The 461,373-nt window shown below is 72.0% G+C and carries 281 protein-coding genes, 4 tRNA genes and 4 pseudogenes; 150 read left to right on the top strand and 139 right to left on the bottom strand.

Annotated elements, in window-relative coordinates; all coding sequences use genetic code 11:
* Window positions 1-5 precede the first annotated feature (5 nt).
* Complete coding sequence (locus tag JK364_RS55175) at window positions 6-1,196, bottom strand: DUF5937 family protein (RefSeq protein ID WP_230991641.1); 1,191 nt, start codon at window positions 1,194-1,196, stop codon at window positions 6-8.
* 113 nt (window positions 1,197-1,309) lie between these two features.
* Between JK364_RS55175 and JK364_RS55170 the strand changes: the two genes are divergently transcribed.
* Genes JK364_RS55170 through JK364_RS09380 form a run of 3 tightly spaced genes read left to right on the top strand, consistent with a single transcriptional unit; the run spans window position 1,310 to window position 4,403 of the window.
* Window positions 1,310-2,323 (top strand): Bug family tripartite tricarboxylate transporter substrate binding protein, encoded by a 1,014-nt coding sequence (locus JK364_RS55170; protein ID WP_230991640.1) that lies wholly within the window; start codon window positions 1,310-1,312, stop codon window positions 2,321-2,323.
* Window positions 2,320-2,886, top strand: coding sequence for a tripartite tricarboxylate transporter TctB family protein (locus JK364_RS09385; protein WP_230991639.1), 567 nt, complete (start codon window positions 2,320-2,322; stop codon window positions 2,884-2,886). The genes JK364_RS55170 and JK364_RS09385 overlap by 4 nt, the downstream gene beginning before the upstream one ends.
* Before the next feature lie 2 nt (window positions 2,887-2,888).
* A complete protein-coding gene (locus tag JK364_RS09380; RefSeq protein ID WP_201849541.1) occupies window positions 2,889-4,403 on the top strand; it encodes a tripartite tricarboxylate transporter permease in 1,515 nt (504 codons plus the stop codon).
* 80 nt (window positions 4,404-4,483) lie between these two features.
* On the opposite strand, the gene tgmC (JK364_RS09375) is transcribed toward JK364_RS09380, so the two are convergent.
* Genes tgmC (JK364_RS09375) through JK364_RS09360 form a run of 4 tightly spaced genes read right to left on the bottom strand, consistent with a single transcriptional unit; the run spans window position 4,484 to window position 7,350 of the window.
* Window positions 4,484-5,635, bottom strand: coding sequence for an ATP-grasp peptide maturase system methyltransferase (gene tgmC, locus JK364_RS09375; protein ID WP_201849540.1), 1,152 nt, complete (start codon window positions 5,633-5,635; stop codon window positions 4,484-4,486).
* Window positions 5,632-6,582, bottom strand: a complete 951-nt coding sequence (tgmB, locus tag JK364_RS09370; RefSeq protein WP_201849538.1) for an ATP-grasp ribosomal peptide maturase — start codon at window positions 6,580-6,582, stop codon at window positions 5,632-5,634. The genes tgmC (JK364_RS09375) and tgmB (JK364_RS09370) overlap by 4 nt, the downstream gene beginning before the upstream one ends.
* On the bottom strand, window positions 6,579-6,890 hold the full coding sequence (gene tgmA, locus JK364_RS09365) for a putative ATP-grasp-modified RiPP (protein WP_137965773.1): 312 nt from the start codon (window positions 6,888-6,890) through the stop codon (window positions 6,579-6,581). Before tgmA (JK364_RS09365) ends, tgmB (JK364_RS09370) begins: the two co-directional genes overlap by 4 nt.
* A 25-nt stretch (window positions 6,891-6,915) precedes the next feature.
* A complete protein-coding gene (locus JK364_RS09360) occupies window positions 6,916-7,350 on the bottom strand; it encodes an ATP-binding protein (RefSeq protein ID WP_201849536.1) in 435 nt (144 codons plus the stop codon).
* A 174-nt stretch (window positions 7,351-7,524) separates the two neighbouring features.
* Here JK364_RS09360 and JK364_RS09355 point away from each other — a divergent pair, with 174 nt between their 5' ends.
* Window positions 7,525-8,790: an NsdA family TPR-like regulatory protein gene (locus tag JK364_RS09355; protein ID WP_230991638.1), complete on the top strand. Its 1,266-nt coding sequence runs from the start codon at window positions 7,525-7,527 to the stop codon at window positions 8,788-8,790.
* Window positions 8,787-9,347 carry a GNAT family N-acetyltransferase gene (locus JK364_RS09350; protein ID WP_201849534.1) on the top strand — a complete coding sequence of 187 codons (561 nt, stop codon included), beginning with the start codon at window positions 8,787-8,789 and terminating at the stop codon, window positions 9,345-9,347. The genes JK364_RS09355 and JK364_RS09350 overlap by 4 nt, the downstream gene beginning before the upstream one ends.
* Window positions 9,348-9,452: 105 nt before the next feature.
* Here JK364_RS09350 and JK364_RS09345 read toward each other — a convergent pair whose 3' ends face one another.
* Together JK364_RS09345 and JK364_RS09340 are read right to left on the bottom strand one after the other, a co-directional pair.
* On the bottom strand, window positions 9,453-10,331 hold the full coding sequence (locus tag JK364_RS09345; protein ID WP_201849532.1) for a TIGR03619 family F420-dependent LLM class oxidoreductase: 879 nt from the start codon (window positions 10,329-10,331) through the stop codon (window positions 9,453-9,455).
* Window positions 10,332-10,688: 357 nt separating this feature from the next.
* Window positions 10,689-11,471, bottom strand: coding sequence for a class II aldolase/adducin family protein (locus JK364_RS09340; RefSeq protein WP_307841203.1), 783 nt, complete (start codon window positions 11,469-11,471; stop codon window positions 10,689-10,691).
* Window positions 11,472-11,598: 127 nt separating this feature from the next.
* On the opposite strand from JK364_RS09340, the gene JK364_RS09335 reads away from it, so the two are divergent.
* Window positions 11,599-13,338, top strand: coding sequence for an alpha-galactosidase (locus JK364_RS09335; protein ID WP_307841202.1), 1,740 nt, complete (start codon window positions 11,599-11,601; stop codon window positions 13,336-13,338).
* A 112-nt stretch (window positions 13,339-13,450) separates the two neighbouring features.
* On the opposite strand, the gene JK364_RS09330 is transcribed toward JK364_RS09335, so the two are convergent.
* Window positions 13,451-14,092, bottom strand: coding sequence for a superoxide dismutase (locus JK364_RS09330; protein WP_201849528.1), 642 nt, complete (start codon window positions 14,090-14,092; stop codon window positions 13,451-13,453).
* Window positions 14,093-14,255: 163 nt separating this feature from the next.
* Between JK364_RS09330 and JK364_RS09325 the strand changes: the two genes are divergently transcribed.
* On the top strand, window positions 14,256-14,678 hold the full coding sequence (locus tag JK364_RS09325; RefSeq protein ID WP_201849526.1) for a hypothetical protein: 423 nt from the start codon (window positions 14,256-14,258) through the stop codon (window positions 14,676-14,678).
* Window positions 14,675-16,879, top strand: coding sequence for a tetratricopeptide repeat protein (locus JK364_RS09320; protein ID WP_201849524.1), 2,205 nt, complete (start codon window positions 14,675-14,677; stop codon window positions 16,877-16,879). Before JK364_RS09325 ends, JK364_RS09320 begins: the two co-directional genes overlap by 4 nt.
* On the opposite strand, the gene JK364_RS09315 is transcribed toward JK364_RS09320, so the two are convergent.
* Window positions 16,880-18,307, bottom strand: coding sequence for an amino acid permease (locus JK364_RS09315; RefSeq protein WP_201849522.1), 1,428 nt, complete (start codon window positions 18,305-18,307; stop codon window positions 16,880-16,882). It lies immediately after the preceding gene.
* Between the two features lie 253 nt (window positions 18,308-18,560).
* Here JK364_RS09315 and JK364_RS09310 point away from each other — a divergent pair, with 253 nt between their 5' ends.
* The gene (locus JK364_RS09310) at window positions 18,561-19,154 is read left to right on the top strand and encodes a biotin transporter BioY (protein ID WP_201849520.1); all 594 of its coding nucleotides are present in this window, start codon (window positions 18,561-18,563) and stop codon (window positions 19,152-19,154) included.
* Between the two features lie 88 nt (window positions 19,155-19,242).
* Here the strand turns inward: JK364_RS09310 and JK364_RS09305 are convergent, their stop codons facing one another.
* The gene (locus JK364_RS09305; RefSeq protein ID WP_201849518.1) at window positions 19,243-19,881 is read right to left on the bottom strand and encodes a mycothiol-dependent nitroreductase Rv2466c family protein; all 639 of its coding nucleotides are present in this window, start codon (window positions 19,879-19,881) and stop codon (window positions 19,243-19,245) included.
* Window positions 19,882-20,051: 170 nt separating this feature from the next.
* Here JK364_RS09305 and pepN (JK364_RS09300) point away from each other — a divergent pair, with 170 nt between their 5' ends.
* On the top strand, window positions 20,052-22,697 hold the full coding sequence (pepN, locus tag JK364_RS09300; RefSeq protein WP_201849516.1) for an aminopeptidase N: 2,646 nt from the start codon (window positions 20,052-20,054) through the stop codon (window positions 22,695-22,697).
* A gap of 193 nt (window positions 22,698-22,890) precedes the next feature.
* Entirely contained in the window at window positions 22,891-23,916 is a 1,026-nt protein-coding gene (locus JK364_RS09295; protein ID WP_201849514.1) for a putative endonuclease domain-containing protein, read from the top strand.
* A gap of 30 nt (window positions 23,917-23,946) precedes the next feature.
* On the opposite strand, the gene JK364_RS09290 is transcribed toward JK364_RS09295, so the two are convergent.
* Complete coding sequence (locus tag JK364_RS09290) at window positions 23,947-25,689, bottom strand: TIGR03767 family metallophosphoesterase (RefSeq protein ID WP_201849512.1); 1,743 nt, start codon at window positions 25,687-25,689, stop codon at window positions 23,947-23,949.
* 337 nt (window positions 25,690-26,026) lie between these two features.
* Between JK364_RS09290 and JK364_RS09285 the strand changes: the two genes are divergently transcribed.
* Together JK364_RS09285 and pepN (JK364_RS09280) are read left to right on the top strand one after the other, a co-directional pair.
* Entirely contained in the window at window positions 26,027-27,052 is a 1,026-nt protein-coding gene (locus JK364_RS09285; RefSeq protein ID WP_201849510.1) for an aspartate-semialdehyde dehydrogenase, read from the top strand.
* A 128-nt stretch (window positions 27,053-27,180) separates the two neighbouring features.
* Window positions 27,181-29,751 carry an aminopeptidase N gene (gene pepN, locus JK364_RS09280; protein ID WP_201849502.1) on the top strand — a complete coding sequence of 857 codons (2,571 nt, stop codon included), beginning with the start codon at window positions 27,181-27,183 and terminating at the stop codon, window positions 29,749-29,751.
* Between the two features lie 253 nt (window positions 29,752-30,004).
* Here the strand turns inward: pepN (JK364_RS09280) and JK364_RS09275 are convergent, their stop codons facing one another.
* The 6 genes from JK364_RS09275 to JK364_RS09250 form a co-directional block, all read right to left on the bottom strand.
* Window positions 30,005-31,822, bottom strand: a complete 1,818-nt coding sequence (locus tag JK364_RS09275) for a tetratricopeptide repeat protein (RefSeq protein ID WP_307841201.1) — start codon at window positions 31,820-31,822, stop codon at window positions 30,005-30,007.
* A 51-nt stretch (window positions 31,823-31,873) separates the two neighbouring features.
* Entirely contained in the window at window positions 31,874-32,848 is a 975-nt protein-coding gene (locus JK364_RS09270; RefSeq protein ID WP_201849500.1) for an acyl-ACP desaturase, read from the bottom strand.
* Window positions 32,849-33,180: 332 nt separating this feature from the next.
* Complete coding sequence (locus JK364_RS09265; protein WP_014060726.1) at window positions 33,181-33,423, bottom strand: hypothetical protein; 243 nt, start codon at window positions 33,421-33,423, stop codon at window positions 33,181-33,183.
* Window positions 33,424-33,517: 94 nt separating this feature from the next.
* Complete coding sequence (locus JK364_RS09260; protein ID WP_201849498.1) at window positions 33,518-35,272, bottom strand: alpha-L-fucosidase; 1,755 nt, start codon at window positions 35,270-35,272, stop codon at window positions 33,518-33,520.
* 364 nt (window positions 35,273-35,636) lie between these two features.
* Window positions 35,637-37,751: a 4-alpha-glucanotransferase gene (gene malQ, locus JK364_RS09255; RefSeq protein WP_201849496.1), complete on the bottom strand. Its 2,115-nt coding sequence runs from the start codon at window positions 37,749-37,751 to the stop codon at window positions 35,637-35,639.
* The gene (locus JK364_RS09250) at window positions 37,751-38,041 is read right to left on the bottom strand and encodes a hypothetical protein (RefSeq protein ID WP_201849494.1); all 291 of its coding nucleotides are present in this window, start codon (window positions 38,039-38,041) and stop codon (window positions 37,751-37,753) included. Before JK364_RS09250 ends, malQ begins: the two co-directional genes overlap by 1 nt.
* A 413-nt stretch (window positions 38,042-38,454) precedes the next feature.
* Between JK364_RS09250 and JK364_RS09245 the strand changes: the two genes are divergently transcribed.
* Window positions 38,455-41,442 carry a glycoside hydrolase family 84 protein gene (locus JK364_RS09245; protein ID WP_201849829.1) on the top strand — a complete coding sequence of 996 codons (2,988 nt, stop codon included), beginning with the start codon at window positions 38,455-38,457 and terminating at the stop codon, window positions 41,440-41,442.
* Window positions 41,443-41,550: 108 nt separating this feature from the next.
* On the opposite strand, the gene JK364_RS09240 is transcribed toward JK364_RS09245, so the two are convergent.
* Window positions 41,551-42,087: an HNH endonuclease gene (locus JK364_RS09240; RefSeq protein ID WP_201849492.1), complete on the bottom strand. Its 537-nt coding sequence runs from the start codon at window positions 42,085-42,087 to the stop codon at window positions 41,551-41,553.
* Between the two features lie 454 nt (window positions 42,088-42,541).
* Here JK364_RS09240 and JK364_RS09235 point away from each other — a divergent pair, with 454 nt between their 5' ends.
* Window positions 42,542-43,642, top strand: a complete 1,101-nt coding sequence (locus tag JK364_RS09235) for a mechanosensitive ion channel family protein (protein ID WP_201849491.1) — start codon at window positions 42,542-42,544, stop codon at window positions 43,640-43,642.
* Window positions 43,643-43,706: 64 nt separating this feature from the next.
* Here the strand turns inward: JK364_RS09235 and JK364_RS09230 are convergent, their stop codons facing one another.
* Complete coding sequence (locus tag JK364_RS09230) at window positions 43,707-45,692, bottom strand: S53 family peptidase (RefSeq protein ID WP_372461932.1); 1,986 nt, start codon at window positions 45,690-45,692, stop codon at window positions 43,707-43,709.
* Between the two features lie 239 nt (window positions 45,693-45,931).
* Between JK364_RS09230 and JK364_RS09225 the strand changes: the two genes are divergently transcribed.
* From JK364_RS09225 to JK364_RS09165, 13 genes are all read left to right on the top strand, one after another.
* Window positions 45,932-47,167 (top strand): ROK family transcriptional regulator, encoded by a 1,236-nt coding sequence (locus JK364_RS09225; RefSeq protein WP_201849489.1) that lies wholly within the window; start codon window positions 45,932-45,934, stop codon window positions 47,165-47,167.
* Between the two features lie 171 nt (window positions 47,168-47,338).
* Complete coding sequence (locus tag JK364_RS09220; RefSeq protein ID WP_201849487.1) at window positions 47,339-48,667, top strand: extracellular solute-binding protein; 1,329 nt, start codon at window positions 47,339-47,341, stop codon at window positions 48,665-48,667.
* An 11-nt stretch (window positions 48,668-48,678) separates the two neighbouring features.
* Window positions 48,679-49,632 carry a carbohydrate ABC transporter permease gene (locus JK364_RS09215; RefSeq protein WP_201849477.1) on the top strand — a complete coding sequence of 318 codons (954 nt, stop codon included), beginning with the start codon at window positions 48,679-48,681 and terminating at the stop codon, window positions 49,630-49,632.
* A gap of 27 nt (window positions 49,633-49,659) precedes the next feature.
* Window positions 49,660-50,565: a carbohydrate ABC transporter permease gene (locus tag JK364_RS09210; protein ID WP_201849475.1), complete on the top strand. Its 906-nt coding sequence runs from the start codon at window positions 49,660-49,662 to the stop codon at window positions 50,563-50,565.
* Window positions 50,562-51,824 (top strand): 6-phospho-beta-glucosidase, encoded by a 1,263-nt coding sequence (locus JK364_RS09205; RefSeq protein WP_230991637.1) that lies wholly within the window; start codon window positions 50,562-50,564, stop codon window positions 51,822-51,824. Before JK364_RS09210 ends, JK364_RS09205 begins: the two co-directional genes overlap by 4 nt.
* Before the next feature lie 74 nt (window positions 51,825-51,898).
* Window positions 51,899-52,966 (top strand): N-acetylglucosamine kinase, encoded by a 1,068-nt coding sequence (locus tag JK364_RS09200; protein WP_307841200.1) that lies wholly within the window; start codon window positions 51,899-51,901, stop codon window positions 52,964-52,966.
* Window positions 52,967-53,099: 133 nt separating this feature from the next.
* Window positions 53,100-54,509, top strand: coding sequence for a GlnX family signal transduction membrane protein (locus JK364_RS09195; protein ID WP_201849473.1), 1,410 nt, complete (start codon window positions 53,100-53,102; stop codon window positions 54,507-54,509).
* Entirely contained in the window at window positions 54,506-55,546 is a 1,041-nt protein-coding gene (locus JK364_RS09190; RefSeq protein ID WP_201849471.1) for a glutamate ABC transporter substrate-binding protein, read from the top strand. Before JK364_RS09195 ends, JK364_RS09190 begins: the two co-directional genes overlap by 4 nt.
* A 188-nt stretch (window positions 55,547-55,734) precedes the next feature.
* A complete protein-coding gene (locus JK364_RS09185) occupies window positions 55,735-57,060 on the top strand; it encodes a coiled-coil domain-containing protein (protein ID WP_201849469.1) in 1,326 nt (441 codons plus the stop codon).
* Window positions 57,057-59,633: a serine/threonine-protein kinase gene (locus JK364_RS09180; RefSeq protein WP_201849467.1), complete on the top strand. Its 2,577-nt coding sequence runs from the start codon at window positions 57,057-57,059 to the stop codon at window positions 59,631-59,633. The genes JK364_RS09185 and JK364_RS09180 overlap by 4 nt, the downstream gene beginning before the upstream one ends.
* Window positions 59,634-59,636: 3 nt before the next feature.
* Window positions 59,637-61,049, top strand: coding sequence for a PP2C family protein-serine/threonine phosphatase (locus tag JK364_RS09175; RefSeq protein ID WP_201849465.1), 1,413 nt, complete (start codon window positions 59,637-59,639; stop codon window positions 61,047-61,049).
* A 22-nt stretch (window positions 61,050-61,071) separates the two neighbouring features.
* Entirely contained in the window at window positions 61,072-62,469 is a 1,398-nt protein-coding gene (locus tag JK364_RS09170) for a vWA domain-containing protein (protein ID WP_201849464.1), read from the top strand.
* Window positions 62,470-62,537: 68 nt separating this feature from the next.
* Window positions 62,538-63,767 (top strand): FHA domain-containing protein, encoded by a 1,230-nt coding sequence (locus JK364_RS09165; RefSeq protein WP_201849462.1) that lies wholly within the window; start codon window positions 62,538-62,540, stop codon window positions 63,765-63,767.
* On the opposite strand, the gene JK364_RS09160 is transcribed toward JK364_RS09165, so the two are convergent.
* Complete coding sequence (locus JK364_RS09160) at window positions 63,748-64,938, bottom strand: methyltransferase domain-containing protein (protein WP_230991635.1); 1,191 nt, start codon at window positions 64,936-64,938, stop codon at window positions 63,748-63,750. The genes JK364_RS09165 and JK364_RS09160 overlap by 20 nt on opposite strands.
* Before the next feature lie 80 nt (window positions 64,939-65,018).
* Between JK364_RS09160 and JK364_RS09155 the strand changes: the two genes are divergently transcribed.
* Window positions 65,019-65,423: a globin gene (locus tag JK364_RS09155; protein WP_201849460.1), complete on the top strand. Its 405-nt coding sequence runs from the start codon at window positions 65,019-65,021 to the stop codon at window positions 65,421-65,423.
* Window positions 65,424-65,497: 74 nt separating this feature from the next.
* Here the strand turns inward: JK364_RS09155 and JK364_RS09150 are convergent, their stop codons facing one another.
* The 7 genes from JK364_RS09150 to JK364_RS09120 all read right to left on the bottom strand — a co-directional run bounded on the left by JK364_RS09150 (window position 65,498) and on the right by JK364_RS09120 (window position 74,775).
* Window positions 65,498-66,340 carry a DUF8185 domain-containing protein gene (locus JK364_RS09150; RefSeq protein ID WP_201849458.1) on the bottom strand — a complete coding sequence of 281 codons (843 nt, stop codon included), beginning with the start codon at window positions 66,338-66,340 and terminating at the stop codon, window positions 65,498-65,500.
* Entirely contained in the window at window positions 66,337-66,861 is a 525-nt protein-coding gene (locus tag JK364_RS09145) for an acyl-CoA thioesterase (protein WP_201849456.1), read from the bottom strand. Before JK364_RS09145 ends, JK364_RS09150 begins: the two co-directional genes overlap by 4 nt.
* Window positions 66,862-66,865: 4 nt before the next feature.
* Window positions 66,866-68,530 carry an energy-dependent translational throttle protein EttA gene (ettA, locus tag JK364_RS09140; RefSeq protein WP_201849454.1) on the bottom strand — a complete coding sequence of 555 codons (1,665 nt, stop codon included), beginning with the start codon at window positions 68,528-68,530 and terminating at the stop codon, window positions 66,866-66,868.
* Window positions 68,531-68,833: 303 nt separating this feature from the next.
* The gene (locus tag JK364_RS09135) at window positions 68,834-70,228 is read right to left on the bottom strand and encodes a Cys-Gln thioester bond-forming surface protein (protein ID WP_201849453.1); all 1,395 of its coding nucleotides are present in this window, start codon (window positions 70,226-70,228) and stop codon (window positions 68,834-68,836) included.
* A 217-nt stretch (window positions 70,229-70,445) separates the two neighbouring features.
* Complete coding sequence (locus tag JK364_RS09130; RefSeq protein ID WP_201849450.1) at window positions 70,446-70,961, bottom strand: single-stranded DNA-binding protein; 516 nt, start codon at window positions 70,959-70,961, stop codon at window positions 70,446-70,448.
* Window positions 70,962-71,208: 247 nt separating this feature from the next.
* A complete protein-coding gene (locus JK364_RS56910) occupies window positions 71,209-73,158 on the bottom strand; it encodes a GTPase (RefSeq protein WP_201849448.1) in 1,950 nt (649 codons plus the stop codon).
* A 6-nt stretch (window positions 73,159-73,164) separates the two neighbouring features.
* Window positions 73,165-74,775, bottom strand: coding sequence for a dynamin family protein (locus JK364_RS09120; protein WP_201849811.1), 1,611 nt, complete (start codon window positions 74,773-74,775; stop codon window positions 73,165-73,167).
* Window positions 74,776-75,157: 382 nt separating this feature from the next.
* Between JK364_RS09120 and JK364_RS09115 the strand changes: the two genes are divergently transcribed.
* Window positions 75,158-75,230 (top strand) — tRNA-Arg (locus JK364_RS09115).
* A 350-nt stretch (window positions 75,231-75,580) separates the two neighbouring features.
* On the opposite strand, the gene JK364_RS09110 is transcribed toward JK364_RS09115, so the two are convergent.
* Window positions 75,581-76,165 (bottom strand): TetR/AcrR family transcriptional regulator, encoded by a 585-nt coding sequence (locus tag JK364_RS09110; protein WP_201849439.1) that lies wholly within the window; start codon window positions 76,163-76,165, stop codon window positions 75,581-75,583.
* A 100-nt stretch (window positions 76,166-76,265) separates the two neighbouring features.
* On the opposite strand from JK364_RS09110, the gene JK364_RS09105 reads away from it, so the two are divergent.
* The 3 genes from JK364_RS09105 (at window position 76,266) to JK364_RS09095 (ending at window position 77,838) form a co-directional block, all read left to right on the top strand.
* A complete protein-coding gene (locus JK364_RS09105) occupies window positions 76,266-76,745 on the top strand; it encodes a nuclear transport factor 2 family protein (RefSeq protein ID WP_201849437.1) in 480 nt (159 codons plus the stop codon).
* 185 nt (window positions 76,746-76,930) lie between these two features.
* Complete coding sequence (locus JK364_RS09100) at window positions 76,931-77,554, top strand: class I SAM-dependent methyltransferase (protein ID WP_201849435.1); 624 nt, start codon at window positions 76,931-76,933, stop codon at window positions 77,552-77,554.
* On the top strand, window positions 77,551-77,838 hold the full coding sequence (locus tag JK364_RS09095; RefSeq protein ID WP_201849433.1) for a hypothetical protein: 288 nt from the start codon (window positions 77,551-77,553) through the stop codon (window positions 77,836-77,838). The genes JK364_RS09100 and JK364_RS09095 overlap by 4 nt, the downstream gene beginning before the upstream one ends.
* 101 nt (window positions 77,839-77,939) lie before the next feature.
* Here JK364_RS09095 and ctaD read toward each other — a convergent pair whose 3' ends face one another.
* Entirely contained in the window at window positions 77,940-79,715 is a 1,776-nt protein-coding gene (gene ctaD, locus JK364_RS09090) for an aa3-type cytochrome oxidase subunit I (protein ID WP_201849431.1), read from the bottom strand.
* Window positions 79,716-80,332: 617 nt separating this feature from the next.
* On the opposite strand from ctaD, the gene JK364_RS09085 reads away from it, so the two are divergent.
* Window positions 80,333-81,349: a sporulation protein gene (locus JK364_RS09085; protein WP_201849429.1), complete on the top strand. Its 1,017-nt coding sequence runs from the start codon at window positions 80,333-80,335 to the stop codon at window positions 81,347-81,349.
* 138 nt (window positions 81,350-81,487) lie between these two features.
* Here the strand turns inward: JK364_RS09085 and JK364_RS09080 are convergent, their stop codons facing one another.
* Both JK364_RS09080 and JK364_RS09075 read right to left on the bottom strand, forming a co-directional pair.
* Window positions 81,488-82,759, bottom strand: a complete 1,272-nt coding sequence (locus tag JK364_RS09080) for a cation:proton antiporter (RefSeq protein ID WP_201849427.1) — start codon at window positions 82,757-82,759, stop codon at window positions 81,488-81,490.
* A 4-nt stretch (window positions 82,760-82,763) separates the two neighbouring features.
* Entirely contained in the window at window positions 82,764-83,234 is a 471-nt protein-coding gene (locus tag JK364_RS09075) for a cation:proton antiporter regulatory subunit (protein ID WP_201849425.1), read from the bottom strand.
* A 179-nt stretch (window positions 83,235-83,413) separates the two neighbouring features.
* Here JK364_RS09075 and JK364_RS09070 point away from each other — a divergent pair, with 179 nt between their 5' ends.
* Together JK364_RS09070 and JK364_RS09065 are read left to right on the top strand one after the other, a co-directional pair.
* The gene (locus tag JK364_RS09070; RefSeq protein WP_201849423.1) at window positions 83,414-83,836 is read left to right on the top strand and encodes a hypothetical protein; all 423 of its coding nucleotides are present in this window, start codon (window positions 83,414-83,416) and stop codon (window positions 83,834-83,836) included.
* 253 nt (window positions 83,837-84,089) lie between these two features.
* Window positions 84,090-84,500, top strand: coding sequence for a VOC family protein (locus JK364_RS09065; RefSeq protein WP_201849421.1), 411 nt, complete (start codon window positions 84,090-84,092; stop codon window positions 84,498-84,500).
* 218 nt (window positions 84,501-84,718) lie between these two features.
* On the opposite strand, the gene JK364_RS09060 is transcribed toward JK364_RS09065, so the two are convergent.
* Together JK364_RS09060 and JK364_RS09055 are read right to left on the bottom strand one after the other, a co-directional pair.
* Window positions 84,719-85,708 (bottom strand): zinc-binding alcohol dehydrogenase family protein, encoded by a 990-nt coding sequence (locus tag JK364_RS09060; protein WP_201849809.1) that lies wholly within the window; start codon window positions 85,706-85,708, stop codon window positions 84,719-84,721.
* A 176-nt stretch (window positions 85,709-85,884) separates the two neighbouring features.
* Window positions 85,885-86,103, bottom strand: coding sequence for an MbtH family protein (locus tag JK364_RS09055; protein ID WP_201849419.1), 219 nt, complete (start codon window positions 86,101-86,103; stop codon window positions 85,885-85,887).
* Between the two features lie 170 nt (window positions 86,104-86,273).
* Here JK364_RS09055 and JK364_RS09050 point away from each other — a divergent pair, with 170 nt between their 5' ends.
* The 4 genes from JK364_RS09050 (at window position 86,274) to crcB (JK364_RS09035) (ending at window position 88,837) form a co-directional block, all read left to right on the top strand.
* A complete protein-coding gene (locus tag JK364_RS09050; protein ID WP_230991634.1) occupies window positions 86,274-87,440 on the top strand; it encodes a polyprenyl synthetase family protein in 1,167 nt (388 codons plus the stop codon).
* A gap of 175 nt (window positions 87,441-87,615) precedes the next feature.
* Entirely contained in the window at window positions 87,616-88,134 is a 519-nt protein-coding gene (crcB, locus tag JK364_RS09045; protein WP_201849412.1) for a fluoride efflux transporter CrcB, read from the top strand.
* On the top strand, window positions 88,131-88,466 hold the full coding sequence (locus JK364_RS09040; RefSeq protein ID WP_201849410.1) for a DUF190 domain-containing protein: 336 nt from the start codon (window positions 88,131-88,133) through the stop codon (window positions 88,464-88,466). Before crcB (JK364_RS09045) ends, JK364_RS09040 begins: the two co-directional genes overlap by 4 nt.
* Entirely contained in the window at window positions 88,463-88,837 is a 375-nt protein-coding gene (gene crcB, locus JK364_RS09035; protein ID WP_201849407.1) for a fluoride efflux transporter CrcB, read from the top strand. The genes JK364_RS09040 and crcB (JK364_RS09035) overlap by 4 nt, the downstream gene beginning before the upstream one ends.
* Before the next feature lie 381 nt (window positions 88,838-89,218).
* Here the strand turns inward: crcB (JK364_RS09035) and JK364_RS09030 are convergent, their stop codons facing one another.
* Window positions 89,219-90,154: a LysR family transcriptional regulator gene (locus tag JK364_RS09030; RefSeq protein ID WP_201849405.1), complete on the bottom strand. Its 936-nt coding sequence runs from the start codon at window positions 90,152-90,154 to the stop codon at window positions 89,219-89,221.
* Window positions 90,155-90,283: 129 nt separating this feature from the next.
* A complete protein-coding gene (locus tag JK364_RS09025) occupies window positions 90,284-91,387 on the bottom strand; it encodes a sulfotransferase family protein (RefSeq protein WP_230991633.1) in 1,104 nt (367 codons plus the stop codon).
* A 601-nt stretch (window positions 91,388-91,988) separates the two neighbouring features.
* Here JK364_RS09025 and JK364_RS09020 point away from each other — a divergent pair.
* Both JK364_RS09020 and JK364_RS09015 read left to right on the top strand, forming a co-directional pair.
* Complete coding sequence (locus JK364_RS09020; protein ID WP_307841216.1) at window positions 91,989-94,793, top strand: helix-turn-helix transcriptional regulator; 2,805 nt, start codon at window positions 91,989-91,991, stop codon at window positions 94,791-94,793.
* A 40-nt stretch (window positions 94,794-94,833) separates the two neighbouring features.
* Window positions 94,834-96,492, top strand: coding sequence for a flavin monoamine oxidase family protein (locus tag JK364_RS09015; protein ID WP_201849400.1), 1,659 nt, complete (start codon window positions 94,834-94,836; stop codon window positions 96,490-96,492).
* A gap of 78 nt (window positions 96,493-96,570) precedes the next feature.
* On the opposite strand, the gene JK364_RS09010 is transcribed toward JK364_RS09015, so the two are convergent.
* The gene (locus JK364_RS09010; RefSeq protein ID WP_201849398.1) at window positions 96,571-97,980 is read right to left on the bottom strand and encodes a class I adenylate-forming enzyme family protein; all 1,410 of its coding nucleotides are present in this window, start codon (window positions 97,978-97,980) and stop codon (window positions 96,571-96,573) included.
* A gap of 57 nt (window positions 97,981-98,037) precedes the next feature.
* Window positions 98,038-98,694: a thioesterase II family protein gene (locus tag JK364_RS09005; protein ID WP_201849396.1), complete on the bottom strand. Its 657-nt coding sequence runs from the start codon at window positions 98,692-98,694 to the stop codon at window positions 98,038-98,040.
* A gap of 325 nt (window positions 98,695-99,019) precedes the next feature.
* On the opposite strand from JK364_RS09005, the gene JK364_RS09000 reads away from it, so the two are divergent.
* Genes JK364_RS09000 through JK364_RS08990 form a run of 3 tightly spaced genes read left to right on the top strand, consistent with a single transcriptional unit; the run spans window position 99,020 to window position 102,436 of the window.
* Window positions 99,020-100,045 (top strand): ABC transporter ATP-binding protein, encoded by a 1,026-nt coding sequence (locus JK364_RS09000; protein ID WP_201849394.1) that lies wholly within the window; start codon window positions 99,020-99,022, stop codon window positions 100,043-100,045.
* A complete protein-coding gene (locus tag JK364_RS55155; RefSeq protein ID WP_230991631.1) occupies window positions 100,042-101,463 on the top strand; it encodes an ABC transporter permease in 1,422 nt (473 codons plus the stop codon). Before JK364_RS09000 ends, JK364_RS55155 begins: the two co-directional genes overlap by 4 nt.
* Before the next feature lie 34 nt (window positions 101,464-101,497).
* On the top strand, window positions 101,498-102,436 hold the full coding sequence (locus JK364_RS08990; protein ID WP_201849392.1) for an ACP S-malonyltransferase: 939 nt from the start codon (window positions 101,498-101,500) through the stop codon (window positions 102,434-102,436).
* A gap of 89 nt (window positions 102,437-102,525) precedes the next feature.
* Here the strand turns inward: JK364_RS08990 and JK364_RS08985 are convergent, their stop codons facing one another.
* The 3 genes from JK364_RS08985 to JK364_RS58585 all read right to left on the bottom strand — a co-directional run bounded on the left by JK364_RS08985 (window position 102,526) and on the right by JK364_RS58585 (window position 104,113).
* On the bottom strand, window positions 102,526-103,299 hold the full coding sequence (locus JK364_RS08985; protein ID WP_201849390.1) for a glycosyltransferase family 2 protein: 774 nt from the start codon (window positions 103,297-103,299) through the stop codon (window positions 102,526-102,528).
* Between the two features lie 26 nt (window positions 103,300-103,325).
* Complete coding sequence (locus tag JK364_RS55150) at window positions 103,326-103,697, bottom strand: DUF6087 family protein (RefSeq protein WP_269146208.1); 372 nt, start codon at window positions 103,695-103,697, stop codon at window positions 103,326-103,328.
* 83 nt (window positions 103,698-103,780) lie between these two features.
* Window positions 103,781-104,113, bottom strand: coding sequence for a hypothetical protein (locus tag JK364_RS58585; RefSeq protein WP_504941358.1), 333 nt, complete (start codon window positions 104,111-104,113; stop codon window positions 103,781-103,783).
* Between the two features lie 218 nt (window positions 104,114-104,331).
* Between JK364_RS58585 and JK364_RS08980 the strand changes: the two genes are divergently transcribed.
* The 3 genes from JK364_RS08980 to tgmC (JK364_RS08970) are packed head-to-tail and all read left to right on the top strand — an operon-like array spanning window position 104,332 to window position 106,777.
* Window positions 104,332-104,598 (top strand): putative ATP-grasp-modified RiPP, encoded by a 267-nt coding sequence (locus JK364_RS08980; protein WP_230991630.1) that lies wholly within the window; start codon window positions 104,332-104,334, stop codon window positions 104,596-104,598.
* Between the two features lie 3 nt (window positions 104,599-104,601).
* Window positions 104,602-105,600, top strand: a complete 999-nt coding sequence (gene tgmB, locus JK364_RS08975) for an ATP-grasp ribosomal peptide maturase (protein WP_201849388.1) — start codon at window positions 104,602-104,604, stop codon at window positions 105,598-105,600.
* Window positions 105,578-106,777 (top strand): ATP-grasp peptide maturase system methyltransferase, encoded by a 1,200-nt coding sequence (tgmC, locus tag JK364_RS08970; RefSeq protein WP_201849386.1) that lies wholly within the window; start codon window positions 105,578-105,580, stop codon window positions 106,775-106,777. Before tgmB (JK364_RS08975) ends, tgmC (JK364_RS08970) begins: the two co-directional genes overlap by 23 nt.
* Window positions 106,778-106,897: 120 nt before the next feature.
* Here tgmC (JK364_RS08970) and JK364_RS08965 read toward each other — a convergent pair whose 3' ends face one another.
* Both JK364_RS08965 and JK364_RS08960 read right to left on the bottom strand, forming a co-directional pair.
* Window positions 106,898-107,107 carry a DUF397 domain-containing protein gene (locus tag JK364_RS08965; protein ID WP_201849384.1) on the bottom strand — a complete coding sequence of 70 codons (210 nt, stop codon included), beginning with the start codon at window positions 107,105-107,107 and terminating at the stop codon, window positions 106,898-106,900.
* Window positions 107,104-107,937, bottom strand: a complete 834-nt coding sequence (locus tag JK364_RS08960; protein ID WP_201849383.1) for a helix-turn-helix domain-containing protein — start codon at window positions 107,935-107,937, stop codon at window positions 107,104-107,106. The genes JK364_RS08965 and JK364_RS08960 overlap by 4 nt, the downstream gene beginning before the upstream one ends.
* Window positions 107,938-108,092: 155 nt before the next feature.
* Here JK364_RS08960 and JK364_RS08955 point away from each other — a divergent pair, with 155 nt between their 5' ends.
* Genes JK364_RS08955 through JK364_RS08945 form a run of 3 tightly spaced genes read left to right on the top strand, consistent with a single transcriptional unit; the run spans window position 108,093 to window position 108,888 of the window.
* Window positions 108,093-108,356 carry a hypothetical protein gene (locus tag JK364_RS08955; RefSeq protein ID WP_201849381.1) on the top strand — a complete coding sequence of 88 codons (264 nt, stop codon included), beginning with the start codon at window positions 108,093-108,095 and terminating at the stop codon, window positions 108,354-108,356.
* Complete coding sequence (locus JK364_RS08950; RefSeq protein WP_201849865.1) at window positions 108,353-108,673, top strand: hypothetical protein; 321 nt, start codon at window positions 108,353-108,355, stop codon at window positions 108,671-108,673. The genes JK364_RS08955 and JK364_RS08950 overlap by 4 nt, the downstream gene beginning before the upstream one ends.
* Window positions 108,673-108,888 (top strand): hypothetical protein, encoded by a 216-nt coding sequence (locus JK364_RS08945; protein ID WP_201849379.1) that lies wholly within the window; start codon window positions 108,673-108,675, stop codon window positions 108,886-108,888. Before JK364_RS08950 ends, JK364_RS08945 begins: the two co-directional genes overlap by 1 nt.
* Before the next feature lie 54 nt (window positions 108,889-108,942).
* Here the strand turns inward: JK364_RS08945 and JK364_RS08940 are convergent, their stop codons facing one another.
* From JK364_RS08940 to JK364_RS08885, 12 genes and pseudogenes are all read right to left on the bottom strand, one after another.
* Complete coding sequence (locus JK364_RS08940) at window positions 108,943-120,846, bottom strand: type I polyketide synthase (protein WP_201849377.1); 11,904 nt, start codon at window positions 120,844-120,846, stop codon at window positions 108,943-108,945.
* A 62-nt stretch (window positions 120,847-120,908) separates the two neighbouring features.
* A complete protein-coding gene (locus tag JK364_RS08935; RefSeq protein WP_201849375.1) occupies window positions 120,909-138,392 on the bottom strand; it encodes a type I polyketide synthase in 17,484 nt (5,827 codons plus the stop codon).
* A gap of 56 nt (window positions 138,393-138,448) precedes the next feature.
* Window positions 138,449-148,105, bottom strand: a complete 9,657-nt coding sequence (locus JK364_RS08930) for a type I polyketide synthase (RefSeq protein ID WP_201849373.1) — start codon at window positions 148,103-148,105, stop codon at window positions 138,449-138,451.
* Between the two features lie 65 nt (window positions 148,106-148,170).
* Window positions 148,171-170,136: a type I polyketide synthase gene (locus JK364_RS08925; RefSeq protein ID WP_201849371.1), complete on the bottom strand. Its 21,966-nt coding sequence runs from the start codon at window positions 170,134-170,136 to the stop codon at window positions 148,171-148,173.
* Window positions 170,137-170,187: 51 nt separating this feature from the next.
* Complete coding sequence (locus JK364_RS08920; RefSeq protein WP_201849364.1) at window positions 170,188-186,003, bottom strand: type I polyketide synthase; 15,816 nt, start codon at window positions 186,001-186,003, stop codon at window positions 170,188-170,190.
* A 260-nt stretch (window positions 186,004-186,263) separates the two neighbouring features.
* Complete coding sequence (locus JK364_RS08915; protein WP_201849362.1) at window positions 186,264-191,318, bottom strand: type I polyketide synthase; 5,055 nt, start codon at window positions 191,316-191,318, stop codon at window positions 186,264-186,266.
* Between the two features lie 64 nt (window positions 191,319-191,382).
* On the bottom strand, window positions 191,383-217,401 hold the full coding sequence (locus tag JK364_RS08910; protein WP_201849353.1) for a type I polyketide synthase: 26,019 nt from the start codon (window positions 217,399-217,401) through the stop codon (window positions 191,383-191,385).
* A gap of 25 nt (window positions 217,402-217,426) precedes the next feature.
* Entirely contained in the window at window positions 217,427-227,896 is a 10,470-nt protein-coding gene (locus JK364_RS08905) for a type I polyketide synthase (protein WP_201849344.1), read from the bottom strand.
* Window positions 227,897-227,943: 47 nt separating this feature from the next.
* Window positions 227,944-252,723: pseudogene (locus JK364_RS58580) on the bottom strand (type I polyketide synthase); the annotation flags it as partial.
* Between the two features lie 358 nt (window positions 252,724-253,081).
* Window positions 253,082-254,629 carry a PH domain-containing protein gene (locus JK364_RS08895; protein ID WP_201849334.1) on the bottom strand — a complete coding sequence of 516 codons (1,548 nt, stop codon included), beginning with the start codon at window positions 254,627-254,629 and terminating at the stop codon, window positions 253,082-253,084.
* Entirely contained in the window at window positions 254,626-255,126 is a 501-nt protein-coding gene (locus tag JK364_RS08890; RefSeq protein WP_201849327.1) for a PH domain-containing protein, read from the bottom strand. Before JK364_RS08890 ends, JK364_RS08895 begins: the two co-directional genes overlap by 4 nt.
* Window positions 255,127-255,204: 78 nt before the next feature.
* Window positions 255,205-255,771 (bottom strand): hypothetical protein, encoded by a 567-nt coding sequence (locus tag JK364_RS08885; RefSeq protein ID WP_201849319.1) that lies wholly within the window; start codon window positions 255,769-255,771, stop codon window positions 255,205-255,207.
* A gap of 168 nt (window positions 255,772-255,939) precedes the next feature.
* On the opposite strand from JK364_RS08885, the gene JK364_RS08880 reads away from it, so the two are divergent.
* Together JK364_RS08880 and JK364_RS08875 are read left to right on the top strand one after the other, a co-directional pair.
* Window positions 255,940-257,184 (top strand): sensor histidine kinase, encoded by a 1,245-nt coding sequence (locus tag JK364_RS08880; RefSeq protein WP_201849317.1) that lies wholly within the window; start codon window positions 255,940-255,942, stop codon window positions 257,182-257,184.
* On the top strand, window positions 257,177-257,827 hold the full coding sequence (locus JK364_RS08875) for a response regulator transcription factor (RefSeq protein ID WP_201849315.1): 651 nt from the start codon (window positions 257,177-257,179) through the stop codon (window positions 257,825-257,827). The genes JK364_RS08880 and JK364_RS08875 overlap by 8 nt, the downstream gene beginning before the upstream one ends.
* A 7-nt stretch (window positions 257,828-257,834) precedes the next feature.
* Here the strand turns inward: JK364_RS08875 and JK364_RS56905 are convergent, their stop codons facing one another.
* The 10 genes from JK364_RS56905 to iolC all read right to left on the bottom strand — a co-directional run bounded on the left by JK364_RS56905 (window position 257,835) and on the right by iolC (window position 271,391).
* Window positions 257,835-260,594 carry a helix-turn-helix transcriptional regulator gene (locus tag JK364_RS56905; protein WP_269146212.1) on the bottom strand — a complete coding sequence of 920 codons (2,760 nt, stop codon included), beginning with the start codon at window positions 260,592-260,594 and terminating at the stop codon, window positions 257,835-257,837.
* Between the two features lie 160 nt (window positions 260,595-260,754).
* Window positions 260,755-261,516 carry a thioesterase II family protein gene (locus JK364_RS08865; protein WP_201849311.1) on the bottom strand — a complete coding sequence of 254 codons (762 nt, stop codon included), beginning with the start codon at window positions 261,514-261,516 and terminating at the stop codon, window positions 260,755-260,757.
* A gap of 140 nt (window positions 261,517-261,656) precedes the next feature.
* Complete coding sequence (locus JK364_RS08860) at window positions 261,657-263,771, bottom strand: FUSC family protein (RefSeq protein ID WP_201849309.1); 2,115 nt, start codon at window positions 263,769-263,771, stop codon at window positions 261,657-261,659.
* Between the two features lie 82 nt (window positions 263,772-263,853).
* On the bottom strand, window positions 263,854-264,318 hold the full coding sequence (locus JK364_RS08855; RefSeq protein WP_201849307.1) for a hypothetical protein: 465 nt from the start codon (window positions 264,316-264,318) through the stop codon (window positions 263,854-263,856).
* A 217-nt stretch (window positions 264,319-264,535) separates the two neighbouring features.
* Window positions 264,536-264,952, bottom strand: a complete 417-nt coding sequence (locus JK364_RS08850) for a hypothetical protein (protein ID WP_201849305.1) — start codon at window positions 264,950-264,952, stop codon at window positions 264,536-264,538.
* A 145-nt stretch (window positions 264,953-265,097) separates the two neighbouring features.
* Window positions 265,098-266,594, bottom strand: coding sequence for a CoA-acylating methylmalonate-semialdehyde dehydrogenase (locus tag JK364_RS08845; protein ID WP_201849303.1), 1,497 nt, complete (start codon window positions 266,592-266,594; stop codon window positions 265,098-265,100).
* Between the two features lie 28 nt (window positions 266,595-266,622).
* Entirely contained in the window at window positions 266,623-268,509 is a 1,887-nt protein-coding gene (iolD, locus tag JK364_RS08840) for a 3D-(3,5/4)-trihydroxycyclohexane-1,2-dione acylhydrolase (decyclizing) (protein WP_201849301.1), read from the bottom strand.
* Complete coding sequence (iolB, locus tag JK364_RS08835) at window positions 268,506-269,438, bottom strand: 5-deoxy-glucuronate isomerase (protein WP_201849299.1); 933 nt, start codon at window positions 269,436-269,438, stop codon at window positions 268,506-268,508. The genes iolD and iolB overlap by 4 nt, the downstream gene beginning before the upstream one ends.
* A 29-nt stretch (window positions 269,439-269,467) precedes the next feature.
* Complete coding sequence (locus JK364_RS08830; RefSeq protein ID WP_201849297.1) at window positions 269,468-270,355, bottom strand: Cgl0159 family (beta/alpha)8-fold protein; 888 nt, start codon at window positions 270,353-270,355, stop codon at window positions 269,468-269,470.
* Between the two features lie 88 nt (window positions 270,356-270,443).
* Window positions 270,444-271,391 (bottom strand): 5-dehydro-2-deoxygluconokinase, encoded by a 948-nt coding sequence (gene iolC, locus JK364_RS08825; RefSeq protein ID WP_201849295.1) that lies wholly within the window; start codon window positions 271,389-271,391, stop codon window positions 270,444-270,446.
* A 282-nt stretch (window positions 271,392-271,673) separates the two neighbouring features.
* Between iolC and JK364_RS08820 the strand changes: the two genes are divergently transcribed.
* The 6 genes from JK364_RS08820 (at window position 271,674) to JK364_RS08795 (ending at window position 277,392) form a co-directional block, all read left to right on the top strand.
* Entirely contained in the window at window positions 271,674-272,684 is a 1,011-nt protein-coding gene (locus JK364_RS08820; protein WP_201849293.1) for a substrate-binding domain-containing protein, read from the top strand.
* A gap of 7 nt (window positions 272,685-272,691) precedes the next feature.
* Window positions 272,692-273,762, top strand: coding sequence for an ABC transporter permease (locus tag JK364_RS08815; RefSeq protein ID WP_201849291.1), 1,071 nt, complete (start codon window positions 272,692-272,694; stop codon window positions 273,760-273,762).
* A gap of 5 nt (window positions 273,763-273,767) precedes the next feature.
* Window positions 273,768-274,643 (top strand): ATP-binding cassette domain-containing protein, encoded by an 876-nt coding sequence (locus JK364_RS08810; RefSeq protein WP_201849289.1) that lies wholly within the window; start codon window positions 273,768-273,770, stop codon window positions 274,641-274,643.
* 200 nt (window positions 274,644-274,843) lie between these two features.
* Window positions 274,844-275,764, top strand: coding sequence for a sugar phosphate isomerase/epimerase family protein (locus tag JK364_RS08805; RefSeq protein ID WP_201849287.1), 921 nt, complete (start codon window positions 274,844-274,846; stop codon window positions 275,762-275,764).
* Window positions 275,765-275,887: 123 nt separating this feature from the next.
* Window positions 275,888-276,907: a Gfo/Idh/MocA family protein gene (locus JK364_RS08800; protein ID WP_201849285.1), complete on the top strand. Its 1,020-nt coding sequence runs from the start codon at window positions 275,888-275,890 to the stop codon at window positions 276,905-276,907.
* A gap of 275 nt (window positions 276,908-277,182) precedes the next feature.
* Window positions 277,183-277,392, top strand: a complete 210-nt coding sequence (locus tag JK364_RS08795; RefSeq protein ID WP_201849283.1) for a helix-turn-helix transcriptional regulator — start codon at window positions 277,183-277,185, stop codon at window positions 277,390-277,392.
* A gap of 184 nt (window positions 277,393-277,576) precedes the next feature.
* Here the strand turns inward: JK364_RS08795 and JK364_RS08790 are convergent, their stop codons facing one another.
* Window positions 277,577-279,970, bottom strand: a complete 2,394-nt coding sequence (locus tag JK364_RS08790) for an MMPL family transporter (RefSeq protein WP_201849281.1) — start codon at window positions 279,968-279,970, stop codon at window positions 277,577-277,579.
* Window positions 279,971-280,137: 167 nt separating this feature from the next.
* On the opposite strand from JK364_RS08790, the gene JK364_RS08785 reads away from it, so the two are divergent.
* The 3 genes from JK364_RS08785 to JK364_RS08775 all read left to right on the top strand — a co-directional run bounded on the left by JK364_RS08785 (window position 280,138) and on the right by JK364_RS08775 (window position 283,741).
* On the top strand, window positions 280,138-280,797 hold the full coding sequence (locus JK364_RS08785) for a TetR family transcriptional regulator (RefSeq protein WP_307841197.1): 660 nt from the start codon (window positions 280,138-280,140) through the stop codon (window positions 280,795-280,797).
* Between the two features lie 210 nt (window positions 280,798-281,007).
* Window positions 281,008-281,232 (top strand): heavy-metal-associated domain-containing protein, encoded by a 225-nt coding sequence (locus JK364_RS08780; RefSeq protein WP_201849277.1) that lies wholly within the window; start codon window positions 281,008-281,010, stop codon window positions 281,230-281,232.
* 85 nt (window positions 281,233-281,317) lie between these two features.
* A complete protein-coding gene (locus JK364_RS08775; RefSeq protein ID WP_201849275.1) occupies window positions 281,318-283,741 on the top strand; it encodes a heavy metal translocating P-type ATPase in 2,424 nt (807 codons plus the stop codon).
* A 673-nt stretch (window positions 283,742-284,414) separates the two neighbouring features.
* On the opposite strand, the gene JK364_RS08770 is transcribed toward JK364_RS08775, so the two are convergent.
* Both JK364_RS08770 and recD2 read right to left on the bottom strand, forming a co-directional pair.
* Entirely contained in the window at window positions 284,415-285,704 is a 1,290-nt protein-coding gene (locus JK364_RS08770; protein ID WP_043237162.1) for a citrate synthase, read from the bottom strand.
* Between the two features lie 151 nt (window positions 285,705-285,855).
* Window positions 285,856-288,099 (bottom strand): SF1B family DNA helicase RecD2, encoded by a 2,244-nt coding sequence (gene recD2, locus JK364_RS08765; RefSeq protein WP_201849274.1) that lies wholly within the window; start codon window positions 288,097-288,099, stop codon window positions 285,856-285,858.
* A 186-nt stretch (window positions 288,100-288,285) separates the two neighbouring features.
* Here recD2 and JK364_RS08760 point away from each other — a divergent pair, with 186 nt between their 5' ends.
* From JK364_RS08760 to JK364_RS08725, 8 genes are all read left to right on the top strand, one after another.
* On the top strand, window positions 288,286-289,302 hold the full coding sequence (locus tag JK364_RS08760; RefSeq protein WP_201849272.1) for a LacI family DNA-binding transcriptional regulator: 1,017 nt from the start codon (window positions 288,286-288,288) through the stop codon (window positions 289,300-289,302).
* A gap of 257 nt (window positions 289,303-289,559) precedes the next feature.
* On the top strand, window positions 289,560-291,077 hold the full coding sequence (locus JK364_RS08755; protein ID WP_201849801.1) for a sugar ABC transporter ATP-binding protein: 1,518 nt from the start codon (window positions 289,560-289,562) through the stop codon (window positions 291,075-291,077).
* The gene (locus JK364_RS08750) at window positions 291,067-293,016 is read left to right on the top strand and encodes an ABC transporter permease/substrate-binding protein (RefSeq protein WP_201849270.1); all 1,950 of its coding nucleotides are present in this window, start codon (window positions 291,067-291,069) and stop codon (window positions 293,014-293,016) included. The genes JK364_RS08755 and JK364_RS08750 overlap by 11 nt, the downstream gene beginning before the upstream one ends.
* Window positions 293,017-293,089: 73 nt before the next feature.
* Window positions 293,090-294,016, top strand: coding sequence for a ribokinase (rbsK, locus tag JK364_RS08745; RefSeq protein WP_201849268.1), 927 nt, complete (start codon window positions 293,090-293,092; stop codon window positions 294,014-294,016).
* Window positions 294,013-294,408 carry a D-ribose pyranase gene (gene rbsD, locus JK364_RS08740; protein ID WP_201849266.1) on the top strand — a complete coding sequence of 132 codons (396 nt, stop codon included), beginning with the start codon at window positions 294,013-294,015 and terminating at the stop codon, window positions 294,406-294,408. Before rbsK ends, rbsD begins: the two co-directional genes overlap by 4 nt.
* Window positions 294,409-294,794: 386 nt before the next feature.
* Window positions 294,795-295,223 (top strand): hypothetical protein, encoded by a 429-nt coding sequence (locus JK364_RS08735; RefSeq protein ID WP_201849257.1) that lies wholly within the window; start codon window positions 294,795-294,797, stop codon window positions 295,221-295,223.
* A 69-nt stretch (window positions 295,224-295,292) separates the two neighbouring features.
* Window positions 295,293-295,925, top strand: coding sequence for a sigma-70 family RNA polymerase sigma factor (locus JK364_RS08730; RefSeq protein ID WP_201849255.1), 633 nt, complete (start codon window positions 295,293-295,295; stop codon window positions 295,923-295,925).
* A complete protein-coding gene (locus JK364_RS08725) occupies window positions 295,922-296,284 on the top strand; it encodes a hypothetical protein (RefSeq protein WP_201849253.1) in 363 nt (120 codons plus the stop codon). The genes JK364_RS08730 and JK364_RS08725 overlap by 4 nt, the downstream gene beginning before the upstream one ends.
* A 42-nt stretch (window positions 296,285-296,326) precedes the next feature.
* Here the strand turns inward: JK364_RS08725 and JK364_RS08720 are convergent, their stop codons facing one another.
* Both JK364_RS08720 and JK364_RS08715 read right to left on the bottom strand, forming a co-directional pair.
* A complete protein-coding gene (locus tag JK364_RS08720) occupies window positions 296,327-296,800 on the bottom strand; it encodes a hypothetical protein (protein ID WP_201849251.1) in 474 nt (157 codons plus the stop codon).
* Window positions 296,801-296,817: 17 nt separating this feature from the next.
* On the bottom strand, window positions 296,818-298,074 hold the full coding sequence (locus JK364_RS08715) for a helix-turn-helix domain-containing protein (RefSeq protein WP_201849249.1): 1,257 nt from the start codon (window positions 298,072-298,074) through the stop codon (window positions 296,818-296,820).
* A gap of 150 nt (window positions 298,075-298,224) precedes the next feature.
* Here JK364_RS08715 and JK364_RS08710 point away from each other — a divergent pair, with 150 nt between their 5' ends.
* The 6 genes from JK364_RS08710 (at window position 298,225) to JK364_RS08690 (ending at window position 301,465) form a co-directional block, all read left to right on the top strand.
* Window positions 298,225-298,821: a hypothetical protein gene (locus tag JK364_RS08710; protein ID WP_201849247.1), complete on the top strand. Its 597-nt coding sequence runs from the start codon at window positions 298,225-298,227 to the stop codon at window positions 298,819-298,821.
* Window positions 298,818-299,000, top strand: coding sequence for a hypothetical protein (locus JK364_RS08705; RefSeq protein WP_201849245.1), 183 nt, complete (start codon window positions 298,818-298,820; stop codon window positions 298,998-299,000). The genes JK364_RS08710 and JK364_RS08705 overlap by 4 nt, the downstream gene beginning before the upstream one ends.
* A 200-nt stretch (window positions 299,001-299,200) precedes the next feature.
* Window positions 299,201-299,440, top strand: a complete 240-nt coding sequence (gene tgmA / locus JK364_RS08700) for a putative ATP-grasp-modified RiPP (protein WP_201849243.1) — start codon at window positions 299,201-299,203, stop codon at window positions 299,438-299,440.
* A gap of 92 nt (window positions 299,441-299,532) precedes the next feature.
* Complete coding sequence (locus JK364_RS58000) at window positions 299,533-299,967, top strand: MvdC/MvdD family ATP grasp protein (protein ID WP_372461935.1); 435 nt, start codon at window positions 299,533-299,535, stop codon at window positions 299,965-299,967.
* Between the two features lie 31 nt (window positions 299,968-299,998).
* Window positions 299,999-301,153, top strand: a complete 1,155-nt coding sequence (locus tag JK364_RS08695; protein ID WP_201849241.1) for a methyltransferase domain-containing protein — start codon at window positions 299,999-300,001, stop codon at window positions 301,151-301,153.
* 78 nt (window positions 301,154-301,231) lie between these two features.
* Window positions 301,232-301,465, top strand: a complete 234-nt coding sequence (locus JK364_RS08690; RefSeq protein WP_201849239.1) for a hypothetical protein — start codon at window positions 301,232-301,234, stop codon at window positions 301,463-301,465.
* Between the two features lie 5 nt (window positions 301,466-301,470).
* On the opposite strand, the gene JK364_RS08685 is transcribed toward JK364_RS08690, so the two are convergent.
* The gene (locus tag JK364_RS08685; protein ID WP_201849237.1) at window positions 301,471-302,154 is read right to left on the bottom strand and encodes a pentapeptide repeat-containing protein; all 684 of its coding nucleotides are present in this window, start codon (window positions 302,152-302,154) and stop codon (window positions 301,471-301,473) included.
* A 213-nt stretch (window positions 302,155-302,367) separates the two neighbouring features.
* On the opposite strand from JK364_RS08685, the gene JK364_RS08680 reads away from it, so the two are divergent.
* The gene (locus JK364_RS08680; protein WP_201849235.1) at window positions 302,368-303,723 is read left to right on the top strand and encodes a helix-turn-helix domain-containing protein; all 1,356 of its coding nucleotides are present in this window, start codon (window positions 302,368-302,370) and stop codon (window positions 303,721-303,723) included.
* A gap of 115 nt (window positions 303,724-303,838) precedes the next feature.
* Here JK364_RS08680 and JK364_RS08675 read toward each other — a convergent pair whose 3' ends face one another.
* The 3 genes and pseudogenes from JK364_RS08675 to JK364_RS56900 form a co-directional block, all read right to left on the bottom strand.
* Window positions 303,839-304,573 (bottom strand): sugar phosphate isomerase/epimerase family protein, encoded by a 735-nt coding sequence (locus JK364_RS08675; RefSeq protein WP_230991628.1) that lies wholly within the window; start codon window positions 304,571-304,573, stop codon window positions 303,839-303,841.
* 32 nt (window positions 304,574-304,605) lie between these two features.
* Complete coding sequence (locus JK364_RS08670) at window positions 304,606-306,180, bottom strand: long-chain-fatty-acid--CoA ligase (RefSeq protein ID WP_230991627.1); 1,575 nt, start codon at window positions 306,178-306,180, stop codon at window positions 304,606-304,608.
* 188 nt (window positions 306,181-306,368) lie between these two features.
* Window positions 306,369-307,312, bottom strand: a pseudogene (locus JK364_RS56900) (TauD/TfdA family dioxygenase).
* 148 nt (window positions 307,313-307,460) lie between these two features.
* Here JK364_RS56900 and JK364_RS08660 point away from each other — a divergent pair.
* From JK364_RS08660 to JK364_RS08630, 7 genes are all read left to right on the top strand, one after another.
* The gene (locus JK364_RS08660; protein ID WP_201849224.1) at window positions 307,461-308,483 is read left to right on the top strand and encodes an AraC family transcriptional regulator; all 1,023 of its coding nucleotides are present in this window, start codon (window positions 307,461-307,463) and stop codon (window positions 308,481-308,483) included.
* 359 nt (window positions 308,484-308,842) lie between these two features.
* Entirely contained in the window at window positions 308,843-309,916 is a 1,074-nt protein-coding gene (locus JK364_RS08655; protein WP_201849222.1) for a beta-keto acid cleavage family enzyme, read from the top strand.
* Between the two features lie 173 nt (window positions 309,917-310,089).
* Window positions 310,090-311,064, top strand: coding sequence for a quinone oxidoreductase family protein (locus JK364_RS08650; protein WP_201849220.1), 975 nt, complete (start codon window positions 310,090-310,092; stop codon window positions 311,062-311,064).
* Between the two features lie 38 nt (window positions 311,065-311,102).
* Window positions 311,103-312,017, top strand: a complete 915-nt coding sequence (locus JK364_RS08645; protein WP_201849218.1) for a TauD/TfdA dioxygenase family protein — start codon at window positions 311,103-311,105, stop codon at window positions 312,015-312,017.
* Window positions 312,018-312,048: 31 nt separating this feature from the next.
* The gene (locus tag JK364_RS08640; RefSeq protein WP_201849216.1) at window positions 312,049-313,401 is read left to right on the top strand and encodes an MFS transporter; all 1,353 of its coding nucleotides are present in this window, start codon (window positions 312,049-312,051) and stop codon (window positions 313,399-313,401) included.
* On the top strand, window positions 313,398-313,976 hold the full coding sequence (locus JK364_RS08635) for an RBBP9/YdeN family alpha/beta hydrolase (protein ID WP_201849214.1): 579 nt from the start codon (window positions 313,398-313,400) through the stop codon (window positions 313,974-313,976). The genes JK364_RS08640 and JK364_RS08635 overlap by 4 nt, the downstream gene beginning before the upstream one ends.
* A gap of 106 nt (window positions 313,977-314,082) precedes the next feature.
* Window positions 314,083-316,071: an acetoacetate--CoA ligase gene (locus JK364_RS08630; RefSeq protein WP_372461929.1), complete on the top strand. Its 1,989-nt coding sequence runs from the start codon at window positions 314,083-314,085 to the stop codon at window positions 316,069-316,071.
* A gap of 5 nt (window positions 316,072-316,076) precedes the next feature.
* On the opposite strand, the gene JK364_RS08625 is transcribed toward JK364_RS08630, so the two are convergent.
* The 11 genes from JK364_RS08625 to JK364_RS08575 all read right to left on the bottom strand — a co-directional run bounded on the left by JK364_RS08625 (window position 316,077) and on the right by JK364_RS08575 (window position 327,938).
* Window positions 316,077-316,910, bottom strand: coding sequence for a sugar phosphate isomerase/epimerase family protein (locus JK364_RS08625; RefSeq protein ID WP_201849211.1), 834 nt, complete (start codon window positions 316,908-316,910; stop codon window positions 316,077-316,079).
* The gene (locus tag JK364_RS08620) at window positions 316,907-318,076 is read right to left on the bottom strand and encodes a dihydrodipicolinate synthase family protein (RefSeq protein WP_201849209.1); all 1,170 of its coding nucleotides are present in this window, start codon (window positions 318,074-318,076) and stop codon (window positions 316,907-316,909) included. The genes JK364_RS08625 and JK364_RS08620 overlap by 4 nt, the downstream gene beginning before the upstream one ends.
* 72 nt (window positions 318,077-318,148) lie before the next feature.
* Entirely contained in the window at window positions 318,149-319,357 is a 1,209-nt protein-coding gene (locus JK364_RS08615; protein WP_201849207.1) for a Gfo/Idh/MocA family protein, read from the bottom strand.
* Between the two features lie 67 nt (window positions 319,358-319,424).
* Window positions 319,425-321,248, bottom strand: coding sequence for a hypothetical protein (locus tag JK364_RS08610; RefSeq protein WP_201849205.1), 1,824 nt, complete (start codon window positions 321,246-321,248; stop codon window positions 319,425-319,427).
* Window positions 321,245-321,829, bottom strand: a complete 585-nt coding sequence (locus JK364_RS08605; RefSeq protein ID WP_201849203.1) for a hypothetical protein — start codon at window positions 321,827-321,829, stop codon at window positions 321,245-321,247. The genes JK364_RS08610 and JK364_RS08605 overlap by 4 nt, the downstream gene beginning before the upstream one ends.
* Before the next feature lie 10 nt (window positions 321,830-321,839).
* Window positions 321,840-322,715: a carbohydrate ABC transporter permease gene (locus JK364_RS08600; RefSeq protein ID WP_201849201.1), complete on the bottom strand. Its 876-nt coding sequence runs from the start codon at window positions 322,713-322,715 to the stop codon at window positions 321,840-321,842.
* Entirely contained in the window at window positions 322,712-323,674 is a 963-nt protein-coding gene (locus tag JK364_RS08595) for a carbohydrate ABC transporter permease (protein ID WP_201849200.1), read from the bottom strand. Before JK364_RS08595 ends, JK364_RS08600 begins: the two co-directional genes overlap by 4 nt.
* Window positions 323,671-324,960: an ABC transporter substrate-binding protein gene (locus JK364_RS08590; protein ID WP_201849199.1), complete on the bottom strand. Its 1,290-nt coding sequence runs from the start codon at window positions 324,958-324,960 to the stop codon at window positions 323,671-323,673. Before JK364_RS08590 ends, JK364_RS08595 begins: the two co-directional genes overlap by 4 nt.
* Before the next feature lie 92 nt (window positions 324,961-325,052).
* Window positions 325,053-325,802, bottom strand: coding sequence for a cupin domain-containing protein (locus JK364_RS08585; RefSeq protein WP_201849198.1), 750 nt, complete (start codon window positions 325,800-325,802; stop codon window positions 325,053-325,055).
* A gap of 5 nt (window positions 325,803-325,807) precedes the next feature.
* Window positions 325,808-326,773 carry a DUF6807 domain-containing protein gene (locus JK364_RS08580; protein ID WP_201849197.1) on the bottom strand — a complete coding sequence of 322 codons (966 nt, stop codon included), beginning with the start codon at window positions 326,771-326,773 and terminating at the stop codon, window positions 325,808-325,810.
* A 7-nt stretch (window positions 326,774-326,780) separates the two neighbouring features.
* The gene (locus tag JK364_RS08575; protein ID WP_201849196.1) at window positions 326,781-327,938 is read right to left on the bottom strand and encodes a Gfo/Idh/MocA family protein; all 1,158 of its coding nucleotides are present in this window, start codon (window positions 327,936-327,938) and stop codon (window positions 326,781-326,783) included.
* A gap of 180 nt (window positions 327,939-328,118) precedes the next feature.
* Here JK364_RS08575 and JK364_RS08570 point away from each other — a divergent pair, with 180 nt between their 5' ends.
* Window positions 328,119-329,168: a LacI family DNA-binding transcriptional regulator gene (locus JK364_RS08570; protein ID WP_201849194.1), complete on the top strand. Its 1,050-nt coding sequence runs from the start codon at window positions 328,119-328,121 to the stop codon at window positions 329,166-329,168.
* A gap of 101 nt (window positions 329,169-329,269) precedes the next feature.
* Here the strand turns inward: JK364_RS08570 and JK364_RS08565 are convergent, their stop codons facing one another.
* The 3 genes from JK364_RS08565 to JK364_RS08555 form a co-directional block, all read right to left on the bottom strand.
* Window positions 329,270-329,812: a VOC family protein gene (locus JK364_RS08565; RefSeq protein ID WP_201849192.1), complete on the bottom strand. Its 543-nt coding sequence runs from the start codon at window positions 329,810-329,812 to the stop codon at window positions 329,270-329,272.
* Between the two features lie 131 nt (window positions 329,813-329,943).
* On the bottom strand, window positions 329,944-330,138 hold the full coding sequence (locus JK364_RS08560; RefSeq protein ID WP_201849190.1) for a ferredoxin: 195 nt from the start codon (window positions 330,136-330,138) through the stop codon (window positions 329,944-329,946).
* Entirely contained in the window at window positions 330,135-331,130 is a 996-nt protein-coding gene (locus tag JK364_RS08555) for a fumarylacetoacetate hydrolase family protein (protein WP_201849188.1), read from the bottom strand. The genes JK364_RS08560 and JK364_RS08555 overlap by 4 nt, the downstream gene beginning before the upstream one ends.
* An 80-nt stretch (window positions 331,131-331,210) precedes the next feature.
* On the opposite strand from JK364_RS08555, the gene JK364_RS08550 reads away from it, so the two are divergent.
* The 4 genes from JK364_RS08550 to JK364_RS08535 all read left to right on the top strand — a co-directional run bounded on the left by JK364_RS08550 (window position 331,211) and on the right by JK364_RS08535 (window position 335,889).
* On the top strand, window positions 331,211-332,146 hold the full coding sequence (locus JK364_RS08550) for a LysR family transcriptional regulator (protein WP_201849185.1): 936 nt from the start codon (window positions 331,211-331,213) through the stop codon (window positions 332,144-332,146).
* Window positions 332,147-332,269: 123 nt separating this feature from the next.
* On the top strand, window positions 332,270-333,223 hold the full coding sequence (locus JK364_RS08545) for a bifunctional helix-turn-helix transcriptional regulator/GNAT family N-acetyltransferase (protein WP_230991626.1): 954 nt from the start codon (window positions 332,270-332,272) through the stop codon (window positions 333,221-333,223).
* Between the two features lie 285 nt (window positions 333,224-333,508).
* Window positions 333,509-334,537: a methyltransferase gene (locus tag JK364_RS08540; RefSeq protein ID WP_372461928.1), complete on the top strand. Its 1,029-nt coding sequence runs from the start codon at window positions 333,509-333,511 to the stop codon at window positions 334,535-334,537.
* A 554-nt stretch (window positions 334,538-335,091) separates the two neighbouring features.
* Entirely contained in the window at window positions 335,092-335,889 is a 798-nt protein-coding gene (locus tag JK364_RS08535) for a sugar phosphate isomerase/epimerase family protein (protein ID WP_230991625.1), read from the top strand.
* An 85-nt stretch (window positions 335,890-335,974) separates the two neighbouring features.
* Here the strand turns inward: JK364_RS08535 and JK364_RS08530 are convergent.
* Window positions 335,975-336,871: pseudogene (locus JK364_RS08530) on the bottom strand (EamA family transporter); the annotation flags it as partial.
* 115 nt (window positions 336,872-336,986) lie between these two features.
* Here JK364_RS08530 and JK364_RS08525 point away from each other — a divergent pair.
* Window positions 336,987-337,901: a LysR family transcriptional regulator gene (locus tag JK364_RS08525; protein ID WP_201849181.1), complete on the top strand. Its 915-nt coding sequence runs from the start codon at window positions 336,987-336,989 to the stop codon at window positions 337,899-337,901.
* A 202-nt stretch (window positions 337,902-338,103) separates the two neighbouring features.
* Here the strand turns inward: JK364_RS08525 and JK364_RS08520 are convergent, their stop codons facing one another.
* Complete coding sequence (locus tag JK364_RS08520) at window positions 338,104-339,324, bottom strand: macrolide family glycosyltransferase (RefSeq protein WP_201849180.1); 1,221 nt, start codon at window positions 339,322-339,324, stop codon at window positions 338,104-338,106.
* A gap of 220 nt (window positions 339,325-339,544) precedes the next feature.
* Here JK364_RS08520 and JK364_RS08515 point away from each other — a divergent pair, with 220 nt between their 5' ends.
* Window positions 339,545-341,479, top strand: coding sequence for a glycoside hydrolase family 3 protein (locus tag JK364_RS08515; protein WP_201849178.1), 1,935 nt, complete (start codon window positions 339,545-339,547; stop codon window positions 341,477-341,479).
* A gap of 48 nt (window positions 341,480-341,527) precedes the next feature.
* Here JK364_RS08515 and JK364_RS08510 read toward each other — a convergent pair whose 3' ends face one another.
* Window positions 341,528-342,931 carry a S28 family serine protease gene (locus tag JK364_RS08510; protein WP_201849176.1) on the bottom strand — a complete coding sequence of 468 codons (1,404 nt, stop codon included), beginning with the start codon at window positions 342,929-342,931 and terminating at the stop codon, window positions 341,528-341,530.
* A gap of 182 nt (window positions 342,932-343,113) precedes the next feature.
* Between JK364_RS08510 and JK364_RS08505 the strand changes: the two genes are divergently transcribed.
* Window positions 343,114-343,557: a hypothetical protein gene (locus JK364_RS08505; protein WP_044574931.1), complete on the top strand. Its 444-nt coding sequence runs from the start codon at window positions 343,114-343,116 to the stop codon at window positions 343,555-343,557.
* A 240-nt stretch (window positions 343,558-343,797) separates the two neighbouring features.
* Here the strand turns inward: JK364_RS08505 and JK364_RS08500 are convergent, their stop codons facing one another.
* Together JK364_RS08500 and JK364_RS08495 are read right to left on the bottom strand one after the other, a co-directional pair.
* Window positions 343,798-348,072: an ABC transporter transmembrane domain-containing protein gene (locus JK364_RS08500; RefSeq protein WP_201849174.1), complete on the bottom strand. Its 4,275-nt coding sequence runs from the start codon at window positions 348,070-348,072 to the stop codon at window positions 343,798-343,800.
* A 703-nt stretch (window positions 348,073-348,775) separates the two neighbouring features.
* Window positions 348,776-349,063: a helix-turn-helix domain-containing protein gene (locus JK364_RS08495; RefSeq protein ID WP_201849172.1), complete on the bottom strand. Its 288-nt coding sequence runs from the start codon at window positions 349,061-349,063 to the stop codon at window positions 348,776-348,778.
* Window positions 349,064-349,138: 75 nt separating this feature from the next.
* Between JK364_RS08495 and map the strand changes: the two genes are divergently transcribed.
* Together map and JK364_RS08485 are read left to right on the top strand one after the other, a co-directional pair.
* Window positions 349,139-349,906 (top strand): type I methionyl aminopeptidase, encoded by a 768-nt coding sequence (gene map / locus JK364_RS08490; protein WP_201849170.1) that lies wholly within the window; start codon window positions 349,139-349,141, stop codon window positions 349,904-349,906.
* Between the two features lie 171 nt (window positions 349,907-350,077).
* The gene (locus JK364_RS08485; protein ID WP_201849795.1) at window positions 350,078-351,070 is read left to right on the top strand and encodes a helix-turn-helix domain-containing protein; all 993 of its coding nucleotides are present in this window, start codon (window positions 350,078-350,080) and stop codon (window positions 351,068-351,070) included.
* Between the two features lie 41 nt (window positions 351,071-351,111).
* Here the strand turns inward: JK364_RS08485 and JK364_RS08480 are convergent, their stop codons facing one another.
* The 8 genes from JK364_RS08480 to JK364_RS08445 form a co-directional block, all read right to left on the bottom strand.
* Window positions 351,112-351,528, bottom strand: a complete 417-nt coding sequence (locus JK364_RS08480) for a discoidin domain-containing protein (protein WP_230991624.1) — start codon at window positions 351,526-351,528, stop codon at window positions 351,112-351,114.
* Window positions 351,529-351,690: 162 nt separating this feature from the next.
* The gene (locus tag JK364_RS08475; RefSeq protein ID WP_201849168.1) at window positions 351,691-352,368 is read right to left on the bottom strand and encodes a response regulator; all 678 of its coding nucleotides are present in this window, start codon (window positions 352,366-352,368) and stop codon (window positions 351,691-351,693) included.
* The gene (locus JK364_RS08470) at window positions 352,365-353,711 is read right to left on the bottom strand and encodes a sensor histidine kinase (protein ID WP_201849166.1); all 1,347 of its coding nucleotides are present in this window, start codon (window positions 353,709-353,711) and stop codon (window positions 352,365-352,367) included. The genes JK364_RS08475 and JK364_RS08470 overlap by 4 nt, the downstream gene beginning before the upstream one ends.
* A 10-nt stretch (window positions 353,712-353,721) precedes the next feature.
* Complete coding sequence (locus JK364_RS08465) at window positions 353,722-354,999, bottom strand: acyltransferase family protein (protein ID WP_372461927.1); 1,278 nt, start codon at window positions 354,997-354,999, stop codon at window positions 353,722-353,724.
* Window positions 354,992-355,915, bottom strand: coding sequence for an alpha/beta hydrolase (locus tag JK364_RS08460; protein ID WP_201849164.1), 924 nt, complete (start codon window positions 355,913-355,915; stop codon window positions 354,992-354,994). The genes JK364_RS08465 and JK364_RS08460 overlap by 8 nt, the downstream gene beginning before the upstream one ends.
* 261 nt (window positions 355,916-356,176) lie before the next feature.
* A complete protein-coding gene (locus tag JK364_RS08455) occupies window positions 356,177-356,809 on the bottom strand; it encodes an SRPBCC family protein (RefSeq protein WP_201849162.1) in 633 nt (210 codons plus the stop codon).
* Between the two features lie 3 nt (window positions 356,810-356,812).
* Complete coding sequence (locus tag JK364_RS08450) at window positions 356,813-357,184, bottom strand: ArsR/SmtB family transcription factor (protein ID WP_201849160.1); 372 nt, start codon at window positions 357,182-357,184, stop codon at window positions 356,813-356,815.
* A gap of 146 nt (window positions 357,185-357,330) precedes the next feature.
* Entirely contained in the window at window positions 357,331-357,627 is a 297-nt protein-coding gene (locus tag JK364_RS08445) for an SCO5918 family protein (protein WP_201849158.1), read from the bottom strand.
* A gap of 296 nt (window positions 357,628-357,923) precedes the next feature.
* On the opposite strand from JK364_RS08445, the gene JK364_RS08440 reads away from it, so the two are divergent.
* The 3 genes from JK364_RS08440 to JK364_RS08430 all read left to right on the top strand — a co-directional run bounded on the left by JK364_RS08440 (window position 357,924) and on the right by JK364_RS08430 (window position 360,633).
* Window positions 357,924-358,127, top strand: a complete 204-nt coding sequence (locus tag JK364_RS08440) for a cold-shock protein (protein WP_020871138.1) — start codon at window positions 357,924-357,926, stop codon at window positions 358,125-358,127.
* A gap of 58 nt (window positions 358,128-358,185) precedes the next feature.
* A complete protein-coding gene (locus JK364_RS08435) occupies window positions 358,186-359,646 on the top strand; it encodes a DEAD/DEAH box helicase (RefSeq protein ID WP_201849156.1) in 1,461 nt (486 codons plus the stop codon).
* Between the two features lie 177 nt (window positions 359,647-359,823).
* Window positions 359,824-360,633 carry a phosphatase gene (locus JK364_RS08430; RefSeq protein ID WP_372461926.1) on the top strand — a complete coding sequence of 270 codons (810 nt, stop codon included), beginning with the start codon at window positions 359,824-359,826 and terminating at the stop codon, window positions 360,631-360,633.
* A 128-nt stretch (window positions 360,634-360,761) separates the two neighbouring features.
* Here JK364_RS08430 and JK364_RS08425 read toward each other — a convergent pair whose 3' ends face one another.
* From JK364_RS08425 to JK364_RS08415, 3 genes are all read right to left on the bottom strand, one after another.
* Window positions 360,762-361,655, bottom strand: coding sequence for an acyl-CoA thioesterase (locus JK364_RS08425; protein WP_201849153.1), 894 nt, complete (start codon window positions 361,653-361,655; stop codon window positions 360,762-360,764).
* A 59-nt stretch (window positions 361,656-361,714) separates the two neighbouring features.
* Window positions 361,715-362,872 carry an acyl-CoA dehydrogenase family protein gene (locus tag JK364_RS08420; protein WP_201849151.1) on the bottom strand — a complete coding sequence of 386 codons (1,158 nt, stop codon included), beginning with the start codon at window positions 362,870-362,872 and terminating at the stop codon, window positions 361,715-361,717.
* A gap of 150 nt (window positions 362,873-363,022) precedes the next feature.
* Window positions 363,023-363,670, bottom strand: a complete 648-nt coding sequence (locus tag JK364_RS08415; RefSeq protein ID WP_201849149.1) for an SACE_7040 family transcriptional regulator — start codon at window positions 363,668-363,670, stop codon at window positions 363,023-363,025.
* 103 nt (window positions 363,671-363,773) lie between these two features.
* Here JK364_RS08415 and JK364_RS08410 point away from each other — a divergent pair, with 103 nt between their 5' ends.
* Genes JK364_RS08410 through JK364_RS08390 form a run of 4 tightly spaced genes read left to right on the top strand, consistent with a single transcriptional unit; the run spans window position 363,774 to window position 370,047 of the window.
* Window positions 363,774-365,426, top strand: coding sequence for a carboxyl transferase domain-containing protein (locus tag JK364_RS08410; protein ID WP_201849147.1), 1,653 nt, complete (start codon window positions 363,774-363,776; stop codon window positions 365,424-365,426).
* Between the two features lie 50 nt (window positions 365,427-365,476).
* Complete coding sequence (locus JK364_RS08405) at window positions 365,477-367,945, top strand: ATP-binding protein (protein WP_230991675.1); 2,469 nt, start codon at window positions 365,477-365,479, stop codon at window positions 367,943-367,945.
* Window positions 367,945-368,877, top strand: coding sequence for a hydroxymethylglutaryl-CoA lyase (locus JK364_RS08395; RefSeq protein ID WP_201849145.1), 933 nt, complete (start codon window positions 367,945-367,947; stop codon window positions 368,875-368,877). Before JK364_RS08405 ends, JK364_RS08395 begins: the two co-directional genes overlap by 1 nt.
* 3 nt (window positions 368,878-368,880) lie before the next feature.
* Entirely contained in the window at window positions 368,881-370,047 is a 1,167-nt protein-coding gene (locus JK364_RS08390; RefSeq protein WP_201849142.1) for an acyl-CoA dehydrogenase family protein, read from the top strand.
* A gap of 153 nt (window positions 370,048-370,200) precedes the next feature.
* Here the strand turns inward: JK364_RS08390 and JK364_RS08385 are convergent, their stop codons facing one another.
* Complete coding sequence (locus JK364_RS08385; RefSeq protein ID WP_201849140.1) at window positions 370,201-371,856, bottom strand: beta-N-acetylhexosaminidase; 1,656 nt, start codon at window positions 371,854-371,856, stop codon at window positions 370,201-370,203.
* Between the two features lie 103 nt (window positions 371,857-371,959).
* On the opposite strand from JK364_RS08385, the gene JK364_RS08380 reads away from it, so the two are divergent.
* The 3 genes from JK364_RS08380 to glmS all read left to right on the top strand — a co-directional run bounded on the left by JK364_RS08380 (window position 371,960) and on the right by glmS (window position 375,197).
* Complete coding sequence (locus tag JK364_RS08380) at window positions 371,960-372,871, top strand: DUF4429 domain-containing protein (RefSeq protein WP_201849138.1); 912 nt, start codon at window positions 371,960-371,962, stop codon at window positions 372,869-372,871.
* Between the two features lie 111 nt (window positions 372,872-372,982).
* Window positions 372,983-373,258: a hypothetical protein gene (locus JK364_RS08375; RefSeq protein WP_037953108.1), complete on the top strand. Its 276-nt coding sequence runs from the start codon at window positions 372,983-372,985 to the stop codon at window positions 373,256-373,258.
* A 106-nt stretch (window positions 373,259-373,364) separates the two neighbouring features.
* Window positions 373,365-375,197 (top strand): glutamine--fructose-6-phosphate transaminase (isomerizing), encoded by a 1,833-nt coding sequence (glmS, locus tag JK364_RS08370; RefSeq protein WP_201849136.1) that lies wholly within the window; start codon window positions 373,365-373,367, stop codon window positions 375,195-375,197.
* Window positions 375,198-375,759: 562 nt separating this feature from the next.
* On the opposite strand, the gene JK364_RS08365 is transcribed toward glmS, so the two are convergent.
* Window positions 375,760-376,281 carry a universal stress protein gene (locus JK364_RS08365; RefSeq protein WP_020871124.1) on the bottom strand — a complete coding sequence of 174 codons (522 nt, stop codon included), beginning with the start codon at window positions 376,279-376,281 and terminating at the stop codon, window positions 375,760-375,762.
* Window positions 376,282-376,778: 497 nt separating this feature from the next.
* On the opposite strand from JK364_RS08365, the gene JK364_RS08360 reads away from it, so the two are divergent.
* The 4 genes from JK364_RS08360 to JK364_RS08345 all read left to right on the top strand — a co-directional run bounded on the left by JK364_RS08360 (window position 376,779) and on the right by JK364_RS08345 (window position 379,800).
* Window positions 376,779-377,153, top strand: coding sequence for a hypothetical protein (locus JK364_RS08360; RefSeq protein ID WP_307841194.1), 375 nt, complete (start codon window positions 376,779-376,781; stop codon window positions 377,151-377,153).
* Window positions 377,154-377,673: 520 nt separating this feature from the next.
* Window positions 377,674-379,005, top strand: a complete 1,332-nt coding sequence (locus JK364_RS08355) for a helix-turn-helix domain-containing protein (RefSeq protein WP_201849134.1) — start codon at window positions 377,674-377,676, stop codon at window positions 379,003-379,005.
* A 5-nt stretch (window positions 379,006-379,010) separates the two neighbouring features.
* On the top strand, window positions 379,011-379,619 hold the full coding sequence (gene orn, locus JK364_RS08350; RefSeq protein ID WP_201849132.1) for an oligoribonuclease: 609 nt from the start codon (window positions 379,011-379,013) through the stop codon (window positions 379,617-379,619).
* A 108-nt stretch (window positions 379,620-379,727) separates the two neighbouring features.
* Window positions 379,728-379,800 (top strand) — tRNA-His (locus tag JK364_RS08345).
* A gap of 280 nt (window positions 379,801-380,080) precedes the next feature.
* Here JK364_RS08345 and JK364_RS08340 read toward each other — a convergent pair.
* Both JK364_RS08340 and JK364_RS08335 read right to left on the bottom strand, forming a co-directional pair.
* Window positions 380,081-380,659 carry an HD domain-containing protein gene (locus tag JK364_RS08340; RefSeq protein WP_201849130.1) on the bottom strand — a complete coding sequence of 193 codons (579 nt, stop codon included), beginning with the start codon at window positions 380,657-380,659 and terminating at the stop codon, window positions 380,081-380,083.
* Between the two features lie 12 nt (window positions 380,660-380,671).
* Window positions 380,672-381,783: pseudogene (locus JK364_RS08335) on the bottom strand (helix-turn-helix domain-containing protein).
* Window positions 381,784-381,946: 163 nt separating this feature from the next.
* Between JK364_RS08335 and JK364_RS08330 the strand changes: the two are divergent.
* The 6 genes from JK364_RS08330 (at window position 381,947) to JK364_RS08305 (ending at window position 385,609) form a co-directional block, all read left to right on the top strand.
* Window positions 381,947-382,549, top strand: a complete 603-nt coding sequence (locus tag JK364_RS08330; protein ID WP_201849128.1) for a hypothetical protein — start codon at window positions 381,947-381,949, stop codon at window positions 382,547-382,549.
* Window positions 382,546-382,728, top strand: coding sequence for a hypothetical protein (locus JK364_RS08325; RefSeq protein WP_201849125.1), 183 nt, complete (start codon window positions 382,546-382,548; stop codon window positions 382,726-382,728). Before JK364_RS08330 ends, JK364_RS08325 begins: the two co-directional genes overlap by 4 nt.
* A 247-nt stretch (window positions 382,729-382,975) precedes the next feature.
* A complete protein-coding gene (locus tag JK364_RS08320; RefSeq protein ID WP_201849123.1) occupies window positions 382,976-383,119 on the top strand; it encodes a hypothetical protein in 144 nt (47 codons plus the stop codon).
* Window positions 383,120-383,311: 192 nt separating this feature from the next.
* A complete protein-coding gene (tgmA, locus tag JK364_RS08315) occupies window positions 383,312-383,476 on the top strand; it encodes a putative ATP-grasp-modified RiPP (protein ID WP_230991622.1) in 165 nt (54 codons plus the stop codon).
* 253 nt (window positions 383,477-383,729) lie between these two features.
* Complete coding sequence (locus JK364_RS08310; RefSeq protein WP_230991621.1) at window positions 383,730-384,437, top strand: MvdC/MvdD family ATP grasp protein; 708 nt, start codon at window positions 383,730-383,732, stop codon at window positions 384,435-384,437.
* Window positions 384,434-385,609 carry a methyltransferase domain-containing protein gene (locus tag JK364_RS08305; protein WP_201849119.1) on the top strand — a complete coding sequence of 392 codons (1,176 nt, stop codon included), beginning with the start codon at window positions 384,434-384,436 and terminating at the stop codon, window positions 385,607-385,609. Before JK364_RS08310 ends, JK364_RS08305 begins: the two co-directional genes overlap by 4 nt.
* A gap of 118 nt (window positions 385,610-385,727) precedes the next feature.
* Here the strand turns inward: JK364_RS08305 and JK364_RS08300 are convergent, their stop codons facing one another.
* Entirely contained in the window at window positions 385,728-386,267 is a 540-nt protein-coding gene (locus tag JK364_RS08300; RefSeq protein WP_201849116.1) for a hypothetical protein, read from the bottom strand.
* 107 nt (window positions 386,268-386,374) lie between these two features.
* On the opposite strand from JK364_RS08300, the gene JK364_RS08295 reads away from it, so the two are divergent.
* On the top strand, window positions 386,375-386,638 hold the full coding sequence (locus tag JK364_RS08295) for an alpha/beta hydrolase (RefSeq protein WP_230991620.1): 264 nt from the start codon (window positions 386,375-386,377) through the stop codon (window positions 386,636-386,638).
* Between the two features lie 50 nt (window positions 386,639-386,688).
* Here the strand turns inward: JK364_RS08295 and JK364_RS08290 are convergent, their stop codons facing one another.
* Entirely contained in the window at window positions 386,689-387,066 is a 378-nt protein-coding gene (locus tag JK364_RS08290) for a MerR family transcriptional regulator (protein WP_201849114.1), read from the bottom strand.
* Window positions 387,067-387,101: 35 nt separating this feature from the next.
* Window positions 387,102-387,503, bottom strand: coding sequence for a helix-turn-helix transcriptional regulator (locus JK364_RS08285; RefSeq protein WP_201849112.1), 402 nt, complete (start codon window positions 387,501-387,503; stop codon window positions 387,102-387,104).
* Between the two features lie 108 nt (window positions 387,504-387,611).
* Here JK364_RS08285 and JK364_RS55130 point away from each other — a divergent pair, with 108 nt between their 5' ends.
* Window positions 387,612-388,052 carry an STAS domain-containing protein gene (locus JK364_RS55130; RefSeq protein WP_307841193.1) on the top strand — a complete coding sequence of 147 codons (441 nt, stop codon included), beginning with the start codon at window positions 387,612-387,614 and terminating at the stop codon, window positions 388,050-388,052.
* On the opposite strand, the gene JK364_RS08275 is transcribed toward JK364_RS55130, so the two are convergent.
* Window positions 388,030-388,809: a Clp protease N-terminal domain-containing protein gene (locus tag JK364_RS08275; RefSeq protein WP_201849110.1), complete on the bottom strand. Its 780-nt coding sequence runs from the start codon at window positions 388,807-388,809 to the stop codon at window positions 388,030-388,032. The two genes, JK364_RS55130 and JK364_RS08275, sit on opposite strands and share 23 nt — an antisense overlap.
* 145 nt (window positions 388,810-388,954) lie before the next feature.
* Between JK364_RS08275 and JK364_RS08270 the strand changes: the two genes are divergently transcribed.
* Window positions 388,955-389,605, top strand: coding sequence for a hypothetical protein (locus tag JK364_RS08270; RefSeq protein ID WP_307841192.1), 651 nt, complete (start codon window positions 388,955-388,957; stop codon window positions 389,603-389,605).
* Here JK364_RS08270 and JK364_RS08265 read toward each other — a convergent pair.
* Complete coding sequence (locus JK364_RS08265) at window positions 389,602-389,874, bottom strand: hypothetical protein (RefSeq protein WP_201849106.1); 273 nt, start codon at window positions 389,872-389,874, stop codon at window positions 389,602-389,604. The two genes, JK364_RS08270 and JK364_RS08265, sit on opposite strands and share 4 nt — an antisense overlap.
* Before the next feature lie 208 nt (window positions 389,875-390,082).
* On the opposite strand from JK364_RS08265, the gene JK364_RS08260 reads away from it, so the two are divergent.
* The 4 genes from JK364_RS08260 (at window position 390,083) to JK364_RS08245 (ending at window position 395,685) form a co-directional block, all read left to right on the top strand.
* The gene (locus tag JK364_RS08260) at window positions 390,083-391,669 is read left to right on the top strand and encodes a N,N-dimethylformamidase beta subunit family domain-containing protein (protein WP_307841191.1); all 1,587 of its coding nucleotides are present in this window, start codon (window positions 390,083-390,085) and stop codon (window positions 391,667-391,669) included.
* A gap of 83 nt (window positions 391,670-391,752) precedes the next feature.
* A complete protein-coding gene (locus JK364_RS08255; RefSeq protein ID WP_201849104.1) occupies window positions 391,753-394,239 on the top strand; it encodes a glycosyltransferase in 2,487 nt (828 codons plus the stop codon).
* A gap of 91 nt (window positions 394,240-394,330) precedes the next feature.
* Window positions 394,331-394,705, top strand: a complete 375-nt coding sequence (locus JK364_RS08250; protein ID WP_201849102.1) for a hypothetical protein — start codon at window positions 394,331-394,333, stop codon at window positions 394,703-394,705.
* On the top strand, window positions 394,702-395,685 hold the full coding sequence (locus JK364_RS08245) for a glycosyltransferase family 2 protein (RefSeq protein WP_201849101.1): 984 nt from the start codon (window positions 394,702-394,704) through the stop codon (window positions 395,683-395,685). Before JK364_RS08250 ends, JK364_RS08245 begins: the two co-directional genes overlap by 4 nt.
* 3 nt (window positions 395,686-395,688) lie before the next feature.
* Here JK364_RS08245 and JK364_RS08240 read toward each other — a convergent pair whose 3' ends face one another.
* Complete coding sequence (locus JK364_RS08240; RefSeq protein ID WP_201849786.1) at window positions 395,689-398,580, bottom strand: glycoside hydrolase family 48 protein; 2,892 nt, start codon at window positions 398,578-398,580, stop codon at window positions 395,689-395,691.
* 299 nt (window positions 398,581-398,879) lie between these two features.
* Here JK364_RS08240 and JK364_RS08235 point away from each other — a divergent pair, with 299 nt between their 5' ends.
* Both JK364_RS08235 and JK364_RS08230 read left to right on the top strand, forming a co-directional pair.
* The gene (locus tag JK364_RS08235; RefSeq protein ID WP_201849099.1) at window positions 398,880-400,046 is read left to right on the top strand and encodes a glycoside hydrolase family 5 protein; all 1,167 of its coding nucleotides are present in this window, start codon (window positions 398,880-398,882) and stop codon (window positions 400,044-400,046) included.
* Window positions 400,043-401,410: a glycoside hydrolase family 6 protein gene (locus tag JK364_RS08230; protein ID WP_201849098.1), complete on the top strand. Its 1,368-nt coding sequence runs from the start codon at window positions 400,043-400,045 to the stop codon at window positions 401,408-401,410. Before JK364_RS08235 ends, JK364_RS08230 begins: the two co-directional genes overlap by 4 nt.
* A gap of 94 nt (window positions 401,411-401,504) precedes the next feature.
* Here JK364_RS08230 and JK364_RS08225 read toward each other — a convergent pair whose 3' ends face one another.
* Window positions 401,505-402,551 carry a LacI family DNA-binding transcriptional regulator gene (locus JK364_RS08225; protein ID WP_201849097.1) on the bottom strand — a complete coding sequence of 349 codons (1,047 nt, stop codon included), beginning with the start codon at window positions 402,549-402,551 and terminating at the stop codon, window positions 401,505-401,507.
* Window positions 402,552-402,831: 280 nt separating this feature from the next.
* On the opposite strand from JK364_RS08225, the gene JK364_RS08220 reads away from it, so the two are divergent.
* From JK364_RS08220 to qcrB, 5 genes are all read left to right on the top strand, one after another.
* Window positions 402,832-404,166, top strand: a complete 1,335-nt coding sequence (locus tag JK364_RS08220; protein ID WP_201849096.1) for an ABC transporter substrate-binding protein — start codon at window positions 402,832-402,834, stop codon at window positions 404,164-404,166.
* Window positions 404,167-404,172: 6 nt separating this feature from the next.
* On the top strand, window positions 404,173-405,198 hold the full coding sequence (locus tag JK364_RS08215) for a carbohydrate ABC transporter permease (RefSeq protein ID WP_201849095.1): 1,026 nt from the start codon (window positions 404,173-404,175) through the stop codon (window positions 405,196-405,198).
* A gap of 17 nt (window positions 405,199-405,215) precedes the next feature.
* Window positions 405,216-406,130 carry a carbohydrate ABC transporter permease gene (locus tag JK364_RS08210; protein WP_201849094.1) on the top strand — a complete coding sequence of 305 codons (915 nt, stop codon included), beginning with the start codon at window positions 405,216-405,218 and terminating at the stop codon, window positions 406,128-406,130.
* Between the two features lie 74 nt (window positions 406,131-406,204).
* On the top strand, window positions 406,205-407,611 hold the full coding sequence (locus JK364_RS08205; RefSeq protein ID WP_201849092.1) for a GH1 family beta-glucosidase: 1,407 nt from the start codon (window positions 406,205-406,207) through the stop codon (window positions 407,609-407,611).
* Between the two features lie 180 nt (window positions 407,612-407,791).
* Window positions 407,792-409,483, top strand: coding sequence for a cytochrome bc1 complex cytochrome b subunit (qcrB, locus tag JK364_RS08200; RefSeq protein ID WP_201849090.1), 1,692 nt, complete (start codon window positions 407,792-407,794; stop codon window positions 409,481-409,483).
* A gap of 313 nt (window positions 409,484-409,796) precedes the next feature.
* On the opposite strand, the gene JK364_RS08195 is transcribed toward qcrB, so the two are convergent.
* The 3 genes from JK364_RS08195 to JK364_RS08185 form a co-directional block, all read right to left on the bottom strand.
* Window positions 409,797-410,849, bottom strand: a complete 1,053-nt coding sequence (locus JK364_RS08195; RefSeq protein ID WP_201849088.1) for a chitinase — start codon at window positions 410,847-410,849, stop codon at window positions 409,797-409,799.
* 138 nt (window positions 410,850-410,987) lie between these two features.
* On the bottom strand, window positions 410,988-412,382 hold the full coding sequence (locus tag JK364_RS08190; protein ID WP_201849086.1) for a sensor histidine kinase: 1,395 nt from the start codon (window positions 412,380-412,382) through the stop codon (window positions 410,988-410,990).
* Window positions 412,379-413,092 carry a response regulator transcription factor gene (locus tag JK364_RS08185; protein WP_201849084.1) on the bottom strand — a complete coding sequence of 238 codons (714 nt, stop codon included), beginning with the start codon at window positions 413,090-413,092 and terminating at the stop codon, window positions 412,379-412,381. Before JK364_RS08185 ends, JK364_RS08190 begins: the two co-directional genes overlap by 4 nt.
* Before the next feature lie 42 nt (window positions 413,093-413,134).
* Between JK364_RS08185 and JK364_RS08180 the strand changes: the two genes are divergently transcribed.
* On the top strand, window positions 413,135-413,710 hold the full coding sequence (locus JK364_RS08180) for a hypothetical protein (RefSeq protein ID WP_201849082.1): 576 nt from the start codon (window positions 413,135-413,137) through the stop codon (window positions 413,708-413,710).
* A gap of 340 nt (window positions 413,711-414,050) precedes the next feature.
* Here JK364_RS08180 and JK364_RS08175 read toward each other — a convergent pair whose 3' ends face one another.
* On the bottom strand, window positions 414,051-414,941 hold the full coding sequence (locus JK364_RS08175) for a spermidine synthase (protein ID WP_201849080.1): 891 nt from the start codon (window positions 414,939-414,941) through the stop codon (window positions 414,051-414,053).
* A gap of 39 nt (window positions 414,942-414,980) precedes the next feature.
* Entirely contained in the window at window positions 414,981-415,562 is a 582-nt protein-coding gene (locus tag JK364_RS08170; protein WP_307841190.1) for a hypothetical protein, read from the bottom strand.
* Window positions 415,563-415,766: 204 nt separating this feature from the next.
* On the opposite strand from JK364_RS08170, the gene JK364_RS08165 reads away from it, so the two are divergent.
* The gene (locus tag JK364_RS08165; protein WP_230991619.1) at window positions 415,767-417,257 is read left to right on the top strand and encodes an NsdA family TPR-like regulatory protein; all 1,491 of its coding nucleotides are present in this window, start codon (window positions 415,767-415,769) and stop codon (window positions 417,255-417,257) included.
* A gap of 45 nt (window positions 417,258-417,302) precedes the next feature.
* Here JK364_RS08165 and JK364_RS08160 read toward each other — a convergent pair whose 3' ends face one another.
* On the bottom strand, window positions 417,303-417,896 hold the full coding sequence (locus JK364_RS08160; RefSeq protein ID WP_201849076.1) for a histidine phosphatase family protein: 594 nt from the start codon (window positions 417,894-417,896) through the stop codon (window positions 417,303-417,305).
* A 309-nt stretch (window positions 417,897-418,205) separates the two neighbouring features.
* Between JK364_RS08160 and JK364_RS08155 the strand changes: the two genes are divergently transcribed.
* The 7 genes from JK364_RS08155 (at window position 418,206) to JK364_RS08125 (ending at window position 424,939) form a co-directional block, all read left to right on the top strand.
* Window positions 418,206-419,231: a phosphatase PAP2 family protein gene (locus JK364_RS08155; RefSeq protein WP_201849074.1), complete on the top strand. Its 1,026-nt coding sequence runs from the start codon at window positions 418,206-418,208 to the stop codon at window positions 419,229-419,231.
* 31 nt (window positions 419,232-419,262) lie between these two features.
* Complete coding sequence (locus JK364_RS08150) at window positions 419,263-420,441, top strand: hypothetical protein (protein ID WP_201849073.1); 1,179 nt, start codon at window positions 419,263-419,265, stop codon at window positions 420,439-420,441.
* Window positions 420,432-422,138: a hypothetical protein gene (locus tag JK364_RS08145; RefSeq protein ID WP_201849071.1), complete on the top strand. Its 1,707-nt coding sequence runs from the start codon at window positions 420,432-420,434 to the stop codon at window positions 422,136-422,138. Before JK364_RS08150 ends, JK364_RS08145 begins: the two co-directional genes overlap by 10 nt.
* Entirely contained in the window at window positions 422,138-423,520 is a 1,383-nt protein-coding gene (locus JK364_RS08140) for an AAA family ATPase (RefSeq protein ID WP_307841215.1), read from the top strand. Before JK364_RS08145 ends, JK364_RS08140 begins: the two co-directional genes overlap by 1 nt.
* A gap of 212 nt (window positions 423,521-423,732) precedes the next feature.
* Complete coding sequence (locus tag JK364_RS08135) at window positions 423,733-424,098, top strand: DUF8844 domain-containing protein (protein WP_201849069.1); 366 nt, start codon at window positions 423,733-423,735, stop codon at window positions 424,096-424,098.
* Window positions 424,099-424,212: 114 nt separating this feature from the next.
* Window positions 424,213-424,809, top strand: coding sequence for a bifunctional DNA primase/polymerase (locus JK364_RS08130; protein WP_201849067.1), 597 nt, complete (start codon window positions 424,213-424,215; stop codon window positions 424,807-424,809).
* A gap of 56 nt (window positions 424,810-424,865) precedes the next feature.
* Window positions 424,866-424,939 (top strand) — tRNA-Lys (locus tag JK364_RS08125).
* A gap of 78 nt (window positions 424,940-425,017) precedes the next feature.
* Here the strand turns inward: JK364_RS08125 and JK364_RS08120 are convergent.
* The 5 genes from JK364_RS08120 to JK364_RS08100 all read right to left on the bottom strand — a co-directional run bounded on the left by JK364_RS08120 (window position 425,018) and on the right by JK364_RS08100 (window position 430,813).
* Window positions 425,018-426,331, bottom strand: a complete 1,314-nt coding sequence (locus tag JK364_RS08120; protein WP_201849065.1) for a nucleotide disphospho-sugar-binding domain-containing protein — start codon at window positions 426,329-426,331, stop codon at window positions 425,018-425,020.
* Window positions 426,332-426,421: 90 nt separating this feature from the next.
* The gene (locus JK364_RS56895; protein ID WP_201849063.1) at window positions 426,422-427,261 is read right to left on the bottom strand and encodes an SDR family NAD(P)-dependent oxidoreductase; all 840 of its coding nucleotides are present in this window, start codon (window positions 427,259-427,261) and stop codon (window positions 426,422-426,424) included.
* Between the two features lie 103 nt (window positions 427,262-427,364).
* Entirely contained in the window at window positions 427,365-428,315 is a 951-nt protein-coding gene (locus tag JK364_RS08110; RefSeq protein WP_201849061.1) for a GlxA family transcriptional regulator, read from the bottom strand.
* A gap of 92 nt (window positions 428,316-428,407) precedes the next feature.
* Window positions 428,408-429,643, bottom strand: a complete 1,236-nt coding sequence (locus JK364_RS08105) for an FAD-dependent monooxygenase (protein WP_201849059.1) — start codon at window positions 429,641-429,643, stop codon at window positions 428,408-428,410.
* 345 nt (window positions 429,644-429,988) lie between these two features.
* Window positions 429,989-430,813, bottom strand: a complete 825-nt coding sequence (locus JK364_RS08100; protein WP_037953152.1) for an AfsR/SARP family transcriptional regulator — start codon at window positions 430,811-430,813, stop codon at window positions 429,989-429,991.
* A 183-nt stretch (window positions 430,814-430,996) separates the two neighbouring features.
* On the opposite strand from JK364_RS08100, the gene JK364_RS08095 reads away from it, so the two are divergent.
* From JK364_RS08095 to JK364_RS08085, 3 genes are all read left to right on the top strand, one after another.
* A complete protein-coding gene (locus tag JK364_RS08095; RefSeq protein WP_201849057.1) occupies window positions 430,997-431,203 on the top strand; it encodes a hypothetical protein in 207 nt (68 codons plus the stop codon).
* A 13-nt stretch (window positions 431,204-431,216) separates the two neighbouring features.
* Complete coding sequence (locus JK364_RS08090) at window positions 431,217-433,598, top strand: TOMM precursor leader peptide-binding protein (protein ID WP_201849054.1); 2,382 nt, start codon at window positions 431,217-431,219, stop codon at window positions 433,596-433,598.
* 138 nt (window positions 433,599-433,736) lie between these two features.
* Entirely contained in the window at window positions 433,737-434,957 is a 1,221-nt protein-coding gene (locus JK364_RS08085) for a sensor histidine kinase (RefSeq protein WP_230991618.1), read from the top strand.
* Window positions 434,958-435,086: 129 nt separating this feature from the next.
* Here JK364_RS08085 and JK364_RS08080 read toward each other — a convergent pair whose 3' ends face one another.
* From JK364_RS08080 to JK364_RS08070, 3 genes are all read right to left on the bottom strand, one after another.
* Entirely contained in the window at window positions 435,087-435,692 is a 606-nt protein-coding gene (locus tag JK364_RS08080; RefSeq protein WP_201849050.1) for a response regulator transcription factor, read from the bottom strand.
* 140 nt (window positions 435,693-435,832) lie between these two features.
* Complete coding sequence (locus tag JK364_RS08075) at window positions 435,833-437,476, bottom strand: AMP-binding protein (protein WP_201849048.1); 1,644 nt, start codon at window positions 437,474-437,476, stop codon at window positions 435,833-435,835.
* Window positions 437,477-437,666: 190 nt separating this feature from the next.
* Window positions 437,667-438,935 (bottom strand): M6 family metalloprotease domain-containing protein, encoded by a 1,269-nt coding sequence (locus JK364_RS08070; protein ID WP_201849046.1) that lies wholly within the window; start codon window positions 438,933-438,935, stop codon window positions 437,667-437,669.
* Window positions 438,936-439,256: 321 nt separating this feature from the next.
* Here JK364_RS08070 and JK364_RS08065 point away from each other — a divergent pair, with 321 nt between their 5' ends.
* Window positions 439,257-441,266, top strand: coding sequence for a putative bifunctional diguanylate cyclase/phosphodiesterase (locus JK364_RS08065; protein ID WP_201849782.1), 2,010 nt, complete (start codon window positions 439,257-439,259; stop codon window positions 441,264-441,266).
* A 150-nt stretch (window positions 441,267-441,416) separates the two neighbouring features.
* Here JK364_RS08065 and JK364_RS08060 read toward each other — a convergent pair whose 3' ends face one another.
* The 6 genes from JK364_RS08060 to JK364_RS08035 all read right to left on the bottom strand — a co-directional run bounded on the left by JK364_RS08060 (window position 441,417) and on the right by JK364_RS08035 (window position 449,431).
* Window positions 441,417-442,544 carry an LLM class flavin-dependent oxidoreductase gene (locus JK364_RS08060; protein ID WP_201849044.1) on the bottom strand — a complete coding sequence of 376 codons (1,128 nt, stop codon included), beginning with the start codon at window positions 442,542-442,544 and terminating at the stop codon, window positions 441,417-441,419.
* A 254-nt stretch (window positions 442,545-442,798) separates the two neighbouring features.
* Window positions 442,799-444,673 (bottom strand): phospholipase C, encoded by a 1,875-nt coding sequence (locus JK364_RS08055; RefSeq protein WP_201849043.1) that lies wholly within the window; start codon window positions 444,671-444,673, stop codon window positions 442,799-442,801.
* Window positions 444,674-444,830: 157 nt separating this feature from the next.
* Window positions 444,831-446,054: an iron uptake transporter deferrochelatase/peroxidase subunit gene (gene efeB, locus JK364_RS08050; RefSeq protein ID WP_201849041.1), complete on the bottom strand. Its 1,224-nt coding sequence runs from the start codon at window positions 446,052-446,054 to the stop codon at window positions 444,831-444,833.
* The gene (locus tag JK364_RS08045) at window positions 446,051-447,298 is read right to left on the bottom strand and encodes an EfeM/EfeO family lipoprotein (protein WP_201849039.1); all 1,248 of its coding nucleotides are present in this window, start codon (window positions 447,296-447,298) and stop codon (window positions 446,051-446,053) included. The genes efeB and JK364_RS08045 overlap by 4 nt, the downstream gene beginning before the upstream one ends.
* A gap of 141 nt (window positions 447,299-447,439) precedes the next feature.
* Window positions 447,440-448,195, bottom strand: a complete 756-nt coding sequence (locus JK364_RS08040; protein WP_201849037.1) for a maleate cis-trans isomerase family protein — start codon at window positions 448,193-448,195, stop codon at window positions 447,440-447,442.
* Between the two features lie 252 nt (window positions 448,196-448,447).
* Window positions 448,448-449,431, bottom strand: a complete 984-nt coding sequence (locus JK364_RS08035; RefSeq protein ID WP_201849035.1) for a maleate cis-trans isomerase family protein — start codon at window positions 449,429-449,431, stop codon at window positions 448,448-448,450.
* Window positions 449,432-449,639: 208 nt separating this feature from the next.
* On the opposite strand from JK364_RS08035, the gene JK364_RS08030 reads away from it, so the two are divergent.
* Window positions 449,640-450,587, top strand: a complete 948-nt coding sequence (locus JK364_RS08030) for a D-2-hydroxyacid dehydrogenase (protein ID WP_201849033.1) — start codon at window positions 449,640-449,642, stop codon at window positions 450,585-450,587.
* A gap of 25 nt (window positions 450,588-450,612) precedes the next feature.
* Window positions 450,613-452,028, top strand: coding sequence for an amidase (locus JK364_RS08025; RefSeq protein ID WP_201849032.1), 1,416 nt, complete (start codon window positions 450,613-450,615; stop codon window positions 452,026-452,028).
* Between the two features lie 210 nt (window positions 452,029-452,238).
* Here JK364_RS08025 and JK364_RS08020 read toward each other — a convergent pair whose 3' ends face one another.
* A complete protein-coding gene (locus JK364_RS08020) occupies window positions 452,239-452,748 on the bottom strand; it encodes a DUF3830 family protein (protein WP_201849030.1) in 510 nt (169 codons plus the stop codon).
* Between the two features lie 121 nt (window positions 452,749-452,869).
* On the opposite strand from JK364_RS08020, the gene ehuB reads away from it, so the two are divergent.
* From ehuB to JK364_RS07990, 6 genes are all read left to right on the top strand, one after another.
* A complete protein-coding gene (gene ehuB, locus JK364_RS08015) occupies window positions 452,870-453,793 on the top strand; it encodes an ectoine/hydroxyectoine ABC transporter substrate-binding protein EhuB (RefSeq protein ID WP_372461925.1) in 924 nt (307 codons plus the stop codon).
* Entirely contained in the window at window positions 453,790-454,542 is a 753-nt protein-coding gene (gene ehuC / locus JK364_RS08010; RefSeq protein ID WP_201849026.1) for an ectoine/hydroxyectoine ABC transporter permease subunit EhuC, read from the top strand. The genes ehuB and ehuC overlap by 4 nt, the downstream gene beginning before the upstream one ends.
* On the top strand, window positions 454,539-455,189 hold the full coding sequence (ehuD, locus tag JK364_RS08005) for an ectoine/hydroxyectoine ABC transporter permease subunit EhuD (protein ID WP_020871050.1): 651 nt from the start codon (window positions 454,539-454,541) through the stop codon (window positions 455,187-455,189). The genes ehuC and ehuD overlap by 4 nt, the downstream gene beginning before the upstream one ends.
* Before the next feature lie 22 nt (window positions 455,190-455,211).
* Window positions 455,212-455,982, top strand: coding sequence for an ectoine/hydroxyectoine ABC transporter ATP-binding protein EhuA (ehuA, locus tag JK364_RS08000; protein WP_201849780.1), 771 nt, complete (start codon window positions 455,212-455,214; stop codon window positions 455,980-455,982).
* Window positions 455,983-456,264: 282 nt separating this feature from the next.
* Window positions 456,265-457,026, top strand: coding sequence for an IclR family transcriptional regulator domain-containing protein (locus JK364_RS07995; RefSeq protein ID WP_201849024.1), 762 nt, complete (start codon window positions 456,265-456,267; stop codon window positions 457,024-457,026).
* Between the two features lie 61 nt (window positions 457,027-457,087).
* Window positions 457,088-457,161, top strand: a tRNA-Lys gene (locus JK364_RS07990).
* Window positions 457,162-457,209: 48 nt separating this feature from the next.
* Here JK364_RS07990 and JK364_RS07985 read toward each other — a convergent pair.
* The 3 genes from JK364_RS07985 to JK364_RS07975 form a co-directional block, all read right to left on the bottom strand.
* On the bottom strand, window positions 457,210-457,428 hold the full coding sequence (locus tag JK364_RS07985) for a DUF2277 domain-containing protein (RefSeq protein ID WP_201849022.1): 219 nt from the start codon (window positions 457,426-457,428) through the stop codon (window positions 457,210-457,212).
* A gap of 232 nt (window positions 457,429-457,660) precedes the next feature.
* On the bottom strand, window positions 457,661-458,515 hold the full coding sequence (locus JK364_RS07980) for an alpha/beta fold hydrolase (RefSeq protein ID WP_201849020.1): 855 nt from the start codon (window positions 458,513-458,515) through the stop codon (window positions 457,661-457,663).
* A 23-nt stretch (window positions 458,516-458,538) separates the two neighbouring features.
* A complete protein-coding gene (locus JK364_RS07975; protein ID WP_201849019.1) occupies window positions 458,539-459,417 on the bottom strand; it encodes a 4'-phosphopantetheinyl transferase family protein in 879 nt (292 codons plus the stop codon).
* 291 nt (window positions 459,418-459,708) lie between these two features.
* On the opposite strand from JK364_RS07975, the gene JK364_RS07970 reads away from it, so the two are divergent.
* On the top strand, window positions 459,709-460,620 hold the full coding sequence (locus JK364_RS07970) for an alpha/beta hydrolase (RefSeq protein WP_201849018.1): 912 nt from the start codon (window positions 459,709-459,711) through the stop codon (window positions 460,618-460,620).
* 56 nt (window positions 460,621-460,676) lie between these two features.
* Here the strand turns inward: JK364_RS07970 and JK364_RS07965 are convergent.
* Window positions 460,677-461,373, bottom strand: a 697-nt coding sequence (locus JK364_RS07965; RefSeq protein ID WP_201849017.1) for a biotin/lipoyl-containing protein, incomplete at its 5' end; no start/stop codon positions are given.

Genomic DNA, 461,373 nt, shown 5'->3' with positions numbered 1-461,373 from the left:
ATGTCTCAGCGGTGCAGCGCGGAGAGCAGGTCGACGCCGAGATTGCGCACCGCCGCCTCGTCCAGCTGGTAGTGCACCCGCGCCCCCTCCCGGTGGGTGTGCACCATTCCGGCCTCCCGCAGCTTGCGCAGATGCCGCGACATCTGCGGCGGTGTCATCTCGAACTGGGTGGCCAGCTCCGTCGTCGTCATCGACTGCCGCAGCAGCGCCCGGCACATCCGGATGCGCAGTGGCTCGTCCAGCGCCCGCAGCCCGCGCATCACCACGTCCAGGGCGGTCGGCTCCGCACCCGCCCTGTCGCGTACCGGGTACTGCACCACGACCGGGTAGCCGGGGTAATGCTTGATCGCGAGATGCGGGTTGATGTGCAGCGACGGCACCAGCAGACAGGGGCTGTCGGTGAGGCTGGCCCGCGCGTTGTAGAGCTTGTCGAAGACCACCCGGGGCGGGTCCTGCTCCATGCGGGCGGTGGGGAATCCGGCCAGCACCGCCGCCCCGTAGCGGGAGTGCTCATGGGAGCGGACCCGGGCGTCGGCCTCCAGGGTGGGGCGCAGCCGCGTCCACTCCGCCTCGAAGACCTCCTCGGCCACGGCGGACAGGAAGGCGAGGAGGCCGTCCCGGAAACCGGCCGGATCGGCCAGCAGCCGCAGCCCCAGGGCGAACCGGCGCTCGGAGAGCTGCCGCAGCCGGGCCAGGAAGCGCTCCGGCGCGCGGCCACCGCGCCGGGCCCCGGACCCCGGCCCGTGGCTGGCGCCCGAGCCATGACCGGAACTCAGGCCATGGCCAGAACCCGGACCATGGCCGGAACCCGGACCATGCAAAGACCCCGGGCCGTGCCCGGACCCCGGGCCGTGGCCGTTCTTGCCGACGAGCGCCTGCTCGGTCATGGTCGTGAACGTCTCCTCGTCCAGCCGCGCGATCTCCGCCAGCTCCTCCTCCAGCTCGCGTTCCGGGCCCGGGGTGAGGGGCAGCAGATAGCGGGCGCGGAAGGCGCCCCACAGCGGCGCCCACTCGCCGGCCCGCTCCAGCAGCCGCTCGTCCGCGCCCTGAAGGACCGCGCCCACCCAGCGCCTGCTGGCCGGATGGTGGCGTGGCCCGTCCAGCGCGTGCAGACAGGCGCACAGCTCGGCGAGCGGGGACAGACGGGTGCTGATGCGGTGCTCCGGGGCGGACCCCAGCTCGATCACGACGGGCATCCGGGCAGCGTCGGCCATTGACGCCTTCGAGTCAATCGTCTTGTACGGGCCGCCGACGGAGGCGCAAGCTCCAGCCCACTTCGGCTTCCCCTCCCTCGCCTGGAGCGTCCCCAATGCCCCCTCTCCTCAGGAACGGCCCTCGTCTGGCAGTGGTGGTCGCCCTCGTGGCCACGGTGAGCAGTGCGTGCACCATCGGTTCGCTGGACGACTCGGGCGCCGTCGCCGACTACCCGTCCCGGGGGCTTTCGATCCTCGCTCCCGGGAGCGTCGGCGGCGGCTGGGACTCGCGGGCGCGCGGCATCGGCTCCGCGCTCACCAGCTGCGAGATCATCGACGAGGACGTCACGGTCACCAACGCCCCGGGCGCGGGCGGCACCATCGGGCTCGCCCGGATGGCGGGACGGGAAGGCGATCCGTACCAGCTGATGACCATGGACACGGTGACCATGATCGGCGGCGCCATCCAGAACCACTCCCCCGTGAAGCTGTCCGAGCTCACCCCCGTGGCGGGGCTCACGGTCAGCACCTCCGCGATCGTGGTGCCCGCCCGCTCTCCCTTCCACGACCTGCGCTCGGTGCTGGCCGCCATGCGGAAGGACCCCAAGCGGACGTCCTGGGTGGGCGGTTCGCTGGGCGGCCCGGATCACATCATGGTGGCCGGCCTGGCCAAGGCCGAGGGCGTCTCGGCGCGCAAGGTCACGTATGTGCCCACCGGTGGCGGCGGGGAGGTGCTCAATCTGCTGCTGAGCGGGGCCTCGAAGGTCGGCATCTCCACGCTGACGGAGCTCCGGCCGCAGATCGAGGCCGGGAAGCTGCGGGTCCTCGCGGTCAGCGGCGACAAGGCTCCCGAGGGCATCGACGCTCCCACCCTCGGCGCACTCGGCTACGGGGACGAGTCCGTGGTGAGCGTCGGCGGGGTCATGGCCCCGCCCGGGCTGAACGACGACGAACAGCGGGCGATCGTGAGGGTGGTGGACCGGATGCGCCGGACTTCGTGCTGGAAGCGGGCGTTGCGGCAGAACGACTGGAAGGACGTGTGGGTGCCGGGGAAGAAGTACGGCGCCCTCATCGACAAACAGCAGCGCCAGGTCGGCCAGGCGCTCACGGCCGTGGGACTCGGCTCATGAGCGCGCGGGACGAGGCGGTGAGCACGAGGGACGCCACGGCGAACCCGGCGGACGATGCCGCGGACAGCGCGGCGGCCCCGCCCGACGAGCGGCCCTGGAGCCCCCGGATAGCCGCGCTGCTCTTCCTCGCGGCGGGCGTGGCCGTGCTGGGCTGGGCCTTCGCCATCCCCGAGGGGGCCATCGACCAGGACGTGGGCCCCCGGGCGTTCCCCCTGCTGGTCGGCGTGGGGCTGTGCGTGTCGGCTTCGGTCGCCGTCGTCCAGGCGTTCCGCGGCAGCGACCCGGCGCTGGCCGAGCAGGCGCGCGAGGAGGCCCGGCTGACCGAGTGGCGCCCGGTGGCGGCCCTGCTGGCGCTGCTGGTCGGCTATCTGTTCGCGCTCGCCCCCTGCGGCTACTGGCAGTCGACCGCCGTGCTCTTCACGCTGGTCGCGCGGGTGCTCGGCAGCCGCCGGATCCTCCGTGACGCCCTGATCGGCCTGGTGCTCGCGCTGGCCGTGTACTTCCTCTTCGACCGTCTGCTGGGCATCCACCTGCCGCCCGGCATCGTCCGATTGGCGTTCTGACCATGGATGTCCTCAACGACCTCATGGGCGGTTTCGGCAGCGCGTTCAGCCCCCTGCACCTGCTGCTGGCGTTCGCGGGCTGCACGCTCGGCTCGCTGGTCGGCGTGCTGCCCGGCCTGGGCCCCGCCACCACGGTGGCGCTGCTCCTCCCGCTCACCTTCGTCTTCGACCCCACCGGCGCGCTGGTGCTCTTCGCGGGCATCTACTACGGCGGGATGTACGGCGGCTCCACCACGGCCATCCTGCTGAACGTGCCCGGAGAGACGGCGTCGGTCCCCACCACCCTGGAGGGCCATCCGATGGCCCGCTCCGGGCGCGCCGGGGCCGCGCTCGCCACGGCCGCCATCGGCTCGTTCGTGGCGGGCACGATCTCCACCGTGGGAATCACCTTCGCGGGCCCGGCCATGGCGCAGATCGCGGAGAAGATCCAGCCCGCGGAGTACTTCGCGGTGATGGTCCTCGCCTTCGCCACGGTCACCGCAGTCGTGGCCGACGCCCCCGCGCGCGGGCTGTGCAGCCTGTTCCTGGGCCTGGCCATCGGGCTCGTCGGCATCGACAGCCTGACCGGCCAGGCGCGCTACACCTTCGGAGTGCCGGAGCTGTACGACGGCGTGCAGATCGTGGCCGTCGCCGTCGGCCTCTTCGCGATCGGGGAGGCGTTCTACACCGCGGCCCGGATGCGACGGGCGCCCGAGGAGCAGATGCTCCCGGTGGGCAGCAGGATCGGGATGAGCCCGGAGGACTGGCGGCGGTCCTGGAAGCCGTGGCTGCGGGGTACGGCGATCGGGCTGCCGATCGGCGCCCTGCCCGCGGGCGGCGCGGAGATCCCCACGTTCCTCAGCTACAACGTGGAGAAGCGGCTGTCCCGGCACAAGAAGGAGTTCGGCAAGGGCGCCATCGAGGGCGTGGCCGGCCCCGAGGCCGCCAACAACGCCGCGTTCTCCGGGGTGCTGATGCCCCTGCTGACGCTGGGCATCCCCACCTCGGCGACGGCCGGTGTGCTGCTGATCGCGTTCCAGATGTACAACGTGCAGCCCGGCCCCCAGCTGTTCGAGACCCAGTCGGCGCTGGTCTGGACGCTGATCGCCAGCCTCTACATCGGCAATGTGATGCTGCTCGTGCTCAACCTGCCGCTGATCCCGCTGTGGGTGAAGCTCCTCCGCTTGCCCCGCCCCCTGCTCACCGCGGGCATCCTGGTCTTCGCCGCCCTTGGGGTGTACGCCCTGTCCCAGAACGCGGTCGACCTCGGCATCGCGGTGCTCTTCGGCCTCCTGGGCTTCGGCATGCGCCGCACCGGCTATCCCGTCGCCCCACTGATCCTGGGCGCCGTACTGGGCCCGATGGCGGAAACCCAGTTCCGCCGCGCGATGGCCTTCAGCGAGGGCGACTGGACGATCTTCTTCACCCGTCCGCTCTCCGCCGCGATCCTGTGTCTGTCCCTGATCGCCCTGGCCGGCCCGATGGCCGCCCGCGCACTGCGCCGGAACCGGGGACGCGAGCCGGAACCGGCGGGCTGACCACCGCGAGCCCCGCCGGGCCCCCGCGCGAGCCATCCGCGCGGGGGCCCTTTGCGAAGCGGAGACGACCGCCTTCGGGCTCAGCCGCGCGACCGCCGCCCGCCGGGCCAGCGGATGACCTGCCCCTCGTCCGGCGTCACGGTGATCTCGAACCGGTCCAGCGCCGGTGCGCCATCCGCGCGCCAGCGTGCGACCTGGGCCTCTACAGCGTCCCAGAGCCGGACCGGCCCGCCCTGCCGGACTGTCCAGCCTCCGTCGGCCTCCGTCAGCACCGCCCAGGCTCCGGCCTCCACATCGATGAGGATCTGCTGCGTCCGCCCCTCGATGGTCATGCTGATGTGCTGGGCGCGGGGGACCGCCAGCTGGGCGACGAACCGGGCCGTCCAGTCCCCTGTCAGCAGGTTGGGGCCGAGTGTCGTCCGCCGCTCCTCCCCGCTGCCGAGGTCAGGGAGCAGTCCAAGCGGCGGGGGCAGGTGCGGGCGGGCCAGCATGAACGAGATCTGTCCACCGAGGAAGCGGCCAGAGGCCGTGCCGTCGCCATGAACGGAGAGCCGGGCCAGTTCGGAGGCGTACAGCCAGCCGCCCACTGTGGCGAGCACGATTCCGCCGGGCTTGGTCTGGTCGATCCAGCTCCCGGGCATGGTCAGGACCCCGCAAGTGGCGATCACCCGGTCGTAGGGAGCGCCGTCCCGGTGCCCGGCCAGACCGTCGCCGACCACCAGCTCCGGCTGGTAGCCGCAGGCTCCCAGGGGAGCGGCAGCTCGCCCGGACACCTCGCGGTCCACCTCGACCGACACCACCGATCCATCGCCAAGCCGATGGCACAGTAAGGCGGTCGAGTAGCCGGTACCGGTGCCAATCTCCAGGACGCGGTGTCCGTCCTCGACCCGTAGCTCTTCCAACATCCTCACGACGAGGCTCGGCATCGTGCTGGACGAGGTGGGGGCCCGCATGATCTCTCCCCGGATATCTCCGGGAACCACTGTGCCCGCGACCTGAGTGACCAGGGATTCATCGGCGTAGCAGCGTTCCAGCCACCGTCCGCCCCCATCCGGGAGTACGGGGCGCCAGGCGGTCGGTAAGGTCCCTGGGAGCTGCTCGAAAAATCCGCCCCGCAGAAATTCATGACGTGGGACGGCCTCCACGGCCGCCCGCCATGGCGCGGTGCACAGACAGCCTGCTTCCCTCAAACGCTCGCCGAGCCGCGCCCGAAGCCTTTCGTCGTCCCTCATCGCGGCTCCCTCTCCAGCAGGTCGGCCATCGCCGCCATCATCGGCAGCCCGGTCTCCGGTTCCAGCCATGCCCACTGGCCGGAGGGATTGCATTCCAGAAACCACCATCGCCCGTCCCGGTCCACCGCGAAGTCAAAAGCTCCGAAGACCAGCCCGAAGTGGGTGAGGTAGCCGAACAGCGCCTCGGTGATCCCGTCCGGTGGCTGGACGACGTCGTACGTCAATCGGCTGTAGTCGGTGCGCCAGTCCAACAGGTCGGAGCAGATACGGACGCAGAACACCCGCCTGCCGATCACCGTCACCCGGACGTCCGCCACCTTGTCCACGCGTTGCTGGAACAGATGGGCGGTACCGGCCACGCCCTCTTCGATCTCGTCAGGCGTGACCTCGGCTACCTCCACCGTGCACGACGCACCCCCCACGCGGTACAGCGGCGTGGACAACGGTTTGTAGATCACCGGCGCATGGCGCCTGATGAACGCCCGAGCCGCGTCCGGGGCACTGGTGATCAGCGTTGGCGGGATACGGAAACCGGCTTCGGCGGCGGCAGCGAGGCCGGAAGGCTTGAACTCGGCGTCTCCGATGCGGTGCGGATGGTTGACGTAGCAGCAGCCGGGCAGGGCGGCCAGCACGCCGCCCAAACCGTATCGGGCCTGGGTAATGGCGAAGCGTGCCGCCTGGTCGTCCAGATGCGGAAAGGCGAATCCGGAGGGCCTCCGGTAGTACAGCGACCGTGTGCGGCTGAGATCGGCTGTCCTGGAAGGTGTGGTCAGCGTTCCGGCGATGCCGGTTCGTGTGACGGTGGCCGCGACCGACAGCGTGCAGGGGAAATCCCCGGAGTCGAAGCGCACGACCGGGACGCCCCTGCCGTGCAGTTCCTCGATCACCAGGTCGGTCGTGGGGTCGTCCAGATTGGTGACGACCAGTACCGGGCGTGTGTCGATCACTGGTCGCTGTCGTTCCCGGTGTCCTGGTCGCCGCCGCCGGAACCGCCCGGCCCGGCGCCGTCCGACGGGTTGCCGGTGTTCGTGGCGGGATTGGTGCCGGTGCTGGTTCCATGGCCCGGCATCTCCATCGCCTGACCGCGAGCGTTGAAATAGCGGGTCGTCTGGGTAACCGGATCCAGTTCCGCGCGAGCGTATCCCGGGGCGAAGGCCGGATAGGGGGCCATGCGTCGTAAGCCCCAGGGGACGGGACTGATGGCTCCCGAGGGCAGGGGTGTCCCGGCGGGGAGTCGGTCGGAGTGAGCGAACATGCGGATGCCTCCTGACGGTGGTGGATCACTTCTCTTCGTGGGGCGTACGTAACTCGGCCCAGACGCGTTTCCCCCAGGGCAGCCCGTCCGTGCCCCAACGGGCGCTGATGGCCTCGACAATCGCCAGCCCCCGCCCGTTCTCGTCCTCTGCGCTCGGCGTCCGACGCACCGGGTACGTGCGGGACTTGTCGATGACGGCGACCCGCACCCGGCGCGGGCCCGGACGGGAGACGGTGACGCGAAGACAGCGGCTGCCGCTGTGGGCGACGGCGTTGGCGACCAGTTCGGAGACGATCAGAGCTCCCGCCTCGGCGAGATCGGCCAGCCCCCATGCGGTACACGCGGCACGCACCAGGCGCCGGGCCCGTATCGCCGACTCCGCCTCGCACGGCAGGGACTGGCTGTAGGCAGGGCGGCCGGTCGCGGCGGGGCGCGTGTCATTCGAGGGCTGCACGGGCATGGTCGGTCCTTCCTGGAGAGCGGAGCATGGAGCGAAGCGCGTCCGCGGACAACCAGGTAACCGAGAGGAGTCCCGTGTGTGCATGCCGTATCCACGAGTGACCCACAGGCGGAGCCCTGTCGTTTTGACGCTTTTGGGGATCACATCGGACGATAGATCATCTAACGTTCCGCTATGCCGCGAACACGCAATGATGCCCTTGCCGCCTGGATGGCCGAGCACAAGGTCACCACCAACGAGCTCGCCGAGCGGCTCAATTCCGCGATCGCCGAATTCACGGGTTCGTACGGCACATGCACCGAACGCGGCGTCTTCCGCTGGCTCTCGGGTGAAATCGCCTGGCCCCATGCGCGCCAGCGAATCGCCCTGGAACGGGTCACCGGCCACACACCCGTCCAGTTAGGGTTCCAACCGAGGGGCCACCCAACTGGCCCGATTCCTGCCTCTCCTGAGGAGGATCCCTTGTACCGACGTGCCTTCCTTACGGCTGCGACTGCCGCCGGCGCGTCTTTGGCCGCACCCAACGCCGCCGGTCCGCGTCGTTTGGGGTCCGCCGACGTAGACCGTCTGAACGGCAAGCTCGCCGCCTTGGTGGCCATGGACGACCGCTACGGCGGCACGCTGGACCTTGAGCGACACGCAGCCGCCCTCGCCCGGGAAACCTTGAGCCTGCAACAGAGTGGTGCCGCCTCAAGCCGTATCCGATCTGAGCTGTACGCTGTCGCCGCCGCCTTCGCGACCAGCGCTATGTGGGCCGCCATCGATGGCCGCCGCCTGGACGTCGCACAGGACCATCTGAATCAGGCCGTGACGCTGTCAGGGCTGGCGGGCGATTCAGCCGTGCAGTTCAGAGTCTGGGGGCACGCCAGTGCGCTCTACTACCAGCTTGGTCGCCACACCGACGCCATGGCCGCCTCCGAGGTCTCACGCGCCACGGCGATCACCCGTCGGGATCCCTTGTTCGCCTCGCTCGCGCTGGCGCGTCTCGCGGTTGACCATGCCGACTCCGGCGATGCGAAGGCTGCCTTACGCACGCTCGACCAAGCGCAGGAAGCGTTCGACCGCGCCGATCAATCCCTCCGCAGGCCAGCATGGATGCGCTTCTTCGACCAAGCTGAACTCGACAACCTGGCCACGTTCGCGTACCTCAGTCTTGGCCAGTGGGTGGAAGCGGAACATCGTGCTCACCGTTGCCTCACCCGGCTGCGCCCCGATCTGGAGCGCAACCGCGCCCTGACCCACGCCAATCTCGCCCTCGCGCAGCTTGGTCAGGGCGACATCGAACCGGCGGTAGCTACCGCCCAAGCTGTCCCTGCGGAGATGGCCCGGCAAGGACGCGTCCGCAAAATTCTGGGCGATTTCACACACCGGCTGAATGCCATGGCATCAGACACCCGCGAAGCCCACGATTGGCTCGACCATAGGACGGCGATCGCATGACCGATACCAGCTCCGTCAGTTTCCGCCATGTGACCGACGTGGAGAAGGTGCGTCAGCTCCTGCTTGATATTCACGTCGAGGTACGTGGGGACTTCGGCTTGTTGGATCGGCCCTTCTACGCCGTCGACCGCTTCGACGAACGCTTGAGCAGCTATGCCTCCCGTCCCGGCTGGGAAGCAGTTGTCGCCGAGGAAGCAGGCGAGCCGGTGGGCTACGTCTTCGCAACACCACTCGGTCCCAGCACCGCGTGGTGGGAGGATATGAAGCCGCCCCTCTCGAAGGACTACACGCGGGAGACGGGTGACCGGACTCTGGCCCTGAACGAAATCCTCGTCCGAGCCCCCTGGCGGGGTACCGGCATTGCCCGTCGGCTTCACGAAGAACTGCTTGCCGGACGCGCAGAACAACGCGTCACACTCCTGGTCAACCCGCAGACTGCGAACGGTCGACTGAAAGCCGTCTACGAGTCCTGGAAATACCGCCAGATCGGAACGCAGCAACCGTTCCCCGACTCTCCGGTGTTCGCCGCCATGATGCGCGACCCGCTCCGCCCCTGACCCAAGGTCTCGCTTGGTCCACAGGATCACGCGGGCTGGTGGTGCATCGAGGGACAGATGCCGGCGCACGTCTCACTCCGCACTCAGCGAAGCGTCAACTTCTGATTACGCCTCTGTCTCAATATCGGTGTCTTTGACGATGAAGCGTTCTGCGAATCGTGACAGCTCGTCATGCTGTTCGTTCGGGTCTTCGGCTGTGGCGCTGACGACGACACGGGTGACACCTTGGGCGGCGAGTTCTGACAGCTCTTCGCCGGTCATGTTGATTCCGGCCCACCGCGTGTATTCGAGGCGATCCGGGTCCCGCCCGGACTCCTTTGCCGTTGCGCGGACCACTTTCCACTGAGCCGTGCGTTCTTGAAGGGCCAACGCACCTCCCGCGAAATATCCGTCTCCACGCAGGCCGGCCCTACGTGCGGCGCGACGGCTCGACCCACCGACGTGGATGGGCAGCGTCCTCGCCTGGTACGGCTTCGGGGACTGCACGAGATTGTTGAAGGAGAAGAACTCGCCCCGGAAACTGACGCCCTCTTCGCCGCCCGACCACAGCAGGCGCAGCGCGTCGATCGCTTCGTCGGCGCGTCGCCCACGGGTGTGGAAGTCGATCCCTGTCGCCGACGCATCCTGTGGGAGGAGGCCCAATCCGACAGTCAGCAACCGCATCCGGCCCTTGGACAAGACGTCGATGGTCGCCAGCTGTTTGGCGAGCACCACCGGATGCCGATACGGCAGCAGCAGCACTCCGGTGCCCAGCAGGAGCCGCTCGGTCGCGGCAGCGACATAGGCGAGGGTGTCGAGCGGGTCGAGGAACGGGCGTGAGAGCGGCACTTCGAAATTGTGCAGTTTCGCCCCGGGAAACAGGACGAGGCGCTCGGGCAGATAGAGGCCCTCGAACCCGCACGCCTCCGCGTGCCGCGCATAGGCGACGAGCTGATCCGGATCATCGCCCGACTGACCGCCGTTGTAGGTAACCGCGAACTTCATACCCGCTCCTTCCGGCGGTCGGTCCCTGCCGCCGCAGATTCTGGTCTCGGCTGGCGATTCTGCGGCAAGATCGGGGGCTTGCCGCAAGCCCCCCAGTGCGCTATACGTTGAGCATGGCAAGGAGTAGTGGTTTCCTTGCCTTTCCTCTTCCGCTGTGGACGGAACAGCCTTGTGGCGAACCGGCAGCGCTTCGCGTACAGGGCTTCGCATGGCCCCAGAAAAGACTTCCATGGGCCGCACGCCGCCTTAACATTTCCCTCGGAATGAGTTCAGCCGTCGCCAGCAGGTCATGCCCGAGCCGAAGCCGAATTCCTGCGGCAGGTGTTCCTACCCAGCACCCCCGAATCATCAGCCCCGTCAGTCCCGGTGGTCGGGTGCGATGCGCTCCACCAGGCGGAGGAGGGCGGACCAGGCGAGGGTGTACGCCTGGTCGTCCTGGAAGTCGGAGCCGTGGTCCTCGCCCGCCAGCTGGCGGGCGGTGAGCTCGCAGATGTCCGGGTCGGGCATGGTGAGCTTCGCGCCTCCGGCCATGGCCGTGGTCTGGATCTCGCACGCCTTGTCCAGGTAGTACATCCGCAGGAACGCCTCGCCCGGGGTCTCGCCTACGGTCAGCAGACCGTGGTTGCGCAGGATCAGGGCGGGGTGGTCGGCGAGGTCGGCGACGAGGCGGCGCTGTTCGGCGAGGTTGAGGGCGACGCCCTCGTAGTCGTGGTAGCCGACCCTGTCGTAGAACTCCATGGAGATCTGGTTGAGCGGGAGCAGACCGTCCTCCTGCGCGGCGACGGCGCAGCCCGCCTTGGTGTGGGTGTGCAGGACGCAGTGGGCGTCGGGGCGGGCGGCGTGGATGGCGCTGTGGATGACGAAACCGGCGGGGTTGACGGGGTGCGGGGTGTCCTCGACGGGGCGGCCGGAGAGGTCGACCTTGACCAGGTTCGACGCGGTGATCTCCTCGAAGAGCAGGCCGTACGGGTTGATCAGGAAGTGGTGCTCGGGTCCGGGGACGCGGACGGAGATATGCGTGAAGATCAGGTCGGCCATCCGGAAGTGGGCCACCAGGCGGTAGACGGCGGCGAGTTCGCGGCGCAGCCGCCATTCCTCGTCGAGGGGCGCCTGTTCGGCGCGGTGGGGCGAAGCGGACACGGTAAGGACTCCCTCGGTGCGGGGTGACGGTGACGTCAGGGGACAGTTTCCCCACGCACACCTCTTGTCACCGAACGACCGGGTCCACAGAATCCTTCGGAGACCAGCTACGGCCCATATCGCGAACATGGTTCGACATACCGAATGGGAGTGGTTCCTGATGCGTCCCGCCCTTCGCCGCCTCCGCCGCCCGCCGCGCTTATCCCGCCACGAACGGCCACGGCCCAGGCCCAGGCGCCTGGTCGGGGCGCTGCTGGCCGGTCTGCTGACCGCCACCGGGATGGGCTTCACCGGGTTCGACCTCACCGGGCTGGGCACCGTGGCGTACGCGGCGCCTTCGGCCGATGCGCCCTACGCCGCCAATACGGCCCCCGCCACCGGAAAGCCCCTGGCCGCCGCCCCGCAGACCGACGTACCCGCCGCTCCCATGGGCTGGGCCTCCTGGAACAGCCTCGCCAGCCAGATCGACTACGACACGATCAAGGCTCAGGTGGACGCGCTGGTGTCCTCGGGCATGGGCGAGGCCGGGTACGAGTACGTCAACATCGACGAGGGCTGGTGGTGGGGCACCCGCGACAGCAAGGGCGACATCACCGTCGACACCAAGCAGTGGCCCAGCGGGATGAAGGCCATCGCCGACTACATCCACAGCAAGGGGCTCAAGGCCGGGATCTACACCGACGCCGGAAAGAACGGCTGCGGCTACTTCTATCCCACCCCGCCGGGCACCCCGCCCGCCCCGGGCAGCGGCAGCGAGGGCCACTACGAGCAGGATCTGCGGGCCTTCCAGGAGTGGGGCTTCGACTACGTCAAGGTCGACTGGTGCGGGGGCCAGGACGAGGGGCTCGACCAGGAGACCACCTACCGGGCGCTCAGCGAGGCGAACAAGGCGGCGACCGCCGTCACCGGCCGCCGCCTGGTGCTGTCGCTGTGCGAATGGGGCTCGGGGCGGCCGTGGAACTGGGCCGCGGGCGTGGGCGATCTGTGGCGTACCAGCACCGACATCATCTACTGGGGCCAGACGCCCTCGCCCACCGCGATGCTGTCCAACTTCGACCAGGGCCTGCACCCCACCGCCCAGCACACCGGCTACTACAACGACCCGGACATGCTCATGGTCGGTATGAAGGGCTCCAACGCCACGCTCGACCGCACCCATATGAGCCTCTGGGCGATCTCCGGCGCCCCACTGCTCGCCGGGAACGACCTCACCACCATGACGCGCGAGACCGCGGCCACCCTCACCAACCCCGAGGTCATCGCCGTCGACCAGGACCCGCGCGGGCTCCAGGGCGTGAAGGCCGCCGAGGACACCGCGGGGCTGCAGGTGTACGCCAAGGTGCTGTCCGGCACCGGGAAGCGCGCCGTGCTGCTGCTCAACCGCACCTCCGCCGCCAAGCCCATCACCGCCCGTTGGACCGACCTCGGGCTGACCGGCGCCGCCGCCTCCGTCCGTGACGTCTGGAAGCGCGCCTCGGTGGGCAGCCACAGCGGCGGCTACACGGCCACCGTCCCGGCCGGGGAGGCCATCCTGCTGACCGTCTCGGGCACGGAGGCCCCCGGCACCGCGTACCAGAGCACCACCGGCTCCTTCACCGTCACCGCCAAGACGGCGGGGCTGAAACTGGCCGACCTCACCTACGCCAACGGCGACGCCGCCCCGCGCACCGCCACCCTGCGCGTCGGCGGCCAGTACGCCACCACGCTCGCCCTGCCGCCCACCGGCTCCGCCACCGCCCGCCGCACCGTCTCCGTCCTGCTCTCCCTGGCCAAGGGCGCCAACACGGTGACCGTGAGCGGGGGCCCGGACACCATCAGCGTCCAGGACCTCCCGGGCGCCGACGGCGTCCAGATCGTCGGCGGCTGAACGGCGGGGCCCCCGCGCGAGTCGACCGCGCGGGGGCCCCTTTTCCGCCTGCCCGGTGTTCGGTGAGAAGACGATCACGCGGGCAGGGGGTCTTGAGCGCTCCGGACCACGGTTACGGGGCCAGCAGCAGACTGTGGGCGCGCTGCTTGGCGGCCGCGTAACGGCGCGCCACATCCTGCCAGTTGACGACCTTCCACATGGCCTCGATGAAGTCCACCTTCTGGTTCTTGTACTGCAGATAGAAGGCGTGCTCCCAGGCGTCGAAGACCAGGATCGGCACCGAGCCCTGCCCCACGTTCCCCTGGTGGTCGTAGACCTGCTCGACCACCAGCCGCCCGCTGACCGGCTCGTACGCCAGCACGCCCCAGCCCGAGCCCTGGGTGGTGGCGGCGGCCTTGGACAGCTGGGCCTTGAAGCCCGCGAAGGACCCGAAGTGCTCGGCGATGGCGTCGGCCAGTTCCCCGACACCGTCCCTCTCCAGCGGCTCGCCGCCACCGTCACCGGTCATGTTGTGCCAGTAGATGCTGTGCAGGATGTGGCCGGACAGATGGAAGGCCAAGTTCTTCTCGAGCCCGTTGATCGAGCCCCACTGATCCTTGTCCCGCGCCTCCGCGAGCTGCTCCATCGTGTCGTTCGCACCCTTGACGTACGCGGCGTGGTGCTTGTCGTGGTGCAGCTCGATGATCTCGGGGCTGATGACCGGGGCCAGCTCCGAGTAGTCATACGGAAGTTCAGGAAGTGTGTAGATGGCCATGCGAAGCCCTTCGGACCGCTTATTGCAATTAACTTGCAAGTACAGGCTAACAGCAAGAGCGTTTCCGGGTCCTGCGGCGACATGCATCCGTAGTGGCTTGATCCGATCCCTATGCGGGAAGAACGGCGGCCCTATGATCAAAGGTCGCTCGAAGGGGGAGGGCATGGATCCGCAGATCGCCGATCTCGCGAGGACGGCGGGCACCACCATGGTCACGCTGATGGCCACCACTGCCTGGGAGTCGGCCAGGGACGGCCTGGTCTCGCTCTGGCAGAGGTTCCAGCCCAACAGGGCCGACGGCATCGGCGAGGAGTTCGAGGCCAGCCGCGACGATCTGCTGCTCGCACGTGAGACGGGCGACGCGGAGTCCGAGGCGGAGCTGGCCGCCGAATGGCAGGGCCGGGTACGTCGACTGCTGATGGCCCAGCCGGAGGTGGCGGACGAACTGCGCCGCATCCTCGACGAGTTGAGCCCCAGCCTCCCCGATCAGCGCCCCGCCGTCGGCGAAATCCGTATGACGGCCGAGGCGTCCGGCAGCGGCCGGGTCTACCAGGCCGGGCGCGACCAGCACATCACCGAGCGGTGAGCGACCCCATGCCGATCGACGGCCGCGCGTCCGGGCAGGGCCGGGTCTTCCAGACCGGCGGCGACCAGTACATCGAGGAGCATCACCACCACTACGGGGCCGGACCGGGGTCCCTCCTCGCACCACAGCCCGTCGGCGCCCGGCCGCCCCGGGGCGCGTCGGTCCCCGACTCCGTAAGGGTGCCGCTCGTCGGCCGGGCGCCGGGCATCCTGCGGGACCGCGCCGACCTCATGGAGCGGCTGCGAGCGGCCGTCACCGGCCCCGGTGGCGACATCCACGTCCTGCACGGCCTGGGCGGCTGCGGCAAGACGGCGGTGGCGCACGCGCTCTTCACCGAAGCCGTAAGGGACCACGGACGCGTCGGGCTCTGGGTGAACGCCTCGGAGCGGATCTCCCTGCGCGGCGGCATGCTCGCCGTGGCGGGCGACCGGGGCGCGACGGCAGGAGAGCTGGCCGCCGCGGCCGGCGGTCAGCGCGCCGCGGCCGACCTGGTCTGGCACTACCTGGACCACTCCGCCCAGCGCTGGCTGCTGGTCCTGGACAACGCCGACGACCCGACGGCCCTGGAGGAGGGCGGCTGGCTGCGCACCAGCCCCCTCGGTACCGTCTTGGTGACCACGCGGCACGCGACGTCGCCGCTGTGGCGGGGCGCTGGGTCGGCCCGGCACCCCGTCGGCGTCCTTCCCGAGGCCGACGCCGCGCAGGTCCTGTGCGACCTGGCCCCCGACGCGGGCACCGCCGAGTCGGCGCGGAAGGTGGCGCGACGGCTGGGGTGTCTGCCGCTGGCCCTGACCCTTGCGGGCTCGCATCTGTCGCATCAACTCCTGGAATCGTGGTCCATGGACGAGTACGACCGGAAACTGAGCGAGGACTCGACGGCACTCGTCGACCGGGGCGCGGCGGGCTCCGGCAGCGGCCAGTCCCGCCATCTCGTCGGCCGCACCTGGCAGTTGTCCCTGGACGCCCTTGCCGGGCAGAGCCTGCCGGAGGCGACGACCCTGCTACGGCTGCTGTCCTGCTGGGCGGCGGACCCGGTGCCGCTGTCCGTGCTGATGCCGGTGGCACGGGGTGAGGTGGATTTCGGCCATCTCGACCCGCCGCTCGCGGCGGACCGGGTCGAGCCCGCGCTGCGCGGACTGCTCGACCATTCGCTGATCGGGATGGTCGAGGCGGACGGGCGCCGGTGCGTGGAGGCTCATGGGGTGCTGCTGGACAGCGTCGCCGCCGGGGTTCCGGACGCGCAACGCGCGGCGCTGGCCGAGGGTGCGGGCCGGTTGCTGGAGGCGGCGCTGCCGCCGGACGAAGCCGTGCCCACCGGTACTCCCACGGGGTGGGAACTGTTCGCCCCGCATATCTCCCGGCTGCTGCGGACGGCCCCGGGGGAACGGCCTGTCGGGCTGGCGGTGCGCATCACTCGGCTGATGCGTCACGCGGGGAACCACCCCGGTGCCCTGAAACAGGCCCGGTACGCCGCGGATGCCGCCGAGCGGTGCCTGGGGAGGGAACACCCTGTCTTTCTCGCCGCGCGTGACGCCGAGGCCTGGGCGCTCCACTACCTGGCACACTTCTCGGACGCCGAGGCGGTGCATCGGCAGACGCTGGCCGCGCGCGAGAGGATCCTCGGCCCGGACCACCCGGAGACCCTGCGGAGCCATCTGGGCCTGGCGCTGTCCCTGAACCTGGTGGGCCGTAACGAGGAGGCCGTGCGGTCGTTCCGCAGCGCGGTCGACGGCCAACGGCGGGTACTGGGCGCGGATGCCGCGGAGACGCTTTTCAGCCGAGTGTCGACCCTCGAACCCCTGTCGCAGCTGGGCAGGTCAGGAGAGTTCGACGAAGCGGCACAGGTCATCGAGGACTGTGCCCAGCTCCTCCCGCCCGATCACCTCACCACCGTCCTGGCCCATCACTGCTACGGCGAAGGACTGCGCGTTCTCGGCCGCTACGCGGAAGCGGAGTCCGTGGCCCGCCGAACGCTGGCGGACCGGACCCGGCTGCAAGGGCCGGAACACCCGCTGACCCTGGCGGTACTGTCCCTCACCGCCCGGGTCGCCCGTGGGCTGGGCAAGTACGGCGAGGCCATCGCGACGCTCCAGGAACTCATCGAACGCCGCGAACAGGTGCTCGGATCCGAGCACCTGTTCGTCATCGAGAACCGCGAGTGGCTCGCCGAATGGCAGGCCGAGGCCGAAGCCCGGCCCTGATCAGCCCGGCTGCCGCTGCGCCGCCACCCGCTGCCGTACGTATCCGATGATGGCGAGGGCGATCGCCATCACGGCCGTGGCGTACAGCTGGCTGCGGGTGTCGGCCTCGCGCAGCATCAGCACCAGCACCCCGACCGTGGCCGCCAGGGCGACCCAGGTCAGATACGGGAAGAGCCACATCTTCACCACGAGCTTCTCCGGGGCCTCCCGCTGCAGGCGGCTCCGCATCCGCAGCTGGGCGGCGGCGATGAAGCCCCAGACCACCAGCACCGCGGCGCCGACCATATTGAGCAGCCACTTGAAGATGGTGTCCGGCCACCAGTAGCTGAGCAGCACCGCGACGAAGCCGAAGAAGGAGGAGGCGAGCACGGTGAGGCGGGGCACGCCGCCGGTGACCCGGCCCAGGAAGGCGGGGCCCTCGCCGCGGGTGACCAGGGAGTAGGACATCCGGGAGGCGCCGTAGATGTTGGCGTTCATCGCGGAGAGCAGCGCGATCAGCACGATCACGTTCATGATGTCGCCGGCCGCGGGGATGTCGAGGTGGTTGAGCACGGCCACGTACGGGCCCTCCTCGACCACGGACTTGTCGTTCCACGGGATGAGCGTGACCACGACCAGCATCGAGCCGACGTAGAAGAGGGCGATGCGCCACATCGCGGTGCGCACCGCGCCCGCGACGCTCTTGACCGGGTTCTCGGACTCGGCCGCCGCGATGGTCACCGTCTCCAGGCCGCCGTAGGCGAAGACGGAGGCCAGCAGGCCGACGACCAGGCCGTTCACGCCATTGGGCAGGAAGCCGCCGTCACCGCTGAGGTGGGAGCCGCCCGGGGCGTCGGTGCCCGGCAGGACGCCGAGGATCGCGAGCACACCCAGGGCGAGGAAGACCGTGATCGCGGCGATCTTCAGCGCGGCGAACCAGAACTCGAACTCGCCGAAGTTGCTGACCGCCGCGAGGTTCGTGCCGCAGAACATCGCCATGAAGAGGGCGACCCACATCCAGGATTCGCTGCCCGGGAACCACTGGACCATGATCCCGGCGGCGCCGATCGCCTCGGCGGCGATGCCCACGCACAGCAGGATCCAGAACATCCAGCCCACCGTGAACCCCGCCCAGGGCCCGATCGCCCGCTCGGCGTGCACGGAGAACGAGCCGGAGGCCGGGTTGGCCGCCGACATCTCGCCGAGCATCCGCATCACGAGCATCACCAGCAGCCCGGACACCGCGTAGGCGACCACGATCGACGGACCGGCGGCGGCGATTCCGGCGCCGGAGCCGACGAACAGCCCCGCGCCGATCACGCCGCCGAGGGCGATCATCGACAGATGGCGCTGCTTGAGGCCGTGGGAGAGCGGCGGCGTGGCGCTCGCGCCCGTGCCGGTCGCCTCGGCGGCGCCCGATGGCGCCGAGGACGCGGGTGTCCGGTTCATTCTTCTTCTCTGTCCCTTACGAGCGCCGGTGGCGGATGCAAAACGTCCCTAGTGTGAAGGGCGTGTCCTATGGGGACAACATCGCGGACAATCTTTTCTGGATATCGAACACTCGCGTCACGCTCCGTATCAGGGCCGTCTGCCGGAAGCTGCCAAGCCGATGCGTCCGGCTTTGTGGCCATCCGACGGTGTCCGCGGCCCCCACGCTGGGTTAGCGTCCCGGTATCCACCCTCTGACCTGGGAGCATCGCTGATGAGCACGGTTTCTGCCGCCGCCACACCCGGTACGGTCCTCGCGGACGCGGTCTTTCCCGCCCGGCGCGTCCTGGCCCGGGACACCGCGCTGGTCATCGGGGGCGCCGTGCTCACCGGTCTCGCGGCCCAGATCTCGGTGCCCGTCCCCGGCTCGCCGGTGCCGGTGACCGGCCAGACCTTCGCCGCCCTGCTGGTCGGCACCTCACTGGGCGCCCGGCGCGGCTTCCTGTCGCTGGCGCTGTACACCCTGGTCGGCATGGCGGGCGTGCCGTGGTTCGCCGAGGGCAGCTCCGGCGCCGCCATGCCGTCGTTCGGCTATGTGCTCGGCATGCTGCTGGCGGCCACCGTGGTGGGCGCGCTCGCCCGGCGCGGCGGCGACCGCGGGGTGCTGCGCACCGTGGGCACCATGGCGGTCGGCTCGGCGGTCACCTACGCCGTGGGCGTCCCGTACCTGGCGCTGGCCACCCATATCTCCCTCGGTGAGGCGATCGCGGCCGGGCTCACCCCCTTCCTGATCGGTGACGCCCTGAAGGCCGCCCTGGCGATGGGCGTGCTCCCGGCCGCCTGGAAGCTGGTGGGCCGCCGCGGCTGAGCCGACAGCCGGAAGCCGATGGAGAACGGAAAAGGGCCCCCGCGCGGTCGACTCGCGCGGGGGCCCTGCCGTGACAGCGGAAGAGGGGTCAGTCGAAGATCGGGCCGACCGTGCGGGTCCGCTTGATCTCGTAGAAGCCGGGGATCGAGGCGACCATCAGGGTGCCGTCCCAGAGCTTGGCGGCGTCCTCGCCCTTGGGGGCCGGGGTGACCACGGGACCGAAGAAGGCGATCTGCTCACCGTCCGAGCCCGGGACGGCGATGACGGGGGTGCCCACGTCCTCGCCGACCAGGTCGATGCCCTCCTTGTGGGAGGCGCGCAGCTCGGTGTCGTACGCGTCGGAGTCGGCGAAGTCGGCGAGCTCGGCGGGGAGACCGACCTCCTCGAGGGCGGCCACGATCGTCTCGCGGCTCCCCCGCTCCAGGCCCTGGTTGTGGTAGCGGGTGCCGAGGGCGGTGTAAAGGGGGCCGAGGACCTCGCTGCCGTGCTGCTGCTCGGCGGCGATGCAGACCCGGACCGGGCCCCAGGCGGTCTTCAGCAGCTCGCGGTACTCCTCGGGCAGCTCATCGAGCTTGGACTCGTTGAGCACGGCGAGGCTCATGACGTGCCAACGCACCTCGACCGGGCGCACCTTCTCCACCTCGAGCATCCAGCGCGAGGTCATCCAGGCCCAGGGACACCCCGGATCGAACCAGAAATCGACGGGCGTCTTGGCAGTCTCGGTCATGGTTTCTCCTCGAACGGGCACGTTGATATCGCAAACGAATAGAGAGCTGGCTGCTTCAGCCAACGCGCGCGGGAGGGGGCTCATTCCCCGATGCCGCGTGTCGGTGCCCCGTGACATGATTCCCGCTGTCCGATATCCGAGATGCGAGACATTGGCGAGGGAGCCGCGTCGTGCCCGGTGAGAACCTGACCCGTGACGAGGCCCGTGAGCGGGCGAAGCTGCTGGCCGTCGAGGGTTACGAGGTGGCGCTCGATCTGCGGTCCGCGGTGGGTGAGCACACCGGGTCCGGGCCGCGCGCCTTCCGCTCCACCACGACGATCCGCTTCCGCTGCGCCGAGCCGGGCGCGGCGACCTTCGCCGATCTGCTGGCGCCCTCGGTGACCTCGGTGCGGCTCAACGGGCGGGAGCTGGACCCGGCGGCGGTCTTCGACGGCTCCCGGATCGCGCTGGAGGGCCTCGCCGCGGAGAACGAGCTGGTGGTGGACGCGCAGTGCGCGTACAGCCGGACCGGCGAGGGGCTGCACCGCTTCGTGGACCCGGAGGACGGCGAGGTCTACCTCTACACCCAGTACGAGCCGGCCGATTCCCGCCGGGTCTTCGCCAACTTCGAACAGCCCGACCTCAAGGCCCCGTTCACCTTCTCGGTGACCGCCCCGGAGGGCTGGACGGTGCTGAGCAACGGGGCGGTGGACCGGGTGGAGCCGTCCGGCGCCGACGACACCGCGGCGACCAGCCACTTCGTGACGACCCAGCCCATCTCGACATACATCACGGCCGTGGTCGCCGGTCCGTACCACTACGTGAGCGACCACTACCGCCGCACACTGCCGGACGGCTCGGCGCTGGAGATCCCGCTGGGCGCGCTCTGCCGCAAGGGGCTGGCCAAGCACTTCGACGCGGACGACATCTTCACCATCACCAAGCAGGGCCTGGACTTCTTCCACGACCACTTCGACTATCCGTACCCGTTCGGCAAGTACGACCAGGCGTTCGTGCCGGAGTACAACCTCGGCGCGATGGAGAACCCGGGCTGTGTGACCTTCCGGGAGGAGTTCATCTTCCGCGGCAAGGTCACCCAGGCCTCCTACGAGGGCCGGGCGAACGTCATCCTGCACGAGATGGCGCACATGTGGTTCGGCGACCTGGTCACCATGGAGTGGTGGGACGACCTGTGGCTCAAGGAGTCGTTCGCCGACTTCATGGGGGCCTTCTCGCTGGTCGGGGCGACCCGCTTCACCGACGGCTGGATCACCTTCGCCAACCGCCGCAAGGCATGGGCGTACCGCGCCGACCAGCTGCCGTCCACCCATCCGATCACAGCCGACATCCGTGACCTGGAGGACGCCAAGCTCAACTTCGACGGGATCACCTACGCCAAGGGCGCGTCCGTGCTCAAGCAGCTGGTGGCCTATGTCGGGCAGGACGCCTTCCTGGAGGGCGCGCGGCGCTACTTCAAGCGGCACGCGTACGGCAACACCAGGCTGTCGGACCTGCTGTCGGTGCTCGGCGAGACCTCGGGGCGGGACATGGCCACCTGGTCGCGCGCCTGGCTGGAGACCGCGGGGGTCAACGCGCTCACACCGCACGCCACCTATGACGCCGAGGGGCACATCACCGAGCTGGCCGTGGTCCAGGAGGCCGCCGAGTCCGCTGGTTCCGAATATGCGGCTCCGCCGCGTGGGGAGCTGCGGCCGCACCGGGTGGCCGTGGGGCTGTACCGCAAGGAGGCCCCGGCCGGGGAGCGCCCCGGGGCGCTGGTGCGCTACGCCCGCGCCGAGGTGGACGTCGACGGCCCCCGTACGGTGATCCCCGAGCTGACCGGCGCCTCCCGGCCCGATCTGATCCTGGTCAACGACGACGACCTCACCTACTGCAAGATCCGCTTCGACGAGGGCTCGCTGGACACCCTGCGCGAGCACCTCGGCGAGCTGACCGACCCCCTCGCCCGCGCCCTGAGCTGGTCCGCGCTGTGGAACCTCACCCGCGACGCGCTGCTGCCCGCCCGCGACTACCTGGAGCTGGTGCGGCGGTTCGCCGGGGCCGAGAGCGACATCGGGGTGCTCCAGATGGTCCAGGCGTGGGCGCTGTCCGCCCTGCACCACTACTCGGCGCCGGACGCGCGCGAGGAGGCCGCCGCCCGGCTGGCCGAGGGCGCGCTGAGCGAGCTGCGGCTGGCCGAGCCGGGCAGCGGGCACCAGCTGGCCTGGGCGCGGTTCTTCGCGCAGGTCGCCTTCGCCGACTCCGAGCTGCGGCTGCTGCGCGGGCTACTGGACGGCACGGCCCGGATCGACGGACTGGCTGTGGACCAGGAGCTGCGCTGGACGTTCCTGGCCGCGCTGGCCTCGAGCGGCCAGGCCGACGAGGAGCTGATCGCCGCCGAGCTGGCCCGCGACGACACCGCCTCCGGCAAGCGCCACCAGGTGCGGTGCCTGGCCGCCCGGCCCTCCGCCGCGGTCAAGGCCGAGGCGTGGGACGCGGTGGTGGAGTCCGACCGGCTCTCCAACGCCCTGGTGGAGGCCACCATCTCCGGTTTCGACCAGCCGGGCCAGCGGGAGCTGCTGGCGCCGTACGCACCGCGCTACTTCGAGGTGATCGAGCGCGTCTGGCAGGAGCGGTCGATCGAGATCGGGATGGCGATCGTGCGCGGGCTGTTCCCGGCCGCCCAGGGCGACAACCGCGCCCTGGACGCGGCCGACGCCTGGCTGGACGGGCACCCGGACGCGGCCCCCGCGCTGCGCCGACTGGTCCTGGAGGCCCGCGACGACCTCGCCCGCGCCCTGCGTGGCCAGGAGTGCGACGCGAGGGCGGCCGCCTGACGCGAGCGTTCGGCCGAACCGGGAGCTCCTCCGACCGAAGCGGGACCTTCGACCGAAGCGGGAGCTTCTCCGGGAGAAGAGGGAGGCTCTTTCGGCATTCGAACTGCCGTACTTTAGTACGGTGTTGTCCGCTTTTGTCGACGACTGTGTAACAGCGGTTAGCCGGTGGAGCGGGCGCGGGAATGGCGGGGGCATGAGCCACAACACGCCGCTGTCCCCCCGCCCCCTCCACCACCTCTCGGACGTCCAGCGCCGCGTCCTGACCACACGTCAGCTGCGCCAGCACGGTGTGACCGCGTCCGTCGCCGCGGAGCGCTGCCGGGCCGGCGGGCCCTGGCAGCAGATCCTGCCGGGCGTCCATCTGCTCCACCCGGGCCCGGCGACCAGCGAGGAGCGGCTGCTGGCCGCGCTGCTGTACACCGCGAGCCGTGGCCAGGGGGCCGACGGGTCGGCGCCGGGCGGTGCGGAACCGTGCGGCGAAGCGATGATCACCGGGCTGGCCGCGCTCGCCCTGCGCCACTTCTCCTCCGCTCCCCCGCTGGCCTCCCTCGACCACGTCGACGTCCTGGTGCCGCGCACCCGGCGGCTGCGCGCCACCGGCTTCGTCCGCTTCGTCCGGGCCGGCACGCTGCCCGCTCCCCAGTACCTCGCGGGGGTGCCCACCGCCCCGGTGGCCCGCGCCCTCGCCGACGCCGTCGCCCGGCTCACCGACGCCGTACTGGTCCGCAGGCTGCTCACCGAGTCCGTGCGCCATGGCCACTGCGAGGCCGCGGCCGTGGTCGCGGAGCTGAGCTCGGCCCGGCTGCTGTCCCGGCCGCATGTCGTGGACGCCGTGGACGCGCTGCTCGCCGAGGGCCGGGCGATCGCCGAGGGGCGGCTGTACGACATGGTGCGCGGCCACCATCTGCCCGAGCCGCTGTGGAACGTGGAGCTGCGGCTGCCCGGCGGGCCCGCCCTCGGCGGGGTGGACGCCTACTGGCGTGAGCAGGCGGTGGCGGTGGAGATCGACGCACGGGCGCCGCGCCAGGACGAGGAGATCTGGCGCGGCGGCTTCGGCCGCAAGCGCGAGCATCTGGAGCGGCTCGGGATCACGGTCGTGCGCGTGACCCCGAAGAAGCTCCGGGAGTCACCGGAGGAGCAGGCCGCGGTGGTCCGTACCGCACTGATCGCGGCGGCCGACCGCGAACCGGCCTCCTATGTGGTGGTCCTGCCGCGCTGAGGCCCCCCGGGGGCTGCGCGGCGGGAGGAGTCAGGGCTTGCGCAGCAGCAGCTCGGTGTTGCGGTCCGTCGCGTCGCCGGCCAGCTTCTGGCTGGCGCCGGGCGCGTTGAAGGACAGCTCGCGGTAGAGGGCCGCGAGCCCGGTCTGGGACAGGTCCGAGAAGTCCGTGCGGTGCGGCGCGGCCGACTCGATGAGCGTGGTGAACAGGGAGATCGTGCCGTCGTGGTTGTCCACGACCTCGAACACCCGGGCCAGCTGGGGGAAGTCCACATGCGAGGCGGTGGTGATCTCCCAGAAGGTGCCGCGCGGGGTGATCTCGTTCTGGTGGCTGTGGCCGTTGATCCAGGCCAGCACCTTGGGGTGGCGCTGGAAGAGGGCGACGACCTCGTCCCCGCCGTGGCGGGCCTCGCCCGAGCGGCCCGGGTCGTGGTTCATGTTGGTGAGGCTGCGGCTGTAGTGGTGGCTGAAGACGATCACGTAGTCGTCCTTGTGGGCCTTCAGCGTCCGCTCCAGCCAGCGCAGTTGGGCGGTGCCGAGCGAACCGGTGTAGTGGCCGCCCGGGTCGGTGGTGTCCAGGCTGATGCCGATCATGTTCTCGGAGATCCGGAACGAGTAGTAGAGCGTGCCCTGCTCGAGGTTGGCCTTGGAGTAGCCGTGGCCGACCGGACCGGAGCCGGTGGCGGCCGGGTCGAGGTGCGCGGCCAGGTACTCGGACTGGGTGAAGGGCGCGCGGCGCTCGTCGGGGGTGACCGTGCGCATGTCCTTGGCGTGCGCGTCCAGCAGCGCCTTCAGGTCCGCACCCTTGGGGTCGGCCCCCTTGCGCGTCCCCTTGTAGATCGTCTCGGCCTCCGCGGCCGGGATGATCTCCAGCTTGCGCTTCCCGGTGGCGAAGTCCGTGTAGTAGTCGTGGCCGAGGGAGTAGACACCGCCCGCCAGATCGTCGTGGTTGCCGATGGTGGAGTACCACGGCAGCCGCAGCCCGGGGCTGTTGACGGTGCGCAGCGCGGCCTCGAGGAAGCCGTCGACGCGCGGGAAGCCGGCCTTCTTGTCGGCGTCGCGCAGCGCCTCCTCGGGGTGCCAGAACTCCTTGAGGCCGCTGTTCTGGACGCCCTCGTAGCGGCGCGGATCGCCGGTGTTGGGGGTGATCCGGCCGCCGTTCATGGCGGTCAGGAACCAGTCCAGCTCGATCTTGGCGTTGTTGTCGGTGTTGTCGCCGGTGGTCATGACGAACGACAGCGGCGCCCCGGTGGCCGGTCCGCCGCGCAGCCCGTTGATCCGCTCGATGAGCGAGGCGACCCCGGCGATGGTCAGCGCCTCGTGCGGCCGCCATGCCCCGGCGCGCCCGGAGCGCAGGAACTCGTAGCGCATCGGGTGCTGGACGTCGGTCAGATGCAGATCCGTGACCTGGACGAACGAGGCGAGCGCGGTGCGCCGGTCCGCGCGGCCGCCCTTGGCGCCGGTGATCTCGGTGCGGACCTCGCGGGCCCAGGCGGGGCCGTCGGCGAGCCGCCGGTAGCCGGTGGCGCCGTGTGCGGCCGAGAACGTCTCCAGCGTCGTACCGGCCGTCGAGGGCGCCGCCGGGGCCTGCACCACCCGGCGGCCCGCGGCGTGCGCGGTGGCGGGCTGCGAGGCACCGGCCGAGCCGCTGCCGGGACCGAAGGCGATTCCCAGGCCGGCCGTGGCACCGGTCGCGGTGGCGGCGGCGAGGAAGGTGCGCCGGTCGAGGGTGGCGACGGCAGCTGCGGCGGACCGTACGGACCGTATGCGGGACATGCGCGATCTCCCCGAGTGGACACGCGGTGGCGGGCGGACAGCGAGGCTGTCCTCACCTGGGATCGTTGGCATCGGGGATGGCCTGGGAGTGAACGAGGCGGCAACGCGGGCCGCCGATCTCCACACGTGGATCTTGGCGGTAGCAAACGGTCATCGCGCCCTTGTGAACAGGAATTCTTCCGCTCACTCGGCGTTCATCAGATCTGGGAACCGCCCCCGCCATATCGCGGAACCGCTCCCACCGTGGGATAAATCACGGGAGGGTAACGGACCCGCCTGAGACACTTGCCAGGAGGGTAGGCGCCTCGAACAGGCACAACCAAGGAAAAGGGCTGATATGAGGATCGGAATCGTCGGAGCGACCGGCCAGGTCGGCGGAGTGATGCGCAGGGTGCTCGCCGAGCGCGACTTCCCGGCCGAGCAGCTGCGGCTGTTCGCCTCCGCCCGCTCGGCCGGTCGTACGCTCCCGTGGCGCGGCACCGAGATCACCGTCGAGGACGCCGCCACGGCCGACTACTCCGGTCTGGACATCGTCCTGTTCTCCGCCGGCGGCGCCACCTCCAAGGCGCTGGCCGAGAAGGTCGCCGCCCAGGGCCCGGTCGTGATCGACAACTCCTCGGCCTGGCGGATGGACCCCGAGGTGCCGCTGGTCGTCGCCGAGGTCAACCCGCACGCCGCGGTGGACCGCCCCAAGGGCATCATCGCCAACCCGAACTGCACCACCATGGCCGCCATGCCGGTGCTGCGCCCGCTGCACACCGAGGCCGGGCTGACCGCCCTGGTGGCCACCACCTACCAGGCCGTCTCCGGCTCCGGTCTTTCCGGCGTGGCCGAGCTCGACGGCCAGATCCGCAAGACCGCCGACCGCGCGGCCGAGCTCACCCACGACGGCGCGGCGGTGGAGTTCCCCGAGCCCGGGGTGTACGCCCGCCCGATCGCGTTCAATGTGCTCCCGATGGCCGGGAAGATCGTCGACGACGGCCGGTTCGAGACCGACGAGGAGCACAAGCTCCGCAACGAGAGCCGCAAGATCCTGGAGATCCCGGAGCTGAAGGTGTCCGGCACCTGTGTCCGGGTCCCGGTCTTCACCGGCCATTCGCTCCAGGTGAACGCCCGCTTCGAGCGTCCGATCAGCGTGGAGCGCGCCTATGAGCTGCTGGGCGCGGCCCCGGGCGTGGCGCTCTCGGAGATCCCGACCCCGCTCCAGGCGGCGGGGCAGGACCCCAGCTATGTGGGCCGGATCCGGGTGGACGAGACGGTCGAGCACGGTCTCGCGCTGTTCCTGTCCAACGACAACCTGCGCAAGGGCGCGGCGCTGAACGCGGTGCAGATCGCCGAGCTGGTGGCGGCCGACCTGACCTGACGCCCGTATCTCGGCCCGGAGGGGGGCGGCCCGGCGGCCGCTCCCCTCTTTTCGTGCGTCCGACGTGCGAGGATGGCCATCCGCCTGACGCATGGCGTACCGCACATGACGAACGGGAGTTAGCCGACGTGCCTGGCACCAACCTCACAAGGGAGGAAGCGCAGCAGCGGGCGCGCCTCCTCACGGTGGACGCGTACGAGATCGAACTGGACCTGAGCGGCGCCCAGGAGGGCGGTACCTACCGCTCCGTGACCACGGTGCGCTTCGACGCCGCCGAGTCGGGCGCGGAGTCGTTCATCGACCTGGTGGCGCCCACAGTGCACGAGGTGGTGCTGAACGGCGACGCGCTCGACCCGAACGAGGTCTTCAAGGACTCGCGGATCGCCCTGCCGGGGCTGCTGGCCGGGCGCAACGAGCTGCGGGTGGTCGCGGACTGCGCGTACACCAACACCGGTGAGGGGCTGCATCGCTTTGTCGACCCGGTCGACCAGCAGGCGTACCTCTACACCCAGTTCGAGGTGCCCGACGCCCGCCGGGTGTTCGCCAACTTCGAGCAGCCCGACCTGAAGGGCACGTTCCAGTTCACCGTGGCGGCGCCCGAGGGCTGGACGGTGATCTCGAACTCGCCGACGCCGGAGCCGAAGGACAACGTCTGGCGGTTCGAGCCGACCCCGCCCATCTCCACGTACATCACCGCGCTGATCGTCGGCCCGTACCACAGCGTGCACAGCTCCTACGAGAAGGACGGCCGCTCGGTGCCGCTGGGCATCTACTGCCGTCCCTCGCTCGCGGAGTACCTCGACTCGGACGCGATCTTCGAGGTGACGCGGCAGGGCTTCGCGTGGTTCGAGGAGAAGTTCGACTACGCGTACCCGTTCGCCAAGTACGACCAGCTGTTCGTGCCCGAGTTCAACGCGGGCGCGATGGAGAACGCGGGCGCGGTGACCATCCGTGACCAGTACGTCTTCCGCTCCAAGGTGACGGACGCGGCGTATGAGACGCGCGCCGAGACCATCCTCCACGAGCTGGCCCATATGTGGTTCGGCGACCTGGTCACCATGGAGTGGTGGAACGACCTGTGGCTGAACGAGTCGTTCGCCACCTACACCTCGATCGCCTGCCAGGCCCACGCGCCGGGCGGCAGGTGGCCGCACTCGTGGACCACCTTCGCCAACTCCATGAAGACATGGGCCTACCGGCAGGACCAGCTGCCGTCCACCCACCCGATCATGGCCGAGATCAACGACCTGGACGACGTCCTGGTCAACTTCGACGGGATCACGTACGCCAAGGGCGCCTCGGTGCTCAAGCAGCTGGTCGCGTACGTCGGGATGGACGAGTTCTTCCGTGGCGTCCAGGCGTACTTCAAGCGCCACGCCTACCAGAACACCCGGCTGTCGGACCTGCTCGGCGCGCTGGAGGAGACCAGCGGGCGCGATCTGAAGACCTGGTCCAAGCAGTGGCTGGAGACGGCGGGCATCAATGTGCTGCGGCCGGAGATCGAGACGGACGCGAGCGGCACGGTGACCTCCTTCGCGGTGCGGCAGGAGGCCCCGGCGCTCCCGCCCGGCGCCAAGGGCGAGCCGACCCTGCGGCCCCATCGCATCGCCATCGGGCTCTACGACCTGAACCCGACCGGCAAGCTGATCCGCTCCGAGCGCATCGAGCTCGACGTGGACGGCGAGCTGACAGCGGTGCCGCAGCTGACCGGTACGAAGCGGTCCGCGGTGATCCTGCTCAACGACGACGACCTCACCTACGCGAAGGTGCGGCTGGACCCGGACTCGCTGGCCGTGGTCACCGAGCACCTGGGCGACTTCGAGGAGTCCCTGCCGCGCGCGCTGTCCTGGGCCTCGGCCTGGGACATGGTCCGCGACGGCGAACTGGCCACCCGCGACTACCTCGCGCTGGTGCTCTCGGGCATCGCCAAGGAGTCGGACATCGGCGTCGTCCAGTCGCTGCACCGCCAGGTGAAGCTGGCCCTGGACCTGTACGCCGCGCCCGACTGGCGCGAGACGGGCCTGGCCCAGTGGACCGAGGCCACGCTCGACCACCTGCGGGCGGCGGCGCCGGGCAGCGACCACCAGCTGGCCTGGGCGCGGGCCTTCACCGCGACCGCCCGCACCGACGCCCAGCTGGACCTGGTCTCCGGACTGCTCGAGAGCACCGAGACGATCGAGGGCCTGGTCATCGACACCGAGCTGCGCTGGGCACTGCTGGAGCGGCTCGCCGCCACGGGCCGGGCCGACGAGGCCGAGATCGCGGCGGAGCTGGAGCGCGACAAGACCTCCGCGGGCGAGCGGCACGCCGCGACGGCGCGGGCGGCGCGGCCGACGCCGCGGGCCAAGGCGGAGGCGTGGGCCTCGGTCGTGGAGAGCGACAAGCTCCCGAACGCGGTGCAGGAGGCGGTGATCGGGGGCTTCATCCAGACCGATCAGCGGGAGCTGCTGGCGCCGTACACGGAGAAGTACTTCGCGGCGGCGAAGGACGTCTGGAACAGCCGCAGCCATGAGATGGCGCAGCAGATCGTGGTGGGCCTGTACCCGGCGCTCCAGGTCTCGCCGGAGACCCTGGACGCCACGGACGCGTGGCTCACGTCCGCCGAGCCGACGGCGGCGCTGAGGCGTCTGGTGACGGAGTCGCGAGCGGGCATCGACCGCGCGCTGCGAGCACAGGCGGCGGACGCGAACGCGGGCTGACGGGGCGCGGCGCGAATGTGGTGGGTTGTGGGCAATCGTTCCTCCCCCAGCTACCGCTGGGAGGTGCCCCCCGGCGGAACGGGTGGGCACAACCCACCCACCGGGGTGCACCCGGGAGCGATGCCTCAGCCAGGGCCTAGCTGGGCCGCACCGGGTCGGCCCGTCCCTGGGCACGGTTTCGTTGCCGGGTACCGGCCGGTGGCCGGTTTGTGCCCACCCGTCCCGCCCTGCGCGACGATTGCCCACAAACGGGCTAGCTGGGGTCTCGTAAGGCTAGGCGGGCCATTTCGCCGTATTGGCGGAGGAGGTCCGGGTATGCCGAGGCGGCGACCCGGAGCCAGCGTTCCGCTTCCTCCGTGCGGCCCAGCCCCCGCAACGCCTCCGCCAGCCAGTACGGCGCCTCCTCATGCTCCCCCGCACACGCCACCCTCAACAACGGCTCCGCCTCCGCACACGCCCCCCGCCGCACCATGCTCCGCCCCGCCAGGAACGCGGGCGGTACAAGACCGGTGCGCGCGGCGCGCATATACCACCGCTCGGCGTGCTGCGGATCCCCGCCGCGCTCCTCCGACGTCCAGCCCAGCCACCACGCGGCGCGCCCATGCCCCAGGTCGGCCGCCCGGCGGAACCAGATCTGGGCGGTACGCCGGTCCCCGGCCTCGTCGTGGATCCGGCCGATGTCATACGCCGCACCGGCGTCGCCCTCCGCCGCCGCGGGCTCGTAGTACGGCACCATCCGCAGCCCCTTGGCGCCGCCCCCTTCGTACAGCATCCGCCCGAGGGCGAGCAGGGCGCGCGGGGTGCCCGCCTTGCGGTACCACTCGGCGGCCTCCGGGAGCCGGTACAGCCGGTCCAGCGCGTCGGCGTAGGCGAACCAGGCGTCCGGGCCGCCGCCCTCGGCGCGGGCCCGCAGTCCGGGCAGCCGCTCCTCCCACTCGGCGGGCGGCATCCGCTCGGGGTCGGCCCGGATCGCGGCGATGTCGCGAAGCGCCGCGACGATCCGCTCCTCGCCCTCACCAAAGCCCTCGCCGAAGTCCTCACCGAAGCCCTCGTCGAACGGGTCCGGGCCATCCTCCCCGTCGACACCGTCGACCCCGTCGACACCGTCGACACCGTCGACCCCGTCGGCCCCCGTGGCCCGCAGCCACCGCTCCGCCTCCTCCAACCGCCGCTGCCGCACGCACAGCACCCCGAGGTTGAAGCAGGCCCACATGTGGCCGCCGTCCGCCGCGTCGGCCGTGCGGTACCACTCCTCGGCGGTGCGCAGCTCGCCGTTCTCCTCGGCCCAGACGCCGAGGACGTACGCGGCACCGTCATAGCCCCGCTCATGGGCGTGTTCGACGAGGTCGCGGGCCTCGGCCCAGCGGCTGTCGTCGCGGGCGATGAAGAGGGCCTGGTCCACCAGCGCCTTGGCGCCGCCGACCGCGGCCGCGCGGGCGTACAGCGCCTCGGCCTCCGCGACCATCCGCGGGTAGCGCTCGAACATCGCCCTGCGCTCCGGGTCGAGCAGCTCGCGCAGCGCCTCGTACGCCCCCTCGGGGTCGCCCTCGGCCTCCGCCCGGGCGAGGGCCGCGCGCCAGCCGTCCAGGTCCCTCAGCATGCTCTGGATGGCCCGGCGGCTGTGGGCAGCGACTTCGTCGCCCTCGGCGGACGCCTCGGCCAGCCGCTCCAGCGCGGTGTCCCATGCGCCGCGGGCGGCCAGCAGCACGGCGCCGTTGGTCTTGCACTCGACGCTGCCGAGCGCGGCCCCGTGCTCGTACCACCGCTCGGCGCCGGCCGTGTCACCGGCCTCGTGCAGCAGCCGGGCCAGACCAAACGCACAGCCGCCGTCGCGATCGGCGGCCGTGCGGTACCACCGCTCGGCCTCGGCGAACTCGCCGCGGTCCTTATGGCAGATCGCGAGGGTGCGCGAGGCTTCCGCGTCCCCGGCGTCGGCGGCCCTGGCCCACCACGGCAGGGCCTCGTCCAAGCGGCCCCGGCCGGTGAGGAGTTCGGCGTAGGCCCGGTACGCGCCCGGCTTCCCGGCCGCCGCCGCGGCCCGCAGCCGGGCCGCTTCGGCTTCCGGATCCACCGCCGCATCTTGCGATGAATGTTCGACCATCACCCGATGGTGCCAGAGTGATCACGCCCGTTCGGCACGGGCCCTGCGACGGGCCAGCAGCGCCTCGCGCTTCTCGTCGAACTTGGCGGCCTGATCGTCCAATCCGCCCATGTAGAGCCCCAGTTCCTCCTGCGCCTTGAGCCCGTCCGGGCCGAGCCCGCCGATCTCCAGGACCTTCAGGAAGCGCAGCACGGGCTGGAGCACGTCGTCGTGGTGGATGCGCAGGTTGTAGATGCCGCCGATGGCGATCTGGGCGGCGGCGCGCTCGAAGCCGGGCATCCCGTGGCCCGGCATGCGGAAGTTGACCACCACGTCGCGGACGGAGCACATGGTCTGGTCGGGGGCCAGCTCGAACGCCTTCCCGAGCAGGTTCCGGTAGAAGATCATGTGCAGGTTCTCATCGGTGGCGATGCGCGCCAGCATCCGGTCGCAGACCGGGTCGCCGGAGTGATGGCCGGTGTTGCGGTGCGAGATGCGGGTGGCCAGCTCCTGGAAGGCCACGTACGCCACGGTGTGCAGCATGCTGTGCTGGTTGTCCGATTCGAAGCCCTCGGACATGTGCGCCATGCGGAACCGCTCCAGCTGCACCGGGTCGACGGCGCGGCTGGTCAGCAGGTAGTCGCGCATCACGATGCCGTGGCGCCCCTCCTCCGCCGTCCAGCGGTGCACCCAGGTGCCCCAGGCGCCGTCCCGGCCGAAGAGGGTCGCGATCTCGTGGTGGTAGCTGGGGAGGTTGTCCTCGGTGAGGAGGTTGACCACAAGCGCTATCCGGCCGACGTCGCTGACCTTGGACTGGTCGGGCGCCCATGCCTCACCGCCCATGATCCCGTCGAAGTTCCGGCCGTCGCTCCACGGGACGTACTCGTGCGGCATCCACTCCTTGGCGACCTGCAGATGCCGGTTGAGCTCGGTCTCGACGACCTCTTCGAGTGCGTACAGGAGCTGGGTGTCGCTCCAGACGGCCTGACCGTGGCTGTGGGTAGGGGCGAGTGTCACGGTGGGGGCTCCAGGGGACGGGGGCGACGGGCTATACCTACGGCCCCGTAGGTTACGACACCGTAGGTTAAAGCGAAAATAAACAGGCCAGGGCCCATGGAGGGCACCCGGTGAACTCGGCGTGACACGCTCCCACTTGGGAATCCGGGGCGGCGGGGCGTGGAGTGGCCGGGCGCGTCCGGGACGCGGCCCGGACGACGACGGGGCACGGCCGGGACATGGCCGGAAAGCGACTCCCCCCGTACACAACAAAAGCGCACACAACAAAAGCGCCCCGGCCGGATTGGCCGGGGCGCTCCGCAGCGGCGTGCGCGCTTCGTCGATCGATCGCGTCAGTCGGTCTGCTTACGGGACTTCCTGTCTCCCGCCATCACCAGACCCGCGATCACCAGGAACAGGATGATCGGAGCAGCGACATAGAGGCCCAGTGTCTCGGCGACACTCAGGCCCGGACCCGGGTCGTCACCGTCGTCGCGGGTGAGCGCGAACGCGGGGGACGACATCAGCAGCATCGCCGTCGTCGCGGCGATGACTGCACCGGCGCGCACGGCGTTCTTTTTGACCTTGTTGCTCACGGACTCAAGTTATCGGACGCCCCCCGGCGCCGCGTGCCCGGGGTGGCCTTAACACGACGCTGAGATGGCCATGACACGGCCCCGGATCACCGGCTCAGCGGCGGCCCGCCTCGCTGAGGTGGACCGTGGGCGGCAGCAGCCGTGGCGCGGCGCGGGAGGCGAGGACGCGTATCCGCAGCCCGTCGGCGGTGACGGGCGCGGCCAACGGGAGGATGCGCCGGGCCCCGACGGTCGTCCCGGAGGCGATGTCCCGCCAGGTCCCCGCCACCCGGGCCTGCACGGTGAACTCCTCCACCCGCTGCCCCTGGCGGATGTCCTCGCCGAGCCGCACCCGGTCGAAGGTCACCGGATGGCCGGGGGCCGGCCGGGAGCCGGTGCCGTATGTCGTCCTTACCGCCTTGCCGAAGGCCGTAAGGGAGGCCATATCGGCGTCGTCGATCCGGCCGTTCTTCGCGGGCCCCACGTTGAGCAGCAGCGAGGCGTTGCGGCCCACGCTGCGCTCGTACAGCGACATCAGCTGGTCGGGGGTCTTGGGCCGCTCCGCGGGGTCATGGAACCAGCCGGGGCGGATCGAGACATCGGCCTCGGCCGGGTACCACTGCAGATAGCGCACGCCCGGCGCGGTCAGCTTCGCACGCGAGCCGATGTCGGCGTCGGTGGAGTCATTGGGCAGCCCGCCGCCGATGACGGTCCACGGGTCGACCGCGGACGGGGTCACCGACCATTCGGTCTCCCGGGCGATGCCGTCCTCGTTGCCCACCCAGCGCACGCCCTGCGCGCCCTGGAAGACCACCGCATTCGGCGAGAGCGCGTGGATCAGCTCGAACCAGTTCCTGACGTTGTAGTGCTGGGTGACACCCGCACCGCCCCAGGGGTTGGCGCCGTCCAGCCAGAACTCGTCGATGGGGCCGTACTGCGTCAGGATCTCGTAGATCTGGTTGAGGTAGTACGCGTCGTAGTCGTCGGCGGCGAAGCGGAAGGTGGGCAGCGCGCCGGAGGCGACCTTGTCCGCCCGGTCGTCGCCGGGGACGAGGGTGGGGATGGTGCGCTCGGTGGGCTTGCTGCCGTTGCCGTAGCGGCCCTGGCCGGCGGGTGCGCGGTCGCCGTCCTCCAGAGCCATCCGCTCGGGCAGCGACAGCTCCTCGCCGTTCTGCTGCTTCTCGCGGATCTTCTCGACCCACTGGGCGTGCCAGGCATGCGGCAGCTCAGCCCCGTCGGCGGGCGAGAGATAGACGCCGACCTTCAGTCCCGCCTTACGGGCGGCCTTGACGTACGCGCCCAGGACATCGCCGTCGGGATTCCGGCCGCCGGGGCCCTTCGTCCACCAGGGGCTGGCCTCGACGTCGTGGCCGGTGTAGCGGCTCGGGTAGAGCACGAAGCCGTCGTGGTGCTTGGCGGTGAGCATGACCTGCCGGGCGCCGGCGGCCTTGTACGCCCGCATCCACTGGTCCATCGCGAGCTCGGGCGGGTCGAAGAGCTTCTCGTCCTCGGCTCCGGAGCCCCACTGGCGGCCGGTCATGGTGTTCATGCCGAAGTGGGTGAAGGCGGTGATCTCGCGCTGCTGCCAGGCCCGCTGCCCGGGGGTGGGGACGGTGTGGGCGGCCTTGTCGACGATGCGGGCGGGGGTGTCGCAGTCCTCGACGACCTGCTGCGGGGCCGGGGTGATGGGCCCCTCGCAGCCGGCCCGCGCGGCAGCCCGCGCGGGGGCCTCCGCCGCGGCCTGCGCGGGGGCGGGAGGGACGGCGGCGGCCGCGAGGGCGGCCAGGGCGAGAGCGCGGAGCGCGAGCAGCGCACGCCGCCGTCCGCGGGTTCTGTGGGTGCCGGGCGTTCCGTCCAGAGGTCGGGCCATGGTCCCCTCCAGGTCTCCGATCGGCATTGATCGGATCTCTATGGCGGTGTCCATGACAGCCTGACAGAGGAGAGCCGCTCTGGGGAGACCGCACACGACAGAGGTCCCACCTATGGCGCGGCGCAGCCACTATGGGGGTCCGGCGGGCTGTTCCCCTCCCGCCCCTCCCCGCGGCATCGATATGCGACCCCGCCGCGTGGCAGGGGCTTCACCCCTGGACCCCAGGCTCTGGGGCGAAGCCCCGCTCTCCAGCCCCTCCGGCGCTTGAGGAGCGGGGTCTGGGGCGGAGCCCCAGTTGAGGGAAGGGGCGGGGAGGGGAACAGCCCGCCGCAGGCGCCACGCCCCGCCCGACACCCCGGAGGGGCTATGCCGCGGGGTCACAAGCCCCCAGCAGGGCCACCTCGCCCATCAGCGCACGCAGCCGGGGCGACGCGACCAGTTCCTCCAGGGACATCGGGCGCCCCTCCGCGTCGGCGATCGGCAGCCGCCAGTTGGGGTACTGATCCCAGGTGCCCGGCAGGTTCTGCGGCCTGCGGTCCCCCACCGCGTCCGGCAGCCAGACGCCCACCATCTTCGCCGGAGTGCGCAGCAGAAAGCGGTGGACCGCCTTGACCGCCGCTTCCTCGTCGCCCGGCCCCTCCGGCAGCAGCCCGAGCCGCCCCAGCAGCCCCAGCCATTCGGCGACCTCGACCGCGTCCGCCGCGCGCTCCTCGGCCAGGGGGCGGCTCAGCAGGCCCAGCCGGTGGCGGAGCTCGACATGGTCGCCGGTGAGCCGGGCGGCCGTGCTCGGCAGATCGTGGGTCGTCACGGTGGCCAGGCAGTCCGCCCGCCACTCCTCCGGCGCCAGCGGCCGCGCGGCGCCCGCCCCGTTGTAGTTCCGCTCGAACCACATCACCGAGGTGCCCAGCACCCCCCGCCGCTCCAGCTCCTCCCGCACACCGGGCTCGACCGTCCCCAGATCCTCCCCTATGACGACCGCCCCGGCCCGGTGCGCCTCCAGGGCGAGCACTCCGAGCATCGCCTCCGCGTCGTAGCGGACGTAACAGCCTTCGGCCGGCTCCCGCCCCTCAGGCACCCACCACAGCCGGAAGAGGCCCATCACATGGTCGATACGGAGCGCTCCCGCGTGCCGTAAGAGGCCGCTCAGCAGATCGCGGTAGGGGGCGTAGCCGGTGGCCGCGAGGGCGTCCGGGCGCCACGGCGGCAGGCCCCAGTCCTGGCCCCGGGAGTTGAAGGCGTCCGGGGGCGCGCCGATCGACATGCCGGAGGCGAAGACGTCCTGGAGCGCCCAGGCGTCGGCGCCCGAGGGATGGACCCCGACCGCCAGATCGTGGACGAGGCCGATGCCCATGCCCGCCTCGCGCGCGGCGCGCTGGGCGGCGGCCAGCTGGGTGTCGGTGAGCCAGGCCAGCCAGCAGTGGAAGTCGGTGCGGTCCAGGTGCTCGGCCCGCGCCCGGGCGGTGCCCGCGGAGCGCGGATCGGCCAGGCCGTCGGGCCAGGCGCGCCATTCGGGGCCGTGGGTCTCGGCGAGCGCGCACCACAGGGCGTGGTCTTCGAGGGCCTGACCGCGCTCGGCGAGGAAGTCGCAGTAGGCGGCGCGGCGGCCGGGGCCGAGCGGGACCGTCCGCACCAGTTCCAACGCCTCCTGTTTGAGGGCCCAGACCGCGTCCCGGTCGATGAGGGCGCCTTCGCGCAGGACGGCCGTACGGAGGGCGGCGGCGGCCTCCAGCAGCTGATCGGCCCGCTCGCGGGCGCGGCCGCGCAGATGGGCGTATTCGGGCACGTCCTCGATCCGCAGATGGACCGGGTCGGGGAAGCGCCGCGAGGAGGGGCGGTAGGGCGAGGGGTCGGTGGGCGCGGCCGGGGTGCCGGGCACGGCGGCGTGCAGCGGGTTGATCTGGACGAAGCCGGCGCCGAGCGCCCGCCCCGACCAGGCGGCCAGGTCGGCCAGGTCGCCGAGGTCGCCCATGCCCCAGGAGCGTGCGGAGAGCAGCGAGTAGAGCTGCACCAGGAAGCCGTGGCTGCGGACCGGGGACAGCGGCATCCGGTCGGGAGCCACGATGAGGGGGGCGGTGGCACGGCGGCCGTCGGGGGCCTCGGCGAGCAGGGTGTGGGCGCCGGGCGGCAGCGCGGCGAGCTCGGTAAGGAGGCCATCGGCCCGTAACGCCCCCGCGGCCGCCCGCCCCCGTGGGTGCGGTGCGCCGTCCTCGGGGCACACCCGCAGCGCCGTGCCCTCGGGCAGGCTCAGTCGGGGCGCCTTGCCGGGGCGCACCACCACACAGGGGGGCAGCAGCCGGTCGCGCCGCCGGCCGTCGTGCCGGTCCAGCGCTTCGCGTACGGATCGGGGGGTCGAGGCGTCCACGCCGAGCGCGGCGAGCACGGCGACGACCGTGTCCTCGGGCACCTGGACGGTGCGGCCCGGGGCGGGGTCGTAGGAGGTGGCGACACCGTGCAGCTCGGCGAGCCGCGCTCTGCCCATCAGTACTCCATCGGCCCGCAGCCCGCGCCCGCGCCGGTAAGGACGGCGGTCGGCTCACTCGTCAGGGGAAGTTCGGCGGCGAGCGGAGGCTCGCTGGTCAGGGGAATGTTGTCGGCGAGCGGAGGCTCGCTGGTGAGGGGCGCCTCGGTGGCGCTTCCGGACCCGAAGCCGTCCAGACCGCACAGTCCGCAGTCGGGGTCGGAGACCCCGTCGAAGGGATCCGGTTCGCTGGACGCCTCGGGGCCGGGTTTGGACAGGGCGGAAAACAGAAGTTGAGCTGACGCGGCCACACGGACCTCCGTGGGGTTGTCGGCAGTGGGTCATCCCCAGGCCTACCCACTCCGGACGGACGCAGACGCAAACGCCCCCCGGACGTGCTGTAGGTCACATCCCCTCTGGACGGCGATTTAACGGCGCGAAGGGATCGAGAGCACAGAGTTTACGAACAGGACCGCCCTTCATCCGTCAGACTTGCGCCGGGCGTGCCGCGCCCGGCGCGGGCCGCCCGAGGCCCGGCGCCAGGCGCCCGAGGCGCGGCGCACGCGGCAATGCCGACACTTCGGTCGTTCGCGTTGACACCCTCACCGGCCTGGTGGTGGGCTCACGCCTATCGGCGCCGTATCTACGGGGACCGGCTATCTGGATCGAGGAGAGGCCCGTGCAGTTCGGGGGGAAGAGGCCGAGGGCAGCGGGCGCGACGGCCATGGCCGCCGCGGTCATCGGGGGGCTGCTCGGCGGTGCCCCGGCGGCCACCGCGGCACCGGTGGACCACGGCGCCCCGGGCGCCGCCACACCGGAGCGCGACAGCAGCGAGGGCATACCGCCCGTATGGCCGCGCCCCCAGTCGCTGCGGGCGCGGGGGTCGGAGGTGGCCCTGGGGGACGAGGCCACGCTCATAGCCGACGGCGATGCCGATCCGTACGCCCTGGACGCGCTGCGCGGCCTGCTGCACGACGCGGGGGTGCGTACCGTCAACGAGGCCACGCCCGGTGGCGAGGCACCGGCGCGCGGGCCGGTGGTGCACGTCGGCGGTAAGGGCGCGACGAACGCGCTGCGCGCCCTGCGCGCACCCGAGCGCGGCGACCTCCCCTCCGGCGGCTATCTCCTGGCCACGGGCCCGGTGGACGGGCACCCCACGGTCGCGCTGTCCGGCGTCGGCCCGGACGGGCTCTTCCACGCCGTCCAGACCCTGCGCCAGCTGCTGGTGAAGCGGGACGGCGGGGGCTCCGCCTTCGCCGGGGTGACCGTCCGCGACTGGCCCGCGACGGCCGTAAGGGGGACGACGGAGGGGTTCTACGGCTCCCCGTGGTCGCACCGCGACCGGCTGGCCCAGCTCGACTTCATGGGCCGCACCAAGCAGAACCGCTATCTCTACGCGCCCGGCGACGACACCTACCGGCAGGCCCGCTGGCGCGACCCCTACCCCGCCGAGCGGCGCGAGGAGTTCCGCGAGCTGGCCACGCGCGCCCGCGCCAACCATGTGACCCTCGGCTGGGCGGTCTCCCCCGGCCAGGAGATGTGCTTCTCGTCCTCGAAGGACCTCAAGGCGCTGCTGCGGAAGGTCGACGCCATGTGGGCGCTCGGGGTGCGCTCCTTCCAGCTGCAGTTCCAGGACGTCAGCTACAGCGAGTGGCACTGCGACGCCGACGCCGATGAATTCGGCTCCGGGCCGGAGGCCGCCGCCACCGCGCAGGCCAAGGTGGCTGATGCCCTCGCCCGCCACCTGGCCGACCGCTACCCCGGCTCGGCCCCGCTGTCCCTGATGCCGACCGAGTACTACCAGGACGGCGACACCGAGTTCCGCCGCGCGCTGGCCGGGGCGCTCGACCAGCGCGTGGAGGTCGCCTGGACCGGCGTCGGGGTGGTGCCCAGGACCATCACCGGCGGTGAGCTGGCCGGCGCCCGGTCGGCGTTCGGCCACCGCCTGGTCACCATGGACAACTACCCGGTCAACGACTGGGCGCAGGACCGGATCTTCCTCGGCCCGTACACCGGCCGCGACCCCGCGGTGGCCACCCAGTCCGCGGCGCTGCTGGCCAACGCCATGGAGCAGCCGACCGCCTCCCGGATCCCGCTGTTCACCGCCGCCGACTTCGCCTGGAACCCGCGCGGCTACCGCCCCCAGGAGTCCTGGCAGGCGGCCATCGACGACCTCGCCGGGCCCGACACCAAGACCCGCGCCGCCCTGCGCGCCCTCGCCGGGAACGACGCCTCCTCGGTGCTCGGCGGCGACGAGTCCGCGTATCTGCGCCCGCTCATCGACGCGTTCTGGACGGCCCTGGGCGGTACGGACGTGGAGCGGCTGGAGCGCTCGGCCGACCGGCTGCGCGAGGCCTTCACAACGATGCGTGACGCCCCCGAGCGACTCTCGCGCACGCTGGGCGACGATGTGCGGCCGTGGCTCGACCAGCTGAGCCGGTACGGCGACGCGGGGGTGCGGGCCGTGGACATGCTCACCGCCCAGGCGCGCGGCGACGGGGCGGCGGCCTGGAAGGCCCAGCTCGCGGTGGAGGCGCTGCGCGAGAGGATCGGGGACAGCCGGGTCACGGTCGGCAAGGGCGTCCTCGACCCCTTCCTCGCCAAGTCCCTGGTCCGGGCGGACGCCTGGTCGGGCGTGGACCGGACCCCGAAGCTGGGGCTGCGGACCGGCAAGGAGGACCGCGCGGCGGCCGACGGTAAGACGGCCACCGAGGTGTCCTCGCCCGGCCGCCCGGTCACCGTGCGCTTCGGCCGCAGCCGTCCGCTCGCCTCCGTCTCCGCGCTCACCGCACGGGTCCAGGACGCCGCGCCGGGCACCGTCGAGGCGCATGTCCCCGGTGCGGGCTGGCGCCGCATCGGCACCCTCTCCGGCAGCGGCTTCACCCAGGTCAGGGCGGCGGAGGGGGACAAGGACCTGTCGGCGGACGCGATCCGGCTCAGCTGGCCGGAGGGCACCACCCCGCCGGCCGTGCACGAGATCACGCCCTGGTTCGGCGACACCCCGGACGCCGGGCTCACGCTGTCCCACAAGTCGGCGGACGCGCAGATAGGCGGCGACGCGGCCGTGGTCGAGGCCCAGCTGGTCTCCCACCGCCCCGGCGATGTGAACGGCGACCTTACGGTGAAGGCGCCGCGCGGCATCACGGTCCGGGCCCCCGACGGGGTGACGGCCCCGCGCGGCGGTACGGCGACCGCCCGGCTGGAGATATCGGTGGCCAAGGGCACCAAGCCGGGCAGCTATTCCCTCCCGGTCCGCTTCGGGTCCGAGGAGCGCATGCTGACCTTAAGGGCGCATCCGCACACCGGCGGCCCGGACCAGGCCCGTGCGGAGGGTACGAAGGCGACCTCGTCCGGCGATGAGACCGCCGATTTCCCGGCGTCCGCCGCGATCGACGGCAAGGCGGACACCCGCTGGTCCTCCCGGGCCGAGGACGGCGCCTGGCTCCAGCTGGAGCTGGCCCACCCGGCCCGGATCGGCCGCCTGGAGCTGAACTGGCAGGACGCGTACGCCTCCCGCTACCGCGTCCAGGTCTCCAAGGACGGCCGCACCTGGCGCGACGCGGCGACCGTGGCCCATGGGAAGGGCGGCCGGGAGTCGATCGGCATGGACGCCCCGGACACCCGGTTCATCCGCGTCCAGGGCGTCGAGCGCGCCACCCGCTTCGGCTACTCCCTGTGGTCGGTCGCCGCCTACGCGGTGCGGAAGGACTAGGGGCGCAGAAGAATTGGGTCCTGTCCGGCGGATCTTCACGGGTCCGTGAAGATCCGCCGGACAGGACCCAGGGGCTCCCGCGAGCAGACACAGAAATGGCCCGGTCTCTCAGGCAGATTTGCCGTCGATCCGGGCCATGGCATCTTCCGCGCCGTATGCCTGGAGGTATGGCAGCCAGCGCGGGTCCCTATGGCCCGTGCCGATGATCCGCCACGCGAGGCCCGACGGCGGCGCCGGTTGATGGCGCAGCCGCCAGCCGATCTCGGCGACATGGCGGTCTGCCTTGACGTGATTGCAGCGACGGCACGCGGCGACCACGTTCTCCCAGGTGTGCTGCCCGCCACGGCTGCGCGGGATGACGTGATCGACGCTGGTTGCGACGCCACCGCAGTAAGCGCATCGGCCGCCGTCGCGGGCGAACAGGGCGCGGCGGGTGAGCGGGACGGGGCCGCGAAAGGGCACCCGCACAAAGCGCTTCAGCCGGACGACGCTGGGTGCGGGGATCACGCTGGTAGCGCTGTGCATCAGGGCGCCTGAGTCCTCGAGGCTGACGGCTTTGTCATTGAGGACGAGTACGAGCGCGCGGCGGAGCGGTACGACGCCGAGGGGCTCGTACGACGCGTTGAGGACCAGGACATGCGGCACGGGGGCCTCCTTGTACGCCGGCGGCGCGTGGCTCGCGCCGGGACGATCTCCCCCAGTTTCCCCTGAACCCTGGCCGGAACGCCACTATCACCGGGTTAACGGTTGAGAGGCATTTCCGCGTACCGCACGTATACCCTCCGTACGCGGCGGCGACACCGGCCGCTTGACCACCGCCCTGTCGGGCTTCCGGCGCCCCTGCGCACGAGGTGCGCGGGGAGCGGGATACCCCCGCGAAGTGGCAAGAATCACGGCCCGCTCCGGCCGGTGGCGCCGCACGGCCCCCGGCCGGGGCAGACGGTGGAATTGCCGCCTCCGGACCCGCCCGAACGCGCCCCCTGACCGCGCTCGCGCGCTCTCGAACACAGGAACGGCGCGTCTCGCACCCGGCTACTGTGTGAGAGGTTGCGTGCGCGGGCGATCCGTGTGGGCATGTCGCATACGAAGGGTTTCTGCTGTGTTCTGGTCCGCTGCTCTGGCCGCTGACTCGACGCCTCGTCCCACGACTCTCGACGATGCGCAGAAGAGCGCCACGAACGCCGCGGGCTGGGTGGAGGAGAACTGGTCCACCTGGCTCGGCATCGGGCTGCGCATAGCCCTGATCCTGATCATCGCCTTCGTGCTCCGGTCCGTGGTCCGGCGGGCGATCACCAAGCTGATAGACCGCATGAACCGCACGGCCCAGGCCGTCGACGGCACCGCGCTCGGCGGGCTGCTGGTCAATGTGGAGCGAAGGCGCCAGCGGTCAGCGGCGATCGGATCGGTGCTGCGCTCCGTGGCCTCGTTCCTGATCATGGGCACCGCGGGGCTGATGATCCTCTCCGCGCTGGAGATCAATCTGGCGCCGCTGCTCGCCAGCGCCGGGGTCGCGGGGGTGGCGATCGGCTTCGGCGCCCGCAATCTGGTCACCGACTTCCTCTCCGGCGTCTTCATGATCCTCGAGGACCAGTACGGGGTCGGCGACACGGTCGACGCCGGGGTGGCCTCCGGCGAGGTGATCGAGGTCGGTCTGCGCGTCACCAAGCTGCGCGGGGACAACGGCGAGATCTGGTACGTGCGCAACGGCGAGGTCAAGCGGATCGGCAACCTCAGCCAGGGCTGGGCGACGGCCGCGCTCGATGTCCAGGTCCGGGCCGAGGAGGATCTGGAGCAGGTCCGGGCCGTGATCACGCAGGTCGGTGTGGACATGGCCAAGGAGGAGCCGTGGAACGAGCGGCTCTGGGAGCCGATCGAGGTCCTGGGTCTCGACGCGGTCTATCTGGACTCGATGATCGTCCGGGTGTCGGCGCGGACCATGCCCGGCAAGGCGCTCGGCGTCGAGCGGGAGCTGCGCTGGCGGATCAAGAAGGCGCTGAACGAGGCGGGCATCCAGCTCGTCGGCCGGCCTCTGGACCCGGAGCTCCAGACCGACGCCACCGATCCGAGCGCCACCACGGCGGCGCCGTCGGCGCTGGCCAACCCGGACTCGCCGCAGTCGGCGGCGGCCAGCCCGATCGCTCCCGGCGCCGGTCCGGCCGCCGCCCCCTCCGCGACGGTGCCGCCACCCGCGGCGAAGTGAGCTCGGCGGACATGATGCGGCTCCCGCCCCGGAACGGAACGGGAGCCGCGTCCGACCTGGCCGCTCAGCGGCGGTGGTGTCCGCCGAACGAGGTGAGGTAGCCGGCCGCGGGCGTGCCCACACCGGTCACGTCGTCATAGCCCACGACCGCGTGGAGCGAGCTGTCCCGGCCGAGGCTGCGCAGCGAGGTCACCAGCCCGTCGGTGTCATCGTGGCTGTTGACGTAGTCGACCCGGACCACGCCCAGCGAGACACCGGCGCCCAGCGGGTGGTCGGTCACATCGTGGTACGAGGCGGTGCCGTACCGGTCGTACAGCGACGGGTTGGCGAAGCCGATCGGCTGGCCGCCGCGCGCCTGCTGGGCGAGCGCCTGGACACCGGCGATCACGGGCGCGGCCAGCGAGGTGCCGCCGATGCGGTACTCGCCGTACTGGAGCGATCCGTCCGGGAAGGTCTGCGTCTGGCCCACCAGGAAGCCGGTGTTGGGGTCGGCCACGGCCGCGACGTCCGGGGTCACCCGCTGCTTGGCGGTGCCGCCGTTGGCCTGGGCGAGCGCGTCCGGGACCACGCCGCGCTGGTAGAAGGGCTGGGCGACGGTCTTGCTGGTGCCGCCTCCGGCGCCGGAGGTGTACGCGCCGGGCAGCGCGTCCCAGTTGGTGCCGTCGGCCGAGAGGGGAGCCTTGGTGGTGCCCCAGCCGGTCTCCCACTGGTACTTTCCGCCCTTGCCGACGGCCAGGGAGGTGCCGCCGACCGCCGTCACCCACGCCGAGTTGGCCGGGGTGTCGACCTGCTTGGTGCCGGTGGACGCCACGTTGTCGCCGTTGTCACCGGAGGAGAAGTAGAAGCCGATGCCCTCGACGGCGCCCTGCTGGAAGATCTGGTCGTAGGCGGCGGCCACGTCCGGCGTCTCGTTGGCCTCCACATCGCCCCAGGAGTTGGAGACGATGTCGGCCAGCCGGTTGTCGACGACCTTGGCGAGCGAGTCGAGCAGATCGTCGTCGGTGCAGGAGGCTCCGCCGACGTAAGTGATGTCGGCCGCGGGCGCCACCGCGTGCACCGCCTCGACGTCGAGGGTCTCCTCGCCGTACCAGCCGCTCGCGTCGCACTCCTCGGTGTACCGGTAGTCGGCCGGCAGCACCTGCGTCAACTGGCCCTTGCGGTAGCCCGGGTCGCCGTTGCGCTTGGCGTACTGGGCGGCGTCCGCGGCGATGGTGGGCGAGGCGAAGGCGTCGGTGATGGCCACGGTGACGCCCTTACCGGTGTGGCGGCTCTTGGCGCCGTAGGCGGCGCGCAGCTGCTTGCCGGTGTACCCCTTGATCGCGTACGGCTGCTTGGCGCCGTAGGCCGAGGGCAGGCTCCGGTCGGTGCGGGAGCCGTAGTAAGAGGAGAACGGCCCGGCGTTCTTGAAGACCGGTCCGGGGGGCGGGAGGGTCTCGTCGTGCTTGGCCCGCTTGGGCGCGTTGTCCAGGCCGACGACGGTCAGCACGGCGCCGTGGAGCGAGGCGGGCACGGTGGCCGCGTTCGACGGCGCCCGGTAGACCTTGCCGTCCTTGGTGTAGTTGTGCAGCTGGGTGCCGAACGCCCGCTCGGCGGCGGAGACTTCGCCGGTGACCGACAGATAGTGCTGGTTGCCACCGGTGACCTCGAGCCCGGCGCCCTTCAGCCAGGCGGTCACGGTGTCCTTCTGCTGCCGTGTCGGTCCGAAACGTGCCTCGGTCTGCCGGGCCGACAGGAACTTGGCGTAGTCCCGCGAGGAGGGGTCGGACACGGCCTTGGCGTAGTCGGCCAGCCCCTTGGCGTCCCGTCCGGCCAGATAGACGCGCGCGGTGACCTTATTGCCGTCATCGGTCGCGCCGCGGTCCGAACGCGCCGTCGCCCAGGCGGGCTTGGTGCCGTTCAGGGTGTCACGGCCGTGCGGTGCGGAGTCGGCCTGGGCCGTGGGTATGCCGAGCGCCAGCGCACCGGCCACCAACGGCAGCGCCGCCGCCAGCCCCAGGGCCGTGCGCTTTCTGGAACGGGCCGTGCGCTCCCGGGAAGAAATAGATCTCACCTAGCCCCCTTGCGATTCGAGTCGTCGCATGACAGTGGGGGCTGACGATCACAGTCACCCCACCGGAGGCCACTCTTACGGTGACTTGTCCATGCCAGGTACATGGATGATCCATCTCTTCGCCAAGAACCCGCCAAGGAAAGCCCGCCTTTGACCCATTGACGCCGCCCCGGTCCGCCCCCTAGCTTGCTATTCATCAATAGGAAACTTTCTTAACAGAGTGAGACGGGGGCACCACCATGGCCGCATCACCCGGCAGCAATACGCAGGGCGGCACACCCGGGACCCCCCGCGTCCTCCGCGCCATGAACGACCGCACCGCACTGGAGCTGCTGGCCGCCCACGGACCGCTCACCCGGACCCGGCTCGGGGAGCTGACCGGGCTGTCCAAGCCCACCGCCTCCCAGCTGCTGACCCGCCTGGAGTCCGTCGGCCTGGTCCGCACCACCGGGAACGTCACCGGACGCCCGGGGCCCAACGCGCAGCTGTACGAGATCGATCCGGCCGCCGCCCATGTGGCCGCGCTCGCCGTGGACCAGGAGGGCATCACCGCCGCCGTCGCCGACATCACCGGCCAGGTGGTCGGTGAACACCGGGTGACGGCCCCGGCGACCGACGCGAGCGTGACCAACCGGACCGGGGAGCTGGTCGCCGAGGCGGTGGACGGGGCGCTGGCCGCCGCCGGGCTCGGCCGGGACGATCTGCACTCCACCGTGATCGGCACCCCCGGCGCGCTCGACCCGCGCACCGGGACGCTGCGCTACGCCCCGCATCTGCCCGGCTGGCAGTCCCGCACCCTGCGGGACGACCTGGCCGAGGTGCTGCACACGCCGATCGTCATCGAGAACGACGTCAACCTCGCCGCCATCGCCGAACAGCACCACGGCACCGCCCAGGACTTCGACGACTTCGCGCTGGTCTGGGCCGACGAGGGGGTCGGCGCGGCCATCGTGCTCCATGGCACCCTGCTGCGGGGTGCCACCGGCGGGGCCGGGGAGATCGGCTACATGCCGCTGCCGGGCGCCCCGCTGGCCCGGGGCGGACCGGACGCCGCCGCCCGGCCGGACGGGGGCGGCGGGTTCCAGAAGCTGGTCGGCTCGCCCGCCGTCGTGGAGCTCGCCCGCGACCACGGGATCGACGCACCCACGGCCACCAAGGCGCTCGCCACCGCGCTGCGCACCCCCGGCCCGGGTGACGAGGTGCTGACCGAGCTGGCCCGCCGGCTGGCCACCGGGCTGGCCTCCGTCGTCGCCGTGGTCGACCCGGAGCTGGTCGTCCTTTCGGGTGAGGTCGCACAGGCCGGCGGGGACCGGCTGCGTCAGCTGGTCGAGGCCGAGATGACCGGTCTCGCGCTGCCCAGCCCGCAGCTGCGGATCAGTGAGATCGAGGGGGATCCGATTCTCATCGGCGCGCTGCGGACGGCGGTCGCCGATGCCCGTCAGACCGTTTTCGACACCGCCCGGTTCGACGCCTGAGTCACCGGGCGCCGCTCCACCACCCCGTATGTCCTCTCTTTCCCGCTGTCCGTTCTCCCCCTTGCCCGCTCTCCCCGAGATGTGTCCGCTCTCCCCTTTGTCCGTTGTCCGGCGCCCCTCACCGCCGCTTCCCCTGCCGTCCCCTCGTACCGCAGTAAAGGAAGTCTGCCCATGGCACGAAAACTGGCCGCTCTCGCCGCAGCACTGAGCGCCGGCGCCCTGCTCCTCACGGGCTGCGCCAATCCCAGTACCGGCAGCGCCGAGGACGATCCGACCAAACCCGTCACGCTGAAGTTCTGGCACGGCTGGTCGGAGGACAGCGAGGTCAAGGCGATCGATGCCGGCATCGCCCGGTTCGAGAAGCTCCACCCCAATATCAAGGTGAAGGCCACCGGGAATGTCACCGACGCCACCGTGAACCAGGCGCTGCGGGCGGGCGGTGGCGACGCCCCCGATGTCGTCTCCTCCTTCACCACCAACAATGTGGGGCAGTACTGCTCCTCCGGGATGTGGGTGGACCTCGATCCGTTCATGAAGAAGACCGGCCTGGACAAGACCAAGGTCTTCCCGAAAACGCTGCTGGACTACACGAGCTATCAGGGCGCCCAGTGCGCCCTCCCGCTGCTCGCCGACGCGTACGGCATGTACTACAACAAGGACGCCTTCGCCGAGGCGGGCATCAAGCGGCCGCCCCGCACCATGTCGGAGCTGCGGCGCGACGCCGTCAAGCTGACCAAGCGCACCAAGAGCGGCGGCTATGAGCGGGTGGGCTTCATGCCCAATTTCCGGCTCTACCAGAACAGCCCGGACCGGTTCCTCGCCCAGTGGGGCCCCACGTACTTCGACAAGGACGGCAAGGCGCGGCTGGCGAAGGACAAGGCGGCCAAGGATTTCTACGCCACCACCGCGGAGCTGATGCGAAGCCAGGGCGGGTACGGCCCGCTGGAGACGTTCCGTACCTCCTTCGGCGATGAGATGTCGTCCCAGAACGCCTTTCTCACCGGAAAGCTCGCGATGCACATGGACGGCGAATGGCGCGGGCTCTTCATGAAGGGCGCGAAGTTCAAATGGAGCACCGCCCCGCTGCCCGTGCCCGACGACCGGCCCGAGACCTATGGCCGGGGCTATCTCACCGGCACCGTGGTCGGCATCGCACACAGCAGCACCCATCAGAACGCCGCGTGGGAGCTGGTGAAGTTCCTGACCGCCAACACCGATCAGGTGGTCTCCTTCGCCAACGCCATTCACAATGTGCCGTCCACCAAGGCGGCGCTCACCTCCCCGAAGCTGGACTCGGATCCCACCTTCCGGGCCTTCCTCGATATCGCGCAGAACCGCTACAGCACCGCCCTGCCGCCCTCCATCAACGGTGGCCAGTACGTCACCTCGCTGCAGGACTTCTCCTACGGCGTCGAGGCGGGCAAGGTGCACGATCTGAACGCGGGGCTACGAAAACTCGATGACGAGATAGACGCCGACAATCTCCAGGCACAGAACTGACGGAGTGCGATATGGCCACCTTGACGAACGCCCCCGCCCTGCGCCGTAAAGCCCGGCGCGAGCGGCTGCGCACCCTCGGCTTTCTCTCCCCCTGGCTGGTCGGCTTCACCGTCTTCTTCGGCTATCCGCTGGTCGCCACCGTCTACTTCTCCTTCATGCACTACAACCAGATCGAGGCCCCGACCTTCGTGGGGCTGCGCAACTGGCGCTATGTGCTGGAGCAGATGCCGCTGTTCGGACCGGCGCTGTGGAACACGCTCTGGCTGGTCGTGGTCATGGTCGCGCTGCGGGTCGTCTTCGGCCTGGGAATCGGGCTGCTGGTCACCAAGGTGAAGTCCGGGGTGGGATTCTTCCGCACCGCCTTCTATCTGCCGTATCTCGCCCCTCCGGTGGCGGCCACCGTCGCCTTCGTCTTCCTGCTCAATCCCGGTACCGGCCCGGTGAACGACATTCTCGGCAGCATCGGGATCCACGCGCCGAACTGGTTCAACGACCCGGACTGGGCCAAGCCGTCCCTCGTACTGCTCTCCCTGTGGGGCATCGGGGATCTCATGGTCATCTTCATGGCGGCCCTGCTGGACGTCCCCAAGGAGCAGTACGAGGCGGCCGACCTGGACGGCGCCGGGGCGTTCCACAAGTTCCGCTATGTGACCTGGCCGTCGATCACCCCGATCGTGATGTTCGCGGTCGTGACGGGTGTCGTCCAGACCATGCAGTACTACACCCAGGCGCTGGTCGCCGGAAAGCTCGCCTCCGGGGTCAGCGTCGGGCCCGGATCGGTCATCCAGCCCGGCTATCCCGACCATTCCACGCTCACCGTGCCGCAGCTCGTCTATTCGCTCGGCTTCCAGAACTTCAACACCGGAGCCGCCTGCGTGCTCTCGCTCGTGCTGTTCGCGATCGCGATGGCCGTGACGACGCTGCTGATGCGCAAGCGTGCCGGGCTGCTGTCGGCCGATGACTGAGCCGAGGACTGAGAGGACCGATTCGCCATGACCGCCACCACCGCCCTCTCGGCGCCGTCCGCGCCCGCGCGCCCCGCCGCCGGACGCTCCCCCGCCCCCGCCGCCCGCCGCCGCGCCGCGCTGCACTGGATCGCCGTGCACACGGTCGCCATCGCCGCCGCGCTCTTCTTCATCCTGCCCTTCGTCTTCGTCTTCCTGACCTCGGTGATGAGCGACGGCCAGGCGCTGAGCGGCGACCTGTGGCCCACCGAATGGAACTGGTCGAATTACGCCGATGTCTTCAACACCCCGGGCTTTCTGGACTGGTGGCGCAATTCGCTGATGTACGCCGGGCTCGGCACCCTCTTCACCGTCTGTTCCTCCATTCCGGTGGCCTACGCCCTGGCCAAATTCCGCTTCCGCGGCCGCCGCACCGCCATGATCCTGGTCATCTCCACGATGATGCTGCCGCCGCAGGTGATCGTGATACCGATGTATCTGGTCTGGGCCCAGCAGCTGCATCTGTCGGGTTCGCTGTGGCCGCTGATCATCCCGATGGCGTTCGGCGACGCGTACTCCATCTTCCTGCTGCGCCAGTTCCTGCTGACGATTCCCCGGGAGTACCTGGAGTCGGCGAAGGTGGACGGCAGCGGCGAATTCGGCACGCTGCTGCGCATCGTGATCCCGATGGCCAAGCCGGGGATCGCGGCCGTCGCGCTGTTCCAGTTCTTCTACTGCTGGAACGACTACTTCGGCCCGCAGATCTACGCCTCGCAGAATCCGGGCGCCTGGACGCTCAGTTACGGCCTGGAGAGCTTCAAGACCGCGCACAGCGTCAACTGGAATCTGACGATGGCCGCGACCCTGCTCGTCATGGCCCCCGTCATCATCGTCTTCTTCTTCGCTCAGAAAGCCTTCGTCGAAGGCGTCACACTGACAGGAGTCAAGGGTTGAAGCTCGCAGTCGTGGGGGGTGGGTCCACCTACACCCCCGAACTCATCGACGGATTCGCCCGGTTGCGGGACGTGCTCCCGCTGGAGGAGCTCGTCCTGGTCGACCCGGCGGCCGACCGGCTGGAGCTGGTCGGCGGGCTGGCGCGAAGGATCTTCGCCAAGCAGGGCCACCCGGGCACCATCTCCTGGACCGACGACCTGGACGCGGGCGTGGACGGCGCGGACGCGGTCCTGCTGCAGCTGCGCGTCGGCGGCCAGGCCGCGCGGAACCAGGACGAGACCTGGCCGCTGGAGTGCGGCTGTGTCGGCCAGGAGACCACCGGCGCGGGCGGACTGGCCAAGGCGCTGCGCACGGTCCCGGTGGTGCTGGACATCGCCGAGCGGGTGCGCCGCCGCAACCCCGACGCCTGGATCGTGGACTTCACCAACCCGGTCGGGATCGTGACCCGCGCGCTGCTCACGGCCGGGCACCGGGCGGTCGGCCTGTGCAATGTGGCCATCGGCTTCCAGCGGAAGTTCGCCAAGCTGCTGGGCGTGGCCCCCGGCGAGGTGACGCTGGAGCACGTCGGCCTCAACCACCTCACCTGGGAGCGCGCGGTGCGCGTCGGCGGCACCGACGGTGAGGATGTGCTGCCCAAGCTGCTCGCGGAGCACGGCGAGGCGATCGCCGAGGACCTGCGGATGCCGCGCACACTGGTCAGCCGGCTCGGCGTCGTCCCCTCCTACTATCTGCGCTACTACTACCAGCACGACGCGGTGGTACGGGAGCTGCGCAGCAAGCCGTCCCGGGCGGCGGAGGTCGCGGCGATCGAGCGGGAGCTGCTGGAGATGTACGGCGATCCGGCGCTGGACGAGAAGCCCGAGCTGCTCGGCAAGCGCGGCGGGGCGTTCTACTCGGAGGCGGCGGTCGATCTGACCTCGTCCCTGCTGGGCGACACCGGCGAGGTGCGGATCGTCAATACGTTCAACGAGGGCACGCTGCCCTTCCTGCCGGACGACGCGGTGATCGAGGTCCCGGCGGCCGTCAACGCGCAGGGCGCGAAGCCACTGCCCGTGCGCCCCCTCGAGCCCCTGTTCGCCGGTCTGGTCGCGAATGTCACCGCGTACGAACACCTGGCGCTGGAGGCGGCGTTGAAGGGCGGTCGGGAGCGGGTCTTCCAGGCGCTGCTGTCCCACCCCCTCATCGGCCAGATCGAATACGCCGAGAAGCTGACCGACGACCTCATCGCGCACAACCGGGAGCATCTGGCGTGGGCCTGACCCAGTCCGTATCGACCCCCTCTCCTTCCCCTTCGTCGTCCTCCCCCTCGTCCGCTTCCCCGCCGGACGGGTCGGTGCTGGCGATCGACGCGGGCAACAGCAAGACGGATGTGGCACTCATCGGCCCGGACGGCTCCGTCCTCGGCGCGGCCCGCGGCGGCGGCTTCCGGCCGCCCGTCGTGGGCGCCGAGCAGGCCGTCGGCTCGCTCGCGCCGCTGGTGGAGGAGGTGGCGCGGCAGGCGGGCCGGTCCGGTCCACCGTCCGCGGGGCATGTCTCGGCCTGTCTGGCCAACGTCGATCTGCCCAGCGAGGAGGAGGAGTTGACGGGCGTCCTGGCCGAGCGCGGCTGGGGCGCCACCGTCACGGTCGCCAATGACACCTTCGCCCTGCTGCGGGCCGGGGTCGGGGACGACGGCGAGCCGACCGGCGTCTCCGTGGTCTGCGGCGCGGGCATCAACTGCGCCGGGATCGGCCACGGTGGCCGGGTGGCCCGCTTCCCCGCCATCGGCCGGATCTCCGGCGACTGGGGCGGCGGGGGCTATCTGTCGGAGGAGGCGCTGTGGTGGGCGGCGCGGGCGGAAGACGGCCGCGGCGAGCCGACCGAACTGGCCCGCGCCCTGCCCGCGCGCTTCGGCCTCACCACCATGTACGAGCTGATCGAGGCGCTGCATCTGGGCCGTCTGGAGCCGGGGCGGCGGCATGAGCTGACGCCGGTGCTCTTCGCGGTGGCCGGGGCAGGCGATGAGATCGCGCGGGCGATCGTCGACCGCCAGGCGGAGGAAGTGGTCACCATGGCGGTGGTCGCCCTCGGCCGGCTCGACCTGCTGGGCGAGGAGACCCCGGTGGTGCTGGGCGGCGGGGTGCTCGCGGCCCGCCATCCGCTGCTGGACGACCGGATCCGCGAACTGCTCGCGGAGCGCGCCCCGAAGGCCGAGCCGCGGGTGGTCACCGCACCGCCGGTGCTCGGCGCCGCGCTGCTGGGCCTGGACCGCACCGGCGCGCCGGAATCGGCGTACGCCCGGCTGCGCGCCCACTACGCCCCGGCCGACGAGACCGCCCCGGCCGATGACACCGCCCCGGCCGACGACGACTCCGCAGCTGATGACGCGGAAAGTGGAACCGAAAGTCCTTCCGAAGCGTAATGAAAAGGGGAGGGAAGATCGCGATCCGAACAAGATCCAGGCTCGACCGGTGACCTCTCCTGGCGCCGCGGTCCATACTGCTGCGACACCGACCGCGACACCATCCAGGAATCCGGGCCAAGGGGGAGGTCTTGTGTCATACCCGCCGACCACCGGCAGAGCCGCACCGCCGCCCGCGCCCGCGGCCCCGCCGCGGACCGCGTGGGCTGAGGGGCTCGACCGGGCGCGGGCGGCGGCGACGACCGAGCCCGGCCGGCTGCGCGTCATCGGGGCGGTGCTGGCCGCGCTGGTGATCGCGTTCGGCGCGGTCACGGCCTGGCAGGTCTCCGACCGGCAGACCGCGGCGGACGCCGTGGCCGAGCGCAGCCAGCCGCTGAGCGCCGACGCGGCGCAGATCTACCGCTCCCTCGCCGACGCGGACACCACGGCCACCGGAGGCTTCCTGGCAGGCGGCCAGGAGCCTCCCCAGGTCCGGCAGCGGTTCGTGCGGGACATCGACACCGCGTCCAAGCTGCTGGTGCGGGCCGCGGCCAATACGGAGGGCTCGTCCTCCGCCCGCGACGAGATACAGAAGATCAATCAGCTGCTGCCGGTCTACACCGGTCTGATCGACTCCGCGCGCGCCAACAACCGCCAGGGGCTGCCGCTGGGCGGCGCGTATCTGCGCTATGCCAACGACACCATGCGCGACAAGCTGCTGCCCGCCGCGGGCAGGCTCTACCAGGCGGAGACCGCCCGTCTCGGGGAGGACTACGAGGACGCCGAGGCATGGCCATGGGTGGCGATCGCCACCGGCCTGGTCGCCCTGGGCGCGCTGGGCTGGGCCCAGCGCCGTGAGTTCCAGCGGACCAACCGGGTGCTCAGCCGGGGCCTGCTCACCGCCACGGCCGCCTCCACGGTGGTCATGCTGTGGCTGGTGGTCGGCCACGCGGTCGCCAGCACCCAGCTCAGCGACTCCAACGACCACGGGGCGAAGTCCCTCCAGGTGCTCAACGAGGCGCGGATCGACTCCCTGCGGGCCCGCGCCGACGAGAACCTGACCCTGGTGGCGCGCGGCGCGGTCGTCGTGGACGAGGACGGTGCCAACAAGGGCAAGGACGCCTACGAGGTCAGCTACGGCTCGCGGATGTCCGCGCTCGTGGGCAAGGCGTCCGGCGACCGTCCCTCGGACGGCAGCCTGCTGGACAAGGCGCGCGCCCTCGCGGACGACGACGAGGGCCGCGAGCCGGTGGAGAAGGCCGGCGGCCGGGTCCACGAGTGGCAGGTGCGGCACAAGGCCGCCCGCGCCGCCGACGACGGGGGCGACTACAAGACGGCGCTGACGAAGGTCATCGGCGCCGAGGGCAGCACGGGCGAGTCCTTCGACGCGGTGGACAGCCAGCTGGCCAAGGCCCTCGACCATGAGCAGCGGGAGTTCCAGCAGGCCGCCGACGACGGACGCGGCGCGTTCACCGCCATGGCGCTGGGCGCCGGGGTGCTGGCCGTGCTGGGAGCCGCGGGAGCGGTGCTGGGCATAGGCCGCAGACTGTCGGAGTACCGATGAGGACGATGGGGGGCGGAAGCATGCGATCGCTGCGATCGGCCGCCGCGGTGACGGTATGCGCTCTGGGCGTGGCCACGGCCATCGCGGTCCCGGCGGTGATGGACGACGGCGGGGACGGCGACGCCAAGGGCGGCGCCCGGCAGCCGCATACGGTGCGGACCGGCGCCGAGGCCGCGGCGGCGGACAGCTGCCGCGATCCCGAGGCGAGCCTGCGCCCGTCCAGTGCGAGCGGCCCGGCCATCAAGCGGATCAAGAACCGTGAGGTCAACGGGCACAAGCTCAACAAACTGATCGCCGGCGTCGACCAGAACAGCTACCGCTGGGGATACCGCGATCCGGCCACCGGCGACCTCACCGGCTTCGACATCGACCTGGTGCGCGCCATCGCCGACGACATCTTCGGCGATCCGGACGCGGTCATCTTCCGCACCATACCCACCAGTCAGCGGATCAAGGCCCTGCAGCAGGGCAAGGTCGACGTCGTGGTGCGCACCATGACCATCAACTGCGACCGGATCAAGGACGTGGCGTTCTCCACCGCGTACTTCCAGGCCGGGCAGCAGGTGCTGGTCCCCGACGACTCGTCCATCACCGGCTACAACAAGACCCTGCGCGGCAAGAAGGTGTGCACCGCGCAGGGTTCCACCGCCGAGGCCGAGCTGGACAAGCCCGACACCGGGGCCGAGCATCTGGGCGCGATCAAGGTGAAGCCCGTCCCCAACCAGCTGGACTGCCTGGTCAGACTGCAGCTCGGCCAGGTGGACGCGGTGATCACCGACAATGCGCTGGCGGCCGGCCAGGCGGCCCAGGACCCCTCCGTCAAGCTGGTCGGCTCGCGATTCACCGATGAGTTCTACGGCGTGGCGATGAACAAGGACGACGACGACCTGGTACGCCGGGTCAACAAGGTTCTGGAGAACTACCGCCAGGGCGGGGCGGGCAGCCCTTGGATGCAGGCCTACCAGAAGTGGCTCGCCAAGGACTTCAGCACGGCGCAGGAGAACCCGACGCCGCCCGCCCCCGAATACAAGGACTAGCGCGGGCAAGGACTAGCGGGGACGAGGACCGGCGCGGACGAGGACCCGCGCGCACGTGCACGACGGACCCGGACACATCGGGTGAGAGCAAGGATCACGGACCGGCAAGGATTAGCACCCGCCTCACACGCGTAGGGATGACGCAGCAGACGGATCACATAACGGTTACGGACATGGAGAGGTGATCGATGGGGGTCCCGGGACCCTTCCCCAGTTTCGCGGGGGCACCCGACGGCCCGGTCATGGGCCGGGAGGAGGTGGACCGCACACTGGCGAAGCTCGCCGCCGAACACGAGGCGATCGAGTCCTCGCTGCTCGCCCTCCAGGACCACGCGGGCAGAAGGCTTCTCGAGGGCGCCGAGCTCACGGGCGTCACCAAGGACCGCTGGTCCACCACCGAGCAGGCCATCTCTCTCCTGTGGAGCTACTTCGACGCGTACACCGAGGCCCTCACCCGGGCCCGTGAGGTGCGTTCCCGTCACCGCTGGCCGACGCAGGACGAGTTGGCCGAGCTCACCGAGCTGCTGTGCGGCACGGCGATCACCCTGCCCAGCAGCGCCACCCTCGGCGGTTCGCCGCTGCTCAGCGAGGAGTTGGGTCTTGACCGGCTGGTCGACCGGATGAACCGCTGGTACGCGGAGGCCATCGACGTCATCGTCAGCGCCGACGCCATATGGTCCGCGCTGCCCGCCCGGATCGACATGCTCTCCGCCGAGCTGCACCGCACCCGTTCGCTCGCCCACTCCGTGGGGGTCCGCCCCGGTGAGCACCCCTCGGGGGACGATCTGGAGCAGATCACCGCCGAGCTGACCGCGCTGCGCGCCGAAGTGGTCTCCGACCCGCTGGCCTTCTGGAAACCGGCCAGCGGCAGCTCCGCGCCCGGCGGCGGCAGCCCCGACACCGAGCGCTATGACCGCGCCGCCCGCGCCCTGGAGGATGTGCGCCGGGAGATCGAGGCGGTCCTGGATGTGCGGCAGGACGCCGAGCGGCGGCTGATGCGGCTGCGGGATGTGCTCTCCCGCGCCGATCGCACCCTGGCGGAGGCGCGCCAGGCGCGCGGTGAGGTGCTCGCGAAGATCGCGGCATCGGAGGTTCCGGCCGTCAGCGGCCCGCCGACCGTGCTGCACGAGCAGCTGGTCGCCGCCGCCGACTATCGCAGGCGCTCGCAGTGGCACCGGCTGTCGCCACTGCTGGAGAGCCTGGAGCAGCGCGCCGACGACGAGCTGCTGCGGGCCCGCGAGTCGTTGACCGCGGTCACCGCGCCGCTCGCGGTCCGCGCCGAGCTGCGCGGCCGTCTCGACGCGTACAAGGCGAAGGTCGCCCGCCATGGCATGGCGGAGGATCCGTTCCTGGTGGAGCGGTATGACGTGGCCCGCCGGATGCTGTGGAGCGCCCCGTGCGATCTGCGGGCGGCCGAGCAGGCCGTGCTGCGCTACCAGCGGGCGGCGGCCGAGGCCCTGGTGCCACGCCAGACGGGCCCGGCCGGGCAAGGCATCGAGGGAGGCACGGAATGAATGCGGCGGTCGTCGCCTGCCAGCGGCGTGACTGCGGCGGGTCCTACGAGGACGTGGGCGGAGGCGAGCTGTACTGCGATGTCTGCGGTATGGCCCCGGTCGTCTCACCGCAGGGGATGGTGGCCTCACCGCCCACCGGGATCACCGGCCAGGCCGGGCCGGGGGGAAGTTCCCCGTCCCGGAGCGAGGGCTCGTCGGCGCGGAGCGGGGATTCCTCGGCGCGGAGCGCGGGTTCCTCGGCGACCGGCTGGGACTCCTCGTCCGGCGCCTCGGCCCGGTCGCGTTCGGCACGCTCCTCCTCGTCCCGGCGCTCGGTGTCCGGGCGGCTGTCCCGCTCCATGTCCGGGCGGACCTCGTCCCGTTCGGTCTCGGTGCGCAGCTCCCGCTCCGCCACCTCGGCCTCCTCGGGGCGGAACGCCCTGGGCGCCGGTCTGGTCAGCGTCCCCGATGTGCCGCGCCCCGATCCGCGGACGGCGGTGCTGGCGGACCCCGAGGTCCCCGAGCGCAAGCGGTTCTGCAGCCGTGGGGACTGCGGCGCCCCGGTGGGCCGCGCCCGCGGCGAACGGCCGGGCCGTACGGAGGGGTTCTGCACCAAGTGCGGCCATCCGTACTCGTTCGTACCGAAGTTGAACTCCGGTGACATCGTCCACGGCCAGTACGAGGTCGCGGGCTGTCTGGCGCACGGCGGGCTCGGCTGGATCTATCTGGCCATCGACCGCGCGGTGTCGGACCGCTGGGTGGTCCTCAAGGGCCTGCTGGACACGGGTGACGAGGAGGCGCTGGCGGCCGCCGTCTCCGAGCGCCGCTTCCTCGCCGAGATCGAGCACTCCAACATCGTCCGGATCTACAACTTCGTCGAGCACCTCGACCAGCGCACCGGCAGCCTCGACGGCTACATCGTCATGGAGTACGTGGGCGGCAAGTCCCTGAAGGACATCGCCAACGCCCGCCGCACCACGGAGGGCCGCCGCGATCCGCTGCCGGTGGAGCAGGCGTGCGCCTACGGCATCGAGGCGCTGGAGGCGCTCGGCCATCTGCACAGCCGCAATCTGCTCTACTGCGACTTCAAGGTCGACAACGCCATTCAGCAGCAGGACCAGCTCAAGCTGATCGACATGGGCGCGGTCCGGCGGATGGACGACCACGACAGCCCCATCTACGGCACGGTCGGCTATCAGGCCCCCGAGATCTCCGAGGCCGGCCCGTCGATCTCCTCCGACCTCTACACGGTGGCGCGCACCCTGGCCGTGCTCACCTTCGACTTCCAGGGCTATACGAACGTCTACGTGGACAGCCTGCCGGACCCCGAGCACATCGAGGTCTTCCGGCGCTATGAGTCCTTCTACCGGCTGCTGGTGCGGGCCACCGACCCCGACCCGGGGCGCCGCTTCGCCTCCGCGCGGGAGATGGCCGACCAGCTGACCGGGGTGCTGCGGGAGGTCGTGGCGCTGCAGACCGGGCGGCCGAGGCCGGCCCTGTCCACGCTCTTCGGGCCGGAGCCGCGCGTCGTGGACACCGAGTTGTTCGCCGACGACGGAAAGGATCCGTCCCTGCTGGGCGCCCGGTCCGTCGGCGGCGGCAGCACCGCGCCCCTCATCCCCGCGCAGCGCCCACCGGGCCCGCTGGCCCTGCCGCTGCCCGCCATCACCACACTGGACGGACGGGCCACCGCGCTGGCGCTCCCGGTGCCGCTGGTGGACTCCGACGACCCCAACGCCGGGTTCCTGGCCGGTCTGCTGGCCGCCGACCCCGCCGAGGTGAGCGCCGCGCTGCGGACCGCGCCCGTGGACTCGGTCGAGCTGCGGCTGCGCCGGGTGCGCGCCCAGCTGGAGCTGGCCGAGGAGCATGACGCGGGCGTCGCGCTCACCGGTCTGGAGGCCGCGTACAGCGACGACTGGCGGATCGTCTGGTACCGGGGGCTGCACGCGATGGCCACCGGTGACCGCGAGACGGCCGCGCTCTCCTTCGACGCCGTCTACGACGCGTTCCCCGGCGAGCCCGCGCCGAAGCTGGCGCTCGGCGTCTGCGCCGAGGTGCTGGGCCAGTTGGACAACGCGGCGGAGTACTACCGGCTGGTCTGGGCCACCGACCCGAGCTTCGTGAGCGCCGCCTTCGGCCTCGCCCGGGTCCTGCTGTGCGCCGGGGACCGACCGGGCGCGGTGCGGGCCCTGGAGTCGGTGCCGGAGTCCTCGATCCACTACACGGCGGCGCGGGTCGCCGCCGTACGGGCCCGGCTGCGCCAGCGCGCCCCGTACGACGCCCTGCTGAGCGATCTGACGGCCTCGGCCGTCCAGGTCGAGCGGCTGGGCGAGTTCGGTCTGGACGCGGTGCGGCGCGAGCGGCTGCGTACGGAGGTCCTGGGCAGCGCCCTGGATTGGGTACTGTCCGGCAGCAGCGGGGCGCCCCCGGGACACAACAGACCGCCTCTGCTCGGCAGCAACCTGGACGAGCGCGGGCTGCGCTTCGGATTGGAGCGCTCGTACCGTGTACTCGCCAGACTCGCCCAGCGAGGCGAGGAGAGGATCGAATTGGTGGAGCGGGCCAACCGTTTCCGCCCCAGGACGTGGGTGTGATCGATGTCGCAGATGCCGCAGCCGCCGCAGCTGTCAGCCTGCCCGGCTTGTGATGAGCCGCCGCAGGCGGGGGACAGATACTGCGATCAGTGCGGTGCCGATCTGACGGTGGCGTCCGCCCTGGCAGCGGAGGCCGCACTGTCGGCGGAGGCGATCGCCGACCGGTCGCAGGCACACGCCGACCGGTCGCAGGCGCACGGCGACCGGTCGGAAGCGCACGGCGACCTGCCGGTGCCGCCGCGGGTGAACGGGGCGGCGCGGTCCACCCACCCGGAGCCGGAGCCGGACGACTACGAGCTGGCCGCTCCGACCTCCGGTGGGTACCGCCAGGTGGCCGACCCGCGGGCCGCGGCAACGCTCGGCGCGCCCGAGGCACCCGGCGAGTCCGGCATCCACCCGGAGACCAACGCGAGTACGCACACCAGCGCGGCGAGCGGCACGGACAGCGGGACCGGCACCGGGGCCGACCCCCGGCTGCCCGGCGACGAGCACCGCCCCCGGTGCGCCGCGTGCCAGGAGGGCACCATCGACCAGGACGGATACTGCGAGCGCTGCGGACACGCCCAGGCACGGACACGCGACCATATGGAGAGTGAGTTGGAGGGAGTCGCGGCGGCCAGCGACCGGGGGCTGCGCCACCACCGCAACGAGGACGCGTTCTCGGTGTCCACCGCCGCGCTGCCCGACGGTTCACCGGTCACGGTCGCGGTGGTGTGCGACGGGGTCTCCTCGGCCACCCGCCCCGACGAGGCCTCGGCGGCCGCGGCCCACTCCGCGAGTCAGGCGCTGCTCGCCTCGCTGCCCCGCGGCGCCCACCCCCAGCAGGCCATGAACGAGGCGATCATCGCCGCCGCCGACGCGGTCAACTCCCTGGCCCTGGACACCGGCGCGACCGCTCCCCACCACGAGGGGCAGCGCCATCAGAACGCACCGGCGTGCACCATCGTCGGCGCCGTCGTCACCAGCGACATCCTCACCATCGGCTGGGTCGGGGACAGCCGCGCCTACTGGGTCCCCGACGACCGTACGACCCCGCCCGCGCGGCTCACCGAGGACGACTCCTGGGCGGCCCAGATGGTGGCCGCGGGGCTGATGTCGGAGGCGGAGGCGTACGCGGACGAGCGCGCCCACGCCATCACCGGCTGGCTCGGGGCGGACGCCTATGAGCTGGAGCCCCACACCGCCTCGTACAAGCCGGACCGGCCGGGCGTCGTGGTGGTGTGCAGCGACGGGCTGTGGAACTACGCCGAATCGGCGGAGCAGATGGCCCACGCGGTGCCGCCGGACGCCCGCGCCCGGCCGCTGGACAGCGCGCAGTTCCTGGTCGGATACGCCCTGGACGGCGGGGGCCACGACAACGTAACAGTGGCGATCGTGCCGTTCCCCGCTGCCCCGGGCCGGGCAGGATCCGCCTGACGGTCGCCAAGGAGCGGATGACATGGCCCACTTCTCCACACCCGATGCGCCGCGGTTCTCGGTCGAGGTCTACCAGAACGAGTACCTCCCCGAGGGAGGCCGCGAGGTGAACGCGATCATCACCGTCACCTCGGCCGGCGGCGGGGCCACGGCGGTGCCGCCGATACCCGCCCCCGCCCATGGTGGGTACGAGGACGCTCCCGGCGCGTACGACGGCGCGTCCGGCCGGGGCGGCGGCTCGCCCCGCGCGGCCGTGGTGATCATGGTGGACTGCTCCGGCTCCATGGACTATCCGCCGACGAAGATGCGCCACGCGCGGGACGCGACCGCCGCCGCGATCGACACGGTGCGCGACGGCGTGGCGTTCTCCGTGGTGGCGGGCACCCACAAGGCGGTCGAGGTCTTCCCCGGCAACGGGCAGTTGGCCATCGCCGATCCGCTCACCCGCGCCCAGGCCAAGGAGGCGCTGCGGAGCCTGAGTCCGGGCGGCGGCACCGCGATCGGCACCTGGCTGCTCCAGGCCGACCTGCTGCTCGGCTCCGCCGATGCCGCGATACGGCACGGCATTCTGCTCACCGACGGGCGGAACGAGCACGAGGAGCCGCAGCGGCTGAGGACCGTGCTCGACGCCTGTGCGGGCCGCTTCACCTGCGACGCCCGCGGGGTGGGCACGGACTGGGAGGTCGAGGAGGTCACCGGGATCGCCGCCGCCCTGCTCGGAACGGCGGACATCGTGGCCGATCCCGCCGGGCTCGAAGCGGACTTCACGCGGATGATGGAGACGGCGATGGGCAAGGAGGTCGCCGACGTCAGCCTCCGGCTGTGGACCCCCAAGGGCGCCGAGGTCGCGTATGTGAAACAGGTCGCACCGACCGTCGAGGATCTGACCGCCCGGCGCGCCGAGGCCGGCCCGCGCGCGGGCGACTACCCCACCGGGTCCTGGGGCGATGAGTCCCGCGACTACCACCTCTGCGTGAGGGTTCCGGCGGCGGAGGTCGGCCAGGAGATGCTCGCGGCCAGGATTTCCCTGGTCCAGCCGGTGCCCGACGAGGTCGGCAGCCCGCCAAGACCTCTGGCGCAGGGGCTGGTGCGTGCGGTGTGGACCGATGATCTGGTCGTTTCCACCGCGATGAATCCGCAGGTGGCGCACTATACGGGCCAGGCCGAACTGGCACAGGCCATCAAACAGGGCATGAATGCCCGCAAGTCCGGCGATGCCGAACAAGCGACCGCGAAGCTGGGGCGTGCCGTACAACTGGCGGCCGCATCGGGGAACGAAGACACGGCGAAACTGCTTGCGAAGGTGGTGGACGTGCTCGATGTGGCGGCAGGTACTGTGCGACTGAAGGCGAAGGTCGCGGAGGCGGACGAGATGACACTCGAAACGCGCTCCACCAAGACAGTTCGCGTCAAGAAGTAGCACATAACAAGCACTCACGTAGCTCTTCTCGGCAGAAACGCCAAGAACGCCACAGAGGGGGATCCGACATGCCGACCTGTCCCAACGGCCACCAATCGGCGGCCGACGACTGGTGCGAGGTGTGTGGGCACCGGATGTCGGGGACACCCATGCCCTCCGGCGCCGTCCCGCCACCTCCGCCCATGCCGAACGGCCCCGGCGTTCCCGTGCCACCGGGTGGCTATGGGAGTCCGGGGCCGGGCGGCCCACCGCCGCCCGGCGGCGCGGGCGGCTACGGCTATCCGGCACAGCAGCAGGAGCTGTGCCCGCAGTGCCGTACGCCGCGTGAGGCGCAGGCCCCGTTCTGTGAGGAGTGCCGCTTCAACTTCCAGACGCACACCCCGTCTCCGTACGGCCCGCCGCAGGGCGGTTACGCGCCACCGCAGCAGCCGGGGCCGCCACAGCCCGGCCCCGGGGGACCGCAGGGCCCGCACCCGGCACAGGGCGGCGGTCAGCCCCCCGGCTTCGGCGGCGACAGCGACTGGACGCTTCCGCCGCCGGGGGGCGCGCCGCACCAGGGCACGCCCCCGCACGGCGCCCCGCAGCAGGGTGCCCCGGGCCACGGCGCGCCCCAGGTCCCGCAGTACGGCTATGGCTACCCCCAGGCCCCGGCGCCGCCGGCCCAGCCGTACGGGAACGAGCCGCCCCCGGCCCAGCCGTACGGGAACGAAGCGCCCCCGGCCCAGCCGTACGGGAACGAGGGGTACGCCCCGCCGCCCCAGCAGCAGATGCCGGGGCACCAGCCGCCCCAGCAGCAACACCCCGGTGCCCCGCAGCAGCACCCCGGCGCCCCGCAGCAGCAGCACCCCGGCGGCGCCCAGTTCGGCCAGGGCGGGGCCCCGGTGCAGGCGCCCGGCAACTGGATAGCCGTCGTCGCCCCGGACCGTGAGTACTTCATGGCGATGATGAACCGCAGCGGCCCGGAGGCCGCCGGGCTGAACCTCCCGGCCTACTCCCCCGAGCAGCAGCTGCCGCTCAACGGCCAGCAGATCACCATCGGCCGACGCCGCCACAGCACCGGTGAGGCCCCCGACATTGACCTCGGGCGGCCGCCCGAGGACCCGGGCGTCTCGCACCAGCACGCGCTCCTCGTCCAGCAGCCCGACGGCGTCTGGGCGGTCGTCGACCAGGACTCGACGAACGGCACGACGGTCAACGGCGGCGACGAGCCGATCCAGCCGTTCGTACCGGTCCCGCTCCGGGAGGGCGACCGCGTCCATGTCGGCGCCTGGACGACGATCACGGTGCGCCGGGGCTGAGACCCCGGAAGGGCTCAAGACGGCCGGGAGGGCCCAGCGGCCAGCCGTAGGCGCCCTCCGGGTCGTCCAGCCAGGCCCATTGGCGCTCGCCCCGCACCGTCACCCCGTAACGCTCCCGCCCCGGCCTGCCCTCGTGCTCCCACAGCGCAAGGGCTTCGACCGGCTCCATATGGCCCGCGGCCACGTTCAGCAGGAAGCGGAAGGAGTCGTCCAGCAACGGCCGGGACGGCAGCCCGTGGGTGGGCACCCGGGGCGGCGGACCGCTGCCGCGCAGCGGGACGAAGTAGGCGGGGATGGCCAGGAAGTGCCCCTCGGCATGGCGGGCGTCGGCGACCCTCAGGGCGATCAGCCCGGTCGCGAGCGGCGTCAGGATCAGCGCGTCCGGCCGGCACTGGCCGAGCCATGCGGACGGGATGGACGCCACGGCGCAGGTGGCGATGATCCGGTCGTAGGGAGCGTGCAGCGGACAGCCGCGGGCCCCGTCCCCGGTGACGACCGCGGGGCGGAATCCGGCCGCGGCCAGATGGTTACGGGCGGCCTCGGTGATCTCCGGGTCGAGATCGAGGGTGGTGACGCGGGCGTCGCCGAGCCGATGGGCCAGCAGCGCGGCGTTGTAGCCGGTGCCCGCGCCGATCTCCAGCACCCGGTCCCCGTCCCGCACCTGGAGCGCCTGGAGCATCCGCGCCATCAGCGACGGCTGGCTGCTCGAGGTGATCAGTTCACCGTCGCGCACCCGCGTGGCGAGCGGGGCGTCCGCGTAGGCGCCGGCCAGCCAGCGGGCCCGGCGCAGCGGATGGGGGTCGTCGCGCCACAGCCGGGTGTAGCCGACCGTCCCGTGCGCCGCGCCCACCTCTCCGGTTCCTGCCGCCCCCGCCGCCCCCGCCGCCCCCGCCGCCCCCGCTGTCCTGGCGCCCGGCGGTGCGACCGCCGCGGCCGCCTCCCCCGCCTCGTAGTAGTAGGGCACGAAGAGATGGCGCGGCACCTCCTCGAAGGCCGCCCGCCAGGCGGGGTCGGTGAGTCCGCCGCCCGCCACGATCTCCCGGACCAGCCCGGCCCGCAGCGCCGCGGCCTCCTCGGCGCACCCATCGGCCTCCCGGCCCGCAGGCTTCCGCCGCACCACACGCTCCGCGGCGTCCGGCGCACTGCGTGTGCTCCCGCCCGTGCTGCCCATGACTCCACTCTCCTGCGCCCGGCCCCCGGCCGCGACCCACGCCCCCTTTTCCGGACGGGGGCGTCTGAGAGCATGGAGGCGTGAAAGAGATTCCGCGAGGCACACTTCAGGAGCAGACCTTCTACGAGCAGGTCGGTGGCGAGCAGACCTTCCGGCGTCTGGTCCACCGCTTCTACCAGGGGGTCGCGGAGGACCCGGTGCTCCGGCCGATGTACCCCGAGGAGGACCTGGGACCGGCCGAGGAGCGACTCGCACTCTTCCTGATGCAGTACTGGGGCGGCCCCCGCACCTACAGCGACAACCGCGGCCACCCCCGGCTGCGCATGCGCCACGCCCCCTTCACCGTGAACCGCGCCGCCCATGACGCCTGGCTGCGCCATATGCGCGACGCGGTGGACGAGCTGGAGCTGGCCCCGGAGCTCGAGCGCCAGCTGTGGCACTACCTCACCTACGCCGCCGCCTCCATGATCAACACGGAGGGCTGACCCGCCGGGTCGACCTGGAGGGCTGACCCACCGGACTGACCCGCCGGACTGGCCCCGCGGGCTGACCGGCGGGCTCAGGCGGGCGTGACGGACAGCCCGGACAGGCCGCCGGACAGGCCCTGCGTACGCACCGCGATCGAGCCGTACGGCGTGCGCAGCCGCAGCCAGCCGCCCGCGGCGAGCAGCACCAGGGGCTCGGGCGCGGCAGTGGCCACGCCGCTTGCGTGGGCGGTGACGGCCGGTGCCGCCGCCCGCACCTGGCGCAGGAAGCCCAGCGACTGGGCGGCGTGCACGGCGCGCAGCGGAAGCCCGGTGTCGCCGAGCGTGCGGGACCAGATGTCATGGCCGATGCGGTCGCGCTCGGCGCGCGTACGACGCTCCTCGGGGAGCGCCGCGTCGCGGGCCCGGAACTCGGCGACGGCGGCGGCGACCACCCCGCGCACCTCGTTCACGCCGGGCAGCCCGTTCACCCGGCGCCAGCCGCCGCGAGGCGGCAGCACCCCGGCCCATGGCGGGCCGGTGACGGCCTGCGGCACGGTGACCACCAGGCCCCGGGCATCCCGGTCACGGCCCTCGGGCCGGTCGGCGGTCTGCGCGGCCCGTGCCGTGTCCAGCGCGTCCGCGAACTCGCCCGCCGAGACCGTCGTATCCAGGGCGCCCGGCCCGCCCGCCGCCCCGGCCGACGCATGCGGCGCGTCCGATGCGGGCTCGGTGCTGACGATCGCCTCGAGCCGCGCCGTACGGATCGCGAGGACCTCGAAGGACGGCGGCCGACCGAAGACGGCGAGCACACCGCCGCCCGCCTGCAGCCGCACCGCCGCCGCCCGGTCGTAGTGGATCAGCCGGGCCAGGAAGGCGGCGAGATCGGCCGCCTCCCCGGCGTCGGCGAAGTGGAACTCCTGGCTGGAGGCCGTCATACCGAGACGGCCCCCTCCGCCTCCGCCCGTTCGGCGCCATCGGCGGATCCGGCGGGCTCCGCAGGCGCCTTGGACACCTTGGACGACTTCTTGGCGGCGCCCTTCTTCACCGGGTCCGGCTCCAGGTACTCGGTCAGGAACCTCTCCTCTTCCGGGGTGACCCGGCGCGGGCGGCCCTGGTCGAGGTCGTAGGGCACGATGCGGGTGGCGGCACGCACATACAGGACGTCCTCGTCCTTGATCTCATAGCGCAGAGTGAGATACGCGGCCTTGACCTCCGTCACCCAGGTCTCGATCGTCACCGGACGGTGCCGGTGGACCAGGGGCCTCAGATAGTCGATCTCGTGCCGGGCCACGACCACGCCGCCGGTGAACGCGTCACTCCCGTTCCCCGGCGCCAGCCGCCACATGAAGTCGACCCGGGCCTCCTCCAGATAGCGGAGGAAGGTCACGTTGTTGACGTGGCCGAACGCGTCCATGTCGGACCAGCGCAGGGGACAGGGGTAGATATGGCGTGCCATCCACTCAGCCCCGGGTCAGCTTCTTGTAGGTGGCACGGTGCGGACGGGCCGCGTCCGGGCCGAGCCGCTCGACCTTGTTCTTCTCGTACGACTCGAAGTTGCCCTCGAACCAGAACCACTTGGATTCGCCCTCGTACGCCAGGATGTGCGTGGCGACGCGGTCGAGGAACCAGCGGTCGTGGGAGACGACCACGGCACAGCCGGGGAAGTCGAGCAGCGCGTTCTCCAGCGAGGAGAGGGTCTCCACGTCGAGGTCGTTGGTGGGCTCGTCGAGGAGCAGCAGGTTGCCGCCCTGCTTGAGGGTGAGCGCGAGGTTGAGGCGGTTGCGCTCACCGCCCGAGAGGATGCCGGCCGGCTTCTGCTGGTCCGGGCCCTTGAAGCCGAACGCGGAGACATAGGCGCGGGAGGGCATCTCGACCTGGCCGACGTTGATGTAGTCGAGCTCGTCGGAGACGACCGCCCACAGCGTCTTCTTGGGGTCGATGTTGGCGCGGCTCTGGTCGACGTACGAGATCTTGACGGTCTCGCCGACCTTGATCCTGCCCGCGTCGGCGGTCTCCAGGCCCTGGATCATCTTGAAGAGCGTGGTCTTACCGGCGCCGTTGGGGCCGATGACACCGACGATGCCGTTGCGCGGGAGGGTGAAGGAGAGGTCGTCGATCAGGACCTTCTCGCCGAACGCCTTGGAGAGGTTCTCCACCTCGACCACGACACTGCCCAGACGCGGGCCCGGCGGGATCTGGATCTCCTCGAAGTCCAGCTTCCGGGTCTTCTCGGCCTCGGCGGCCATCTCCTCGTAACGGGTCAGCCGGGCCCGGGACTTGGCCTGGCGGCCCTTGGCGTTGGAGCGGACCCAGTCCAGCTCTTCCTTGAGGCGCTTGGCGCGCTTGGCGTCCTTCTGGCCCTCGACCTTCAGACGGGCCTGCTTCTTCTCCAGGTAGGTGGAGTAGTTGCCCTCGTAGCCGATGGCGCGGCCGCGGTCGAGCTCCAGGATCCACTCGGCGACGTTGTCCAGGAAGTACCGGTCGTGGGTGATGGCCACGACGGTGCCCGCGTACTTGGCGAGGTGCTGCTCCAGCCAGTTGACGGACTCGGCGTCCAGGTGGTTGGTGGGCTCGTCCAGCAGCAGCAGGTCGGGGGCCTCCAGCAGCAGCTTGCAAAGCGCGACGCGGCGCTTCTCACCACCGGAGAGGGTGGTGACCGGCCAGTCGCCGGGCGGGCAGCCGAGGGCATCCATGGCCTGCTCGAGCTGGGCGTCCATGTCCCACGCGTTGGCGTGGTCCAGGTCCTCCTGGAGCTTGCCCATCTCCTCGAGCAGCGCGTCGCTGTAGTCGGTCGCCATCTGCTCGGCGATCTCGTTGAAGCGGTCGAGCTTGCCCTTGGTCTCCGCCACTCCGTCCTGGACGTTCTCCAGGACGGTCTTGGACTCGTCGAGCGGGGGCTCCTGGAGCAGGATGCCGACGCTGTAGCCGGGCGACAGGAAGGCGTCACCATTGGACGGCTGCTCCAGGCCCGCCATGATCTTCAGCACCGTCGACTTACCGGCGCCGTTGGGGCCCACGACACCGATCTTCGCGCCGGGCAGAAAGCTCAGCGTGACATCGTCGAGGATCACCTTGTCGCCGTGCGCCTTGCGCGTCTTGCGCATGGTGTAGATGAACTCAGCCAAGAGAAACCGTCCGGCAATCTGGTAGGTATCGAGGTGCGGCTCCGCCGCGGGGTCCGTATCCGTGGCGGCTCCACCGCGTGAGGGCAGATACAGCCATCTTGCCGTACGCGCCGCCCGAGGCGGAAACCCGTTTGGTCCGGCGTGCGGCATGGGTCCGGCATTCACCGTCCCCCGGTGACGCGAAGGGCCGGAGCCTCCACGAGGCTCCGGCCCTCCACCACCGCGTTCTTCGATGATCACCACATCCGGTGACCGTCGCTTCACTCAGCGATCACTGCCGCCCTGGCGTCGCCGCCCTGGCGTTCACTCACCCGCGGTCGCCTTCTTCTTGCGAACGAAGAAGATCGCGCCGCCACCGGCCACGACCAGCGCCACGGCGATGCCCGCGATCATCGGGGTGTTGCTGCTGCTACCGGTCTCGGCGAGGTCGCCACCGGAGGTGTCACCACCGGTGCTGCCACCGGCCGACGCGGGGCTCGGCTGCGAGGAGGGGGTGTCGCTGCTGCCGCCGCTGCTGGAGGTCTTGCAGTCGAGAACGCCGGAGAAGGTCTTCTCGAAGCCGTTCGGACCGGAGATGGTGAACTTGTAGCTCTGGTCCTCCTTCACCGGGGCGGTGACGGTCTTCGACTGACCCGCCTCGACGGTGTACTTCTGGCCCAGCAGCTCGAAGCTGAACGCCTCGTCGCCCTTGTTGGTGGCCGTGATGTCCACGCCGCCCTTGGCGCAGTCCTTCTCGGCGGAGACCGCCGGAACCGCGCCCTTCTTCGCCCAGTTCGCGGTGGCGGTGGCGGAGACGGTGCTCTCGCTGGAGCCGGCCAGGATCTGCGTCTGGCTCTTGGTGGCGCTGGCGAACGCACGGCCCACCGGAACCTTGGTGGCCGCCTGGGCGGTCAGCGTGGCGGAGCCGTCCGCCGCGCCCTCCGGGACGTCGAAGTACACCTCGCCGCCGTCGGCGGCGCTGGTGAGGGTCTTGCCGCTCTTGTCGACGAGCTTGACGCCGCTCGCGGACCCGGCGCCCGGGGCCAGGGTGACGCTGTCGGCGTTGGTGTGGACCTTGACCGGGCCGAGCCGCTCACCGGCCTTGCCGGAGACGGCCGGCGGGTCCAGGCTCAGCGACGCCTTGGGCTCCTGGAGGTTCTGCGCGCTCTTCTCCAGGTAGTCGGCCAGCTTCTCGGCCTGCGGGTCGGCCGCGTCCACCTTCGCGTTGTCGGAGAAGCGCCAGATGGCGACCTGCGTCCCCGCGGCGGCGGTCTTCTCGGTGAGCGGACCGGTGCCCGCCGTCTTCGCCAGCGCGCCGAGGTCGTTCACCTGCGGGTAGGAGTTCTGCAGAACCCAGTTGATCTTGCCCGCGTTGGGGTTGTTCGCCAGGGACGTCTCGGCCCAGGACTTCTCCTCGTACTTCGCCTTGCTCTGCGTCGGGTTGTGCAGATCAATGCAGTACGTCTGGATGGAACCGCCATTGTCGACCGACATCTCGAAGAGACCGGCGCCGACCTGCTGGTCCTTGCCGTTGTCGTGAATGATGGCCTTGTCGAACGTCTTGAGACCGCCCAGCGTGGCGGTCGCGCCGCCCTGGCTCGGGGGCGCGTCATCGGCGGCGGCGGTGCCGGCGGTGACTATCGCGCCCGCCGCGACCAGACCGGACGCCAGAACGGCGGCCGCAAGGCGGGCAGCGCCCCGCCTCCTTACAGAAATCATGGTTTCCCCTCCGGGCGAGCGCCAGTCAGTTGGTGCGCCTCGCCAGCGAACTCAAAACTCAGGAACCCCCGTTGGGCACGCACGGATCCTAGGGAGAAAGGAACCGAACGTTCCCCGGGAATACCTAGACCCAACCGATCCGAATCGGAATCGTTATCTAATCCCCAGATCCCATATGACCTGGGATTATCGACAAATCTCCCGTGGTCGCGGCCATTCACGGGGAAGTTGCCCCGGTCGGTGTGTTTAGAAGCGGTTTGGCCTGCGAAACCCGACGAAATGCGGATGTACCCCGCGTGAGATCGTGTCCGACCGCCACCGCGTCGATTTCCGCGGTGACCCAGCGCCTGGGCTGCTGCGCCCCGCCACCGGAATCCCCGCCCGGGCCCGAAGGCACGGCCGCGCCTCCCCCTCCTCCCCCTTCCCCTTCTCCCTGAAGCGGCCGGTCCCTCTCCCGCTCCCGGTCCCATTCGCGCTCCCGCACCCGCAACGTCCCATGGACGACGAGGGGTTCACCGAGCGATACCGACCCGGCGACATTCGCGGCGAGCGACCGCCACGTCCAGACCGTGTAGAAACTCGTGTACGCGTCCGCCCACGCGTCCCGCCCCCGGTCCCAGCGGCGCACCGTCGCCGCCAGCCGGAACCGGGCCACCGCGACACCCGCCGCCGTCTCCCAGAAGTCCGGCCGCGTCGCGGCATTCCCCACCACGGTCACCCAGCTCTCGTTCACCGGCTACGCCTCCCCCATCACTTCGCGGCTCTGCCTTGCCGCTCGTGGACCATGCTGCCCGGCATCACGAAACCCCGCCGGGGCCTGTGCACGACCCCGCGAATGTGGATAACTCGGCCACCCGGACGAGTGACCACCCGTCACGACCCGGCCGTGGGCTCCCGGCCGTGGGCCCCTCCCATCGCGCCGAGCCCGTCACGCCCCGGCCCCAGCCCACAACCCTCACCCGACACTCCGAGCCGGCCCGTCACGCTCCGCCCGCCGCGACCACGTACTGCGCCCGTACCTCCCCGTACCGCGCCAGTTCCGTCTCCACCGGCTCCAGCACCCGCCTGCGCCCGCACTCGGCCGCCGCCTCCCGCAGGCGGCCCTCCACCGACCGGCCGTGGCGCCGGGCGGGCCCCCGAGCGGCCGCCCGGGAGCCCCACGCCAGCGTCGGGCCGACCGCCGCGCCGCCCATCACCAGCAGCGCCGGCATCCACCACTCCGGCCCGCCGGACACCCCGGCCATGGCGCCCAACAGCCACAGCACCCCCATCACTTGCACCAGCAGCACGGTCACCTGAGCCGCCGCCGCCATCGACCACCACACGGGCCGGACCGGCCGTCGGTGCGCCGTCTCGGCCGCCACCGCCTCGTCGACCGCCTCCGCCAGCCCTCTGCCGCCCCACCCCGCCGCCTCCCGGACGGCCTGGGCCCATGGACCGGGCAGCCCGGCCGTCGCCTCGTCCCCGAGCGTCCGTACGGCCTCCTCCACCGCGGGGCGCGCCGTGACCGCCTCCACCGCCACGGTTCGCGCCCGCGCGCCCGGGATCTCCGTCCACTCCCCGGCTCCGGGGGCTCGCGAGCCCCAAGAGCCGCCTTGTGAGCCGCCCCGAGAGCCGCCTCGCGAGCCCCCTGAGGCGCGGCCCTTCCTCCCCCGGAGCCGCCCCCAGGGCGTTCCGCACGCCCACTCCGCGTCTCTCAGCCAGGCGCGCTCGGCCGCCTTCCCGGCCGCGCCCGCGCCCGCCGCCTCGGCCAGCCGGTCCTCGAACTCCGCCCGCGCCCGCTCGGTGAGTCCGGCCGGCCCGCTGTCCGCCACATACTGCGGCCGCAGCCGTGTCATCGTGCCGTCCACGTCCGCCGACAGCCGGCGCTCGGCCGCCCCGCACTCGGCCGTGAGCCGCGCGAGCATCTCCCGCAGCTCCCCGACGCCCTCACCGGTCAGCGCGGACAGCGCGAGCACGGCCGCCCCCGGCTCCCCGTGCTCGCCGAGCGCGAGCCCGTCCTCGTCCAGCAGTCGCCGCAGATCGTCCAGCACCTGGTCCGCGGCCTCGCCGGGGAGCCGGTCCACCTGGTTGAGCACGACGAAGGTCACCTCGGCGTATCCGGCGAGTGGCCGCAGATAGCGCTCATGGAGGACCGCGTCCGCGTACTTCTCGGGGTCCACCACCCACACCACCGCGTCCACGAGACCCAGCAGCCGGTCCACCCGTTCCCGGTGGCCCGGGGCGGCCGAGTCGTGGTCGGGCAGGTCGAGCAGGACCAGGCCGCGCAGCGCGGGGTCGTACGGATAGCCCGGGTTGCGCCGGTCCACCGCCGGGATGCCGAGCCGGTCCAGCAGGCCGTCGGCGTGATCGGTCCACGCACAGGCGAGGGGCGTGGCGGTGGTGGGGCGGCGAATGCCGGTCTCGGAGAGCGGGGCTCCGGCGAGGGCGTTGAACAGTGTCGACTTACCGCTTCCGGTGGCCCCGGCGACGGCGACCACGGTGTGCCCGTAAGGATGCCGTCCCCGCGCGTCCGCCTCGTCGAGCACTCGCGCGGCCCCGGCGAGCGTGCGCCCCTCGAGCCGGGACCGGGACAGCCCGACGAGCTGGCGCAGGGCCTCCAGACGGGGCCGCAGGGTGCCCGTGGCGAAGCTGCGGACGCCGGCCTGGTAGACGGCGTACGGAGGTCCTCCGAAGGACCGTCGCCCGGTCTCCTCCCCCGGGAAGTAGCCCGCCGCGGCACCGGGGATGTCCGGTGCGGCCTCCTCCGCCGCCTCCTGGTCCATCGCACGGGCCGGGCGGCCCGCGGCGCGCCCGGCGGCCCGGCGGTACGCGCGCCGGGCGATCAGGCCGTCGTCCCAAGTGTGGCGGCCCCCCGCCGCCCGGTCTCCCCCGCCGCCTCCGCCGCTTCCGCCGCCCTCGTTGCCGCCGTTGCCCTCCGTGGACGTCACCTGCGGTCACCTCTCCTTCTGCAGTACGGACAGCGCGGCGATCAGCTCGACCTGGTGTTCCGGTGAGATGTCCAGGGCGTCCAGAGGGGCGAGCCTGCGGTCGCGCTCCGCCCGCAGGGCGCGGGTGACACAGCCGTCGAGCAGCCGTCCGCCGCGGTCGCCCAGGCGCAGTGCCGCATGCGCGCCCAGGGTCTCGGCGAGCTTCTCGCCCGCCTTACGGGCGCGGCGTCCGCCCAGGAGGGACGCGGCGAGCAGTGCGGCGATCTCCTCGGGCACGCAGCTGCCCCCGCATTCGGCGATCCGGGCCCGGGCCTCCTCCTCGGCCAGTTCCTCGGCGCAGCGCCGCCAGTGCCGTACGGCCACGCCGATCCGCTCGGCAGCGCCCCGCGTGTCGCAGGGCGCGAGCCCGGCCCGCGCGGCCGGGTCCTGCCTCCCGGCCTCCGCGACCCGATCGTCGGCAGTGGCGGCCGCGCTGCGCAACAGGGTCGCCAGGGAGTCGGTGAGAGCCGTAAGGAGCTCATCGGGGGCGCTGCCGTGCGGCAGGCCGTGCCAGTGGGTGAGCGCACCGCCCGCGAGCGCGGCCCCCTGCGCGATCTCGCGCCGCACCCGCTCCCCGGCTTCCCCGTACGCGCCCTCGACCCGCTGGATCAGCCGCATCGCGGCCGCGTGCTGCGCCGCCGCGGCCCCGGCCAGCGCGGGCATCCGGGCGCGCAGCGAGGCGAGCGTCCCGGCGGCCGTACGGGCGGCGGCGACGGTACGGGCGTACGGATCCTGTGCGTGCTGGGTGAGCCAGGCCCGCAGTGCGGCGACGGCGGTGGCCGGAAGCAGCCCACTGCCGCCGCCCGCGGATTCGGGGAGCTCGGGGATGGTGAAGCGCGGGACATCGCCGAGCCCGGCCGCCGTAAGGAGCCCGGCGTACTGCCGGGAGACCTCGGCGGCCAGCTGGTGCGGCACCCGGTCGAGGACGGTGACGAGGGTGACGTCGTACTCCTTGGCGGTCCGCAGCAGATGCCAGGGGACGGCATCGCCGTAGCGGGTGGCGGTGGTGACGAGCACCCAGATGTCGGCAGCGCAGATCAGTTCCGCGGCCAGATCGCGGTTCCGCGCGACCAGCGAGTCGATGTCGGGCGCGTCGAGCAGGGCGAGCCCCCGCGCCAGCCCCGGGTCGGTCTCCACCCGCAGCGCCGCCGGCCCCTCCTGTGCCCGCCCCTCCTCGTCGTACGCGCTCTCCGCCCGCTCCCCCTGCGCCGGCACCCACACCCGGGTGAGCCGCGGCAGCACCCGCTGCCCGGCGAACCAGGGGTGGTCGTCCGGATGGCACACCAGCACCGGCGTACGCGTTGTGGGCCGCAACACACCGGCCTCGGTGACTCGTCGGCCGACCAGCGAATTGACGAGGGTGGACTTGCCCGCGCCCGTGGATCCCCCGATTACCGCCAGGAGGGGCGCTTCGGGGGCGCGCAACCGGGGCACGAGGTAGTCGTCCAGTTGAGCGAGCAGCTCGGCGCGGCTACGGCGAGCGCGGTCGGCGCCGGGAAGGGGGAGCGGAAACCGAGCGGCGTCGACACGGTCACGCAGTGAGGTCAGCGCGTCGAGCAGCCGGGGCCGTACGTCCAAGATCGCCACGTGGTGAAGAATGCCCGCTTTTGGCGTCTTTTTGAAGCGTATGCTCACTCGTGCGCGTCAAAGAGACCCACCCGGATCACCCCAAAAGGAGCACGAGGCAGACGTGACGACAGGGGCGCGGGCATAACGAGTGCACAACACCCGTTCCTTGAGGCGTGAAAAACGATGCAAGTTTCGGACCTGCCTGCGATTATCAGACCGCTTCACCGAACCTCCACAACGTGCCACGGAGGTGAAGCAACCGGGGCGAGGCGCAAGGAGCCCTATCCTTGTCCCGGCAAGGTCACGGTCCGTCGAGCCCGGCCACCCGCACCACGGCCGCCCCGCCGGCCCCGCAGGCACCGGGGGCTCACCCGCTCCATGACCACCACCGGCCCCCGTAGCTCAGTGGATAGAGCAGGCGCCTTCTAAGCGCTTGGCCGCAGGTTCGAGTCCTGCCGGGGGCGCAAAAAGGTGCCTCACCTGCGGAAACGCTGGTGAGGCTCTGCTGTGTCCGGAAGCACACCGCTCGCGGGCCAAGCGCCTTTGACCGCCCACGGCCAAGGTTCACGGAGAGCCCGGACACGTTCCTCCGCCCGAGCAACGGGGTGGTGCTCACCCAGCCACTGCGCGACCCGCCCGAGCGGTGAGCACGTCCTCTCCTTCGGTCACGGCCGCGGCTGGCCGCGATCCCACTTCACGCCCCGCACCACCGACCCGCAGATCGTGATCGACGAATGCTTCTGGCGGTGATTCTCCCGCGCTGGAGTCTTTGAGCCGGGAGGAGTTGCAAGGTCGGTCGAGTTCTTCAGCGTGTTCAATCGTGATCGTCAAGCGCGGCTTCTCCGGCTCGGTCGGCTGTCCGCGAGAGCCCGGTGAGTACGACGTCGATGGCGCGGTCCAGTGTTTCCGAGCGGGTCTGCATCGTCGCTGATGCCTGGGCCAGCCCCCGGATGAGGAGGTAGACCTCCTCGACGGTGACCGAGGGCCGGACCGCTTCGATATCCTGCGCCCGCCGCAGGAAGTCGCTGACGACGGCTTTCAACCGGTCCGACGCGGCGATTGTGTTGCCCGGGAGGTGCTGGCGGCCCGTCAGGGTCGATGCGAGGGTCAGCTTCGTGGCGCCGCTTTCGATCATCGTCCGCACCAGGGCGCGGAAGGCGGCGGCGGGGTCCGTATCGGCGGCGAGGGCGTCGGCGCGCTGGATGAGTTTGTCGAAATGTCGCAGCAGCGCTGCCTCGATCAGTTCCTCTTTGGTCGGAAAGTGGCGAAAGACCGTGGCGATGCCGACACCGGCTCGCCTGGCCACCTCCTCGGTCGATCCAGCGGGCCCCTGTGTGCCGAAGACCGCCTCGGCCTCGGCCAGGATCCGTTCCCGGTTTTCCCGCGCGTCCTGTCGCATGCCTGCATCCTCCCCGTTTACGCCCGGTAGGGACTTTAACCGGAGTCTGGACTTCGTTACTCTTACCGAAGTCCAGACTCTGGTTACTTCTGGGGATGCCATGCCAAGTCCATCCGCACCGGCCGATGTCGTCCGCGCCGTCGCCGCCGGGGTCAGCCTCCTGATCACCGGCAACCTCACCGAGCGGGAGAGGCAGGCGCACCTCGATCACCTCGCCGGCCTGTACGCCGAGCACACCGATGTCCGGCATCCGCTCGCGCCCACCGGCGACACACCTCTGCGCACCCGAGCCGAACTACGGCGGCACTTCGCTGACGCATCGGTCCAGACACACGGAGCCGACCGGTTCGAGCCCGTGGGGCAGGTCCACGAAACCGCGGATCCCGAGGTGGTCGTTTTCGAGTTCAGCTACGTCGGTGCGGTGAACGGCCGCCCCTTCGCGTTGCCCTGCGTCTTTGTGACACGCGTACGCGACGGCGTCATCGTCGAATCGCGCGACTACGCCGATCACGTGGGCATGGCCCGCGTTTTCGGACGGCTCGACCATCTGGCAACCGCATTGGCCGCCGACTCCCGATGAGGTCCGCCACGGACACGGCGCGCTCCGCATCGGCCTTCCAAGCGCTTGGCCGCAGGTTCGAGTCCTGCCGGGGGCGCGCCCGACCCCCTCCTCCACGCACGTACCGGGGGGCTTCTCGCTGCTCAGAGCACGTATAGCCCCAGACACACAGAAGCCGGTCGTTTGAATGAGGAGGGCGTAGCGGGATGCGGTCGGGAACGCCCAGTGCTGCGGGCTACGGAGAGGATGCCGAGGGACTCGCCCGTCGGTACGAGAGTGTGGCATTCGAAGTCGTGCACGAGGAGTTCCTGCCGTGGCTGCCGCCGGCCCCGAGCAGGGTTGTTGACATCGGTGCCGGCAGCGGCCGCGACGCTGCCGCGCTGGCCGCCCGTGGACATCAGGTCGTAGCCGTAGAGCCCACACGGGAGCTGCGGCGGATCGGGCAGCGCCTCCACGCGGATGCGGCAATCGACTGGATCGACGACGCGCTTCCCTCTCTCAGCGGTCTCCGCGGGCCCTTCGACTTCATGCTGCTCTCCGCGGTGTGGATGCATCTGGACGAGCAGGAGCGCGTCGATGCCATGCGGCGGCTGGCCGAGCTGGTGGCACCGGGAGGATGTGTTGCCCTCTCGCTGCGGCACGGTCCGGTTCCTGCCGGGCGGCGCATGTTCGCGGTGTCCGCGGCCGAGACCGCGGCGCTCGCGGGACGGTTCGGCCTGGCCACGGTGCACCGCAGCGAGGAACCGGACTGCCTCAGCCGGGAAGGCGTGAGCTGGAGCGCCCTGGTCTTCCGCGCGGAGCGGCACGCTGCGCCTGGGGTGAGCCGATGACGGTGGACTTCTACCGAAGCGAGCCGAACGCCCGTACGTCTTGGCGGCTGGCCGTCCTGATGGGCGCCAACTCCCGAACGTACAAGTTCGCCTTCGGGGCCGCGCTGCTGGAGTACGCCGCACAGGACAGAGCCGAGGTGACTCTGGACGAGCTCGCCGTGCCTTACGCCATGGGCCTGGTGGCGCCCCTCACCGAAGCACCCCAAGCCCCGTCAGGGCTCGGCCGCCGTGGAAAGCCCCTCCAGAAACGCTCGTTGGAAGCGTTGAGAATGCGCAGCCGGTAGCGTCGCGGCTCGACGGCCGGTAAAGGGGACGCCTTCTTCAGCGGAGGGGTCTGCGGCACCGAGGTGTCCGTGGACCCCGTCCCGCGTGCCGGAGACGAGGGTCAGTCCTCGCGGCCCTCGGTTTCGTCGCCCGTTTCGGGGCTCGGTCCGCCGCCGGTGCGGTCGTCCTTGGTGCCGAGGTCAATCGGGGCGCCCATGACCTCGGAGAGGGGCGGTCGGTCGGTGATGGGGACCTCGTGGGGGGCGACCTCGGGGTGGTGGAGGTCGAAGGCGGGGGATTCGGAGCGGATCTTCGGCAGGGTGAGGAAATTGTGCCGGGGCGGGGGGCAGGAGGTGGCCCATTCCAGGGAGCGGCCCCATCCCCAGGGGTCGTCGAGTTCGACCCGCTTCCCGTACTTCCCGGTTTTCCACACGTTGTAGATGAACGGCAGCGTGGACAGGCCGAGGAGGAACGATCCGATGGTGGAGACCGTGTTCAGCGTGGTGAAGCCGTCGGCGGCCAGATAGTCGACATAGCGACGCGGCATGCCGATGACGCCGAGCCAGTGGTGGACCAGGAAGGTGGTGTGGAAGCCGATGAACAGGGTCCAGAAGTGGATCTTGCCGAGGCGTTCGTCGAGCATCCTGCCGGTGAACTTGGGCCACCAGAAATAGAATCCGGCGAACATCGCGTAGACCACCGTACCGAAGACCACGTAGTGGAAGTGGGCGACGACGAAATAGCTGTCGTGGACCTCGAAATCCAGCGGAGGCGAGGCCAGGATCACCCCGGTCAGCCCGCCGAAGAGGAAGGTGACCAGGAAGCCGATGGCCCACAGCATCGGCGTCTCGAAGGAGAGGGAGCCACGCCACATGGTGCCGACCCAGTTGAAGAACTTCACCCCGGTCGGCACCGCGATGAGGAACGTCATAAAGGAGAAGAACGGCAGGAGTACCGCTCCGGTGGCGAACATGTGGTGGGCCCACACCGTCGCGGAGAGGCCGGTGATGCCGATGGTGGCGCCCACCAGACCCATATAGCCGAAGACCACCTTGCGGGAGAACACCGGAATGATTTCGGTGATGATGCCGAAGAACGGCAGGGCGATGATGTAGACCTCGGGATGGCCGAAGAACCAGAAGAGGTGCTGCCACAGCACCGGACCGCCGTTGGCCCCCTCGAAGACGACCGCGCCGAATTTGCGATCCGCCTCCAGCACCAGCAGGGCGGCCGCCAGGATGGGAAAGGCGAGTAGCACCAGGATCGAGGTGAAGAGGATGTTCCAGGTGAAGATGGGCAGCCGGAACATCGTCATTCCCGGGGCGCGCATACACACGACGGTCGTGATGAAGTTGACGGCGCCCAGGATCGTCCCGAAGCCGGAGAGGGCGAGGCCCATCACCCACATGTCGCCGCCCACGCCCGGGGTCCGCGCCTTGCTGCTGAGCGGGGTATAGGCCGTCCAGCCGAAGTCCGCCGCGCCACCAGGGGTGAGCAGACCGCCGATCACGATCAGCCCGCCGAAGAGGAAGAGCCAGTACGAGAACATGTTCAGCCGGGGGAAGGCGACATCCGGGGCGCCGATCTGGAGCGGCATGATCTCGTTGGCGAATCCGGCGAAGACCGGCGTGGCGAAGAACAGCAGCATCAGCGTGCCGTGCAGGGTGAAAGCCTGGTTGTACTGCTCAGGGCTGATCAATTGCAGTCCGGGCCGGGCGAGTTCGGCCCGCATGACCATGGCCAGAAGGCCGCCGATCAGAAAGAAACCGAACGCGGTCACCAAGTACAGGTGTCCGATTTTCTTGTGGTCCGTGGTGGTGAGCCAGTCGACCACGATTCTGCCGAGTTTGGTGGGTTCGGCGGGAGCTTCAAATTCGGGCTTGGTTGTCGTCGCCATGTCCGTGTCCGCTCCTCGGCCGTCTGCATGGGTGGGCGGCCGGCGGCACCGGCCGACGAATTCGTTGTATCGATTCGCCCACCATTACCCGAAGCGGAATGGCTATTCGGACCCGACTCGCCGTAGCGGCCGGGTCATTCACCGGCGTCCTGGGTGCGGCTCGCGGACCGGTCTGCGCCGCCATCGCCGGATTCCCGCGCTCACGACGATTGCCACGGCGCTCAGCAGCGCCGATCTCACCCGTCGCACACGTGACATCGGTTTCTCCCGTCCTCTGGGATGAGTCGCACCGGTGGGATGAGTCGCACCGGTGGGATGAGTCGCACTGGTGGGATGAGTCGCACCGGACTCCGCGGGCCCGGTCCGAGTTACCCATGGCCGGAGGGCCCATTCAGATAGCTCTCCGTGAGCGGATGAACACCGAGCCGGGCCGTCGGGCGCGTCGCCGGCCGGGGCCGCACCACTCCTGGCCGATTTTGCCGCCCCAGGACGCGCACATGGGAATCCCTTTACCTTCTCGTTCGTTCCACGCATGCCCCCCACGGAACTCGGAACGAACGCCCCCCCCACACGGAACAGAGAACGATCACAGTGACAGTGAAGGAGTGAACGCCGCGATGGTGTTCAAACGCGTGCTCGGCTCGCTCGGGGCCGGCGGGCCCGTCATGGACACGATCCTGGACCGGGAGCCAGTGCGCCCCGGTGGGGTGGTGCGGGGGCATGTGCGGCTCCGGGGTGGATGCGGTGCCTGTGATCTCGAGCACCTCGCGCTGGAGCTGGTCGCCGGGGTCGAGGCCGGGTACGGCGGCGAGGAGCACGAGGGCGGTGTGGTCTTCGACCGCCTCCGACTCGGCGGCGGGTTCCGGCTCGACGCGAGAGAGCACAGAGACATTCCGTTCACCATTCACATACCGTGGGAAACGCCGCTCACCGAGGTGTCCGGGCAGCCGCTGGGTGTCGTCCTGGGCGTCCGGGTCGAACTCGCGACGGCGGGCGCGAAGGACCACGGCGATCCGGAGCCGCTGATCGTGTGCCCGCTGCCGGTCCAGGAGGCCGTACTGGGGGCGCTGGGGCGGCTCGGCTTCGGCCTCGTCGCCGCCGATCTGCGGCTCGCCCATATCGCGGGCACCGGGCAGCGGCTCCCCTTCCACCAGGAGATCGAGCTCACCCCGGCCCCTCAGTACCTCCACGACGTGAACGAGATCGCGCTGACCCTTCTCACCGGGCCCGACGGCATGGAAGTCGTCCTGGAGGCCGACAAGCGCGGCGGGGGCTCTGGCGCCCAGGGCCGCCACACCGTGCGCCACGAGGGCCTCGAGCGGCGCGACTGGCCCGGTGAGGTCGACTCCTGGATCCGGGCGCTCATCGAATCCCGCGCGACGCATACCGCCCGCGATGGCCGCACCGGTGCGGCCATCGCGGGCGTCGCGGGCGTCACAGGCGTCACGGCCGGTACGGCGGCGGCGGGCGGGGCCGTGGGCGGCGGCATGGTCCCGGCCGGGCTCGGCGACGCGTTAGGGAACTTAGCGGGCTTAGGCGACTTAGAGAATCCAGAGGGCCCAGGGGATCCAGAGGGCCTAGGGGGCACAAAAGACTTAGGGGGCCCGGGGTCCGAGCAGGAGGACCGGGGCTGAGCCGTGGAGCGACGCGGAGGGCCGCGAAGGGCCGCGGATCTTCCCGCGGCCCTCCCTGTACGAACCGAGTACGAACCGAGTACGCACCGAGTGCGTACGCACCGAGTACGTACGCATCGAGTACGCACCGACGAACGGCTATGAGCGGCGCCCCACCGCGTCCGGGTCGTCCACCGCCTCCCGCGGCCCCTCCGCCGCACCATCGCCCCCGCCCTCGACCGCCGCGGCGTCAGCCGGCTCGCGGCGCGCCGCCAGCCGGGCCGTGACCCGCCCGGCGACGGGCTCGGTCCAGCGGGCGGTGAGCGGGCCCAGGATGACCAGGATCAGGACGTACGCCGTGGCCAGTGGACCGAGCGACGGTTCGATACCAGCCGTGACGGCGAGCCCCGCGATGACGATCGAGAACTCGCCCCGGGCCACCAGCGTGCCGCCCGCCCGCCAGCGGCCCCGGCCCGAGATCCCGGCCCGCCGCGCCGCCCAGTAGCCGGTGGCGATCTTCGTACCGGCGGTGAGGACGGCCAGCGTCATGGCGGGCAGCAGCACCGGGGGAATGCTGGCCGGATCCGTGTGCAGGCCGAAGAAGACGAAGAACACGGCGGCGAACAGATCCCGCAGCGGGCTGAGCAGATGGTGCGTACCCTCGGCGACCTCCCCGGACAGGGCGATGCCCACCAGGAACGCGCCGACGGCCGCCGACACCTGGAGCTGCTGGGCGATCCCCGCCACCAGCAGCGTCAGCCCGAGCACCACCAGCAGCAGCTTCTCGGGGTCGTCGCTGGAGACGAAGCGGGAGATGTGCCGTCCGTAGCGGACGGCCAGGAACAGCACCAGACCGGCCGCGCCGAGGGCGATGGCCAGGGTGACGCTGCCCGCCGCCAGGCCCGCACCGGCCAGCAGGGCGGTGACGATCGGCAGATAGACGGCCATCGCCAGGTCCTCGAGGACGAGGATGCTGAGGATCACCGGGGTCTCGCGGTTGCCGAGCCGGCCCAGATCGCCGAGCACCTTGGCGATGACGCCGGAGGAGGAGATCCAGGTGACGCCGGCCAGCACCACGGCGGCCACCGGCCCCCACCCCAGCAGCAGGGCCATGATCGCGCCGGGCAGCGCGTTGAGCGCCGCGTCGACCAGCCCGGCCGGGTACTGGGTCTTGAGATTGCTGACCAGGTCGCTGGCGGTGTACTCCAGCCCGAGCATCAGCAGCAGGAGGATGACGCCGATCTCGGCGCCGATCGCGACGAACTCCTCGCTCGCTCCCAGCGGCAGCAGCCCGCCCTCGCCGAAGGCCAGTCCGGCCAGCAGATACAGCGGGATCGGGGAGAACTGGAACCGCCCGGCGAGCCGCCCCAGCAGCCCGAGGCCCAGGATGACCGCACCGAACTCGATTAGAAAGATGGCAGACGAATGCATGGGCTCACTCCCGCCCAAGTATCGCCGCGGCCGTCTCCACACCCTCGCGGGTGCCGATCACGATCAGCTCGTCCCCGCCGGCCAGCCGGAAGTCGGGGGTCGGGGAGGGGATCGCCTCCGCCCTGCGCAGCACGGCCACGATCGAGACGCCGGTCTCCGTCCGCATCCGCGTCTCGCCCAGCACCCTCCCGTTCCAGTACGACGTGGACGACAGCTCGATCCGCTCGGCCACCAGCCCCAGCTCGGTGGTGGACAGCAGATTCGGGCTGTGATGAGTTGGCATCAGAACCCCGACGAGCGCCTCCGCTTCCCCTGGGGTCAGCCTGGTGGACAGTGCACACTCATCGGGATCCTCCTTCCGGTACGCACTCAGCGTCCGTCCGCCGTCGCGATGTGCGATGACCGAAAGCCGCCTGCTCTCTCGTGTCGTCAGGTCGTAGCGAACCCCGATGCCGGGCAATGGCGTACTGCTCATGCGCGGAGCGCCCACAATCATCCCTCTCGTCGCTCGATTCTTGTGCCACCCTAACGAATGGCAAAGAATTGGTAATGACGGCAGGTGTGCGAGGGTGCGATGGGACGATGCCGACCGCGTATGGGTGGGGCGACCATCGATCTACGAACAGGATGGTGCCCAGAGGAGGGGTGGTGCCCATGATCGAGTGGAGGCGGCTCAGCACCGGGATCAGGCCAGTACCCGATCCGGTCGCCACTCCCGTCATCTGGGGCGGGGCCTCCCTGGGCGCGCTGCTGCTGGTGGCGACCCTGAACTTTCTCGGCGGCCACGGCCGCCCGATGTTCGCCCTGGTCGCGCTCTCGCTGCTGGCCGCCCTGCTGGGGCTGTGCGCGCGCTTTGTCGCGGCGCCCGGTACGGCGGGGCTGTGCTGGCTGTTCCTCAACGGCTTCGCCATTCCGCCCGCGGGGCAGCTCTCCTGGGCGGGCGGCCGCGACGCCCGCTGGCTCGCCTGTCTCCTGGCGGCGGCCGTCGCGGGCACCGCGCTCGCCCGCATCGTCAACGCCCGGGCGGGATACCGCCGCATCAGCCCGCTCGGCCGCCGTCCGGGGTCGCCGGAGTGAGGTGACCGGTCCGCGAGGCGACGCGACCGGCCCGCGGGTGAGGCGGCCGGTCCATAAGTGAGGCGGCCGGTCCGCGGGTGAGGCGGCCGGTCCGTGGTCGTAGGTCCCACGGCCGTGGGGAGGTCCGGCGAGCGGCCGATGCCCCGGGGCGAGCCCATCCCTAGGCTCGGGGCGCGGCCCGGCGATCACGGTGCCGTCGATGCGTTCGCCCACGACGAAGTCGATGCGTTCCCCCACGACGAAGGAGGCGCCCATGCCCGCCGACGGTCAGAGCCACATCCGCATCGCCCGCCCCTCCCGTGACCTCGCGGCGGCGGAGCGCTTCTGGTGTGCGGGGCTGGGGTTGAGCGTGGTGTACCGGGTCGAGGGCGGTGACCGGGCCGGGGAGCACGATCTGCTGATGGTGGGGTGGCCGGACGCCTCCTGGCATCTGGAGCTCGTCCACGAGGCGGCCCACCCCGTGGAGCCCCGGCCGACCGAGGAGGATCTGCTGGTGGTCTACCTCGACGAACCGGTCCCCGAGGAGTTGGTGGACCGCCTCACCCAGCACGGCGGCACCCGCGTCAGCTCCCCCAATCCGTACTGGAACGAATGGGGCGTCACCATCGAGGACCCGGACGGGTACCGCCTGGTGCTGTGCCGCCGCGGCTGGTCGAATTCCTGAGGCACCGAGGTTTCCCAGGCCCGGGGCCCTCGCGCCGCGGGGTGTCCGGCGGACCACGCGGCGGAGCCGCGATACCGATGTCGCATGTCGCAGGAAGGGGCGAAGCCCGGGTTTCGGGGTCTGGGGCGAAGCCCCAGTTGAGGGAAGGGGCGGGGAGGGGAGCAGCCCGCCGCAGGCATCACGATCGGTCGGACAGGGCACCCCCGCAGCCCCCCCCCCTAGCGCGGCATCGTCAGGACCGCCACACCGTTGACGCGGTCGGCGGCGAGGTCGTCGAGGGCGGCGTCGGCCCGGTCGAAGGGATACGGCGTGATCGTGGCGCTGATGCGGTTCTCGGCGGCCGCGGCGAGGAATTCACGCCCGTCCTCCCGGGTGTTGGCGGTGACGCTGCGGACGGTGCGTTCCCGGAAGAGGTGCCGCTCGTAGTCGAGTGACGGGATGTCGGTGAGGTAGATACCGGCGATGCTCAGCGTGCCGCCCGCGTCCAGGGACTCCAGGGCGACCGGGACCAGCTCGCCCACCGGGGCGAAGAGGATGGCGGCGTCGAGCGGCTCGGGCGGGCGGTCGTAGGCGTCGTTCGCGGAGGCGGCGCCGAGGTCCAGGGCGAGCGCGCGGGCGGCGGCCGAGCGGGTCAGGACGTGGACGACGGCGCCCCGCGCGATGGCGACCTGGGCGGTGAGGTGCGCCGAGCCGCCGAAGCCGTAGATGCCGAGCCGGCCGCCGGACGGGAGGTCGGCCCGGCGCAGCGCGCGGTAGCCGATGATCCCGGCGCACAGCAGCGGGGCGAGCTCCTCGTCGCGGTATCCGGAGGGCAGCTCATAGGCGTAGGCCGCCGGTACGGTGACGTACTCGGCGTAGCCGCCGTCCGCGTCCCAGCCGGTGTACTCGGAGAACGGGCACAGGTTCTCCCGGTGCCGGAGGCAGTAGCGGCAGCGGCCGCAGGTGCGCCGCAGCCAGGGGACGCCGATCCGGATTCCGGGGCCGGGGCCGTGCGCCCGCGAACCCGCCGCGACGACCTCGCCGACCGCCTCGTGACCGGGGACGACGGGGCTGCGGTGCGGGGGCAGATCGCCGTCGCGGACATGCAGATCGGTGCGGCAGACGCCACAGGCCCGGACCCGGACCAGCAGTTCGTCCTCCGCCGGCCGCGGAACCGGCAGCTCCACCTGTTCGATCCGGCCCGGGGCGGGGACCACCCATGCCCGCATGGTCGCCGGAAGGTCGACGTTCGCGTCCGTCACCTCGCCAACGTAACGCCGTGAGCACCGTGGCGACCGTAAGGCACGCGTTACGGCCATGCGGCGCCAAAAAGGGAAGAGATACGACCGGAAACTGCCACCCGCGTGCGGACCCGATCAGGCCGAGGTGCCGTCCATGGCCTTGATCAGGCCGAAGTGCCGTCCATCGCCTTGATCAGGCTCGTGGGGCGCATATCGGTCCAGTGCCCATTGACGTAGTCCAGGCACGCCTGGCGGTCGTCCTCGCCGTGGGCGACCGTCCAGCCCGCGGGGACCTCGGCGAAGGCGGGCCACAGCGAGTGCTGCCCCTCCTCGTTGACGAGCACGAGATAGCGGCCGTCGGGGTTCTCGAAGGGGTTGCTCATCGCTGGTCTCCTCGCTCACGGTCGGCGTCGACGAGCTTGACGGTACCGGCAGGGGGTGGGCACCGGCCGAGGGGTTCCCCGGGGCCTGGGGAAAAGCCTGGGATACGGAAAATGGCACCTTCCTGACGGAATTCGGGGTTCCGGGGCGCCCCTCGCCTACGGTCCGCGGCATGGTCGCGTCCGCCAGAACCGAGCCCAGGGGCTCCATGGCCATGGAGCTCACCATCGGCGACCCCGCGCTCACGGCCCGGCTGGAACGCGGAATGGACGCCTCGGAGAAGTGGCTGCGCGCTCTCGCCGCCGAGGCCCGGGACCCATGTGTCGCCGAAGTCGCCGGACATCTCTTCGGCCCCGGAGGCAAGCGGCTGCGCCCGCTCCTGGCGCTGGTGGGCGCGGAGTTCGGCGAGCGCGCCCGGGGCATCGCTGCCCCACCCGCCGCCGTCCTGTCCAGCGCCGACCCATCCGCCACCGACCCGGCCAGCGCCGACCCATCCGCCGCCGACCCATCCGCCGCCGACCCGGCCATCGCCGATCCGGCCGCCACCGACCCGTCCCCCGCCGTGGAGGCCGCCGCCCTGGCCGAGCTGGTGCATGTCGCCTCGCTCTACCACGACGACGTCATGGACCAGGCCCGTACCCGGCGCGGAGTCCCCAGCGTGAACGCCCGCTGGGGCAACACCACCGCCGTCCTCGCGGGCAATTGGCTGCTGTCGAAGGCGGCCCAGCTCGCCGCGGAACTCGGCCCGGAGACCATACGGTTGCAGTCCAAGGTCACCAATCGGCTGATCATGGGCCAGATACGGGAACTCGTCGGCCCCTCGGACGACGACGATCCGCTCTCCCACTACTTCACCGTGGTGGCCGGGAAATCGGCCGCGCTGATCGCCATGGCCCTCCAACTGGGTGCGGTCCGGACGGGCGCCCCGGAGCATGTCGTCCAGACGCTCGCCGAATACGGAGAACATCTGGGCATCGCGTTCCAGATATCCGACGACATCCTCGACATCACCTCCACCTCCGAGGTCTCCGGCAAGGAGCAGGGGAAGGATCTCGCGATCGGGGTCGCCAGCCTCCCGGTGCTGCTGGCGCTGGCCGACGAGCGGCCGGAGGCGGGTGAGTTGCGCGCCCTGCTGAGCGCCGCCACCGCGGGCCCGGAGGGCGCCGGGCTGCCCAGGGCCGTCGCGCTGCTGCACCGCTGCGGGGCGCTGGCGGAGGCGCGCACGGTGATGAACGCCCGGCTGCTGCGCGCCCGGACCGCGGCGAACAGACTGCCGGACGGTCCGGCGACCCGGGTTCTGCACGCGCTGTGCGACTTCGTGGCGCGCCGGGATCACTGACGGGCTTCCTCCGTAAGGCGCCCATACAGCGCCCATACGGCACCCGTACGGCACCCAGACAGCGCCCGCAACGTGCCCATACGGCGCCCGTAAGGCGTCCATACCTCTCGCTCCGCCCCCTCCCCTCCACCAGCCCGGTCGGCCGGTGTCCGCGTCACGACGTAATCTGAGCCGTATGGGCAGCTCACGGTCAGATGTGGTGGACGAGCCCATCGACCCCGATACCGGCCCGGCCCCGCCCGCCCGGCACAGCCCGTGGCGAGGACAGGGCCCCGTGGTGGGTGTGGTGGCGGTGGGCGGCGCGTTCGGGGCGACGGCCCGCTACGGCGCGTCGCTGCTGTGGCCGACCCCGTCCAGCGCCTTCCCCTGGACAACCCTGCTGGTCAACGCGGTCGGCTGCGCGATCATCGGCGTCTTCCTGGTGCTGATCACCGAGATGTGGACGGCCCACCGGCTGGTGCGGCCCTTCTTCGGCACCGGTGTGCTGGGCGGCTTCACCACCTTCTCGACGTACACCGTGGACTTCACCCGGCTGATCCAGGACGGCCGTATCGCGATCGCCTTCGGCTATCTGCTGGGCACGCTCGTGGTGGCGATGGCGGCCGTATGGACGGCCGTGGCGGCGACCCGGCGCGTCCTCGGCGGGTACGGCAGCGGGTACGGCGGCGGCCCCGGCGGGAGGGCGGCCCGATGACCGGCGAGCCCGCGCTGCGACTGACCGTCTTCATCGGCGAGAACGACACCTGGCACCGCAAACCGCTGTCCGCCGAGATCGTGCACCGCGCCCATCGCGCGGGGCTCGCGGGCGCGAGCGTGTTCCGCGGTGTCGAGGGGTACGGTTCCACGTCCCTGATCCACACCTCGCGGCTGCTGTCGCTCGGCGAGGATCTGCCCATGGCCATCGTGATCATCGATACGGAGGAGCGAGTGCGGTCCTTCCTGCCCGAGCTGGAGGAGATCGTGGGTGACGGCCTCGTGGTGGTCGACCCGGTCGAGATCGTGCACCCCCGGGGGCGGGCCCGGTGAACTGGCTGCTGGTGATCGCGGGCGGGATGGTCGGCGCCCCGCTGCGTTATCTGACCGACCGCGCGGTGCAGACACGGCACGACTCGGTGTTCCCCTGGGGCACGTTCCTGGTCAATGTGGTGGGCTGTCTGGTGCTGGGCCTGCTGACCGGCGCGGCGGCGGAGGGGGCGGCGTCCCAGCGGCTGCAGCTGCTGCTGGGCACGGGGCTGTGCGGGGCGCTGACGACGTATTCGACGTTCTCGTACGAGACCCTGCGGCTGGCCGAGGAGGGCGCGCGGCTCTTCGCCGTGGCGAATGTGGGCTTGAGTCTGGTGGTCGGGGTGGGCGCCGCCTTCGCGGGTGTGGGGCTGGCCCACGCCGTCTGGGGCTGATCACAACCCCCGGCGGCCTTACGGCGCGCCGCCGCCCCGCTAGGGGGTGTCCGGCGGGGCTTGGCGCCTGCGGCGGGCTGCTCCCCTCCCCGCCCCTTCCCACAACTGGGGCTCCGCCCCAGACCCCGCTCCTCAAGCGCCGGAGGGGCTGGCAGGCGGGCTCCGCCTCAGACCCCACTCCTCAAGCTCCCCCAGCCACCGCTGGGAGGTGCCCCCTGGAGGGGCCGGAAGGCGGGGCTCCGCCCCAGACCCGGGGTCCAGAGGCGAAGCCCCCACGCGGCGAAGCCCCCCACCCGGCGGAGCCGCATATCGTCAGGTGTCGGGAAGGGGCGGGTAGGGGAAAGAACCGCCGGACGCCCCCTGAGGCAGGCCGCCGCCCCGCTACGGCAGCAGCCGCGTCGTGGTCGGCGGCAGGCCGAACTCCCCTGCGGCCGCCGTCCGCAGATGCTCCAGCATCACCCGGCGCAGCTCCCGCGCGGCCCGGGGCGGCGCGACGTCCTTACGGTGGGCGACGGCGATGGTGCGCTGCATGTCGTGACCCGCGAACGGCGTGATCCGCAGCCCGGACCGGGCCGCCACCATCCCCGGCAGTACGGCGATGCCGAGCCCGGCCCGTACGAAGCCCAGCACCGCGTCCATCTCACCGCCCTCGACTGTGAACGACGGCTCGAAACCGGCCGCCCGGCAGGCCGCCGTGGTGAATTCCCGCAGGTCGTAGCCGCGCCGGAACATCACCATCGGCCGGTCCCGCAGATCCTCGACCTGGATCCGGCGGCGCCGGGTGGGCGGTGGGGACGCGAGTGAGGAGGCCACCACCAGCTCCTCCCGCAGCAGCTCGGTGGCGGCGAGGGCGGGGGCCTGGCCGAGCACCGGGGTGATGATCAGCGCGAGGTCCAGCTCGCCCGCGGAGAGCGTGCGGACCAGGTCCTGGGAACCGCCCTCGTCCACGATCAGCTCGATGCCGGGGAACTCGTCGTGGAAGCGGCGCAGCACATCGGGGACGAAGCTGGCGCACAGGCTCGGCGTGGCCCCCAGCCGCACCCGGCCGCGCCGCAGCTGGGCGACCTCCTGGACCTCGCGGTGCGCGGTCTCGGCGTCGGCGAGGATCTGGCGGGCCAGTGGCAGCAGGGCCTCGCCCGCGTCGGTGAGGGCGATGTTGCCGCGCGCCCGGTGGAAGAGATCGGCTCCCAGCTCCCGTTCGAGGGCGCGGATCTGCTGGGACAGCGAGGGCTGGGCGACATGCAGGAGCTCCGCGGCGCGGGTGAAGTGCCGGGTCTCCGCGACGGTGGCGAAATAACGCAGCTGATGCAACTGCACACCACGATGATAGGCACCGGCTATGGACGTCTCGCCACGGCGTGCCCTCGAGGTATGGACCCCTCGGCAGGGCGCCCCCCGGCGACCGGCCTCCAGGAGGGCGGCCGCCGCCGGGTGACGACATGCGCCCTACTGGTGGGCGACCAGCGCCCGCATCCCCGGGCTACAGGATTCCAGCAGCGAGGTGAGCTCCTCCTCGGCCAGCTTGCCCGCCGCGCCGGGCCGGCCACCGTCGAGGTGGGCGATGGACGCGTCCAGCCAGTCGCGGTGCGGTTCCACCCCGATGAACTCGGCGAGCCGGATCAGCTCCTTCTCCGGCTCCTCCAGCAGGGTCTCGTACGACAGCGCGGTGCACTGCTCCGCCGGGACCTCGTCCAGCTTCCGCAGACCGTCGACGATCGTCTCGGACCACAGGGTGCCGAACGCGCCGATCGGGATGGCACGGTCCCACACCAGCGCCGGGTCGTAGCGGTCGCTCAGCAGCGGGGCCAGGTCGGGCGGGAGCAGGGCCGCGTGCTGCGGCGTCAGCTGCCTCGGGGTCTCGAGACCGCAGTGGACGGCCATCTCCCACAGCATCGGGATCATCCGGAAGCTGAAGTGGCGGCTCATCGAGACGGCACAGTCGGGGCCCTGGCGGTAGAGGTGCACGAAGCGGGCCTCGGGGAAGGCGCGGTGCATCTCGGGTACGCGGCCGATGGACAGGCCGGTGCGCTCGACGACGGCTCCGGGGTTGCCGAACCATGCGCCGAGGGTGGCGAAGAGGGCCGTCCAGTGGTCCGCCGGACGGCGGGTGGGCCAGGTGGTGACCTCGGCCGCCAACTCGTCGAAGAGCGCGTCGGGGTCGTCGGTCAGATGGGGCAGCACCATGACGCTGATGGCCGGGATACCGGTGGTCTCCGCGTCGAACCGCCGCTTGGGCATCCGGTGGTAGAGGAACTCGGGCGGGATGGCGCCATTTTTGATCATGCTATTGGTGACCACATTGGGCCGGGACAGAAATCCCCAGAAATCCGCACCGCTCAGCGGAGCCTCGTCCAGTACCTCCGAGTCGGGAATACTGGCAAACAATTCATTGATGCTGAGGACATCCGGATGAATATTGATGATCTGAGACAGAGCCGTCGAACCGCACCGTCCGGTGCCGACGACAAATGTCAACTTCTGGTTGACCACGCGCACTTCCTCCCGTTTCTCGCTCGGACAACTAGTTGTTTCCCTAGTGGCCGTTCCCATAGTGGCCCATGACACACCGTGGTCGATTCAGTGGCCGCGGCGATGCTAATGGATGCCCAGGGCGACGATGACTCCGACCATGGAACAGGGGAAACACACACAGCGGGATGCGAGAGGGAGAACTCAAGGTTCAGCTGTTTCCTACACTTTTGCGCAACTTTCACATCCGACAGGGGGGTTACCTTCAGGAACCCCCCAACTACCAGCAACGAAGCCCGATCTGAGAGTCGGCTCCGGACTTCACAACTCACCCCTGGGGACGAAACCGTAATCGAACAGTTTCTCCCGTGACGAGACGGTCATCTTTTCGTACCAACGGCACTGCTAGAGTGCGCATCCACCCCATACCCGTGACCCCTGGTTGGCATGCCCAACCAGACCGGGTGGGGCGGGGAACATGCGACACAACCATGCGACATAACGCAGAGCAGCGATGCCGCCGCACAGGGTGCAGCAACGGAAGGGATGAGGGGACCCGAACAGCGGCACGGTAATTTCAAATATCGGGGGACGATGCATTACCAGGTGCGCCATGCACGGTGATTCGCTTTCAAGACCCCTGCGCACACGGAAAATCGGGGAAGGTGTTTCGTACGTGTTGGTGGAGCGCGATCAGGAGATAGCCCGGCTCAATCGGCTCCTCTTCGAGGGCGCCCGCGAGGGAAGCCGGCTCGCCGTCATCAGCGGCGCCGTGACATCGGGAAAGACCGCACTTCTGCACACCATGACGGATACGGCGGGCGGGCGCGGCGTCCGGGTACTTCCCGCGGTCGCCTCCGCCTCGGAGCAGAAGTTCCCCTACGCCGTGCTCGAGCAGCTCTACCAGGGCATGCCGGCCCATCTGCAGCGCTCCCGGCCGCGCCCCGGCCTCGAGGCGCTCCGCGACCCGAACGGCCCGGACCAGACCGAGCTCCCACTGCTCCAGGACTTCCACCGCACCCTCGACGAACTGACCGGCGACGCGCCCCTGTTGATCGCCATCGACGATGTCCAGTTCGCCGATCTGCCGTCGCTGCGCTGCCTGGCGTACGGCATCCGCCGCTGCCGCTCGGAGGCGCTGTCCGTCGTGGTGAGCCGCGGGGCGCTGACCGGCCCCGCCGCCACCACCCTGGACGAGCTGCTGCACGAGCCGAAGGTGTGCCACGTCCGGCTCGCCCCGCTCACCGTCACGGGCGTCTCCACGCTGCTGACCGAGGAGTTGGGCACCGAGGAGGCCGGGCGGCACGCCGTCGCGTACCACGAGATGACCGGCGGCAATCTGCTGCTGCTGCGCGGACTGCTGGACGACCGGTTCTCCCGCCTCACCCGCGGCCCCCTCGACCCCGCGCCCGGCACGGACGCCCCGGTGGCCGGGGAGCTGTTCCGGCAGGCGGCGCTGTCCTGCGTCTACCGCGGCGGCCCGGCCCACCGCCGGGTGGCCCACGGGATCGCGCTGCTGGGTGACGCCACGTCCGTTCCCCTGCTGAGCAGGCTGATCGAGGTCGAGGAGCGGCTGGTCCGGCAGTCCGTCGCACTGCTCACCGAGGTCGGGATCCTGCACGGCGGACGGTTCCGCAGCGACGCGGTGCGCACCGTGCTCCTGGACGACCTGGAGCTGCACGAGCTCGGCCCGCTGCACCACCGGGCCGCCCGGCTGCTGTACGAGGAGGGCGCCGACCCCGTCGACGTGGCCCGCCATCTGCTCAGCCACGAGGCGCCCGCGCCGGTCGAGGAGTGGATCACACAGGCGCTGTGTGACGCGGCCGTGCACGCCATCGCCGCGGACCGCCGCGAACTGGCCATGAACTGCCTCCAGATGGCCGACCGCTACACCACCGACGAGCGCGAGGCGCTTCAGCTCCAGGCCACGATGGTGCAGGCCATGTGGCCGTTCAACCCGCTGTCCCAGATGCGGCGGCTGCAGTCGCTGGCCGGTCCGGCGGGCAGCGGGCTGCTGCCCGCCCCCGAGACCATCCCGGTCGTCATCGGGCTGCTGGGTCTCGGCCGGATGGACGAGGCGGCCGCCGCGCTGAAGCAGCTCAGCCGAGCCGCCGCCGAACACCCGGGCACCGAGCTGGACACCGGGCTGCGCGCCATCCGGCTCGCCCTGTCCTCCACCTACCCCGACCACCCCGAACTGTGGCCCTTCCTGGACCAGGAGGAGGCCGACGACGGCCCGTGGGACGCCCCGCTGTCGCCGGACCAGACCCCGGAGTCACCCCATCTGACCGCGTTCCGCGCGCTGCGGACCGTGCTGAGCCGCGGGGTGGACGAACGCGCCGTACGGGCCGCGGAGCGGGTGCTGGAGACCGTGCGGCTCTCCGACCGGACGATGCTGACGGTGCACGCCGCGCTCCAGACGCTGGTGTACGCCGACCGCCACGCCACCGCCACCTCCTGGTGCGACCGGCTGATCGAGGAGACCTCGGAGCGCGGCGCCAAGGCGCTGCTGGCCTACTTCTGCGTGCTGCGGGCCCAGATCGCGCTGCGGGTGGGACGGCTGCGGGACACGGTCCGGTACGCGGAGCGGGCGCTGGAGGAGCTTCCGGCGCGCGGCTGGGGCGTCACCGTCGGCATGCCGCTGGGGATGCTGATCAACGCGCACACCGCGATGGGCAACCATGACGCGGCGGCCGAACTGCTCGCCCGCCCGGTGCCGGACGAGATGTACCGCAACCGCTTCGGGCTGCACTACCTCTACGCACGGGCCCGGCACCAGCTGGCCACCGGCCGGCAGCACGCGGCCCTCACCGACTTTCGCGCCTGCGGCGAGAAGATGGCCGCCTGGGGCCTGGACTCCCCCGCCACCCTGACCTGGCGGCTCGGCGCCGCCGAGACCTGGCTGACACTCGGCGGCCAGGAGCGCGCGGCGCGGCTGGCGGAGGAGCAGCTGGAGCTGGCCGGGGAGTCGTCCTCGCGCACCCGGGGCGCCGCGCTGCGGGTCCTGGCCGCCACCCGGCCGCTGAACGAGCGCATCGCGATGCTGCAGCAGGCGGTGGGGGTGCTCCAGGCGAGCGGTGGCTGGTACGAGATGGCGCGGGCGCTGGCGGACCTGGCGGAGGCGCACAAGCACCTCGGCGATCTGGACACCAGCCGGCTGATGACCCGTCGGGCCCTGCGGCTCGCGGACAGCTGTGGCGCCGACGAGCTGTCCCGCTCGTTGCAGCGCACTCCGGCCCGTTCGGCCCTGTCGGAGGCGGCCCGTACCGGAGAGGATACCGCCGCCTTTTCCGAACTCTCCGATGCGGAAAGTCGAGTGGCAGCACTAGCAGCTTCCGGCTACACCAACCGCGAGATCGCCGCTAAGCTTTTCATCACGATCTCCACGGTGGAACAACACTTGACCCGTGTCTACCGGAAGATCAACATCAGCCAGCGCCGAGAACTGCCCGCGAGCCTGGATTTCGATGTCGCTTACACCGCCTGATCTCCCCGCGAAGCCACTCGGCCACAACGAGGTTGATGCCATGACGTGCGCCACCGCGTCCGCCACGACGATGCTCGTGCCGGATTTCCCCTTTTCCTACGACCGATGGCTGTCCCATCCAGCAGGTCTGGGCGCCCTGCCCGCTGAGATGCACGGGACCGAAGTCGCCGTCATCGGCGGTGGGATGTCCGGACTGACCGCGGCCTATGAGCTTCTACGACTAGGGCTTTCCCCAGTTCTTTATGAAGCGGAGCAACTGGGCGGCCGGATGCGCTCCACGCCCTTCCCCGGTAATCCGGAATACAAGGCGGAGATGGGCGCCATGCGCTTTCCCGTCGCCGCCCGATCGCTGTTCCATTACATCGATCTGCTGGGCCTGTCCACTCGGCCTTTCCCTAATCCTTTGGCACCGGCCACCGCGAGCACGCTGATCGACCTGAACGGCGGTCAGGACCGGGCGCGCACCGCGGGCGAGCTCCCGGAGGTCTACCAGGAGGTCGCCGACGCCTGGGACAAGGCGCTCCAGGAGCGGGCCGACCTGGCCACGCTGCGGGACGCCATCCAGCGGCGGGACGTCGGCACGCTGAAGACCGTATGGAACTCGCTGGTCAAGGAGTTCGACGACCAGTCCTTCTACGGCTTCCTCGCCACCTCCTCCACCTTCCAGTCGTTCCGCCACCGGGAGATCTTCGGCCAGGTGGGCTTCGGCACCGGCGGCTGGGACACCGACTTCCCCAACTCGGTGCTGGAGATCCTGCGTGTCGTGGTCACCGAGGCCGACGACAACCAGGTGGGCATAGTCGGCGGCTCCTCCCAGGTGCCGAACGGGCTGTGGGAGCACCGGCCCGAGACGCTCGCGCACTGGCCGGCGGGCACCTCGCTGGCCTCGCTGCACGGCGGCCGGCCCCGGCCCGCGGTCACCCGGCTGCGGCGGACCGCCGACGGCATCCGGGTGACGGACGAGAGCGGCGAGGAGCGCGAGTTCCCCGCGGTGGTCTTCAGCCCGCATGTGTGGACGCTGCTGAACCGGGTCGACTGCGATGCGACGCTGCTGTCCACTCCGCGGTGGACGGCGGTGGAGCGCACCCACTACATGGGCGCGTCCAAGCTGTTCGTCCTGGTCGACCGGCCGTTCTGGCGGGACACCGACCCGGCGACCGGCCACGACGCGATGAGCATGACGCTCACCGACCGGATGCCGCGCGGGGTCTATCTGTTCGACGACGGGCCCGACCGGCCCGGGGTGATGTGCCTGTCGTACACCTGGAACGACGACTCGCTGAAGGTCGCCACGCTCTCGGCCGAGGAGCGGCTGGAGACGCTGCTGACCAAGCTGGCCGCGATCTATCCGGATGTGGACATCCGGTCGCACATCATCGGGGGGCCGCTGACCGTCACCTGGGAGACCGAGCCCCGCTTCATGGGGGCCTTCAAGAACAATCTGCCCGGCCACTACCGCTATCAGCGGCGGCTGTTCACCCAGTTCATGCAGGACGGGATGGATCCGGGGCAGCAGGGCTTCTTCCTGTGCGGGGACGATGTCTCCTGGACGGCCGGCTTCGCCGAGGGAGCGGTGACCACGGCGCTGAACGCGGTGTGGGGCGTGCTCCGCCACCTCGGCGGCGCCACCCATCCGGACAACCCCGGCCCCGGTGATCTCTTCGACACCTTCGCGCCGCTGGAGCTTCCGTACGACTGACGGCCACGGCGTCACGCACAGAGCGCACCGAGCGCACAGGGGGAGCCGTCGCGCGCCGTCGGCTCCCCCTGTCATGTCTCAGCCCCGCGCCAGCTGCTCGAGGCGGCGCTTGTCCGGCTTGCCGTTGCGGTTGAGCGGGAAGTTCTCCAGCACCTCGACCCGGTTGGGCTGTTCGTAGACCGGGAGCACCTGGCAGAGCCGCTCCCGCCAGTGCTTGGCGTCCCGCAGCTCCTCGTCCTCCACGAAGAAGACCAGCTGCTCGTCCCCGGCGCGGCGCTCGTCGGGGAGCGGCACGATCCGGGTGGAGATCTCGGCGAGGGCCACCTTCCGCTCGATCAGCTCGGGGTAGAGCGTGTAGCCGGAGCGGTGCACCGCGAACTTCCGTCCCAGGACGAAGAGGTTGTCGTCCCCGTCGAGGTAGCCGAGGTCGCCGGTGGACTGCCAGCCGGTGGGCACGGCGTCGATGGTGCCGTCCGCGGCCAGGTGGCCCTCGAGCGCGTCGGGGGTGTCGACCTCGATCTCGCCGGCCTCGCCGGGGGCGGCCGGGTGGCCGTCCTCGTCGATGACGCGCAGCTTGATGCCGTCCATGGCCCGGCCGCAGGAGACCGGGTTCTCCAGGGTGGCGAAGGCGATGTTGCCCAGCTCGGTGCTGCCGTAGCTGTCCAGCAGCGGCAGTCCGAATTCGGCCACGTAGCGCTCGGAGAGCGCGCCGTCCAGCGGTGCGGCGCCCGAGCAGAACATCCGGACGCCCGCCAGCTGGGCCCGCAGCGACGGCTTCCGGCCGACCAGGTTGAGCATGGTGCGGTAGCTGGACGGAGTGGCGTCGATCACCGTGGCGCCGGTCCGTCCGGCCATCTGGACGGCCCGGTCCAGGCGCTTGTACGGGGCGATCACCAGCGAGCAGCGGGTGAGCCAGGCGATGAGCACCATGGACAGCCCGTACTGGTGGGCGAAGGGCAGCAGCGGCAGCAGCACATCGTCCGGCCGATGCCCGACCTGGGCGGCGTTGCGCTCCAGGTTGGTGAGGAACTTCATCCCGGACTTGACGGCGCCCTTGGGCTCGCCGGTGGAGCCGGAGGTCCACATGATCAGGCCGTCGCGCCGGTCGGCCCAGGCGTCGAAGGACAGCTCCCGGGTGCTGAGCGGGCGCCCGGCGGCCGGGGCTATCAGCTCGTAGAGGTTCACCGTACGGATGTCGTCGTGGATCGGGGCGTCGTCGTCCACGAAGGCGATCGCGGCACCGGTGCGCCGCGCTATCCGCCGGGTCTCGTCCGGGTGCTCCTGCTGGTCGATCAGGACGATGGAGGCTCCCACGTGCATGAGCGCGAACAGCACGCTCACGTAGGCGGCGGAGTTGCCCGCCTTGAAGATGACGCGGTCGCCGTGGGTCACCCCGTGCTCGCGGATCACATCGGCGACGCGCAGCGCGTCCAGCTCGAAGTCGGCCAGGGTCTGCACCGAGTCGAGCGCGTAGATCTTCGCGGTCATCGAACCTACTCTTTTCCTTTTCGCTCAGGAGTACGGGCAGCCCTGGGCGGGTCCCCCCTAGGCTCCCTGGTCTTCGGCGCCGGCTTCCCACTCGGCGTCGACGGAGACTTGGGAGAGCAGCTGGTCGTGCACCAGGTTGACGACCTCTCTCCGGCTCGAGTCGAGGTAGTAGCGGGAACCGGGAAACACCTCGAGGTCGAATCGTCCGCTCGTGCGCCGCCGCCAGGCCCGTACGCCGCGCAGCGGGGTCTTGGGGTCGCCCTCACCGGCGAGGGCGACGATCCGGCAGCCGAGCGCCGGGGGCCCCAGGGTCATGCCCCAGTGCGCGGTCCGGCCGGAGACGAACAGGGTCAGCAGCGGTGTCCCGGTCTCCCGTTCCAAGCGCTCGGCGACGCGGTACGCGAGGTCGGCACCGGCCCGGTGGCCGAAGAAGGCCAGCGGGCGGTCCATCCACTCCCCCAGCGCACCGAAAATCCGGTCCGCGAGGTCGGCGGAGTCGGTCAGCCGCTCATCGTCCTCGAGCCCGGCATACAGGGGGTACTGGATCGCCAATACCTCGACCGTGGGCAGCAGAAGCTCGGACAAAGAGAGGTAGTACGCGGTGGAGTGAGCGGATTCCGGGAAACAGATCAGCCGGAAACTGCTCGGAGTTTCCGTTTGCAATATCCGAATAAGGCCCACATCATCGGGCTTGATCTGGCTCAAGGAGTACATCCCCGCGATTGCACTGAGAGGCCGGGCACGAGTGCACGGTGGGGCGCGTCGACCACGCTCGTCCGAGATGCTGACTCCGTGAGGCTATGAGCCCTTCTCCCGGGCCACAACCCCTAGCAACCGCTATTCGAGGTACGGGCTATATGCGGGTACCGCGCCCGTCCCGACGTGGCGCGGGACACAGATGGGCGCCCCCTAAGGCCCCCTCACCCGTGCCACTACCCCCTAATCTGGGGGCAGTTAGGGGCCAGGAGTCAAGCTGTCGTGTTAAACATGTGCAAAGTAATGGTCTCCTCAAGCCAATTAAATCGGTGCGACGACAGCGATGAACACAACACGTCCTATTGACTTCGCCGTCGTTGTCGACGGCTTGGTCAAGAAATATCCCGGCCGGCCAGTACCGGCTGTCGACAATCTCAGCTTCACCGTCAGGCACGGTGAGGTCTTCGGCTTCCTCGGACCCAACGGAGCCGGCAAGACCACCACCATCGGCATCCTGACCACCCGTGTCGCCCCCACCGGCGGGCGTGCCTTCGTACAGGGCGTCGATGTGGTGCGCAGGCCGGCGGTGGCCCGGCAGTCCTTCGCCATCGTGCCGCAGCGCAACAACCTGGACCGGTCACTGACGATCCGTCAGAACCTGACCTTCCACGCCGGCTACCACGGTCTTTCCCGCTCGGAGCGCAACCGCCTGGCGGACGAGAGCCTGGAGTGGGTCGGCCTCGGCGACCACGCCAAGGCCCGGGCGGACCAGGTCTCCGGCGGTCAGGCACAGCGGGTGATGATCGCGCGGGCGCTGATGCACCGCCCCCGGGTGCTGTTCCTGGACGAGCCGGCCACCGGCCTCGACCCGCAGTCACAGATCTTCGTACGCGACCGGGTCGCCGAACTGAAGACCCGTGGCGTCACGGTGGTGATCACCACCCACGACATGGAGGAAGCCTCCAAGCTGTGTGACCGGATCGGCATCGTCGACCACGGCAAGCTGCTCGCCCTGGACACCCCCGAGGCGCTGACCAGCCGGATGAGCAACACCGCGCTGACCGTCACGGTGCGCCCGCCGCACAGCGGGATGAACGGCGTGGTCCACATGGTGCAGGGCCTCGGGGTCGCCGAACGGGTCGAGGTGCTCAGCGCCGAGGACGAGATGGCCGCAGCCATGGGCGGAGCCGGGGCGATCGACGACGGCACCTTCCGGATGAAGGTCTACAGCAACGCGTCGTCCTCCGTACTTCTGCCCACGGTCATCAAGGCCCTGACCGACACCGGCTGCGAAATCAAGGACCTGAATGTGAGCAAGGCGAGCCTGGAAGACGTCTTTGTCGACCTGACGGGGAAGGAGATGCGATGAGCTCCTCCTCTCGACCCAGGTCATCGACGGACGGGACCACGGGTGGCAAGGCCGCGGAGGAGAAGCCCGCGACCGGCGCCGGGACACCCGCGCACCAGGGCGGCGCCGCCAGGCCCGCCGACCCCCGGACCCCCGCTGCCAGGCCGGGCGGGAACGGCGCCGCCGACCCGCGGGCCGCGGAGCCGAAGTCCCCCGAGGACGACGGCTTCGAGGACACCCGGACGGTGCTCGTCCGGTCCTCCAAGCCGTCCGCCGCGCGGCCGGGCGCCGAGCTCCAGAAGCCCGGCCCGAACCAGCCGGCCAAGCATGAGACCAGGCCGCACGACCCCCGGCCGCATGACCCCCGGCACCACGAGAGCCGGCCGCACGAGCACCGGCACCACGAGCCCAGGGGCATGGGCGCCCCGCACGCCCCGCACGGCGGGGACATCGGCGACACCCTGACGCTGGTCATCAAGCCGATACCGGCCCCGTCGGCGACCCAGGCCGCGCAGGACGCCAAGGCCGCGCTGAACGCCATCATCGCGGCGGCCGACGCCCGTTCGCCCCTCGTGGAGCCCGAGCCGCAGCCGCAGCCCGAACTCGAACTCGAACTGCCCGACGCCAAGCGCCGCGCCGGGCGTCACCGGCGCCGCGCCAACCGGTGGCGGACGTTCTTCTTCATCCTGTGGCGCGACATCTTCGTCACCGGCCGCGAGATGGGCCCCTTCCTGGGCCAGGTCATCGTGGAACCGTTCTTCATGCTGTTCGTCTTCGGCAAGGTGCTCGGCGAGATCGGCTTCACCCAGCCCGGCTTCCAGCAGGTGCTGCTGCCCGGTGTGGTGGCGCTCAACAGCTTCCTGGTCGCCCTGCAGAACACCGCGCTGCCACTGGCCATCGACTTCTCCTGGACCAAGGAGATCGAGGACCGATTGCTCGCGCCCATCCCGGTCGCCCTGGTGGCCGTGGAGAAGGCGGTCTTCGGCGCGATGCGCGGTCTGATCGGCTCGCTGGTCATGATCCCGATCGGTCTGGCGCTGCTGGACGACGTCTCCTGGCCGCTGGAGAAGATGCCGGTGACGTTGGGCATCCTCAGCCTCGGCGGACTCGTCGGCGGCTGTGTCGGCCTCACCCTGGGCACCCTGGCGCCCGCGCGTCACATCTCCATCGTCTTCGCCATGACGCTGACCCCGATCATGTTCACCGGGGCCACGCAGTTCCCGTGGCGAAGCCTGGAGACCGTCCGCTGGTTCCAGGTGCTGTGCACCTTCAACCCGCTGACCTACGTCACCGAGGCGATGCGCGGACTGCTGCTGGCACCCGGGCCGAAGACACCGGAGTCGATCCCGCTGTGGATCTGCTTCTCGGCCATCGGGGCGGCCATCCTGATCTTCGGGATGATCGGTATCCGGGGCTTCAACCGCCGGGCGCAGGACTGAGCCACGGCAGGACTTGAGAGTAAGGCACCACACCATGACGGCATCCGAGCAGACGAAGACAGCCATCGTTTTCCCGGGCATGGGACCCTCCGGCTTCTCCGAGGTGGGCAGGTTCCTCACGCTCGACCCGTTCGCCCGGAAGCGGCTCGCCGAGGCCGACGAGGCGCTGGGCTACTCGGTCTTCGACCGGCTCCGCGACTCCGAGGACGACTACTCCGAGGCCACTCAGATCGCCTTCCTGGTGAACTCGATGGCCTCGGCGGACCGGGCGGAGCAGGAGCACGGACTGGTCCCCGACCTGTGCGTGGGCCCCAGCTTCGGGCAGAAGGCGGCCGCGGCCTACGTCAGTTCGCTGCCGTTCCCCGAGGTGGTGCGGCTCACCGCGGAGCTGGCCCGCTGTGAGCACGCGTACTTCACCGAGGAGCACCAGGACGCGGTCACCCACACCTTCGTCCGCACTCCGCGGGAGAAGCTCACGGAGATCCTCACCGAGCTCGGCGAGCGCGACGAATGGTACGACTACTCCGGCTATCTCGACGACGGCTTCTTCATGGTGTCGCTGCGCGAGACGGAGCTGGAGTGGTTCAAGAAGGCGATCAGCCAGGCCGGCGGCTACTCCATGTACACCATGGTCCCGGCGGTGCACGCGCCCGCGTTCGCGGAGCTGCGGCGCCGGGCCGCCGAGGAGATCCTGCCCAAGTACGACATCCTCGACCCGAAGCTGCCCGTGGTCACCGACCAGGACGGCACCATCGTGACCACGGCCGACGAGCTGCGCACGATGCTGCTGGACACCTTCGATCTGCCGATTCACTGGCCGAAGGTGGTGGACACGCTGAAGGGCGCCGGAGTGTCGAAGATGTACATCACCGGACCGGACAACCTCTTCCACCGGCTGGACCGCACCAAGTCCAACTTCGAGGTGGTGACGGTCGGTCCGGGCAAGCGCTCGCGGCCCGCCCGTAAGCGCTGATGACGGCGTAACACGCCGTGCGGCGGAAACGCCTCCGCTCAACGCCCCGTCACTTGACCGAGCTGACGGGGCGTTGGCGTGCGCACCCCCTAGATCCGCGAATTACGCAACGACTGCCACACAGCCCCGGCCAACGCCCGCGTCGACCGGGGAACCGACAGCCGCTCGTGTTCCCGGTACAGCGCCCAGTTGTGCTGGACGAGCGACAGCTTGTTCGAGGACAGCGATCCCGAGCGGTGAGCCCTGTACACCGCCAGCGGCTCGGGAAGACCGCGGGCGTCATGACCGTCACGCATGATCGACAGCCACAAGGCGTAGTCCTGTCGCTTACGCATCCCCGGCATCAGCCTCGTGCCGAGGACGGTGCGGTCGTACATGGCGGTCAGAGCCCCGATGTGATCCTGGACCAGCATCGCGCGGTAGTCCACGTGTTCCCGCGCCCGAATCACACGCCCGTTCGGGACGAAATCGGTACTCTCACCATCGTAGTCGGCGTCCATCTTGTAGTAGGAGGTGAACGTCAAGGGCGCATCAGCCGTCGCCGCGAAGTCAGTTTGCCGCTCAAGTTTCTTCGGTAGCCACATATCGTCGCTGTCGAGAAAGGCGACGTAATCCCCCCTGGCCCGTTCGATAGCGAGGTTCCGCGCCCGGCCCGCACCACCCTGTTCGGGCGCCGATTCCGGCAGGACGCGCTCGTCCTGCCGGGCGAATTCCATGAGCAGGTCCATAGAGCCATCGGATGATTTGTCGTCGGTGACCAGAAGCTCCAGGTCGCTGTGGGTCTGCGTGAGCACCGATCGAATCGCTGCGCCGAGAGTGGCTGCCGAGTTGTACACGGGCATCACGACAGACACCAGGGGCACGGCGCTTCTCCTTGTAAGAGCCTCTACTACACGTGGCCAGGCCGACAGATGCACCCGGTGCCCCTGAACGACGCCAACATCCGCACCATGGTGGGCTGACCGTCCCCCGTCAGACTAGTTCCTGAGCCAGGATGCTGAGCATGCACCCACGCCTGCGCCGCAGCAAGGTCGGGAGCCGTGCCAACTGGCTCGCACGCGAAATCGGTCCATTCTTCCAGAACCCTCGCTTCGCTGGGGTGGAGGTGGCCGCCACCACCATGAAGCGGGCGGTGGCGCCGGTATTGATCCATGGGCGCACGCCGCCTCTTGAAGTACGCAGCGAGCGGATCGTGGGTGTCGACCTGCGCGGTGACGCGGGACGGCTGGTTCGGTGGCCCGGGTCGGCGGTGCTTGCCCATGATTCCGATGGTCTCAGGCAACCAGGGCCTTCGCCGCAGGTCGGTCAGCCTTCGCAGCGGCCACTTCGAGGAGGCCGAGGGCATCACGCGGGCGACCAAGGTAGATCATCTGGTGCGACAGCGGGTGACGATCCCCACTCCTCGGTCACGCTGACCGGCCTCGCCAGCCGCGTAGATGCCGTAGCTCCAGTAGCGCTGGCCGTCGCATACCTGCTGCAATCGTGGCTGACCCATCCGGCGAGCGCGGCCAAGTCGGCAGTCGCGGTGAAGCCCGCACCCGCAGGCCGACCGGGACGCCGTCTTGAATGCGGCGGGGCGGGGCGTTCGCCGTCGATCCAGCGGCGGACGCGGGTGGCGTCCGGGGTGATCTTGCGGTGACCTCGGCGAACCGCTTCGGCGGCGACCCGGCGGGCCATCCCGCCGTGGGACAGGCCGGTCGCGGCAATCCACAAGGCGAGGTGTGGGTTGTCGGTCCTTCTGGCCATTGGTGCTCTCCCATGAGGTCACGGAGTGTGCCTTTTCCGCTACGGTTCGCAACACCTACGCTACTGGTCAGAGCCCGCGCGGTGGGCAGATTCTGTTCAGGGGGGAGCCGTCCGGCTATCCGCCTGATGTCGCGAGAAGGGGATTACGCATGGCGACGCTTGCACCCGAGGCTCCGTGGGCGATGCGGCTGGTCACCGACCGGCTGCCGGTGAGCCCGCCGTCGTACGCAGCAGTGGTGCTGGACGGGGCCACGCAGACCGCCCGCTACACCGACGCCGCAGGCCAGGTGGTGGAGATGGGCAAGCACGGCACCAACAAGACCAAGGGCACCGCCTCGGTGTCCGGCGGCGGCGACGGGCAGAACCCGCAACCGCAGACCCAGGACGACAACACCACCGACTACGAGTCGGACTGACCGGTGGCTCCCCTCGTTCTGGTCGTCACGTCCCTGGAAGACGTCACCGCCGACCTGGTCATCACCGCACTCAACGACCGCGAGGTGCCCGTCGCCCGGGTCGACCCGGGCGATATCGGGCCCGGACTGGCCTTCGGCGCCCGCATCGGCGCCGGAACACCGGTCTGGGGTGGGCGGCTGCGCACGACCACCCGCGAGGTGGAACTGGGGGAGGTGGCGGCGGTCTACTACCGTCGCCCCACCCCGTACTCCGCCCGATTCGCCCACCTGCCCGCCCAGCAGCGAGACTTCGCCACCACCGAGGCCCGGCACGGCCTCGGTGGCGTCCTGCACAACCTGCGCGACGCCCGGTACGTGAACCACCCGGCCGCCGTCAACCGCGCGGACTTCAAGCCCGCCCAGCTACAACGCTTCGCCAAGCTCGGGCTCACCATCCCGGCGACGCTGGTCACCAACGACGTCGGGCAGGCGCGGAAGTTCGCCGCTGAGCACGGCCGTATCATCTACAAGCCGTTCCGCGGCCTGCCCGCAAGTGAGGACGGGTGCGCAGGGGCGATCTGGGCCCAGCGCGTCGATCCGGACACATTCGACGACTCGATCACCGTGATGCCGCACTTGTTCCAGGCCGAGATCCCCAAGACCGGCGACGCACGCATCACCGTGGTCGGGCGGCAGGTCTTCGCCAGCCGGATCGAGACACCGGACGGCGCGCTGGACTGGCGCCGAGGCGACTGGAACACCCTCATCCACACACCCGTCGGTGTCCCGGCCCCGATCGAGGCCGCGCTGCACAGCTACCTGTCCTCGTTCGGCCTGGCCTTCGGCTGCTTCGACTTCACCCTCACCGGAGACGAGCACCTGCCCGAATCTTGGACTGCTATCGAGTGCAATCCGAACGGGCAATGGGGCTGGCTGCCCGAAGCCCCGGCCATCACCGAGGCGTTCGCCGACATCCTGAGCGGAAAGGAGGCGGTGACCCATGACCATGCCCGCCGGCCTTGAGACCGACGCGGCCCGCCTGCGTGAGGCCATGACGAAAACCCTCGCCACGGATGGCGTTCCCGCCGGGCCGGCTTGGTATCAGGCGGTCGGGACGGTCCCCCGGCACCGGTTCGTGCCCGGCTTCTACCTGCCCGCCGACGAGCGCGACGGGCAGGGAATGACCGTATGGGAGCCAGTCACCGCCGAAATCGACTACGGCCGGTGGCTGGCCGCCGCGTACTCCGACACCACGCTGATCACGCAGTTCGACGGCGACGAAGTGGACTGGAAGCAGCCGACCGTCCGGCACGGCGGGGCACCGACCTCGTCGTCCACCCTCCCGTCGCTCGTGCTGCGGATGTGGGCGGACGCAGATCTCGCCGAGGGACACACGGTGCTGGAGATCGGCACCGGGACCGGCTACTCCACCGCGCTCGCGTGCGAATACCTCGGTTCCGCCAACCTCACCAGCATCGAGGTGGACCCGCACCGTCTGGAAGCGGCGGCGAACGCTCTGTTCGGCCTGGGCTACACCCCCACGCTCGCGGTCGCCGACGGGCTGTACGGGTACTGGCCCGAGGCACCCTTTGACCGGATCGTGGCCGCGTGCTCCTTCCGCGCCGTCCCTCCGGCCCTCATTTCCCAGACGCGGCCCGGAGGAAAGATCCTGCTCACCCTCAGCGGCTGGCTCTACGGATACGCCCGTGTCCTGCTGACCGTCGAGGGCGACGGCACCGCCGAGGGCCAACTGCTGGGCGGGACCGTCTCGTTCATGTCCGCGCGCACGCACGCCGCCCCGGCATTCGGGAACCCCGCTCACTGGGCCGCAGACCTCTCCGAATCCGGCCGCAAGGCGATGCACAGCCCGGAGCGGATCACCGCCGCCACAGAAGAGGCCTTCCATCTGCGGTTCCTCGCCCAAAGCGCCGCGCCGGACGCACAGATGACCACGGTCGGCGAGGTGGTGCACCTCATCGACGTCATCACCGGCTCCGCCGCCACCCTTACTCCGGACGACGGCACATGGCAGGTGCGTCAAGGCGGCCCGGTCAAGCTGTGGGACCGCATTGAGACGGTCCTGAGCGCCTACGACGCGGCGGGACGACCGGGTCCGGAGACGTTTCGACTGCACGTCTACGACGGCGGCCAGCACTTGCGCCACCCTCAGATGCCCGGCCTCCCCCTGCCGAGGCCCTGACTGGGCCGTGCGCTCCACGAGATCCGCCTCCGCCTGCACAGGCTGCGCGGCAGCCTGCCGACATGACGACGGCCCCCCGGTCCGGGGGCCGATCGCTTCGGTGGCTGGTTGGCGGCTGGGTCAGGTGGTGGGGAACTCCCCGTGCCTGACGGCGGAGACGAACGACGACCAGGCGGTCGATTCGAACATGAGCGCCGGGCCGTGCGGGTCCTTGCTGTCACGGACGGGGACCACGCCGCGCGATGCGACGAGGTTGGCGGCGACCTCTATGCAGGCGCCGCCGTTGTTGCTGTAGGAGGACTTGAACCAACGCGGGGATTCGGTCGTCACGGGGTGCCCTTTCGCAACTGACTGATCATGGCCACGGATTCCGCCTGTGAGCAGGCTTCGGCCTGTAGCTGATGGTAGGCCGCCAGCATGGGCAGGACGAACCTGCCGTCCCGTTCCAGATGACCCCGCTGGGCGGACTCGGCGTACGACATGAGCGACCGGTCCGACATCGTCAGGATGTAGAGCGGCAGGTCGAACGGACGGCGAGCCCCCATGCTGAACGGAGCGATCTGGAGCACGGTGTTCGGCAGCTCGGCGAACTCGATCAGTTGCTCCAACTGGGCGTTCATGACGGCAGGTTCACCGACGGGCCGACGCAGACAGCTTTCGTCCAGCACCGCGGAGATCAGCGGCGGGGGCGTCCGAACAAGCGCGGTCTGCCGCTCCGCGACGAGCGTGACCCGCTCCTCCGCCTGCTCGGCTGTGATCGTCCCCCGCTTGACGGTGCTGTCCGCCAGCACCGCCGCGTAGTCCGGCGTCTGGAGAAGTCCGGGGATGACGCCCACTTCGTACAGCCGGATCTCCGCTGCGCGCGCCTCATGGTCGACGAACTCCGGGAACCCCTCCAGCAGGCTGCCGTGGCGGATCTCGCGGAACTGGCGCTCAAACGTGTCTTCACCCTCGATGCCGAAGGCGCGGTCTGCGCTACGCGAGAAACGGAGGGTTGGAGGTTTCCGACCATTTTCGACGGCTGATACATGCACACTGGAATATTCCGCACGTGCGGCAAGGTCCTCTTGAGTCCAGCCATGAGCCTCCCGCAGGCTCCGTAAGCGCGCGCCGTAGGCCGCCTCGGGCGAGGCGTCCGGGTTCAACTCGTTCTTGTTCACAGGTCGTTCCCTGGCCTTCCATCCTCTGCTGACACGTTGAACGGGTCTCCACAGTAGGCCACGCTGAACTCGCTTGGTAGTGGAATCACTACGGAGAGGAGTGGCCGGTGGCCGACGAGACCACGAACCCACCACGCGTGCCAGAGCTTGAGCCCGTGGCCCACACTGACTGCCCGGCCGTGCGGCACCGGGACGCGCCGACGCCGCGCCCGGTGCTGGTGTCCGGCGCGCCCACTGGGGCCGTGTCGGCGGCGCACAGGGACACCCCCACCATCCAGTTCCGGGCGATCTCCGGTCCGCCGGGCGGCCACGGGGCGGGCATGGTCCGGCCCTATGCCATCGCCCACGAACAGCGGCGCAAGAGTGGTCCACGGGTGGAGCTGCTGTGTGCACCGCACGGGATGGTGGTGATCCGGTGACCGCCGACGGACGGGCCGCCCCCGTCCTCTCCCCCGGGTGCGCTCTGTGCGCCGCGCCCGGCGACTTCGGGCCCCACAACCCCACCGAGCCACGTTCGGGCCTGTGCCCCGCGTGCGTCGCGGCCGGAAAACCCACCCGCGGCGGCCTCGAACAGGCCGTCGTGATCGTCGCCGGACAGACCCTCGCGGGGGCGGAAGCCCTCGACCTGGCCGGCGCCACGCCCGAAGAACTGACCTACCACCTCGGCATGGTGAAACGGAGCCTGCGCAGTCTGCTCCAACTCCTCGCCCCCGTGCCGGGAGGGGAGGACCGCTGATGGCCGGCAACCGGCCTGGCCGGGACGAACAGCCGAAGATGACGATGCGCGTCTACACCATGGCGCACAACGGGATCGTCACCACCCGACGCGCGACGGTGACCGTCCTCGACGGGAAGCAGAGCGACACCTACTCATTGGGACAAGCGTGGCCACCGTGCCAGTGCCCCCGCCATCGCGACCACAACAACCCCGGCCGATTCAGGCTCCTTTGAACACGACGACGGCCTGTTGGCACCCCTGTGGGGTGGCAACAGGCCGTCCGTCGGTCAGGACAGCCAGTCCTCCACGGTCCGGGCCGTCGTCTCGGCGTGCTGCTCCATCATCGTGAAGTGGTTCCCCGGCACGTCGAGCGCGGTGTGCGGGAGCTGCCAGTACGAGCGCCAGTCGCCGTCGCGGGACCAGTCGAAGAGCCGGTCGGCGGCCCGGACCAGCAGGGTTGGGGTCTTGACCTCCTTGGGGCGCCACTCGCCGAACAGCCGGAAGTACGCGCCCATGGCCAGCAGCCGGGTGTCGTCCACCGGGACCTGGCCCGCGCTGCGCTCGTCCATCCCGGCACTCAGCCCGGGCTGGAGGGCGACGGCGGCGTCGCGGTCATGGGAGTAGATGTCGAGCAGGACGACCGCGTCCGGGAAGACCCCGGTGCTCTCCAGCCGCGCGGCCACCTCATGGGCGAGCAGCCCGCCCGAGGAGTGGCCCAGCAGTACGAACGGCGCCCCGTCGGTCTCCCGCAGCACCGCCTCGGCCTGCGCCTCGACCACCGCCTCCGGGTTGGCCGGAAGCCGCTCCCCGGCGACGAAGCCGGGGTTGCCGAGTGCCCAGACGTTCCGGTGGCCGCGGAATCCGGTGGCGAACCGGGCGTACTGGTGCGGGCCGCCGATCGACAGGATCGAGGAGAAGCACACCAGCGCGGGCCCGGTCTCACCGCGTGAGAGCCGCACCAGCGCGGGCGCCCTGTCCAGCTCGGCGGCGCTGGCGAACGAGGGCCGGAACCGCGAGACGTCCATCAGCAGGCGGGTGAACTCCTCCTGCTCACCGCGCTCCCCGGCCTCCCGCAGCATCGCGCCGAACACGGCCGACGGCTCCGCGCCCGCCGCCTCCGCACGTGCCGCGTCCGAGACCGCGCCGCCCTCGGCGGCCACCGAACCGGCCAACTGCGCCAGCAACTGCCCGGCGACCAGCTCGGGCGTCGGGTGGTCGAACAGCAGCGTCGGGGGCAGCCGCAGCCCGCTCGCGGCGCCCAGCCGGTTGCGCAGCTCGACGGCGGTCAGCGAGTCGAAGCCCTGCTCCAGGAAGCCCCGGGTGGCCCCCACCGCCTCCGCGTCCGCGAAGCCGAGGACCGCGGCGGCCTGGCCGCGGACCAGGTCCAGCACGGCCCGCTCGCGCTCCGCCTCGGCCAGCCCGGCCAGCCGCCGCGCCAGCGAGGGGCCGCCGGTGTCGGCCGCCCCGGCGGAGACGGTACGGCGCCGGGCCGGGGCCCGGACCAGCCCGCGGAAGACGGCGGGCAGCGCGCCGTCGGCGGCCTGCTCGCGCAGCGGCGCGATGTCCAGGTGCAGCGGTACGAGCACCGCCGCACCGCCCACCGAGCACGCCGTGTCGAACAGCTCCAGACCGTCCCGCGAGGTCAGCGGCGCCATCCCGGAGCGCTCCATACGGGCCACGTCCGCGTCCGCCATGCCACCGGTCATCGCGCTGCGCTGCTCCCACAGACCCCAGGCCAGCGAGAGCGCGGGCAGCCCGGCGGAGCGGCGGTGCGCGGCGAGGGCGTCCAGGAAGGTGTTGGCCGCCGCGTAGTTGGCCTGGCCCGGCGCGCCGAAGGTTCCGGCGGCGGACGAGAACAGTACGAACGCGGAGAGGTCCAGATCGCGGGTCAGCTCGTGCAGGTTGTGCGCCGCGGCCACCTTCGGCCGGAAGACCGCGTCGATCCGCTCCGGGGTGAGCGCGGGCAGCAGCCCGTCGTCCAGCACACCCGCGGTGTGCACGACGGCGGCGAGCGGATGCGCCGGATCCACCTCGGCCAGCAGCATCGACAGCGCCTCGCGGTCGGCCACGTCGCAGGCCGCGACGCTCACCTCGGCGCCCAGCGCGGTCAGTTCGTCGACCAGCTCGGGCATCCCCTGGGCGCGCTGGCCGCGGCGGCTGTTGAGCAGCAGGTGCCGCACACCGCGCTCGGCCACGAGGTGGCGGGCGAGCTGTCCGCCGAGGACACCGGTGGCGCCGGTGATCAGGACCGTGCCGTCCGGGCCGAACTCCGGCAGCCCTTCCGGCGTCCGGTCTCCCTCCTGAGTGGCCACCTCCTGAGTGGCGACCCGGGCCAGCCGGGGCGCGTGGAGGGCGCCCGCGCGGACGGCGAGCTGCGGCTCACCGCCGGTCACGGCCGCCGTCAGCAGCTCGGCCGAGGTCTCGTCACCGTCCAGGTCGAGCAGCAGGAAACGGTCCGGGTTCTCGGTCTGGGCGGTGCGGATCAGACCCCATACGGCCGACCGCGCCAGATCGTCCACCTCGGCGTCCGGGGATGTGGCGACCGCGCGCCGGGTGACGAACGCCAGCCGCGCCCCAGCCAATCCCTCCTCCGCGAGCCATGACAGCGCGCTGTCCAGCGCGGCGTGGGTGGCCAGCCGGGCGCCCTCCGCCACATCGCCGCCCCCGGCGGGGCCGGTGTACGGGAGGGGGCCGGTGTACGGGAGGAGGACGACGTCCGGCCGGGGGCTGCCTGAGGCCACCACGGCCGCGAGTTCGGCCAGGTCGGCGAAGGCGGCGCAGTCGGCACCCGCCGACTCCAGCGCGGCGACGAGCCCGAGGGCATCCGTGTCGTGCGTGGCGTCCTGGCCGGTGCTGTGCGCCGCGTCCTGGCCGATCAGGGCCCAGCGGACGGCCGCGGGGGCCGCCGAGGGCGCCGGCACCGGCGCCCACTCCAGCCGGAACAGCGAGTCGTGGTAGGTCATCTGGGCCGCGCGCAGCTGCTCCGGGGCGATGCGCCGCAGCACCAGGGAGTCCACCGACGCGACCGCGCCGCCGTTCTCGTCCGCGACGGTCAGGGCCACCGTGTCGGGCCCGGCCGGGGCGATCCGTACGCGCAGCGCCGTGGCGCCCGCCGCGTGGAGGGTGACCCCGGTCCAGGAGAACGGCAGCCGGATCCCGTCGGCCTCGGCGCCCAGGAAGTCGCCGAGCGCGACCCCGTGCAGCGCGGCGTCCAGCAGCGCCGGGTGCAGCCCGAACAGCGCGGCGTCGCGGTGCTGCCGCTGGTCCAGGCGTAGTTCGGCGAAGACCTCCGCGCCGCGCCGCCAGGCGGCCGTCAGGCCCTGGAACGCCGGGCCGTAGCCGAAGCCGCCCGCCGCGAACCGCTCGTAGAGGTCGTCCACGTCGAGCGCGACGGCCTCCGCGGGCGGCCATACGGACAGGCCCTCGCCGATGTCGGCGGCGTCACCCGAGGCCAGGACACCGCTGGCGTGGCGGCTCCAGGGCAGCTCCGAGGCGTCGCCCCGGCCCGCGTCCGGCTCCGGGCGGGAGTAGACCTCCAGCGCCCGGCGGCCACTCGCGTCGGGCGCGCCGACGGTCAGCCGCAGCTGGACCCCGCCCCGGGCGGGCAGGATCAGCGGCGCCTCCAGGGTCAGTTCGTCCAGCAGATCGCAGCCGACCTGGTCACCGGCGCGGATCGCCAGCTCCACGAAGGCCGTTCCCGGCAGCAGTACGGTGCCGGACACGGCGTGGTCGGCGAGCCAGGGGTGGGTCTGGAGGGAGAGCCGTCCGGTGAGCAGGAAGCCGTCGGAGTCCGGCAGTTCGACGGCGGCGCCCAGCAGCGGATGCCCGGCGGCGCCGAGACCGGCGGAGGCGACATCGCCCACCGAGAGCGGCACCTCGATCCAGTAGCGCTCGTGCTGGAAGGCGTACGTGGGCAGCTCGACGCGGGCCGCGCCCGTCCCCTCGTACACCGCCTCCCAGTCCACGCCGACGCCACGCGTCCACGCCTCGCCCAGCGAGGTGTGGAAGCGGTCCAGGCCGCCCTCGTCGCGGCGCAGCGAGCCGATCGCGGCGGCCTCCCGGCCCGCGTCCTCGGCGGTCTCCTGCACACCCATCGTCAGCACCGGATGCGCGCTGGACTCGATGAACACCCCGAAGCCCTCGTCCAGCAGGCGTCGGATCGCGCTCTCCAGCTCGACGGTGCGGCGGAGGTTGGTGAACCAGTACTCGGCGTCCAGCTCCGGGCCCTCGACCCACTCCCCTGTCACGGTGGAGAGGAACGGCACCTGGGCGTTCTTCGGCTGTACGGGGGCCAGCAACTCCAGCAGCTCCTCACGGAGCAACTCCACCTGCGCGGAGTGCGACGCGTAGTCCACCGGCACCCGGCGCGCCCGCACCTCATCCGCCTCGCAGGAGGCCAGAAGCTCCTCCAGCGCCTCGGGCTCGCCCGAAACCACCGCCGAGGAGGGGCCGTTGACAGCCGCCACCGAGATCCGCTCCTCGCCCCAGGCCGCGATCCGCTCCCGTACATCCGCCACCGGCAGCGCCACCGACACCATGCCACCCCTGCCCGCCAGCACCCGGCCAATCGCCTGACTGCGCAGCGCCACCACACGCGCCGCGTCCTTCAGCGACAGGGCTCCCGCCACACACGCGGCGGCGATCTCACCCTGCGAGTGGCCGACCACGGCCGCCGGGACCACACCCAGCGAACGCCACAGCTCCGCGAGCGACACCATCACCGCGAACAGCACCGGCTGGACCACATCCACGCGCTCCAGCGAGGGCGCGCCCTCGGCACCGCGCAGCACCTCCACCAACGACCAGTCGGTGAACTCCGCGAGCGCGGCGGCGCATTCGTGGATACGGGACGCGAAGACGGGCGAGGCGTCCATCAGCCCCACCGCCATACCGGCCCACTGCGACCCCTGCCCCGGGAACACGAACGCCCTCTTGCCGGCCGTCCCGGTGCCCTGCACCAGCTGGGCCGCCGCCTCGCCCCGGGCGAGTGCGGCCAGGGCACGGGTGAAGTCCTCGCGGTCCGTGCCGACCAGCACCGCGCGCTGGTCGTGGACGGCGCGAGTGGTGGCCAGGGAGTAGCCGACGTCGGCCGGGCGCGGGCCCGGGTGGGCGTCAAGGTGGGCGTCGAGGGCGTCAAGGTGGGCCAGCAGCCGCTCGGCCTGGGCGCTCAGCGCCGTCTCGCTCCTGCCGGACAGGATCCACGGCAGCGGACCCGGCTCGTCGGGTACGGCCGCGTCGGCGGCCGTGGGCCGCTCTGCCGGGGCCTGCTCGATGATGGTGTGCGCGTTGGTGCCGCTGATGCCGAACGAGGACACCGCGGCGCGGCGCGGACGGCCGGTCTCCGGCCACTCCGTCCGGTCGGTGAGCAGCGAGACCGCGCCCGCTGTCCAGTCCACGTGCGGGGACGGCTCATCCACGTGCAGGGTCCTCGGCAGCACGCCGTGCTCGATGGCCTTGACCATCTTGATGATCCCGGCGACACCGGCCGCGGCCTGGGTGTGGCCGAAGTTGGACTTCACCGAGCCCAGCCAGAGCGGCTCGTCGTCGGTGTGCTCCTGGCCGTAGGTGGCGAGCAGCGCCTGCGCCTCGATCGGGTCGCCCAGCGTCGTACCGGTGCCATGTGCTTCCACGACGTCCACCTCTGAGGCGGACAGCCGGGCGTTGGCGAGGGCCTGCCGGATGACGCGCTGCTGGGACGGGCCGTTGGGCGCGGTGAGGCCGTTGGACGCGCCGTCCTGGTTGATGGCCGAACCACGGACGATCGCGAGGACCGGGTGGCCGTTCTTGCGCGCGTCCGACAGCCGCTCGACCAGCAGCATGCCCACGCCCTCACCCCAGGCCGTACCGTCGGCCGCGGCGGCGAAGGGCTTGCAGCGGCCGTCGGTCGCGAGGCCGCGCTGCTTGCTGAAGGCCACGAAGGTGCCGGGGGTGGCCATGACGGTCACACCGCCCGCGAGCGCGAGCGAGCATTCGCCGTTGCGCAGCGCCTGCACCGCCATGTGCAGGGTGACCAGCGACGACGAGCACGCCGTGTCGACGGTGACCGCCGGGCCCTCGAGGCCGAAGGTGTACGACACCCGGCCCGAGGCGACGCTGCCGGAGCTGGCGGTGCCCATGTAGCCCTCGAGGCCGTCGGGGGCGCGGTGCAGGAGGGTGCCGTAGTCGTTGTACATGACGCCGGTGTAGACACCGGTCCGGCTGCCGCGCACCGCCGCCGGGTCGATCCCGGCCCGCTCGAACGCCTCCCAAGTGGTCTCCAGCAGCAGCCGCTGCTGCGGGTCCATCGCGAGCGCCTCGCGCGGCGAGATCCCGAAGAAGACGGGGTCGAAGTGGTGGGCGTCGTGCAGGAATCCGCCGTTGCGGGCGTAGCTGGTGCCCTGCTGGTCGGGGTCGTCGTCGTAGAGCGACTCGATGTCCCAGCCGCGGTCGGTGGGCATGTCGGTGATGGCGTCCGCGCCGTCGGTGACCAGCTTCCACAGATCCTCTGGCGAGGTCACCCCGCCGGGGAAACGGCAGCTCATCGCCACGATCGCGATCGGGTCGTCGTCGTGTGCGGTGGCGGCGGCCACGGGCGCGGCCGCGTCCTCCTGGCTGCCCTGGGCCTCGGCCCGCAGATACGCGGCGAGGGCGGCGGGGGTCGGATAGTCGAAGATCAGCGTGGCGGGCAGCCGGACGCCGCTGACCGCGGTCAGGCGGTTGCGCAGCTCCACGGCGGTGAGCGAGTCGAAGCCGACCTCGCTGAACGCGCGCTGGGGCTCGACCGCTTCGGGCCCGGCGTAGCCGAGAACGGCCGCCACCTGCGTACGGACCAGGCCGAGGACGATGGCCTCGGCCTCGGCGTCGGACGCCGCCCCGGCCAGCTGCTGGGCGAGCGCGCCGGACCGCGCCGCGGCGGCGGCCTGGGCCGCGCGGCGGGGCGGGACGCGGACGAGTCCGCGGAAGAGCGGCGGCAGCATTCCGGCGCTTGCCTGCGCCCGGAGGGCGGCCAGGTCGAGGGGCATGGGGACCAGCAGCGCGTCGTCCGTGGCGTTCGCCAGGTCGAACAGCTCCCGGCCCTGGTCGGCGGTGATGGCGGCGATGCCACCGCGCCGGAGGCGGGCGAGTTCCGCCTCGTCCAGGTCTCCGGCCATGCCGCCGGGCTCGGCCCACAGGCCCCAGGCGAGGGAGGTGGCGGGCAGGCCGCCTGCGCGGCGGTGCTGGGCTAGGGCGTCCAGGAAGGCGTTGGCCGCCGCGTAGTTGCCCTGTCCGGCGCCGCCGAAGACGCCTGCGGCGGAGCTGAACAGGATGAACGCGGACAGGTCCGCGTCCTGCGTCAGCTCGTGCAGGTTCCACGCCGCGTCGACCTTCGGGCGCAGTACGTGGGCCATGCGGTCGGGGGTGAGGGAGGCGATGACTCCGTCGTCCAGGACGCCTGCCGTGTGGATGACGGCGGTCACGGGGTGCGCCGCGGGTACGGACGCGATGACCTCTGCGAGGGCGGAGCGGTCCGCCGCGTCGCAGGCGGCCCAGTGGACTTCGGCGCCCAGCTCGGTGAGTTCGGCGGTGAGTTCGGCAGCGCCGGGGGCCTGCTCGCCTCGGCGGCTGAGCAGGAGGAGGTGGCGTGCGCCGCGCTCGGTCACCGCGTGGCGGGCGAAGAGCATGCCCAGTGTGCCGCTGGCACCGGTGATCAGCACCGTGCCGTCCGGGTTCCACGCGCGGGCTTGGTTCTCGGCCGTCACGGTGGCGCGGGCCAGGCGGGGGGCCTTCACCGTGCCTTCGCGCACCGCGAGTTCCTGTTCGCCGGACGCGAGGGCGGTGGGCAGGGCTTCGAGGGCTTCGAGGGCTTCGAGGGAGTCCGGGTGGGTGTCGGTGTCCACCAGGATGATGCGGCCCGGGTTCTCCGACTGGGCGGAGCGGATGAGGCCGTGGGCGGCGGTGTGGGCGAGGTTGGTGCCGTCCGTGAGGATGACTAGGCGGGTGTCGGTGAAGTGGGCTTCGGCCAGCCAGGTTTGGAGCAGGTCGAGGGCTTGGGTGGTGGCTTGGTGTGCGGCTTCGGTGGGGTTTTCCCCTATCCCGCCCCTTCCCGCAACCATGGGCTCCGCCCCTGGACCCCGGTCCTCAAACGCCGGACGGGCTCGAGATGTCGCATCGGCCGAATGCTCCGCCCCCGAGCCCCGGTCCTCAAACGCCGGACGGGCTGGAGATGCCGCGCTCGGGCGCCCTTCGGGCGTGTCCTCAAACGCCGGACGGGCTTGGTTCAGGGACACCACCACGTACTCCGGGAGGGGGGTTCCGGAAGCGACGGCCTCCGCCAACCTCTCCAGGTCCGGGTAGGCCGTGTTGGGGCCTATGGCCGTCCAGTCGTCGTTGGGCAGCGGCTCGGACGGTGCCGGGATCGGGGTCCAGTCCACCGTGAAGAGGGCGTCGGGGGCGGTGCCCGGGGTGGTCAGCTGGTCCTGGGAGACCGTGCGGAGGGCCAGGCGGTCGACCGTGGCCACCGGGGTGCCCGTCACGTCCGCGAGTTGGAGGGACACCGTGCCGTTTCCGGCCGGTGACAGGCGGACGCGTACCGTGTCCGCGCCCACCGAGTGGATGCGGACGCCGCTCCAGGAGAAGGGGAGTCCGCCCCGGCCCGGGTTCTCGGTCAGGTCGCTGAGGCCGATGGTGTGCAGGACGGCGTCCAGCAGGGCCGGGTGGAGGCCGAAGAGGGCGGCGCCGGGTTCGGTGTCCTCGGGGAGGGCGACCTCGGCGTAGACCTCGCCGTCGCCCTGCCAGGCGGTGCGCAGGCCCTGGAAGACCGGGCCGTAGCCGAAGCCCGCCTCGGCCAGGCCCTCGTACAGGCCGTCGGTGTCGATGCGCTCCGCACCGGCGGGCGGCCAGGCGCTCAGGTCGAACGAACCCTCCGCCGTGCCCGCCGCCAAGGTGCCCGTCGCGTGCCGCAGCCACGGCTCGTCGTCTCCGGCCTCGTCGGGGCGGGAGTGGAGGGCGAGGGCGCGGCGGCCGGTGTCGTCCTGGGCGCCCACGGCGATCTGGAGCTGGACCCCGCCCCGCTCGGGCAGGATCAGCGGGGCCTCCAGGGTGAGCTCCTCGACCAGATCGCATCCGGCCTGCTCACCGGCGCGCACCGCGAGTTCCACGAACGCGGTGCCGGGCAGCAGCACCGCGCCCATGACGGCGTGGTCGGCCAGCCACGGATGGGTGTCCAGCGCGAGCCGCCCGGTGAAGAGGAAGCCCTCCGCGTCGGCCAGGGACACGGCCGTGCCGAGCAGTGGATGGTCGGCGGTGCCGAGGCCGACGGAGGAGACGTCGCCGTAGGCGGTGCCCGCGTCCAGCCAGTAGTGCTCGCGCTGGAAGGCGTACGTGGGCAGTTCGACGCGCTCGGCGCCGGTGCCCGCGTAGTACGCCGCCCAGTCGGGGGCCGTGCCCCGGGTGTGCAGGGTGGCCAGGGCGGTCGTCAGGGTCTCGGCCTCGGGGCGGCCGGACCGCAGGGCGGGCGCGAACGCCACGTGCTCGGACTCGCCCGCCAGACACTCCTGGCCGAGCGCGGACAGCACCCCGTCCGGGCCGAGTTCGAGGTAGGTGGTGACGCCCTGCGCCTCCATCGCGCGCATGCCGTCGAGGAAGCGCACGGCCTCGCGGACGTGGCGGACCCAGAAGTCGGCGGTGGCGATCTCCGCGGCGGGCGCGATGCCGCCGGTGAGGTGGGAGACCACCGGGATCTTCGGGGCCTCGTACGTCAGGCTCTCCGCGACCTTGCGGAACGGCTCCAGCATCGGGTCCATCAGCGGCGAGTGGAACGCGTGGCTGACGGTGAGGCGCTTGGTCTTACGGCCCTGGGCCTCGAAACCAGAGGCGATCGCGACAGCCGCGTCCTCGTCGCCCGCGATGACCACCGACGTCGGGCCGTTGAGCGCGGCGATCGAGACGCGCTCGGTGAGCAGCGGCGCCACCTCGTCCTCGGACGCCTGGACGGCGATCATCGCGCCATCGCCCGGCAGTCGCTGCATGAGGCGGCCCCGGGCCGCCACCAGCAGGGCGGCGGCGTCGAGCGAGAGGACCCCCGCGACATGCGCGGCGGCGATCTCGCCGATGGAGTGGCCGGAGACCACGTCCGGCTTCAGGCCCCAGGACTCGACGAGGCGGAAGAGGGCCACCTCGATGGCGAACAGCGCGGGCTGGGTGAAGCCGGTCCGGTCGAGCGTGGTGGCGTCGTCCCCGAACAGCACGTCCTTCAACGGCCGTTCGAGGCGCGGGTCGAGCGCGGCGCACACCGCGTCGAGCGCCTCCGCGAACGCCGGGTACGTCTCGTAGAGCTCGCGGCCCATGCCGAGGCGCTGGCTGCCCTGCCCGGTGAAGAGGAACGCCAGCTTGCCCCGGGTCTCCACGCCCTGGACCACCCCGGCGGCGGGCTCACCGGAGGCGAGCGCGGCGAGGCGGTCGAGGAAGGTGGCGCGGTCACCGGCGATGACGGCGGCGCGGTTCTCCAGGGCGGCGCGGGTGGTGGCCAGGGAGTGGCCGAGGGACACCGGGTCAAGATCGGGGCGTTCGGCCACATAGGCGTGGAGCCGGGCGGCCTGGGCACGCAGCGCGTCCTCGCCCTTGCCGGAGACCAGCCACGGCAGGAGGGGGAGGGTGCGGGGCGCGGCCGTCTCCGCGGTGGGGGCCTCCGTTGCCGCCGTGCCCTCGGCTGGGGCCGCCGTGCCTTCGGCGGGCGCCGCCGTCCCTTCGGCGGGCGCCGCCGTCCCTTCGGCGGGCGCCGCCGTCCCTTCGGCGGGCGCCGCCGTGCCCTCAGCGGGGGCCTCCGCGGCCTCCTCGCTCTCGGGGTCCTCCGCCGGGGGCTGCTCGACGATCAGGTGGGCGTTGGTGCCGCTGATGCCGAACGACGACACGGCGGCGCGGCGCGGACGGCCGGTCTCCGGCCACGGCCGGCCCTCGGTCAGCAGCGAGACGGCCCCGGCCGACCAGTCGATATGCGGCGACGGCTCGTCGATGTGCAGGGACTTGGGCACATAGCCGTGCTCGATGGCCTTGACCATCTTGATGATCCCGGCGACACCGGCGGCGGCCTGGGTGTGGCCGACGTTGGACTTGATGGAGCCCAGCAGCAGCGGCCGTTCGGCGGGCTTCTCCTTGCCGTACGTGGCGAGCAGCGCCTGCGCCTCGATCGGGTCACCCAGCGTGGTGCCCGTGCCGTGTGCTTCGACCACGTCGATCTGGTCGGCCGTCAGCCGGGCGCTGGCGAGCGCCTGGCGGATGACGCGCTGCTGGGACGGGCCGTTGGGCGCCGTCAGGCCGTTGGACGCGCCGTCCTGGTTGATGGCCGAGCCACGGACAACGGCCAGCACCTTGTGGCCGTTCTTTCGCGCGTCCGACAGCCGCTCCACCAGCAGCATGCCCGCGCCCTCGGACCAGCCGGTGCCGTCGGCGGACGCCGCGAAGGACTTGCAGCGGCCGTCGAAGGACAGCCCGCGCTGGCGGCTGAACTCGGTGAACGTGCCGGGCGTCGACATCACGGTGACACCGCCCGCCAGCGCCAGCGAACACTCGCCGTTGCGCAGCGCCTGCATGGCCAGGTGCAGGGTCACCAGCGACGAGGAGCACGCCGTGTCGACGGTGAGCGCGGGGCCCTCCAGGCCGAAGGTGTACGCCACCCGGCCGGAGGCGATGCTGCTGGAGCCGCCGGTGCCGAGATAGCCCTCGACACCGGGCGGCACGGCGCGCAGCCGCGAGGCGTAGTCGTGGTACATGACACCCGCGAAGACACCGGTACGGGTGCCGCGCACGGAGGTGGCGTCGATGCCCGCCCGCTCGAACACCTCCCAGGTGGTCTCCAGCAGCAGCCGCTGCTGCGGGTCCATCGCGAGGGCCTCGCGCGGATTGATGCCGAAGAACGCCGGGTCGAAGTAGTTGGCGTCGTGGAGGAAACCGCCCTCCCGGACATAGCTCGTGCCCGCGCCGTCCGGATTGTCGTCGAAGAGCCGCCCGATGTCCCAGCCGCGGTCGGTGGGGAACTCGGAAATGCCGTCCCCGCCCTCGGACACCAGCCGCCACAGGTCCTCGGGCGAGCTGACCCCGCCCGGATAGCGGCAGCTCATGCCGACGATCGCGATGGGCTCCTGGTCCTCCGACTCCACCTCATGCAGGCGGCGCCGGGTCTCATGCAGGTCGGCGGTCACCCGCTTGAGAAAGTAGCGGAGCTTTTCCTCATTCATACGTGCGTTTCCCTCTCGAGGAATCCGGAAGGCCTTGTCACTTCACGCCGGCTACGGTCACTTCAGGAGATCCCGAATTCCTTGCCGATGAAGTCGAAGAGGTCGTCGTCCGTGGCGGACTCCAGCTCCTCGGCGACTCCGGCGCCGTCTTCCGGTCCTCGGTCGTCATTCCATTGCGCGAGCAGGGCCTGGAGCCGTGCGGTGACCCTGCTCCGGCCCTCGTCGTCCGGGGCGGCCCCGGCCGCCCCGGCCGCCCCGGCCAGGGCCAGGGACTTCTCCAGCCCGTCGAGCTCCGCGAGCAGCGAGGTGACCGCCGACGCGTCGTCCGGCAGGATCTCGCCGCGCAGGTACTCGACCAGTGCGTTGGGGGTCGGGTAGTCGAAGACCAGCGTCGCCGGGAGGCGGACTCCGGTCGTCGCGTTGAGACGGTTGCGGAGCTCGACCGCGGTCAGCGAGTCGAAGCCGACCTCGCTGAACGAGCGGGCCGGGTCGACCGTCTCCGGGCCCGGGTAGCCGAGGACGGCCGCCACCTGGGCGCAGACCAGCTCCAGCAGCACCTCCTCGCGCTCGGGCCCGGAGAGCCCGGCGAGCCGCTCGCGCAGCGCCTCGGCACCGGCCGCGGCGGCCGCCGCGGACTCCGCCGCGCGGCGCGCGGGGGCCCGGACCAGGCCGCGGAAGAGCGCGGGCAGCATGCCGCTGCCCGCCTGTGCCCTGAGGGCGGCCATGTCGAGCGGCAGCGGTACGAGGAGGGGCTCGTCCGAGCCCTGTGCGGCGCCCTGTGCGGCGCCCTGTGCGACGCCCTGTGTGGCGCTCAGTGCGGCGTCGAACAGTTCCATGCCGCTCTCGGCCGTGAGCACGCCGACGCCGCCGCGCCGGATGCGGGCGATCTCGGCCTCGTCCAGCTCACCGCCCATGCCTCCGGCCACCGACCACAGGCCCCAGGCGAGGGAGGTGGCGGGCAGGCCGCCTGCGCGGCGGTGCTGGGCAAGGGCGTCCAGGAAGGCGTTGGCCGCCGCGTAGTTGCCCTGGCCGGGGCCGCCGAAGACGCCTGCGGCCGAGCTGAACAGGATGAACGCGGACAGGTCCACGTCCTGCGTCAGCTCGTGCAGGTTCCACGCCGCGTGTGCCTTCGGGCGGGCCACGGTGGCCAGGCGCTCGGGGGTGAGCGAGCCGATCACTCCGTCGTCCAGGACGCCTGCCGTGTGGATCACGGCGGTGAGGGGGTGGTCGGCGGGGATGGCCGCGATGGCCTCGGCGAGGGCGTTTCGGTCGGCCGCGTCGCAGGCTGCCCAGTGTGCTTCTGCGCCCAACTCGGTGAGTTCGGTGGTGAGTTCGGCGGCGCCGGGGGCGTTTTGGCCGCGGCGGCTGAGCAGGAGTAGGTGGCGTACGCCGTGCTCGGCCACCAGGTGGCGTGCGAAGAGCGCACCCAGGGTGCCGGTGGCGCCGGTGATCAGGACCGTGCCCTCGGGGTCGAACGCCGGGGTCTCCTGGTCCGTCGCCGCCACGGTGGCCCGTGCCAGCCTTGGCGCCCGGGGGGCGCCTTCGCGGATCGCGATCTGGGGTTCGGCTGTGGCGAGGGCAGTGACCAGGGTGTCTTGGGGCTTGCCCTTGCCGTCGGTGTCCACGAGGACGATGCGGTCCGGGTTTTCCGCCTGGGCGGAGCGGGCCAGGCCCCAGATGGCGGCTTGGGCCGGGTCGGGGGCGGGGGCGTCCGTGCCGGTGTCCGTGCCGGTGCTTACGGCTCCCGTGGTCAGCAGGACCAGGCGTGCGTCCGTGAAGCGGTCGTCGGCCAGCCACTGCTGGAGGAGGGCCAGGGTGTGGGTGGTGGCTCGGTGCGCCGCGTCGGCCGGTGAGGGGCTTTCCCCAATCCCGCCCCTCCCCGAAACCTGGGGCTCCGCCCCAGGACCCCGGTCCTCAAACGCCGGACGGGCTGGAGATGCCGCACCAGCCGAAGGCTCCGCCCCCGAGCCCCGGTCCTCGAGCGCCGGACGGGCTGGAGATGCCGCACCGTGCGAGTGCGGGCCCGGGCGCCCTTCGGGCGTGTCCTCAAGCGCCGGACGGGCTTGATTTGCCTGACCCTGGGCTGCCAGGTCAGCCACGACGTACTTCGGGAGCTGCGTGCCGGAGGCGACCGCCTCTGCCAGCTTGTCCAGATCCGCGTAGGGCTGGAGGCCCAGGGTGTCGGGGCCTACTGCCGTCCAGTGGTTGGGGGTCACCTCGGTGGACTGGGCCGCCACCGGCACCCAGTCCAGGCGGAAGAGGGAGTCGGAGGGGCCGCCGGGGCGGGTTGCGGCGAGCTGGTCCGGGGAGATCGTGCGGAGGGCCAGGCCCTCGACCGATGCCACCGGGGCGCCTGTGGTGTCGGCCAGCTCCAGGGTCACCGTGCCCGTGGCCGTGCCGTCCAGCCGCACGCGTAGGGCCGAGGCGCCCACCGCGTGCAGGGATACTCCGGTCCAGGAGAAGGGCAGGCGGCCCTGGCCGTTGCCCTCTTCGGCCGCGGCCAGACCGAGTGCGTGCAGGGCCGCGTCCAGTAGCGCCGGGTGGAGTCCGAACGCGCTCGCGTCGGACTTGCGGTCCTCCGGCAGGCGTACCTCGGCGAACACCTCGTCCCCGCGCCGCCAGGCGGCCGTCAGGCCCTGGAAGACCGGGCCGTAGGCGAAGCCCGAATCGGCCAGGCCCTCGTAGAGGCCCTCTACCTCGACCCTTTCGGCTTCCGCCGGGGGCCAGGCTGTCAGGTTGAACGACGGGGTCGTGGCGTCCGACGCCGCCAGCGCTCCCGTTGCGTGGCGCAGCCACGGTTCGTCCGTCGGGGCGCCCTCGGCACGCGAGTGCAGGGTCAGCGCGCGGCGGCCGGTGTCGTCGGGGGCGGCGAGGGAGAGTCGGAGTTGGATGGCGCCCTGGTCCGGGACGATCAGGGGGGCTTCCAGGGTGAGTTCGTCGAGGCGGTCGCAGCCCGCGTGGTCCCCGGCGCGCAGGGCCAGTTCCACGAAGGCGGTGCCGGGCAGCAGCACCGTGCCCATGACGGCGTGGTCGGCCAGCCAGGGCTGGGTCTGGAGGGAGAGCCGTCCGGTGAAGGCGATGCCGTCCGAATCGGGCAGTTCCACGGCGGCGCCCAGCAGCGGGTGGCCCGCCGCGTGCAGGCCGATCGCGGTGGCGTCGCCGCCGACCGGTCCGGCGTCCAGCCAGAACGAGCGGCGCTGGAAGGCGTACGTCGGCAGATCGACCAGTCGCGGGCCGTACGGGGCGTACAGCGGACCGAAGTCCACGGCGGCGCCCCGGACATGGGCGGTGCCGATCGCCGTGAGCAGCGTCTCGGCCTCGGGGCGGCCCTTGCGCAGCGCGGCGGCGAAGGCGGCCGCGTCGGCGTCGGTCACGCAGTCCTGGGCCATGGCGGTCAGGACACCGTCGGGGCCCAGTTCCAGGTAGGTGGTGATGCCCTGGGCCTCCATCGTCCGGACACCGTCCAGGAAGCGCACGGCCTCGCGGACGTGGCGCACCCAGAAGTCGGCCGTCATGATCTCCTCGGCGGAGACCACGGCACCGGTCAGGTTGGACACGATCGGGATGCGCGGGGGCTGGTACGTCACCTCGTGCGCCACCTCGCGGAAGGCGTCCAGCATGCCGTCCATGTGGGGCGAGTGGAACGCGTGGCTGACGGTGAGCCGCTTGGTCTTGCGGCCCTCCGCCTCGAAGGCCGCCGCGATCTCCAGTGCCGCGTCCTCGTCGCCCGCGACCACGACCGAGGTCGGGCCGTTGACGGCGGCGATGCTCACGCGCTTGCCGAGCCGCGGGGTCACCTCGTCCTCGGACGCCTGGACGGCGATCATCGCGCCACCGGCGGGCAGCCGCTGCATCAGCCGGCCACGGGCGGCCACCAGCTTGGCGGCGTCGTCGAGCGACAGCACACCGGCGACATGGGCCGCCGCCAGTTCGCCGATGGAGTGGCCGGAGAGGAAGTCCGGCTTCACACCCCACGCCTCGACCAGGCGGAACAGCGCCACCTCGATCGCGAACAGCGCGGGCTGGGTGAACCCGGTCCGGTCCAGCTGCTCCGCGTCGTCCCCGAACATCACCGTCTTCAGCGGTCGTTCGAGATGCGGGTCCAGCGCGTCGCAGATCTCGTCCAGCGCCTCCGCGAACGCCGGGTAGGCGTCGTAGAGCTCACGGCCCATGCCGAGCCGCTGGCTGCCCTGGCCGGTGAACAGGACGGCCAGCTTGCCGCCCTCGGCTACCGCGCCCTCGACAAGACCGGTCGTGGTGCGGCCCTCGGCGAGGGCGTCGAGACCGGCCAGGAAGGCGTCCCGGTCCCGGGCGACGAGGGTCGCCCGGTGCTCGAAGGGCACCCGGGAGGTGACCAGGGAGTGGCCGAGGTCGGCCAGGGACGGCTCGGGACGGTCGGCCACATGGGCGCGGAGCCGGGCCCCCTGGGCGCGCAGCGCCTCGGGGGTCTTGGCGGACAGCACCCACGGCAGCACGGACGGCAGCGCCGACGGCAGCACGGACGGCAGCGCCGACGGCAGCACGGACGGCTCACCCGGCGGGAGCGCGGAAGCCTCGGCCGTCTCGGGCTCCGGCACCTGCTCGATGATGGTGTGCGCGTTGGTGCCGCTCATGCCGAAGGACGAGATACCGGCCCGGCGCGGACGCCCGGTCTCCGGCCACTCCCGCGCCTCGCTCAGCAGCGACACCGCACCCGCCGCCCAGTCCACATGCGGCGACGGCTCATCGATGTGCAGCGACTTCGGCAGCACTCCGTGGCGCATCGCCTGCACCATCTTGATGATGCCCGCGACACCGGCCGCGGCCTGGGTGTGGCCGAAGTTGGACTTGATCGAGCCCAGCCACAGGGGCTGCTCGGGAGACTTCTCCTTGCCGTACGTGGCCAGCAGCGCCTGCGCCTCGATCGGGTCGCCCAGCGTCGTACCCGTACCGTGCGCCTCCACCGCGTCCACATCACCAGCCGTCAGACCCGCGTTCGCCAGCGCCTGACGGATCACCCGCTGCTGCGACGGACCGTTCGGCGCCGTCAGACCATTCGACGCACCGTCCTGGTTGACCGCCGTGCCCCGCACGACCGCCAGCACCTTGTGGCCGTTGCGCCGGGCGTCCGAGAGCCGCTCCACCAGCAGCATGCCCACGCCCTCACCCCAGGCCGTGCCGTCGGCGGCCGCGGCGAACGGCTTGCAGCGGCCGTTCCTGGCCAGGCCGCGCTGGCGGCTGAACTCGGTGAAGACGTCGGGGGTGGTGATGATGGTGACACCGCCCGCGAGCGCCATCGTGCACTCGCCGTTGCGCAGCGCCTGCGCCGCCAGGTGCAGCGCCACCAACGACGACGAACACGCCGTGTCGACGGTGACGGCCGGACCCTCGAAGCCGAAGGTGTACGCCACCCGGCCGGAGGCGATGCTGCTGGAGCCGCCGGTGCCGAGATAGCCCTCGACGCCCTCCGGGACGGTGTGCAGCCGGGACACGTAGTCGTTGTGCATCTGGCCGACGAACACGCCGACCTGCTTGCCGCGCAGCGCCCCCGGGTCGAGGCCCGCCCGCTCGAAGGACTCCCAGGAGGTCTCCAGCAGCAGCCGCTGCTGGGGGTCCATGGCGAGCGCCTCGCGCGGGTTGATGCCGAAGAAGGCCGGGTCGAAGTGGTGGGCGTCGTAGTAGAAGCCGCCCTCGCGGGCGTACGAGGTGCCGGGCCGGTCCGGGTCCGGGTCGTAGAACGCCTCGAGGTCCCAGCCCCGGTCCTCCGGCAGCCGGGCGATGCCGTCCCGGCCCTCGGCCAGCAGCTCCCACAGGTCCTCGGGGGTGCGCACATCCCCGGGGAAGCGGCAGCTCATCGCGATGATGGCGATCGGGTCGTCCTCGTCCGTCCCGGCGCCCGCCGGGCCCTCGGCCCGTGCGGGGACGGCCGCGGCCGCCTCGGAGCCGAGCAGTTCCGCCAGCAGATATCCGGCGAGCGCGGTCGGCGTCGGGTAGTCGAAGACCAGCGTGGCGGGCAGCCGCAGCCCGGCGGCGGCGCCGAGGCGGTTGCGGAACTCCACCGCGGTCAGCGAGTCGAAGCCGAGGTCCTTGAAGGCCCGGCTCGCCTCCACCGCGTCGGGCGAGTCATGGCCGAGCACCACGGCCACCTGGGCGCGCACCAGGTCCAGCAGGGTCTGCTCGCGCTCGGCCGCGTCCAGCCGGACCAGCCGCTCCACCAGCGAGGAGCCGTCCTGGGCCGCGCCCGACTCGGCGGTGCGGCGGGTCGTACCGCCGCGCACCAGACCGCGCAGCAGCGGCGGCACCATCTCGATGGGCGCGCCGGTGAGCGGCGCCAGGTCGAGCTGCATGGGCACCAGGAAGGCGTCGCCCACCTCCTGGGCGGCGTCGAACAGCGCCAGGCCCTCGGTGGAGGACAGCCCCAGCACTCCGGAGCGGGTCATCCGGGACTTGTCGGTGGCCTCCAGCTCACCCGTCATCCCGCTGGCCTCGGCCCACAGGCCCCAGGCCAGCGAGGTGGCGGCGAGGCCCTGGGACTGGCGGTGGCGGGCCAGGGCGTCCAGGAAGGAGTTGGCCGCGGCGTAGTTGGCCTGTCCGGGGCCGCCGAACGTCCCGGCCGCCGAGGAGAACAGCACGAACGCGGCCAGGTCCTGGTCGCGGGTCAGCTCGTGCAGATTGACGGCCGCGTCCACCTTGGGGCGCAGCACCTTCTCCAGCCGCTCCGGCGTCAGCGCGTCGATCACCCCGTCGTCCAGCACACCGGCGGTGTGCACCACGGCGGTCAGCGGACGCCCGGCGGGGATGTCGGCCAGGACGGCGGCGAGCGCGTCCCGGTCGGCCGCGTCGCAGGCGGCGATGGTGACCTCGGCGCCCAGCTCGCGCAGCTCGGCGGCGAGTTCGGCCGCGCCCGCGGCCTGCTCACCACGGCGGCTGGTGAGCACCAGGCGGCGTACACCGCGCTCGGTGACCGCGTGCCGGGCGACCAGGCCGCCCAGGGTGCCGGTGCCGCCGGTGATCAGCACCGTGCCGTCCGGGTTCCACGGGGCGGGCACGGTGAGCACGACCTTGCCGATGTGGCGGGCCTGGCTGAGGTAGCGGAACGCGTCCGGGGCCTGCCGCAGATCCCACGCGGTGATCGGCAGCGCCCGCAGCGCGCCCCGCCGGAACAGCTCCAGCAGCTCGCACAGCATCTCCTGGATGCGGTCCAGGCCCGCCTCGGTGAGGTCGAACGCCTGGTAGGAGACGCCGGGGTAGGCGGCGGCGACCTCCTCCGGCGCCCGGACGTCGGTCTTGCCCATCTCGACGAACCGGCCGCCGCGCGGCAGCAGTCGCAGCGACGCGTCCACGAACTCCCGGGCCAGCGAGTCCAGTACGACATCGACGCCGCGACCGCCGCTGGCCTCGCGGAACTTCTCCTCGAAGGCCAGGTCGCGGGAGGAGGCGATCCGGTCGTCGGCCAGCCCCAGCGAGCGCAGCGTGTCCCACTTGCCCTGGCTGGCGGTGGCGTAGACGTCCACGCCCCAGTGGCGGGCCAGCTGGACGGCGGCCATGCCGACACCACCGGCGGCGGCGTGCACCAGCAGCGACTCCCCGCCCTGGAGGCCGGCCAGGTCGCGCAGCGCGTAGTAGGCCGTCATGAAGACGATCGGCACGGACGCGGCCTGGGCGTACGACCAGCCCTCCGGCATCGGCACGACCATGCGGCGGTCCACAGCCACCAGCGGGCCGAAGCCGCCGGGCAGCATGCCCATCACCCGGTCGCCGGGCGCCAGATCGGTGACCCCGGGGCCGGTCTCGAGGACGACTCCCGCGCCCTCGCTGCCCATCAGGCCCGCGTCACCGGGGTACATGCCGAGCGCGTTGAGCACATCGCGGAAGTTCACACCGGCGGCCCGGACCGCGACCCGCACCTGCCCGGCCTCCAGCGGCGCGGCGGCCTCCGGGCTGGGCAGCAGGGTGAGGTTCTCCAGGGTGCCCTTGTCCTGGATGTCCAGCCGCCAGGCCGGTTCACCGGGCGGCGGCACCATGGGCCCACTGGCGGCGGTGCGCGCCAGCCGGGGGGCGTGGACGGCGCCCCGGCGCAGTACGAACTGCGGCTCGCCGGAGGCGAGCGCGGCGCCCAGCGCCTCGTAGGAGGCGTCGGTGCCGTCGAGGTCCACCAGCACCAGCCGGTCCGGGTTCTCCGACTGCGCCGAGCGCACCAGACCCCACACCGGGGCGTGCGGCAGGTCGTGGGTCCCGGCGTCGCCCGCGGTGGCGACCGCGCCCCGGGTGACGAGCACCAGCTGGGACGCGGCGAACCGGTCGTCGGCCAGCCACGCCCGGACGAGCGCCAGCGTCCGCTGGGTGGCGGTGTGGACGGCGGCGGTCACCTCGTCACCGGTGGCGCCGCGCGGGTCGAGGTACGCCAGGACGTACGCGGGGGCGTCCCCGGCAGCGGCCAGCGCGTCCAGGTCGGCGTGGATCGCGGCACCGGAGGTCAGCGGGGCGGGCGTGCCCTCGCCCTCGCCGAGCACCGTCCAGGACGCGGCCGGGCTCTCGGTGGACATCGGCACGGTCGCCCAGTCCAGCCGGTACAGCGACTCGTGGTACGCGGCGGAGCGGCCCTCGGCGAGCTGCCCGGCCGAGACCGGGCGCAGCGCGAGCTGCTCGACCGAGGCCACCGGGGCACCGGTGCCGTCGGCCAGCTCCAGCGACACGCCGTCGGCACCGGCCGGGGTCAGCCGGACCCGGAGCGCGTCGGCGCCGACCGCGTGCAGCGACACCCCGCTCCAGGAGAACGGCAGCCGGCCCTGCTCATCGCCGTCCGCGCGGGCGAACGTGCTGTGCAGCGCGGCGTCCAGCAGCGCCGGGTGCAGCCCGAACCCGCCCGCGTCGGCCTTGCGGTCCTCCGGCAGCCGCACCTCGGCGAACACCTCGTCGCCGCGCAGCCAGGCCGCCGTCAGCCCCTGGAACATCGGGCCGTACGCGAAACCGCCCTGCGCCAGGTGCTCGTAGAGCCCCTCGACCTCGGCGGGCTCGGCGCCCTGCGGCGGCCATGCCGTCAGGTCGAACGAGGGCCGCGGGCCACCGGCCACCAGCACACCGCTCGCATGCCGGATCCACGGCAGCTCGGCGGGCGCGTCCTGCGCCCGCGAGTACAGCTCCAGCGTGCGGTGCCCGTCCTGACGCGGGGCGCCGACGACGATCTGCAGCTGGACCGCGCCACGCTCGGGCAGCACCAGCGGCGCCTCGATCGTCAGCTCGTCCAGCCGGTCGCAGCCCACCTGGTCACCGGCGCGGATGGCCAGTTCGACGAAGGCGGTGCCGGGCAGCAGGACGGTGCCCATGACGGCGTGGTCGGCCAGCCACGGGTGGCTTTCCAGAGACAGCCGACCGGTGAACAGGAAGCCGTCGGAGTCCGCCAGCGGCACGGCCGCGCCCAGCAGCGGGTGGTCGGCCCGGTCCAGGCCCGCCGACTCCACGTCGCCCACGAAGCCCGCGGGGGACGTCAGCCAGAAGCGGCGGTGCTGGAAGGCATAGGTCGGCAGGTCGACGCGGTGAGCGCCGGTCCCGGCGAAGTACGCGGCCCAGTCCGGGGTCACACCACGGACGTACAGGGCGGCGAGGGCGGTGGCGACGGTCTCGGCCTCGGCGCGGTCCTTGCGCAGCGCGGCGGCGAAACCGGCAGCCGCGTCGGCGTCGGCGTCGGTGACGCACTCCTGGGCCATCGCGGAGAGCACACCGTCGGGGCCGAGTTCGAGGTAGGTGGTGACGCCCTGGGCCTCCAGGGTGCGGATGCCATCCAGGAAGCGGACGGCCTCGCGGACGTGGCGCACCCAGAAGTCGGGGGTGGTGATCTCGTCGGCGGAGACCACGTTTCCGGTGAGGTTGGAGACGATCGGAATGCGCGGGGCCTCGTACGCGAGCCCCTCCGCCACCTCGCGGAACGCCTCCAGCATCCCGTCCATACGCGGCGAGTGGAACGCGTGGCTGACGGTGAGCCGCTTGGTCTTACGACCCCGCGCCTCGAAACCGGCAGCGATCTCGGCCGCCGCGTCCTCGTCGCCCGCGATGACCACGGAGGCCGGGCCGTTGAGGGCGGCTATCGAGACGCGCTCGTTGAGCAGCGGCGCCACCTCGTCCTCGGACGCCTGGACGGCGATCATCGCGCCACCGGCCGGAAGCGCCTGCATCAACCGCCCACGCGCCGCCACCAGCTTCGCGGCGTCCGCGAGCGAGAGCACACCCGCCACATGCGCGGCGGCCAGCTCACCGATGGAGTGCCCGGAGAGGAAGTCGGGCCGCAGCCCCCACGCCTCCGAGACCAGCCGGAACAGCGCCACCTCGATGGCGAACAGCGCGGGCTGGGTGAACCCTGTCTGGTCCAGCTCCGCCGCGTCGTCCCCGAACACCACCGTCTTCAGCGGTCGTTCGAGATACGCGTCCAGTTCGTCGCAGACGGTGTCGAACGACTCCGCGAACACCGGGTAGGCGTCGTAGAGCTCACGGCCCATGCCGAGCCGCTGGCTGCCCTGCCCGGTGAACAGGAAGGCCACCTTGCCGTCCGCCACCGAGCCCTGGACCAGCCCCGCGGCCGACTCGCCGCGCGCCAGCGCCTCCAGGCCCGAGATCAGCGCCGCACGGTCCCCGCCGACCACGACGGCGCGGTGGTCCAGCGCGGCACGGGAGGTCGCGAGCGAGTACGCCAGGTCGGTCGGGGAGACGTCCGGCCGCTGTTCGAGGTCGGCGAGCAGCCGCTCGGCCTGCGCCCGCAGCGCGTCGGCGTTCTTCCCGGACACGGTCCACGGCAGCACGGACGGCCGGGCGGCCGGAAGCGCGGAGCCCTCGGCCGGTTCGGTCTCCGGCGCCTGCTCGATGATGGCGTGCGCGTTGGTGCCGCTGACGCCGAAGGAGGAGACACCGGCCCGGCGCGGACGCCCGGTCTCCGGCCACTCCCGCGCCTCGCTCAGCAGCGACACCGCACCCGCCGCCCAGTCCACATGCGGCGACGGCTCGTCGAGGTGCAGCGACCGGGGCAGTACGCCGTGGTGCATGGCCTGCACCATCTTGATGATGCCCGCGACACCGGCGGCGGCCTGGGTGTGGCCGAAGTTGGACTTGATGGAGCCCAGCCACAGCGGCTGGTCCTCGGTCTTCTCCTTGCCGTACGTGGCCAGCAGCGCCTGCGCCTCGATCGGGTCGCCCAGCGTGGTGCCCGTGCCGTGCGCCTCGACCGCGTCCACATCACCAGCCGTCAGGCGTGCGTTCGCCAGCGCCTGCCGGATCACCCGCTGCTGGGAGGGGCCGTTCGGCGCCGTCAGACCATTGGACGCACCGTCCTGGTTGACGGCCGTGCCCCGCACGACCGCCAGCACCTTGTGGCCGTTCTTCTCCGCGTCCGACAGCCGCTCGACGAGCAGCATGCCCACGCCCTCGGCCCAGCCGGTGCCGTCCGCGTCGGCCGAGAAGGACTTGCAGCGGCCGCTGGCCGAAAGACCGCCCTGGCGGCTGAAGTCGATGAAGGTGTCCGGGGTGGACATGACGGTGACACCGCCCGCGAGGGCCATCGTGCACTCGCCGTTGCGCAGCGCCTGCGCCGCCAGATGCAGCGCCACCAGCGACGACGAACACGCCGTGTCGATGGTGACCGCCGGGCCCTCCAGACCGAAGGTGTACGCCACCCGGCCGGAGGCCACGCTGCCCGCCGTACCGGTGCCGAGGTAGCCCTCCAGGCCCTCCGGCAGGGCGGTCAGCCGGGAGAGGTAGTCGTGGTACATGACGCCCGCGAAGACGCCGGTCTTGCTGCCGCGTACGGTCGCCGGGTCGATCCCGGCCCGCTCGAACGCCTCCCAGGAGCTCTCCAGCAGCAGCCGCTGGTGGGGGTCCATGGCGAGGGCTTCACGCGGGTTGATGCCGAAGAAGTCGGGGTCGAACTCGCCCGCGTCGTAGAGGAATCCGCCCTCGATGGTGGCGCTGGTGCCCGTCTGCTCGGGGTCGTCGCCCAGCAGCCCCTCCAGCTGCCAGCCGCGGTCGGTCGGGAAGCCGGAGATGGCGTCCACCGAGCCGGTGACCAGCTGCCACAGCTCCTCGGGGCTGGTGACCCCGCCGGGGTAGCGGCAGCTCATGCCGACGATGGCGATGGGCTCGTCGTCGGCGACGGCCACGGTGGCGGCCGGGGCCGCGGCGGCCTCGTCGGCCTGGTCGCCGAGGATCTCGGTGCGCAGGAATCCGGCGAGCGCGGTCGGCGTCGGGTAGTCGAAGACGAGGGTGGCCGGGAGCCGTACGCCGGTGACGGCGCCGAGGCGGTTGCGCAGCTCGACGGCGGTGAGCGAGTCGAAGCCCAGCTCCTTGAAGGCGCGTGCCGAGCCGACGGCCTCCGGGCCCGCGTAGCCGAGGACGGCGGCCACCTGACCGCAGACGATCTCCAGCAGCAGCCGGTCGCGCTCGGGGACGGACAGCCCGAGGAGCCGGTCGGCGAGCCCGCCGGGGGCGGCGGCGCCGCCCGCCTCGACCACCCGGCGGCCGGGGGCCCGCACCAGGCCGCGCAGCAGCGCGGGGACCATGGTGGCGTCGGCGTGGCGCAGCGGCGCCAGGTCCAGGTGCATGGGGACGAGCGCGGGGTCGCCCACGGCGCGGGCGGTGTCCAGGAGGGCGAGGCCCTCCTCGGAGGAGAGGGCGGCCACTCCGGCGCGGGTGATGCGCTGGATGTCGGCGTCGTCCAGGTCGCCGGTCATCCCGCTGCGCTCGGCCCACAGGCCCCAGGCGAGGGCGGTGGCGGGCAGCCCCTGGGCGCGGCGCCGGTGGGCGAGGGCGTCCAGGAAGGCGTTGGCGGCCGCGTAGTTGGCCTGGCCGGGGCCGCCGAGCGTTCCGGCGGCGGCGGAGAACAGGACGAACGCCGACAGGTCCAGCTCGCGCGTCAGCTCGTGGAGGTGCCACGCGGCGTCCACCTTGGGCGGCAGGACGCGGTCGACGCGCTCGGCAGTCAGCGAGCCGATGACACCGTCGTCGAGCACACCGGCGGTGTGCACCACGGCGGTCAGCGGGTGCTCGGCCGGGATGGCGGCCAGCACCTCGGCGAGCGCGGCGCGGTCGGCCACGTCGCAGGCGGCGAGGGTGACCTCGGCGCCCGACTCGCGCAGCTCGGCGACGAGTTCGGCGGCGCCGTGGGCGTCTCCCCCGCGCCTGCTGAGCAGCAGCAGATGGCGTATGCCGTGCTCGGCCACCAAGTGGCGGGCGACCAGCCCGCCGAGGGTGCCGGTGGCGCCGGTGACCAGGGCGGTGCCCTCGGGGTCGAGGGCGGGGGCGGTCTGCTCGGGGTCGGCGGCGACCTTGGCCAGGCGCGGTACGACCACGGTCCCGGCGCGGACGGCGAGCTGCGATTCGCCGGTGGCCAGGGCGGCGGAGAGCGCACGGTAGGACTCGTCGCGGCCATCGATATCGGCGAGGACGAAACGGTCCGGGTTCTCGGACTGCGCGGAGCGCAGCAGACCCCACAGCGGGGCGTGGACCAGGTCCTCGGTGTCGGCGTCCGTCGAGGTGGCGACGGCGCCACGGGTGGCGATCACCAGCCGGGAGCCCTCGAAGCGGGCGTCGGCGAGCCAGTTCTGGACCAGCTCCAGCGCGCGGTGCAGGGCCTCGCGCACGGCGGTCTCGACGGGCAGCCCGGTGTCATCCGCGAAGAACGGCGCGACGACGGCCCGCGGCACCGGGGCCCCGGCGTCCACGGCCGCGCCGAGCGCGGCCAGGTCGGCGTATCCGGCGGCGGTGGGCAGGGCGAGGGCGAGCTCGGGGTGTTCGGCGCCCAGCACCGCCCACTGCCCGGCCACGACGGTGGTGTTGGCGGGGACCGGCGCGTGGGCCCACTCGACGTGGAACAGCGCCTCGTGGAAGGCGCCGCGCGCGGCGTGCACCTGGTCGGGCGAGACGGGGCGCAGCAGCAGCGAGTCGACGGAGGCGACGGGCGCGCCGCTCTCATCCGTCACCAGCACGGCCACCGCGTCCTGACCGGCGGGCGAGAGCCGGACGCGCAGCGTGGCGGCGCCCACGGCGTGCAGCCGGACACCGCTCCAGGAGAAGGGGAGGCGGCCGTGTTCGGTGTCCTCCAGGAGGGAGCCGATGCCCACGGCGTGCAGGGCCGCGTCCAGCAGCGCCGGGTGCAGCCCGAACAGCTCGGCCTCGGCGCGGGCGCTCTCGGGCAGCCGCACCTCGGCGTACACGTGGTCGCCGTGCTGCCAAGCGCCCTGGAGCCCCTGGAAGACCGGGCCGTAGGCGAATCCGGTCTCGGCGAGCCATTCGTAGAGGCCGTCCACGGGGACCTCGGTGGCACCGGCCGGGGGCCATGCGGTGAGGTGCTCGTCAGGGGTGGTGGCGCCGGCGGCGAGCACACCGGTGGCGTGGCGGGTCCAGTCGCCCTCGCCCCAGGTGCCGTCGGGGGCCTCCTCCAGGCGCGAGTGCAGGGTCAGCGAGCGGCGGCCGGTCTCGTCCGGCGCGCCCACGGACACCTGGAGCTGGACGCCGCCCTGCGGGGGCAGCACCAGCGGGGCCTCGAGGGTGAGCTCCTCCAGGACGTCCGCGCCCGCGTGGTCACCCGCGCGGATGGCCAGCTCGACGAAGGCGGTGCCGGGCAGCAGCACGGTGTCCATGACGGCGTGGTCGGCCAGCCACGGGTGGGTCTGGAGGGACAGCCGCCCGGTGAACAGGAATCCGGCGCCGTCGGCGAGCGACACGGCGGCGCCGAGCAGCGGATGGTCGGCGGAGCCGAGCCCGGAGGCGGTGACGTCGCCGGTCCACGGGCCGGGCGGCTCGGGCCAGTACAGCTCGCGCTGGAAGGCGTAGGTGGGCAGTTCGACGCGGCGGGCGCCGGAGCCCTCGAAAACCGCGGCCCAGTCGACGGCCACGCCGTGGACATGGGCGCGGGCGAGGGCGCCCGCCAGGGCGGTGGCCTCGGGGCGGTCGCCGCGCAGCACGGGCACGAACGCGGCGCCGTCGCCGGTGACGCAGTCCTGCGCCATGGCGGAGAGCACCCCGTCGGGGCCCAGCTCCACATACGTGGCGACGTCGTACTCCTCGAGCCGGCGGATGCCGTCGGTGAAGCGGACCGCCTCGCGGACGTGCCGGACCCAGTAGTCGGGCGAGCAGATCTCGTCGGCGGAGACCGAACCGCCGGTGAGGTTGGAGATGATGGGGATGACCGGCGGGGCGTAGGTCACCTGCCGCGCGACCTCGCGGAAGGCGTCCAGCATGCCGTCCATGCGCGGTGAGTGGAACGCGTGGCTGACGGTGAGCCGCTTGGTCTTGCGGCCCCGCGCCTCGAAGCCGGCCGCGATCGCGACAGCCGCGTCCTCGTCACCCGCGATGACGACCGACGTCGGCCCGTTGAGGGCGGCGATCGAGACCCGCTCGGTGAGCAGCGGCGCCACCTCGTCCTCGGACGCCTGGATCGCGATCATCGCGCCACCGGCGGGCAGTTCCTCCATCAGCCGGCCGCGCGCGGCCACCAGCTTCGCCGCGTCCGCGAGCGACAGCACGCCCGCCACCTGCGCGGCGGCCAGTTCACCGATGGAGTGGCCGACGAGGAAGTCAGGCTTGACGCCCCACGTCTCCAGCAGCCGGAACAGCGCCACTTCGAGGGCGAACAGCGCGGGCTGGGTGTAGCCGGTGCGGTCCAGCAGCCCGCTGTCGTCCGATCCGCTGTCGTCCGACCCGCTGTCGTCGCCGAACATCACCTCGCGCAGCGGCCGCTGAAGGTGCTGGTCGAACTCGGCGCACACCTCGTCCAGGGCGCGGGCGAAGGCCGGGACGGCCGCGTACAGCTCACGGCCCATTCCGGGGCGCTGGCTGCCCTGGCCGGTGAAGAGGAACGCGACCTTGCCCTCGGCGACCTCGTCCCGGACGACGCCGCCCGCGGGGGCGTCCGAGGGGGCGTCCGCGGCGAGTTCGGCCAGTCCGCGCAGCAGTTCGTCGCGGCCGCCCTCGCCCGTGAGGACCACGGCCCGGTGGTCCAGTGCGGCGCGGGTGGTGGCCAGCGAGTGGGCCAGGTCGACCAGGCCGAGGCCCGGGTCGTCCCGCAACCGGGCGGTGAGCCGCTCGGCCTGGGCGCGCAGCGCCGGTGCGCTCTGCGCGGACACCAGCAGCGGCACCTGCCCGCCGATGCCGGTCCACTCCGAGGGCGTCGTGTCATCGCCGGGGGCCTCGCGGTCCTCGGCGGGTGCCTGCTCGATGACGGTGTGCGCGTTCGTACCGCTCACACCGAAGGAGGAGATGCCCGCGCGGCGCGGCTGGCCGGTCTCCGGCCACGGGGTGTTCTCGGTGAGCAGGGAGACGGCGCCCGCGTCCCAGTCCACGTCCCGGGAGGGCGCGTCGACGTGCAGGGTCCTGGGCAGCACCCCGTGCTCGATGGCCTTGACCATCTTGATGATTCCGGCGACACCGGCGGCGGCCTGGGTGTGCCCGAAGTTGGACTTGACCGAGCCGAGCCACAGCGGGCGGCCCTCGGCCCGGTTCTGCCCGTACGTGGCGAGCAGGGCCTGGGCCTCGATGGGGTCGCCGAGGCTGGTGCCGGTGCCGTGTGCCTCGACGGCGTCCACCTGGGCCGGGGTGAGCCGGGCGTCGGTGAGCGCCTGCCGGATGACGCGCTGCTGGGACGGGCCGTTGGGCGCGGTCAGACCGTTGGAGGCGCCGTCCTGGTTGATGGCGGAGCCACGGACGACGGCCAGCACCTTGTGGCCGTTCTTTCGCGCGTCCGACAGCCGCTCGACGAGCAGCATGCCGACGCCCTCGCCCCAGCCGGTGCCGTCCGCGCCGTCCGCGAACGCCTTGCAGCGGCCGTCGGGCGCGAGACCGCGCTGGCGGCTGAAGTTGATGAACGCGCGCGGGCTGTTCATCACCGTGACACCGCCGGTGAGCGCCAGCGAGCACTCGCCGTTGCGCAGCGCCTGGATGGCCAGGTGCAGTGCCACCAGTGACGCCGAGCACGCGGTGTCGACGGTGAGCGCCGGGCCCTCCAGGCCGAAGGTGTAGGAGATCCGGCCGGAGATGACGCTGGCGGCGTTGCCGGTGAGCAGATACTGCTCCACGCCCTGCGGCAGCGTGTGCATCAGCTCCGGGTAGTCCTGGCCGTTGGTGCCGACGAAGACACCGGCCTTGCTGCCGCGGAGCGTGGCCGGGTCGATCCCGGCCCGCTCGAACGCCTCCCAGGACGTCTCCAGCAGCAGCCGCTGCTGCGGGTCCATGCCGAGGGTCTCGCGCGGGCTGATCCCGAAGAACGCCGCGTCGAACTCGCCCGCGCCGTCGAGGAACCCGCCCTTGTCGGTGTAGCTGGTGCCCTGCTCGTCGGGGTCGTCGGCGAAGAGCGCGTCGGTGTCCCAGCCACGGTCCGTGGGGAAGTCCGCGATGGCGTCACCGCCCGCGGCCACGAGCTCCCACAGCTCCTCCGGAGACGTGACGCCTCCGGGGAACCGGCAGCTCATGCCGACGATCGCGATCGGCTCAGGCTCCTGCGACTCGACCTCGCGAAGACGCTGCCGCGTCTGGTGCAGATCGGCAGTTACCCGCTTGAGGTAGTCGAGGATCTTGTCCTGATCCGACATTGGAGTCTCACCCATGCTTCTCGTCACAAACCTTGCGCCCGCGGACCCATCGATCCTTAGATTCCGAGTTCTTTGTCGATGAAGGCGAAGACCTCGTCGGGCGTCGCCTCCTGCAACTTCTCCGTCACGGTGCCGCTGTCGCCGTCGGCCGCCTCGGCATCGGCCGTACGGGGCTCCGCCCACTTCGCCGCGAGGTCCCGCAGCCGGACCGCGATGTCGTCCCGCGCCTCGCTGCCGGGGTCCAGGACGGACAGCGCGGACTCCAGCGCGTCGAGCTCCGCGAGTCCGGGCGCCGCGGCCGTACCGCCGTCGCCCACGATCCGGCCGCACAGGAACTCGGCGAGCGCCGCCGGGGTCGGGTAGTCGAAGACCAGCGTGGCGGGCAGCTTCTGCCCGGTGCCGGCGGTCAGCCGGTTGCGCAGCTCCAGCGCGATGAGCGAGTCGAAGCCCAGCTCCTTGAACGCCCGCCCGGCGCCGACCTCGTCGGTCGAGGAGTGGCCGAGCGCGGCGGCCGCGTTCGTACGCACGACCTCCAGGACGACCAGGGACTGCTCGGCCCGGGAGATCCCGGCCAGCCGCTTGCGCAGCGCGTCCGCCGGGGACCCGTCGGAGGCCGCGCCGGGCTCACCGGCCGGGCCGCCGGTCTCCCGCAGCCGCCGGACCTCGGGCAGCTCGCCGATGAGCGGGCTGGGGCGGACCGCCGTGTAGCCGTAGGCGAAGCGGTCCCACTGGATGTCGGCGACGGCCACGACCGTGTCCGCGTGGTCCAGGGCCCGCTGCAGCGCCGTGATCGCGGCGTGCGGGGCCATCGCCGGGACACCGCCCCGATCCAGCCGCTCGCCGATGGCACCGTCGGCGGCCAGGCCCGTCTCGCCCCAGCGGCCCCAGGCCACCGAGGTGGCGGGCAGGCCGTCGGCGCGCCGCTGCTCGGCCAGCGCGTCGAGATAGGCGTTGGCCGCCGCGTAGTTGCCCTGTCCGGCGTCGCCGAGGGTGCCCGCGATACCGGAGAACAGCACGAACGCGGACAGGTCCAGATCGCGGGTCAGCTCGTCCAGATGGCGCGCCGCGTCGGCCTTGGGGCCGAGCACGGTGGCAAACCGCTCCGGGGTGAGCGCGTCCAGTACGCCGTCGTCCAGGACGCCCGCGGCGTGCATGACCGCCGTGAGCGGCCGGTCGGCTGGGATGGCGGCGAGCAGCGTCTCGACGGCCTTGCGGTCGGCCACGTCGCACGCGGCGACGGTGACCCCGGTGCCCAGCTCGGTCAGCTCGTCCCGCAGCTCGGCAGCGCCAGGGGCGTCCAGGCCACGGCGGCTGGTGAGCACCAGGTGCTCGGCGCCGTTGCCGGCCAGCCAGCGCGCCACATGGGCGCCCAGCGCGCCCGTACCGCCGGTGACCAGCGTCGTACCGGACGGCTTCCACGACCGTACGGCGGGCGCGCCGGCCAGCGGGGCGTGGGCGAGCCTGCGGGCGAACACCCCGGCCGCGCGCACCGCGAGCTGGTCCTCGCCGTCGGTCCCGGCGAGCACCCCGGCGAGCCGGGCCAGCGCCCGCTCGTCGGGCGCGCCGGGCAGGTCCACCAGACCGCCCCAGCGCTCCGGGTACTCCAGGGCGGCGGTCCGGCCGAGGCCCCAGACGAGCGCCTGTTCGGGGGAGTCCACCTGGTCCGTCTGGCCGACGGCGACCGCGCCCCGGGTGGCGCACCACAGCGGCGCGTCCACCCCGGCGTCGCCGAGGGCCTGGATCAGCACGGCGGTACCGACCAGCCCGGCGCTGACACCGTCGGTGCCGGGCGCGGTGCCCGCGTCGAAGGCGAGCAGCGACAGCACACCCGAGACGGCTCCGGCGTCGGCCAGCTCCTCGCGCACCAGGCGGGTCAGCGACGCACGGTCCGACTCCACGGCGGTCGGGGTGATCTGCCGCACCTCGGCGCCGCGTTCGGTGAGCATCCGCACCGCGCCGAGCGTCCAGTCGTCGATGGCGGCGGACTCGGGCACGGCCAGCAGCCAGGTCCCGGACAGCCGGGGGGCCTGGGCTTCGGTCAGCGAGGTCCAGGTCACGCGGTAGCGCCAGCCGTCCACCGCGGACTGCTCGCGGGCCTGCTTGCGCCAGGACGCCAGGGCGGGCAGGACGGTGCCGAGCGAGGACCGCTCACCGTCGTCCTCGAACGCGAGGGTGTCGGCCAGCGACTCCAGGTCCTCGCGCTCGACGGCCTCCCAGAAGCGGGCGTCCACGGCGTCGGACGGCGCGCCCGACTCGTCGGCCGGGGTGCCGGCCGCCCGCGGCCAGTAGCTCTGGTGCTGGAAGGCGTACGTGGGCAGCTCGACGCGGGCCGCGCCCGTCCCCTCGTACACCGCCTCCCAGTCCACGCCGACGCCACGCGTCCACGCCTCGCCCAGCGAGGTGTAGAAGCGGTCAAGACCGCCCTCGTCGCGGCGCAGCGACCCGATCGCGGCGGCCTCACGGCCCGCGTCCTCGGCGGTCTCCTGCACACCCATCGTCAGCACCGGGTGGGCGCTGGACTCGATGAAAGCTCCGAAGCCCTCGTCCAGCAACCGCCGGACCGCGCCCTCCAGCTCAACGGTGCGGCGGAGGTTGGTGAACCAGTACTCGGCGTCCAGCTCGGAACCGTTGACCCACTCCCCCGTCACGGTGGAGAGGAACGGCACCTGGGCGTTCTTCGGCTGTACGGGCGCCAGCAACTCCAGCAGCTCCTCGCGGAGCAACTCCACCTGCGCGGAGTGCGAGGCGTAATCCACCGGCACCCGGCGCGCCCGCACCTCATCCGCCTCACACGCGGCGACCAGCTCGTCGAGGGCCTCGGGCTCACCGGAGACGACCACCGACGACGGCCCGTTGACGGCCGCCACCGAGATCCGCTCCTCGCCCCAGGCCGCGATCCGCTCCCGTACGTCCGCCACCGGCAGCGCCACCGACACCATGCCGCCCCTGCCCGCCAGCACCCGGCCAATGGCCTGGCTGCGCAGCGCCACCACACGCGCCGCGTCCTCCAGCGACAGAATCCCCGCCACACACGCCGCCGCGATCTCACCCTGCGAGTGGCCGACCACGGCCGACGGCCGCACACCCAGCGAACGCCACAGCTCCGCGAGCGAAACCATCACGGAGAACAACACCGGCTGAACAACGTCCACCCGCTCCAGTGACGGTGCGCCCTCCGCCTCGCGCAGCACCTCCACCAACGACCAGTCGGTGAACTCCGCGAGCGCGGCAGCACACTCATCAATACGGGCAGCGAACACCGGTGAAGCATCCAACAGCCCCACGGCCATGCCTACCCATTGTGACCCCTGTCCTGGGAACACGAATGCGGCCTTGCCCCCGATTGAGGCCCCCTGCACCAGATTCGGCAGGACCTGCCCCCTAGCGAGGGCGTCCAGACCCCGGACGAAATCGTCCCGGTCCGTGCCCACCAGCACCGCACGCCGGTCGAAGGCGGCGCGGGTGGTGGCCAGCGCGTGACCGATGTCCAGCGGGCGCGGGGCCGGGTCGGCGTCGAGGTGGGCCAGCAGCTTGGCGGCCTGGTCGCGCAGCGCCGCCTCGCTCTTGCCGGACACCGTCCACGGCAGCGCGCCGAGCCGCCGGGTCACCGGCTCGGCCTCACCCGGCTCCTCGGCGGGCGCCTGCTCGATGATGGCGTGGGCGTTGGTGCCGCTGAAGCCGAACGAGGATACGGCGGCCCGGCGCGGACGGCCGGTCTCCGGCCACTCCCGCGCCCCGGTCAGCAGCTCGACGCCGCCCGCCGACCAGTCCACATGCGGGGTGGGCTCGACGATGTGCAGCGACTCCGGCAGCACGCCGTGGCGCAGCGCGAGCACGAGCTTCATCACACCCGCGACACCGGCGGCCGCCTGGGCGTGGCCGATGTTGGACTTGATGGAGCCGAGCAGCAGGGGCTGCCCGTCGGACCGCTCCTGGCCGTAGGTGGCGAGCAGCGCCTGCGCCTCGATCGGGTCGCCCAGCGTCGTACCGGTGCCATGTGCCTCCACGACGTCCACATCGGCGGCGGACAGCCGGGCGTTGGCGAGAGCCTGCCGGATGACGCGCTGCTGGGACGGGCCATTGGGGGCGGTCAGGCCGTTGGACGCGCCGTCCTGGTTGATCGCCGAGCCACGGACGACGGCGAGGACCGGGTGACCGTTCTTCCGCGCGTCCGACAGCCGCTCGACCAGCAGCATGCCCACGCCCTCGGCCGGGCTGAAGCCGTCCGCGTCCGAGGAGAACGCCTTGCTGCGGCCGTCGGAGGAGAGTCCGCGCTGGCGGCTGAACTCGATGAACGTGCCCGGCGTGGCCATCACGGTCACCCCGCCCGCGAGCGCGATCGAGCACTCGCCCTGGCGCAGCGACTGGACGGCCAGGTGCAGCGCCACCAGCGACGCCGAGCACGCGGTGTCCACGGTGACCGCCGGGCCCTCCAGGCCGAAGGTGTACGAGAGGCGGCCGGAGACGACGCTCGCGGCGCTGCCGGTGGCGAGGTGGCCCTCGTAGCCCTCGGTGTTGTTGCGCATGACGATGGAGTAGTCGGAGCCGTTGGTGCCGACGAAGACACCGGACGGGCTGCCGTGCAGCGTGGCCGGGTCGATGCCGGCCCGCTCGAACGCCTCCCAGGAGGTCTCCAGCAGCAGCCGCTGCTGCGGGTCCATCGCCATGGCCTCACGCGGCGAGATCCCGAAGAAGGTGGGGTCGAAGTCGGCGGCCCCGGTGAGGAATCCGCCCTCGCGGGTGTAGCTGGTGCCCTGCGCGTCCGGGTCCGGGTTGTACAGCGACTCGATGTCCCAGCCGCGGTCGCCCGGGAACTCCGACAGCGCGTCGCCACCGGAGGCGAGCAGCTGCCACAGCGCCTCGGGGGTGCGCACCCCGCCCGGGAAGCGGCAGCTCATGGAGACGATGGCGATCGGCTCGTCGTCGGCGAGCGCCGCCGCGGTCGGCAGCGCGGCCACGGCGGCTCGCTGCCCGCCCGCGATCTCGGTGCGCAGATGGCGCGCGAGCACGGTCGGGGTGGGGTAGTCGAAGATCAGGGTCGGGGGCAGCTTCAGCCCGCTGGCGGCGCTGAGCCGGTTGCGCAGCTCGACGGCGGTCAGCGAGTCGAAGCCCAGCTCCTTGAAGGCCCGGCCCGCCTCGACGTCGTCGGCGCCCGCGTAGCCCAGGACGGCCGCGACGGCGGTGCGCACCAGCTCCAGCACCAGCCGCTCCCACTCGGCCTCCGGCACCCCGGCGAGCCGCTGGGCGAGAGCGACCGCGCCCGCGCCGTCCGCCTCGGCGTCTCCGGCCATGTCCTGGATGACGTCCCGCGCCTCGGGCAGGTCGTGCAGCAGCGGACGGGAGCGGCCGGAGGTGAAGGCGAGGACGAAGCGCTTCCACTCCATGTCGACGACGGTGAGCACCGACTCGTCGCGGTCCAGCGCGTGCTGGAGCGCGGTGACGGCAGCGCGCGGCGCCATCTCGATGACGCCGTGGCGGCGCATCCGGTCGCCGACGCCGCCCTCGGCCATCCCGCCCTCGCCCCACGGGCCCCAGGCCAGCGAGGTGGCGGGCAGGCCCTGGGCGCGCCGGTGCTCGGCGAAGGCGTCGAGGAAGGCGTTGCCCGGGGCGTAGTTGCCCTGGCCGGGTGCGCCGAAGGTGGCCGCGAAGGAGGAGAACAGCACGAACGCGGACAGGTCCAGATCCCGGGTGAGCTCGTGCAGCTGGCGGGTGGCGTCCACCTTGACCTTCAGCACCCGGTCCACCTGGTCCGGGGTCAGGCCCTCGATCACCCCGTCGTCCAGCACGGCGGCCGTGTGGACGACGGCGGTCAGCGGGTGTTCGGCGGGGATGTCCGCGAGCAGCGCCTCGACCTGGGCGCGGTCGGCCACATCGCATGCGGCGATGGTGACCTTGGCGCCGAGCTCGGTCAGTTCGGACCGCAGATCCGCCGCGCCCGGGGCGTCCAGGCCACGGCGGCTGGTGAGCACCAGGTGCTCGGCCCCGTTGCCGGCCAGCCAGCGCGCCACATGGGCGCCCAGCGCGCCCGTACCGCCGGTGACCAGCGTCGTACCGGACGGCTTCCACGACCGTACGGCGGGCGTGGCGGCCAGCGGGGCGCGCACCAGACGGCGTACGAGCGGCCCGGTGGCGCGGATCGCGACCTGGTCCTCCTCCTCGGCCCCGGCGAGCACGGTCACCAGCCGGGCCAGCGCCCGCTCGTCGGGCGCCCCGGGCAGGTCCACCAGACCGCCCCAGCGCTCGCCGTGCTCCAGCGCGGCCACCCGGCCCAGGCCCCAGACCAGCGCCTGCTCGGGGGAGTCCAGCGGGTCCGCGCGGCCGACGGAGACCGCGCCTTGGGTGGCGGACCACAGCGGCGCGCCGATCTCCGCGTCGCCGAGGGCCTGCACCAGCGCGAGCTGCGCCGCCACCCCGGCCGGGACGGAGGGGTGCCGGGGGTGCGAACGGCCGTCGAGGGCCAGCAGCGACAGCACTCCGGTGAACGGGATGCCGTCGGTCTCCGCGAGCGCGGCGCGCAGCCGCTCGGTGAGCTCTTCGCGGCCGTCGGCGGCGGTGTCCACGGTGATCCGCCGTACGTCGGCGCCGCGTTCGGCGAGCACACGGGCCACGGCGTCGGTCCAGGCGGTCCCGGTGCCCTCTGTGTCCTCGGTGTCCTCCGTGTCCTCCGTGTTTGGGGCCACGACGAGCCAGGTGCCGGTCAGCCGCGCGGACTGACTGTCGGCGAGCGGCTTCCAGGTGACGCGGTAGCGCCAGCCGTCCACCGTGGACTGCTCACGGGCCTGCTTGCGCCACGACGCCAGGGCGGGCAGCAGCGCGCTGACCCGCTCGTCGCCGTCGACGTCCAGCTCGGCGGCGAGCGTCTGCCAGTCCTCGCGCTCGACGGCCTCCCAGAAGCGGGTCTCGACGGGGTCGGCGGCGATGGCGGCGGCAGCGGTCGGGCTGCCCGCCTCCAGCCAGTAGTGCTGGTGCTGGAAGGCGTACGTGGGCAGCTCGACGCGGGCCGCGCCCGTACCGTCGAACACCCCGGCCCAGTCCACGGTGACGCCACGCGTCCACGCCTCGCCGACGGAGGCCCAGAAGCGGTCCAGACCGCCCTCGTCACGGCGCAGCGACCCGATCGCGGCCGCGTCCACACCGGCGTCCTCGGCAGTCTCCTGCACACCCATCGTCAGCACCGGGTGCGCGCTGGACTCGATGAAGGCTCCGAAGCCCTCGTCCAGCAGGCGGCGAACGGCGCCTTCCAGCTCAACCGTGCGGCGGAGATTGGTGAACCAGTACTCGGCGTCCAGCTCCGGCCCCTCGACCCACTCCCCCGTCACCGTCGACAGGAACGGCACCTGGGCGTTCTTCGGCTGTACGGGGGCCAGCAGCTCCAGCAACTCCTCGCGGAGCAACTCCACCTGCGCGGAGTGCGAGGCGTAGTCCACCGGCACCCGCCGCGCCCGCACCTCATCCGCCTCGCACGCGGCGACCAGTTCGTCGAGGGCCTCGGGCTCACCGGAGACGACCACCGACGACGGCCCATTGACGGCCGCCACCGAGATCCGCTCCTCGCCCCAGGCCCCGATCCGCTCCCGCACATCCGCCACCGGCAGCGCCACCGACACCATGCCACCCTCGCCCGCCAGCACCCGGCCGATCGCCTGACTGCGCAGCGCCACCACACGCGCCGCGTCCTCCAGCGACAGAATCCCCGCCACACACGCGGCGGCGATCTCACCCTGCGAGTGGCCGACCACGGCCGCCGGGACGACGCCCAGCGAACGCCACAGCTCCGCGAGCGACACCATCACCGCGAACAACACCGGCTGGACCACATCCACCCGCTCCAGCGACGGCGCACCCTCAGCGCCCCGCAGCACCTCCACCAACGACCAGTCGGTGAACTCCGCGAGCGCCGCGGCACACTCATCAATACGGGCGGCGAAGACGGGCGAGGCGTCCATCAGCCCCACCGCCATACCGGCCCACTGCGACCCCTGCCCCGGGAACACGAACGCCGTGCGGCCGCCGACGACGGAGCCCTGTGCGACGCCCGCCGCCATACCGCCCTCGGCCAGGGCGGCGAGCCCGGCCAGCAGTTCGTCACGGTCGTGGCCGCGCACCACGGCGCGGTGGTCGAGCTGGGCCCGGGTGGTGGTCAGCGAGAGGGCCACGTCCACCGGGCCGAGGGACGGGTCGGCCTCGAGATGGGCCAGCAGCCGCTCGGCCTGGGCGCGCAGCCCCGCCGCGCTCTTGCCCGACACCGCCCAGGGCAGGACGTCCAGCCGCTTCGTCGGGGCCGCCGGTGCCTCGGTGGCTTCCTCGGCCTCCTCGGCCTCCTCGGCGGGGGCCTGCTCCAGGATGGTGTGGGCGTTGGTGCCGCTGAAGCCGAAGGAGGACACGGCGGCGCGGCGCGGGTGGTCGGTCTCCGGCCAGGGGGTGGTGTCGGCGAGCAGCGACACCGCGCCCGCCGACCAGTCGACATGCGGGGTCGGCTCGTCGATGTGCAGCGTCTTGGGCAGCACGCCATGGCGGATGGCCATGACCATCTTGATGATTCCGGCGACACCGGCGGCGGCCTGGGTGTGCCCGATGTTGGACTTGATGGAGCCGAGCAGCAGCGGCTGGTCCTCGGTGTGCTCCTGGCCGTAGGTGGCGAGCAGCGCCTGCGCCTCGATCGGGTCGCCCAGCGTCGTACCGGTGCCGTGTGCTTCGACGGCGTCCACATCGGCGGCGGAGAGGCGGCCGTTGGTGAGCGCCTGGTGGATGACGCGCTGCTGGGACGGGCCGTTGGGCGCGGTGAGGCCGTTGGAGGCGCCGTCCTGGTTGATGGCCGAGCCACGCACGATGGCCAGCACCGGGTGACCGTGTCGGCGGGCGTCCGACAGCCGCTCGACCAGCAGCATGCCCACGCCCTCGCCCCAGCCGGTGCCGTCCGCGGCGGCGGCGAAGGGCTTGCAGCGGCCGTCGGCGGCGAGTCCGCGCTGGCGGCTGAACTCGGTGAACGTCGAGGGCGTGGCCATCACGGTGACACCGCCCGCGAGCGCCAGTGAGCATTCGCCGTTGCGCAGCGCCTGCACCGCCATGTGCAGGGTGACCAGCGACGACGAGCACGCCGTGTCGACGGTGACCGCCGGGCCCTCGAGACCGAAGGTGTACGACACCCGGCCGGAGGCGATGGAGCCGGAGCTGCCGGTGCCGAGGAAGCCCTCGACGCCCTCGGGCACCGAGTCCAGCCGCGAGGTGTAGTCGTGGTACATCACGCCCGCGAACACACCGGTCCGGTGGCCGCGCAGCCCGGTCGGGTCGATCCCGGCCCGCTCGAACGCCTCCCAGGAGCTCTCCAGCAGCAGCCGCTGCTGCGGGTCCATCGCCATGGCCTCACGCGGCGAGATCCCGAAGACCGCCGGGTCGAAGCCGCCCGCGTCGTAGAGGAACCCGCCCTCGTTCACATAGCTGGCGCCCGCCTGGTCGGGGTCGGCGTCATAGAGCGACTCGACGTCCCAGCCACGGTCCGTGGGGAAGCCGGAGATCGCGTCCTCGCCGTCCAGGACGAGCCGCCACAGCTCCTCGGGGGTGCGCACACCACCCGGGTAGCGGCAGCTCATCGCGACGATCGCGATGGGCTCCTGGTGCCGCTCCTCGACCTCGCGGAGCTGCCGACGGGCCTGACGCAGATCGGCGGTGGCCCGCTTGAGGTAGTCCCGGAGCTTGTCCTCGTTATTCACCATTGCGTCGGCTCCTTGCGAAGAGGGAGATCGTGCTCATGAGTTCCATGGGTTCAGAACGCTCCCGTTCAGGAGGAGCCGAGTTCGTCGTCGAGCAGGTCGAAGAGCTCATCGTCGGTCGCGGATTCGAGGTCGTGGTCGTCGGTGTCGCCGTCGCCGGTCGCGTCCTGGGCGTCGTTCCACTTCGCCAGGAGCGCCTGGAGGCGCATGGTGATCCTGGAGCGGGTGACGCTGTCGTCCGCGGCCACCGCCAGGGCGGCTTCCAGCCGGTCGAGTTCGCCGAACACCGACGGGCCGCCGCCGTCCCCGTGCGGGAGCTCCGCGCGCAGATGGTCGGCCAGGGCATCGGGGGTCGGGTAGTCGAAGATCAGCGTGGCGGGCAGCCGGAGGCCGGTGGCCGCGCCGAGCCGGTTGCGGAGTTCGACGGCGGTGAGCGAGTCGAAGCCCAGCTCCTTGAAGGCCGCGCCGGGTTCGATGGCGGCCGCGCTGCCGTAGCCGAGCACGGTCGCCACCTGGCCGCAGACCAGGTTGATCAGGAAGCGGTCCCGTTCGGCCGCGGACATGCCCGCGAGCCGCTCGGCGAGGCTCGCCGCCTCGTCCGCCCCGCCGCCGCCACCGGCCGCGGCGCGCCGTACGGGGGTACGGATCAGCCCGCGCAGCAGCGGGGCGACCCCGGCCGTGGACTGGGCGCGCAGGGCGGCGATGTCCAGGGCGGCGGGGATCAGCACCGCGTGTCCGGCCAGGCCCGATACGTCGAACAGGGCCAGGCCCTCGGCGTTGCTCAGCGCGCCCATGCTGCCGCGGCTCATCCGCTGCCGGTCGGCGGTCGCGAGGGTCGCGGCCATGCCGCCCTCGTCCTCCCACAGGCCCCAGGCCAGGGAGACGGCGGGCAGGCCCCGGGCGCGGCGGTGCTGGGCGAGGGCGTCCAGGAAGGCGTTGGCCGCCGCGTAGTTGCCCTGCCCCGGGTTGCCGAAGACACCGGCGGCGGAGGAGAACAGCACGAACGCGGACAGGTCGAGGTCCCGGGTCAGCTCGTGCAGGTTCCAGGCCGCGTCCACCTTCGGACGCATGACGTGGGCGACGCGCTCGGGGGTGAGGGACTCGACGATCCCGTCGTCGAGCACACCCGCCGCGTGGATCACGGCGGTGAGGGGGTGATCGGCGGGGACGGACGCGATGACCTCGGCCAGGGCGGTGCGGTCGGCCGCGTCGCACGCCGCCCAGTGGGCTTCGGCGCCCAGCTCGGCGAGTTCGGCGGTGAGTTCGGCGGCGCCCGCCGCCTCCGCGCCCCGGCGGCTGGTCAGCAGCAGCTTCCGGGCGCCGCGCTCGGTCACCAGATGGCGGGCCAGCACCCCGCCCAGGGTGCCGGACGCGCCGGTGACCAGCACGGTGCCCGCCGGGTCCAGGCCGGGCACGGCCGCCTCGTCCAGGGCCGCCACCCGCGCGAGCCGCGGCGCGTGGACGACCCCGGCGCGCACGGCGAGCTGCGGCTCGTCGGTCCGCAGCGCCGCCACGAGGGCGGGGAGCCAGCCGTGGGGGGTGGCGGTGGCCGGGGTGCCGGTGGCCGGGTCGCCGTGCCCGGGGACACCACGGGCCAGGGCGCCGTGGATGTCGATGTCTCCTTGGACGTCCATGTCTCCCTGGACGTCCATGTCTCCTTGGACATCGACCAGGACGAACCGGCCCGGGTGCTCGGCCTGCGCCGAGCGCACCAGACCCCAGGCCGCGGCGTGCGTCAGATCGTCCACGCCCTCGGCCCCCTCGACGCCCTCGGCCGCTTCGGCCCCCGCGTCGTCGTCGCCCGTGGTCACGGCCACGGCCACGGCGCCTCGGGTGAGCAGGACCAGCCGGGAGTCGGCGAACCGCTCGTCGGCGAGCCACTCCTGGACCAGCGCCAGCGTCCGCCGGACGACGGTGTGCGCGGCGCCCGTGGTGTCCCCGGGCATGCCCAGGTCGGGCAGGCACGGCACCAGGACCACATCGGGCGCGATCCCTTCGGCCTCCACCGCTTCGGCGAGCGCGGGAAGCCCCGCGTACGTCTCGGCCTCGATACCGGTGTCCGCGTCCGTCAGCGCGGCCGTGAGCTTCAGATCGCCGCCGCCGAAGCCGTCCAGGACGGCCCACAGGGCGGCGTCCTCCGGCCGCTGCCGCGCCGCATGCGTGGGCAGTACGGCCCAGTCGACGCGGAACAGCGCCTCGTGGTGTGCGGTACGGGCGCCCGCGAACTGCTCGGCGTCCAGCGGCCGCAGCGCCAGCGAACCGACCGACACCACCGGGGCACCGGCCTCGTCGCTGATCTCCAGCGCCACCGCGCCGTGCCCGGCCGGGGAGACCCGCACCCGCAGCGCGGTCGCGCCGACCGCGTGCAGCCGTACGGCGTCCCACGAGAACGGCAGCCGCGCCTGGCCCGCCTCCTCGGCCGGGAAGAACCCGCCGAGCGCCACCGTGTGCAGCGCGGCGTCCAGCAGCGCGGGGTGCAGCCCGTACGCACGGGCCTCGCCCTGCCGGTCCTCGTCGAGCGCCACCTCGGCGAACACCTCGTCCCCGCGCCGCCACGCCTTGCGCAGGCCCTGGAACACCGGGCCGTAGGCGAGGCCGAGGGCGGCGAAGCCGTCGTACAGCCCGTCCACGTCCACGTCGAGCGGTTCGAGGTCGGCGGTGGCAGTGGCAGCCGTGTCAGCGGCCGGGGGCCACTCCGCCGGGGCGGTCGGGACCCCGGAGGAGCCGGAGACCATCAGCACACCGGAGGCATGCCGGATCCACGGCTCGTCGGTGGCGTCCTCCAGCCGCGAGTACACGGTCAGCGCGCGCCGCCCCTCGGGGCCGTCGGGCTCGTCCACGGCGACCCGGAGCTGCACTCCGCCGCGCTCCGGCAGGATCAGCGGCGCTTCGAGGGTCAGCTCGTCCAGCAGATCGCAGCCGACCTGGTCACCGGCCCGAACCGCGAGCTCGACCAGGGCCGTTCCGGGCAGTAGCACGGTGTCCATGACGGCGTGGTCGGCCAGCCACGGGTGGGTACGGAGCGAAAGCCGGCCCGTGAAGAGGACGCCCTCGGAGTCGGGCAGATCCACCGCCGCGCCCAGCAACGGGTGATCGGCCGCGCCGAGACCGGCCGAGGCCACATCGCCGATGGTCCCGGCGGGAGCCTCCAGCCAGTAGCGCTCGCGCTGGAAGGGGTACGTGGGCAACTCGGTGCGCTGGGCACCGGTCCCCGCGAACAACGCCTTCCAGTCCACCGCCACGCCCCGGACATGGGCCCGCGCGATGGCGGCCGTCAGCGCCTCGGCCTCGGGGCGGTCCTTGCGCAGCACGGTGGCGAAGGCGGCCGTGTCGGCGTCGGTGACGCACTCCTGGGCCATGGCGGTGAGGACACCGTCGGGGCCGAGCTCGATGAAGGTGGTGACGCCCTGGGCTTCCATCATCCGGACACCGTCCAGGAAGCGGACGGCCTCGCGGACGTGGCGCACCCAGAAGTCGGGGGTGGTGATCTCCTCGGCGGAGACCACGTTCCCGGTGAGGTTGGAGACGATCGGAATGCGCGGGGCCTCGTACGACAACCCCTCCGCAACCTCGCGGAACGCCTCCAGCATCCCGTCCATGCGCGGCGAGTGGAACGCGTGGCTCACGGTGAGTCGTTTGGTCTTACGACCCTGCGCCTCGAAACCGGCAGCGATCTCAGCCGCCGCGTCCTCGTCGCCAGCGATGACGACGGAGGTGGGACCGTTGAGCGCGGCGATCGAGACACGCTCGGTGAGCAGCGGTGTGACCTCGTCCTCGGACGCCTGCAGCGCGATCATCGCGCCACCGCCGGGCAGCTCCTGCATCAACCGCCCGCGAGCGGCCACCAGCTTCGCGGCGTCCGCGAGCGAGAGCACACCGGCCAGATGGGCGGCGGCCAGCTCACCGATGGAGTGGCCGGAGAGGAAGTCCGGCTTCAGACCCCAGGTCGCCACCAGCCGGAACAGCGCCACCTCGATGGCGAACAGCGCGGGCTGGGTGAACCCGGTCTGGTCCAGCGCCTCGGCGTCCTCCCCGAACAGCACCGTCTTCAAGGGCCGTTCGAGGTGTCCGTCCAGCTCATCGCAGACCGCGTCCAGCGCCTCCGCGAACACCGGGAAGGCGTCGTACAGCTCACGCCCCATGCCCAGCCGCTGGCTGCCCTGACCGGTGAACAGGAAGGCCACCTTGCCGCCCTCGGCCACCGCTCCCTGCGTCAGCCCGGCCACCGACTCGCCGCCCGCCAGTGCCTCCAGACCCGCGACCAGCCCAGCACGGTCCGCGCCGACCACGACCGCACGGTGGTCCAGCGCGGCGCGCGTGGTCGCGAGCGAGTAGCCGAGGTCGGTGAGCGAGACGTCGGACCGCCGGTCGAGATCGGCGAGCAGCCGCCCGGCCTGGGCGCGCAGCGCGTCGGCGTTCTTGCCGGAGAGCAGCCACGGCAGAACGGACGGCTGGGCGACCGGGGCCGTGGGAGCCTCCGTCGGTTCGGCCTCGGGGGCCTGCTCGATGATCGTGTGGGCGTTGGTGCCACTGAAGCCGAACGACGAGATCGCAGCCCGCCGGGGACGACCCGACTCCGGCCACTCCACCGACTCCTGCAACAGCGACACCGCACCCGCAGACCAGTCAATATGCGGCGACGGCTCCTGCGCATGCAACGTACGCGGCAGCACACCATGCCGCATCGACATGACGATCTTGATGATGCCCGCCACACCAGCAGCGGCCTGCGTATGCCCCATGTTCGACTTGATGGAACCAAGCAGCAACGGCCGCTCCGACTCCCGCTCCTGGCCATACGTCGCCAAAAGCGCCTGAGCCTCAATCGGGTCACCGAGACTGGTACCCGTGCCATGCGCCTCCACCGCGTCCACCTCGGACGCCGACAAACCCGCATTCGCCAACGCCTGACGGATCACCCGCTGCTGCGACGGACCATTCGGCGCCGTCAGACCATTCGACGCACCGTCCTGGTTGATCGCGCTGCCACGCACGACCGCCAGCACCGGATGGCCGTTCTTCCGCGCGTCCGACAGCCGCTCCACCAGCAGCATGCCCGCACCCTCGGACCACCCCGTACCATCCGCATCCGCCGAGAACGCCTTACACCGCCCATCAGCGGCCAACCCACGCTGACGACTGAACTCCACAAACGGCGCCGGAGTCGCCATCACCGTCACACCACCGGCCAACGCCAGCGAACACTCACCACTCCGCAACGCCTGCACCGCAAGATGCAACGCCACCAACGACGACGAACACGCCGTATCCACCGTGATCGTCGGCCCCTCAAGACCAAACGTGTACGCCAACCGACCCGAAATCACACTCGCCGCATTACCCGTACCGACGAACCCCTCCACGCCCTCCGGAAGTGCCGGCAGCGAGGACGCGTAGTCGTGGTACATCACGCCCGCGAACACGCCAGTACGGCTGCCGCGCAGCACGGCCGGGTCGATCCCGGCCCGCTCGAACGCCTCCCACGACGTCTCCAGCAGCAACCGCTGCTGCGGGTCCATGGCCAGGGCCTCACGCGGCGAGATCCCGAAGAACGCCGGGTCGAAGTGGCCCGCCCGGTCGACAAAGCCGCCCTCGCGGGAGTACGAGGTGCCCGGGTGGTCGGGGTCCGGGTGGTAGAGCCCGTCCAGATCCCAGCCACGGTCGGTGGGGAACTCGGAGATCGCGTCCCGGCCCTCCATGACCAGCCGCCACAGATCCTCCGGAGTCTCCACCCCACCCGGATAACGGCAGCCCAGACCCACGATGGCGATCGGCTCATCATCGGCGGCCGACACCACCACCGGACCCGCCACAGCAGCCGCCGCGCCGACCACCTCCGTACGCAGGAACTCCGCCAGCACCGCAGGCGTCGGGTAGTCGAAGACCAGCGTCGCGGGCAGCCGCAGCTCACTCACCGCACCCAGCGCATTCCGCAACTCCACCGCCGTCAGCGAGTCAAAGCCCAGCTCACGGAAGGAACGATGCGGTTCGACGGTGTCCAGCGAGTCATGGCCGAGTACGGCCGCGACCTGCGTACGGACCAGTTCCAGCAGGGCGTTGAGCTGCTCGGCCTCGTTCAGCCCGGCCAGCCGCCGCGCCAGCGCACCCGACGCCGCCGCACCCTCCGCCGCACGCCGCGCCGGAACCCGCACCAGCCCCCGCAGCAGCGGCGCCACCACACCGGTCGACGCCGCCTCGGCACGCATTACGGCCAGGTCCAGCCGTACGGGTACGAGCAGCGGCTCATCCGTGCGGTACGCGGCGTCGAACAGCTCCAGGCCCTCGGTGGCCGACAGCGCCACGACGCCACCCCGGCTCATCCGGGACACATCGGCCTCGTCCAACTCCCCGGTCATCCCGCTGGAGTCGGCCCACAGACCCCAGGCCAGCGAGGTACCTGCCAGGCCATGCGCCCGGCGGTGCTGAGCGAGCGCGTCCAGGTAGGCATTGGCGGCGGCGTAGTTCCCCTGGCCCGCATTGCCGAACACACCGGCGGCCGAGGAGAAGAGCACGAACGCCGACAGGTCGAGGTCGCGGGTGAGCTCGTGGAGGTTCCAGGCCGCGTCCGCCTTCGGGCGCAGCACCCCGGCCATGCGCTCGGGGGTGAGCGAACCGATCACGCCGTCGTCCAGCACGCCTGCGGTGTGCACGACCGCTGTCAGCGGGTGCTCGGCGGGGATGGTGGCGAGGGTCGCGGCGAGTGCGTCCCGGTCCGCCACGTCGCACGCCGCCCAGCGCGCCTCGGCACCCAACTCGGCCAGTTCGGTGGTGAGTTCGGTCGCGCCCGGCGCCTGGTCGCCACGGCGGCTCACCAGCAGCAGGTGCCGTACGCCGCGATCGGCCACCAGGTGGCGGGCAAACAGGCCGCCCAGCGAGCCGGACGCGCCGGTGACCAGCACCGTGCCGTCCGGGTTCCACGCGGGGGCCGCGTTGTCGGCGGCGGACGCGGCGCGGACCAGGCGTGGCGTCTTGAGGACGCCCTCCCGCACCGCGACCTCGGCCTCGCCGCTCGCGAGCACGGCGGGCACGGCGGGCAGCGCGGCCCGCGAGTCGCCGTGGCCGTGGCCGTCGAGGTCGACCAGGACGAGCCTGTCCGGGTTCTCGGCCTGAGCGGAACGCACCAGACCGCGTACGGCGGCCCCCGCCAGGTCCGTCACCGGCTCACCGGTTGCGGTGGCCACGGCCTCCGAGGTCAGCAGGACCAGACGGGAGTTCGCGAAGCGGTCGTCGGCCAGCCAGGACTGGAGGAGGTGGAGAGCTTGGGTGGTGGCGTGGTGTGCGGCTCGGGTGGGGTTCTCCCCTATCCCGCCCCTTCCCGCAACTTGGGGCTCCGCCCCAAGACCCCGGTCCTCAAACGCCGGACGGGCTGAAGATGCCGCACCTGGGCCTTCAAGTGCTGCGTCTGCAGGGGCTTGATTTGCCAGGTCCACCACGACGTAGTCCGGCAGCGCCGTTCCAGAATCGACGGCCTCGCCCAGTGCCGCAAAGTCCGCGTACGCCGTGACGCCCAGCCCGAACGCGTCCGCGCCCAGCACCGCCCAGCGGCCCTCGGCCGAGTCCGCGGGCACGGGCGTCGGCGTCCACTCCACGCGGTACAGCGACTCGCGGTACGCCGTGCGCGCGCTCTCCAGCTGCTCGGCCGACACCGGCCGCAACACCAGCGAATCCACCGACAGCACCGCACGCCCAGCACCATCAGCCACCGCCAACGACACCGCATCCGCACCGGCCGCCGACAACCGCACCCGCAGTACCGAAGCACCCACCGCGTGCAACGACACACCAGCCCACGAGAACGGCAGCCGAGCCCCGGCCTCGCCCTCGATCAGACCGCCGAGCCCGACCGCGTGCAAGGCCGAGTCCAGCAGCGCCGGATGCAGACCGAACAGCCCCGCCTCGGACTGCCCGTCCTCCGCCAGCTCCAGCTCCGCGTATACCTCGCCATCGAGCCGCCAGGCGGACCTCAGCCCCTGGAACACCGGGCCGTAGGCGAGCCCCAGGCCCGCCATGCCCTCGTAGAGACCGTCCAGCTCGACCGGCGTCGCACCCGCCGGAGGCCATACGCCCAGGTCGAACGACGCCGCCGGCGCGCCCTCCACGAGCGCACCCGAGGCGTGGCGCAGCCACGGCTCATCGGCGACCGCGTCCTCAAGCCGCGAGTACACCTCGAACGCACGACGACCGGACCCGTCCGGCTCACCCACCGACAGCTGAAGCTGAACACCACCCACCTCCGGAAGCACCAACGGCGCCTCCAGCGTCAGCTCCTCAACCTGGTCACAGCCCACCTGGTCACCCGCGCGAACCGCCAGCTCCACGAAGGCCGTACCCGGCAGCAGCACCGAACCCATCACGGCGTGATCGAGCAGCCACGGATGCGTCTGGGCCGAGATCCTCCCGGTCAGCAGCACACCATCGCCGCCCGCGAGCGGTACGGCGGCCCCCACGAGCGGATGGTCCACGGCGGCCAGCCCGAGCCCCGCCGTGCCACCGACGCCGTAGGCCGACGCCTGCGGCCAGTACCGGCGGCGCTGGAAGGCGTACGTCGGCAGATCGGTCAGCTCGACCCGAGCCACGCCCGTACCGGCGAAGACTGCCGCCCAGTCCACCGCCACACCACGGACGTACGCCCGTGCCATGGCGGCGTGGACCGACCGCGCCTCGGGCCGACCGGCCCGCAGCGCGGCGACGAATCCGGCCGCGTCGGCGTCGGTGACGCACTCCTGGGCCATGGCGGTGAGGACACCGTCGGGGCCGAGTTCGATGAAGGTGGTGACGCCCTGGGCTTCCATCGTCCGGACACCGTCCAGGAAGCGGACGGCTTCACGGACGTGGCGCACCCAGAAGTCGGGGGTGGTGATCTCCTCGGCGGACACGACCGCACCGGTCAGGTTGGACACGATCGGGATGCGCGGGGCCTCGTAGGTCAGGCCCTCCGCGACCTCTCGGAAGGCGTCCAACATGCCGTCCATGCGCGGGGAGTGGAACGCGTGGCTGACCGTGAGCCGCTTGGTCTTACGGCCCTGCGCCTCGAAACCAGAGGCGATCTCCACCGCCGCGTCCTCGTCACCCGCGATGACCACGGACGACGGGCCGTTGAGCGCGGCGATCGAGACACGCTCGGTGAGCAACGGCAGCACCTCGTCCTCCGACGCCTGCACCGCGATCATCGCGCCACCCGCCGGAAGCTCCTCCATCAGACGGCCACGAGCCGCCACCAACTTCGCCGCGTCCGCCAGCGACAGCACACCCGCCACATGCGCGGCAGCCACCTCACCAATCGAGTGGCCGGAGAGGAAGTCCGCCTTGAGACCCCACGCCCGCACCAGCCGGAACAGCGCCACCTCGATGGCGAACAGCGCGGGCTGGGTGACCCCCGTCTGGTCCAGCGCCTCGGCGTCCTCCCCGAACAGCACCGTCTTCAACGGCCGCTCAAGGTGCCCATCCAGCTCATCGCACACCGCGTCCAGCGCCTCCGCGAACACCGGGAAGGCGTCGTACAGCTCACGACCCATCCCCAGCCGCTGGCTCCCCTGCCCGGTGAACAGGAACGCCACCTTGCCACCGGCAGCCGCCCCCTGGATCACCTCCGCGCCGGACTCGCCGCGTGCCAGGGCGTCCAGACCGCGCAGGAAACCCTCGCGGTCGTCGGCCACCAGCACCGCGCGGTGGTCCAGCGCGGCGCGCGTGGTCGCGAGCGAGTAGCCGAGGTCGGCCGGGGCGAGTTCCGGCCGCTCGTCCAGGTAGGAACGAAGACGCCCGGCCTGCGCACGCAGCGCGTCGGCGGTCTTCGCCGACAGCGGCCACGACGTCACACCAGGCGCCGTCGCCACCTCACGCGGGGCCTCGGCCTCGCTGATGACCGGAGCCTGCTCGATGATCGTGTGCGCATTCGTCCCGCTGAAGCCGAACGACGAGATCGCAGCCCTCCGGGGACGCCCGGACTCCGGCCACTCCACCGACTCCTGCAACAGCGACACCGCACCCGCAGACCAGTCAATATGCGGCGACGGCTCCTGCGCATGCAACGTACGCGGCAGCACACCATGCCGCATCGACATGACGATCTTGATGATGCCCGCCACACCGGCAGCGGCCTGCGTATGCCCCATGTTCGACTTGATGGAACCCAGCAGCAACGGCCGCTCCGACTCCCGCTCCTGGCCATACGTCGCCATAAGCGCCTGCGCCTCGATCGGGTCACCGAGACTGGTACCCGTGCCATGCGCCTCCACCGCGTCCACCTCGGACGCCGACAAACCCGCATTCGCCAACGCCTGACGAATCACCCGCTGCTGCGACGGACCATTCGGCGCCGTCAGACCATTCGACGCACCATCCTGGTTGATCGCGCTGCCACGCACGACCGCCAGCACCGGATGGCCGTTCTTCCGCGCGTCCGACAGCCGCTCCACCAGCAGCATGCCCGCACCCTCGGACCACCCCGTACCATCCGCATCCGCCGAGAACGCCTTGCAGCGCCCATCAGCGGCCAACCCACGCTGACGGCTGAACTCCACAAACGGCGCCGGAGTCGCCATCACCGTCACACCACCGGCCAACGCCAGCGAACACTCACCGTTCCGCAACGCCTGCACCGCAAGATGCAACGCCACCAACGACGACGAACACGCCGTATCCACCGTGATCGTCGGCCCCTCAAGACCAAACGTGTACGCCAACCGCCCCGAAATCACACTCGCCGCATTACCCGTACCGAGGAAGCCTTCGACGCCCTCGGGCACCCGCTCCAGCAGCGAGGCGTAGTCGTGGTACATGACGCCCGCGAACACACCGGTACGGCTGCCGCGCAGCACACCCGGGTCGATCCCGGCCCGCTCGAACGCCTCCCACGACGTCTCCAACAGCAACCGCTGCTGCGGGTCCATGGCCAGGGCCTCACGCGGCGAGATCCCGAAGAACGCCGGGTCGAAGTGGCCCGCCCGGTCGACAAAGCCGCCCTCGCGGGCGTAGCTCGTTCCGCTGTGGTCCGGGTCCTCGTGGTAGAGCGCCGCGAGGTCCCAGCCACGGTCGGTGGGGAACTCGGAGATCGCGTCCCGGCCCTCCATGACCAGCCGCCACAGATCCTCCGGAGTCTCCACCCCACCCGGATAACGGCAACCCAGACCCACGATGGCGATCGGCTCATCATCGGCCGCCGACACCACCACCGGCCCCGCCACAGCAGCCGCAGCCCCCACAACCTCCGTACGCAGGAACTCCGCCAGCACCGCAGGCGTCGGATAGTCGAAGACCAGCGTCGCGGGCAGCCGCAGCTCACTCACCGCACCCAGCGCATTCCGCAACTCCACCGCCGTCAGCGAGTCAAAGCCCAGCTCACGGAAGGAACGGTCGGGCTCGACCGTCTCCGGACCGGCGTATCCGAGCACCGCCGCGACGTTCGTACGGACCAGCTCCAGCAGCACATCGAGCTGCTCGGCCTCGCTCAGCCCGGCCAGCCGCCACGCCAGCGCACCCGACGCCGCCGCACCCTCCGCCGCACGCCGCGCCGGAACCCGCACCAGCCCACGGAACAGCGGCGCCAGCGCACCGCTGCCCGCCTGCGCCCGGAGCGCGGCCATGTCCAGCGACATCGGCACCAGCACCGCCTCGCCGAGGCGGCCCGCGACGTCGAACAGTTCCAGACCCTCGGTCGCGGAGAGCGCGAGAACACCGCCCCGGCTCATCCGGGACACATCCGCGTCGTCCAGCTCACCGGTCATCCCGCTGGAGTCGGCCCACAGACCCCAGGCCAGCGAGGTGGCGGGCAGACCGCGCGCCGCACGGTGCTGGGCGAGGGCGTCCAGGAAGGCGTTGGCGGCGGCGTAGTTGCCCTGACCCGCATTCCCGAACACACCGGCGGCCGAAGAGAAGAGAACGAACGCCGACAGGTCCAGCTCGCGGGTCAGCTCATGCAGATTCCACGCCGCGTCCACCTTCGGACGCAGCACCCGCTCCAACCGCTCCGGCGACAGCGAACCGATCACACCGTCATCCAGCACACCGGCCGTGTGCACCACGCCCGTCAGCGGGCGCTCCGCCGGAATCCCCGCCAGCGTCTCGGCCAGCGCGTCACGATCGGCGACATCACATGCCGCCCAGTTCACGTTCGCGCCCAGCTCGGCCAGTTCGGCGGTCAGTTCGGGCGCGCCCGGGGCCTCGTCACCACGACGGCTCACCAGCAGCAGATGCCGTACGCCACGCTCCACCACCAGATGCCGCGCCAGCAGACCACCCAGCGTGCCGCTCGCACCCGTGACCAGCACCGTGCCCTCGGCGTCGAACTCCGCCGCCTCGTCACCGGAGCCGGTAGCGGCGGCCCGCGCCAGGCGCGGCGCCCGCAGCACCCCGTCCCGTACGGCCACCTGGGGCTCGCCCGACGCCAGCGCGTCCGGCACCGACGTCAGCGACTCGGCCGCGCCATCCACGTCCACCAGCACGAACCGGCCCGGGTTCTCCGACTCCGCCGAGCGCACCAGACCCCAGACGGCGGCATGAGCCAGATCGGCTACCGGCTCATCCGCACCGGCCGCCACGGCACCCGAGGTCAGGACGACCAGGCGCGAGTTGGTGAGACGGTCGTCCGCCAGCCACTGCTGCAGCAGGCTCAGCGCCTGGCCGGTGGCCCGGTGCGCCGCGTCGGTGGGTGATTCCCCAGTCCCGCCCCTTCCCGCAACCTGGGGCAAGCCCCAGGACCCCGGACGCCCTTCGGGCGTGTCCTCAATCGCCGGACGGGCTTGATTTGCCGCAGCAAGGTTCGAGGACAGGACGACCACCACATCATCCGGCAACGCTGTGGCGTCGGACTCCACCGCCGTGGCCAGCGCCTCCAGATCGGCGTACGCGTCGAACCGCAGCCCAGCCGACGCCAGGCCGAGGACGTCGGACCCCAGCAGCGCACAGCGTCCGGCCGCGCCCTGCGCCGACACCTCGGCCCAATCCAGCCGGTACAGCGACTCCTGGCGGCCACCCCGCGCACCCTGGATCTGCTCCACCGACACCGGCCGCAGCACGAGCGAATCCACCGACAGCACCGCACGCCCAGCACCATCCGCCACCGCCAACGACACCGCACCCGCACCCGCACCCGCACCCGCCGACGACAACCGCACCCGCAACACCGAAGCACCCACCGCATGCAACGACACACCAGCCCACGAGAACGGCAACCGAGCCCCGCCCTCACCCTCACCCTCGATCAGACCACCGAGCCCCACCGCATGCAGCGCCGAATCCAACAGCGCCGGATGCAGACCAAACGCACCCGCCTCGCCCCGCGCACCCTCCACCAGCTCCAACTCCGCGTAGACCTCATCGCCCAACCGCCAAGCGGACCTCAGCCCCTGGAACACCGGGCCATAGGCGAGCCCCAGACCCGCCATGCCCTCGTAAAGACCGTCCAGCTCGACCGGCGTCGCACCGGCCGGAGGCCATACGCCCAGGTCGAACGACGCCGCCGGCGCGCCCTCCACGAGCGCACCCGAGGCGTGGCGCAGCCACGGCTCATCGGCGACCGCGTCCTCGAACCGCGAGTACACCTCGAACGCACGACGACCGGACCCGTCCGGCGCACCCACCGACAGCTGAAGCTGAACACCGCCCACCTCCGGAAGCACCAGCGGCGCCTCCAGCGTCAGCTCCTCCAGCAGATCACAGCCCACCTGGTCACCCGCGCGAACCGCCAGCTCAACGAAGGCCGTACCCGGCAGCAACACCGAACCCATCACGGCGTGGTCCGCCAGCCACGGATGCGTGTCGAGTCCCAGGCGCCCCGTGAGCAGCAGTCCCTCGCCACCGGCCAGCGGCACGGCGGCTCCGACCAGCGGATGGTCGACGGTCGCCAGCCCCAGCCCGGCCGTACCACCCACGGTGGCCGGGAGCTCGGGCCAGTAGCGCGCGTACTGGAAGGCGTACGTCGGCAGCTCCACCCGAGCCGCGCCCGTACCGGCGAAGACAGTCGCCCAGTCCACCGCCACACCACGCACATGGGCGCGCGCGAGGGCCTTGGTCAGCGTCTCGGCCTCGGACCTGCCCTTGCGCAGGGCCGAGACGAACGCGGCATCCTCACCAGTGACACACTGCTGCGCCATCGCGGTGAGCACACCGTCCGGGCCCAGCTCGACAAAGGTGGAGACACCCTCGGCTTCCAGGGTCCGCACGCCGTCGAGGAAGCGCACGGCCTCGCGGACATGGCGCACCCAGAAGTCGGCGGTCGTGATCTCCTCGGCGGAGACCAGCTCGCCCGTCAGGTTGGAGACGATCGGAATGCGCGGGGCCTCGTACGTCAGCCCCTGCGCCACCTCGCGGAACGCCTCCAACATGCCGTCCATGCGCGGCGAGTGGAACGCGTGGCTCACGGTGAGCCGCTTGGTCTTACGGCCCCGCGCCTCGAAACCAGAGGCGATCTCCACCGCCGCGTCCTCATCACCCGCGATGACCACCGACGACGGCCCGTTGAGCGCGGCAATCGACACGCGCTCGGTCAGCAGCGGCGCCACCTCGTCCTCGGACGCCTGCACGGCGATCATCGCGCCACCGGCCGGAAGCGCCTGCATCAGACGGCCACGCGCCGCCACCAACTTCGCCGCGTCCGCCAGCGACAGCACACCCGCCACATGCGCGGCGGCCAGCTCACCAATCGAGTGACCGGACAGGAAGTCCGCACGCAGACCCCACGTCTCGACCAGCCGGAACAGCGCCACCTCAATCGCGAAGAGCGCGGGCTGGGTGAACCCGGTCTGGTCCAGCTCCGCCGCGTCCTCGCCGAACAGCACATCCCGCAGCGGCCGTTCCAGACGCGCGTCCAGTTCCGCACACACCGCGTCCAGCGCCTCGGCGAACACCGGATAGGCGTCGTACAGCTCACGACCCATCCCCAGCCGCTGACTCCCCTGCCCCGTGAACAGGAACGCCACCTTGCCACCGGCCACCGAACCCTGAACGAGCGCCGCGGCGCGACGCCCCTCGGCCAGCGCCCCCAGAGCCGTCAGCAGCCCGTCCCGGTCCTCGGCCACCACCACCGCACGGTGGTCGAACGCCGATCGGCCGGTCACCAGCGAGTGGCCCAGGTCGACCGCGCCCAGCTCGGGCCGGTCCGCCGCATGGGCGACCAGCCGCTCGGCCTGGGCCCGCAGGGCGGCCGCGCTGCGGCCGGACAGCACCCACGGCACCACACCCGGAGCCACCACACCGGAGGGGGCCTCAGCCGCCTCCACCACCGGCGCCTGCTCGATGATCGTGTGCACATTCGTGCCGCTGATGCCGAACGACGACACACCCGCGCGGCGCGGACGGCCGCTCTCCGGCCACTCCACCTGCTCCGTCAGCAGCGAGACGGCCCCCGCCGACCAGTCCACATGCGGCGACGGCTCGTCCGCGTGCAGGGTCCTCGGCAGCACCCCGTGCCGCATGGCGAGGACCATCTTCATGATGCCCGCGACACCGGCGGCGGCCTGGGTGTGGCCCATGTTCGACTTGATGGAGCCGAGCAGCAACGGCCGCTCGGCGTCCCGCTCCTGGCCGTACGTGGCCAGCAGCGCCTGCGCCTCGATCGGGTCGCCCAGCGTCGTGCCCGTACCGTGCGCCTCGACCGCGTCCACATCGCCGACCGACAGACCCGCGGCGGCCAGCGCCTGCCGGATGACGCGCTGCTGGGACGGGCCGTTCGGCGCCGTCAGGCCATTGCTCGCGCCGTCCTGGTTCACGGCGCTGCCGCGCACCACCGCCAGCACCGGGTGGCCGTTCCTGCGCGCGTCCGACAGCCGCTCGACCAGCAGCATGCCCGCGCCCTCGGCCCAGCCCGTGCCGTCCGCGTCCGCCGAGAACGCCTTGCAGCGGCCGTCGGCGGACAGGCCGCCCTGACGGCTGAAGCCGACGAACGTGCCGGGGGTCGCCATCACCGTGACACCACCGGCCAGCGCCATCGTGCATTCGCCCGAGCGCAGCGCCTGCATCGCCCAGTGCAGCGCCACCAGCGACGACGAGCACGCCGTGTCGACGGTGACGGCCGGGCCCTCCAGACCGAGGGCGTAGGCGACGCGGCCCGAGGCGATGGAGCCCGTGCTGCCGGAGCCGATCGCGCCCTCGCCGCCACCGTCCGGGGCCTGCTCAACGAGCGTGGCGTAGTCGTGGTACATCACACCCGCGAACACACCGGTACGGCTGCCGCGCAGCGTGGCCGGGTCGATGCCCGCGCGCTCGAACGCCTCCCACGACGTCTCCAGCAGCAGCCGCTGCTGCGGATCGGTGGCGACGGCCTCGCGCGGCGAGATTCCGAAGAAGGTGGGATCGAAGTCGGCGGCGTCGTGGAGGAAACCGCCCTCGCGGGTGTACGAGGTGCCGGGGTGCTCCGGGTCCGGGTGGTAGAGCGCGTCCAGGTCCCAGCCACGGTCCACGGGGAAGCCGGAGATCGCGTCCTGGCCGGAGGACAGCAGCCGCCACAGATCCTCGGGGGTGCGCACCCCGCCCGGGAAGCGGCAGCTCATGCCCACGATGGCGATCGGCTCGTCGTCGAGCGCGCCCACGGTCGACACCGGCAGGCCCGACTGGGCGCGGGTGCCGGCCAGTTCGTCCCGGAGGTGTTCGGCCAGGACAAGGGAGGTCGGGTAGTCGAAGACCAGGGTGGCGGGGAGCCGGAGCCCGGTGACCGCGTTCACGCGGTTGCGCAGTTCGACGGCGGTCAGCGAGTCGAAGCCCAGGTCGCGGAAGGCGCGGTCGGGGTCCACGGAGTCGGCGGTGGCATAGCCCAGGACGGCCGCGACCTGGGTACGGACCAGCTCCAGCAGCGTCTCCAGCCGCTCGGTCTCGTTCAGCCGGGCCAGCCGCTGCGCCAGGGCGCCCGTTCCGGCGGAGCCCTCCGCCGTACGCCGCGCCGGGACCCGCACCAGCCCGGACATCAGCGGGGCCACCACACCGGTGGACGCCGCCTCGGCCCGTGCCGCCGCCAGGTCGAGACGCACCGGTACGAGCAGCGCCTCGCCCGCCCGTCCGGCCGCGTCGAACAGCTCCTTGCCCTCGTCGGTGGCGAGCGCGGCGACGCCGCCCCGGCTCATCCGGGACACATCGGCCTGGTCCAGCCCACCGGTCATCCCGCTGGAGTCGGCCCACAGACCCCAGGCCAGCGAGGTGCCGGGCAGGCCGAGCGCCGTACGGTGCTGGGCCAGCGCGTCCACATAGGCGTTGGCGGCGGCGTAGTTGCCCTGTCCGGCGGCGCCGAAGACACCGGCGGCGGAGGAGAAGAGAACGAACGCCGACAGGTCCAGGTCGCGGGTCAGCTCATGCAGGTTCCAGGCCGCGTCCACCTTTGGACGCAGCACCCCGGCCATGCGCTCGGGGGTGAGCGAACCGATCACACCGTCGTCCAGCACACCGGCCGTGTGCACCACGCCCGTCAGCGGGTGCTCCGCCGGAATCCCCGCCAGCACCTCGGCCAGCGCACCACGATCGGCGACATCACACGCCGCCCAGTTCACGTTCGCGCCCAGCTCGGCCAGTTCGGCGGTCAGTTCGGGCGCGCCCGGGGCCTCGTCACCACGGCGACTGACCAGCAGCAGATGCCGTACGCCGCGCTCCACTACCAGGTGGCGGGCGAACAGCGCGCCCAGCGTGCCGCTCGCGCCGGTGACCAGCACCGTGCCCTCGGCGTCGAACTCCGCCGCCTCGTCACCGGAGCCGGTAGCGGCGGCCCGCGCCAGGCGCGGCGCCCGCAGCACCCCCTCCCGTACGGCCACCTGCGGCTCGCCCGACGCCAACGCGTCCGACACCGCCGCCAGCGAATCAGCCGCGCCATCCACGTCCACCAGGACGAACCGGCCCGGGTTCTCCGACTCGGCCGAGCGCACCAGGCCCCAGACGGCGGCATGGGCCAGATCGGCCACCGGCTCATCCGCACCGGCGGCCACGGCACCCGAGGTCAACACGACCAGGCGCGAGTTGGTGAAACGGTCGTCCGCCAGCCACTGCTGCAGCAGGCTCAGCGCCTGGGCGGTGGCGCGGTGCGCCGTGTCGGTGGGTGATTCCCCAGTCCCGCCCCTTCCCGCAACCTGGGGCAAGCCCCAGGACCCCGGACGCCCTTCGGGCGTGTCCTCAATCGCCGGACGGGCTTGATTTGCCCCACCCGCCGGGCCGGCTTGAGAAGCCGCAGCAGCGTGCGACGCCACAACGTTCCCGGGCAGGACGACCACCACATCATCCGGCAGCGCGGCGCCGGACTCGACCGCCGTGGCCAGCGCGTCCAGGTCGGCGTACGTGTCGAACCGCTGCCCAGCCGCCGACGCCAGGCCGAAGGCGTCGGACCCCAGCAGCGCACAGCGTCCGGCCGCGCCCTGCGCGGACACCTCGGCCCAGTCGAGCCGGTACAGCGACTCCTGGCGGCCACCCCGCGCACCCTGGATCTGCTCCACCGACACCGGCCGCAACACCAACGAATCCACCGACAACACCGCACGCCCGGCACCATCAGCCACCGCCAACGACACCGCACCCGCACCCGCCGCCGACAACCGCACCCGCAACACCGAAGCACCCACCGCATGCAACGACACACCAGCCCACGAGAACGGCAACCGAGCCCCGCCCTCACCCTCACCCCCGATCAGACCACCCAACCCCACCGCATGCAGCGCCGAATCCAACAGCGCCGGATGCAGACCAAACGCACCCGCCTCGCCCCGCGCACCCTCCGACAGCTCCAACTCCGCGTAGACCTCATCGCCCAACCGCCAGGCAGACGTCAGCCCCCGGAACACCGGGCCGTACGCCAGACCTGCCTCGGCCAGGCCCTCGTACAGGCCCTCGACCGGCAGCGCCGACGCCCCCGCCGGGGGCCACGCCGCCAGGTCGAACGACGCCGTGGGCGCGCCCGAGCCCAGCACACCCGACGCATGCCGCATCCACGGCTCGTCGACCGCCGCGTCCTCGGACCGCGAATACACCGTCAGCGAGCGCCGCCCCGAACCGTCGGGCGCGCCCACCGAGAGCTGGAGCTGGACACCGCCCGCCTCGGGAAGCACCAGCGGCGCCTCCAGCGTCAGCTCCTCCAGCAGATCACAACCGACCTGGTCACCGGCGCGTATCGCGAGCTCCACGAAGGCCGTACCAGGCAGCAGCACCGAGCCCGCCACCGTGTGATCGGCCAGCCACGGATGGGTGTCCAGGGCGAGCCGGCCGGTGTAGAGGAAGCCGTCGGAGTCGGCGAGCGCCACCGCCGCGCCCAGCAGCGGATGGTCGGCCACGCCGAGCCCGGCGGACGCCATGTCGCCCGCCCAGTGGCCGATGTCGAGCCAGTAGGCCTCGCGCTGGAAGGGGTAGAGCGGAAGGTCGGTGCGGGCCGTGTCCGTCGTGGCGAACACCGCCGCCCAGTCCGGGGAGACACCGTGGACATGTGCCCCGGCGACGGCGGTGGCCAGGCTCTGGAGCTCCGGGCGGCCGGAGCGCAGCGCGGACACAAGGGTGGCGTCGTCGCGGGTCAGGCAGTCCTGGGCCATGGCGGTGAGCACACCGTCCGGGCCCAGCTCCACGAACGTCGTGACGTTGCGCTCCTCCAGCGTCCGTACGCCATCGAGGAAGCGGACGGCCTCGCGGACATGGCGCACCCAGAAGTCCGCCGTCGTGATCTCCTCGGCTGACACCACGCCACCGGTCAGATTCGACACGATCGGAATCTTCGGAGCCTCGTACGACAGCCCCCGCGCCACCTGACGGAACGCCTCCAGCATCCCGTCCATACGCGGCGAATGGAACGCGTGGCTCACCGTGAGCCGCTTGGTCTTACGGCCCTGCGCCTCGAAGCCAGAGGCGATCTCCAACGCCGCGTCCTCGTCACCCGCGATGACCACCGACGACGGCCCGTTGAGCGCGGCGATCGACACGCGCTCGCCGAGCAGCGGCGCCACCTCGTCCTCCGACGCCTGGATGGCAATCATCGCGCCACCCGCCGGAAGCTCCTGCATCAACCGCCCACGCGCCGCCACCAACTTCGCCGCGTCCGCCAGCGACAACACACCCGCCACATGCGCGGCGGCCAGCTCACCGATCGAATGACCCGAGAGGAAATCGGGCCGCAGCCCCCACGCCTCCGAAACCAACCGGAACAACGCCACCTCAACCGCGAACAACGCGGGCTGAGTGAACCCCGTCCGATCCAGCGCCTCGGCGTCCTCCCCGAACAGGACATCCTTCAAAGGACGTTCGAGATGTGCGTCCAGCTCCGCGCACACCGCGTCCAGCGCCTCCGCGAACACCGGATAGGACGCGTACAGCTCACGCCCCATCCCCAGCCGCTGGCTCCCCTGCCCCGTGAACAGGAACGCCACCTTGCCGCTCGCGACCTTGCCCTCGACCAGCCCGGTCGCGGGCTCTTCACGGGACAGCGCGTCAAGGGCCCGTATCAGGCCCTCGCGGTCGTCGGCGACGATCGCGGCCCGGTGCTCGAAGGCGGCCCGGCCGATGGCCAGCGAGAAGCCGACGTCAGTGAGGCGCTGTTCGGGGTGGGCCTCGAGGTGGGCGCGCAGGTTGGCGGCCTGGGCGCGCAGCGCGGGGCGGCTCTTGGCGGCCACGGTCCACAGCGGCAGCGCGGTGGCGTGGGCCTCGGCGGCCGGGGCCGGGGCGTCGTCGGCCGTCTTCGCGGCCGCTGCCTCCTCCGGCTCCGGCGCCTGCTCCAGGATGGTGTGCGCGTTGGTGCCGCTGATGCCGAACGAGGACACCGCGGCCCGGCGCGGCTGCCCGGTGTCGGGCCAGGCGCGCCCCTCGGTCAGCAGCGAGACGGCGCCCGCCGACCAGTCGACGTTGGGGGTGGGCTGGTCGACGTGCAGGGTCCGCGGCAGCACCCCGTGGCGCATCGCCATGACCATCTTGATGATGCCCGCGACACCGGCGGCGGCCTGGGTGTGCCCGATGTTGGACTTGATGGAGCCCAGCCACAGCGGCTGGTCCTCGTTGTGGTTGCGCCCGTACGTGGCGAGCAGGGCCTGCGCCTCGATGGGGTCGCCGAGGGTGGTGCCGGTGCCGTGGGCCTCGACCACGTCGATCTGGCCCGGGGCGAGCCGGGCGGCGGCCAGGGCCTGGCGGATGACGCGCTGCTGCGAGGGGCCGTTGGGCGCGGTCAGCCCGCTGCTGGCGCCGTCCTGGTTGATGGCGCTGCCACGGACGACGGCCAGCACCTGGTGGCCGTTGGCGCGGGCGTCGGAGAGCCGCTCCAGCAGCAGCATGCCGGCGCCCTCGCCCCAGCCGGTGCCGTCCGCCGCCGCCGCGAAGGACTTGCAGCGGCCGTCCGCCGCGAGTCCGCGCTGGCGGCTGAACTCGGTGAAGGTGCCGGGGGTGGACATGACGGTGACACCGCCGGCCAGGGCCAGCGAGCACTCCCTGCGGCGCAGCGCCTGCGCGGCGAAGTGCAGGGCGACCAGGGAGGACGAGCAGGCCGTGTCGATGGTGACGGCCGGCCCCTCCAGGCCGAAGGTGTAGGCGACGCGGCCGGAGGCGATGGAGCCGGAGCTGCCGTTGCCGAGGAAGCCCTCGACGTCCTCGGGCGCGGAGAAGAGCCGGGAGGCGTAGTCGTGGTACATCACGCCCGCGAACACACCGGTCTGGCTGCCCTGGAGGGTGGTCGGGTCGATGCCCGCGCGCTCGAACGCCTCCCAGGAGGTCTCCAGCAGCAGCCGCTGCTGCGGGTCCATGGCCAGGGCCTCGCGCGGCGAGATGCCGAAGAACGCCGGGTCGAAGTCGGCCGCGTCGTGGAGGAATCCGCCCTCGTGGACGTACGGCTCCTGGCCGCTGTCCGGGTCCGGCTCGAAGAGGACGTCGGTGGCCCAGCCGCGGTTGGTGGGGTACGGCGTGGCCGCGTCACCGCCGCGGGCGACGAGCTGCCACAGCTCCTCGGGGGTGCTGACCCCGCCGGGGTAGCGGCAGCTCATCGCCACGATGGCGATGGGCTCCTGCTCGCGCTCCTCGACCTCGCGCAGCCGCCGCCGCGCCTCGCGCAGGTCGGTGGTGGCCCGCTTGAGGTAGTCGAGGTACTTCTCTTCGTTCGCCGTCGCCATTACGCCGTCCCCGCGGTGCTGAGGTGAGTCGATGAGCTCTTGTGGAGCTGGTCAGGAGAGCCCGAGCTCGTCGTCGAGGAGATCGAAGATCTCGTCTGCCGTCGCGGACTGGATTTCACGGTCTTCTGCGGTGCTGTCGGTAGCACTTTGCGTTTCATTCCACTTCGACAGGAGGTCGCGCAGGCGGGTGGTGATGCCGGGGCGCTCGATGTCGTCCGGGGCGATCGCGGCGAGGACCGCCTCGAGCTTGTCGAGCTCCGCGTGTACGGGCTGGTGTCCGGCCGCGCCGGCCGCGCCGGCCAGGCCCAGCTCCTCGCGCAGATACCCGGCGAGCGCGGTGGGCGTCGGGTAGTCGAAGATCAGCGTGACCGGCAGGCGCAGCCCGGCGGCGGCGCCCAGTCGGTTGCGCAGGTCCACGGCGGTGAGCGAGTCGAAGCCGAGGTCGAGGAAGCCTCGGCCGGCGTCCACGTCGTCCGGGGTGGCGTGGCCGAGGACGGCCGCCACATGGCCGCGGACGACCTCCAGCAGCTCGCGGTCGCGTTCGGCCTCCGAGAGCCCGGAGAGCCGTGTCGCGAGCGAACCCGCACCCGAGTCGGCCACGGCACCGGAGGTGGCGCCGGTGTCGGCGGAGCGCCGTACGGGGGTACGGACCAGTCCGCGCAGCAGCGGCGGCAGCAGCCCGGCGGCGGCCTGGCCGCGCAGCGCTCCCGTGTCGATGCGGATCGGTACCAGCGCGGCCTCGGCGGACAGGGTGCCCGCCACGTCGAACAGCGCCAGGCCCTCGTCCTGTCCGAGCGCCGCGAAGCCACCGCGCGAGATGCGGGTGACATCGGAGGTGCCGAGGCTTCCGGCCATGCCGTCGGCCGTGGCCCACAGGCCCCAGGCGAGCGAGCTCGCGGGCAGGCCCCGGGCGTGGCGGTGCTGGGCGAGCGCGTCCAGGAAGGTGTTGGCCGCGGCGTAGTTGCCCTGCCCCGAGCTGCCGAAGGCACCGGCGGCCGAGGAGAAGAGCACGAACGCCGACAGGTCCAGCTCGCGGGTGAGCTCGTGGAGGTTCCACGCCGCGTCCACCTTGGGGCGCAGCACGGTGTCGATCCGCTCACCGGTCAGCGAGCTGATCACCCCGTCGTCCAGGACGCCCGCGGTGTGCACCACGGCGGTCAGCGGGTGCTCCGCCGGGATGGCCGCGAGGGTGGCGGCGAGGGCGTCCCGGTCGGCGGTGTCACAGGCCGCCCAGGTGACCTCGGCGCCCAACGTGCCCAGTTCGGCGGCGAGTTCGGCCGCGCCCGGGGCTTCGCCACCGCGGCGGCTGACCAGCAGCAGATGACGCACTCCGCGCTCCGCCACCAGGTGGCGGGCGAAGAGTCCGCCCAGGGCGCCGGTGGCGCCGCTGAGCAGCACGGTGCCCTCCGGGCCGCCGAGTCCGGCCGACTCGTCCCGGGTGTCCGCCAGAGCCGGGACCCGGGCGAGCCGGTAGGCGTGGCCGGTGCCGGAGCGGAGGGCGAGCTGCGGTTCGTCGGTGGCGAGCACCGACGGCAGGGCCCGCTGGGAGGCGTCGGTGCCGTCGATGTCCACCAGGACGAAGCGGCCGGGGTTCTCCGACTGCGCGGACTTGACCAGGCCCCACGCGGTGGTGTGGGCGAGGTCGGCGATGTCCTCACCGGGGGCCGCCGCGACCGCGCCACGGGTGACGAGGACGAGGCGGGTGTCGGCGAGCCGCTGGTCGCCCAGCCAGTTCTGGACCAGGTCCAGGGCGTCCCGGGCGGCGGCCCTCGCGGTATCGGGCAGGGACGCCATGCCGCCGGTCGCGGTGAGGGGCGCCGCGCCATCCGTGGCAGGCAGGAGCGCCGCGCCGTCCGTGCCGGGAGGGGACGCCGCGCCGCCGGGCGCGGGCAGGGGCACCCCGCCGCCGGTCGCGGTGAGGGACGCCGCGCCGGTGAAGGACGCCACGTCCGTGAGGGACGCCGCGCCGGTGAGGGGCGCCACGACCACGTCGGGGGCGGACGCGCCGCCGTCGAGGGCGGCGGCGAGCGCCGCGAGGTCCGCGTGGTCGTCCAGCCGCTCGCCGCCGACGGTGAAGCCGGTGGCGGCGCCGAGGGTCACCCAGCGCTCGCCGAGCGGGATGTCGGTGGCGGACGCGGACAGGGCCGCCCACTCGGGGCGGAACAGCGACTCGTGGTGCGCGGCGCGCGAGGCGTCCAGCTGCTCGGCCGCCAGCGGGCGCAGCACCAGGCCGTCGATGGTGGCCACGGCGGCGCCGGTGCCGTCGGCGAGGTGCAGCGACACCCCGTCGGCGCCGGGCCGCAGCCGTACGCGCAGCGATGCGGCGCCGCCGGTGTGCAGCCGTACGCCGGTCCAGGCGAACGGCAGCCGTGCCCCCTCGCCGCCCTCGCCCTCCGGGTCGAGGCCGAGGGTGTGCAGGGCGGCGTCCAGCAGCGCCGGATGCACCCCGTACGCGGCGGCCTGGGGCTCGAAGCCCTGGGGCAGCCGGATCTCGGCGAACAGTTCCTCGCCGCGCCGCCAGGCGGTGTGCAGCCCCTGGAAGACCGGGCCGTAGCCGAGTCCGGCGGCGGCCGCGCCCTCGTAGAACTCCTCGGTCGCCAGGGCCGTCGCGTCGGCCGGGGGCCAGGCGCTCAGGTCCACCTGCTCGGCGTCGCCCGCCTGTTCGCCCGGGGCGAGGAAGCCGGTGGCGTGGCGGATCCACGGCTCGTCGGCGGGCACGTCCTCCCGGCGGGAGTGCAGGGTCAGCGGGCGCCGCCCGGTCTCGTCGGCCGCCGCGAGCTCCAGCCGCAGCTGGACGGCGCCCTGTTCGGGCAGGACCAGCGGGGCCTGGAGGGTCAGCTCCTCGACCGTGTCACAGCCCGCCTCGTGACCGGCGCGCAGCGCGAGTTCCACGAAGGCGGTGCCGGGCAGCAGCACGGTGTCCATGACGGCGTGGTCGGCCAGCCAGGGGTGGGTGAGCAGCGACAGCCGCCCGGTGAACACGAAGCCACCGGTGTCGGGGAGTTCCACCGCCGCGCCCAGCAGCGGGTGGTCGGCCGTGTCGAGGCCCGCGGAGATCACATCCTCGACGGAGATGCCCACGTCGAGCCAGTAGCGCTGGCGCTGGAAGGCGTAGGTGGGCAGTTCCACGCGGCGGGCGCCACGCCCGCCGTAGACCGCCGCCCAGTCCGGGACCGCGCCGCGGACATGGACGTGGGCGAGGGCGGTGGCGAGCGCCTGGGCCTCGGGGCGGCCACCGCGCAGGGTGGGGACGAACACCGCGTCCGTGTCCACACCGCCGCCGTCGGTCCCGTTCCCGGTGCCGGTCCCGGTCCCGGTGCCGGTCCCGGTCCCGGTGTCCGTCCCGGCGAGGCAGTCCTCGCCCATCGCGGAGAGCACCCCGTCCGGGCCGAGCTCCAGATAAGTGGTCACGCCCTGTTCGCGCAGGGTGCGGACACCGTCGGTGAAGCGGACGGACTCGCGGACGTGGCGCACCCAGAACTCCGGCAGGCGGACCTCGTCGGCGGAGACCACGGTGCCGGTGAGGCAGGACACCAGCGGGATCTTCGGGGCGTTGAAGGTCAGGCCCTCGGCCAGCTTGCGGAAGTCCGCGAGCATCGGGTCCATGTGCGGCGAGTGGAAGGCGTGGCTGACCGTGAGCCGCTTGGTCTTACGGCCCCGCGCCTCGAAACCGGACGCGATCGAGACAGCCGCGTCCTCGTCGCCCGCGATGACCACGGAGTTCGGGCCGTTGAGGGCGGCGATGCTCACCCGGTCGGTGAGCAGCGGCGCCACCTCGTCCTCGGACGCCTGGACGGCGATCATCGCGCCATCGGCGGGCAGCTCCTGCATCAGCCGGCCACGGGCCGCCACCAGCGCGCACGCGTCGGCGAGCGAGAACACGCCCGCCACATGCGCGGCGGCCAGCTCGCCGATGGAGTGGCCGGACAGGTAGTCCGCCTTCAGACCCCACGCCTCGACCAGCCGGAACAGCGCGACCTCGACGGCGAACAGCGCGGGCTGGGTGACCGCGGTGCGGTCCAGGGCCTGGGCGTCCTCGCCGAACAGCACGGTCTTCAGCGGTCGTTCGAGGTGCGGGTCCAGCGCGTCGCACACCTCGTCCAGCGCCTCCGCGAAGCGCGGGAACGCCCCGTACAGCTCACGGCCCATGCCGAGCCGCTGGCTGCCCTGACCGGTGAACAGGAACGCCACCTTGCCCTCGGTGGCCGTCCCGCGCAGCGCCTGCGCCGGGTGCTCACCGCGCGCCAGCGCGTCCAGCGCGCCCAGCGCCTCGTCATGGCCCTCGGCCACCAGGGCGACGCGGTGCTCCAGCGCGGCGCGGGTCGTGGCGAGCGAGAACCCCAGGTCGGTGAGGGAGGCCCCGGGCTCGGCGGCGATCCGCGAGCGCAGCCGCCGCGCCTGGGCCCGCACAGCGTCCTCGGTACGGGCCGACAGCAGCACGGGCACGTACGGCAGGGCCTCGGGCTCCGCCGCGGGCTCGTTCGGCTCGGCGGCGGGCGGCTGCTCGATGATGGCGTGGGCGTTGGTGCCGCTGATGCCGAACGAGGACACCGCGGCCCGGCGCGGACGGCCGCTCTCCGGCCACTCCCGCGCCTCGGTCAGCAGCGACACCGCGCCCGCCGACCAGTCCACATGCGGCGACGGCTCGTCCACGTGCAGCGTCCGCGGCAGCAGACCGTGCCGCATCGACAGCACCATCTTGATGACACCGGCGACACCGGAGGCGGCCTGGGTGTGGCCCAGGTTGGACTTGACGGAGCCCAGCCACAGCGGCCGCTCCGCGTCCCGCTCCCGGCCGTAGGTGGCCAGCAGCGCCTGTGCCTCGATGGGGTCGCCCAGGGTGGTGCCGGTGCCGTGCGCCTCGACCACGTCCACCTCACCGGTGGTCAGGCGGGCGTTGGCGAGGGCCTGCCGGATGACGCGCTGCTGGGAGGGGCCGTTGGGAGCGGTGAGACCGTTGGACGCGCCGTCCTGGTTGACGGCCGAGCCGCGCACGATCGCCAGCACCTCATGGCCGTGCCGACGGGCGTCCGACAGCCGCTCCAGGAGCAGCATGCCCGCGCCCTCGCCCCAGCCGGTGCCGTCGGCGGCGGCCGCGAACGACTTGCAGCGGCCGTCCCTGGCCAGTCCGCGCTGACGGCTGAAGTCGATGAACGTACCCGGGGTGAACATCACGGTGACACCGCCGGCCAGCGCCAGCGAGCACTCGCCCTGGCGCAGCGCCTGCGCGGCCAGGTGCAGCGCCACCAGCGACGACGAGCAGGCCGTGTCGACCGTGACGGCCGGCCCCTCCAGACCGAAGGTGTAGGCCACCCGGCCGGACACCACGCTGCTGGAGCTGCCGGTGCCGAGGTAGCCCTCGACCTCGCTGGGGACGGCGTGCAGCCGGGACCCGTAGTCGTGGTACATGACGCCCGCGAACACACCGGTCCTGCTGCCGCGCACGGACAGCGGATCGATACCGGCGCGCTCGAACGCCTCCCACGACGTCTCCAGCAGCAGCCGCTGCTGCGGGTCCATGGCCAGGGCCTCGCGCGGCGAGATCCCGAAGAACGCGGGGTCGAACTCGGCGGCGTCGTGCAGGAATCCGCCCTCGCGGGCGTAGGAGGTGCCCTGGGTCTCCGGGTCCGGGTCGTAGAGCGCCTCGAGGTCCCAGCCACGGTTGTCCGGGAAGCGGGAGATGCCGTCCTCGCCCGCGGCGAGCAGCTGCCACAGCTCCTCGGGGGTGGTGACCCCGCCCGGGTAGCGGCAGCTCATCGCCACGATGGCGATCGGCTCGTCATCGGTGGCGGCCACGACCGGCACCGGCGTGTGCACCACCGGGGACCGCTCGCCGACGAGCTCGGTACGCAGATGGCGGGCCAGGACCTGCGGGTCCGGGTAGTCGAAGATGAGTGTCGCGGGCAGCCGCAGCCCGGTGACCGTGTTGAGCTGGTTGCGCAGCTCGACGGCGGTCAGCGAGTCGAAGCCCAGCTCCTTGAACGCCCGGCCCGAACCGATGGTCTCCGCACCGGCGTAGCCGAGCACGGTGGCCACCTGCGCCCGGACCAGATCCAGCAGCAGCCGCTCCTGCTCGGGCTCGGACAGCCCGGCGAGCCGCCCGGCAAGACCCGACTCGCCGCCCGCCGCGACCGCGTCCACCGCGCGCCGCGCCGGGATCCGCACCAGACCGCGGAACAGGGGCGAGACGGCGGGCTGATTGCGCAGCGCGGAGAGGTCCACCCGCATCGGCACCAGCGACGCCTCGGAGACGGTCAGCGCGGTGTCGAGCAGCGCGAGGCCCTCGGCCACCGGCAGCGGCGGCAGTCCGGCGCGCCGCATCCGGGCGATGTCGGCCTCGTCCAGGGTGCTGCCCATACCGGCCCCGGCCCACAGGCCCCACGCGAGCGCGGTGGCGGGCAGGCCCCGGGCGGCGCGGTGGCGGGCGAGGGCGTCCAGGTAGGCGTTGGAGGCGGCGTAGTTGCCCTGACCCGGGCCGCCGAACACACCGGAGGAGGACGAGAACAGCACGAAGGCGGTCAGGTCCAGCTCGCGGGTGAGCTCGTGGAGGTTCCAGGCCGCGTCCACCTTCGGGCGCATGACGTGGTCGACGCGTTCGGGGGTGAGGGAGCCGATCACACCGTCGTCCAGCACGCCCGCGGTGTGCACGACGGCGGTCAGCGGGTGCTCGGCGGGGACGGTGGCGAGGGTCGCGGCGAGCGCGTCCCGGTCCGCCACATCACACGCCGACCATGCCACCTCAGCACCCAACTCGGCCAATTCAGCGGCCAGTTCGGCCGCACCCGGGGCCTGGTCGCCGCGACGGCTCACCAGCAGCAGATGCTTGATGCCACGCTCGGCCACCAGATGCCGGGCCACCAGCCCGCCCAGCGAACCGGACGCGCCGGTCACCAGCACCGTGCCCTCGGGGTCGAGACTCCGGGCGTCGTCGCCCTCCGGCTCGACGGCCACCCGTGCCAGCCGCGGCACGGACACCGCGCCCGCGCGGATCGCCAACTGCGGCTCGTCCGAGGCCAGAGCGGCGGGCAGCGCCCGCAGCGACTCGTCCGCGCCGTCGGTGTCCACCAGCACGAAGCGGCCCGGGTTCTCCGACTGCGCCGAGCGCAGCAGACCCCAGACGGCCGCACCGGCCAGATCCGCCACCGGCTCGTCGTCCTCGACGGCCACCGCGCCACGGGTCACCACGACCAGCGGGGCGTCCCCGAACCGCTCCTCCTCCAGCCACCGCTGGACGACGGAGAGCGCCGCGGTGGCAGCACGGTGCGCCGCACGGGCCGCCTGCTCACCGACCTCGGCGGACGGCGACACGACGACGTACTCGGGCGCGGGCGCGGTGCCCGCGGCGACCGCCCCGGCCAGCGTCTCCAGGTCCCCGTACGCCGAGGTCCCGAGCCCGAGCGGATCGGCGCCCAGCACCGCCCACCGGCCGTCGGCGGGAACATCCGCCCCGGCCGCGTCGGCGAGCCCCGCCGCGTCGGCGAGCCCGGCCGTGGTCGCCCACTCCAGGCGGAACAGCGACTCGTGGTAGGCCGTGCGCGCGCTCTGGATCTGCTCGGCCGAGACCGGGCGCAGCCCGAGCGTCTCGACGGCCGCGACCGGCGCGCCGGTGGTGTCGGCGATCTCCAGCCGGACACCGTCGGTGCCCGCGGGGGCCAGGTGCACCCGCAGCGCCGAGGCGCCGCTCGCGTACAGCGACACGCCGGTCCAGGCGAACGGCAGCCGCCCCTCGCCGCCCGTGTTGCCCAGGCCGCCCATGCCGATGGCGTGCAGGGCGGCGTCCAGCAGCGCCGGGTGCAGCCCGAACGCGGCGGCCTCCTCGGCCGTCTCCTCGTCCAGCGCCACCTCGGCGAACACCTCGCCACCGCGCTGCCACGCCCTGCGCAGCCCCTGGAACGCGGGGCCGTAGGCGAAGCCGATGTCCAGCAGGCCCTCGTAGCGGCCGTCCAGCTCCACCTCGGTCGCGTCCGCCGGGGGCCACGCGCTCAGCTCGAACGACGCCTCCGGACGGCCGCCGGACGCCAGGACACCGGCGGCGTGCCGGGTCCACGGCTCCTCGGCGGGCAGGCTCTCCGGCCGGGAGTGCAGCGACAGCGGACGGCGGCCCGTCTCGTCGGCCGCACCGACCGAGAGCCGCAGCTGGACGCCGCCCTGCGCGGGCAGCACCAGCGGCGCCTCGAGGGTCAGCTCCTCCAGGTAGTCGCAGCCGACCTGGTCACCGGCGCGGATCGCCAGCTCCACGAACGCGGTGCCGGGCAGCAGCACCGTGTCCAGGATGGTGTGACCCGCGAGCCACGGGTGGGTGGACAGCGCCAGCCGCCCGGTGAACAGCATCCCGTCCGCGTCGGGCAGTTCGGCGCTGGCACCGAGCAGCGGGTGCTCGGCCTCGCCCAGCCCGACCGCGGCCACGTCACCGAGGAACAGCGACGAGACCTTCGGCCAGTAGCGCTGCCGCTGGAAGGCGTACGTGGGCAGCGTGACCCGCGCGGCGCCGGTACGGGCGTAGTAGGCCGCCCAGTCCACCGCCACGCCACGGACGTGCGCCCGCGCGACGGCCTTCGTGAGCGCCTCGCCCTCGGGGCGGCCCTTGCGCAGCGCGGAGACGAACGCGGCGTCCGCCGCGGAGTCGGTCACACACTCCTGGGCCATGGCGGTGAGGACACCGTCGGGGCCCAGTTCGATGAACGTGGTGACGTTCCGCGCCTCCAGCGTCCGTACGCCGTCGAGGAAGCGGACGGCCTCGCGGACGTGGCGCACCCAGAAGTCGGCGGTGGTGATCTCCTCGGCGGAGACCAGCTCGCCAGTGAGGTTGGAGACGATCGGGATCCGCGGGGCCTCGTACGTGAGCCCCTGCGCCACCTCGCGGAACGCCTCCAGCATCCCGTCCATACGCGGCGAGTGGAACGCGTGGCTCACGGTGAGCCGCTTGGTCTTACGGCCCCGCGCCTTGAACGCGGCCGCGATCTCCCCGGCCGGGTCCTCATCACCCGCGATGACCACCGACGTCGGCCCGTTGAGCGCGGCGATGCTGACCCGCTCGGTCAGCAGCGGCGTGACCTCGTCCTCGGAGGCCTGGACGGCGATCATCGCGCCACCGGCGGGCAGCTCCTGCATCAGCCGGCCACGGGCCGCCACCAGCTTCGCGGCGTCCGCGAGCGAGAGCACACCCGCCACATGCGCGGCGGCCAGCTCACCGATCGAGTGCCCGGAGACGAAATCGGCCTTGAGGCCCCATGCCTCGACCAGCCGGAACAGCGCCACCTCGATGGCGAACAGCGCGGGCTGGGTGAACCCGGTCCGATTCAGCGCCTCGGCGTCGTCGCCGAACAGCACGTCCCGCATAGGCCGTTCGAGGTGGGTGTCCAGGTGGGCGCACACCTCGTCCAGGGCGTCCGCGAACACCGGGAAGGTGTCGTACAGCTCACGGCCCATCCCCAGCCGCTGGCTGCCCTGCCCGGTGAACAGGAACGCCACCTTGCCACCGGCCACCGAGCCCTTGACGAGCTTGGGCGTGCCCCGTCCCTCGGCGAGCGCCGCCAGGCCGGACAGCAGCCCGTCCCGGTCCTCGGCCACCAGTGCCGCGCGCTCCTCGAAGGCGGTACGGCGCGTGGCGAGTGTGAACGCCACGTCGGTGAGGTCCAGCTCGGGCCGCTCGTCGAGGTGGGCGCGCAGCCGTACGGCCTGGTCGCGCAGGCCCTCGGGGGACTTGGCGGAGAGCACCCAGGTGGCGGGGGAGCCGGACCGGGGCGCGGCGACCGGCGCCGTGTCCTCGGTCTCGTCCGCGTACACCGGCGCCTGCTCGATGATGGTGTGCGCGTTGGTGCCGCTGATGCCGAACGAGGACACCGCGGCCCGGCGCGGACGGCCGGTCTCCGGCCACTCCCGCGCCTCGGTCAGCAGCGACACCGCGCCCGCCGACCAGTCCACATGCGGGGTGGGCTCATCGACGTTGAGGGTCTGCGGCAGCAGTCCGTGCTGGATGGCCAGCACCATCTTCATCACACCGGCGACACCGGCCGCGGCCTGCGTATGGCCGAAGTTGGACTTGATGGAACCGAGCCACAGCGGCTGCTCCGGCTCCCGCTCCTGGCCGTAGGTGGCGAGCAGCGCCTGCGCCTCGATCGGGTCGCCCAGCTTGGTGCCCGTGCCGTGGGCCTCGACCGCGTCCACCTCGGACGCCGACAACCCCGCGCCAGCCAGCGCCTGCCGGATCACCCGCTGCTGCGAGGGACCGTTCGGCGCGGTGAGGCCGTTGCTGGCACCGTCCTGGTTGATGGCCGAGCCCCGTACGACCGCCAGCACCTCATGGCCATTGCGCCGGGCATCCGACAGCCGCTCCACCAGCAGCATGCCCACGCCCTCGCCCCAGCCGGTGCCATCCGCACCCGCCGCGAACGCCTTGATCCGACCGTCCGCCGCCAGCCCACGCTGACGACTGAAGTCCACAAACGAACCCGGCGTCGACATCACCGTCACACCACCGGCCAACGCCAACGAACACTCACCCGCACGCAACGCCTGAATCGCCCAGTGCAACGCCACCAACGACGACGAACACGCCGTATCCACCGTCACCGCCGGGCCTTCCAGGCCCAACGCGTACGACACCCGACCCGACATCACACTGGCCGCGTTACCCGTCCCCATGAAGCCTTCCGAGCCATCGGGGGCGGAGAGGATCACGGGCAGATAGTCCTGGCCGTTGGTGCCGGCGAACACGCCGACCTGCTGGCCGCGCAGCGTGGTCGGATCGATCCCGGCCCGCTCGAATGCCTCCCACGACGTCTCCAGCAGCAACCGCTGCTGCGGGTCCATGGCCAGCGCCTCGCGCGGCGAGATGCCGAAGAAGACGGGGTCGAACTCGGCGGCGTCGGCGAGGAATCCGCCCTCGCGGACGTAGCTGGTGTGCTCGCCCGCGCCCTCCGGGTCGTACAGCGTCTCCAGGTCCCAGCCGCGGTCGGCGGGGAAGTCGACCACCGCGTCCTGGCCGGACGCCAGGAGCCGCCACAGCTCCTCCGGCGACCGCACACCACCGGGGAAGCGGCAGCTCATGCCGACGATCGCGATGGGGTCGTCGTCCAGGGCCACGCCCACCGACGACGCTCCGGTCACGGCCGGGCGCGAGCCGATGAGTTCGGCCTGGAGGTGGTCGGCGAGGGCGACCGGGGTGGGGTAGTCGAAGATGATGGTGGCGGGCAGCTTCAGCCCGGTGAGCGTGGACAGCAGGTTGCGGATCTCGACCGCGGTCAGCGAGTCGAAGCCGAGGTCGCGGAAGGCGCGGCTGGGCTCCACCGAGTCCGGCCCGGGGTGGCCGAGGACGACGGCCACCTGGGTGCGGACGAAGTCCAGGGCGATCTGGTCGCGTTCCTCGTCGGTTCCGGCGTCGGTCAGCCGCTGGGCCAGCGACGTGGACCGGCCGGGGATGGCGGGGCCGCCGGTGGCGGTGCGCGCCACCTCGATCGCGCGCCTGGCCTCGGAGAGGTCGGCGAGCAGCGGGTTCGGGCGGTGGCCGGCGAGGCCGGGCGCGAAGCGGTTCCATTCGATGTCCACGACGAGGGAGAAGGTCTCGTCGAGGTCGAGCGCGGCCCCGAGCGCGGCGGTGGCCGGTGCGGGGGCGAGGGCGGGCAGCCCGGACTGCCGGAGCCGCTCGGCCACCAGCTCGTCGGTGGCCATGCCGCCGTCGGCCCAGGCGCCCCAGGCCATCGAGGTGGCGGGCAGGCCCTCGGCGCGGCGCTGTTCGGCGAGCGCGTCGAGGTAGGCGTTGGCGGCCACGTAGTTGGCCTGTCCGGCGGCGCCGAAGGTGGCGGCCATGGAGGAGAAGAGCACGAAGGCGGACAGGTCGAGGCCGCGGGTGAGCTCGTGCAGATGGCGCGCGGAGTCGGCCTTGGCGCGCAGCACATCGGCCATCCGCCGCGGGGTCTGGGCGTCGAGCACCCCGTCGTCCAGCACTCCGGCGGCGTGCACGACCGTGGTCAGCGGGAGGTCCGCGGGGACGGTCGCCAGCAACCCGGCGAGGGCGTCGCGGTCGGCCGTGTCGCAGGCGGCGACGGTCACCTGGGCGCCGAGGGCGGTGAGTTCGTCCCGCAGTTCGGCGGCACCGGGCGCGTCGGGGCCACGGCGGCTGGTGAGCAGGATGTGCTGGGCGCCGTGGGCCACGAGCCAGCGGGCGACATGGCCGCCGAGGGCGCCGGTGCCGCCGGTGATCAGCGCGGTGCCGTGGGTGGTCCAGCCGTCCTCGGTGGTCTCGTGGTGCGGGGCGCGGGCCAGCCGGCGGGCGTGGATGCCCTGCGGGCGGATGGCGAGGTGGTCCTCGCCGCTGATGCCGTCGGGCCCGGCGAGGATGTCGGCGAGCCGCCCGAGGGCGCGGTCGTCGGCGGTCTCGGGCAGGTCGATCAGACCGCCCCAGCGCTCGGGGTGTTCGAGGGCCGCGGTGCGGCCCAGGCCCCAGATCTGGGCCTGTTCGGGGCTGGTGAGCCGGTCGGAGCGGCCGACGGAGACCGCGCCGCGGGTGGCGGCCCACAGCGGGGCGTCGAGGCCGGCGTCGCCGAGGGCCTGGACGAGGGCGAGGGTGCCCGCGAGTCCGGCGGTGAGCGAGGGGTGCCGGTCGTGCGGGCGCTGGTCCAAACCGAGCAGGGAGAGCACACCGTCGAAGGACGGGGCCGGGGCCTCGACTGCCGGGTCCGGGCTCAGGGTGGCGCGGATCCGCTCGGCGAGGTCGGCTCGGTCGGCGGTGGCGCCGTCGACGTCGATCCGGTGGACGGTGACGCCGCGTTCGGCCAGCAGCCGCAGCGGCTCCGCCACCCAGGGGTCGTCGGCGTGTCCCTCTGGGGTGACCACGAGCCAGGTGCCGGTGAGCGGTTTGTCCGGGGTCTGCGGCAGCGGTGTCCAGGTGACGCGGTAGCGCCAGCTGTCGACGGTGGTGTCGACGTGGCTCTGCCGGCGCCACGCGGACAGGACCGGCAGCACCTCGCTGAGGGGCTGGTCGCCGTCGAGGCCGAGGGTTTCGACCAGGGCGGGCAGGTCCTCGCTGTGCACGACCTCCCAGAACCGGGCGTCGGCCACGGCCGGTGCGGCGGCCTCGGCGGCGGCCGAGTCGACGCCGTACGAGAAGGGGTTGGCGGGCCAGTAGCGCTGCCGCTGGAAGGCGTAGGTGGGCAGCTCGGCGCGGCGGGCGCCAGTGCCCGCGTAGTACGTGGCCCAGTCCACGGGCAGGCCGCGGACGTGGGCCTGGGCGAGCGCGTTGGTCAGGGTGCGGGCCTCGGGGCGGCCGGAGCGCAGGGCGGGCAGGAAGGCGAACGCGCGGTTCCGGCCGCCGCTCACGCACTCCTGGGCCATGGCGGAGAGCACCCCGTCGGGGCCCAGTTCCACGAAGGTGGTGACGCCGTGGTCCTCGAGGCGGCGCACGCCGTCGAGGAAGCGGACGGCCTCGCGGACGTGGCGGACCCAGAAGTCGGCCGTGGTGATCTCGTCGGCGCTCACCAGGGTGCCGGTGAGGTTGGAGACGATCGGGATCTTCGGAGCCTCGTAGGTCAGCCGCTCGGCCACCTGACGGAAGTTCTCCAGCATCCCGTCCATGTGCGGGGAGTGGAACGCGTGGCTGACGGTGAGCCGCTTGGTCTTGCGGCCCTGGGCCTCGAAGCCCGCCGCGAGTTCCACGGCCGCACCCTCGTCACCGGCGATGACGACCGACGTCGGGCCGTTGATGGCGGCGATGGACACCCGCTCGGTCAGCAGCGGCGTCACCTCGTCCTCCGCCGCCTGCACGGCGATCATCGCGCCGCCGGTGGGGAGTTGCTGCATCAGCTGGCTGCGCGCGGCCACCAGGGCGGAGGCGTGGGTGAGCGAGAGCACCCCGGCCACATGGGCGGCGGTGAGCTCGCCGATGGAGTGGCCGGAGAGGAAGTCGGGCCGCAGCCCCCAGGATTCGACCAGGCGGAAGAGGGCCACCTCGACGGCGAACAGCGCGGGCTGGGTGTAGCCGGTCCGGTCGAGCGTGGCGGCGTCGTCGCCGAACAGCACGTCCTTCAGCGGCCGGTCGAGGAAGCGGTCGAGCTGGGCGCAGACCGCGTCCAGCGCCTCGGCGAACGCCGGGTAGGCGTCGTACAGCTCACGGCCCATGCCGAGCCGCTGGCTGCCCTGCCCGGTGAAGAGGAACGCGACCTTGCCCTCGGCGGCGAGACCCTCGGTCACCTCGGGGTGGTGGCGGCCCTCGGCGAGCGCGTCGAGGCCCGCGAGGAGCTCGTCGTGGTCGGCGGCGACGACCGCGGCGCGGCGGTCGAGGGCGGCGCGGGTGACGGCCTGGGAGTAGCCGATGTCGGCGAGGCGGTGGCCGGGGTGGGCGGCCAGATGGGTCCGCAGCCGGAGTGCCTGGGCGCGCAGCGCCTGCTCGTTCTTGCCGGACAGCACGACCGGGACCAGGGGCGGTTCGGCCCGCTCCGGCTCGTCGCCCTCGGCGTGTCCGACGGGGGCCGCGACGGCCGGGGCCTCCTCGAGGATGGTGTGCACATTGGTGCCGCTCATGCCGAACGACGAGACGCCCGCGCGGCGCGGGGTGGCGCCCTCGGGGTCCTTGCCCCACTCACGGGTGGCGGTGAGCAGTTCGACGTCCCCGGCCGTCCAGTCGACATGCGGGGTGGGCTCGGTGAGATGCAGGGTCTTGGGAAGCCGGCCGTGCCGCATCGCCATGACCATCTTGATGATGCCGCCGACACCGGCGCCCGCCTGGGCGTGGCCGATGTTGGACTTGATGGAGCCGATGAGCAGCGGTTTGCCCTCGGGCCTGTCCTGGCCGTAGGTGGCGAGCAGCGCCTGCGCCTCGATCGGGTCGCCGAGGGCGGTGCCGGTGCCATGGGCCTCGACGGCGTCCACCTGATCGGGGCTGAGCCGGGCGTTGGCCAGCGCCTGGAGGATGACGCGCTGCTGCGAGGGGCCGTTGGGCGAGGTGAGGCCGTTGCTGGCGCCGTCCTGGTTGACGGCGGAGCCACGGACCACGGCGAGCACCGGGTGGCCCTTGCGCTGGGCGTCCGACAGCCGCTCGACGAGCAGCATGCCGACACCCTCGCCCAGGCAGAAGCCGTCGGCCTCCGGGGCGAAGGGCTTGGAGCGGCCGTCGAGGGCCAGTCCGCGCATCTTGCTGTAGTCGACGAAGACGCCGGGCGCGCACATCAGGGTGGCGCCACCGGCGAGGGCGAGCGAGCATTCGCCGTTGCGCAGCGCCTGGACGGCGAGGTGGAGCGCCACCAGCGAGGAGGAACAGGCGGTGTCGACGGTGACCGCCGGGCCCTCGAAACCGAAGGTGTAGGAAAGGCGGCCGGAGGCGACGCTCGCGGCGTTACCGGTGCCGAAGTAGCCCTCGAAGTTCTCATTGGAACTGAGGATCGCGCCCAGGTAATCGTGATTGCTGGTGCCGACGAAGACGCCTATCTGCCGGCCGCGCACCGCGACCGGGTCGATTCCGGCGCGCTCGAACGCCTCCCAGGAGGTCTCCAGCAGCATCCGCTGCTGCGGATCCATGCCGAGCGCTTCCCGGGGGCTGATGCCGAACAGCGACGGATCGAAATCGGCGATGCCGTCGACGAATCCGCCCTCGTGCACATAGCTGGTGCCGGGGTGGTCCGGGTCCGGGTGGTACATCGTGTCGACATTCCACCCGCGGTCCAGCGGGAACTCGCTGACCGCGTCGACGCCCTCGCTGACGATGCGCCACAGGTCCTCGGGCGATTGAACGCCCCCGGGATAACGGCAGCCGATCCCCACGATGGCGATGGGGTCGTGGTTCTTCGCCTCGGCCTCTTGCAGGCGGAGGCGAGTCTGGTGCAGATCCGCCGTTACCAGCTTGAGGTAGTCCCGCAGCGTCTCTTCATTCGCCATTTACGCAATCCAATTACGGCAGACGGCATCGGAAATGCTCCACAGATCCTCAACGGGAGCCGGTAACCAACAACCAAATCAGTCGACTTCTCGCTGAGAGGCTATGTAGGAACTAACCCTCATAACAACCCCTAGAGGCCCCCTATGACCCCCTGGATACCCAAGGAGCGATAGGGGGCCACCCGGTATTTTGAAACTCTATTGATGGGTAGAGAAAATCCTGGCCGACATCGGATTCGACGTCAATAGCGAAATTCTCGTCAAGCCCTTCCGAGGCCCTTGTTGATGAATGCGAAGAGCTCTTCGTCACTGGCCGATTGGAGCTGTTCGGCGTCCACCGTGTCCTTCGCCGGGCGCTCCGGCGCCGCCGCGGCGGCGGGCTCGGCGGTGACCGCCGTGCCGTCCGACTCGTTCCACTTCGCCAGCAGCGACCGCAGCCGCATGGTGATCCGGGCCCGGGTGATGTTGTCGGGTGCGGTGCCGGTGAGCGCGGACTCCAGCTTGTCGAGCTCCTCGAGCACCGCGGTGCCGTCGGCCGCCTCGTCGGGCGCGATCCCGGCCCGCAGATAGGCGGCCACGGCGGCCGGGGTCGGGTGGTCGAAGATCAGGCTCGGGGGCAGCTTCAGCCCGCTCGCGGCGCCCAGCCGGTTGCGGAGCTCGACCGCGGTCAGCGAGTCGAAGCCCAGCTCCTTGAAGGCCCGCCCGGCCTCGATGGCCTGGGCGCCGGAGTGGCCCAGCACGGCGGCCACCGCACTGCGCACCAGATCCAGCAGCACCCGCTCCCGCTCGGTCTCCGGCAGGCCCGCGAGCTGCCCGGCCAGCGCCACACCGGCGGTACCCGCGTCGTCGGTCTCGGCGGCGGCCATCTCCTCGACGACCTCGCGGGCCTCGGGCAGGTCGTGCAGCAGCGGACGCGGCCGGTCGGCGGTGAAGGCGAGGGTGAACCGCCGCCAGTCCATGTCGATGACGGTCAGCGCGGTCTCGTCCCGGTCCAGCGCGTGCTGGAGCGTGGCGGTGGCCGGATCCGGCGCCATCTCGTTGATGCCGTGGCGGCGCATCCGGTCGCCGACGGCGCCGTCCACCGTGGCGCCGTCGCCCCACGGGCCGAAGGTCAGCGTGGTGGCGGGCAGCCCGTCGGCGCGGCGCTGCTCGGCGAAGGTGTGCAGGAAGGCGTTGCCGGGCGCCTGGTTGCCCTGGCCGGGCGCGCCGAAGGTGGCGGAGAAGTGCGAGCACAGCACGAACGCGGTCAGGTCCAGCTCGCGGGTGAGCTCGTGCAGATGGCGGGTGGCGTCCACCTTCGGCCGCAGCACCCGCTCGACCTGATCGGGGGTCAGCCCCTCGATCACCCCGTCGTCGATGACGGCGGCGGTGTGCACGACGGCCGTCAGCGGCTGGTCGGCCGGGATGGCCGCGAGGGTGTCGGCGAGGGCGGCGCGGTCGGTCACATCGCACGCGGCGAGGGTGACCTTGGCGCCGAGCGCGGTCAGCTCGGCCTCCAGCTCGACCGCCCCAGGGGCGTCCGGGCCCCTGCGGCTCGCCAGGACGAGGTGGTCGGCGCCGTTGCGGGCCAGCCACCGCGCGACCTGTGCGCCGAGCCGTCCCGTACCGCCGGTGACCAGCGTGGTGCCGGTCGGCTTCCAGGCCCGTACGGCGGAGGTGTCGGCCAGCGGGGCGCGCACCAGGCGGGGCCCGAAGACGCCCGTGGCACGGATCGCGGCCTGGTCGTCGTCGCCGTCGGAGGCGAGGAGGCCCACCAGCCGGGTCAGGGCGCGCTCGTCGGGCGTGTCGGGCAGGTCGATCAGACCGCCCCAGCGCTCCAGGTGCTCCAGCGCGGCCACCCGGCCCAGGCCCCACACGAGGGCCTGTTCGGGCGCGGCCGGGCGGTCGGTGCCGCCCACGGAGACGGCGCCGTGCGTGAGGCACCACAGCGGCGCGCCGATTCCCGCGTCGCCGAGGGCCTGGACCAGCGCGAGCTGGGCGGCCGTTCCGGCGGGCAGGGAGGCGTGCTCGGGGTGTGCGCCCTCGGCCGGGGCCAGCAGCGAGACCACCCCGGCGAACGCGGCGCCGTCGGCTCCGGCTCCGGCTCCGGCCCCGTCGGCCTCGGTTTCGGCTCCGGGCCCGGCTCCGGCTTCGGCTCCGGCTCCGGCTTCGGCTTCGGCGAGCGCGGTGCGCAGCCGCTCGGCCAGCTCCTCCCGGCCGTCGATGGCGGTGTCCACGACGATCCGCGTCACGTCGGCGCCGCGTTCGGCGAGCACACCGGCCACGGCGTCGGTCCAGGTGTCCTCGGTGGCCGGGGTGACGACGAGCCAGGTGCCGGTCAGCCGCGCGGACCGCTCCTCGGCGAGCGGCTTCCACGTCACGTGGTAGCGCCAGCCGTCCACCGCGGACTGCTCACGGGCCTGCCGGCGCCACGATGCCAGGGCGGGCAGGACGGCGCTCATGGGCTGATCGCCCTCGACCGTCAGCTCGGCGGCCAGCGTCTGCCAGTCCTCGGCCTCCACGGCGGACCAGAACCTCGCCTCCACGGCGTCGCGCCCGCTCTCCCCCGCGGTCCGCGGCTGCGCGGCCTCGGGCCAGTAGCGCCGCTGCTGGAAGGCGTACGTGGGCAGCTCGATCCGGTGCGCGCCGGTGCCGTCGAAGAACGCGTCCCAGTCCACGGCCACACCGCGCGACCACGCCTCGCCGACGGAGGCCCAGAAGCGGTCCAGACCGCCCTCGTCACGGCGCAGCGACCCGATCGCGGCCGCGTCCACACCGGCGTCCTCGGCGGTCTCCTGCACACCCATCGTCAGCACCGGGTGCGCGCTGGACTCGATGAACACGCCGAAGCCCTCGTCCAGCAAACGGCGGACCGCGCCCTCCAGCTCCACGGTGCGCCGCAGGTTGGTGAACCAGTACTCGGCGTCCAGCTCCGGCCCCTCGACCCACTCCCCCGTCACCGTCGACAGGAACGGCACCTGGGCGTTCTTCGGCTGTACGGGGGCCAGCAGCTCCAGCAGTTCCTCGCGGAGCAGCTCCACCTGGGCCGAGTGGGACGCGTAGTCCACCGGCACCCGCCGGGCCCGCACCTCATCCGCCTCGCAGGACGCCAGCAGTTCGTCCAGCGCGGCCGGTTCACCGGAGACGACCACCGACGACGGCCCGTTGACCGCCGCCACCGAGATGCGCTCCTCGCCCCAGGCCGCGATCCGCTCCCGTACATCCGCCACCGGCAGCGCCACCGACACCATGCCACCCTTGCCCGCCAGCACCCGGCCGATCACCTGACTGCGCAGCGCCACCACACGGGCCGCGTCCTTCAGCGACAGTGCTCCCGCCACACACGCGGCGGCGATCTCACCCTGCGAGTGGCCGATCACCGCGGCCGGGACGACGCCCAGCGAACGCCACAGCTCCGCGAGCGACACCATCACCGCGAACAGCACCGGCTGGACCACATCCACCCGCTCCAGCGACGGCGCGCCCTCCGCGCCCCGCAACACATCGACCAGTGACCAGTCGGTGAACTCCGCGAGCGCCGCGGCACACTCCTCGATGTGGGCCGCGAAGACGGGCGAGGCGTCCATCAGCCCCACGCCCATGCGCACCCACTGCGACCCCTGTCCGGGGAAGACGAACGCCGTCTGTCCGGCGACCACGGCGCCCCGCTCCACCCCGGCCGCCATGCCGCCCTCGGCGAGGGCGGTCAGCCCGGCCATCAGCTCCTCGCGGTCCCGGCCCTGGACCACACCGCGGTGGTCCAGCGCGGAGCGGGTGGTGGCCAGCGACAGGCCGATGTCCACCGTGCGCAGCGCCGGTTCGTCGTGGAGCCGGTCCAGCAGCCGCCACGCCTGGGCGCGCAGCGCCGCCTCGCTCTTGCCGGAGAGCACCCACGGCAGCACACCGGGGTGCTTGGACACCAGCTCGACCGGGCCCGGCTCCTCGGCGGGCGCCTGCTCGACGATGGTGTGCGCGTTGGTGCCGCTGAAGCCGAAGGAGGAGATGCCCGCGCGGCGTGGACGACCGGTCTCGGGCCATGGCGTGACCGACCTGACCAGCGCGATCTTCCCCGTCGACCAGTCGATGTGCGGGGACGGCTCGGCGATGTGCAGTGACTCGGGGACGACGCCGTGGTGCATCGCGAGCACCATCTTCATGACCCCGGCGATGCCCGCGGCGCCCTGGGTGTGGCCGATGTTGGACTTCACCGAGCCGAGCAGCAGGGGCAGTTCCTCGGGCCGGTCCTGGCCGTACGTGGCCAGCAGCGCCTGCGCCTCGATCGGGTCGCCCAGCGAGGTGCCCGTGCCATGGGCCTCCACGACGTCCACATCGCCGGCGGACAGCCGCGCGTTGGCCAGCGCCTGCTGGATGACGCGCTGCTGGGAGGGGCCGTTGGGCGCGGTCAGACCGTTGGACGCGCCGTCCTGGTTGACGGCGGAGCCGCGCACCACGGCCAGCACCTTGTGGCCGTTCTTTCGCGCGTCCGACAGCCGCTCCAGCAGCAGGACGCCCACGCCCTCGGCCGGGCCGAAGCCGTCGGCGTCCGCCGAGAACGCCTTGCAGCGGCCGTCCTCGGACAGTCCGCGCTGACGGCTGAACTCGATGAACAGACCCGGCGTGGACATCACATGGACGCCGCCCGCCAGGGCGAGCGAGCATTCGCCCAGCCGCAGCGACTGGACGGCCAGGTGCAGCGCCACCAGCGACGCGGAGCAGGCCGTGTCCACCGTGACGGCCGGGCCCTCCAGTCCGAACACGTAGGAGAGCCGGCCGGAGACGACGCTGCTGGCGTTGCCGGTGCCGAGGTGGCCGCCGAAGTCGTCCTCGGCGTCGAGCGCCACCGTCAGATAGTCGGAGGCGTTCATGCCCGCGAAGACACCGGTACGGCTGCCGCGCAGGGACGCGGGGTCGATCCCGGCCCGCTCGAACGCCTCCCACGAGGTCTCCAGAAGCAGCCGCTGCTGCGGGTCCATCGCCATGGCCTCACGCGGCGAGATCCCGAAGAACGCCGCGTCGAACCGGGTGGCCTCGCCCAGGAAGCCGCCCTCGCGGGTGTAGGTGGTGTCCGGGGTGTCCGGGTCGGAGTCGAACAGGTTCTGCAGGTCCCAGCCGCGGTCGGCCGGGAACTCCGTCTGCGCCTCGCCGCCGGAGGCCATGAGCTGCCACAGCTCCTCGGGGGTGCTGACACCTCCGGGGAAGCGGCAGCTCATGCCCACGATGGCGATCGGCTCATGGGCCTGGTCATCGGCCTCCTGCAGCCGCCGGTGGGCGGCGGTGAGGTCGGTGGTGACCTTCTTCAGATATTCGCGGAGCTTGGCTTCGTTCGCAGTCGCCATGGACGTTCACCTATTCGCAATGCTCTTGATCGTCGGGGGGTCCGGATGAGGGTGCTGCCGCGCTTCAGCCGTTACCGAACCTCTTGTCGATGAAGTCGAAGAGCTCGTCGTCACTGACCTCTTCGAACGCTTCCGTCTCGGCTTCCGCCCCGGCGTCGTCCGCGGTGCGACGCACGTCGTTCCACTTCGCCAGCAGCGTCTGCAGGCGCACGGCGATGTTCGCATGCGCGGCCTCGTCCTCCGTCACCGAGACCAGCTCCTCCGGCGTCAGCGAGGACAGGCTGTTCTCCAACCGCTCCAGCTCCTCCAGTACGGGCACTCCGGGGCCCTCGGCCTCCGGCGCCACTTCCTGGCCCAGATGGCGCGCGAGCGCCACCGGCGTCGGGTAGTCGTAGACCAGCGTGGCCGTGAGCTTCAGCCCGGTGGCCGCGTTCAGCCGGTTGCGCAGCTCCACGGCGGTCAGCGAGTCGAAGCCCAGCTCCTTGAACGCCTGCTCGGCGCCCACCTGCTCCTTCGAGGCGTAGCCCAGCACGGCGGCCACCTGACGGCGGACCAGGTCCAGCACGGTCCGCTGCCGCTGGGCCTCCGACTGCCCGGCCAGCCGCTGGGCCAGGGTGCCCTCGCCGGTGTCCGCCACGGCCTCCGGGGCGGCGGGGCCACCGGCCGCGGCGCGGCGCACGGGCGTGCGCACCAGGCCGCGGTAGAGGGGCGGCAGCTCCCCGGTGGTGGCGGCGGCGCGCAGCGGCGCCATCTCCAGCCGTACGGGCACCAGGACCGCCTCGTCGGGCACGGCGTGGGCCGCGTCGAACAGGGCGAGCCCCTCCGCCGCGGACAGCGGCAGCACCCCGCCGCGCGCCGCCCGCTTCTGGTCGGCCTCGCCGAGCCTGCCGCCCATGCCCCGCTCCTCGGCCCACATGCCCCACACCAGGGACAGCGCGGTACGGCCGGTGGCGCGGCGGTGGCCGGCGAGTGCGTCGAGGAAGACGTTCGCCGCCGCGTAGCCGCCCTGGCCCGCGCCGCCCAGCGTGCCGGCCGCGGCCGAGAAGAGCACGAAGGCGGACAGGTCCAGATCGCGGGTCAGCTCGTGGAGGTTGACGGCCGCGTCGACCTTGGGCCGCAGCACCGTGTCCACCCGCTCGGGCGTCAGCATGTCGATGACGCCGTCGTCGAGGACGCCCGCGGTGTGCACCACGGCCGTCAGCGGACGGTCGCCCGGGATCGCGGCCAGCAGCCCGGCCAGCGCCTCCCGGTCTGCCGCGTCGCACGCGGCGACGGTGGCCCGCGCGCCCAACTCGGCGAGCTCCGCGACGAGTTCGGCCATGCCGTCGGCGGCGGGGCCGCTGCGGCTGGTCAGCAGCAGATGGCGGGCGCCGTGTGCGGTGGCCAGATGGCGGGCGAAGAGCCTGCCCAGACCGCCGGTGGCGCCGGTGATGAGCACGGTGCCATCGGGGTCGATGGCCTTGGGGGCCCCGGCGGCGCCGGTGGCGTCGGTGGCCGGGATGGTCCCGGCCACCCCGGTGGCCCCGGTGGCCCCGGTGGCGCCGATAGCCCCAGTGGCGCCGGTAGCCGGGGCCGCCTCGGCCCTGGCCAGGCGCGGCGCGTACGCCGCCCCCGCGCGCAGCGCGAGCTCGGGCTCGTCCGAGTCCAGCGCCGCCGCGATCGCCGGGTACGACACCTCGCCGTCCACGTCCAGCAGGACGAACTGGCCCGGGTTCTCCGTCTGCGCGGACCGCAGCAGACCCCACGCCGGGGCGTGCACCAAGTCCGCCACCGCCGTGTCACCGGCCGCGGCGACCGCGCCACGGGTGACCACCACCAGCCGGGCCGCACCGGGCCGGCCGCCGTTCAGCCACTCCTGGAGCAGGCCCAGCACGCGGTGGGTGGCCATGTGCACACCGGCGGCGAGGCCGCCCTCCGCGGCGCCCGGCTCGGGCGGGAACGGCACCAGCACGGTGTCCGGCGCGGGCCCGCCCGCCTCGACCGCCGCGTTCAGCGATACGAGGTCGTCGTGGACGGTGGCACGGAACCCGGCCGTCTCCAGGGCCACGCTCAGCTTGAGCTCATCGCCGCCGATGACGGCGATCCCCGCCGACGCGGCCTCCGAGGGCGCCGCCACCGGCGCCCAGTCGATACGGAACAGCGACTCATGGCGGTCGGAGGTGGCAGCACCGGCGATCCGGTCCACCTCCAACGCCCCGGTCACCAGCGCGTCCACCGACGCCACCGGCGCGCCCGACTCATCGGCCGCCACCATCGACACCGCGCCGTCCTCGGTCAGCGCGAGCCGTACGCGCAACGCCTCGGCGCCCACCGCGTACAGACTCACCCCACGCCAGGAACGCGCCACCGCGGCACCGCCCGCGCCCAGCGCCAGCGGCTGCAACGCGCCGTCCAGCAGGGCCGGGTGCAGGGCGAAGCGGGCCGCCTCGGGCTGCCGCTCCGCCGCGATACGCACCTCCGCGAACACCTCCTCGCCACGCCGCCAGACGCGGCGCAGGCTCTGGAACGCCGGGCCGTGCAGCAGTCCGGCGCGCGCCATGCTCGCGTACAGCTCATCGGTGTCGACCGGTTCCGCGTCGGCGGGCGGCCAGACGGACAGCGGCTCGGCGCCGCCACCCGCCGGGGCGCCATCCGCCGGGGCCTCGGGCGCGAGGACACCGGCGGCGTGCCGGGTCCACGGCCGGTCCGCCTCCGAGCGCTCGTCACGCGAGTACACGGCCAGCGGACGACGGCCCGCACGGTCCGGCTCGCCGACGGACACCCGCAGCCGCACCCCGCCGCGCTCCGGCAGGACCAGCGGCTCGTCCAGGGTCAGCTCCTCCAGCAGCGCACAGCCCACATGGTCCCCGGCGCGCACCGCCAGCTCCACGAACGCGGAGCCCGGCAGCACGGCCGTGTCCGCGACCGTGTGGTCCGCCAGCCACGCGTGCGAGGCGAGCGACAGCCGCCCGGAGAACACATACGCGTCCGCGTCGGGCAGTTCCACCGCCGCGCCCAGCAGCGGGTGATCGGCCGAGCCGAGCCCCGCCGAGGCCACCTCGTCCAGGCTCAGCTGGGCGTCGACCCAGTAGCGGCCGCGCTGGAAGGCGTAGGTCGGCAGCGCGACCTTTCGCGCACTCGTACCGGCGAAGAACGCCTCCCAGTCCGGGGCCAGGCCACGGACGTACAGCCGGGCCAGCGCGCCCGTCACCGCCTCGGTCTCCGGCCTGCCCTTGCGCAGCGCGGGCAGCAGCTCGGCCGCGTCGGGCTCGGCCAGGCAGTCCTGCGCCATGGCGGTGAGGACACCGTCGGGGCCCAGCTCGACGTATGTGGTGACACCCCGGGCTTCGAGCGTGCGGACACCGTTGAGGAAGCGGACCGCCTCGCGGACGTGGCGCACCCAGAAGTCGGGGCTGGTGATCTCCTCGGCGGAGATCAGCTCGCCGGTGAGGTTGGAGACGATCGGGATACGCGGGGCCTCGTACGTGAGCCCCTCCGCAACCTCGCGGAAAGCCTCCAGCATCCCGTCCATACGCGGCGAGTGGAACGCGTGGCTGACCGTGAGCCGCTTGGTCTTACGGCCCTGGGCCTCGAAACCGGAAGCGATCTCCAGAGCCGCGTCCTCGTCGCCGGCGACGACCACCGACGTCGGCCCGTTGAGCGCGGCGATCGAGACGCGCTCGGTGAGCAGCGGCGCCACCTCGTCCTCCGACGCCTGCACCGCGATCATCGCGCCACCGGCCGGGAGTTCCTGCATCAGACGGCCACGCGCCGCGACCAACTTCGCCGCGTCGGCCAAGGACAGCACACCCGCCACATGCGCGGCGGCCAGCTCACCAATGGAGTGCCCGGACAGGAAGTCCGCCTTCAGGCCCCAGGTCGCCACCAGCCGGAACAGCGCCACCTCGACCGCGAACAGCGCGGGCTGAGTGAAACCCGTCTGGTCCAGCGCGGACGCGTCCTCGCCGAACAGCACGTCCCGCAGCGGCCGTTCGAGGTGCGCGTCCAGGTGGGCGCACACCTCGTCCAGCGCGTCCGCGAAGACCGGGAAGGTGTCGTACAGCTCACGGCCCATGCCGAGCCGCTGGCTGCCCTGCCCGGTGAACAGGAACGCCACCTTCCCACCGGCCACCGAGCCCTCGACCAGGCCCGGCACCTCGGACTCGCCGCGCGCCAGCGCCGCGAGACCGGCCGGCAGCCCGCCCCCGCTGTCCGCGGTGAGCACGGCCCGGTGGTCCAGGGCCGCGCGGGTCGTGGCCAGCGAGTAGGCCACATCGGTGGCGGCCGGTGCGGCCGTTGCGGGCGGTGCGGCCGTCGCGGCCGTCGCGGTCTCGCCGCCGAGGTGGGCCAGGAGCCGTTCGGCCTGACCGCGTACGGCGGCCGGGGACTTGCCCGACAGCACCCACGGCACCGTCGGCAGCTCCACCGCCGGGGTGGCGGCGGGACGCTCCTCCGGCTCCGGGGCCTGCTCCAGCAGGGTGTGCGCGTTGGTGCCGCTGATGCCGAACGCCGACACCGCGGCCCGGCGCGGACGGCCGGTCTCCGGCCACTCCCGCGCCTCGGTCAGCAGCTCCAGCTCACCGGCGGACCAGTCGACATGCGGGGTCGGCTCGTCCACGTGCAGCGTCGGCGGCAGCACACCGTGGCGCAGCGCCAGCACCATCTTCATCACACCCGCGACACCGGCCGCGGCCTGCGTATGCCCGATGTTGGACTTGATGGAGCCCAGCCACAGCGGCCGGCCCTCCTCGCGGTCCTGGCCGTAGGTGGCCAGCAGCGCCTGTGCCTCGATCGGGTCGCCCAGCGTCGTACCGGTGCCATGGGCCTCGACCGCGTCCACCTCGGACGCCGACAACCCCGCACCCGCCAACGCCTGCCGGATCACCCGCTGCTGCGACGGACCATTCGGAGCTGTCAGACCGTTGCTCGCACCATCCTGGTTGATCGCCGAACCACGCACGACCGCCAGCACCTCATGGCCATTGCGCCGGGCATCCGACAGCCGCTCCACGAGCAGCATGCCCACACCCTCACCCCAGCCCGTGCCATCCGCACCCGCCGCGAACGCCTTGATCCGCCCATCCGCCGCCAACCCACGCTGACGACTGAAGTCCACAAACGAACCCGGCGTCGACATCACCGTCACACCACCGGCCAACGCCAACGAACACTCACCCGCACGCAACGCCTGAATCGCCCAGTGCAACGCCACCAACGACGACGAACACGCCGTATCCACCGTCACCGCCGGGCCTTCCAGGCCCAACGCGTACGACACCCGACCCGACATCACACTGGCCGCGTTACCCGTCCCCATGAAGCCATCGCCGCCGTCCGGCGAGTGGAGGACGAGCGACATGTAGTCCTGGCCGTTGGTGCCCGCGAACACGCCGACCTGCTGGCCGCGCAGCGTGGTCGGATCGATCCCGGCCCGCTCGAACGCCTCCCAGGAGGTCTCCAGCAGCAACCGCTGCTGCGGATCCATGGCGAGCGCCTCACGCGGCGAGATACCGAAGAACGCCGCGTCGAAGTCCCCGGCGTCCGCCAGGAATCCGCCCTCGCGGACATAGCTGGTGTGCTCGGTGGCCGAGTCCGGGTCGTACAGCGCCTCCAGGTCCCAGCCGCGGTCGGCCGGGAAGCCCGTCACCGCGTCCTGCCCGGAGACCAGGAGCCGCCACAGCTCCTCCGGCGACCGCACACCGCCCGGGAAGCGGCAGCTCATCCCGACGATCGCGATCGGATCGTCGGCGACGGCCACCGCCGTGGACGGCACACCGGCCACCGTGTCGGCCGCGCTCTCCTCGCCCAGGATCTCCGTGCGGAGGTGGGCGGCGAGCGCCGAGGACGACGGGTAGTCGTACACCAGGGTGGGCGGCAGCCGCAGCCCGGTGACGGTGTTCAGCCGGTTGCGCAGCTCCACCGCCGTCAGCGAGTCGAAGCCCAGGTCCCGGAAGGCCCGGTCCGCCTCGACGGCCTCCGCGTCGGAGTGGCCCAGCACATCGGCCACGGCCGAGCGCACGAGGTCCAGCAGCAGCCGCTCGCGCTCCGCAGCCGGGACCCCGGCGAGCCGCTGGGCCAGCGAGGACTCGTCCGCGCCACCACCGGCCGTACGGGCCGTACGCCCGCCTTCGGTTTCCAGCGCCGTACGCGCCTCGGGCAGCTCCAGCAGCAGCGGGCTCGGCCGGGCGGCGGTGAAGCCGGGGGCCAGCCGCTCCCAGTCGATGTCCGCGACCGTCACCGCGGTCTCGTCCAGGTCCAGGGCGCGCTGCAGCGCGGCGATGGCCAGGTCCGCCGCCATCGGCGGCACCCCGGCGCGGCGCATGCGCTGCTCCAGCGCGTCGTCCGCGGCCATCCCGCCCTCGGCCCACGGGCCCCAGGCCACCGAGGTGGCGGGCAGGCCCTCGGCCCGACGGCGCTCGGCGAGCGCGTCCAGGAAGGCGTTGGCGGCGGCGTAGTTGGCCTGACCGGCGGCGCCGATCGAGCCCGCGAACGACGAGAACAGGACGAAGGCCGTCAGGTCCAGGTCCAGGTCCCGCGTCAGCTCGTGCAGGTTGGCCGCGGCGTCGGCCTTGGCACGCAGGACGGTGGCGAAGCGCTCGGGGGTCAGCGACTCCAGAACGCCGTCGTCCAGCACCCCGGCCGCGTGCACCACCGCCGTCAGCGGCAGTTCGGCCGGTAGCCCGGCCACCAGCGCGGCCAGCGCCTCGCGGTCGGCGGCGTCGCACGCGGCGACGGTGACCCGGGCGCCCGAGGCGGCGAGTTCGTCCCGCAGCTCGGCCGCGCCGGGGGCATCGAGGCCACGGCGGCTGGTGAGCACCACGTGTTCGGCGCCCTTGTCGATCAGCCAGCGGGCCACATGCGCGCCCAGCGCGCCCGTACCGCCGGTCACCAGCACCGAGCCCGCGCCCGGCCGCCAGTCGCGGCCACGCTCGGCCTTGGCGGTTTTGGCGGTCTTTGCAGTCTTGGCGGTTTTGGCGGTCATTGCGGTCATTGCGGTCTTGGCGGTCATTGCGGCGGTCTCGGTGGCCCGGGTCAGCCGGCGGCCGAAGACACCGGAGGCGCGCACCGCCACCTGGTCCTCGCCGTCGCCACCGGCCAGCACGCCCGCGAGCCGGGACAGCGCCCGGTCGTCCACCGTCTCCGGCAGATCGACCAGACCGCCCCACCGCTCGGCCAGTTCCAGGGCCGCGACCCGGCCCAGGCCCCAGACCCGCGCCTGCCACGGGTCCACCGGACCGTCCGCCCGGCCGGTCGAGACCGCGCCACGCGTGGCGACCCACAGCGGCGCGTCCACGGCCAGATCGCCCAGCGCCTGCGCCAGGGCGGCGGTACGGAGCAGCCCGTCGGCCCCTTCCGTCAGGGACGGCAGCGCGAACACCCCGGCCACCGGGGCATCGGCGACCGCCTCGCGCAGCGGCTCGGCCATGCCCGTACGGTCCTCGGCGGTCAGCTCGACGGTCCGCACCTCGGCGCCGCGTGCGGACAGCGTCCGTACGACGCCCTCGGTCAGTGCGCCGACCGTCGCGGCGTCCGCACCTCCGTCCGTCATATCGGCCGGGGTGACGACCAGCCAGCGGCCGGTCAGCGTCCCCTCGGCGCGGGCGGCCACCGGCTTCCAGGTCACCTGGTAGCGCCAGGCGTCCACGGTGGAGCGCTCGCCCTGGCGGCGCCGCCAGGAGGACAGCATCGGCAGAACGGCGCCCAGCGAGGAAAGCGCGTCGGCGTCGGCGTCCGCGTCCTCGGACTGGAGCGTCCCGGCCAGGGCCGCCAAGTCCTCGCGCTCGACGGCCTCCCAGAACCGCGCGTCCACGGAATCCATGGCCGCGACGGCCTCGCGGACCTCCTCCGGGTTCTCGACCCAGAAGCGCTGCCGCTGGAAGGCGTAGGTCGGCAGCTCGACCGCGCGGGCTCCCGCACCGGCGAAGAACGCCGCCCAGTCCAGGGCGAGCCCCCGGGTGTGCAGCGCGGCGAGCGCCGACGTCAGCGCCACCGGCTCGGTACGCCCCTTGCGGAGCGCCGAGACGAAGGCGGCGGCATCGCCGGACACGCACTCCTGGGCCATGGCGGTGAGCACACCGTCGGGGCCCAACTCGACGTAACTGGTGACGCCTTGGGCCTCCAGCGTCCGTACGCCGTCGAGGAAGCGCACGGCCTCGCGGACGTGGCGCACCCAGAAGTCGGCCGTCGTGATCTCCTCGGCGGAGACGACGTCCCCGGTGAGGTTGGAGACGATCGGGATGCGCGGGGCCTCGTACGTAAGCCCCTGCGCCACCTCGCGGAACGCGTCCAGCATCCCGTCCATGCGGGGCGAGTGGAACGCGTGGCTCACGGTGAGCCGCTTGGTCTTACGGCCCTGCGCCTCGAAACCAGCCGCGATCTCAGCCGCCGCGTCCTCATCACCCGCGATGACGACGGAGGTCGGGCCGTTGAGGGCGGCGATGGACACGCGCTCGGTGAGCAGCGGCAGCACCTCGTCCTCCGACGCCTGCACCGCGATCATCGCGCCACCGGCCGGAAGCTCCTGCATCAACCGCCCACGCGCCGCCACCAACCGCGCCGCATCCGCGAGCGACAACACACCCGCCACATGCGCGGCAGCCAACTCACCGATCGAATGCCCGGAGAGGAAATCGGGCCGCAGCCCCCACGCCTCCGAAACCAGCCGGAACAGCGCCACCTCGATGGCGAACAGCGCGGGCTGGGTGAACCCGGTCTGGTCCAGCGCCTCGACGTCATCCCCGAACAGCACCGTCTTCAACGGCCGCTCAAGGTGCCCATCCAGCTCATCGCACACCGCGTCCAGCGCCTCCGCGAACACCGGGAAGGCGTCATACAACTCACGCCCCATCCCCAGCCGCTGGCTGCCCTGACCGGTGAACAGGAAGGCCACCTTGCCGCCCTCGGCCACCGCTCCCTGGATCAGCCCGGCCGCCGACTCGCCGCGCGCGAGCGCCTCCAGGCCGGACAGCAGCCCGGCGCGGTCCTCGCCGATGACCACCGCGCGCCGCTCCAGCGCCGCTCGGCCCGTGGCCAGCGAGTGGCCGACGTCCGTGGTGTCCAGCTCGGGGCGGGTGGCGAGGTGGGCGAGGAGCCGTTCGGCCTGGCCGCGCAGGGCGGCCTCGGACTTGCCCGAGAGCACCCACGGCACCGTCGGCGGCTCCGCCACCGGACGACCGGTCGCGGGGGTCTCCTCGACGGCCGGGAGCTGCTCGATGATCGTGTGCGCGTTCGTGCCGCTCACGCCGAACGACGAGATGGCCGCCCGGCGCGGCCGGTCGAGCTCCGGCCACGGCCGGGCCTCGGTCAGCAGCTCGAGGTCGCCCGCCGACCAGTCCACATGCGGGGTGGGCTGGTCGATGTGCAGGGTCTGCGGAAGCACCCCGTGGCGCATCGCCATGATCATCTTGATGATGCCCGCGACACCCGCCGCGGCCTGGGTGTGGCCGATGTTGGACTTCAGCGAGCCCAGCCACAGCGGCTGCCCCTCCGGCCGGTTGCGGCCGTAGGTGGCGAGCAGGGCCTGGGCCTCGATCGGGTCGCCCAGCGTCGTACCCGTGCCGTGCGCCTCCACCACATCGACATCGGCGGTGGTGAGCCGGGCGCTGGTGAGCGCGTCGCGGATGACGCGCTGCTGGGACGGGCCGTTGGGCGCCGTCAGACCGTTGGAGGCGCCGTCCTGGTTGATGGCGGAGCCGCGCACGATCGCCAGCACCTTGTGGCCGTTGCGCCGCGCGTCCGACAGCCGCTCCACCAGCAGCATGCCCGCGCCCTCGGCCCAGCCGGTGCCGTCCGCCGAGGCCGAGAAGGACTTGCAGCGGCCGTCCGTGGACAGCCCCTGCTGGCGGCTGAAGTCGATGAACGTGTCCGGGGTGGCCATGACGGTCACACCACCGGCCAGCGCCAGCGAGCACTCGCCGTTGCGCAGCGCCTGCGCGGCGAGGTGCAGCGCCACCAGCGACGACGAGCACGCCGTGTCGATAGTGACCGCCGGGCCCTCCAGACCGAACGTGTACGCCACCCGGCCCGAGGCGATGCTGCCCGCGCCGCCGGTGCCGAGGTAGCCCTCGAGCCCCTCGGGGACGGCGGTCAGCCGGGTCAGATAGTCGTGGTACATGACGCCCGCGAAGACACCGGTCTTGCTGCCGCGTACGGCCGCCGGATCGATCCCGGCCCGCTCGAACGCCTCCCACGACGTCTCCAGCAGCAGCCGCTGCTGCGGATCCATCGCCATGGCCTCGCGCGGGTTGATCCCGAAGAAGTCCGGGTCGAAGTCGGCGGCGTCGTGCAGGAAACCGCCCTCGCGGGTGTAGCTGGTGCCCACCCGGTCGGGGTCGTCGCTGTAGAGCGCGTCGAGGTCCCAGCCACGGTCGACGGGGAAGTCGGAGATGGCGTCGGTGGCGCCGATGACGAGCTGCCACAGCTCCTCGGGGGTGGTGACCCCGCCCGGGTAGCGGCAGCTCATACCGACGATGGCGATCGGCTCGTCCTCGGTGACGGCCGCCACCGGGACCGGGGTGTGCACCTCCGCCGACTCCTCGCCGACGAGCTCGGTGCGCAGATGGCGGGCCAGGACCTGCGGGTCCGGATAGTCGAAGATGAGCGTCGCGGGCAGCCGCAGCCCGGTGACGCCGTTGAGCTGGTTGCGCAGCTCGACGGCGGTCAGCGAGTCGAAGCCCAGCTCCTTGAACGCCCGGCCCGAACCGATGGTCTCCGCGCCCGCGTAGCCGAGCACGGTGGCCACCTGCGCCCGGACCAGATCCAGCAGCAGCCGCTCCTGCTCGGGCTCGGACAGCCCGGCGAGCCGCCCGGCCAGACCGGACTCGCCGCCCGCCGCGACCGCGTCCACCGCGCGCCGCGCCGGGGCCCGCACCAGACCGCGCAGCAGCGGCGAGACGGCGGGCTGGTTGCGCAGCGCCGAGAGGTCCAGGCGCATCGGCACCAGGGACGCCTCGTCGACGGTCAGCGCGGCGTCGAAGAGCCGCAGCCCCTCCGCCACCGGCAGCGGGGGCACTCCGGCCCGCCGCATCCGGGTGATGTCGGCCTCGTCCAGGGTGTCGCCCATGCCGCCACCGGCCCACAGGCCCCACGCCAGCGCGGTGGCCGGCAGGCCCTGGGCGGCGCGGTGCTGGGCTAGGGCGTCCAGGAAGACGTTGGCGGCCGCGTAGTTGCCCTGACCCGGGCCGCCGAAGACGCCTGCGGCTGAGCTGAACAGGATGAATGCGGACAGGTCCGCGTCCTGGGTCAGCTCGTGGAGGTTCCAGGCCGCGTCCGCCTTCGGGCGCAGCACCCCGGCCATGCGCTCGGGGGTGAGCGAGCCGATCACGCCGTCGTCCAGCACGCCTGCGGTGTGCACGACCGCTGTCAGCGGGTGCTCGGCGGGGATGGTGGCTAGGGTCGCGGCGAGCGCGTCCCGGTCCGCCACGTCGCACGCCGCCCAGCGCGCCTCGGCGCCCAACTCGGCCAGCTCGGCGGTGAGTTCTTCCGCGCCCGGCGCCTGGTCGCCACGGCGGCTGACCAGCAGCAGATGCCGTACGCCGCGCTCGGCTGCCAGGTGGCGGGCGAACAGGCCGCCCAGCGAGCCGGACGCGCCGGTGACCAGCACCGTGCCGTCCGGGTTCCACGCATGGGCCGCGCTGTCGGCCGCCGAGGCGGCGCGGGCCAGGCGAGGCGTCTTCAGGACGCCCTCCCGCACCGCGACCTCGGCCTCGCCGCTCGCGAGCACGGCGGGCACGGCGGGCAGCGCGGCCCGCGAGTCGCCGTGGCCGTCGAGGTCGACCAGGACGAGCCTGTCCGGGTTCTCGGCCTGTGCCGAGCGCAGCAGACCGCGTACGGCGGCCCCCGCCAGGTCCGTCACCGGCTCACCGGTTGCGGTGGCCACGGCTCCCGAGGTCAGCAGGACCAGACGGGAGTTCGCGAAGCGGTCGTCGGCCAGCCAGGACTGGAGGAGGTGGAGGGCCTGGGTGGTGGCGTGGTGTGCGGCTCGGGTGGGGTTCTCCCCTATCCCGCCCCTTCCCACAACTTGGGGCTCCGCCCCAAGACCCCGGTCCTCAAACGCCGGACGGGCTGGAGATGCCGCACCCGGGCCTTCGAGTGCCGCGCCGTCCGCGTGCGGGTGCGGACGCCCTTCGGGCGTGTCCTCAATCGCCGGACGGGCTTGATTTGCCGCACCTGGGCCTTCAAGTGCTGCGTCTGCAGGGGCTTGATTTGCCAGGGCCACCGCGACGTACTCCGGCAGGGCCGTTCCGGAATCTACGGCCTCGGACAGCGCCGCCAGGTCCGGGTACGCCGTGACGCCCAGCCCGAACGCGTCCGCGCCCAGCACCGCCCAGCGGCCCTCGGCCGCGTCCGCGGGGGCGGGCGTCGGCGTCCACTCCACGCGGTACAGCGACTCGTGGTACGCCGTGCGCGCGTTCTCCAACTGCTCGGCCGACACCGGCCGCAACACCAGCGAGTCCACGGCCGCGACCGGTGCGCCGGTGGCGTCCGCGATCTCCAGCCGGACGGCGTCGCCGCCCGCGGCGGCCATCCGCACCCGCAGCGTGGCCGCGCCGCTCGCGTACAGCGACACCCCGGTCCAGGCGAACGGCAGCCGCCCCTCGGTCTCGGTGCCGCCGAGCCCGGCCAGGCCGAGCGCGTGCAGCGCGGCGTCCAGCAGCGCCGGGTGCAGCCCGAACGCGGCGGCCTCCTCGGCCGTCTCCTCGTCCAGCGCCACCTCGGCGAACACCTCACCACCGCGCCGCCACGCCTTACGAAGCCCCTGGAACGCCGGGCCGTAGGCGAAACCGACGTCCCGCAGCTCGGCGTAACGGTCGCCGACCTCCACCTCGGCGGCGTCCGCCGGAGGCCACGCGCTCAGCTCGAACGACGCCTCCGGCGCACCACCGGACGCCAGCACACCGGACGCGTGCCGGGTCCACGGCTCCTCGGCCGACAGGTGCTCGGCCCGGGAGTGCAGTTCCAGCGGGCGGCGGCCGGTGTCATCGGCCGCGCCGACCCACAGCCGCAGCTGGACCCCGCCGTCATCGGGCAGGACCAGCGGCGCTTCGAGGGTCAGTTCCTCCAGCACCTCGCAGCCGACCTGGTCACCGGCGCGGACCGCGAGCTCCACGAACGCGGTGCCGGGCAGCAGCACGGTGTCCATGATCGTGTGATCGGCGAGCCACGGATGTGTGGACAGCGCGAGCCGTCCGGTGAACAACATCCCGTCCGCGCTGGGCAGTTCGGCGCTGGCACCGAGCAGCGGATGCTCGGCCCGGCCGAGTCCGGCCGCGGCCACGTCACCGAGGAACAGCGACGAGACCTTCGGCCAGTAGCGCTGCCGCTGGAAGGCGTACGTGGGCAGCTCGGCCAGCTCGTCCGGCGCAAGACGCGTGGCTCCGGTCCCGGCGTAGCAGGCCGCCCAGTCCACCGGCACGCCACGGACGTGTGCCCGTGCCACGGCCGTGGTCAGCGCCTCGGCCTCGGGACGGTCCTTGCGCAGCGCCGAGATGAACCCGGCGTCCGGCGCGGAGTCGGTCACGCACTCCTGGGCCATCGCGGTCAGGACCCCATCCGGGCCCAGCTCGATGAACGTGGTGACGCCGCGCGCTTCGAGAGTGCGGATGCCGTCCAGGAAGCGCACGGCCTCGCGGACGTGGCGCACCCAGAAGTCGGGCGTCGTGATCTCCTCGGCGGAGACGACGTCCCCGGTGAGGTTGGAGACGATCGGGATACGGGGGGCCTCGTACGTCAGTCCCTGCGCCACCTCGCGGAACGCGTCCAACATCCCGTCCATGCGGGGCGAGTGGAACGCGTGGCTCACGGTGAGCCGCTTGGTCTTACGGCCCTGCGCCTCGAAACCAGAGGCGATCTCCACCGCCGCGTCCTCATCACCCGCGATGACCACCGACGACGGCCCGTTGAGCGCGGCAATCGACACCCGCTCGGTCAGCAGCGGCGCCACCTCGTCCTCCGACGCCTGCACCGCGACCATCGCGCCGCCCGCCGGAAGCTCCTGCATCAGACGGCCACGCGCCGCCACCAACTTCGCGGCATCCGCGAGCGACAACACACCCGCCACATGCGCGGCGGCCAACTCACCGATCGAATGCCCGGAGAGGAAGTCCGGCCGCAGCCCCCACGCCTCCGAAACCAGCCGGAACAACGCCACCTCAACCGCGAACAACGCGGGCTGAGTGAACCCCGTCCGATCCAACGCCTCGGCATCGTCCCCGAACAGCACCGTCTTCAACGGCCGCTCAAGGTGCCCGTCCAGCTCATCGCACACCGCGTCCAGAGCCTCCGCGAACACCGGGTACGCGTAGTACAGCTCACGGCCCATGCCGAGCCGCTGGCTGCCCTGCCCCGTGAAGAGGAACGCCACCCGGCCACCGGCCACCGAGCCCCGCACGAGCCCGGCCGCCGTGCGCCCCTCGGCGAGCGCCGCCAGGCCGGACAGCAGCCCGTCCCGGTCCTCGGCGACCAGCGCCGCGCGCTCCTCGAAGGCCGAGCGGCCCATGGCGAGCGCGTAGCCGAGGTCGGCCGTGCGGAGGTCGGTCCGCGCGGTCAGGTGGCCGCGCAGTTGCTCGGCCTGGGCGCGCAGCCCGTCTTCCGTACGGGCCGAGAGCAGCACCGGCAGGGCCGCCGCGCCCTCGTCGGCGTCCTCGACGGCCTCAACAACCTCAGCCTCCGGGGCCTCTTCCAGCACGGCGTGGGCGTTGGTGCCGCTGAAGCCGAACGACGAGATGCCCGCACGGCGCGGATGGCCCGTCTCCGGCCACTCCCGCGCCTCCGTCAGCAGGCTGATGTCGCCCGCCGACCAGTCCACATGCGGGGTGGGCTCGTCCACGTGCAGCGTCCTCGGCAGCATCCCGTGCCGCATGGCGAGGACCATCTTCATCACACCGGCCACACCGGCGGCGGCCTGCGTATGGCCGATGTTGGACTTGATGGAGCCGAGCAGCAGCGGCTGCCCCTCCGCCCGGTCCTGGCCGTACGTGGCGAGCAGCGCCTGTGCCTCGATCGGGTCGCCCAGCTTGGTGCCCGTGCCGTGGGCCTCGACCGCGTCCACCTCGGACGCCGACAACCCCGCACCCGCCAACGCCTGCCGGATCACCCGCTGCTGCGACGGACCGTTCGGCGCCGTCAGACCATTCGACGCACCATCCTGGTTGACCGCCGTGCCGCGCACGAGCGCGAGCACCGGGTGGCCGTTGCGCCGCGCGTCCGACAGCCGCTCGACGAGCAGCATGCCGACGCCCTCGCCCCAGCCGGTGCCGTCCGCCTCGGCCGCGAACGCCTTGATCCGGCCATCCTCCGCGAGTCCGCGCTGACGGCTGAAGTCCACGAACACACCGGGCGTGGACATCACGGTCACACCGCCCGCGAGCGCGATCGAGCATTCGCCGCCGCGCAGCGCCTGGATCGCCGAGTGGAGGGCGACCAGCGAGGAGGAGCAGGCGGTGTCGATGGTGACCGCCGGGCCTTCGAGCCCGAAGGTGTACGCGAGCCGGCCAGAGATCACGCTGGCCGCGTTACCCGTGCCCATGTGGCCTTCGAGGCCCTGCGAGTCGCCCAGCAGCAGGGACAGATAGTCCTGGCCGTTGGTGCCGACGAAGACACCGGCGGTGGAACCGCGCAGCGTCGCCGGGTCGATCCCGGCCCGCTCGAACGCCTCCCACGACGTCTCCAGCAGCAGCCGCTGCTGCGGATCCATGGCCAGCGCCTCGCGCGGCGAGATCCCGAAGAACGCCGGGTCGAAGTCGGCCGCGTCCCGCAGGAAGCCGCCCTCGCGGACGTATGAGGTGCCCTCGACGTCCGGGTCCGGGTTGTAGAGCGTGTGGAGGTCCCAGCCGCGGTCGGCGGGCATGTCCGAGATGACGTCCGTACCGGACACCAGCAGCCGCCACAGCTCCTCGGGGGTGCGGACACCACCCGGGAAGCGGCAGCTCATCGCGACGATCGCGATCGGATCGTCGTCGGCCGCCACACCCGCCACGCCCGCCACGCCCGCCACCGGCGACGCGCCGCCCGTGGCCGCCGCCTGCCCGCCGAGCAGTTCGGCGAAGAGGTGGTCGGCGAGGGCGAGCGGCGTCGGGTAGTCGTAGACGAGGGTGGCGGGCAGCCGCAGATCGGTGGCGGCGTTGAGGCCGTTGCGCAGTTCGACGGCGGTGAGGGAGTCGAAGCCGATCTCGCGGAAGGCCCGTTCGGCGCTGATGTCGGACACATCGGCGTGGCCGAGGACCTCCGCCACATGGGTCCGTACGAGATCCAGCAGCGCCCGGTGGCGCTCCGCCTCGGGCAGACCGAGCAGCCGCCGCGCGAGCGCGGAGGCCGTCTCGACGGGCGCGGCCTCGCTGGTCGCGGTGGCGGCGCCCCGCGTGGCGGCCTGGCGCACCTCGGGCAGGTCGGCCAGCAGGGGGCTGGGGCGGCCCGCGGTGAAGCCCGGCGCGAACCGGTCCCAGTCGACGTCCGCCACGGTCACGGCCGCGTCGCCCAGGCCGAGGGCGCGCTCCAGGGCGTCGATCGCGAGATCGGCGTCCATCGGCGGCATCCCGGCGCGGCGCATGCGCTGCTCCAGCGCCTCATCGGCGGCCATGCCGCCCGCGGCCCACGGGCCCCAGGCGATCGAGGTGGCGGGCAGGCCCTCGGCGCGCCGACGCTCGGCGAGCGCGTCCAGGAAGGCGTTCGCGGCGGCGTAGTTGGCCTGGCCCGCGGCGCCCACGGTGCCGCTGGTCGAGGAGAACAGCACGAACGCGGACAGGTCGAGATCGCGCGTCAGCTCGTCCAGCGCGAGCGCGGCGTCGGCCTTCGCGCGCAGGACGGTGGCGAAGCGCTCGGGGGTCAGCGACTCCAGGACGCCGTCGTCCAGCACCCCGGCCGCGTGCACCACGGCCGTCAGCGGGAGCTCGGCGGGGAGGTCGGCCAGCAGCCCGGCCAGGGCCTCGCGGTCGGCCACATCGCAGGCGGCGACCGTGATCCGGGCGCCGGACGCGGCGAGTTCATCGCGCAGCTCGGCAGCGCCCGGGGCATCCAGGCCACGGCGGCTCGTGAGCACCACATGCTCGGCGCCCTTGTCGATCAGCCAACGGGCCACCTGGCCGCCCAGCGCACCCGTACCGCCCGTCACCAGCACCGTGCCGCGAGCGTTCCAGCCCTCGGACTCCGCCACCCGCCGTGCGGTCGCCCGCGCCAGCCGGCGGCCGAACACCCCGGAGGCGCGGACGGCGATCTGGTCCTCGTCCCCGGCCCCGGCGAGCACCGCCGCGAGCCGCGACAGCACCCGGTCGGTCATCGTCTCGGGGAGGTCGATGAGACCGCCCCAGCGGTCGGGCAGCTCCAGGGCCGCCACCCGGCCGAGGCCCCAGACCTGGGCGCGGGCCGGGTCCACCGGCTCGCCCTGACGCCCCGTCGAGACCGCGCCCCGGGTGGCACACCACAGCGGCGCGTCGATCGCGGCGTCGCCCATGGCCTGCACGAGGGCGGCCGTGGGCAGCAGGGCGTCGGCATCCCCGGTGGCCAGCAGCGAGAGCACACCGGCCACGGCACCGCCGTCGGCCGCCGTACGCAGTCGCTCGGCGATGGACGCGCGGTCCTCGGCGGCACCGTCGGCCAGGTCGAGCCGCCGCACCTCGGCGCCCCGCTCGGCCAACGTACGGACGACACCGTCCGCCCACGCGTCGGCGGCGGCGTCCTCGGCGAGGGCGACGTCCTCGGCGGGAGCGGCGTCCTCGGCGGGAGCAGCGTCCTCGGCGGGGGCGACGACGAGCCACACCCCGGACAGCCGGGCCGCGGAGCCCAGCGACAGCGGCTTCCAGGCCACCTGGTACCGCCAGCCGTCGACACCCGCGGCGGCGGCCAGGCTCGCCACCGGCTCCTCCGGCCAGTAGCGGCGGTGCTGGAAGGCGTACGTCGGCAGATCGACGCGGTGCGCGCCGGTCCCGGCGAAGTACGCGGACCAGTCCGGTGCCACGCCACGCACATGGGCGCGGGCGACGGCCGTGGTCAGCGCCTCGGCCTCGGGACGGTCCTTGCGCAGCGCGGAGACGAAGGCGGTCGCGTCGGCGTCGGTGACGCACTCCTGGGCCATGGCGGTGAGGACACCGTCGGGGCCGAGCTCGATGAAGGTGGTGACGCCCTGGGCCTCGAGGGTCCGGATGCCGTCGAGGAAACGGACGGCCTCACGGACGTGGCGCACCCAGAAGTCGGCGGTCGCGATCTCCTCGGCGGAGACCACGGTGCCGGTGAGGTTGGAGACGATCGGGATGCGCGGGGCCTCGTACCCAAGCCCCTCCGCAACCTCTCGGAACGCGTCCAACATGCCGTCCATGCGGGGCGAGTGGAACGCGTGGCTGACCGTGAGCCGCTTGGTCTTCCGACCCTGCGCCTCGAAGCCCGCCGCGAGCTCCACGGCCGCGTCCTCATCACCCGCGATGACGATGGAGGTGGGCCCGTTGAGCGCGGCGATGCTGACGCGCTCGTTGAGCAGCGGCAGCACCTCGTCCTCCGACGCCTGCACCGCGATCATCGCGCCACCGGCCGGAAGCTCCTGCATCAACCGCCCACGCGCCGCCACCAGCTTCGCCGCGTCCGAGAGCGAGAGCACACCCGCCACATGCGCGGCGGCCAGCTCACCGATCGAATGACCCGACAGATAGTCCGGTGTCAGCCCCCACGCCTCGACGAGCCGGAACAACGCCACCTCGACCGCGAACAACGCGGGCTGAGTGAACCCCGTCCGGTCCAGCGCCTCGACGTCCTCCCCGAACAGCACCGTCTTCAACGGCCGCTCAAGGTGCCCGTCCAACTCATCGCAGACCGCGTCCAACGCCTCCGCGAACACCGGATAGGACGCGTACAGCTCACGCCCCATCCCCAGCCGCTGACTCCCCTGCCCCGTGAACAGGAACGCCGTCTCGCCCTCCGCGACCGAGCCCTCGACCAGCCCCGGCGCGGACTCACCCCGCGCCAGCGCGTCGAGACCGGCCAGCAGGTTGTCCCTGCCGTCCGCGACCAGCACCGCGCGGTGGTCGAGCGCGGCACGGCCGGTGGCCAGGGTGTGGGCGATGTCGGCCGGTTCGAGGGCGGGCTGTGCGGTCAGATGGGCGTACAGCCGCTCGGCCTGGGCGTGCAGGGCGTCAGCGCCCTTGGCCGAGAGCGCGTACGGCAGCACCACACCGGAGCCGTCCTGCTCGGCGTCGCTCGCCACCGGCTCGGCGGCGACGGCCGGGGCCTGCTCGATGATGGTGTGCGCGTTGGTGCCGCTGATGCCGAACGACGACACCGCGGCCCGGCGCGCGCGGCCGGTCTCCGGCCACGCCATCCGCTCCGTCAGCAGCGCGATGTCACCGGACGTCCAGTCGACATGCGGCGACGGCTCGTCCACGTGCAGCGTCCGCGGCAGCACACCGTGCCGCATCGCCATCACCATCTTGATGATTCCGGCGACACCGGCCGCCGCCTGGGCGTGGCCGATGTTGGACTTGATGGAGCCCAGCCACAGCGGCTGCTCCGGGGCGCGCTCCTGGCCGTACGTGGCGAGCAGCGCCTGCGCCTCGATCGGGTCGCCCAGCGTCGTGCCCGTGCCGTGGGCCTCGACCACGTCCACATCGCCGCTGGTCAGCCCGGCGCTGGTGAGCGCCTTGCGGATGACGCGCTGCTGGGACGGGCCGTTCGGCGCGGTCAGGCCGTTGCTCGCGCCGTCCTGGTTGACGGCCGAGCCGCGTACCACGGCCAGCACCTGGTGGCCGTTGCGCCGGGCGTCCGACAGCCGCTCCACGAGCAGCATGCCGACGCCCTCGCCCCAGCCGGTGCCGTCCGCCCCGGCCGCGAACGCCTTGCAGCGGCCGTCGGCGGCGAGGCCGCCCTGGCGGCTGAACTCGGTGAAGTGGCCGGGCGTCGTCATCACCGTGACACCGCCCGCGAGCGCCATCGTGCACTCGCCCTGGCGCAGCGCCTGGATCGCCCAGTGCAGCGCCACGAGCGACGACGAGCACGCCGTGTCGACGGTGACCGCCGGGCCCTCCAGACCGAGGGCGTAGGCGATACGGCCGGACATGACGCTGCCCGCGTTGCCCGTCATCACATGGCCCGCGACCTCCGAACCGGCCTGCTCCAGACCCGCGTCGTAGCCGCTGTAGGCCGCGCCCACGAACACGCCGACCGAGCGGCCGCGTATCGAGTCCGGGTCGATCCCGGCGCGCTCGAAGACCTCCCAGGACGTCTCCAGCAGCAGCCGCTGCTGCGGGTCCATCGCGAGGGCCTCACGCGGCGAGATGCCGAAGAAGGCCGCGTCGAAGAGGTCCGCTTCGTGCAGGAAGCCACCGGCGCGGGCGTAGTCGGACGGGCCCGCGTCGGCCTCGTCGCCGTCCGCCGCCCACTGGCTCTCCCAGTTGCGGTTGACGGGGAATCCGGTGATGGCGTCCGAGCCCGTGGCCACGAGCTGCCACAGGTCCTCGGGCGAGCGGACGTCGCCGGGGTAGCGGCAGCCCATCGCGACGATGGCGATCGGGTCGTCGGCGAGGGAGGCGGCGGTGGCGACGGTGGCGGCGAGTGCCGGGTCCGCCTGTTCGGCCCCGGCCCCGGCCTCGTTCTCGTCCGGGCCGAGGAGTTCGGCGCGCAGATGGTCGGCGAGGACGGTGGGGTTGGGGTGGTCGAAGACGATCGTGGTGGGCAGCTTGAGCCCGGTGGCGGCGGAGAGCCGGTTGCGCAGTTCGACGGCGGTGAGCGAGTCGAAGCCCAGCTCCTTGAAGGCCCGGCGCGCCTCGACGGCGTCGGCGGAGGCGTGGCCGAGGGCCGTGGCCACATGGCCGCGTACGAGGTCCAGCAGCGTCCGGCGGCGCTCGTTCGGGGAGAGCGCGCGCAGCCGCTCGGCCAGGGACGAACCGGCGGCGAGCGCGCCCGCGGCGGTGCGCCGGCCGGTGGTCCGGATCAGCCCGCGCAGCAGCGCCGGGACCGGGCCGGATCCGGCGGCGGAGCGCAGCGCGGCGAGGTCGAGGCGGGCCGGGATCAGCAGGGTACGGCCGGTGCGGCGGGCGGCGTCGAAGAGCGCCATGCCCTCGTCGTCGGTGAGGGCGCCCATGCCGCTGCGGGCCAACCGCAGCAGATCGGTCTCGGTCAGACCGCCGGTGATCCCGCCCGACTGGGCCCACAGGCCCCACACCAGCGAGGTGGCGGGCAGACCCGTGGCGTGGCGGTGTGCGGCGAGCGCGTCGAGGAAGACGTTGGCCGCGGCGTAGTTGGCCTGGCCCGCACCACCCAGCGTGCCCGCGATGGCGGAGAACAGCACGAATGCCGACAGGTCGAGGTCGCGGGTCAGCTCGTGCAGATTCCACGCCGCGTCCACCTTCGGACGCAGCACCCGCTCCAGCTGCTCGGGCGTCAGGGCGGCGGCCGTGCCGTCGTCCAGCACACCGGCGGTGTGCACGACGGCCCTCAGCGGATGCTCGGCCGGGACGGCGGCCAGGGTCGCGGCGAGCGCGTCGCGGTCCGCGGCGTCGCAGGCGGCAAGGGTGACCTCGGCGCCCCGCGTACGGAGTTCGGCGGCCAGCTCGGCGGCGCCGTCGGCGGCCGCGCCACGGCGGCTGGTCAGCAGCAGGTGACGTACGCCGTGCTCGGCCACGAGGTGGCGGGCGAGCAGTCGGCCCAGGGCGCCGGTACCGCCGGTGATGAGCACGGTGCCGTCCGCGTCGAACGCGGGGGCGTCGGCAACGGAGTTGTTGTTCGAGCCCGAGGCCGAGTCCGGGGTCGAGGTCGGCGCCGGGGTCGTGGCGCGGGCCAGCCGGGGCACGAGGGCCCGGCCCGCGCGCAGGGCGAGCTCAGGCTCGCCGGTGGCCAGAGCGTCGGAGAGCACGTCGGCGAAGGTGTCGGCGACCTCGGCGGCGCCAGCGGTCCCGGCGGTCCCGGCGGTCCCGGCGATGCCAGCCGCCTCGGCGGACCCAGCGGCGCCAGTGGGCCCAGCGATGCCAGTGGCCTCGGCGGTCCCGGCGGCTTCAGCCGTCCCCGCGGCTTCAGCCGTCCCCGCGGCTTCAGCGGTCTCGTTTACGTCCACGAGGACGAAACGGCCCGGGTTCTCGGTCTCGGCGGAGCGCACCAGACCCCACAGGGGCGCGTGCGCCAGGTCGGTGACGCCCTCCTCGGCGTCGGTGGCCATCGCGCCCCGGGTGACGAGCACCAGCTGGGACGCGCCGAACCGCTCATCGGCCAGCCAGCCCTGCACCAGGGCCAGCGCACGCCGCGCCTCCCGGTGCGCGGCCTCGGCCACGTTCTCGTCCGCGTCGCCGGATATGGGCGCGAAGGACGCGAGGACCAATTCCGGGGCGGCGGTGTCGCCCGCCTCGACGGACGCGCCCAGCGCGGCCAGGTCGGGGGCGGAGTCGGCGGCCACTCCGGCCGCGACCAGCCCGAACGGGTCCTCGCCCAGGACGATACGGCGCGCGGCGGCGTCCGGACCGGCGGAGGCGGTCTGCGGGGCCACCCAGTCCAGCCGGAACAGGCTCTGCCGCGCCACGTCCACGTCACCCGTGAGGTGGTCCGGGAGCGGACGGCGACGCAGGCCGTCCACGGCGGCGACCGGCTCGCCCGTGGCGTCGGCGAGCGCCAGGGACACCGTGTCGGCTCCGGCGGGTGCGATCCGTACCCGCAGCGCGGACGCGCCCTCCGCGTACAGGGAGACGCCCTGCCAGCCGTCGGTCAGCCGGGCGCCGTCGCGGCCGTGAAGGACGTGCAGTGCGGCGTCCAGCAGCGCCGGGTGGACGGCGAACTCCTCGGCGCCGGGCTTGGTGTCGTCGTCCAGCCGGACCTCGGCGAAGAGTTCGTCCCCGCGCCGCCAGGCGGCCGTGAGTCCCTGGAACGCCGGGCCGTACCGCAGCCCGTCCTCGGCCAGTCGGGCGTAGAGCGTCGCGGGCTCGATGGCCTCGGCGGCGGTCGGCGGCCACTCGGCCAGGTCGAACGACGGGCCGGGGGCGCCGGAGGCGAGCACACCGCTCGCGTTGCGCACCCACGCGGTGTCGGCGGCGGCGTCCTCCGCACGGGAGGAGACGGTGAACGAGCGGTGCCCGGCGTCGTCCGGCGCGCCGACCGTGACCTGCAGCCGGATGCCACCGCGTACGGGCAGCACCAGCGGGGTGTGCGGGGTCAGCTCGTCGAGGAGGTCACAGCCGAGCTGGTCACCGGCCCGGACGGCAAGCTCGACGAACGCCGAGCCCGGCACCACCACCGCGTCCCGGACCGTGTGCTCGGCCAGCCACGGATGGGTGTCGAGACCCAGCCGTCCCGTGAACACCAGCCCATCGGACTCCGCCAGCGGCACCGCGGCGCCCAGCAGCGGATGCCCCGCCAACTCCAGCCCCACGGACGCCACATCGCCCACGGAGGCCGCACCCGGCTCCAGCCAGAACCGCTCGCGCTGGAAGGCGTACGTCGGCAGATCGACGCGTTGGGCGCCGGTCCCGGCGAAGTACGCGGCCCAGTCCGGCGCCACACCGCGCACATGGGCGCGGGCGACGGCCGTGGTCAGCGCCTCCGCCTCGGGACGGTCCTTCCGCAGCGCGGAGATGAACGCGGCGTCGGACGCGGAGCCGGTCACGCAGTCCTGGGCCATGGCGGTGAGGACACCGTCCGGTCCCAGCTCGATGAACGTGGAGACGTTCTGCGCCTCGAGGGTCCGTACGCCATCGAGGAAGCGCACGGCCTCGCGGACGTGACGGACCCAGAAGTCGGCGGTCGCGATCTCGTCGGCGGAGACGACGGCGCCGGTGAGGTTCGAGACGATCGGAATGCGCGGGGCCTCGTACGTCAGCCCCTCCGCGACCTCGCGGAACGCCTCCAACATGTCGTCCATACGGGGGGAATGGAAGGCGTGGCTGACCGTAAGGCGCTTGGTCTTACGACCCCGCGCCTCGAAACCAGCCGCGATCTCAGCCGCCGCGTCCTCATCACCCGCGATGACCACCGACGACGGCCCGTTGAGCGCGGCAATCGACACGCGCTCGGTCAGCAGCGGCGCCACCTCGTCCTCGGACGCCTGGATGGCGATCATCGCGCCACCGGCCGGAAGCTCCTGCATCAACCGCCCACGCGCCGCGACCAACTTCGCCGCATCCGCCAGCGACAACACACCCGCCACATGTGCGGCGGCCAACTCACCGATCGAATGCCCCGACAGATAGTCGGGCCGCAACCCCCACGCCTCCACCAGCCGGAACAACGCCACCTCAACCGCGAACAGCGCGGGCTGAGTGAACCCGGTCTGGTCGAGCGCCTCGGCGTCCTCCCCGAACAACACATCCCGCAGCGGCCGCTCAAGGTGCGCGTCCAGCTCCGCGCACACCGCGTCCAGAGCTTCGGCGAAGACCGGATACGCCTGGTAGAGCTCACGCCCCATCCCCAGCCGCTGGCTCCCCTGCCCCGTGAACAGGAACGCCACCTTGCCACCGGCCACCGAGCCCTCGACCAGCCCCGGCGCGGACTCACCCCGCGCCAGCGCGCCCAAACCGGCCAGCAGCCCATCCCGGCCCTCGGCCACCACCACCGCACGGTGCTCAAAGGCCGACCGCCCGGTCGCCAGCGAGAACCCCACATCCACCGGCCGCAGTTCGTCGCGCCCCTCCACATGCGCCACCAGCCGCTCCGCCTGAGCACGCAGCGCGGCCGCACCCCGACCCGACAGCACCCACGGCAGCACCGACGGCGTCACCACAGCACCCGAAGGCGCCTCCGCGACCTCCGCGGCCTCCGCCTCCGGCGCCTGCTCGATGATGGTGTGCACATTCGTGCCGCTCACACCGAACGACGACACACCCGCCCGGCGCGGCCGGCCGGTCTCGGGCCACGGCCGCGCCTCGGTCAGCAGGGACACCTCGCCCGCCGACCAGTCGACATGCGGGGTGGGCTCGTCCACGTGCAGCGTCCGCGGCAGCACCCCGTGCCGCATCGCCATGACCATCTTGATGACGCCGCCGATACCGGCGACGTTCTGGGTGTGGCCGACGTTCGACTTCAGCGAACCGAGCCACAGCGGCCGGCCCTCGGGCCGCTCCTTGCCGTACGTGGCCAGCAGCGCCTGGGCCTCGATGGGGTCGCCGAGCGTCGTGCCCGTGCCGTGTGCCTCCACCGCGTCCACGTCGGCGGCGGAGAGCCGGGCGTTCTCCAGGGCCTGCCGGATGACACGCCGCTGCGACGGGCCGTTCGGCGCCGTCAGACCGTTGGACGCGCCGTCCTGGTTGACCGCCGAGCCGCGCACCACCGCCAGCACCGGGTGGCCGTTCCTGCGCGCGTCCGACAGCCGCTCGACCAGCAGCACGGCGACACCCTCGGACCAGCCCGTGCCGTCCGCCGAGGCCGCGAAGGACTTGCAGCGGCCGTCGGCGGAGAGTCCGCGCTGACGGCTGAACTCCACGAACACGTCCGGGGAGGACAGCACGGTCGCGCCCGCCGCCACCGCGAGCGAGCACTCGCTCTGCCGCAGCGCCTGGACCGCCAGGTGCAGCGCGACCGAGGACGACGAACAGGCGGTGTCGATGGTGGCCGCCGGACCCTCGAGACCGAAGGCGTAGGAGAGCCGCCCGGACGCGACGCTGGAGGCGGTGCCGGTGAGCAGATGGCCCTCGACACCCTCCGGCAGGTCGTACTCCCCCGCCCCGTACGCCTGCGTGGACGCGCCGACGAACACACCGGTGCGCGAACCCCGCACCGCCGCCGGGTCGATCCCGGCCCGCTCGAACGCCTCCCACGACGTCTCCAGCAGCAGCCGCTGCTGCGGATCCATCGCCAGCGCCTCGCGCGGCGAAATCCCGAAGAAGCCCGGGTCGAACCGGTCGGCGTCGTACAGGAAGCCGCCCCCGCGGGCGTAGAACGTGCCCTCGCGCTCCGGGTCCGGGTCGTACAGCGCCTCGATGTCCCAGCCGCGGTCGTCGGGGAAGCCGGAGATGGCGTCCCGGCCGTCCGCCACGAGCCGCCACAGCTCCTCGGGGCTGCCGACGCCGCCGGGGAACCGGCAGCTCATGCCGACGATCGCGATCGGTTCCCGGGAGGCGTCGGTGAGCTGCTGGTTCTGTTTCCGCAGCCGCTCGGTTTCCTTCAGCGAGGCCCGCAGCGCGTCAACGAGCTTTTCGTTGGGGGTTGTCATCGTGTACTCCGTGCTTGGGCCCGCGTCAGGAATCGTTGCCGTCGAGGCTGTCGAGGTCGAGCGCCATGTCGATGAGGTGCTGGACGTCCATCTCGTCGATGGACTCCGCCTCGTCCTCGGCGCCGCTGGGGTCGGAAGTGGCGGCTTGTGGATCGGCCAGCCTGAGCAGCGTGTCCAGCAGCCCGGCCTCCCGGATCCGGCTCATCGGGATGGTGGCCAGGGTGCGGCGCAGCTCGGCGTCCTGCGGATCGAGGTCCACATCGGGCAGGGCGTGGCCGGGGCCGTGGCCCGGTCCGTCCGGGACCAGTTCGGTCCGCAGGTGCTCGGCGAGCGCGGCCGGTGTCGGGTAGTCGTAGACCAGACTCACGGGCAGCTTGAGGCCGGTGGCCGCGCCGAGCCGGGTGCGCAGTTCGACCGCGGTGAGCGAGTCGAAGCCCAGCTCGTTGAAGGCGCGCCCGGCCTCGACCTCGTCGGCGGAGGCGTGGCCGAGGGCGCTGGCCACATGGGTGCGGACCAGCTCGAGCACCGCGTCCTCGCGCTCGGCCGCGGACAGCCCGGCGAGCCGCTCGCGCAGGCCCGACGCGCCGTCGGCCGCCGCCTTGTCCGCCGGCTCGCCGTCGCCGCCGCCGCGCAGGGCCTTGGCCACCTGCGGCAGATCGTCGATCAGCGGGCGGGGGCGGGCGGCGGTGAAGGCCGGGGCGAAACGCTCCCAGTCGACATCGGCCACCGTCACGGCGGTCTCCTCGCGGGAGAGCACCCGCTGGAAGGCCACCATGTTCAGCTCCGGTGCCATGGGCGGCAGTCCACGGCGGCGCAGCTGCTCCTCGGCGTCGCCCTCGGCGGCCATGCCGCCCTCCGCCCACGGGCCCCAGGCCACCGAGGTGGCGGGCAGGCCACGGGCCCGGCGCTGTTCGGCCAGCGCGTCGAGGAACGCGTTTCCGGCCGCGTAGGCGCCCTGGCCGCCACTGCCCCACACTCCGGCGATCGAGGAGAAGAGCACGAAGGCGTCCAACTCGGTGTCGCCGTCGAAGAGGGCGTCGAGGTGGACCGCGCCGGTCGTCTTGGCCGCCACGATCCGGGCGAACTCGGGGAGTTCGGTACCGGTGCCGGGCTCCTGGGAGATCCCGGCCGAGTGCACCACGGCCCGGACCGGCGTGCCGTTGGCCGCCAGCTTCTCCACCAGCGCGGCGAGCGCGTGGCGGTCGGCCACATCGCACGCCTCGACGGTCACGACGGTGTCGGTGCCGGACAGTTCGGCCACGATCCCGGCCGCGCCCGGCGCGTCGGGGCCACGGCGGCTGAGCAGCACCAGCCGCTCCGCGCCGTGGTCCGCCAGCCAGCGGGCCACATGCCGCCCCAGGGCGCCCGTGCCACCGGTCACCAGCACGGTGCCGCGCGGCGTCCAGGGCTCGGCCGCCGCGGTGGCCGCGGTGCGCGGGGCCGGGACGAGACGGCGTACGAAGACCCCGGTGGCGCGGATCGCCACCTGATCCTCGTCGTCCGATCCGGCGAGTACGGCCGCGAGCCGGTCCAGCGCCCGCTCGTCCACGGTCTCCGGCAGGTCCACCAGACCGCCCCAGCGCTCGGGCTGCTCCAGGGCGACCACCCGGCCGTAGCCCCAGACCTGGGCCTGGGTGGCACTGTCCAGCCGGTCGGCGCCGCCGGTCGAGACCGCGCCCCGGGTGGCGCACCACAGCCGCGCCGGGGCGTCGTCGCCCCGCAGCGCCAGCGCCTCGGCCAGCGCACCGGTCAGCGCGAGGCCGACCGGCACCGCCGGATGCTCCAGGTGCGGCCGCTCGTCCAGCGCCAGCAGGGACAGCACCCCGGCCACCGGGCCGTCGGCCGACGCCGCGGCGAGGCGGTCGGCCACGGCGGCGGGGTCGGTGTCGGCGGCGTCCAGTTCCAGCGTGACGACCCGCACGCCGCGGCGGGTCAGATCGTCGGCCACGGCGGTGATCCGCGGGTCGTCGGCGTGGCTCGCCGGGACGACGGTCAGCCAGGTGCCGGACGGGGCCGGGGAGCCCGACGGGCCGCCTTGTTGACGCGGCTTCCACATCACGTTGTAGAGGTGGCCGTCGGCGGCGGACCGCTCGCGCTGGGCGCGGCGCCACGACGACAGGGCGGGCAGCACCGCGCTGAGCGGCTGGTCGCCCTCGACCCGCAGCTCACCGGCGAGCGACTCCCAGTCCTCGCGCTCCACGGCCTCCCAGAACCGCGCGTCCACCGCGTCCACGGCACCCTCGGCCGGGATCCCGGCCTCCGGGGCGGTGTCCGGCCAGTAGCGGCGGCGCTGGAACGCGTACGTCGGCAGGTCGACGCGGTGAGCGCCGGTCCCGGCGAAGTACCCGGCCCAGTCCACCTCGGCGCCCCGGACATACGCCTGGGCGAGCGCGGTGGTGACGGTCTCGGCCTCGGGGCGGTCCTTGCGCAGCGCGGCCGCGAAGGCGGCGTCCTCGCCGGTCACACACTCCTGGGCCATGGCGGTGAGGACTCCGTCGGGGCCCAGCTCGACGTACGTGGTGACACCCTGGGCTTCGAGAGCGCGGACACCGTCGAGGAAGCGGACCGCCTCGCGGACGTGGCGCACCCAGAAGTCGGGGCTGGTGATCTCCTCGGCGGAGACCAGCTCGCCGGTGAGGTTGGAGACGATCGGGATGCGCGGGGATTCGTAGGTGAGTCCCTGTGCGACCTCGCGGAACGCGTCCAACATGCCGTCCATACGCGGCGAGTGGAACGCGTGGCTCACGGTGAGCCGCTTGGTCTTACGACCCTGCGCCTCGAAACCGGAAGCGATCTCAGCCGCCGCGTCCTCGTCACCGGCGATGACCACCGACGTCGGCCCGTTGAGCGCGGCGATCGAGACACGCTCGTTGAGCAGCGGCGCCACCTCGTCCTCGGACGCCTGGACGGCGATCATCGCGCCACCGGCCGGAAGCTCCTGCATCAGACGGCCACGCGCCGCCACCAGCGTGCACGCGTCGGCGAGCGAGAGCACACCGGCCACATGCGCGGCGGCCAGCTCACCAATGGAGTGGCCGGACAGGAAGTCCGCCTTCAGACCCCACGCCTCGACCAGCCGGAACAGCGCCACTTCGACGGCGAACAACGCGGGCTGAGTGAACCCGGTCTGGTCCAGCGCCTCGACGTCGTCCCCGAACAGGACGCCCTTCAAGGGCCGTTCGAGATGTGCGTCCAGCTCATCGCACACCGCGTCCAGAGCCGTCGCGAACACCGGGTAGGCGTCGTACAGCTCACGGCCCATCCCCAGCCGCTGGCTCCCCTGCCCCGTGAACAGGAACGCCAGCTTGCCACCGGCCACCGGGCCCTCGACGAGCCCCGCCGCACCGCGCCCCTCGGCCAGCGCCGCGAGCTGGTCGCCGAGGAGGTCGCCGTCCCGGCCGAGCAGCACGGCCCGGTGTTCCAGGGCGGCACGCGAGGTGGCCAGGGAGTACGCGAGGTCGAGCGGGCGCGGAGCGTCGGCCCCGGCGGCCACGGCGGGCCGCAGCCGTGCGGCCTGGGCCCGTAGCGCGTCCTCGGTACGGCCCGAGACCGGCCAGGCGAGGACGGGCAGGGGCCGCTCCGGTGCGGGCGCGAAGGCCGCGTCCATGGCCGGGGCCTGGTCCATGGCCGGGGCCTGCTCGATGATGGCGTGCGAGTTGGTGCCGCTGAAGCCGAACGACGACACGCCCGCGCGGCGCGGACGGCCGGTCTCCGGCCAGGGCCGGGCCTCGGTCAGCAGCTCGATGTCACCCGCGGTCCAGTCGACATGCGGGGTCGGCTCGCTGACGTGCAGGGTCCGCGGCAGCACACCGTGCCGCATCGACATGACCATCTTCATGATGCCGGCGGCGCCCGCCACGGCCTGGGTGTGGCCGATGTTGGACTTCACCGAGCCCAGCCACAGCGGGCGGTCCTCGGGCCGGTCCTGGCCGTAGGTGGCGAGCAGCGCCTGGGCCTCGATCGGGTCGCCGAGCGTCGTACCGGTGCCGTGGGCCTCCACGACGTCGATGTCCGTGGCCGAAAGACCGGCGTTGGCGAGGGCCTGCCGGATGACGCGCTGCTGGGACGGGCCGTTCGGCGCCGTCAGGCCGTTGGACGCGCCGTCCTGGTTGATGGCGGTGGAGCGCAGCACGGCGAGCACCGGATGGCCGTTCCTGCGGGCGTCGGAGAGCCGCTCCACCAGGAACAGGCCCACGCCCTCGGACCAGTTGGTGCCGTCCGCGTCACCGGAGAACGCCTTGATCCGGCCGTCGGCGGCCAGTCCGCGCTGCCGGCTGAACTCCAGGAAGGCGCCCGGGGTGGACATGACCGTGACGGCACCGGCCAGCGCGAGCGAGCATTCGCCGTTGCGCAGCGCCTGCGCGGCCAGGTGCAGCGCCACCACCGAGGACGAGCAGGCGGTGTCGACGGTGACCGCCGGGCCTTCCAGCCCGAAGGCGTAGGAGAGGCGGCCGGAGGCCACGCTGGAGGAGTTGCCGGTGCCGAGGTGGCCTTCGAGGCCCTGCGGCTCGTTCAGCCACAGGGTCAGGTAGTCCTGGTCGTTGGAGCCGATGTAGACGCCGGTACGGCTGCCGCGCAGCGCGGCCGGGTCGATCCCGGCCCGCTCGAACGCCTCCCACGACGTCTCCAGCAGCAGCCGCTGCTGCGGATCCATCGCGAGCGCCTCGCGCGGCGAGATGCCGAAGAACGGGGCGTCGAAGTCGGCCACGTCGTGCAGGAAGCCGCCCTCGCGGGTGTAGCTGGTGCCCTCGAGGTCGGGGTCGTCGCTGTAGAGGGTGGCGAGGTCCCAGCCGCGGTCGGCGGGGAACGGGGTGATGGCGTCGTCACCGGCCACCAGCAACTGCCACAGCTCCTCGGGCGAGTGCACCCCGCCGGGGAAGCGGCAGCTCATCGCGACGATCGCGATCGGGTCGTCGCGGTCCACCGCGCTGATCACCCGGTCGGGGACTTTTCCGTCGGCCGGGTCCCCGACGATCTCCTGGCGCAGATGGCCCGCCAGGGCGGTCGAGGTGGGGTAGTCGAAGACGAGCGTCGGCGGCAGTCGCAGCCCGGTGGCCTCGCGCAGCAGGTTGCGCAGCTCGACGGCGGTCAGGGAGTCGAAGCCCAGGTCCTTGAACGCCCGGCCCTCCTCGACGGCCTGCGGGCCCGCGTAGCCGAGGACGGCCGCCACCTGCGTACGGACCAGGTCAAGCAGCAGCCGGTCCCGCTCGGCCGCGCTCAGCCCGGCCAGCCGCTCCGCCAGCGCGGAACCGCCGCCCGCGGCGGTGTCCACCGCGCGGCGCACCGGGACCCGCACCAGCCCGCGCAGCAGCGGCGCGAGCGCCCCCGCCGCGGCCTGGGCGCGCAGCGCCACGGCGTCCACGCGCATCGGGACCGGTGCCACCTCGTCCGTGGTGAGCGCGGCGTCCAGGAGCGCCAGGCCCTCCGCCGGGGACAGCGGCGGCAGTCCGGCCCGCCGCATCCGGCTGATGTCTGCCTCGCCCAGGCCACCGGCCATCCCGGCGCCCGCCCAGGGGCCCCAGGCCATGGAGACGGCGGGCAGGCCCTCGGCGCGGCGGTGCGCGGCCAGGGCGTCGAGGAAGGCGTTGGCCGCCGCGTAGTTGCCCTGGCCAGGGGTGCCGAACACGCCCGAGGCGGAGGAGAACAGCACGAAGGCGGTCAGGTCCAGCTCGCGGGTCAGCTCGTGGAGGTTCCAGGCCGCGTCCACCTTCGGGCGCATGACGTGGTCGACGCGCTCGGGGGTGAGCGAGCCGATCACACCGTCGTCCAGCACGCCCGCGGTGTGCACGACCGCTGTCAGCGGGTGCTCGGCGGGGACGGCGGCGAGGGTCGCGGCGAGCGCGTCCCGGTCCGCCACATCACACGCCGCCCAGCGCACCTCAGCACCCAACTCGCCCAATTCAGCGGCCAGTTCGGCCGCACCCGGGGCCTGGTCGCCACGACGGCTCACCAGCAGCAACTGCCGTACGCCACGCTCGGCCACCAGATGCCGCGCCACCAGCCCGCCCAGCGAACCGGACGCGCCGGTCACCAGCACCGTGCCCTCGGGGCCGAAGGTGTTCCCGGTGGTCGTCTCTTCCGCGACCGGCACCCTGGCCAGCCGTGGGATACGGGCCACGCCCGCACGGACGGCCAGCTGCTCCTCGCCCGCCGCCAGCGCGGCCGGAAGCGCCGCGAGCGACGCGTCCTGTCCGTCGATGTCGAGGAGGACGAAGCGGTCCGGGTTCTCGGCCTGCGCGGAGCGCACCAGTCCTTGTACGGCGGCGCCCGCCGGATCCGTCACCGGCTCACCGGCCCCGGTGGCCACAGCCCCCGAGGTCAGCAGGACCAGACGTGAGTCCGTGAAGCGGTCGTCGGCCAGCCACTGCTGGAGCAGCCCCAGCACCTGGGTGGTGGCCTGATGCGCCGTGGTGGCGGGCGAGGGGCTTTCCCCCACCCCGCCCCTTCCCGAAACAATGGGCTCCGCCCCTTGACCCCGGTCCTCAAGCGCCGGACGGGCTGGAGATGCCGCATCCGGGCATTCGAGTGCCGCGCCGTCCGCGTGCGGGTGGGTACGCCCTTCGGGCGTGTCCTCAAGCGCCGGACGGGCTTGAATTGCCGCACCTGGGCGTTCAAGTGCCGGGCACACCACTACGTACTCCGGCAGCGCCGTTCCGGAATCGACGGCCTCGCCCAGCTCCGCGAGGTCCGCGTATGCCGTGGCACCCAACCCGAGCGCGTCCGCGCCGAGCACCGCCCACCGGCTGCCCGTGGAGGCGCCCGCCCCGGCCGGGAGTTCGGTCCACTCCACGCGGAACAGCGACTCGTGGTACGCCGCCCGCGCGGCCCGCACCTGCTCCGCCGAAACGGCGCGCAGGACCAGCGAGTCCACGGCCGCGACCGGCGCACCGGCCGGGTCCGCGATCTCCAGCCGGACACCGTCCGAGCCGCGCAGCTCCAGCCGTACCCGCAGTGCCGAGGCGCCGCTCGCGTACAGCGACACGCCGCTCCAGGCGAACGGCAGCCGCCCCTGGCCGTCACCGTCGACGTCGCCGTCGCCCAGGCCGTCCAGGCCGAGCGCGTGCAGCGCCGAGTCGAGCAGCGCCGGGTGCAGGCCGTACGCCTGCGCGTCCGGCGCGGCGGACTCGTCCAGCCGGACCTCGGCGAAGAGTTCGTCCCCGCGCCGCCACGCGGCCGTGAGCCCCTGGAACACCGGGCCGTACCGCAGCCCGCCGTCCGCGAGCGCCGCGTACAGCTCCTCGGTACGGGCCGCCTCGGCGCCCTGCGGCGGCCACGCGGTCAGCGCGAAGGACGGGCGGGGCGCGCCTGTGGCGAGCACACCGTCGGCGTGTCGCGTCCACGGCTCCTCGGCCGGGGCGTCCTCCGCGCGGGACAGTACGGTCAGCGACCGCCGTCCGGCGCCATCGGGCGCGCCGACGGTGAGCTGCAGCCGGACGCCACCGCGTTCGGGCAGCACCAGCGGGGCGTGCAGGGTCAGCTCGTCGAGCAGATCGCAGCCGACCTGGTCACCGGCGCGAACGGCAAGCTCCACGAACGCCGTGCCGGGCAGCACCACCGCGCCCCGCACCACATGGTCGGCCAGCCATGGATGCGTATCCACACCCAGCCGTCCCGTGAACACCAACCCATCGGTCTCCGCGAGCGGCACGGCGGCGCCGAGCAGCGGATGCCCCGCCAGCTCCAGGCCCACCGAGGCCACATCGCCCACGGAGGCCACGCCCGGCTCCAGCCAGAACCGCTCATGCTGGAAGGCGTACGTCGGCAGGTCAACGTGGTGGGCGTCCCTACCGGCGAAGTATCCCGCCCAGTCCACCGCCACACCGCGCACATGGGCGCGGGCGACGGCCGTGGTCAGCGCCTCGGCCTCGGGACGGTCCTTGCGCAGCGCCGAGATGAACGCGGCGTCCGACGCGGAGCCGGTCACACACTCCTGCGCCATCGCGGTGAGCACACCGTCCGGGCCCAGCTCGATGAACGTGGAGACACCCTTGGCCTCGAGAGTGCGCACCCCATCGAGGAAGCGCACGGCCTCTCGGACGTGGCGCACCCAGAAGTCGGGAGTCGCGATCTCGTCGGCGGACACCACGCCACCGGTCAGATTCGACACGATCGGAATCTTCGGAGCCTCGTACGACAGCCCCCGCGCCACCTGACGGAACGCCTCCAGCATCCCGTCCATACGCGGCGAATGGAACGCATGGCTCACGGTGAGCCGCTTGGTCTTACGGCCTTGCGCCTCGAAACCGGAAGCGATCTCCAGCGCCGCGTCCTCATCACCGGCGATGACCACGGAGGCCGGGCCGTTGAGGGCGGCTATCGAGACGCGCTCGTTGAGCAGCGGCGCCACCTCGTCCTCCGACGCCTGCACCGCGACCATCGCGCCGCCCGCCGGAAGCTCCTGCATCAACCGCCCACGAGCCGCCACCAACTTCGCCGCGTCCGCCAGCGACAACACACCCGCCACATGCGCGGCAGCCAACTCACCGATCGAATGACCCGACAGATAGTCGGGCCGCAACCCCCACGCCTCAACGAGACGGAACAACGCCACCTCAACCGCGAACAACGCGGGCTGCGTGAACCCCGTCTGGTCGAGCGCCTCGGCGTCCTCCCCGAACAACACATCCCGCAACGGCCGCTCAAGGTGCGCGTCCAGCTCCGCGCACACCGCGTCCAGCGCCTCCGCGAACACCGGATAGGACGCGTACAGCTCACGCCCCATCCCCAGCCGCTGACTCCCCTGCCCCGTGAACAGGAACGCCGTCTCGCCCTCGACCACCGAGCCCTCGATCAGCCCCGGCGCGGACTCACCCCGCGCCAGCGCCTCCAGGCCCGCCGCCGGCCCGGCGCGGTCCTCGCCGACGAGCACCGCGCGGCGCTCCAGGGCCGCCCGGCCGGTGGCCAGTGAGTGGCCCACATCGGCGGTGCCGAGGGCGGGTTCGCGGTCGAGGTGGGAAGCGAGGCGCCGGGCGTTGTCGCGCAGCGCCGCCGCGTTCCTGGCGGAGAGGAGCCACGGCAGCACGGCGGCGGTGACCGGCGCGGCGTTCGCGGCCGGGGTGGTGTCCCCGTCCGGCTCCGGAGAGTCTTCCGGAGCCTCCTCCTGCTCGGGGGCCTGCTCCAGGATGGTGTGGGCGTTGGTGCCGCTCACGCCGAAGGCCGAGATACCGGCCCGGCGCGGCCTGCCGGTCTCGTCCCAAGGGCGGGCCTCGGTCAGCAGGGACACCTCGCCCGCCGTCCAGTCCACGGTCGGGGACGGCTGGTCGACGTGGAGGGTCTTGGGCATGAGGCCGTGGCGTATCGCCATGACCATCTTGATGACGCCCGCGACGCCCGCCGCCGCCTGGGCGTGGCCCAGGTTGGACTTGAGCGAGCCCAGCCACAGCGGCCGCCCCTCGGGCCGCTCCTGGCCGTAGGTGGCGAGCAGCGCCTGCGCCTCGATGGGGTCGCCCAGCGTGGTGCCCGTGCCGTGCGCCTCGACGACGTCGATCTCGGCGGCGGACAGCCGGGCGTTCTCCAGGGCCTGGCGGATGACGCGCCGCTGGGACGGGCCGTTCGGCGCGGTCAGACCGTTCGACGCGCCGTCCTGGTTCACCGCGCTGCCGCGTACCACGGCCAGCACCTGGTGGCCGTTGCGCCGCGCGTCCGACAGCCGCTCGACCAGCAGCACGCCGACGCCCTCGGACCAGCCGGTGCCGTCCGCCGCCGCGGCGAAGGACTTGCAGCGGCCGTCGGGGGCGAGGCCGCGCTGGCGGCTGAACTCCACGAAGACATCGGGGTTGGGCATCACGGTGACGCCGCCGACGAGGGCCAGCGAGCATTCGCGCTGCCGCAGCGCCTGGGCCGCCCAGTGCAGGGCGACCAGCGACGACGAGCACGCGGTGTCGATCGTGGCGGCCGGGCCCTCGAGGCCGAAGGTGTAGGCGATACGGCCGGACAGCACGCTGGTGGCGCCACCGGTGAGCAGCAGGCCCTCCAGCTCCTCCGGCGCGCCCTGGACATCGGAGCCGTAGCCCATGGCCGAGGCGCCCACATAAACGCCGGTGCGGCTGCCCTTGACGGACGTCGGGTCGATTCCCGCGCGCTCGAACGCCTCCCAGGACGTTTCCAGCAGCAGCCGCTGCTGCGGGTCCATGGCGAGCGCCTCGCGCGGCGAAATGCCGAAGAATCCGGGGTCGAATTCGGCGGCGCCGTCGAGGAATCCACCGCCGCTGTTGTAGAAGGTGCCCTTGCGGTCGGGGTCCGGATCGGCCAGTCCCTCGGTGTCCCAGCCGCGGTCGGCGGGGAATCCGGAAATGGCGTCGCCGCCCTCCGCGACCAGTTGCCACAGATCCTCGGGTGAACCGACGCCACCGGGGAAGCGGCAGCTCATCGCCACAATGGCGATCGGTTCCTGCGCGTCCGCCTCCACCTCGGTCAGGCGGCGACGGGCCCGGCGCAGCTCAGTGGTCATCCACTTCAGATTGTCGAGAAGCTTCTCTTCGTTCGCGCTAGCCACGGAAACGTCACCTCCTGAGGTCAGTTGAATTGAGGGCGGTCATCACGTCAGGACCTTCCGAATTCATTGTTGATGATGTCGAAGATGTCTTCGGCGGAGGCGGCGTCGAGGTCGAGTTCATCGTCGTCGGCGCCGTCGGCGCCCGCCGCGCTCTCGTTCTCGTTCCAGGTCCGCAACAGCGCTTCGAGGCGCGCGGTGACCCGCTCGCGTTCCGTCGCGTCGTCGGAGACGTTGGAAAGGGTGAATTCCAGCTTGTCGATTTCGGCGAGGACGGGGAGTCCGGGGGCGGTGTCCTCGCCGAGGAGGTCGGCGCGCAGCACACCGGCGAGCGCGCTGGGCGTCGGGTGGTCGAAGACCAGGGTGGCGGTGAGCTGGAGTCCGGTGGCCGCGTTGAGCCGGTTGCGGAGTTCGACGGCGGTGAGGGAGTCGAAGCCCAGCTCCTTGAAGGCCCGGCCCGCCTGGACGGCCGTGGTGTCGTCGTGTCCGAGGACGGCGGCGACCTCCGTACGGACGAGGTCGAGCAGGACCTTCTCGGCCTCGGGCCCGGTGAGCCCCGCGAGCCGCTGCCGCAGGGACTCCGCCGGTGTCTCGGCCGAACCGCCGCCGTCCGCGCCCTCCGCCGGGTCCGCCGCGAGGGCGGCACGCACCTCGGGCAGATCGGCGATGAGCGGACGGGGGCGGGCCGCGGCGAAGACGGGGGCGAAGCGGCCCCAGTCGACATCGGCCACGGCCACGGCGGTCTCGTCCCGGTCCAGCGCCTGCTGGAGGGCGGCGATGGCGGAGTGCGGGGCCATCGCCGGCAGGCCGCGGCGGCGCAGTTGTTCGGCCGCCGCGTCGTCGGCGACGAGCCCGCCGTCCGCCCACGGGCCCCAGGCCACGGAGGTGGCGGTGAGCCCGCGGGCCCGGCGCTGTTCGGCCAGCGCGTCGAGGAACGCGTTTCCGGCCGCGTAGGCACCCTGGCCGCCACTGCCCCACACGGCGGCGATCGAGGAGAAGAGCACGAAGGCGTCCAGCTCGGTGTCGCCGAGCAGCGCGTCCAGATGGGTCGCGCCCGCCACCTTGGCGGCCACCACATCGGCGACATCGGCCGGGGTGGTCTCCGCGAGCGGTGCGAACTGCCCGGCGCCCGCCGTGTGCACGACCGCCGTGAGCGGGTGCCGCGGGTGGTCGTCGCGGATCCGGGCCAGCAGCCCGGCCACCGCGTCCCGGTCGGTGACATCGCAGGCGGCGACGGTCACCTGGGCACCGGACGCGGCGAGTTCGTCGCGCAGCTCGGTGGCGTCGGGGGCGTCGGGGCCACGGCGGCTGGTGAGCACCAGATGCTCGGCGCCGTTCTCCGCCAGCCAGCGGGCCACATGGGCGCCCAGCGCGCCGGTGCCCCCCGTGACCAGGACCGTGCCACGCGGCCGCCACGGCGCACCGGTGGCCGGGGTGCCCTCGGCATGGGTGCCCTCGGCATGGGCGCGCTCGGCATGGGCGCGCTTGGTGTGCGTGCCCTCGGCGTGCGCGCCCTCGGTCTGCGTGCGCTCGGCATAGGCGCCCTCGGCGTGCGTGCGCTCGGCGTGGGCGAGGCGGCGGGCCAGGACTCCGGCCGTACGGATCGCCAACTGGTCCTCGTCGCCGTCGCCGTGTCCGCCGAGCACACCGGCCAGGCGGTCGGCGGCCCGTTCGTCGAGCGTCGCGGGCAGGTCGATCAGACCGCCCCAGCGCTCGGGGTGCTCCAGCGCGACCACCCGGCCCAGACCCCAGATCTGCGCCTGTGCGGCGCTGCCGACCGGCTCCGAGGCGGCGGTGGCGACGGCGCCGGTGGTGGCGCACCACAGCGGGGCGTCCAGGCCCGCGTCCCCGAGCGCCTGCACCAGCACTCCGGTGCGCAGCAGCCCGGTGGGCACGGCCGGGTGGTCGGGGTGCGCACGCTCGTCCAGCGCGAGCAGCGACAGCACCCCGTGCACCGGCTCGTCGGCCGCGGCCCGGCGGATCCGGTCGGCCAGGGCGTCCCGGTCGAGGTCGCCACCGTCGGCCGGAGCGATGCGCCGGATGTCGGCGCCCCGGTCGGCCAGCGCGGCCACGACGCGCCGCACGGTGTCGGCGTGGCCCGCGGCTCCGGCCGGTTCGGCGACCAGCCAGAGGCCGGGGGCGGCGGCGAGCCGGGGCTCCGCCAGCGGCTTCCAGGTGACGCGGTAGCGCCAGCCGTCGAGCGCGGACCGCTCGCGTTCGCGGCGCCGCCACGCGGACAGCGCCGGGAGCAGCGCGCTGAGCGGCTGGTCCACGTCGATGCCCACGGCGTCCGACAGCGAGGCGAGGTCGTCGCTCTCGACCGCCTCCCAGAACCGGGCGCCGGCCGTGTCGAGGTCCGTGGCCTCCTGGCCGGACGTGTGCCGCGGGGTGCCCCCGAGCCAGTACCGCCGCCGCTGGAACGCGTACGTGGGCAGCTCGACGCGGCGGGCGCCGGTTCCGGCGAACAGCGCCTCCCAGTCCAGGGCCGCGCCCCGGACGTGCAGCGTGGCGAGGGCGCCGGTCAGCGTCTCGGTCTCCGGGCGCCCGGCGCGCAGCACGGGCACGAAGGCCACGTCCTCGGCGCCCTCGTGCTCGGCGCCCTCGTCCCCGGTGGTGACGCAGTCCTGCGCCATGGCGGACAGCACCCCGTCCGGGCCGAGTTCGACGTAGGTGGTGACGCCCTGGGCCTCCATCGTCCGGACGCCGTCGAGGAAGCGGACGGCGTGGCGGACGTGGCGCACCCAGTAGTCGGCGGCCATGCCCAGCTCGTCGGAGATCCGCTGTCCGGTGACGGTGGAGACGATCGGGATGCGCGGCGCGTTGTAGGTCAGCCCCTCGGCGACCTTACGGAACTCGGCGAGCATGCCGTCCATCAGCGGGGAGTGGAACGCGTGGCTCACGGTGAGCCGCTTGGTCTTGCGGCCCCGCTCCCGGAACGACGCCGCGACCGCGACAGCCGCGTCCTCGTCGCCCGCGATGACCACCGACGTGGGCCCGTTGAGCGCCGCGATGCCGACACGCTCGGTGAGCAGCGGCTCGACCTCGTCCTCCGCCGCCTGCAGCGCGATCATCGCGCCACCGGAGGGCAGTTCCTGCATCAGCCGGCCGCGCGCGGCCACCAGCGTGGCGGCGTCCGCCAGCGACAGCACCCCGGCCACGTGTGCGGCGGCCAGCTCGCCGATGGAGTGCCCGGTCAGGACGTCCGGCCGCAGCCCGGCGGCCTCGGCCAGCCGGAACAGCGCCACCTCGACGGCGAACAGCGCGGGCTGGGTGAACCCGGTCCGGTCCAGCGGCTCCTTGTCGTCGCCGAACAGCACGTCGTACAGCGGCCGTTCCAGGTGCCGGTCCAGCTCGGCGCAGACCGCGTCCAGCGCCTCCGCGAAGACGGGGCTGGCCTCGTACAGCTCACGGCCCATGCCGAGCCGCTGGCTGCCCTGCCCGGTGAAGAGCACGGCGGTGCGGCCCTCCGCGGGCACGCCCCGGACCAGCTGTGCCGCGGACTCGCCGCGCGCGAGGGCGGTGAGGCCCGCGAGCAGCCGGTCCCGGTCCGGGCCGAGGACCACCGCGCGGTGCTCCAGGGCGGACCGGGTGGTGGCCAGCGAGTACGCCACGTCCACCGCGTCGAGCCCGGTGTCGGTCTCGAGGTGGGCGCGCAGCCGCTCGGCCTGGGCCCGCAGCGCGTCCTCGCCCTTGGCCGACAGCGGCCAGGCCACCACATCGGGCCGGACCAGCGGGCGCCGCGGTGCGGCTTCCCCGGCGGTCTCGTCGTGGACCGGTGCCTGCTCCAGGACCGTATGGGCGTTGGTGCCGCTGAAGCCGAACGAGGAGACACCGGCCCGGCGCGGACGGCCGGTCTCCGGCCACTCCACCTGCTCGGTCAGCAGCGACACCGCGCCCGCCGACCAGTCCACGTGCGACGACGGCTCGTCCACGTGCAGGGTGCGCGGCAGCACCCCGTGCCGCATGGCCAGCACCATCTTGATGACACCCGCGACACCGGCCGCGGCCTGGGTGTGGCCGATGTTGGACTTGATGGCGCCCAGCCACAGCGGCCGCTCTGCGTCCCGCTCCTGGCCGTAGGTGGCCAGCAGCGCCTGCGCCTCGATCGGGTCGCCGAGCCGGGTGCCGGTGCCATGGGCCTCGACCGCGTCCACCTCGGCGGTGGACAGGCCCGCACCGGCCAGCGCCTGGCGGATGACGCGCTGCTGGGCGGGGCCGTTGGGCGCGGTCAGGCCGTTGCTCGCGCCGTCCTGGTTGATGGCGGAGCCACGGACGAGCGCCAGCACGGGGTGGCCGTTGCGGCGGGCGTCCGACAGCCGCTCCACGAGCAGCATGCCGACGCCCTCGCCCCAGCCGGTGCCGTCCGCGCCCGCCGCGAACGCCTTGCAGCGGCCGTCGGGGGCCAGCCCGCGCTGACGGCTGAACTCGATGTACGCGCCGGGGCTGGACATGACCGTCACACCGCCCGCGAGCGCGAGCGAGCACTCGCCCTGGCGCAGCGCCTGGATCGCCCAGTGCAGCGCCACCAGCGACGACGAGCACGCCGTGTCGACGGTGACCGCCGGGCCCTCCAGACCGAAGGTGTACGCGAGCCGGCCGGAGACCACGCTGGCCGCGTTGCCCGTGCCCAGATAGCCCTCGACGCCCTCGGGGACGGTGTGCAGCGAGGCGTCGTAGTCCTGCCCGTTGGAGCCGACGAACACCCCGGCGGAGGTGCCCCGCAGCGTCGCCGGGTCGATGCCCGCGCGCTCGAACGCCTCCCAGGAGGTCTCCAGCAGCAGCCGCTGCTGCGGGTCCATGGCCAGCGCCTCACGCGGCGAGATCCCGAAGAACGCGGGGTCGAAGTGGCCCGCGTCGTAGAGGAATCCGCCCTCGCGTGCGTAGAAGGTGCCGCGTGTGTCCGGGTCCGGGTCGTAGAGCGCGTCCAGGTCCCAGCCGCGGTCGGCCGGGAACTCGGCGATGGCGTCCCCGCCCGCGGTGAGCAGCTGCCACAGCTCCTCGGGCGACCGCACCCCGCCCGGGAAGCGGCAGCTCATGGCGACGATGGCGATCGGGTCGTCATCGGCCACCGCCGCCACCGCAGCCGGGCGGGAGGCGTCGGTGCTCGTTCCGATGAGCTCGCCGCGCAGATAGCCCGCGAGGGCGGAGGCCGTCGGATAGTCGAAGACCAGGGTGGCGGGCAGCTGGACACCACTGGCGGCACCGAGCCGGTTGCGCAGCTCGACGGCGGTCAGCGAGTCGAAGCCCAGCTCGCCGAAGGCCCGGTCGGCGCCGATGGACTCCGAGCCGTCATGTCCGAGCACCGCGGCCACCTGCGTACGGACCAGGTCCAGCAGCAGCCGGTCCCGCTCCGCCTCGCCCAGCCCGGCCAGCCGGGCGGCGAGCGAGGAGCCGTCGGCCGCGGTGGCGGTGGCGGTGTCCTCCGCCGCCGCGCGGATCTCCGGGAGGTCCGCGAGCAGACGGCTGGGCCGCCCGGCGGTGAAGTCGGGTGCGAACCGGTCCCAGTCGATGTCCGCGACCGTGACCACCGTGTCATCGAGGTCGAGCGCCCGCTGGAGCGCGCCGATCGCCAACTCGGCGTCCATCGGCGGCAGTCCGCCGCGCCGCAGACGCTGCTCCAGCGCCCCGTCCGTGGCCATCCCGCCCTCGGCCCACGGGCCCCAGGCGATCGAGGTGGCGGGCAGGCCCTCGGCGCGCCGCCGCTCGGCGAGCGCGTCCACGTAGGCGTTGGCGGCCGCGTAGTTGCCCTGTCCGGCGGCGCCGAACGTGCCGCTGATCGAGGAGAACAGCACAAAGGCCGACAGCTCCCGATCGCGCGTCAGCTCGTCGAGATGGGCCGCGGCGGCGGCCTTGGCGCGCAGGACGCCGGTGAAGCGCTCGGGGGTGAGCGAGTCCAGTACGCCGTCGTCCAGCACCCCCGCCGTGTGCACCACGGCCGTCAGCGGCAGCTCGGCCGGGATGTCGGCGAGGAGCCGGGCGAGCGCGTCCCGGTCGGCCACATCGCACGCGGCGACCGTGATCCGGGCGCCGGAGGCGGCGAGTTCATCGCGCAGCTCGGCGGCGCCGGGGGCCTCGAGGCCACGGCGGCTGGTGAGCAGCACATGCTCGGCGCCGCCCGCGACCAGCCAGCGGGCCACCTGCGCGCCCAGCGCGCCCGTACCGCCGGTGACCAGGGTCGTACCGGTGCCCGGCGTCCAGGAGCCACTGGGGGACGCGGGCGCGGACCCGGACGCGGACGCGGGCGCGGAGGCCCGGACGAGGCGGCGTCCGAACACGCCCGACGCCCGCACCGCCACCTGGTCCTCGCCACCGCCACCGCCACCGGTACCGCCACCGGTACCGCCACCGGCCAGCGCCTCCGCCAGCCGGCCCAGCGCACGCTCATCGACCGTCTCCGGGAGGTCGACCAGACCGCCCCAGCGCTCGGGCACCTCCAGCGCGGCCACCCGGCCCAGGCCCCAGAGCCGCGCCTGCGCGGGGCTGACCGTTCCGTCCGAACGGCCCACGGCCACCGCGCCCCGCGTGGCGACCCACAGCGGCGCGCCGATGCCCGCGTCGCCCAGGGCCTGCGTCAGCGCGGCCGTCCGCAGCAGCCCGTCGCCGCCGCCATTGCCATCGCTGTCGCCATTGCCATCGCTGTCGCCATTGCCATCGCTGTCCGTGAAGGCCAGCAGGGAGAGCACACCGCCGGTCACGGGCGCGTCGCCGATGGCCCCGGCCAGCCGTTCGGCCACCGTGGCGCGGTCGTCGTCGGCGGTCAGCTCGACGCGGCGTACGTCGAGGCCACGGTCGTTCAGCAGCCGTACGGCACCCGCGACCCAGGCGTCCTCGGCCGCCTCGGCCGGTACCACCACGAGCCAGCCGCCGGTCAGGGACGCGGCCGAGCGGTCGGTGACCGGCTTCCACGACACCCGGTAGCGCCAGCCGTCCACCGTCGAACGCTCCGACTGCTGCCGCCGCCACGACGAGAGGGAAGGCAGCAGGGCCTCCAGAGCGCCGTTGCTCTCGGTGCCGAGGTTCAGGGTGTCGGCGAGCGAGGCCAGATCCTCGCTCTCGACGGCCTCCCAGAAACGGGCGTCGACCGCGTTCTGAGCCGTGGCCTCGGGGGTGGCGGTGGCGGTCCGCGCGTCCAGCCAGTAGCGCCGCCGCTGGAACGCGTACGTCGGCAGCTCCACGCGCCGCGCGCCGGTCTCGGCTCCGGCGTAGAACGCCTCCCAGTCCAGGGCGAGGCCCCGGGTGTGCAGGGCGGCGATGGCGGTGGTGACGCTCTCGGCCTCAGGGCGGCCACCACGCAGGGCGGCGACAAAGCCCACTGCCGTGTCGCCCGCGGCCAGACAGTCCTGCCCCATGGCGGAAAGCACGCCGTCGGGGCCGAGTTCGAGGTACGTCGTGACGCCCTGGGCTTCCATCCTCCGGACACCGTCGAGGAAGCGGACGGCCTCGCGGACGTGGCGCACCCAGAAGTCGGGGGTGGTGATCTCCTCGGCGGAGACCACGTCCCCGGTGAGGTTGGAAACGATCGGGATACGCGGGGCCTCGTACGTGAGCCCCTGCGCCACCTCACGGAACGCGTCCAACATGCCGTCCATACGCGGCGAGTGGAACGCGTGGCTGACCGTGAGCCGCTTGGTCTTACGGCCCTGCGCCTCGAAACCAGCCGCGATCTCAGCCGCCGCGTCCTCATCACCCGCGATGACGACGGACGTAGGCCCGTTGAGGGCGGCGATGGACACGCGCTCGGTGAGCAGCGGCGCCACCTCGTCCTCCGACGCCTGGATGGCGATCATCGCGCCACCCGCCGGAAGCTCCTGCATCAACCGCCCACGCGCCGCCACCAACCGCGCCGCGTCCGCCAGCGACAACACACCCGCCACATGCGCGGCGGCCAGCTCACCGATCGAATGCCCCGAGAGGAAATCGGGCCGCAGCCCCCACGCCTCCGAAACCAACCGGAACAACGCCACCTCAACCGCGAACAACGCGGGCTGAGTGAACCCCGTCCGGTCCAACGCCTCGGCATCGTCCCCGAACACCACGGTCTTCAGCGGCCGTTCCAGATGCGCGTCCAGCTCGTCGCACACCGCGTCGAACGCCTCCGCGAACACCGGGTAGGCGTCGTACAGCTCACGCCCCATCCCCAGCCGCTGGCTCCCCTGCCCGGTGAACAGGAACGCCAGCTTCCCGGCCACCGGCGAGCCCTGGACCAGGCCCGTGGCCGGTTCGCCTGAGGCCAGCGCCTCCAGGGCGCGCAGGAAACCGTCGCGGCCGTCGGCCACCAGCACCGCGCGGTCCTCGAAGGCGGTGCGCCCGGCGGCCAGGGTGTAGCCGATGGCGGCCAGGTCCACGTCCTCGTCGGCGGCGCGCAGCCGGTCACGCAGGCGGCGGGCCTGGTCACGCAGCGCGTCGCCGCCCACGGCCGACAGCGGCCACGGCAGCACCGGCGGTACGGCGGACGGCCGCGCCGCCGCGTCCTCGCGGTCCTCGGCGGCGGGCGGCTGCTCGATGATGGTGTGCGCGTTGGTGCCGCTGATGCCGAACGACGACACACCGGCGCGGCGCGGACGGCCGGTCTCCGGCCACTCCACCTGCTCGGTCAGCAGCGAGACCGCGCCGTCCTCCCAGTCGACGTTCGGGGAGGGCGCGTCCACGTGCAGCGTCCGCGGCAGCACACCGTGCCGCATCGCCAGCACCATCTTGATGATGCCCGCGACACCCGCCGCCGCCTGCGTGTGGCCGATGTTGGACTTGATGGACCCCAGCCACAACGGCCGGTCCCCATCCCGCTCCTGCCCATACGTGGCCAGCAGCGCCTGCGCCTCGATCGGGTCGCCCAGCGTCGTGCCCGTGCCGTGCGCCTCGACGACATCCACCTCACCGGCCGCCAGCCCGGCGGTGGCCAGCGCCTGCCGGATGACGCGCTGCTGGGACGGCCCGTTCGGCGCCGTGAGGCCGTTCGACGCACCGTCCTGGTTGATGGCGGAGCCCCGGACCACCGCCAGCACCGGATGGCCGTTGCGCCGCGCGTCCGACAGCCGCTCCACGAGCAGCATGCCCGCGCCCTCGGCCCAGCCCGTGCCATCCGCACCGGCCGCGAACGACTTGCAGCGGCCGTCCGTTGCCAGGCCGCGCTGACGGCTGAAGTCGATGAACGTCTCGGGCGTGGCCATGACCGCCACACCACCGGCCAGCGCCATGGTGCACTCGCCCGCGCGCAGCGCCTGGATCGCCCAGTGCAGCGCCACCAGCGACGACGAGCACGCCGTGTCCACGGTGACCGCCGGGCCTTCGAGGCCGAAGGTGTACGCCACCCGGCCGGAGGCGATGGAGCCCGCGTTGCCGGTGCCGATGTAGCCCTCGACACCGTCGGGGATGCCGTCGAGGCCGGTCACGTAGTCGTGGTACATGACGCCCGCGAAGACGCCGACACGGCTGCCGCGCACCCGCGCCGGGTCGATGCCCGCCCGCTCGAACGCCTCCCACGACGTCTCCAGCAGCAACCGCTGCTGCGGATCCATGGCCAGTGCCTCGCGCGGCGAGATCCCGAAGAAGTCCGGGTCGAAGTCGGCCGCGTCGTGCAGGAAGCCGCCCTCGCGGGTGTACGAGGTGCCCGCGTGGTCGGGGTCCGGGTGGTAGAGGCCGTCGAGGTCCCAGCCACGGTCCACGGGGAAGCCGGAGATGCCGTCGCCGCCGGTGGCGACGAGCTCCCACAGCTCCTCCGGAGTGCGCACCCCGCCGGGGTAGCGGCAGCTCATGCCGACGATGACGATCGGGTCGTCGTCGAGCGCCGGGGCGGCCCCGGTCCGTACGGGGACGAGCGGCGCGGTGGTCTCCTCGGCGCCCAGCAGCTCCTCGCGCAGATGGCCGGCGAGGGCGGTGGGGGTCGGGTAGTCGAAGACGAGCGTCGCCGGGAGCCTCAGTCCGGTGACGGTCTTGAGGTCGTTGCGGAGTTCGACGGCGGTGAGCGAGTCGAAGCCCAGCTCCTTGAACGCGCGCCCGGCCTCGACCGCGTCCGGGCCCGCGTAACCGAGCACCGCGGCGACCCGGCCGCACACCAACTCCAGCAGCTCACGGTCCTGTTCGGGGCGCGCGAGCCCGGCGAGGCGCCGGGCGAGCGAGGAGCCGTCGGCGGTGGCGGCCGTGGCGGCGGCCCGCCGGACCGGAGTCCGCACCAGGCCCCGGAACAGGGCCGGTACGGTCCCGGTCGCCATGGCCTCGGTGCGCAGCCCCGCGTAGTCGAGCCGCATCGGGAACAGCACGGCGGCACCGTCGGCTTGGGCCGCGTCGAAGAGCGCGAGCCCCTCGTCGGGGGCGATCGGGGCGACCCCGCCGCGCGCGATGCGCCGCAGATCGACCTCGTCGAGACCGCTGCCCATGCCCGCACCGGCCCACAGGCCCCAGGCCGGCGCGGTGGCCGGGAGGCCCTGGGCGACGCGGTGCTGGGCGAGCGCCTCCAGGAAGGCGTTGGCGGCGGCGTAGCTCGCCTGTCCGGGCGCGCCGAACACGGCGGCGGCACCGGAGAACAGCACGAACGCGGACAGCTCGTGGTCGCGGGTCAGCTCGTGCAGGTTCAGCGCCGCGTCCACCTTGGGGCGCAGCACCCGGGCCACCCGCTCGGGCGTCAGCGAGCCGAGGATGCCGTCGTCCAGGACGCCCGCCGTGTGCACCACGGCGGTCAGCGGATGCTCGGCCGGGATGGCGGCCAGGGTCGCGGCGAGCGCGTCGCGGTCGGCCGCGTCGCAGGCCGCCCAGGTGACGGTGGCACCGGCCGCCGTGAGCTCGGCGCCCAGCTCCTCGGCGCCCTCGGCGTCGGCGCCACGGCGGCTGACCAGCAGCAGGTGGCGTACGCCGTGGGCGGAGACGAGGTGGCGGGCGAAGAGGCCGCCGAGGTTTCCGGTGGCGCCGGTGATCAGTACGGTGTCGTTGGGGTCGTACGACGGGACGCCGTCTTCCGCGCCTTCCGCGCCGGTGTTTTGGGGGTCCGTCTCATCCATGACCGGCACCCGGGCCAGCCGTGGTGCGAGTGCCACGCCCGCACGGAGCGCCAGCTCCGCCTCGTCCACGCCGAGCGCGGCGGGCACCGTACGGTACGAGCCCTCCTCGCCGTCCACGTCCAGCAGCACCAGACGGCCCGGGTTCTCCGACTGCGCGGAGCGGAACAGACCGCGCACGGCGGCGTACGGCAGATCCGCCACGCCCGTGCCCGGCTCGGTCTCCACCGCGCCCCGGGTCAGCAGCACCAGCCGCGACCCGGCGAACCGCTCATCGGCCAGCCACTCCTGGAGCAGGGCGAGCATGGTCCGCGTGGCCTCGTGCACGGCCGACGCGTCGCCGTCGCCACCGGTAGCGCTCAGCAGGACGGTGTCGGGCGCGGGTGCCCCGGACTCCACGGCCGTGCGCAGCGCCGCCAGATCGCGGTACGCGGCGAGCCGGACGCCGGGCCCGAACGCGCCGTCCAGCGCGGCCAGTTCGGCGGCGTCCGCGCCGAGCACCGCCCAGTCGCCCGTGACCGCGCCGGTCGCGGGCGCCGGAACCGCCGTCCAGTCCAGCCGGAACAGCGACTCGTGCAGCCCGCCGCGCGCCGCGCGCACCTGGTCGGCCGAGGCCGCCCGCAGCGCCACGGACTCGACCGTGGCCACCGGACGGCCCGTGCCGTCGGCCACCAGCAGCGAGACCGCGTTCGACGACCGCTCGGACAGCCGCACCCGCAGCGCACCGGCCCCGGCCGCGTGCAGCTGGACGCCGTTCCACGCGAACGGCAGCAGCGCGCCCTCGGCCGGCGCGGACTCGCGGTCGGCGCTGTCGAGGCCGATGACGTGCAGCGCGGCGTCGAGCAGGGCCGGGTGCAGCCCGAACCGCTCGGCCTCGGCACCCGACGTCAGCGGCGCGCCCTCGGGGAAGCCCACCTCGGCGTAGAGGTTCTCGCCGAGCCGCCAGGCGCCCTTGAGCCCCTGGAACACCGGCCCGTAGCCGAGGCCCGCCCCGGCCAGTTCCTCGTACAGCCCCTCGACCGCGATCGGCGTCGCGCCCTGCGGCGGCCATACGGCGAGCTCAGCGGTCTGGTCCGACTCGGGCATCCGGGCGCCGGGGGCGAGCACACCGGTGGCGTGGCGCGTCCACGGCTCCGTGCCGAGCGCGTCCTGCCGACGCGAGTGCAGGCTGAAGGAGCGGCGGCCGGACTCGTCCGGCCCGTCCACGACGAGCTGCACCCGCACCCCGGTGTGCTCGGGCAGCACGAGCGGGGCTTCGAGGGTGAGCTCGTCCAGCCGCTCACAGCCGACCTGGGCACCCGCCGTGCTCGCCAGCTCGACGAAGGCGGTACCGGGCAGCAGCACGGTGTCCATGACCGCGTGGTCGGCCAGCCAGGGGTGGGTACGGGTGGAGAGCACCCCGGTGAGCAGAAGTCCATCGGCGTCCGCGAGCGCGACGGCTGCGCCGAGGAGCGGGTGGTCGATGTCGCCCAACCCGATCGACTCGGGGTCGCCCGCCGCGAGGGCGGCGGCGCTGGGCCAGTACCGGGTGCGCTGGAAGGCGTAGGTGGGCAGCTCGGCCGGGTCCACGGGGGCGGCGCCCGCACCGGCGAACACGGCCGCCCAGTCCGGCGTCACACCACGGACATGCGCCCGCGCGACGGCCGAGAGCAGCGCCTCGGCTTCGGGGCGGTCCTTGCGCAGGGCGGCGGCGAAGGCAGGCTCCTCGCCGCCTGTCACGCACTCCTGCGCCATGGCGGAGAGGACGCCATCGGGGCCGAGTTCGAGGTAGGTGGTGACGCCCTGGGCTTCAAGGGTCCGGATGCCATCGAGGAAACGGACGGCTTCGCGGACGTGGCGCACCCAGAAGTCGGGGCTGGTGATCTCCTCGGCGGAGACCACGTCCCCGGTGAGGTTGGAGACGATCGGGATGCGCGGGGCCACGTACGACAGCCCCTCGGCCACCTCGCGGAACGCGTCCAGCATGCCGTCCATACGCGGCGAGTGGAACGCGTGGCTCACGGTGAGCCGCTTGGTCTTACGACCCTGCGCCTCGAAGCCCGCCGCGATCCCAGCCGCCGCGTCCTCATCACCCGCGATGACCACGGAGGTCGGACCGTTGAGGGCGGCGATGGACACGCGCTCGGTCAGCAGCGGCGCCACCTCGTCCTCGGACGCCTGGACGGCGATCATCGCGCCACCGGCCGGAAGCTCCTGCATCAACCGCCCACGAGCCGCCACCAGCGCGCACGCGTCCGCGAGCGAGAGCACACCCGCCACATGCGCGGCAGCCAGCTCACCGATGGAGTGCCCGGAGAGGAAGTCGGGCCGCAGACCCCACGCCTCCGAAACCAGCCGGAACAACGCCACCTCAACCGCGAACAACGCGGGCTGAGTGAACCCCGTCCGATCCAGTACCGCCGCGTCATCCCCGAACAGCACATCCCGCAACGGCCGCTCAAGGTAAAGATCCAGATGCGCACACACCTCATCCAACGCATCCGCGAACACCGGATAGGCGTCATACAGCTCACGCCCCATCCCCAGCCGCTGACTTCCCTGCCCCGTGAACAGGAACGCCAACTTGCCCTCAGCGACCGTCCCCTCGACCACACCCGGGACGGCCTCGCCCCGGGCCAGCGCGTCGAGTGTCCGCAGCAGCTCGTCCCGGTCGCCGATGGTCAGCACCGCACGCCGCTCCAGGGCGGCGCGGCCGACGGCCAGGGCGTGGGCGACGTCGAGCGGCGCCGACTCGGGCCGCGACGCGATGTGGGTGTGCAGCCGCGCGGCCTGCTCCCGCAGCGCTTCGGCGTTCTTGGCCGACAGGGCGAACGGCAGCAGGCCGCCGAGGCCATTCCCCTCGGGTGCCTCGGCCGGTGCGTCGACCGCCGGCGCCTGCTCGATGATGGTGTGCGCGTTGGTGCCGCTGATGCCGAACGACGACACACCGGCGCGGCGCGGACGGCCCGTCTCCGGCCACTCCACCTGCTCGCTCAGCAGCGAAACGGCCCCCGCCGACCAGTCCACATGCGGTGACGGAGCGTCCACGTGCAACGTCTGCGGCAACACACCGTGCCGCATCGCCAGCACCATCTTGATGATGCCCGCGACACCCGCCGCCGCCTGCGTATGACCGATGTTGGACTTGATGGACCCCAGCCACAACGGCCGGTCAGCCTCCCGCTCCTGCCCATACGTCGCGAGCAGCGCCTGCGCCTCGATCGGGTCACCCAGCGTCGTCCCCGTGCCATGCGCCTCGACGACATCGACATCGCCGGTCGTCAGCCCGGCGCTGGTCAGCGCCTGCCGGATGACGCGCTGCTGGGACGGCCCGTTCGGCGCCGTGAGGCCGTTCGACGCACCGTCCTGGTTGATGGCGGAGCCCCGGACCACCGCCAGCACCGGGTGGCCGTTGCGCCGCGCGTCCGACAGCCGCTCGACCAGCAGCATGCCCGCGCCCTCGCCCCAGCCCGTGCCATCCGCACCGGCCGCGAACGCCTTGATCCGGCCATCGGCGGCCAGTCCGCGCTGACGGCTGAAGTCGATGAAGTTCTCGGGAGTGGACATCACCGTGACGCCGCCCGCGAGCGCCATCGTGCACTCGCCCTGCCGCAGCGCCTGCACCGCCAGATGCAGTGCCACCAGCGAGGACGAGCAGGCCGTGTCGACCGTGACCGCCGGGCCCTCGAGCCCGAAGGTGTACGCCACCCGCCCGGACACCACGCTCGCCGCGTTGCCCGTGCCCAGATGGCCCTCCAGGCCCTCAGGCGCCTGCATCAGCAGCGACAGATAGTCCTGGCCGTTGGTCCCGGCGAAGACACCGATCTGCTGACCGCGCAGCGCCCCCGGGTCGATGCCCGCGCGCTCGAACGCCTCCCACGAGGTCTCCAGCAGCAACCGCTGCTGCGGATCCATCGCGAGGGCCTCACGCGGCGAAATCCCGAAGAACGAGGCGTCGAAGTCCCCGGCGTCGTAGAGGAAACCACCCTCACGCGCATACGACGTCCCCTGACGATCCGGATCCGGGTCATACAGCCCCGCCAGATCCCAACCACGGTCCGACGGAAACTCCGCGATGGCATCCCCACCAGCCGTCAACAGCTGCCAAAGCTCCTCCGGCGACCGCACCCCACCCGGGAAACGACAGCTCATCGCCACGATCGCGATCGGATCGTCGGCCACCGCGACCGCAGGCGCCACCACGCCACCCGCCGCCGCAGCATCCGCGCCCAGCAGTTCAGCACGCAGATGGTCGGCCAGGGTGGTGGCGTTGGGGTAGTCGTAGATGAGCGTGGCGGGCAGCCGCAGGCCGGTCGCCGCGTTGAGCCGGTTGCGGAGTTCGACGGCGGTGAGCGAGTCGAAGCCCAGCTCCTTGAAGGCGCGCCCGGCCTCCACCGCCTCGGCCCCACCGTGCCCCAGCACCGACGCGACCTGCGCACGCACCAACTCCAGCAGCGTCTGTGCGCGCTCGTTCTCCGTCAGCGCGGACAGCCGCTCCGCGAGAGTGCCGGTCCCGGCGGTGGCGGCCGGGCGCGGCGCGCCCTCGGCAGCGGGCGCCGGACGCGCGGCCCGCACCTCGCCGAACAGCGCGCTCGGCCGTACGGCGGTGAACTCGGCGAGGAACCGGTCCCAGTCGAGGTCCGCGACCGTGACGGCGGTGTCATCGAGGTCCAGCGCCTGCCGCAGCGCGGTGAGCGCGGACTCGGGCGCCATCGGCGGCACTCCGTCGCGGCGCATCCGGCGCTCCAGCGCCTCGTCAGCGGCCATGCCGCCCTCGGCCCACGGGCCCCAGGCGATCGAGGTGGCGGGCAAGCCCTGGGCGCGGCGCAGCTCGGCCAGCGCGTCCAAGTAGGCGTTGGCGGCCGCGTAGTTGCCCTGACCGGCCGCGCCCACCGACCCGGCGAGCGAGGAGAACAGAACGAACGCGGAAAGGTCCAGCTCGCGGGTCAGCTCATGGAGGTTCTGCGCGGAGGTGGCCTTGGCGCGCACCACCCGCTCCAGGCGCTCGGCGTCCAGCGTGTCCACCAGGCCGTCGTCCAGCACACCGGCCGCATGCACGACGGCGGTCAGCGGGAGTTCGGCCGGTATGGACGCCAGCAGCTCGGCGAGCGCGTCCCGGTCCGCCACATCACACGCGGCAACCGTCACCCGAGCACCCGAAACGGCCAGCTCATCGCGCAACTCCGCCGCGCCCGGGGCGTCGAGCCCCCGGCGGCTGGTCAGCACCACATGCTCGGCACCGTTCTCCACCAGCCAGCGCGCCACATGCGCGCCCAGCGCACCCGTACCGCCCGTCACCAGCACCGAACCGGACGCTCGCCAGCCCTCGTCGCCCGATGTCCGGGTCCCGGAAGCCTCCGTCAGCCGGCGCCCGAAGACACCCGAGGCCCGCACCGCGACCTGGTCCTCACCCGAGCCACCAGCCCCGGCCCCGGCCCCGGCCAGCACACCCGCCAACCGTCCCAGCGCACGCTCATCCATCGACTCCGGCAGATCGACCAGACCACCCCACCGCTCCGGCAGCTCCAACGCCGCCACCCGACCAAACCCCCACACCAACGCCTGACCAGGCACCACCACACCATCCGAACGCCCCACCGACACCGCACCCCGCGTCGCCACCCACAACCGCGCACCCACACCCACATCACCCAACGCCTGCACCAACGCAGCCGTACGCAACAGACCGGACGACGCGGAGTCGACCGCCAGCAGGGAGAACACCCCCGCCACCGAACCGCCCACGACCGCCGTACGCAGCTCCTCCGCCACCCCGGCACGGTCCACCGCGTCCGACTCGACCACGCGCACATCGACGCCACGCCCGGCCAGCATCCGCACCACACCCGTGGCCCACACGCCCTCGGCCTCGTCCGCCGGGACGACCACCAGCCAGCAGCCACCCAGCACCCCGGTGGCCAACCGCTCCGTCACCGGCCGCCACGACACCCGGTAACGCCAGCCGTCCACCGCCGAACGCACCGACTCCCGCCGCCGCCACGACGACAGCGCGGGCAACACCTCACCCAGCGAAAGCCCCGGATCCACCGCGAGCTCCGCCGCCAGCGCGGCCACATCCCCGCGCTCCACCACATCCCAGAACCGCCCATCGACGGCACCGCCCGGCGCGACCTCCGACGCCGCCGGGGCCTCCTCCCACCAGTACCGCGTCCGCTGGAAGGCGTACGTCGGCAGCTCGACCCGCCGGGCCCCGCTGCCCTCGAAGCAGCCGCCCCAGTCCGGGGACTGGCCCCGGACATGCAGCAGGGCGAGCGCGGCGGTCACCGACTCGGCCTCGGCACGGCCCTTCCGCAGCGCGGCGGCGAACGCGGCGTCCTCGCCGGTCACACACTCCTGCGCCATCGCGGAGAGAACGCCATCGGGGCCGAGCTCGACGAAGGTCGTCACACCCTCCGCTTCCAGCGTCCGCACACCATCGAGGAAACGGACCGCCTCGCGAACGTGGCGCACCCAGAAGTCGGCGGTCGTGATCTCCTCGGCGGACACCACGCCACCGGTGAGGTTGGAGACGATAGGGATGCGCGGGGCCGCGTACGACAGCCCCTCGGCCACCTCGCGGAAGGCGTCCAACATGCCGTCCATACACGGCGAGTGGAACGCGTGGCTGACCGTGAGCCGCTTGGTCTTACGACCCCGCGCCTCGAAACCGGCAGCGATCTCAGCCGCCGCGTCCTCATCACCGGCGATGACCACCGACGACGGGCCATTGAGCGCGGCAATGCTGACCCGCTCGGTCAGCAGCGGCGCCACCTCGTCCTCCGACGCCTGCACCGCGACCATCGCGCCACCGGCCGGAAGCTCCTGCATCAGACGGCCACGCGCCGCCACCAACTTCGCCGCGTCCGCCAGCGACAACACACCCGCCACATGCGCGGCGGCCAACTCACCGATCGAATGCCCGGAGAGGAAGTCCGGCCGCAGACCCCACGCCTCCGAAACCAGCCGGAACAACGCCACCTCAACCGCGAACAACGCGGGCTGAGTGAACCCCGTCCGATCCAGTACCGCCGCGTCCTCCCCGAACAGCACGTCCCGCAGCGGCCGCTCCAGATGCAGATCCAGATGCGCGCACACCTCATCCAACGCATCCGCGAACACCGGGAAGGCGTCATACAGCTCACGCCCCATCCCCAGCCGCTGACTCCCCTGCCCCGTGAACAGGAACGCCAACTTGCCCTCAACGACCGTCCCCTCGACCACATCCGGGGTGGCCTCGCCCCGGGCCAGGGCGTCCAGGCCCGCAAGGAACGTCTCGCGGTCCGTGGTGACGAGCGCCGCGCGCCGCTCCAGGGCGGCGCGGCTGGTGGCGAGCGAGAAGGCGAGGTCGGTCGCGCTCAGTTCGGGGTGGGTGCGGAGGTGGGTGGCCAGCTGCGCGGCCTGGGCGTGCAGCGCCTGCCCGTCCTTCGCCGACAGCAGCCACGGCAGCACGGTCAGCTCACGCGGCGCGGGCTCCTCGGTCAGGGCAGCCGAAACGGCCGGGGCCTGCTCAATGATGGTGTGGGCATTGGTGCCGCTGAGCCCGAAGGACGACACGCCCGCGCGGCGCGGACGGCCCGTCTCCGGCCACTCCACCCGCTCCGTCAGCAGTGAAACGGCACCCGCCGACCAGTCCACATGCGGTGACGGCGCGTCCACGTGCAACGTCTGCGGCAACACACCGTGCCGCATCGCCAGCACCATCTTGATGATGCCCGCGACACCGGCAGCAGCCTGCGTATGACCGATGTTGGACTTGATGGACCCCAGCCACAACGGCCGGTCAGCCTCCCGCTCCTGCCCATACGTGGCCAGCAGCGCCTGCGCCTCGATCGGGTCACCCAGCGTGGTGCCCGTACCGTGCGCCTCGACCGCGTCCACATCCCCGGCCGACAGCCCCGCTCCGGCCAGCGCCTGCCGGATCACCCGCTGCTGCGAGGGGCCATTCGGCGCCGTCAGGCCATTGGACGCACCGTCCTGGTTGATCGCGCTGCCCCGCACGATGGCCAGCACCGGGTGGCCGTTCTGCTCCGCGTCCGACAGCCGCTCGACCAGCAGCATCCCGGCGCCCTCGCCCCAGCCGGTGCCATCCGCACCGGCCGCGAACGCCTTGATCCGGCCGTCTTCCGCGAGCCCGCGCTGACGGCTGAAGTCGACGAACGCCTCCGGCGTGGACATCACCGTGACGCCACCCGCGAGCGCCATCGTGCACTCACCCGCGCGCAGCGCCTGAACGGCCATGTGCAGGGCCACCAGCGACGAGGAACACGCCGTGTCCACCGTGACCGCCGGGCCCTCGAGACCGAAGGTGTACGCCACCCGCCCGGACACCACGCTCGCCGCGTTGCCCGTGCCCAAGTGGCCCTCCAGGCCCTCGGGAGGGGTGGAAACGAGCCCGGTGTAGTCCTGGCCGTTGGTGCCCGCGAAGACACCGGTACGGCTGCCGCGCAGCGCCCCCGGGTCGATCCCGGCCCGCTCGAACGCCTCCCACGAGGTCTCCAGCAGCAACCGCTGCTGCGGATCCATCGCGAGGGCCTCACGCGGCGAAATACCGAAGAACGAGGCGTCGAAGTCCCCGGCGTCGTAGAGGAAACCACCCTCACGCGCATACGACGTCCCCTGACGATCCGGATCCGGGTCATACAGCCCCGCCAGATCCCAACCACGGTCCGACGGAAACTCCGCGATGGCATCCCCACCGGCCGTCAACAGCTGCCAAAGCTCCTCCGGCGACCGCACCCCACCCGGGAAACGACAGCTCATCGCCACGATCGCGATCGGATCATCGGCCACCACGACCGCAGGCGCCACCACGCCACCCGCCGCCACAGCATCCGCACCCACCAGCTCCGTCCGCAGATGGTCGGCGAGGGCGGTGGCGTTCGGGTAGTCGTAGATGAGCGTGGCGGCCAGGCGCAGGCCGGTCGCCGCGTTCAGCCGGTTGCGCAGTTCGATCGCGGCCAGCGAGTCGAAGCCCAGCTCCTTGAAGGCGCGCCCGGCCTCCACCGCCTCGGCCCCACCGTGCCCCAGCACCGACGCGACCTGCGCACGCACCAACTCCAGCAGCGCACGGTCCTGTTCGGCCCTCGGCAGGCCGCTCAGGCGCTCGCCGAGCGGGGAGGCGGAGTCGGCGTCGGCGTCGGTGACGACCTTGACGGTGTCGGCGCCGGTCGCGGCGCGCGGCCCGGCCTCCGCCGCCAGCGCGGCGATCAGCGGGCTGGGCCGTACGGCGGTGAGGGTACGGGTGAAGCTCTCCCAGTCGATGTCCGCGACCGTCACGGCGGTGTCATCCAGGTCCAGCGCCTGCCGCAGCGCGGCGACGGCCGACTCGGGCGCCATCGGCGGCATGCCCTCGCGGCGCATCCGCCGCTCCATCGCGCCGTCACCGGCCATCCCGGAGTCCGCCCACGGGCCCCAGGCGATCGAGGTGGCGGGCAAGCCCTGGGCGCGCCGCCGCTCGGCCAGCGCGTCCAAGTAGGCGTTGGCCGCCGCGTAGTTGCCCTGACCGGCCGCACCCACCGACCCGGTGATGGAGGAGAAGAGGACGAACGCCGAGAGGTCCAGGTCGCGCGTCAGCTCGTCCAGATACAGCGCGGCGTCGGCCTTCGCCCGGAGCACCGAGGCGAACCGTTCGGGCGTGAGCGAGTCCAGTACGCCGTCGTCCAGCACACCGGCCGCATGCACGACGGCGGTCAGCGGAAGCTCCGCCGGAAGCCCGGCCAGCAGCTCGGCGAGCGCGTCCCGGTCCGCCACATCACACGCGGCAACCGTCACCCGAGCACCCGAAGCCACCAGCCCATCCCGCAGCTCCACCGCGCCCGGGGCGTCGAGCCCACGACGGCTGGTCAGCACCACATGCTCGGCACCGTTCTCCACCAGCCAACGCGCCACATGCCCGCCCAGCGCACCCGTACCACCGGTCACCAGCACCGAACCCGAGGCCCGCCAGCCCTCGTCGCCCGACGTCCGGGTCCCGGAAGCCTCCGTCAACCGGCGCCCGAAGACACCCGAGCCGCGCACCGCGACCTGATCCTCACCACCGGCCCCGGCCAGCACACCCGCCAACCGACCCAGCGCACGCTCATCCACCGACTCCGGCAGATCGACCAGACCACCCCACCGCTCCGGCAGCTCCAACGCCGCCACCCGACCAAACCCCCACACCAACGCCTGACCAGGCACCACCACACCATCCGAACGCCCCACCGACACCGCACCCCGCGTCGCCACCCACAACCGCGCACCCACACCCACACCCACATCGCCCAACGCCTGCACCAACGCAGCCGTACGCAACAGCCCCGACGCGCGCTCGCCCGCGCCCGCGCCCACCGCGAGAAGCGACACCACACCCGTCACCGAGGCGTCGCCCACCGCCGTACGCAGCTCCTCCGCCACCCCGGCACGGTCCACCGCGTCCGACGCGACCACGCGCACATCCACACCACGCCCGGCCAGCATCCGCACCACACCCGTGGCCCAGCCACCCTCGGCCTCACCGCCGGGCACCACAACCACCCAGCAGCCACCCAGCACCCCGGTGACCAACCGATCCGACACCGGCTGCCACGACACCCGGTAACGCCAGCCGTCCACCGCCGAACGCACCGACTCCTGCCGCCGCCACGACGACAACGCGGGCAACACCTCACCCAGCGAAAGCCCCGGATCCACCGCGAGCTCCGCCGCCAACGCGGCCACATCCCCGCGCTCCACCACATCCCAGAACCGGCCGTCCACCGCCGAGCCCGGCCCGGCCCCGGTCGCCGGTCCGGCCGGGGCCGGGGCGTTGAGCCAGTAGGGCTGACGCTGGAAGGCGTAGGTGGGCAGGTCGATCGTGCGGGCGCCGGTGGTGGCGTACGGGGCGGCCCAGTCGGCCTTCTTGCCCCGGACGTACGCCAGCGCGACGGCAGCCGTCAATGTCTCGGCCTCGGGTCGCCCGGTGCGCAGCGCGGCGGCGTACGCGGTGCCGTCGGCGTCGGGCAGACAGTCCTGGGCCATGGCGGTGAGCACGGCGTCGGGGCCGAGCTCCAGGAAGGTGGTGGCGCCCTTGTCGGCCAGCGTGTGCACACCGTCGAGGAAGCGGACGGCCTCGCGGACATGGCGCACCCAGTACTCGGGTGAGCACAGCTCTTCGGCGGTGGCGACGCGCCCGGTGACGGTGGAGACCACGGGGATGCGTGGCGGTGCGTACTCCAGCACCTGGGCGACGCGCCGGAATTCGGCGAGCATGCCGTCCATCAGCGGGGAGTGGAACGCGTGGCTGACGGTGAGCCGCTTGGTCTTGCGGCCCCGCGCCTCAAAAACAGAAGCGATCTCCAGCGCGTCCTCCTCGGCGCCGGAGATGACGACGGAGTGGGGGCCGTTGATCGCGGCGATGCCGATCCGGTCCTCGCGCCCGGCGAGCAGCGGCAGCACCTCGTCCTCCGACGCCTGCACCGCGATCATCGCGCCACCGGCCGGAAGTTCCCGCATCAACCGACCACGGGCGGCGACCAGGGCGGCGGCGTCCTCCAGGGACAGCACACCCGCCACATGGGCGGCCGCGAGCTCGCCGATGGAGTGTCCGGCGAGCAGTTCGGGGCGCAGTCCCCAGGACTCAAGGAGGCGGTAGAGCGCGACCTCGATGGCGAACAGGGCGGGCTGGGTGTAGTCGGTGCGGTCGAGGAGGGCGGCCTCGGGACTGCCTTCCTCGGCGAAGAGCACGTCGAGGAGCGGGAGTTCGAGCTGCTCCTCGAGGTACCAGCAGGCGTCGTCGAGGGCTTCGGCGAAGACGGGGTGGGCGGCGTGGAGCTCGCGGCCCATGCCGAGGCGCTGGCTGCCCTGCCCGGTGAACAGCAGGGCGAGCTTTCCGGCGGCGGGGGCGCCGCGCACGACGGACGGCCCGTCGCCGCCGTCGGCGAGGGTGCGCAGGGCGGAGCGGAAGCCGTCGCGGTCACCGGCGAGGAGCACGGCGCGCTGTTCGAAGGTGGCGCGGGTGGTGGCCAGGGAGTGGCCGATGTCGGTGAGGGCGAGGCCGGGGTCGGTCTCCAGCAGCGCGTGCAGCCGCTCGGCCTGGCCCTGGAGGGCGTCGGCGGTCTTCGCGGAAAGGGTCCAGGGCAGCAGGGCGGTGCCCCGTGGCTTCTCCTCACCAGGACCGTCGGCACCATCAGGACCCCCCGCACCATCGGGACCGTCCGCTCCGTCGCGGTCCTCGACCGGCGGCTGCTCGATGATGGCGTGCGCGTTCGTGCCGCTCATGCCGAACGACGAGATGCCCGCGCGGCGCGGGCGGTCGCCCTCCGGCCAGGGCCGTGCCTCGGTCAGCAGCTCGATGTCACCGGCGGACCAGTCGACATGCGGGGTCGGCTCGTCCACGTGCAGCGTCCGCGGCAGCACCCCGTGGCGCATCGCCATGACCATCTTGATGATGCCGCCGACACCGGCCGCGGACTGGGTGTGGCCGATGTTGGACTTGAGCGAGCCGAGCCACAGCGGCCGGTCCGCCTCGCGGTCCCGGCCGTAGGTGGCGAGCAGCGCCTGGGCCTCGATCGGGTCGCCGAGCGTCGTACCCGTGCCGTGGGCCTCGACCGTGTCGACCTCGCCGGCCGTCAGTCCGGCGTTGGCGAGGGCCTGGCGGATGACGCGCTGCTGGGCGGGGCCGCTGGGGGCGGTGAGGCCATTGCTGGCACCGTCCTGGTTGATGGCGGTGCCGCGGACGACGGCGAGGACCCGGTGGCCGTTCTTCCGGGCCTCCGAGAGCCGCTCGACGAGCAGCATGCCGACGCCCTCGCCCCAGGCGGTGCCGTCGGCCGCGGCGGCGAACGGCTTGCAGCGGCCGTCGGGGGCGAGGCCGCGCTGGCGGCTGAAGGCGATGAACGAGCCGGGGTTGGCCATGACCGCGGCGCCACCGGCGAGGGCCATGGCGCACTCGCCCGCGCGCAGCGCCTGGACGGCCAGATGGAGCGCCACCAGGGAGGAGGAGCAGGCGGTGTCGACGGTGACGGTGGGGCCTTCGAAGCCGAAGGTGTAGGCGATGCGGCCGGAGGCGACGCTGGCGGCGTTGCCGGTGACCAGATAGCCCTCGAAGCCCTGCTCGGCCTCGTGCAGCCGAGGTCCGTAGTCCTGGGTCTCGGCGCCGACGAACACACCGGTCCGGCCGCCCCGGAGGATCGCGGGGTCGATACCGGCGCGTTCGAAGACCTCCCAGGAGGTCTCCAGCAGCAGCCGCTGCTGCGGATCCATCGCGAGCGCCTCGCGCGGGGAGATTCCGAAGAACGCCGGATCGAACTCGGCGGCGTCGTGCAGGAATCCGCCTTCGCGGGTATAGCTGCTGCCCGGCCGGTCCGGGTCGGGGTCGTAAAGTCCGGCGAGATCCCAGCCCCGGCTCACCGGGAATTCGGAGATGACGTCTTTTCCGCCCGCGACGATTTCCCACAGTTCTTCGGGGGACCCGGCGTCACCGGGGAACCGGCAGCTCATTCCGACAATGGCGATGGGCTCGTCGGCGGCTATCGCGCCCATTTCGGCGTCGGCCCGGGAAGCGTCGGAATCGTCGTCCGCACCGAGCAGTTCGGCCCGCACATGGCGGGCGAGGTCGGCGGGGGTGGGGTGGTCGAAGGCGAGGGTGACCGGCAGCCGCAGTCCGGTGGCGGCGGTCAGCCGGGCGTGCAGATCGACCGTGGCGAGGGAGTCGAAGCCCAGGTCGAGGAAGGGACGCTCGGGGTCGAGGAGGTCCGGCGCCTTGTCCTTGAGGGCCTGTTCGACGATCTCGCCGACCCAGGCGGTGAGGGCCTCGGCGCGCTCGGCCTCGGGGAGTGCGGCGAGCCGGTCACGCCACGGGGACGCCCCTTCCGGGCTCGTGCCCCCCTTTTCGGTGTGCTCGGGCGTGAAATCCACGGACTCACTCACCATCGCGCGCCCCATTACCCTCGCAGACATAACACCAAGACCGTACGTCAGCTTTACACAGGGCAGGGCGACCAGAAACCCCTTCAAACCCCCTATGGACCCCTATCATCCCTTTGGGGTCCCGTATCCGAGGGGCATCGGGCAATGGCCATCGTTAATTCACCAGAGTGCATGAGAATTCCGGCGGCCACAAGGATCTCAAGCAAATAATGCGCCCAGTATTCAATTTTTCGGAGATGGAGGGGCCCAGGGCTGGAGGGGTTCAGAGGTGGAGGGGCGGCCTTTCGGTCCGCCCCTCCACCTCTCGGGGGATCGCCAGTTGGTCTCGGGGTGGTCAGCCGCGGTCGGGGGCTCTCTCGATGAACGGGGCCAGCAGCCCCGGTACCGCGGTCTCGGCGAGGGCGATCCCCTGGCCTTCGGTCAGGTCGTGCACGTGGTAGACGCCTTCGCCCGCGGCGGTGGTGGCGCCGAGGGTGATCAGCCCGGCCCGGCGCTGGAAGGGCGTCCGGGAGAGCTTCCAGCCGATGACCCCGTCGCGCTGGAGGGCGACGGTGCGGCGGGCGAACGCCCCGGAGCACATCACCAGGAAGCGGCCGCGCAGCAGGTGGCCCAGGCTGTGGTAGGCGCTGAAGGCGAACGCCACCAGGGCCGGAACCAGCAGCACACCGGTGATCACGCCGGTGATGACGAGCCACCGGCCCAGCCACAGGCCCAGGCCCACCGGGACGGCCGCGATCAGGACCGACCACATGAGGGCGCGGTTGATCCGGCGCCGCAGGGCCGCCTTGGGGTGCGGGAGGAGGCCCTTGCGCTCGATCAGCCCGGGGCCGGTCGGCAGCGCCTGGGCGGCGACCCGCATGGCCTCGTCGCGCGGGGCGGGCGGGGTCAGTCCGCGGCGCCTGCGGTTGTCCTCCTGGTTGCCCAGGCCGCTGGCCACGGCGTTGAGTTTGGCGCCCTTGGCCCAGCGCAGCGGGACGGGTTCGACGAGTTCGAGGCCGCGCAGATGGCGCTCCTCGATGCTCACGGACCGGGTGGCCAGCAGTCCGCGGCGGATGCGGAGGATTCCGCCGTCCTCGCGGCGCAGTTCGTAGCCGGCCCAGTTCTCGATGTAGGTGGCGGTGGAGCCGAGCATGCCGAGGACGACGATGACGACGGCGGCCAGCAGGATTCCGTACCAGAGCGGAATGGTGCCGAAGCGGTCCTCGAGGTCCTTGACGACGCCGAGGTCCAGCGGGTTGACCTGGAGTTCGCTCAGGGTGCGGTAGGTACTGGCGGCGGCGATGAAGACACCGCCCACGCCCCATACGGTCAGCGGGCCGTAGCGCAGCCAGGACCAGTCCAGCCGGCTGAGCACACCGTCGCTGTCGGCCACCGGCCGGGCCCGGCCCGCGTCGCGCAGGGCGATGATCTGGCGGCGCAGCTCCACGGCCTCGGCCTTGGTGATGCCGTCAAGGGCGAGCCTGCGGGCGGCGGCGTCGCTCTGGTCCCCGCTGTCGATGCGCAGCGTGGTGAGGCCGAAGACGCGGTGGACCGGGTTGGCGGTGAGGTCGACACCGCGGATGCGGCCGATCGGGACCGAGCGCTCGCTGCGGAAGAGCAGTCCGGTGTGGAGCTCGAAGCGGTCCTCGGTGAGCCGGTAGCGGGTGGTGAACAGCCGCATCAGCCCGATGCCGCTGATGACCAGGAAGGTCACGAACAGCGAGCCGAGGGTGATGATGACCTGGAGGTTGGTGTCGCCTCCGGTGACCGCGAGGCTGGCCAGGAACATGGCCACCGGCGCGGCGAGGATGGAGAAGTTGACCAGGAGCAGCCGCCCGTTGAGCCGCCCCCAGTCGCGGCCGGCCGCGTCTAGGTCCGGCCGCACGGTGGTCTCGGAGCTCATGTGGCGTCTCCCGGCACGGCCTGGGTGTACTTGGCCAGGTGCTCCACCAGGTCCCCGGCGAGCTTGTGGTCGATGCCCTTGATCTTCACCGCGCCCGCGGCGGAGGCGGTGGTCACGGTGACTCCGGAGAGCCCGAACATCTGCTGCAGCGGGCCGCGCAGGGTGTCCACCGTCTGGACCCGGGACAGCGGCACGACCCGCCACTGCTGCCAGAGCCAGCCGGAGGCCGCGTAGACCGCGTCGTCGGTGGCCTCCCAGCGGTGGACCCGGTACCGCCAGGCCGGCATGACGGCCATGTAGAGCAGTCCGGGGACCAGCGAGATCAGCGTGGCCCACATGAAGAACTCACGTGTGGGGGGAATGGAGGCCCACAGGATCCCGAAGACGAGCGGCAAGGGCAGGGCGAAGAGTGCGGACTGCAGCGTCCACCAGCCGATCGCACGGCGGTCGACCCGGTGCCGAGGCGGTCGGAGCCTCAGATTGTCATGGCTTTCCACTGCTTCACCCTGCTCTTGCGTCCGAGGGGTGCCGGGGCGGGGCCCGGCGGGGGTTGGTGGACTATGAAATCAGGCGGCTCAGACCGACGCACCGGTGACGGTCTGCTGCGGGAGCTGACCGCTTCCGGTGTTCTGGCCCTTCAGCTTGCGCATCTTGGCCAGCAGTACGGCGGTTCGGGTCAGCACCATGGCCAGCGACATGAAGACGAAGGCGTTGGCGTAGGTGTCCTGGCCGCTGATCTTGTAGTCGATGGAGAACTTGATCAGGTCCATGGTGAACCAGTGCTCGGCGCCGTAGGCGAAGAGGATGCGTCCGCCGGAGAGGACGATCCACACCAGGGCGTAGCCGATGCCACCGATGGTGTAGAGCTCACCGGACGTGGCGTCCTTGTAGGCGGGCAGCAGCACTCCGGCGATCAGACCGCAGATGACGCCGGTGCCGACGCCCACGAGCTGCAGGGAAATGTCGTTGCCCTTGGTCGGGAAGGACTCGACGAAGATCGCGATGACCACGGCCACGGCGATGACCGAGCGCACCATCCGCATCGTGGTGATGCGGCGGCGGCCGATGTCGGTCGCCAGGATGATGATCAGGATCGTGCCACTGGCGATCAGTGCGGACAGGAACTGGCTCATCTGTGGCATATGCGACGTTCTCCAAGCCAAAGCGGGGATGTGCGTTCGGCGTGACGGTTCTCCGTCTCACCTGCCTCAACGCTAGAAGCGGGCGCGCCACCGCGAGACGACTGAACGGTGGGTTCTGGCTGTCAACCGTCCGGTGGACACGGTGGACACGCGTGGTAGTACTGAGCCGTGCGCAATCACTCTCCGGGGGACGGCTCGCAGACCGGGGCGTACTACGGTCCCGAGTCCGGCACCCGCTGGTTCGGCCTGTGGGACGGCTTCTTCGCCGTCTCCTATCTCGTGACCGCGGTCCTGCTCTTCCTCTCCGGCGGCTCGCAGGTCAACCACTCCATCCCGATCGCCGCGCTGACCCTCACCGTGCCCTGGTACGCGGCGGTCGGCCGGACGCTGATGATCGAGGACACCTACGGCCCGCGGAACCTGGTCTTCGCGGCGGGCCTGGTGACGTTGTTCTGTCTCACCACGGCGTTCAACCTCGTCGGCGCGTTCGCGCTGTTCGCGGTCATCCCGATGCTGATCATGAGCCTGCCGATGGCCTCGGCGGTGGTGCTGGCCACGGCGGCCAATCTCTGCCCCGTGCTGGTGGTGGCGTTCACCGGTGAGGACCTGGGGCTGAGCGTCCTGGGCGTACTGCCCATCTCACTGCTGAGCATCGCGCTGTCGGTGCTGCTGGGGATGTGGATCAAGCGGGTGGTGCGCCAGAGCAAGGGGCGCGGGCAGCTCATCGAGGAGCTGCAACAAAGCCGGGAGCGGGTGGCCCGGCTCTCCCACGAGGCCGGTATCTCGGCCGAGCGCGAGCGGCTGGCCCGGGAGATCCACGACACTCTGGCGCAGGGCCTGACCAGCATCATCAGCCTGGTGCAGGCGGCCGAGTCGGAGGTGCGCGAGGCCCCGGACCAGGCGGTGAACCATCTGTCGCTGGCCGGGCGGGTGGCCAAGGAGTCGCTCGCCGAGGCCCGTGGCTTCGTGGCCGCCCTCACCCCGCCCGCGCTGCGCGGCGGTTCGCTGTCCCAGGCGGTGCGGCGGCAGGCGGAGGGGCTGATCGCCGAGACCGGCCTGGAGGTGCGGTGTTCGGTGATGGGCGAGGAGAAGTCGCTGCCGATGGCGGTGAGCGTGGTGCTGCTGCGTACGGTGCAGGAGGCCATCGCCAATGTGCGCAAGCACGCCAAACAGGCCCGTACGGTCGATGTGATCGTGGTCTTCGACGAGGGCGGCGTCCAACTGCTGGTCCGCGACGACGGCGAGGGGTTCACCCCGGACGGCACCCAGGAAGGCTACGGGCTGCGCGGTATGCAGGCCCGGGTCGAGGAGATCGACGGGGTGGCGACCGTCACCAGCGGCCCCGGACGGGGCACCACCGTGGAGGTGAGCGTGCCGATGACGGCACCGGCCGAGGAGGCGTTGCGTGGCTGAGGGTACGCCGGGCGGCGCGAGCAGCCCGATCAGGGTCCTGCTGGCCGACGACCATCCCGTGGTGCGGGAGGGGCTGAGCGCCATGCTGGACTCCGCCGAGGGGATCACGGTGGTCGGGCAGGCCGGTTCCGGTGAGGAGGCGGTGGTCCAGGCGGTCGCGCTGCGGCCGGACATCACCCTGCTGGATCTGCGCATGGGCGGGATGGACGGGGTCGAGGCCACCGGGCAGATCCTGCGCCAGGTGCCGAGCTGCAAGGTGGTCATCGTGACCACGTACGAGGACGACTCCGACATCCTGCGCGCGGTGGAGGCGGGCGCCGCGGGCTATCTGCTGAAGGGCAGTTCACGCCAGGAGCTGATCGACGCGGTGCAGACCGCGGCGCGTGGCGAGACCGTGCTCACCCCGTCCCTCGCGGGCAAGCTCTTCCGCACCCGCGCCCCCGAGCCGTCCCCGCTCTCCGGCCGGGAGCGCGAGGTGCTGCGGCTGGTCGGCCGGGGGCTGACCAACGCCGAGATCGGCGCCGAGCTGTTCGTCAGCGAGGCCACGGTCAAGACGCATCTGCTGCGCTCATTCAAGAAGCTCGGTGTGTCCGACCGCACGGCCGCCGTGATGAAGGCGATGGAACACGGCCTGTTGAACTGAGCGCCCTCTACACCGTTTCCGTGAGGCTGCTGTCGGAGAGCTTCGCGGGGAGGTCGCGGCGGCGCTTGACGTTCAGCTTGCGGTAGATGCGGGTCAGATGCTGCTCCACCGTGCTGACGGTGACGAACAGCTTGGAGGCGATCTCCCGGTTGGTGTTGCCGTGCGCGGCCAGCACCGCGATCCGCACCTCCGCCTCGGTCAGCGCCTCCACCTCGCGCTGCGCCTCGGTCCCCTGGCCGCCCGGCTGGGCGGCGGCCGCCGCGGCGAACTCGCCGGGGTCCGCGTGGCGGGGCATCAGCTCACGGCAGAGCGGATCGGCGCCGCAGGTCTTGGCCACGTGCCAGGCCTTGCGGACGAGCACCCGGCCCCGGTTGAAGTCGCCCAGCGAACGGTAGGCACGGCCGAGTTCACCGAGGGCGACGGCCAGCTGGATGCGGTCGTCGCCACTCTCCAGGATCTCCACGGCCTCCTTGAGCCGGGGCACCCGGCGCTTGAGCTCGTCGGTGCGGGCGAGCACGACCAGCAGGGCGCCGCGCAGCCGGGCGTCCTCCGAGCCCAGCCGCAGCTGCTCCTCGGCCAGCGCGCGGGCGCGCCCCGGGTCGCCGAGGGCCAGCCAGGTCTCGGCGGCGTCCAGCCGCCAGGGGGACAGCAGGGGGATGTCCATCCGCCAGGTGCCCATCAGCTCACCGGCGGCCGTGAAGTCGCCGAGCGCGGCGTGGTAGCGGCCGGTGGCCAGGTGGCAGCGGCCTCTGGCGCGCAGGTAGAACAGCCCGGGGAGGGTCTGGAAGAGCTCCTCGGGCAGGGGCTGTTCGAGCAGCGCCATGGCCTCGTCGTAGTGGCCCATCCCGGTCTCGGCCTGGATCAGGGTGGACAGCGGCAGTCCCAGCCCCACACCCCAGCCCTGGACGGAGATCCGCGACATCGCGGTGCGCGCCTGGTGCGCGGCGACCTGCAGATCGCCCTGGCGCAGCGCGATTTCGGCCCGTACGGCGGACAGCAGCGCCTGCCAGGTGGGGACGCGGCGGGCGGAGCATTCGCCCTGCAGCCGCTCGCACCAGGAGAGCGCGAGGTCGAGCCGGCCGGCCAGGACGAGTGCCATCAGCGCGACGACCAGTGGCTGGAGGGTGCTGTCGCTCAGGTGGTAGCGCTGCAGCACCCGCTCGGCCTCGATGACGGCACGGTCGGCCTGGCCCTCGGTGAGCACGGCGGACATGGTGGCGGCGGCGTGGGCGTGGGCCAGGTCGGCCATGTCGCGCGGGGCTCCGGCGGTGGCGCCGGTGACGCCGGTCCCGACGGTGGGGAGGCGGTCGCGCAGCGGCGGGCTGAGCATGGTCAGCCACTGGGCGGAGGCGGAGACGGCGGCGGTCATCGCGAGGTCGTCGCCGGTGGCGGCCGAGCGGGCCAGCGCGGAGACGGCGCCGGCCGCCGCGTCCAGCCGTCCCGACCAGGCGAGGTACGAGGTGATCGGGGCGACGTCGCGCGGGGCGAGCCGGCCCCGCTCGGCGTCCTCGGTGAGCTCCGGCAGATGGCTCTCGGCCGCGGCCGGGCCGATCCGCCAGGCGATGCTGACCAGCCGGGCCTTGAGCGCGGTGCGCACGGGGCCGGGCGCGCAGGCGTGGTGGGCGCATTCGAGGCAGCGGAGCGCGAACTCCAACTCCTCCTCGACCAGGGCGAATTCGGCGGCCTCGCGCAGAACGGGGACGGCCCAGGCCGCCGCGTCCTGCCGGGCGGAGACCAGTTGGCGGGCCACGTCGAGCGCGGAGGCGCCGTCGGCGTGCAGCAGCCGGGCGGCACGGGCGTGCAGTGCGCCGCGGGCGGTGGCGGGGGTCGCGTCGAGCACCGCGGTACGGGCCACCTCGTCGCGGAAGGCGTTGTGCTCCAGGATGGCGCACTGGTGCAGGTCCTGGACGCCCTGCTGGACCGTGTTGGCGCTCAGGTCCAGGAGCTGGCCGAGCAGCCGCGGGGAGCGGGCGTCGCCGAGGACGGCGACCCCGCGGGCGATCTCCAGCACCTCGGGCTCGCCGCGGTGCAGACAGCCGAGGACGGCGTGGGCGAACGCCTCGCCGGGCGCCGGACGCTGCTGGGCCTCGCCGTGCTCGCCGACGGTCCGCCAGTCCTCCAGCAGGGCGCGCAGCAGCAGCGGGTTGCCGCCGGAGACGCGGTGGCATTCGGGGGCGAGGCGGGCGGCGACGGTGGCGGACAGGGTGCCGGACAGCGCCTCGGCGACGCCCGACTCGGTGAGCATGTGCAGCCGCATGCGCACACAGTTGGGCTGGCGGAGCAGTTCGGCGTGGAAGGTGAACTGTTCCTGACGAAGCCGGGGGGATTCGGTGAGGACGATGAGAACCTTCGCCTGACGCACCCGCCGGGCCAGATGGAGCAGGAATTGCAGGGACTGGTCGTCGCCGCAGTGCACATCGTCGACAAGGACGACAAGTGTGCGATCCTCGACCATTCGCAGCAGCGCCGAGGAAATCTGGGACATCACGTGCATGCGTCCCGCGGCGGTGCTTTCCAGCGCGTTTCCGTCAAGCAGCGCGATCACTTCGGATCGCACATCGGCGGGCATCGCACCATTATCGAAAATCTTTCGGACAATTCCGAAGGGAAGGTCCCACTCGGCCCGCGAACCGGTCGCTTCCAGGAGCAACGCACCGCTTTCGATGGCCTGTTCGGCAAAGGTGTTCAGCAGTGTGGTCTTGCCACTGGCCACCGCACCGCTGACAAGAGCCAGCCGACCCCGGCCCTGCGTCGCGCCGCGCAGCATTTCGCGCAGCGCGGAGAGGTGGTTCTCCCATTCGAAAAGGTTCGCAGGCAAAGAATTCATCCCCCGATGAAGCCACCTGATGCCCCCAGCGGACCGCCGGGGGCATCGAGCGTGACGAGTGGTTTTCCAGTGCGTCGGACAGATGCCTGAGGCGGTCGGTTCAGGGTCTCGACCCCGAAAGCGCCTTCGCGACGAGACTCATAATCGGTCCTTGATGCCCGGCCAAGAAGAAGTGGCCACCCGGGAACACCCGGATGTCGAACGCGCCGGTGGTGTGCGACCGCCACGCCTCCGCCTCCTCGAGGCTGGTCCTGGGGTCGTTGTCGCCGGTCAGCACGGTGATCGGCGATCGGACGGCGGCCCCGGGCACCGAGCGGTAGGTCTCGATCGCCTTGTAGTCACCGCGAATCGCCGGCATCGCCATGCGCAGGATCTCCTCGTTTCCGAGGACGCGGGAATCGGTGCCGCTCAGCAGCTTCATCTCGCGTACGACGCCGTCCTCATCGCGCCGGTGCACATTCTCATCGCGGTAACGGGACGGCGCCCGGCGGCCCGAGGCGAAGAGCGCGAGCGCGGAGAACTCCGGGTCGGCCTCCTCCAGCCGGCGGGCCACCTCGAACGCGAGAACGGCGCCCATGCTGTGCCCGAAGAAGACGACCGGGAGATCGAGCCAGGGCTTCAACTCCGCGGCGATGGCGTCGGCGTACTCGTCGATGTTCTCGATCAGCGGGTCCTGCCGCCGGTCCTGACGCCCCGGATACTGCACACACAGGACATCCGCGGACGACGAAAGCGTCTGGGACATCGGGAAGAAGAACGACGCCGAACCCCCGGCATGGGGCAGACAGACCAGTCGGGCGCGACTCTCGGGCATCGGATGGAATCGTCGTATCCAGACGCTGTCTTCTCGCTGTGCACCCATGCGTAGGGAAAGTCTTTCACTCGTCAAGCAATATGTGGGGGACAGACGGCAGAGCGTACCGGGCACGCGCCCGAAGACGCGTCGGCAAGCACTGCCCCTTCATGATTAACACGCCCAATGATGTAGGGGGCACCCCTAGTCTAGGGGGATTCTTCTTGACTGGGGTCACGGGGCGTGGGTGACTGTCGTGCGCCCTTGTTGAGCGCCTCCGCCAGATCGTCCAGGGCGTCGACGAGTTGCTCCGCGTCGCGCAGCGCCACCCCCGGACGGCCCCCGGACCGCTGCCGCCACCGCTCCAGCGACTCGTGCACCGGCGACCAGTTGAGCGGCCGCCGCTCCCGTACCGCCTTGACCGCCTCCGGCAGCGCCCGCCGCAGCGCCGCGGCGAAGTCCCCGGCCTCCTCCGACGGCGGCGCGTCCCGCTCCGGCAGATGCGCCTCCAGCAGCATGGCGACCCGGCCCATCATGGACAGCGCCGTCTGCGCCGCCCGCGCCGCGGGCCGCGACAGCCCGCGGTGGCGCACCGGTTCCCGATGCGCCTGGGTCTCGCTCTGCTCCCAGGCCGCCCGCGCCGCGCGGGCGTCCAGCAGGGCGTCCCGCACCTGGCGGGGACGGCGCTCGGCGGGGCGGGCGTAGGCCTCGAAGACGGCGGTGGCGAAGGCGCCGTTGGCGGCCAGCCAGTCCGCGAGCCGGTCCCGCAGCCGCGGTGTCTCCCAGGCGGGGAAGACCGCGTACGCGACCATCGCCAGCACCCCGCCCAGCAGCGTCAGCGCCACCCGCGCCTGCACGGTCTGATGCCACGCCTCGCCCGCGATGCTGAGCAGGAAGACCACGTACGCGCTCACGCACGCGGAGGTCACGATGAAGCCGGTGCGCAGCAGCAGATACATCGACAGGACGGACAGCACGGCCAGCACGGCGCTCAGATACGCGCCGGGCTGGACCAGCGCCACCACCCCGCCGCCGACCAGCACCCCGGCCAGGGTGCCCAGGAAGCGGGCGACACCGCGGGAGTAGGTCTGGGCGAAGTCCGGCCGCAGGACCATCGTGGAGGTCAGCGGCGCCCAGTAGGAGTGCCCCAGCGGCAGCGTCGTGCTCAGCAGATAGCCGCTGACGCTGACCGCGCACAGCCGCACCGCGTGCCGCAGCACCGGCGAGGACCAGCGGGTCTCGCGGCGGACGGCGCGCAGCGCCATGGCGGCGGTGCCCCCGATACCGGGGCGGGGCAGGAAGCGGTGCACCATCCGGCCTTCCGCGGACACCTCCTCCACCGGCTCGTCGGACGCCTCCACGACGTCCGCCACCAGTGAGAACAGCCGCAGCGCGGCACGGCGGGCGGCACCGGTCAGCTTGGGCCCGTCCTCCGGCATCCGCAGGACGGCCATGGCGTCGGAGTCCACCCGCACCGGTGTGCCGTGGCGGATGGCGTGGGCCACCGCGTCCAGCACGGTGCCGGTGGCGGCCAGCAGTTCCCGCACCCGGTCGCGCTCGGGCCCCTCGGCGGGGGCGCCGACCACCGGGTCGGCCATCGAGGCGAGCACCGGGCGGATCCGCTCGGCCAGCAGCCGGTAGCCGCTCAGCTGGCGGGGCCGCCGCCGGGCCTGACGGGGCGTCACGGCGGCGGCGCTGCGGGCGTCCATCAGCGGCTTGGGGTCGAAGGGCGCCACCGGCTCGTGGCGCAGCCTGCGGGCGTAGTCGGCTACGGCGGCGAGCGCGTCGGCGAGGGCGTCGCGCTGCACACCCCACGGCCGCACCGGGAAGAGCACGATCAGCGCGGCCTGCACCACGCCGCCGAGCCCGACCAGCAGGGCGTGGCTCAGGGCGCCCATGACCGAGGTCGGGAGGGTGACCGTGATCAGCATGACGGCCACCATCTGGGTGGAGACCAGCCCGGAGACCGGGCCGACCGCCCACGACATGCCCGTCATCAGCGTCCACACGGCGAGCATGAGGACGAAGGTGAAGGTGTGGGCGGCGGCCAGATAGCCGAGGAAGGTGCTCACCGCGAGACCGCTCGCGGCGGCCAGCGCCAGCCAGGGGCGGGGGCGCCAGCTGCGCTGGAAGGTGGCGATCCCGGCGGAGAAGGCGCCGAAGGCCGCCGAGACGGCGAGCGTCGGCGAGCCCAGCCACAGCGCCACCCCGACGACCAGCGCGACCCCGCACGCGCCACGGACGGCGACCAGCGGTTCGGTCCTGGTGCGCTCGATCGCGAGGCCCGTCCGGGCGGTCTCCTTCAACGCGTGCGACCAGGTCATGCGGCGAGACTACGGGGTGGCCCCGGGAGAACTGAACCAGCCGTTCCGGTCCGGCTCTCCCGGGGGCGACCCCTGGCGGGGATCAGTCGCCGGGCGCGCAGTCCACCTGGAGGAGCTGGATCGGCCGGCTGGCGTCGAGGTCCACATAGGCGGTGAAGGACCGGGTCGTCGGCGTCTGGCCCCAGTGGGTGGTGATGGTCGCCCAGCCGACCCGCGCGGACTGGGCCGTGGTCACCTCGCCGACCTCGATGTCCTGCGGCTGGTTCTGCGCGCACAGCAGCAGGTCGTAGTCGGGCGTCTGGGAGGCCTGCTCCTTGAGCTGGTCCGAGACCAGGTGCTCCCGCTCCCAGGGGCGCGGGCCGTGGTTTCCGTAGAAGCCCTCCAGGAAGTGGTGGATCTCCTCGGCGGTGTAGCGGTCGTTCGGGTCGGTCCGCTCGGTGGCCGAGGCGGGCGACCCGGCGGCCAGGGCGAATCCGAGGCCGAGCGCGGCCACACAGCCACCGGCCACCGCGGCGCGGGAGCGAAGCGCGTGAATGGAACGAAGCATGGAAAATCCCCCTGTGTACGGTCTTGCGTTGATGATTCGCCCCTTAGTCGGGCGAGCACACAAGAAGACCCTTCAGCCCCTCGAATGGTTGCTCAACTGTCCCTGGGACATGAGAACTTCCCTCTCGGCCCCCAGTGCGCTATCCGTCCCGCCGGGTTCTGGGTGAACGCGCCGCAGTACAGCACCGGCTCCGAGCCCCGGTCGGTGTGGTGCGGGATCACCACCGGCTTGTCCCGGGGCACCGAGCGGCCCCGCCCGACGTCCGGATAGCCGCTGGCGCCCTGCTTCCGGATGCCGTTGTCGAGACCGTCCTTCGGCGACTGCCCCTGGGCGAGACCGCCGCCCCGGCCGCCCGGGGTGTACTCCAGGGTGAACGGCCGCCGAACCGCTCGGCGAACAGCGTCCCGATCTCGTCGCTGTACAGATCCCGGGGGTCCTTGACGACCACGGCGGCGCGGGCCGGGGAGCAGCGCCCGGTGCCGTGGGCGCGGCCCGGCGCCCCCTCGCCGCTCGCGAGCAGCAGCACGGGCGGCAGCAGATCCCGCGCCTTGGCCTTTCGGTCCCGGGGCACCACGGCGCCCTTGAGCGCATCGATGAACTCCTCGGTCCCCGCTCCCCCCGTGAACCCAGGCACGTCGGCTCCCCCGCTTTCCCCCGGCTTCCCGTGCTTGTTGCGCCTGGGATCCCCGTCCGTCACAACGGCGAAACCCCCTGCCGGACCGGGTCCGGCAGGGGGCGGGGAAACCACTCAAACGTGCGAATCACACGTCACATACGCCTCAGTGGTTCTTCGGGAAGCCGAGGTTGATGCCGACCTCCTCCGACGGCTCCGGCCAGCGCGTGGTGACGACCTTGCCGCGGGTGTAGAAGTGCACCCCGTCGTTGCCGTAGATGTGGTGGTCGCCGAAGAGCGAGTCCTTCCAGCCGCCGAAGGAGTGGTAGCCCACCGGCACCGGGATCGGCACGTTGACGCCGACCATGCCCGCCTCCACCTCCAGCTGGAAGCGGCGGGCGGCGCCGCCGTCGCGGGTGAAGATGGCCGTGCCGTTGCCCCACTGGGAGCTGTTGATCAGGGCGATGGCCTCGTCGTAGGTCTCGGCGCGCACCACGCACAGCACCGGGCCGAAGATCTCGTCACGGTAGGCGTCGGCCGTCGGCGGGACCCTGTCCAGCAGCGAGACGCCGATGAAGAAGCCGTTCTCATGGCCCTCCACGGAGTACCCGGTGCCGTCCACGACCACCTCGGCGCCCTGGGCCGCGGCCCCGTGCACATACGAGGCGACCTTGTCGCGGTGCTCCTTGGTGATCAGCGGGCCCATCTCCGAGGCCGGGTCGTTCCCGGGGCCGATCCGCAACTTGGCGGCCCGGTCGGCGATCTTCTTCACCAGGTCGTCGCCCGCGTCGCCGACCGCGACCACGACGGAGACCGCCATGCAGCGCTCACCGGCCGAGCCGTAAGCCGCGTTGATGGCGTTGTCCGCCGCGAAGTCCAGATCGGCGTCGGGCAGCACCAGCATGTGGTTCTTGGCGCCGCCGAGCGCCTGCACCCGCTTGCCGTGCTCGACGGCCTTGGACTGGATGTACTTCGCGATCGGCGTGGAGCCCACGAAGCTGACGGCCGCGATGTCCGGGTGCTCGAGCAGCCGGTCGACGGCCACCTTGTCGCCGTTGACGACGTTCAGCACACCGTCCGGCAGCCCCGCCTCGGAGGCCAGCTCGGCCAGCCGGCGGGAGGCCGAGGGGTCCTTCTCGCTGGGCTTGAGGACGAAGGTGTTACCGCAGGCGATGGCCACCGGGAACATCCACATCGGCACCATCGCCGGGAAGTTGAACGGCGTGATGCCCGCGACCACACCCAGCGGCTGGCGGATCGAGGAGACGTCGACCCCGGTGGAGACCTGGGTGGACAGCTCGCCCTTCAGCTTCTCGGCGATTCCGCAGGCCAATTCCACGATCTCCAGGCCGCGGGCCACCTCGCCGAGCGCGTCCGAGTGGACCTTGCCGTGCTCGGCGGTGATCAGCTCGGCGATCTCGTCGCGGTGGGCGTCCAGCAGCTCGCGGTACTTGTAGAGGATCGCGGTGCGCTTGGACAGGGATACCGTGCCCCAGGAGCGGAACGCCTCCTTGGCCGTGGCCACGGCCGCGTCGACCTCGTCCACGGAGGCCAGGGCGACCTGGGTGTCCTGGGCGCCGGTGGCGGGGTTGTAGACCGGCCCGTACGCGCCGGTCGCGCCCTCGACGGTCTTTCCGCCGATCCAGTGGTTGACGGTCTTCATGGGTGCGGAGCCTTTCTCTAGAAAAACGTCAGAGGTGGCGGCGGCGTGCGGCGGCCTGCCGGTCGTAGTCCTCGCGGGCCTTCACGGCGGCCGGACGGGTCGCTGTCTGGGCGACAGGCACATCCCACCACGCCTGTGCCTCGGGTGCGCCGGACACTGTGTCGGCCGTTTCGGTCTCCACATAGACACATGTGGGCCGGTCCGAGGCGCGGGCCTCGGCGAGCGCCGCCCGCAGCTCGCCCACGCTCTTCGCGCGCAGCACGTCCATGCCCAGCGAGGCGGCGTTGGCGGCCAGGTCGACCGGGAGCGGATCGCCGGTGTACTGCCCGTCGGGCGCCCGGAAGCGGTAGGCGGTGCCGAAGCGCTCGGCGCCGGTGGTCTCCGACAGACCGCCGATCGAGGCGTAGCCGTGGTTCTGCAGCAGCACGATGTTGATGTTGATGCCCTCCTGGACCGCGGTGACGATCTCGGTGGGCATCATCAGATACGTACCGTCGCCGACCAGCGCCCAGACCGGGGTGGCGGGCGCCGCGAGCCGTACGCCGATGGCGCCGGGGATCTCGTATCCCATGCAGGAGTAGCCGTATTCGAGGTGGTACTGGCGCGGGGAGCGGGCGCGCCACAGCTTGTGGAGGTCGCCCGGCAGCGAGCCCGCCGCGTTGATCACCACGTCCTCGTCGCCGACGACCGCGTCCAGCGCGCCCAGGACCTGGGTCTGGGACGGGCGGGCGGTCTCGTCCTCGGCGGCGTACGCGGCGTCCACCCGCAGCTCCCACGCGGCCTTCCCGGTGCGGTACTCGGCCTCGTAGGTCTCGTCCACCCGGTGGCCCGCCAGCTCGGCGGTGAGCGCTTCGAGCGCGGCGCGGGCGTCGGCGACCACGGTGGTGGCACCGAGTTTGTGGGCGTCGAACGGCGTGATGTTGAGGTTGAGGAAGCGGACGGCCGGGTCCGCGAAGAGTGTCGCGGAGGCGGTGGTGAAGTCGCTGTAGCGGGTGCCCACGCCGATGACCAGGTCGGCGGTGCGGGCGAGGTCGTCCGCGACGGCGGTGCCGGTGTGGCCGATCCCGCCGATGTCGGCGGGGTGGTCGTAGCGCAGCGACCCCTTGCCCGCCTGGGTGGAGGCCACCGGAATGCCGGTCGCGTCCACGAGGGCGCGCAGTGCCTCCTCGGCCTCGCTGTGGTGGACCCCGCCGCCCGCGACGATCAGCGGCCGGCGGGCGGCGCGGATGGTCCGCGCGGCGGCGGCCACCTCGGCCGCCTCGGGGACGGGGCGGCGGACGTGCCAGACCCGGTCGGCGAAGAACTCCTCGGGCCAGTCGAACGCCTCGGCCTGGACGTCCTGCGGCAGGGCCAGGGTGACGGCGCCGGTCTCGGCCGGGTCCGCCAGCACCCGCACGGCCTGGAGCGCGGCCGGGATCAGCGCCTCGGGGCGCATCACCCGGTCGAAGAAGCGGGAGACCGGGCGCAGCGCGTCGTTCACCGAGATGTCGCCCGCGTACGGGACTTCGAGCTGCTGGAGCACCGGGTCGGCGGGCCGGGTGGCGAAGATGTCGCCGGGCAGCAGCAGCACCGGCAGCCGGTTGACGGTGGCGAGCGCGGCACCGGTGACGAGGTTGGTGGCGCCGGGGCCGATGGAGGTGGTGACGGCATGGGCGGCGAGCCGGTTGTTCTGCCGGGCGTAGCCGACCGCGGCGTGCACCATCGCCTGCTCGTTACGGCCCTGGAGGTACGGCATGGTGTCCGGCCCGGACTCCAGCAGCGCCTGGCCGAGCCCGGCCACATTGCCGTGGCCGAAGATCCCCCAGGTGGCGTTGATCAGGCGATGCCGCTGCCCGTCCCGCTCGGTGTACTGGTGGGCCAGGAACTCCACCAGCGCCTGGGCGACGGTGAGGCGGCGCACTGCCGAACCGTTCATCGTGGGTCTCCAGCGGGTGCTTGATAGAGGGGCAGACGGGGGTCGACGGGCTGGTCCGGCCAGGTGGAGCGGATCCAGGCGTGGTCGGGGTGGTCGCAGATGAGCCAGGCGCGCTCCGCCTCCGGGCCCGCCATGACATTGAGGTAGTACATGTCATGCCCGGGGGCGGCGATGGAGGGGCCGTGCCAGCCGTCGGGGATCAGGACGGTGTCACCGGAGCGGACCTCGGCGAGCACGTCGGTGCCACGGCCTTGGCCGGACGGGGAGACCCGCTGATAGCCGATGCCCTCGTTGCCGTGGGCCTCGGCGATCTCGAAGTAGTAGATCTCCTCCAGCTCGCTCTCCTCGCCGGGGCGGCACTGGTCGTGCTTGTGCGGCGGGTACGAGGACCAGTTGCCGCCCGGGGTGAGCACCTCGACGGCGATCAGCTTGTCGCATTCGAAACCGCCACCTGGCTTTCCGCCTCCGGCGGGGGCTGCCGCGCCGAAGTTGTTGACCTGGCGCGAGCAGTTGCCGCTGCCGCGCAGCTCGACGGGGACGGCGGAGGCCGGTCCGTAGCGCGCGGGCAGCCGGCGCTCGCAGCGGGCGCCGGTGAGCGCGAAGCGGCCGCCCGCGCCGCTGGCGATCTGGGCGTGGGAGTCGCGCGGCAGATAGACGAAGTCGCTCACCCCGCTGAACACGCTCTCCCGGCCGTGCAGTTCGAAGGTCTCGCCCTCGGCGATCACGGTGCAGCCGCCGCTCAGCGGCAGCACGATCCACTCGCTGTCCCCGGTGGCCAGGGAGTGCGAACCGCCGGGCGGCAGATCGAGGACCCGCAGGCTGGAGTAGCCCCAGCCGGCCCGCTCGGGGTCGATGTCCACGGCGTAGGGGCCGTCGGCCGCCTTGCCGGCCTGCACATGGAAGCCGGGGAACGGATCGGTGGTGGTCATGGCGTGAAGTCTCTGCCTTTCTTACAGCGTCACAGCAGGCCGACGGCGGTGTCCACGGCGGTCTCGACACTGCCCTCCGCCGGATAGAGCAGGGAGCGGCCGACGACCAGCCCCTGCACGGTGGGCAGGCCCAGCGCCTTGCGCCACTTCTCGTACGCCTCCTCCTGGTCCTGCGGAGACTTGCCCACGTCGCCGCCGAGCAACACCGCCGGAAGGGTGCTCGTCTCCATCACCGCCGCCATCTCGTCGGCGTCATCGGTGACCGGCACCTTCAGCCAGGTGTAGGCGGAGGTTCCGGCGAGGCCGGAGGCGATGGCTATGGACTTGGTGACGGCCTCGGCGGACAGGTCGTTGACGACCTTTCCGCCCGTCCGCCGGGAGATGAACGGCTCGACGAAGACGGGCAGCCGCCGCTCCGCCATCTCGTCGATGGCGCGGGCCGTGGAGACCATGGTGGTCAGCGAACCGGCGTCCTCGTAGTCGATGCGCAGCAGCAGCTTGCCGGCGTCGAAACGGAGGCGCTCGATGTCCTGGGGGCGGTGTCCGGTGAACCGGTCGTCGAGCTCGAACGAGGCCCCGGCGAGGCCGCCGCGGTTCATCGAGCCCATGACGACTTTGCCCTCGAGGGCGCCGAGCAGCAGCAGGTCCTCGAGGATGTCGGCGGTGGCGAGCACCCCGTCGACCCCGGGCCGGGACAGCGCCACGCACAGCCGCTCCAGCAGATCGACCCGGTTGGCCATGGCCAGCTTCTGGCCGCCGACGGCGAGGGCGCCGCGCGCCGGGTGATCGGCGGCCACGATCATCAGACGGCCGCTGTCACCGATGAGGGGGCGGCGGACCCGGCGGGCGGCCGCCTCGGCGATGGCCTCCGGGTGGCGGCTGCGCACCGTCACGAGGTCCGAAACGCTGATACTCAAAGTACTTCCTCGCATTCGCGATTCAGGAAGGGCACACGGAGCGCGAGACCCGCATGACCGGACGAGGGGGAGGGCCTGGCGCCCGGGGTCAGTCCCCCGCCAGCAGAGCCTCGACCTCCGCCGTGGTGGGCATCGCGGAGGAGCAGGCGAGGCGGGACGCGACAATGGCGCCCGCCGCGTTGGCGTACCGCATCACGCGCTCCAGGGGCCAGCCCGAGAGCAGCCCGTGGCACAGGGCGCCGCCGAACGCGTCGCCCGCGCCGAGCCCGTTGACCACCTCGACCGGGACCGGCGGGACCTCCGCGGTGGTGCCGTCGCGGTGCACGGCGAGTACCCCGCGCGGGCCCTGTTTGACGACGGCGATCTCCACGCCCGCGTCCAGCAGCGCCTGCGCGCACGCCTTGGGCTCACGCGCACCCGTGGCGATCTCGCACTCGTCCACGTTGCCGACGGCGACGGTGGCGTGGCGCAGCGCCTCGGCGTAGAAGGGGCGGGCGGTCTCCGGGTCGGCCCAGAACATCGGCCGCCAGTCGAGGTCGAAGACGGTGGTGCCGCTCTTGGCGCGGGCGGCGAGCGCGGCGAGGGTGCTGGTGCGGCTGGGCTCCTCGCTGAGCCCGGTGCCGGTCATCCAGAAGATCCGGGTGGCGCGGATGGCGTCGAGGTCCAGCTCATCGGAGTGGATCTCCAGATCGGGCGCCTTGGGGCGGCGGTAGAAGTACAGCGGGAAGTCGTCCGGCGGGAAGATCTCACAGAAGGTGATCGGGGTGGGGTACTCCTCGACGGGGGTGACGAAGCGGTCGTCCACCCCGAAGGCCCGCAGCTCCTGGTGGATGTAGTCGCCGAACGGATCCGCCCCGGTGCGGCTGATCACCGCGGAGCGGTGGCCGAGGCGGGCCGCGGAGACCGCGACATTGGTCGCCGAGCCGCCGAGAAACTTTCCGAACGCTTCAACCTGCGGCAGTGGCACACCGGTCTGCAGTGGATAGAGGTCCACTCCGATGCGGCCCATCGTGATCAGGTCGTACGGCTCACTCATGCCTGCCCCTTCGGGAAAGACGCAGCTCAGGGTCTGGTGCTCAGAACTCCGGGATCCACCCCGGCCCTTCAGGTCTAGACGTGTGCCCCGCCCACTGTCAAGACTTTGTCCTTACATACGGACGTAATCATCCGAGCCCATGGGACGCGTTATCGCCTCGTTACGTCCGGATGAAATGTTGTCATGACAAAGTCTTGACAGTGGCCACCCACGGGGAGAGGCTCCCGTTCTGCAACGGCCGTGCAAATTCGACGGACCTGGCTTTGAGAGGTGCTGGAACGGATGGACCTCAGACTCAATCGACACCGCAGGGCGGGCCTCGCCGCACTCGCCACCGCAGCCGCCCTCCTGGCGGCGGGCTGCAGCAGTCAGGGTGGCAAGAAGGCCCAGGAAGCCGACGACGGCATCGCGGCCGGTAAGGCCGACACCCCGCGGATGAGGATCGCGATGATCACTCACGCCGCCCCGGGCGACACCTTCTGGGACACGGTGCGCAAGGGCGCCAAGGCCGCGGCGGCCAAGGACAACGTCGACCTCGTCTACTCCAGCAACCCCAACGGAGCCGACCAGGCCAACCTGATCCAGAACGCGATCAACCAGAAGGTCGACGGCATCGCCGTCACCCTCGCCAAGCCCGACGCCATGAAGGGCGCGATAGCCAAGGCGAAGAAGGCCGGGATCCCGGTCGTCGCCTTCAACGCCGGACTCGACCAGTGGAAGGACATGGGTCTGCTGGAGTACTTCGGCCAGGACGAGAACATCGCCGGCCAGGCATTCGGCAAGCACCTCAACGAGATCGGCGCCAAGCACGACATCTGCGTGATCCAGGAGCAGGGCCATGTCGCCCTCGAGGCCCGCTGCGCGGGTGTGAAGAAGACCTTCAAGGGCAAGACCGACATCCTGTACGTCAACGGAACCGACATGCCATCGGTCAAGTCGACGATTTCCGCGAAGCTCAAGCAGGATTCGAGCATCGACTATGTCGTCACCCTGGGCGCCCCGTTCGCCCTGACCGCCGTGCAGTCCGCGAAGGACGCGGGCGACAAGGCCAAGGTCGCCACCTTCGACCTCAACAAGGACCTGGTCTCGGCCGTGCAGAGCGGCGACGTCCAGTTCGCCGTCGACCAGCAGCCCTACCTCCAGGGCTATCTGTCGATCGACTCCCTGTGGCTCTACAAGAACAACGGCAACTTCAGCGGCGGCGGCGAGCAGCCCGTGCTGACCGGGCCCGCGTTCGTCACCAAGGACAACGTGGACACCATCGCCAAGTTCGCGCAGAAGGGAACGCGGTGAGCCGGCCATGACCCATACCGCCACCCCGGCGGCCGCCACCCCGCCCGCCTCCCCCGCGGTCCCGCCCAAGAGCCGCACCGCCGAACGCTCGCTGGCCCGGCGGGCGCTGGCCCGGCCCGAGATCGGGGCGCTGGTCGCGGCCGTCGGCGTCTACCTCTTCTTCTTCGCCGTGGCCCCCACCTTCCGGCAGGCCGACTCCTTCGCCACCGTCCTCTACCAGGCGTCCACCATGGGCATCATGGCGCTGGCCGTCTCCCTGCTGATGATCGGCGGTGAGTTCGACCTGTCGGCCGGAGTCGCCGTCACCTCCTCGGCGCTGGCCGCGAGCATGCTCAGCTTCCAGCTCACCGCCAATGTCTGGGTGGGTGTGCTCGTCGCCCTGCTGGTCTCGCTCACCGTGGGGTTGATCAACGGACTGCTGCTGATCAAGACCGGGCTGCCCAGCTTCCTGGTCAGCCTCGCCAGCTTCCTGATGCTGCAGGGCGCCAACCTGGCCATCACCAAGCTGCTGACCGGCAATGTCGCCACCGACTCCATCACCGACATGGACGGCTTCGACCAGGCCAAGTCGGTCTTCGCCTCCGAGATCAACGTCTTCGGCGTCGATGTGAAGATCACCGTGCTGTGGTGGCTGATCTTCGCGGCCATCGCCACCTGGGTGCTGCTGCGCACCAAGTTCGGCAACTGGATCTTCGCGGCCGGTGGCTCGAAGGAGAGCGCACGGGCCGTGGGCGTACCCGTGAACCTCACCAAGATCGCGCTCTTTATGACGGTGGGCTTCGCGGCCTGGTTCGTGGGCATGCATCTGCTCTTCGAGTACAACACCGTGCAGGCCGGCGAGGGCGTGGGCAACGAGTTCTACTACATCATCGCGGCCGTGATCGGCGGCTGCCTGCTCACCGGCGGCTATGGCTCCGCGATCGGCGCGGTCCTCGGCGCCTTCATCTTCGGCATGGTCAACCAGGGCATCGTCTACGCCAACTGGAACCCCGACTGGTTCAAGTTCTTCGTCGGCGTGATGCTGCTGCTCGCGACCCTCGTCAATCTGTGGGTGCGCCGTCAGGCCGCCAGGAGGTGATCGGAATGGCAACGAACGTCACCAAGGACAGCGCCGCACAGGCTCCCGCACCGGACGAGGAGCCGGTGATCCGGCTGCGGGGCGTGGGCAAGCTCTACGGGAACATCCGCGCCCTGGAGGGCATCGACCTGGCCGTCCGGCCGGGCCGGGTGACCTGTGTGCTCGGCGACAACGGCGCCGGCAAGTCCACCCTGATCAAGATCGTCTCGGGGCTGCACCAGCATGACGAGGGCGAATACCTCGTGGACGGGAAGCCGGTGCGGCTGAACACCCCGCGCGACGCCCTGAACCTGGGCATCGCCACCGTCTACCAGGACCTGGCCACCGTGCCGCTGATGCCGGTGTGGCGGAACTTCTTCCTCGGCTCCGAGCTGACCCGCGGCCCCTGGCCGGTGCGGCGGCTGGACATCGAGCGGATGAAGCAGATCACCGGCGAGGAGCTGTCCGCCATGGGCATCCACCTCGACAACCTGGAGCAGCCCATCGGCACCCTCTCCGGCGGCCAGCGGCAGTCCGTGGCCATCGCCCGGGCGGTCCACTTCGGCGCCCGGGTGCTGATCCTGGACGAGCCGACCGCGGCGCTCGGCGTCAAGCAGTCCGGGGTGGTGCTCAAGTACATCGCGGCGGCGCGCGAGCGCGGGCTCGGCGTCATCTTCATCACCCACAACCCGCACCACGCCTATATGGTCGGCGACCACTTCGCGGTGCTCCGGCTCGGCGCCCTGGAACTGAACGCGGCGCGCGACGACGTCAGCCTCGAAGAGCTCACCAACCATATGGCCGGCGGTGCCGAACTGGCCGCGCTCAAGCATGAGCTGGCCCAGGTCCGCGGGGTCGATGTGGACGAGCTGCCGGAGGAGGTGGCCGCCCCTTCCTCCTGACGGACGCCATCTGCGGACGCCATCCGACAGACGCCATCCGACAGACGCCTTCCCTCCGACAGGACGCCATCCTTCGACGCCTTTCCCTGATAAGACGTCCGAATGTCCTGACGAAGCCTTGACGGCCCCCCGCCCGGCCGGTGAAGCTGCCCAAAACAGTACGACGCGGGCACCCCAGCACACCGAGGAGACCCTCTGCCATGACTGCCGACGCCTCCCCCGTACCCGCCCTGGACCGCATCCGGGTCGGCTCGGCCCCCGACTCCTGGGGGGTGTGGTTCCCCGACGACGAACAGCAGGTCCCCTGGCAGCGCTTCCTCGACGAGGTCACGGAGGCCGGTTACGAGTGGATCGAGCTGGGTCCGTACGGCTATCTGCCCACGGACCCGGCCCGGCTCACCGAGGAGACCGGCCGGCGCGGTCTCACGGTCTCCGCGGGCACCGTCTTCACCTCGCTGCACCGCGGCCCCGAGGTCTGGGACGCCACCTGGGAGCATGTCTCCCAGGTGGCCGAGCTGACCCGGGCGATGAACGCCAAGCACCTCGTGGTCATCCCCTCCTTCTGGCGGGACGACAAGACCGCCGAGCTGATCGAGCCCCCGACGCTCACGGCCGAGCAGTGGCGCCATCTGTCCACCGGGATGGAGCGGCTCGGCCGTGAGGTGCGGGAGCGCTTCGGGCTGGATATCGTCGTCCACCCGCATGCCGACACCCATATCGACACCGAGGAGAACGTGGCCCGCTTCCTGGACGCCACCGACGCGGACCTGGTCAACCTCTGCCTGGACACCGGCCACTACGCCTACTGCGGCGGCGACAGCGTCAAGCTGATCGAGACCTACGGCGAGCGCATCGGCTATCTCCACCTCAAGCAGGTCGACCCGGAGATCCTCGCCGATGTGGTGAAGAACCAGGTGCCGTTCGGCCCCGCCGTCCAGCGCGGTGTGATGTGCGAACCGCCCAACGGCATTCCGGAGCTGGGCCCGGTCCTGACCGCGGCCCAGAGCCTGGACGTGGATCTGTTCGCCATCGTCGAGCAGGACATGTACCCCTGCCCGCCCGGCCAGCCCTTCCCCATCGCCGAGCGCACCCGGCGCTTCCTGCGCTCCTGCGGCGCCTGACCCCTCCCTTTTCACCCCCCAGGGGCCTTCGCCCCCACGAGCCTTCGCCCCCCACGGGCCTTCGCCCACACCACACGGGCTTTCGAACCGTCCAGAGAGCAGAGAGAGAAGAGAGAGCAGTCTATGACCCAGCAGGGAACGCTCGGGGTCGCCGTCATCGGGACCGGCAAGATGGGCGCCGACCATGTCCGCCGCATCAACGACGTGATCAGCGGCGCCCGGGTGGCCGCCGTGGTCGACATCGACGAGGCGCGGGCCAAGGCGGTCGCCGACACCGCCGACGGCTGTCAGGCGTTCACCGACCCGGCCGCCGCGATGGCCGCGCCCGGCGTGGACGCGGTGCTGATCGCCTCGCCGGGGCCCGCGCACGAGGCCGCGCTGCTCAGCGCGTTCGAGCACGATCTGCCGGTGCTGTGCGAGAAGCCGCTCACCCCGGACTCCGCGTCCGCGCTGCGGGTGCTGGAGGCCGAGCAGCGGCTGGGCCACCGCCGGGTGCAGGTGGGCTTCATGCGCCGCTACGACACCGAGTTCATGAAGCTCAAGGCGCTGCTGGCCGGGGGTGAGCTGGGCCGCCCGCTGCTGCTGCACTGCCGCCACCGCAATGCCTCGGTGCACTCGTACTTCACCAACGAGATGATGATCACCGACTCGGTGGTGCATGAGATGGACCAGTCGCGCTGGCTGCTGGAGCAGGAGATCGCCGCGGTCACCGTGCTCAAGCCGACCCCCAGCTCGCTGTCGCCCGAGCCGCTCAGCGACCCCCAGCTGGTGGTCTTCGAGACCACCGGCGGGGCGATCGTCAATGTGGAGATCTTCGCCACCTGCGGCTTCGGCTACCAGGTGCAGGCGGAGGCGGTGTGCGAGCGCGGCACCGCCCGCGTCGGCGACGCCCACGGGATGCTGGTCAACCGGCCCGGCACCTGGGGCGGGGAGATCGCCCCCGACTTCGTGGCCCGCTTCGAGGAGGCGTACGACCGCGAGGTGCAGAGCTGGGTCAACGCCACCCGGCGCGGCGAGGTCGAGGGCCCCAGCACCTGGGACGGCTATGCCGCGACCGCCGTCAGCGAGGCGGGGGTCCGGGCCCAGGCCACGGGCCGGCGCACGGTCGTCGAGATGATCGAGCGCCCCGCCTTCTACAGCTGACACCCCGTCTCCAGCTGACACCCAGCGGGCCGGCCGTGACCTTACGGCCGGCCCGCTGTGGTCATGGTGTCCGGGTCTCGTCCGCTGCGTCACTCGCGCGTCACAGCGGTCACATCTCCACACGCCTCCGTCACAGGTGTTCAACAGCCCCGAGCCGCCCTTCACTCAGCGTCGTTGACCGGGCACAGGCTGATGGAATGTGAGCAGGCGCGCCGTGGCTCCCCCGACGGTCCCACCGGGCCGTGACCGCGACGCCCTGCGGAAGGGCGTGAGAGATGACCGACCGGAGGCTGTGGTCGTACAAGGAGATCGCCGCGCATATCGGTGTGCAGACCGACACCGTACGGTCCTATCGCAAGCACGGTCTGCTGCCGCCCCCCGATCATGTGGAGGGCGGCAAACCGTATTGGTACGCGGATACGATCCGCTCCTGGGTGGTCCGCAGACCCGGCAACCGCCGCGCCCGGCGTGACGAGAAGGACTAGCGGTGCCGCATGCGCTCCGCTGGAAGTGTCGCGATGGGTCGTCGGCCGACTGCGGCGCCGTCGTGGCTGGTCGCCCACGCGGCGGAGCCGCATATCGACACAGCCGCGGCGGAGCCGCACATCGACACAGCCCCGCGCCCCTTCGGGGGGCTGCCCGAACCGTATCGGACGTCCTCTGACCTGCTTAGTGGCCCGTGCCCACCCGGTCCCGCGTCTTCTTCCCCTCTACTTGAACGCCGTCCTCACCATGTGCCCCGTCCTCACCGTGAGGACCGCCCTCGCCGCCGCACCGGCGATCGTCGGCATCGCCGCCGGTGGCGGCGGCGTCCGTGCCGGAGCCCTCGCGGTGCTCGGCGGGAGTGGACTCCCCCTCGCTCAGCCCGAACCGGGTGTGCAGCCGGCGCAGCGGGCCCGGGGCCCACCAGGTGGCCCGGCCGGTCAGCTTCATCACCGCCGGCACCAGCAGCCCGCGCACCACCATCGCGTCCATCAGCACGGCCAGGGCGATACCCAGCCCCAGCATCTTGGTGTTGGTGACCCGCGAGGTGCCGATGCCCACCATCACCACGGCGAGGATCAGCGCCGCCGCCGTGATCAGGCCGCCGGTGCGCCGCAGCCCGAACTCCACCGCCGCCTGATGGTCCCCGGTGCGGTCGTACTCCTCCTTGATCCGGGAGAGCAGGAAGACCCCGTAGTCCATGGAGAGTCCGAAGGCGACGCAGAACATCAGGACGGGCAGGGTGGTCTCGATATCGCCGGAGGTGGTGAAGGAGAGCGGACCGGACAGATGCCCGTCCTGGAAGACCCACACCACCGCGCCGAACATCGCGGTCAGACTGAGCGCGTTGAGCAGCACGGCCTGAATCGGTATCAGCACGCTTCCGGTGAGCAGGAAGACCAGCAGCAGGGTGACGGCGACGATGATGGCCGCGGCCCAGGGCAGCCGGTCGGCTATGGAGTCCTTGGTGTCCACCAGGACGGCGGCGGTGCCGGTCGCCGAGGTGGTGAACGACGGCTCCTGGGCGCGGATCGTCCGCACCAGGTCCTGGCTGGCGGTGTCCACGGCCTCGCCCTTGGGCTGCACGGTGATCTCCGCCGAGCCCTCGGACAGCCGCGCCGCCTCCGCCGGCCCCGGCTCGGCCACCAACCGCCCGTCGGCGAACCGGCCCGCCGGGCTGTCCACCCGCAGCACCTGGGGAAGGGCGGAGATCTTGGCGCTGTAGTCGGCGAGGGCCTTGGTGCCGGTGCCGCGGCCCTCGGCGAGGACCTCCACCGCGCCCCCGGGACCGCCGGGGAACCCTTCCCTGATGTGCTGCTGCACCATATGGGACTCGGCGCTCGACGGCAGCTGGCGGTCGTCCGCGGTGCCGAACTCCACCCGCAGGAACGGCAGTCCCAGCGCGACCAGCCCGGCGACGGTGGCCAGCGCGAACACCGGGGCGCGCCGCATCACCAGCCGGGCGAGCCGCGCCCAGCCCGCTCCGGGCTCACCGCCGCGGGCCGGGCGGCCACGGCGCAGCAGCCGGGTGAGATCCAGTGCGTTGACCCGGTCGCCCAGGAGGATGAGCGCCGCGGGCAGGACCACCAGGGCGGCGGTGGCGGCGATCAGCACCACCGCGATCCCCGCATAGGCGAAGGAGCGCAGGAAGTACTGCGGGAAGACCAGCATGGCGGCGAGCGAGGCGGCGACGGTCAGCGCCGAGAAGAGCACGGTGCGCCCGGCGGTGCGCAGCGTGGCCGCGACGGCGGGCAGCTTCTCCGCGCCCCGGCCCAGCTCCTCGCGGAAGCGCCGCACGATGAACAGGGCATAGTCGATGGCGAGTCCGAGGCCGAGCGCGGTGGTCAGGTTCTGCGCGAAGACCGAGACATCGGTGAACTCGGTGAGCCCGCGCAGCACCGCGTCGGTGCCGAGGATCGCGACGATGCCGACGCCGAGCGGCAGCAGGGCGGCCACGGCGCTGCCGAAGACCATCACGAGCAGCACCAGGGTGATGGGCAGGGCGATCATCTCGGCCCGCAGCAGATCCTCCTGAATGGTGGACTGCAGCTCATGGCGGACCGCGACCATCCCGCCGACCCGCACCTCGACCGGGCCGTGGGCGCCCCGGTAGTGGGGCGCTATGCGCTCCAGCGCCTTGCCCGCCGCCGACTCATCGCCCAGGATCCGCGCGGCGATGATCGCCTCGCCCCGGTCCCGGGCGCGAAGCGAGGGCGCGCCGGTGGCCCAGTACGAGGTGACCCCGGTGACCGCCTTCTCGTCCGAGAGCCGCTTGGCCAGTGCCCGGCCCTCGGCGGCGACGGCCGGATCGTCCACGGTCTTCCGGCCGCTGTCGACGAGCAGGATCAGATTGGGCTGGGAGGCGGGGAAGCGCTTCTCGAGCGCCTTGGTGGCATACGCGGACTCGGACGCGGGGTCCTCCCAGCCGCCGCTTCCCATCCGGTCGGCGACCCCGCTCCCGGCTACGACGGCCAGCGCGGTGAAGATCAAAGCGATCAGCAGAGACAGTCGAGGACGCGCCGTGACCAGGCGGGTCCACCCTCCGATCCGGTCGTCGGGTGGGCGGTTGACATCGGTCATGGCGCGGTGTCCCCTTCACCTGTGCCCCATGCCGCCACCAAATGTCCGTAGGCAGCACGGGTCGCTGATTACCATGGGCGGTAAACACGAGCGACCGCTCGCGTTTCTCAAGAATGCGAGCGGGCGCTCGTGTTTGTCAATCGAACACGGAGAGCCGGGGAAAACAGGTGAGCGAGAGCAAGGCGGACCAGCCCGACGAGACGGCGAAGCCACGCCGCAGGCAGGCGCGCGGCGAACGCCGGATCCAGCAGCTGCTCGACGCCGCCGCCAGCGTCTTCTGCCGCGCCGGCTACACCTCCGCGAGCACCAACGCCATCGCCCGCGAGGCCGGGGTCTCCCCCGGCACGCTGTACCAGTTCTTCCCGAACAAGGAGGCCATCGCCGTCGAGCTCGGCGAGCGCCTCAACCGCCGGATGCTGGAGACCCACGGGGTGGTCTTCACCCTCCAGAACGCCGCGCTACCGCTGCGCGAACTGATCGACGCGGTCCTCGATCCGATGATCGAGTTCAACTGCGCGAACCCCGCCTTCCTGACCCTGCTCCAGTCCTCCGACATGCCGGGCCACTTCCTCGAGGAGCACGCCACCCTGCACGACTCGATCCAGGACCGCATCGGCGAGCTGATCGGCGTCCGCAACCCCGACCTCTCCCCCGAGCGCCGCACCCACACCACGAACATGGCGTTCGCCCTGTTCAAGGCCGGACTGGTGCTGATCCTCGGCCATGAGGGCGCGGAACGGGAGGCGTACGTCACGGAGTTGAAGACCGCCCTGTACGGCTACCTCGCCCCGGTGCTCGGCACCGAGGGAGTCCCCGCCCGGCCCTGACCCCCGCGCCACACCTCGCCGTCCGCCCCTCCCCCACCCCGGGCCCCGGAGGGGTGCGCGCGGGCGCCCCGCACCCGTCACCGACCGGCGCACCACCGGCTTCCATCCATACCCCCTAGGGGTATAGAGTGGGTATTGCCAGGAGACGCTGAGGCATTCCGGTGCCTCCTGCGCACCGACAGTCACGCTCACCCCACACAGGAGAACCCCATGAGCTCCGAGGCAGTCACCACCGTCTACAAGGTGACCGGTATGACCTGCGGCCACTGCGAAGGCGCCGTCACCGAGGAGATCGGCGGCCTCGACGGCGTCACCTCCGTCAAGGCCGTGGCGTCCACCGGCCAGGTCACCGTGGTCTCGGCCGCCCCGCTGGACGACGAGAGCGTCCGCGCCGCCGTGGACGAGGCGGGCTACGAGCTCGCCGGCCGGGCCTGAGAGCCCCCACCAAACCCCCGCCGGACCGTGCCGCCCTGCTCATACAGTCGCCGCACGGCCCGGCCCTCCTCCCAGGAGACCAGACATGACCAGCACGGCACCCCCCGCCGGGTCCGCCGCCGACATCACGGCGACGGCCGGTGGGCCCTCGCAGGTCGAGCTCGCCATCGGCGGGATGACCTGTGCGTCCTGCGCCGCCCGTGTCGAGAAGAAGCTCAATCGCCTCGACGGCGTCACCGCCACGGTGAACTACGCCACCGAGAAGGCCAAGGTGACCTACGACGAGGGGATCGAGGTCGCCGACCTGATCGCCACCGTCGTCAAAACCGGGTACACCGCCGAGGAACCGCGCCCCGCCGTGCCCGAGCCCCGCGCCCCCGAGGGCGCCGCCGCACCGGAGGCCGACCCGCGCGGCGAGGCCGCGCCGGACTCCCTGCGTCACCGCATGCTCGTCTCCATCGCGCTGTCCCTGCCCGTCGTGGTGCTGGCGATGGTGCCCTCCCTGCAGTTCGACAACTGGCAGTGGCTCTCGCTCACCCTCGCCGCGCCGGTCGTCGTCTGGGGCGGCGCGCCCTTCCACAAGGCCGCCTGGACGAACGCCCGGCACGGCGCGGCCACCATGGACACCCTCGTCTCCATCGGCACCCTGGCGGCCCTCGGCTGGTCCTTGTGGGCGCTGTTCTTCGGCCACGCGGGCATGCCCGGGATGCGGCACGGCTTCGACCTCACCGTCTCCCGCACCGACGGATCGTCCTCGATCTACCTGGAGGCGGCGGCCGGAGTGACCGCGCTGATCCTCCTCGGCCGCTATCTGGAGGCGAAGTCCAAGCGGCGGGCGGGCGCGGCGCTGCGCGCGCTGCTGGAGCTCGGCGCCAAGGACGTGGCGGTGCTCCGGTACGAGGGGGGCGAGCGCGAAGCGTTCCCGATTGAGGGCGGTGGTGGGCGACGGGGGTTCCAGAGGGGCGAGCGCGAAGCGCTCCCGATTGAGGGCGGTGGTGGGCGACGGGCGGGCGGACGCGAGGTACGCATCCCCGTCGGCGAGCTGGCCGTCGGCGACCGCTTCGTGGTGCGCCCCGGCGAGAAGATCGCCACCGACGGCACGGTGGTCGAGGGCTCCTCCGCCGTGGACGCCTCGATGCTGACCGGCGAGTCGGTGCCGGTGGACGTGGGGGTCGGCGACACGGTGGCGGGCGCGACCGTCAACGCGTCGGGCCGGATCGTGGTCGAGGCCACCCGGGTCGGCGCGGACACCCAGCTCTCCCGCATGGCCAAGCTGGTCGAGGACGCGCAGAACGGCAAGGCCGAGGTGCAGCGGCTCGCCGACCGGGTCTCGGGGATCTTCGTACCGATCGTGCTGCTGATCGCCGTCGGCACCCTGCTGGGCTGGCTGCTCGCCACGGGCGACACCGCCGCCGCCTTCACCGCGGCCGTCGCCGTCCTGATCATCGCCTGCCCCTGCGCCCTGGGCCTGGCCACCCCGACCGCGCTCATGGTCGGCACCGGCCGCGGCGCCCAGCTGGGCATCCTGATCAAGGGGCCCGAGGTGCTGGAGTCCACGCGCCGGGTGGACACCGTCGTCCTGGACAAGACCGGAACGGTCACGGCCGGGCAGATGCGGCTGCGCGGGGCCGTCACGGCGCCCGGCGTGGACGAGCGGGAGCTGCTACGGCTCGCGGGCGCCCTGGAACACGCCTCCGAGCACCCGATCGCGCGGGCCATCGCGGACGGCGCGGCCGAGCGGATCGGCGACCTCCCGGCGCCCGCGGACTTCCGCTCCGAGCCCGGCCTCGGCGTCCAGGGCATGGTGGACGGCCACGCGGTGCTGGTGGGCCGCGAGAAGCTGCTGGGCGCCTGGGCCATCGAGCTGCCCGAGGACCTCGCGACCGCCAAGGCGGCGGCCGAGTCCGAGGGGCAGACGGCGGTCGCGGTGGCCTGGGACGGCGAGGCACGCGGCGTCCTCCTGGTCGCCGACGCCATCAAGGAGACCAGCGCCGAGGCGGTCGCCCAACTGCGGGCGCTCGGCCTCGCCCCGATCCTGCTGACCGGCGACAACCGGCTGGTCGCCGAGGCGGTGGCCCGCGAGGTCGGCATCGACGACGTCATCGCCGAGGTGCTGCCGCAGGAGAAGGTGGACGTGGTGAAGCGGCTGCGGGACGAGGGCCGTACGGTCGCCATGGTGGGCGACGGGGTCAACGACGCGGCCGCCCTCGCCACCGCCGACCTGGGGCTCGCGATGGGCACGGGCACGGACGCGGCCATCGAGTCCGGGGATCTGACCCTGGTCCGGGGCGACCTGCGGGTGGCGGCGGACGCGATCCGGCTGGCGCGCCGGACCCTCGGCACCATCAAGGGCAATCTCTTCTGGGCCTTCGGCTACAACGTCGCCGCGCTGCCGCTCGCGGCGGCCGGATTGCTGAACCCGATGATCGCGGGAGCGGCGATGGCGTTCTCGTCCGTCTTCGTAGTGACGAACAGTCTGCGACTGCGGACCTTCACAGCGTCCACATAGATTCACCAAGTCCCCATAAGCCGCACAACACCCATACGGCGGAGCCTCGATCTTCAAATCGAGGCTCTTGCCCTTTTATGGCCCTTATGACAAGAGACGCAGATCACAGACAACCCAACGTAACCATTGAGGGGGGTCGCGAGTCTAATGGGACGGTGGGGATACGTCTTGGGGGACGGATCCTGCTACGCGTAGCCGGGACGACGTACTCGGGGAGCTTTGAGCGGCCCTCCCGTAGGTACGCGTCCCGGCAGATCGCGTCACCATACGGCCCGCAAGGGCCCGTGGACACCCGGCCGGATCCCGTGGGGGGAATCCGCTCCGGGGCAAGGGAAGCGCCCCGCTCCGACCCGTGGGGGGATCGGCAGCGGGGCGCTTCTCGCTTGTTTTTTGAGGCTCGGTTCGCCTCCGGGGCGCTTCAGTCGCTGTCGACGGTCGACGTGCTCGGTCGCCCACGCGGCGGAGCCGCATATCGATCGCAGCCCTCGCTCCCTGCGCGCGCTCTCCCTTTCGACAGCGACGCGCCCCTTCGGCTCACTCGCCGGAAGACCCAAGCGGTCGGAGCACGAAGGTGCCCGGCCCTTTCAGAGGGGCACCCGGCCGGGGGCCAAGCGCCCAAATGCGCGAAGTGCCCCCGACCCAAGCGGGACGGGGGCACCCGGAGAAACGAGGGTCAGCGCTCTTCGACCGGGACGAAGTCGCGCTCCACCACACCCGTGTAGATCTGGCGGGGGCGGCCGATGCGGGAGCCCGGCTCTTTGATCATCTCGTGCCACTGGGCGATCCAGCCCGGCAGCCGGCCGAGCGCGAAGAGCACGGTGAACATCTCGGTCGGGAAGCCCATCGCCCGGTAGATCAGACCGGTGTAGAAGTCCACGTTCGGGTAGAGCTTGCGCTCCACGAAGTAGTCGTCCGCGAGCGCGTGCTCCTCCAGCTTGAGCGCGATGTCGAGCAGCTCGTCGGACTTGCCGAGCGCGGAGAGGACATCGTGCGCCGCCGACTTGATGATCTTCGCCCGGGGGTCGAAGTTCTTGTAGACGCGGTGCCCGAAGCCCATGAGCTTCACGCCGTCTTCCTTGTTCTTCACCTTGCGGATGAAGGTGTCGACGTCGCCGCCCGAGGCCTGGATGCCCTCGAGCATCTCCAGCACGGACTGGTTGGCGCCGCCGTGCAGGGGGCCCCACAGGGCGTTGATGCCCGCCGAGATGGAGGCGAACATATTGGCCTGCGAGGAACCGACCAGCCGGACCGTGGAGGTCGAACAGTTCTGCTCGTGGTCGGCGTGCAGAATCAGCAGCTTGTCGAGCGCGGAGACCACGGTCGGGTCGAGGTCGTACTCCTGCGCGGGGACCGAGAAGGTCATCCGGAGGAAGTTCTCGACATAGCCGAGGTCATTGCGCGGGTAGACAAAGGGGTGGCCGACCGACTTCTTGTACGCATACGCGGCAATGGTCGGCAACTTGGCCAGCAGCCGGATCGTCGAGAGGTTGCGCTGCTTCTCGTCGAAGGGGTTGTGGCTGTCCTGGTAGAACGTCGACAGCGCGCTGACCACGGAGGACAGCATCGCCATCGGGTGGGCGTCACGCGGGAAGCCGTCGTAGAACCGCTTGACGTCCTCGTGCAGCAGCGTGTGGCGAGTGATCTCCCCACGGAATGCCGCCAGTTCATCGACGGTCGGCAGCTCCCCGTTGATCAGCAGGAAGGCCGTCTCCAGGAAGGAGGCGCGCTCCGCCAGCTGCTCGATGGGGTAGCCGCGGTAACGCAGAATGCCCTGCTCACCGTCCAGATAGGTGATCGCGGATTTGTACGCGGCGGTGTTGCCGTAACCGGAGTCCAGGGTCACCAGACCGGTCTGGGCGCGCAGCTTGCCAATATCGAAGCCCTTGTCGCCGACGGTGCTGTCGACCACCGGGTAGGTGTACTCGCCGTCCCCGTACCGCAGTACTACAGAGTTGTCGCTCACGTCATCCCTCACCGACGTCTGGTTCTCTTCTTCGAGGTGCCCTGACTCCCCCCACCTTCCCCTACTCGGGTAGCGAATGTGCACTCGGGGTCGGCCGAAGGGCCTTTTGGCGGCACTCAGTGCCGCCTACACGGCCATCCTGCCCCGTTCGTCATCGTTCGGAAACCCATCTGACACGCTCGACTGTCACATCGCCGCCGAGTCGGTGATCCAGCGCGGTGCAGCGCCTGCCCGCCGAGACGGTGCGCACCGCCTGACCCAGCGCGCGGCGCGAGCCGACCAGCACCACAAGGCGCTTGGCACGGGTCACGGCCGTGTACAGGAGGTTGCGCTGCAGCATCATCCAGGCCCCGGTGGTCACCGGGATCACGACGGCCGGGTACTCACTGCCCTGTGACCGGTGGATGGTCACCGCATAGGCATGAGCCAGCTCGTCCAGCTCGTCGAAGTCGTACGGTACCTCCTCGTCCTCGTCCGTCCGCACGGTCAGCCGCTGCTCATCGGTGTCGAGTGAGGTGACGACGCCAACCGTGCCGTTGAAGACCCCGTTGACCCCTTTCTCATAATTGTTACGGATCTGGGTCACCTTGTCGCCGACGCGGAAGACCCGGCCTCCGAGGCGGCGCTCCGGGAGGTCCGGGCGGGCCGGGGTGATGGCCTGCTGAAGCAGTCCGTTGAGCGTGCCCGCGCCCGCCGGGCCGCGGTGCATCGGGGCCAGAACCTGCACGTCACGGCGGGGATCGAGGCCGAACTTCGCGGGGATGCGGCGGGCCGCGACATCGACCGTGAGCCGCCCGGCCTCCTCGGTGTCGTCCTCGACGAAGAGGAAGAAGTCGGACAGGCCCTGGGTGACCGGCGGCACCCCCTCGTTGATCCGGTGGGCGTTGGTGACCACTCCGGACTGCTGGGCCTGGCGGAAGATCCGGGTCAGCCGCACCGCCGGGACGGGGCTGCCGGGGGCCAGCAGATCGCGCAGCACCTCCCCGGCGCCCACGCTGGGCAACTGGTCCACATCGCCGACGAAGAGCAGATGGGCACCGGGCGGGACGGCCTTGACCAGCTTGTTGGCCAGCAGCAGATCGAGCATGGACGCCTCGTCGACCACCACCAGGTCCGCGTCGAGCGGGCGGTCCCGGTCGTACGCCGCGTCCCCGCCGGGCTTGAGCTCCAGCAGGCGGTGGACGGTCGACGCCTCGGCGCCGGTCAGCTCGGACAGCCGCTTGGCGGCCCGGCCGGTGGGCGCCGCGAGCACCACCTTGGCCTTCTTGGCGCGGGCCAGCTCCACCACGGACCGCACGGTGAAGGACTTGCCGCAGCCCGGCCCGCCGGTGAGCACCGCGACCTTCTCGGTCAGCGCGAGCCGCACCGCCTGGCTCTGCTCGGGGGCGAGGTCGGCGCCGGTGCGGCCGGCCAGCCAGCCGAGCGCCTTGTCCCAGTCCACGTCCCGGAAGGCGGGCAGCCGGTCCTCCTCGGTGCGCAGCAGCCGCAGCACCTGGCCCGCGAGGGAGATCTCGGCGCGGTGGAAGGGCACCAGATAGACGGCGGAGACCGGCTCACCGTCCTCCGGGCCCGGGACCGGCTCGCGCACCACGCCCTCGTCCTCCGCCGCGAGCTCGCCCAGGCAGTCGATGACCAGGCCGGTGTCGACCTGGAGCAACTTGACCGCGTCCGCGATGAGTCGCTCCTCGGGGAGATAGCAGTGGCCCTGGTCGGCGGACTGGGACAGCGCGTACTGCAGACCGGCCTTCACCCGGTCGGGGCTGTCATGGGGGATGCCGACCGACTGGGCGATCTTGTCGGCGGTGAGGAAGCCGATGCCCCAGACGTCGGCCGCCAGCCGGTACGGCTCGTTCTTCACGACCGAGATCGAGGCGTCGCCGTACTTCTTGTAGATCCGCACCGCGATGGAGGTGGAGACGCCGACCCCCTGGAGGAAGACCATCACCTCCTTGATGGCCTTCTGCTCCTCCCAGGCGGCGGCGATCATCTTGGTGCGCTTGGGGCCGAGGCCGGGGACCTCGACCAGCCGCTTGGGCTCCTGTTCGATGACGTCGAGGGTGTCGACGCCGAAGTGCTCGGTGATCCGGTCGGCGATCCGGGGTCCGATGCCCTTGATCAGCCCGGAGCCGAGATAGCGCCGGATGCCCTGGACCGTGGCGGGGAGGACGGTCTGGTAGTTCTCGACCGTGAACTGTTTGCCATATTGCGGATGGGAACCCCAGCGGCCCTCCATCCGCAGCGACTCGCCCGGCTGGGCACCCAGCAGCGAGCCGACGACGGTGAGCAGATCGCCGGAGCCACGGCCGGTGTCGACCCGCGCGACCGTATAGCCGTTCTCCTCATTGGCGTAGGTGATCCGCTCCAGGACCCCTTCCACCACCGCGAGTTTGAGCATGCCCCGACCGTACCGCCGGGAGCCGACAGGCGGTTCGGGCCTGTGGACAACGCCCGTGGGGCAGGAACGCGGGTGGGTGTCCGGTGGCGGAATATCACGATCCGGTTTCACCGGGGGCCGAACCCTTGCCTCCTTCCATGTAATCGATTCCAATCGCATGTAATCGATTCCACAAGGAGGTGGACGATGCCGGCCATCAAGGATGTGGCGCGGTGTGCCGGGGTCTCCGTGGCGACGGTCTCACGGGTGCTCAATGACCACCCCTCCGTCCGCGCGGACACCCGCGAACGGGTGCTCGCCGCGGTCGCCGACCTCGGTTATCGCCCCAACGCGGTGGCCCGCTCACTGCGCACCGATCAGACCCGGACCCTGGGCCTGGTCATCAGCGATGTGCTGAATCCCTTCTTCACCGAGCTGGCCCGTTCGGTCGAGGACGCCGCCCGCGAGCTGGACTACAGCGTGGTCATCGGCAACGCCGACGAGCGGCCCGACCTCCAGGACCACCATGTGCGTACCCTCATGGACCGCCGCATAGACGGACTGCTGGTCAGCCCCACCGACGGCGGCTCCCCGATGATGCAGGCCGCCGCCCGCGCCGGCACCCCGATGGTCTTCGTCGACCGCTGGATCGAGGGCGAGGGCCTGGACCGGGTGCCGGTGATCCGCACCGACGGGCGGGCAGCCATCCGCGCCCTGGTGGCCCATCTGTGCGCCCTTGGCCACCGCCGGGTCGCGATCATCGCGGGCCCCGCGGCCACCACGACCGGCCGCGAGCGGGTGGACGCCTTCCGCTCCGCGCTGCGCGAGTTCGGCCTGGAGCTGCGCGAGGACCACATCGGCCAGGGCGACTTCCAGGCGGACAGCGGCCGCCGGGTGACCGCCCGCTTCCTCGATCTGCCGCACCCCCCGGACGCGATCTTCGCCGCAGACAACCTGATGGCGCTCGGCGCGATGGACGAGATCCGCGCGCGGGGCCTGCGGGTGCCGGACGACGTGGCGCTCGCCGCGTTCGACGACATCCCCTGGTTCGTCCACACCGATCCGCCGATCACCGCCATCGCCCAGCCGACCGGGGCGCTCGGCCGAGCCGCCGTGACGGCGCTGATCGATCTCGTCGAGGGGCGGCCCGCCGAGTCGGTGACCCTGTCCGCCCGTCTGATCACCCGCCGCTCGTGCGGCGAGCCCGAAGGGAGCAAGCCATGAGTGCCGAGCACGAGCCGTCCTCTCCCGGTGCCGCCGACGCCGCCGCGTCGGCGGCGTCGAACCCGGGCCCCACGCCCTCGGACGCCCAGTCCCGCACGTCCACGCCCTCCCCCGGCAGCGCCTCGACTCCGGGCGCCGCGGCCCCGGGAGCGGGCACGGGAACGGCCCCGGGAACGGCCCCGGGAGCGGGCACGGCGGCCGAGCGCGCGGACGCCGAGGCCGTGGGCACGGGCGGCGGCGGAGCGGAGTTGCTGCGCATGGAGGGGGTCCGTAAGACCTTCCCCGGGGTGATCGCGCTGGACGGGGTGGACTTCGATCTGCGCCGGGGCGAAGTGCATGTCCTCCTGGGCGAGAACGGCGCGGGCAAGTCCACGCTGATCAAGATGGTCTCCGGCGCCCACCGCCCCGACGGCGGGCGGATCCTGGTCGACGGCGAGCCGGTGCGGATCAACAGCGCGCAGGACGCCGAGCGGCTCGGGATCGCCACCATCTACCAGGAGTTCAACCTCGTCCCGGACCTCACCGTGGCCGAGAACATCTTCCTGGGCCGTCAGCCGCGCCGCTTCGGCATGATCGACCGCAAGGCCATGGACGCGCGGGCCGCCGAGCTGCTGGCCCGTGTGGGGGTGGACGTCTCGCCCCGGACCCGCGTCCGCGACCTCGGCATCGCCCGGCTGCAGATGGTGGAGATCGCCAAGGCGCTGAGCCTGGAGGCCCGCGTCCTGATCATGGACGAGCCGACCGCCGTGCTCACCACCGAGGAGGTCGACAAGCTCTTCCGGATCGTGCGCACCCTGCGCGCGGACGGTGTGGGCGTCGTCTTCATCACCCACCACCTGGAGGAGATCGCCGCCCTGGGCGACCGGGTCACCGTGCTGCGCGACGGCCGCAGCGTCACCCAGGTCCCGGCGAGCACCGACCAGGACGAGCTGGTGCGGCTGATGGTGGGCCGCTCCATCGAGCAGCAGTACCCGCGTGAGCGCGGGGACGCCGGTGAGCCGCTGCTGCAGGTCCGGGGGCTCACCCGGAACGGCAGCTTCCGGGACATCGGCTTCGAGGTGCGGGCCGGGGAGGTGGTGGGCCTGGCCGGACTGGTCGGCGCGGGCCGTACGGAGGTCGTCCGGGCGCTGTTCGGCGCCGACCCGTACGACTCCGGCTCCGTCGAGGTGCTCGGCCGCCCGCTGCCCGGCCATGACGTGGTGGCCGCCATGCGGGCCGGGATCGGCCTCGTCCCCGAGGACCGTAAGGGTCAGGGCCTGGTCCTGGACGGCTCCGTGCAGGAGAACCTGGGCCTGGTCACGCTGCGCGCCGCCACCCGCGCCGGGCTGGTCGACCGGGCCGCCCAGCGGCGCTCGGCGGCCGGTGTCGCCGAGCGGCTGGCCGTCCGGATGGCCGGTCTCGACCAGCGGGTGCGCACCCTCTCCGGCGGCAATCAGCAGAAGGTCGTCATCGGCAAGTGGCTGCTCGCCGACAGCAAGGTGCTGATCCTCGACGAGCCGACCCGCGGCATCGACGTGGGCGCCAAGGTCGAGATCTACCAGCTCATCAACGAACTCACCGCGTCCGGCCACGCCGTGCTGATGATCTCCAGCGATCTGCCCGAGGTGCTGGGGATGAGCGACCGGGTCCTGGTCATGGCCCAGGGCCGGATCGCGGGCGAACTGACCGCGCGGGAAGCGACCCAGGACGCCGTGATGGCCCTGGCAGTGAAGGACGTCAAGGACGCCGACGAAGGGGTCGGCGGCAAGGAAAAGGAGGGCTCCCGTGGCCACTGACACGATTGACGCCACGAAGGACCCCGGGAGCTCGTCGGCGCTGCGCCGCGTGCTGCTCGACAACGGCGCCCTGAGCGCCCTGGTGCTGCTGGTGGCCGCCATGGCGCTGCTGTCCGGCGACTTCCTCACCACCGACAATCTCCTCAACGTCGGCGTCCAGGCGGCGGTCACCGCGATTCTCGCCTTCGGCGTCACCTTCGTCATCGTCTCCGCGGGCATCGATCTGTCGGTCGGCTCGGTGGCCGCGCTGTCCGCCACCGTGCTCGCCTGGTCCGCGACCTCACAGGGGCTGCCGGTCTGGTTCGCGGTGCTCCTGGCGCTCATCACCGGTGTCGCCTGCGGTCTGGTCAGCGGGGCGCTGGTCTCCTTCGGGAAGCTGCCGCCGTTCATCGCCACGCTCGCGATGCTGTCGATCGGCCGCGGCCTGGCCCTGGTGATCTCCCAGGGCAGCCCGATAGCCGTCCCCGACTCGGTGTCCGGCCTCGGGGACACCCTCGGCGGCTGGCTGCCCGTCCCGGTGATCGTGATGGTCGTGATGGGCCTGATCACCGCGGGTGTGCTGGGCCGTACGTACCCGGGCCGGGCGATGTACGCGATCGGCGGCAACGAGGAGGCGGCCCGGCTCTCCGGGATCCGGGTGACCCGCCAGAAGCTGGTCATCTACGCCCTCTCCGGCGGTTTCGCGGCCGTCGCGGGCATCGTGCTCGCCTCCCGGCTGTCCTCCGCGCAGCCCCAGGCGGCGGTCGGCTACGAGCTCGACGCGATCGCCGCGGTGGTCATCGGCGGCGCCAGCCTGTCCGGTGGCGTCGGTAAGGCGTCCGGCACGCTCATCGGCGCGCTGATCCTCGCGGTGCTGCGCAACGGGCTCAACCTGCTGGAGGTGTCCGCCTTCTGGCAGCAGGTCGTCATCGGTGTCGTCATCGCGCTCGCGGTGCTGATGGACACGGTGCGCCGGCGCGCCGGGGCCGGACCGGGCGCGCCCGGGGCCGCGGCGGGCGGACCGTCCGGTGGCGGCCGTAAGAAGGCCGTCAACGCTGGCAAGTTCGCGCTGGCCGCCGTGGTCGTCGCCGCCATCGCCTTCGGCGCCTCCATGTGGCGCTCCGGCTCCTCCGGGGGCGCGGACACCAAGGTCGGTCTGTCGGTCTCCACCCTCAACAACCCCTTCTTCGTACAGCTGAAGGCGGGCGCCCAGGAGGAGGCCAAGCGCGCCGGGATCAGCCTTACGGTCACCGACGCCCAGAACGACGCCTCCCAGCAGGCCAATCAGATCCAGAACTTCACCAGCCAGAACATGAAGTCGATCATCATCAACCCGGTCGACTCCGATGCCGCGGGCCCGTCCGTCCGGGCCGCCGACAAGGCGGGCATCCCGGTGCTCGCCGCCGACCGCGGCGTCAACAAGGCGAAGATCGCGACCCTGGTGGCCTCCGACAACATCACGGGCGGCAAGCTGGCCGCGAAGACGCTCGCCGAGCGGCTCGGAAAGAAGGGCACGATCCTCGTGCTGCAGGGCACCCCCGGCACCTCGGCCTCGCGTGAGCGCGGTAAGGGCTTCGCGGAGGGCCTCAAGGCGTACCCGGACATCAAGGTCGTCGGCAAGCAGACCGCCGACTTCGACCGGGCCAAGGGACTGGATGTGACCACCAATCTGCTCCAGGGCCACCCGGGCATCGACGGGATCTTCGCCGAGAACGACGAGATGGCGCTCGGCGCGGTCAAGGCGCTCGGGTCCAAGGCGGGCAAGTCCGTCGCGGTCGTCGGCTTCGACGGCACCCCGGACGGGCTGAAGGCCGTCGAGAACGGCACCCTCGCCGCGACCGTCGCCCAGCAGCCGAAGGAGTTGGGCCGGATGGTGGTGGAGAACGCCGTCAGGGCCGCCAAGGGGCAGAAGATCGACGGCACGGTGAAGGTGCCGGTGAAGGTCGTCGCCGCGAAGTGACGGGTGAAGGTCGTCGCCGCGAAGTGACGGGTGAAGGTGGTCACTGCGAAGTGACAAACGAAAGGACGCGCGGATGCACGACTACGACCTGCTGGTCGTGGGGTCGGCCAACGCCGATCTGGTGATCGGAGTCGACCGCCGCCCCGGGGCCGGTGAGACGGTCCTCGGGTCCGACCTGGTGGTCCACCCGGGCGGCAAGGGCGCCAACCAGGCCGTCGCCGCCGCCCGGCTGGGGGCCCGGACGGCCCTGCTGGCCCGGGTCGGCGACGACGACTACGGCCGGCTGCTGCTGGACTCGCAGCGGACGGCCGGGGTCGACACGGGCGGCGTGCTCGTCGGCGGCGCGCCCACCGGGGTCGCGCTGATCACGGTGGACCCCTCGGGCGACAACAGCATCGTGGTCTCCCAGGGGGCCAACGCCCGGCTGACCCCCGGCGACGTCCGCGCCGCGGCGAGCCTGCTGGCCGCGGCGCGGGTGGTCTCGGTGCAGTTGGAGATCCCCCTGGAGTCGGTCGCCGAGGTGGTCCGCACGGCGGCCGCGGGCTTCGGCGGCCGCCCCGGGCCGCGGGTGGTGCTCAACCCCTCGCCGGCCGCGCCGCTGCCCACCGATGTGCTGGCCGCCTGTGATCCGCTGGTGGTCAACGAGCACGAGGCGCGGTTCCTGCTCAGCGACGACCAGGCGGGCTCCTCCGACGACCCCGAGGAGTGGGCCGACGCCCTGCTCTCGCGCGGTCCGCGCTCGGTCGTGGTGACCCTGGGCGGCGAGGGCGCGCTGGTCGCCGACGGCGACCGTACGGTGCTCGTGCCCAGTCCCGCGGTGACGGCCGTGGACACCACGGGCGCCGGGGACGCCTTCACCGGCGCGCTCGCCTGGCGCCTCGGCACCGACGACGACCTGGTGACGGCGGTGCGGTTCGCGGTGCGCGTGGGCGCGGCCGCGGTGACCCGGGCAGGGGCGCAGGCGTCCTTCCCGAGCGCCGAGGAGGTGGCGGCCCCGTGAAGCGGTCCGGGATCCTCAACCGCCATCTGAGCGCGGGCATCGCCCTGTTGGGCCACACCGACACGGTGATGGTGTGCGACGCGGGCCTGCCGATACCGGACGGGCCGTTCGTGGTGGACCTCGCCTTCACGGCCGGGGTGCCGTCCTTCGAGCGGGTGCTCACCGGGCTGCTGGACGAGCTGGTGGTCGAAGGGGCCACGGCGGCGCGGGAGGTGCGCGACCACAACCCCGGGGCGACCACCCTGCTCGACCGCCTCTTCCCGGCTCCCGCGCTGGCTCTGGTCCCGCACGAGGAGCTGAAGACGCTGACGGCGGGGGCGCGGCTGGTGGTGCGCACCGGCGAGGCGCGGCCGTACGCGAACGTACTGCTGCGGTGCGGAGTGCCGTTCTGAGGCGTACGGCGCGCGGGCGCCCCCGGGGCGCGGTGTGATATTTCGAGGGGCCCGGCCGTGGTCCGGGCCCCTCGTTTTCCCCTCCCAGGGCTTCCTCTCGAATCCCCCCCGGATCCCCCCAGGAAGCCCGATGCCAGGTACGACCCGCCAAGGGGCGGAACGGTTGCACGGCGATCGGCGAAAGATTTTTCCGGTCCGCGACAACCTCGGGTAGGGCCGCACGTCTGGTGGGTTGAAGGCGGGTTCCGGAACGGGTCCTCGTGGTCCTCGGGTCCTCGGGTCCTCGGGTCCTCGGGTCCTCGGGTCCTCGGATCCTCGGATCCTCGGATCCTCGGCGCACGCCTCGCCCATCAGCGTTCGCTCAATCCTTTCGGGAGTCGTTCCGTATGCAGCACGTCCGCGCCAAGAAGCCGAACCGCCGTCTGCGCCCCTGGATCCTGGGGTCGGCCGCCGGAGTCGCCCTGATCGTGGGCGGGGGCATCGCCGCCCAGGCGGCCACCTCCGACCACTCCCGCCCGGCCAAGCCGGTCCCGGCGGCGACCTCGAAGCCGGAGCCGACCAAGGCGCCCACCAGCAAGCCGGAGCCGACCAAGCCGCCGACCACCAAGCCCGAGCCGACCAAGCCGCCGACCAGCAGGCCGGAGCCCACCAAGCCCCCCACCAGCAGGCCCGAGCCCACCAAGCCTCCGACCAGCAAGCCCGAGCCCACGCTGCCGCCCACCAGCGTGCCCGAGCCCACCAAGCCCGCGCCCACTCTCTCGCCCACCAGCGTGCCCGAGCCCACCAAGCCCGCGCCCACCAAGGCCAGCCGCTAGCCCGACCACGGGTGGGGCGGGGCCGGATCCGGAGCCGGTCCCGCCGCACCGATGAGGTGAACGAGGACGATGCAGCTCACTCTTGTCCTGCCCTGGTGGGCCCGGCTGCTCCGCCGTGCCCGGACGACCGCCTCGACACCGCCGGTGGAGACACCGCGCGCCGGGCGGCGGCTGCGGGCGCTGCGGCCGGTGGGCGGCCGGGGCGACGGGGAGCCCGGCCCCACGCTGGACGATCTGTATCGGGCCCGGCGGCTGGACATGATCCGGCTGGCGGTCTTCCTGGTGGACGACCTGCACACCGCCGAGGATGTCGTCCAGGACGCCTTCGCCGCCGTCTGCCGCCGCCACGGCTCAAAGCTGGACAGCCTCCAGGACGCCCACGCCTATCTGCACACCGCCGTGGTCAACGCCGCCCGTTCGGTGCTGCGCCGACGGCGTACGGCACGCGCGTACACCCCGCCGTACCAGGGGCCGGGGGCGCCCGTGGACGAGCCGCTGCTGCTCGCCGAGGAGCACCGGCAGGTGCTCGACGCGCTCTCGGAACTCACCCCGCGCCAGCGCGAGGTGCTGGTGCTGCGCTACTGGTCGGAGCTGACAGAGGCCCAGATAGCCGAGGCGCTGGGGGTCTCCCGAGGCACCGTGAAGTCGACCGCGAGCCGTGCGCTCGTCACCCTGGAGAAGCTGCTGGAGGCGGCCCGATGAGCACTCCCTCCCCCACCGAGGAACGGCTGCGCGCCGCGCTCGACGCCCGTGCGCGGCTCATCGACGCCCACGATCTGTCCCCGTACCGGCCGCCCACCGGCCCGGCCTGGGGCGCGCGGCGGGTCCGGCGGGTCGTGTCCGCCGTCGCCGTGACGGTGGCGGCAGCGGCGGCCGTGGCCTTCCTGCTGCTGTCCGGCTCCCCGGAACGCCCGCACCCAACACCGCCCGCACGAGACCCCAGCACCTCCCCTCCGGCCACCTCGGTCCCATCCCCCAACACCGGCGCTCCGACCCGGCCCTCCCCCACCTCTCCGCCCGCCACCCCACCCTCGACCTCCGTCCCGACCGCCCAGCGCTGACCGGCCGCCCCGCACGCGCTGGGTGATACGCCGCGCCCTCGGTCAGTCGCGGGTAGCACCCTCCGGCCAGATCACCCGAGACCGGACACCGGTGCGCTCGGCGTAGGCCACGACATCGGCCGTGCCGCCGTACCCACGGGCCGGTTGCCCGTCCCAAACGGCGACCAGCTCATCCACCACGCTCACCAGAATCTCGCTTCCGGCCATGTGCGCCTGGGAGTCTGACTCCACCATGCCTGTGCGGTGGATGTCGGCGGCCTGTTGGATGAGACGGTCATAGGTCGGGTGGTGCTCCTCCGGCAGGCCCTCGCGGTACTTCTCCGCAGGGACCACCACTTCAAGGCGACCACCAGCCTCCAGCACCAGCTCGGCGAACCAGGCGTCCGGGCCGTCGGCAATGCACGAGACCCCGATCAGGTCAGGACCGTAGCGCGCAAGTTCCTCTTGAAGGGTCCGGCGGACCAATCCCTCCGTCTCTGGGGGAAGACCGCGGTGGCCGGTGATGCCGAGGCGCATGGGCCGCTCCTTCGTGATCATAGGTAGATGCCGTGCAGTCGGTCGTCGAACTCGCGGACAACCCTGGGTGGAGTCGTCGAAGTGTAGGACCGTCGGAGCCCACGGGCGCGCTCGATGATCCGGCCTGACCGATACCGTGCCCCCGTCGCAAGTGCCCGCCCGGCCAGAGCGAACGCACCATCCAGTCGACCGGACGTCAGTTTCGCGGCGGCCAAGTCGAGCATGAGCAACGCGCGCTGCTTCTCGTGGCTCGATGTGAGGGCCGCTGCGGCTGCGTCCTGGGAGGCGGCCACCCATGCAGGGAGACCGAGTCGTGCGCCGCAAGTGAGCCGGGTCGCTGCGACCTTGGTGTGGGTGAAGGTGAACACCCACGGCCACGGTGGCGGCTGTTCGTCCTGGACGGCGTCGGTACTGCGGGCGGCCTGGTCGAGCGCGGTTTCCGTGGCGGGACGATTCCCCGCCGCCGCGTGTGCCAGTGCCTCGATCGCCCCGAGCCACGCGGTGGCGATGGCCGGTGCTGTGTCGCCCAACTGGCGACGAGCTGAGCGGACGAGGGCAAGCCCCTGGGCAGCGTTCCCGGCGTCTGCCTCGAATCCGGCCAGGCTGCCGAGCTGGTAGGCGAGGAGTAGTCGGTCGCCGGAGGTACGCGCGGCCTTGACGGCTGCGCCGTACCAGGTGCGCGCCGATCCGAGGTCGTTCATGTCCCAGGCCAGCCAACCCGCGAGGGACGCTGCTTCACTGCCCACTGCGGCCAAGCGGGCTCGCTGCTCGGGCGTTTCGGCGTCGCTGGTGATGGTCTGGGTGAGCCGCAGGTGGGCCAGGACTGGCTCGGAGAGCTGCCGGGAGGGGGTGGAGCCATCCAGCCGGCGGAAGGCTGTAGTGGCCACACGGAGAGTCGCGGCCTGGCCGGTGTCTGTGGGCTCGGCGTGACGAGCCGAAAGGGCCGGTGTGGCAATCGCCGCTGCGGTCCCCGCGAGGAAGTTGCGCCGGTGCACGTCGTGCGGTCCATTCTCGGCGACATGCGCCGCTGTGTGGTCGGCGAGGCCAACCAGACGCGGGGGAATGTGCAGGTGCGTGGCGGCTCTCGCCAGGATGGTCATGTCGTATGAGGCTGTGCCGCGCCCTTCGAGACGAGAGACGGCGGACTGGCTGATCCCGCAGGCGTCGCCGAGCTGGCTCTGGGAGACGCCAGCGTCGCAGCGGGCCAGGCTGACGACCCGCCCGTAGTCACCTTGGCGGGCGGCGTCCCGAATCGACTGTGAAGACCAGTTCATGCCACTCCCGTTGGTACCTGGGTCTCGCCGTTTGCCCGTTACGGGTATGCGCTGGCTGCATACCCGTATGCGCGTCGCGGGTCAGCGCTGGTAGATACGGCATGACGCACGGTTTCGTCTCCTCACTACCCGTAATCGGGAAGGAGACGCATGAGTGTCGAAGCCCTGTCCTGGACACCGCCGAACAAGCAGGACATCGAGGCGTTACCCGCAGGCAGATGGTGGGACGCCGTGCGCGCGGCCCCGACCATCGGCGAACGCGCCCTGCATCGGCTCGGTGACGAGACCGGTGCCGTCATTCAGGACAAGCACGGCCCCCTGTACTGGCTAGTCACCGTGGGCTCCGCCGAGAGATGGCGCCTGCGGCAGGTCCGCGTCCTCGCCGAGCTGGCCGACGAGAGCACCTACCTCGGCGTACCCCCCGCCGCCTGGACGAAGGGCCCCAGCACTCACTGGCGCGTACCACTCTCGGCCGACCACTACCTGACCGACGCCTGGCGCCTGTGGGAGGCGCTGGCCGAGGCCGACCGCACCGAATACGGGCGCGTACCTGAGGGCCGCCAGCTCTGCTACCGCTGCCGGCTGCCCACGAACGAACCCATCCCGGTCGTGGTGGAGAGCGGTGACGCTGTCGACAAGACCGTCTACGCCTGCCCCACGCATGCCACCAGCTACCCGAGGAACGGCCGCCGCCGGTGGACCCTCACCAGCGCGGCCGCGGACCAGCACGATGGGCGGGTCCGATGACGGCCGTCGAGCAGACCAAGGACCCGTTCGCCAACGAGGCCTGGCGCGCGGCCATCGACCACGCCGCGGGGTGCCTGGCCTGCCGAACGCCCGGCGCCGGATGTGAGACCGGGGAGCGGCTGCTGCGCGCCTATGAGGAGGCAGCGCGACTGGCTCGATCTGAGAGTGATGCCGGATGAAGCACCGCCGACACCAGTTCCTCCCCGCAAGGGCTGGACTGCTTGCCTTCCGTGCCGTCCGACGGGGCCCGCCGCACCCACCAATTGACTCCCTCTCCGGCGCTGAAGTGCACAGCGCTGGAGAGGTGATTCCCCATCCACCGAGTGAGAGGAAGAACATGCAACTGGTTGCGCCCCTCCCCCTTCAGACCAGTGCCCCCGTGAGCACCGCGCCAAGCAGCATCCGCCCGTACGCCTTAGCCGGAGCACGCTTCCGGCCCGCCGCGTTGGCCGTGGTCCCGCAGCCTCGCCCGGTCTATGACCCCGTCGGCCAGACGGCCAGGTTCGAGGACGGCACTCCGCTGACGACCATGGCCACATCCCAGAAGACCAACCAGGACGGCGACATCAACAACCCTCCGCCGAGCGACGAGGGTGGGGACCCCGGAGCGATTGAGTGACCCACACCGTTCTGGTGGTGGATGGCCCCTTCGAGGCGGGAACCGATCTCGTCGTGGAGGGGCTGTCCGCTTCCGATATCCCCGTGTTCCGCATGGATACCGCTGACTTCCCTCGCGAACTGGAGCTACGGGCCAACAACGTTGACGGCCAGTGGGTTGGCTCGCTCTCCACCGAGCACAGAAGCGTCGCACTAGCCGATATCAAGGCGATCTACTGGAACCGGCCGAGTTTGTTCCGGTTCCCCGAGCTGTCGGAGTCGGACGCCCACTGGGCGCGGGGCGCTGCCCGTATCGGTCTTGGCGGCGTACTCATGAGTCTCGCCGCCCGGTGGATGAACCACCCGTCCAGGGCCTCCCGATCGAGACACCAGCCGATGTGTTCAACGGAGTGCGCGGATACATGGCTCGACTGGCCCTCACCTACGCTGCGATGGACTTCATCGTGCGGCCGGATGGTCGGTGGACGTTTCTGGAGGCGAACCCCTCGGGCCAGTGGGCATGGCTCAACAGTCCGGAAATCCCCCTAACTGCTTCGATCGCTCACACCCTGGAGAACTGGTGTCGCCGGTGAACTGGAAACCGCTCGCTGAGAATCTGGCAAGCATCCTGGAGGGCTCGGACGACCTGGTCTCGCCTCACTGGAAACAGGCATTCGAAGAGGTGCCTCGGCACATCTTCGTCCCACGCTATTTTCAGAATCAAGGGGGCGTACCCACTCGATGGAAGCCGCTCGACGCCGCTTACGGCGGAGACTGGCTCAACCCCATCTACACCAACACCACACTCGTCACCCGTCTCGACCCGGAGACGGCGAAGTCCGCGGATGGGCTGTTCACCGGCGTCCCCACGTCGTCCAGCACACAGCCGAGCCTCACGGCCCGGATGCTTGAAGCCCTCGACGTGCAGCCCGGAGATCAGGTTCTCGATGGAGGCACTGGCACCGGCTACCAAACCGCCCTCATCGCTCACCGCCTGGAGAGCGATGACCAGCTCGTGACGGCGGACATCGACCCGGATGTGACGTCCGAAGCCCTGCTCAACCTGGAGGCCATCGGCATCACACCGAACGTACTCACCGTGGACGTGAGGGACTGGACTTGGCCGCCGGAGTCGTTCGACAAGGTGATCATTACGTGTGCCCTCCCGCGGATCACCGAGACATTGAGGTCTGCGGTCGCTCCCGGGGGACGACTCGTCGCGAACCTCTTCCCGCCGCTGAGCGGAGGGCTGGCCGTCCTCGACCGCATGCCGGACGGGAACCTGGAGGGGCGCTTCCAGGCGGGCGGCGGGTCCTTCATGGCGGCGCGCACCACGGTGCCGGCCCCTCCCCCGCCGCTTGCGTCGGGACCGGAAGACGCACACAGGGAATCCCAGGTGCCGGTCACAGCCTTCGACAGCTACCACTTCACTTTCCTGCTGGCGTCCGCGCTGCCCGGGGTGGTGCTCCAGTACGGCACTGACGACGAGGGGCACACCATGCGTCGCCTGGTGCTGCCCGACGGGGCGTGGGCTGAGGGCATCTTCGTCGGCGAACAGACGCGGTTCCGCGAAACAGGTGACCGCGGCATCTGGGACACCGCCGAGGGATGGTGGGGGTGGTTCGTTGATCACAACATGCCGACATGGGATCGCTTCGGCCTGACGGTCACGGACGAAGAGCATCGCCTCTGGTACGAGACGGCTCAGGGCCTCTCGTGGCGGCTGCCTGTGTGAGTGAGACGCGTAACCAGAGCGCTAAGGGCCCCTCGGCAAGCAGCCCATGCGCGACGTAGCGCGATGGTCCGTCAGGCCATGCAGCACATCCACGACCTCAGTCCGGACCTCGGGCGAATGGTCGATCTGCTCGTGACGGACGTCGTGGTCGTCAACTCCAGGTCCGATGGCGGCGGGAGCGCCAATACGCTGCCCGGCTTGGTCGTCATGAGCCCCGGCGGCTGGGAGGGCGAGCCGCTGGACTTCGATCACATCACCCGGTGCATCTCCAGCCCCGACTGGGCGGGCTTCGTGCCAGCGGTCACCGTCTGATCCAGCTACTCGAAGAGGATTCCCGCTTCCCGTGCAAGGCTCAGGGCCAACTCCATCTGCCCTGGGCCTTGCACTGTAGCGCCCTTGAGACTGGCGCTTCCGCCAACATCAACGAGCGTGCAGTTCTCGAACCGCGCGGTACCGATGTGGCAGTTGGCCCACTGCGCTTCGGTCAAGTCGCAGCCCTCGAATTTCACATTGTGCATCTCGGCACCCTGGAAGTCCGCTCCCGCCATCTTGCAGTCGGTGAACACGACGGCGTAGAGCTTCATGTGACGAAACAGGCCGGGGGCGATGACGCAGTTCTCGAAGTGCACGTCCCGGAACGTTCCAGACCTCCACGACGAGCCCGTAAATCGGCTCCCGTTCACCGCGCATCGGATCAGTGAAACATCTTGGGCACCCACTTCCGCGAAGTCGCAGGTGTTGAATCGGCAGTCGCTGAACTGGCTGCGGATCAGGCGCGTTCCGGTGAAGCGGGAACTGTCGAACGTGCAGCCCTCCATTTCGACGGCCTCAGCCGCGACAGCCACGAAGGGCGTTCCCTCGTATTGCACCCCACGGATCATCGCGTCATCTTCCAGGCCGTCTCTCGCCATGTCGGCCGGCCGCAGGGTAGCTAAGACCTTCGGGGCAGTGGGGTTCTTGATGCGGGTGGTCCTGCCGCCTCGCCGAATCGCCTGAGTCATGCGAAGTCGATCCATTCGCCGGATGGTGTGGAGGGTGGAGACCCAGAGTCTAGGTTGCGGAGCCCCCTCCGGCGGGCGGTTGCGTCCCTCGAGTGGATGACTGGCGACACTGCACCTGGCCCGCCTCGGAGTCAGCACCAGACTGAGCTGTTCCTACGTGAGCTCGTCAATCCGAGTCCCTGGAAATCGCTATGCGTCAGGCGCTCAGTCGCCATGCGCGATGCCCTCGTCCGCCGTGACGCCGGAGCGATCGTCCGGTTGGCCCGCCGCGCGGCCGACATCACGCTGGCCCAACTCGGAGCGGCCGTCGGGTACACCGCCGCCTCGCTGTCCCGGATGGAACGCGGCAAGCAGCCCATGCGTGATGTACAGCTGTTACGGCAGGTTGCCGAGTATCTGGATATCCCGCCCGACCTGCTGGGACTCGCACCCCGACACGAGCAGGCGACATCCCGCCGATACATCGATCAGCGCCTCTCCGGCACCACTAGGGTGGGCGCGCAGGCCCTGTTCGGCGAAGAGGGGGACGACCCAGTGCGACGCCGCAAACTCCTGACCGGTCTGGCCGGGGCGACCTCCGGCGCGGTCTTGGGGCCCACCCCGGCCGCCGCCCAGTCTCCGGCGCGGCCGATGCTGTCGGGTCTGGAGGACCTGCTGCTGCACCGGCAGAACGGCCCGCTACTCGGCGTGGACCCCACCCCGTCCACGGTCCTCGCGGCGGTCGACGCCTCCCGACGCGACTTCAGCGCCTGCCGGTATGACGCCCTTGCCCGCGGCCTGCCGTCCCGGATCGCGCTCGCGCAGGCCCTCGGCGCCGAGGGGCATCCCCGGCAGGCGGCGACCCCGGTCGCCGACCTCTACACCGTCGCGACCAGGCTGTGCATCAAGCTCGGCGAGGACGGCCTCGCTGCGGTCACCGCCGACCGGGCCCTGACCGCGGCCCTGGGTGGCGCGGACGCGCTGACCGTCGCCGAGGCCCATCGCATGGTTTCCAGCGCTTGGCGCCGCCAGGGCCACTACGCCCGCGCCACCGATGTCGCCGTGACCGCGGCCCAGCAACTGGCCGCCGACCGCACCACGGACATGGCCGAACGGCTGTCCGTCCAGGGCAACCTGTACGCCACGGCCGCCTACACCGCGGCGAAACAAGGTGACCGGCACACCGCGCAGACGCTCATCGCCGAGGCACAGGCCACCGCCGGCCGACTCGGCCACGACGAACTGCTGCGCGGCACCGTCTTCGGCCCCAGTCAGGTGCTGCTCCACCAGATCTCGATCAGCTACCTGCTCGGCGACGCCGGACAAGCCATCGAGCACGCCCGTCGTATCGACACCGCCGCCCTGCCCACCAGCGAACGTCAGGCGCGCTACTGGATCGACGTCGCTCGCGCCTTCGACCAGTGGGGCAAACCCGACCGCTGCTACCGCGCACTGCTGGCCGCGGAGCACGCCGCACCGCAGGAGGTCCGCCGCGGCTCCGTGCGGACGATGGCCGCCGGGCTGATGCGGCACGACCGTGCCCTTCCCGGCGTACGTGCGTTCGCTCAGCGCGCCGGCGCCCTCGCATGACCTAGCCCTGCCAAGAGCGGCGCCGGGCATGGTTCGGCGGGGCTCAGGGCTCCCCGCGCCGGGGTGCGTTCGGCGGCCTGGACGCAACGCTGCCCAACACACCCCGAAGCAGCCGCTAAAGCACCAGCGTCCGGTACCGGTCGGCGACCTCCGCCAGGACTTCCGCGCCGTCCCGGGCCCACAGGTCCGGGTTGAAGATCTCCACCTCGATCGGGCCGGTGTAGCCCGTCGCGTCGACCTGTTCGCGGAACCAGCGGAAGTCGACCGATCCGTCGCCGAGTTGGCCCCGGCCCAGCAGGACGCCCTCCGGGAGCGGGGTGATCCAGTCGGCGAGCTGGAAGGCGGCGATACGGCCGTCCGCGCCCGCGCGGGCGATCTGGGCTGCCACGGTGTCGTCCCACCACAGGTGGTACGTGTCCACGACCACGCCCACCTGCTCCGCCGGGAAGCGTGTCGCAAGGTCGAGGGCCTGGGCGAGGGTGGAGACCACGCAGCGGTCGGACGCGTACATGGGGTGCAGGGGCTCGATGGCCAGGCGGACGCCGTGGTCGGCGGCGTACGGGGCGAGCTCCCCCAGCGCGTCGGCGATCCGCTCGCGGGCGGCGAAGAGATCGCGGCTGCCGTCCGGCAGGCCGCCGGAGACCAGGACCAGGGTGTCGGTGCCCAGGGTGGCGGCCTCGTCGATGGCCCGGCGGTTGTCGGCCAGGGCCGTGGCCCGCGCCTCGGGCTCGCTCGCGGTGAAGAAGCCGCCCCGGCACAGGCTGGTGACGGTCAGGCCCGCGCCGCGCACCAGCTCGGCCGCCGCCGCCACGCCGTACCTCGGCGGCCGGGTCACCTGTGGCGTGGGCATCGACCACCTGTGAGTGCTCGGTGCTGAATCGGTTATCCCAGGCCGGGCTTCGCGTCCGTCTGACGCAGTTCGCGCTTGAGGATCTTGCCGGTGGCGTTCATGGGCAGGGTGTCGCGGAACTCGACGAGGCGGGGGTACTTGTAACTGGCCATGGTCGATCGGGCCCAGTCGACCAGTGCCTCCTCAGTGACGTCGGCGCCCGGGGCGGGGACGACGTAGGCCTTGATTTCCTCGCCGTGGCGGTCGTGGGGGACCCCGACGACGGCGGCCATGCTGACGGCCGGATGCGCGTGCAGGACCTCTTCGATCTCGCGCGGGTAGACGTTGTAGCCACCGCGGATGATCAGGTCCTTGGTGCGGTCGACGATGTAGAGCCAGCCGTCCTCGTCCCGGGAGGCCAGGTCGCCGGTGCGGAACCTGCCTTCGCGCATGACGTCCGCGGTGGCTTCCGGTCGCCGGTAGTAGCCCTTCATAACGTTGTGCCCGCGGATCGCGATCTCCCCAACCGTGCCGGTGCCGACCGGGGTCCAGTCGGGCGCGACCAGGTCGACCTCCACGCCCCAGACGGGCAGACCGATGGAGCCCGGTCGAGCCTCGGCGCCGCGCGGGGTGCAGGTCGCTACCGGGCTGGTCTCGGACAGTCCGTATGCCTCACGGATCGTCACCCCGGAGGTGCGGCGGAACTGGCGGTGGATCTCCACCGGGAGTGCCGCGCCGCCCGAGACGGCGACCCGCAGGCTTCTTGCGGCGGCGGGCAGATCCATGGTGGAGGTGTCCTCGCCGAGCAGGGCCCAGTACATCGTCGGGACACCCGCGAAGAAGGTCACCTCGTGGCGCTGCATCAGGGCGACGGCGCCCCGGGCGTCGAAGCGCGGCATCAGGACGAGCGTCGCACGCGTGGCCAGTCCGGCGTTCATCTGAACGGTCTGGCCGAAGGAGTGGAACAGCGGCAAGGTGATGAGGTGTACGTCGTGCTCGACCTCGCCGAAGAGTTTATGGCAGGTCAGGGCGTTGAGTGCCATGTTGGCGTGGGTGAGTTCCGCGCCCTTCGGCCGTCCGGTTGTGCCGGAGGTGTACAGAATGACGGCGGTGTCGCCGGGCTCGGTGACTGGCGTCGCGAACTCCGTACTCTGGCCGGTGAGCACATTGGTGAGGGTCTCGACCCCGGGAATCGGGGGAAGGGGGGCCGGTTCAGGGGCCGGGGCATTGATCGAGTCGGCGGTCATGAGGAAGAAGTGCTCGCAGCCCTCGCTCTCCCCGAACCCGGACCAGCCCTCGCGCCCGAGCGGGAGTTCCGCCGTGCCCTCGTAGCAGAAGTAGGCCCTGGCATCGGAATCGGTGAGGTGGTAAGCGATCTCCCGGCTCTTGAGCAGTATGTTGAGCGGAACCACCACCGCGCCGGCCTTCAGGATGCCGTAGTAGACGATCGGGAACTGCGTCACGTTGGGACAGGAGAGCGCGACCTTGTCGCCCGGTGAAATGCCGCGGGAGACCAACAGGTTGGCGATCTGGTTGGCAGCGGCATCGAGCTGCGCGTAGCTGAGTCGCTGGACACCCGCTATGCACGCGTCGCGGTCGGGCACGGCGCGGACGCTGTCCTCAAGCATGACGGCGAGGTTGAGCATCGAGGTCTCCCGGTCTTTCGTATCTTTCGTATGGGGCAGGTCGAATTGCCGGTGGCGGTTCCACGGGGCTTGCTTCGCAGGGCCCGTCCCCGAGGGAGCGGAACGGTCCCGTGGCCTCACTTGGACGGGGGCCGCGGGCGGCTTCGCTGAGCAGAGCGCTCAGGTATGGCTCAAGCGAGTGCCGGAACGGCCGCGGGAGCCAGGTGGCGCAGCGGGACGCCATATGCCTCGCGGCGGTGCATGACCGCGTGGTTGTTGACCAGCAGGACCTCGCCCACCTCCAGGTCCAGGTCGAGCCGGAAGCGCTCGGACTCCGCCAGAGCGTCGAGCAGGTCGAAGAGTTCGACGTCCGCCGCTTCCAGCCGGGGCACCTCGCGGAAGCGCTGCGCCGACTCCACCAGCAGGCGGTCGTAACGGATGCTCAGCCGACCGTCGTGCCACACCGCGAGCGGGGCCTCGTCCCAGGGGCGCTCGCCGGGCGCGTGCTCCTCGCGGCGGTCGACGCAGTAGCGCCGGAAGGGGCGGGCGGCCAGGTCCGGCCGCTGCTCCGGCAACGCGTTGTAGAGCGCGGCCGAGCTGGCCAAGGCGGTTCGCCCGCCCGCGGAGCTGTCAGGTGCAGCAGGGCGAGCACGTCCGCCGGGTCGGTGTGGAACGGTAGCCGCGCCCTGGTCTGGTAGCCGCGGGTGGCCGGGTCCGTCAGGGCGCGACCGGTGTCGCGAACGTGGCCGAGCATGTGGCCCTCGGCGTTCTGCGAGACGGGGACACCGAGGTGCTGTCCAATCCCCCAGAAGAGGGCGTTCACCGCGGCCGGGCCGAGCCGCTCGACGGGCAGGCCCTTGAGGACGGCGAATCCCCGACCGTGTTCCAGCTCGCGTGCGACGCGCCGCAGCCCGCCCGCTCCGAGCGGAAGCGGGAAGCCGGCCGTCGTGAGTTTGAGCAGCAAGACACCGCGCCGCTGCGCCGTGCACAGGGCGACGTGCAACCCGCGTACGCGGGACGACAGGAGCGTGGCGGTCCAAGTGTTCGCACCCAGGCTGCTCAGCTCGGACCCGTGCCAAATTACGGGGCCCGCTGCCGGTGCGGGGGGCTGGCCAAACGGTGGCAGGTTTGTCATGGTTCCTCCGTGAAGGCGGAGAGCCGTCCTGTGGATCCGGGTTCCGGGCTTCCGCAGTGGCAGCACCCTAGGGAACGGGGGCGAGCCATGCTTCACTTCAGGTGACTCATGGCTTGTCGATCTGAGACACCTTCGCGCTGGAGCACACGTGAAACCTCTTGTCCGTGTCGCGGCCCTGAGCGGGTATGTGGAGTTCTGCCAGTCGCTCGGCGTCGCCCCCCAGGTACTGATGGAGCACACATGCCTGGACGTGGCCGCACTCGCGGAGCAGGACACGTGGATCTCCGGCACGGCCGTGGCTGACCTGCTGGAACGGTCCGCGGCGGCGACGCACCGCGAGGACTTCGGGCTCCACATGGCCGAGTACCGCCGGCTGTCCAACCTCGGCCCGCTCAGCCTGGTGGCGCGGGAGGAGCCGGACGTGCGCGGTGCCGTCAGGCTGATCCTGGACTACGAGCACATGTACAACGAAGTGCTGCGTACGCGCCTGGACGAGCGTGAGGGTCTGGCAACCCTCACGGTCCATCTGGAACTCGGCGAGAAACGAGAGGCCCGTCAGTTGACCGAACTCGCGGTGGCGACGTTCCACCGCCTCGTCGGTCACCTCCTGGGCCGCTCGTTCCATCCGCTGTCCGTGTCCTTCACCCACGGAGAACCGGCGGACACGGACACGCATGATCGTCTGTTCGGGCCTGTGGCCCGGTTCGGCCAGGCCTTCGACGGGGTGGTCTTTTACGCGGCCGAACTGGACGCCCCGAACGTGCTGGCCGATCCGCTGCTGCACACCTACGCCCGGAAGTACTTCGAAGCCATCGTGGTCCCCAGGGAAACCACCGAGGTCGACCGGGTGCGCGAGCTGATCGAGACGCTGCTCCCCGCCGGCCGCTGCTCGCTCGAGCACGTGGCCCACAGCCTCGGGGTGGACCGGCGCACGGTCCACCGGCGACTGGCCGACGCGGGGGAGACGTTCTCCTCGGTCCTCACCGCCACGCGTCGGCAGCTGGCCGAGCAGTTCGTCGCGAACCCTCGCAAGTCCCTCACGGAAGTCTCGGGGCTGCTCGGCTTCTCGACACCGAGTGCCTTCTCACGCTGGTTCCGTGAGCAGTTCGGCTGTAGTGCCCAGCAGTGGCGCAGGCGGCGATCCGGACAAAGCCCGTCCGACATCTCCTGACCGGATCCCGCGGCGACGAAGCCGCGGGATCCGGTCAGGACGGACATCGCGGCCGCCCACCGGTGTCCGCGTGTCACAAAAGGGCAAGCCTGCTGACGCAACAGGAGCAGCATGCCCGGCCACCAGGTCCTACGGTGCACATCAACCCGACGGGACGGCTCCTCGGACAGGAGCTCCGCGCGACCGGTTTCCTGCGCGCGGCCCCTTCGGGCTGCCACCGCTTGAATCCGACTCGAGCAGCAGGACCGTTCGAGTCGTTCGCGCCATCATGCCGATCCCGGCCGTGCCGACGGACCTTCGGGGCCAGTGAAGCGCTGCGCTGCCCAGGGATCGATCGACACCAGACGAAGGAGTGGACGGTGCACTTCCACGACGACTCGCTGTTCCCGGAGAACCAGGAGAAGCTGGTCATCCAGGCCGCGCCCTATGGGCCGGAGTGGCTCCCCGGCGACTCCGAGGACATCCCGCTCACCATGGACGAGCAGGTCCAGACAGCCGTCGACTGCTACAACGCCGGAGCGACCGTGCTGCACATCCACGTGCGCGAGCTCGACGGCCACGGCTCGAAGCGCATGTCGATGTTCAACGAGATGATGGTCCGGCTGCGTCAGGCCGTGCCCGAGATGGTGCTGCAGATCGGCGGCTCGATTTCGTTCGCCCCCGAGGAGGGCGGCAACGAGGCCAAGTGGCTCGACTACGACACCCGCCACATGCTCGCCGAGATCGACCCCAAGCCGGACCAGGTCACCATCGCCATCGGCACCGGCCAGATGAGCATCATCGAGATGATGAGCGACAGCGACCTCGAGGGCACCTCGATCGGGAACAACCCGGCGCTGTACAAGGCGTACCGGGACATGATCGTCGAGGCCGGACCGGAGTTCTACCTCGAGCACCTCAAGCGGCTGCAGGCCAATGGCATCCAGGCGCACTTCCAGCTCGGCCACGTCGCGCAGCTCGAAACGGTCGAGCGGCTGATCCGGCGCGGCGTCTACACCGGCCCCCTGATACTCAACTACGTCGCCATCGGCGGTGGCGACGCCGGACGTCACCCGGCCGACCTCGTCGAGTTCATCCGTCGCGTCCCGGACGGAGCGGTGCTCACCATCGAGAGTTTGATGCGCTCGGTGGCCCCGATGAACGCCGTCGGCATCGCGCTGGGCCAGCACGTCCGCGTGGGCAATGAGGACAACCTGTGGTTCCGCAAGGGCGAGCGGACGTCCAACCTGAAGCAGATCGAGCAGATGGTCAAGATCTCCGAGACGCTCGGCCGTGACATCGCCACCGGCGCCGAGGCGAAGAAGATCTACAAGATCGGCGAGTACTACGGCAGCGTCGACGAGACGCTGTCCCGCCTGGGCATGGTGCCCAACCGCCAGCCCGGCCAACGCGGCTTCATGCTGCGCCCGGAGGGCTCCGCAGGCCGGGTCTGAGGCCCAGCACGCCCCCTCGAAGTCGCGGTCATGGGCCGCACTCCGTGGGAGGCCGGGTCCGCTCCCCCCGGCGGCGCGGCCCCGGCCGCGTCCCGCGACCGTCACCACCGACTCGACGCCCGTGGGCACCCCGGTGCCCGCGAGCGTTCCACCTACCTCTCGGAGAAACCACCGTGGCGTACGCCATCCGCTTCCATCAGACCGGAGACCCCGGCGTCCTTAAGTACGAGGAGGTCGCTGTCGGCGACCCGGGACCGGGTGAGGTGCGCATCCGCCACGAAGCCGTGGGCCTGAACTTCGCGGACACCTACTTCCGCACCGGCCTGTACCCCGCTCCGCTCCCGGCGGGCATGGGGGTCGAGGCGGCCGGCGTGGTGAAGGCCGTGGGCGTCGGCGTCACCCATGTCGCCGTCGGCGACCGGGTGACCTACACCGGCAGCCCGCTCGGCGCCTACAGCACCGAGCGGGTCATGCCCGCCGCCCCGCTGATCAAGCTGCCGGACGCGATCAGCTGCGAGACCGCCGCGGCGATGAGCATGCGCGGCCTGACCGCCTCCTACCTGATGCGCCGCATCGCCCCGCTCCAGGAGGGCGACACGATCTTGCTGCACGCCGCGGCCGGCGGTGTCGGCCTGATCGTCGCTCAGTGGGCCAAGCTGCTCGGCCTGACCGTGATCGGCACCGTATCCACCGAGGAGAAGGCCGAGCTCGCCCGCGCCCACGGCGTGGACCACATCGTGTACTACCGGCGCGAGGACCTGGCCGAGCGGGTGCGTGAGCTGACCGACGGCGTCGGCGTCCCGGTCGTCTACGACAGCGTCGGCAAGGACACCTTCGCCGCCTCGCTCGCCTCGCTCAAACGGCGCGGCCTGCTGGTCTGTTTCGGCACCGCCTCGGGTCCCGTCCCGCCGATCGACGCCATGCAGCTCGCTCTCAGCGGCTCGGTGTTTGTCACCCGCCCGGCACTGGCCGACTACATCGCCGACCCCGCCGACCGTGACGCGCTGTCCTCGGAACTGTTCGGTCACGTCGCCGCCGGACGCATCGCCATCGAGATCAACCAACGCTACGCCCTCGAGGACGCCGTCCGAGCACACCGCGACCTGGAGTCCGGCCGCACCACCGGATCGTCCGTTTTCAATCTCTGACCACTCCCCATGGACCCGCCGGCCTCCAGGAGGACGCCATGAGCCCGACTTCCACCCCGAGCGGACACGCACCCGCGGTGGTGCGCTCCCACAGTCTCGGCTCGATCAAGGCCGAGCCGCTGACCCGTACCATCGGCGCCCAGCTGCTCGGCGTGAACCTGGCCGACGCCGCGCGCGACGATGATCTGTTCGCCGAGATCAAGCAGCTGCTGCTCAAGCACAAGGTCCTGTTCCTGCGCGACCAGGACATCACCCGCGCCGAGCACGTCGCCTTCGCCTCGCGGTTCGGCACGCTCGAGGACCACCCTGTCGCCGGCAGCGACCCCGACCATCCCGGACTGGTCCGCATCTACAAGGACCTGGACAGCAAGCCCGAGCACTACGAGAACGCGCTCCACTGCGACGCGACCTGGCGGGAGTCCCCGCCCATGGGAGCCGTGCTGCGCTGTGTCGAGGGGCCCGAGGTGGGCGGCGACACCATCTGGGTCAACATGGCCGAGGCCTACCGGCACCTGCCCGAGCACATCAAGACGCAGATCGAGGGCCTGCGTGCCCGCCACAGCATCGAGGCGACCTTCGGCGCCGTCATGCCGATGGAGCAGCGCCACGCCCTCAAGGCCACGTTCCCGGACGCGGAGCATCCGGTGGTGCGCACCCACCCGGAGACCGGGGAGAAGATCCTTTTCGTCAACGTCTTCGCCACCCACTTCGTCAACTACCACACGCCCGAGCGGGTCCGCTTCGGACCGGACTACTCGCCTGGCGCCAGCCACCTGCTGAACTACCTGATCAGCCAGGCCGCCGTCCCCGAGTACCAGGTCCGCTGGCGTTGGCAGCCCAACAGCGTGGCCATCTGGGACAACCGGTCCACCCAGCACTACGCCGTCCAGGACTACTGGCCCGCCGTCCGCAAGATGGAGCGTGCGGGAATCTCCGGTGACATGCCGTTCTGATGCGCGATCAGGAGAAGGTGAGGAGACGACGATGGGGTTTCACACCGCCGCAGTATCCGCGCCAGAGGCGCCTGCCATCCGTGACTGGGCCGTGTCACGCCGTTATGCCTGGGTTGTCTTCGCCCTGAGTTTCGGACTCCTGCTGTCCGACTACATGTCGCGGCAGGTACTCAACGCGGTCTTCCCGCTCCTGAAAGCCCAATGGTTTCTGAACGACGCCAAGTTGGGGTCGCTCAGTGGCATCGTCGCGCTGATGGTCGGCGTGCTCACCTTTCCCCTCTCCCTCCTCGCGGACCGCTGGGGCCGCATCAGGGTTCTGTTGATATCCGCCGTCATGTGGAGCCTGGCGACCCTGGGGTGTGCCGTGGCCGCAAGCTACGGCCAGATGTTCGTCGGCCGGCTCTTCGTCGGTATCGGCGAGGCCGCCTACGGCAGTGTGGGCGTGGCCGTGGTCCTCAGCGTCTTCCCGCACCGCCTTCGGGCCACGCTCTCCGGCGCATTCGTCGCCGGTGGCGCGTTCGGCTCGGTGCTGGGCGTGGTGATCGGCGGCGCCCTCGCCCAGCAGTTCGGCTGGCGCTGGGCGTTCGGTGCCATGGGTGTCTTCGGACTGGCGCTCGCGGCCCTCTACGCAGTCGTCGTCACGGAGAAGCGACTTGCCCCGCAGGCGAGTTCAGGCCGGAGCGGCACCGCCGCCGCCGCGCCCGGTCGGCTCCGCTCGCTGCTGCCGAGACTGTTCTCCTCCGTATCGGTGGTCAGCGCCTACGTCGGCAGCGGAGTGCAGTTCTTCATCTCCAGCGCGCTCGTCGCGTGGCTGCCCAGCTTCTTCAACCGCTATTACCACATGCCCACAGCGCAGGCCGGCGCGACCGCGGGGCTGTACGCCCTGCTCATCGGGATCGGCATGATCGGCGGCGGCGTCGTCTCGGACCGGATCAGCCAGACGTCCCCTCGGGGGAAGTGGAACGTCGCCATAGGCTGCAGCCTCGGCTCTTTGGTCCTGCTGACCACCGCTTTCAGCCTTACCGACGGTGCCGTGCAGCTGGTGCTGCTGGCCGGCGGCGCGCTGGTCTGCGCCGGCACGGCCGGTCCCACCACCGCGATGGTGGCCAACCTCACACCGGCCGCCGTCTCCGCCACGGCCTTCGCCACGCTCACGCTGGCCAACAACCTGCTGGGGCTCGCCCCCGGACCCTCGGTGACAGGCATGCTGGCCGACCGGGTCGGCCTGCGCGGCGCGCTGCAGCTGGTTCCGCTGGTCGCGATCGCCGCCGCAGCCGCCTTCCTCGTCGGCCGCCACTTCTACACCCGTGACCTCGCCGCCCCGGCGTCTTCCCCCGGCAGGTCGGCAGCTTCCAACGACACGAAACCGGAAATCCTCGCATGAGCATTCCCCTCCAGCCCACCGTCGTCATCGTGCCGGGGCTGCGCGACCATATCGCCGAGCACTGGCAGACAGCCCTGGCCCGGACTCTCACCGCCGCCGGCCGTGACGTGCGGACCGTCCCACCGCTGGACCAGGACCGCCTCAGCCGCACAGCCCGAGTCGAAGCCCTCCACTCGGTCGTGTCGGCCGTCGACGGCCCCATGACCTTGGTCGCGCACAGCGCCGGGGTGATCACCAGCGTGCACTGGGCCCACCAGCACAGCGCCGAGGTGGTCGGCGCCCTGCTGGCCACCCCTCCGGACTTCGGCACCCCCCTCCCCGACGGCCACCCCACGCCGGACGCCCTGGCCGACCTCGGCTGGACGCCAGTCCCGCGGGGGCCCCTTCCCTTCCGCAGCATCGTCGCCGTCAGCGCGAACGACCCGCTCGGAGGCTTCGCCCCGGTCGTCGAGCTCGCCCGGGACTGGGGCAGCCGGGTCGTCGAGCTCGGAGAGGTCGGCCACCTCAACCCGGCCGCCGGCTACGGCCCTTGGCCGCAGGCCGAGGAACTGCTGCGCGACCTCGAACGCGGCTGACGGCGCCGAGGGGCCCGCCGGCTCCTTCCGCTTCTAGCGTCACCCCGCCCACGCTGCCGTGGAGCACCGATCCCGCACACCCGGCCCCATCACCACCAGGGAAACGATGATGAGCACCGACATTGACCTGCTGTGGTCGCCCACCCCCGACCAGGCGGAGAACTCCAACGTCGCCGCGTTCATACGCTGGCTCCACGACGAACGGGGACTGGAGTTCGCCGACTACACGCAGTTGTGGCGGTGGAGCTCCACCCACCTGCCCGGCTTCTGGTCCGCGGTCTGGGAGTTCTACGGCCTGGACACCGTGACGGGTCACACGGCCGACCGTCCCGGCCGGGTGCTGGCCGACACCGCGATGCCGGGGGCCCGCTGGTTCCCCGGCGCGTGGATCAACTTCGCCGAGCGGTGCCTGGCAGCCGGCGTCGACACCCGCCCCGCCCTCATCGCCGTCGACGAGCGGGGCGAACCGCACGAGACCTCCTGGGCACAGCTGCGCGACCAGGTCGCCACCGTCGCCCAGGTCCTGCGCGGCATGGGCGTCGGACCGGGCGACTGCGTCGCCGGCTACCTGCCGAACCTGCCGCAGGCCGTGGTCGCCCTGCTGGCAACCGCCTCGGTCGGCGCCATCTGGACGGTGTGCTCGCCCGACTTCGGAACTCCCAGCGTGCTCGCCCGGCTACGGCAGGCCCGGCCGACCGTGCTCGTGGCCGCCGACGGCTACCGGCACGGCGGCAAGGAGTACGACCGGCGCCCGGCCGTCGCCGAGATCGCCGACAACCTGCCCACCCTGCGCCACCTGCTCGCCGTGGACAGCCTCTACACCTCCGCCGACGGGCCGTGGACCACCCGCTCCGACATCCGGCAGCACGCCTGGTCCGCGCTCCCCACGGCTCAGGACCTGCTGAGTTTCGCGGACACCTCGTTCGACCACCCGCTGTGGATCCTGTGGTCCTCCGGCACGACCGGCGTGCCCAAGGGCATCGTGCAGAGCCACGGCGGCATCACCGTCGAGTTGCTCAAGGCGCACGGTCTCGGGACCGATCTCCGCGCCGACGACCGGTTCCTGTTCTTCAGCTCCACGAGCTGGATGGTGTGGAACTCCCTGGTCGGCGGTCTGCTCCACGGCAGCACGATCATCCTCTACGACGGCAGCCCAACCCACCCCGACGTCGACGGCGCGTGGCGGATCGCCGAGCGCACCGGCGCCACCGTGGTCGGCGTCGGCGCGGCCTATCTCGCCGCGGGCGAGAAAGCCGGTGCCCGCCCGTCCGCAACGCTCGGCCTGACGCGTCTGCGCACCATCCTGCAGACCGGTTCGTCGCTCCCGGCGTCCACCTGGCACTGGGCCCACCAGCAGCTGCCCGGCGTCTGGTTCCAGTCGGTCTGCGGCGGCACCGATGTCTGCTCCGCCCTCGCCGCCGCCTCCGCGCTGCTGCCCGTGCGCACCGGCCGTATCCCCGCACCCGCGCTCGGTGTCGCGCTGGCCGCCTGGGATTCCAACGGCCGTCCCGTGACCGACGAGCAGGGCGAACTCGTCGTCACCGGGCCGATGCCGTCGATGCCCCTGTACTTCGTCGACGACCCCGACGGATCCCGCTACCGGGCCAGCTACTTCGACACCTACCCAGGTGTGTGGCGGCACGGCGACTGGGTCACCATCGGCGAGGACCTGTCGGTCGTGGTGGCCGGACGCTCGGACTCCACTCTCAACCGCATGGGCATCCGCATGGGATCGGCCGACATCTACGCGGTGGTCGAGCAGTTCCCCGAGATCGCCGACAGCCTCGTCATCGGCGCGGAGCAGCCCGACGGCGGCTACTTCATGCCCCTGTTCGTCGTCACGGGCGAAGACGTCGTGCTCGACGACGATCTGCGCGCACGCATCAACGCGGCGATCCGCCGCGAGCTCTCCCCCCGCCACGTCCCCGATGTGATCACGCAGATCACCGCTGTGCCGCGCACGCTGACCGGCAAGAAACTCGAAGTGCCGGTCAAGCGCATCCTCCAGGGCGCACAGGTGGGCGAGGTGAGCAGCGAGGGCGCTGTGACACACCCCGAGATGCTGGCGTGGTTCGCGGAATTCGCCGCCGTTTAGCGTCGCTAAAGCACCAGTGTCCGGTACCGCTCGGCGACCTCCGCCAGGACCTCCGCGCCGTCCCGGGCCCACAGGTCCGGGTTGAAGATCTCGACCTCGATCGGGCCGGTGTAGCCCGTCGCGTCGACCTGTTCGCGGAACCAGCGGAAGTCCACCGATCCGTCGCCGAGTTGGCCCCGGCCCAGCAGTACGCCCTCCGGGAGCGGGGTGACCCAGTCGGCGAGCTGGAAGGCGGCGATGCGGCCGCCCGCGCCCGCGCGGGCGATCTGGTCCGCGACCGTGTCGTCCCACCACAGGTGGTACGTGTCCACGACGACGCCCACCTGCTCCGCCGGGAAGCATGTCGCAAGGTCGAGGGCCTGGGCGAGGGTGGAGACCACGCAGCGGTCGGACGCGTACATGGGGTGCAGGGGCTCGATGGCCAGGCGGACGCCGTGGTCGGCGGCGTACGGGGCGAGCTCCCCCAGCGCGTCGGCGATCCGCTCGCGGGCGGCGAAGAGATCGCGGCTGCCGTCCGGCAGACCGCCGGAGACCAGGACCAGGGTGTCGGTGCCCAGGGTGGCGGCCTCGTCGATGGCCCGGCGGTTGTCGGCCAGGGCCGTAGCCCGCGCCTCTGGCTCGCTCGCGGTGAAGAAGCCGCCCCGGCACAGGCTGGTGACGGTCAGGCCCGCGCCGCGCACCAGCTCGGCCGCCGCCGCCACGCCGTACTTCTGGACCGGCTCGCGCCACAGGCCCACGCCCGTGACGCCCGCCTTGGCGCAGCCCTCCGCCAGCTCGGGCAGCGACCACTGCTTGATCGTTTCCTGGTTGAGGCTCAGCCGGGGCACAACGGGGCTCATTGGGTCACTCCGTACACGGACAGCAGGTGTTTCATACGGGATTCCGCCAGCGCCGGATCCGGGAACAGGCCCAGCCCGTCCGCCAGTTCGTACGCCCGCCCCAGATGCGGCAGCGAACGGGCCGACTGCAGGCCACCGACCATCGTGAAGTGCGACTGGTGGCCCGCCAGCCAGGCCAGCAGCACCACGCCCGTCTTGTAGTAGCGGGTCGGGGTCTGGAAGAGGTGGCGGGAGAGCTCCACGGTCGGGTCCAGCAGGGCACGGAAGGCGGCCACATCGCCGGTGTCCAGCTTGCGCACGGCCTCCGCCGCCAGCGGACCCAGCGGATCGAAGATGCCGAGCAGGGCGTGGCTGAAGCCCCGGTCGTCGCCCGCGATCAGCTCGGGGTAGTTGAAGTCGTCGCCCGTGTAGCAGCGCACCCCGTCCGGCAGCTTGCGCCGCAGGTCGATCTCGCGCTGGGCGTCGAGCAGGGAGACCTTGATGCCGTCGACCTTGTCGGGGTGGGCGGCGATGACGTCGAGGAAGGTACGGGTGGCGGCGTCCAGGTCGGTGCTGCCCCAGTAGCCCTCCAGCGCCGGGTCGAACATCGGGCCGAGCCAGTGCAGGATCACCGGCTCGGCGGACTGGCGCAGCAGATGGCCGTAGACCTCGAGATAGTCCTCGGGGCCCTTGGCCACGGCGCACAGGGCGCGCGAGGCCATCAGGATGGCCTGGGCGCCGGACTCCTCGCAGACGGCCAGCTGCTCCTCGTACGCCGCCCGGACCTCGTCCAGTCCGTACGGGTAGCCGATCTCGGTGGCGGAGAGCTGGTCGGTGCCGACGCCGCAGGCGATCCGGCCGCCGACCGCCTTGGCCTCGGCCGCCGAGCGGCGGATCAGCTCGGCGGCGCCCGCCCAGTCCAGGCCCATACCGCGCTGGGCGGTGTCCATGGCCTCGGCCACGCCCAGCCCGTGGGACCACAGGTGGCGGCGGAAGGCCAGGGTGGCGTCCCAGTCCACGGCGGCCGGGCCGTCGGGGGTCACATCGGCGTACGGGTCGGCCACGACATGCGCGGCCGAGAAGACGACGCGGGAGGTGAAGGGGGCCCCGGGGGTCGGCGACAGCGGCTCGGCGCGGGGTTCGTAGGCGCGGGTCGTACCGCCCGGCGCGGGAAGGTGGATGGTCACAGGCTCGGCTCCGGTACGTCCAGACGATGGATGGTCACAGGCTCGGCTCCGGTACGTCCAGACGGTGGATGGTCACAGGCTCAGCTCCGGTACGTCCAGCCGGCGGCCCTCCGCCGACGACTTCAGGCCCAGCTCGGCGAGCTGGACGCCGCGCGCGCCGGCCAGCAGGTCCCAGCGCCAGGGCTCGTCGAGCGCGACATGGCGCAGGAAGAGCTCCCACTGCGCCTTGAAGCCATTGTCGAACTCCTCGTTGTCCGGCACCTGCTGCCACTGGTCGCGGAACGCCTCGGTGGCGGGCAGATCGGGGTTCCAGACCGGCTTGGGGGTGTGCGAGCGGTGCTGGACGCGGCAGTTGCGCAGGCCCGCGACGGCCGAGCCCTCGGTGCCGTCGACCTGGAACTCCACCAGTTCGTCGCGGTTCACCCGGACCGCCCAGGAGGAGTTGATCTGGGCGATGACGCCGCCCTCGAGCTGGAAGACGCCGTAGGCCGAGTCGTCGGCGGTGGCCTCGTACGGCTTTCCGCGCTCGTCCCAGCGGGTCGGGATGTGGGTGGTGGCCTGGGCCTGGACGGTGCGTACGGGGCCGAACAGCTCATGCAGCACGTAGTCCCAGTGCGGGAACATGTCGACGACGATGCCGCCGCCGTCCTCGGCGCGGTAGTTCCAGGAGGGCCGCTGGGCGGCCTGCCAGTCGCCCTCGAAGACCCAGTAGCCGAACTCCCCGCGCACGGAAAGGATTCTGCCGAAGAAGCCGCCGTCGATGAGGCGCTTCAGCTTCAGCAGCCCCGGCAGGAAGATCTTGTCCTGGACCACCCCGTGCTTGACGCCCGCCGCCTCGGCGAGCCGGGCCAGCTCCAGGGCGCCCTCCAGACCGGTGGCGGTCGGCTTCTCGGTGTAGATGTGCTTGCCCGCCGCGATGGCCTTCTTGAGGGCCTCCTCGCGGGCGGCGGTGACCTGCGCGTCGAAGTAGATGTCGACGCCGTCGTCCGCGAGCACGGCGTCCAGGTCGGTCGAGACGTCCGCGACCGGGTCGAGGCCGTGGTGCTCGGCGATCTCCTTGAGCGCGTGCTCCCGGCGGCCGACGAGCAGCGGCTCGGGCCAGAGCACGGTGCCGTCGCCGAGGTCCAGGCCGCCCTGTTCGCGAAGGGCGAGGAGAGAGCGGACGAGGTGCTGGCGGTAGCCCATCCGGCCGGTCACACCGTTCATGGCGATCCGCACTGTCTTGCGTGTCACGTGGGTTCTTCTCCTCACCGCGAGTGATAGTAAGCGCTTTCTAAGCATCCACGCTAACCGCCCCGCCCCACCCCTGTACAGAGGACCGAACACAGGGGCGGGGGTGGTCAGCGCTTCAGCGCAGGGTGAGCCGGTAGCGCAGCGGCGAACGCCCGGTGATCAGGACCCGCTGCCCCGCCGGGGTCAGATCGCCGCCCATCCAGCTGTAGCGCTCGCCGGAGTCCATGACGGCGGGCTGGCGCGGGCCGCTGCCGTTGCCGGGCCCGAAGGTGATCACGTCATCGCCGGCCGTATAGGTTCCGTACCCCTTGACCAGCTGATACGTGTCCTTCTGGCCGGGCACGGGGTCGACCCCGGTCAGCTTTCCGCCACTGCGGAAGCACAGTTCGAGGGCGAGCGAAACCTCGGATTCGCCGATCTCGAGGTCCAGGTTCCAGCCGCCGTCCGCCTCCGCGATCCGCACCTCGGTGCGCAGGGTGCGCCACTCCTTGGGGCGGTGCGGAAAGTCCATCGCGGACCAGAACCGGCCGTCGTCGGTGAGCGGATACCGCCCGTCGGGGCGGCGGTGCTGAGGCGGCAGCGGAAGGTGGAATCCGGCCCGCACCTCGGCCCACAGCCGCCAGCCGTCGGCCGTGCGCGCCACGTCCTCGGCCCGGAAGTGGCCGAGCGAGAAGAACTGCGGGGACAGCCGGAGCGAGTCCAGGATGGCCGCGCCCTTGCGCCACTTGAAGAACGTCGGGTTGGTGGAAAGACCCGAGGAGATCGCGTGGACATCGGGGAAGTCGGTGCCGCCGAAGATAGTGGTCCGCGTCCGCCCCTTCGCGATCCGGACCAGCCCGCAGTCCTTGTCGCGCCAGGTGAACTCGTCCGGTGTCCCCGTGGCCCCGGGCAGCGGCGCGGCCAGCTCCGGATGGTCCAGCACCTCGGCGAGGAAGTCCCCGAGCGGGGTCTCGTCGAAGGTCTGATCCGCGCCGCGCCGCTGGATGGTGGCGGCCACGTCCGCGAACCGCCCGTCCCGCTCCCGGAGCGCCAGGGCCCGGAACTGCAGCCAGTACTCGGACAGATGCTTGACCGTCTTCTGGTCCTGGCGGCGCGAATGCACCGTCTCCACCTCCCCGTCGGGCTCCAGGAGGTGGAGGGTGGCGTCCAGGTTGCGGCGTACGTGCTCGTAGAGGGCCGGGCGCTCGGTGAGCCGGGCCAGGGTCAGCAGCGCTGGGTTGGTGACGATGGGCGCGTAGGTGGCGCTGCGCTCGCTGTACTGGCCGCTGCCGTAAGCGTCGATGCCCTCGGCCAGCCAGGCGTCGATACGGCGGGTGTAGCGCGCGTCGGGCCAGAAGGAGTTGATCCGGGCCAGCGCGACGCACACCTTCCAGCGGTGGTTGGGGGTGTGCACTCCGCCGGTGGACAGGCCCTTGCCCGCCTTGAGCAGGATCTTCTTCAAGGTGGCGCGGATCGCCCGGGTGCCGGTGTGGCCGTCCGCGTCCAGCAGGCCGTACACCAGCCCCAGATCGACGATCGAGAAGGCGGTGTCCGGGGGCGAGTGGACCGCGCCCTGGTCGTAGAGGCCGTCGTCGAACTGGGCGGCGGCCAGCGCGTCCGCGAGCCGGGTCATCGGCGCGATCAGCGCGTCGTCGTGGTGGTGGGCGGCGTCGCCCCACACCTGGACGGAGGTGAGCAGCCGGAGGCTGCGGGCGGCGGGGCGGGCCTGGCCGAGGTTGTTCAGCTGGCTCAGGACCGTCTCGAGCCCGTCCACCACCCCGGCCACCCGGGCGTCGGCCGCCTCGGTGAGCAGGGCCAGGAACGGCTTGTCGACCCCCACCCGGGCCTCTGCCGAGGCCCGGGTCGGCTCGGCCGAGGCGCCGCCCGGGGCGCCGACGGCCAGCAGTCCGCCCGCCACGGCGGTCCCGGCGAGCACGTGACGGCGGGGCAGGGGTGTCACAGGTGGTGCTCCGTGGCTCGGGCCGCCAGGGCGAGGGGGCCGGGGACGAGGAAGGCCAGCGGCGGATAGGCCCAGGCGCAGACGGCGGCGGTGGCCACGGCCAGCAGCAGCACACCGCTCGCCCGGGGCCCGCGCACGCCGTCGTACGCCGCCGAGCGCAGCGCCACCCGCCAGCTCGTGGCCGACTCGGGGCGGGCGCAGGCCCGCAGCAGCACGACGGCGAGCAGCCCGCCCGCGAGCAGCAGCACGGGCCGGAAGACCACCGCGCCCGGCAGCCCTGCCCCCGCCGCGAGCGCGTTGAACAGCAGCAGGGCGCCGCCGGCCAGCAGCCCCGCCCCGGCCAGCAGATCGCCGGTGCGCAGCCGGTCCCGCAGCGCGCGGAGGTAGCCCCCCGCCGTGGCGGGCACGTCCTCGCGCACCCGCCGGTCCAGGACGGCGCAGGCCGTGGACATCGCGGCCGGGGCGGTGAGGAGGGGCAGCGAGGCGGCGGCGGTGGCCAGCCCCACGGCCAGGACGTCGGCGAAGAGCGCGAAGCGCGGGCCGAACAGCTCACCGGGTTCGCGTTTGGTGGCGGTATCCATGGTCAGTGGGTCACCCCTTCAGTCCGGAGCTCGCCATGCCCTCGACCAGGAACCGCTGGAAGGCGAGGAAGAAGAGCACGATGGGCAGCAGCGCGAAGACCGACATCGCGAACATCGGGCCGAAGGCCGACTGGCTGGAGGCGTCCACGAAGGACCGCAGGGCCAGGGTCAGGGTGAACTTCTCCGGCTCGAAGAGATAGATGAGCTGGGTGAAGAAGTCGTTCCAGGTCCAGATGAAGGTGAAGATCGCGGTGGTGATCAGGGCGGGCCGGGTCAGCGGCAGAATGACGCTGAAGAACGAGCGGAACGGCCCGCAGCCGTCGATCCGCGCCGCCTCCTCCAGCTCACGCGGCAGCCCGCGCATGAACTGCACGATGAGGAAGACGAAGAAGGCGTCGGTGGCCAGGAACTTCGGCAGGATCATCGGCCAGTAGGTGTTCACCATGCCGAGCTGGTTGAAGATGATGTACTGCGGAATGAGGATGGCGTGGTGCGGCAGCATGATCGTCGCGATCATGAACGCGAAGAGCGGACCGCGCATCCGGAACCGCAGCCGCGCGAAGGCGTACGCGGCGAGCGAGCAGCTGATGACGTTGCCGAGCACCGCGCCGCCCGCGATGAGCAGCGAGTTCCACAGCAGCCGTCCGACGCTGACCTCGTTGACCCCGTCCAGCGCGGTGGAGTAGTTGCCCCATTCGAAGTGGCTGGGCAGCAGCTTGAGGCTGGCGATGACCTCGTCGGCGGGTTTGAACGAGGTGGCCAGCAGCCAGGCCAGCGGATAGAGCATCACCAGCAGCACGGCGATCAGGCAGATGTGCAGCACGATCCGGCCGGTGGGACGCCGCCGCGCCGCCGGGGCGGTTGTGGTGATCGGGGCGGTGGTCATCGGGCCCCCTCGTTGTTGTCGTTGGCGTAGAAGACCCAGGCCCGGGAGGTGCGGAAGAGCACCGCGGTGACGACCCCGATGGCCAGCAGCAGCGCCCACGCCATGGCGGAGGCGTAGCCCATGTGGGAGGCGGTGAAGCCGCGGTCGTAGAGGTAGAGCGTGTAGACGAGCGTGGAGTCGGCGGGTCCGCCCTTGCCCGCGCTGACCGCGAAGGCGGGGGTGAAGACCTGGAACGCCTGGATCATCTGGAGCACCAGGTTGAAGAAGAGCACCGGGGAGAGCATCGGGATGGTGATCGAGCGGAACTGCCGCCACCAGGTGGCCCCGTCCACCGCGGCCGCCTCGTAGAGCTCGGCGGGTATCTGCTGGAGCCCGGCCAGGAAGATCACCATGGGGGCGCCGAACTGCCAGATGGTGAGCAGCGCGACCGACAGGATGGCCCAGCCCGGTTTGTTGATCCAGCCGCCGATGTCGATGCCCATGCCGGAGAGCAGGTTGTCGACGGAGCCGCCGTCGTTGAAGATCGCCCGCCAGACCAGGGCGATGGACATCGACGCGCCGAGCAGCGAGGGGGCGTAGAACGCCGAGCGGTAGAAGCCCTTGCCGCGCTTGACCGACTTCAGCGCGATCGCGACGGTCAGCGCGAGCAGGAGCTGCAGCGGCACCGCGATCACGACGTAGGTCAGGGTGGTGATGACCGACCGCCAGTAGCGGGGGTCCTCGGTGAACATCTGGGTGTAGTTGCGGAAGCCGATCCACCGGGGCGCGTCGAACATGTCGTAGTCGGTGAACGACAGATACAGGGACACGGCCATGGGCAGCAGCGTCAGCACGGCGGCGCCGAGCACCCATGGGGACAGGAACACCCAGGCGGCCCCCTGCCGTTCGCGCTTCGGCGCCCGCTTGCCGCCGGTGGCGGGGGGCGCGGCGTCCGGGGGGCGGGTCGCGGTCGCGGTCATTGCCTCAGCTCCGCCTTCGCCTCGGTGATGTAGTTCTCCGCCGCCTCACGCGGCGACATGCGCTCGTAGCTGACCTGGTCGTAGTCGCGCGAGAAGGTGGACTGCAGGGAGGCGTCACCCTTGGGCGGCGCGGGCGGCGGGTCCTTGAGCCTGCCCTCGAACTGCTTCTGGTAGGTGGAGACGACCTGGTCGAAGCCCTCCAGCTTGGGCAGTACGTCCTGCCGGATGGCGTCGTTGGCCGGGATGCCGCGGGTGGCGCCGAGGATGGCGCCCGCCTTCTTGTCGTTGAGCAGGAAGTCGATGAACTGGGCCGCCTGCTTGGGGTGTGCGGTCTCGGCCGAGGCGCCGAAGAACATCGACGGTTTGAAGTACTGCCCGGGGGTGCCGTCCTCGCCGACCGGGAACGGTGCCAGCTTCAGCCCCTCGCCGATGATGGGCGCGTAGCCGCTGGTGGGCGCGTCCCAGTTGAAGTCGGAGACGGACTTGAGCCGGCCCAGCGGAGTGTTCTCCACCGTCCCGTCCATCTGGGTGGTCTGCTCGGCGGGCACGACCGCGCCCTCCTCGCGGAGCTTGGTGCACCACTCCCAGTAGCGGGTCAGATCGTCGGCGGTGAAGCCGAGCTTCTCGCCCTTGGTGTAGAGGGACTTGCCCCGGCTCCGCAGCCAGATCTCGAACACGTCCTCGCTCTGGCCCGGGTCGGTGGAGCCCACCCGCCCCTGTGTCGCCTTGGACGCCGAGAGCTTGCGCATGGCGTCGGCCCAGTCGTCCCAGGTCCAGGTCAGGGTGGGCGCGGGGACGCCCGCCTTGCGCCACAGCGCGGCGTCGTACGCCACCGTCTCGGTGCCGCGGGCCACCGGCAGCGCGTACTGCTTGCCGTCGACCACCCCGGTGGCCAGCAGCCCCTTGTCGATGTCCGAGGTGCGCAGCTCGGGGTGTTCGCCGAGGTTCAGCAGGATGCCGGAGGTCGCGTACTGGTTGATCTGCCGGTAGTCCAGCTGCATCACATCGGGGGCGTCACCGCCCGCCGCCTGGGTGGCCAGCTTCGCCTTGTAGGTGTCGAAGCCCGCGAAGGACGTCGCGATGTCGATGTCGGGGTGGCGCTGCTCGAAGAGCTTGACGGCCTCCTCGGTGCGGGCGGCCCGGTCGGGGTTTCCCCACCAGGTGAACCGCAGGCTGACCTTGCCGCCCGAGCCGCCGCCGCCATCTCCGCCGCAGCCCGTGAGGGTCCCTGCGAGCGTGAGCACAAGGGCCAGGGCGCAGGACGTCGTTGTCCTGTTTCCGCGCATACCGGAGCCGACCTCCCTCCATGATCATTTAGTTGAGCGTGCGTGGTGGTGCCTACGGCGGCTGTTCGCCGTAGTAGGTGGTGCTACGGGAGCTATTCGCCGTAGTACGGGAGCGTGACACCGGGCAGTTCGTACTCGTCCCGGCGGCCGCACATGCCGTAGCCGCCCCGGCGGCTGGGCCCGGTCGCGGTGACCCGCGCCTCGGCGAGGTGCCCGGCGTCGCCCGCGGCGAGCGCGGTGAGCTGCTCACCGGTGCGCCGCGCGGCGGCCAGCGCCCCGTCCCGCCAGCGCGGCTCCCACTCCTTCACCTTGGGCGCCACGATCCGCGCCGCCGCCTCGTGGAAGGCCCGCAGCGGTGCGTCGTCGCCCTTCTCGGCGGCGGCCCGCAGCGTCAGATAGCCCTCGATCGCGAGGTCCCGGCGACGCCGGGCGGCCGTGTCGGCCTCCGGCCCCTCCTTGGCGGGCAGCGTGGCGGCGGCCGCGTAGCGCTCGGGGTCGGCCAGCACCTCGGGCGGGAAGGTGAAGACGGCGTCCCCGGCCTCCGGCAGCCCGCTGTTCTGCATCAGCACGGTCACCCTGAGGCCGCCGCCCTGCACCATGCGGTGGATCGTGCCGGGGGTGAACCACACCACCGAACCCGGCTCCAGCGGGGTCTCGGAGAAGCCGTCCGCGAGGGTCAGGGTCTGCACGGCGCCGCGTCCGGCGGTGACCACATACGCCTCGGTGCAGGCGAGGTGGAGATGGGGGCTGCCGCCGCACACCCCGTCGGCGGCCTCCCACTCGTACGCGCTGATGTGGGAGAGGCCCACACCGCCCGGCAGCGGGGCGGACATGGCGGTCATCTTCCTCACCACCCGTGGTTCTTGAGGTAGTTCTCCGCCTGCGCCCGGTCCCAGGCGCCGTCGGCGACCACCACCCGGTAGCGGTAGCCGAAGGACTCCCCGGGCGGAAGCTCGAACTCCTCGAAGAACGCCCAGGAGGGGGCCACCGAGGGGATCGGCTCGGAGCGCACGAACCAGTGGGAGGCGTGGATGGATTCGGCGTTCTCCGGGGCGTGGGCGAACAGCAGCGTGGAGTGCCCGTCCACGTCGTCGTGCTCACCGGTGAAGGCGACCCAGGGGGCATCGGCGGCCGGGGTGCCCATCAGGTCCGAGGCGCCCTTCTCGCCGTCGCCGCCGCGCCCGTCCGGGCCGATGACATCGCCGCCGGTGAAGTCGCGCGGGCCGCGCCAGTTGAGCCCGGTGTACCCGGCCATCTCCCGGCCCGCGGTGGTCGGGGAGCCGAAGTGCAGGGCCTCGCCGCGGATGTTGGTGAGGTGGATGGACCAGTCCAGGGCCCAGGTGCCCTCCTCCGGCTCCACCGAGTGGAGTTCGATGGTGCGCCGCTCCCGCGCCCACTCCTGGCCGCCGCTGTGTTGTACGGAAGGATTGGCCACCCAGGTGAGGGTCTCCACGAAGCGCAGCCGGTCGTCGGCGACGGTGAACTCCTCGAACCCGTCGTGGCGCATCGAGCCGACGCGCTCCTCGACGTGCTGGTAGCCCTGGTCGGGGCCGAGGTAGGAGTTGCCGCCCCAGAAGTTCTGGCCGGACAGATGGCTGGAGGTCATCTGCAGGCCCTTGTGCCAGCGGTGGTCGTTCGGCCGGTAGCCGGAGACCGGGTTCCCGGCGAGGGTGCGCAGCGGGTGGGCGTAGGGCTTACGGGCCTCGAAGGCGTCCGGGTCGGGCCGGTAGACGTAGGCCATCAGCTCGACGCCGGCGGCGGCGACCGAGATCTGTTCGCCGTGGGTGTGGGTGACGGTGATGCGCTGGGTCATGGCGGCCTCAGCTCTCCTTCGTGGTGGCGGTCGCTGCCTTCGGCGCCCATGCGGGGTGGTCGCCGTGCATGGCGTCGTAGTACGGGTCCCCGGGCACGATCTCGCCCGCGCGCACGGGCCGCCCGGTGAAGGCCGCCTTGTAGAGCGCGGCGATGAACTCGAGGGTGCGGCGGGCGTCCGGCCCGCTCCCCGGCGGCCGTACACCGTCGCGCATCGCGTCCAGCAGCCCGGTCAGCTGGGCCCCGTGGGAGCTGGGCAGATCGGCGGCCGGGGTGCGCCAGCGCCGCTGCCGGGCGGGGTCGTCGCGGACGTGCGGGGCGGGGGTGTAGATCCAGTCGTCGTTGCGGTGACCGTAGAGGTGGGTCAGCTCGACGGTGGCGTCCGCGCAGTCGACGCGGATCCGGCTGACCTCGTCGGGCGAGAGCACGCTGTTGACGACGGTGGCCATGGCGCCGCTCTCGAACCGCACCAGCGCGGTGGAGACGTCCTCGCTCTCCACGGTGTGGACCAGCCGTCCGGCCATGCCGCGGATCTCGGTCCAGTCGCCGAGGAGGTGGAGCAGCAGATCCATCTGGTGGATGCCGTGGCCCATGGAGGGGCCGCCGCCCTCGGTCTCCCAGCGGCCGCGCCACGGCACCGCGTAGTAGGCGGTGTCGCGGTGCCAGGTGGTCTGGCAGTGGGCCACCAGCGGCCGGCCCAGGGCGCCCTCGGCCAGCAGCTCGCGGGCGTGGACGGCGCCCGAGCCGTAGCGGTGCTGGAAGACCACCGAGGCGTACGGGCCGCCCGCCGCCCGCTCGGCCCCGGCTATCTCGTCGTACTCGGCGAGCGTGAGGCACAGCGGCTTCTCGCACAGCACCCAGGCGCCGGCCTCGAGGGCGGCCACCGTCTGCTCGCGGTGCAGGGAGGGCGGAGTGCCGATGAGGACCAGGCCGGGGCGCTCGGCCTCCAGCATGGCGGCCACATCGGAGTAGCCGGTGACGTCGAAGGTGCCGCCCTCGGCCGCCGCGGCGCGGAAGGCGTCGAGCCGGTCCGCGGCCACGTCGACGGCGGCGACGAGGTCCACACGGTCGGCATGATCACGCAGTGCGGGCAGATGGCTGCCGCTGACGATTCCTCCGGTGCCGACCACTGCGGCACGGATACGGGCGGTGGCTGCTGCGGCCATGGGCTGAGGTCTCCTCGCCGTCGCCTGGGGTAAGCGCTTGCTGGGGAGGACCCTAGGCATGGTCCGGATGACAGGACAAGACCCTGGAGTGCAGAATCGCGCCGCTCATGGAGTGAGAGCATGGAGGCGCCCAACCAGCGCGCACGGTGTACCAGAAGGTGACCACCCAACGGAGGAAACATGGCAGTGACCCTGGCCGATGTGGCGGCACGGGCTCGGGTCTCGGCGGCCACCGTGTCGCGCGTCCTGAGCGGCAACTACCCGGTCGCGGAGTCGACCCGGACCCGGGTGCTGCGTGCGGTCGACGAGCTGGAGTACGTGGTCAACGGCCCGGCAAGCGCTCTCGCCGCCGCCACGTCCGATCTGGTCGGGGTGCTCGTCAACGACATCGCGGACCCCTTCTTCGGGATCATCGCGGGCGCCGTGCAGGCCGAAATGGTCACCCCGGCCGGGGAATCGGGCCGGGGCGGCGAGAAGCTCGCGGTCATCTGCAACACCGGTGGCTCGCCCGAGCGCGAGCTCAACTACCTCACCCTGCTGCAGCGGCAGCGCGCCGCCGCCGTCGTGCTCACCGGCGGCGCGGTCGAGCACCCCGACCACGCCGCCGCCGTGGCCACCAAGGCGTCCCGGCTGGCCGCGTCCGGCACCCGGGTCGTGCTGTGCGGCCGCCCGCCGATCGAGGACGCCACCACCCTCACCTTCGACAACCGCGGCGGCGCCCGCCGGCTCACCGAACATCTGCTGACCCTCGGCCACCGCCGGATCGGCTATGTGGCGGGCCCCGCCGAGCGCACCACGACCCGGCACCGGCTGGAGGGCCACCGGGCGGCGCTGGCCGCCGCCGGGGCGGACCAGGACGCGGAGCGGCTGACCGTCCACGGCCTGTACGACCGCGCCTCCGGCTATGACGCCACCCTCGAACTGCTGCGCCGCGACCGGACCCTGACGGCCATAGTCGCCGCCAACGACACCATCGCGCTCGGCGTCTGCGCCGCCCTCCGCGACCAGGGGCTGCGCATCCCCGAGGACGTCTCGGTCGCGGGCTTCGACGACCTCCCGTTCAGCGCGGACGCCGTCCCGGCCCTCACCACGATGCGGCTGCCGCTGCACGAGGCGGGCGCGCGGGCCGGGCGGCTGGCCCTGGGCCGCGAGCCGCAGCCGCCGGGCGGGGTGGCGATGGTCCGGGCCGAGCTGATGGCCCGCGCATCCACGGCGCCGCCGCGCGGCTGAGCCCGGACGCCGCGCGGCTGAGCCCGGACCGCCGCGCGACTGAGCCCTGCCGGAGCACCGCGCGGCCGACCCCTGCCGAACCGCCCCCGCGCGGCCGTCCCCTACCGCGCGGCCTCGGACGGCATATGGTCCAGCGGCCGCTGGTACCGGGAGCGGATCTCCTGCGGGGACAGGTCCTCCCGGCCGGTGAGATCCACCTCGGCGTACTCGAAGCGGAACGCGTAGCCGCCCTTCGGCAGATGGCAGATCTCCCACCAGTTGCCGTCCAGGTCCTGGAGGTAGAAGGAGTAGGTGCCGTGCTGGCGGACGGGCTTGGTCAGCTTCCTGATCGCGTACTCGTCCTTGACCCGCTGGAGCGCCTCGTACGCCTCCCGGACCTCCTCCTCGCTCGCCAGGTCGAGCCCGTTGTGGTTCATCAGCGGCATGTCCTGGCCGGAGCCGGGGGTCTCGACGACCGCGTAGCAGTGGTTGCCGCCCAGCCGTACGAACAGCGCCATGGGCGCCTGCTGCGCCACTTCGAGGCCTAGCACCTCCTCGTAGAAGCGCCGGGTGGCGGCGATGTCCCGGCACTCCAGGGTGCCGTGTGACAGGAAGCGGGTCATCAGCAGCGGTGGCTTGGTGGAACGGTGGGTGATGCCGGGCATGGTCCGTCTCTCCTCGTGAGCGTTGGGTGGGTGTCTCCCGCGCCTCAGGACACGGCATGCGGGACGGGCGGTGGGCGGCCGGCGGGCCACGTCCCCGGCGGCGACGATCCGGTCGGCGACGGCCGGATCGCTCAGTCCTCCGTGATCCACAGTGCCCGCATCGGGCAGCCGCGCACCGCTTGGCGCACGTCGTCCAGCAGATGGGGCGGCGGTGTCCGGTCGAGTACGACCAGTTCGCCCTGCTCGTCGAGGTCGAGGACTTCGGGCGCGAGCCCGGTGCACACTCCGGTGACCTGGCAGGCTTCGCGGTCCACGTGCAGTTTCATCGTGATGCTCCTCGTGCGGTGTCGCGGGCGGTCCCGTGGGCGGTGCCGTGGAGGGTCCCGTGGGCGGTGCCGTGGGGGGTTTCGCGGGCGGTGACCGGATTGCGGAGTCGGCCGAGGTGCCCGATGGTGATCTCCACCGTGTCCCCCGGGTGCAGAAACCTGTCGCGGGGCAGGCCGACGCCGGCCGGCGTGCCGGTCGCGAGGATGTCGCCCGGCTGGAGGGTGATCAGAGCGCTGGCGGCCGCGATCAGCTCCGGCACGCTCTGGATCATCTCCCTGGTATTGCTCACCTGTTCCTCGTGGCCGTTGACGGTGAGCCGGATGGGCAGATCGTGCGGATCGGGCACCAGCCACACCGGGGTGACGCCCGGACCGGTGGGGCAGAAGGTGTCCTGCCCTTTGGAGGCCAGCCAGTCCCAGGCGAAGGGTTCGGCGAAGGCGTCCGCCCGGTGGTGCGGTCCGCGGGCGGAGATGTCGTCGACGATGGTGTAGCCGGCGATGTGCGCCGCCGCCCGGTCCATGGGGATGTCACGCCCCGCCCGCCCGATCACGACGGCGAGTTCGGCTTCCCAGTCCACCTTCTGGCTCTCGTCGGCCGGGATGACGATGGGGTCGTCGGGCCCGATGACGGTGGTGGTGGGAGGCTTCAGGAAGAAGAAGGGGCGCACCCGGGTGGCACCGTCGCCCGTCATCTCCGCCAGATGATCGCGGTAGTTGGCTCCTGAGCAGAGCACGGTCCGCGGGTAGCGGACGGGGGCCAGCAGCCGGGCGCCGCGCACCGGGACGGCCTCCCGCGGATCGTACGCGCGCAGGCCCGGCGCGAGGGCGGCCCAGTCCTGAAGGGCCTCGAAGGCCCCGGGATATCCGCGCAGGGCGGGCACTTCCCGTATGCCGTCCTCGCCGAGGGCCGCGCAGAAGCTGCCCCGGTCGGCGGTGTGGGCGGTGGCCAGCGACCACGTCGTGGGGGTGGGGGACGACTCGTGCCTCGTCATGTCTCCATTCGAGGCCGTCGGGACCGGGGCGGTCCAACACTCTTGAGGGGCCGGTGACAGTCATCTACTGTTACCGACTCGTGGACTTGGACTTACGGCTCGTGCGGTACGCGGTCGTCCTGGCCGACGAGCTGCACTTCGCCCGCGCGGCCGCGCGGCTGCTGATCGCGCAGCAGACCCTCTCAGCGCAGATCAGCCGGTTGGAGAGCCGGCTCGGCGTCACGCTTTTCCGCCGGGACCGGCGCCATGTCGAGCTGACCCCGGAGGGGGAGCTGTTCGTCCGCCGCGGCCGGGAACTGCTCGCGGACGCTTCGGACCTGCTGGGTGAGTTGAGGCGCAGCGCGCCTCCGCTGCGCGTCGATGTGATCACCGAGGGGCTCACCTCGGGTGTCATCGCGCGGGAGCTCCGGCCGCGACTGGCCGATGTGACCTTGGAGGTCGTCCAGGGACAGGGGTTCGCGGGAACGGTCTCGGCCCTGGCCGAAGGGGTGGTGGATCTCGCGTTCGGCCGGATCAACAGCGCCGGGGAGCCGCTGCCCCGGTCACTGCGGTATCAGTTGGTGCGCCTGGAACCCATGGGGGTCGTTCTCCCCGCCGGACATGAACTGGCCCAGCGGGCGCGGGTGCCGATGGCGGAGCTCGCCGCGTACCCGCTCCTTCTGCACACCGCGCAGGAGGCGGCCGAATGGCTGGACTGGAACCAGGAGCTCGCCGCCGCGTTCGGCCTGCGCGTCGGACGGCGCCTGCACGGCCACGGCCGGGGCGCGGCCAACGCGGCCGTACTGGCCTACCGGGCTCCCTCGTTCGGGCCGCTGGAGGCGCCCATGCCGGACGGCGTGGTGGTCAGACCCGTGGTCGGCCCCGTGCCCCTCTACCCGTTCTCGGTGTTCTGGCGGGCCGGGAGCACGTCCATCCCGCTTCGCCATGCCATCACCACCATCCACGACATCGCCACCGAACGCGGCTGGCTGGTTCCGCCGCGGGAGGACTGGTGGCTGCCGGCCGCCGACCGATGATGTCCGTTCCGGCGGACCGCCCCCACGCGTTCGCCGACCCGACACCTCTTCCCAAACACTTGATCTGACGCAACTATGTGGTCAAGCGAATCGCATCGACCACAGGTGTACGGAGGGATCCGGATGGAGCCGCGCGACGATCTTGACCTGGCCGTGGACGAGGTCCGCGACTTCAACCGGATGTACACCCGGCTGATCGGCGTCCTCGACTACCCCGGGCAGCTCAACACCCCGTACACGCTGGGCGAGGCCCGCATCCTCTACGAGCTGGCCCAGCGCGAGCGCACCCATGTCTCGGCGCTCCGGGAGCACCTGGGGGTCACCGCCGCGCATCTGAGCCGGACGCTGAGCCGGTTCGAGGAGCGCGGGCTGGTGACGCGCGAGCGCCACCAGCGCGACGCCCGCTTCCAGGAGGTGCTGCTCACCACGGCGGGCCGGGCGGCGGCGGAGGATCTGGACCGGCGCTCACGGGAGGCGGTGACCGGGCTGCTGGCCAAGGTCCCCCGGAACGAGCTGGAGCGGCTGCGGGCGGCGCTGGCCACCGCCCGCGGCGTGTTCACCGGCCCGGCGGAGCCCGCGGTGCGGCTGCGCGGACTGGAGCCGGGGGACCTGGGCTGGATCGTGCAGCGCCACGGCGCCGTGTACGCCCGGGAGTTCGGGTGGAACGCCGAGTTCGAGGCCCTGGTGGCCCGGATCGTCGGGGAGTTCGGCGCGGGCCACGACCCGGCCCGCGAGCGGGCGTGGATCGCGGAGCTCGACGGCCGCCCCGTCGGGTCGGTGCTGTGCGTACGGGACGAACAGCCCGATACCGCCCGGCTGCGGCTGCTGCTCGTCGAACCGGAGGCGCGCGGGCGGCGGATCGGCGAGCGGCTGGTGGGCGCGTGCGTCGACTTCGCACGCGAGGCGGGCTACCGCGATCTCGTGCTGTGGACCAATGACGTCCTGACCTCCGCCCGCCGGATCTATGAGGGTGCCGGTTTCGAGCTGATCGCCGAGAAGCGGCACGGCGGCTACGGCTCGCCGCTGGTCGGCCAGGACTGGCGGCTGACGCTGGGGGACATCGCCTCCCGGGGGTGAGGGCGCGGCCCGGTGTGACGCCGCCGTCACCGACGACACGGCCGAGTAGTTGACGCGACGTCACCCCGACCGGAAAACCGCTCGCGCGGAGGGCCCGGTACCGGAAGGATCGGCGCACACACACCGGCCCGTACGACACCCGGGCACGGCACAAGAGCAAAGGGCGTACCCCTGAGTACCCAGCAGGTCATCGAGTGGACCGAGGACGGCCGGATCCGTACCGCCCAGTGGCGCTCCGAGAGCGGTACGCCGCCGCCCCGGCGGGTCGCGATCGCGGACGACCGGATGCCCGCCGACACCGCCCACCGCCTCGTCTGCGAGGGCACCGCGCTGCTGTGGCGCGGCGACTACCAGGGCGCCCGCCAGCTGCTGACGGCGCTGGCGCGCCGGATCGGCCGGGGCCCGCGCCGGGCGAAGGAGCGACGGCCCCCGGCGGCGTCCCCGACCGAGGCGTTCCACCGGCATCGCCAGGCCCAGTCCCGGCGGGCTCGGCTGCTGGGGATGGTGCTGGTGCCGCTGGACGCGGACTTCGGCGTTCCGCTGCGCCGGGCGCCGGACGTACGGCAGGCGTGCACCGAGGCGTACGGCCCGGCGCGGGACCCCTCGGTGGTCTCGCTCCGCGAGTTACTCGGGCTGATCGGCGCGCATGAGTGGCGGGAGAAGGGCGTCAAGGTCCGGGCGCTGGGCGGGGACCGCGTCCATCCGCACTACGGGGTCTTCTCGCCGGTGCGCGGCGAGTACGTCGACCTGGTGGCCGAGGCCCCGCTGCCGTCGCACGAGCTGGCCTTCGACATCGGCACCGGAACCGGCGTCCTGGCCGCAGTCCTCGCCCGGCGCGGTATCGAGCGGGTGGTGGCCACCGACCAGGACGCGCGAGCCCTGGCGTGCGCCCGGGAGAACGTGGCCCGACTGGGCCTGGCCGGGCGGGTCGAGGTGGTCGAGGCCGACCTCTTCCCGCCGGGCCGCGCCCCGCTGGTGGTCTGCAATCCGCCCTGGGTCCCGGCCCGGCCCTCCTCACCGCTCGAATACGCCGTCTACGACCCGTCCGGCCGTATGCTGCACGGCTTCCTGAACGGGCTGGCCGGGCATCTGACCCCCGGCGGCGAGGGCTGGCTGATCCTCTCCGACCTCGCCGAACACCTGGGCCTGCGGCCGCGCGCCGAACTGCTGGCCGCCTTCGACACGGCGGGCCTGACGGTCCTGGACCGGCTGGACGTCCGCCCCGTCCACCCCCGCGCCTTCGACGCCGCCGACCCCCTCCACTCGGCCCGCGCGGCGGAGGTGACGTCGCTGTGGCGCCTGACGGCGGGGTGAGCGGACCTCAGCCATCAGGGAGAGACGTCACCTGGACGGGCGCACCGGGGGCTCCCCGCCCCTTCCCGAGGCACCGATATGCGGCTCCGCCGCCTGGCCGGGGCTCCGCCCCTGGACCCCGAGTCTGGGGCGGAACCCCGCCTTCCAGCCCCTCCGGCGCTTGAGGAGCAGGACCTGGGACGAAGCCCCGCCCCCCAGCCCCTCCGGCGCTTGAGGAGCAGGACCTGGGACGAAGCCCCGCCCCCCAGCCCCTCCGGCGCTTGAGGAGCAGGACCTGGGACGAAGCCCCGCCCCCCAGCCCCTCCGGCGCTTGAGGAGCAGGGCCTGGGACGGAGCCCCAGTTACGGGAAGGGGCGGGGAGGGGAGCAGCCCGCCGCAGGCGCCACGCCCCGCCCGACCCCTCGCAGGGGCACGACAGCCGGCCCACCGGACAAGACACGCCGCAGGCGCGACCGGCCCGGCAGGATTGATTCGGCTCGTGCGCCTGCTTAGCGTCCCGCATGAAGGGCAAGAAGATCCCCACGTCCCGCACGACCCCTACCAAGGGAGCCCGCATGAAGCTCGCCTTCTCCACCCTCGGCGTCCCCGGTATGCCCGTGCCCGACGTGGCCCGGCTCGCCGCCGGGGCCGGGTACCACGGCATCGAGCTGCGCGCCCACCCCGAGGAGCCGGTGCACCCGGGGATCGGGGCGGACGAACGGGCCGGGGTGGCGGCGGAGTTCCGGGACGCCGGGATCGAGATCCTCACCGTCGCCGGATATGTGCGCGCCGCCCAGGCCGGGCCGGACGAGCCGGTGCTGACCGGGCTCGGGGAGCTGCTGGAGCTCGCCCACGACCTGGGCGCCCGCAATGTCCGGGTCTTCCCCGGCGGCGGGGAGCAGAGTCCGGAGGAGGCCGACGCCACGGCCGCCCGGCGGCTCGCGGCGGCCGCGCCCCGCGCCGCCGACCTCGGCGTACGGCTGCTGCTCGAGACCCACGACTCGCACCGGACGGGCGCCGACGCGGCCCGGGTCCTCGGGCTCGTGGGTCATGGCAGCGTCGGGGCGATCTGGGATGTGATGCACACCTGGCTGGGCGGCGAGGACCCGGCCACCAGCTATCCGGCGCTCTTCGCTCATCTGGGCTACGTCCAGGTCAAGGACATCGCCTCGGCTGAGGACACCACCCCGCTGCCGCTGGGCGAGGGGGTGCTGCCGCTGACCGAGTGCGTGGAGCTGCTCAGCCGCGAGGGCTGGGACGGCTGGCTGTGCTGGGAGTACGAGAAGCGGTGGTATCCGCAGGCGCGGGCGTTCCCGGAGCTGCTGGCCCCGGGCCGGGAGCATCTGCTGCGGCTGCTCGCCGACGCGGCCTGAGCTCGGGACTCGGGGTCCGCCTCGGCCCATCCTGACGGCTCGGCCCATCCTGACGCCTCGGCCCATCGTGATCGCTCGGCTCAGGCGGCTCGGGGCGGCGGCGCGCCCCGAGGCGCATACGTGCCAGCCTCCCGGCCGGAAGCGAGGTCAGCGCCACGCCGCCCACCAGCAGCGCCGCCGCCAGCCAGCGCGGTGCGCTGATGCCCTCCCCCAGCACCAGCGCCGCCGAGGACATCCCGAAGACCGGCACCAGCAGCGAGAACGGGGCGACCGCCGAGGCGTCGTAGGTGCGCAGCAGAAAGCCCCAGACCCCGAAGCCGAACACCGTGGTGACCCAGGCGACGTAGACGATCGCGCCCACCCCGGCCCAGTCGAGCCGGCTCAGCGCCTCGACATCGGGCCGCGCGCCCTCGAACACCAGCGAGAGCGCGAGCAGCGGCAGCACCGGCACCAGGCTCACCCACACCATGAAGTTCAGGGCGTCGGGCGGCGCCGCCTTGCGGGTGAGGACGTTGGAGACCCCCCAGAAGGCCGCCGCCGCGACGACGAGGACGAAGCCGAGGAGCGGCCCCGAGGTGCCCTCGTCCACGGCGGCCACCGCGATCCCTACGAGGGCGACGGCCATGCCCAGCAGCCGCCGCCGGCCGGGGCGTTCGGCGAGGACGACGGCCGCGAACAGCGCCGTGAACACCGCCTGGATCTGCAGCACCAGCGAGGACAGCCCGGCGGGCATCCCCTCATGCATCCCGATGAACAGCAGCCCGAACTTCGCCACGCCCAGGGCCAGCCCCACCCCCAGGATCCATCGCCAGGCGACCCTCGGCGGGCCGACCAGGAAGACGGCGGGCAGCGCGGCCACCAGGAACCGCAGGGCGCAGAAGAGCAGGGGCGGGAAGTGGTCGAGGCCCACCTCGATGACCACGAAGTTGACCCCCCACAGGGCCGTGACCAGCACGGCGAGGGCTATGTGTACAGGTCGCACGGGTTGCGTCGGTCGCATGGGTCGAGGATCAGCCGCCCGGACCTTGTAGCACCAGCGCGGATGTCTTCATGCTTGGATGCAGTAACGGTTAAAGGTGCGAGGAGGAGGGCGAACTGTGCTGGATCTGGGCCGGCTGCGGGCTCTGCACGCGGTGTCCGTGCACGGCTCGGTCAGCGCCGCCGCGATCGCGCTCGGCTACACCCCGTCCGCCGTGTCGCAGCAGATCGCCAAGTTGGAGCGGGAGACCCGGACGACCCTGCTGGAGCGGCAGGGCCGGGGCATCGCGCTGACCGACGCGGCCCGCCATCTGGCCGCCACCGCCCAGCAGCTGCTCGCCATCGTCGAGGAGGCCGAGACCACTCTGGAGGAGCGGCGCGGACAGCCGACGGGCCGGGTGGTGATCGGCGCCTTCGCCTCGGCGGCGCGCGGGCTGATGCCCGTGGTGCTGGCCGCGCTCCTGGCCGAACACCCCTCCCTGGACGCCCGGTTGCTCGAAGTGGACCCGCATCTGTCGGTGGATCTGGTGGCGCAGGGGGTCATCGACCTGGCGGTGGCCCATGACTGGGACATCGCCCCGCTGCCCGCCCCGGAGGGGCAGGAACGGGCGGCCATCGGGGAGGACCTGTGCGATCTGCTCGTCCCGGCCGGACATCCGCTGGCCCGGGTGGCCGCACGGCGCCCGCTGCGCCGCGAGGACCTGCCGGGCCAACGGTGGATCTGCCAGCCGCCGGGGTCGGTGTGCCATGACTGGCTGGTCCGTACGCTGCGGGCCTCGGGCCATGAGCCGGACCTGGCGTATCAGGCGGCGGAGAACCACACCCAGATCGCCCTGGTGGCGGCCGGTCTCGGCGTCGCGCTGATGCCCCGGCTGGGGCGCGGTCCGCTGCCGGACGGGGTGCTGGCGCTGCCCCTGGAGCCGGTCCCGGTGCGGCGGCTGTACGCCCTGTGGCGTCCGGGCGCGGCCCGCCGCCCCGCCATCACCGAGACGGTGCGGCTCCTGAGCGACCTCTGGCCGCGCCGCACGGGCTGAGCGTACGACGGGCCGAGCCCGCTGCGCGCCGCCGACGCTCTGGGAGGGGTGTCGCGTCGGCGGCGGGGTGCTGCTGGCCGCGGGCGGCGGAGAAGGTGGTCGGCGACGCAGCCAGCGGCAAAGCCGACTACCGCCGTGCGGAGACTCCCCATCAGCACGCCCCTTCGACGCTCGGCGACCCGCGCCGGTTCCGCGCGGGGTGTCAGGCCGGCAGTTCCGCCTCGATCAGGTCCGCCGCCCGGTCCGGCCCGCCCTCCGCGGCCATCCGCGCCTTGAGCGCGGCGCAGCGGGCGGCCACCTCGGGGTCGTGCACCAGATCGAGCACCGCCTTGCGCAGCGCCGGAGCCGTGGCCTCCGCCTTGGGCAGATGGTGGCCGACCCCGAGCGCCTCGAGCGTGTCCGCGTTGCGGAACTGGTCGACGGCCTGCGGTACGGCGACCATCGGCACCCCGCAGGCCAGCCCCTCCTGGGCGCCGCCCGCACCCGCGTGGGTGATAAACGCGTCGGCCTTCCGCAACACGCTCAACTGCGGTATCCACGTGTGCGTTTCGACATTGGCCGGGATCTCGCCGAGGTCGGCCTGGTCGACGAACTCGCCGATCTGGAGCACCACGTACCAGCCCGGCAGATCGCCGAACGCCGCGACGCACGCGCGGTAGAAGCCGGGTTCCCTGGTCCAGGTGGAGCCGAGCGAGATCAGCAGGATCCGGTCGGTCTCGGCGGCCCGCTCCGGGCGGCGCCACTCCGCCACGTCGCGGCGGGCGCTCTGGCAGCCGCCGACGAAGCTGTAGACGGCGGTGTCGACGCGGTCGGCGTTGGGCTGGAGCAGTTCGGGGATGAGGGCGACACAGCGGCTGGGGCGGCCGATGAGGGTGTCGGGGTCGGCGTCGGCCAGGCCGTTGCCCTCGAGCCAGTTGCGGTAGCGCGCGTAGTAGGCCCGGCCGCGCTCCGACCGCCGCATATGGGCGTACATCGGCTCGAAGACCTCTTCGCGGTAGCCGTTCCAGGGCACGAAGCTGGGCGCGAGCTCGACGGCGGACACGCCCCACCGACGGGCGAGGACATGCGCCGGGTAGGCGGTGACGTCGTACATCACCAGATCCGGCGCATCGCCCTCGTAGGCCGCCAGATGCTGCGGAAGTGCCTGCTCCGCCTCGGCGAGAAACGGCTCGATGTAGTCGATCAGATCGGAGCCTCTGGCGCCCGGCACATTCTCACCATGGAGGATCGAGGTGTAGATCTTCGGCTCGGCGCCGGTTTCGGCCACCTTCTCGGCGAACGGCTCGGGGATGGCGTAGGTAACCCGGTGACCGCGGGCCACCAGCTCGCGGATCACCTCCAGGCTCGGGTTGACGTGCCCGTGTGCCGCGATGCCGAACATGGCGATGTGTGTGGGGGGCTTGGCACCCGTCGGTGGGGTCATGAAAACGGAACATAAGCGAGAACGGATGCCTTATACAAATACTACGCATACCTGGTCGAGAGTTTAGTACCGGTTTCGTGCGGACACCAGATCACGGTCTTTAACCAGTCTTTTCCTTTACGCTTCCGGGCCATTGGGAAAGGCCAACTTTCCTTGACCCGGCCGTGGTTTGTGTCCCAGCGTGTCCTGCACACCGATAGCCGCCCCCTCCGAACGTCCCATGGAAGGAGTGCGGGTGCACACGACGTCCCGCCGCGCCCTGCTCACCGCCACCCTGGCCGCCGCCGCGGCCGGTGGATGCGGCGGACCGACGAACAGCTCCCCCGCACCCGCGACCCCCGCGCGCCGCACCACCGGCGGTTCCGGCAGCCCCTCCGCGGCCCCCTCCCGGCCCACCACGGAGACCGGCCGGGACCACGAGCGCGACCGCCGGCGGATCGACGGGCTCATCGGGCGGATGACGCTGGACCAGAAGATCGGCCAGCTCTTCGTGACGCGGGTGTACGGCCATTCGGCCACCCGCCCCGACCCCGCCGATGTCGCGGCCAACCGCAAGGAGCTAGGGGTCGACAACGCGGCCGAGCTGATCGCGAAGTATCACGTGGGCGGGGTGATGTACATCGGATGGGCGCACAACATTCGCGATCCCCACCAGGTGGCCGCGCTCTCCAACGGCATCCAGAAGGCCGCGCTCGCCACCTCCGTGCCCGTCCCCGTCCTGCTCTCCACCGACCAGGAGTACGGCACCGTCGCCCGGGTCGGCGCGCCCGCCACGCTGTTCCCGGGCGCCATGGCGCTCGGCGCGGGCGGGAGTGCGGCAGACGCCCGTACGGCCGCGCGCACCGCGGGGGCGGAGCTGGCCGCGCTCGGCATCCGGCAGGACTACGCCCCGATCGCGGACGTCAACGTCGACCCCGCCAATCCGGTGATCGGGGTGCGCTCCTTCGGGGCCGATCCGAAGGCCGTGGCCCGGATGGTGGCGGCCCAGGTGGAGGGCTATCAGAGCGCCGGGGTCGCGGCCACCGCCAAGCACTTCCCCGGCCACGGCGACACCAGCGTGGACAGCCATGTCGGGCTGCCGCGGATCACCCACTCCCGGAAGGAGTGGGAGCGGCTGGACGCTCCGCCGTTCCGGGCCGCGATCGAGGCCGGAATCGACTCGATCATGACGGCGCATCTGCTCTTCCCCGCGCTCGACCCGGGCGACGACCCGGCCACGCTCTCCCGCCCCATCCTCACCGGTGTGCTCCGCGAGGAGCTGGGTTACGACGGGGTGGTGGTCACCGACTCGCTCGGGATGGAGGGGGTGCGGAAGAAGTACGGCGACGACCGGGTGCCGGTGCTCGCGCTCAAGGCGGGCGTGGACCAGCTGCTGAACCCGCCGAGCCTGTCCCTCGCCTTCGAGGGGGTGCGCAAGGCCGTCAGAGCGGGCGAGATCAGCGAGGACCGCGTCGACCGCTCGTTGCGGCGCGTCCTCGAACTCAAGGTGCGCCGGGGCCTGTTCGACGATCCGTACACCAGCGACCGCGCGGTCAACCGCACGGTGGGCACCCGCGAGCACCGCGCCACCGCCGACCGTATCGCCGAGCGCACCACCACCCTGATCACCAACCGCGGCGGACTGCTCCCGCTGTCGCCGCGCCGCCACCGCGACCTGCTCGTGGTGGGCGTGGACGCCGCGGCACCCTCCGGCACCGGCGGCCCGCCGACGTCCGTCCTGGCCCGCGCCCTGTCCGGGCTCGGCTTCCGCACGGAGGCGCTCACCACCGGCACCGCCAGTTCCCCCGGCCCCTCCGCGCAGCGCGTCGAGGCGGCGGTCGCCGCGGCGCGCGGGCGGGACGCGGTGATCGTGACGACGTACGACATCGCCTCCGGCTCCGCCCAGCGCACCCTGGTGGCACGCCTGGTGGCCACCGGCGTGCCGGTGGTGCACCTGGCCCTGCGCAACCCCTACGACATCGCGCGCCTGAACGGCCGCGACACGGCCCCCGGCGCCTCGCTGGCCGCCTACTGCTGGACGGACGTGGAACTGCGCGCCGCCGCCCGCGTCATCGCGGGCCGGACCACCCCGCGCGGCAAACTGCCGGTAGCGGTCCGGCACGCGGACGACCCGTCCCGGGTGCTGTACCCGATCGGACACGGGCTGACGTACTGAGAAGGGCGTCCGCCGTGGCGGACGCCCTTCTCACCAGGTATGGGCCACTCAGGGCCGCAACACCGGCTCGCGCTCGGTCTCGCGGCGGTCCAGCTTCGCGTCATGCCGGGCGAGGGGCTTGCTCGTCGTGCTGACGCCCGCCCACTGCTGCACCTCCGCCGTGGCCTTGGCCTTCTCCTCGGCCGCCAGCTGGGCGATGCTGGAGCCGTGGTTGCCGCCGGCCACCGTGTAGACGTACGCGTCCTTGGCGCCCTTGCCGACCCGGAAGCGCTCGGCGCCCCATGGGTCGTTCTGGCCGTAGACGAAGAGCATCCGGTGGGCGTCGTGCCGCACCCAGCGGTCGATGTCCGCCATCACGCCCTGCTTGAAGCGCATCGGGATGTCACGCGGCACATAGCTGCGCGGGGCGTAGATGCCGGGGTAGCGCAGCAGCCCGGCCAGGTGCGGGGTCTTGAAGGTGGGCGAGCCGAGCTCGGTGCCCGCCTGGTAGTAGTACGGCGTGTAGGTCTCCAGGCCCTGGTCGGTGTAGGCGGAGAAGCCCGAGATCTCGTCGATGAAGCCGTACAGCTCGTCGGTGGACGCGGTCGGGGCGGGGACGTCCGCGCAGTCCTTCAGCAGGTGGTACTGCCAGAAGGCCCACACCAGGTCCAGGACCACGTTCTCGTACGCCTTGTCGGCGCTGCCGACGACGGTGAAGGTCTGCTTCTCGTCGTCCGCCCACTTCTGGTAGCGCTTCACGATCTCGTCGCGCCGCACCAGCGCCTCGCGCTGCACCGCGTTGAGCTTGGTGCGGCATTCGGCGGTGCCGACGCCTTCGAAGAAGCGGTCGTAGGCGGAGTCCTCCTTGTCGGCCACGTCGTTGGGCGCGACGTAGGCGACGGTGCCGTCCATGTCCCGGGGGTAGAAGCGGCGGTAGTAGGTGGCCGTCATCCCGCCCTTGCTGCCGCCGGTGGCCAGCCACTTCTTGCCGTAGACGGGCTTCAGGGCCCGGAAGAGGCGATGCTGGTCGCTCGCGGCCTGCCAGATGTCCAGCTTGGACCAGTCGGCGGGCTGGGGCCGGGAGGGAGTGAAGAAACGGTACTCCATGGACACCTGGTTGCCGTCCACCAGCTGCGTGGGCTCACTGCGGCGCGGTGCGGTGGTGACGTTGTAGCCCGAGGTGTAGAAGACCGTGGGCCGGTCGGTCGCCTTGTGCAGCAGCGTGAACCGCTGCTGGAAGGTGCCCTTGGACGGATGCCGGTGGTCCACCGGCTGGGCGTAGCTGAAGACGAGGAAGCGATAACCCTCGTAGGGCTGCTCCTCCACAAAACGCATTCCGGGAATCGCCAGGACACGTTCCTTGATGTCCGGCTGGGCGGGGGCGGCCGGTGCCGCGGACACGCTTCCGGCGCCCGCGCCGACCGTCCCCACCAGTATCGCGAGCGACAACAGCCATCTGAGCATCTTGCGCATGCACCCTCCCCTTACTGCCGTGTTGACCCACTGCCCCGTGAATTCGCACAGGTCGCCGAGAACCTATCCGGGCACACACTCGCGTCGCCAGATGCCGTCAACGCTCCAACCCGAGGCCGAATACGGAGAGTTGTTACCCCCGCCCTCTTTCGTAGCGGGCTGTGATGACTCATGCTGACTGTATGGACCGAGACGAACGGCACGACCGGAGTGAACGGGCCGAGCGGCTGACGCGGTATCTGAACGAATTGCAGGATCGGATCGACCCTCGCTCGCTGGAGCTGCTGATGCGGCTGCTGCGCGAGTTGAGCACCTCACCGGCCGTCCGCGGGGGGACGTACGAGCTCGGGATGGGCCCGGAGGAGAAAGAGCTGTTCACCCCCGCACTCCAGGCCGAGCTGCTGGTGCTGTTCGGCCTGCTCACCTCCCAGGACGAGCGTGTGGTGGTCGACCTCGGCGACAGTCCGCACGCCAAGGGCATGAAGGTGCTGGTGCCTCAGGAGCGGGCCGGGGACCCCGACTTCCTGCACCGCCACAAGCAGCGGGTGGCGGCCGAGGCGGAGCAGCGGGAGCGGGACCGGCGGGAGGTGGAGGGCATAGCGAGGGCCAGCGGCATGGAACCGTGATGTTACCCAACGTAACAATGGGCGAACGCTAAGCGTTACCGGCCGTACGGCCGGATGACCGGTGCGCGCTGCCGAGGCCGGAAGAAGTTCGCTGTGGTTCCACAGCGCCCCGAAGGGGCGCGGGGCTGTGTCGATGTGCGGCTCCGCCGCGTGGGCACGACCAGCCACGACGACGCCGCAGACGCCCGAGCACCACAGACGGCCGAGACGAGACGCATCACGGCACGTCCAGCGGAGCGCTCAGACGGCCGCGGGGGCCGTCTCGCCCGTGAACGTGCGCCACAGCGCGGCGTACCGGCCGTCCCGCGCCACCAGCTCCGCATGGGTACCGTCCTCGACGACCCGGCCGTGGTCCAGGACCACCACCCGGTCCGCACGGGCGGCGGTGGTCAGCCGGTGGGCGACGACCAGTGTGGTGCGCCGTCCCGTAAGACGATCCGTGGCCTGGTTGACCAGGGCCTCGGTGGCCAGATCGAGCGCGGCCGTGGCCTCGTCGAGCAGCAGGATGTCCGGGTTCACCAGCTCGGCGCGCGCCAGCGCGATCAACTGCCGCTGCCCGGCGGAGAGATTGCGCCCGCGCTCGGAGACCTCGTGCAGATAGCCACCGTCGAGCGACGCCACCATGGCATGGGCGCCGACCGCCCGCGCGGCGGCCTCCACCTCCGCGTCGCTCGCGCCGGGCCGCCCGTAGGCGATGGCGTCGCGCACCGTCCCGGCGAAGAGATACGGCTCCTGCGGGACCACCCCGAGGTGGCCGCGGTATCCGGTGAGGTCGAGCTCGCGCAGATCCACACCGTCCACCCGCACGGCGCCCCGCGTCGGGTCGTAGAACCGCGCCACCAGCTTGACCAGAGTGGACTTGCCGGCCCCGGTCTCCCCGACGAACGCCACGGTCTGCCCCGAGGGGATCGTGAGCGAGATGCCCGCCAGCGCCTCCTCGCCGTCGCCGTACCGGAACCGCACATCGTCGAAGGCGATGTCGCCGCGCACCGCGCGCACCTCGCGCGGCGCCTCGGCCACCGGTGTGGTGGTGGGCTCGCGCAGCAACTCCTGGATGCGGCCCAGTGACACGGTGGCCTGCTGATAGCCGTCGAAGACCTGGGAGAGCTGCTGGACGGGGGCGAAGAACAGGTCGATGTAGAGGAGATACGCCACCAGCGCGCCCGCCGTCAGCGTGCCGTCCCCGACCCGCCCGGCGCCCACGATGAGCACCAGCGCGGTGGCCACGGACGCCAGCAGCTGGACGAACGGGAAGTACACCGAGATCAGCCGCTGACCACGGATCCGCGCCTGGCGGTAGGCGTCGCTGCGCGCCGCGAACCGCTCCCGGCCGGACCCCTCGCGCCGGAACGCCTGCACGATCCGCAGCCCCGCCACGCTCTCCTGAAGGTCCGCGTTGACCACGCTCACGCGCTCACGGGCCAGTTCGTACGCCTTGACGCTGCGGCGCCGGAACACCACCGTGCCGATGATGAGCGGCGGCAGCGTCAGGAAGACCACCAGCGCGAGCTCCACGTCGATGATGAGCAGCGCGACCAGGATGCCGAAGAAGGTCAGCAGGCTGACCACGGCGGTGACGAGACCGGTCTGGAGGAACGTGGACAGCGCGTCGACATCGGTGGTCATCCGCGTCATGATCTTGCCGCTCAGCTCGCGCTCGTAGTAGTCGAGACCGAGCCGCTGGAGCTGGGCGAAGATCTTCACGCGCAGGGCGTAGAGCACCCGTTCACCGGTCCGCCCGGTCATCCGGGTCTCGCCGATCTGGGCGGCCCACTGCGCGAGGACGACGAGGAGCGCGAGCCCGGAGGCGGCCCACACCGCGCCGAGCGAGAGCCGCTGGACGCCCTGGTCGATCCCGTGCCGGATGAGCACGGGCAGCAGCAGCCCGGCGACCGCGTCCACGGCGACGAGCGCCAGCGCGACCAGGAGCGGCGCCCCGAAACCGCGCAGCAACCGCCGCAGCCCGTACGTCTCCTCGGCGCGGATGGCCCGCTCCTCGTCGATGTCGGGGGTGTCGGTGGCGGGCGGCAGGGCGGCGACCTTGGCGAGCAGCTCGGGGGTGGCCGGCATCCCGGACAGCGCCCCCGCGAGCCCCGGCCCGGCCACGGCCCCGGCCCCCGCGCCCGCCGCCGTGTCGCCCTTACGGCGCTCACCATCGGGCCGCACCCATAGCTCGGGGGTCACCCCGCCGTGGCTCGGGCGCGCCGGGTGGCCCGCCACGGCCCCGTCCGGCGGACAGCCGGCGCTGTCCCCGTCCGGCGCCCATACGGTGCCCTCCCCCTCGCGAACGGCGTGCGCGGGGTCGTCCCCACCGTGCGGACAATCCCTCCCCCTGTCGCCGCCGGACGGCACCCACGGCTCGGCCGCCACCCCATCACGGACCGCCGCCTCGCCGGCGGCGTGCGCGGGGTCGTCCCCACCGCGCGCCCGCCAACCCGCCGCCGCCGAGGGGCGCGGGCGCCCCTCGGGGCCGTGCGCCGTGCCGTGCGCCGTGCCGTCGCCGTCGGCGGGCGGCCCGCCGTCGAGACACGGCTCGGCCAACCCGGTCGCGGCGGCCTCACCACCGAACGCACCGGCGAGCCCCGGCGCGTGCGCGGCGGCGCCGCGTGGCGCGCCCGGGGCCAGGTCGTCGGCCCCGGCCCACGGCCGGGAGCCGTTCCCCGTCGGCGGCGCGACCGCGCCGCCCGAGCCGTCGCCGCCCGGCCCGTCGCCGCGCGACTCGGTCTCGTCCGTCAACAGGCTCCGGTACACGGCGCTGCGCGCCCTCAGCTCCTCGTCCGTGCCCACGTCCGCGACCCGGCCCCGGTCCATGACCGCGATGCGGTCGGCGAGGGCGAGGGTGGAGGGGCGGTGGGCGATCAGCAGGGTGGTGCGGCCCGCCATGACGCCCCGGAGCGCCTCGTGGATCTCGTGCTCGACGCGCGCGTCCACCGCCGAGGTGGCGTCGTCCAGGACGAGCAGCCGGGGGTCGGTGAGGATCGCGCGGGCCAGGGCCAGCCGCTGGCGCTGGCCGCCGGAGAGGGTCATCCCCTGCTCGCCGACCTCGGTGTCATAGCCGTTCGGCAGCTCGGAGATGAAGCCGTCGGCCTGCGCGGCACGGGCGGCGGCCCGGATCCGCTCCTCGCTCGCGTCCGGCAGCCCGTAGGCGAGGTTGGCGCGTACGGTGTCGGAGAAGAGGAAGCTGTCCTCCGGCACCATCCCGACCGCCCCGCGCAGCGAGTCGTACGTCAGCTCCCGCACATCGTGGCCGCCGATCCGCACCGCGCCCGACGACACGTCGTAGAAGCGCGGCAGCAGCATGGACAGCGTCGACTTGCCGCTTCCGGAGGCGCCCACGACGGCCAGGGTCTCGCCCGGCTCGATGCGCAGGGACACCTCGGACAGCACCGGCCGCTCGGGGTCGTAGCCGAAGCTCACCCGGTCGAACTCGACCGTCGCCGGGGCGTCCCCGGGAAGCTCCCGGGCATCGGGCCGCTCGTCGATGACGGGCTCGGTGTCGATGAGCTCGAAGACACGCTCGACCCCGGCCCGCGCCTGCTGCCCGATGGTCAGCAGCATCGTGAGCATCCGCACCGGGCCCACGAGCTGGGCGAGGTAGGTCGAGAATGCCACGAAGGTGCCGAGGGTGATCTGGCCCCGCGTGGCCATCCAGCCGCCGAGCGCCAGCATGGCGACCTGACCGAGGGCGGGGACGGCCTGGAGGGCCGGGGTGTAGCGCGAGTTCAGCCTTACGGTCCGCAGCCGGGCCGCGAACAGCCCCCGGCCGACCTCCCGCAGCTTGTCCGTCTCCTGCGCCTCCTGCCCGAACCCCTTGACCACCCGGACACCGGTCACGGCCCCGTCCACCACGCCCGCGACGGCGGCCGCCTGCCCCTGGGCGTACCAGGTGGCGGGGAAGAGCCGGATGCGGCTGCGCGAAGCGAGGATCCACAGGGCGGGGGCGACGGCGAGGGCGACGACGGTGAGCAGCGGCGAGAGCACCGCCATCACGATGAGCGAGACCAGGAAGAGCAGAATGTTGCCGATCATCATCGGCACCATGAAGAGCAGGCCCTGGATCAGCTGAAGGTCGCTGGTGGCCCGGCCGATGATCTGGCCGGTGGAGAGCTTGTCCTGCCGTCTGCCGTCGAAGCGGGCGATGGCCGCGAACATCTCCGTGCGCAGGGCGTGCTGGACGTCGAGGGCGAGCCGCCCGCCGTAGAAGCGGCGGACGTAGGTGAGGACGTACACCACGAGGGCGGCGACGATCAGCAGGGTGGCCCAGGGGGCGAGCGACCGATCACGCGAGACGATCACATCGTCGATGATCAGCTTCGGCACCAGCGGGACGAGCGCCATGACGGCCATTCCGGCGAGCGAGGCGCCGAGGGCGAGCAGCACATCGCTGCGGTACTGCCAGCAGTAGCCGAACAGCCGCTTTACCCAGCCCTGTCCGGCTTCCGGGCCATCCGCATCCGACCCACCCGCATCCCTTTTGCCCGTTTCATCCGATGCGTCCGACGCTACGTCCGCCACCCGTGAACCTCCCGATCCGCACACGCTTCCGGAAGGCACCAACACACTGATGTGCGGATTTCATCCTGCCGCAACAAATGGATCGGGGCGCGGGCGACCACGGGCCCCGGCAGGCAGTTTCCCCTCCCCGCCCCTTCCCACTACCAGGGGCTTCGCCCCTGGGACCCCAGAAGTCCCCGGGGTCCCAGGGGTCCCAAGGGTCCCAGGGGCCCCAGAAGCAGAGCCCCTTGTTGCGGGGCCTGGAGCAGAGCCCCCGTTCCGGGCCCCGGGACAGAGCACCCCTGGTTCCGGGACCTGAGGAACCCCTGTTCCGGGACCCGAGGCAGAGCCCCCGTTCCGGGGCCCGGGACAGAGCCCTGCTGCGGGCCTGGAGCAGAGCCCCTTGTTCGGGGACTCGGGCCCCTGTTCCGGGGCCTGGAGCAGATCCCCCTTCCGGGACCCCGGGACAGGAGGCCCCCGTCCCGGAACCCCGGGGAGCCCCCGTTCCGGGACCTGGAGCAGAGCCCCAGTTGCGGGCCCGGAGCAGAACCTCCGCTCCGAGACCGGGGCAAAGCCCCTGGTCCGGGGCCCGGGGCAGAGCCCCAGTTGCGGGGGCCGGGGCGACGCCCCGGTTTCGGGGGCTGGGGCGGAGCCCCAGTTTCGGGGAGGGGCGGGGTGGGGAAGCAGCCCGCCGCAGGCGGCACGATCCGCCGGGCACCGCCAGCTAGGCCGCCTCCTCCGCCACCCCCTCCCCCGACTCCGGAGCGGCCACCGCGGCGCAGCGCTCCGCGATCTCGCCCAGGGTCAGTCCGAGCGTGGCGGCGAGAGCCGCGATGGTGAAGAAGGCGGGGGTCGGGGCCCGGCCGGTCTCGATCTTCCGAAGGGTCTCGGCGGAGATCCCGGCCCCGGCGGCGATCTCGGCCATGCTCCGTTCGCCGCGGGCCTGACGCAGCAGCGCGCCGAGGAAGCGGCCGCGTTCACGTTCCAGCGGGGTGAGAGGGGTGCGCACCATGACCGTGATACTAATACCGGTATAGTAATTGGTGCACACCGAACCGGTGGTTCGGTCATGCGAAGGGGCTCACCCATGGTGGAAATCAAGACCGACGCGTCCCTGGACGCCATGCGCGAGGCGGGCCGCGTCGTGGCCTCGGCGCTCGACGCCGCACAGCGGGCGGCGGCCATCGGCGTCTCGCTGCGCGAGCTGGACGAGGCGGCGCGGGAGGTACTGCGCGAGGCCGGGGCGAGCTCCCCGTTCCTCGGCTACCGGCCGCAGTTCGCGTCCACCCCCTTCCCCGCGGTCATCTGCGCCTCGGTCAACGACGCCATCGTCCACGGCATCCCGGGCGACTACCGGCTGCGCGACGGCGATCTGGTGACCGTCGACTGCGGTGCGACGCTGGACGGCTGGAGCGGCGACGCCGCCGTCAGCTTCACCGTCGGCACCCCGCGCCCGGCCGACGTCCGGCTGATCGAGACCACCCGGCAGGCGCTGGAGGCGGGGATCGCGGCGGCCGTCGCGGGGGGCCGGATGGGCGACATCTCCCATGCCGTGGGGACGGTGGGGCGCACCGCGGGCTACGGCATCATGGAGGACTTCGGCGGCCATGGCATCGGCCGGCGGATGCACGAGGACCCGCCGGTCCCCAACGAGGGGCGGCCCGGCCGCGGCTTTCCGCTGCGGCACGGGCTGGTGCTGGCCATCGAGCCGATGTTCCTGGCGGGCGGCCTGGACGCGTACACCACCGATGACGACGGCTGGACGCTGCGGACGACGGATGGCAGCCGCGCCGCCCACTGCGAGCACACGGTGGCGATCACGGACGACGGCCCACGGATCCTGACCGCGCTCTGAGCGGACCCTGTCCAGACCCTGTCCAGACCCCGTCCGGACCCCGTCCGGACACACGCTCGCGGAATCGCCCAAAAGCGGACTGTTCAATACCGGACCGTTCATCAAACACTTAGCAGGGCTGTCTAAGGTCGCGCCCATCGAAAAGCGCACCACCGGCCAGGCGAAAGGATGATGATCGTGACGGTGCCCCAGATCGACGACATCCCGCCCGCGGAACGGTTCGCGGCGTGGCGCGCCCTGTGCGAGCTGACGTCGATCCCCATGGAGCTGCGCAGCGACCATGAGCACGACTTCCGCGCGAACGTACGGGGCGGAGTGGACATCGGCGAGGTGATGCTGACCTACACCTCCGTACCGTCACTGCGGAACGAACGGACCGCGGCCCACATCCGGCGCTCCGACCCGGAGCTCTACCATCTGCGGCTCACCCTGTGCGGGGAGACCGACGTATGCCACGGGGACGCCGAAACCACGGTCGGCGCCCGGCAGTTCATGCTCACCTCCACCTCCGCGCCGTATCTGGCGGTCTGCGAGCGCGGCAGGGTCGACGGGATGACGGTCACCCTCCGCCCCTCCCTGCTGCCGTTCCCGCCCGCCGAGCTCCAGCGGCTGCTCGGGCGGCGGCTGTCCGGACGGTCCGGGATCGGGGCCATGCTCGCCGACTTCCTCACCCGGCTGGCCACCGAATCCGACGCCTACGGCCCGGCCGACGCACCGCGCCTCGGCACCGTCGCCGTCGATCTGCTCAACGCGCTGCTCGCGCATGAGCTCGACACCGGTGCCGAGGCGCGCGCCGAGAACCGGCTCACCCCCGAGAGCCGTCGGCGTACCCTGCGGTTACGCATCCAGGAGTTCGCCCGGCAGAATCTGGACCGCCCGGGGCTCACCCCGGCCTCGATCGCCGCGGCCCATCACATCTCGCTCCGGTACCTCTACCGCCTCTTCGAGGAGCAGGGGCACACCGTCTCCGCGTGGATCCGCGCCCAGCGCCTGGAACGCTGTCGCCGCGACCTCGCCGATCCCGCCCTGGGCGACACCCCCATCCATGTCATCGCCGCCCGTTGGGGCTTCAGCCACGCCGCGGACTTCAGCCGTGCCTTCCGCGGCGCCTATGGCGTGCCCCCACGGGACTTCCGCCTTAGGGCGCTCGCGGCGAACAGGTGAGCGGGGCTCCCCCCGTCGCAACCCTGCTCACCCGTCACTGATCAGCATGGGCCCGTCCAGGCCGGGATGTCGTTGGCCTGCTGTGCACACTGTCTTGATCCTGCGTGCATGGACCGCGTCCACCGTGCACGGACCGCATATCCCGGCCCCCGAGGGGCCACTTGGCGGGGCCACTTGGCGCGCGTCACCCTCAACTCCTCGATACCCGCGCGCTTCTTGTCGTCCGCCGACCGCACGGTGACCCGTACGAAACGGGCCGGGCCGGTGGTCCCCTCGCGCCAGTGACGGCCGTCGAGCGAGGTCCGCACCTCATGGGAGGCGGGACGGGTGCGAGTCCACTCCGGGCTGACCTCCGCCAGCCGCACGGCGCGCCCGAGGTCGGCCGTAAGAGTGCCCTCGGCGGCGTCGGGCACCCAGGCGGTGGCCGCGTTGCCGTCCACGGCGGCACCCGCGTACATCCCGGGCTCCTCCGTGCCCCGGCCCGTCCGAGGTCTGGGGCACAACCCCGGCCCGTCCGAGGTCTGGGGCACAACCCCGGCCCCTCCGAGGTCTGGGGCGGAGCCCCAGTTTCGGGAAGGGGCGGGGAGGGGAATGGCCCGCGGCCCGACCGCGGAACCGGGTCAGAACGCCGACGGGCGCACCAGTCCCGTCTCGTACGCGAAGACCGCCGCCTGGGTCCGGTCGCGCAGCCCCAGCTTGAACAGGATCCGGCTCACATGGGTCTTCACGGTCTGCTCGGCCACCACCAGCCGTGCCGCGATCTCCGCGTTCGACAGCCCCTGGGCGATCAGCGTGAGCACCTCGGTCTCGCGCTCCGTCAGATCGCCCGCGCGGGCCCGGAGGGGCCCGCGCGGGGCGGCGGCGGTCACCCGGGAGAACTCGCCGATCAGGCGCTTGGTGATGTTCGGCGCCAGCAGCGCGTCACCGGCCGCCACCACCCGTACCGCATGGGCCAGTTCATCCGCCGAGGCGTCCTTCAGCAGAAACCCGGACGCGCCCGCGCGCAGCGCCTCGTAGACGTATTCGTCCAGGTCGAAGGTGGTGAGGACGAGGATCTTGACGGTGGCGCCGGCGGGTTCGGTGAGCCGGCGGGTGGCCTCGATACCGCCGACCCCCGGCATCCGTATGTCCATCAGGACCACGTCCGGGGCGAGTTGGGCGACCTGGGCGATGGCGTCGGCCCCGTCCACGGCCTGGCCGACGACCTCCATGTCCGGTTCGGCGTTGAGCAGCACCGTGAAGCCCTGGCGGACCATCATCTGGTCGTCGGCGATCAGGACGCGGATGGTCGTCGTCATACGGGGTCCTCGGCGGTCTCGGGCACGGCGGCGGACGGGGCGGGGTGGTCCGTGGGCAGTACGGCGATCACCTCGTAACCGCCGTCCGGCGCCGGGCCGGTGGTCAGCTCGCCCCCTAGCATCGCAGCGCGCTCCCGCATCCCGAGCAGCCCGTGCCCGGCTCCGGGCGAGGGCGGGGCGGGGCGGTCCGGCGCGGTGTTGACGATCCGGACGGTCAGCCCGTGCCGCTGGTACCCCAGCTCGACCCGTGCCTCGGCGCCCGGCGCGTGCCGCATCACATTGCTCAGCGCCTCCTGGACGATGCGGAACGCCGACAGCTCCACGCCCGGCGGCAGCGCCCGCCGCTCCCCGGTGACATCGGTAAGGATCGTGATCCCGGTCCCCCGTACCGTGCCCACCAGCTCATCCAGCCGGTCCAGGGTGGGCTGCGGGGCGTGCCGGGCGCCGTCGGCCAGGGCGTCCTCGGAGCGCAGCACGCCCAGCACACGGCGCAGTTCGGCCAGCGCCTCGACCGCGTTCTGCCGGATGCCCGCGAGGTTCTCCTTGAGCTCGTCCGAGGGGTTCTCCGCGAGGTGCGGGGCGACCTGGGCCTGGATGGAGATCACCGACATGTGATGGGCGACCACGTCGTGCAGCTCGCGGGCGATGCGGTTGCGCTCCTCCAACAGGGTGCGCCGGGCCCGTTCCTCCGCGGTGAGCTCCTCCTGTTCGACCAGCCGGGTCCGCGCCACCCGGCGGGCCCGCAGCGCGGTGCCCACCACCACGGCGATCGCGAACCACACGGCGGCCGCGGTGAGGTTCGCACGGTGGGGGACGGTGTTGTCGTGCAGGGCGAGAAGGACATTGAGTCCCCCCGTCAGCAGGGTCAGCACCAGCGCCTCGACCACGATCCGCGGACGGACCCGCAGCGCGAGGAGGAACAGCAGGAAGGTGTGCAGCGCGATCTGCCCGTCGTTCCAGGGCCAGTGCGCGGGATTCTCGCCGAACAGCGCCGCCAGGAAGAGCACGGCGGTCGACAGCCACCAGGCGGGTATGGGCCGGTTCAGCGCGAGGAGGACGGCCCCCGACTGGAGCACCACGAACAGCATCGGGTCGGGCCCCGGCGCGGACTCGACGCGCGCTTCCATCTCCAGCACGTTGAGATCGCCCATGAGGACCGCGAAGAGCACCACGAGCACATGCGGCGTCCAGGCCAGCCGGCGCATCCGCGGCAGCGGGTCGCGGGCCACCGTCCACAGGTCCTCGCGCAGGATGCCCGGCACCGCGCGCAGTGCCTCGCCCAGCGTGCGCGGCAGGCCGCGCACGCCCCCCGCCAGCCGGTCCGCGATCTTGCCGCCTGTCATGCCCTTGACTCTAGACACTCCGCTGCTCCACGTGCCGTGCCTGCGGTGCCTGCTTCCCGGGACGTCCCTCGCGGACAATCCGGCTGCCACCGCCCGTTCCAGGGCCACCGCCGCGGACGACCCCGCCGCCGCCCTTCCGCGGCCGCCCCGCCTCGTACCCGTGGAACGCCGCCCAGCAGATCAGCAGCGCCGCCGCGAACACCGGCAGCCAGCACAGCCGGGCGAGCACCCAGCCGGGGCCGTCGGGCACAGTGTGCAGCCCGGTCTGCGGTCCGGCGAGCCGCAGCGTGGTCACGCTGACCGCCATCATCGCGGTCTGGTGCCACAGGAAGACGGTCATCGCGGCGAGGTTGACCAGCGCCACCACCGCCCACGCGACGGGCCGCGCGAGCACCCGGCGCAGCGGACCGCGCAGCAGCAGGGCCGCGCCGCACTGGGCGAGCCCGAAGGTGACGGCCGCCAGGGTGGGCGGGTTGAGGTTGGAGATCGAGGCGCCCGGCACCCCGACCATCGCCGCCGGATAGCCGCCGAACAGGATGAGCCCGGCGGTGACCACCGCGCCCCCGGTGAGCAGCACCCACCCGGCCGTCCGCCCGCGCAGCCTGCCGCTGCCCCAGGCCGCGCCCAGGCAGTACGGGACCAGCCAGCCCGCCGCCAGGTTGATCCAGCCGAGCCAGGCGGGGCCGTCGAAGCCGAACCGGACCAGGTCGACATGGAGCACGACGGCGAGCGGCCACAGCGGATGCAGCCGCGCCACCAGCGGGGTCGCGGCCGTGAGCGCCGCGTAGACCAGCAGGAACCACAGCGGGGACAGGACGAGTTTGAGCAGCGTGTACACGGTCGACAGGCTCGCCCCTGAACCGAGCAGCGCCCCCGCCGCCACGGCCCATACGGTGAGCACGGCGGCCACGGGCCGGAACAGCCGGACCAGCCGGGCACGCAGCCACCGCCGGTAGGTGACGCCCCGGGCGCGGGCGCCGTCGTAGCTCTTGGCGCCCATCTGCCCGCCGACCAGGAAGAACACCGCCAGGGTCTGGAACACCCAGGACACGGGGGTGAGTCCGGGCTGGTACTGCAGCGGGCTGGCCGCGCGCAGGGTGCCGCTGTCGGCCACGAGGGCGGTCACCAGCCAGTGGCCGAGCACCACGCCGAGGATGGCGACGGTCCGCAGGCCGTCCACGGCGCGGTCGCGGCCGGGCGGGGTGGCGGCCTCGATCCGCCGGGCGAGGTCACGTATGCGGACCGTCTCACGCGGCCGGGCCATCTCGGGCCGGGGCGTCTCACGCATCGTGGCCCTCCACGATCCGGCCCATACTCGCCAGGGCGACGGACCCGGGCTTGAGGTAGTCGCTGTGCCCGACGTCCCCCGCACCGAAGATCCGCGCTCCGAACCGCCGGGAGACCGGATCGGTCCCGAAGCCGACGGTCGTGCCCAGCAGCGGGATCCGCACATGCGGCACCTCGCCGATCCAGTCGTTTCCGCCCCGCCCGGCCCAGACGGTGGCCCGGGTGCGCAACTGCCGGGCGTCGTCGTACCCCGTCCCGGGGCTGCCGTACAGGACGATGTCCGCGGCGTTCAGCCCCCGTGCGGCCCGGGCGCAGACCACCGAACCGTAGGAATGGCACAGGAGCGAGATCCGGGCCCGGGGCATGGCCGCGGTCAACTCCCGTACGAACGCGGTCAGTCGGGGAGCGGCACCGGCGGCCCGGCCCGTGGTCAGCACCTCGGGCGCCACGGTGCCGGGCGTCTTGTACCCGAGCCAGCCGATGACGGCCGTACGGCGCCCGAGTTGACGGCTCAGCGCGAGCGCCCCGTCCCGGAACCGGCCGTACGTCTCCAGGTTGGTGTCCGACCCCGGCACCAGCACCGCGATATGTGTGGCGCGACCCAGGTCCCCGTACACCTCGACGGCACGGCCCCCGTTCCGCCCGTCGAACGACAGGAAGTGCCGCGACGCCCCCCGCATCTTCCGCAGCGCCCGCGCCCGCTCGCGGTCCCCGTGCCGGGCGGCCATCACCTCGGCCGCCCGGATCCCCTCCCGGTTGGCCGCGTACCGGTGCTCAAGACCCGCGACGCGCACCGGCCCGAACGCAACCGGCTCGGGCGCGGGCACCTCACTGGGCCCGGCGGCCCCCACCAGGGGCACCACCACCGAGGCGGTGACGAGCGCCGCGAGCAGGGCGCGACGAAGACGGGACGCCATGGCTGTTCCTTCCGTACCAACGGATGTCGTGAATACGGAAGGTAGGGAGCCGGCCGTGTGGTTGGCGTCCCACCGGGGAGTGCATCTCCGGGGTAGTCCCCAGGTATGACGGGTAGGGGGTGGCGGTTCTTACGGGCGGTCGACGCTCTTACGGACAGCCGCGCCCTTATGGGCGGTCGACGCCCTTACGGGCACAGCCGTCGCCCTTACCGGCACAGCCGTCGCTCTTACGGTCACAGCCATCGCTCTTACGGGCAGAGGTCAGCGCGCGGGCACGTAGAACTCCGTGGTCGCCCGCACCGTGGCGGCCACCACCTCCGCCGGGGCCCCCGAGGCCTCGTACGCCGCGCCCCAGCGCTCGCTGCTGCGGGTCATGAACTCCCGCGCCTCGTCCGAGGCCTGCCACGCCTCCGGGTCGGCGGGCGCGCCTTCGCCCGTCAGGTGCAGGGTGAGGCCGAGCAGTGCGCCGTCCCAGCCGACGCCGACCGCGCCGGGGCCGAACTGGTCCCACATCCCGGGCGGTACGACGGCGATGTGCTCCAGCTCGAAGACGGTGCGCTCCTCGCCCTCGGCGGTCAGCCGGACCTCGACCTCGCTGAAGCCGGGGTTCTCGCCGAACAGCCAGCTCACCGCGAGCAGCCGCGGGGGCTCACAGCGCAGGATCTCGCCGCCCGCGTTGCCCGTCAGCTGGTAGTGGCCGCCCAGCTTCAGGTCGCCGCTCACCGGCAGGAACCAGCGGCTGATCCGCTCCGGGTCGGTGCACGCGTCCCAGACGTCCTCGATCGCGGCGTCGTAGGTGCGCCGCAGCAGGACGGTACGGGCCTCACCGTCGGGCACCTCACGGGTGCCGACCTCGCGATGGACGTGGTTGATCTGGTCGACGATCTCGCTCATGACTCATGTCTCCGCATCGGTTCCGCTGCCGCCGCCGCGCCCCTGATCGAGCCGCCGCTGCCGCTTGCCCCGCGCCAGTTCCGTCCCCAGCGCGTCCAGCCGCTGCTCCCAGAAGCCCCGGAACCGGTCGAGCCACCGGTCGACCTCCCGCAGGGGCGCGGCCTCGACGGCGTACAACCGCCGTGTGCCCTCGGCCCGTACGGAGGCGAAGCCGGCCTCCCGCAACACCCTCAGATGCTGCGAAACGGCGGGCTGCGAGATGCCGAACTCTGCCCGGACGGCGGAACTGACCTCGCCGGAGGACCGCTCCCCCTCGGCGAGCAGCTCCAATATCCGGCGCCGGACGGGGTCCCCGAGGACATCGAGTGCGTGCACGCCCGAACTATGCCAGCCGCCGCTTATATAAGTCAACGCTTAAATTGATTTGCCGTGCCGTGCCGCGGAGCCCTCGCACGGTGACCGCCGTGACCGCCGTGACCGGCGTGACTGCCGTGACCGCCGTGCCAGGCGAGAGACGGGCGTCAGCCGTCCGTCGGCTTCCCCAGCAGCTCGGAGGCGGCCTCGACGGCGCCGGACGCGGCCGGGGGTGCCGGATGGCAGGTGAAGCCGAGGCGCGTCATGGCCCGGATCACCTCTCCCGCCGTGAAGTCACGGCGGTCCTGGCGGGTGACCACCGCCCCGACCTGCTTCGCCGGGTAGAGATGGCGGCCGATCTGGACCGAGGGGCCGGTGATCGGTTCTGGGCTGACGCCACTCATCGCGTCCGTCACCTCGCGCGCGGTCAGGTCGAAGGCGAAGTTGGCGATGATGCAGCGCATGGCGCCCCCACGGGGAGAGAAGAGGAGTCGGAGGCACCAGCGTGTCACACCTCGAAGCGGGAGGGCACAGCCCGGCGGGAAAATCGTCCACCTGATTCCCTCCGTTCCGAGGCCGTACGTGATAGGGTCTTCTTCAGTTGCAGTTTTGGTACCCATGGACTTTGTGTGCGCCTGGCGGTATGTAGCCGCAGGCGCATTTCTTGTTTTTGCCGGTCATTTCCGGATGGGGTCATTTCGGCGACTCGGGATGCATTCCCTGTGCATTCCGGACCGGCCCCCATATGAAGGAGAAGGATATGGCTACTGGCACCGTGAAGTGGTTCAACGCGGAAAAGGGCTTCGGCTTCATCGAGCAGGATGGCGGCGGCGCCGACGTCTTCGCCCACTACTCGAACATCGCCACGAGCGGCTTCCGTGAGCTCCAGGAAGGCCAGAAGGTGACCTTCGACGTCACCCAGGGCCAGAAGGGCCCGCAGGCGGAGAACATCGTTCCCGCCTGATCGCAGCGCCTGTCACGAGCCGGGGCCCGTACCTGAAGGGGTGCGGGCCTCGGCTCGTATGCGTTTCCGCAGACCGCGCCCAGCAGAAGGCACCGCATTGAGCCGCTCCCCTCGCTCGTACCGCAAAAAACCCGCGTCCTCCCGTTCCGCCGACCATGGCCGCTCCGCCGACCGCGGCCGCTCCGCCGACCGCGGCCGCCCCCGCTCCACCGGCGGAAACGAATTCGCCCTGCCGCCCGGCTCCGCCCCGGTGCTGCCCGCCGTCACGTCGTTCGCCGAGCTCGACATGCCGGAGGAGCTGCTCGCGGAGTTGACCGAGCAGGGTGTCACCGTGCCCTTCCCGATCCAGGCGGCCGCCCTCCCCAACGCCCTCACCGGCCGGGACGTCCTGGGCCGCGGCCGAACCGGCTCCGGCAAGACCCTCGCCTTCGGCCTCGCCCTGCTGGCCCGCACCGCCGGGCAGCGCGCCGAGCCCGGCCGTCCCCTCGCCCTGGTGCTGGTCCCCACCCGGGAGCTGGCCCAGCAGGTCACCGAGGCGCTCACCCCCTATGCCCGGCGGCTGCGACTGCGTCCGGCCACCGTGGTCGGCGGAATGTCGATCAACCGCCAGTCCGAGGCCCTGCGCCGCGGCGCGGAGGTGGTCATCGCGACCCCCGGGCGCCTCCAGGACCTGATCGAACGCGGCGACTGCCGGCTGGACCAGGTGCGCACCACGGTCCTCGACGAGGCCGACCAAATGGCCGACATGGGCTTCCTGCCCCAGGTGACCCGGCTGCTGCGGCTGGTCCCCGCCGACGGCCAGCGCCTGCTGTTCTCCGCGACCCTCGACCACAACATCGGCCTGCTGGTGCGCCAGTTCCTCCACGACCCGGCCGTGCACTCGCTCGACCCGTCCGCCGGCGCCGTCACCACGATGGAGCACCATGTGCTGCACATCGCGGACACCGACAAGCGCTCCGTCGTCACCCGGGTCGCCGCCCGGGACGGCCGCGTCATCCTGTTCCTGGACACCAAGCGCGCCGTCGACCGGCTGACCCGGCATCTGCTGACCAGCGGCGTACGGGCGGCCGCGCTGCACGGCGGCAAGTCCCAGCCGCAGCGCACCCGGACCCTGGACCACTTCAAGTCCGGCCATGTCACCGTGCTGGTGGCCACGAACGTCGCCGCCCGGGGCATTCATGTGGACGATCTCGATCTCGTCGTCAATGTCGATCCGCCCGCCGACCACAAGGACTATCTGCACCGTGGTGGCCGTACCGCCCGTGCGGGCGGATCCGGCAGCGTCATCACGCTGGTCACTCCGGATCAGCGCCGGGCCATGGTCCGGCTCATGGCCGACGCGGGCATCACCCCCCGGACCGCCCGGGTCCACTCCGCCGACCCCGAACTCACCCGTATCACCGGGGCGCAGGACCCCTCCGGTGTTCCCGTGACCATCAGCGCGCCCGTGCCGCCGCAGCCACACCGTGCGGGCCGGGCCGCCCGTCGCCCCGCCAGGAGCCGTCGGCCCCGCCGTTAGGCCCGGTGCGGGGTCCGGTAGGCCCGGTGCGGGGCCCGGGCGGTCCGGTGCGGGGCCCGGTAGGCCCGGTGCGGGGTCCGGGCGGCCGCTGTCCGGGCGGACATCCGTCATTTCGCCATGAGCGTGTCACGCCCGACCGGCGGTGGATGTCCCCATTCCCTCGTCGGAGAGGCGACAATGGGCCACATGCCGATACCCAGCGCCGTGCCCAGCCGTACCGAACTGATCGACCATCTCGTCCGTTCGCGCATCGCGGGCGATGTCGCCACCCCTCGTGAGAACAACCTCTCCCACTACCGCAAGCTCGCGAACGGCGACCGCCACTACTGGCTGGGCCTGGAACTGGGCGACCGCTGGACCGATGAGCAGGACGTGCTGGCGGTCATGGCCGAGCGCTGCGGCGTGGTGGACGACCCGCAGCACCGCTCGGGGCAGGACACCATCGACCCGGAGCTGACGGTCGGCGCGCTGGACCGGATGGCGTCGGTGCTGCGGAAGGCGGCGGAGGCGAACGAGCGGGTGCTGTTCGCCACCGGGCACCCGGGCGGGCTGCTGGAGGTCCACCGGGCCACGGCGGCGGCGCTGCGGGCCGCCGGGTGCGAGATCGTGGAGATCCCGGGCGGGCTGCAGGCGGACGAGGGGTACGTCTTCCAGTTCTGCGATGTGGCGATGCTGGAGCGGGGCGCCACGCTGTGGCACACCCACTCCCCCGCGCCCATGGCGGCGATCCTCGACGGGCTGGCCCACGAGGGGCGGCCGCTGCCCGATCTGGTGGTCGCCGACCACGGCTGGGCGGGGTGCGCGGGGCAGCGGGGCATCGACGCGGTGGGCTACGCGGACTGCAACGACCCGGCGCTCTTCCTCGGCGAGTCCGAGGGCACGCTGTCGGCGGTGGTCCCGCTGGACGACCACGTCACCAACCCGAGGTTCTACGACGCGATGACGGCGTATCTGCTGGACGCGGCGGGGCTGACGGCCCAGTTCTGACGGCCTGGCCCTGACGGCCCGGTTTCCGACGGCCGGTTTCCGACGGCCCGGGTTCGGACGGCCGGTTTCCGACGGTCCTGGTTCGGACGGCCCGGGTTCGGACGGCTCCGGGCCACCGCCCGCCGCGCTCACTTCTTCTCGCGCGGCACCCGCATGACCCCTTCCTGGATCACGGAGACGGCCAGCCGCCCGTCGGCGGTGAAGATGCGGCCCTTGGCGAGCCCGCGTCCGCCGTACGCGGAGGGGCTCTCCTGGTCGTACAGCAGCCAGTCGTCCACCCGGAACGGCCGGTGGAACCACATGGCGTGATCCAGGCTGGCGCCGACGATGTCGCCGACCGCCCAGCCGCCGCGCCCATGGGCGAGCAGGATGGAGTCCAGCAGCGTCATGTCGGAGACATAGGTCGCCAGGCAGACGTGGAGCAGGGGGTGGTCGGCGGCGCCGTCCAGTTTGCCGTTGATCCGGAACCAAACCTGCGACTTGGGCTCGCGCGGCCGTCCGACGCTGCCGAAGGGCGGCTCGTCCACGTACCGCACATCGATCGCGGCGCGCGCCTGGAGCATCCGCTCGGTCACCCCGGGGCCGATGAAGAGGTGCTCGTAGCGGGGCAGCAGTTCCTCGGCGGTGGGCAGGGAGAGCGGGTCGGGGACGTCCGGCATCCGCTCCTGGTGCTCGAGGCCGTCCTCGTGCAGCTGGAAGGAGGCCGAGAGGTGGAAGATCGGCTGTCCGTGCTGGACGGCGACCACCCGGCGAGTGGTGAAGGAGTGGCCGTCGCGGATCCGGTCGACGGTGTAGACGATGGGCGCCCCGGGGTCGCCGGGCCGCAGGAAGTACGCGTGCAGCGAATGCGCCGAGCGGTCGGCGGGCACGGTGCGGCCCGCGGCGACCAGTGCCTGGGCCGCGACCTGACCGCCGAAGACCCGCGGTACGAGGGGGGCGGCGTCGCTGGTGCCGCGGAAGATGTCCTTCTCGATCTGCTCGAGGTCGAGCAGATCGAGAAGGCCCTGAAGTGCGTCATTCATGATTCAAGCAGTCTTGCAGACCCGTATTGCGGTCCTGTTGCCGCTGGTCATGACGGCCGTCACAGACCCATTGACTTGGCGACGATGGACCGCATGACCTCGCTGGTGCCGCCGTAGATCCGGTTGACGCGGGTGTCCGCGTACAGCCGGGCGATGGGGTACTCCATCATGTAGCCGTAGCCGCCGTGGAGCTGCAGGCACCGGTCGATGACTACGGCGGCGCGCTCGGTGGTGAAGAGCTTGGCGGAGGCGGCGTCGGCGGCGGTCAGCTCACCGGCGTCGTGCGCGTCCAGGGCCCGGTCCACGACCGCCTGCATCGCGTCCACCTCGGACTTGCAGTCGGCGAGCACGAACTTGGTGTTCTGGAACGACGCCACCGGCTGGCCGAAGACGGTGCGGTCCCGGACGTACTCGGTGGCGAACCGTACGGCGGCCGCGGCCTGTGCGTACGCCCCGACGGCGATCCCCAGGCGCTCCTGCGGCAGATTGTGGGCGAGGTAGCCGAACGCCTTGCCCTCCTCGCCCAGCAGGTCCGCCACCGGCACCTTGACGTCGGTGAAGGAGAGCTCGGCGGTGTCGGAGGTCTTCAGGCCCAGCTTCTCCAGCTTGCGGCCGACCGCGTAGCCCTCGCTCTTGGTGTCCACCACGAGGATGGATATGCCGCCGCGGCGGTCCTCGGGGGTGGGCGGGGCGGTCCGGGCGCAGACCAGCACCCGGTCGGCCAGGACGCCGCCGGTGATGAAGGTCTTGGCGCCGTTGAGGACGTAGTGGGTGCCGTCCTCGGAGAGCTTGGCGGTGGTCTTCATGCCCGCCAGGTCGGACCCGGCGCCGGGCTCGGTCATGGCGATGGCGGTCATCAGATCGCCGGAGACGAAGGAGGGCAGCCAGCGCCGCTTCTGCTCCTCGTTGGCGTACTTCATGATGTACGGCAGGCACAGTGCGGTGTGGACGCTGCTGCCGCCGAAGCTGACCCCGGCGCGGGCGGTCTCCTCGGTGATCACGGCGTTGAACTTGAAGCTGGTCTCGCCGGCCCCGCCGTACTCCTCGGGCACCTCGATGCCGAAGACACCGAGCTCACCGAGCTTCTTGTAGAACTCGCGCGGGGCCTGGCCGGCCTCCCGCCACTCGTCGTAGTACGGCACGACCTCGGCCGCGATGAAGTCGCGGATGGTCTCCCGGAACGCCTCGTGGTCCTCGTTGAACACCGTACGGCGCATATTGGCGCGGCCCTCCTCGCGGCTAAGCCGCCGCCGCTCTCGCGGATCCGCCCGGCCGCCGTCGTGATTCCTCAATTGATGGCTTGGCAGCACTCGCCTAAGCGCTTGCTCAGTGAAAGCTACCCGCGAGTTACCCAGCCTGTCCAGCCTCTATAGGGCCCGGTTCACCGGCCCCTTCGGCTCACTCGCCGCGCCATCCGCACCGTGGGCCCCGTCGAAGGCACCCAGGGCCAGACGGTGCAGCAGGGCGGCGGTGGCCGCGCGCCCCGGGAGGGCTCCGGGGCGGCCGAGGTGGGGCGTGGAGTTGAGCAGTCCGAAGACGGCGTGGACACACGCGCGGGCCTCGGCCTCGGCGAGCCGGGGGTAGACCTTCCGCACCACCTCGACCCACAGCTCCACGTACTGCCGCTGAAGGGAGCGCACCAGCTTGCGGTCGGTGTCCCGGAGCCGGTCGAGCTCGCGGTCGTGGAGGATGATCAGCGGGCGGTCGTCGAGGGCGAAGTCGATATGCCCCTCGATCAGCGAATCCAGCACCTCCGCGGGGGCGCGCCCGACCCCCTCCCCCTCCGCGGCCCGCAGCTTGCCACCCGTCAGCAGCCGGCCGCTGATCCCGACGAGCAGCTCGGCCAGCATCGCCTCCTTGCCGGGGAAGTGGCGGTAGAGACCGGGGCCGCTGATACCGACCGCGGCGCCTATCTCATCGACGCCGACGCCGTGGAAGCCGCGCTCGGCGAAGAGGCGGGCGGCCTCCTTGAGGATCTGCTCACGGCGGCTCGGGGCGGGTGCTTGCGTGCTCATGGCCTCAATTCTAGACAGCGGGGTTAGTGGTCGTTAACCTGGTGGGGAGTAGTTAACGTTCACTAACGGTACCGAGCAGGACCGAGCGAGGGGGCTCGTAGCCATGGAGCAGGCACCGGCGCTGCACAGCGGCGCCGACCCGGGGTCCGAGGCCTGGAAGGCCAATGAGGCCGGGCATCGCGAGCTGGCCGCGCGGCTGCGCGAGAAGCTGGCCGTGGCGCGGCTGGGCGGCGGGGAGAAGGCGCGGGCGCGGCACACCGCGCGCGGCAAGCTGCTGCCGCGCGACCGGGTGGACACACTGCTGGATCCGGGCTCCCCGTTCCTGGAGCTGGCACCCCTCGCGGCCGAGGGGATGTACGAGGGCCAGGCCCCGGCGGCGGGGGTGATCGCCGGGATCGGGCGGGTGTCGGGCCGCGAGGTGGTCGTGGTCGCCAATGACGCCACGGTCAAGGGCGGCACGTACTACCCGATGACGGTGAAGAAGCATCTGCGCGCCCAGGAGGTCGCGCTGGAGAACCGTCTGCCGTGCGTCTATCTGGTCGACTCCGGCGGTGCCTTCCTCCCCATGCAGGACGAGGTCTTCCCGGACCGCGACCACTTCGGGCGGATCTTCTACAACCAGGCGCGGCTGTCCGGCTCCGGAATTCCGCAGATCGCGGCCGTGATGGGGTCCTGCACGGCGGGCGGGGCGTATGTCCCGGCGATGAGCGACGAGGCCGTGATCGTGCGCGGGCAGGGCACGATCTTCCTGGGCGGGCCGCCGCTGGTGAAGGCGGCCACCGGTGAGGTGGTCTCGGCGGAGGAGCTGGGCGGTGGCGAGGTCCACTCCCGGGTCTCGGGCGTGACCGACCACCTGGCCGAGGACGACCCCCACGCGCTGCGGATCGTCCGCTCCATCGTCGCCACCCTGCCGCCGTCCCCGATGCGGCAGGGGTCGCCGCCGTGGCCGCTGGAGCCCTCCGAGGAGCCCGCGGTGGACCCGGCGGGGCTCTACGGGGCGGTTCCGGTCGACTCGCGCACGCCGTACGACGTGCGGGAGGTCATCGCGCGGGTGGTGGACGGCTCGCGGTTCGCCGAGTTCAAGGCCGAGTTCGGCACCACGCTGGTCACGGGCTTCGCGCGGATCATGGGCCACCCGGTGGGCATCGTCGCCAACAATGGCATCCTGTTCTCCGAATCGGCCCAGAAGGGCGCCCATTTCATCGAGCTGTGCGACCAGCGCGGCATCCCCCTGGTCTTCCTGCAGAACATCTCGGGGTTCATGGTGGGCCGCAGCTATGAGGCGGGCGGTATCGCCAAGCACGGCGCCAAGATGGTCACCGCCGTGGCCTGCACCCGCGTCCCCAAGCTCACGGTCGTCATCGGCGGCTCCTACGGCGCGGGCAACTACTCGATGTGCGGCCGGGCCTATTCGCCGCGCTTCCTGTGGATGTGGCCCAACGCCAAGATCTCGGTGATGGGCGGTGAGCAGGCCGCCTCGGTGCTCGCCACCGTCAAGCGCGACCAGATGGAAGCGCGCGGGGAGGAGTGGAGCGCCGAGGAAGAGGAGGCGTTCCGGGCCCCGGTCCGCGAACAGTACGAGGCGCAGGGAAACGCCTATTACGCCACCGCCCGGCTGTGGGACGACGGTGTGATCGACCCCCTGGAGACCCGTACGGTGCTCGGCCTCGCCCTTACGGCCTGCGCCAACGCACCGCTGCCCGGCCGTACGGCCACCGAGCCCGCGGCGCCCGGCTACGGCGTCTTCCGGATGTGAGGGGGATGCACCCGATGAGTGCCACGAAGGCGACCGGCCCGTCGCCCGCGATGTTCGACACCGTCCTGGTGGCCAACCGCGGTGAGATCGCCGTGCGCGTCATCCGCACCCTGCGGCGGCTGGGGGTGCGCTCGGTCGCCGTCTACAGCGACGCCGACGCGGACGCCCGCCATGTGCGCGAGGCGGACACGGCGGTGCGGATCGGCCCCGCGCCCGCCGCGGAGAGCTATCTGTCCATCGAGCGGCTGCTGGAGGCCGCGGCGCGCACCGGCGCCCAGGCCGTCCACCCCGGCTATGGCTTCCTCGCGGAGAACGGGGCGTTCGCCCGTGCCTGCGCCGACGCCGGGCTCGCCTTCATCGGGCCGCCCGCCGGGGCCATCGAACTGATGGGCGACAAGATCCGCGCCAAGGAGACCGTGCGCACGGCCGGGGTGCCGGTGGTGCCGGGCTCCTCGGGCAGCGGGCTGACGGACGAGCAGCTCACCGCCGCCGCCCGGGAGATCGGGATGCCGGTGCTGCTGAAGCCCTCGGCGGGCGGTGGCGGCAAGGGCATGCGGCTGGTCCGCGACGAGGCGCTGCTCGGCGACGAGATCGCGGCCGCCCGGCGGGAGGCGCGCGGCGCCTTCGGCGATGACACGCTGCTGGTGGAGCGCTGGATCGACCGGCCCCGGCACATCGAGATCCAGGTGCTGGCGGACGGTCAGGGGCACGTGGTCCACCTCGGGGAGCGCGAGTGCTCGCTGCAGCGCCGCCATCAGAAGATCATCGAGGAGGCGCCCAGCCCGCTGCTGGACGAGACCACCCGGGCGCGGATGGGCGCGGCCGCGGTGGCGGCGGCCCGGTCGTGCGGCTATGTGGGCGCGGGCACGGTCGAGTTCATCGTGCCGGGCGCCGATCCGTCGGCGTACTGCTTCATGGAGATGAACACCCGGCTCCAGGTGGAGCACCCGGTCACCGAGCTGACGGTGTCGGTCGGCGGGCGGCCCGGCCTGGACCTGGTGGAGTGGCAGCTGCGCGTCGCCGCGGGCGAGCCACTGCCGTTCGGGCAGGACGAGATCGCCTCCGCGGGCCATGCCGTGGAGGCCCGTATCTGCGCCGAGACCGCCCGCGCGGCGGCCGACGGCCGGGTGGACTTCCTGCCCTCGGCCGGGGCCGTGCTGGCGCTGGACGAGCCGGCGGGCGAGGGGGTCCGGGTCGACTCCGGGCTGAGCCGGGGCACCGAGGTCGGCACGGTCTACGACCCGATGCTCGCCAAGGTCATCGCCCACGGCCCCGACCGCCCCACCGCCCTGCGCCGGCTGCGCGCCGCCCTCGGCTCCCTGACCGTCCTCGGCGTGGACACCAACACCGGCTTTCTGCGCCGTCTGGCCGCCCACCCCGCGGTCGCCTCGGGCGAGCTCGACACGGGCCTGGTCGACCGCGCGGCGGCCCAGCTGATCCCGGCGGCCATACCGGAGGAGGTCTACGCGACGGCGGCCCTGCTGCGCCAGACGGCCCTGGAGCCGGCCGCGACCCCGGGTGACGGCTCCGCCGCTCCGGCGAGCGTGGCCACCGGCGGCTGGGTCGACCCGTTCTCCGTCCCCACCGGCTGGCGGCTCGGCGGCGCACCCGCCTGGACGGTCCACCGCCTCCGCGTGGCGGGCCACCCCCCGGTGACGGTCCGCGTGCGCGGCCGCGCCCATGACGCGGAGCTCCGCATCGAGCACGGCGCCGGCAGCCCGGCCGCAGCCGAGGCGACCAACCGGCCCGGCGGGCCCCAGGCCGCGAGCGAAGGCGGCGCGAAGGCCCCCGCCACCGGCCGGACCGGCGGGCCGCAGGGTGCGGCGGCCGAGGCCACCCGGACCAGCCCCGACTCCGCCGTCACCGACGCCAGTGCGCGCACCCCGGAAGCGGAGGCGGACGAGCGGACCGCCGCCCACCACGCGGCAGCGGACCGCAGCCCCGGCGGGGCGCACGAGGCAGCGGACACGGCCCCGCGCGCGACGGACCCGCGCCCGACCGCCGACGCGGGCACGGGCACAACCACCGCTCCGGCCCGCGCGGAGGCGGACGCCGCATGGCGCCCGGCCGCCGACGCGGGCGCGGGCGTGCGGGCCCGGCTGGTCGCCCTCGACCAGGGCACCGTGTTGCTGGACCTTGGCGGGGTCACCCACCGCTTCCGGCATGCCGCACACGGCGCGAACCACTGGCTGGGGCGGGACGGGGACGCCTGGCGCGTGGTCGGGCACGACCCCGTGGAGGAGGCGCTGCGCGGAGGCGCCGCCGCGGCGCACGCCGGGGAGCTGACCGCGCCCATGCCCGGCACCGTCACCGTCGTGAAGGCGGCCGTCGGCGACGAGGTCACCGCGGGGCAGGGCCTGCTGGTGGTCGAGGCGATGAAGATGGAGCACCTCATCTCCGCGCCGCACGACGGCACCGTCACCGAGCTCGGGGTGACCCCCGGCAGCACAGTCGCCATGGATCAGCTGCTGGCGGTCGTCACCCCGCATGAGCCGCAGCCGAGCGAGGAGCGTGAGTGATGACCCTCCCCATGACCGTCCCCGCCCCCGGGCTGCCCACCCGGGTCCGGATCCACGAGGTGGGCCCCCGGGACGGGTTGCAGAACGAGAAGGCGCTGGTCCCGGCGGCCGTCAAGGCCGAGTTCATCCACCGGCTCGCCGAGGCCGGCCTCACCACCATCGAGGCCACCAGCTTCGTCCACCCCAAGTGGCTGCCCCAACTGGCCGACGCCGAGGAGCTGATGCCGCTCATCGACGACGTGGACGCCCGGCTCCCCGTGCTCGTGCCCAATGAGCGCGGGCTGGACCGCGCCCTCGCGCTGGGCGTGCGCGAGATCGCCGTCTTCGCCAGCGCCACGGAGTCCTTCGCCAAGGCCAACCTCAATCGCACGGTGGACGGCGCGCTGGAGATGTTCGAGCCGGTCGTCACCAAGGCCAAGGACGCGGGCGCGGCCGTGCGCGGCTATCTGTCGATGTGCTTCGGCGACCCGTGGGAGGGCCCGGTCCCGATCTCCCAGACCGTCTCGGTCAGCCGCCGCCTGCTGGACATGGGGTGCGATGAGATCAGCCTCGGCGACACCATCGGCGTGGCCACCCCGGGCCATGTGCGGGAGCTGCTGGACACGCTCAACGAGGCGGGCGTCGCCGACGACCGGCTGGCCGTGCACTTCCACGACACCTACGGCCAGGCGCTCGCCAACACCCTCGCCGCGCTCGAGCACGGCGTGACCACCGTCGACGCCTCCGCCGGGGGCCTCGGCGGCTGCCCGTACGCCAAGAGCGCCACCGGCAATCTCGCCACCGAAGACCTCGTGTGGATGCTCGACGGCCTCGGCATCGAGACCGGGGTCGACATCGGCCGTCTCACCGCCACCAGCGTGTGGATGGCCCGGCATCTGGGCCGGCCCAGCCCGTCCCGTACCGTCCGCGCCCTCTCCCAGAAGGAGATCTGAGCCATGCCGATCGACCACCGACTCAGCCCCGAACACGAGGAACTGCGCCGCACCGTCGAGGCGTTCGCGCATGATGTGGTCGCCCCCAAGATCGGGGAGTACTGGGAGCACCATGAGTTCCCGTACGAGATCATCCGCGAGATGGGCCGGATGGGCCTGTTCGGCCTGCCCTTCCCGGAGGAGTACGGCGGTATGGGCGGGGACTACTTCGCGCTCTGCCTCGCCCTGGAGGAGCTGGCCCGGGTGGACTCCTCGGTGGCGATCACCCTGGAGGCGGGGGTCTCGCTCGGCGCGATGCCGATCTTCCTCTACGGCACGGAGGAGCAGAAGCGCACCTGGCTGCCGGGGCTCTGCTCCGGTGAGACCCTGGGCGCGTTCGGCCTGACCGAGCCCGGCGGCGGCTCGGACGCGGGCGCCACCCGCACCACGGCCCGGGTGGACGAGGCCACGGGCGAGTGGGTGATCAACGGCACCAAGTGCTTCATCACCAACTCCGGTACGGACATCACCGCGCTGGTCACCGTCACCGCCGTGACCGGCCGCAAGGAGGACGGCCGCCCCGAGATCTCCTCGATCATCGTGCCGTCCGGCACCCCCGGCTTCAGCGTGGCCGCCCCCTACTCCAAGGTGGGGTGGAACGCATCGGACACCCGCGAGCTGTCCTTCGCCGACTGCCGGGTCCCGGCCGCGAATCTGCTGGGCGCGGAGGGCCGGGGCTACGCCCAGTTCCTGCGGATACTGGACGAGGGCCGGATCGCGATCTCCGCCCTGGCCACCGGGCTCGCCCAGGGCTGTGTGGACGAGTCGGTGTCGTACGCCAGGACCCGCGAGGCGTTCGGCCGCCCCATCGGCGCCAACCAGGCGATCCAGTTCAAGCTGGCCGACATGGAGATGCGCGCCCATATGGCCCGGGTGGCCTGGCGCGACGCGGCGTCCCGGCTGGTGCTCGGCGAGCCGTTCAAGAAGGAGGCGTCGATCGCGAAGCTCTACTCCTCCGAGGTCGCGGTGGACAACGCCCGCGAGGCCACCCAGATCCACGGTGGCTACGGCTTTATGAACGAGTATCCGGTGGCCCGGATGTGGCGGGACTCCAAGATCCTGGAGATCGGCGAGGGCACCAGCGAGGTCCAGCGCACGCTGATCGCCCGAGAGCTGGGCTTCGCGAGCTGAAGCCGAAGCCGAAGCTGAAGCCGAAGCTGAAGCCGAAGCTGAAGCTGAAGCCGAAGCTGAAGCTGAAGCCGCACAAGCGGCGTTGAGCGCCACCCGGCGGGGCACCGTCTCAGCGACGGTGCCCCGCCCCGGGCCGCGGGTCCCGGAACAGGCTCAGCTGTTGGGCCAGGGGATCTGCGGGGAGTGGTAGTACGCGATGCCCATCGCGTCCCAGCGGGGGCCCTGTGCGGCCACCCGCACCTTGTACGCGTCCCAGTCGTGGGCGCTCGCGGGCGACCAGCCGAGCTCGGCGATGCCGGGGAGGCGGGGGAAGGCCATGTACTCGATCTGCGGGCTGGTCTGGAGGGTCTCCGACCACAGCGGCGCCTCGACACCGAGCACCGAGGACTCCGGGGCGCCCTTGATGTACGTGCCCGGGTCCCAGTCGTAGGACTGCTTGGCCTCGACGTACCCGGCCCAGTTCTGCCCCAGGGGCGTGTTGGCGTCGTACTTCATGTCCAGATAGGCGCGGTTGGCCGGGGAGAGGATCAGCCGGGTGCCCGCCTTGGCCGCGTCCGCGACCTCCTTCTCGCTCCCGTCCGTCCCCCAGTACTGGGCGATCGCGCCCTTCGCGGGGTGCGCACCGGTCAGCTGGTGCCAGCCGACCGCCGTCTTGCCGTACTTGGCGACCACCGGCTGCACCCGGTCCATGAAGGCCACGTAGTCCTCATGGCTGGTGGAGTGGGCCTCGTCGCCGCCGATGTGCAGGTAGGGGCCGGGGGTGAGCGCGGCGAGTTCGCGGATGACGTCGTCCACGAAGTCGTACGTCACCTCCTTCGGCACGCACAGCGAGCTGAAGCCGACCTCGGTACCGGTGTAGAGCGGCGGGGCGACGCCGTCGCAGTTGAGCTCCGCGTAGGAGGCGAGGGCCGCGTTGGTGTGGCCCGGCATGTCGATCTCGGGGACGACGGTCAGCTCACGGCTCGCCGCGTAGCGCACGATCTCGCGGTAGTCGTCCTTGGTGTAGTAGCCGCCGGGCCCGCCCCCGACCTGCGTGGAGCCGCCGTACCGGGCCAGCTTCGGCCAGGAGTCGATCGCGATCCGCCACCCCTGGTCGTCCGAGAGATGCAGATGCAGCTTGTTGATCTTGTAGAGGGCCAGCTGGTCGATATAGCGCTTGACCTGGTCCACACCGAAGAAGTGCCGGGAGACATCGAGCATCGCGCCGCGCCAGGCGTAGCGCGGCACATCGGTGATGGTGCCGCCGGAGACCCGCCAGGGGCCCGACTGCCGGGTGGTGCGCTCGACGGACGCGGGCAGCAGCTGCCGCAGCGTCTGGACACCGTGGAACAGCCCGGCGGAGCCGCGTGCGGTGAGGGTGATCGCGCGGCCGGTCACCTGGAGCCGGTACCCCTCCTCGCCCAGCGTCCGCGCCCCGGCCGCCTTGGGCGTCAGCCGCAGCCGGATGCCGTCGTCACCCGATCGCGTGGTGACGGGCAGCGAAAAGCCGGTGGAGGGGCGCAGCACCTTCGCCAGGTAGTCGCCCACCCGGCGCGCCGAACGCGCCGCGCCGTCGGAGCCGGACACCCGGATGCGGCTGTCGGGGCGGATCGCGTACGAGCCCGCGGCGGGCCGTACGGACGCGGGCGCGGGCACGACCCGGTCCAGCGGGACAGGGGCGGCCGCGGCGGGGTCCTGGGCGGAATCGGAGGACGAGCGGGAGGACCAGGGGGAAGCCGGAGAAGCGGAGGCGGAGGAGGCCGCGGTCCCCGCCCCGGCCACCACGGTCAGCAGTAGGGAACACAGAAGTCGAGCACGGCGTCGTCTCACAGGGGATCCCTTCAACGAAACGTGGCATCTTGGGTACCGCGAGGGTCAGTTGCGGTCAAGGTGTAGACCAATGTGTCGCTGTCTGCCTGTCAGAATTCACCGCATGGCGGAAATCACCCAGCGCGATGGCGCCTGGAGCTTTGACGGGGAAGCGATCCGGATCGTCCCGGGGCGGGACCGCGCCGTACCGGCCGTACGGCAGGCGCTCGGCGAACTGACCGTCCCCCTGGTGGCCTTGGCCGGGGTGGCCTACGAGCCGGGGCGGAAGTCGGGGCGGCTGCGGCTGCGCCTGCGCGAGGGGGCGGATCCGCTGCTGCAGGCCACCGGCGGCAAGCTGCCGGACGCCGCCGACCCGTATCAGCTCTCGGTGGAGCCGGACCGCAGGGACCTCGCCGAGTATCTGGTCGACGAGGTCCGCCAGGCCCTGACCCTGGAGCAGGTGCCGCCCGGCCCTTGCGACCGCTATGTGCTGCCCGGCCCCTCGGTGCCGATCTCGGCGTCGGCGGGCGACGCCACGGCCTCCTTCGACGGTGAGCGGGTCCGGCTGGACTGGAACTGGAAGACCGAGGAGTCGAAGAAGTCCGGCGGCCCCCGCACGATCCTCCTGCCCGACCTGGAGATGGTGGAGTGGGTCCCGGCCGCCGGGCTGGAGAACGGCTACCTCCGCTTCATCACCGCGCGGGCCACGGCGACGGCCGCGCCCAAGTACGACCCGCATGCCGTGGTGCTGTACGGGTTCAAGAAGGATCCGCTGATGGCGCTGGTCGCGGCGGCCGTCATGGCGCGGATGCCACATCCGGGTGCCCCGGCGAAGGCGCTCCCCGCCCAGCCTCCCGCCCCGGAGCCGGTGCCCGCGGACGCTCCGCCCGCCGGAGGCGACGAGGGTGAGGTGGATCACGACGTCCTGCTGCGACGGCTGCGCGAACTCGGCGATCTTCACCAGAGCGGGATCCTCACCGAGGAGGAGTTCACCACCGCCAAACAGGCCGTGCTCCGCCGCTTCTCCGACGCCTGAGAGACAGCTTCCTCGCCGTCGAAGGCCGGTTTTTCCGTCACCGAGACCCAACCCTGCCCGATATCGGGCAGGAATGTTGCGAAACACCGCGCCGCATCGCAGTATCTACGGATGCTCGACCGCCGTATGTCCCACGATGACCTTATCGACCACCTGGTCCGCAGTACGCCGCTCAGCCGCGGCGAGGCCGGCCGGGTGGTGCTGGACGTCCTGGCGTACTTCGACGAGACGACGGAGGAGTTCGTCCGGCGCCGCCACCGCGAGCTCCAGTCCGGCGGGCTGACCAACGCGGACATCTTCGAGCGGATCACGGCCGAGCTGCCGTACCGCGCGGTGGCCCCGCCCGAACTCTCGCTGCGCCAGCTGCGCCGCATCGTCTACGGCTGACCACGCCGGCACGACGCCGGTACGACGCCGGTCCACTACGGCGGCCGCCACCGCCGGACACGAGCACGAGCATGCACCAGCGATCCAATGGGAGGGCCTGAACACCATGTGCGGAATCGTCGGATACATCGGGAAACGCGATGTGGCGCCGCTGCTGCTGGAGGGGCTGCAGCGGCTGGAGTACCGCGGCTATGACTCCGCGGGCATCGCGATCCAGGGCAAGCCCGCCAAGGGCGCCCAGAGCGCCGGGCTGAAGATCGCCAAAGCCAAGGGCCGGGTCCGGGACCTCGAGGCCAAGCTGCCCAAGCGGTTCGCGGGCACCACCGGTATCGCCCATACCCGCTGGGCCACCCATGGCGCGCCCAACGACATCAACGCCCATCCGCATCCGGACGCGGACGGCAAGGTCGCCGTCGTCCACAACGGCATCATCGACAACGCCGCCGATCTGCGCGCCAAGCTGGCCGCCGACGGCGTGGAGCTGGTCTCCGACACCGACTCCGAGGCGCTCGCCCACCTCATCGGCCGTTCCCAGGCGCCCACCCTGGAGGAGAAGGTCCGCCACGCGCTCGCGATGGTCGAGGGCACCTACGGCATCGCCGTGCTGCACGCGGACTTCCCCGACCGCATCGTCGTCGCCCGCAACGGCTCGCCGGTGGTGCTGGGCATCGGCGAGAAGGAGATGTTCGTCGCCTCGGACGTCGCCGCGCTGGTCAGCCACACCCGCCAGGTGGTCACCCTGGACGACGGCGAGATGGCCACCCTCAAGGCCGACGACTACCGCACGTACACCACCGAGGGCAGCCGCACCTCCACCTCCCCCACCACCGTGGAGTGGGAGGCCGAGTCGTACGACATGGGCGGCCACGACACCTATATGCACAAGGAGATCCACGAGCAGGTCGACGCCGTGGACCGGGTGCTGCGCGGCCGGATCGACGACCGCTTCTCCACCGTCCACCTGGGCGGGCTCAACCTGGACGCCCGCGAGGCGCGCGGGGTGCGCCGGGTCAAGATCCTCGGCTGTGGTTCGGCGTACCACACGGGCCTGATCGGCGCCCAGCTGATCGAGGAGCTGGCCCGGATCCCGGCGGACGCGGAGCCCGCGAGCGAGTTCCGCTACCGCAACCCGGTGGTGGACCCGGACACCCTCTACATCGCGGTCAGCCAGTCCGGCGAGACCTACGACACCCTGGCGGCCGTCCAGGAGCTCAAGCGCAAGGGCGCGCGGGTGCTGGGCGTCGTCAACGTCGTGGGCAGCGCGATCGCCCGGGAGACGGACGGCGGGGTGTACGTCCACGCCGGGCCGGAGGTGTGTGTCGTCTCCACCAAGTGCTTCACCAACACCGCGGTCGCCTTCGCGCTGCTCGCCCTGCACCTGGGCCGGATCCGCGATCTCTCGGTCGCCGACGGCAAGCGGATCATCGCCGGGCTGCGCAAGCTGCCCGAGCAGATCGCGGAGGTGCTGCGCGGCGAGGAGGAGATCAAAAAGCTCGCCGCGGAATATGCGAACGCAAAGAGCATGATGTTCGTCGGGCGGGTCCGCGGCTACCCGGTGGCGCGCGAGGCGTCCCTGAAGCTGAAGGAGGTCTCCTACGTCCACGCCGAGGCGTACCCGGCCTCCGAGCTCAAGCACGGGCCGCTCGCGCTGATCGAGCCCGAGGTGCCGACCGTGGCGGTCCTGCCGGACGATGACCTGCTGGAGAAGAACCGGGCGACGCTGGAGGAGATCAAGGCCCGCAGCGGCCGGATCCTGGCCGTGGCCCACCGGGAGCAGGAGAAGGCGGACCACACGATCGTGGTACCCCGCAACGAGGTGGAGCTCGACCCGATCCTGATGGGCATTCCGCTCCAACTGCTCGCCTACCACACGGCGCTGGCGCTCGGCCGGGACATCGACAAGCCCCGCAACCTCGCCAAGTCGGTGACGGTCGAGTAGGCCCGCACCGCCCGCGACCTCGGCGGATCCTTCGGCGGTCCCCCGCGTGTGCCACCACGCACGCGGGGGCCGCCTCCCCTTCGCCGACGTCGCCTCTCATACGCCGGCGGCTGGCCGTCGCGCGGGAACCGTCACTTCCCGCGCGACAGCACGATCGAACGGTTTGTACCCCTCACAAACGCACAATCCACCTCTACGCACGGGTAGGTTTGTCCGTTGTCAAGATGGACTTGACGCCATCTCACCTGCGGTCAAGGGGAGTTGAGGGTGTCCGGTTCCAGGCGCCCGCGCCAAGTCGTGTCGGCGTAAGAGGTTTTGGACTGAACTACCTCACTTGACGAGGAGGCGCGCCGGGCACGGTGCGTCCAGAGTCTCAGGAACTCAGGCGAACCCAGAAGGGCCGAAAGGGCCCGGGAAGCGGCCAGGAGGGCCCACGAGGGCGGGCGGGACGGCCCGCGAGAACGGGACCGAGGGCGCTCAGGGGACGCCCAGAGGATGACGCCGGGCGACGCTCAGCGGATGACGATGGACGGACGCTCAGGGGATGACGCCGGACGGACGCTCAGGGGATGACGACGACGGGCCGCTGCGCCCGCCGTGCGAGCCGCCCCGCGACCGAGCCGAAGATCCGCCCCACCAGCCCGTGCGTGGAGCCCACCACGATGGCGTCGGCCGCGTACTCCCGGCCGACCTCCTCCAGCTCATGGCAGATGTCCCCGCCCCGCTCGACGAGGATCCAGGGCACCTCGGAGAGATGATCGGCGCAGGCCAGCTCGAGCCCCAGCACCTCGGTGCGGTGATCGGGAACGTCGACGAAGACCGGCGGCTCACAGCCCGCCCAGACCGTCGTCGGCAGCCGGTTGGCCACATGAACGATGATCAGCCCGGAGCCTGAGCGCCGGGCCATGCCGATCGCGTAGGCGAGGGCACGCTCGCTCGACATGGAACCGTCGAATCCCACCACAACACCGTGCTGGAACGCTGGATCGCAGGAATGACGTGTTTCTTCCGCCGCTTCGGGGTGCGCCATGTGATCGGCGACCCGCTTGCGGTCCGCGGGTTCGGGGATTTCGTGACCGGCCATCGGTGTCTCGGCGAAGGATGTCCTCGTGCGGAGGGATCGGCGGGGGCTCAGGTAGAGGGCTGTCGGGGGACGTGAGCTCCGCTGGAGCTCGGGGACGGTCTCGAGGGGTCGAAATCCGTCCGGGATTCATCTTTCCAAGCCCTTACCCCCAAGGGTACGGCGGCATTCACCACCTGCCCAGAGGTTGCCACGGGAGCGGAGCGCCCGAAGCGTTCCCCGGAGCATGCCGGAGGGCGGCCCGTAACGCAATGCCCCAAGTGGTCCCCCGCGGAGCCGGGCCCCGGCCCGCGGCCCGGCTCGGCGGGGCCGCCGCGGTACGCCGTGCGGCCGCCCGGCAGTGACCTGGGGGCGGGCCGGGCGTTGTAGTAGCGGCACCGGGTGCGGCGGTCCCGGCCCGCCCGGCTCACCTGCCCGGATCCTCCGCCCGCCGCCCCCTCGCCACCCCCGCGCCGAGCCCCTGCCGGCACCTCGCCGGCCGCTCGAGAGGAGCCCTGCCCGTGTCTGTCGCCCCCGAGTACGACGCCCCCGGCGGCACCCCCGGCGGCGGGGCCGGGACACCCGGACGGCCCCACCTTCCGAGCCCCCCTCGAGCCCAGGTCCAGGTCCCCGCTAGCGACGCGGTGAGCGAGGTGATCCGCTGGGCGGCCTTCAGCTGCGCCGTGGTTCCCGTCGTCCTGCTCATGTGCGGATTGCCCTTCGGCGCCGCCCTGGGGGCCGCCGCGGGCCTCGCCGCCGTGACGGCCGCCAGCCGCGCCCTGCTGCGCCACTCCGAGCGCACCGCGGCCCGGCTGGGCGCGGACGGCATCAGCCCGCACCGGGGCCGCCACGGCCGTACGGGGATCGGCGCGCACCGGGGCGGCCGCCGCGCCTGAGGGCCGACCGGAAAGGCACGGAGCCGGGGAAGCGGTGCGTAGTGCTCCGCACACTCAGCGCCGATGGAGCATCGCTGTAGCACCGCTCAAGCCCGGAAGGCGACCGCTCGCCCCCTGAAGAAGTACGAGCCGCACGTACGCCGGTCGTATGACCCATCCGTACGTCTGCGCCCGCTTGTTTTCGGCCAACTTCCAGCCACACTTCTTTCCTTGGCAAACGCCGTGCTCAACACCCGTCCGGCCAGCGTGGAAAGGGGTCCGGAGCGCACGTACCCCCTACGGGAAGTGGGTGTCCGCACAAGGCGTACTTCACAGCGAGGGCTACGAGTGCAACGCTTCGTGATCGAATGCTTCGCGCCAAGTTGTCATGTCGACATAGTGGCGGGTGGTGAACTGGTCACGGCGACCACACGCGACACAGTAGATTCGATCTTGGCCATGACCGGCGGGGGAACCGTTCAGGACCGAGGGGAAACGTGCAGGACCGAGAGGACGCGACCACCGAGGGGGGCTTAGTGCCATGAGCCAGGACTCCACGACCGTACCGGAGACCTCGCGCAAGCTCTCCGGACGCCGGCGACGAGAAATCGTCGCGGTGCTGCTGTTCAGCGGCGGCCCCATCTTCGAAAGCTCCATCCCGCTCTCCGTCTTCGGTATCGACCGGCAGGACGCCGGAGTTCCTCGGTACCGACTTCTGGTGTGCGCGGGCGAAGATGTGCCATTGCGAACGACTGGCGGACTGGAACTGACCGCACCATACGGCCTGGAGGCACTCTCCCGGGCCGGCACCGTCGTCGTACCGGCCTGGCGGTCGATAACCCAGCCGCCACCGGCCGCCGCGCTCGACGCGCTGCGCCGCGCGCACGAGGAGGGCGCGCGGATCGTGGGCCTGTGCACCGGGGCCTTCGTACTGGCCGCCGCCGGGCTGCTGGACGGCCGCCCGGCGACCACCCACTGGATGTACGCACCGACGCTCGCCAAGCGCTATCCGTCGGTCCATGTGGACCCCCGCGAGCTCTTCGTGGACGACGGCGACGTACTGACCTCGGCGGGCACCGCCGCCGGGATCGATCTATGCCTGCATATCGTGCGCACCGACCACGGCGCGGACGCCGCCGGCGCACTCGCCAGGCGCCTGGTCGTCCCGCCGCGCCGCAGCGGAGGGCAGGAACGCTATCTGGACAGGTCGTTACCAGAGGAGATCGGGGCGGATCCGCTCGCCGAGGTCGTGGCGTGGGCGCTCGAGCATCTGCACGAGCAGTTCGACGTCGAGGCCCTGGCGGCCCGCGCCTACATGAGCCGCAGGACCTTCGACCGCAGGTTCCGCTCGCTCACTGGGAGCGCTCCACTCCAGTGGCTGATCACCCAGCGGGTGCTGCAGGCGCAGCGGCTCCTGGAGACCTCCGACTACTCGGTCGACGAGGTCGCGGGACGCTGTGGCTTCCGCTCGCCGGTCGCGCTGCGCGGGCACTTCCGGCGGCAGCTGGGGTCCTCCCCGGCCGCCTACCGGGCCGCGTACCGCGCCCGCAGGCCCCAGGGCGGGCCCGCGGAGCGCCCGGACCGCCCCGACCGCCTGGAGCGGCTGGAGCGGCTGGAGCGGGCCGACCGGCCCGACCGCGCCGAGGTGATCGAACCCCGCGTCGGCGACCACTCCCTGCCGCTGCGGCGGCCGGGCGCGCCCGGCGCCTCCACCGGCCACTCGGGGCACCCACCGCACCACCATCACGCTCCGCATCCGGAACCTGGCAAACCGGAGTCGGACGCCTACGCCCCACGCCTGCCCGAACAGGCAGCGGGCCGGGCCCAGGGCCGTCCGTCCCTGCCCGGCCAGCGGGAACGCCCCGTAGGGTGAGACGTATGAACGATCGCATGGTGTGGATCGACTGCGAGATGACCGGGCTCTCGCTGGCGAACGACGCGCTTATCGAGGTGGCCGCGCTGGTCACGGACTCCGAGCTGAACATCCAGGGCGACGGAGTGGACATCGTTGTCCGGCCCCCCGCGGAAGCGCTGGTCACCATGCCCGAAGTGGTGCGCGAGATGCACACCACCTCCGGCCTGCTCGCCGAGCTCGAGGGCGGGACCACGCTCGAGGATGCCCAGGACCAGGTCCTGGCCTACATCCGCGAGCACGTCCCCGAGGCCGGCAAGGCCCCGCTGTGCGGAAACTCGGTCGGCACCGACCGGGGCTTCCTCCTCCGGGACATGCCGACGCTCGAGAGCTACCTCCACTACCGGATCGTCGACGTCTCCTCGATCAAGGAGCTGGCCCGCCGCTGGTACCCGCGGGCCTACTTCAACAGCCCCAAGAAGAACGGCAACCACCGCGCGCTCGCGGACATCCACGAGTCCATCGCCGAACTGCGCTACTACCGGGAATCGATCTTCGTACCGGCTCCCGGCCCGGACTCGGACACGGCGAAGGCCATCGCGACCAAGCACGTCCTGCCCGCCCGGCACGCCTGACCCTGCCGCCATCCCGGTGCTCGCTCCCGACTCCCCGAAAGCCGGGAGCGAGCACCCCTCAGGACCCTGTACACTTTTTCTCGGCCGGTGCGGAAAGCGCCGGTCATGGTGGGTATAGCTCAGCTGGTAGAGCACCTGGTTGTGGTCCAGGATGTCGCGGGTTCGAGTCCCGTTACTCACCCTCTTCGAAAGAGGCCGCTGACCTGCGCAAGTGGGACAGCGGCCGCTTTCGTCTCGGGCGAGCCCGAGAGGCTTCCGGACGATGGCGTGCCGATAGTGGGATCCGGATGCGCTGGTGTGCCGGCGGGATGGTGCGCTGCAGCCTCAGCCGGAGCCGACTGATGGCCCGAGCATGCCGGCCGCGCTCGCGCCGGACCGGCGGCGCCTCTGATACGTGAGCCCCCTCTGGCCTACGGGCCGGAGGGGGCGTTTCGCTTGCTGTCTGAGAGTTCGAGGAGCTGCTACGGCTTCTCGCCCAGCGCCACACGGAGCCAGTCGAGAGATCCCTGGTTCAGCAGTTCGTCAGCAAGGCGCTTGCCGGTCTCTGTCACCAACCGGCTACGGCTGTTGTCGACCCAGCGCTGAGCGTTTTCATATCCCTGAGACAGGTATTCGAGTCCCTGTAGCAGGCACTCAAGCTTATCTGCGTCGCGAGCGCATACCGCCTCGGTCGATTCCTTCGCTTCGTACTCGCCGACCCATGCCCGTACAGCGGAAGCGAGGCCCTCGGGCATGTCGACGGTCTGGTCAGCGGTCACCGCTTGCGGGTCGGGGCTGGGCGCGTACTTCTTGCCCAGGTAGTTCACGTCGCCAGTACGTGTCTCCTGTGAATCGTGCCAGACAGCCATGAGAGCGGCTCGCGCAGGATCGGCGCCTTCCAACTGGGCGATGATCGAGGCAATCAGCGAAGTGCGCCAGGCATGCTCGGCGACTGTTTCAGGGTCTCGGACGCCAGCCATCCACCAGCCTGTCCTGCGGTTCTGCTTCAGCGCGCCAGCTTCGAACAGGAAGCGTGCCACCGCATGCAGGTCGTCAGTCACCGTCAACTCCTCTCACGCCTCAGCGAGGCGGATTGCGTACCGGATGCTCTCGAGCTCGTGGCGTACGGGTGCGGAAATCTCCCGGCTATCCAACATCACTGGCAGTCGTTCCCGGAGGGCGGTTGCGGCATCTCCTGAGCGGAGCAGCTCGGGCCTTGCGGCGAGCAGTGTCCATAGGGTGTGGATGTTCAGTTCGACGTATCCGTGATGTGGTGCGAGCCCCCGCGCCAAGTGCTGAAGAAGCCGCGTACCTGGCCAGGCGCCAAGGTTCTGCGAGGCGATGAACTGGTCCGAGAGTTCGATGTGCTGAGTTTCCCCGATCCAGTACGCCCAGTAGTTGAGGTTCGCCGCTTCACTGGCTTCATCGTCTTTGAGCGTATTCCTGACGAAATGCTGCATACGTTCCCGATCGCCCTGGCGTGCTGCGACGGCTGCCACGGAACGCTCGTTGAGCCAGCTGGTCAGCCAGTCCGAAGAAGGTTCGCTGCGTTGCTGCTGCGCAAGCCAGTCACCGTTTTCCGCGCGGTCATAGCCGGACAGATCATCGCCTGGCGCCGTAGCAGGAAGTTCCCCTGAGTCCGCGCTTGTTCGGTCATGCGCCTGAGGTGAACGAAGAAGCGCTTACGGTCTTCGGCCGTCAATTCCGGAGCCGACGGGACAGGCCCTCTCCGCTGTCGCGGCGGGTCGGGCAGCATTCGGACCGGCCCTGGCGGTTCCCCTGTGAGTGGCCACGCCAGCACTTCAACGAGGTCGCGCTGCATCACCCAGGCGCCAAGCGGACTGTCCTGAGCAGACACCTCACCGTCCAGGGCGCTGGCAAGCAGAACGTCCGCTTCCATGCCGCGTTCGAGTGCGAGCAGCAGTGCAGGCGAGGCACCCAGATGCATCAGCCGGTGGCGGAGAACGAGCATCTGCCCGGCGGGTACAGCAGTGAGCGGACGACGCCCGGATTCCCAGCCAGCGACGGTGTCCAACGAGACCCGGAACCGTTCGGCTAGAGCCTCTTGACTGAGGTCCAGATGCTCTCTTATCAGCCGTAAGACGTACCCAGACACCACACCTCGACGGCCTCTATCGACCCTACCCTGACTGCGGGTCAGGGTAGTTGGCTGACGCTTCGCCATGAGTTCCCCCTGCTCGGTCGTGGGTTCGTCATCATCCCGTACTCGTAGTCGGTTCATGCGCATTGCGCTGATTCGTAACGTCGTGAGCAGGGACATCCGCCGTAGCTCGGCGGAATAACGACCCAACCATGGACGAGGCAACACGCTGCCACGGAGATGCCCGATGATGACCAGAACCCTGCCGTGGACACCACCGAACACCGAGGACATCGAGGCGTTACCGGTGGGCAAATGGTGGGATGCCATCGCCGCACCCACCCCTGTCGCGGACCGCGCCCTGGAACTGCTCGGCAACCGATCCGGCGCCGTCATCCAGGACGACACCTACGGCAAGACGTACTGGCTCATCGGTATCGACACTTCCACCGCCCGCAGTTGGCGCATGCGCCGGGTCCGCATCCTCGCCGAACTCGCCGACGAGGGCACCCTCCTCGGCGTACCGCCCGCCTCGTGGAGGGCCGAGCACAAGACGTACTGGCGGATCCCGCTCGGCCCGGACCGGTACCTGACCGACACCCATCACCTGGTCCTCGCCCTGCGCCAGGCCCTCGACGACGTCCTCGGCCCGGCACCGGACGGCCGCCAGCTCTGCTACCGCTGCGAGCTGCCCACCGACGAGCCGGTCATCGTGGATGTCCAGCACGGGGCCAGCGGCGCCGGCCGCACCGTCTACGCCTGCCCGCCGCACGCCCGGACCCACGAGCGTGACGCGGTCACCGAGGCCGCCGCCCGGCGCCGCGCCCTCGAGCGGGGCAGATTCCGATGACGGCCGCCGAGGAGACCAAGGACCCGTTCGCCGACGATGCGTGGCGCGCGGCCATCGAGCACGCCGCGGGCTGCCTGGCCTGCCGGACACCCGGCACCGGGTGCGAGACCGGCGAGCAGCTGCTGCGCGCCTACGAGGACGCCACACGGAAGGCTCACGCAGAGGGAGGCAGCACATGATGGGCCACCGCAAGACCACCCCCGCCGAGCGGGCAGCCAGAGCCGAACAGATCCTGCGTGACGGCGGATACCAGGCCCTCGTCCCGTATCCCGGCCTCGTCAGCACCCCCTGGGCAGCGATGTGCACGGGGTGCAACACCGTCCGGTACCCCACGGTGACGGAGGTGCAGCAGGACCAGTGCAAGCACGTGCGGCCCGAGCAGCCACCCCCGAGTCGTCGGCGGCAGGAAGATCCGGGAGGCCCCGGATGACGCACCGTCGACCGTCCCTCGCGGTGCGGGCCGGGCTGTTCACCTTCCGCGCCGCCCGTATGGGCCTGTTGCTCGCTGTGGTCCCCGCGCTGGCGGTGCTCGTGGTCTGGCTCTGCTTCGTCAGCACCCCGGCCCCATAGACCGGGTGGACCGCCGGCGCCTGGGGATGCCCCACCCCGGGGATTCGCCGCTGGCGGCCCACCCTCCTACACCCTGCGGTCGGTGCAGCCGGGACAGCCGCCAACCGCAGGGCAGGGACTCCGGCCCCGAGATGGGGATCACGGGACCGGAGTCCTCTCACAGAGGATCCGCACACGAATGGAGAACACCCCATGACACTGACCATGGAACGCACCCAGACCGCGAGGCCGTTCGGGCTGTCCAAGGCCGTCCCCGTCGCCGACGAGACGCTCACCCTGCCGGCCCTGCACCTCTGCCCCGAGCGGCAGATCAGCGTCACGCGACCGGGACGCCGTTCATCCACGAGCCGTCGATGAAGAGCCAGATCACGACGACCACGCAGACCCAGGAGGACAGCCAGCTGGCGACCGACACCGAGAACGACACGGACTGACGTCGGCTGACAGCGGGATCTGACTCATGACCGTCCTGGTGTTGACCCGGGCCCAAGATGCGACCGACCGCACGTCGTGGGAGGGCGCGTTACGTGGTCAGCACCGGGACGTCTCTCTGGCCGATGTCCGGTCGGTGTACTACCGGAGGCCGGCCGCGTACTGCCTACACCCGGACATGTCCGAGCAGGATGCGCGGTGGGCGGACGCTGAGGCGCGGGCCGGGTTCGGCGGCCTGGTGGCCGCGCTGCCCTGCCTGTGGGTGAACCACCCTCACCGCAACGACCTGGCCACGTACCCGCCCGTCGCCCTGGCCGCGGCGGCCCGGTGCAGACTCTCCGTACCCCGGACGCTGATCACCAACGACCCGGCTGAGGCCCGCGAGTTCGTCTCCGCGCTGCCCGGCCGAGTCGCCGCGTACAAGGCACTCGGCACCACCCACCCCAGCGACCACGACGACCGTCCACAGGCCCTGTGGACAACGCAGGTCCGGCCCGGCGAGATCGACGACTCGGTGAGGCGCACCGCCCACCAGTTCCAGGAGTGGGTGGACAAGGCGTACGAGGTGCGGCTCACCGCAGTGGGACACCAGCTGTTCGCCGCCGAGATCCATGCAGGCTCTGACCGCTCCCGCATCGACTTCCGGGCCGACTACGACAGCCTCATCTACAAGCCCTGCCAGGTGCCCGAGCACATCGCCCGGGGCGTCCACATGCTGACGTTCAGGTTCGGACTCCAATACGTCGCACTGGACTTCCTCGTTAACCCACAAGGGCGCTGGTACCTGATCGACGTGAACCCGAACGGGCAGTGGGGGTTCATCCCCGACCTGCGCACGCCCATCACCCGAGCACTCGCTGACCTACCGGAAAGGGCCACACCGTGATCACCGAAGCACCATCGGCCGACGAGCTACGCCAGCATATGGCCGACCACCTGGTGAGGACCGGCAGCATCCGATCCAAGCCCTGGCGTGCCGCCTTCCTCAGCGTCCCCCGCCACGCGTTCGTCCCCGACTTCACCGTCCGATCCCAGGGCAGCCTGCACCGGTACAGCCAGGGCGACCCCGCATGGCTGGCCGCGGCCTACCAGGACGTCTCCCTGCTGACCCAGTTCGACCAGGACGGCACCGCCACCAGCTCATCCACGCAGCCGTCCCTCATGGCCCAGATGCTCGAGGCCCTGGACGTGCGGGACGGCGACATCGTGCTGGAGATCGGCGCGGGCACCGGCTACAACGCGGCACTGCTCTCCCACCGCCTCGGGCCCGACCACGTCGTGACGGTCGACGTCGACCCCGAGTTGGTGGCCGCGGCGAAGACCCGCCTTCGCTCGGCCGGGTACGAACCCACCCTCGTCGCGGGGGATGGGATGGCCGGCTACCCGGAGCGCGCACCGTACGACCGGCTGCTGGCGACGTGCGGGGTGGGCCGGATCCCGACGCCCTGGCGGGATCAACTCCGCCCGGGCGGGGTGATCGTGGCCAACATCGGCTGCGGCATCGTGCGCCTGATGGTCCAGGACGACCATTCCGCCGGCGGCCGGTTCCTCCACGGCCTGGCCACTTTCATGACCGCCCGGCCGACCCCCGACACGGTGGGCACCACCGCGGGGCGACTCGTACAGCCGCTGCTGACGTGGTCCGGCGAGACCCGGGAGATCACCCTTCCCGCGGTACCGGACGCCCCCGGAGCGCAGTTCCTCACCTCGCTGCTGCACCCGCGGATCAACGACTTTGCCGTGGTGGATGACGAGGGCCGGCAGATCCGGTGCCTCTTCGACCCGGCCAGCTCATCATGGGCGCGGATCACCATGACCGGTGCTGGAGTCATGACCGCTCGGCTCGACCACGGCGGGCCGCGTGATCTGTGGGCCGAGCGGGAGCCGCTGCTCACCCAGTGGCGGGATGCCGGGCGGCCGGGGCACGAGCGCTATGGGCTGACCGTCGCTTCGGACGGGGCTCATACTCTGTGGCTGGACGAGCCAGACGGCGTGAGCTGGCGGCTGCCGAGGCGAAGGATCGGCGCACCGCGCGGGACCGCTGCAGTCAGCAGGTAGCCCAACCGGGCGGCCATGGCGTCCGTGTCCGCGATCCGGCAGTACGACTGGACACTCAGTCAGGTGCCGGTGCCTGTGTGGTGCCGGTGCCTGCCCCTGGACTTCCCCGCCCGGCCAGTCACGCGGTGATCGTGGCGTCCAGCGCCTTGCTGGCCTCATGCGCGAAGCGAGTAACCGAGTGGGCGAGCTCCGCAGCCTTCAGGGTGTGGCGCTCGATGTGCTCGGCCACAGACTCGGGGGACGAAGCCCGACTCTGCTTCCAGGTCACCAGATTGTTGTCGACGACCCGCAGCGCCCTGAGGACTGCGTCCCCAGCCCTGGCTACTTCTTCAGGGCCTTCCAAGTACAAACGAGCGCATGAGGCCCGAATCGTCTGGATCAATTCGTTCAGCTGCCCCAACAGGCTTCCCACTTCGGCATCAGCGTCCTCCCGGACCAGAGCACGGGATACCTCTCGCGCGACTGCGCGTGCCTCGGTGATGGGAACGAGCGTCGCCGCGTAGGTCTCTTGCCGGATCTCGCGCCGCCATCGCGCATGGTCGATGTGGGCCTGGTCCCGTGCCTGTTGACGCATGTACCGGCCCGTGAGCACGGCAGTCGCGCTGGTTCCGACGACCCCGACGAAAGCACCGAGCACAGCGGCGAGCCCTTGGTCCACACGAGCAAATTATCGGATTGCCCACCGCGCGTGGCAGCGGCCTCTTTCGTCTCTGCCTTTTGGTGGATGTTTGGCGGGTGCGTACGGGCCGGTGCACCGTGGGAGGTGTGAACGACATACCCGGCGGCACACCCGGCGACAGCGGTCCCACCCACCAGCGCTCCGCCCGCAAGGCCCGCATGTACGAGCCGGGCGTCTTCATCGACCGCGTCTCCCCCACACCGCTGCTGATGATCGTCGGTCGGCAGGACACCGTCACCCTCACCGACACCGGGCTCGCCGCCTACAGCCGGGCGGGCACTTCGCGCCGTACACCACCGAGTTCGCCCGAGCCTCGGCGGCGGCCACCGCCTTCTTCCGCGACCATCTGACACCGAACGGAGCACCGGATGGCGACTGACCGTCCAGGGTCCGCGCCGGATCAGGCGCTCTGCGGGAGGCAGCTCACTTCGCCTCCGATCGTGCCGCTGGCCGCCGCGATGACCTCCTCGAGGTGATCGCGGGCCGTGGCCAGGTCGGCCATCTGGGCGTTGATGCGGTCGCGTTCGGCGATCAGGCGGGCGATGCCGGCGGGGGTGGCGACGCCGGAGTGCGCGCAGGGGAGGAATTCGCGGATGGTCTTGCTCGACAGGCCCGCCGCGTAGAGGCACTGGATCCACAGGACGCGGTCGACCGCGGTGTCCGCGTAGTGGCGCTGGCCGCTGGGGCTGCGGTCCGAGGTGAGCAGGCCCTGCTCCTCGTAGTAGCGCAGCGCTCGTACGCTGACGCCGGCCTTGGCGGCGAGTTCGCCGATACGCACCGTGACTCCTACTGCCTCTACGTCAGGGATGCGTTTCAGGGTAGTCGAGGCGCCCGGGAGTCGGGGGGCGGTTGGGCGGGAGCCTCATCCGCCGTCGGCTTCCCGTCGCCGACGGGGCCATCCGCGTGTTTGCGGCGGTCCTCGTCCTCGACGAGCAGGGAGAGGAGCGAGGCCACTGGGAGCCCGGCCTCGGCGGGGTGGCGCAGGACCTTCCCCGGCTCGATGCGGTACGTGTTCGTACGCCCCTCACGGGTGTGGGACAGATATCCGTCCTGCTCCAGGTCGCCGATGATCTTTTGGACGGCACGCTCGGTCAGCCTGCAGTGCGCGGCGATGTCGCGGATCCGTACGTTCGGATCGTCGGCGATCGCGGCCAGCACGCGGGCGTGGTTGGTCAAGAACGTCCATCCGCTGTGCGATTCAGGCACTCCTCCCATGGGCTCATGATATTGCCGAAACAATAACGCATCTGGAAACATGAATCCGACTTCGTGTATAGCAAGCCGTGTGACGCCAGCGAGGCGACCTCGAGGGGAGACAGACAGGTGCACGCACGAGACATCTCCGTGCCCGAGCCTGGACATCGCTCGCCGTACAGGCCCGTGATCGGCGCGGCGCTGGGCATATCGGCCGGCTCGGCGCCGACGCGCCCCTCGGCCACCCTCCTCACCGACAGCTACCCGGAGGGACCCCGGAAGGTTGTCCTGGTCAACGGAGAGGTGGACTACGAGACCGCCCCCGCCATGTCCGCCGAGCTGCGCAACGCCCTCCGCGATTCCGCCGAGGGCGTTGACGTCGACCTGAGCGCGGTGAGGTTCTGGGACTGCTCGGCGCTCAACGCGCTGCTGAGGCTCCGCCGGGAGGCGCACGCACACGGCAAGACGGTCATCGTCCGCTCCCCCAGCCGCACGGTCAGCCGGGTCCTCGGCCTGACCGGCACCGCACGGCTGTTCCGGCCCTCGGCTATCCCTTCCCCTCGTCCTTGACTGCCTCGCCCTTGGCGGTCTCGTCCTCGATGGCCTCGGCGACGCGGGTCAGCGCCTGGGCGATGAACTCCGCGGACGCGGCCTTGTCGATCCCGAGGTCGGTCAACAGGCCCGCGCCGTCCTCGTGTTCGAGGAGGGCGAGGAGGATGTGCTCGGTGCCGATGTAGTTGTGGCCCAGCCGCAGGGCCTCGCGGAAGGTGAGTTCGAGGACCTTGCGCGCGTCGGCGTCGAAGGGGACCAGTGCGGGCATGGAGTCGGCCGCGGGCGGGAGGGCGGCGGTGGCGGCCTGGCGGACGGCGTCCAGGAGGACGCCCTGGGCGACGATCGCCTTGGCGGCCAGACCCTCGTCCTCGGCCAGGAGGCCGAGGATGAGGTGCTCGGGGCGGATCTCGGCGTTGGTGGCGGCGCGGGCCTCGTTCTGGGAGGCGACCACGACGCTCCGGGCGCGCGGTGTGTAACGGCCGAAGCCCTGGCTCGGGTCGAGGTCCGACGGTTCGCCGGACGCCTTGTTGACGAAGCGCTTCTGGGCGGCCTGCCGCGTCACCCCCATGCTCTTGCCGATGTCGGTCCAGGAGGCGCCGGAGCGGCGGGCCTGGTCCACGAAGTGGCCGATGAGGTGGTCGGCCACCTCGCCGAGGTGCTCGGCGGCGAGCACCGCGTCGGTGAGCTGGTCGAGGGCGTCGGGGTGGACCTTCTTGATGGCCTCGATCAGGTCGTCGAGGCGTACGGGATGGGTGAGTCCGGCTGGTTTCGTCATGCGTCAACCATAGGTTGACACCCCAGGGGTGTCAACGTTGGGTTGACACCGAATTCCCCCGGCGCGGCCGGGCTCCGGACTCGGGCTCCGGACTCGGACTCCGGACTCGGACTCCGGACTCGTGCTCCGGACTATGGTTTGCGTCGTGTTGGCAGAGACCGATCGTGCCGCCCTGGCCGCTGAGGTGTGCCTCGCGTTGGGGAGGTGTTGTCCCGGCTCGGCCGCGGAGTTGAGGGGCTCGCTGGCGTCAGGCACCGCGGACGCCTTCAGCGACATCGATATCGGGTGGGTGGTGCCGGACGCGCGGTTCCCGGACTGCCTGGCCCGCGTGGCCGATGTGCTGGGCGAGGTCCAGCCGGTTGAGAGCGTCCGCGGTGACCCGGACTTCCACCACTCCGACCGGCGCCGTTCGCTGTTCGTCCGCTTCGCGGGGGCGCCGCTGTTCTGGCGGCTCGACCTGGACGTCCGGGCCGCGTCGGTCGCGGATGACCCGCACTATGACGTGGGGAATCCGGCGGCACGAGCCCGTGAGGGTGAATGGTCACGGCCGGCCAGTGCCCTCGCCAATGCCATCGGCGCGGTCAAAGCGGTGGCCCGGCAGCGGGACGCCGAGGCCCGCGGCCTGCTGGACCGCGGGTTCGCCCGGATCGGCGAGGATGACCTCGCGACCGGCGACTGGGCCGGCGACGTAGCCCGGTTGGCACGCGCCGCGGTGCTGCGCGATCCCTCCTTGTCGGACCTGGCCGCCCGGGTCACCGCGCTCGCGTCGGACGGACCTGCGCGGTCACGGCACTAGCTCCGGTGTTCGCGGTGCGCCCGGTTCGGGGGCCAGAACGACGTCCAGGTGAACTTGTCGCCGCCCACCCACCGGACCACATCCGGATCGTCCAGATCGACGTCGTCCAGGCCGACCTCCCGCGCGATCTCGATGACGTCCAGGACCGAGTGCGCCTTGCCCGCCAGCTCACCGGCGATCTCGACCAGACGGTACGGGGGATCGTTCTGCTGGACGCCGAGCACCACGATCGGAGGCCGGTGGATGCGTGGCGCCTGGGATTCGGTCATATGTCCCAGGCTGCGCCCCGCGCCCTCCCGCCGCACCTCGGAGACACCGGACCTCGGAGGCGCCACACCTCGGAGACACCGCACCTCGGAGGCGCCACACCTCGGAGACACCGGACGCCGCGCCTCGGAGGCACCGGACCGCTCGGCCGGATACTCCTTCGGGCCTTCCCGGCTCGTCCGCCCCCGCCCCGCGCCCCACGATGGTCCGGTGGACGGAGATCACGGCCGTATATCCGGCGGGCTGGGCCGCCGCCGCTTCCTCGGGGCCGCCGCCGCGGCCGGTGCCGCGGCGGCGGCCGCGACGGGCTGCGACTCCTCGGCCGAGCGGAACGGCCACCCCGCCCGCCCGTCCCGGCGCGCCGACGCCGCGCGCCGGGCGGAGGAGGCGGAGCGGTCCCGGCCGGGCAGTGCCGACTGGCGCATCCGCTCGGTGGGGCCGCCCGGCGCCATCGAGGGCTATACCGACCGGGTGAGCGTGCTGCCCGACGAGGAGGTCGGGCTCCATGTGTCGACCACCGCCCCCGCCTTCCGCGTATCGGCCTACCGGATCGGCTGGTACGGCGGGGCGCAGGCGCGGCTGGTGTGGCGGTCGCGCCGGGTGGAGGGCAGGAAGCAGGGCCCGCCCGTGTTCCTCGACGCCACCCGCACGGTGCGGGCCGACTGGGACCGTTCGCTCCGCATCCGCGCCCGGAACTGGCCGGAGGGCGCGTATCTGCTGCGGCTGGACGCCTCGAACGGCCATCAGCGCTATGTGCCGCTGATCGTGCGCTCGCGGCAGGCGCGGGGCCGGACCCTGCTGATGCACGCACCGGCCACCTGGCAGGCGTACAACACCTGGGGCGGCTACAGCCTCTACCAGGGCCGGGACGGTGCGTACGGGTCGCGCTCGCTGGCCGTCAGCTTCGACCGGCCGTACGCGGCCGACGGGGCGGAGAAGTTCCTGGTCTACGAGCGGGCCCTGGTGGTCCTCGCCGAACGGCTGGGCCTTCCGCTCGCGTACACCACGGGCGTGGACGTCCATCTGCGACCGGCCGTGCTCAAGGGCGCCACGGCCGCCCTGTCGCTCGGTCACGACGAGTACTGGACCCCGCAGCAGCGGCGGTACGTGACCCGGGCCCGGGACGACGGCACCAATCTGGCCTTCCTCGGCGCCAACACCTGCTTCCGCCGGATCCGGCTGGAGCCCGGCCCCGGCGGTGCCCCCGCGCGCACCGTGGTCTGCTACAAGACCGCCTACCGGGATGACCCGTACCTGGTGAACCATCGCGACCTGGCGACCACCGACTTCCGTCAGCCCCCGGCGCCCGATCCCGAGTCCTCGCTGACCGGCGTCCTCTACGAGGGCTACCCGACCGACGCCCCCTACGTCGTCCTGGACAGCGGCCACTGGCTGTTCGCCGGGACCGGGGTGGACGACGGCGACTCCTTCGACCATCTGGTGGGTGTGGAGTACGACCGGGTCACCCCGGGCGATCCCACTCCGGCGCCGCTGCGGATCATCGCCCACTCCCCCCTGGTCTGCCGGGGGCGGCACAGCCACTCGGACTCCGCGTACTACACCGTGGCGAGCGGGGCGGGGGTCTTCGCCTCGGGGACGATGCGCTGGGTGGAGGCCCTGATGGCGGGGACCCGCGAGAACGGGCGTGACCACGGGATGGACGCCCGCACCCGGGCCTTCGTCACCCGCACCACCGAGAATCTGCTGCGCGCCTTCGCGGCGGGGCCCGCCGGCCGGGACAAGCCACGGCCGGAGGACAACGTGCGCAGCGTGTACCGTGCGTCGACCCCGGCCTGACCAAACACCCCGAACGGGTGCTGTTCCCGGAGCCGTTGTACTCCCTGGACCGATCGACACCACCCTTCGGACATACTGTGCGGATGTCTACGCAAAGGGGAATTCCGCGCGTCATCCACCAGACATGGAAGGATGCGGACGTACCCGCCGTGTGGCGGCGCTGGGCCGAGTCCTGGCGCCGCCACCATCCGGGGTGGGAATACCGGCTGTGGACGGACGCCGACAACCGCGCCTTCCTCACCGCGCATTACCCCTGGTTCCTGCCGGTCTACGACGGCTATCCCGAGCCGATCATGCGGGCCGACGCGGTCCGGTACTTCCTGCTCGACCACTTCGGCGGCGTCTACGCCGACCTCGACTTCGAGGCCCTGCGCCCGCTGGACGGTCTGCTCGAAGGCCGCGAGCTGGTCCTCGGCCTCGAACCCGAGGAGCACACCCGGCTGCTGTGCGCGCGGCGCGCCGGATTGCCCCGGGTGGTCGGCAACGCGTTTCTCGCCTCCCGGCCGGGCCATCCCTTCTGGGCGCACGTCCACCGCGAACTGGTCGGCGCCCACACCGCGCCCAGCCCGCTGGACGCGACCGGGCCGTTCTTCCTCACGCGCGCGCTCGACGGCACCCCGTACGACGGCACGATCACGGTGCTCGGACCGGAAGTCCTGTACCCCAAGCCGAGCCCGTACGCCACGGAGGTGTTGGGGCCGAGGACGGTGGACTTGGAGCGGGCGCACGCCGTGCACCACTGGTCGGGCAGTTGGGCGCACGACGCGGCCTTCACGCCCCGCGTCTCGGAAGGGCGCACGGTCCCCTTCTGGACCAGCCAGGACCTGCGGCCGTGCGCGCGGGGCACGCTGGATCTCGACGCCCAGCGCGCCCGGTGGGCCGAGGGTGCGCCCGCGCCGCTGGTGTCCTGCCTGATGGTCACCGGAGACCGGCCACGCCTCGCCGAACGGGCGATCCGCTGCTTTCTCACCCAGACCTACCCCCGCGCCGAGTTGGTCGTCGTGGACGACGGCACGGACGACACCCTGGAACAGCACGTCCACACCCTCGCCGATCCACGGGTACGGCTTCACCGGCTGCCGCCGGAGGGACGGCCGCTGGGCGATCTGCGGAATGCCGCGGTCGACCTGGCCACCGGGCCGTACGTGTGCCAGTGGGACGACGACGACCTCTACGACCCGGAGCGGCTGGACGTCCAGATGGCCGCACTCCTGGGGCTCGGGGCCACGGCGTGCTTCCTGGCCCGGGAGCGGCTGTGGTGGCCCGCGCGCCGGATGCTCGCCGTCTCGGGGACACGGGTATGGGAAGGGTCGATGGTGTGCGCGAAGGAGGTGCTGCCGCGCTATCCGGCGCTGAGACGCGGCGAGGACACCCCGGTCGCGGAGCAGGTGGTGCGCACGGGACGGGTGGCGTCCGTGGACGCACCCGAGCTGTACACGTACGTCCACCACGGCGCGAACACCTTCGACGCACCGCACTTCGCGGGCCTCTTCGACGCGGCGACTCAGCTCTGGACGGGCGGTGACTACGCGTCGGCGGTACGCGCGCTGGCGGCCCGGCTGCCGGTGGCCCCGGCGGACCTGGTGCACGCGGAGCACGAGGAGCCCGAACGGCAGCACGCGCCGGACGCGGGAGCGGAGGAGAGCGCGGGGACTCCGGCGCGGTGCGAGGGGGCGGCGGTCCCCCGGGCCCGGTCCCGGCCGTCCGTCCCGGCCGAGCGCCCCACGGTCCTGATCCTCACCCCGGTCAGGGACGCCGCCGACTTCCTCCCCCGCCACCTGGAAAACCTGCGCGCCCTGGACCACCCCCGGGAGGCGCTGTCGCTCGGGCTGCTGGAGGGCGACAGCCGGGACGCCACATGGGAGCTGCTGGAGGACGCGCTGCCCGCGCTCACCGCCGAGTTCGCCCGCGTCACCCTCGTACGGCGGCACTACGGGCTGCGGCTGGCCGGGCCGCGCTGGGAGCCCTCCGTCCAGCGCACACGACGCTCGGTGCTGGCCCGGGTCCGCAACCATCTGCTCGCCCGGGCGCTCGCGGACGAGAGCTGGGTCCTGTGGCTCGACGCCGATGTGACGGACTGTCCCCCCGATCTCGTCCGGCGGCTGCTCGACGCGGGCGAGGACATCGTCGTCCCCCACTGCGTGTCCGAGCCGGGCGGGCCCACTTTCGACCTCAACACCTGGGCCCTGACGCCCGACGCCGGGACCCTGGACTGGGACCGGTGGCTGCGGGACGGAATCCTGCAGCCGCCCAAGGGGTTCGGGCGCGCCTACCTGGACGAGCTGCGGGACCGGGCGCGAGTGCGGGTGGACTCCGTCGGAGGTGCGGGGCTGCTGGTCCGCGCCGATCTGCACCGCGACGGCCTGGTGTTCCCGGCCGTTCCGTACCGGCGGCTCATCGAGACCGAGGGGCTGGCGGCACTCGCGCACGATATGGGGACGGAGTGCTGGGCGCTGCCCGCGCTGGAGCTGGTTCATCCGCGCCGTCCGTACCTTCCGAACCTTCCGCACCTTCCGCGTTCGGAGCCGGATCCGGCGGCGGAGTCGGAGTGCGCTGCTCCGGACAGGTGAAGCCGTACGCGCTTCCGAAGCCTCCCCCCTCCGGGCTCGTTGGGCAGATGCCCGCGGGTGTCTCCGCGGAAGTTCCACGAGGAGGCTTTTGATGAACATCGGTAAAACTGCCGCCCTGGTGACGGCGACCGCCGGTGCGGTCGCCTTCGGCGGCGGTGTCGACGCCACCGCGCTCGCTCCCGGCGCACCGGGCGTTCCCGGCAGCGGCGTCCAGCAGCGCGACGCCTGCGACAGCGCGGCCAACTCGCCGGTCGCGGCGGTCGGCGCAGGCACCGGCTGTCTCGACTTCGCGCGTGTCTTCGGCGACCCGAAGAGCGTGGTGCAGAAGAACCAGTGTGATGTCTCCGGCGCCGGCAGCGCCGCCAATGTGGTCATCATGCCGATGACCGGCGATTCCTCAAAATGCGCCAACATCGCCGTCGACACCCGTTCAACCCAGGATTCATCCCCCTTCGGAGTCCGATGACGCCGCCCGCGGCCGATCCGGGCCGCGGCCCCCGGGAGGCGGTTCTCCCGGGGGCCGCGGTCTCGGTGGTGATCCCCTGCCACGGCTACGGCCGCTATCTGCCGCAGGCCGTGGCCGGCGTGGTGGCCCAGACGTACGACGACTGGGAGCTGATGATCGTGGACGACGGCAGCCCGGACGACACCGCGGAGGTGGCCCGGTCGCTGATCGCCCGGCACCCCGGCCGGCGGATCCATCTGCTGAGGCAGGCCAACGCGGGGGTCTCGGCTGCCCGTAACGCGGGTATCGCGGCCACCGGTGGGCGCTATGTGCTGCCGCTGGACGCCGACGACGTCATCGCGCCGACGATGCTGGAGAAGACCGTCGCCGTGCTGGACCAGGACCCGGACATCGCGATCGTCTCCACCGATGTCTCGGCGTTCACCGACGATGAGGACCTGCCCGCCCAGGTGCTGGAGTTGCCCGCGTACCGACCGGAACTGCTCCTCCAGCGACTGATCATGTTCTACTGCTCGCTCTACCGCCGCGAGGTGTGGGAGACGGCCGGCGGCTACGACGAGTCCATGCGCACCGGCGAGGACTGGGACTTCTGGATCGCCTGCGCCGAGCACGGCTTCACCGCCCATCACCTCCACGAACCGCTGTTCGGCGCGCGCAACAAGGACGACGGACTGCATGTGGAGGCGGCCGAGAACGACCTGGCGGTACGGGCGCGGATCGTGGCCAACCACCCGGGGATGTTCAAACCGGTCACCCGTGCCTGGGCGCACGCGGTACTCGAACCCCGGGGGCAGGCCGACGAGCGGGTGCCGGACGACATCCTCACCCGGGCCGCCGATATGGACCAGTTCCTGCGGTCGGTGCTCTCGCTCCAGCGCACCGCCCGCCTCCAGCACCGCTACATCCAGCGGCTGGAGGCGGCGCTGACCGGACACCGTGGCGGGGCTCCCGGGGCCGGGAGCCCCGCCACGGTGCCGTAGCCGCTATTCGAAGAGGTCCGCGTACGACCCCATCGCCAGCGCGATGTCCGCCTGGGCCCAGAACCGGTGGTACGTGAAGCTGGGCACCGCGCCGCCCTTCAGATACGCCTCGACCTTCGACCAGGCCGGGTCGTTCTTGTAGAAGGAGCGGATCGACATGAAGGTGGAGTTGGAGTCGATCTTGTCGCCGTTCGGCATGGTCCCGGTCCAGCCGCTGGGGACGTAGACCGGGTCGTCGAAGCGGTTGTAGTCGGCGCGGGTCTCGGGGACCGCGATGCCGAGGGCGTCCTGGTAGTTGTTCCACATGCCGTCCAGCAGCGCCTTCGCGGTGTCCCTGGCCTTGGTGTCGCCGGACTTGGCGGCGTAGTAGGACAGGGTCTTGGCGTACGCGGCCGCCACGCCGACGTCATTGGTGTAATCGGCGACGGTGACGTGCAGGTTCGCGTTGGCGCCGGGGCTGGAGGCGTTCCAGGTGTCGGGCCGGCCGGACCACTGGAGGGTGGACGGGATCTGGTAGGTGCCGCCCGCGTTGACGGTGGTCTTGGACAGCGCCCACTTCACCCACTTGTCCAGGACCGTCTTCGCGGAGGCGTCACCGGTGCGGTTGTAGTACTCCGCGACGCGCTCCATGGACCACGCCTGGAAGCCGAACCACTGGTTGGACGGCGGGTCGTGGTAGACCGGCTTCTCGTCGTAGTACATGCCGTAGAAGGTGGAGCTGCCCGACGGCGGCGTGGCGTAGCGGCCCTGCCAGCTGTTGGTGGCGCCGCCCGCGATGGCGCCCTCGCTCGACTGCAGCCAGCGGTAGAACTCCAGCTGGCGCTTGAGGCTGGTGGACCAGTCGCTCGCGCCCGTCGCGGACTTGGGTTTGAGGTCGGCGTACGAGCTCAGGGCCCAGGCCGCCATGGGGTTCTGGTAGCCGCCGTGGGCGTGGCTGGAGCCGATGCGCCAGGACCAGCCCGCGGAGGTGTCGGTGGCGCCGCCCCAGGCGTAGTACCAGGACAGCAGGTAGTGGGAGCTGTTCTTGCCGCTCCCGGCCGGGCAGGTGGTCTCCCCGACACAGTTGCCGACCTTCTTGAAGTACTTGTCGTACATCGCGTAGCGCAGATAGTCGCCCATCTTGGCGGCCTTGGCGATGTTGCCGGAGATCTGGCCGCCCTTGCCCTGCGCCTTGGCCCACTCCGAGGCCCAGTAGGCGGCCTGGACGACCCGGGCGTCGGCGTCGGGGGCGTTGGTGAACTTCCACTGCTTGGCGTACGCGGCGTCGCCGGTGAACAGGTCCAGATAGCCGTTCTTGCCGCCGTACTTGAAGCTGTCGCAGGTGGGCTGGGTCACGGTCTCCCAGACGGACTCCTGCGGACCGCGCTGGAAGGTGTTGACATAGCTGGGGCCGGTGTCGCTCGGGCCCGCCTCGCACTTGCCGGGCGCGTTGCCGTAGCCGTAGACGTTGTCGACGTCCTGGATCCAGTGCATGCCGTAGATGTCATCGGTGCCGTACGCGCTCTTCAGCTCGGCGGCGATGGGGTCGTTGCCGACCGGGACATTGCCGTTGAGCTGCGAGGGGTACTGGGAGGGCTGGTCCCACTCGGGCGCGTAGGTGGCCGGCTTGGAGGCGTTGTAGAAGCTGTTGGTGGGCTGGTCGGCGTGGGTGGGGATCATGTACTTCTCCATGAGGTCCCACGCGTTGTTGAACTTGGACCAGTCCCCCGTGACCTTGCCGTACATCGCCTGGAGCCAGATCAGATAGCTGTACGCCTCGGAGGTCGTCTCATGGCCGTGGTCGGGGGCCTCGACGATCAGGGTCTCCACCGAGTGGTACGGAACGCCCTCGGGCGAGAAGTAGCCCGCCGAGGGTGTGGTGATCTTGTTGTAGAGGTCCAGGAAGCGGGCGTCGTAGACCTTCGCGGCGGCCAGCTGGGTGACGGTGACCTCGGCCCTGGTGTGGCCGGCGGCGGTCGCGGTGAAGGTCGCGGCGCCGGTGCCGGAGTTCGCGGCGGCGACGGTCACCTGCTGGGCGGTGTCCCAGTTGGCGGGGGTGAAGGTGAGGGCGGCGCCCGAGGAGACCGTCAGCCCGGTGTTGCCCGAGGTGCGGGCGACGGAGACCGTGACGTCTCCGGACGGCTTGGTGGACAGCTTCACGCCGAACGTCCCGGTCTTGCCCTGCTGCACCCCGAGCTGCCCGGGACTGGCCACCAGCGCGGGCCCGGCCGCCACATGGATGCCGACGGGGGTGGACTCGGCGGCGGCGCCCTGGCTGTCGTACGCCTTGGCGTAGAGCGAGTAGTCGCCCGCCGGGACGTCCTGGTAGTCGAAGGCGTACGGGGAGGTGGTGTCGGTGCCGAGGAGCTTGGTGTCGCTGTAGAACTCGACCTTGCTGATCGTCGCCCCGTCGGCCGCCGCGGCCGTGGCCGTCATCGGGACGGTGCCGCCGGAGGTGAAGAGGGCGCCGGGTGACGGGCTGCTCAGCACCGCGATGGGCGGCTGATGGGCGCCCCGGCAGGCCACGCCGTTGACGGCGAAGGAGGTGGGGGCGGCGTTGGTGCCGCTGTAGGTGAACTGGGCGCCGGTGGTGACATTGCCCCCGGCCGCGATCTTCGCGTTGTGCCCGGCGTTGGTGACGGTGACGGTCTTGCCGGACTGCGACCAGCTGCCGTTCCAGCCGTTGCCGAGCTTCTGGTTGCCCGCGTAGTCGTACGTCAGGGTCCAGCCGTCGATGGCGTCGGTGCCGGGGTTGGTGATGGTGAGATCGGCGGTGAAGCCGGAGCCCCAGTCATTGGTCTTGTAGTCGACCCCGCACTGGACCGCCGCGGCGTGCGCGGGGGCGGCGCCGCCCGCCGCGGTCATGGCCACGGGGAGCGAGAGGGCGGCGGCCAGGGTGGTCACCAGCCGCCTCATCCGTCGTCGTGCCCCGGATAAGGGCGAGCCACGCTGTACGCGCATCGGGGGACCTCCTCGCGGTTCGTGCGGTGGTGGGGGATGTGCGAACCAATGGGAGCGCTCCCAAGGTTCGTGTCAGCCCGAAGGAGTGTCAAGTCTTTGAACAACAGCGGGTCGCCGGGCACCTTCGACCGATAATTCGTGAACGGGGTCTGTTGACATGCGCCCGTCGAGCGCTACCTTCACTTCAACCAGTGGGAGCGGTTCCAGCAGTCTGCGCCGCGTCGAACGGCGCTTGAACCTCGAGGAGTCGCTCCATGCGAGCACCCCCGCGCCTTTATGCCTTGGTGGCCGCCGCGGTGTTATCCGTGGCGGGCACCGCCTTGGTGCCCGCCACCGCCTCGGCGGCGAGCGGCCCGGCCACGACCGCTTCGGCCGCGAGCACCCCAGCGGTGACCGTGCCCAACGCCGCACCCCCCAAGCTCCGCGCCTCCGGCAACAAGCTCGTCGACGAGAACGGCGCCACCCGGCGGCTGCTGGGCGTCAACCGCTCCGGCGGTGAGTTCATGTGCGTCCAGGGGCGTGGCATCTTCGACGGCCCCGTGGACGACGCGGCCGTCAAGGCCATCGCCGACTGGAAGGTCAACGCGGTCCGGATCCCGCTCAACGAGGAGTGCTGGCTGGGTCTTTCCCACATCAACGCGGCCTACGGAGGGGCCAACTACATCGCGGCCGTCAAGGCACTCGTCGCCCGGCTGGAGGCCCGTGGCATCACGCCCATCGTCGAACTCCACTGGAGCCACGGCAGATACACCGGCGGGGACAGCCACTGCGCCGACACCGAGTACGCCACCTGCCAGAAGCCGATGCCGGACGCCCAGTACACCCCGGCCTTCTGGACCTCGGTCGCCCAGACCTTCAAAGGCGACCAGGCCGTGGTCTTCGACCTGTTCAACGAGCCGTTCCCGGACCGCGCCACCTCCGACCTGACGGCGGCGTGGAAGTGCTGGCGCGACGGCGGGAGCTGCCCCGGGATCGACTTCCAGGTCGCCGGGATGCAGACCCTGCTGAACGCCGTACGGGCCACCGGCGCCAGGAACCTGGTGCTGATCCCCGGCATCGCCTACTCCAACGATCTGCGCCAGTGGCTGACGTACAAGCCGAACGACCCGGCGGGCAATCTCGCCGCCGCCTGGCACACGTACAACTTCAACACCTGCGCCAACGAGAGCTGTTTCAACGAACAGCTCGCCCCGGTCATCGCCCAGGTCCCGTTCGTGGCGGGCGAGATCGGCGAGAACACCTGCTCCCACGGCTATGTCGACCGGGTCATGGCCTGGCTGGACGCCAAGGGCACCTCGTATCTGGGGTGGACCTGGAACACCTGGGACTGTTCCTCGGGCCCGTCCCTGATCAGCGATTACAACGGCACGCCGACCAACTACGGCGTGGGACTCCGCGATCACCTGAAGGGAATCCAATGAGCCGCAGAATCCGAAGGGCGGGCACCCTGCTCGCCGCCTCCGCGCTGACCATGGGGGCGCTGACCGGCGTGGCGTCCGCCCAGGTGGACAGCGGCAGGGCGGCCGCCGCGAAGGTCGACAACCCGTACTCGGGCGCCAAGGTGTACGTGAACCCCGACTGGTCGGCGAAGGCCGCCGCCGAACCCGGCGGCAGCAAGATCTCCAACCAGCCGACCGGCATCTGGCTGGACCGGATCGCCGCGATCAACGGCACGAGCGGCGCGATGGGGCTGCGCGCCCACCTCGACCGGGCGCTGCAGCAGTCGAGCGGCAGCCCGACCGTCGTCCAGTTAGTGGTCTACGACCTGCCCGGCCGTGACTGCGCCGCGCTGGCGTCCAACGGCGAGCTCGGCCCGACCGAGATCGACAAGTACAAGACGCAGTTCATCGACCCGATCGCGGCGATCCTCTCCGAGTCGAAGTACGCCAACTCCAATCTGCGGATCGTCACCACGATCGAGATCGACTCGCTGCCCAACCTGGTCACCAACACCGGCGGCCGTCCCACCGCGACCCCGCAGTGCGACACGATGAAGGCCAACGGCAACTATGTGAAGGGCGTCGGCTACGCCCTGAACAAGCTGGGCGCCATCGGCAACGTCTACAACTACGTGGACGCCGGCCACCACGGCTGGATCGGCTGGGACGACAACTTCAACGCCACCGCGCAGGTGCTGAAGCAGGCGGCGACGGCCGAGGGCAGCACGGTCGACAAGGTGGCCGGGATCATCGTCAACACGGCCAACTACAGCGCGCTGAAGGAGAACAACTTCACCATCAACGACTCGGTCAACGGCACCTCCGTGCGCCAGTCGAAGTGGGTGGACTGGAACCGGTACGTGGACGAGCTCTCCTTCGCCCAGGCGTTCCGCCAGGAACTGGTCAACGTCGGCTTCCCGAGCAACGTCGGCGCGCTGATCGACACCTCCCGCAACGGCTGGGGCGGCTCGGCCCGGCCCGGCGGCCCCGGCGCGAAGTCGGACGTGGACACGTACATCAACGGCGGGCGCTACGACCGCCGGATCCACATCGGCAACTGGTGCAACCAGTCCGGCGCCGGGCTCGGTGAGCGGCCCAAGGCGGCACCCGCGTCCGGGATCGACGCGTACGTATGGATGAAGCCCCCGGGCGAGTCGGACGGCTCGAGCTCCTCGATCCCGAACGACGAGGGCAAGGGCTTCGACCGGATGTGCGACCCGACGTACACCGGCAACCCGCGCAACGGCAACAACATGTCGGGCGCGCTGGCGAACGCCCCGCTGTCGGGCCACTGGTTCTCGGCCCAGTTCCAGGAGCTGCTGAAGAACGCCTATCCGGCGCTGTAATCCGCCTGACCGGCGCCGTAATCGCACAACCCGTCCCCTGAAGTGGGGCCGGTGGACGCGTTTCGCGACCACCGGCCCCACACCCATTGCTGCCTCAGGAGGACTCTCTCCGTACCAGCTGCGTCGGCAGCACCATCTGCGGTCGCTTGGCCGTGCGGTCCGAGCGTCCCGCGATCTCCTCCAGCAGCACCCGCACCATCGCCCGGCCCATCTCCTCCGTGGCCTGCCGGACGCTCGTGAGCGGAGGGTCCATATGGCGGGCGACGGCCGAGTCCTCGAAGCCGACCAGCGCCACGTCGTCCGGGACGCCGCGCCCGTTCTCGCGCAGCACCTGGCGGGCGCCCGCGGCCATCACGTCCGAGGCGGCGAAGACCCCGTCCAGGTCCGGGCGCTGGCTCAGCAGTTGCCGCATCGCCCGGCGGCCGCCCTCCTCGGTGAAGTCCGCGGAGGCCACCAGCTCCGCCTCCACCTCCCGGCCCGCCGCCCGGACCGCGGCGCCGTAGCCCTCCAGGCGGCACTGCGCGACATACATGTCCAGCGGGCCGGTGATGGTGGCGACCGTCTCGCGGCCGCGGCCGATGAGGTGCTCCACGGCGGACTGGGCGCCGCCGGTGTTGTCCGAGTCGACGTACGGGACGGTTTCGTGCGCCGAACGGCGGCCGCTGAGCACCGCGGGCATCTCGATCCGCTCCAGCAGATCCGGCAGCGGGTCGTCCGCGTGGACGGAGACCAGCAGCACCCCGTCGACCCGGTGCGCGGAGAGGTAGTCGGCGAGCCGCTGCCGTTCCTTGGGGGTGCGGATGAGGGTGAGCAGCAGCTGGAGATCGGTGTCGGCGAGTTCGGCGCCGACACCGCGGATGATGTCGGAGAAGTACGGTTCGGCGAAGAGCCGGGTCTCGGGCTCGGGGATGACCAGGGCGACGGCGTCGGCACGGTTGGCGGCGAGGGCGCGGGCCACCCGGTTCGGCACATAGCCGAGTTCGGCGACGGCCTGCTCGACGGCCGTGCGGGTGCGGTCGCTGACCCGGGGCGAACCGTTGATCACCCGGGAGACGGTGCCGCGGCCGACTCCGGCGCGGGCCGCCACCTCCTCGAGCGTCGGCCGTCCCCGCCCCGCGCCATGCCGCCGCGTTCCTGCCATATCGCGCCTCCAGCCGTCCATGCCCAGCAGCTCCAACCCCCCAAATGGGCGGCTGCGTGGACATTCAACAGCAGTGTGGTTTCGGGAAGTTGTTTCGCGCACTCCCTTGACACCCCAGCGAGGAGCCGCGACCCTTCAACACATCACAGCTGGGAGCGCTCCCACCGTACCTGAGTCATACACAACCCGCACGATGCCCACCCGACTCGATGCATCTCAAAGAGCCATGTATCACCACTTTTTGGCGGGAAGCCGTTGGGCGGGGCGCTAGGAGGACGGAATGCGCAGGAACACTGGTAGTCACCGCGGCAGAGCCGTGGTCCTCGCGGCCGTCGCCGCTTTAGGAGCCGGGCTGCTCAGCGGCTGCGCCGATGACGGCGACGACGGATCCGCCGACTCGTCCAGCGGCGGCAGCAGCAACGGCAAGACGGTCGTGACCGTCGGCACGTACGGCGTCATGGGTTTCAAACAGGCCGGGCTCTATGCCGAGTACACAAAGCTGCACCCGGATATCAAGATCGAAGAGAATGTGATCGACCCGGCCTCGAACTACTACCCGCAGCTGCTCACCCACCTCGGCTCGGGCAGCGGGCTCGCCGACATCCAGGCGGTCGAGGTGGGCAACATCAATGAGGTCACCACCACCCAGGCCGACAAGTTCGTTGATCTTTCGAAGGCGGACGGCGTCAAAAAAGAGAACTTCCTCGACTGGAAGTGGGCGCAGGCCACCGCCAAGGACGGAAAGACGATCGGCCTCGGCACGGACGTGGGCCCGATGGCGATCTGCTACCGCAAGGACCTCTTCCAGCAGGCCGGACTCCCGGCCGACCGTGAGGCGGTCTCCAAGCTCTGGGCGGGCGACTGGCAGAAGTACCTCGACGCCGGTAAGGACTACGCGAAGAAGGCACCGGGCGGAGCCGCGTTCCTGGACTCGGCCGGCGGACTGTTCAACGCGGCGGTCTCCGGCGGTTCGGAGGTCTACTACGACAAGAGCGGGAAGCCCATCTACAAGGACAGCCCGGCCGTGAAGAAGGCGTGGAAGCTGGCGACCGACGCGTCCGCGTCCAAACTCTCCGCGGGGCTCCAGGAGTTCACCAAGCCCTGGCAGCAGGCGCTCGCCAACGGCAAGTTCGCCTCCGTCTCCTGCCCGGCCTGGATGCTCGGCCAGATCAAGGAGTACGCCGGGGACAAGTACAAGGGCAAGTGGGACGTGGCCGACGCCCCCCGGCCCGCCAACTGGGGCGGTTCCTTCCTCTCCGTGCCGCAGGCGGCGAAGAACAAGGACGAGGCGGTCAAGCTCGCCACCTGGCTGACCGCGCCCGAGCAGCAGGCCAAGCTCTTCGAGAAGCAGGCGAGCTTCCCCAGCGCCCAGACCGCGTACGACCTGCCCCAGGTGGCCGACGCCAAGCTCCCGTACTTCGACAACGCGCCCATCGGCAAGATCTTCTCCCAGGCCGCGAAGGACAGTCCGACGCAGGTCCTGGGCCCGAAGGACGCCGTCATCAAGCAGAACTTCACCGATGTCGGCCTGCTCCAGGTCGAGCAGCAGGGCAAATCCGCCGACGAGGGCTGGAAGGCCGCGATCAAGACGAACGACAACGCGCTGGACCAGTGACCGGACATGACCGCACCTTCCGGTTTCACCCCTGATACGGCCGCGCCCCCCGCAGGGCAGGGGGGCGCGGCCCCGCGCGCCGCGACCGCGCCGGCGCCCGACCCGGCCGAGCAGCGGCGTCGCGACCGGCGCAGCCGCCGCTACCGCTGGGATGTGCGATGGAGCCCGTACGCCTTCGTCGCCCCCTTCTTCGTCTTCTTCGCCGCCTTCGGCCTCTTCCCCCTCCTCTACACGGGGTGGGCCTCGCTGCACCAAGTGGAGCTCACCGACCCCACCCATATGGAGTGGGCGGGGTGGCACAACTTCTCCAGGCTGTGGGAAGACGAATTCTTCTGGAAGGCGCTGCGGAACACCTTCACCATCGGGGTGATCTCCACCGTTCCCCAGTTGGTGATGGCCCTCGGGATCGCGCATCTGCTCAACTACCGGCTGCGCGCCTCGATGTTCTTCCGGGTGGCGATCCTCACCCCGTACGCCACCTCCGTCGCCGCCGCCACGCTGGTGTTCGCGCTGCTCTTCGGGCGCGACTACGGCATGGTCAACTGGTCCCTGGGGCTGGTCGGGCTGGACGGCATCGACTGGCAGAACGGCACCTGGACCTCGCAGATCGCGGTCTCCACGATCGTCATCTGGCGGTGGACCGGTTACAACGCGCTGATCTACCTGGCCGCCATGCAGGCCGTGCCGAACGATCTGTACGAGTCGGCGGCGCTGGACGGGGCCTCGCGCTGGAAGCAGTTCCTGCATGTCACCGTCCCGTCGCTGCGGCCCACCATCCTCTTCACGGTCGTCGTCTCCACGATCGGGGCCACCCAGCTCTTCGGTGAGCCGCTGCTGTTCAACACCGCGGGGACGGCCACCGGCGGCGCCGATCACCAGTACCAGACGCTCGGCCTGTACATGTACGAGCAGGGCTGGGTGAACCTGCACCTCGGCCGGGCCTCCGCCATCGCCTGGACGATGTTCCTGATCCTGCTGCTGATCGCCGCGGCCAACGCGCTGTTCGCGCGACGGCTGCGAAAGAGCCAGTGAGGGAGACGAGGAGAACCATGAGCGCCACTGTCTCTTCCCGGCAGACACTCGATCCGGCAGCTTCCGCGCGCACCGCTCCAGGGGGCGGAAAGGGCCGCAACCGAGCGGGCAGGCAGCTGCACGGGGGCAAGATCACCTACGCCGTGCTGATCCTGTTCACCGTCGGCTCGCTCTTCCCGCTGGTGTGGACCGCCATCGCCGCCTCCCGCACCAACACCCGGCTGGCCCAGACACCCCCTCCCCTGTGGTTCGGCGGCAACCTCTTCAACAACCTGGACAAGGCGTGGAACGGCGCCAACATGGGCACCGCGCTGCTCAACACGACGGTGGTGGCGGGCACGGTCGCGGCGTCGACCGTGCTGTTCTCGACCATCGCGGGCTTCGCCTTCGCCAAGCTGCGCTTCCGCTTCAAGAACATCCTGCTGATGCTCACCATCGGGACGATGATGGTGCCGCCCCAGCTCAGCGTGGTGCCGCTGTACATGATGGTGGCCAAGCTGGAGTGGACCGACCAGCTCCAGGCGGTCATCGTGCCGACGCTCGTCAGCGCCTTCGGGGTCTTCTTCATGCGGCAGTACCTCTCCCAGGCGCTGCCGACCGAGCTGATCGAGGCGGCGCGGATGGACGGCGCGAGCAGCTTGCGGATCATCTGGCATGTCGTCTTCCCGGCGGCGCGCCCGGCGATGGCGGTGCTGGGGATGCTCACCTTCGTCCAATCGTGGAACGACTTCTTCTGGCCGTTCATCGCGCTCACCCAGAACGGCAACCCGACCATGCAGGTGGCACTGACCGGTCTGAGCCGTGGATACACCCCGGATCAATCACTGATCATGGCGGGGGCGCTGCTGGGCACCCTGCCGCTGCTGATCGCCTTCGTCCTCTTCGGCAAGCAGATTGTGGGGGGCATCATGCAGGGCGCGGTCAAGGGCTGAGCGGCCCGCGACCACCGTTCCGTCCTCCCTCCCCGTTTCCTCCCCTCCCCACGACCTCGAATGGGAGCGCTTCCATGACTCTTACCTTCCCGCCCGGATTCCTGTGGGGCGCGGCCTCGGCCGCCTATCAGGTCGAGGGCGCCGCCCAGGAGGACGGCCGTACCCCCTCCATCTGGGACACCTTCAGCCACACCCCCGGCAAGGTGCTCGCCGGTGACACCGGTGATGTGGCGGTCGACCACTACCACCGCTTCCGCGAGGACGTCCGGCTGATGGCGGAGCTGAACCTGGGGGCGTACCGCTTCTCGGTGTCCTGGTCGCGGGTGCAGCCGACCGGCCGGGGACCGGCCGTGCAGCGCGGGCTCGACTTCTACCGGTCGCTGGTGGACGAGCTGCTGGGCGCGGGCATCCAGCCGGTGGTCACCCTCTACCACTGGGACCTGCCCCAGGAGCTGGAGAGCGCAGGCGGGTGGCCGGAGCGAGAGACCGCCGAGCGGTTCGCCGAGTACGCGGGCATCGTGGCGGAGGCGCTGGGCGACCGCGTCGAGTTCTGGACCACCCTCAACGAGCCGTGGTGCAGCGCCTTCCTGGGCTATGGCTCGGGGGTGCACGCCCCGGGCCGCACCGAGCGGCTGGCCCCGCTGCGCGCCGCCCACCATCTGAACCTCGCCCATGGCCTCGGCGCCCAGGCGCTGCGCGCCGCGCTCCCCGCCCGCGCTCAGATCGCCATCAGCCTCAACCCGGCCGTGGTCCGGCCGCACAGCGACAAGCCCGAGGACCAGGACGCGGCGCGGCGTATCGACGCACTGGCCAATCGGGTCTTCACCGGGCCGCTGCTGCGCGGCGCGTACCCCAGCGACCTGATCAAGGACACCGCCTCGATCACCGACTGGTCGTTCGTCCGCGATGGCGATCTGGCCGTCATCAAGCACCCCCTGGACGCGCTGGGCATCAATTACTACACACCGTCATTGGTATCAGCCGCCACCGACAACGACGGTTCGCCCGCCCGCCACGACGGCCACGGCGCCAGTGCCCACTCCCCGTGGCCGGGCTCGGAGGGGGTGGCGTTCCACCAGACCCCGGGCGAGCGCACCGAGATGGGCTGGACGATCGACCCGACCGGGCTGCACGACCTGCTGATGCGCTACAGCCGTGAGGCGCCGGGCGTGCCGCTGTACATCACCGAGAACGGCGCCGCGTTCGACGACAAGCCGGACGCGGAGGGCGCGGTCCACGATCCGCGGCGGATCGACTACCTCCAGGCCCATCTGGCCGTGGCCCACCAGGCCATCGCGGACGGCGCCGATCTGCGCGGTTACTTCCTGTGGTCGCTGATGGACAACTTCGAATGGGCGTACGGCTACAGCAAGCGCTTCGGCGCGGTCTACGTCGACTACCCGACGCAGACCCGGGTGCCGAAGTCCAGCGCCCGCTGGTACGCCCGGGTGGCCCGCACCGGAGAGCTTCCGGCGGTCTGACCGGGGCGCGCGTCCGCGGTGCCGCCCGCTGGGGGGCGGGCGGCACCGCGGACGGCGGCGGAGGCGGGCAGCGGGGCGCAAGCCGGCCGGAGCGTTCTTCCTTCAAAGGGGTTACGCCCTGATCCACCCGGCGGAAGGGCGCCGTCATCCGTGGAGAATGCCTGGTAAACCCATTGAGACATGAGAGCATTTCCGGAGCGCCGGCAGAGGTTCCGCGATGAGCCATCCGGTCGGCGCGCGCCCGCCGGAAAAGGCGAGGCCCTCGCCGGCTGGTTCGACGGCCGGGTGGGCCTGTTCACGATGGCCAAGGCCAATTTGCGCAAGGTCTTCCCCGACCACTGGTCCTTTCTGATCGGTGAGATCGCCCTCTATACGTTCGTCATCATCATTCTGACCGGTGTCTATCTGACCCTGTTCTTCAAACCGGCGATGAACGAGGTGATCTACGACGGCCGGTGGACGCCGCTGAACGGCATCCGCATGTCGCAAGCGTACGAGTCCACGCTGAACATCAGCTTCGATGTGCGCGGCGGACTGCTGATGCGGCAGGTTCACCACTGGGCGGCGATCGTCTTCATCGCCAGCATGATCGTCCATATGATGCGGACGTTCTTCAACGGCGTCTTCCGCAAACCGCGCGAGATCAACTGGCTGTCCGGCGCCGGTCTGCTGATCCTCGGGATGTTCGACGGCTTCATGGGCTATTCGCTGCCCGACGATCTGCTGTCCGGCACCGGTCTGCGCTTCATGGAGGGCGCGATCCTGTCCGTCCCGATCGTCGGCACCTATCTGTCGTTCTTCTTCTTCGACGGCCAATTCCCGGGAATGGCGGTCGTGCCACGGCTTTTCACCGTGCATGTGCTGCTCATTCCGGGCATCATGCTCGGGCTGCTGGCGCTCCATATGATCCTGCTCGTCTATCACAAGCACACCCATCAACCGGGGCCCGGAAAGAAGAACATGAATATCGTGGGGCCGCCCCTCTGGCCGGTCTATGTGGCCAAGTCCGGCGGATTCTTCTTCCTGGTCTTCGGCGTCACCACCCTGATGTCGGCCATCGCCCAGATCAATCCGGTGTGGTCCTACGGCCCCTACCGCCCCGACCAGGTGTCCACCGACGCCCAGCCCGACTGGTACATGGGCTATTCCGAGGGGCTGATCCGGCTGATGCCGGGCTGGGAGATCAATCTCTGGGGCCACACCCTGGTGCTCGGGGTGCTGATCCCCTTCCTGGTCTTCCCCATGGTGCTGCTGGTCATCTGGCTCTATCCGTTCCTGGAGGCGTGGATCACCGGGGACCGGCGCGAGCACCATCTCAATCAGCGCCCACGCAACGCCCCGACCCGCACCGCCTTCGGCGCCGCCTGGATCGCCCTCTACGCGGTGCTGCTGGCGGGCGGCGGCAATGACCTCATCGCCACCCACTTCCAGCTGTCGATCAACGCGATCACCTGGACCTGCCGGATCGGCTTCTTCGTGGTGCCGGTCGTGGTCTTCGTGATCACCAAGCGGATCTGTCTCGGCCTCCAGCACAAGGACCGGCAGATGCTGCTGCACGGCCGCGAGACCGGCACCATCCAGCGGTTGCCGCACGGCGAGTACGTCGAGGTGCACGAGCCGCTCTCGCCCGGGGAGAAGTACACGCTGACCGCGTATGAGCAGTATCTGCCGCTGGAGCTGCCGCCGACGGTCGACGAGGCCGGGGTCGCCCGGAAGCTCTCCTTCAAGGAGCGGCTGCGGGTCTCGCTGTCCCGGAGCTACTTCGGTCGCGACGGCCAGGTCGCCAAGCCGACGAAGGAGCAGGTGGCCGAGCACGAGGAGCACGAGGCGGAGGAGGCGGAGGAGCGGGCCGAGGAACCGCAGCGGCCCTAGGGGGTGTCCGCCATGTCCGGCGGACCGTGACGCCTGCGGCGGGCCACGCGGCGGAGCCGCATATCGGTGCTTCCCCCTCCCCGCCCCTTCCCGGCACCTGACGATATGCGGCTCCGCCGCGTGGGGGGCTCCGCCCCAGACCCCGCTCCTCAAACTCCCCCAGCTACCGCTGAGAGGTGCCCCCTGGAGGGGCTGGAAGTCAGGCCGACGGAAGCGGCGGGGCGCGGTGGGTGGGGGATTCCTTCCGCGCCCCGCCGTGTGGGGGGTTTCCGTGGGGGGTGGTGAATGCGGGGCTTATCCGGCTACGTCGTCGTCAGCCGTTGACGGCGCCGAACGCCTTGGCGAACGCGAACTCTTCCTGGTCGATCGAGCTGCAGGTCGGCGACGCGGTGTCCTGCGGGCTGGGGCACTGCTTGTCCCGGGTCGCGGACCACATCGACAGCCAGGCCAGGCCCTTGGACTTGGCGAACTCCACCACCTGGGAGGCGTCGTCGACCTTGAATATCTCGTTCTTGACGTCGTTGACGCCGATCATCGGGGTGACCGCGACGGCCTTCCACGCCTCGTCGTCGTTCAGCCCGAGCGCTTCCTTGATCTGGCCCTGGGTCGCGGTGGCGGCGTCGATCGCGTACTGGCCCATGTCGCCGTCGAAGGACGCGCCGTAGTCCATCGCCATGATGTTGACGGCGGAGACCTTCACACCGTTCTTCTTGGCGTCGGCGACGAGGTCGACACCGTCCTGGGTGAGGCCGGTCGGCAGCACCGGCAGGGTGAAGGAGACGTCCAGGTCCGAGTGCTGTTGCTGCAGCTTGGCTATCGCCTGGGCGCGGCGGGTGTTGGCCTCCTTGTTCGGGAGCGCGCTGCCCTCGATGTCGAAGTCGACCTTGGTGAGCTTGAGGGCGTCCACGACCTTGCCGTAGGCCGCGGCGAGCTCGTCGGCCGAGGTGCAGACCAGGCCCAGCTCGGAGCCGGAGGCGCCGCCGAAGGAGACCCGGACGTCGCCGCCCTTCGCGCGCAGCGCTTCGGTCTGCTTGGCCACCTCGTTGTCACCGACCTCGGTGCCGCCGCCCCACTTGGGGGTACAGCCGCCACCGGAGGTGATGAAGGCGAGGTTGAACTCCTTGACGCCGGTCTTGTCGGCGGTGCCCACCATGTCGTAGGCGGGGTAGAGCGAGGTGTCGATGTACGGGGCGAAGCCGCCCGCCGCCGCGGCGGGCTTCTCGGAGGCGGTGGTCTTCTCGGAGACGGTTCCCGCGTTCGCCGCCCCGCTGAGCGCGAACGCCGTGCCGCCGGCCACGAGGGCGGCGGCGGTCGCGCCGATCACCTTGGTGGTCCGGCCGGCCTTGCGACGGTGCGTGCTGCTCATCAGGTGCCTGCCTTCGCTGTACGGATGTGGGGGGTGATGGTGCGGGCGACACGCTAGCGAGGGGAAGTCGGACAAACGGCAGGATCCGTGCACCGGCCACGGATCTTATGGCTGCCTTAAGGAACCCATCGGCGGTGATTAATGCTCCGCGGGCTCCTTGGCCCTGCCGCGGCCCCTGGTCCTCTTCTTACGGCCGCGCCGCCGCTGCCCCGGGTCGGCGGATCCGGCACCGTTCAGCGAGAGCCACACCCGTACCTCGGTGCCGCCCAGCACGGACCGCCCGATCCGCAGATCGCCGCCCGTGGACTCCGCGACCCGGCGCACGATGTCCAGGCCGAGGCCGGTCGAGCCGGGGCCGCCGTCGCCGTGGCCCCGGCGGAGCGCCGCGTCCGGGTCGGCGATGCCGGGGCCCGCGTCCGAGACCAGGATGATCACGCTGTCCTCGCCGTTGTGGACGTCGACCGCGAGCGCCGTGCCCTCGGGCGTGTGCCGGAAGACATTGCCGAGCAGGGCGTCCAGCGCGGCGCCCAGTTCGGGGCGGGCGACCGGCACCCTTACGGTGCGGTCGACCCCGGCCAGCCGCACCGTACGGTCCTCGTCCTCGGCGAGCGCGGACCAGAACTCCATCCGGTCCCGGATCACCTCGGAGGCGTCGCAGCCGGAGGGGGTGTGGGTCTTCTGCTGGCGCGCGGTGCGGATGATCTGGTCGACCTCGCCCTCCAGCTGGGCGACGGCGGCACGGGTGTGGTCGGCCGCCGGTCCCTCGCCCAGCGAGGCGGCGTTGAGGCGCAGCACGGTGAGCGGGGTGCGGAGCCGGTGGGAGAGGTCGGCGGCCAGCTCACGCTCACCGGCCAGGAGCTGGACCACCTGGTCGGCCATGGAGTTGAACGCGGCGGCCGCCGCCCGGAGTTCGGCCGGGCCGTCCTCCGGGACGCGCACCCCGAGCTCGCCCCGGCCCAGGTCGTGGGCGGCCCCGGCGAGCCGCCCGGCGGGGCGCACCAGCCGGGTGCCGAGCCGGTCGGCGATGGCCACCGCGCCGACGATCAGCGCGAGGCCGACGCCCGCGAGCACCAGCCACGACGTGGTCACCCCGCTGGTGACCACGCCGCGTGGGACGTACACCTCCACGACCGCGACCTGACCGCTGCTCAGCGCGGTCGGCTGGAGCAGCGCGTAGCCCCCGGGGGCGCCGGACACCGAGGCGCGGCCGAGCCGCCGCGCGGTGGCCAGCTCGCCCCTGGGCGCACGGCTCTTGCCCAGGTCGTAGCCGCTTCCCCGCTTCCCCGGCTCATCGGGGACGTGCAGCGCCATCCGGCCGTCCCCGCCCGCCTGGGTGCTGGCGACCGCGCGCTGCAGCCGCGCCCGCTCGGTGGTGATGGCGAGCGCCGGGCCGATGGTGGCGGCCTGCCGCTCGGCGTCGGCGAACGCCCGGTCCCGGGCCAGCTCCTTGACGACGAGTCCGAGCGGTACGGCGAAGGCGACCACGACCATCGCCGTGACCGCCAGGCAGACCTTGACCAGGGCCCATCTCACGTGTGCTCCGCCGGGGGCTCCAGTTTGACCCCGACCCCGCGCAGCGTATGGAGATAGCGCGGCCGGGCGGCCGTCTCGCCCAGCTTGCGGCGCAGCCAGGACAGATGGACGTCGATGGTCTGGTCGTCCCCGTACGCCTGCCGCCAGACCTCGGCGAGGAGCTCCCGGCGCGGCACCACGACGCCGGGCCGCCCGGCGAGATAGGCCAGCAGATCGAATTCCCGCCGGGTCAGATCGAGCGCCATCCCGTCCAACTGGGCCTGACGGCGCAGCGGATCGACGGCCAGTCCGCCGACCCGGAGCACCGCGGGGGGCGCCGCCGCGCCGCCCGGCTCACCCGGCCCGCCCCCGCGCGCACGGCGCAGCACGGCGGTCATCCGGGCGGAGAGATGGGCCACGGAGAACGGTTTGACCAGGTAGTCGTCGGCGCCGTCGTTGAGCAGCCGGACGATCTCACCCTCGTCGTCACGGGCGGTGGCCACGATGACCGGCACATCGGTGATGCCGCGCAGCATCTTGAGCGCCTCCGCCCCGTCCAGATCGGGCAGGCCGAGGTCCAGGATGACGACGTCGAATCCGATCTGCGCCACCTCGCGCAACGCCTCCAGGGCGGTGCCGACGCTGCGCACGGTATGGGACGCCTCGGTCAACTGCCGTATGAGGGCTGAGCGCACGAACTGGTCGTCCTCGACCACTAGCACACTTGCCATGAGCGGCACCGTACGCCATTCGGGTGAGGCAAGATGAGGAAGATGCAAAGAGGTCTGGTCCAATGTCTGGCCTGGGTGCTGGCGACCGGCGCCGCGGTCACGCTGTCGTGGTACGGCGTGCGGACGGTGCTGACCGGTACGGCCTACGATCCGCCGCGCGCGCTGCCGATCACGGACGGCTCGGGGTCGGCGAACGGGGCCTGGTCCTCCTCCACGCATCGCCCCAAACCGCCCTCGCCCTCGGCCACTTCACCGTCCTCGCCGTCCTCGCCCTCGCCTCCTGGGACGGCCGCGGGGTCCGGCGGGGACAAGGACAAGGAGTCCGGTTCGGCCGGGCGCACCCGGAAGCCGACGCAGACGCCGTCCCGGCGGGAGTCGGCGCGGCCGGAGGAGAGCGGGGAGGTGCGCAGCTATCCGGCCAAGGGCGGCCGGGCGGTCTTCGACATCCGGGCGGCGTCGGCGGATCTGGTCTCGGCGACCCCGGACGGCGGATGGCAGATGCAGGTGTGGAAGCAGAGCGAGTGGATCCGGGTGGACTTCGTCTCCGGGGCCGACACCACCACCATCTTCTGCACCTGGCACGACGGCCCGCCCCAGGTCCGCATCGACGAGCACTAGATCGACGAGCACTAGGACGAGCACCTGGAGGTGTCCGACGGATCGTGACGCCTGCGGCGGGCCACGCGGCGGAGCCGCATATCGGTGCTTCCCCCTCCCCGCCCCTTCCCACAACTGGGGCTCCGCCCCAGACCCCGCTCCTCAAACTCCCCCAGCTACCGCTGGGAGGTGCCCCCTGGAGGGGCTGGAAGGCGGGGCTCCGCCCCCGAGCCCGGGGTCCAGGGGCGAAGCCCCCGCCACGCGGCGGACGCCCCGTAAGCGCTTCGCTGGAAGTGGCCTGAGCTGCCGTCGATCGTCTGCGGCGCCGTCGCCGGGCGCGCCCACGCGGCGGAGCCGCGCGTCAGGCGAAGACGGCGGGCGGCGGGGGCGGGGAAGGGGCGGCGGTCGCGTCGGTGACCGGGGCCGCGCCACCGGTGAAGTCCGCGAGCACACGCCCGTGTTCGACCCGGGCGGGGTGCGGATCGCCCGCGGCGCGGCGGGTGAGCTCGGCCAGCGGCAGCTCGCGGTCGGCGGCCAGCAGCACGGCGTTGCCGAAGCGGCGGCCGCGCAGCAGGGCGGGGTCGGCGGTCAGGCACACCTCGGCGAACGCGGCGCGGGCGGTGGCGATCTGGGCCTTCAGATGGGCCAGCGGCGGGCCGTCGGCGAGATTCGCCGCATAGCACCCGTCGGGGCGCAGGGCGCGGCGCACCTCGGCGAGGAACTCCGCGCTGGTGAGATGGGCGGGCGTACGGGCCCCGCTGAAGACATCCGCGATGATCAGATCCGCCCAGCCGTCGGGCACCTTGGCGAGCCCGGCCCTGGCGTCGGCGCCGCGCACCCGTATCCGGTCACCGGGGTCCAGCGGCAGCTCACGCCGGACGAACTGGACGAGCGGGGCGTCGATCTCGATGATCTGCTGGGTGGAGCGGGGGCGGGTGGCCGCTATATAGCGGGCGAGAGTGAAGGCGCCGCCGCCCAGATGGACCGCGTGCAGCGGGCGGCCGGGAGGGGCGGCGAGATCGGCGACATGGCCGAATCCGCGCTGGTATTCGAAGTCGAGATGGGCCGGGTCGTCGAGGTCCACATGCGACTGCGGCTTGCCGTCGATCAGCAGCGTCCAGCCGCGCGGCCGGTCCCGGTCCGGCACGAGCTCGGCGAGCCCCCCGTCGACGGATGCGGTGACCGGCTCGGGGCTGCGTCCCCGCGCCGCTCCGCGCCCGCGCGCGGCTCGCTTGTTCGTGCCTTTCGCCATGTGTCCCAGTATGGGGCCGACCACTGACAGCCCCGGGACTCACTGGCAGCGGTCGACGGCCTCGATCGTGCGGGCCGCCTCACCGAGCGCCGCCCGGAGCTCGGCGGGGTCGGTGGCGACCGTGTACGCCGCGTCGGGCGGCACCAGCCAGCCGGTGCCGATGCCCGGCGGGGCCTCGTTCCCGGCCGCGCCGGATTCACCGTCTCCGGGTTCTCCGTCTCCGGATGCGAGGTCTCCGGTTGCGAGGTCTCCGGATTGACCGTCTCCGGATTCGCAGGTCCCGTATGCGGGATCCCCGAATGCGGAGTCTCCGGTTCGGGTGTCTCCGGCCTCGGCGGGGGTGCCGGAGCCGGAGTCGATATTTATCCGGATCCCGCGCCCGGATGTCTGGGTGCACGCCGAGCCCGGCAGGTCCCAGCCGTCCGCCGTGCCGGGCGGGACCAGGAAGCCGAGGGTGTCGCAGGCGTTGTCATGCAGGACGGGGCCGAGGCCGTCGCACGCACGACGCAGGATGTCCACCGCCTCCAGCCCCTGGCGGGCGGGCACGGTGACGAGATCGCAGTCCTGGCGCTGGGGGTGCTGGGGGTGCTGGGCAGTCGTCCGTGAGCGGCTGGTATCCACTCCGGCCTCCCTCTTCATCGGGTAGCACCTGGTTCAACGCGCGGCGGTGTCAACGGCTACGGCCGAATGCCGCCGTAAAGGATGGCAGTTCATGGCAGATCGTGGGCGAGACATCACATTTGCCGGAAATCTCCGAGTGTCGTGGATCGCGCAGCCGGTACGGTTCTCCCCCGCCCACCTGGCATCACCAAGGGAGAGGCTCAGATGACGCCGCTTCCAGAGCCCCCGCCACCCCGGCCGAACACCGCGTTCCGCCGACTGCGCGGCCAGCTCTCGCCCTCCGAGTTCGCGGCGTCCGTACGCCGCGCCGCCCGTGAGATCGGCGAGCAGGTCTCCTGCGACGCCCGCTATATCGGCCGTGTCGAGTCGGGGGCGATCCGCTGCCCCAACTACGCGTACGAGCGGGTCTTCCGTCATATGTTCCCCGGCCGCACCCTTACGGATCTCGGCTTCGCCTCCCGCGAGTCGGTGCGCGGCCATCAAGCGCGCGGCCCCGTGGACCCTCCCGTCCCCGTATCCGTCCCCTTTCCCGGCCCGCGCCCCGGGCCCTGCGAGCCCCAGGGCAAGGGGTCCGTCGACGTCTTCGAGGAGAGCGAACTGCTGCGCCGCTCGTTCATGGCCGGTGGGGCGGCGGCCGCCGCCGTGGCCGCCGCGCCCCGGGCCGGGACACCGCCCCGGCGGGCGGGGCGGCGGGTGGGCGAGGCCGAGGCCGCCGCCGTGGAGGAGGCCGTACGGCGGATCCGGGTGCTGGACGACCGGCACGGCGCCGACCCCCTCTACGCGCACACCGCCAAACCGCTGAGCGCCGCCTACGCCCTGCTCGACGCGGGCGGCTACAACCGCTCGATCGCCGAGCGGCTCTTCGCGGGCGCGGGCGAACTGGCCATCTCGGTGGGCTGGCTGGCCCATGACTCCGGGCGGCTGTCCGACGCCCGGTCCCACTACGCCGAGGCCCTGGCCACCGCGCGGGTCTCCGGCGACGCCGCCCTGGAGGCGCACGCGTTCTGCAACACCGCCTTCCTCGCCCGCGACGCCGGACACCCCCGCGAAGCCGTAAGGGCGGCGCAGGCGGCCCAGCGGGTCGCCGAGCGGCTCGCCTCGCCACGGCTGCTGTCCCTGCTCGCGCTGCGCGAGGCCGGGGGGCTCGCCTGGCTGACCGACCGGGGCGGCTGCGAGCGGGCGCTGCTGCGCGCCCGGACGCTGTTCGAGCGCGGGCCCTGCGACGCCGACCCCGAGTGGATGAGCTTCTTCGGGGAGGCCGAACTGGAGGGGCTGGAGGCGCAGTGCTGGTCGGCGCTCGGCGACTGGAAGCGCGCCGTGGAACACGCGCGGCGCGCGGTCGCCCTCCAGAACCCCCACTTCACCCGCAATATCGCGCTGTTCACCACGGAGCTGGCGAGCGATCTGGTGGCGGGCGGCGCGCCGGACGCGGCCGCCGCCTCGGCCGGCCGGGCGCTCGGCCTACTGGACCAGGTGAAGTCGTCGCGGATCCGCCGGATGCTCAACGACACGGCCCGGATACTTCGTCCTTACGGTCGCGATGCGGCGGTCGCGGACTTCCTCGCCCGCTATGAGACGGCCGCCGCCCGCCCCGGGGCCACCGCCTGTCCCGGGGCCACCGCCCGTCCCGAACCGGCCGCCCGTCCCGAGGTCACCGCGCGCCCCGAACCGGCCGGCCTCACCAGCCCGGTCTGACGCCGGTTCGGCGCCTCGATCGGGATGGCCGGTTCAACGGCCGGTTCAGTCGAGATGACCGGTGTCGTTCCAGCGCTCGATGGCGGGCTCGCCGTACGCCCAGCCGAGCACCGACAGGGACGTGGGATCGAGCCGGATACGGGCGGCGAAGGAGGCGTCATGGCCGAGCCAACGGGCACCCAGCGTCCGCAGGATGTGGCCGTGCGCGAAGACCAGCACATCGCGGTCGGCCGAGCGCGCCCACTCCACGACCTCGTCGGCCCGCGCCGCGATCGAGGCGATCGACTCGCCCTCGGACACCCCGTCGCGCCAGATGAGCCAGCCCGGCCGGATGGCCTTGATCTCGTCGGGGGTCATCCCCTCGTACGCGCCGTAGTCCCACTCCAGGAGCGCGTCCCACTCCCGCGCCCGGTCGCCGAAGCCCGCCAGGGCGCAGGTCTCCTTCGCCCGCGCCAGCGGGCTGGTGCGCACCTCGACGTCCGGGAGGCCCGCCCAGGGGCCGTGGTGCAGCCGCTCGCCGAGCAGTTCGGCGCCGCGCCGCCCCTCGTCCAGCAGCGGGATGTCCGTACGGCCGGTGTGCTTCCCGGTCAGCGACCACCGCGTCTGTCCGTGCCGGGCCAGGAGGATGCGTGGGGCCATGGGGCAGTGCCTTCTTTCACCGGATCCGCACCGCCGCGCCGCCGTGCGCCGTTACACGTCGCTGCCTGCGGTTTCGTGCACATCACGGGACCGGCACATGGCCGATCACCATCCCTCCATCATCGCGCACGTGATCGGCAGGCAACCTCCGGGTCACTCCTGGCGTCTTCCAGGCTGCGCGCGAGTCCGCCGGGGGGTCCCGACTGTGGGCGCGCTCGCGGATGGGGGCGGTGCGTAGGTCGCTTCGCCTACACCGTACGGTTGACCGCGCGCCTTTTTCTGGCCGGCTGAACTTTGGAGAGCGTCCGAATGCCCTTTACCGTGCCCCGTGCCGGAGCAGCACAGGGCAGTCGGCCCCGTTGGTGGACCGAACTGCCGCTCATAGCGGCGGTGTACGCCGCGTACTCGGCCGGTCGGCTCCTGGCCCGCGGCGATGTGTCCACCGCCGTCGATCACGGTCTGGCGATCCTCCATTTCGAACAGCGTCTGAACATCGACTTCGAGTCGCCGCTGAACGACCTCTTCACGGCCAACGCGTTCATAGGCATACCTGCGGACTTCGCCTACGCCTCGCTGCACTACGTCCTCACCCCGGCCATCCTGATGTGGCTGTGGAAGCGCCGTAAGGCGTCGGACTACCGCTTTCTGCGCACCTGGCTGCTGGTCTCCACCGTCATCGGCCTCATCGGCTTCACGCTGCTGCCCACGTGCCCGCCGCGGCTCCTGGACGCGAGCTACGGCTTCGTGGACACCATGGCGCAGTACGGCTCGTACGGCTGGTGGGGCGGCGACGCCAGCGCACCGCGCGGGCTCGGCGGGCTGACCAACCAGTACGCGGCGATGCCCAGCCTCCATGTGGGATGGGCGCTGTGGTGCGGCGTCTCCCTGTGGCGGCACGGACGCTCGGTGTGGGCCAAGGTCGGCGCGGTCGGCTATCCGCTGGCGATCACGCTCGTGGTGATGGGCACCGCCAACCACTACTTCCTGGACGCGGCCGCCGGCGTCGCCGCCATGGGGCTCGGGGCGCTGCTGGCGGGCCCGGCGCTGCGGCTCGCGGACGCCGTGCGCACCCGTCTGCGCCCGGCCCAGGAGGCCCCCGTCGTCTCCCGAAACGCGGGTGTGCCCGCGAATGTCGGTGACAAGTGCGAGACTTCGGCGCGTGAACGGGAACGGATCCCCCGACAGCAGGGCAGGGGCGCGGACAGGCAACGCACCGACGGTGCCGCGGACGACGGCGGCCGGGGAGCCGGTGCCGGTACCGGCGGCCGGGGCGCCACGGCCACGGGCGGCGCGGCCTCCACGGCAGGCGACGGGGCTCCGGCAGCGGCTCGCTGAGCTGCGCGGCCCGGCCACCGCTCCCCGTCCGATGGACGCCCGAGCGCTGGCGGCGCTGGCCGCCAACCCGGGCTGCCGCCGCCGCGCGCTGCTGGACGGGGCCGGAGTCGACAAGGGCGCGCTGGCGCAGGCCCTGGGGGCTCCCGCGAACTTCGGGCAGTCGCAGTTCGCTCATCAGCGCGGCAACTCCTTCGAGGCCCGGGTCAAGGCCGACGGCGGCGCGGATCTGGTGCGGCTGCTGCACGAGCGGCTGCGCGACGGCTCGGAGCCGCCCGGCCCCGGCGCCGTCGCGACCCCCGATCTGACCGCGCCCGGACCGCAGGGCCGTACCGCCCGTACGGCGCTCGCGCTGCGGGAGGCCACGGAGGCGGGGGGCTGGGCGCTGCTGGACCATCCGATGGTGAGCCTGGACGTCGCGGGGTCGCCCGCCTTCCTGGAGCCGGACGCGGTCGTGGTCCACCCCGACGGGTCGTGGACGGTCATCGAGATCAAGTCCTTCCCCATGGTGGACGGCTCCGCCGACCCTGCCAAGGTGGGCGCGGCCGCCCGGCAGTCGGCGGTCTACACGCTGGCGCTGGAGCGGGTGGCGTCGATGATCGGCGAGCCCGAGGAGGGCGGCGACGCGGCGGATCCGACGGAGGCGGCGGAGGTAACGGAGGCGGCGGACAGGGCGGACCGCGCTCCCGTACGGGCCCGGGTGCGGCGTCAGGCGCTGCTCGTGTGCCCCAAGGACTTCTCCAACCTGCCGACCGCCGAGCTGGTCGATGTGCGCAAGCAGCTGGCGGTCACCCGGCGGCAGCTGGACCGGCTGACCCGGATCGAGGAGATCGCCGCCGCCCTCCCCGAGGGCACCACCTTCGACCTCCGGCTCACCGACGACGGCCGGCTCCCGACCCGGCCGGCCGAGGAGCTCACGGCCGCCGTGGACACGGTCGACGCGGCGTACGCGCCGGAGTGCCTGTCCACCTGTGAGCTGGCCGCCCACTGCCGGACGCGGTCCCGCGCGGCGGGACAGGTCGAGGCGCTGGGCCGTGGCGTCCGGGGCGAGCTGGGCGGGCTCACTACCGTGGACGCCGTCCTTACGGCCGCCATGCACGGCCCCGCCGACGAGGCTCCCAGCGGTGACCCCGCCGTGGACGCCCTGCGCCGCGCGGCGGCCCTGCGCGCGGAGGCGCTCGCGTCCCGCCCCGAGGCGGTGGCATGTCGCTGATCAGCACCCTGGCCCGGATGGAGGCGGTCCGGGAGGGGCGGGCCCAGCCCCTGACCACCGTGCGCCACCGCCATCTCTCGGAGCGTCCGCTGGCGTTCGTCCCGCTCACCACCGCGGGTGAGGCGGGGGCGCCGCTCGGGGCGCTGGTGGGCACCGACCGGGACGCGCCACGGCTGCTGATCGTGGCCCAGCCGCGCGACCGCGACCTGCGGTTCGCGTTCCTCGCCGAGCTCGCGGAGGAGATCCAGCCGTATCTGGACTCGTACGGGGACGAGGTCGAGCTGGAGGAGCGCAAGGAGACCGATCCCGAGACCGGTAAGAAGGTGCCGGTCCAGGTCGAGCTCTGTGCGGACGCGCCGCAGCTGCTGGTGCCCAGCGCCGCGGGCGTGGCGTTCGTCCGGCTGCTGGGCCGGTCGATGCGGTTCCGGCGGACCGCCGAGCAGGACCCGGAGACGCCCTTCCCGGCGCCCGCGCGCGTACCGCTGCTGGGCCGCTGGCTGACCCACTACGGGGAGCGGGCGCGGGTGCCCGGCTCCTGTCTGCTGCTGTCGCTCACCGAGCTGCTGAGCCGTCACTGGGCGACCGGACAGAGCAATCTCGAGGATCAGCACCTGGGCTCGCTGCTCGCCTGGATCGACCCCCCGGAGGGCGTGCCGGGGGCGGAGGCGGCGCTGCGGGCGGAGTCGGAGCGGGACGAGGACGGCCGGCTGAGCTGTCCGCCCGCCGGACCGGCCACCGACCCCGCCTTCGACAACAAGCTGCTGGCCCCGGCGATGTCCCGCTACGACGCGGCCCGCGCCGAGGCGTCACAGGGCGTGGCCGGGGGCGCGGCGCGGCTGCGGCTCGCCGAGGCGGAGCTGCGCGGGCTGATCGAGTCGCAGCTGCGGCCCACCTGGGACGCGCTGTGGCGCGGGGTGGATCTGCTGCGCGCCCTCCCGGAGGGCGCGCGGGTGGCCGACCGCTGGAAGCGGGACCGCTGGTCCTACACCGGCCACCGGGACCGGGTCCGGGCCGGGGAACCGCCGCAGCCCAAGCTGGACGACGCGGTGACGGCGGCGCAGAAGCTCGCCGCGCGCGAGACCGCGCAGGCCCAGCTGGACGCCCATGAGGCGCTGGACGATCCGCTGGTCATGGCGGGGCGGCGGCTGGCCGGTGAGGCATTCGCGGGCGAGGTGATCGATGTGGAGATGGCCTGGTCGGACGCCAAGGTGCCGCGTCCGCGCCCGCTGGTCACGATCCGCACCGAGGACCGTCCGCACCTGGCCGAGCGGGTCAAGCTGCACCGGGTCACGGCCGACGGCAGGGCGCAGAGCGGGGAGTTCGCCGGTCTCGCGGACCTGGACGGCGCTGACGGGTCCGAGGAGGCCGACGAGGCCGACGGAGCCGATGCCGTGGAGGGCCGGGGCGATGCGGACAGCCCGCGCAATGCGGATAGTCCGGGCGATGCCGACGGCCCGCGCCGCGCGCTGGTGGTGCGGCTGACCGGCGGGATGGGCCGGGGCAAGCAGCCCGAGCCGGGCACGGTGCCCGAGAAGGGCGACCGGGTGTGCTGGACGCTGTTCGAGCACGCCCCGCGCGGCGGCCCCGAGCTGCCCGACGCGGAGAGCACCCCATGGACCCACGGCGGCCCGCCGGACGCCGCCGCCCCGGCCCAGGGCCCCCAGCCCGACCCGATGACCGAGGAGGACTATCTGTGATCGGCGCGGACCCGGCCGCCGCCGCGGCCCACCCGGGCCGTGCCCGCGCGGGCGAGCCGTTCGACCCGTCGGCCGCCGCGGCGCGGGCCACCGAGGCGATCCTGCACGACACGCTGCACGGAGCGGACCGCGGCGTCGTCGTGGACTCCCCGCCCGGTGCGGGCAAGTCGACGCTGGTGGTGCGGGCGGCGCGGGAGCTGGCCGCCGCCGGGCGGCCGCTGATGGTGGTCGCGCAGACCAACGCCCAGGTGGACGATCTGGTGGACCGGCTGGCCACGGCGGACCCCGACCTCCCGGTGGGGCGGCTGCACAGCAGCGATCCGCATCCGTACGACCCGTTGCTCGACGGTCATGCGTCGGTCCGCGCCTCCGCGAAGATCGCCGACCTCGCCGGGCTCGACATCGTGGTCTCCACGGCCGCGAAGTGGGCGCACATCAAAAACGTCGAGCCGTGGCGGCACGCGATCGTGGACGAGGCATACCAGATGCGCTCCGACGCGCTGCTGGCGGTCGCCGGGCTGTTCGAGCGGGCGCTGTTCGTGGGCGACCCGGGGCAGCTGGACCCGTTCAGCGTGGTGGGCGCCGACCAGTGGGCGGGGCTGTCGTACGACCCGTCGGCGAGCGCGGTCACCACTCTGCTCGCCCACAATCCGCGGCTTCCGCAGCACCGGCTGCCGGTCTCCTGGCGGCTCCCGGCCTCGGCCGCGCCGCTGGTCTCGCACGCGTTCTACCCGTACACGCCCTTCCGCAGCGGCACCGGCCACGGCGAGCGGCGGCTGAGCTTCGGGGTGGCCTCCGACGGCTCGGGCCCCGACCGGGTGCTGGACGAGGCCGCCGCGTCCGGCTGGGGGCTGCTGGAGCTGCCCGCCCGGCGCACTCCGCGCACCGACCCGGAGGCGGTGGCGGCCGTGGCCCAGGTGGTGCGGCGGCTGCTGGACCGGGGCGCGGTGGCGGTCAGCGAGCGGTCCGACGAGCCGCAGCCGGTCGCGGCGGACCGGATCGCGGTGGGCACGGCGCACCGGGACCAGGCGGCGGCGGTCCGGGCGGCGCTGGCGGGGCTCGGGGTCTCCGGTGTCACCGTCGACACCGCCAATCGCCTCCAAGGGCGTGAGTTCGATGTCACGGTCGTGCTGCACCCGCTGTCGGGGCGGCCGGATGCCACGGCCTTCCACCTGGAGACAGGGCGGTTGTGCGTGCTGGCGTCGCGGCACCGGCAGGCGTGTGTGGTGGTGTGCCGGGCGGGGGTGGCCGAGCTGCTGGACGAGCACCCGTCCACGGAGCCGGTGCAGCTGGGCGTCACGGTGAAGTTCCCGGACGGCTGGGAGGCGAATCACGCGGTGCTGGCGCACCTGTCCGAGCACCGGGTGGCATGGCGACCGTAAGGGTGTGAGGGAGGCGTCCCAGATGTCGTAAGGGCCTGGCTGTACGGTGCGTCACCGGGGTGAGGGGTGCGGCCATGGTTCAGGGGGCGGCGGGGTGGGGAGAGACCCCAGGTCGGCGGCGTACGGCGGGGGCGCCCTTGCCCTACGCGCGACAATGGAGACGACAAGACCCGCGAACCGTACGTGTCTCACGAGCCAGGAGGAGAGATCACATGCCCGAGCCGGATTCGGCTCACGGCCGGCACGGCTCCGCGCCCCGGCGGCTGAAGCCCGCGCCCCTGCTCTTCGAACCGGCCGCCGCCGCGTCGGACGAGGCGCACTTCTTCGACCTGGAGTCGATCGAAGACCCGCGTGAGCTGCTGTCCCGCTCGACGGAGTTGGTGCTGGCGTTCCGCGCGGCGACGGACCGGGCCATGGAGTTCCAGGCGATGGCGGCCGCGCAGCTCGCCGACCCGAGGCGGTTCGATCGGCTGACCGCCGCCGTGATCGCCGAGCGTGCCGAGTGGACCGAGGACTACGCCAAGAAGATGGTCGAATTCGGTCGTGAGCTGATGCGGGGCGGCGAGGTGCTGGACTGACGGCAGGCGTGAGCCCGAGGCATATGCGGCGGGAAGGTACCCGATACCGCCATCCGATGTCCCGGTTTTGTCTCATCTCTCTACACCGTCAGCGCTGGCGGTAAAGGTGGAAACATGAGCAGATCGCCGCAGGACTCACTTCACACCGCCGCCTTCGTTACCCCGGCAGGCGCGGACTGGCTCGCCTCGGCCAGCGCCTCCCCGCGCGGTGTGCAGGCCCTGTGGGCCGCCGCCCCGACCGCCCCGGTGACGCTGCCGTGCGGCACGGCGTTCGACGTGATCAGCATGGACGCGCTCTTCGGCCGCCGGGTGGTGGGCCGGTTATGGACCGACGGCCCCGGCACCGGACCGGTCGCGGCCCAGGGCGGCCGGGTCATGCTCTTCGCCACCCCGGGGACCGCCCAGCGGCTGCCCGCGCTGCTCGGCTGGGAGGAGTGGGGCGCGGCCGCTCCCCCGCTGCTCTGCTACGGCCGGGGCGACGCGGTGACCGTGCCGCCGCTGTTCCCGCCGGACCCCGGAACCCAAGAGTCCGGAACCCGGGAGTCCGCCTCGATGCCGTCGCCGCGCTGGCTGGTCGCGCCCGATGTCCGCGGCCCCTGGCTGCCCGGCCCCGAGGTACTGCTGTGGGCCTGTGTGAGGGCGGCCCGCACCGCCGGTGGTGATCTTGTCGGCACGGCTGTGACCAGCGCACCCGCCGCCTTTCCGGGCTGAAACTTATCGATTTTCACTCCATGGCGTCCGGGTGCTAAGGTCTCCTACGTCAGCAGGCGCCGCTAGCTCAGTTGGTTAGAGCAGCTGACTCTTAATCAGCGGGTCCGGGGTTCGAGTCCCTGGCGGCGCACAGACAGCGAAAGGCCTCCCACTTCGGTGGGGGGCCTTTCGCGTGGCCCGGCGACACAGGTCGCGCGTGGCGGCGAACTCACACCGCCGGGCCCGCGAGCCGGATGACCGCCCGCACCGCCTTGTCCGGGCCGGGCATCGCGAGCGCCTCCCGGCGCAGGGCGTGCGCCGCCGCGGCGTACGAGGGCCGCTCCAGCAACGCGAACAGATCCAGGGCCAGCCGGGCGCCCGCCGCCCGCGCCCCGGGCCGGGCGGCGTCGAGGGCGTCGGCGGGCAGATACATCCCGGCACCCGCCCGGGCCAGCCGCACCCCGTTCAGCTGGTGCTCCAGGCGGGGCGCGACGACCAGTTGCGGCACCCCGGCCATGGCGGCGGCCAGCACCGCCGCGCCCCCGCCCTGGTGGAGCAGCGCCCGGCAGCCCGGCAGCACCCGGTGCAGCGGCCCGGCGGGCGGCCGCCCCTCGGCGGCGCTTCCCACCCGGACGACCTCCACGCCCCGCGCCTCGGCGGCCCACAGCGCGGCCCGTACGGCGTCCGGCGGACCACCGGCGTCGTCCCACGCCGCGCACACCCGCACCGGCCCGGTGCGCCTGGGGCCGCCGCCCGGCCCGCGCCGCCCGTTCGACGCGGCGGCGTAGCGCCCGGGGTGCCCGGGGCGCCCGAGGTGTTCGTGGCGCCCGGGGTGCCCGGGGTGCCCGGGGTGCGCCCCGGCGCGGCGGGCCTCGTACGGCGACGGCGTCTCATCCGGCGATGTCCCGTCGTGCGGTACGAAGCGCACCGGCAGCCGCCGCGCCCGCGAGGGCAGCGCGAGGCTCGGCGGACAGGGATCGAGCCACAGATCGGGCTCGCGCGCCGGATCGGCGCCGTAACGCCGCATCAGCCGGGCGTAGCCGGGCAGCGGGGGGCCTTCGAGCCGCTGCCGGTCCAGCCGCAGGACGGCCGCGCTCCCCCACAGCTGGCCGACCGCGGGCACGCCCAGCGCCCCCGCGGCCACCGTGCCCGCGTACGCGCCCGCGTCGTGCACCACCAGCTCCGGCTGCCAGCAGCGGGCGAAGGCCACCAGGCCCTGGGCCATCGCCTCGGCGATCCGCACCTGCCGGTCGCCGCACGCGCGCAGCACACCGTGCTGCTCCGGGGTGAGCGCGGCGGGCCGCACCGGCCAGTCCGTGGGCCAGATGCCGCGCGGGCGGCGCGCCCCGTCCGGCGCTCTGACCACCGCCATGGGCAGGGCGCCGATCTGCACCGGCACCAGGCCGGTGCGGGCGACGGCCGCCGCGCACTCGGACGGCACCGCGACCCGCACCTGGTGCCCGGCCTCGAGCAGGGCGCGGGCCAGCGGCACCATGGGGACAAGATGGGCACCCGAGGCCCAGGTCGTGAACAGGACGCGCACGGTCACCTCCCGCAGAGGTCGAGCCGGCCGGACCGACCCGTCCGGCCGATGGACATGACACCGAGCCGACCCCTCGCACCCCCGGCGGGCTCAGCGGCGCCCCGCGAGCGTCAGCGTCTCGCCGGTGATCGCGCCGTTGGCCGCCGAACACAGGAAGACGAGAGCGCGGGCGATGTCCTCGGGGGTGGTCGTGGGGCTTTCGGGGGTCGTGGGGCCCTCGGGCGTGGTGAGGCCCTCGGGGACGGTGGGCGGCCGGTCAGGCGGGGTCGGCGGCCGGTCGGGCGGGGTCGGCGGCCGGTCGGGCCGGGTGGGTGGCCGGTCGGGCGGGGTGGGCCCGGGGCACACGGCGTTGATCAGCACTCCGTCCCGGCCCACCTCGCCCACCAGACCGCGGACCAGACCTTGCAGCCCGGCCCGCGCCACCGCGTGGAACTCCCCGCCAGGGTCCCCGCCCGGGTCGCCGTCCGGCACATGCGGCGGGGCCACCAGCGCGATCCGGCCCCAGCCGCGCTTGCGCATCCCGGCGACGGCCCACTGGGCGGTGCGGATCGCGGGCGCGAAGGCGTCGGCGACGAGCGGCCGCCAGTGCTCCTCCGGGACGTCCTCGAACCGGGCGTGCGGCTCGCGCCGCGCGCCCCTTCGCCGGGCGGCCGCCACCAGCACGTCCAGCCCGCCCCAGTGCTCCTCCACGGCGGCCACGACCCAGCGCGGCGACGCGGCGTCGTCCAGGGCGTACGGCACGGCGAAGGCCCTGCCCCGGTCCGGCCCGGACAGCTCCACGGCCAGCGCCTCGGCGGCCTCGCGGCGGTGCCGGAAGGCGAGCGCGACCCGGGCGCCCTGCTCCACGAAGGCGCGTGCGGCGGCGCTGCCGATGGCTCCGGTGGCCCCGGTGACCAGGACCGTGCGCCCCTCCAAGCCGAGGTCCAACATGGGCGCTCCTCGCGGTCGTTCCCACTGAGAAGGCCATGGTCGCCGCCGTGACTCGAGCCCGCCTCGACCCGCGCCCGACCCGCTACGGGGTCTCGCTCGGCGGCTATCCGGCGTTTCGCTGGAAGGCGGAGCGATAGCTGTGCGGGCTGGTGCCCACGACGCGCTTGAAGCGGTCCCGGAAGGAGGTGGGCGAGCCGAACCCCACCTGGGAGGCGATGCGCTCCACGGGGTGGGCGGTGGCCTCCAGCAGATACTGCGCCTGGCGGATCCGGGCGCGGTGCAGCCACTGCAGCGGGGTGGTCCCGGTGTGCTCACGGAAGCGGCGGTTGAGGGTGCGGGTGCTCATGCCGACGTGGGCGGCGATCTCGTTGAGGGTGAGGTCCCGTCCGGCGTTGTCCTCCATCCACCGCAGCAGGGGTTCGAACAGCGATCCGCGCGGCACGGGCGGCTGGTCGTGGACGATGAACTGGGCCTGTCCGCCCTCCCGTTCCAGGGGCATCACGGACAGCCGGGCGGCGTCGGCGGCCACGGCGGAGCCATGGTCGCGCCGGATCATGTGCAGACACAGATCGAGCCCGGCCGCGGCGCCCGCCGAGGTGAGGAACTGGCCGTTGTCCACATAGAGCACATCCGGGTCGACCTGGATCTTCGGATGGAGCTCGGCGAGCAGCGCGCCGCCGAGCCAGTGCGTGGTGGCGCGGAGTCCGTCGAGCAGCCCAGTGGCGGCGAGGATGAACGCTCCGGAGCAGATCGAGGCGATACGGGTGCCCCGTCCGGCCGCGTCCCGCAGCGCCTCGATCACCTCGTCGGGGACCGGGAGCAGGGCGTCGCCGCGGCCGGGCACGACGATGGTGTCGGCCTCGGCGAGCGCCTCGAGCCCGTACGGGGCCTGGAGGGTGAACACCCCGGCGTCGACGGCGGGGGCGGGGGCACAGACCCGGACCCGGTAGGGCTCCCGGCCGTCGGGCAGCCGGGTGCGGGTGAACACCTCGATCGGGGTGGCCAGATCGAAGGCGATGACCTGGTCCAGCGCCAGGATCACGACAGTGTGCATGGCCTCAACCTAGGCCGTGCGGGGCATGGCGCCAACGCCGGGTGGCGAGAAGCCGGTGTGGAGGTGGTTTCCGGCCATCGCTCTCGAGGGCGTCATATGCGGCCGCACACCCCGGCGTCGGCGATACGGATCGAGGGGTTGCCGTAGGCCATGCGCTGGAGGATCTTGCGGTAGAGCGGCGTATGACGCAGCGCCCGCGCAAGACGGGGGCGCACCCGGGTGGTGAACGCGCCCTGCGAGAGGATCGCCCGGCTCTGCAGGGTCTGCATCCGCATCACCGCCGCGATGTCGGGCCCGCGCCGCCGCTCGAACTCCGCCAGCCGCTCGGCGCTGGTGTCGCCCTCGGCCAGGGCGCGGGCCAGCAGGGGGTGCAGCACCACCGCGTCCTGTACCGCGAGGTTGATGCCCTGGGCGCCGATCGGGCTGTGGGTGTGGGCGGCGTCGCCGATCAGCACCAGCCCGTCGGCCACCCAGCGCTCGGCGCGTGCGGAGAAGACATCGAGCACACCGAGGTCGGCGGGGGTGCGGAGCTGATCGCGGATCAGCGTGGCGTACCGCGGCACGGCACGCATCAGCCGCTCCTTGACATGGTCGATGCCGAGGGCGGCGATCTGGCCGTAGCGCCGGTGCGGCAGGGTCCAGCCGAGCTGGATCCGGTTCGGCCAGGAGCCGTAGACCAGCACCGGGCCGCCGCCGGTGCGGTACACCCGCACATCGCGGACCGGCGGCTCTTCCGGGGGCGCGCTGAGGGTGCACCACAGCACATCCTGGGCGAACGCGTCGGCGCGGCCCGCCCCGATGCCCGCCAGCCGCCGGATCCGCGAGAACCGGCCGTCCGCGCCGACGACGACCCGGGCCCGTACGGCACAGCGGCCCGGCGCGCCTTCGGCGATGACCCCGGCGATCCGCCCCTCCCGCCGCAGCAGCGCCCCGGCCCGCCGTCCGGGCAGATAGCGGAAGCCGGGCGAGCGGCGGCAGCGGGCGAGAAGCTCATCCAGCAGATGGGGGCGCACCACGCTCAGCAGGTGGTCGTACGGGGCCGGAAGCAGCCGGTAGTCGGCCTCCAGCAGCACCCGCTCGCCCTCGATCACCAGAAACCGGTGGTGCTCATGGGCGCCGCGGGCGCGGGCGCCGGCGAGCACATCGAGCGCGTCCAACAACTCCATCGCGCCGGGCTGGAGTATTTCGCCGCGGACCACGCGCTGATGCGCTCGGGCGCACTCCACCACGGTCACCCGAGCCCCCGACCGCAGCATCAGCAGCGCCAGCACCAGACCGGCCGGGCCGCCCCCGACCACGCACACATCGGTGTCGATCTCGCGCATCATCGCGCCTCCTGCTGGTCGGGCTCAGGGTCCAGGGCTCAGGCCATGGGCATCGGGCATCGGGCGCCTGTGACAGCCCCTGGACGCGCTACGGCTCCGCTTGCCCGCGCGGGGGGATCGGGCAGCGGAGCCGTAGCAGGCCCGGCTGAAGGGCGGCGCCGGGCGTATTGGGGGGAAGGGTTCGCCGGACGGGGACGGCTGGTACGGGATCTACGGGATCTACGGGACTCCGGACGAGGACGGGGCGTTATCGGGGATGTCGGGGAGCTCGGGGGCTCGGGGAACCGCTCTGCGGGGGCTGGGGGCTGGGGGCTGGGGGCTAAGGGCTGGGGGGCCGTTGGCCGGGGGCTATGCGGCGAACAGGTCGAGCACCGGGCGGCGCCAGTGGCCGTCCAGGTCCAGATCGAGGGCCGGGTCAGAGGCGAGCACCGCCTGCTGGAGCTTCTGCAGCCGCGGCGACGGCTCCAGCCCGAGGTCCTCCACCAGTCTGGCGCGCAGCCCCTGGTAGACCTCCAGCGCCTGCCAGGGGCGGCCCGCACGGTAGAGCGCGGCCATGCACTGGGCGTGCAGCCCCTCGTGCAGCGGATGACGGGCGGTCAGTTCGGTGAGCTCCGTGAGCAGCTCGGCATGGCGGCCCAGCCGCAGATCGGCCTCGATACGGCGCTCCAGGACGCCGAGCCGACTCTCCTCCAGACGGGCCAGCTCGATCTCCAGGACCGGCCCGACCTTCACATCCACCAGCGCGGGGCCGCGCCAGACGGCCAGCGCCTCGCGCAGCAGCAGGGACGCCTGGACATCGTCCCCGGCGTCCAGCGCGTCCCGCCCCGCGGCCACCAGCCGGTCGTACTCATGGATGTCCACCGCGCCCGGCTGGGCCTCCAGCACATATCCGCCGTATCGCGTGGCGAGCACATCCTTGGAAGCCTGCGGGGCCTGTGGGCCATAAGCAGCGGCCAGCCTGCGGCGCAGCTGCAGGATGTAGGTCTGCAAAGTGGTGAGCGCGCTGCGCGGCATCTGCGTGCCCCAGATTTCCTCCATAAGAGTGGGCACCGGGAGCATCTGGTTGGCGTAGACGGAAAGCAGTGCAAGGATCTGGCGCGGCTTGCCCGCGCTGGGCACGATCGACTGACCGCACGCCTCGACGCTCAGCGGCCCCAACACCTTGATGTCCATGGTCGTGTACCTCCGTCAACGGTCCGTCAAGTGCCTCCTGGCCGCGCGGCCCTGCCACCGAGGCATCTAAGAGCCTCGCTTGTGGGCGGCCTGTGCGGCCAGTGCCGGAGTACCGAGCTCGATATGAGTTCCAGAGCCCCGCACCATGACAAATTCACACCCCTGGCGATGAGAGAGTCCGCGATGACCGATACGCCCGTCCCATATGAGTCCACGAGCCCCGCCGTCCTGGCTCATCCCGCCGAGAACACCGAGGTCACCGAGGTCGTCCAGATCGCCGAGCGCGCCAAGCCCGCCGAGGACGACGACCTGGTCATCGAGGACCTCTCCGACACCGCCTGGCCCATCCCCGCGCCCGGCATCTGCATCTGCACCGTCGGCGCCGAATGACCGGGCCCGGGCAATGACCGGCGAACTGGGCTTCACACCACATCTGCGGGTCGAGCCGGTGCCCGGCGAGGCCGTCTATCTCGTCTCCGAGCACGGGGTCACGGCGCTGCTCGGGCACGCGATCGCCGCGCTGGCACCGCTGCTCGACGGGTCGCGGGACCTCGCCCACATCCTCACCGAGGCCGCCGCGCCCGGCCGCGCCGCGGGCCCGCCCGGCGCGGTCCCGGCCGGGCAGGCCGAGCGCGTCATCGCCCGTCTCCGCGCGGCCGGGCTGGTCTCCGAGCGGGAGCGCGCCTGGACGCCCGAGGAGGCGTACTGGGAGCTGGCCGGGCTGGGCACGGGCGGCTCCGCCCCGGCCCCCGTGCCCGCGTCCGCCCGCCCCGCCGTGGCCCCGCTGGTGCTCGGCTCGACCGACCCGGACGAGGTGGTCCGGGCGCTGCGCGTCGCGGGGCTGAGGACGGTGGACGGCGAGCCGGCGGACCCGAGGTCCGTGAACGCGGAGGCGGCGGACGGCGATCCGACGACCTCGGGGGCAAATAGTCCTCGGCGAGAGATATGTCAAATCGCCATTCGTCAACATGACGCCGCAGAACTCACCCTTGTGGTGTGCGATGACTACCTCGATCCGCGGCTCGCCGCCGTGGACGCCGCGCACCGCGCCGCCGGCCGCCGCTGGCTGCCCGTCAAACCGGTGGGCACCCAGACGTGGCTGGGCCCGTTCCTCGGCGCCCCCGACGCTCCGTGCTGGGTCTGTCTGGCGGACCGGCTGTGGCGCGGACGGCAGGCCGAGGCGTATCTCCAGCGCCGGCTCGGCCGCCCCGGACCGGTGCCGCGACCACCCGCCTCCCTGCCCGCGAGCCGCGCCGCCGCGCTCCAGCTCGCCGCTCTGGAGGCCGCCAAGTGGCTGGCCGGGTACCGGCATCCGGGCCAGCGGGAGCTGCGCACCCTGGACAGCCTCACCGCCACCGTGGACCGCCATCCGCTCTCCCGCCGTCCGCAGTGCGCGGGCTGCGGCGATCCGGCGCTGGTCGCGGCCCGCATACGGGCGCCCCTGTCGCTGCCCTCACCACGGGCGCCACTGGCCGAGACCGCCACCGACACCTCCGCGCGCGGGATCATGGAGCGCTACGGACATCTGGTGGACCCCGTCACCGGGCTGGTCACCGAGATCCGGCGCGATCCGCGCGGCCCCGCCGTCCTCAACTGCTTCCACGCCCGCCACCCTTCGTACGCCGGAGCGGGCCCCCACAGCGGCCTGGACGCCGTAAGGGCCGGCCTGCGGGCCGCCGCCCACGGTAAGGGCCGCACGGCCGAACAGGCGCGGGCGAGCGCGCTGTGCGAGGCCCTGGAGCACTACAGCGGCCATTTCCAGGGGGACGAGCCGCGTCAGCGCGCCCGCTACCGCGATCTGCGCCCGGACGACGCGGTGCACCCGGACACCGTCCAGCTCTTCGACCCGCGCCAGTTCCGGGATCCCGCCCTCCCCGCGCGCCACCGCGTCCAGGATCCGTTCGACGAGGGCGCGGAGCTGGACTGGACCCCGGTGTGGTCGCTCACCACCGAGCGCCACCGGCTGCTGCCCACCGCGCTGCTCTACTACGGCGCCCCGCAGCCCCCGGGCCACCGCTGCTGCCGGGCGGACTCCAACGGCGCGGCGGCGGGCGGCACCCTGGCCGACGCCGTCGTACGGGGCTTCCTGGAGCTCGTGGAGCGGGACGCGGTCGCCCTGTGGTGGTACAACCGCACCCGGCAGCCCGCCGTGGCCCTGGACGCCTTCGACGACCCGTGGCTGGCCGAAGTGCGCGCCGCCCACCGGGGCGTGCGGCGCGAGGTGTGGGCCCTGGACCTCACCGCGGACTTCGGCATACCGGTGGTCGCCGCGCTCTCCCGGCGCCTCGACAAGCCCGCCGAGGACATCACCTTCGGCTTCGGCGCCCACTTCGACCGGCGCACCGCGCTGTGCCACGCCTTCGCCGAGCTGAACCAGATGCTTCCGGCGGTGGTCGAGGCCCGTGCCGACGGCGGGGGTTACGGCGCCGCCGAGCCCGAGGCGCTGCGCTGGTTCCGTACCGCGACCCTCGCCGGCCACCCCTATCTGGCCCCCGATCCGGCGGCCGTAATGCCCCCGGGGATATCCGGCCCCCCGGAGCCCCCGGAGGGCGGTGCGCTGGCCGCCGTGAGGGAGTTGGTGCGCGGACGGGGGATGGAACTGCTGGTGCTGGACCAGACCCGGCCGGATGTGGGACTGCCGGTGGCCAAGGTGCTGGTGCCCGGAATGCGCCCGCACTGGGCCCGGTTCGCGCCCGGCCGGCTCTTCGACGCCCCCGTGGCGCTCGGCCGGCTGCCGGGGCCCACGCGCTACGCGGACCTCAACCCGATTCCGTTTTTCCTGTGATCCCCCGTGATATCCGGTAACTCTGCGTACAGCATGAGCCTTCCACAGGGCCTCTCCACCCCAGGTGAAGATCGGATACTCTCGGGCAAGCCACCCAATCCGGCCCGACCATCCGGAGGACGAGTGCAGGGGAGCCTCTTGCCCGACGATGCCGGCAACCATCCACCGCGCCACCAGGACGGTCTGGCGCCGCGTCTGGCCGTGGTCATCACGGTCCTCGTGCTGGTGGGGTACTTCGCCGTGGCCGTCACCTATGTGGTCGACGGCAATCGTTCGGGCAGGTCCGTCGACGCGGCGATGCTCGGTCTCGCGCTGCTGCCGATGACCATGCTGCTCTGCCTCCAGATGCTGCACTCCTTCCCCGGCCTCGCGCCCCGGCTCAGCGGTGCGCGGCGCTGGACGCTGACCCTCCAGACGGTGCTGACCTTCGCCCCCTTCGCCATCTTCAAGCACGCCTGGCTGGGCATGCCGGGCTTCCTGGCCGGCTCCTCGCTGCTGGTGCTGGTCCCGGCGCTGGCGTGGCCCGCGTTCGCGGCCATCCTGCTGTGCACGGACGTGCTGCTGTTCCAGGTGGGATTCGGCTGGGGTCAGGTCGCGTACACCACGGTCTCCACCGCGCTGACCGGGCTGGTGGTCTTCGGGCTCTCGCGGCTGTCCGGGCTGGTCGCCGAGGTGTCCCGGTCCCGGGCGGAGCTGGCCCGGCTGGCGGTCGCCCAGGAGCGGCTGCGGTTCTCCCGGGACGTGCACGATCTGCTGGGCTACAGCCTGTCCACGATCACCCTCAAATGCGAGCTGGTGCACCGGCTGGTGCCCCGGCAGAACTCCCGCGCCCAGCAGGAGCTCTCGGAGATCCTGCAGACCTCCCGTCAGGCCCTCGCCGACGTACGGGCCGTGGCCAGCGGCTATCGCAAGATGTCGCTGTCGGCGGAGGCGGCGACGGCCCGTTCGATGCTGGCCGCGGCGGGCATCAGCGCCACGGCCGAGATCGACTGCGGACCGCTGCCGGAGCTGGTGGACACGGTGCTGGCGAGCGTGTTGCGCGAGGGGCTGACCAATGTGCTGCGCCACAGCAAGGCCGACCACTGCGCGGTCGAGGCGCGGCGCAGCGGGCGGCGGGTGTCGCTGACGCTCGTCAACGACGGGGTGGGCCGGCCGTCCACGATCCTGCGCGCCGACAGTTCGGACGGCGGCAGCGGCATCGGCAACCTCCGGGTGCGGGTGGAGAACCTCGGTGGGCGGCTGTGCGCGGGCGTACGGTCGGACGGCTGGTTCGAGTTACGGGCGGAGCTGGATGTGTCCGTGGACGCGCCGCCGCGGAGCGGCCGGGAGTACGGCCCGGGGCCGACGGTGACGGCGTGACGGGACCCTGGGGCCCAACGGCGTGACTGGCCCTGCCGGTGAACGGGATCCCTGACGGCGTAACGGCCCCTGACCGCGTAACGGAACCCCTGACGGCCTGGCCAGCGCGCGGGGACGCCGTACGCCGCCTTACAGCCAGCCCGCCTCGCGGGCGATCCGGATGGCGTCCACCCGGTTGCGGGCGTCCAGCTTGGTCACGGCGGACGTCAGATAGTTGCGCACCGTGCCCACCGACAGAAACAGCTTGGCCGCGATCTGCCCGGAGTCCTCGCCCTTCGCGGCGAACCGCAGGACCTCCAGCTCCCGTGGGGTCAGCGGCTGTGGGCCGTCGTCCAGGGCGGCCAGCGCCAGCTGGGGATCGATCACCCGCTCGCCCTTGGCGACGGCGCGGATGGCCTCGCTCAGCTTGTCCGGGCTGCTGTCCTTCAGCAGAAAGCCGGAGACATGGGCGGCCAGCGCCCGGCGCAGATTTCCGGGGCGGCCGAGGCTGGTGAGCATCATGGTGCGGCATTCGGGGACGGCGGTGCTCAACTCGGCCGCGGCGGTGAGCCCGTCCACGCCCGGCAGATCGATGTCGAGCACGGCGACGTCCGGGCGGAGTTCCCGGGCGCGCGGCAGGATTTCGGCGCCGTTGGAGAATTCGGCCACCACATCGATATCCGGTTCGAATTCCAGCAGGGCGACCAGTGCCTTGCGCAACATATGCATGTCTTCCGCGATCAGCACCCTGACCATGCCGCCCCCTGCTTTCCCCGCCCGGCCTCACCCCGCATGGGAATTATTCCCCCGCCCTCTCGGCCATTCCATCGATTCGCGGGGAAATACGCCCGTCGAACGCCCATCCCGTAGCGCGAACGCGACCGCGCGCCCCCTTTTCACGCCGCACCACCCCGACAGGGCTCACCGACCCCCGGCCCGAACTCGGCGTGCAGCGCGCGCACTTCACCCCGCAGATAGCGCTCGCGCAGCAGGGCGCGCCGTACCTTGGCGGTTCCCGCCCCGCGCACGGTGCCGGGGCGCACCAGCAGCAGCGCGCCGGTCTCGACCCCGAACTCCTCCGCGATCAGGGCGCGGATCCGGGCCGCCAGCCGGGGCAGCCCGGTGCGCGCCCCGCCCGCCGTACGGACGACCTCCTGGACGACCACCAGCGCCCCCGCGCCGGGTCCGGCGCAGAACACCCGGGCCGATCCCAGCGCCTTCGCGCAGCCCAGCAGTTCGCGCTCCACGTCCTGGGGGTGCAGGGTGTGGCCGTCCACCAGGAGGGCGTCACGGACCCGGCCGGTCATCCGGAGCCGGCCGTTGACCGTAAGGCCGAGATCGCCGGTGCGCAGGAAGCCGCCGGGACCCTCGGTGACGCGGGCGGCGAACAGCAGCGCGGTGTCCGACGGACCGCCCCAGTGGCCGGTGGCCACGGCGGGGCCGCGCACCCAGATCTCCCCGGGCGCCCCGTCCGGCAGCCGGCGCCCGGTCAGCGGGTCCACGACGGCGAAGTCGGCGCCCGGCACCGGTGTGCGCCCCGTGGCCAGCGGCACCGGCGCCCCCTCGGCCGGGACGTACCCGGCCACCAGGGTGCCCGGGCGCAGGCCCAGCGGGGCGCAGCGGTGGGGGAAGGCGGCCATCGTCCCGGTCGAGACGGGCTCCCCGGCGTTCAGCGCGGTCCGCCAGCGGGAGAGGTCGAGCCCGGCCGGTGGCTCGTCGCCGAGGAGGGCGGCGCAGCGGGCGTGGAGGATGTCGGGCGCGAGGGTTTCGGTGATGCCGTGGCGGCTGATGGCGCGCAGCCAGCCGAGCGGATCGGTGCGGTACGGCTCCGCCGGAAGTGTCACGGCGGTGGCGCCGAGCCATAAGGGGTGCAGCACCTGCCCGATCAGCCCGGGGGTGTGGCGGCGGGGCAGCCAGCCACCGACCCGGGAGCGGCGGTCGGTGCCGAGCGTCCGCCGCAGCCCGGCCATGGCCGCCGTAAGGTTGCCATGCGTCAGCAGGGCGCCGCGGGGGGCGGTGGCGGGCCCGGAGTCGTAGGCGAGCAGCGCGAGACTGTCGGCGGTGGTGCGGAGGGGTTGCCGGGGCGCGTCGGCGCCCGCGTCGGGGCGGAGTCCGTCGACGGCGAGGCAGGTCAGACCGGCGCGGCCGATTCGGGAGAGCCGGCGGGAGGTCTCGGTGGCGTGGGCGGTCTCGGTGAGGACGAGGTCCACGGCGGCGTCCCGGACGATCGAGGCGGTGCGCTCGGCATCGGTCCGGGAGGCGGACGGCGCGGGCACGGGTACCGCGACGGCCCCCGCGTACAGACAGCCGAGCAACGCCACCGCGGCGCACGGACCGGGGTCCATGGCGAGCAGCACCCGGCGGCCGACGGCGTCGCGGGCGCGCAGCCAGGCGGCCACGGCGTCGGCGCGGGCGTCGAGCGCGGCGTAGGACACGCGGTGTTCGGTGCCATCGGCGGCGGGGTGGGCGAGCGCCGTGCCGTCGGGGCACCGGAGGGCCCGTTCCTTCAGGGCCTCGGACAGATTCGCGTATCGCGGCATTCTCAACTCCCGGGCGCCCGACGTCGGAAAGGGGCCCACAGTCTCGAAGCGCCACCTCGAAGCCGACTTGATCAACGGTGAGGAGCGCGCCCCGGTCCTCGGCGGGGGTCCGGCAGCGGCCCGACCTGCCGCATCGGCGCGGGTCCGGCGGCGGCCCGCCGGGCCGTCGCACCCCCGTCATCAGTCGTCATCAACGCGCCCTGCGGTTGACCCGGACGGTCCAGCCCCCGTCGGCGGCGCGGCCCGCCACCGTGATCCGTACGGCGTCCTCCTTGACCGACATGCTGTCCCCGACGCCGAGCGGGGCGTCGGCGAGTTCGGGGTAGACCGACTCGTTCCAGCAGGCGGAGGTGGCGGGGTGGCCGTCCAGCACCTGTACGGGGCCGTCGCCCGACGCCTTGTCGTTGCGGACGCGGTAGACCAGCACACCCTCGGTGCAGGTGCCCGCGTCGTTGCCGCTGCCGCCGCGCGCCTCGATGGCCAGCGCGGTGGTGGGCCCGGTGCGGACCACGACCAGCCGGGTGCGGGTGTCGGCGCCGGACCGGCCGCGCCCGATGGGGGCGGCGAGGGGCTGGAGGGTGTACCGGCGAGGTCCGGTGGCGCGGTCGCAGGCCACCTGGCGCGCGCCGAGCCAGCCGAGCTTCCACTTGTGCCAGCCGAACGGATCGGGTGCCATGCCGAACTGGCTTCCCATCAGGTCCCAGTCGCCGACGTAGGTGTCCCATTCGGCGTTGCCGTCGGTGTCCTTCGGCCGGTGGTAGAGGTCGGGCAGGTCGAAGACATGCCCGGTCTCATGGGCCAGCACATTGCGGTCCGGCGGATGGTGCTCGAAAACGGTGACCAGTCGGCGCAGGTCGACACCGTCCGCGCGCAGTGGCTTTTCGAAGTTGACCACTTTCGTCGCGTCGGCGTCCACACCGGGGGCGTCGGGGTCGGCGACCAGATAGACGAGGTCGTAGCGGGCGAAGTCGAGGTGCGGATCGGCGGCCGCGATGGCGTCGCGCAGATAGGCGGCGCGGCGCTGGGCGTTCCAGTCGCGCTGTATGGCGTACGCGGTGGAGCGCTGGGGCATGGCGATCCAGCGCCGCAGCGGATGCACCCGTAAACGGAACTTTCCGTAGGAGGCCCGTTTGAAGAAATTGGGGGTCGCGGGGATGTGGTCGGCGGCCAGCTGGGCGGGGGTCACCCGGGGCCGCGCGTCCGGGAAGGACAGGAAGACCATCGCCGCGTCCAGGCGGCGTACCGGGCGCGGATAGCGGGGGTTCCAGGTGTCCACGCCCTCCGAGTGGTGGGCATCGGTGCGTTCCAGGTCACAGGGGCCGCCGGGGCCGGCCGCGACGGCGGGGCCCGCCACCACGGTGGTCGCGATGAGCGCGCTCAGCGAGGTGAGCAGGGCTCCGGCCCGACGCAGCCGGGGCTGCCGGTGCACCCCCTCGGGTACCTGAGGAAGACGCACCATGTCGACCTCCCGGGCGTAGTCGGAACACCCACTCCACCCTGAGGTGAATTGGCGGGGTACGCCCTGTTGAGTTGGGCTGGTCGAGTGAAGAGGCCGCGATCCGGGTACGTAACAGACGGTCACAATCGGTCAGAGCGGCCGTTGGCCCGCGCAGAGTCGAACAGATACGACCAAACACATTGTCAAGGCGGCGGTGAGCGCGATGACATCGATGGAACGCCCGGAGCACGAGCCCCTATGATCGGCACATTTCCAGCGGGGAATCCCCCTTCAGGCAGGCACTTACGGTCGGCCCGGCACCCGGTGTGAGACATGCACAAGATGTGTACGAACAACTTGGAAACAACAAACGCCACGCGGGAGCGAGCGGTGAGCGGAACCCCCGACGGGCAGGGACGCGCCCCGGGCGCGACACTGCCGACGATCACAGAGCGTGAGGCCATGCCGAGCGTCCTTCCGGTCACGGAGGACCCCGGCGCACCCCGTCCGGCCCCCGGCGCGCCGTCGGTCCTGGGCACGCCCCCGGGCCCCGGCGCGCCCCCGGGCGCGGGGCACCCAACGGGGCATACCACCGGGCCCACGGCGGGGCATACCGCCGGGCCCACCACCGGGCATACCGCCGGTCCCCCGACCGGCCCCGCGCCCGGCGACTACCGCGCCGCCTTCAATGTGGCGCGCCTCGCCATGGCCGTCGTCGACCGCGAGGGCAGGGTGCTCGACGCCAACCCCGCGCTCGGCGCCCTGCTCGGCACCGATCCAGGCCTGCTGATCACCCGCAGCGCGGCGGACCTGGCCGATCTGCGCGAGGATCCGCGCACCTGGCGGGAGTACCGGGACGTCCTCGGCGGCCGTGCCGCGCGGCTGCGCCGCACCCGGCGGCTGCGGCGCTCCGACGGCCATGCCCTGTGGGCCGAGGTCACCGTCGAGCCCGCGCCGGACAGCTGCAGTCTGCTGCTGTCGATGGCCGACATCAGCGACCAGCGGGATCTCCAGGGGCGGCTGCGCCATCTGCAGATGCACGACCCGGTGACCCGGCTGCCCAACCGCAGCCTGTTCTTCGAGCGGATGACCAGGGCGCTGGAGGCGGCCACCTACGACCACGGGGGCACCGGCCGGATCGGGCTGTGCTATCTCGACCTGGACGGCTTCAAGGCGGTCAACGACACCCTCGGCCACCGGGTCGGCGACCGGCTGCTCGGCGCGGTCGCCCAGCGGCTCACCGACTGCGCGGCGCCCGAGGGCCATCTGGTGGCGCGGCTCGGCGGGGACGAGTTCGCCCTGCTGGTCCGCAACTCCACCGGCACCGAGCAGCTGTGCGACCTCGCCCGGACGGTGCTGGCCGCCCTTCAGGAACCGTTCGACGTGGGCGGGCAGCGGCTGTCGGTGTCGGCGAGCATCGGCGTGGTGGAGCGGCCCGCGGCCGGCACCCACACCACCTGGCTGATGCAGGCCGCGGACACCACGCTGTACTGGGCGAAGGAGGACGGCAAGGCGCGCTGGACCCTCTTCGACCCGGAGCGCAACGCCCATCGGATGACCCGGCAGGCGCTGTCCAGCACCCTGCGCCCGGCGGTCGAGCGGGACGAGTTCGTGCTCGACTACCAGCCGCTGGTGGGGCTGGGCGACGGGGTGGTCCGGGGGGTGGAGGCGCTGGTGCGCTGGGACCATCCGCAGTTCGGGCGGCTGTCGCCGAACCGGTTCATCCCGCTGGCCGAGGAGAACGGCGCGATCGTGCCGCTGGGCCGGTGGGTGCTGCGCACCGCCTGCCGCCAGGCCCGTGCCTGGCAGCTGGCCGAACCGCCGCATCCGCTGGTGGTCAGCGTGAATGTGGCGGTCCGCCAGGTGTGGGACTCCGATCTGGTGGCCGATGTCGCCGCGATCCTGGCGGAGACCGGGCTGCCGCCGCATCTGCTCCAGCTGGAGCTGACCGAGTCGGCGGTGATGGGGTCCACGGGGCGGCCGCTGCAGGCGCTGCAGGCGCTCAGCGACATGGGGGTGGCCATCGCGATCGACGACTTCGGGACGGGCTACTCCAACCTCGCCTATCTCAGCCGACTGCCGGTCTCCACGCTCAAGCTGGACGGCTCGTTCGTCCAGGGGTTCCGGGCGGAGGAGCATCCGAATCCGGCCGACGAGACCATCGTCGAGGCGCTGGTGCAGCTCGCGCACCGGCTGGGCCTCACGGTGACGGCCGAGTGCGTGGAGAGCGCCGAGCAGGCGGAGCGGCTGAGGCGGATCGGCTGCGATACGGGACAGGGGTGGTTCTACTCCCGTCCGGTGCCGCCGGACCGCATCCAGGCGATGATCACCGCCTGCCCGGCGCCGGGTTAGGGCATGCCGGGCGGATCGTGACGCCTGCGGCGGGCTGTTCCCCGCCCCGCCCCTTCCCAACACCTGACGATATGCGGGAAGGGGCGGGGCGGGGAGGGGGCAGCATCGACATGCGGCTCCGCCGCGTGGTCCGCCGGACACCCCGTAGGGCTACGCCTCCGTCCGCGCCGTCGGCAGATCGTAGGCGTCGGCGATCAGCTCGTACGAGCGCAGACGGGCATCACGGCCGTGGGCATTGGCCGTGATCATGACTTCGTCGGCTCCGGTGCGCTTGATCAGTCCGTCGAGCCCCTCGCGGACCTGGTCAGGGCTGCCGTACTCGACATTGGCGAGCCAGCTGTTGATGAAGTCGCGCTCGATCTCGTTGAACTCGTACCCCTCGGCCTCCTCGGGCGACGGCACCAGGCCGGGGCGTCCGGTGCGCAGCCGGATCATGGCCAGGGCGCCGGTGAGCACCTGACGGTGGGCCTCCTTCTCGTCCTCGGCGGCGAAGGCCGAGACGCCGATCGAGGCGTACGGCTTGTCCAGCACGGCGGACGGCCGGAAGGTCTCGCGGTAGAGGTCGAGCGCGGGGACGGTGTTGGCCGCGGAGAAGTGGTGGGCGAAGGAGAACGGCAGGCCGAGCATCCCGGCGAGCCTGGCGCTGAACCCGCTCGAGCCCAGCAGCCAGACCGACGGCCGGCCGGCGGACTGGACCCCGCCGGGCACGGTGCCCTGCACCGGCCCCGGCACCGCGTGGATACGGGCGTAGCGGTGGCCGTCGGGGAAGTCGTCGTCGAGGAAGCGGGTCAGCTCGGCGAGCTGCTGGGGGAAGTCGTCGGCGCCCTCGCGCAGCCGCTCGGTGCGGCGCAGCGCGGCGGCGGTGGCCCCGTCGGTGCCGGGTGCGCGGCCGAGGCCGAGGTCCACCCGGCCGGGGGCGAGCGCCTCCAGGGTGCCGAACTGCTCGGCGATGACCAGCGGGGCGTGGTTGGGGAGCATCACCCCGCCGGAGCCCAGCCGGATCCGCTCGGTGTGCGCGGCGAGATGGGCGAGGATCACCGCCGGGGAGGAGCTGGCGACCCCGGGCATGGAGTGGTGCTCGGCGACCCAGAAGCGCTGGAAGCCCCGGCGCTCGGCGAGCCGGGCGAGCTCGGTGGTGGTCCGCAGCGCCTCGGCGGCCGTCACCCCGCTGCCGACGGTCGCGAGGTCCAGCACCGACAGGGGCACCGGTGCGCTGCCGAGGGGCCGGGCCCGGATGGGGTCGCGCTGGTCGTCTCGCCGGTCCTGCTCATCGGCCACGGTGGCCCGCCTCCCTGGTCGCACCGCGCGGTGCGCGTATGTCGGGTGCGTGTGCGGCGCTGCGCCGCCACGCCTCTACGTCTACCGCCGACATTCAACCGGAGAAAGGCTCCGCTTTATTCCCGGGCCTTGTTCCCCGGTGACCGGTGAACGGCTTTCCCCGGCCCCCGGTGAACGGCCGGGCCCGCCGCCACCTGGGGAGGAGGTGCGGCGGCGGACCCGACGACGGTGCCGCGCGCTCGCGCGGAACGGGCCTAGCCCGCGGTCCGCGCGGTGCGGCGGCGGTGGAGGGCCAGCGCCGTACCGGCCCCGCCGAGCACCAGGACACCCGCGGTGAGGCCGATGGGCAGGGCGGCGGAGATGCCCTTGCCGTCGGCGAGCCGCCGGGTGGTCAGGGCGTCGGCGGCCGCGGCGTTCACGATCGGGGCGTGGGCGGCCAGGGCGGAGGTCGTGTAGTGACCGGACTTGTGGACCGACGCGACCGAGCCGTCGGACTTCAGCAGCACCTGGGTGTTGTTGGGGTGGCGGAAGTCGAAGAGCCCGGAGAGGGTGTTCGCCCTGCGGTCGAAGGAGGCGTCACCGATCCGGCCGGTGTGCCAGTTGTCCTCGATGAAGCGGGTGATCGAGGTCTGCTCGGTCTGGGTGTGGTCGACCTTGTTGGACTTGCTGAAGGGGGAGATCACCAGCAGCGGCTGCCGGGGGCCGGGGCCACAGCGGTCCTGGTAGCCGCCCGCGGGCTTCGGGGCGGACTGGCAGGCGGGGCTGTCGGTGGCCTTGCCATTGGAACCCGTGGTCTTGTCGGCCGACCCGTTGCGGGGCTTGGCGTAGGCGTGGTCGTACCAGCCGTCGCTGTCGTCGTACGCGACGACGATCGCGGTGTCCTTCCACTGCGGCGACTTCTGGATCGCGTTGATCTGCTCGACCAGGAAGTGCTGCTCGTCGACCGGGTCGGAGTAGGCGGCGTGGCCGTCCTGGTACTCGGCGGCCTTCAGGAAGCTGACGGACGGCAGATGGCCCGTCTTGAGCGCCGCGTCGAAGTCGGTGAGGTCGTAGTTGTGGTTGGCCCGGCCGCTGTGGCCGATCTCCTGGACGTCCTTCGGCGGGAGGTGATGCGGGTTGGCAGTGGACTTGTAGTACTGGAACGGCGCGTGGTGCGGGCTGTAGTCCACCGAGGCGGCGCCGCCGACGTTCTTGTGGGTGGTGCCGGAGCACTTGGCGTAGTGGTCCTGCTCACCGTCCCAGGCGGTGCTGGGCCGGAAGCCGCCCTGGAACCAGCCCCAGCTCACATCCTTGGCGTTGAGCAGATCGCCGACGTTCCGGCCCTTCAGCTGAGCCAGGGCGTTGCTGCTGGTGTGGTCCTTGTTGGAGCAGTCGTCGAAGGCCGGGTCCGGGTCGTTGATCACCGTGCCGACGCCCTTGGCGTCCGGCGAGGCCACCGCGTACGCGTCCGGCTTGTCGGTCTGCTTCGGGTTCTCGGTGGAGGACTTGGGGTCGGTGGAGATCACGCCATGGGTCTGGCCCGAGATCAGCTCCAGCGCTCCGGGGGTGGAGGGACCGTAGGCCGAGCTGAAGGAGCGGTCGCTCATCGCGTAGTGCTGGGCGTAGTTCCACAGGCCGGTGACGGTGTTTCCGTCGTAGTAGTCCATCACCAAACCGGGCTCGCCGAACAGCCCGGTGCACTTGCTGACCTCGGTGTTCTCCACGAACTTATCGGCCTTGCCGCCGTTGGCGGCGTACTGCTCGGGGCCGTAGGAGTGGTTCTGGTCGCAGGTCATGGCCTGGTCGCTGCGCAGCCGCTTGGGCTTGTAGAGATTGGGGTTCTTCTCCAGCAGCCCGGCGTGCGCCAGGGTGTCGATGTCCTTGGGGGTGTCCTTGGCCGGCGTGAACCTGGTGCCGTCCGTGTTCGCCGCCTTGGGGTAGGTGCCGAAGTAGTGGTCGAACGAGATGTTCTCGTCGAAGATCACCACCACATGCTTCACCGGTGTCGCGGTGTGGTCGCCCTTCGCGGGCGCGGCCCATGCGGGGGCCACCCCGCCCACCGTCGCCAGGGCCGCGGCGCCGGCCAGGGCACCCCAGCGCGCGGCCCGGCCACGCCGTCGGCCGCCTTCGGATCCTGCCGTGCCGCCCATGTCATGCCTCCACATGATTCGCGTTTCACGCCTGCGCCTGATCCTGTGCCGCGGGCAGGACTCTCCGATGGAATCCATGGAGGCGGCCGAGTGAATAGAGGGTCAGAAGAATCCAAGGAACTCTTGAGGCGTTCTTGACCGGAAGGTGGGGCGACGATCAGGACAGAAGGGTCCGTCCCAGCCAGTCGGAGCGGTCCCGCACACCGGGGAGCGCGAAGAAATAGCCGCCGCCGAACGGGGTGACGTAGTCCACCAGCGGCTCCCCCGCCAGCCGCTTCTGCACGGTCTCGAACTGGCGCTCGAGGTCCTGCTGGTAACAGCAGAACAGCAGTCCCATGTCCAAGTTGCCATTGCCGTCCATGCCCCGGTCGTAGTTGTAGGCACGGCGGAGGATGCGCTGGTCCTCGGTCCGGGCGGTGCGCGGATTGGCCATCCGTATATGGCTGTCCAGCGGAATGACGTCGCCCTTGGGGTCCTGCGCGAAGCGCGGGGTGTCGAACTCGTGCTGACCGTCCAGCGGGGCGCCGGAGTCCCGGCTGCGCCCGAACATGCGCTCCTGCTCGCTGATCGACACCCGGTCCCAGAACTCCACCAGCATCCGGATCAGCCGGATCACCTGATAGCTGCCGCCGGTCGCCCAGGCGGGCTCCCCGGAGTGGGCGCCCACCCACACCAGACGGTCCATCGCCCGGGCGTCCCCGGTGTCCGGATTGGCGGTGCCGTCCTTGAACCCCATGTGGTTGCGCGCGGTGCCGGACGGGCGCGGCGGGCTGACGAAGCCGTCGATACGCCAGCGGATCTGCAGCGCGCCCCGGGTGTGCCGGGCGATGTCGCGCAGCGCGTGCAGCACCGTGTCCGTGCTGTCGGCGCACAGTTGGAGGCTCAGATCGCCATGGCACCAGTCGGGGTCGAGATCGTCATCAGGGAAGGAGCGCATCGCGCGCAGCCGCCGGGGCTTGCGGTCCCGCAGTCCGTAGCGCTCGTCGAAGAGCGAGGCGCCCACGCCGACGGTCGCGGTCAGCCGGTCGGCGGCCACCTCGGGACCCAGGGTGCCGGAGTCGGCGGGCGGCGCGGTGATCCCGACCGGGTCGGGGGCGCCTCCGGCGGTGAGGAAACGGCACCGCTCGGTGAGCGTACGGAAGGCGTCGGCCAGCTCCTCGCGGTCCTCGGCCATGGTGTCGAAGGCGATGATCGCGGTGGCCCGCTGGGGCGGGGTGAGGATGCCCGCCTGATGGGTGCCGTGGAAGGAGACGCGGGTGGGCTCCTTCTGCGGCCCGTCCTCCTTCGCGACCGCCGTGCCCGCGGCGGCCGCGCCCGCCACCGCGCCGACCGTGCTCGCGGCGGCGCCCAGCAGAAAGCCCCTGCGCAGCACCTCGCTCACCGGGTCCTCCGCACATCCATCAACGCCGCCACCTGGGCCAGCCGCTCCACCAGCGCGCCCGTGTCCGCGTTGAGCCGCTGGCGCCCGGTGCGGCCCAGTCGGTCCAGCGGGGTCCAGCGGTCGCCGTGGTGCGAGCGCTCCAGGGTCCGCTGGGCGCGGTCCAGGTCGCTCTCCAGCTCGGGCAGCCAGGGGGCACGGGGCTTCAGCAACGGCTCCAGCCGGCGCAGCACGGCCCGGGTGCCGTCCAGGTTGGCCCGCGCGGTGGCCAGATTGGTGCCGCTGCCGTAGTCGGTGCGGCCGGTCAGCTCGAACTGCACGGTGTTCTCCATGATCTCGTGCGCCCGCAGGCCCAGGTCGGCCGGGTCCATCCGCTCCTGCGGCCAATCGTCCCGCAGGTCTCGGACGTCCTTGACGAGCCGGTCGGCGACCGGGCGCAGTGAGCTCGCGGACTCGCCGTGCCACAGGCCGTACTCGAGGCGGTGGAAACCGGTGAAGTCCGGGTCATGGACCCCGTCGGTCAGCCCCGCCGTGGTGCCGTTGATCGACCCGTCGGCGTCGCCGAAGGTGCCATAGGCGGCGCCCATCCGCTCGTACACCAGATGGGCGGGCAGCCAGGCCGCACGGGCCGTGGTCAGGTCACCGCAGTGGATGGCCGAGCGCAGCGCGTCCGTGCGCCGCACCAGCTCGTCCATCCGGCCCGCCACCCACTTCTGGTAGGCGATGGTGGGCGGGATCAGATCCTGCTGGCTGACCGGGACCGCGGCCGGTCCACCGCCCCGCGCCGGTCCGGACACGGTGACGGTGGGCCCGGTGACCGCGTCCGCGTCCTCGGGCAGGCAGACGAAGGCGTAGGAACCCCCGCCGAGCGTGACGCTCAGCGGTCTGCTGGTGCCTGGGCCCAGTCCCTCCACCTCTCCGTAGACGGCGCCGTTCGCCGGATTGGTGAGATAGACCTCGGCCGGTCTGCTGGAGGTGTTCCGCAGATCGAAGACCTGCTTGCCACGGGTGGCACCGGTCCAGCCACGCCCGCAGCCGCCCTCGGACACCTCGATGGAGGTGTGCCGCAGCCCGTCCGATGCCTTGGTGACCGGGCTTCCGCTCGCGGAGGGGTGCGCACGAGAGCCGCCCGAGGAGCCTCCGCCGACCGCCAGCGCGCCGATTCCGACGGCCGTGGCCACCGTCACCGCACCGGCGACCAGCAGATGACGTGCCGGCGGGACCGGGGAGAGATGTTGGCGACGCACGGCTGCATGCTAGGCGCAGTCTGATAAGCGGAATGCCCTGATGGCGAAAGAGCACCATGGAATTTCGCCGGGATTCAGCTTCCCGTCACCGGCTCCCCGGGCCCTTCGGCGCGCCCGCCCGCGGCCGCGCCACCCGCCGCGCTATCCGCCGCTCCGGGCGAAGAGCGTGCCCAGCCGGTCATGGACCGGATCACGGCCCAGCAGCCGCAGCCCCTCCCAGACCGTGACCTGGTTGGCCGTGAGCACCGGCTTGCCCAGCTCCGCCTCCAGATCCGGAATCCAGGCGGCGGTGTGCAGGGCGGTGTCCGGCAGGAGCACCGCCTGGGCCTCGGGGTGGTCCCCGGCGCGGCCCAGCTCCAGCACCTCCTCCCGGCCCCAGGTGCCGACCTCCGCGGCCGTGATGATCCCGCTGCCGCGCATCGAGACCACCTCGGCGCCGGCCGCCTTCAAAAATGCCCGGAAGTAGTCGGCGACATCATCCGGGTAGGTGGCGGCGATGGCCACCCGGTCGGCGCCGAGCGCCTGCACCGCGTGGGCGAAGGCGAAGGAGGTGCTGGAGGCGGGCATCCCGGCCGTCTCGCTCAGCTCGCGCGCCTGCTCCTTGGCGCCCTCCCAGCCGAAGACGAAGCTGGCGCTGGTGCACGCCCAGACCACGGCTCGGGCACCGCGCTCGGCGAGCTCGGCGACCCCGGCCGCGAGGCGGGCCGCCGACCCCATCTCCAGCAGGGCGTCCACCCGATGGGCGTCCTCACCGATGTCGGTGTGGACCAGCGGAAGCCGGATGTCGCCGCTGTCGCCGCCGAGCATGCCCTCCAGGCGCGGGTATTCGTCCTCCGCGGAGTATCCGGGGTAGAGAAAGCCCACCGTGTCCGGGGCCGGGTGCGTCGAGTCCACCATGACTGCCTCCTTGACTGGCGGCCCCCGCGAGCGCCGCCGCTGCACTGCTGTCACTTCTCCTACACCGCGGACGCCCGGCGGGTTCCCACCCGCCGGACAGCCTCCCTCGCGTAGGTGACGGGCCTGCCCGTCCCACCCGGGCAGGCTTCCCGGCCACGCCGGGGCGGGCCCGGCCACGCCGGGGCGCCCGCCCCCTCGCGCACCGGGGCGGGCCGCCCTTCACCGCACGTCACATCACGCCGGGCCGCCGTCTCACCCCGCGGCCGGGCCTCCGGAATCGTCCAGGTAGGGGCCCTCGCCGAGGCCGGTGCCGAAGCCCGGGTCGAGCCCGTCGGCCGGGTCGCCGTCCGGTCCCGGCGAGGCCGCCCCGGCCAGCGCCGCCTCCGGCTCGTCCACCACGGACTCGACCGCCTCCACGGCCCCGAGCATCGACTCGACGACCGGGTCCGTCACCGGGAACGGGCCGCTCGGCGACACCGACATCCCCGCCGGACCGGACCGGGCCACCGGGTCCAGCAGCGCCTGGTACGGCCCCACGGCCTGGGCGCCGATCGCCCGCAGCGCCGCCCACATGGTGACCTGGTTCGCGGACAGCACGGGCATCCGCAGCTCCGCCTCCAGCTGCGGGATCACGTCGTAGGTCGGCAGATTGGTGCAGCTGATGAAGAGCGCGTCGGTGGCCCCGACGACCGCCTGCCGGGCCATGTCGACCACATCGCGGTACGGCACCTTCCAGATGTGCCGGGTCAGTCCGAGATACGCCCGCCCGGTGACGGTCATCCCGCCCTCGGCCAGATACTCCTCCAGCGAGTCGGTGACCGACCGGGTGTACGGCGTCACCACCGCGATCCGCCGGGCGCCGATCTCCCGCAGCGCCTCCAGCAGCGCGCCCGAGGTGGTCAGCGACGGGATCTCACCCGCCTGGGACATGGCCGCGCACATCGCGCGCTCCCCGGCCACACCGCCGACGAAGCTGCCCGAGGTGCACGCGTACGCCACCACTTCCGGTGCGACGGCGGCCAGCGCCTGCACCGCGTCGTGCAAGGTCTCGTGCTCACTGACGAGCCGCGCCAGGTCGAGGCTCACCTCGACGGGTACGAACGGGGTACGGGTGAGGTGGAGGGATACCTCGTCCGGCACCCAGCGCCACAGCTCACGGTCGAGTGCGAAGTCGAACGGTGCCACCACACCCACGCCGCGCTGCGGCTGTGGGCCACCCAGAAAAGAGACGTCCAAAGCGAGCCCCAATACGGAAACGGAGGGACTGGACCATTGGCCAGAGATTTGGATGGAGAGAGCCGGCCTGATGCCGGGGACGCCGGGACAGAAGCCGTTGTTGACGACGGTAGTTTCCGCTGCCTAGCGTGGTCAATCCTCAAACTGAGGCGCCTGCCCCCTCCCTCTCCAGGCAAACCCATCCACGTTTCGAAACGGTTTCCCGCCTATGTCCGAAAGCACAGTTGTCGTCTTCGGCGACCAGCCGCCGGTCCACCTGGACCGAGTGGCCGGCCGGGCCAAGGTGCTCGTCTGTGACGAGAATTCGCTGCCCCAGGCGCTCCCCACCGCGGATGTGCTCCTGGTGTGGGACTTCACCTCCGACGCGGTCCGCGACGCCTGGCCCGGCGAGGGCCCCAGGCCGGCGTGGGTCCATACCGCGAGCGCGGGGGTGGACCGGCTGCTCTGTCCCGAACTCGTCGCGTCCGACACCGTATTGACCAATGCTCGAGGAGTCTTCGAGCAGCCGATCGCGGAGTACGTGGCCGGTCTGGTGATCGCCATGGCCAAGGACTTCCACGGAACCTGGGAGCTGCAGCGGCAGCGACGCTGGCAGCACCGCGAGACCATGCGGCTGGCCGGAACGCGCGCCGTGGTCGTGGGCGCGGGTCCCATCGGCCGGGCGATCGGCGCCACGCTGGCCGCGCTCGGCGTCGTGGTCGACCTGGTGGGCCGCACCGCCCGGCAGGGCGTGCGCGGCGGCGACGAGCTGCCCGAGCTGCTTCCGTCGGCCGACTGGGTGGTGAGCGCGGCGCCGCTCACCGACGCCAACCGCGGCATGTTCGACCGCACCGTCTTCGACCGGATGAAGCCCTCCGCCCGGTTCATCAACGTCGGCCGCGGCCCCCTGGTCGTCGAGAAGGACCTTACGGCGGCCCTGGTCGCCCGGCGGATCGCCGGCGCGGCCCTGGACGTCTTCGAACACGAGCCGCTGGCCTCGGACGATCCCCTGTGGGACGTGCCCGGACTGTTCGTCTCGCCCCATATGAGCGGCGACACGGTCGGGTGGCGCGACCATCTGGCCGACCAGTTCCAGGACAACTACGAGCGCTGGTGCGCGGGCGAACCACTGCTCAACATCGTCGACAAACGCCTCGGGTACGTACCGGTGGACTGATCGCAGGACCTGAACGGAGAGCCGGATGACCGATATTCACGACCTGACAGCCGTTCAACTCGTCGAGCGCTATGCCTCCGGCGAGCTCTCCCCCGTCGAGGCGACCCGTGCCGTCCTCCACCGGATCGAGCAGATTCAGCCGGAGGTGAACGCCTTCACCCGGGTGGACGCCGAGGGCGCGCTGCGGCAGGCGGAGGAGTCCGCCGAGCGGTGGCGGCGCGGGGCCCCGGTGGGCCTGGTGGACGGCGTCCCGGTGTCGGTGAAGGACATCCTGTTGCAGCGCGGCGCCCCCACCCTGCGCGGTTCGCGGACCGTACGGCCCGAGGGCGGGGCGTGGGACGAGGACGCGCCCTCGGTGGCGCGGCTGCGCGAGCACGGCGCGGTGTTCGTGGGCAAGACCACGACCCCGGAGTTCGGCTGGAAGGGCGTCACCGACAGCCCGGTCCACGGGGTCACCGGCAATCCGTACGACCCCCGGCGGACCGCGGGCGGCTCCAGTGGCGGCAGCGCGGCCTCGGTCGCGCTGGGCGCGGGTCCGCTGAGCCTGGGGACGGACGGCGGGGGCTCGGTCCGCATCCCGGCGGCCTTCTGCGGCGTCTTCGCGCTGAAACCCACCTATGGGAGGGTTCCGCTCTATCCGGCGAGCGCGTTCGGCACCCTGGCCCATGTGGGGCCGATGACCCGGGACGCGGCCGACGCGGCGCTGCTGATGGATGTGATCTCCGGTCCGGACTGGCGCGACTGGTCCCAGCTGGGGCCCGCCGAGGGCGGCTTCCGGGAGGCGCTCACCGCCGGCGGGGGCGGGGTGGACGGCCTGCGGGTCGCCTACAGTCCCGCGCTCGGCGGCGCGGCCGTGGTCGATCCGGAGGTGGCCGCGTCGGTGCGGCGGGCGGTGGATCTGCTGGCGGAGCTGGGCGCGGTGGTCGAGGAGATCGACCCCGGGTTCGAGGACCCGGTGGAGGCGTTCCACACGCTGTGGTTCAGCGGCGCGGCCCGGGTGGTGCAGCCACTGGGGCAGGAGGACTGGGAGCTGCTGGACCCGGGGCTGCGCGAGATCTGCGCCCAGGGGGCGTCGTACAGCGCGCTGGACTATCTGGCGGCCGTGGATGTGCGGATGGCCCTCGGTCACGCCATGGGACGGTTCCACTCCGCGTACGACCTGCTGGTCACCCCCGCGCTGCCGATCACCGCGTTCGAGGCGGGGGTGGAGGTGCCCAAGGGGTCGGAGCACACCCGGTGGACCGGCTGGACGCCGTTCACCTACCCGTTCAACCTGACCCAGCAGCCCGCGGCGTCGGTGCCGTGCGGCCTCAGCGGCGCGGGCCTGCCGATCGGGGTGCAGCTGGTGGGCGCGCGCCACGCGGACGCGCTCGTGCTGCGCGCGGCGCACGCGCTGTTCGAGGCGGGGCTGGCGGACGGGGTGCGCCCGCCGGCGGCGTAAGGCCCGTTGCGGGTGCTGACGACGTAAGGCCCATTGCCGATGCTGGGGCCGGGCCCGGTTGCCGGTGCGGGGCCCGGGCCCGGGGCGGAAGCCGCCCCGGGCCCGGTCCATGCGCCGCGCCTGCCACAAGCCGAGCGCCCGCGCCGGGCACAAGCCGAGGCCCGGCACCCGGCGCGCGCCGACGGCCCGCACCCGGCGCGAGCCCATGCGCTACGCCCGGCGGAAGTTCAGTGTCTCCCCCAGCGCCCCCGCGCGCCACAGGTCCTGGCAGGCGTCGGCCATGCGGTCGAGGCCGTCCACGATCGTGCCCCAGACGATCCCGGGCACCCAGCCCGCGTCACCGTTGATCAGCAGGTTGTTCCGCTCGTAGAAGAGCGCCAGGTCGATCACCTGCCGCCGCCCCTGGTGCTTGGCCTCGGTCTCGTATCCGTACGACTTGGTCCCGAGCTGGGTGTCGGTGAAGGTGAAGTAGCACAGGTCCCCGGGGATCGGGGTGATCGTCGGGTTCTCGAGGGGCGGCTCCTCGGGCGCGAAGGGGGGCAGCAGCGTGTAGATCTCGTTGCGGGCGTACTTCGCGTGATACACGTCACCCCCGAGCGGCAGAGCGTTCCACACCGCGTCGCAGGTGATCGGCGCGCGATCGTCAAGGAGCTTGGCCGTGCAGCTCACCCCGCGCTTGTCGAGCGAGACCTCGATGAACCGGTCGGCTCGGTCAACCATCGATCTTTCCTCCAGGTCGCTTCGGAACCAGTCCTGTCCCAGGGGACTACCCAGGCATCGGCTGTATCAAGGGCCGGAAACGGCCCGCATACATTTGCGTGAGTCGGGTAGCCGCGCGCCCATGGCTCCACCACGTGGGAAAGACACCGATAGCAGAGAAATAGCAAAAATGGGCCCAAGCCGCCGCGCTCTTCTCGCCGGCGGTGCGGCCCTGGGCCTGCTGGGCGCGGCCGGCTGCAGCCGGGTGTCCGGTTCGGGCGCCAAGGACGGGGGCAATCTGCTGGAGCGGCTGCGGTCGCAAGGGACAGTCCGACTGGGAATTGCGGGGGAGATCCCATTCGGCTACATCGACGAGAACGGCGAGTTCACCGGCGAGGCGCCGGAGATCGCGAAGATCATCTTCAAGCGGCTGGGCGTGCCCAAGGTCCAGCCGGTGCCGACCGAGTTCGGCTCACTCATCCCGGGCCTTCGCTCGCAGCAGTTCGACGTGGTCTCGGCGGGGATGTACATCAACCCCGAGCGCTGCGCGCAGGTGATCTTCTCCGACCCCGACTACCGCATGCGTGACGCGTTCATCGTGCGCAAGGGGAACCCCAAAAACCTGCACAATTACGAAGATATCTTCAAGAAGAAGGCCAAGATGGCCACCGGCACCGCCTACGCCGAGATCGGCTATGCGGAGGACGCCGGGATCAAGCAGAGCGACATGCTGATCCTCCCGGACCAGCTGGCCGGGCTGCTGGCCGTGGAGCAGGGCCGGGCCGATGTCTTCGCGGGCACGACCGTGACCGTCCACAACGTGGTGAAGCAGCGGAACAGCCAGCGGGCCGAGGCCACCGAGCCGTTCCAGGCGTACGTCGACGGCAAGCCGGACATCGGCGCCGGCGGCTTCGCCTTCCGGCCGGAGGAGACCAAGCTCCGGGACGCCTTCAACGTGGAGCTGCACAAGATGAAGAAGAGCGGCGAGCTGCTGCGCGTCGTGCGGCCCTTCGGCTTCACCAAGGAAGAGATGACCGATCTGACCGCCAAGGAGCTGTGCTCATGACGGCCGGGCTGTGGGAACACTGGCTTCTTCCGGGCATCTGGATCACCATCCAGCTGACCCTGTACAGCGCGGTCTTCGCGGCCGTCGTGGCGTTCGGCATCGGGATCGCGCGCACCTCCCCGCTGTGGATCGTCCGCTTCCTGACCGGCTTCTATGTGGAGGTCTTCCGCGGCACCTCGGCCCTGGTGCTGATGTTCTGGCTGTTCTTCGTGATGCCGCTGGCCTTCGAGTTCCAGCTGGTGCCGATGTGGGCCGCGGTGCTGGCGCTGGGCCTCACCTACGGGGCGTACGGCTCGGAGATCGTGCGTGGCGCGATCGCCGCGGTGGCCCCGGCTCAGCGTGAGGCGGCCATCGCGCTCAGCTTCACGCCCGCACAGCGGATGCGCAGGGTGATCCTGCCGCAGGCGATCCCGGAGATGATCCCGCCCTTCAACAATCTGCTGATCGAGCTGTTGAAGGCGACCGCCCTGGTCTCCGCGGTGAGCGTCGCCGACATCACCTTCGCCGCCCAGCTCTCGCGGCTGGCGACCGGTGACAGCCTGGAGATCTACGCGATCATCCTGGTCCTCTACTTCGTGCTGGCCTTCGTCCTCACCCGGCTGATGCGGCTGCTGGAGCGGCGCGCCAAGGCGGGCATCGGCCAGGCCCCGGTGGACTCCGGCAAGCGCCCGCTGATCACCCGGAAGCTGTCCTCGCGCCAGGAGGCCGAGCAGTCGTCCAACATCATCACGGCGGGAGGTGCCCAGTGAGCTGGAACTGGGATGTCGCGAAGGACTTCCTCCCCGAACTGGGCAACGGACTGCTGATCACCCTGGAGGCGACCGCCCTGGGCTCGGTCCTGGCGTTCGCGCTCGGCCTGGTGTGGGCGATGGCCTTCCGCTCGCCGACCCGCTTCGTCCGCTGGCCGGTGGCGGCGGTCGTGGAGTTCATCCGCAACACGCCGCTGCTGGTGCAGCTGTTCTTCTTCTACTACGTGCTGCCGACCTGGGACATCAAGTTCTCGGCGCTCACCACCGGGGTGATCGCGCTCGGTCTGCACTACTCGACGTACACCGCCGAGGTCTACCGGGCCGGTATCGACGGTGTGCCCAAGGGCCAGTGGGAGGCGGCGACCGCGCTCAGCCTCTCCCGCGGCCGTACCTGGACCGCGGTGATCCTGCCGCAGGCCATTCGCCGGGTGGTGCCCGCACTGGGCAACTACGTCATCGCGATGCTGAAGGACTCCCCGATGCTCGCGCTGATCGGCGTCGTCGACATGCTGCAGAAGGCGCGCGCGGAGGGCGCGTCGTCCTTCCAGTACATCGAGCCCTACACGATGGTCGGCATCGCCTTCATCCTCATCGCCTATCCGGCATCCCTTCTGATGCGAGCCCTGGAGCGTCGTCTTGGCCACTGAAACCGACCACACGAACCCTGCCGTGGACGGCAGTGAACTGATCCGCTTCGACCAGGTGACCAAGCGCTTCGGCAGCAATACGGTCCTGGACAACCTGGACTTCTCGGTCTCCTCCGGCAAGCACGTCACCCTGATCGGCCCCTCGGGCTCGGGCAAGACCACGATCCTGCGGCTGCTGATGACGCTCATCAAGCCGGACGAGGGCACGATCAAGGTCGACGGCGACTATCTGACCCATGAGGACAAGGCCGGCAAGCTGGTCCCGGCGGGCGAGAAGCACACCAGAGAGGTGCGCAAGAAGATCGGAATGGTCTTCCAGCAGTTCAACCTCTTCCCCAATATGCGGGTGCTGCGGAACATCACCGAGGCCCCGGTGAATGTGCTGGGCCTCGGCAAGGACGAGGCCGAGACCCGCGCCCGGGAGCTGCTCGATCTGGTCGGCCTCGGCGACAAGTGCGACGCGTACCCGACGCAGCTGTCCGGCGGGCAGCAGCAGCGGGTGGCGATCGCGCGGGCGCTGGCGATGCGGCCGCAGGTGATGCTGCTGGACGAGGTGACATCGGCGCTGGACCCGGAGCTGGTGGCCGGGGTGCTGGATGTGCTGCGTGACATCGCTCACACAACGGACATCACCATGCTCTGTGTCACCCATGAGATGAACTTCGCGCGGGACATATCCGACGATGTACTGATGTTCGACGCGGGCCGGGTGATCGAGTCCGGACCGCCGGAGAAGATCTTCACCGAGCCGGAGCACGAGCGGACGAGGGAATTCCTGAGCGCGGTTCTCTAGCCCTTCGGCCGGATCGCTCGCCCCTTGCCGAGCAGATCATCCGGCTCCTGCCGGGCAGATCATCCGGCCCCTGCCGGGCTGATCGTCCGGGCCCGGCCGGGCCCGGTCCGGCGCTGCCCCCGCGACCCTCCCGCGGGGGCACGCCATCGTCATATGCCGAGGACATACGCCCCAGCTGACCGGGGTCGATGCGCCTCGGCAATATCCTCAACAGCCGATCCGGATAAGCCCCTTGGCGGTTATCGTGATAGAAAGCCACGCCAACCTGCGAGGGGGGAAATCGTGGCGCTCAGGCCCGAGCCGACCGCGCCGTTCCACTCGGTGCAGCACGCCCTCCGCATCCTGGAGGTCGTCGCCAAACACTCGTCCGGCGTCAGCGACATCATGCTCGCCAGGGAGACCCGGCTACCGGCCCACCAGCTCGCCGATCTACTGCGGATGCTGCGCCGCGAGGGCTATGTGGAGCAGATCGCCGACGGCGCCTACGTCGGTGGCAGCGCCCTGACCCTGCTGGGCTCCGCCGCCCCCGACCGCGGCCACGCCGTCCGGGACAAGCTCCAGCAGTCGCTCATCACCCTGCGCGACTCGGTGGGCGCGGCGGTCTATCTCAGCCGCTATATAGACGGCGAAATCAAGATCACACAGTATGCGGACGGGCCGCGCACCCCCAAGGTCAACGAGTGGGTGGACTTCCGCTCCGCCGCCCACGCCATGGCGCTCGGCAAATGCCTGCTCACCCAGCTCGACCACGACAGCCGCCGCGACCACCTCGCCCGCCACAAGACGGTGCGGCTCACCTCCCGGACCACCACCAACGAGAGGGTGCTGTTCCACAAGCTGGACAGCCAGCCCGTCACCGTACCCGTCCTTGACTTGCAGGAATACGCGGTCGGCACGGTCTGTGCGGCGGTTCCGATCAGCGCCGGGCGCTCGGTGGGCTGTCTGGCCCTCTCCCTCCCCCTGGCCCATGCCCACCGGCTCCGCCAGGCCGCCGACGCCCTCAACCGCGAGGCGGCCCCGATGCTGCTCTCCCTGTCCATCTGAGTCCAGCTGCGCGTGGTCAGAACCACCCCTCCGGGCCGGGTAGTATTTACGTTGTCAGCAGGCGCCGCTAGCTCAGTTGGTTAGAGCAGCTGACTCTTAATCAGCGGGTCCGGGGTTCGAGTCCCTGGCGGCGCACAACTGATCAAGCGAATGGCCCGGGTGCTCTCCACAGCCCCGGGCCATTCAGCGTGCCCCCCCGCCGCGCACCTCGAGCGAGTCCAGCAGCTCACCCGTGGCGGCGGCGATGGCCTCGACGGCCTTGTCGAACGCCTCCGCGTTGTGGGCGGCCGGCTGGCGGAAGCCGGAGATCTTGCGGACGTACTGGAGGGCCGCGGCGCGCATATCGGCGTCGGTGACGGAGTCGGCGTAGGGCGGGCGGAGCGTCTTGATGGATCTGCACATACCGATGACGGTACGCCGGGGGTACGACAGCCCCTGGGCCGTGGCGGATCTTTCCCCTCCCCGCCCCTTCCCGTAACTGGGGCTCCGCCCCAGACCCCGCTCCTCAATCTCCCCCAGCTACCGCTGGGAGGTGCCCCCTGGAGGGGCTGGAAGGCGGGGCTCCGTCCCAGACCCTGCTCCTCAAACTCCCCCAGCTACCGCTGGCAGGTGCCCCCTGGAGCCCCTGGTACACCTAAGCCGTCTCGGGGCTGCCCAGGACGAAGGCGCGGATCAGGTCGGCCAGTGGGCCCGGCTGGTCCTGGGGGATCAGGGTGTAGCTGTCGGGGATCTCCACCAGGGTGCCGCGGGGCAGCAGACCGGCCAGGCGGAGGCCGTGCTCGGGCGGCATGACGCGGTCCTCGGACGCCCAGGCCACCAGGGCGGGGCGGTCGAAGGTGCGCAGGGCGTCGGCCCAGTGGAGCAGTTCGTTCACCGGTGGCACGCCGAGGACGTACTTCCGCAGGTCGCGGCGGACCTCCGGGGAGGTCCACAGCGGCTGGAACCAGGCGTCCATCACCTCGCGGTCGACCGGGCGCTTGGTCATCCGGCCCCAAGTCATCGGCAGCCGGCGCAGAGGCGCGAGCTTCAGCAGCTTGAAGGCGGCGTTGAGCCCGCCCGGCAGCTTCGCGGCCAGTCGCAGATTCTTGCCGGGCAGCCCGGGCGGGTAGTTCTCGAACGCCTCGCAGGAGGTGATCACCAGTCGGCCGATCCGCTGGTCGCGGCCGTCGGCGACCAGCGCCTGCGCGCCGCCCCAGTCGTTCATGGCCAGCGTGACATCCGTAAGGTCGAGCCGGTCCAGGAACTCGGCGACCAGCCGGGCCACCCCGAGCACCGACAGATCCGCGTCGGGCCGCATCGGGCGGCGGTGCCCGCCCAGGGGGAGGGTGGGGATGACACAGCGGATGCCGGGGGCCAGCGCGGCGACCACCTCGCGCCACAGGGAGCCGTCCATGGCGACGCCGTGCAGCAGGACCGCGACGGGGCCCTCGCCTCCCGTGTCCTCGTACTCGATGGTGCCCGCCGAGAGTTCCACCTCGAGATGCGGCATGGCGCCGACTGTACTCGGGGGGATCAGCCCAGAGGCAGACCAGCCAGCGTCACCGCAGGACGCGTCGCGCCACCGGACGCGGCCTCGTCCCGTACGGCCTCTTCCCTTACGGCCTCTTCCCTTACGGCGGTGTCCCGTACGCCCTCGTCCCTTACGGCGACCGCCGCGTGGTAGCCGGGCGGGGCGTCGAGGTCGGCGAAGGCCCAGCCGCGCGGGCCGGGCGGGGCGCCGGCCGGGGCCAGGCCCTCGGCGAGCCCGACGTGGTGGGCGCCGATCCCGCCCGGCAGCCCGGTGCCGATGCCCTTGAGGTACGCCTCCTTACGGACCCAGCAGCCCAGGAACGCCTCCGCCCGCAGCTCCTCCGGAAGCGCGTCGATAGCCGCCCGCTCCCCGGGGTGCAGCTGCCCGACCAGCCCCGTCAGCCGGTCCCCGGCGCGCTTGGGGTCCCGCTCCTCGACATCGGCGCCGACGGGCGCCCCGGCGACGGCGCACAGGGCCGCGTCCCCGGAGTGGGAGAGGGAGAAGTGCAGCGCGTCCTCGCCCGCCAGGGCCGGGCGGCCGTGCGGCTTGTCGCAGTCCGGCATGCCGCAGGTCTCCCGGGTGAACGCGACCTCGGCCGGGTCGATACCGAGGTAGCCGCCGAGCAGCGTCCGCAGCCCCACATGGGAGGTCACATAGCGCTCGCGCAGCAGGTCGGACCGCAGCCTCGCCGCGCGCTCCCGCTCGTGCTCGTCCAGCATGCCCTCCGCGACGGCGGCGGCAGCGGCGGCGTAGGGCGGGATCCGCAGCAGCCATACGGCCACCTCACCGGGGCCGGGGCGGTCCCCGGGGCCGGGCAGGGCGCGGACCGGGGCCCATCGCCGGGGCTCGGGTGCGGGCTGAACCGGGCTGGTGAAGGACACTGTTCGGTTTCCCCCCGTGTTATCGGCCGATGACGCGCTCGCCGTGGACGTACTGGTGGACGTACTGACGGTACAGCGGCGCGCACGGCGCGCCGTGGGTGCCCCGCCGTCGGAACGCGCCGCCACGACCGCTTCATACGCCCCCAACGCCCTTGCCACAAGGTCACGTTGCCGGCCGCGGACACCCGGTGACTTAGGCCACGTTCCCGTACCGGCCGACGCGGTCACCTGCCCGTCCGCACTACGATCGCGCACGTCCGGGCACAATCGGTGATGGGGGTTTTGACGACCATGGCGACGGGATTCCTGGCCAAGGCGGCCTCAGCGGTGACCCTCCCGGTGGCACCGCTGTACGGCGCCTTCCTCTCGTACATGATCTTCCACCCGCCCCGCAGACCGCATCACAAGACCCCCGCCGACCTGGGGCTGACCAGCACCGACGTCAACGTTCCGCTGAACGGGCAGCAGGGCCGCGGGCTGCATGTCTGGCTCATCCCCGGCGACGCCGAGCGGGTCGTGGTGCTCGGACACGGCCTGGGGCTCAGCAAGTCCGCGAGCCTGGCGCACGCGCGGCTGCTCAGCGAGGCGGGCTACACGGTCGCCATGTTCGACCACCGCAACCACGGTAAGAGCGTCGCGGACCGGGCGGGCTGGGGCATGAGCGACCGTCACACCGACGATGTGGTCGCCGTGGTGCGGCACATGCGGTCGATGGACGAGTACGCCGCGGCGCGCATCGCGATCTACGGCTTCTCGATCTCCACCTTCCCCTCCTTCTACATGCTCAAGAGGGAGGACTGCCCGGTCGACGCGGTGGTCTTCGACAGCGGCCCGGCGCTGGAGCTGGCCCCGCTGTTCCGGAACTTCGTCGCGGCCGGCGGGGTGCCCATCCCCGGCCCGCTGGGCGCCGGTCCCTCCCGCCCCGTCGTGGAGTCGGTCGCCTCGTCGGCGGCCGTGGCGATGCTGCGGGTGCAGTGGCCGCCGCCGCTCGGGGGCGCGTACGAGCGCACCCCGATGCTCTTCCTCGCCGGTGAGCTCGACACCATGATTCCCGCCTCGGGGGTACGGGCGCTGGCCGAGCGCTATCCGCTGGCCGAGGTGCACACCCTGCCGGACACCGAGCATCTGCAGGGCATCAAGACCCAGCCGGAGACCTACGCGGAGACCGTCCTGGGCTTCCTGGAGCGGACGCTCAAGGACTGACCCTTACGGTGGGCCCGGCCCGGCCGGGCCCACCGTAAGGACGCCATGGCGGCGGGTCAGTCCTTGAGTTCGCAGATGACCGCGCCCGCGCTGACCGAGGCGCCGACGTTCGCGTTCAGGTTCTTGACGATGCCCGCGCGGTGGGCGTTGAGGGGCTGCTCCATCTTCATGGCCTCCAGGACCACGATGAGATCGCCTTCGGCCACGGTGTCGCCCTCGTTGACGGCGACCTTGACGATGGTGCCCTGCATGGGCGAGGCCAGGGCGTCGCCGGAGGCGGCGGAGCCGGACTTCTTGACCGCCTTGCGCTTCGGCTTCTTCGAACCACCCGAGCCCGCGGCCTCCCCGGGCGACACCGCCAGGCCGAGCACCGCCGGGAGGGAGATCTCCAGCCGCTTGCCGCCGACCTCGACCACCACGGTTTCGCGGGCGGTGGGCTCTTCGGTCTCGTCCGGCCCGGCTGGGGTGAAGGGGGTGATGGTGTTGTTGAACTCGGTTTCGATCCAGCGGGTGTGGATGGTGAACGGTTCGCTGGTGAAGGCCGGGTCCGTCACGACCGCTTGGTGGAAGGGGATCGCGGTGGCCATGCCCTCGACCTGGAACTCGGCCAGGGCGCGGGCCGCGCGCTGGAGGGCCTGGGTGCGGGTGGCGCCGGTGATGATCAGCTTGGCCAGCAGCGAGTCCCAGGCGGGGCCGATGACGCTGCCGGACTCCACGCCCGCGTCCAGCCGGACGCCCGGCCCGGCGGGCGGT

The sequence above is a fragment of the Streptomyces endocoffeicus genome, from assembly GCF_016741935.1.
Classification (GTDB): Bacteria; Actinomycetota; Actinomycetes; order Streptomycetales; family Streptomycetaceae; genus Streptomyces; species Streptomyces endocoffeicus.
This window is presented reverse-complemented; position numbering and strand designations above follow the sequence as displayed.

What these genes read in the sequence shown, in the direction of transcription:
- JK364_RS55175 (WP_230991641.1), bottom strand. Translation starts at nt 1,196, where the DNA reads ATGCCCGTCGTGATCGAGCTGGGGTCCGCCCCGGAGCACCGCATCAGC.
- JK364_RS55170 (WP_230991640.1), top strand. Translation starts at nt 1,310, where the DNA reads ATGCCCCCTCTCCTCAGGAACGGCCCTCGTCTGGCAGTGGTGGTCGCC.
- JK364_RS09385 (WP_230991639.1), top strand. Translation starts at nt 2,320, where the DNA reads ATGAGCGCGCGGGACGAGGCGGTGAGCACGAGGGACGCCACGGCGAAC.
- JK364_RS09380 (WP_201849541.1), top strand. Translation starts at nt 2,889, where the DNA reads ATGGATGTCCTCAACGACCTCATGGGCGGTTTCGGCAGCGCGTTCAGC.
- tgmC (WP_201849540.1), bottom strand. Translation starts at nt 5,635, where the DNA reads ATGAGGGACGACGAAAGGCTTCGGGCGCGGCTCGGCGAGCGTTTGAGG.
- tgmA (WP_137965773.1), bottom strand. Translation starts at nt 6,890, where the DNA reads ATGTTCGCTCACTCCGACCGACTCCCCGCCGGGACACCCCTGCCCTCG.
- JK364_RS09360 (WP_201849536.1), bottom strand. Translation starts at nt 7,350, where the DNA reads ATGCCCGTGCAGCCCTCGAATGACACGCGCCCCGCCGCGACCGGCCGC.
- JK364_RS09355 (WP_230991638.1), top strand. Translation starts at nt 7,525, where the DNA reads ATGCCGCGAACACGCAATGATGCCCTTGCCGCCTGGATGGCCGAGCAC.
- JK364_RS09350 (WP_201849534.1), top strand. Translation starts at nt 8,787, where the DNA reads ATGACCGATACCAGCTCCGTCAGTTTCCGCCATGTGACCGACGTGGAG.
- JK364_RS09345 (WP_201849532.1), bottom strand. Translation starts at nt 10,331, where the DNA reads ATGAAGTTCGCGGTTACCTACAACGGCGGTCAGTCGGGCGATGATCCG.
- JK364_RS09335 (WP_307841202.1), top strand. Translation starts at nt 11,599, where the DNA reads ATGGTTCGACATACCGAATGGGAGTGGTTCCTGATGCGTCCCGCCCTT.
- JK364_RS09330 (WP_201849528.1), bottom strand. Translation starts at nt 14,092, where the DNA reads ATGGCCATCTACACACTTCCTGAACTTCCGTATGACTACTCGGAGCTG.
- JK364_RS09325 (WP_201849526.1), top strand. Translation starts at nt 14,256, where the DNA reads ATGGATCCGCAGATCGCCGATCTCGCGAGGACGGCGGGCACCACCATG.
- JK364_RS09315 (WP_201849522.1), bottom strand. Translation starts at nt 18,307, where the DNA reads ATGAACCGGACACCCGCGTCCTCGGCGCCATCGGGCGCCGCCGAGGCG.
- JK364_RS09310 (WP_201849520.1), top strand. Translation starts at nt 18,561, where the DNA reads ATGAGCACGGTTTCTGCCGCCGCCACACCCGGTACGGTCCTCGCGGAC.
- JK364_RS09305 (WP_201849518.1), bottom strand. Translation starts at nt 19,881, where the DNA reads ATGACCGAGACTGCCAAGACGCCCGTCGATTTCTGGTTCGATCCGGGG.
- JK364_RS09295 (WP_201849514.1), top strand. Translation starts at nt 22,891, where the DNA reads ATGAGCCACAACACGCCGCTGTCCCCCCGCCCCCTCCACCACCTCTCG.
- JK364_RS09290 (WP_201849512.1), bottom strand. Translation starts at nt 25,689, where the DNA reads ATGTCCCGCATACGGTCCGTACGGTCCGCCGCAGCTGCCGTCGCCACC.
- JK364_RS09285 (WP_201849510.1), top strand. Translation starts at nt 26,027, where the DNA reads ATGAGGATCGGAATCGTCGGAGCGACCGGCCAGGTCGGCGGAGTGATG.
- JK364_RS09260 (WP_201849498.1), bottom strand. Translation starts at nt 35,272, where the DNA reads ATGGCCCGACCTCTGGACGGAACGCCCGGCACCCACAGAACCCGCGGA.
- malQ (WP_201849496.1), bottom strand. Translation starts at nt 37,751, where the DNA reads ATGGGCAGAGCGCGGCTCGCCGAGCTGCACGGTGTCGCCACCTCCTAC.
- JK364_RS09245 (WP_201849829.1), top strand. Translation starts at nt 38,455, where the DNA reads ATGGCCGCCGCGGTCATCGGGGGGCTGCTCGGCGGTGCCCCGGCGGCC.
- JK364_RS09225 (WP_201849489.1), top strand. Translation starts at nt 45,932, where the DNA reads ATGGCCGCATCACCCGGCAGCAATACGCAGGGCGGCACACCCGGGACC.
- JK364_RS09220 (WP_201849487.1), top strand. Translation starts at nt 47,339, where the DNA reads ATGGCACGAAAACTGGCCGCTCTCGCCGCAGCACTGAGCGCCGGCGCC.
- JK364_RS09215 (WP_201849477.1), top strand. Translation starts at nt 48,679, where the DNA reads ATGGCCACCTTGACGAACGCCCCCGCCCTGCGCCGTAAAGCCCGGCGC.
- JK364_RS09210 (WP_201849475.1), top strand. Translation starts at nt 49,660, where the DNA reads ATGACCGCCACCACCGCCCTCTCGGCGCCGTCCGCGCCCGCGCGCCCC.
- JK364_RS09190 (WP_201849471.1), top strand. Translation starts at nt 54,506, where the DNA reads ATGAGGACGATGGGGGGCGGAAGCATGCGATCGCTGCGATCGGCCGCC.
- JK364_RS09185 (WP_201849469.1), top strand. Translation starts at nt 55,735, where the DNA reads ATGGGGGTCCCGGGACCCTTCCCCAGTTTCGCGGGGGCACCCGACGGC.
- JK364_RS09180 (WP_201849467.1), top strand. Translation starts at nt 57,057, where the DNA reads ATGAATGCGGCGGTCGTCGCCTGCCAGCGGCGTGACTGCGGCGGGTCC.
- JK364_RS09175 (WP_201849465.1), top strand. Translation starts at nt 59,637, where the DNA reads ATGTCGCAGATGCCGCAGCCGCCGCAGCTGTCAGCCTGCCCGGCTTGT.
- JK364_RS09170 (WP_201849464.1), top strand. Translation starts at nt 61,072, where the DNA reads ATGGCCCACTTCTCCACACCCGATGCGCCGCGGTTCTCGGTCGAGGTC.
- JK364_RS09165 (WP_201849462.1), top strand. Translation starts at nt 62,538, where the DNA reads ATGCCGACCTGTCCCAACGGCCACCAATCGGCGGCCGACGACTGGTGC.
- JK364_RS09160 (WP_230991635.1), bottom strand. Translation starts at nt 64,938, where the DNA reads ATGGGCAGCACGGGCGGGAGCACACGCAGTGCGCCGGACGCCGCGGAG.
- JK364_RS09150 (WP_201849458.1), bottom strand. Translation starts at nt 66,340, where the DNA reads ATGACGGCCTCCAGCCAGGAGTTCCACTTCGCCGACGCCGGGGAGGCG.
- JK364_RS09145 (WP_201849456.1), bottom strand. Translation starts at nt 66,861, where the DNA reads ATGGCACGCCATATCTACCCCTGTCCCCTGCGCTGGTCCGACATGGAC.
- JK364_RS09135 (WP_201849453.1), bottom strand. Translation starts at nt 70,228, where the DNA reads ATGATTTCTGTAAGGAGGCGGGGCGCTGCCCGCCTTGCGGCCGCCGTT.
- JK364_RS09110 (WP_201849439.1), bottom strand. Translation starts at nt 76,165, where the DNA reads ATGCGACAGGACGCGCGGGAAAACCGGGAACGGATCCTGGCCGAGGCC.
- JK364_RS09105 (WP_201849437.1), top strand. Translation starts at nt 76,266, where the DNA reads ATGCCAAGTCCATCCGCACCGGCCGATGTCGTCCGCGCCGTCGCCGCC.
- JK364_RS09100 (WP_201849435.1), top strand. Translation starts at nt 76,931, where the DNA reads ATGCGGTCGGGAACGCCCAGTGCTGCGGGCTACGGAGAGGATGCCGAG.
- JK364_RS09095 (WP_201849433.1), top strand. Translation starts at nt 77,551, where the DNA reads ATGACGGTGGACTTCTACCGAAGCGAGCCGAACGCCCGTACGTCTTGG.
- ctaD (WP_201849431.1), bottom strand. Translation starts at nt 79,715, where the DNA reads ATGGCGACGACAACCAAGCCCGAATTTGAAGCTCCCGCCGAACCCACC.
- JK364_RS09085 (WP_201849429.1), top strand. Translation starts at nt 80,333, where the DNA reads ATGGTGTTCAAACGCGTGCTCGGCTCGCTCGGGGCCGGCGGGCCCGTC.
- JK364_RS09080 (WP_201849427.1), bottom strand. Translation starts at nt 82,759, where the DNA reads ATGCATTCGTCTGCCATCTTTCTAATCGAGTTCGGTGCGGTCATCCTG.
- JK364_RS09075 (WP_201849425.1), bottom strand. Translation starts at nt 83,234, where the DNA reads ATGAGCAGTACGCCATTGCCCGGCATCGGGGTTCGCTACGACCTGACG.
- JK364_RS09070 (WP_201849423.1), top strand. Translation starts at nt 83,414, where the DNA reads ATGATCGAGTGGAGGCGGCTCAGCACCGGGATCAGGCCAGTACCCGAT.
- JK364_RS09065 (WP_201849421.1), top strand. Translation starts at nt 84,090, where the DNA reads ATGCCCGCCGACGGTCAGAGCCACATCCGCATCGCCCGCCCCTCCCGT.
- JK364_RS09060 (WP_201849809.1), bottom strand. Translation starts at nt 85,708, where the DNA reads ATGCGGGCATGGGTGGTCCCCGCCCCGGGCCGGATCGAACAGGTGGAG.
- JK364_RS09055 (WP_201849419.1), bottom strand. Translation starts at nt 86,103, where the DNA reads ATGAGCAACCCCTTCGAGAACCCCGACGGCCGCTATCTCGTGCTCGTC.
- JK364_RS09050 (WP_230991634.1), top strand. Translation starts at nt 86,274, where the DNA reads ATGGTCGCGTCCGCCAGAACCGAGCCCAGGGGCTCCATGGCCATGGAG.
- crcB (WP_201849412.1), top strand. Translation starts at nt 87,616, where the DNA reads ATGGGCAGCTCACGGTCAGATGTGGTGGACGAGCCCATCGACCCCGAT.
- JK364_RS09040 (WP_201849410.1), top strand. Translation starts at nt 88,131, where the DNA reads ATGACCGGCGAGCCCGCGCTGCGACTGACCGTCTTCATCGGCGAGAAC.
- JK364_RS09025 (WP_230991633.1), bottom strand. Translation starts at nt 91,387, where the DNA reads ATGGGAACGGCCACTAGGGAAACAACTAGTTGTCCGAGCGAGAAACGG.
- JK364_RS09015 (WP_201849400.1), top strand. Translation starts at nt 94,834, where the DNA reads ATGACGTGCGCCACCGCGTCCGCCACGACGATGCTCGTGCCGGATTTC.
- JK364_RS09010 (WP_201849398.1), bottom strand. Translation starts at nt 97,980, where the DNA reads ATGACCGCGAAGATCTACGCGCTCGACTCGGTGCAGACCCTGGCCGAC.
- JK364_RS09005 (WP_201849396.1), bottom strand. Translation starts at nt 98,694, where the DNA reads ATGTACTCCTTGAGCCAGATCAAGCCCGATGATGTGGGCCTTATTCGG.
- JK364_RS09000 (WP_201849394.1), top strand. Translation starts at nt 99,020, where the DNA reads ATGAACACAACACGTCCTATTGACTTCGCCGTCGTTGTCGACGGCTTG.
- JK364_RS55155 (WP_230991631.1), top strand. Translation starts at nt 100,042, where the DNA reads ATGAGCTCCTCCTCTCGACCCAGGTCATCGACGGACGGGACCACGGGT.
- JK364_RS08990 (WP_201849392.1), top strand. Translation starts at nt 101,498, where the DNA reads ATGACGGCATCCGAGCAGACGAAGACAGCCATCGTTTTCCCGGGCATG.
- JK364_RS55150 (WP_269146208.1), bottom strand. Translation starts at nt 103,697, where the DNA reads ATGGGCAAGCACCGCCGACCCGGGCCACCGAACCAGCCGTCCCGCGTC.
- JK364_RS58585 (WP_504941358.1), bottom strand. Translation starts at nt 104,113, where the DNA reads ATGGCCCGCCGGGTCGCCGCCGAAGCGGTTCGCCGAGGTCACCGCAAG.
- JK364_RS08980 (WP_230991630.1), top strand. Translation starts at nt 104,332, where the DNA reads ATGGCGACGCTTGCACCCGAGGCTCCGTGGGCGATGCGGCTGGTCACC.
- tgmC (WP_201849386.1), top strand. Translation starts at nt 105,578, where the DNA reads ATGACCATGCCCGCCGGCCTTGAGACCGACGCGGCCCGCCTGCGTGAG.
- JK364_RS08945 (WP_201849379.1), top strand. Translation starts at nt 108,673, where the DNA reads ATGGCCGGCAACCGGCCTGGCCGGGACGAACAGCCGAAGATGACGATG.
- JK364_RS08940 (WP_201849377.1), bottom strand. Translation starts at nt 120,846, where the DNA reads ATGAATGAGGAAAAGCTCCGCTACTTTCTCAAGCGGGTGACCGCCGAC.
- JK364_RS08935 (WP_201849375.1), bottom strand. Translation starts at nt 138,392, where the DNA reads ATGTCGGATCAGGACAAGATCCTCGACTACCTCAAGCGGGTAACTGCC.
- JK364_RS08930 (WP_201849373.1), bottom strand. Translation starts at nt 148,105, where the DNA reads ATGGTGAATAACGAGGACAAGCTCCGGGACTACCTCAAGCGGGCCACC.
- JK364_RS08925 (WP_201849371.1), bottom strand. Translation starts at nt 170,136, where the DNA reads ATGGCGACGGCGAACGAAGAGAAGTACCTCGACTACCTCAAGCGGGCC.
- JK364_RS08920 (WP_201849364.1), bottom strand. Translation starts at nt 186,003, where the DNA reads ATGGCGAATGAAGAGACGCTGCGGGACTACCTCAAGCTGGTAACGGCG.
- JK364_RS08915 (WP_201849362.1), bottom strand. Translation starts at nt 191,318, where the DNA reads ATGGCGACTGCGAACGAAGCCAAGCTCCGCGAATATCTGAAGAAGGTC.
- JK364_RS08910 (WP_201849353.1), bottom strand. Translation starts at nt 217,401, where the DNA reads ATGACAACCCCCAACGAAAAGCTCGTTGACGCGCTGCGGGCCTCGCTG.
- JK364_RS08895 (WP_201849334.1), bottom strand. Translation starts at nt 254,629, where the DNA reads ATGAGCTCCGAGACCACCGTGCGGCCGGACCTAGACGCGGCCGGCCGC.
- JK364_RS08885 (WP_201849319.1), bottom strand. Translation starts at nt 255,771, where the DNA reads ATGCCACAGATGAGCCAGTTCCTGTCCGCACTGATCGCCAGTGGCACG.
- JK364_RS56905 (WP_269146212.1), bottom strand. Translation starts at nt 260,594, where the DNA reads ATGCTGCGCGGCGCGACGCAGGGCCGGGGTCGGCTGGCTCTTGTCAGC.
- JK364_RS08865 (WP_201849311.1), bottom strand. Translation starts at nt 261,516, where the DNA reads ATGGGTGCACAGCGAGAAGACAGCGTCTGGATACGACGATTCCATCCG.
- JK364_RS08860 (WP_201849309.1), bottom strand. Translation starts at nt 263,771, where the DNA reads ATGACCTGGTCGCACGCGTTGAAGGAGACCGCCCGGACGGGCCTCGCG.
- JK364_RS08855 (WP_201849307.1), bottom strand. Translation starts at nt 264,318, where the DNA reads ATGCTTCGTTCCATTCACGCGCTTCGCTCCCGCGCCGCGGTGGCCGGT.
- JK364_RS08845 (WP_201849303.1), bottom strand. Translation starts at nt 266,594, where the DNA reads ATGAAGACCGTCAACCACTGGATCGGCGGAAAGACCGTCGAGGGCGCG.
- iolD (WP_201849301.1), bottom strand. Translation starts at nt 268,509, where the DNA reads ATGAACGGTTCGGCAGTGCGCCGCCTCACCGTCGCCCAGGCGCTGGTG.
- iolB (WP_201849299.1), bottom strand. Translation starts at nt 269,438, where the DNA reads ATGACCACCACCGATCCGTTCCCCGGCTTCCATGTGCAGGCCGGCAAG.
- iolC (WP_201849295.1), bottom strand. Translation starts at nt 271,391, where the DNA reads ATGAGTGAGCCGTACGACCTGATCACGATGGGCCGCATCGGAGTGGAC.
- JK364_RS08820 (WP_201849293.1), top strand. Translation starts at nt 271,674, where the DNA reads ATGGACCTCAGACTCAATCGACACCGCAGGGCGGGCCTCGCCGCACTC.
- JK364_RS08815 (WP_201849291.1), top strand. Translation starts at nt 272,692, where the DNA reads ATGACCCATACCGCCACCCCGGCGGCCGCCACCCCGCCCGCCTCCCCC.
- JK364_RS08810 (WP_201849289.1), top strand. Translation starts at nt 273,768, where the DNA reads ATGGCAACGAACGTCACCAAGGACAGCGCCGCACAGGCTCCCGCACCG.
- JK364_RS08805 (WP_201849287.1), top strand. Translation starts at nt 274,844, where the DNA reads ATGACTGCCGACGCCTCCCCCGTACCCGCCCTGGACCGCATCCGGGTC.
- JK364_RS08800 (WP_201849285.1), top strand. Translation starts at nt 275,888, where the DNA reads ATGACCCAGCAGGGAACGCTCGGGGTCGCCGTCATCGGGACCGGCAAG.
- JK364_RS08795 (WP_201849283.1), top strand. Translation starts at nt 277,183, where the DNA reads ATGACCGACCGGAGGCTGTGGTCGTACAAGGAGATCGCCGCGCATATC.
- JK364_RS08790 (WP_201849281.1), bottom strand. Translation starts at nt 279,970, where the DNA reads ATGACCGATGTCAACCGCCCACCCGACGACCGGATCGGAGGGTGGACC.
- JK364_RS08780 (WP_201849277.1), top strand. Translation starts at nt 281,008, where the DNA reads ATGAGCTCCGAGGCAGTCACCACCGTCTACAAGGTGACCGGTATGACC.
- JK364_RS08775 (WP_201849275.1), top strand. Translation starts at nt 281,318, where the DNA reads ATGACCAGCACGGCACCCCCCGCCGGGTCCGCCGCCGACATCACGGCG.
- recD2 (WP_201849274.1), bottom strand. Translation starts at nt 288,099, where the DNA reads ATGCTCAAACTCGCGGTGGTGGAAGGGGTCCTGGAGCGGATCACCTAC.
- JK364_RS08760 (WP_201849272.1), top strand. Translation starts at nt 288,286, where the DNA reads ATGCCGGCCATCAAGGATGTGGCGCGGTGTGCCGGGGTCTCCGTGGCG.
- JK364_RS08755 (WP_201849801.1), top strand. Translation starts at nt 289,560, where the DNA reads ATGGAGGGGGTCCGTAAGACCTTCCCCGGGGTGATCGCGCTGGACGGG.
- rbsK (WP_201849268.1), top strand. Translation starts at nt 293,090, where the DNA reads ATGCACGACTACGACCTGCTGGTCGTGGGGTCGGCCAACGCCGATCTG.
- JK364_RS08735 (WP_201849257.1), top strand. Translation starts at nt 294,795, where the DNA reads ATGCAGCACGTCCGCGCCAAGAAGCCGAACCGCCGTCTGCGCCCCTGG.
- JK364_RS08730 (WP_201849255.1), top strand. Translation starts at nt 295,293, where the DNA reads ATGCAGCTCACTCTTGTCCTGCCCTGGTGGGCCCGGCTGCTCCGCCGT.
- JK364_RS08725 (WP_201849253.1), top strand. Translation starts at nt 295,922, where the DNA reads ATGAGCACTCCCTCCCCCACCGAGGAACGGCTGCGCGCCGCGCTCGAC.
- JK364_RS08720 (WP_201849251.1), bottom strand. Translation starts at nt 296,800, where the DNA reads ATGCGCCTCGGCATCACCGGCCACCGCGGTCTTCCCCCAGAGACGGAG.
- JK364_RS08715 (WP_201849249.1), bottom strand. Translation starts at nt 298,074, where the DNA reads ATGAACTGGTCTTCACAGTCGATTCGGGACGCCGCCCGCCAAGGTGAC.
- JK364_RS08710 (WP_201849247.1), top strand. Translation starts at nt 298,225, where the DNA reads ATGAGTGTCGAAGCCCTGTCCTGGACACCGCCGAACAAGCAGGACATC.
- JK364_RS08705 (WP_201849245.1), top strand. Translation starts at nt 298,818, where the DNA reads ATGACGGCCGTCGAGCAGACCAAGGACCCGTTCGCCAACGAGGCCTGG.
- JK364_RS58000 (WP_372461935.1), top strand. Translation starts at nt 299,533, where the DNA reads ATGGATACCGCTGACTTCCCTCGCGAACTGGAGCTACGGGCCAACAAC.
- JK364_RS08690 (WP_201849239.1), top strand. Translation starts at nt 301,232, where the DNA reads ATGCAGCACATCCACGACCTCAGTCCGGACCTCGGGCGAATGGTCGAT.
- JK364_RS08685 (WP_201849237.1), bottom strand. Translation starts at nt 302,154, where the DNA reads ATGACTCAGGCGATTCGGCGAGGCGGCAGGACCACCCGCATCAAGAAC.
- JK364_RS08680 (WP_201849235.1), top strand. Translation starts at nt 302,368, where the DNA reads ATGCGCGATGCCCTCGTCCGCCGTGACGCCGGAGCGATCGTCCGGTTG.
- JK364_RS08675 (WP_230991628.1), bottom strand. Translation starts at nt 304,573, where the DNA reads ATGCCCACGCCACAGGTGACCCGGCCGCCGAGGTACGGCGTGGCGGCG.
- JK364_RS08670 (WP_230991627.1), bottom strand. Translation starts at nt 306,180, where the DNA reads ATGCTTGAGGACAGCGTCCGCGCCGTGCCCGACCGCGACGCGTGCATA.
- JK364_RS08645 (WP_201849218.1), top strand. Translation starts at nt 311,103, where the DNA reads ATGAGCCCGACTTCCACCCCGAGCGGACACGCACCCGCGGTGGTGCGC.
- JK364_RS08640 (WP_201849216.1), top strand. Translation starts at nt 312,049, where the DNA reads ATGGGGTTTCACACCGCCGCAGTATCCGCGCCAGAGGCGCCTGCCATC.
- JK364_RS08635 (WP_201849214.1), top strand. Translation starts at nt 313,398, where the DNA reads ATGAGCATTCCCCTCCAGCCCACCGTCGTCATCGTGCCGGGGCTGCGC.
- JK364_RS08630 (WP_372461929.1), top strand. Translation starts at nt 314,083, where the DNA reads ATGATGAGCACCGACATTGACCTGCTGTGGTCGCCCACCCCCGACCAG.
- JK364_RS08625 (WP_201849211.1), bottom strand. Translation starts at nt 316,910, where the DNA reads ATGAGCCCCGTTGTGCCCCGGCTGAGCCTCAACCAGGAAACGATCAAG.
- JK364_RS08615 (WP_201849207.1), bottom strand. Translation starts at nt 319,357, where the DNA reads ATGCTTAGAAAGCGCTTACTATCACTCGCGGTGAGGAGAAGAACCCAC.
- JK364_RS08605 (WP_201849203.1), bottom strand. Translation starts at nt 321,829, where the DNA reads ATGGATACCGCCACCAAACGCGAACCCGGTGAGCTGTTCGGCCCGCGC.
- JK364_RS08600 (WP_201849201.1), bottom strand. Translation starts at nt 322,715, where the DNA reads ATGACCACCGCCCCGATCACCACAACCGCCCCGGCGGCGCGGCGGCGT.
- JK364_RS08595 (WP_201849200.1), bottom strand. Translation starts at nt 323,674, where the DNA reads ATGACCGCGACCGCGACCCGCCCCCCGGACGCCGCGCCCCCCGCCACC.
- JK364_RS08590 (WP_201849199.1), bottom strand. Translation starts at nt 324,960, where the DNA reads ATGCGCGGAAACAGGACAACGACGTCCTGCGCCCTGGCCCTTGTGCTC.
- JK364_RS08585 (WP_201849198.1), bottom strand. Translation starts at nt 325,802, where the DNA reads ATGACCGCCATGTCCGCCCCGCTGCCGGGCGGTGTGGGCCTCTCCCAC.
- JK364_RS08580 (WP_201849197.1), bottom strand. Translation starts at nt 326,773, where the DNA reads ATGACCCAGCGCATCACCGTCACCCACACCCACGGCGAACAGATCTCG.
- JK364_RS08575 (WP_201849196.1), bottom strand. Translation starts at nt 327,938, where the DNA reads ATGGCCGCAGCAGCCACCGCCCGTATCCGTGCCGCAGTGGTCGGCACC.
- JK364_RS08570 (WP_201849194.1), top strand. Translation starts at nt 328,119, where the DNA reads ATGGCAGTGACCCTGGCCGATGTGGCGGCACGGGCTCGGGTCTCGGCG.
- JK364_RS08565 (WP_201849192.1), bottom strand. Translation starts at nt 329,812, where the DNA reads ATGCCCGGCATCACCCACCGTTCCACCAAGCCACCGCTGCTGATGACC.
- JK364_RS08560 (WP_201849190.1), bottom strand. Translation starts at nt 330,138, where the DNA reads ATGAAACTGCACGTGGACCGCGAAGCCTGCCAGGTCACCGGAGTGTGC.
- JK364_RS08555 (WP_201849188.1), bottom strand. Translation starts at nt 331,130, where the DNA reads ATGACGAGGCACGAGTCGTCCCCCACCCCCACGACGTGGTCGCTGGCC.
- JK364_RS08545 (WP_230991626.1), top strand. Translation starts at nt 332,270, where the DNA reads ATGGAGCCGCGCGACGATCTTGACCTGGCCGTGGACGAGGTCCGCGAC.
- JK364_RS08540 (WP_372461928.1), top strand. Translation starts at nt 333,509, where the DNA reads ATGCCCGCCGACACCGCCCACCGCCTCGTCTGCGAGGGCACCGCGCTG.
- JK364_RS08535 (WP_230991625.1), top strand. Translation starts at nt 335,092, where the DNA reads ATGAAGCTCGCCTTCTCCACCCTCGGCGTCCCCGGTATGCCCGTGCCC.
- JK364_RS08520 (WP_201849180.1), bottom strand. Translation starts at nt 339,324, where the DNA reads ATGACCCCACCGACGGGTGCCAAGCCCCCCACACACATCGCCATGTTC.
- JK364_RS08515 (WP_201849178.1), top strand. Translation starts at nt 339,545, where the DNA reads ATGGAAGGAGTGCGGGTGCACACGACGTCCCGCCGCGCCCTGCTCACC.
- JK364_RS08510 (WP_201849176.1), bottom strand. Translation starts at nt 342,931, where the DNA reads ATGCGCAAGATGCTCAGATGGCTGTTGTCGCTCGCGATACTGGTGGGG.
- JK364_RS08505 (WP_044574931.1), top strand. Translation starts at nt 343,114, where the DNA reads ATGGACCGAGACGAACGGCACGACCGGAGTGAACGGGCCGAGCGGCTG.
- JK364_RS08495 (WP_201849172.1), bottom strand. Translation starts at nt 349,063, where the DNA reads ATGGTGCGCACCCCTCTCACCCCGCTGGAACGTGAACGCGGCCGCTTC.
- map (WP_201849170.1), top strand. Translation starts at nt 349,139, where the DNA reads ATGGTGGAAATCAAGACCGACGCGTCCCTGGACGCCATGCGCGAGGCG.
- JK364_RS08485 (WP_201849795.1), top strand. Translation starts at nt 350,078, where the DNA reads ATGATCGTGACGGTGCCCCAGATCGACGACATCCCGCCCGCGGAACGG.
- JK364_RS08480 (WP_230991624.1), bottom strand. Translation starts at nt 351,528, where the DNA reads ATGTACGCGGGTGCCGCCGTGGACGGCAACGCGGCCACCGCCTGGGTG.
- JK364_RS08475 (WP_201849168.1), bottom strand. Translation starts at nt 352,368, where the DNA reads ATGACGACGACCATCCGCGTCCTGATCGCCGACGACCAGATGATGGTC.
- JK364_RS08470 (WP_201849166.1), bottom strand. Translation starts at nt 353,711, where the DNA reads ATGACAGGCGGCAAGATCGCGGACCGGCTGGCGGGGGGCGTGCGCGGC.
- JK364_RS08465 (WP_372461927.1), bottom strand. Translation starts at nt 354,999, where the DNA reads ATGCGTGAGACGCCCCGGCCCGAGATGGCCCGGCCGCGTGAGACGGTC.
- JK364_RS08460 (WP_201849164.1), bottom strand. Translation starts at nt 355,915, where the DNA reads ATGGCGTCCCGTCTTCGTCGCGCCCTGCTCGCGGCGCTCGTCACCGCC.
- JK364_RS08455 (WP_201849162.1), bottom strand. Translation starts at nt 356,809, where the DNA reads ATGAGCGAGATCGTCGACCAGATCAACCACGTCCATCGCGAGGTCGGC.
- JK364_RS08445 (WP_201849158.1), bottom strand. Translation starts at nt 357,627, where the DNA reads ATGCGCTGCATCATCGCCAACTTCGCCTTCGACCTGACCGCGCGCGAG.
- JK364_RS08440 (WP_020871138.1), top strand. Translation starts at nt 357,924, where the DNA reads ATGGCTACTGGCACCGTGAAGTGGTTCAACGCGGAAAAGGGCTTCGGC.
- JK364_RS08435 (WP_201849156.1), top strand. Translation starts at nt 358,186, where the DNA reads ATGCGTTTCCGCAGACCGCGCCCAGCAGAAGGCACCGCATTGAGCCGC.
- JK364_RS08430 (WP_372461926.1), top strand. Translation starts at nt 359,824, where the DNA reads ATGGGCCACATGCCGATACCCAGCGCCGTGCCCAGCCGTACCGAACTG.
- JK364_RS08425 (WP_201849153.1), bottom strand. Translation starts at nt 361,655, where the DNA reads ATGAATGACGCACTTCAGGGCCTTCTCGATCTGCTCGACCTCGAGCAG.
- JK364_RS08420 (WP_201849151.1), bottom strand. Translation starts at nt 362,872, where the DNA reads ATGCGCCGTACGGTGTTCAACGAGGACCACGAGGCGTTCCGGGAGACC.
- JK364_RS08415 (WP_201849149.1), bottom strand. Translation starts at nt 363,670, where the DNA reads ATGAGCACGCAAGCACCCGCCCCGAGCCGCCGTGAGCAGATCCTCAAG.
- JK364_RS08410 (WP_201849147.1), top strand. Translation starts at nt 363,774, where the DNA reads ATGGAGCAGGCACCGGCGCTGCACAGCGGCGCCGACCCGGGGTCCGAG.
- JK364_RS08405 (WP_230991675.1), top strand. Translation starts at nt 365,477, where the DNA reads ATGTTCGACACCGTCCTGGTGGCCAACCGCGGTGAGATCGCCGTGCGC.
- JK364_RS08395 (WP_201849145.1), top strand. Translation starts at nt 367,945, where the DNA reads ATGACCCTCCCCATGACCGTCCCCGCCCCCGGGCTGCCCACCCGGGTC.
- JK364_RS08390 (WP_201849142.1), top strand. Translation starts at nt 368,881, where the DNA reads ATGCCGATCGACCACCGACTCAGCCCCGAACACGAGGAACTGCGCCGC.
- JK364_RS08380 (WP_201849138.1), top strand. Translation starts at nt 371,960, where the DNA reads ATGGCGGAAATCACCCAGCGCGATGGCGCCTGGAGCTTTGACGGGGAA.
- JK364_RS08375 (WP_037953108.1), top strand. Translation starts at nt 372,983, where the DNA reads ATGCTCGACCGCCGTATGTCCCACGATGACCTTATCGACCACCTGGTC.
- glmS (WP_201849136.1), top strand. Translation starts at nt 373,365, where the DNA reads ATGTGCGGAATCGTCGGATACATCGGGAAACGCGATGTGGCGCCGCTG.
- JK364_RS08365 (WP_020871124.1), bottom strand. Translation starts at nt 376,281, where the DNA reads ATGGCCGGTCACGAAATCCCCGAACCCGCGGACCGCAAGCGGGTCGCC.
- JK364_RS08355 (WP_201849134.1), top strand. Translation starts at nt 377,674, where the DNA reads ATGAGCCAGGACTCCACGACCGTACCGGAGACCTCGCGCAAGCTCTCC.
- orn (WP_201849132.1), top strand. Translation starts at nt 379,011, where the DNA reads ATGAACGATCGCATGGTGTGGATCGACTGCGAGATGACCGGGCTCTCG.
- JK364_RS08330 (WP_201849128.1), top strand. Translation starts at nt 381,947, where the DNA reads ATGATGACCAGAACCCTGCCGTGGACACCACCGAACACCGAGGACATC.
- JK364_RS08325 (WP_201849125.1), top strand. Translation starts at nt 382,546, where the DNA reads ATGACGGCCGCCGAGGAGACCAAGGACCCGTTCGCCGACGATGCGTGG.
- JK364_RS08320 (WP_201849123.1), top strand. Translation starts at nt 382,976, where the DNA reads ATGACGCACCGTCGACCGTCCCTCGCGGTGCGGGCCGGGCTGTTCACC.
- tgmA (WP_230991622.1), top strand. Translation starts at nt 383,312, where the DNA reads ATGACACTGACCATGGAACGCACCCAGACCGCGAGGCCGTTCGGGCTG.
- JK364_RS08310 (WP_230991621.1), top strand. Translation starts at nt 383,730, where the DNA reads ATGTCCGAGCAGGATGCGCGGTGGGCGGACGCTGAGGCGCGGGCCGGG.
- JK364_RS08285 (WP_201849112.1), bottom strand. Translation starts at nt 387,503, where the DNA reads ATGGGAGGAGTGCCTGAATCGCACAGCGGATGGACGTTCTTGACCAAC.
- JK364_RS08275 (WP_201849110.1), bottom strand. Translation starts at nt 388,809, where the DNA reads ATGACGAAACCAGCCGGACTCACCCATCCCGTACGCCTCGACGACCTG.
- JK364_RS08265 (WP_201849106.1), bottom strand. Translation starts at nt 389,874, where the DNA reads ATGACCGAATCCCAGGCGCCACGCATCCACCGGCCTCCGATCGTGGTG.
- JK364_RS08255 (WP_201849104.1), top strand. Translation starts at nt 391,753, where the DNA reads ATGTCTACGCAAAGGGGAATTCCGCGCGTCATCCACCAGACATGGAAG.
- JK364_RS08250 (WP_201849102.1), top strand. Translation starts at nt 394,331, where the DNA reads ATGAACATCGGTAAAACTGCCGCCCTGGTGACGGCGACCGCCGGTGCG.
- JK364_RS08245 (WP_201849101.1), top strand. Translation starts at nt 394,702, where the DNA reads ATGACGCCGCCCGCGGCCGATCCGGGCCGCGGCCCCCGGGAGGCGGTT.
- JK364_RS08240 (WP_201849786.1), bottom strand. Translation starts at nt 398,580, where the DNA reads ATGAGGCGGCTGGTGACCACCCTGGCCGCCGCCCTCTCGCTCCCCGTG.
- JK364_RS08235 (WP_201849099.1), top strand. Translation starts at nt 398,880, where the DNA reads ATGCGAGCACCCCCGCGCCTTTATGCCTTGGTGGCCGCCGCGGTGTTA.
- JK364_RS08230 (WP_201849098.1), top strand. Translation starts at nt 400,043, where the DNA reads ATGAGCCGCAGAATCCGAAGGGCGGGCACCCTGCTCGCCGCCTCCGCG.
- JK364_RS08225 (WP_201849097.1), bottom strand. Translation starts at nt 402,551, where the DNA reads ATGGCAGGAACGCGGCGGCATGGCGCGGGGCGGGGACGGCCGACGCTC.
- JK364_RS08220 (WP_201849096.1), top strand. Translation starts at nt 402,832, where the DNA reads ATGCGCAGGAACACTGGTAGTCACCGCGGCAGAGCCGTGGTCCTCGCG.
- JK364_RS08215 (WP_201849095.1), top strand. Translation starts at nt 404,173, where the DNA reads ATGACCGCACCTTCCGGTTTCACCCCTGATACGGCCGCGCCCCCCGCA.
- JK364_RS08210 (WP_201849094.1), top strand. Translation starts at nt 405,216, where the DNA reads ATGAGCGCCACTGTCTCTTCCCGGCAGACACTCGATCCGGCAGCTTCC.
- JK364_RS08205 (WP_201849092.1), top strand. Translation starts at nt 406,205, where the DNA reads ATGACTCTTACCTTCCCGCCCGGATTCCTGTGGGGCGCGGCCTCGGCC.
- qcrB (WP_201849090.1), top strand. Translation starts at nt 407,792, where the DNA reads ATGAGAGCATTTCCGGAGCGCCGGCAGAGGTTCCGCGATGAGCCATCC.
- JK364_RS08195 (WP_201849088.1), bottom strand. Translation starts at nt 410,849, where the DNA reads ATGAGCAGCACGCACCGTCGCAAGGCCGGCCGGACCACCAAGGTGATC.
- JK364_RS08185 (WP_201849084.1), bottom strand. Translation starts at nt 413,092, where the DNA reads ATGGCAAGTGTGCTAGTGGTCGAGGACGACCAGTTCGTGCGCTCAGCC.
- JK364_RS08180 (WP_201849082.1), top strand. Translation starts at nt 413,135, where the DNA reads ATGCAAAGAGGTCTGGTCCAATGTCTGGCCTGGGTGCTGGCGACCGGC.
- JK364_RS08175 (WP_201849080.1), bottom strand. Translation starts at nt 414,941, where the DNA reads ATGGCGAAAGGCACGAACAAGCGAGCCGCGCGCGGGCGCGGAGCGGCG.
- JK364_RS08165 (WP_230991619.1), top strand. Translation starts at nt 415,767, where the DNA reads ATGACGCCGCTTCCAGAGCCCCCGCCACCCCGGCCGAACACCGCGTTC.
- JK364_RS08160 (WP_201849076.1), bottom strand. Translation starts at nt 417,896, where the DNA reads ATGGCCCCACGCATCCTCCTGGCCCGGCACGGACAGACGCGGTGGTCG.
- JK364_RS08155 (WP_201849074.1), top strand. Translation starts at nt 418,206, where the DNA reads ATGCCCTTTACCGTGCCCCGTGCCGGAGCAGCACAGGGCAGTCGGCCC.
- JK364_RS08150 (WP_201849073.1), top strand. Translation starts at nt 419,263, where the DNA reads ATGGACGCCCGAGCGCTGGCGGCGCTGGCCGCCAACCCGGGCTGCCGC.
- JK364_RS08145 (WP_201849071.1), top strand. Translation starts at nt 420,432, where the DNA reads ATGTCGCTGATCAGCACCCTGGCCCGGATGGAGGCGGTCCGGGAGGGG.
- JK364_RS08135 (WP_201849069.1), top strand. Translation starts at nt 423,733, where the DNA reads ATGCCCGAGCCGGATTCGGCTCACGGCCGGCACGGCTCCGCGCCCCGG.
- JK364_RS08130 (WP_201849067.1), top strand. Translation starts at nt 424,213, where the DNA reads ATGAGCAGATCGCCGCAGGACTCACTTCACACCGCCGCCTTCGTTACC.
- JK364_RS56895 (WP_201849063.1), bottom strand. Translation starts at nt 427,261, where the DNA reads ATGTTGGACCTCGGCTTGGAGGGGCGCACGGTCCTGGTCACCGGGGCC.
- JK364_RS08110 (WP_201849061.1), bottom strand. Translation starts at nt 428,315, where the DNA reads ATGCACACTGTCGTGATCCTGGCGCTGGACCAGGTCATCGCCTTCGAT.
- JK364_RS08105 (WP_201849059.1), bottom strand. Translation starts at nt 429,643, where the DNA reads ATGATGCGCGAGATCGACACCGATGTGTGCGTGGTCGGGGGCGGCCCG.
- JK364_RS08100 (WP_037953152.1), bottom strand. Translation starts at nt 430,813, where the DNA reads ATGGACATCAAGGTGTTGGGGCCGCTGAGCGTCGAGGCGTGCGGTCAG.
- JK364_RS08095 (WP_201849057.1), top strand. Translation starts at nt 430,997, where the DNA reads ATGACCGATACGCCCGTCCCATATGAGTCCACGAGCCCCGCCGTCCTG.
- JK364_RS08090 (WP_201849054.1), top strand. Translation starts at nt 431,217, where the DNA reads ATGACCGGCGAACTGGGCTTCACACCACATCTGCGGGTCGAGCCGGTG.
- JK364_RS08080 (WP_201849050.1), bottom strand. Translation starts at nt 435,692, where the DNA reads ATGGTCAGGGTGCTGATCGCGGAAGACATGCATATGTTGCGCAAGGCA.
- JK364_RS08075 (WP_201849048.1), bottom strand. Translation starts at nt 437,476, where the DNA reads ATGCCGCGATACGCGAATCTGTCCGAGGCCCTGAAGGAACGGGCCCTC.
- JK364_RS08070 (WP_201849046.1), bottom strand. Translation starts at nt 438,935, where the DNA reads ATGGTGCGTCTTCCTCAGGTACCCGAGGGGGTGCACCGGCAGCCCCGG.
- JK364_RS08065 (WP_201849782.1), top strand. Translation starts at nt 439,257, where the DNA reads ATGTGTACGAACAACTTGGAAACAACAAACGCCACGCGGGAGCGAGCG.
- JK364_RS08055 (WP_201849043.1), bottom strand. Translation starts at nt 444,673, where the DNA reads ATGGGCGGCACGGCAGGATCCGAAGGCGGCCGACGGCGTGGCCGGGCC.
- JK364_RS08040 (WP_201849037.1), bottom strand. Translation starts at nt 448,195, where the DNA reads ATGGTGGACTCGACGCACCCGGCCCCGGACACGGTGGGCTTTCTCTAC.
- JK364_RS08030 (WP_201849033.1), top strand. Translation starts at nt 449,640, where the DNA reads ATGTCCGAAAGCACAGTTGTCGTCTTCGGCGACCAGCCGCCGGTCCAC.
- JK364_RS08025 (WP_201849032.1), top strand. Translation starts at nt 450,613, where the DNA reads ATGACCGATATTCACGACCTGACAGCCGTTCAACTCGTCGAGCGCTAT.
- JK364_RS08020 (WP_201849030.1), bottom strand. Translation starts at nt 452,748, where the DNA reads ATGGTTGACCGAGCCGACCGGTTCATCGAGGTCTCGCTCGACAAGCGC.
- ehuB (WP_372461925.1), top strand. Translation starts at nt 452,870, where the DNA reads ATGGCTCCACCACGTGGGAAAGACACCGATAGCAGAGAAATAGCAAAA.
- ehuC (WP_201849026.1), top strand. Translation starts at nt 453,790, where the DNA reads ATGACGGCCGGGCTGTGGGAACACTGGCTTCTTCCGGGCATCTGGATC.
- JK364_RS07985 (WP_201849022.1), bottom strand. Translation starts at nt 457,428, where the DNA reads ATGTGCAGATCCATCAAGACGCTCCGCCCGCCCTACGCCGACTCCGTC.
- JK364_RS07980 (WP_201849020.1), bottom strand. Translation starts at nt 458,515, where the DNA reads ATGCCGCATCTCGAGGTGGAACTCTCGGCGGGCACCATCGAGTACGAG.
- JK364_RS07970 (WP_201849018.1), top strand. Translation starts at nt 459,709, where the DNA reads ATGGCGACGGGATTCCTGGCCAAGGCGGCCTCAGCGGTGACCCTCCCG.